Consider the following 359141-nt stretch of genomic DNA (forward strand, 5'->3'; position numbering starts at 1 on the left):
GAAGGGCTTGCTCTCCTCATTGTTCCAGTTCACGGAAATGAGGCGTTCCGATTCCAGGTTCTGCACATGGGGGCAGTTTGCCGTATGCACGATGACGCCGCGCCCGCGGCTGATGAAGCCCACCACCTGATCGCCGGGCACGGGCTTGCAGCACTTGGCGAAGTGTATGAGCGTCTCTTCGATGCCCTTGATGGTAATGCCGTCGGCAGGCTTTTTCGGCGTGCCGTCGGTCTTGGGCGCGGGAGCGCTTTCCGCAGCGCTTTCCTGCCGGGGGTTCAGAATGGAAATGAGCTTCTGAATCACCTTTTTCGGCGTGAGCCGCCCCGTTCCCACGGCGGCGAACAGATCGTCCAGCGCGTTCAGCGAAAATTCCGGCACCACGATCTGCAGCCTGCCGTCCTTGGCCGCCCGGGTGACGTTGAAGTCCATCTTGCGGCCTTCCTTCTCCAGCAGTTCCTTGCCGAGGGCCACGGCGGCCACGCGCTCTTCGGTGCGCAGATAATGCTGGATGCGGCTTCTGGCCTTGGCGGTCTTGACGATTTTCAGCCAGTCGCGGTGGGGATGGCGGTTCTTGTCGGTAATGATCTCCACCATGTCGCCGTTTTTGAGCGGCGTGGCGAAGGGTTCGAGCTTGCCGTTGATTTTCGCGCCCACGCAATGCGCGCCCACGTCGGAGTGAATGAGGAAGGCGAAGTCGATGGAGGTCGCGCCCTTGGGCAGGCGCTTCACCGCGCCCCGCGGCGTGAACACATAGATTTCGTCGTTGAAGAGGTCCATGCGCAAAGAGCTCATGAACTCGCGCGAATCCGCCTCGTCCCTCTGGCGCTCCATAAGGTCGCGCAGCCACTGGAACTGCGGCATGTCCTGCATGGCTATGGCATGGTTGCGCTCCTTGTACATCCAGTGCGCGGCCACGCCGTGTTCGGCCATGTTGTTCATCTCTTCGGTGCGTATCTGAATTTCGATGCGCTCGCCCTCGGGCCCGATCACCGTGGTGTGCAGCGACTGGTAGCCGTTGGCCTTGGGCATGGAAATATAGTCCTTGAATCTGCCGGGCACGGGCTTCCACAAAACATGCACAAGGCCCAGCATGGCATAGCAGTCCCGCAGGTCGCCCACGATGACGCGGAAGGCGATGATGTCGTGCATCTCGTCCAGGGGCGTCTTCTGGGCCATCATCTTGCGGTAGATGCTGTAGGTCTGCTTGATGCGGCCGAACACGCGCCCGTTGATGCGGTTCTCGGTCATGATGGCTTCGATTTTGCCGATGACCTTGGAAATGAGCTGCCGCTCCACGATCTGGTTTTCGGAAAGCCAGGTCGTGATTTCCGCATAGGCGTCGGGCTGAAGGTAGCGGAAGCTCAGATCCTCCAGCTTCTGCTTGATGAGGTGCAGGCCCAGGCGGTTGGCGAGCGGCGCATAGATGTCCATGGTTTCCTTGGCGATGCGCTGCTGCTTGTGGGGCTTCTGAAAGTCCAGCGTGCTCATGTTGTGCAGGCGGTCGGCCAGCTTGACCACGGGAACGCGGATGTCGTGCGCCATGGAGAGGATCATCTTGCGGATGTTTTCCGCCTGCGCCTCCTCCTTGGTGTCGAAGCTCATCATGGTGATCTTGGTCACGCCGTCCACGATGTCGGCCACCTGTTCGCCGAAGAGCTCGTCGAGCTCGTCGATGGAGGAATCGGTATCCTCCACGGTATCGTGCAGAAGCCCGGCGGCCACGGCGTGCTCGTCGAAGCCCATCCTGGCCAGAGTGAGCGCCACGGAGGCAGGGTGCAGGATGTACGGGTCCCCGGAAAGGCGGAGCTGTCCGGCATGGGCGGCGGAAGCGTAGTCGTAGGCGCGCCGCACCATGGCCGCATCCGCGTCGGGATAATGCGTCAGAAGCTGCTCCACGATGTCGTCGGCCGAAGGCACCTTCGAAGCCGGCGAGCTTTCCCCGGTCACGGGAGAAATCACCATGGATACGTTTTCCGGGGCATGAGGCTGTTTCTGCCGGGCGTCGCCCGCTTCCTCAGACGGCTGAACAAGGGAAGTCTGACTCATAATAACCTGCTATTGCTGGAGCGCTCTGGGAACCCACCAACGGTCGAAGTTATAGGTGATCCCCGCCGGAGCGGGCTCTATCCCATGGAACCTCGACTGGACCATGGGCAAAGAATACGGCACATAAAGGAAAAGGTAGGGCTGCTCTTCGTGCAGAATCTGCTGAAAACGGTCATACAGGCGCTTTCTTTCGGCCCTGTCCGCCGAAGCGCGGCCCCTTTCCAGCAGGCGATCCACCTCCTCGTTGCAGAATCCGACGAAATTCAGGCCGTTTCCCGCCGCTGCCGAAGAATGCCACACGTCGAAGATATCCGGGTCATCCAGGATATTCCAGGCGAGAATGAGGGCGTCGAACTTGCGCGTATCCACAAATTCCTTGAGAAACGCCGCCCATTCCACCGTGCGTATGGAAACCTTCACGCCCACGGCGCGGAACATCTGCTGCAAGATGACGGCCACCTTGATGCGCTCGTTGTTGCCCTGATTCACCAGAATGGTGAACTCGAAACGCAGACCGTCCTTTTCCAGCACTCCGTCCTTTCCGGGGAGCCACCCCGCCTCCGCAAGGAGACGGCGCGCCTTCTCCGGGTCATAATCATACGGCTTCAACGAAGTATTGTACACCCATGTTCCCGGCTTGTAGGGGCCGAACGCGGCCTCTCCCATGCCGAGGAGCGCGCCCTTGATGATGCCCTGCCTGTCGACGGCGCAGGAAAGGGCCTGCCTCACCCGCCTGTCCTGAAAGAAGGGGCTTTTCTGGTTCAGGCCGAGGAAGGTGTAGCCCGAAGCCAGGTATTTGTATTTGTTCCAGTGCTTTTCCCACCATTCGCCGCCGGTCTGCCGCAGGTACTGCTGGGGGGAAAGCCCCACGAAGTCGAGCCTGCCCGCCCTCGCTTCCAGAAACATGGTGGTGGTGTCGGGAATGATGCGGTAGATGACCTCGTCAAGGTACGGGCGCCCCTTGAAATAGCGCTCGTTGGCCTCAAGAACGATACGGCTGCCCGGCTCCCACGACTTCAGCTTGAAGGGCCCCGCGCCTATGGGGTTGCGGGCATACCTCGTGGAGGCGATGTTTTCGTGTTCCAGCACATGCCTGGGCAGGATGGGGTGCATCCAGGTAATGGCCGCGCGGGCATAGGGCGCGTCGTAGCGCACTTCAAAGGAAAGCGGCCCCGTCTGGCGGTATTCCTTCACGTTGAGGAAGTCCGCCGCGTAGGCGGTGGGCGTTTTCGGGTCGATCATGAGGTTGTAGGTGAAGGTCACGTCGTCCGCGGTAAGGGGGTGCCCGTCCTGCCAGACAAGCCCCTCTTTCAGCCTGAAGCGCATGAACGTGCCGTCCTCAGAAACTTCCCATTCCTCGGCGGCGCATTTTATGATATTGAAATTCCTGTCATACTCCAGCGGCGAGGTATAAAGAAGCCCCGCCACTTCCGCCGAGGCGGAATCCGAAGCGAGGTAGGGAATGAGGTTGGAAGGCTCGCCGATGCTGCCCATGAGTATCTTCCCGCCGTATTCCGGCCGCAGATCGGCGGAAGCCCCGGCAAAGGCGCCTTCCGCCGGGCGGAGAAGCAGAAGACACGCAACGGCGAACAGAAACACGGCGCAAGACGCGGCTCTCTGCCGAAAAACTTTCCGGCAGAAGCGTTTTTGCTCCTGAGAGTGCAGAAAACATAACTTTTTTTTCATGAAAAAAGCCTAGCACAGTTCACTTCTCTTGAAAACTGGGATAATATCGTATAATCCTAGAGGGCAATGGCCGGTATTGCCTCTTTTCGCCCATCTGTTCCCTGAGCCATTCTTTCCCGGCCCGGCCCGCCGTACTTTCCTACCTGTCCATCTTCTGCCACAATTTGAGGACTGTTACCATGAACCGACGAGAGGAAGTCGCCGCCCGTGGACTTGCTGAGACCTTCATTCAGAACACCATCCCGGAATACATCACGGAGTACGGTCGGTCCATTGAAGCCGAGGGCAACCTCAGCAAATTCACCCTGCGCTTTGAAAACGACATTTGGACGGTGGAAAGCACCGTGCAGGGAGAAGACTTCGAGGCCTACAGCCCCGTGGTCACCATCAATCTGGCGGAACAGCGGGTGGACTCCATGTGCAACTGCATGGAGGCCTTCAACGGTCCCTGCCGTCATGTAGCCGCAACGGCCATTCACTTCATCAATTCCCTCGACATTTCCGAAGGCAAGGCCGACCCCGCCCCCGCCCCGCGCGAGGACTGGCGTCAGAGCTTCCGCCATTTCTTCGGCGGCACCTTCGAACCGGAAACCGGCCGTCATTATTTCCTTTTCCGCTTCTTCCCGGAACCGGGCCGCCTTTCGGTGGAATTTTTCCGCGCCCGTCAGAACAAGACGGGGCTTTCCACCGTGCGCCAGGAAGTGACGCTGGAACAGATACTGCGCAACCCCGAATGGTGCGAGCATTCCCCGGAACTGCCCGTGGTCTGCCGCCAGATCGCCCAGTATCTCGATTACTACGGGCACCGTGTGGAAATCCCGGACGGGCTTCTTTCGTGGTTCTTCTGGGCCATACGCAAGGAAGACTATCTGTTCTGGAAGGATACGGAAATCCCCTGCCGTATTGAAAGCTCCACCATGGCGCTCAAGCTCCGTCCCGCGCTCGACGACGACGGGCTGCGCTTCGACGTGCTTCTCCAGCGTGAAGGCAAGAAGCCCTTCTCCATCATCGACGAGGAACCGGACGACACCGGCGACATCCCCGCCCCCGCCCACGAAGGAGCCACCTTCCACGGGCAGATGCCCCTGTGGGTGTGCTGGAACCAGGGCTTCTATCCCGTGCAGACCTGTCTGAATCACCGCGTCATCCAGGCGCTGGTGCACAAGGGGCCCGTCATTCCGCAGGAAGACATTCCCGAATTTCTCGACAGGGTGTGGACGCGCCTGCCCGCTTCGGAACTCTACGAACAGGACGAGTTCCTCAAAATCATGGAACCCGTGTTCCAGCCGGCGACGTACAATCCCAAGCTCTTTCTGGACGAGGAAGGGAGCCTGCTCACCCTGGAGGTGCAGAACATCTACGAAACGCTGCACGGCGAGTTCACCCTGCCCGGCCCGAACCCCGATTTCCAGACGGGCAGCTATGTGTACGAGGGCAAGACCTTCCTCGTGCGCCGCAATCAGACGGAGGAAAACGCCCTCATCACCCAGCTTTCGGACATGCGTTTCCAGCCCCGAAGCAGCCGTCTGTGGTTCATGGAACCGGAAGAAGCCATTTCCTTCCTGCTCGATTCCTACCCCACGCTGCTGGAAAACTGGCGCGTGTACGGCGAAGCCACGCTTTCGCGCTACAAGGTGCGCGCCTCCACGCCCACCATCAACGCCAGCGTGGAAAGCAACGAGAAGGAAAAGTGGTTCTCCCTCGATATTTCGGTGGAATACGACGGGCAGAATCTTCCGCTCGACCGCATCTGGAAGGCCTGGCTCAAGGGCAAGCGCTACGTGCAGCTTAAAGACGGCTCCTATGCGAGCCTGCCCGAATCCTGGCTGGAAAAGCTGGCCCACAAGCTCAAGGTGCTGGGCCTCGATCCGGCAAGGCCGCCCAAGCAGAAGTTCAAGCAGTACGAAGCCCCGGTGCTCGACAACCTGCTGGAAGACCTGCCCGGCGCGCTGGAGGATTCCTTCTGGAGCAAGCTGCGCGACAACATCCGCAACTTCCATGAAGTAAGGCAGATAGAAACGCCCGCCGGCCTTCAGGCCTCGCTGCGCCCCTACCAGATACAGGGTATTTCCTATCTCAACTTCCTCAACGAATACGGCTTCGGCGGCATTCTGGCCGACGAAATGGGCCTCGGCAAAACCATACAGACGCTGGCCTTCATCCAGCACATGGTCAATCACGGCGCCCAGGGGCCGAACCTCATCGTCGTGCCCACGTCCGTTCTGCCCAACTGGGACAGGGAAGCCTCGAAGTTCGTGCCCGGGCTTTCCCGCCTCATCGTGTACGGCACGCGCCGCGAAGGGCTGTTCCGCAAGATCGCCTCTTCCGATCTCGTCATCACCACCTATGCGCTGCTCCGGCGCGACATGGAGGAACTGGAACAGCACGAATTCAACGCCATCATTCTCGACGAAGCGCAGAACATCAAAAACCCCAACACCATCACGGCGCGTTCCGTGCGGCAGATCAACGCGAAAATGCGCCTCTGCCTGTCGGGTACGCCCATCGAAAACAACCTCTTCGAACTGTGGAGCCTGTTCGAGTTCCTCATGCCGGGCTTCCTCGGCAGCCAGCACGCCTTCCAGCGCGGCGTCATCAAGCCCATCAAGGAAGGGGATGCGGAAACGCTGGAATACCTGCGCTCCCGGGTCAAGCCCTTCATCCTGCGGCGCACCAAGTCCGAGGTGGTCAAGGACCTGCCGCCCAAGGTGGAAAACGTCATGTACTGCGCGCTGGAAGAGGAACAGGCGGAACTCTACGCCTCCCTTGCCCGCAAGCTGCGTGAACAGGTGCTGGCCGACGTGGACAAGAAGGGCATGGCCAAGAGTCAGATGTCCATTCTCGACGCGCTGCTCAAGCTGCGCCAGATCTGCTGCCATCCCAAGCTGCTCAAGCTGGATATGCCCGGCTTCAACGCCAACATGCCTTCCGGCAAGTTCGAGGCCTTCAAGGACATGATCCTCGACATCGTGGAAGAAGGGCACAAGGTGCTGGTCTTCTCGCAGTTCGTGCAGATGCTGCAGCAGATACGCGCCTGGCTCCAGATGACGGACATCCCCTTCTGCTACCTCGACGGTTCCAGCAAGGACCGTCTGGAACAGGTGGACCGCTTCAACAACACGCCTTCCATCAGGATCTTCCTCATTTCCCTGAAGGCGGGCGGTACGGGCCTCAACCTCACGAGCGCGGACTACGTCATCCACTACGATCCGTGGTGGAACCCCGCCGTGGAAAGCCAGGCCACCGACCGCGCCCACCGCATAGGTCAGTCGCGGCAGGTGTTCTCCTACAAGCTCATCTGCCAGAACACCGTGGAAGAAAAGATTCTGAAGCTTCAGGAAATGAAGCGCGGCGTGGCCGAGGCCGTCATTCCCGGTCAGGATTCCTGGAAGTCTCTCACCAGAGAAGACCTGGAAATGCTGTTCGAGGTATAGCCTCTTTCCGCATACGCAGACACACGAAAAGCCTTCTTCCGCACACGGGGGAAGGCTTTTTTTGCGCCCCCGCACAGCCGAAGAAAACACAAATATTCAAGCAAAACTTGAACTCTCCCCATCCGCACGGGCCCCTCCGACAACGTGATGCGATACGCACCGCGCGGCGGACATGCGGCAGAAAACGGCCGTACCCTTCGGAACAATACCCGCGGGGCCGCGCAACACAGCGCCTTCCCGACAGCTCGCCCCCCCCGGAGAGCGGGGCAGCCTTCCTTCTGAGAACATTCTTTGGGATAAAAAGGCATGGATTTTTGATGACGCGTCATGGAGCGAACGCCCGCCCCTTTTTCATGGTCCCGCCGCACGGCGGCAAAGCACACCGGAGAAGAAACGTCATGTCGAGCCGCCCGCCGACCTCTTCCGACATCGACGCTCCTCAGGCAGCGCCCCACGCACAGGGAAAAACGTTTCCGCTCCAGACCGTCTTCCCCGGGTATCCCTTCCCTGCCCCAAAACACGATCTTCACCTGTTTCTCCCGTCCGCAGGACAGGCGGCCCTCCCCTGGGCTCCGTACCAAGGACTGCGCTCATTCCCGCCGACACATGGCCGCCACGATCCGTACCCCGCCGCTTCCGGCAAGCTCTCTTCCCTTTTACAACCGCGCTCATACGACGTACCATGAGGCCCTGCCCTTCCCGCAGGCGGTCTTCACGGCCGTAAACGACCGTTCCCATCACCGCGGAGCCATGCCCCGCGCCACAAGGAAACCATCATGACGCTCACCGAACTTCTTTCCCAGGCAAAGCACGCCGTCGTCCTCACCGGCGCGGGCATTTCCACCCTTTCGGGCATTCCCGACTTCCGGGGTGCGGGCGGCCTCTACACCCGCACGGACATCGACGCGAACAAGCTCTTCGATCTTGACTACTTCATGAAGGATCAGCGCTACTATTACGAGCATTCCAAAGACTTCCTGTACAATCTCGACGAAAAGGAACCCAACATCGTTCACAATACGCTGGCCCGTCTGGAGGAAAAAGGCATCATCCATGCCGTCATCACCCAGAACATCGACCTGCTGCATCAGAAGGCCGGTTCGAGAAAGGTGCTGGAACTGCACGGCTCGCCGCTGCTCCATCACTGCCTGCGCTGCGGCAGAAGCTGGAGCTTCGAGGAAATAGCCCCCCGCGTCCGCGCCGGAGAAGTGCCCGTGTGCGACAAGTGCGGCGGCATCGTCAAGCCCGACATCGTCTTCTTCGGGGAAGGCCTGCCCGAATACGCCCTTACCGAGGCGGAGCGCGAAGCCCGCGCCGCCGACCTCATGCTGGTGCTCGGCACCAGTCTCACCGTTTATCCGGCGGCGGCCGTGCCGGAAATCACCCTGCAGTGCGGAGGCAAGGTGGCCATCATCAACCGCGACCCCACCCACCTCGACCGCTACGCCTGCTGGACTGCACGCGATCTGAAAAAGGAAATGGAAGAACTGGCCCTGTAACCCACGCGGACGGGCCGCAGGCAAACGCGGCGGCCCGTCTCCGTCTGTGCCCGGCAAAGGGGCGCCGTTCTTCCCCGGGCCGTGGGCATGGTTCCGAATCCTTTCCCCGGAAAGACCGCCTGCGGTCTCCTCCCCGAACATTCCGCCCCCTTCCACGGCCGCGACCTTCCCGTCTTTTGCAGCGGCGACGCGGTGCTCCCTTTTCTCCGCTCCTTTCACCGCAGGAAAGCCGCCACAGGGGGCCGCCCTCCCGCCTTTTCCCCCTGCGTACACGCTGCCGCGCCCCTTACCGTTTTTCTTCGTCCCGGTTCCGGCAGTCTTCCCGGCCGCTCCACGGAAATACCCGGGCCTTTTTGTATCGGCCTTCTTCTGCTGCCGGGAACCGCTTCCGAAGAACGCTTCTCCCTCCTCCGCTCTGCCCAACGCTTCTCCGCAACGCTCACCGGAGAAGTCCCCCCACAGCCTGCATTCTTCCTTCCCCGAGCCTGCCCGTTGCGCCGGCATACGGCCGCCCGACCGGGCTCCTGCCCAGCCCACACGGCCCTTCTTCCGCAACACGGCACATCATTCCCCCGACTCTCCGGTATTCCGGCCCGAACATACGGGCACGCCCACCGCAAACGCCCTGCGCGTTTCCCCCCAAAAAGGATGCACGCGAGGAATTTTCCGCCCCGACGCGCTCCGTCACAACAAAAAAACGCACGGAACGGAAAATTTTTCTCCGCCGTGCGTTTTTTTTTTGCAGAACTTTTTTCCCCTTCCGTCGGGCCTTCCCGGCACGCGGAAACGGACTTCCCCTTTTGTCTGTTTGGCCATTTTGGCAAATACTTGTCTCTGCGGAAGCCGCAGACCGGAGGAGTCAGGGGGCCATCATGGCCGTAAGCTGGGCCTGCCGTTCCTGGGCGCGCTTGTCCATGGCGGCCGAGGTGCAGGTCAGAAACTGGCCGAGCCCCATCAGTTTCAGAGAATAGTAAACATGCAGGCCCCGCTTTTCGTCCGAAACGATATCCGCGTTCTTCAATACCGCAAGGTGACGGGAAACCGTAGACATATCGGCCCCAACAAGGTGCTGAAGATCGGCCACGCAGAGAGGCCCGTCCAGAAGCGCCTCCACCATGAGCAGCCTGCTGGGGTGCCCCAGCGCCTTGAATATTCTGGCCTGCGCCTCAAGGTACTTTCCGTTCTGCGCACGCCTTAAAGGAAGAAGCGTCATGATTCCCTCTCTGCCTCCAATATTTGCATACTTTGCAAAACAAGCAAGGAGATTGCTCTTTGTCAACTCCGCATCTCTCCGCAGTTCCGCCCTGCCGAAGAGGTCGGTTTCACATTTTCGTCAATTCCATACCTATTGCACTCCGCAAAAAACCGTGACATTATCCGGTTCTCAGATAAAATAAAGGGAAGAACGCTCCGAAGGTCGGTTTTTCTTTCCATCTTTTGACAAAGCTGAAACTTTTTGCAGGAGGTTCTTTCATGTTCAGGAGATTCTTCGCCGTCGCTCTCGGCGCGGCCGTGCTTCTTACCGGAGCCCTCTCCACCGACGCCATGGCCGCCAAGTTCGTCACCATCGGTACCGGCGGCATCACCGGCGTGTACTACCCCACCGGCGGCGCCATCGCCAAGATCATCAACGCCAAGAAGGATGTCTACGACATCCGCGCCAGCGTGGAATCCACCGGGGCCTCCAAGTTCAACATCAACGCCATCAACAACGGCGATCTGGAATTCGGCATCGCTCAGGCCGACACGCAGTATCAGGCCTACAAGGGCATCGGCGACTGGGAAGGCAAGCCCGTGACCAAGCTGCGCTTCGTGTTCGCTCTGGCTCCCGAGGCCGTCACCTTCGTGGCTGCCGAAGATTCCGGCATCAAGAGCGTGAAGGACGTGAAGGGCAAGATCATCAACCTGGGCGATCCCGGTTCCGGCAACCGCATCAACGCCCTTCAGGTGTTCAAGGAAGTGGGTCTGGAACCCGGCAAGGACTTCCGCGGCGAAGGCCTGAAACCCGCCGACGCTCCCCACACCCTGCAGGACGGCCGTATCGACGGCTTCTTCTACACCCTGGGTCATCCCAACGGGAACATCAAGGAAGCCACGGCCGGCAAGCGCAAGTGCCGCATCGTGCCCATCACCGGCATGGAAAAGCTGCTTGAGGAATGCCCCTACTACTCCAAGACCACCATCGACATGAGCCAGTACCCCGACGCGAGCAACGCCGCCGACGGCAAGGTGGAAACCATCGGCATGCTGGCCACCTTCGTGACCTCCGCCGACACTCCCGACGACATCGTCTACGCCATCACCAAGGAAGTGGTGGAAAACCTCGACGAATTCAAGAAGCTGCACCCTGCGCTTGAAGCCATCACCAGGGAAAGCCTGCTGGAAGGCCGCACCGCTCCCTTCCATCCCGGCGCTGAAAAGTATTTCAAGGAAGCCGGTCTGCTCAAGTAAGAGAGGCCTCGGCGCTTGCGGGGGCGGGCTGCGGCCCGCCCCCGCTTTCTGTTTTCCTCCCAGCATGTGCAGCAAGGGGAAAGCATTCCTTCCAACCGTTCAGTTGTGGAAACTCCCATGCCTCAGAAACACATCCCAACCGCTCCCGCCGGAGACAAGTACAAGGAAGACGTAGCCCATGCCGAACACGGCATGCGCGGCGACACCATGGGCATCACGGCGAAGATCACCTTCGTCATCGCCCTGTGCTGGTCGCTCTTCCAGATGGCCAGCGCCAGCATTCTGCTCATCGACTCCATCTATGTAAAGTCCATCCATCTGGCCTTTGCCATCATTCTGGTTTATTTCAACATTCCCATGATAAAGCCCTCGGCCTCCTCAAGGTGGGATCTGCGTATCCTGCTGGCCATGAACCGGGTTACCGTCATGGATTACATCCTGGGCATCATGGCCGCCGTGGCCGCGCTCTACATCTTCATCGACTACGCGGGCCTCGCCTCCCGCCCCGGCTCCCCCATCGCCCGCGACATTCTCATGGGCATACTGCTGGTGGTGCTGCTGCTTGAGGCCACGCGCCGCGTGCTCGGCCCGGCGCTTCCCATCATCAGCACCGTGTTCATCATCTACGTGTTCACGGGGCCGTATCTGCCCGATTTTCTGGCCTTCAAGGGCGCGTCGCTTTCGCGCTTCATTTCCCAGATCACCATGGACACGCAGGGCGTCTACGGCATTCCGCTTCAGGTGTCGGCCACCGTGGTGTTTCTCTTCGTGCTCTTCGGCACCATGCTCGACCGCGCGGGCGGCGGCACCTTCTTCACGCAGCTCGCCATCAGCGGTCTCGGCCGCTACCGCGGCGGCGCGGCCAAGGCTGCGGTATTCAGCTCCGCCCTTTCCGGCATGGTTTCCGGCTCCAGTATCGCCAACGTGGTGACCACGGGTACCTTCACCATTCCGCTCATGAAAAAGGTGGGCTATCCTGCGGTAAAGGCGGCGGCCATCGAAGTGGCCTCCTCCGTCAACGGGCAGCTTGCGCCGCCCGTCATGGGCGCCGCGGCCTTCATCATTGCCGAATACGTCAACGTGCCCTACATCGAAGTGGCCAAGGCTGCGGCCATTCCGGCCTTCGCCTCCTACGCCGCCCTTTTGTGGATCACCCATGTGGAAGCCTGCAAGCTCGGCCTGCGCGGTCTCTCCAAGGATGAACTTCCCCGCGCCCGGGACGTGCTGCGCGGCGGCCTGCATTTCCTCTTCCCTCTGGCCATGCTGCTGTATGAGCTCATCGCCCTCCAGCACTCCGCCGAACTTGCGGTGTTCCGCGCCATCATCGTGCTGGCCGTCATCATGATATTCCAGCCCGTGTGCATCGCCGTGGTACGCAAGACCTCCAAGTGGGAAGCCCTCAAGGAAGGCCTCAGACTCACCATCTCCTCCATGGCGGCGGGCGCCAACAACATGGCGGGCGTGGCTCTGGCCACGGCTTCCGCAGGCATCATCGTGGGCTGCGTGTCCCTGGGGCTCGGCCAGCAGATCACCTCCTTCGTGGAAGTGCTTTCCATGGGGAACATCTTCCTGCTGCTCATCATCACGGCGGCGGCAAGCCTTCTGCTCGGCATGGGCCTGCCCACCACGGCCAACTACATCATCATGGCCTCGCTCACCGCTCCGGTGCTGGTGGAACTCGCCTCCGGCTTCACCATTCACGGTATGCAGCTTGCCGTGCCGCTCATGGCCGCGCACCTGTACTGCTTCTACTTCGGCATTCTGGCCGACGATACGCCCCCCGTGGGCCTCGCCGCCTATGCGGGCGCGGCCATCGCCAACACCTCGCCCATCGCCGTGGGCATACAGGGCTTCTTCTACGACATCCGTACCGCGCTGCTGCCCCTGGTCTTCATCTTCAACCACGACATCATCCTGTGGAACATCCACAGCCTGCCCGAAGCCGTCATAATCTTCTGCATGACCTCCCTCGGCATGATCAGCTTCTCTTCCCTGATTCAGGGCTGGTTCATCACCAAAACCAGCATTCTGGACAGACTGCTGCTTTTCGCTGCCACGGTGGCGCTCATGTACCCCGCGCTCATCACCGGCTTCTTCCTTCCCCATGATCAGCGCTATCTGGGTTACATTCTCGGTCTGGCGCTCATGATTCTCACCTGGCTCCGCCAGAAGGCGGGCGCGAAGTTCGCTGCGCCCCGGGAGGCTGCGGCATGAAAAGAAGAAAAGGCATCATCGCCAAGCGTTCCCTGCGCCCGGTCACGGTGAAAAAGGCTCCCGAAAACGACGTGCAGCAGGAACTGCAGTGCGCCCAATGCAAAACCGTCTTCCCCGACTTCCTCGGCCGCTGCCCGGAATGCGGGAGCGACGAGTGGACGGCCCTTGTGGAAGTGAACCCCTATGCCCGCGTGCCCATGGAAAGCCTCATCAAGGGATGCGCCCACATCCTCTGGATGCTGGGCATACTCGGCTTCTTCATCCTCGTCTGGCAGATGGACAGCCCGGATGACGCGACCAACCGCCTGTACCTCTACGCGGCCATCGCCACGCTTCTGGTATGCATCCTCATTTCCACGGCCCTCTTCAGCCTGAGCGAGCTCATGCGCCGCGTGCTGCGCATACAGCGCCGCCTCAAGGTCTTCCATGAGCATTACAACGAAACCCATCCCGTCAAACACGTCTGGAAATCCCACAACGTGAAATGACGGCCTTTGCCGCAGACCCGTACGGGCCGCGGCAGCTCTCCCCGGCTCCCGCTTCGCATGAGGCGGGAGCCTTTTTCTTTCCGTACCCTGCTCTCCGCCCGCAGCCGCCATCGCCCCGTCTCCCGTGCTCCGGGCGTTCTTCCTCACGGCAACGCAGCCGTACGCCCGGACCCATAACGGCACGCAGAAAAACATTCGGCGGCCCCGCACATGTTCCGGCAGTCTTCCGCGTCGCTCCCCCCAGGCCATGATGCCTCGGGAGGCTTTGCTTTTTTCCGGCAGGCGCTTTTCCTCATGCCGCCCTTCCCCCGGAGAAAACGCGCGATACGTCTTCTTCGCCTGCATGAAACGGCGTCTCCACGGCACAGACTCCGACCATAAGGAAATAAGGGCCCCCGCCCGACGTTCAGCTCGGCCTGCCGCAAAGCCTCCCCTTCCGCCCGGCACGGTACGCCTCTGCACGCAGCGCACGGCTTTTTCCGCTCTTCATGCCTCCGCCCGGCCCCGAAAAACACGGCATCGCCCCATCTCGCCGCCCGTGCCGAAGCCTCAGAAAATCATGCGTCCCCCAGAAGCATGAGCCTTCTCCTTCTTCCCGGCCCCGCTCCTGCGGAGAAAACGCTCCTCCTGTTTCCCGGAAACCGGCATGATTCTCCCTGAGACGGACAACAGAAAAGGGCGGCGGAATCCTTCCGTCGCCCTCATGCCGCCCTTCGCAGAGCAGCGCTACTTTCTGTTCAGGTATTCCTGCAGAGGCTTCGTGCCGGGAACGGACGTGAAGGTGAACGGAAACTTTTCAGGCATCCTGAAAAACATCCCGACAAAGGCCTTCAGCTCCACGGGTTCTTCGGAAGAGAAGGTCATGCTGCACGTTCCGGGCGCGGTGAACTGCTCGCGCAAAAGCCTGCCCAGCTCCCGGAATCCTCTGTCCGGGACCTGTTCCAGCGCTCTCCCCGTTTCCAGCACCTTGTCCGCATAGACTTCGGGGCGTTCAAAATTCCTCCAGGCAACCAGTTCCAGCATCATGGGCAGCAGGCCGGAATCGTTGCAGGAAGCATTCAGCTTTTCCAGAACCAGCCTCTTCTGGAGCACCTCGTATATATTATTCCCGGAGGAAAAGAAAAGGGGCTGTCCTAGCTAAGACTAGTGTTTAGCTTGTTTTACCCAATAAGTTAGCTGAGTTAGAAGTTGTTTATGGTTGCCTCCATTGAAGCGCCATTCGCATTCTTTGAGGAACCAGTAAAAGTGTTCTGGCTTGATACCGTTAAAACGACGTAAGTGTCTTTTGGCTTGATTCCAGAAATTTTCTATTCCATTGATATGATTATGGTGTTCTGCAAACTTCTGAGAATGATTGATACGATGATGATGGAATCCGTTGATATCCAAGGCGTTGTAAGCTGAAAATGTATCTGTATAGACTATACTGTCAGGTTCCACCTGTTCTTTGATGATGGGGAGAAGTGTTTCAGTACGGGCATCAGGAATGATTACTGTGTAGACTCTTTCGTTTCTCTTCAATAGACCAAAAACAGCTATTTTTCCGGCAGATCCCCGTCCTCGTTTACCTTTTCTTACACCTCCAAAGTAACTTTCATCGGCTTCTATTTCTCCGGACAGCCGATAGCTGGGGAGATGAGAAGCAATAAGACGTCGCAAGCGCATGAAATAGGATGTGGCAGTGTTACGGTTTACTCCTACCATCTCTCCGGCAGCCCTTGCCGTGGCACCGGCCACAAAAAACTTTATGAGTTCGGTCTGTTGCCGATTATTTAGTCTGCTGCGTCTTTCATACATGCCGGTATCCTAGCTCTTTTTTCTTAGCTAGGACAGCCCCAAAGAAAAATACATCCTTCAGCTCTTTCAGCGCGTCGGCATCCCCCAAAATCCGCCACCCGCATTCCACGACGCCCAGTTTTTCCACCTCACAGCGGCCCGTGCAGGAAAGAGACGTCCCGGTCATCACGCTGTCCGTCTTCACAGTCAGCACGAGTCCATCCGGCGCATAGCGGGCTATGATGGTAAAATACTTGTCCCCTTTCCGGGGAAGCAGCAACCGCAGGCGGGAATACTCCGTCTTCTCCCTGCGCACCCCTTCCCCTTCCATGGAAAGCGCGGAAGAGAAACCGTCGAAGAACACCCCCGCGGGTATGTCCGTAGAAACCAGTTCCATGTCCTGCATGGTCAGCGAGGCATACGGCAGAGCAGCTTCCTGCTGCTTCTGCCAGAGTTCCAGCATTCCGGCAACGAGTTCCTCCCCCGGACGTTTCCGCTCGAACAGCTCCGCAAGTTCCGCCAGGACTTCCGGTTCGGGAAGACGCAGGTCTCTGATGTCCGCACGCTGCAGAAAACCGGTGAGGCCCTGCCCGGAAATGCTCAGGCCGGAAAGCTCCAGACTCAGAGACGAAACCATCGTCTCCCCGCTCGGCGCGTCCAGCCCTTCGGAAAGGGCCACGTTCTCCACGTTCATCCTCACGGGAGCGGCCAGTCCCGACCGGGAAAGCGTAAGTTCCACCCGGCTGATTTCCAGCCCGTCCAGACGGCAGCGGTACAGTTCCTCAAAAAAGGAAGGAGAGGAAGGATGGAGGCGGTACTCGTACAACAGCCTGCCGAGGCGCTGACGCCAGCCGCGTATCCGCATGTTCCCTACGCGCTGATCCACCCGCACCGGCCCATCCTGCACCGTTTCCGTCATATCGGTGAACACGAGCTGTTCCGCCACAAGGGGAAGATCCTCCCTGTCGCGTTCGTCCGCGGCGTACCAGTCAAGGAGCATCCTTCTGTTCATGCCCTCCGCGACCACTCGCTCGACGGCACCCGTGCGCACCGCTCCGTTTCGTTCCCGCACCTCATAAGTCATGCCCTGCAGAACAAGAATATTGTCGAGAAGATGATAGTCTGCTTCCCGCACCTGTCCCCCTGCGGCGACAAACGCTTCGACTATGTTTTTCTCCACCCTGTCTTCCAGAAAGCGTACGCCACCCCAGCCCGCAACTACGGCCAGAACAACCACGCCTCCGACAACGGAAATTTTCCTCATTCCCTTTCTTCCTGAAGTCAGGACCGCCCCTTCAAGGGGCGGTTTGATTTGACCCTATAAGGGTCTGTTACCCGGCTGCCCTCTTAAGAGGGCTCTGTCTCGACTCTTGCCGAAGAGTTATTTCCTGCTGCTCGTAAACGAGCTGACGGGCCGTTCTACCAGGCTATACTGGTCTGTTATTTTGTCTCGTTCTTCCTGCTCCCTCACATATTTGATGATGGTCGCCTCATTTACTCCCACCGTGCTGACAAAATAACCGGTACACCAGAAATGGCGATTGCCGAACTTGTAGCGCAGATGCGGAAAACTCTCGAATATCATCAAAGAACTCTTCCCTTTCAAATACCCCATGATCTGCGCCACGCTATACTTGGGCGGAATCTTGACGCACATATGAATATGGTCCACACACGCATTTGCTTCCACTATCTCTATTCCTTTGTATTCACACAGTTTTCTCAGAATTTCGCCGATCGTTCTGCGATACCTTCCGTATACCAGCTTGCGTCTGAATTTCGGAGCGAAAACGATGTGATACTTGCAGCTCCAACGGGTATGGTTTAAACTCTGGTCATTCATTATTGGGTTCCTTTGTGTATAGATTTCGAGTCGAGACAACTGGTTATCTCACAAAGGAACCCCTTTTTTAACTTATGTAAAGGCTTCGCCTTTTTGGAACTCCCCGCATAGCGGGGAGTTTTCAATCTTAAAAAACAGCCCCCTCCGCCTTTTCCGGCGGAGGGGGCCGAACAAGTTTTCTACGGATTCACCTTCCCGGGGGCGACGGGCATCTGCGCTTCATCGGGCGTTTCCGGCAGGGTAACCGTTTCCGCAGGCTTCTCAGATTCCGCAGCCTCTTCCTGCACGGCGGGAGCCGCAGATTCCGCGGCCTTGTTCCCTGCCTCCGTCTTCCTGGGCAGATACTCGGCCAGGGGCTTTGTACCGGGCGTGGAACCGAAGGAGAAGGGAAGCGACGCAGGGTCCATGAGCGCCATGGAAAGAAGCTCCATGAAGCTCCTGGGCGTTTCCGAGGTAAAGGCGACGCTCATTTCTCCGGGTGCGGTGAACTGTTCCCGCATGAGCTTGCCGAGTTCCGCAAACATGCTGCCCGGCATCCGTTCAACCTCGCGCCCTATCTGCACGGCCATGGCCGCGTATTCTTCGGGAGAACCGGAGTCCTCCAGCGCGAAGACTTCCAGGGCCAGAGGCAGCAGACCGGAATCCCTGTAGACGGCGGAAAGCTTCTTCAACTGCAGCTTCTGCATCGCCTCAAGATAGGCGTCTTCCGAAAGGAGCAGGGGCATGGTTTCCAGCGCGGCAAGGTCGCCGGAGTACACGCATTCGCCTTCCAGCTCGCCCAGGCCTTCCAGCTCGTAGCGGGCGGTGCTGACAATGTCGTTCTTTCCGGTGCGGATACCGGCCTTCATATTCAGCACAAAGCCTTCCGGCGCATAGCGGGAAAAAACGGCAAGCAGCGGTTCCCCGCCCCGGGGCAGGGTCAGATGCAGGCGGGAAACATCCGTCGAGCTCTTCGTCACGCCCTCGCCTTCCATGGCCTGCGTATAGGAAAAGCCGTTGACGGCGATGCCCATGGATTCGGGGCCTTCGCTCAGGGAAACCTTCAGGCCCTGCAGGCCGAAAAGCGATACGGGCAGGTTCTTCACATAATACTCATACAGCTCCGCCACCGCGGCTTTCAGCCTTTCTTCCTGCGAAAGGGCGGCGTTCTCCCCGTCTGCGGCGGCCCCTTCCGGCGCCCCGTCCGCGTTCTGCATGGCGACAAGATCCGCCATGAGTTCCGGCGAAGGCAGGAGCAGGTCCTTCACGTCCATGCGCTGCAGCGCGCCGGAGAACCTGTCCCCGGAAAAGCGTACGCCGGCAACATAGAGACTCAGGGGGGACACCTTCGCCTCGCCGCGGGGCGCGGCAATGCCCCGGGCAAGGGCCACCTTCTCCATGTCGACCTTCACGGGCACGGGAAGTTCCGGGTCGGAAATCACGGAGCGGACGTCGTTTACTTCCAGCCCGTCCAGACGGCAGCGATACAGTTCCTCAAAGAAGGAAACTTCTCCCTTGTGCCTGCTGCGCTGATCCAGCAGCATACCGAGCCGCTGATACCAGCCGTTCACCTGCACATCGGCAATACGCTGTTCCATCTGCGTGTTGCCGACATGCACCTTGTCCACAATACCCGTGGCGCTGATGGATTCCGCCACGATGGGCAGCGTATCCGCGTCATAGGCGGGCATACTGGGCTTGACGAACATGCACTTTCTGTTGAAGCCCTTCACTTCCACGCTTTCAATGGTGCCCTTGTGCATGACGGCATCGTCGGGCAGCTCATATTCCACGCCCTTCAGGCTGAGCGTATTGTTCAAAAAGGAATAGCGTATTTCCTGCGCCTGCGCAGGCACGGCGGAAAGCGCCGCAAACACGGCGTCTTCGGTATAGCTTTCCAGAATGCGAAGCCCCATGTAGCCGGAAAGTCCGGCCCAGAAAACAAGGCCCCCCGCAATGTATTTTTTGTTCATTACCTCTCCTTGCGATGATGATGGAATGTTCCCGTTCCGCGTGCCCGGTCCCGGCGGGTCTGCGGGAAGAATCCCGTCCCGCGCAGCACGCGTCGGACCGCCTGCGCCGCCCCCTGAGAGGCCTGTCCCGCCCGTGCAGGAATCGGAAAAGGCGCAGGTCCCTTCCCTCCGGTCTGCCCCGTGTCGGAAAGGGCCGCTCCTCCGGGAAGGAAAAAAGAAAAAGACCCCGCCCTTCGAGGGCGCCCTGTCCGGTGCGGATGAAGGAAACGGGGATACGGGTCGAAAAACAGGTCTCTCCCGCACGGCGAAGAACTCGAAGAGCCCTGCGGAACGTCGGGCCGGAGCAGAAACTCCGGTGCGCCGGAGCTGCGCCGTCCGGCCCGGGGAGTCCGGGCCGCCGTGCCGGGGAAAAGGTCAGTTCAGGCCGAGCAGTTCCTTTACGGCCTCTTCGCGGAAGCCCACCACGCTGCGGCCGTCGGGCGCCACCAGCGTGGGGAAGGACCCCCTTGCGTTGTAGGAACGGAGCGTGGCCATGATTTCCTTCCGGGCCGGATTGTCGAACTCATCCACAAACACCAGGCGGTGCTCTATGCCGTGCTGCACGAGAAAATCCTTGAGACGCACGCAGTGACGGCAGGTATGCAGCGTGTACATGACGGGCACGCCTGCGGAACAGGGGTCCACCCCCCAGCGGTACAGCTCTTCCATGCCCTGCGGAATACCCGTTTCGGGCACGGGGGCGACATGCCTGTGCTTCTGCGCCGGATTCTTCCTGCGGAAGAACAGAATGAGCAGAAAAACGCCGATGACGACAACACCAACCAGAGGTAAGGCACCTGATCCAGTTTCCACAAATCGCTCCTGAAACCGGTCCGCCCGGGGACCGTCTGCCCGTACCGGAGGTACGGAAAACAAAAGAGCCGGCAAAAACCGGCTCCTCCGCTCTCAGCGGCTATTCAAAACGACCGACGCGGGTAATGACGACCATGTCCACGGGCACGGCCTCATGTTCGCCCTGCGGCTTCACCTTGAGTTTCGCAATCTTGTCCACCACGTCCATGCCGTCTTCCACGCGGCCGAACACGCAGTAGCCGTACCCTTCGGGGGTATCGTCCTTATGGTCGAGCTCCTCGTTGTCCACCAGGTTGATGAAGAACTGGGCCGCGGCGGAATGAGGTTCGGAAGTGCGCGCCATGGCAATGGTGCCGCGGGTGTTGGAAAGCCCGCTTCCGGCCTCGTTCTGGATGGGCTCATGGGTGGGCTTTTCGTCCATGCGCACGCCGAGTCCGCCGCCCTGAATCATGAAGCCCTTGATGACGCGGTGGAAAATGGTGTTGTCGTAAAAGCCCTCGTCCACATAGCGCAGGAAGTTGGCCACCGTGACGGGGGCCTTGTCTTCAAAAAGTTCCAGCAGAATGTCGCCGGAGGAAGTTTCCATAAGGATAAGAGGATTGCTCATCGCTGACTCCGCAAAGGTAATTTTTTCCTTTGTGACGCAAAAAGGAGGAAAAGGCAAGGCAGACTAGACGGGCCTTTCCATGAAGGCGCGCACATCTTCCATGCTCCGGCAGTGATACAGCGCCTGCATGAGGCGCACGGTAAGAGTTTCCACGGTCTTGTCGCCGCCGGAAACGGCCCCCATCCGCGCGGCCAGCACGCCTATGGGGTAGCGCGAAAGGTCCACGCCGTCGAACACGCACTGCGACGCGCACACGATGACCACGCCCTTTTCCACGGCTCTGCGTATGGCGGGCAGAAAGCTTCCCCGGCTGTCGTTGGGCACGCCCCCCGCGCCGAATCCTTCTATGATGATGCCGCGATAGCCCGCATCGACCAGCATGTCCAGAAGTTCGGGCCGCGTGCCGGGGATGAGCTTGAGCACGCATACTCTGCGTTCCAGCCCGGCGACCAGTGAAAAGGCCTTTCCGTCAGAAGTGCGGCGCTCACGCCACTGCACGCCTTCGGGCGTGATTCTCGCAAGCGGCGCGTTCACGCTGGCGTAGGCGGCAAAGCGTTCGGTATGCATCTTCTTGGCTCTCGCCCCGTCGATGACATCTCCGTGGAACACCACATACACCCCGGGCACGCCCTCGCAGGCCGTGAAGAAGGCATCGCGCAGATTGCGCGGCCCGTCGGAACCTTCCATGGCAAGGGGCAACTGGGAACCGGTAATGATTACGGGCCGCGCAAGGTGCCGCAGCATCTGGTGCAGGGCTGCGGCCGTATAGGCCAGCGTATCCGTGCCGTGGCTTATGACGAAGCCGTCGAAATCGTCGTGGGCCTCGGCCACGGCCCGGGCCATGGTCTCCCAGTCTTCGGGCTGAAGATTGCTGCTGTCCAGATTCATGAGCTCGCGCACGCTCACTTCACAGGGCAGTTCCCCCAGTCTTTCCAGCATGGCCCCGCCCGACAGCCGGGGAACGAGTCCGTCCTCCGAGGGTTCGCAGGCAATGGTGCCGCCCGTGGCCAGCATGAGTATGCGTTTCATCATTCCTCCTCCGGCGCAAGCTGGCCGGAACCGTCCGTGGCCTCACTCAGGGCGAGGCGGCACGGTTCGAGACATTCCTCGGGCATCTCCAGCGTGAAGCGGGCCGCCTCGTCGAAGGCCTCCTCCGCCACTCGGGCCTGAAAACGGGGCAGCAGGCGGTAGAATCTGTCCACATACGCATAGCCTATGCGTACCGACGCACGGACGAAAACCTTTTTCTCCGTCACGGGCAGAAGAGCCAGCGCCTCCTTCACGCCGTTCTGATACGCGCGCGTGAGCCCGCCCGTGCCCAGCTTGATGCCGCCGAAGTACCGCGTGGTCACGGCGGCCACCTCGCCCACGCCTCCGTAAAGAAGCTGCGCGAGCATGGGCCTGCCCGCAGTACCGTGGGGTTCGCCGTCGTCGCTCTGCCCTATCTGCGCCGTGTCTCCGGGCCTTCCCACGGCGTAGGCATAGCAGTTGTGCCGCGCATCGGGAAATTCCCTGCGCACGCATTCCACAAGGGCAAGCGCCCTTTCCCGGCTGTCCGCACGGGCCAGCGTGGTGATGAAACGGCTGCGCTTGATTTCCTCCTCAAAGCGCACCCACTGTCCCCCGCCGGGAGCGGAACCGTCGAAAAGCGGAAGGTCGGGAACCTGGTAGCCGGGCATAAAAATCCTTCAATAACAACTGGTTGAAAAAAGTTTCCCTGTTTTTTCCGTATATGAAAAAAAACACTTTACAAAACGGAAAGTCTCGTCTAAATAAGAATCATTCCTGTTACGGAACAAAAAACGAACATTCAGACTAACATCAACGTCTTTTCGCACAAGGAGCTGTTATGAGCAAGACCTACGACAACCTGATGGAAGCTTTCGCCGGTGAATCCCAGGCCAACCGCAAGTACCTCGCCTTTGCCGCCCAGGCGGAAAAGGAAGGCTGCAGGCAGGCCGCCAAGATGTTCCGCGCCGCCGCCGAAGCCGAAACCATCCATGCCCTGGCCCATCTGCGCAACGCCAAGGAAGTGAAAAGCACCGCTGAAAACATTCAGGCCGCCATTGCCGGCGAAACCCATGAATGCGTCAACATGTATCCCGGCATGATCCTCGACGCGAAGAACGAAGAGGAAATGGCCGTCGCCAAGTACCTCGACATGGTCTGCAAGGTGGAAGGCGTACATGCCGAACTGTACAAGGACGTGGCTCTCGATCCCTCCACCGATGCCGAAGACTACTACATCTGCCCGGTGTGCGGCTTCATCAGCAAGGGCAAGTTCGACGGCAAGTGCCCCGTGTGCGGCGCTTCCGGTGAAAAGTTCTATACCGTGAAGTAATTTCGCGCCCGACGCCCCTCCTCCGGGGGGCTCCCGGCCGCCGGATATTCCGGCGGCCTTTTTTCTTTAAGCGCCGCATCCTGCTTCTTTTCTCCCCACCGCCGCAAAAAAGACGGAAAAAATGCCGTACGGCACACCCCGCCGCGAGAGTGCAACATCGCAGGAAAAGAAAGCAACGCCGCCGGGCGGAAGCGGTACCCCCCGACGGCAGACCGCCGATTTTTCCCGGTGAAGCGGCATACGCCGCAAAAAAAAACGGCCTGTTCCGAAGGAAGTTTTCCTCCTTCCCCCTTTCGGCGGAACGGATGCAGAGCACGAACACGCAAAAACGGCTCTGCATAGTACGCATAAAGACGCCCGGCGGCGCAGAAACAGGGAAACGCCTGCTTCCGGCACGTCTTTTTTTGCGCTCCCGGCCGGAAATTCCCCTCTTTTTTCCATTTACAAAAGCGGCCCAAAGGCATAGACGCTTGCTTTACACCATTTTCCGAGGGCAGCATGAACGATCTACTCATCATTGCCGGAGCCTGGTTCATAGGCGCTTTCATCAACGGCCTCACGGGCATGGGGGGCACGCTCATCGCGCTTCCGCTCATCTCCCTGTTCGTGTCCTCCAAAGACGTCATTCTCATAAGCCTCATTTCCGGCACTCTGGTGGGCACCATGACCATGGTGTTCTACTGGCGTCATATCGACGTCAGGGAAGTGCTGGGCTTCTGGCTCCCCGCCATTCCGGGCATAGCCCTCGGCGTATGGACGCTGAAGGTCGTGGATATCGAGGTGCTGGAACTTCTGCTCTGCATCCTCATCGTGGTGCATATCGTAGTGCAGCTCATTCAGGACTGGCTGGGAACGTGCATGGCTCCCCGTGCGGTCATGAAGTACGTCTGCGGTTTCGTGGCGGGCTTCTTCGGCGGCGCCATCGGCATCAACGGTCCCATCATGGCCATCTACGCCTCGCTCATGTGCATGGAAAAGAACAGGGCGCGCGGCTTCTTCGCCAGCGCCACGGCCACTTCCTACATCAATATCGCCATCGTGGCCGCAAACGGCCTGCTCACCGAACAGGTGCTCTCCTCCTGCTCCTGGGTGGCTCCTTCCGCCGTCATCGGTTTTCTGTGCGCCTGCCCGCTGGCCAAGCGCATCAAGCAGGAAACCTTCCACATCGCGCTGCTCATCCTTCTGGCCTTCGCCGCGCTTTCCCTGTTCGTGCGCGTCATTCCCGCCTTCTTCTGATCCGGGCTTCCTTCCCGGCTCCGTCGCCTCCAGAGGCCGCCCTTCCCTTCGGGGAACGGCGGCCTTTTCGGTTCCCCGGCCCGGACATACGGAAACGGCACGCCCGGAGAGCCGCGTCGAAAAAACGTTCTCTGAACAAAAGCGCGCCGCGGCCGGAAACGCAGAAAAACGGCCCCGGCAATAACGCAGCGCCTCAAGGCCTGCGCAACGCCTTTGCGGAATCTGTCCATGCCGGAGCCCATTCCGCCGCCATGCCCGGCGTCGCCCCTTCCGACGCGCACATGGCGGCAGACACACGGCGGCAACAGGCGGCACGCCCCGCTGCCGCCAGAATACGCCCTTCCCGAAGCCGCCCCCGCATCCTGCGGCAGGCGGAACACTCTGTCCGGCCGCGCCGTAGCCCCCGAAAGGCTTCGCCGCTTCAGCGGTTCTTCGCTTTTCCCTCTCCGACGAAGAGGATACGCTCATCTCCGGCAAAGTTTCCCACCGTCCGGGACACGGGGCCGGGGCAACTTGCCGCTTCTGCGGCGCGTGCGCCCTTCCGCGCACATCTTCGTCATATTTCCCCCATGCCCTTTTCTTCCCGCCATGATACAACTGTCGGCGGTGCTGCGGGACAAAGCCCGTGTGCTTTTGCAGTTCCCTTTCCGCTCAGGCATTCCAGCCTCTCCGTTGCGGCCGCCTTCCGACGGGCGCAGTTGCCGGACCGCACCCCATGTTTCGGCCAATCAAAGGGAATGCCCGATATTCTCGCTCTGCGTTCTCCGGCCCCGGCCGGGCTGGGGGGGCTTTAAACCGGAAACGCCCCGGGAAAGCCCGGGGCGTAAAGAACGGCAATCGCTCATGCTGCGGAACATGCCGGAACGCGCTTTCCGCGCAGCTTTCCGGCAGCGCCGCTGTTGCCTGCGCTAGTCCTTGCGGTAATGGCAGCCCAGGCTCTGCTTGTTGCGCAGCGCGGCCTGAGTGATGAGGTAGGCCGTCTGGCAGCCGTGGAAAAGGTGCACCAGAGACTGCGTGAGCGGAGTATGCCGGTAAAAGTCGTGCAGGTGGCTCGTCAGATCGCGCAGATCGGCAAAGGCGCGGCGCAGGCGGCTTTCGGTACGGATGATGCCCACATAGTTCCACATGGTGTGGCGTATGGTGGCCCAGTCCTGCGCAATGAGGGCCGGGTCGTCGTTATGTTCGTTGCCGGTATGCTTCCAGTCCGCGATTTCGGCGAACACGCGCGTGTCGAAGTGTTCCGACACCATGCGGGAAGCGATGTCCTCACCGGCGGAAATGCCCCACAAAAGCGCCTCAAGGAGCGAAGTGCTGGCAAGGCGGTTTGCGCCGTGAATACCCGTGCAGCTGCATTCGCCCACGGCATAGAGCCTGTCCAGCGTGGTTCTGCCGTGCAGATCCACCAGAATGCCGCCGCAGAAGTAATGCGCCACGGGCACGATGGGCAGGGGCTGGGTACGCATGTCGATGCCGATTTTCCGGCAGCTTTCAAACACGGTGGGGAAGCGGCGCGTTACGTCGCAGTCCAGAGTGGAGCAGTCGAGGAGCATGTGTTTTTCGCCGGTGGAGAGCATTTCGCTCACAATGGCCTGGGAAACCACGTCGCGGGGGGCAAGGTCGCCCCGGCTGTCGTAGCGGTACACGAAGCGTTCGCCCCGGCTGTTGACCACATGGGCGCCTTCCCCGCGCAGGGCTTCGGTCAGCAGCGGAATCTGCTGGGCATGGTTGAAAAGCCCCGTGGGGTGGAACTGCATGAATTCCATGTTGGCAAGGCGCACGCCCGCGCGGTGCGCCATGCTGATGCCGGACCCCGTGGCCCAGGGATTGTTGGTGGAATACAGGTACACCTGTCCCACGCCGCCCGTGGCGAGCACGGTCATTTCGGCAAGGTGCAGTTCCACTTCACCCGTGGCGTCGTTGAAGGCGTAGGCGCCCACGCACTGGTTGGTGAGCTGGTAGTGGTAGGCGTTGGAACGGGCGTGGTGTTCCGTGGTCACAAGGTCGACGGCCGAACGCCCGGCAAGCACGGTGATGTTTTCATGGGCGGCCACGGCGGCATGAATGTATTCAATGATGGTTCTGCCCGTGTAGTCGGCGCAGTGGGCAATGCGCGGCACGGCGTGCCCGCCTTCGAGGGTCATGTCCCATCCGCCCCCGGCGTTGCGGTCGAAGGGCACATGGAGCTTTTCGATGAGCAGCTTCTGCACGGCCTCGCCGCCGTGCCCGGCAAGAAAATGCACGGCCTCGCCGTAGTTGTAGTCGTGCCCCGCCACGAACATGTCGTGTTCAAGGGATTTCTGGTCTTCCGGGTCGGTGGAGAAAACGATACCCCCCTGGGCCATGGCGGAGTTGCCGCCGTCCAGCCCCTCGGTGGGCATGAGAAGATGCACCTCAAAGCCCCTGTCGGCCATGGTAAGCGCGGCCGAGCATCCGGCCAGGCCGGAACCTATGACAAGAACCTGGGAACGATAGCGTAATGCGTTCATAGCAAATGTCCAAACTGCGGCAGGCTCCGCAGAACATGGGTGCAAGGACACCCGTTTGATTCCTCGGAAAACCGCGCGGCCCCTTCCGGCGGGCGGAAGCCGTACATCACGGGCAAAGGGGCGCGGCGCGTCTTCTCGCGGCCTGTGGGCGGGCTTTTTTCAGGTCGCAATCCTCAACGCCGGAGTCTCAGCCTCCGGCGTCATGATACCCTGAAAGGGTTCTACCGGCAATGCTCCAGCATACGGACGACGGCGTCGCGGGCGGGGGCCTTCAGTTCCTCTTCCACGGAAACGACGCCCGTACCGTCCTCCAGATGCTCCAGCACGGCAAGGAGCTTCGGGGCATCCACCTTTTCCATGTCGGAGCAGGAGGCCTGCGCCAGCGGAATGATATTGATGCGCCCGGCGTAGCGTTCCATGAGACGATGCACGAGGTGGAACTCCGTGCCTATGCACAGGTTTTTCTCGCGGCCCTCGGCGGCGGCCTTTTCCACTTCCCTGATGAGGTAGGCCGTGGAACCTGCGCCGTCGCAGCGCTGCACCACATCCGGCGTGCATTCGGGGTGCACGAGCACGCGGCAGCCGGGGAAGTGGCTGTGGAAGGCGTCCACCATTTCGGGCTTCATCAGGCTTTCGTGGATGGGGCAGCAGCCCGGCCAGAGCAGAATTTTCGCTCCGCGCACCGCCTCGCTTTCAAGGTCGTTCCCGGAAGCGGAAATGAACACCTGCTTTTCCCCGGGAATGCCGAGAATGCGCGCCGTATTGCGGCCGAGGTTCCTGTCGGGCAGAAAGAGCACCGTATCGCCCCGCTCCATGGCCCATTGCAGCATGGTCTTCGCATTGGAGGAGGTGCACACGGCCCCGCCGAAGCGGCCCACCACGGCCTTCACGGCCAGGGAGGAATTGACGTAGGCGAGGGGCACCGTCTTCATGCCGAGCGCGGCAAGCTTTTCCAGCACCCTTTCCACATCGGCGGCGCGGGCCATGCGGGCCATGGCGCAGTCGGCCGCATGGTCGGGCAGAAACACCCGCTGCGTCGGGCGGGCCAGAAGTGCGGCGGATTCCGCCATGAAATACACGCCGCAGAAAACGATGTTGCGGGCCTCGATGTCGGGGATGCGCCGGGCCAGTTCCAGAGAATCGCCCACGATATCCACATGACGGATGATTTCATCGGCCTGATAGTGATGGCCGAGAATGACGAGAGCCGAGCCGAACTTCTTTTTCAGCTCCGCGATGCGGGCATGGATCGCATCCGGTCCGCAATTCTTATAATCCATAGACAAACCTCAAATGTTTTCCGGTTACCGGTGGGCGTTCATCAGACGCCGCGCTCCATCTTCATGCTGAAATCGGCCGAAGGCGCGGAATGGGTGATGCGCCCCACGGAAATGAAATCCGCCGGGCGTTCGCGGCAGGCCAGGGCCAGGTCGCGTATGGTTTCCAGCGTCACGCCGCCGCTGATCTCCGCCTCCATGTCGCGGGGAATGAGCGGAAGCACCTCGGCAAGAAGCGCGGCATTCATGTTGTCGAGCAGAATGCGGTCGGGGCGGCTTTCCACGGCCTCGAGCACCTCGGCCCGGTTGCGGCATTCCACCTCAATGGGCGGACAGGGGCTGTAACGGTCGCGCAGGGCCTTCACAGCCCCGGCTATGGAACCTGCCGCGTCGATGTGATTGTCCTTGATCATCAGCATGTCGCCGAGATTCATGCGGTGGTTGCATCCGCCCGCCACGCGCACGGCGTACTTTTCCAGATAGCGGTGGCCGGGCAGCGTCTTGCGCGTATCGAGCAGGCGGACGCCCGTGCCTTCCAGGCGCAGAACGTATTCCCGCGTCAGATCGGCCACGCCGGAAAGGTGCGTCATCAGGTTGAGAATGATGCGTTCGGCCTTCAGAAGCTGTACGGTGCGGCCGTGCAGGCGGGCCACCACGGTGCCGTTTTCCACAAGGTCGCCTTCCCTCACTTCCGCGTGCCACGCATCGGACGGCATACCCGTCACGGCAAGCACCAGACTGATGAGGGGCAGCCCCACCACCAGCGTGCGCTGCTTGGCCACGATATAGGCGGAAGCCTCCTCCTCGGGGGGGAAGATGCCGAGGCTGGTCAGATCCGGCCCGTCTTCATCAAGCGCCATGCGTATGAGCCGCACGGCGAAAGCGCAGGCCGTTTCGGAAAACACCGCCGCGGTATCGGCGGGAACGGCCACGCCTTCCACAAAAAGCCCGGAGCCCTCAGCCATATTGGAACTTGCCCCTGCGGCGTGAGCATGATATTCAAAATCGTCTTTGGACATGTCCGCCTCTTTACTTTTTCCTTTCCGGGCGTACCCCGGAACGGCAATCACCGTGGAATGGAGTGAAGCAACAGGCTAGGCGACCTCTCTCGATTCGTCAAGAGTGTTTGGGGAGAATGCATGATATGAGTAAAAAAACACAATCGCACATGGAAAAAGAACCCGATTCCCCCATGCTTCAGGCTCCTGAGAATCATCCCCTTCCGCAGGAAGAGTCCGTGCACGAAGAGCCTTCCCGCCGCATGAAGGAAGAGGAAAGCGCCGCCGCCTTCTACGCCTCCGCTCCCCAGAAGCCCGCCTCGGAACAGCCCGCGACCGAAAACGCCGCCGCTCCCGGAAAGCCTGAAAAAGACACGGAGGAAGAGGAGGATCTCTCCCAGTACGAGACCAGCGCCCGGGAAGCGGGGCTGGAACTTTGCGGAAGCGACATCAGCAGCGACGACTTCATTCACCCCGCCGACCGTGCGGAACACCTTGAACAGCTCCCCCTGAACAAGCAGCTGTGCGTGCTCACGCACCTTTCCACGGAAGAAGCGGCCGAGGCCCTCGCGGAACTCGACGAGGAGGTGGCCGGCGACGTTCTGGAAAACATGGACGCCGACGACGCGGCCCGCCTCATTGCGGAAATGGACCCCGACGACGCCGTGGACATTCTCGACGAAGTGGAGGAAGGCCACCGCGACATTCTGCTCAGCAATCTTCCCGCCGACGACGCGGAAGAGCTGCGTATGCTGCTCAGCTTCGACCCCGATACCGCCGCAGGCGTGATGAACACCGACATCATCACCGTGTCGGTGAACTCCACGGTGGACGAAGCCATCATGCTCATCCGCAGCGAGCTGGAAGAAAAGGAAATGCCCTACTACGTCTATGTGGTGGACAGGCAGGAAACGCTGGAAGGCGTCATTTCCCTGCGCGATCTCATGCTGGCCCGGCCCGGCACCATGCTGGCCAACATGGTCAACCAGCAGGACGTCATTTCCGTGCAGTTCGATACCGACAAGGCGGAAGTCGCGCGCCTGCTCGGCCACTACAACTTCCTCTGCCTGCCCGTGGTGGACAGGGACGATCACCTCATGGGCGTGGTCACGCACGACGACGTCCTGGACATCATTCAGGATGAGGCCAGTTCCGACATGCTGGGCATGGTGGGCGCCGGTCAGGACGAAAACGTGGACACGCCCTGGACGCGTTCCATACGCATCCGTCTGCCCTGGCTCGTCATCAACATGTTCACCTCGTCGCTTTCGGCCTTCATCGTCTCCCTGTTTGAAGGCTCCATCGCGCAGATGGCCCTTCTTGCCGTGCTCATGCCCATGGTGGCCAATCAGGCGGGCAACACGGGGCAGCAGGCCCTTGCCGTCATGATCCGTCAGCTCGCCACGGAAAGCTTCGATGCGCGCCGTTCCTGGGGCGCGGTGTTCCGCGAAAGCAAAATAGGGCTGGGCACGGGCATATTCATGGCCCTGCTGGCGTATGCTGGCGTCATGGCCATCAGCGGCAATTCGCGCCTCGCCTCCGTCATGGGCGTGGCTTTGCTTCTGGACATGCTGCTCGGAGCCATGGCGGGCGGCGCCATTCCTCTGGTGCTGCGCGCTCTCGGCCGCGACCCGGCGCAGGCTTCCAGCATCTTCCTCACCGCCCTTACCGACTCCGGCGGCTTCTTCATCTTCCTCGGGCTGGCTACCGCCTTCCTGCTTTAGGCGCAAGGCCCCGCTCCGCAGCCTCCACGCTCCTCCGCTGCGCCTTCCCCCCCCCGCGAAAGGCGTTCTTCCCGCACGCCCTCACGCACTCGCGCCTTCTCGTCCTTCCGGCGTCATGAACCGCCGTCATGCCGCGTGCCGGGCGCGGTATGCCGCACAGGCGGCGGGAACATCACCGCCCTGCCGCTACCGGCGGGCCATCCGCGGCGCTCCCCCTCCGGCATGGGCACGGCGCAGCTTCCGCCATACGTCCGAGCTGCGACGGGCGGAGCCGTTCCTCTGGTGCCGCGTCCCGGCCGCAACCCGGCGCAGACTTCCGGCATCCTGCCCTTACCGGTTCCGGCGTTTTCTTTCTCTCCCCGGGCCGGACATTCCTGCGGCAAACGCGCAACGCGCTTTCCGAATCCGTACCTTCCCTTTTCCCCAGACCTGTGGAACAAGGTATTTTTATATTATTCTGAAATTATTAATCTTTTTTAAAAAAAAACGGCTGACCTTTGCCCTGCAACCATTTACCAGACTTCCCCAAGACACGGCAAAAAAACATTTATTTCAGATAAATACGCAAGAGTACGGAAAAATCGGCAAAAACTTTCCCTGCCGGATTCGCCCTTTCTCTGGCGCTGGTACCGGCCCCGTGGCAACCGACATGTATCTGGCCTCCATGCCGGACATTGCCGGGCATCCGCATGTTTCCTACGCAAAGGTGCCGCTCTCGCTGAGCGTCTTTCTGCTGGCTCAGGCGCGGGCCAGCTTTTCTGGGGACCCGTCATCGACCGCTTCGGGCGGAGAATCCCGCTGCTGTCCGGGCTTGTGCTCTTTGCCGCCAGCTCCTTCTGGGCAGGCTGCTCCGACACCCTGGGCATACTGATACTGAGCCGCTTCATACAGGGGCTGGCGGGCGCTCTTCTTCTGGTCATCGGCTTCAGCAGCGTCAGCGACGTTGCCCATGGAACAGCCGCCGCAGGCATTTTTTCCGTTCTCATGACCGTGGAAGGGCTGGCCCCCATCTTCGCTCCCGTGCTCGGCGGCTTCATCGACGAATATCTGGGATGGCGGGCCGTGCTGTGGGCAAGTTCGGCCATGGCTGTTCTGGCCCTCATCAACAGCATTCTTCATCTTAAAGAAACGCTGCCGCCGGAAAAACGCCTTCCCCTGCACCCCGCCTCCATTCTGAAAACCTACCTGGCCATCACCTGCGACAAGGGCTTTCTTCTGCCCACGCTGGCCCTTTCGGCCGTCTTCTTCTACCTCTTCGCCTATATTGCGGGGGGCGCGTACCTCTACCAGAGCATTTACAGCCTCTCTCCCGACACATTCGGGCTCATCTTCGGCATCACCGGCGGCGGCATTATGCTGGGCGCCGTGGCCAGCGGCCGCCTGGTCAAAAAAACAACGGTGGGACATACGGCCAGGCTCGGCGTCACGCTCATGGGGCTGGGAACCCTGCTGGCCATGACAGGCCACCTCACCACAGGTTTTCCCGGAATCATGGCCGGTTTTCTGCTGGCCATGTTCGGCATGGGCATGGCGGAACCCATGCTGGTTTCTCTGGCCATGTCCTCCCAGAAGGGCGCGGCAGGATTCACGGCTGCGCTCATGGGGGCCTGCCATCTTCTGCTTTCGGCCTTTGCCACGCCCCTGTCGGGCTTCCTCCTGCCCCTCAGTTCCGTCGGCTGGTTCATCTTTCTCCTGCTCTCCGCCCTCGGAGCGCTGGCCGTCACCGTTCTTGCCTGCCCTGCTCAGAAAAAAAGCTGATACGACAGGCTGCAGCTCAGAACAGGGCATCTTCCGCAGCGCGGGCACGCTCTGCGGAGGATGCCCTCCGTTCTGCAAACTCCCGGACCATGTTGCGGATCATGGTCAGGTATCGCCCCATGTTCTCCCGTACCGGCGCGGAAAGCTCCATGCTCCACGCCGACACATCGAGGGGTTCCATGCCCGCCACATGCAGTACGGGACGCCTGCCCCGCAGCGCGGCAAGGTCCAGCGCGTCCAGCAGATCGCACTCGTGCAGGGAAAGCCCTCTTCGCCCCTCCCGCACCAGTTCCCGGCGCGAAAGCCGGTACAGGGAACCGGGCGCGCCGCCTGCCATGACGGCATCCAGCGCCACAATCACGTCGTAGCCCTCAAGCAGGGAAAAGCAGTCCGCCAGCGATGTGCCGAGTTCCAGCATGTCCGCCCCCTTCAGCCCTTCCCCGGCCAGACGCCTCAGCGCATGTACGCCGAGGCCGTCGTCGCCTTTCAACACATTTCCCATACCGAGCACCAGCACCGAGGCCATGGCCCCTCCTTTTCCCTGCATGGTGCCCGCAGAAGAAGCAGAACACCATGATAAAGGCGGTTCCCCCCGGTATCGCGCCCCCGGCGACAACACGGGCCTTTCCGAAAAAAACTCCGCTCCCTCCCTGTGACGACCTGCTCCGCTTCCCGGACGACGCTCGCCTCATCCGCCCGGCAGGAATGTCCGGCATCGCCCTCCTTTTCCTCGAAGCCCGGCATCCGTCCCCGTTCACGGCCTCCTGAATGATGTTGCCCAGGTAGTGCAGGAAGGGAACGGGCCTTCCTCGCTGCCGTTTTTCCTCGTCCTTTTCCCCATAAGATGACCGGAGCCCCCTCCGTTTTTTCCCCGGGCAGAACGGCATCGGGCAGAACGCACCGCAAAAGTTCCCCGCCTTCCGCACGCCGCTCCGAAAAGCCGCTCCGCCTTCCGCAACGTCCGCGCCCTTGCTCCGACATGCGGCACGCGCGCCGGCCCACATGCGACAAAGGGCGGCCCCCTCAGGGACCGCCCTTGCAGCAGATACGAAAACTCATGCCGGAAGCAGGAAGCGGCGTCTCATGCCGCCGCTTTTTCCCCGAACGCACGGCTAGTAGAAAAAGCTCTCCCCTTCCGGGGTGACTTCCACATCCTGCGTGATGGGGTCGATGATGCGGCAGTAGCCGTAATTGAGCCATTCATCCAGCACGTTCAAAAGCTCTTCCCGCAGAAAGCCCTCTTCCACGGACTGTTCCAGAATCTTCGGGAAACATCCCGCAGGCAGGGGGCGCGGAGCGCTGTGGACGGCCTTTTTCAGCCAGTCCCTTGTTTCCGCAAGCGTGGCGGGAGCGTGCTTTTTTCTGCGCGGCATGGCTACTTTCCGTCCTCTTCCAGCCAGCGGCGCATCTTTTCCAGCTGGCGCGCCACGGATTCGGGTCCGGTGCCGCCGGGCACATTGCGGCGGGCCACGGCGGTATCGTAATCAAGGGCGGTGTACACGTCTTCGTCGATGAGCGTGCTCAGGGAACGAAGCTCTTCCAGCGTCAGATCTTCCAGCCCCACGCCCTTGTCTTCGGCCATGGCCACGGCGCGGCCGGAAACATGGTGCGCTTCACGGAAGGGCAGGCCCTTGGTAACGAGGTAGTCGGCCAGTTCCGTGGCGTTCAAAAAGCCTGCGGCAAGGGCCTTGCGCATACGTTCGGGGTGGAAGGTGATGCCTTCCAGCATGTCGGCCATGAGGGAAAGGGAATGGCGCACCGTCTTGTCGGTGTCGATGAAGGGAATCTTGTCTTCCTGCAGGTCGCGGTTGTAGGTAAGGGGAATGCCCTTCATGATGGTCATGAGGTTCACGAGGTTCCCGTAGGCGCGCCCCGTCTTGCCGCGCATGATCTCGGCCACGTCCGGGTTCTTCTTCTGCGGCATGATGGAAGAGCCGGTGGAATGCTTGTCGGAAAGGGTGATGTAGCCGAAAAGCGGGTTGGCCCACCAGATGATCTCTTCGCAGAAGCGGGAAAGGTGGCCCATGCACACGCTGCCGCAGAACAGGGCTTCCAGGGCGAAGTCGCGGTCGGCCACGGCGTCCATGCTGTTGTCGAAGGTGCCGTACATGCCGAGTTCTTCGGCCACCATGGCCGGATTCAGGGCATAGGTGGTACCGGCGAGAGCGGCCGCCCCCAGGGGACTGACGCGCACGCGGCGTTCACAGTCGGCCATGCGCTCGGCGTCGCGCTTCAGCATCCAGGCATAGGCCAGAAGGTGCTGGGCGAGACTCACGGGCTGGGCGGGCTGCATGTGGGTGCAGCCGGGCAGAAGCACGGCGCGGTTTTCTTCCGCACGGCGCATGAACATGCGTACCAGATCACGGGTCAGGCGTATCCATTCGCGGAGCTGGTCGGAAACGAACAGACGAAAATCGAGGCAGACCTGGTCGTTGCGGCTGCGGCCGGTGTGCAGCTTCTTGCCCACCTCGCCCACGATCTGGGTCAGGCGGGTTTCAATGTTCATGTGCACGTCTTCCAGTTCCTGCTTCCAGGGGAAGGAACCTTCCTCGATTTCGCGCTTCACCTGGTCCAGGCCCTCGATGAGCCGGTCGGCCTCTTCGGCGCTGATGACGCCCTGCCTGCCCAGCATACGGGCATGGGCTTTGGAACCGGCGATATCCTGCGCATAGAGCGCGCTGTCGAAAGAAATGGATTCCGTGTAGGCTTCCACGGCAAGGCTGGTGCTTTCTTTGAAGCGGCCGCCCCAAGGCTTGTCGGACATGGTAACTCCAGGTGTTTTCGGGCGCACGGTGCCCATGATAAGCGGGAAAAAACAAGGCCCGCAGCCGCCTTCCGGCCAGGGAAGGCGGCCGCGGGCGCGACACGCGGCCCCGGGCGTACCCGGGCCGGGATTACTTCAGAAAGCGGCTCACGCGGTCGGCATAACCGCGGATGCGCAGACCCTGCAGGCGGATGAAGCCCGCGGCGTCCTTATGGTCGTAGGTGGCGCATTCCTCGAAGGTGGCCAGATCCTGGCAGTAGAGGCTGTGGGGAGAATAACGACCCACGGGCCAGGCGTTGCCCTTGTAGAGCTTCAGGCGCACTTCGCCGGTCACGCCGCGCTGCATCTGATCGATGAGGGCCTGCATGGCTTCGCGTTCGGGGGAGAACCAGAAGCCGTTGTACACGGCGGCCGCGTAGCGGGGGATGATGGTCTCGCGGGTGGCGAGGGCTTCGCGGTCGAGGCAGATGCCTTCAAGATCCTGATGGGCGATGTGCAGCACGGTGCCGCCGGGGGTTTCGTACACGCCGCGGCTCTTCATGCCCACGAAGCGGTTTTCCACCATGTCGAGGCGGCCGATGCCGTGTCTGCCCGCAATCTTGTTCAGGCTCATGACCATTTCACGGGGGGTGAGGCGTTCGCCGTTGAGGGTGACGGCGTCGCCCTTTTCAAAGCCGATGGTGATGTATTCCGGTTCGTTGGGAGCCTGCTCCACCGGCACGGCCATGACGTAGCTGTTGGGGCCGGGTTCTTCCCACGGATCTTCGAGTTCGCTGCCTTCAAAGGAGCAGTGCAGCATGTTGCGGTCCATGCTGTAGTGCTTGTTGGAGGAGTTGACCGGAATGCCGTGCTTTTCGGCAAAGGCGGTCAGAGCGGTACGGCTCATGAGGTCCCATTCACGCCAGGGAGCGATGACCTGAAGGTCGGGAGCCAGAGCGTTGATGGAAAGCTCGAAGCGGACCTGGTCGTTGCCCTTGCCGGTAGCGCCGTGGGCGATGGCCACCGCGCCTTCCTGACGGGCGATTTCCACAAGACGCTTGGAAATGAGCGGGCGGGCGATGGAAGTGCCCATGAGGTAGCGCCCTTCGTAGGTGGCGCCGGAACGCAGCATGGGATAGATGTAATCGCTTGCAAACTCGTCGCGCAGGTCTTCAATATAGGCCTTGGTCGCGCCGGTCTTCAGGGCCTTGGGTTCCACGCCGTCGAGGTCGTCTTCCTGACCGAGGTCGGCGGTGACGGTAATGACCTCATAGCCGCGCTCCACGATGAGCCACTTGAGGATGACGGAAGTATCGAGCCCGCCGGAATACGCAAGGATCACTTTATTGTTCTTAGCCATGGCAAAACCTCACAGGCGAAACGCGCCCATGGTTGACGTTAACCGCCGCAGCGGAAAATCATGCCGGAAAAACCGGCTTTCTGGCGAATGACGCGCTCCGGCCCCACCGGGGCCGAACGCGGAAGAAACCTTCTTGTAGGAAGATTCTCACTCTTTGTAAAGACCTGTTCCCCGCGCCCTGCCCCGTGCGGATCCGCTCTGCGCGCAAAGGCGGCCCACGGGGCAGGCGCCGCGCTCCGCAGGGCATGATTCCCCGCCCCGCGCATCGCTCCGAAGGCTCTTTCTACCGCCTTTCTTCTCAGGGAACATCTCGCCGGATTGCCGCCCTTTCCCGGCAGGCCGTCCCCCTGCCTCTCCCGTCCGCCGGAAGAACGCCGCCCGGGCCGCACAGCCCTTTCCCCCGCCGCCGTACAGAAAGCCCCCTTGCCGGTATCAGCCGCGCTGCCCGCCTGCGCCCTGTTGCAAAACGCAGGCCTCCCCGTCCGCCCCATCGCCTCTCTGCATCCCCGCCCGCGCTGTCGGCGCGTTTCTCTTTGCCCCACAACGTTCCCGCCTCCGCGTCCTCTCCGCCTTCCGCAAAAGGCTCCCTGCTCCCTCAGGTAAAAATCCGCATCTCACAACGCCGCCGGAAATGAACGCTTCTTCTCCGTCCCCTTCCCGACGGGTTCTCCGCCCGACGCCGGGCACGGCTTCTCCCCGCCTCCGCGCCCTTCCCCTCCGGCAGATGCGAAAGGCGCCCGCCCGCCCTTTGCCTTCTCCCTCCCAAAGCCCGTTCCGGCCTTTTCCATACGAAAAGGCCGCCCCTGCCCTGCGGCGGAGGCGGCCCTCAAGTCCGGGAAAAAGGCGGCCTACTTGAGCACGCCCACTTCCTTATAGTACTTTGCCGCGCCGGGATGCAGCGGGATACCGGCAAGGTCGGTCACCGCGCCCTCAAGGGTGATGTCCTTCATCACGGCATGGGAATTCTTCACGATATCCTGATTTTCCCAGAAGCACTTGGTGAGGTCGTAGATCACGTCTTCGGGCAGGGAGGCGTCGGTAATGAGGATCATCTTCACGGCAGTGGTCTGCACGGCCTTATCCTGATCGGGGTAGGTACCGGCAGGAATCTGGAACTTGGCGTACCAGGGGTATTCCTTGCTCAGAGCCTCGAAGGTGGCGTCGTCGATGTTCACAAGGCGGCCGTCGGCGGTGGCGCACATTTCGGAAACGCCCGCATTGGGCAGACCGGCCATGATCCAGGTACCGTCGATCTGCTTGTTGCGCATGAGATCGCCCGCTTCGGCGGGGCCGACGTACTGGGGCTTGATGTCGCCGGGGTAGGCAAGGCCCGCGGCCTTGAAGTGAACCTGCGTTTCACCGATGGTGGTGCCGCCGGCAACGCCCGGAGCGAACACCTTGCCCTTGAAGTCCTTGAGGGAATTCACGTTGCTGTCGGCGCGGGCGATGACCTGGTTGGGGTTGTAGTAAAGGCCCGCGATGATGCGCACGTCGGGGTATTCATGGCCCTTGAACTTGTCCAGCCCCTTCATGGCCTGATAGGTGATGCTGGTAATGGCGAAGGAAACCTGGGCGTCCTTCATGCTGAGAAGCTGGAGGTTCTGCACGCCGCCCTTGGAAGACTGCACGCTGGCCTTCACATAGGGAAGCTTGGTGCTCCACAGGTTGCCGAGGGCCGCGCCTATGGGGTACAGCGTGCTGGTGGTGGCCGCGGTGGGGATGCTGATGGTCACGGGCGCGCGATCGGCGGCGGAAGCGTCCATGGCGCCGAAGACCATGGAAACGGCGGCCATCATGGAAAGAAGGACTTTACCGTACATAAAACACTCCTGAACCTGTTGTGGTTTCCCTTCCCCTGAGGAGAAGGAGGGATGGCATGACCAAACGGCCGGAACGCTCCCGAAGGCGGCCCGGCCGCACGGAAACTAGGCGGAAGCCTTTTCCCCCGCGCGCAGGGCGGCGCTTGAGCGGCGGTTGAGCACGGCCGCGGCGAGAATGACGGCTATGCCTATGGCGTCGGTGGAAAGGCCGGGGTCGATGGTGAGCACCGCCCCCGCAATGAACATGATGCTCTGCAGCCAGGAGCAGGGGCCGAAGAGCCAGCGTTCCAGGCCCACGGCCAGGGCGCACACGCCGAAGCTTGCGGTGATGAAGGCCCACACCGTAGCCATGGCCGGATTGTCGGAGCTGTAGAGCAGCAGCGGATTATTGAGGAAGAAGAACGGCAGGATGAAGCCGGAAAGTCCCAGCCTCACCGCAATGAGCGAGGTCTTCGTTTCGTTGGAATGGGCGATGCCCGCAGCCACATAGGAAGACATGGCCACCGGCGGGGTGATGTTGGAAAGGCAGGCGTAGAAGAGGCAGAACATGTGCGCGGACATGGGCTGCACGCCGACTCCGGTGAGCACGGGCACGGCCACGGCCGCAACGATGACGTACGCCGCAACGCCGGGCACGCCCATGCCGAGAATGGTGCTCATGACCATGACGAACACGCCGCCGAGGTAGAGCTGCCCTTCGCCCACATACTTGAGCACCTGGAAGCCGAAGGTGAGCCCGAGCCCGGTCAGGGACACGGAACCGATGATGATGCCGATGATGACGCAGGAAACGCCCACGCCCACGGCACCCTTCGCGCCTTCCTCAAGAGCCTGAAGAATACGCCTTGCGCCCATGCGCGTTTCGGGGGAAAGCCAGGAAGCGACCACGGTGGCGAAAATGGCGAGCGCCGCGGCAAAAAGCGGGGTATAGCCCATGAACATGACGACCATGAGCACCACCAGCGGAATGATGAGGTGCCCGCGCTTTTTGATGACCACCATGGCGTCGGGAATATACTCCCGGGAAAGCCCCTTGAGGCCCAGCTTTCTGGCCTCGAAATGCACGGCCATGATGAGGGCGAGGTAGTAAAGGAAGGCGGGAATGGCCGCCGCGAGCATGACCTTGGTGTAGCTCACGCCGAGAAATTCGGCCATGATGAAGCCCACCGCACCCATGATGGGCGGCGCGAACTGCCCGCCCGTGCTGGCCACGGCTTCCACGGCTCCGGCGAATTCGGCCTTGTAGCCCGTCTTCTTCATGAGCGGAATGGTGATGGCGCCCGTGGTGGCCACGTTGGCAAGGGCGCTGCCGTTGATCATGCCCATGAGCGCGCTGGCGATGACGGAAACCTTGGCGGGGCCGCCCGCGCTGCGTCCCACGAGCGTCAGGGCGAGGTCGTTGATGAATTCGCTGAAGCCGCTGATGCGAAGAAACGCGCCGAAGAGCACGAAGAGGAAAACGTAGGTGGCCGAAACGCCCACGCCCACGCCGAGAAGGCCCTGACTGCCCCAGAACATGTGGTCCATCACGCGGGTGAGGGAAAAGCCCACATGCCCGAAGGCTCCGGGCAGGTATTTGCCGAGGAAGGCGTAGGCCAGAAACACCAGCGCAAGCACGGCAAGGTTGGGCACCACGCGGCGGGCGCATTCAAAGGCAACCACCACGCCTATGCCCGCCACCACATAGTCCTGCGTGGTGAACCATCCGCCGCCCATGGCGATATCGTCGTAATGAAGGATAAGGTAGCCGAAGGCATAGAAAACCGCGCCCATGCACACCGCATCCCACAGGGTGGGGAGCATCCTGTCGCGCTTTTCGCGACGGAAGGCCGGGTACATGAACACGGCAAGCACCAGAAGGAATATGATATGGAAGGAACGCAGCTTCATGGCGTCCATGGTGCCGAACACGGACGCATAGAGCTGAAACAGGGAAAACACCACGCAGATGACGGCAAGCACCTTTTCAAAAGGCCCGTGGAAACGCCGTGTGCGCGATTCCGAATCCTTTTCCTCCACCAGAGCCTGCGCCCTTTCCTGTTCTTCCACGGAGGCGACGATTTCCTGCGCCGCCACGGCTTCTTGTTTCTGATCCAGACTTTTCTCCATTGACTCCACCTGTGGAATATTCGCGGCCCCCGGGACCGCCCTTTCATCCGCGCCGTCGCCGGGCGCAGGGTATATATGGAAAATGCTTATCGGCCGCATCGCCGCGCTGTCAAGCCCGCTTTGCGCAAACAAGGCCTACTTTCGCGCGGCGCTGCATTCGTCGATGAGATAAAGGATATTGCGGTAGGGCTTTTTCCCGTGCTTCGTCAGCCCCACCTCGCAGGTGCGGGAAGTGCTGAAGCCCTCTTCGCAGGCGGCTATGCGTTCGCAAAGTCCCGCAAGGGCGGCGGCGTTGAGTTCCGGGCGGCTAAAGCCCTTGTCCCCGGAAAAGCCGCAGCAGAAAATGCCCTCCGGCAGCACCACTTCCCGCGCGCACATCCCCGCCACGCGGCAGAGCGCGTCGGTAAGGCCCATGGCCCGCGTGGAACAGGTGGCGTGCACGGCCACGCAGCCGCGCTTCTTCCGAAATTCCAGCCTGTCCGCAAGAAAGCGCAGGGTGAATTCCACCGGTTCGTACAGGGAAAGGCTCCCGCTCAGCGTCTTTCTCATGCGGGCAAGGCAGGGGCTGGTATCGCACATCACAAGCCACCTGCCCCCTTCCGAAGCTTCGCAGAGCGCAGCGTCGAGGGCGGCGGCGCACGCGGCGGCCTCCTCCTGCATGCCCCTGGTTTCAAAGGCCTTGCCGCAGCAGAGCTTTTCCACGCGGGCGGGAATCACCACGTCGTAGCCGGCCTTTTCCAGAAGGCGCAGCGCCACATCCATGAGCGGGTCCACCCTGCGGCCGGAATCTCCCCCGTATCCCATGCTCCGCACCGCGCAGGAGGGGAAATACACCACCTTTTCCCTGCCGGCCGCGCGGGGAGGGCAAGGCACGCGGCTTCCCCCGGCAAGACGAACCTCATGGACATCCGGCAGCGTCAGTCCCGTGAGTCTTCCGGTCAGAGCGCCGCATTTCTCCGCTCTCTCGTGCCCCAGCGCCCCGTGCAGGGCATGGGTTGCCGAAAGCCCCAGGGAAGCGGCGCGCGTCACCAGAGAGAAATGCCCGCGCACGAAGGCGGCGGCCTTTTTCTCCCTTTCGCTCAGGTTCTCATGGCGCAGCGCCCGCATGAAGCCCGCCACGTCCAGCCCCAGGGGGCAGCGCGTGGAACACAGCCCGTCCGCAGCGCAGAGGTCGAGCCCCATGGAACGAAAATACTCCCTCCACGCATCAAGGCGCTCCGTGTCGCCCGCCGCTTCCATGCCTGCCATGGCCCGCAGGGCATAGATGCGCTGGCGCGGGCTGAGCCCCACCTTTGCGGAAGGGCATACGGATTCGCAGAAACCGCAGTCCACGCAAAGGTCCACGCCTCCGCCCACGGCTCCCACGAACTTGAGCTTTTCCAGATGACAGAGGGGGCTGTCGTTCAGAAGGCAGTTCCGGTTCAATATGCCTGCCGGGTCGAAAAGCGCCTTTATCCTCCGCATGACATCGTAAAGTTCCTCTCCCCACTCGCGGCGAACGAAGGAGGCCACGGCCCGGCCCGTGCCGTGCTCGGCCTTGAGCGAACCGTCGAAGGCAAGGATAAGCTGCGCCGCCCGTTCGATGAACTCTCCGAGTCTCTTCACATCCCCCTCGTCGCTCAGCCTGAGGGGCACGGTGCAGTGCAGGTTGCCGTGCATGGCGTGGCCGTTCACGCCGCTGCGGGGAAAGCCCAGTTCCTGAAGGATGCGCGCAAGGCCCCGGCTGGCTTCGGGCAGATGCTCGAGAGGCACGCAGTAATCCTCCACATAGGCGTATTCCCCGGGCAGGCGCGTGCCCGCAAGGGCGGGAAAAAGGGCGCGGCGTATGTCCCAGAGCTTCTCGCACTCCGAAGCTTCCGTCACGAAACCCAGCATGGCGAGGGGCTTCGCCTTTTTAATGATGGCATCCAGCGCGGCGACATGCTCCGCAAGCGCATCCTGCGTTGCGGCGCGGGCCTCCACCAGAAGCGCGCAGTTGTCGGAACTCTCGCCTCCGGGCATGAAGGAAGGGGGAAAGCCCGGAATCTTCGCCAGGGAACGGAGGGAAATATCGTCCAGAAATTCTCCGGCGTACAGGCCGTGACCGGAACGCATCTCAAGCACGGCCTGCATGGCCGCATCCATGGAGGAAAACAGCGCCATGGCCGTGGCCCGCTCCTTTTCCAGGGGCAGCGTTTCCAGCGTCACGGAAAAAATGAAGCCCAGCGTGCCTTCCGAACCTATGAGAAGGTGCGTGAGCATGTCGAGCGGATCCTCGAAATCGCACAGCGCGTTCAGGCCGTATCCGCAGGTATTGCGTATGCGGTATTTGCGGCGCACCCTTTCGGCAAGGCCGGGGGAGGAAAGAATCCTTGCGCGCAAGGCGCCGAGGCCCTCCAGCAAAGCCGCGTGGGAAGCACGGAAACGGCGCGCGCTTCCGGCGTCTTCCGTGTTCACGAGCGTGCCGTCGGCCAGCATGAAGGTCATGCCGCGCAGGGAATGATAGATGTTGTTTTCCACCGTGCAGCCGAGACCGGCGGCATTGTTGGCCGCCATGCCGCCCACGGTGGCGGAAGCGATGGAGGAAGGATCGGAGGCGAGGAATCGCCGGAAGGGAGCAAGGGCGGCGTTGACTTCTCCGCCCGTCATGCCGGAGCGGACGCGTACGAAACGGCCCTCTTCAAGAATGTCGAGCCCGCGCCATGCCGGGCCTTTGAAGCGCAGGGCCGCGCCTTCGGCGACGCTCTGGCCGCTCAGGGAAGTTCCGCCGCCCCGGAAGGTGAGGGAAACGCCGCATTCCGCGGCAAGGGAAAGGAGCTTTTTCAGTTCATCAAGGGAAAACACATCGACAACGGCAAACGCCTGCGGTTCAAACGGGCCGGCGTCCACGGAAAGAATCCGGGCCGGCGCCTCCCCGGTATGCGTCTGCGACCAGGGCAGGAATTCCCGCACCTTGTTCAAAAATACCTGGCTTTTCATGGCGACCTCTGGAAGGAAATCTCATGCGCGGCGCATCGCGCCGCTCCCTCTGCCGGGGCCGCCGGGCCGTCTGCCGCACGCTCCCGCGCGGCAGCGATCGCACGGAGGCGACCCGCGCCCTTCATGCATAAGCCGCGCCGGGCAATGTATAACGCAGGCCCGGAAATCAAAAAAGCCCCCTGCACGGATGCAAGGGGCGATTTTGCGACTGGTGGGTCACCGGAGACTCGAACTCCGAACCAATTGATTAAGAGTCAACTGCTCTACCAATTGAGCTAGTGACCCAGTGCATGTGAAGCGCAGAAACAGTCATAGCCATGTAGGGCCTCCCCGTCAAGAAAAATTTTGCCTTTTCCGCAAAAAAAGTTTATTTGCCTTCCCATGAACAGGATGTTGCGCTTCTTACTCCCCTTCGGGCTGCTTCTCGCCCTTCTTTTCGTCCTTCCCTGCGGAAAGGCCGCTTCCGCCTCGTCCGGCCTGCCCTACCGCTTCCATACGGAATGGGCCAAGCTTTCCGCCGTGGACGGAAGAACGCTCACGCCGCCGCTGGAAAAGAACACCTCCATGGCGGTGCTGTGGCTCATGCCGCAGAGCGGCTACCATTCCTATGCCCACGAAGGCGGGGACGAAGGCATCCCCCTCACCGTAACCGTGCTGGCGGACGGGGAGCCTCTCGGTCCGGGCAAGGTGCAGATCCACTATGTTCCGGGCACGGAAACCTCTCTGCCCTCCGGGGGCAGAAGCTATCTGTACCACGGGGTGATTCCCGTGTTTCTGGTATTCCGCGAGGTGGAATCCCGCGCCGTCACGCTGGATATTTCGCTGCTCGCCTGTTCCGACCAGCACTGCCGCCCCGTGCACACGCGCATACTCCTGCCCACGGCTCCGGCGGAACTGCCGAACGCCGCGCAGCAGAGCTGGTTTCAGCAGTTTCTCGAAAGTCCGGCCTGCTGCGGAGAGGAAAACATCCCGCCGGAAATTCCGTCCGTGCCCGAAACCTTTGCCGAACCTGCGCCGCAAAAGCACGCCGATCTTCTGCCCGACGCGCCCACGTCCGTCTTTCAGAAAAGGAGCAAGCTGAACGCCGCGCCCGCCGTGCCCCTGCCTTCCGCCGTTTCCCGTGCGGAACCGGAAGGGTGGGATCTTGCGCCCCAGCATCTGGAAGGAAGTTTCCAGATCGACGGCTGGCCCCGCGCCGTGGGCCTCGGCCTGCTTGCCGGGCTTCTTCTGAACTTCATGCCCTGCGTTCTTCCCGTGCTCACCATGAAGTTTTCCCTGCTGCTCGACAACGAGGAAAGCTTCGAGGCGCGCCGCAAAACCATACGCGAGCACACCATGTTCTTTGCCGCGGGCATCGTGGCATGGTTCACGCTGCTTGCCATCATTTCCGGCCTCACCGGCATCTTATGGGGGCAGCTCTTCCAGAGCAGCGAGGTGATCTTCCTCATGCTGCTCATCGTGTTCTGCATGGGCCTTTCCATGTTCGACGTGTTCCATCTGCCGGTGCTCGATCTTCAGACGCATCACAGTTCCTCGCCGCGTATGCAGGCCTTCAGCACGGGCATGTTCACCACGCTGCTGGCCACGCCGTGCAGCGGCCCGCTTCTCGGCGGCGTGCTGGCATGGGGCATCACCAAGCCCCTGCCCGTGCTCATGACCATATTTGCGGCCACGGGCGTGGGCATGGCCGCGCCCTACGTCGCGCTTGCCTGCTACCCCAGGCTGGTGCGTTTTCTGCCCAAGCCCGGCGCATGGCTCAGCGTGCTGGAAAGGGTGCTCGGCCTCATGCTCATGGGCACGGCCATCTACCTTTTCTCCCTGCTGCCCCCGGCGCTGCACGTCAAAACCCTCATCACCCTTCTCGTGGCCGCCACCACGGCCTGGATATGGGGCCGATGGGGGAGCCTGCGCGGTTCCATCACCCGGCGCATGTTCCTGGGGGCCTTTGCCGTGGGGGCCATTTTCCTTTCCGGCTTCTGGGCGTTTCTGCCCGCGCAGAAGGAAATCGTGCCCTGGGTGGAGTTTTCCGAAGAAACCTTCCGGGAAGACTTCGGGAAAAAGGCCATGATCGTGGAATTCACGGCCGACTGGTGCCCCACCTGCAAGGTGCTCGAACGCACCACCCTTGCCGCGCCCAATCTTCTGCCCATTCTGGACCAGTATTCCCTCACCGCCGTGAAGGTGGACATGACCTTTAAAAACGATGCGCATCAGAAGCTGCTGCGCGCGCTGAACAGCGCAAGCATTCCGCTGCTTGCCGTATTCCCCGCCGGGGAAGGCGCGGCAAGCCCCGTGATTCTGCGCGACATCTACACCACCACCGACCTGCATCTTGCCCTGCGCCAGGCGAAAATCCCGCACAAGCGCATGGTGGAAATGCTCAACCCCGTGAAGCTGCTCAGTCAGCCCCGGGAATAGAACGCAACACCTCAACCCGAAAGCAAGGTTTCTTCATGAACACGATCAAGACCCTTCCCGAATTCGCCGCCCTTTCCGAACTGGAAATCAACGCCGCCCTCGACGCCTACGACGATTCCGTCGAAGAGGAACATTCCAGCTGCGGCGGCGGTGAGGAAAACGAACCCGCTCCCGCAAGCCCCGTGGTGGCCGAGGTCTTCCGCCTCATCCGCGCCTATACCGACCGCATGAACACCCTCATCACGCAGGCCAAGGAAAGCAACAAGGAACTGCCCGAAAACTTCCTGGCCGACATGCTCGCCTACGAACCCGAAGCCCCCATCGAACGGGTGGCCTTCGATTTCGTGACCGACGCCATCCTCGATGAGGAAGAAGACGACGAAAACTGATGCAGGGAAAGCCGCCCTGCGGCTTCCCTCCCTGTGAAGACATGCCGGAATGCCCCGCCCCCGCGGGGCTTTTTCGTTCACGCCCGCATAAGCGCACATCGCGGCAGGCCGGGCGACAGCCCCGCCCTTTTTCTGCGGCCCGCTGCGGCGGGAAGCCAGCCCGCTCTTCCTTGCCTTTTTCCGAAGCTCCGGCAGTCGCCTCACCCCGTTGCGGCAATACGCCCCGCCCCCGGCAGGCAGAAAGGGCCTTCCCGCTTTCTGCCGCAATGCTCCTGCCCCTGCCGCCCATAACGGCCTCGCCGCCGCGCCCTCCGGCCCGCACGGAACCACCCTTTTTTCCCTGAAAAAAGGGCCGCGCAAGGGCGGCCTCTCCGGCAGTCTCCGCCGGGAAAAACATATTTTCCAGCAGACGGGTTCCGCACAGTCATGCTGCGCCCCGCCCTCCGGGAAAACGGCGTTCGCCTCAAAAGCCCCGCTCCTCCGGGAACGGCGGCAACTCAGCGCAGCCACTCCCTGTTCACCACGTTCTGCGGGTCGCCTTCCTTATAGCGGCGTATGTTCTCCAGCGTGATGGAAACAATGTTCCTGCGCGCCCCGTCGGTCATCCAGGCAAGGTGCGGAGTAATGAGGGTATGGGGGGCGGAAAGCAGCGGGTCGTCCATGGAGGGCGGTTCCTGTTCCAGAACATCCGCCGCAAAGCCGCCGAGCCTGCCCCCGCGCAGGGCTTCGGCCACGTCCTTTCCCCGCACCACGGGCCCGCGCGCGGTATTGATGAGGATGGAGCCGGGCTTCATGAGCGAGAGCGTTTCCCGGCATACCAGGCCGCGCGTCTCCTCCGTAAGGGGACAATGCAGGGAAAGAACGTCCGCACGGCGGAAGAGTTCCTCCTTCGACACGAAGGAAAAGGGTTCGTAGCCCGGCGCAGGCACGGGCCTGTGGGCGCAGGCCAGCACGTTCATGCCGAAGGCGTGGGCGATTTCCGCCACGCGCCTGCCCAGATTGCCGAAGCCGAACACGCCGAAGGTCTTTCCCGTCAGCTCCACCTGCGGAGTGAGGCTGTAGCAGAAATCCCCGCAGCGGCCCCAGTCGCCCCGGCGCACGCTTTCATCGTGCAGACTCGTGCGGCGGCACAGCTCCAGAAGCAGGGCGAACACATGCTGGGCCACGGCGTCGGTACCGTAGGCCGGGGTGTTGCATACCACTATTCCCCGCTCACCTGCGGCGCGGCCGTCCACCACGTTGGTGCCCGCCGCCGTCACGGCAATGCAGCGCAGGTCGGGCAGCGCATCCATGAGGGCGGCATCCATCACGACTTTATTGATGACCAGCACCTCCGCCCCGGCGGCGCGTTCCCGCACCTCTTCCGGCGCGGAACTTTCATGGCAGGTCCACTCGTCCGGTCCGTCCACAGGCCACGGAAACGCAAGCCCCGTCTGCAGGGTTCTGCCGTCCAGCACCGTTATCTTCATCGCCATCCCTCCTTGTGCTTCTGTTCAACCTTCATGCCTGCGGCGCAAACCGCGCCTTTCGTCCTCTTTCCCGGCAGGGCCCTTTCCGCCCAAAACGGGCGAGAAGGCGAAAACGCAGGCCGCGGAAGACCTCTCCTCCCGGCGGCGTTTTCCGCACCGGTTCCCGGCGGACCTTCGCCCCGCAGGGCATGGACGCGCGGCGCAGCCTCCCGGAAAAACAGACGTCTGTTCCGCCGCCGCGGACGAACAAACGCAGGTTCCGCCTTTCTTCTGCTTGTGCCACAGCCTCCGCCCCGGCGCAAGACCGCACTTTTCCATCTTGCATGGCCTGGGGCACTGTCCTATACTTGCCCAAACTTTTTGAAGGTGATCTTTCATGAATTCCCTGCCTTTTTCCAGTCTCAGGCTCCGCAGCCTCGTTGTTTTCCGCAACATTCTTTCCGATCCCGTGGTTTCCCGCCTTCAGGTCCTGCTCGACGCCGACCCCGCCGACACCGCCTCCTGCGTGGAAGCCTACAGCGCCTTCGCCTCCGCGCTTTTCGCCCATGGCGACGACTGGAGCGCCTACCTGCTCAATCTCCTTCTGGAAGATGAAAACATCTACATGCGCGCCAGTTGCGGCAGCACGCCGGTTTCCCCCTGCCTTTCGGAATGTCTGGAACACGAACTGAAATTTCTTCAGGAACTTTCCGGCTTCGACGGAGAAGCCGTGCGCAGCCGCCTTGCCTACGCCGGCTTTCTGCCCCGGTGGAAAACGAGCGGCCTTGATTTCGCCAAAGCCTACCATGAACGCATTGCGGGCATACGCATCACAGGCTACGGCATGTTCGCGCGTTACCGCATGTTCACCGTCAAGGACGGCCGCCTTGTCCCCGTGCGCCACCCCGACCCGCAGACGCTGGACCAGCTTCCCGGCTATGAAAGGGAACGCGCCAAGGTCATTGCCAACACGGAAGCGCTTCTTTCCGGCAAGCCGGTGAACAACGTGCTTTTGTACGGCGATGCGGGCACAGGCAAGAGCAGCACGGTGAAGGCCATCGTCAACGCCTACTGGAACAGGGGCCTGCGCCTTGTGGAAGTGAAGAAGAACCAGCTTTACCAGATTCCCGACATCACCGAAGCGCTTTCCCGCAATCCGCTCAAGTTCATTCTGTTCATCGACGATCTGAGCTTCAGCAGCAACGACAACGACTTTGCGGCGCTCAAGGCCATTCTGGAAGGCAGCGTGAACGGCCACAGCGGCAATTTCGCCGTGTACGCCACCAGCAACCGCCGTCATCTCATCAAGGAAAGCTGGGACGACCGCAGCGGCAGCGATCTGCACGAAGGCGACACGCGGCAGGAACTCATGTCCCTTTCCGCGCGCTTCGGCCTTACGGTCACCTTCTTCCGTCCCGATAAGGACCGCTACCTCGACATCGTGCACAAGCTGGCCGCCCAGTACGGCATCGACATGCCCGAGGCCCAGCTCGACATCCGCGCCGAGGCCCATGCCACGCGCAACGGCGGGCGCAGCCCCCGTGTGGCCAAGCAGTTCATCGAACTGACCAAGTCCGGCATATAGCCCCCTGCCGCGGCCCTGTTTCCGGGGCCGCGCCTCCACCCTTTCTCCCGGGCCGAAAGGCCCGGGGCACGGAAAACGCCATGAAACACCTTGCCCTTCTGTGCCTTGCGGCCCTCTGCCTTGCGGCGTGCGAAACGAAAACCACCGGCAGCGTCGTTTCCTACGATGCGGCGGGCAACCCCGTTTCCACGGAAGTTCATCAGGCCGATACCAACGACACCGCCGATACCGCCCGCGCCATAGGCAGGGAAGTCAGGGAAGGCGTGATTTCCGGCTATGAATGGACGCGGGATAAAACTCTGGAAGGCTATGAGTGGGTGAAGGAGAAAACATCGGGCACGCCCGCTGCTCCGGCAAAGAACTAGACTCACATTTTCCCCGTTCAATGTGACCTTGTCAAACTGAAATTGTACTTTTCACACTAAATATTGCTCTCACTCACAAATATTGAGAAGTATCATATTATCTCCATTATCAAAATTCTGTGCAGATGAAAAACAGCACCAGAAAATTTTCTTGAACAGAAAAATATTTTGCGATAAAAATATCCATGTAGTAAATACCCTTAGCATAAAAGGAAAAAATATGGCCAATCTTCAGGAAGACTATTCGTATAGTACCGGCGTCAGTATAGATCCTGAAGCCATTATTCACCAACTTCGAGACACGTTGAAACGATATAAATCTGAAGATATCATACGAGAAATTATACAAAATGCCGATGATGCGGAAGCTCGGCAACTTTTCTTCTTCCTGCTCCAGGAAGGTGAACGCTCCGGCATTCATCCGCTTTTGCGGCATCCCGCTATTCTAATCTTTAATGATGGTCCACTCAAAGAAGATGATGTAAAAGGTATCACTCGACTTATTGGAGGAACTAAAAAAGAAGATACTACTAAGATAGGACGTTTTGGCCTAGGTCTAAAAAGTCTCTTTCATATCTGTGAATCTTTTTTCTTTGCTCCATACAAGCCTGAAGACTCTACATTAAAAGGAAAACTTTTTGATCCTTGGATTGATATCCGCAATACGCGTCGATTTGAACAACGCTTGCCACATTGGAATAACGATCAAGTAAACAATGCATTAAATTTTATACATAAATCTTTAGAAAGTATTTTTAATGATAAATTTAAAAATTGCTTTTTTATATATATACCATTAAGAAATATTGATTTTGATTCAAATTTTATAAAGATAAGAGAAGAATATTTTACACAAGAATCTTTTAAAGATAAAATTCTGGATAATATTATAAATGGAATAGTGTTATCTCTGTCGCAATGCACTTCTTTGGAAAAGATAGAAATCTGTTCTTCCACATCATTATTCTCATTAGATAATTTAAAACCTATTTATCGCGCAGATATCAAAAGAAAAAATGCTTTACGCAGGCCCAATAGACAAGATAGCGATTTTAAAGAGATCTTTTCCAGTAGCATTGATATTATCAAAAAGGATACAAATGAGCACTGGGATTGTCTTGGCATAAGTCGTTTTGACCCCAAAAATAGCATCACAGAACTTCAAAACAAAAATGACTGGCCTAAAGTAGGACTTGAAGAAATACCGGAAAAAGCGCTGCCTCATGCTGCTATTACGGTTCTCCACAAAAAAAATCCCTCTCCGCTTTCTCTGCGCTGGGCCTGTTTTTTGCCTCTCGATGATCATATGTCTACGCCCACCTCTCATTCTGAAGAGACAAAACTAGGTTCACATCTCCGCTACACCATTGCAGATTCCTCCATTAATGAAACATGGGAAGTCTTATTGCACGGGTATTTTTTTCTTTCCAGCGATAGAAAAAACATTTTTGGCATTACTGAAGAAGGAAATCAAAGCATAGAAGCCACGTGGAATACCACTTTAGCCCAACGCATTCTTTTTCCTCTATTGCCCGAAGTCATAAAGCAGCTTATTGATCAAAATCCACAATATGAATCAATCATCAGTGCAATATCCAGATGGGAAGGCTTTCAAAGGTTTTATGAGGCATTAACATCAAAATGTCTTGTAAAGCTTGCATTGGATAATCATTGGGAATTACACGAAGAAGCTGTGTATATGATTCCTGAAAAATTTCCCCCTCAACTAAAAGCATGGATGCTGGAAGAAAAGCAAACTTTTGCCCTTTTGAATAAGGGAATATATCATAAGCAAAAACACGTGCACGATTGGGATGAAAAAATATTTTCAAATCTATGCTCTTCCCTGCCCTCTGCTCCAGGTGCAATTACGTTATCGGACGTGGATTGGATTACAACATTTATTAAAAGTATTGACTTTCAAAAAAATCACAGACGCTGTCTGAAGCTTTGGTTTCAGCGCCTTTTAAAAAATAAATTTTTCTCAGATAAAATATCAAAAAACATCGACAGCAGTACAAAAAATCAGATACGGAACAATATTTATGCGCTTGCAGATACATGGTTGCAAGGATATGTTTCCTATGTACCAATGCAAACAGAAGCGGCGTTACGGGATATTGCTAATGACAACCCTTCCCTTCTTGAACCCTGCCTTCTGCTGCCGCGCCCCGACAACAAACAGGATATACTCTCCGATGATCAGCGAAAAGAGCTGCTTACTTTTCTGGGAAAAGAAAGGTTGCATGATCTTGCTCGACAACCTGAAGCAGATATCGTATTGGCCGATCACCTTCTCCAGAAACAACCTTCTGCAGATCTGTTCAATCTGCCCATCTACCGCATAAAACTCTTCTCTCAGGGCACGCAGAAGGAAGCTGCCCGAAGTTTTCAGGCTCTGCAGGAACAGAGTAAAAAAAACTTACTCTTGGCTTCTGAAAAAAATCTGTTTCCAGACAGCATACTGGAGCAGATTTCCCTGGCGTTACGCTCTGAAGATGTATGGCTTTCTCGTAAGGAATATGCTTTTGTCTGTACCACAGGAAAGGAGGCCTTATTTTCCGCGATAGCATCCAATGAGCTTTCCGACAACCGCAATATCCATAAACAGCTGTTTGATACTTTCATAAAAGATGAAATATATGAAAAATATAAAGAATTCCACCATTATATTGATGCATTAAAAAAGCTTATCGCTGGGAATATACCTATTGAAGGAAAAAAATTTGTATTATCATTAAAAGAAGAAGAAGAAGAAGAAGAAGAAGAAGAAGAAGAAGAAGATCTTAGTCATTACTATATTTTTATCAATAGTCAAGAGTACTCTGATATATCCGAAACAAAAAAAACAAAACTCAATATTATCAATGAAAATGATATCCGCTCAGACAGAATCAAGCATATTCTTCTCAGTGAAAAGCCATGGGAATCATGGAAAAAATTAAAAGAATTATGTAGCTCATATAAACAAATTCCCGACGGTCTTGAAGAGGCTTTCAGAGAAAAAGCATGGGTACCGTCCTTATCTGAACCCCAAGGATATGCTCCGTGCCATATTTTCATCAAAGAACTTCCTTCTATAATACAATCTCGGTTACCCTCCTCCTGGACAACACAAGACCGTCTTTTGGGAGAGTTCCGTACACAGCTTTCAGATTTAGACAGAGAATGGATCGTCGACATTCTGAGCAAACTCCAAAGTTCTGTCCATCTGGATACAGGAAAAAAACAATTTATCGCCCTTCTTCAAGAGTGTGATTTTTTCCCCCCCTGCAAATTCTTTCCGCCGCACCTGCAAGACCTCGTCTCCACAGTAAAGCACCTGAGCTTTCTTGCCAGCTTTATGGACGATTCCGAAGAAGGCGTTCTGCTCAAGGATTTACTCTCTCTGGAAGAACTCTCCCCGGAAATCCTGATCAAATTTCAAGCATCCTCGGAATTTGATACACGCTCCTGCCGCTACGACCTTATCCTAAATGCGGCATCTTCAGCCGGTGAACGGATTCGCCCAGTCATGAAGCACTATGCGAATTTCGTTGATGCCGTCTTCACACACGATCCGTTGCTCTTTACACGTAATTACACTTTTCCTACACAAAAGCCCAGCGTATGGAAACATGGCAATCAAATTGCGGCAACAAACTGCAATCATAAACCTGAGTATCTCCCAGATAAATATATATGGGAGATCTACCATGCTCATATAAAAAATGAAATATTATTAAATAGTGCAGAAATAAATAAATACAATATTAAAAAATACTTTAACACACCTTTTTGTAAATTTGAATATTATAGAATTGCTTGGTTTTTACTTCTTATATCAGGAAAAAATGAGTCAATACTGTCATTGGCAAAAGAATTTGAAGAAAAAGCATATAAAAGTTTTCAAAACATAGGAAAAAAAGAAATAAAAATAAGTAAAATTAACGGTGATAATGATCTTGATATTGAACAGGAAAATCTTAGAAAATGTACAAACATAACTATATATTATCCTCAGGAAAAAATAAAAACTCTTGCGGGCAGCCTTTTTTCAGAAAAAAAACAAATAAAAAGTTTTTTTGTCGAACTCCCAACCCTCCAAAAAAAAATCAAACGCCCCTACGAATATCATGATATCGAGTATTATGATATCAAATTATACGCTGACAAAGAGGGGAGATGCCCTGCTACGAGTCAAGAAGAGTTTACAGCACTTCTCAAAGAATCCTTTTATCAATGGGGAGAATGTATTGATATAGAACAAGATAAACTTGATGATATATGGAATAATCACTCTCCAACACAACTTTCCTTAAGCAGTACTATTAAACTTTTAAAGGAAGATCTACGAACTATCCTTGAACAACTGCATCTTGAAAACCACCAATTAAAAGAACAGCAGAAGTTACTTCGTGAAGAGATACAATCTTCTGAAAAAAATAATAAAGCCATATCACAGGCAAAAGATAAGCTTTGGAATATTGCCAAAGATACCTCTGAAATTTACGAAGCAATTCTTAAAAAAATAGTAGACTACGGTTATCGTGAGAATGGTGTACTATTTGAATTGCTTCAAAATGCCGATGACGCATTACGAGATCTAAAACATCCTAATGATACGACAGTAACCATAGCCTTGGACAAGCGCACTTTGTCATTTTCTCATCATGGACGAGCCATTAATGATTGTCTTGATAATACGAACGCCTCAAAAAATGACCTGTACAGTATGCTGATATTGAATAGAAGTGAAAAAAATGAACATTCTTCAACAGGAAAACTCGGACTTGGATTCAAAAGTGTCTTCTTATTGTGTGATAATCCTGAAATAAAAAGCAAAAATCTTCATTTTGTCATAAAAAATGGCATGTTCCCTGAAGAAAATCTTTCAGAATATTCTATTGATGAAAGTACAACTTTCATAATCAACATAAAAAATACCATTCCTGATAATAAAATTGAAGAATCAATATTTTCACGATTTTCTGAAGCAAAACAACTACTTCCTGTCTTTACTCACAAAGTACGAAAAATAATTACTCGTATCAATGGAAAAGAACAATCTTTCTCTTTTCAACCAGATCAGAAAGGGCAAGGTTGGGCTCTTGATACCAATGCTCAGGTATTGTGTTTTTCAGACTCAGATTCAAAAATCCAATTAGCGCTTGCCTTAAAAAATCATTTACCGGCCTCCTTTCCTTCGGGAACACCACCGCTATGGCATACCATGCCTACTGTAAGCGGAACAGAGTGGGGACTCGGATATGCCATGAATGGCCCCTTCTCTCTGGATGCAGGACGATGCAACATTGCACTGGTAGAAAAAGACTTTAATGATCTCGATAAATTCGGTCATTTTCTTGGAAAGAGCCTGTGTGATCATAGTAAATTCATCCCTAAAGATATTAATAAACATGAATACTATCATAAGCTTTGGCAAACTCTCAGCACAGGTCTTGAAGATAGTAATTCTGATAACGAAAAAGATTCTTTGAAAAAAAAGATTCTCCTCCGCCTTCATGCTAATGGTAAGGGTCTTTCTTATTGGATAGAACATAGTAATGTACTTGGAAATGGTGTACCTGAACGATGGTCATGGCCTTTACACGCCAATTATACAACTAAATGGAAATCATATACATTTTCTTCAGATGAATCTAAGCGTCGTTTTTCCGATATGATACAAATATTTTTAGATAAAAAATACCCATCAACATTGTCGTACTGGCCAGTTGTTTCCTCAAAGTATGGACGCCGTTTAAAAGCTCTAGGCTTTAGTGTAGAAGAAATACACTCGGAGGAATTTTTTACTGCACTCTTTACACATATTGTGCCTCAAAAAGAGCTATCCCCCGATCTTTTTGGCTGTTTAAAAAAAATAAAAAATGATATTCCCCAGCATCTTTCCTATCCCTTCACCGTCCAGACTCAGGCTGGCTCCTTTCAAGACATACGACAGGTTCTTCTTCCTGCCTCACTTCGGCATAAACTGGGAGATATTCCTGGTATTGCCGACGAGATGCTCCGTGCTTCCTTTGCTCCTCAAGAAGCCTTGCTGGATGAACAATATATTCACGACAAACAAGATATTGAAATGTATATTCTTTTACGTAGTGGACATCAAGTTACGACGGAAACATTAAAAATATGGATTCTCAACCTTGATGATACAGAACAAAAAAAACTTGCTTTGAACTATCTTTTGGAAGGAGAACTCCGATTCAGTCTTATCTCTACCCTTTGTAAATCATACTCAGGCTGGATTCGAGAACTTCCTACTGTAGAAAATTTACTTCAGAATATGAAGGAAAAAACAGTAGAAAGTCATGAACAGTTGATTATGTATCTCTTTCCCGATGCGTATTATCGTAACAACGATAATACGCATATAGAAAATAACATAGCATATTTTTGTAACAGTTGGGATAATTTTGAAGAACTTGTTACTGTTTGGAAAAAAAATAAAAAAAATATACAAAAACGTTATCTCGAAAAAACTTGGCCTGCTGAATTTCGAGATAGTCAAAAATTAAAAAAAGCTCTTGAGAACAAAGAGCGTGAATCTTGGCTTATGTTGTTACTTCTTGGTTATCTGCGAAGTATCGGAAGAAGTACTCCTGAAGCCTGTCGTAATTTTGCATCCAAGCTTTATTATAACTACACGCCTATCTTTAAAGAAGAAAAAAAGAAACATGATCCTGAATGGCTTCATCCTCTTACCGCTTGGCAGGATAACAATATAGAGAAGAATTCTTATGCAGAATTTATGAAGTGTTTTCCAGCTTTTCATCAACTTGGACGTTTTCTACTACAGTATCAGAATATTTTCTTCACAATTATGAAAACAAATTGGGATGGAAATAGTCTGCTTTCACTTTTTTCACCTCGTGCAGACGATGCACTCCATGGTGCAGGAAAAAATTTTGATGCTCCCCCTTTACCTCTGCGCATCGGAAAATATTGGGTCCTCCGAGAATTGGCACGATTAAACGTCAATGACTGCCAAAACACGGCATCCCCATCATTTTTTGAATTATGCTGGGTTCCTTCTCAGGATTTTCTTAATTATCTGAACATACAATACAACACAGAGGATGCAGACAGTCGACAAAAGCTTCTTGTTGAAGAGCTGAGAAAGATCAAAAAACTCGACTATCATTTTGATTACTGGTTCAATATAGCATATTTCAAAGAAAAGGAATAAACCTATGCTCCTTCATAAAAACGATTATGTGCACCATCCGCAGTTTGGGCAAGGACGAGTTCGTATGGTTGACGAAAGTACCGCCATCGTTCGCTTTGAATCTGGAGAGCTGCAAGAGTGTCTCCTGTCTCAACTTACCCGCCTTGCCAGTATCGAAGAGAAAGGGGAGGAACGGCATCTTGACCCGCCATTAGAAGCACTTGCCCATGCCATGGCTGCATGCATACGCTCCGTCAATGATGAATGGGGGGTCTTTTCTTCTTCACGCATCACTCTTTTGCCTCACCAGCTCTGGGTATGCCGCCAAGTACAGGAACGAATTCCCATGCGCTGGCTCATCGCCGATGATGTCGGTCTTGGAAAAACCATTGAAGCCGGACTCATTCTGTCCTCCTTGCAGGCTTCAGGTCGCCTGCGTCGCGTCCTTATCCTTGCACCTGCCAGTCTTGTTAATCAATGGCAAGAACGTATGTTCAATATGTTTGACCTGCGTTTTGACATTTATCGTTCGGAAAACGATACTAAAAAATCAGGCTTCTGGCATGGAAGTCGTGCCATTATCGCTTCATTGGAGACTCTGCGATCAGATACGAAGCAGCGCTGGCAACGCCTGCTTGATGCCGAAGGCTGGGATGTTGTACTTGTGGATGAAGCACACCGCCTCAATGCCGATGAACGACGTGGAGCGACGCTAGGATATGAATTAATATCTACACTTGAACAACATCAGAAAATCAAATCCATGCTCTTTTTTACAGGAACTCCTCATAGAGGAAAAGACTACGGATTTTTATCTCTTCTGTCATTATTACGATCTGATCTTTTTTATTCAAGACAAACTCTTGAATCTGCATTTAACAGTCTTTCACAAATAATGATTCGCAACAATAAACAAAAAGTTACAGATATGCATGGGAACAAACTATTCCATACTGTTCATATTTATAAAGAATACTATACCTATTCTGAAAAAGAAGCATTATTTTATGAACAGCTTACAAATTTTATTCTTTCAGGAAAAGCCTACGCACAAGATGCACAAGGCCAGAAACAGCGCGTTCTTATTTTTGTCTTGATGACATTGCAGAAATTGGCCTCAAGTTCTATTGAAGCCGTTCGCCATGCCCTGCAGAGAAGACGTGATCTTCTTCTAGCATCAGGCGATGAAACTTCATCCGCAGCCATTCCCGGCAATTTGGAAGAATCTCTTGAAGCCTGCGAAGATAATGCAGAAGAACAGGCGGCAGCCTACGCTACGACAGATGCCTCATACCGACTTCCTCATGAGATAACATCACTCCAGACTTTGATGGATTTGGCGGAGCCGATTCAGCAAGAAACAAAAATACGCACTATCATCCAAAAAATCCGTACCGACTATCCAAAAGAATCCATTCTTTTCTTTACAGAATATAAGGCAACACAAACTTTACTTATTAAAGCACTACGTCAGGAATTTGGATCGTCATGTGCCACATTTATTAATGGCGATGAATGTCTTATTTTTGAAAATAAAACCGGATCAAAGAATATAGAAACCGTATGTCGCCAGCAGGCGGCTGAAGATTTCAATAAAGGCAAAGTACGTTTTTTGGTTTCTACGGAAGCAGCAGGAGAAGGTGTTGACCTCCAGGAACATTGCCATGTATTGTTTCATATAGATCTACCATGGAATCCCATGCGCTTGCATCAACGCGTCGGCCGTCTGCATCGCTATGGACAAAAGCACCCCGTTCATGTGCATGTATTCCGCAATCCCGAAACGGTTGAAAGCCGTATTTGGGAATGCTTGGAAGAAAAACTCCAACGCATCACCCTTGCCTTTCAAGGTTCCATGGAAGATCCGGAGGATATGTGCCAGGCTGTTATCGGCATGAAACAACCTTCTTTCTATGCGAACCTATTTAGTGCCGCTCCGTCTGCAAACCGTGAAGGCTTACGTCAATGGTTCGACAGTCAGACTGTGACCTTCGGCGGTGACGACGCCATCTCAGTAGTAAAACGCATGTTCGGCACCGTACATCGTTTTGATTTCGGAACGGTTGCAGCCAATTTACCGCAAGTCGAACTTCATGATCTTTGCCCTTATCTCAAGCTTACCTTAACCCGCCATCAAAGGGCATGGAAAGCGGAAGGCGACCGGATGACATTTAAAACTCCAAAAGCATGGACTTCCGCTATTGGAATTGCTGACGAGTACCGTCTTGTGTTCTCTCGCGAACTTCCTTGTAAAGATGATGAAGACAGGGGCGGTATGGGGCTAGCCCCCATCAATCGAGCTGTTGAAGAAGGTATCCTGCTCCAGGCTAACTATAGTGTTTTGCGTGGTCTTACGGAGCCTATCTTCATTCTTCGAGTGCAGGATCGATCAACAGAGAAAAGCCATGCACGGCAACACATCTATGGTGTGGCAAAAACTCCGTCCGGGTGGAAAATCTATAAGGATTGGGAACTGCTCCTCTTTCTTAACACGTTTGCCAATAAATCGCGCCAGCTGAACAGCTCGTCGACGGCAGCAGTTCATCCATCCCAAAAAGATTTTGAACAAGCAAAACAATGTCTTTCCAACCAGCTGGAAAAATTCCATCTTCCTTTTAAAGTACCGTACATAGAAGACGTTGCCTGTTTCTGCATCGAAGAAAAGCAGGGGAGCGCTTAAAGCTCTCACTGTACTATCCCTAGCCATTACTCAGATACATGCTGAAGCTGCATTTGCCTTTTATAGACAAACTCCGTTGGCAAAAAAGTGTATACGGAGCCGAAGAACACGCTCTCACTAAGCCGGTGCCCCAGTGCGACAGAAAAAACAGGCCAGCCCTCTCCCATTCCGATGCAAATCAGGCTCTCTGGACGGACTTTGTATACAAAGAGCAACAGAACGACGAAAAAAACAAAGAAAGATCCGTGCTTCCTCGCCAGACAGCAACCAAAATCAGCCCCCCGGAGGAAAAAATCTGCCTCTCCTCCCACGGCTCGCGGCTGCCCTGCCGTCACGGGACGTCGGGGGAGAATATCTCCCCCGAAAAACGCTTTCTTCTCCCCTCCGCTCCGGCGGGGTGCGGGGCATCGCTCCGCCCGCCTTTCCCGCCTTTTCCCACTTCCCGCCTCAGCTCCGGGCCGGGGCTTCGCCGCCCGGCGGGAGGCAGAGGGCCTTTTCCAGGTCTCCGGCAAGGCGCAGGGTATGTTCGGCACGGGCGGAGACGCCGGCACGGATTTTCCCGAGCACCTCAAGATAGGTACGCATGGCGGAAGCCTCTTCGGCGAGCACGGCAAGGGCGGGCACGAAGCCTTCGCTCACGGCTCTGCCGTAGGCGGCGGTAAGTTCCTCCATGTTCTGGTTGAGCAGTTCCTCAAGGCGGGCGCGCTGTTCCTGCACCCATTTACGCACGGCCTCTTCCTTGCGTTCCATGAAGATACGGCGGCAGCGGGAAGGGTTGCCCAGCTTCATCAGCGTCCACACAAGGCTTCCCACCACGGCCACGGGCAGCACGGCCCACCAGCCCATGTTCCCGAGCACGATGCCGAGGCCCACACCGCCGCCGCGGCGTATGGCCATGCCCACGGCCACAAGGCCCATCTTCTTCATGAGCGAGGAAGCGTTGACGAGCCAGCGTTCCCGTTTAAAGGGCACCTCGCTCATGGACTGCAGGTCCACGTCGTCCACGGCCACGGCCTCAAGGCAGAGCACGGAAATCTCGCGCATACGTTCGCCGAACTGACGCAGCTTTTCGTTCCAGTCCTTCTGCACGTCGCGGCGTCCGGCAAGCAGTTCTTCCAGCGATTCCCGCGCGATGCGCGGCACGTCCTCCTCGTCGAAGCTCTTCCAGTTCTTCTGGCGGAACATGCCGGTATAGCCCAGGGAATCGGCATGGCGGTTTGCGGCGTCCATGATGCGCAGCACAATGGTTTCCTGCCAGGAATCCAGCGCCCGTTCCTGTTCCTTGCGCCAGGCATCCATATCCACGGAAGCGGCGCTCGCCACGGACCACACCTGAGAGGAACAGCTCTGCATCACGCTTTCCAGCCGCTGCACATGGGCATGAAGAAGCTCTTCGTGGCGGATATCCGGCAGGCGGCCGAGTTCCCTTTCCCGCACCTTCTGCGCCTCTTCCCGGGCAAGGGCGGCAATGGCCGCGCCCCGTTCCCGGATGCGCTCATCGCGAGTATGCGCGTTCTTCGTTTTTTCCGAAGCGGCCTTTTCCACCAGCGCGCACAGACGGCGGAAATCTTCCGCTCCTGCACGGCCCGCAAGGCGCTGCTCCATGGCCTCGCGCGCGTTCACTTCCAGAAGGCCGAGCACCTTCATGCCGCAGGAAGCGGCGCTTTCCATGAGCAGCTTCGCCCGCGCCATGGCGTCGGCCCTGCTCTGCCTTTCATTGAGTCTGTCCACGCCCGTCACCACGCCGATGACGGAAGCGGCCCTGCCGGAGCGGGCAAGCTGACGCAGCAGCTCCTGTTCCGAGGCCGATTCCGGCCTGCGCGCGTCCATGACGAAGACCAGACAGTCCGCGGCAAGGCACTCTTCAAAGGCCAGCACGTTCTGGACCGGGTCGGTGGCGTTGAGACCGGGGGTATCCACGAGCACAAGGCCGTGCCGCAGAATGTCCGCGGCAAGTTCCACTTCCACGCGGGCGGAAAAAAGGCTGCCCTTCTCTTCTGCGGAAAGGAAGGAACGCAGCTCCTCGGGGGACTGAATCCTCCTCTCGCCGTGTTCTCCCACGTTTTCCCGCAGCGCGGCGATGCGTTCGGTAAACGCGCCTTCTCCCCCTTCCGCCGAAAAATATTCGCCTATGCGGGCGCACTCCTCGCCGCTCAGAAAATGCACGACGCCGGAAAACTCCTCTCCCCAGCGGAAACGCGCCACCGCCGCCGTTTCCGGCACGGATTCGCGCACCGGGGAATATTCCCCGGCAAGCAGCGCGTTGACCAGAGAACTCTTGCCGCGCTTGCCCTCTCCGAGCACCACCAGCGTATAGGGCTGCTCCGCCATGAGATGACGGAAATCGCCGAGAGCGCGGGCCGTTTCCAGCGCGCCCGCATCCATGGCGGCCCTTTCCATGGAAAGGGAAAGTCCGGCCGCCTTTTCAAAGCCCGGGGCAACGGCAAAATCCTCCTCGCGGGGAGAAAACAGGGCGAAAAGGCGCTGCGTGCGCAGTTCCCGCAGATAACGGGCCGCGCCGCCGTACTGATTCATGGCCAGAGAGGCCATGTCGGTACAGGCCGCGCCCGCTTCGGAAAGCATGGTGGAAAGCGCCGCAATGGTGGGGGAAAGAAAACTCTTTCTGGGGCTTCTGCGCTGGGCCACGCCCCCTTCCATCACCACGCGGGGCTGCTCCTCCTTCGGCGCGGGGCGGAACAGCGCGCGCCACCCCTCCACGGAAGGCATGTTGTGCATCCCCCTGCCGGGTTCGGGCAGAGCCGCGCGCGGAGCCTGCCCGGCAGGTTCCGCAACGGCGGCATAGGAGGAGGAAAGGGAACGCACCGCGTCGCGGTAAAGGGCGGCCTTCTCCGGGCCGAGGGCGGCGATGGCCGGGGCAAGTTCCCTGTCGGCGGCAAAATGCTCCGGGGGCAGGGGGGCCTGGAGAAGCGCGGCGTGAAAATGCGTCTGCAAAACGAAAAAGCGGCGCTCCGCCTCGGAACGGGCGTATTCGCTCACCAGAACGTCGAGATTCGGGGCGAACACGGCAAAGAACGCTTCGGAAGCCCTGCTCCACGCTTCGGCGGAAAGTCTGCCCCGCTCCTGCGCGGCGGAGGCGAGAAGAAGAATGAGCCTGTCTTCGGAAGAAAGCCCGGGCGGCTCGGAGCCCGGAAGCTGCGGCATGATGTCCGCAGCCGTCACGGCAGGTTCGATAGTCTCAAGATGTTTTTCCATAGCACGCTTCCCCGGGGTCTGGAGGAGGGAGGCCGGAACGCCGGCGGGATTCCGTTTCCGAGAGTAACCATTCCCCGTGCGCCGGGCAAGAGAGCTTTCTTCAAAGCGCCCTGTCCGCGCACAGGAGTCCGCAGCGCATCGGCATACGGCATGTATGCGGAAGAAAGGCCTCCGGCACGCCGTTGCAGCGCAGCCATGCCCTTTTCCGACGCAACACCGTGCCCGCGCGCCCTTCTTCGGAAAGAAAGCGCATCCGGCCGCAGCATTCCCGGCCGCACGGCGCAGCAACATGCCTGCGTTTCAAAGTAATCATGGTTCAGAGTACGCCACTTTTTCCTGGGAGTCCATGGCCTCCGCACGCTTTGCATGAAGGCCCCCTCCCGGAACGCCGCCGGAAGGCAGGGGAAAGGCCGTCCCTGTCCGCGCGAGGAACACGACGACACGGGCGCAGCCTCCCCTCTCCGCGGCCATGCCGAAGGCGCTCTCCTGCGGGCCATGGACGCTCTTTCACGAAAGAACTGCGGCACTCCGCCTGCGCCTTTTCCCTGCATCGCGGGGCGCCCTGCAAAACTCCGGGGAAAACGCTCCCCTGGCGCGGTCTCTCCCTGTTCCGACCCGCCGGTCCATGTTCCGCCTGTGCCGTGCCAGCGTCTTGCCGACATCCCTCTCCGCACCGCCCTGGTTCTTCCCTCCCCAACCGCAGGTCAGCCTTCGCATACGCCGTGCCGCTCCGGCAGTCTCGCGCCCCGCCCCTCTCCGCCTGCGCCTGTACCCCGCCCGGCCCTACCGCAGAAGTTCCCCTTTCCCCGGCCCTGTTTCCCCGTTTTCTCCCCTTTGTATGGAGACCGCCGGGCCTTGCCCAAAAGCCCTCTCCCCTCCGCGTCTTCTTCCCTCTCCTGAAAAGAACCGTTCCGTTGCCCCGCCCTGCGCACGTTAAACAAAAGGAGCCGGACTCCCGAAGGAAACCGGCTCCCTGCAAAGGCGGAAGAACAAACTACTTGTGGTAGATCTTCACCAGGTTGGTACGGCGGCGCATTTCGCCGGGAGCGTATTCACCGGCGGTGATGACCACGTCCTTGCCCATGGGGAACTTGTTGCTGGTGGCAATGAAGTTCTGCACGCGGCGCAGGTGGGAAATGCTGCTGTCGTTCACGGGAATGCAGTACGGCTGCACGCCCCACACGAAGTTCAGGGCATGTTCCACCATGGAGTTGGAGGTCAGCGCATAAATGGTCTGGCTGGGACGGCATTCGGCGAGCATACGGGCCGCGCCGCCGGTGACGGAGTGGGCCACGATGGCGCAGGCGTCTTCGGTTTTGGCCAGCAGGCAGGCGGTATAGGCGAGGAAGCGGGAAGTGTCGCCCTCATCCCTGGGAGGTTCAAGCTTGCGGGTGGCGAGCATGTAGTTTTCCGCCTCATCGGTAATCTTGCGCATGTAGCGCACGGCTTCGATGGGGTAGTTGCCCGCGGCCGTTTCGTCGGAAAGCATGACGCAGTCGGCGCCGTCGAGCACGGCGTTGGCCACGTCGGTCACTTCCGCACGGGTGGGCACGGGGGTGTTCACCATGGAAAGCAGCATCTGCGTGGCCACGATGACGGGCTTGCCCGCACGGTTGCAGGTGTGGATGATGTGCTTCTGCAGGGCGGGCAGTTCGGGCATGGGGCATTCCACGCCGAGGTCGCCGCGCGCCACCATGACGATGTCGGTGGCGGCCACGATGGCGTCAAGGTTCTCCACGGCGGCGTTCTGGCGTTCCAGCTTGGCTACCACGGGGATGTCGTCGCGGCCGTAGGAATGCAGCAGCGCCTTGATCTGATGCACGTCTTCCACGGTCTGCACGAAAGAAATGGCCACGGCGTCCACGCCGAGTTCCATGCCGAGGGCCAGCTTTTCGCGGTCCTGATCGGTGATGGCGGGCAGGGCCAGAGACTTGCCGGGCAGGGCCAGACCCTTGCGGGAGGAAATCGCGCCGCCTTCCTGGGCGACCATGATGAAGCGTTCGTCCTCCACCTTTTCCTCAATGCAGAAGCGCAGGCCGCCGTCGGCGAGCACGAGGGTGTCGCCGGGAACAAGGGCGGAAAGAATGCGGGGATGGTCGAAGGGAATGAAGGGCAGGTCTTCCTTTTCCCTGCGCTCACGGCCGAGGGTGAGCTTGTCGCCGCGATGCAGTTCGATGCGGCCTTCGGGCAGAATGCCGATGCGGATCTTGGGACCGGGCAGGTCCTGCATGATGGTCAGAGGACGGCCGCATTCCTTTTCAATCTCGCGGATGTTGGAAACCACTTCCCGGAAGAAATCCGGGTCGCCGTGGGAAAAGTTCAGACGAAAGACGGAAACGCCCGCATCAGCCAGCTGAGCAAGCTTTTCCCGGTCGCAACTGGCAGGACCGACGGTGGCAACAATCTTGGTACGCATATGCACTTCCTTAAAAAACGAATGACAGACTTGCCCTGTTGAAGAAAAAACCCGCATTTCTCCCGGCGTCCGTCGTTGTTCGGGCAGTCTGCCCCTTTTTCGGAAAAAAGTCGAGAGGCGAAGCCCCTCGGGCATGACATCATGGAGAGGGAACGCTGTCAATCCCAAAGTGGCGCAACGCCCGGCGGGAGCCGCCGCGCGGCCCGGCCTCGGGGAAAAAATCCCGCTCCCGCAAGGGGGAAAGCGAAGGCGTCTTTCCCCTGCCCTGCGCCTCCCCCGCCGCGACTTTTCTTTCTCCCGGAGAAAAGTTTCTCCCCCTTTTTCCCACCGCGCCGCGCACGCCCCCGGCGCAGGCCGCATGTTCGCCCTTTTCCGCACCCTGCCCCTTCGGCCCCCTTTTTTGTAACACTTCTGATTTTTCTTGTGATATTCGCCTGTTGTTCCACTTCATCTCCTCTGCGGCCTTGACAGTTTTTCGTTTATGGGCAAAAAGTGGGGAAAAGTGGCACAAAGTGGAAAGAGCTATGGTTTTCAGAGGAAGGTTCTCCCGCAACCTCGACCAGAAAGGCCGTCTGACGCTTCCGCCGGAACTGCGCGCCGCCTTCCCGGCGGATGACGCTGCAGGGCCGGATGCTTCAGGCTCGTCTTCCTGCGCCTTCGTGCTCACCACCTACGACGGCTGCCTCGTGGCGTTCTCCTGGAAGGACTGGACGGAGCTTGAAGAAAAATTCATGCGCATCCCCAACCCTTCCCCGCGGGTGCGCGCCTTCCGCCGCCTGGTCATAGGCGGGGCGGAAAGGCATGTGCCCGACGCCCAGGGCCGCATTCTGCTTTCTCCCGATCACCGCGCCTATGCCGCTCTGGAGAAGGAGGCCACCATTCTCGGTCTTGTGGACCGTTTTGAAATATGGAATCCCGCCGCGCTCCGGGCTTCCATGGCGCCGGAAAATCTGGAAGGCGTCACGGAAGAACTGGCGGCAAGCGGCATCGACTTTTCCCTCTAGCCCCTTCGCGCCATGCCTCATCGTCCGCAATCCGCATCTTCCGTCACCGCCGAGAATGCAAAACATGTTTCCGTGCTTCTTCCCGAAGTGCTGGAGGCTCTTGCTCCGCGCCCCGGCGGCCGTTATCTCGACGGCACCCTGGGTCTTGCCGGGCACTCCTCCGCCCTCATGGAAAAAAGCGGCGGCAAGGCCTTTCTCTGCGGGCTGGACAGAGACCCGCAGGCCCTTTTGCGCGCGCAGAAGCGCCTTGAACCCTACGGCGATCACTGCCGCCTGTTTTCTCTGGAATACGCATCCTTCGCCGACGCGCTGGACGCGCTCGGGTGGGAAAACGTGGACGGCGCGCTTCTCGACATCGGCGTGTCCTCCCTTCAGCTCGACGTTGCGGAACGCGGCTTCTCCCTGCACGGCGACGCGCCGCTCGACATGCGCATGGACATGGGCGGCCTTTCCCATGAGGGAAGGGAACCCTGGACGGAGTCGGCCCATACGGTGGTGAACATGGCGGACATGAACACCCTGCGCCGCATCATCGAAACCTACGGGGAAGACCCGCAGGCGGCGCGCATCGCCCGGGCCATCGTGGAAGAGCGGCAGAAAGCGCCCATCGAGACCACGGGCCGCCTTGCCGACATCGTCTGGCACGCCTACCCCGCCAAATGGCGCGAAACGGCGCGCAACCATCCGGCCACGCGCACCTTCCAGGCCATACGCATGGTGGTGAACGACGAACTCGGCCAGCTCGAACGCTTTCTCGACGCCATTCTGCCGCGGCTTGCCGTGGGCGGAAGGCTTGCGGTCATCACCTTCCATTCTCTGGAAGACCGCATCGTCAAGCAGCGTTTCCGCACCTGGAGCAGCGACTGTCTGTGCCCGCCGCACCTTCCGCGCTGCGTGTGCAACCATCACGCCGAGGTGCGCCTGCTCACGAAAAAACCCATCGTTCCGGGAAAGGACGAACTTCTCATCAACCCGAGATCCGGCAGCGCGAAGCTTCGCGTCGTGGAGAAACTGCCGCCGTTCAAGAAGGAGGAGCTGTCATGAATTCGCACACCGCCACGCTTGGTTCCGGGGGCTGGTTCCTCATGCTCATCGTTTCCATCCTGTTCAGCCTCATCATGGGCGTCGCCCTCACCTGGCTGAGCATCGACAGAAGCGATACGGCCTACACCATCCAGAAGATGCAGCGGCAGACGGATTCCGCCCGCGCCCACGTCGCCAAGCTGGAAGTGGAACGCGACAGTCTCCTTTCGCCCTACGTTCTCGGAAAAACCGCGGAACAGCTCGGCATGAGCATGGCCGATCCCGGCCAGATACGCCGCATCAACGCAGGCAGGAACAAATAGCCCCATGCGCCCGAACAGCTCTTCCTCGTCGTCGTCCCGGCTGTCGGGGCGGCGACGCGCCAATCGCCGTCTTCCCTCCAGTCAGCCCTCTGCCGCCTCCGGCAAAGGGCTGTTCTCGCGCATACGCGCGCGCTGGCTGTGGCTGCTCGGGCAACGCTTCCACTATGCGGCGGCCATCTTCATCGTCTGCTGGCTGCTTCTGTGGTTCCGCGCCTTCGAGGTGCAGGTACTGCTCGGCCCGGTGTACAGCGACATGGCCGAACGCCAGCATACCTATACCGAAGTCATCGAAGGGGCGCGCGGCAGCATTCTCGACCGCAACGGCCGCGTGCTGGCCCGCAGCGTGGCCTGCCAGTCGGTGTACGCGAACCCCCGCGTCATGGAAGACATCAACGACGCGGCCGAACGCCTCGCCCCCATTCTCAAGAGAGATACCGCGGAACTTGCCGCCACCTTCCGCAAGAACAAGGCCTTCATCTGGCTGGCCCGCAAGGTGGACGACGCCACCGCCACGGCCATTCAGAAGGAAGGCATTCCCGGCATCGGCCTTTCGCGCGAGTTCGAGCGCGTGTATCCCTACCGGCACCTGGCCGGGCAGCTTCTCGGCTTCGTGGGGGTGGACAGCCACGGCCTCGAAGGCGTGGAACTCGCCTACGACGACAGGCTGCGCGGCACCAGCGTGAAAAGCCGCGTATCGCGCAACGCCGCCGAGCAGATTCTGAACCAGAAGGAAGAAGCCGCGGACCAGCGCGGGGAGGACATCACCCTCACCATCGACGTGCAGGTGCAGTTCATCGCCGAAGACGTCATTGCCGACGCGGTGCGCTCCTCGGGCGCGCGCTGGGGCGGCGTGCTCGTTTCCGAGGTGGCGAGCGGGGAAATCCTCGCCTGGGCGCAGTACCCCTTCTTCAATCCCAACAACTACCGGGAGGCAAGCTCCACCATCTACCGCAACCGCCTTGCGGGCGACGGTCTGGAACCCGGTTCCACCTTCAAGCCGCTGGTCATGGCCACCGCGCTGGAGGAAAAGCTCGTCACGCCCGACACCAAGATTTTCTGCGAAAACGGCGTGTGGCGCACCCGCTACGCGCCCATACGCGACGATACCCACGCCTACGGCGAACTCACGGCCACGGAAATCATTTCCCGTTCCAGCAACATCGGCATGGCCAAGATAGGGCTCATGCTGGGCGCGCCCAAGATGCATTCCTACCTTTCGCGTCTGGGCTTCGGTCAGAAAACGGGCATAGGCATTCACGAAAGCCGGGGCATTCTGCGTTCCCCGCGCGACTGGAGCGAGCTCGACCTCATGTCCACCTCCTTCGGGCAGAGCCTTTCGGTCACGGGCATCCAGATGCTTCAGGCCTACACCATTCTGGCCGACGGCGGGGAGTTCAGGCCGCTCAGTCTGGTCATGAACGAACCGGGCCGGGGCGAAATCGCCTCGGGCCAGCGCATCTTCTCCAAAAGAACCACGCGCACCGTGCTCAAGATGATGGAGGAAACCGTAGACGGCAACGGCACGGGCACCCGCGCCCGCATTCCCGGTCTCCGGGTGGCGGGCAAGACGGGCACGGCCCAGAAGGCCGACCATTCCGGCCGCGGCTACAGCAGAAAGCGCCTTGCCTCCTTCGGCGGCATCGTTCCTGCGGACGAACCGCGCTACGTCATCTACGTCATGCTCGACGAACCCACCACCACGGGGTACGGCGGCGCCATCGCCGCGCCCGTGTTCCAGAAGGTGGCCTCGCGCACGCTGGCCTACAACGGCTATCTGCCGGACGTGACCTTCGCCATGGCCGAGCAGGCAAAGGAACGGGCGCTCACCCCCGCCCAGAGGGAACAGCGCAAGAAAGACGCCATCTACCTCGCCAACCTTGCCAAGTACCGCGCGGAAAAGGCCCGCAAGGAACGCGAACGCGCCCAGAAAATGGCCGGCAAGGTCATTGCGGACAACACCCTCATGCCCAATCTTCAGGGGCTGACCCTCAGAAAAACCATAGAAACCTGCGTGGCGCGCGGCATCATTCCCACCATGGAGGGCAGCGGCACCTTCGTTCTCAGGCAGAGCCCGGCCCCGGGCAGCCGCATCAGCGAAGACAGCACCTGCACCGTGTGGCTCACCGACACCCCGCCCGATTCCGAAAACACCTCCGCGGCAAAGGAGTAAATCCATGCGCATCACCCCTGCCCAGCTCTGCGAAGAACTCCGCACCAGCCTTCGCAATATTCAGACCGATTCCCGCCTTGTGGAACAGGGCGACGTGTTCGTGGCCCTTCCCGCCGCCGTTCCCGGAGAACGCAGCAAAACGGCGGCGCACATCCGCATGGCGCTGGAAAAAGGCGCCTGGGCGGTGGTCGCGCCCGCCCGCAGCGTGGAGAGGATGAACCTCAAGACCAAGGGCGACAAGGATCACGCCTGGCTTCTGTGCGAAGATTCCCGCGCCATGCTCGGCACGCTGGCCGCCGCGCGCTTCGGCACGGAAAAAAGCGACGTGCCGGTCATCGCCGTCACGGGCACCAACGGCAAGACCACCTGCGCCTACCTGCTGGAACATCTCTACAAGTCCAGGGGCATTCCCGTGGGCGTGATGGGCACCATAAGCTACCGCTGGCCGGGGCATGTGGAGGCCGCCCCCCTCACCACGCCGGGCTGCCTCGCCCTGCACCGCGCCATGAAGGACATGCGCGACGCGGGCGCAAAGGCCGTGATCATGGAAGTTTCCTCCCATGCCGTGGATCAGAAGCGCATCGCGGGCATCAACTTCAGCGCCGTGGCCTTCACCAATCTCACGCAGGACCATCTGGACTATCACAAGACCATGGAAAACTACTTCCAGGCCAAGCGCGCGCTTTTTGCGGATTTTCCCCTGCGCCGCAAGGCCATGGTCATCACCAACGACGACCCGTACGGCCACAGGCTGCTGGAGGAATTTCCCCAGGCCCTGGGCGTGGGCATACGCACCCCGCTTGCGAACCGCCCCTTCCTGCTGGCCGACGTGCGCCGCGCCGATACGGAAGGCCTCTCCCTGCATTTCTACTGGCAGAAGAACCGCGAGGAGCGGCTCGACTGGGTGCTGCACAGCCCGCTCATCGGCCTGCACAACGCAAACAACCTGTGCACGGTGTGCGGCCTGGCCCTCAGCATGGGCTTTTCCGTGGAAGATCTCAAATGCCTTTCCCGCTTCACGGGGGTTCCGGGCAGGCTTGAACGCATCGTCGTGCCTTCCGCCACCTGGATGGCGGGCGCGCAGACCGGCGTGTTCGTGGATTACGCCCACACGCCCGACGCCCTCATCCATGTGCTCAAAACCCTGCGCGCCGCGCGCTTTGCCCGCCTCATCACGGTGTTCGGCTGCGGCGGCGACAGAGACCGCACCAAGCGCCCGCTCATGGGCGAAGCCGTGGCGGAAATGAGCGACATCGCCATCGTCACTTCCGACAATCCCCGCACGGAAGACCCGGAAGCCATCATCGACGACATCATGCCCGGTCTGGAAAAAGCGCGCCACGTCTACCGCGAGGCCGACCGCCGCAAGGCGCTCGAGCTTGCCGTGGGCCTGCTGCGGCCCGGCGACGCGCTGCTCGTGGCGGGCAAGGGGCATGAAGACTATCAGATCATCGGGACCACGAAGCATCACTTCAGTGACCAGGAAATACTCAAGGAGCTGATCTCGTGCAGATGACGCTGGAACAGGCCGCAAGGCACGCACAGGCCACGGTTCTCCACCCTTCTTCCGTCACGCTCACGGGAGCCTGCACGGACAACCGGCAGGCGAAGCCCGGCGACATTTTCGTCGCCCTGCGCGGCGAACGCGCGGACGGGCATGACTTTGCCGAAGCGGCGGTCGGGGCCGGGGCCTCGGCCGTGCTTGCCGAACGCGATCCCTTCGGCGGCAGGCCGGTCGCCCCCGTGCTTCTGGTGGAAAACAGCACGGCCGCGCTCGGGCGCATGGCCCATGCCTGGCGGCTCGCCTTCCCGGGCCGCGTGGCGGGCATCACCGGCACGGCGGGGAAAACGACCACCAAGGAACTGCTGGCCCACATCCTCTCCATGGCGGGCAAGACGGCGCGCAACCGCATGAACCTGAACTCGCAGATAGGTATGCCCGTCTCCATGCTCTCGACGGACGGCGACGAGGCCTTCTGGGTCATGGAAGCGGGCATCAGTCACCCGAACGACATGGACGAACTCGGGCCCGTGCTTCAGCCCGATCTCGCCATCATTCTCAACGTGGGCGCAGGCCACTCTCTGGGCCTCGGCGACAGGGGCACGGCCTACTACAAATCGCGCCTTCTCGCACACCTGGCAGAAGGCGGCATGGCCCTCGTGAGCGCCGATTACGACGACCTTGCGAAGGAGGCCCGCGCCCTGCGCCCCGACACCGTCTTCTTTTCCATTAAAGGAAAGGACGTTCCCTACAGGGCGGGGTATCTCGGACTTGACGAAAACGGCCGGGGACACTACCGTCTGGAACTCGACGGCGAAGAGCTCACCGTGACATGCGCCCTTTCCGGGCCGTACGCGGCGGAAAACATCCTTGCGGCCGCGGCCGCGGCCCGTCTTTTCGGCCTGGATGCGGAAGCCATACAAAAAGGCGTGGAAAGCGCCCCCTTCCCTGCCCAGCGCTTCGCAAAGCACGAAATACCGGGCTGGACGGTCATCGACGACACCTACAACGCCAATCCTCTTTCCGCCCGGCGCATGCTGGAGGCGGCGGCGGAACTTGCGGACGGAAAGGACTTCGTCTGCGTCATGGGCGCCATGGGGGAACTCGGCAGCGTGGCGGAAGAAGAGCACGAACAGCTCGGCAGAGAACTCGCCCGCACGGGCTGCAAGGCCGTGTTCTGGGTGGGCGGCCATGCCGCAGAGGTGGAAAAGGGGCTGAAAAGCCTCGACTTTCCGGGATTTTTCGCCGTCGTGCCCGAACCGGAGGATTTTCTTCCCGCCTTCGGGCGCTGGGAACAGGGCCGGGGCAACGCCCGGAAGGGCCTTGTGATCTTCAAGGGCTCGCGCGTCAACCGTATGGAACGCCTCGTCACTCTTTTCATGGAACGGAAAAACCATGCTCTATAACCTGCTCGTCCCCTTCAGTCAGGATGTCTCCCTGCTGAACGTGTTCCGCTACATCACCTTCCGCTCGGCGGGGGCGCTCATCTGCGCCCTGCTCTTCACCATACTTACCGGGCCGTGGTTTCTGAAAAAGCTTACGGCGCTCAAGGTGGGGCAGCCCATACTTTCCTATGTGCCGGAACATCAGGCCAAGGCGGGCACGCCCACCATGGGCGGGCTGCTCATCATGGCCGGGGCCATCGTGTCCACCCTTCTGTGGGCGGACCTTGCCAACGTGTACATCTGGCTCACCATGCTGGTCTTCGTGGGATTCGGCGCGGTGGGATTCGTGGACGACTACACCAAGATACGCCATCACGAAAACAAGGGGCTCTCCCCCCGCGCCAAGATGCTGGGGCTCATCGTCGTGTCGGTGGTCGCCATAAGCCTGCTGCTCATGGAACCGGCCTATTCCAGCAAGCTTTCCGTGCCGTTCTTCAAACAGTTCATGCCCGATCTGGGCATGTTCTACGTGGTGTTCGCCGTGGTGGTGCTCATCGCCTCATCCAACGCCGTGAACCTCACCGACGGGCTGGACGGTCTGGCCATACTGCCCGCGGTGATGTGCTTCATGGTGTATGCCATCTTCATCTATGTGGCGGGCCACGCCAGCTTCGCCCAGTACCTTCAGGTTCCCGCCGTGCCGGGCGTGGGCGAGGTCACGGTGTTCTGCTGCGCGCTCATGGGCGCGGGCCTGGGCTTTCTGTGGTTCAACTGCTTCCCGGCCCAGGTCTTCATGGGCGACGTGGGTTCCCTCAGCCTCGGCGGCGTGCTGGGCTTTCTGGCCGTGCTGTGCAAGCAGGAACTCATTCTCATCGTGGCGGGCGGCGTGTTCGTCATGGAAACGGTGTCCGTCATCATGCAGGTGGGCTTCTTCAAGGCCACGCACGGCAGAAGGCTGTTCCGCATGACGCCTCTGCACCATCACTTCCAGAAGGGGGAACACCCTCTGCCGGAATCGAAAATCATCGTGCGCTTCTGGATCATTTCCGTCCTTCTGGCCATCATTTCCCTTTCCGTCCTTAAACTGCGCTGAGGTGGGCCATGTCTCTCTTTTCCCTTTCCGGCAGAAGCGTCGCCGTGGTGGGCGCGGGCAGAAGCGGCAGAGCCGCCGTCCGCCTGCTGCATGAGGAAGGCGCAGCGGTGCGCCTTCTGGAAAAGACCCCGGAAAACATGCCTGCGGACTTTTCCGCATGGCTGAAGGAAAACGGTATTCCCGTCCTCGGCGGGGAACACGTTTCCGCCTACTTTGAAGGGGTGGACCTCGTCATTCCCAGCCCCGGCGCGGCGAAAGCCGTCATCGAGCCTCTTCTGTCCGCAGGGGCGGACGGCGCGAAGGCCGGCATCATGGCGGAAACCGAACTTGCCTGGCGACTGCTGGAAGGCGAACCCGTCATCGGCGTTACGGGAACCAGCGGCAAAACGACCACCACGAGCATCATTTCCGCCATGCTGAAGGCACACGGTCTCCGCGTGTTCACGGGCGGCAACATCGGCGTGCCGCTTTCGGAGTATGTGCTCGCCAGAAGGCACGGGGAACCGAGGGCCGACGTGGTGGTGCTCGAACTTTCCAGCTTCCAGCTCCAGACCTGCTCCACCCTGCACCCCCGCGTGGGCGTGCTGCTCAACATTTCCGAAAATCACCTCGACTTCCACAAGGACATGGAAGAATACACCGAGGCGAAGATGCGCCTCTTCTCCCATCAGACGGAAGAAGACATCGCCGTTCTTTCCCCCACGCTCCGCAGCCTGCCGGAAAAGTTCGGCATGAAGGCGCGCGTTCTCTTCCTCACGCCCGGGGCGCATCCCTTCCCGGAAACAAGGCTCATCGGCGCGCACAATCAGAGCAATGCGGAAGCCGCCTTTCTTGCCGTCTCCCCCTTCGGCGTCACGGAGGAAGAGGCGGCGCGTGCCATGCGGGAGTTTGCGCCCATCGCCCACAGGCTCGAACATATCGCGGACATTGCGGGCGTGCGCTATGTGAACGATTCCAAGTGCACCACCATCGAAGCGCTCAAGGTGGCGCTCGCCTCCTTCGAGAGGCCCGTCGTCCTGCTTGCCGGCGGCAAGTTCAAGGGCGGCGATGTGGAAGGCATGAAGCCCCTCCTGGCAAAGCATGTGCGCGCCGTGGCCCTGTACGGCGCCTCGCGCGAGCATTTCGAACCCGCCTGGAAGGATACCGTGCCCGTAAGCTGGGATGAAACCATGGACGAAGCCCTCGCCCGCGCCCGCAGCCTTGCCGAGGAAGGAGACACGGTGCTCCTCGCTCCGGCCACCTCCAGCTACGACCAGTATAAAAACTACCTGGAAAGAGGCGACCATTTCCGCGATCTCGTGCTGCGCATGCAGAAGGAAGAGGCCTGAACCTCGTAAGAGAAGCCCGCTTCCGGCGGGCATTTCCCCCGCGCTGCGGAAAAACTCCCTTCCGGGGAAGACATTCAGAAACAAGGACTGCCCATGAACCTGCGCAAGAAAAAACAGCCCGCTCCCGAACCGGAAATGCCCTTCGGCCCGGTGGACTGGTGGCTGCTCGCCCTGCTGCTTCTGCTTCTGTGCGTCGGCCTTGTGGCGGTTCTTTCCGCAAGCGGGCCCATCAGCCAGCGCACCTACAACGAATCCTACCACTTCTTCCACCGTCAGCTTCAGACCATGCTGCTCGGCGGCATTTTCGTGGCGCTCCTCTGCTGGCTTCCGCGCTCGTTCATCAACAAGCTCCATTACTGGGGCATCGCCACGGTCATCGTGCTGCTCGTATTGTGCCTGCTCATAGGCCCCGTCATCAACGGCGCGCAGCGCTGGCTCGACCTGCACTTCATGATGGTGCAGCCCATGGAGTTCGCCCGCATCGCGCTCGTGATGTACCTGGCCTACTTCATGAGCAGCAAGCAGAGCATGATACGCGAATTCAGCCGCGGCCTTCTGCCGCCCACGCTCATCACCCTGCTCATCTGCGCGCTGCTCGTGCTCCAGCCCGACCTCGGCGGCACCATCATCATGCTGACCATACTCTTCTTCATGTGCCTCGGCGGGGGCACGCGGGGCTGGTATCTCATGATGGTGCTCGTCATCGCCGCCGTGCTGGTGGTCGCGCTCATCATTGTGGAACCCTACCGCTGGGCGCGCTGGACGGCCTACCTCGAACCCTTCGCCAACGCCAGAGGCTCGGGCTATCAGATAGTGCAGAGCCTGCTTGCGCTCGGCAGCGGCGGCATCTTCGGCGTGGGGCTCGGCGGCAGCATACAGAAAACCGTGTACCTGCCCGAAGCCCACAACGACTTCATCATGTCCGTGGTGGGCGAGGAAACGGGCTTTCTGGGCATCACCGTGGTCATGGTGCTGTTCGCGCTCTTCTTCTACCGCTGCTATCGCGTGGTTCTCGGCCAGCGGAACCTGCGCGACAGGCTCACGGCCTACGGGCTCACGCTGGTCATCGCGCTGAGTTTTCTGCTCAACATGGCCGTCATTCTCGGCAACGTCCCGCCCAAGGGCATTGCCATGCCGTTCATCAGTTACGGCGGCAGCAGCCTGCTTGCCAACATGATCTGCGCAGGGCTGCTGCTCAACTATTCACGAACCGTACGGGAGTAGGCGCATGCCTTTTCGCATCATCATCACCACCGGAGGCACGGGCGGGCACATCTTTCCCGCTCTGGCCGTAGCCGAGGCTCTCAGAAAGAAACATCCCGATGTGGAACTGCTCTTCGTGGGCGGCATGTACGGCCCGGAAAAGGAACTCGCCGCCCGGGCGGGCGTTCCCTTCAGGGGGCTTCCGGTCCGGGGCTTTCTGGGCCGCGGCTTCAAGGCCCTTTCCGCAGGCGCGGCCATGCTGGCGGGCGTGTGGAAGGCGCTTTTCATCGTGCGTTCCTTCCGGCCCGACGCCGTCATGGGCTTCGGCGGTTACGCCGCCTTCGCCTCGGTGTTCGCGGCCTGCCTTCTCGGCCGCCCCTGCGCCCTGCATGAGCAGAACGCCGTGCCCGGCGCGGCCAACAGGATTCTCGGCCGCATGGTGAAGCGCATCTGCCTTTCCTGGCCGCAGAGAAGCGACGATCCCTCCTTCCCCCCGGAACGCTGCGTGCTCACGGGCAATCCCATCCGCGCGGGCATCGCCGCCCTCGGAGAAGAAGAAAGGGAAGGCGGCATGAGGCTGCTCGTCATGGGCGGCTCTCAGGGCGCGCGGGCCATCAACAACATGGTCATATCCATGCTTCCCGCCCTGCGGGAGGCAGGCGTCGACATCGTGCATCAGACGGGTGCGGGCGAATACGAAAACGTGCGCCTCGGCTACCTGGAAGCGGGCTTCAGCGCGGAAGAAACGGATGAAATCGTGCGGCCCTTCATTCACGACATGGCCGCGGTCTACGCCTCAAGCACCCTTGCCCTGTGCCGCGCCGGAGCCACCAGCCTTGCGGAACTTGCGGCCACGGGCACGCCTTCGGTGCTCATTCCCTTCCCCTTCGCCGCACACGACCATCAGACGGGCAACGCCCGCGCCATGCAGGATGCGGGCGGCGGCATTCTTCTGCCGCAGAAGGACGCGCAGCGCATGTGCGAGGAAAAAAGCCTTGCCCCCATGCTCATCGACCTTCTCAAGGACAAAAACCGCCTCGCCGCCATGCGCAAAGGCGCGCTTTCCCTGGCGCGGCCGCAGGCGGCAAGCGATGTGGCCGACGAACTGCTCAGGCTCATACCCAACACTCAAAAGTAAGCGTACGGTGATATATGAACAATAAAATCCGCGCCATACACATGATAGGCATCGGCGGTTCCGGCATGAGCGGCATTGCCGAGGTTCTCCTCAACCTGGGCTACAGCGTTCACGGTTCCGATCTTTCCACCGGCGCCACGGTGCAGCGCCTGCGCGCGCTCGGCGCCGTTATCCACACCGGGCACGCGGCCGAAAATCTGGGCGACGCCCAGGTGGTGGTGCGCTCCTCCGCCGTTTCCGACTACAACCCCGAAGTGCAGGCCGCGCGGGAAAGGGGCATCCCCGTGATTCCCCGTGCGGAAATGCTGGCCGAACTCATGCGCCTGCGCACGGGCATCGCCGTGGCGGGCACGCACGGCAAAACCACCACCACCTCGCTCACGGCCTCCATCTTCGACGCCGCGGGTCTGGACCCCACGGTCATCATCGGCGGCCTGTTCAACGCCTACCGCTCCAACGGTCACCTCGGGCAGGGCGAATACCTCATTGCGGAATCGGATGAATCCGACGGTTCCTTCCTCTGCCTCTTCCCCATCATCAACGTGGTGACCAACGTGGATTACGACCACATCGACCACTACGGCACCCAGGAAGCCATCGACGATGCCTTTGCGGCCTTCATGAACAAGGTTCCCTTCTACGGCATGAACGTCATCTGCGGCGACGACCCGGGCGTGCGCCGCCTCATCCCCCGCATCAAGCGCCCCTTCATCACCTACGGCTTCGGCAGGGACTGCCGCATCCGCGGCGAAATCGCGGAATGCGGGGCGATGAGCCGTTTCCATGTCTGGATGCGCGACCGCGACGGGCAGGAAAAGAAGCTTCTTGAAAACGTCACCCTTTCCCAGCCCGGGCGTCACAATATTCTGAACGCGCTCGCGGCCATCGGCGTGGCGCTTCAGGCGGGCATCTCCCCGGAAAAATGCGCCGAAGGCCTTGCGGGCTTCTCCGGCGTGGGCCGCCGCTTCGAGCTCAAGGGCGAAAAGAACGGCATCACCGTCATCGACGACTACGGCCATCATCCCACGGAAATCCAGGCCACCATACGCACGGCGCGCCAGGTCTTCCCGGGGAGGCGGCTCGTCATGGTGTTCCAGCCGCACCGCTTCTCCCGCACGCAGGCTCTGTTCGGAGAATTCTGCCGCACCTTCGAGAACGTGGACAAGCTCTACCTCACGGAAATCTATCCTGCGAGCGAGTCGCCCATTCCCGGCGTGAACGGCGTGAACCTCGCCCTCGGCATACGTCAGTTCTCCAGAACCGACGTCACCTATAAACCCACCTTCGACGAAATCGTGGACGCCCTCGGGGAAGAACTGCGGCCCGGCGACGTGCTCATCACCCAGGGTGCGGGCAGCGTAACCACCGTAGGCCCCCGGGTACTGGAGAACATGGCGTGATCATCACCCCCCGCCCCGCCCTCGCTCCGCTCACCACGCTCCGGCTCGGGGGCAGCGCCCTTGCCGAAATACGGCTGTACACTCCCGAAGACTGCGAACGCCTTCCTCATGCGCTTGCCGAAACGGGGGGGCTGCCCTGCGTGCTCGGCGGAGGGAGCAACCTGCTCATTCACGACGGCGAGCTGCCCATCACCGTGCTCCGGCCCCTTTTCGGGTCGAAGGATGCGGAACCCGAGATTCTGGGAGAAGAAGAGGTGAACGGGGCGCGGCGCGTCCTTTTCCGCGCCGGGACAGGCACGCCCATGCCCCGGCTGCTTGCCTGGTGCGCGAAAAGGGGACTTTCCGGGCTGGAAGGCCTCGTGGGGCTTCCCGGCCGCCTCGGCGGAGCGGTGGCCATGAACGCGGGCGCCTACGGGTGCAGCACGGCCCCTCTTCTGCGTTCCCTTTCCGTTTTCACGCCGGAAAAGGGCCTGCACACCCTTTCCCCCGAAGGCTGGATGGCGCAGTACCGGCATTTTTCCCTTGCCGAACCCTGCGCGTGGTACATGAGCGTTTCCGCCGTGCTTTCCCTTGCGGCGGACGCGCCCGAAGCCGTGCGCGCCCGCATGAGGGAAAACTTCCTGCGCAAGAAGGCGGGCCAGCCCGTGCATGAGCACACGGCGGGCTGCGTCTTCCAGAACCCGGAAGGAGAATCCGCGGGCAGACTGCTGGATCAGGCGGGCATGAAGGGCAGAAGGCGCGGGGCGCTGTACTTTTCCCCCATGCACGCCAATTTTCTGGTGCACGACACGCGCTGCGGCATACCGGGCACGAGCGAAGACGCGCTTCTGCTCATCGACGAGGCAAAACGCGCGGTGCGGAACACCTTCGGCGTGAAGCTTCAGATGGAAGTCAGGGAGTGGCCGCCATGTCCTTCCTGAACCGTCCGAGCCGCCGCAATTCCTACGCCCAGAAGAGAAAGAGCGCCGCGGAAAGCTCCCCGAGGCAGAGAAGAAGCGGCGCGAACCGCAAAAAGACCAGGGAAGCGCCGAAAAAGTCGCGCCGTTCCTCCTCCATGCGTCTTCCCTCCGTGCATGTCAGCGCAAAGGGCTTTCTGCGCCTCATCCGCTGGAGTCTGCTCTTTGCGCTTGCGGGGGTCTTCATCTACAGCGCGGCCGCAGGGCTTGTGAAGGCATGGAACTTCTGCACCACAAGCGCCTACTTCACCATTCAGAACGTGAGCGTCACGGGCAACAGCCAGATAAAGACGGCGGACATTCTGGAAGCGTGCGGCATACGCAAGGGCGAGAACAGCCTGCTGGTGAACGTGCACGAAGCGGAACAGAAGCTGGTTTCCAACCCGTGGATAGAACATGTTTCCATAAGGCGGGAACTTCCCGGATCGTTCGTCATCACCATTAAAGAGCGCGTGCCGCTTTTCTGCGCGCGCAAGGAGAACACGCTCTACTACATCAACGCCCAGGGGCAGATCATCGCGCCCGTAACCACGGAAAACTTCCGTTCCCTGCCCGTGCTGGAAATAGGCCCCGGCGGCGAGGAGGCCCTGCCGCTGGTGGCGCAGTTCGTGGAAGAATTCCGCCATGCGGGGTTCCCCTTTGACATTTCCCAGATTTCATGGATACGATTGAGCGCGGGCGGAGGCTTCGAGCTCTACTGGGAAACACGGCGGCTGCGGCTGAGCATCGGCGTGGAAAACTGGAAGGACAACCTGAAGCGCATCGCCTCGGTCGTTACCGATATTGAAAAGAGAAAGGAAACCGTCATGGTCACCAGCATCCGCGCCGCCGACGGGCAGGTATGGATGACCAAGGCGCAGAACGAACGGGAAGGAAACAGCAACTGACGCGGGAATCCCGTCCCTTTCAGAGTGTTGCGGCACAGGGAGGCAGGCACGTTGTCCGGGAAAAAAATGCTGGACAATGCCGCGTTTTTGTGCTGCTCTTTTCCAGTCTGTATTTAACTAAGGCATCTCCTTTCACAGGTATGCTCAGGGCATGGGGAGCTTACAATGCCAAAATCCGAACTTATCGTCGGCCTTGACATAGGTACGACAAAAATCTGCGCCGTTGTCGGCGAGCCCTCCGAAAACGGAATAGATATCATCGGGATAGGCACAAGTCCCTCCAACGGCCTGCGCAAGGGCGTCGTCGTGAACATCGACCAGACCGTCCAGTCCATCCGCAAAGCCGTGGAAGAAGCCGAGCTCATGGCCGGCTGTGAGATCAAATCGGTATATGCGGGCATTGCGGGCAGCCACATCAAGGGAGTGAACAGTCACGGGGTCATCGCCATCAAGGGCGGCGGCGAAGTGACGCAGCACGATGTGGAGCGCGTGCTCGATGCGGCCAAGGCCGTGGCCATCCCCATGGACAGGGAAGTCATCCACATTCTGCCCCAGGGGTATATCGTGGACGAGCAGCGCGGCATAGCCAACCCCATCGGCATGTCGGGCGTACGCCTCGAAGCCAACGTGCATATCGTCACGGGCGCCGTGACCTCGGCGCAGAACATCATCCGTTCCTGCAACAGGAGCGATCTCGACGTTTCCGACATCGTGCTGGAATCTCTGGCCTCCTCCAAGTCCATCCTTACGGAGGAAGAGCGTGAGATCGGCGTCGCCATCGTGGATATCGGCGGCGGCACGAGCGACATAGCCATATTCGTCAACAACGCCATAAAGCATACGGGAGCGGTGGCCCTCGGCGGCCACAATCTTACGAGCGACATCGCCTTCGGTCTGCGGACCTCCATTTCCGCGGCCGACAGAATAAAAATCAAATACGGCTGCGCCCTCACCGACATGGTCCGGCCCGACGAGACCATCGAGGTGCCCGGGGTGGGCGGCCGGCCCTCGCGCACGGTGGAACGCCGCGTGCTTGCCGAAATCTGCGAACCCCGCATGGAAGAAATCCTTGCGCTCGTGTATCAGGAGCTGGAACATTCCGGGCTCAAGCGCCAGCTCGGAGCGGGTGTGGTGCTCACGGGCGGCGCGGCTCTCATTCCGGGCTGCGCCGAACTGGCGGAGGAAATCTTCCAGCTTCCCACGAGGCTGGGGTATCCGCGCAACGTGGGCGGCCTCAAGGATGTCATCAACAATCCCAAGTTCGCCACGGCCGTGGGCCTGCTTTTCTATGGAGCGGAAAAAGAAGCCGAAGAAATGCCCGCACGTTTCGCCAGCGCGCCTTCTTCCGCCGCCGAATCCAGCATGTTCCACGGGGTGTGGGAACGCATGAAGCGCTGGTTCGGAGACATCCGTTAAGTCAATCAGTCGAATACCCGGAGCACAATACTATGGACGATATGGTTCCCGATACAGAACAGGGCGCAAAAATCAAAGTCATCGGCGTAGGCGGGGGCGGCGGCAACGCCGTGCAGAACATGATCAATTCCCGCCTCGAAGGGGTGTCCTTCATCTGCGCCAACACCGACATGCAGGCGCTTTCCCGTTCTCTTGCCGAAGAGCACATCCAGCTCGGCAAGGAACTCACGCGCGGTCTCGGCGCGGGCGCGAAGCCCGAAGTGGGCCAGGCCGCGGCCGAAGAAAGCGTGGAAGACATCCGCCGCGCCGTGGACGGAGCGGACATGGTGTTCGTCACCGCCGGCATGGGCGGCGGCACGGGCACGGGCGCGGCCCCGGTCATCGCCAAGGTGGCCAAGGAAAAGGGCGTGCTCACCGTGGGCGTGGTGACGAAGCCCTTCCGTTTTGAAGGCGAAAAGCGCATGAAGGCGGCGCTCAAGGGCATCGACGAACTGCGCCAGCATGTGGACAGCCTGGTCATCATTCCCAACGACCGCCTGCTCGCCATCGCGCCGAAGAACGCCAAGGTGACGGAAATGCTGAAGAAGGCCGACGACGTGCTCTATGATGCCGTGCGCGGCGTGACGGACCTCATCACCAAACCCGGCCTCATCAACGCCGACTTTGCCGACGTGCGCACCGTCATGAGCCGTCAGGGCATGGCTCTCATGGGCGAAGGCCGCGCCTCGGGCGACAACCGCGCCCTTGATGCGGCAAAGCGCGCCATTACCAGCCCCCTTCTGGAAGACCTTTCCATCACGGGCTGCAAGGCCATGCTCGTCAACATCACGGCCAACGAAGACCTCGGCATGGACGAATTCAGCACCGCCGCGTCCTACATTGAAGAAGCGGCGCGCGGCGCCAACGGGGAAGACCCGGAAATCGTGGTGGCCATGTCTCTGGACGAAAGCTGCAGCGAGGAAATCCGTATCACGGTCATCGCCACGGGCATCGAACCCGTCACGGAAAAGCCGGTGAAGAACCAGGGCACCGTGGTGACCATGAGCGACACGCGCACCGAAACGAACGCCGCGCCTGCGGGCTATCCGCATCAGGGCCGTCACCGCGACGCCACGGTCATTCTCTCCCGGCATCGGCTTCCCGGCGACTATCCGCAGGACGATACCGACATCCCCACCTATCTGCGTTACAGAGAACGGGCGAAGCAGTATCAGGAACCGGCGGAGGATTTCACCATAGAGGAAGACGACAGCCCCGCCTACCTGCGCAAGCAGAACCATTGATTCTCAGGCCCCCGGTCCTCCGGGGGCTTTTTTTATGCCCTTTTCCTTCCCGCAGAGGACTGTGCGCCTCACGCAGAAAAACGCCCGGCGGCCCCCCGCCGGCGTGTACCCGGACAATCCTTTCCATGCCGTTCCGCCGGAGCCTGCGCGCACAGGGGGCCGCGCCCTTTCTCCGCACGGCAGCCTCTCCGCTCAAAACAACATGGAAAAGTCGGACAAAAACCGACAGTTCCGCACCCTTTCCCCAGAGCGGCACACGGCTTTTCCGCCCTCCCCTGCCTGCACGGCGGATCATGCCGGCAGCTTTCCGCCCCGGGGAAACGAAGAAAAGGTCCGCCCCGCCTTCCGGCAGATCCGCAGAACCCTGCGCGACGGACGGGCGCATCCCCGTCCCGGAACAGGGGAAGGAACGCAACCTTTCTCCCCAGGGCGCAAAAAAAGCCGGATGCCGGCAGATGGCTGCCACGCACCCGGCGGGGAATACGGCGGTAACGCCTGCAGGGGCCTATTCATGAAAATGCGGCGTACCGGAAGCGTAGTCGGTATAGCCCGAGAGATACCACACGTTTTCCATGGAACGACCGGCCTTTTGAAGCATCTCGAAGGCCGCGGCCGCACGTCTGCCGGAACGGCAGAGAATGAGCATGGGCTTTCCTTCCGGCACTTCGTTCATGCGGCCGTGCAGTTCGCTCACCGGAATATGAAGCGCGCCGGGCGCGTGCCCCACGCGGAATTCCCCTGCCGTTCTCACATCAAGAAAAACCAGGTCGTTTTTGTATTCCTCAAGCAGAGAGGCAGCTTCCGCAGGGGAAACGCTGCCCGAAGCGGGCCGGGCTTCGAGCGCCGGAGCGGAAAGAAGAAGGCAGAGAGCCAGAAGCAAAAAAGCGCAATAACGGGAAAGACGCATGTTTTCTCCTTACGGGGCACATGTGCCCGTGACGGGTCTGACGTTGAAGAAAGGGGGCGCATAACGCGCCTGCAACGGGGCCACTGTATGCCGGAGATGCGGCGTAACGCAAGTGCAAAAAACATGGCAAACCATGTGGATAGCGCTCTTTTTGCCTGCGGGATGCGGATTTTCGGACAGTGTAACCATTCCTTTCAAAATGTTGAAAGCCCGAAGAAAGGAAAAACGCCTGCACGGCGGCTGTTTCCTTTTACGCCGCAAGTGAATTGCGGCCATGCACAGCCGCCGGCCCGGCCGCCCGAAGGCGTCCGGGGGCGACACCATCGCCCGGGTATCACAACAGCCCGTCTGTACAGGACACACTGTACGAGCGCGGGGCCTGCACGACTCGGGCCTTGCTTACGGCGGAAGTGAATTCCGCCTGCGCGCCCCTCGCGGCCCGGGTGCCCGAGGCACCCGGGGGCGACACCATCGCCCGGGTATCACAACGGCCCGTCTGTACAGGACACACTGTACGAGCACGGGGCCTGCACGACTCGGGCCTTGCTTACGGCGGAAGTGAATTCCGCCTGCGCGCCCCTCGCGGCCCGGGTGCCCGAGGCACCCGGGGGCGACACCATCGCCCGGGTATCACAACGGCCCGTCTGTACAGGACACACTGTACGAGCGCGGGGTCTGCACGACTCGGGCCTTGCTTACGGCGGAAGTGAATTCCGCCTGCGCGTCCCTCGCGGCCCGGATGCCCGAGGCACCCGGGGGCGACACCATCGCCCGGGTATCACAACGGCCCGTCTGTACAGGACACACTGTACGAGCGCGGGGCCTGCACGACTCGGGCCTTGCTTACGGCGGAAGTAAATTCCGCCTGCGCGCCCCTCGCGACCCGGGTACCCGAAGGCGTCCGGGGGCCCTGGAGCGCCAGGAAAGCGTTATTTCTTTACCAACAAAAGCAGAAGGAAGCGCCGCTCAGGGACATGCCGCCGCCAGCAAAGGCCGGACAGGGCGTTGAAAGAGCGTTGTGCTCGAACAAAGGCAGCATGAAGCCCATGCCCAGGTACAACGCTCCCCTGCTCTTGCAATCCCTTCCTTTGACACGACGGCCCGGCAACGCCGGGACGGAGTCGGCCTGCGTGAGCGGGTCCGAAGGACGCGCTCACACGGAGATTGCCGCCTGAACGCCGTATGCCGGGCCTTTCCGCATCCGACGGCAAGACGGCACGGCAAAACTTTCCGCGCCCTGCCCTGCCGGGCAGACAGCGTGCGGAGGGAGCATACCTTCCGCGCACCCCCTCCCGCAAGGAAGCGGCAAAAGCCTGCGCCTTCCGCGCGGACCGCCTTCCAGAACAGCCGCGAGTCGGAGGAATGCCCCGGCCGCCCTTTCTGCCGGACGAGGGGGCCGGGGGAAATCATTTCCCCCGGCGGGGTGCGGGGCGGCGCCCCGCCTGCCTTTCCCTTCTTCCTGCCTTTCCCGCCTTGTCACGTCGTGCACAACCCCTTCCTGCGCTTGCCTTTTCCGAACAAGAGGTCTAACGTGTGGCCGCCTCGTTTTTTCGCAAGATACTTCACGTCTAGCATTGTGGGGAATGTATGGACAGTTTTCTTCTCGCCCTTCTGGTCATGGTTGCGGGCGCGCTTATCACGGGGCTTACAGCTCTGCGTCCGGTAAGCGCCTCCACCAACAGAACGGCCAACCTTATCGGTCCGGGGGCCGCAGCGGTTGCGTGCCTGATGGGGCTGCACGGTCTTTTTTCCGGCGGCTGGAGCAGCGCGGAAAGCTTTCTTCTGCCGTGGGGGCTGCCTTTCGGGGCGTTTGCTCTGGGGCTGGACCCTCTTTCCCGGCTTTTTCTGCTGCCGGTATTCGTGCTGGGGATAACCTGCGCGCTTTCGGGCTGCGTTTCGCTCCGTCACAGCGATCCTTCCGAGCACAATCTCGGGGCGCACTGGTTCTTCTACCTGCTGCTGCTTCTGGGCATGACGTGCGTGATGACGGCGCGTGACGCGGTGTTCTTCATGCTGGCATGGGAAATCATGTCGCTTTCGCCCTTCTTCCTCATCGACTTCAACGACCGCGACCGTCTGGTGCAGGATGCCTCCTGGGTGTACCTTGTGGCGGCGCATCTGGGCGCGGTGCTGCTCATTGCGTTCTTCGCCCTGCTGTGGCAGGAGAGCGGCTCCACGTTCTTCTCGGCCATGGCCGTGCATCAGCCTGCCAACGCCACGGCGCTGTTTCTGCTTTCTCTTTTCGGCTTCGGGGCCAAGGCGGGGCTTGCGCCCCTGCATGTATGGCTGCCGGAAGCGCATCCCGCCGCGCCGAGCCACGTTTCCGCGCTGCTTTCCGGCGCCATGCTGAACGCGGGCCTGTACGGCATCATCCGCTCCTTCGACTTCTTCGGGCCCGCCACCTCCATGCCTCTGTGGTGGGGCTGGCTGCTCATGGCCATGGGGGCGCTCACCGCGCTCATGGGCATCTTGAAGGCCCTTGCCCAGAGTCATCTGAAAAGGCTGCTCGCCTATTCCAGCGTGGAGAACATGGGCATCATGCTCATGGGCGCGGGCATCGGGCTTGTGGGCATACACAACGGCAGCGCGTGGACGGCGGCGCTGGGCTTTTCCGGCTGCCTTTTCCACATGCTTAACCACTCCGCCTTCAAGGGGCTGCTCTTTCTGTGCGCGGGCGAAGTGCTGCACGCCGTGGGCACGGTGGACATGGCGCGCCTCGGCGGGCTGCAGAAGCGTATGCCGCTTTTGGGCGCGCTCTTCGCTCTGGGGGCGGCCTCCATCGCCTGCCTGCCGCCCTTCAACGGCTTTGCCGGGGAATTCGTGCTTTCCATGTCCATGATAGGCTCGCTGAAGCTTCCGGGCCTTGAGCAGAAAATCGCCATGATAGCCTGCATGACGGCCCTCATGCTTACGAGCGGCATTTCCGCCGCGGTGTACATCAAGGCCTACGGCATGACCTTCCTCGGGCAGGCGCGCACCCACTTTGCCGCCGAACCCCATGTGCCGGAAAACCGGCATCTCATGCCTCTGTGCATTCCGGCGGCGGCCTGCGTGCTCTGCGGCCTTTTCGCGCCTCTGGCCTTTTCCATGGTGCAGCCCACGCTGGACTTCATTCCCGCCATGCATCAGGGCGTGGTGGAAGGCGCGCGCGTTGCCATCGCGCAGACGGAAAGCCTGCTTTACCGCGTTTCGCTGTTCGGCTGGGCCGGCATCGGCCTGGTGCTCATACTGGTGCTCGTGCGCCGCGCGCTTCTTCTGCGCAGGGGCGTGAAGCGCTCTCCCGTGTGGGGCTGCGGCTACCAGTACGGCACAAGCCGCATACAGTACACGCCCGCCTCGTTCGTGGAACCGGCGGCCCGCATCTTCGGGCCGGTCATGGGCACGAAGGTGCGCTCCGTCAAGGGCGAAGGGCTGTTCCCCGCCCGCGCCTCGCTGGGGGTGGAAGCGCCGGACGTGGTGCGCAGCAAGGGCTACACGCCGCTGTTCCAGCTCATGGAACGCGCCTGCAACGCGCTTAAAATCGTGCAGAACGGCCTGGTCAACATCTATATCCTCTATATCCTCATCACGCTGGTGGCGCTTCTCATCTGGGGGGTGGCATAATGGATATGCAGCTTTACCTTGCGCATTTTACGCTGGCGCTCGTGCTTGCGCCGCTGCCCCTCGGCATCATCGCCAAGGTCAAGGCGCTTTTCGCAGGCAGGCACGGCAAACCCGTGCTCCAGCCCTATTACGACATCATCAAGCTGCTCAAAAAAGGCGAAGTCCTGGGCGAAGGAACCACCTGGGTGTTCTGCGCCGGGCCCGTCATCGCCATGGCCTCGGCCGTGGCGGCGCTCGCCCTGCTGCCCCTCGGCGGTGCGGCCTCTCCCTTCGCCTTTCAGGGCGATTTCATGCTCTGCGCCTACCTTCTGGGCATGGGGCGCTTCGCCACGGTGCTTGCCGCGCTTGATACCGGCTCTCCCTTCGAGGGCATGGGCGCAAGCCGCGAGGCGCTGTTCGGCGCCATAGCGGAACCCGTGCTCTTCCTCGCCTTCCTCGCCCTCATCGGCACGGCGGGCAGCATGGGAGAAGACAACCTCACCCTCTCCGCGCTGTTCAACGGCTTTCCGGTCAAGGCCTGGCTGCACGGCAGGCCGGAACTTGTGCTGCTCATCTTCGTCATGGGCGTGCTGCTTCTGCTGGAAAACTGCCGCATTCCCGTGGACGATCCCACCACGCACCTGGAACTCACCATGATACACGAAGTCATGGTGCTCGATCATTCCGGGCCCAACATGGCCTTCGTTCTCTACGGTTCCGCCGTGAAGCTGTGGATATTCTCCACGCTGCTCATCGGCCTCGTCATTCCGCCCATGCCCTTCTTCGCCCATGCCGCGACCTCGCTTTTCGGCACGGCCTGCGTCGCCTGCCTCGTGGGCGTGGTGGAATCGGTCATGGCGCGCCTGCGTATGCACGTCGTGCCCGCTCTGGTGGGCCTCGCCGGTTCCGTGGCCGCCTTCGTCCTCATTCTGACTCTGGTTCGGTAGCCTATGTATTCGCTCTTCCAGTTCGTCATTCTGCTGCTGCTCGTCACCGACCTCATCATGCTCTGGTCGGGCCGCATTCTCATGCTCATACGCCTTTCCGCCGTGCAGGGCGCGCTGCTCGCCGCGCTGCTGCTCCTGCCCGTGGACGGGGAGCTCAATGCGGAACTCGTCTTCCTTTCCCTTGCCGTGCTCTGCCTCAAGGGCGCGGGCTTTCCCGTGTTTCTGCGCCATGTCTGCCACAAGCTCGGGCTGGAACCCGTGGTGCGGCCAAGACTCGGCCGCATGTACCCCATGGCCGGGGGCCTCGCCTGCCTCGCCTTCTCCCTGTGGCTGGAAGGCCGCATTCCTGCGGCGGAAGGGCTTTTCCCTCCGCTGCTCTTCCCCGTGGCGCTCACCACGCTCTTCTGCGGACTCATCCTCGTGGTGGGGCGCGCCAAGGCGCTCGCCCAGGTCATCGGCTATCTGGTGGTGGAAAACGGCATCTTCCTGCTCGGCATTCCGCTCATGACCGAAGGCTCGGTGTGGTTTGAACTCAGCATTCTGCTCGACGTGTTCGCCGCCATCTTCGTCATGGCCATCGCCATCAATCACATCAACAGCGCCTTCGATTCCATCGACGTGGCGCGCTTCCGCAACCTGAGGGACTGACATGACGCTCGCGCTGCTTCTCCTCATCCCGCTCCTGGCCGGGCTTCTCATGTTCGTTCCCGGCGCATGGCCGCGCCGGGGCCTTCTCGTGGCCACGGCTCTCGCCCACCTCGCCCTTTCCTGCCTCACGCTGCGCGCCGTGAAACAGGGCGAAGCGCCCTCCGCGCTGTTCGGCCTGCTTCAGCCCGACGCGCTCGGCGTGGTCTTTCTCATGCTTGCCTCCATCCTCTTCACGGCGGCCGCCGTCTATGCGGTAGGCTACCTCAGAGAGGAAGAGAAAAAGCACGTCAAGCGCGACATACAGAAGGGCCAGCTCTTCACCAACGCGCCGGAAACGCGCTTCCTTTCCTGCCTGTGCTTCTTCGTGGCCGCCATGACGCTCGTCACCACCACGGCCAACCTCGGCGCGCTGTGGGTGGGCATTGAAATCACCACCCTGACCTCAGCCCCGCTCATCTACTTCCACCGGCATCAGAGCTCCATGGAAGCCACCTGGAAATACCTCATGATCTGTTCCGTGGGCATCGCGCTGGCGCTGCTCGGCAACATTCTCATGACCGTGGCCTTCCACAACCCCGCCGCGCCTGCGGCGGAAGGCATGGACCAGATCACCGCCTTCATGGAAAAGGCTCGCGAAGTGCAGGGCACGGGCCGCTCGCTCTGGCTCAAGGCGGCCTTCATCTTCCTGCTGGTGGGCTACGGCACCAAAATGGGCCTTGCTCCGCTGCATACCTGGCTGCCCGACGCGCACAGTCAGGCCCCTTCCATGGTGTCGGGTATGCTTTCGGGCGCGCTGCTCAACTGCGCCCTGCTCGGCATACTGCGCGGGCATCAGATCATGCGCGCGGCCGGTCTCGGCGATTTCAGCGGCGACCTTCTGGTATTCTTCGGCCTCTTCTCCATGGTCACGGCCGCGGTGTTCATCGTGGGTCAGGGCCACTACAAGCGCCTTCTGGCCTATTCCAGCGTGGAGCACATGGGCATCCTCGCCCTGGCCTTCGGCGTGGGCGGCGGCGCGCTCTTCGGCGGTATGCTGCACGCCGTGTGCCATTCGCTCACCAAGTGTATGCTCTTTCTGGTGGCGGGCAACATTCTCACCCGCTACCACACGCTCTCCAGCTACGACGTGCGCGGCCTCAGGCAGGACATGCCCCTTTCCGGCGCGCTGTGGACGGCAGGCTTTCTCGCCATCGTCGGTTCTCCGCCCTTCGGGCTCTTCATCAGCGAATTCACCATTCTGAAGGGCATTTTCGCGCACAGCGGCCTCGGGGTGGCGCTGGTCTACCTCGCCGCGCTGGCCGTCATCTTCGTGGGCATGTCCATCCCCGTGCTGCGCATGGCGCAGGGCACGCCCCCGCGCGACGTGCCCATGGACTACCATGAATCGCTCTTCAGCGTTCTTCCGCCCGCCGCGCTCTGCCTCATGGTGCTCTGCCTCGGCCTGTATGTGCCCGACTGGCTTACGGAAACGCTCAACCGCGCCGCCGCGCTTCTGGGGGCATGATGTTCCATTATCAAGAATCCATCGCCTACGACGACATCCCCGTCCTGCCCATGGAGGAGCTTTCCCGCTCCGTTGTCGAACGCTGCCGCAGGGGCTGGCGCATTCTGGCCTTCTTCGGCGTGCCGGACAAGGCGGGTACGGAACTGGTCTGCATTCTGGCCGACGCCTCGAGCCGCCTGCTCGACGCCGTGCGCGCCCTTCCGGGCAAACGCTACGAATCCCTCACGCCCCTCTGCCCGCAGGCCCATCTCTTCGAGCGGGAAATCTTCGAGCTGTGGGGCGTTCAGCCCGTGGGGCATCCCTGGCTCAAGCCCGTACGCTACTCTCCCTCGGCGGAAGGCAACCGCGCCCTGCGCCCCGGCCCCGCGGAAACCTCCTACTACCGCGTGGACGGACCGGAAGTGCATGAAGTGGCCGTGGGCCCGGTGCACGCGGGCGTCATCGAACCCGGGCATTTCCGCTTCCAGTGCTACGGCGAAAACGTCATGCACCTGGAAATACAGCTCGGCTTCCAGCACCGCGATGTGGAGCACCTCATCCTGCACAGCCCGGAAAAGCTTGTGCTGCCGCTTATGGAAAACATTGCGGGCGATACGGCCATAGGCCACGCCACGGCCTACTGCACGGTGCTGGAACGCCTTGCAAAAGTCCGGCCCACCAGAAGGGCGCACCGCATACGCCGCCTTGCGCTGGAACTGGAACGGCTTGCCAACCATACCCGCGATCTCGGGGCCATAGGCGGCGATACGGGCTTTCTGCCCACCTCCGCCTGGAACGGACGCATCACCGGCGATTTTCTCAACATCACCTCCGAGCTGTGCGGGAGCCGCTTCGGCCGCAACCTGCTCTGCCCGGGCGGCGTGAAGTGGGATGTGGATTCCATGCTCGGCGAAGCGCTGGTAAAGCGCGTGCGCGCCGCCTACCGCGACGCGCGCGGCAGTGTGGACGTCATGCTGGAAAGTTCCAGCGTGCTTGCCCGCCTCACGGGCACGGGCACGGTATCGTTTGAAGACGCGCGCGCCCTCGGCCTTGTGGGCATGGCCGCCCGCGCCTGCGGCGTGGACATGGATGCCCGCATGGACTGGCCCCTTTCCGACCTGGAGCAGGGAGCGCTCAAAAAGCGTATGCGCACTACCGGCGACGTTCTGGCCCGCACGCTCATCCGCAGCGACGAGCTGAACGATTCCGCCGCCTCCGCCGAAGCCGACCTGCATTTTCTCGCCGCCACCAGCGGGGAAGAAAGATGCCGCACGCCCATGAAGGCAGTCGCGGCCCGCCGCCTCGCCGTGGCGCAGGTGGAAGGCTGGCGCGGGGAAATATGCCATGTGGGCATTACGGAAAACGACGGCCGCTTTCTGGCCTACAAGGTGGTGGACCCGTCCTTCCACAACTGGTCCGGCCTCGCCATGGCGCTCCGGGATGAACAGATTTCCGATTTCCCGCTGTGCAACAAGAGCTTCAACCTGTCCTACTGCGGGCACGACCTGTAAGGAACTTCCATGCTGAACATCATCAGAGAACGCCTCCATCAGGGCTACCGCACGCTGGATTACCCCTTCACCATGCCTTCCATAAGCCCGCGCTTCGCAGGGCTGCCCTCCATCACGCCCACGCCCTGCAAGGACTGCGAAAGCCGCGCCTGCCTTGCCGCCTGTCCCACGGGCGCGCTGCGCATCCGGCCTTCCGGCCCGGAACTCGACATGGGCCGCTGCCTCTTCTGCCGCGCCTGCGAAAACGCCTGCCCGGAAAAGAAGATCACCTTCACCCACGAACACCGCATCGCCGCCTGCAGCCGCGAGGCGCTCATCGTGCGTTCCCCCGCGCCGGAAGACATCTGCACTCCCGGCATACGCAGAACCCCGGGGGAGGCAAAGCGCGACCTTTCCCTCTTCGGCCGCTCCCTCAAGCTGCGCGAGGTGAGCGCGGGAGGCTGCATGGCGTGCGAGGCCGACGTGAACGTGCTCGGCACGCTCATCTACGATCTCGGCCGCTTCGGCATCGAATACGCCGCCTCTCCCCGGCACGCCGACGGCATTCTCGTCACCGGCCCGGTCACGGAAAACATGCGCAAGGCCCTGCTCGACACCTGGGAAGCCGTGCCCGAACCCAAAATCGTCATCGCCGTGGGAACCTGCGCCATATCCGGCGGCACCTTCAAGGGCAGCCGCGAAGGCTGCGGCGGCGTGGAATCCGTCCTGCCCGAAGGCAGTGTGGACGTCTATGTCCCCGGCTGCCCGCCCAACCCGTGGAGCATCCTCGACGGCATCCTTTCCGTGGCCTGGAAAAAACGCATGGCCGGATAGGCACGCGGCTCCTTCCGGCAAAGCGCCGCCCGGAAACGGCAGCTTCACCCCGCCGGGGAGCTTCCCGGGAACATTCTCCGATGTCCCGGAACAGCCTGCCGGGCGAAACTCCCGCACGGCGCAGTCCTCCCCCGCGGCCGTCCTGCCGCGGAAAAGCAAAGTCGCTCCTGCCGCAAACGGCCGGGAGAAACGGGGCAAGGGCCTCCCTTCGCCCTCCTGTGCAAGCACTTAAGCCCGACTCAGGCCCGGCCTGAGCCGGGCCCCCGTGTTTAAGGACGGAATTTAAGATGGCGGGGCCGTCGTCTTCCGCGCCCGACTGCGCACAACGCCTTCGTATGCGACGGCGGAAAGGGGAACGCCCTGCCGCCGAAAACGGCCGTTGTCCGCCGAAGCCGCGTTTTTCCTGCACACGGTTCTGCTTTCCATGGTGAAGAACCGGCCGTTGTTCCCTCAGGCGTCTCTCCCGCAGCAAAGGATATCGCGTTTCCCAACGCTCCGGGCCTTTGGCGTTGGACATCGGGCCGGAATCTGCCCGGCGATCAGCGCCATTGCCGAGGTCGGGGCCTCGTCTCTCCCCCTGCCCGGCAAAACGGCTCTTCGCGCTCTCCGGCCCCAAGGCCGGGTCTCCCGGCCTTCGCGGCTGCGCGTCTGAAAAAAGAAAGGACATGCCGGGAGAGGCCGCGACTGACATGGTTCCCCGCCTGTTCCGCACAGCTTTGGTCTCCGCTCTTTCCCTTCCGGAAACAGTTTTTTTCTTTATGGCTGTTTTACTTCTGAAAAAACGGCCCTTTCTCCCCTTATGCAGTTCTTTTTTTCTTCACTTCACCCAAGCATATCGGCTGTACAACACGGCTTTGTCACAGCTTCGTCATAAAAAAGCGGCTCGCCCCGTATGGACGAAAAAACGCCATTATGTTATGCCGTAGGCAATTCCGACGCGTATCGACTGTTTTTCGCGTCCCTTTCCGACCACTGCAACAAGGAGAGTATGCATGCGCAAAGCCTTCCTTGCTCCGGCCCTGGCCCTTGCCCTTCTGCTTCCTCTTTCCGCCTCCGCCGCCGACTACCGGCCCGAAGTGACGGCGCATCGCGGGGCCAGCGGCTACCTGCCCGAGCACACCCTGCCCGCCAAGGCCATGGCCTACGCCATGGGCGTGGACTATGTGGAACAGGACGTGGTCATGACCAAAGACGGCAAGCTCGTGGTCATGCACGACATTCTGGTGGACACCACCACCGACGTGGCCAAGAAGTTCCCCGACCGTCACCGCAAGGACGGCCGCTACTACTCTTCCGACTTCACCTACGATGAACTGCGCTCCCTGCGCGTGACCGAACGCTTCGACCCGAAAACCGGCAAGGCCGTGTTCGCGGGCCGCTTCCCCGATTCCCCCATCGCCTACCAGATTCCCAGCCTTGAAGAAGAATTCTATCAGGTGCAGGGTCTGAACAAGTCCACCGGCCGCAATGTGGGCGTGTATGTGGAAGTGAAGGAACCCGACTTCTTCATGGCTCAGGGGCTGGACATTCTGAAGGCCACCATCGATACGCTCACGAAGTTCGGCTACAATACGCCGGACAGCAAGGCCATTCTGCAGATCTTCGACTATGAATCCGTGGTGCGCGCCCGTGATCTGGGCTGGAAGGGTCAGCTGTGCATGCTCGTCACCGCAGGCGGTCAGGGAGCCAAGGACGACAAGGCCCGCCACAAGTGGCTGACCACGCCCGAAGGCATCAAGGAAGTCTCCAAGTACGCCACCATCTACGCGCCCAACTTCAACCTTCTTGCCGTCCCCACGGCCGACGGCAAGGGCTACACCCTCTCCAACCTCGGAGACCTCGCGCGCGAAAACGGCATGAAGCTGCATTCCTGGACGCTGCGAAAGGACTCCCTGCCCAAGGGCTTCAAGGACTTCAACGAAGTGATGGACGTCAGCTTCAAGCAGCTCAAGATAGAAGGCATGTTCTCCGACTTCCCGGATATTCTGGTGGAATACCTCAAGGCCAATAACCTGCGCTAAAGACAAAAAACACGGAAGGGGCGGAATCTTTCCCCCTTCCGCATGAAGAAAGGCCGGCTCCGCAAGGAACCGGCCTTTTTTGCCGCCTTTGGAGCTGCGGCTTTTGCTTTTCTTTGCCTATGCAGGCGAAACCCCGCTTGCACAAAAACTGCCGTGCCTTCCCCTGTACGCTGCGGCTCCGCGCGTGCGCCGAAGGAGCATTTCCGCCTGCGCTGCCCTCGCGGCCAGGCTTCCCTTTCCTTCGCCCGAGCGGCGGGCATGGCACGCTTGTGAAGGACACGCTGCACGGCTTCTTCACTTCCACGACGCTCATGCGCTTAACGCCGGAAGTACATCCCGGTATGCCATTGCCTTTGCCGGGGTGCGGGGCTCAGCCCCGCGTGCCTTTCCCTCTACTTTCCCGCCCGCCGCGTCACGATAAGGGAAGCGGCAACCACAAGGGCTATGGCAAGCCACTGGCGGAGGGTAAGGGCCTCGCCGAGCAGGACGAAGCCGAACAGCGCCGCGGCTGCGGGTTCCAGGCTCATGAGCACGCCGTAGGCCTGCGGGGGCACGATGCGCAGCGCCACGATTTCCAGTCCGTAAGGCAGCGCCGAAGCGGTAAGCCCCACAAAAAAGGCCAGGGGCAGCACGGGAATAAGCGCCTGGGGGAGGAAGGGGTCCACGCCCCGCACGGCAAGCGCCATGGGCAGGGAGGCGAGGGAACCTGCGAGCATCCCCCATGCGGAGGCGCTCACGCCCATGCCTCCGGCCCTGCGGCCGAACACGATATAGCCCGCCCAGCCTGCGGCCGCGCCCAGAGCGAAGAGAAGACCAGCGATGTCGATATCGCCTTCCAGTCCGCTCCAGGGCAGAATGAGCAGCATCCCGGCCACGGCGAGCACCACGCCCGCGAGGTCGGCCCTGCGGCGTGAGGAGCACACGGCCACCAGGAGCGGGCCGGAAAACTCCACGGCCACGGCAATGCCCAGGGGCAGGCGGGCTATGGACTGATAGAAGCAGCTGTTCATGAAGGCTATGGCAAGGCCGTAGACAAGCACGCTTTTCCATTCCCTGCGCTGAGGCACATGCCTCCACGGCCGAAGCACGGCAAAAAGAATGACGGTTGCGGTGACAAGGCGCAGCACCACGGCCACTTCCGGCCCCACGGAGGCGAAGAGAAACTTTGCCGAAGCGGAACCGAACTGCGTGGAGGTAATGGACACCAGCAGCATAAGCACGCCCGTGCCCACTCCTGCGGAAGCGAAGAATGCCTTCCCGAACATATTATTTTCCTGCTTCCGGCTCCACATGAATGACGATCTGCCCCAGTTCCGGGAGCCTTGCGCGGATATCCGCCTCAAGGCGCGTCGCCAGGCTGTGGCCTTCGCCCACGGTGGCCGCGCCGGAACGGCAGTGGAAGGTCACGGAAGTGCCGTCCTCGCCGGTATGCGCATGAAGATGATGCGCGTCGTGCAGGGGGGATGCGGCAAGGGCCTCATTCACGGCGCGCGTCACGTCCTCGAGACTCACGGGGGCGGAGCCCCTTCCTCTGCCGCCGCGCGGTTCCATGTGGGAAACCACATAGGCCGCGCCCACGCGCTTTCTCAGGTCGCTCTCGTAGGCGGTCACCTTGGCATGGGCCTCGGCAAGGGGCATGTCGTCGGGCAGTTCGATATGCACTTCCACATGCATACCGTCATCCTGCACCACAAGGCGGAGATTGTGTATCATGAGCTGATGCACGGCGGCCAGTCTGTAGGAGGTGGCGTAGAAGTCGCGGCGGTTTTCCTCCTCCGGTTCCACATGCACGGTGGTTTCCGCATCGGGCAGAACGCCGCGCACAATGTTTTCCAGCATGGTGCTCACCTCGTGGGCCGTGTCCACGCGGAAGCTGGAGGGCGCGGTCACCACAAGGTCCACGAAATGCCTCGCCCCGCTCTCGCGCACACGCACGCTGCGCGCCGCATAGGCCGGAGCGCCCGAGGCAAGGGCCAAGGGACGCAGGTCACCGTCCTGCTCGTGGCGGGGGCTGGCTCTTATCCACATCTAGAATAGAGAAAGGCCCGAGGCAAGGGCCGCGCGCACGCGGCGGGCCTCTTCGCCCATGCCGCCGTCCATAAGGGTGAGCACGGCGTTGCGCGCCATGTTCCAGCTCACCACCAGCACAATGCCCGCCACGCCGAGAGCAGCCACGGCGTCGGCGCGGGTAAGGGCGGCATACAGGAAGGAATCGTGCGGCACCCGGGAGGAAGCCGCCACGCAGGTCAGCCCCACGAGCACCACGGCCGAAGACCAGATATCGGTGGTGAAGTGCATGGCGTCGGCCTCGAGGGCCTGGGACTTATGTTCCCGCGCCACGCGGCGCAGCATGGCGGAACGGCTGATGTCCACGGCAAGGGAAATGACGACCACGCCGAAGGCCCACCAGGAAGGTTCCACCGGCCCGGCATCGAAGAAGAGCCGTTCCACCGCTTCCATGACAATCCACGCGCACGTCACCACCAGAAGGGCCGTTTCCGCAAGCGCGGCAAGGCTTTCGGCCTTGCCGTGGCCGTAGGGGTGCCTTTCGTCGGCAGGCTGGGCGGAAATGCGCACCGCAAGGCAGGTAATGCCCGCGGCCACGAAATCCAGCGTGCTGTGCAGCGCTTCGGAAAGCAGACCCAGACTGTTGGTGGAAAGGCCCGCCACCAGCTTGATGACGGTGAGCAGGGCCGACCACAGCACCGAAGACACGGCGGCCTTCTTCTTGGCCCTGTCGGCCTCTTCCTCCGCAAGCATACGCTGCCTGAGCGCTTCCTCTTCCCTCTTTTCCGACACGGCAGGTTCCGCGTCGCGCTTTACATCGTCGTTCATGAATGCACCCTCTTCCGCCCTGCGGGAAGCGCCCGGCCGCGAGTCTGCGGCATGGGCCGGGGCGTGCGCCCCTGAAAAACTCCCGGCTTTTCCGGCGGGTTTTCCGTTTTAATAAGGGGGATGAGAGGAGTCAAGCCGGAGGCGTGTTGCCATGCCCCGGCAAAACGGCTATTCTTTCGGCGTCGCATTTTCGCGCCTCTTCGGCGGCGCAGAAGGAAGAAAAGCCCTGCGGCAGGCGCGCCTTCGTGCCGAATTCTTCCGCCGCGCACGCCTTGCGGCGCATCCTTCTACTCCAAGGAGCACCATCATGCCCAAGCATATCCTCATCACCGGCGCCACTTCCGGCTTCGGCCTCGCCACCGCCCGCCTTTTCGCCGCCGAAGGGTGGCTCGTTTCCGGCACCGGCCGCCGGGCCGACAGACTGGACGCGCTGCATCAGGAACTCGGCGACGCGTTTCTCCCCGTTCCTCTGGACATGCGCGATAAGGACGCCGTCATGGAAACGCTGAGCAACCTGCCCGGCAACCGGCACGATGTGGACGTGCTGCTCAACAACGCGGGCGCGGCCCTCGGTCTGGAACCTGCGCAGGAATGCAGCCTGGACGACTGGGACACCATGGTGGACACCAACATCAAGGGCCTTCTCTACGCCACGCGCGCGGTGCTGCCCGGCATGGTGGCCAGAAACAGCGGGCACATCGTCATGCTCGGTTCCATTGCGGGAAACTATCCCTATGCGGGCGGCAACGTGTACTGCGGCACCAAGGCCTTCGTAAAGCAGTTCAGCCTTTCGCTCAGGGCCGACCTTCTGGGCACGAAGGTGCACGTCACCAATATCGAACCCGGCCTTGCGGAAAGCGAATTCTCCATCGTGCGCTTCCACGGCGATACGGAACGCGCCGCGGGAGTGTATGAAGGCACGAGCCCCATCACCCCGCAGGATATTGCGGAAACCGTGTTCTGGGTCACGCATCGCCCGGCGCACATCAACATCAACCGCGTGGAAGTCATGCCCATCTGCCAGTGCCCCAGCGGCCCCCTGGTGAAAAAGGGCATGTAATCCGGGAGAAACGAACCATGATGAAGCCGCTCCCCCGCAGGACGGAGGGAGCGGCCTTTTTTCCGCCCCGCTCCTGCGGGTCTCTCCCTCCAGGACGGACAACCTTTTCAAGGATAACGACCATGGAAGAAACCTTTTCCGAAATCTGGCTCCCCCACTATGTCTCCTACGGCGAAACCGACGCCATGGGCGTAGTGTATTACGCCGAATACATTCACTTTTTTGAACGCGCCCGCGGCGCTCTGTGCCGGGAGGCGGGCATAGGCTACGGCAAGATAGAGGAAGAAGGCTTCATGCTTCCCGTAAGGGAGGTGGAATGCCGCTACCGCAGCCCCGCGCATTACGACGAGCTTCTGCACATTCATGCGGCCATTGTGGAATGGCGGCGCGCCTCGGTGCGCTTCCGCTATGAAATCTACAACGAAGACCGCACGAAACTCCTCTGCGAAGGCATGACGCTGCACGCCGTGGTCAACAGGGAAGGCCGCCCCGTGGCCGTGCCCGAATGGATAAAGGAAGCGCTCTCCCGCAAGAAGGAAGAAAAAGGCGGGGAAAAGGCCTGAACCTCCGGCGAAGCGGGGCCGGATACCGGCACGCTTCCGCGGCCCGGCAGCGCCGGACCCGTTCCGAAAAAGGCGGCGCAGCGCGTCCGCTTTTCCCGGGGCGGGCCCGGCTTGTATTGCCTGCTCCGTTTTTTTCCTATATATTGCCTCGCAGGCAAAAATCACTTTCAATTTTCGCGAGGCAGCTATGAAACGTCTTTCCTGCATCCTTGCCGCTTTCGCCGTGCTGTGCATGGCGGCCGGCGCCCAGGCGAAGTCCTATGTCAACGGCATCGACGCCAACTATCCTCCTTTCGCCTACGTCGGCGAAGACGGCAAGCCCGCCGGCTTCGACGTGGACTCCATGGACTGGATCGCCAGGCACATGGGCTTTGAAATCACCCATCAGCCCATGGACTGGGACGGCATCGTGCCCGCCCTCATGAACAAGAAGATCGACATGGTGTGCTCGGGCATGAGCATTTCTCCCGAACGCGCCGCCGTGGTCGCCTTCTCCGAACCTTACTACACCATTCAGAAGGTCATTCTGGTTCCCGCCGATTCCACGCTCACCGCGGAACAGGCCATCAAGGGCAAGACCAGGCTCGGCGTGCAGCGCGGCACCAACGAACACGAACTTCTGGAAACCAGAAAGGTTGAAGAAAAGCTCCAGTACGAACTGCGCTTCTACGATTCCGCGCCTCTTGCCGTGGAAGACCTTCTGAACGGCCGCATCGAAGCCATCGCCATGGACAGCGCCCCCGCTCAGGACGCCATCAGCAAGGGCAAGGCCGTGAAGATCGCGGGCACCTTTGCCGACGACGACGCGTTCGGCGTGGCCATCCGCAAGGACGACAAGGAACTCCTCAACCTCGTGAACGAAGGCTACCGCAAGCTGAAGGCCGACCCGTACTGGAAGGAACTTCAGGCCAAGTACCTTTCCAAGTAATACGCCCGCGTCAAGGAGGCCTCCGCAGGCCTCCTTTTTCACGCCTTTTTTCCGGAAGGCGCGTTCTGTCCGCATGGACAGGCGCGCCCGAAGTCCGTTTTCCCCCCAGGTCGAACCGTGCATATCCTCTCCACCATCATCGAAGCCTTCCCCTACATTCTTGAAGGGACGCTGGTCACCGTCGTGCTCGTCGCAGGGGCGCTTTCCCTGGGCTTCTGTCTCGGCGTGCCCATGGCCGTCGTGCAGGTGTACGCCCCCAGGCCCGCCGCCATGCTGGTGAGCTTCTACGTCTGGTTTTTCCGCGGCGTGCCCGTGCTTCTGCTGCTTTTTCTCTTTTACTACGGGCTGTTCGGCCTCATCGGGCTGGACGTGGGCACCATCGGCGCCTCGTGCCTCGTACTCGGCATGACCAGCGCCGCCTACCAGTCCCAGATTTTCCGGGGGGCCATCCTTTCCCTGCCCGCGGGGCAGTTCAAGGCGGGCAAGGCCCTCGGCCTCACCAACGGGCAGACCATTCTTCACGTCATTCTGCCGCAGGCTCTCCGGCTCTCCATTCCCGGCTGGTCCAACGAATATTCCATTCTGCTCAAGGACTCGGCCATGTGCTTTGCCCTGGGCACGCCGGAAATCATGGCCCGCACCCATTTCGTGGCCTCGCGCACCTATGAGCATCTGCCGCTCTACATCACCGCAGGCCTCATTTACTTCGCCATCACCATGGCCGGCGTGACCATGCTCCGCCGCCTTGAAAAGAAAGCACGCATCCCCGGTTACAACAGCGCCGGCATGTGATTCGGAACCAAGCATGAACGCCCACCAGAACGACACTCCCATTCTCCGCGCGGAACATTTCACCAAGTATCTCACCGGCCGAAAGATTCTCGACGACTGCTCCATCAGCATGCGCCCCGGCGACGTGAAGGTGCTCATCGGCCCTTCCGGCGCGGGCAAGAGCACCTTTCTGCAGTGCATCAACTGCCTTCTCGAACCGGACGACGGGGAAATCTGGCTCGGAGAACGCCGGGTCGACTTCAAAAACACGAAGGAACTGTACGACCTGCGCCAGCATGTCGGCATGATCTTTCAGGAATTCAACCTGTTCGACCATCTTTCCGCGGAAAACAACGTGGCCCTTGCGCTGCGCAAGGTACGCGGCCTGAGCAAGGCCGACGCTCTTGCCCGCGCGCGGGAGGAACTTGCCCGCGTCGGCCTTGAAGACAAGGCCCGGCTCTACCCCGCCCAGCTTTCCGGCGGGCAGAAGCAGCGCGTGGCCATAGCCCGCGCCCTGGCCATGGACCCCACCATTCTGCTGCTGGACGAACCCACCTCCGCGCTCGACCCGGAACTCGTGGGCGAAGTGCTCACCGTCATCCGCGATCTGGCGGCCCACGGCATGCCCATGATCATGGTCACGCATCAGATGGAATTCGCCCGCGCGGTGGCCACGGAAATTCTCTTCATGGAAGCGGGGCGCGTCATCGAACAGGGTTCGCCGGAAGAACTTCTCGCCCCGGGCGCGCAGACGCGCACGCAGGATTTCTGCACCCGTCTTTACGAGCTCTGCGGGGAAAGCCCGGCGCAGGAAGGCTAGTCATGCTTGATTTTCTCGATATCAACTTTCTCACCGGCCGCGTCATGCCCTACCTCGACAGGGGGCTTGTCATGAGCCTTCAGCTCATCATTCCCTCGGCCCTCATCGGCGGCTTCATCGGCGTGGTCATGGGCGTGATGCGCGTGTTCGGCACGCCGTGGATGCGCCGCGGCACCGATGCGGTGGTGGCCGTCATACGCGGCGTGCCGCTCACGGTGCAGCTCATGGTGCTGTACTTCGGTCTGCCCAGCGTGCCGGGGCTCAAAATCTATCTTTCCCCCTACGCGGCCGCGCTCATAGGCTTCATCATCTGCACGGCCTCGTATCAGTCGGAATATGTGCGCGGCGCGCTTCTTTCCATCCGGCAGGGGCAGATACGGGCGGCGCAGGCTCTCGGCATGACGCGCTGGCAGACCATCATCTCCGTGGTCGTGCCGCAGGCCGTGCGGCGCGCCCTGCCCGGCTGCGGCAACGAAATCATCTATCTGGTAAAATATTCCTCCCTGGCGTACATCGTCACCTGCATCGAACTCACCGGGGAAGCCAAGGTGCTTGTTTCCCGCACGTTCCGCCCCACGGAAGTGTACCTTGTGGCGGCCTGCTACTACCTCGTCATGGTGAGCGCGGCAACGTATCTGCTCGCCAGGCTGGAAAAGAAGCTGGCCATACCCGGCTTCGGTTCGCAGAAGTAGCCCGCAGGCCTCCGGCCTTGAGCTTCTTCCCTCCAAGCGTCAACCTTTTCTTTTTGCCGAACCTTTCTACCCCGAAAACGCATGACCTCACTCGACCATATCCGCAACTTCTCCATCATCGCCCATATCGACCACGGCAAGTCCACCCTGGCCGACCGCATTCTCGAATACACCGGCGTGGTGAGCGCCCGCGAAGCCCGCGATCAGTACCTCGACAGGATGGATCTGGAACGTGAGCGCGGCATCACCATCAAGGCGCAGACGGTGCGCATTCCCTATACCGACAAGGACGGGAAAAAATACATCCTGAACCTCATCGACACCCCCGGACATGTGGACTTCGGCTATGAGGTGTCGCGTTCTCTTGCCGCGTGCGACGGCGCGCTGCTCGTGGTGGACGCCACGCAGGGCGTGGAAGCGCAGACCCTGGCCAACGTGTACATGGCGCTCGACCACGACCACGAAATCATTCCCATTCTGAACAAGATAGACCTGCCGAGCGCCGACCCCGACCGCGTGCGCAAGGAAATAGAAGACAGCATCGGCCTCGACTGCACCGATTCCGTGGACGTGTCCGCCAAAACGGGCCTGAACATCGACAAGGTGCTCGACGCCATCGTGCACCGGCTCCCCGCGCCGCAGGGTTCTTCCGACGCGCCGCTCAAGGCGCTCATCTTCGACTCCTGGTACGACAGCTATCAGGGCGTGGTGGTGCTCTTCCGCATCATGGACGGCACGCTCAAGCTCGGCGACATGATACACCTCATGGCGGGCAACCGCGATTACGAAGTGGTTCGCCTCGGCGTGTTCTCGCCCAACGCCATCGACGTGCAGAGCCTCGGCGCGGGCGAAGTGGGCTTTTTGTGCGCCAACATCAAGGAACTCGGCCATGCCCGCGTGGGCGACACCATCACCTTGCGCGACAACCCGGCGGCGGAACCCGTGCCCGGCTTCAAGGAAGTGAAGCCCATGGTCTTCTGCGGGCTCTACCCCACCGACGCCGCCGACTACGAAAACCTCAAAACCGCGCTGGAAAAGCTCCAGCTCAACGACGCGGCCTTCTCCTATGAGCCGGAAACCTCCACCGCGCTGGGCTTCGGCTTCCGCTGCGGCTTCCTCGGCCTGCTGCACATGGAAATCATCCAGGAGAGGCTGGAACGCGAATTTCAGGTGGAACTCATCGCCACGGCGCCTTCCGTCATCTACAAGGTGGACACCACCGACGGCAGGACCCTCGTCATCGACAACCCGGCCAAGTTCCCCGACGGTTCCAAGGTCAAGGCCCTGTACGAACCCTATGTGCGCATGGACATACACGTCCCCACCGAATATGTGGGCAACGTGCTGAAACTCTGCGAGGAAAAGCGCGGCATTCAGAAGAACCTCGGCTTCATCACCACCAACCGCGCCGTCATCACCTACGAGATGCCCTTTGCGGAAATCGTGTTCGACTTCTTCGACAAGCTCAAGTCCGGCACGCGCGGCTACGCCTCCATGGACTACACGCCCATCGACTACCGCGAATCCTCCCTGGTCAAGCTCGACATTCTGCTGAACGGCGCCCCCGTGGACGCGCTCGCCGTCATCGTGCACAAGGACAACGCCTACCCCTACGGCCGCGCCCTGGCGCTCAAGCTCAAGCGCACCATACCGCGCCAGATGTTCGAAGTCGCCATTCAGGCCGCCATCGGCAACAAGGTCATCGCCCGCGAAACCGTCTCCGCCTACCGCAAGGACGTGCTCGCCAAATGCTACGGCGGCGACATCACCCGTAAGAGAAAACTCCTCGAAAAGCAGAAGGAAGGCAAGAAGCGCATGAAGCGCATGGGCAACGTGGAACTGCCCCAGGAAGCCTTCCTCGCCGCCCTCAAAGTCGGCGACGACGGCGGCAAGTAAAAAAACATTGTCTTGCCCGGAAAGGGGAAAGCCTTCGGAAAAGGGCTTTCCCCCTTTTTTTGCCCCTAAGGAGGGGAACGCGCAGGCATGTCCGCTCCGGGCTACCGTACGGGCAGAGCCTGCACGTTCGTTCGGCGCTGAGGGCGGAAGTGAATTTTGCCTGCCACACCTGCCAGGAAAAGAAGCAACGAGCAGGCCCGTATGTTCGGGATACGCTGCACGGGAGTCTGTCCCGCACCGTGGCTGTTTCCTTCAGCGCCGCAAGTACCTTGCGGTCATTACAGCCCCGGCCCGGCCGCGCGAATGCCACCGGGCCCCGTGCGCTGAAAAGGGCAGTCTTTCTGCAGGCAAAGGCGGAATAAAGCCGTCCCCCTCCGGCAAACAGCAGAAATACATCCCGACGGTCTTGTTCCTGCAGAAAAAAGAGCACCGTATTGAACACGCCCCCTCTTCATGGGAAGCGGCAAACACAGGGAAGGCTGTTGTCTGAACCTGGGGCAAATAAGGCAAAGCCCTCTGGACAACGCCCCCCGGTTCTTTTAAATCCTCTTCCGTTACCCCTGCTTTCCTGTGCAGGCAGACAGGCGGCCTGTGTGTGCAGCCCCTCAGGAACATGCTCACACGGAAACGGCGGCCATACGCTACGGCAAGATTTTCTGCGCCCTGCCCCGGCCTGCACATGCAGGAGATAACGCCCCCAGGAGAGCCGGCAGCGAATCCTCAACAGAACGCATGCAGAACGGCGCCTTCCCCCGCGGGGGAATATGCGGCAGCACAGGCCGGAAAACCTTCGCAGCCGCGCCACGGCAGCCCTGCCGGACAGGGACGGGGATTTTCCCCGAAGAACTCTTTCTTCTTCCCTGCGGGGTACGGAGAAAAACCGGGCCTTTCCGGGATGCGGGTGCGCCCGCCTTTGACGTCATGGAGGAACATGCCATGGAAAACATACGCATACGCACGGCCTGCGAAGCCGACGTGCCGGCCATGCTCGGCATTTACGCGCCCTATGTGCGCGAAACGGCCATAAGCTTTGAATACGACGTGCCTTCGGAGGAAGAATTTGCCGGAAGGCTCCGCCGCACGCTTACCTTCTATCCCTGGCTTGCCGCGGAAAAGAACGGCCGCATACTCGGCTACGCCTATGCCTCCCCCTTCCATCCCCGCAAGGCCTACCAGTGGTGCGCGGAAGCTTCCATCTACCTTGCTCAGGATGAACGCGGCCACGGCCTCGGAGCCCGGCTTTACGATGCGCTGGAACATATCCTCAAACGGCAGAACATGCTTGTGCTCTATGCCTGCATTGCTTCTCCGCCTGAGGAAGACGAACACCTTACCTGCGCCAGCCTGCGCTTCCATGCCCGCATGGGCTTCCGCAAGGTGGGGGAATTCCCCCGCTGCGGCTACAAGTTCCACCGCTGGTACGATATGGTGTGGATGGAAAAGCGCCTTGCCGAACCCGCCTCCCCTCCCCTTCCCGTCATTCCCTTTGCGGAAGTGGAAAAATAAAGGGGTACAGAAGAAGAGAAAAAGCCTTTTGAAAAAGGGCTTTCCTCCGTTTATAAAAATTTTTTATTGCCTGCCCTATCTATGCCAAACACACTCCACGGACGTTTTACGGTACGTAACCCAGTGTTTAATGCCGGGCTTGAATCCGGCTATACCTTTCCGATCTTTTATAGCATGATAGAAAATACGATAGACAATATACGCATCTACTCGAATTTCTATCATGGTCGACATTTGTACTTGAAATGATCATAAATTAAATTTAAATACTCCGAATCTATAGAAGAAAAATTCGCCACACATTATCTTAGCATCCTATAGCTCTGTATAAAAAGCAACTATATACCTAATGTTTTATTTTTTATTCTACATTTTTAATAAGTTTTGAACAACAAAATATTCTTGTATTTATATAATATATAATTTGATATATTAATTTTTATTTATAAAAAATCAAAAAATTAATTAACTAAAATATATTGAAATAATTTATTTACTATGATATATTAAAAATATAAACAATATCAATTGATTACATAATGTAATCATAAAAAGGAGAAAAACTTATGGAATATCTTACTGACATTGATGCGTTGCCATTACTTGCAAGATTAAATACTAGAAATATGCTCATTCCTATTATTGGAGCTGGCTTTTCAGGAGGTGCTAATGCCCTTTGTGGGAAAGTTCCTATGGGGAAAGAATTAAAAAAAATAATGGAGGATGAAATTCTTGATAGTTGCAAAAATTTTTCAAAAGATGATCTTCAGAATTTATCATTTGAAGAAATTTCTGATTTTTTTCTTGATGAAAATATAGTACCTCTCCCCAGAAGACTATCCATATTTGAAAATTATTTCACTAATGTAGACCTTCCTGATTATAAAAAAAGGTTTTTATTTTTATGGCAATATATATATACTATAAATATAGATGATGGAATTGAACGGGCTACTAATTTTACTGTTATTCATCCCTATTCATCTCTACGAGAAAATTTTGGTAACATTTTCAAAAGAAAATCCTATGTGCTTAAATTACACGGAGATGTACATCATGAATTATTAGTTGATAGCGATCAAAATATAGTTTTTAAATCTTCTCAGTATATAGCTTCTATGGCAAATGAAAATAATCGTCAACTCATTAAAAGTATTAAATCAGACTATAAACAAAAAAATATCATTTTTATAGGTTGTAGTTTAGATCATGAACCTGATTTACAATCTATTTATGACTCTATTCGTTCTGACAGTTTAAATAGACAAATATTTTATCTTTCTATGGACAAGCCATCTTCTATTAAAGAAGTGAAATTAAGAAAATATGGAGTAAATACAATTATTTTAACAAAAAACTATAACGCTTTTATTAAAGAATTAAGCGATTCTATTATTGCATCCCAAAAAAAATGTAAATTATCATCTTATGAATATATAAATCCACAAATAAAGGATATTGAAAACAAAAATGATATTCTCAATCTCTTTAGCTATGGACAACCTATATTTAATACAAAAAACAAATGCTTTGAAATTCCTGCTTGTGCCGCCACTCGATCCTTACTTAATACCATCATTGATCAGCTTGAAAAAACTGGTATTGCTATAATAAAGGGACGCAGACTATCAGGAAAAACCATCTTATTAGCATCTATAATTAGGCATATGCCATCACTTGAGACTATATATTTCCCATCAGATACACAGATTGATGAAAGTATAGTTAAAAATCTTTTCACAGAAAAAAGTAAAACTCTTTTTGTTTTTGACAGTAATTCTTACTCACCACAAATATATCATATTATAATATCTTACCATACTTCATTATTGAATAATAAAAATTATATACTTATTGCAACAAATACAAACGAGGATAATCTTATTCATAGACTTAATGCACCATCTTTTGTATTACAAAATACATTCAATGATATAGAATTACTGGATTTTAACAAAAAAGCTGACACTCATGCCTTTATACATAGGACCTTGAATGAAAGTTCTCTTGATTACTCAGCTAGAATTATGAAGCAATTTAATAAAAAATTACAAATTGCAAGTTACGATATAAATTCAATGTCAACAAAACAAAAGACTATTTTATATATGTTAGCTGTTTTTGATAGACTATATTACCACGAAGCAACAAGTTTAGATATTGACATAAATGACTTAAATACTTTCGTGACCGAATATCCAGTATTATTTGAAATTATAGATTGTGATCCATTAGAAGCAGAAAATAAATCAGTAAAAAAGCTTGTACATAATAGTAAATTTTTGCTTTTTAATTTAATTTTAAAAATGGAAAAAGAAGATATCGCTAATATTATACAAAATATAGTACGAAATCTTTATTTATCTGATCAAGAGCAGTACAAAACTGCAATTATGTTCGATACATTAAATCAATTATTTTCACGAGAGGGAGCGGCTTCACATATTGAGTATGTTTATGGCAAACTAGAAAAAGATTTATGTCATGAGCCTCATTTTTGGCTTCAGAGAGCAAAAAGTATTTATCGCCTATTTAAAACTGATGAAAAAAAGCTTGAAATAGCACGACAATATGCAATAAAAGCATATGAAGACGCAAAGCAAAATTCAAATATCAAAGCAAAATCATTATTTACACTTAGTCTTATATATGGTTTATTATATATTCTAGAGAAAGACATAATAAAAAAAGAAGAACTACTCATAACAGCCATTAAAAGTGCTTATAACTCTTTATTTATGTACGATTTCATATTTACATCAATAGGAAATGAAATTTTTACACTACGCTCAAAAAATAGTTCATTTTATAAAATGCTATCAGACATGTGTGACACTTGCATAAATAATTACTCTAGAAATATTGAAATAATAAAGATTGCAGTTAAGCTAAAAGATAAATTAAATACTATCAAACTACAATGGAACATAAACAATAACAACTTCAACCTAACATAACCATATCTTTCAACTAAAAGGTATGTAGTATTATCCCTACGGGATTGTTACTCATTTGTCTCGAATGGGGGGGGCTGACGTGAGCTCCTCACATCTGCACCCCATTCGAGTTCAACGCATCAAGCCCATATACTTTGAATCATAGATACTTTAAAGAAGATTTTCCAGCGTCAGAGTGTAAAAATATATATTTTACATACTTTCTTATCTTGTACAATATCTTTTTTTCAACGCTCTTCTGTATATACTTTACTATTATACCTCTTTATTTTGTGATTTTCCCTTTTAGCAAATAGTTATGTGGCCATGCACTAGCTTTTCCGGCGTGGTGCATTGTCCCGCGTGCCTTTCCTGCCTTTTCTTCCTGCCTGTTAAACACGGAAACGGCGGGGGATTCCCGCCGTTTCCGCATGGTTCTGCCGAAAGATCAGCGCCGCACGCTTACGAGGTAGAGGCGGCCGAGCGCCACGAGAAGCAGCAGAGCATCCGGGCCCCAGGCGGCCATGACGGGGGGCAGAGAACCCATCTGGCCCAGGGATTCGCCGAACATGGTAAGCGAGTACATGACGAAGGTTGCGGCCATGCTGAGGGCCACGGCGATATAGATATTGGAATTCCAGGAAACGATGGCCGCGCCGAGCAGGGCCATGACCACGAGGGAGGCGGCGTAGGATATTTTGCCGTGCCACACGGTACGCAGGCCTTCCACGTTGGAACCGGCCTGGCCGAGCTGCTCGATGGCATCGCCGAGCTGCCAGAGGGGAAGCTGCTGGAGGCTGTTGGATTCCGTGGAGAAGAACAGTTCCGGGTCCTGATGCAGGGGCAGTTCCAGGCGGGGCAGTTTTTCGCGCCGGTAGGTATCGGGGTGCACGCGTTCGGCATCGGCGGCGACCCAGCCGTTCACGCCGCCCTTCACGCGGGGGGCGCGGATGATGACATCCACGTCGGAAGCATCGTCGCGCACATGGAAGGCGGAAAAGCCGGTTCCCTCACCGTCGGGCTTCAGGGCGTCGATGGAAACGGTCCAGCCGTTTTCCATGAACCACACGTCGCGGATGGTACGCTGGCTCAAATCCTGCTTGCGCACCTCTTCCCGCCATATCTGCTGGGAATAGCGCTCGCCCTGCACACCGAGGAACTGCGAGCAGGCGAACTGCACGCCGCCCCAGAACACTCCGCAGAACACGAGCACCATGGCCACGGTAAAGAAGGAAATCCCCCCGGCATGGAGGGCGGTAAGCTCCCTGCTGTGTCCCATGAGGCAGAGCGTCACCACCGTGGCGAGGAGGAACACGGCAGGCAGAATCTGCGCGATGATGGAAGGCAGGCGCACGCCGAAGTACTGGAGGATAAGTCCGAGGCCCGACCCCGCCTCGATGAAGATATCCACGCGCTCCACAATGTCGGTAAGCAGGTACAGGCCCACGCCGAGCCCCATGATGAGCAGCAGAAGCCGCGCGTGCCGCCGGAAGATGTAACGGAAAAGCAGGCTCATGCCTTATCCTCCTTCTTCTTTTTTCTGCGGCCTCTGCGCGATTCCCAGTATTCCGTGATGCGCGGCATTCTCTCCTGCGCGGCAAGCCTCATGCCGTACAGACCGAGGAGGAGAAACACGGCGTTGGGCACCCACAATCCTATGGAGGGCGCAAGGTCGCCGCTTTCCCCCAGACTTATGCCCAGCATGAGCAGGCTGTAATAGACAAGGAAGAGCATAAGCGCCATGAGCACGCCCGTCTGCTGCTTGAGCCCCTGGAAGGACGTGGCGATGGGAATGACGAAGATGCACAGCACCACGCACGCCAGCGGGAACACATAACGCTTGTGCCGCTCCACCACTATCTTGCGCGCCATGCGCGGGTCGGTCTTCTGCAGAGCGCGCTCGTTTTCCTTGTCGTACAGGCGCTGCCAGGTGTATTCCTTGGGCTTTACCGGCCCCATGTCCACACCCTGGAAAAGGGAATCGAAGCTCAGGCGCACGGCGTATTCCTGAAAGCCCATGATGGAAAGGGTCTGGTCCTTTTCCGTATAGCTGCGGCCGTTCTTGAGCAGAAAGATGATTTCGCCGTTCTCATAGTCGGCGTCCAGACTGCCGTCCGGGGCAAGAATGGTCATGGTGGTGTCGGCGGCGCGGCGGTCTTCCACCATCACGCCCGCCAGCGTGCCGGTCATGGGGTCCACCTTGCGGGCGAACATGACCATGTTGGGCACGTCCTTGTTGAACACGCCGGGCTGCACCACCACGCGGGCGCTGCTGCTTGCAATGTTCAGCACCTCGGAACGGAAGTTTCCCATACCCCAGGCCTGCCAGTACAGGGAAATCCAGAAGCCGAACAACGCGCAGAGCACGGAGAAGAACAGCGGCGCGGGCAGCATCTGGTACAGGCTTACGCCGCCCGCCTTGAGGGCCACAAGCTCCCTGTCGGTGCTCATGCGCAAAAAGGTGAGAAACACCGACAGCATACACGCAATGGGGCAGATGATGAGCAGAAAGAACGGACTGAGGTAGCCGAACAGGCGCAGCGTATCCCAGATGTTCAGCTCAAGGCCGAGCAGCATGTCGCGAAGCTGCAGGGCGCGGCCCATGAGAATGAACAGCAGAAGCACGGCCATGGAAAGAAGAAAGGTCTTGGCGTGCTCCATGAACAGGCGTCGCTGAAGCAGATTCATGCGCGCGCCTCATCCGCCTGCATGGTAAAAAGGCGCTCGAGCGCCTCCTGATCGAGGGGCGAAAGGTTGAAGCGCACGCCCGCGCCGTCCAGAAGTTCGGCCGTGCTCTCGGTGGGGCATTCCCGCCTGCGTTCCACCATATACCGGAGCGCGCGGCGCACGAGTTCCTCATGCTGCATAACGGTAGCCATAGTTTCTCCACATGCGTCTGATTCCGGGCACGCACCCGGAAAAACGGGGCGGAGGTACCGCTCCCGGTTCTGAAAAGAGGATATGCGGAAAGCTTTCACGGGCTTTCCGCTTTTGTCAATCCATAAAAAGGCGCGCCCCGGCCAAACGCAGAACACACGCCTCTCTTCCGGGCAGGCCGGAAGGCAGTACGCGCGGCCTTTGCCGCCGCGCCGGAACATGCCCCGCGCCGCAGGCGGACTGCGGAAAAAGGCGGAAGGCCCGCCCGGCGTGCCGGGGGGCCTTCACCGGCCTTCTGGTCAGTCCAGAACGATCATTTCCCCGGGTTCCATCACAAGAGGACGGCATTCGGGCGCGTGGCGCTTCAGGGCATCCACAAAGGCGTCGGCATTCTGCGCCAGCACGGGGAAGGTCTTGTAGTGTATGGGCATGGCCACGGGGGCCTTCAGCAGCGCGGCGGCCTTGGCGGCCAGCTCGCCGTCCATGGTGAACACGCCGCCTGCGGGCAGCAGGGCCAGGTCGAGGCGGAAGCGGTCGGCAATGAGCGCCATGTCGCCGAACAGGCCGGTATCGCCGGCATGATAAATGGTGTGTCCGCCGGGCATTTCCACCACATAGCCCACGGGGGAACCTATGGCCGCGGAATGGAAGGCCTGGGTCATGGTAATCTTCACGCCCTTTTCCTCAAGCGTGCCGTCCACATTGCCGCCCATGCCGTAGTTGATGATCTGCCCCGCAGGCACGCCGTGTTCGCGGAACCATCCCACAAGGTCGGCAATGCAGAAGAGCGTCGCGCCCGTGGTACGCACGATTTCCACGGTCTGGCCCATATGGTCGCCGTGGTCGTGGGTGACGGCCACAATGTCCGGCCTCGGAATTTCCCTCCAGTCGGGGGCAAAGGGGTTGCCTTCAAAAAACGGGTCGATAAGCACGGAAACGCCGTTTTCACTGAACATGACATTGGAGTGTCCGTACCAGGTAAGGTGCAGCTGCGACATGGGTATCCTCCTCAAGAGGGGGTTCGGGTGCAGAAAAAAGCCGCCCGCCCCGCATAAGAGACGGCGGCGGAACTTTTCTTTTAATATTCCGGCGGCTCCCGGTCAAGCCGCGCAGGGAGACTCCCCGAGGCGCGCTTCGTGCAGGACGGCCTTCCGCCCCCGGCTTCTCCGGGACGCCCCCCGCCTCCGCCCGCCGCCAGGCACCGGAAACGGAAAACCGCAGACGAGGGGCTTTTCTCTTCCGGGCGGCGCGCCTTGCGCCCGGAGCGATGGCCGGAAAAAACATTTCCGCGTGGTTCCGCGTACCGGCCGCATTCCCGTCCGGCGCCTCTTCTGCATCCGGCAGTCAGCCTCCCCAGACGAGGGAAACGTCTTCCCTGCCGCAGCGCCTGCCGCCCGACGGAGCGTTTCCGCCGCCCTGCGCAGCGCCTCTTCGGCACGAAAGCCTGCCGCGCCTTGACAAAAGGCCCTTTGCGGGCAACTCTCACCCATCGGCCTCTGCCGCAAGGAACCTTCATGACGCGCTTTTTCCTTCTCCTCGCCCTTGCCCTCATGCTTCCGCTCTTTCCGGCCCACGCCTTCGACGACGGGGTGGACCAGCTTGTTTTCGCCACGCCCGACACCTTCACCGAACTTGCCGACCGGGAATCCGACCTTTTCAAGGATACGGAAGAACAGGCCGTCTCCCACGGCAGACTGCTCAAAATGTATCTGCCGCAGTACATGGCCCATCAGTACCGCTACGGCAGCCGCGACGCGGTGACGCGCCAGGTGCTCATCTGCGCCATGGAGGGGCAGAAGCGCCCCCTTACCCCGAAGGATGCGGAACTTCTGGCCCGCTCCACGGAAGGGCTGTTCATCGGCTTTTCCCGCATTCCGCGCAGCCGCACCGACACCCCGGCCCAGGAAATGGAAAACCGGGAAAAGGCTCTCCGGCGCGCGCTGGAAAACGGTTCCCCCCTGCTGGTGGATTCGCAGCGCACCTCCAGCGCCTTCCTCTACACCTGCCTCATCCATTATAATATGATGGAACGCGGGCCGAAGAGCTTCCTCTCCACGGCCATGGCCACGGCCGTGGTTCCGGTGAAGGATACCGTGCTCTTCGTCACGGTGAGTTCCATTCTCGGCAACGACAACCCCGAACCCCACCTCGACTGGGTGAAGGAAACGGCCGGAACCTTTGCGGACATGATAGTCCGCGCCAACAAACCGGAAAAGAAGTGATCCCCGCCGGAGGCTCCGCCGCCCCCCTTCAATGAAAAACGGACAAAAAGATGCTTGGTGTCGGCGCAATAATACAGATCGCGGAACATCATGCACAACTATTCGTCCATGCTTCAACATTGATGGCTGATTTTATTCTCTCCGTCAGTGAAAAAGAAAATAGCAGTTCGACAACGCATTCTATTTCCACAACGCATAACTGATAAAATTATTCAACCATAAAAAAGGCAGGTTGATTATGAATAATCCGTGGCTGCATCTCCCCCACGCCGCTCCGTTCATCCTCCCGGAAGATACGGATAGCGTTGCCAAATTCAATGAACGATGCCATCCTGATAAAAAAATACACACGGAGCTTCCGCCAGAACCTTATGCAGGACGAAGGGACGCTCCTATTGTCCTGTTGATGCGGCGTCCCGGCTATCATCCTGACGATGAGACGTACATGCTCAAAGATGCCGCATTTGCCGCCAGCATGGAGCGCACGCGTGCATTTGAGAAACAGGAATATCCTTTTATCATCTGAATGAAAAGTATCCTGAAAATCCCGGATTTCATTATTGGAACAAGCGATTAAAGGAGCCTATTCAGGAAGTTGGATTACACGCCTGTGCCCAGAAATTTTTACTGCTCCAGCTGTACCCCTATAAAACAAATGCATATATAAAAGAAGTGCTTCCGTCATTTTCTTTTACCAAGGAAATCCTATATGAAGCGATGCAAAGAAAGGCTATCATTATTCAAATGGTTGGAGCCAGTGAATGGAATCAACATGTTCCAGAGTTAAAAGATTACAAATGCTTCACATGTAAAAGCAAGATCAATCCGACCATAAGCCCAGAAAATATCGAACCAAAAGAAGAATACGAGCAAATACTTGATGCCATCAAAAAAAATATACCGGCATAAGTCTTTGCTCTCATTACTTCAGCCTGATACGTTTGCTGATCGCAATTTTGGGAAAAATTAAATAATTTTCAAGAAGCCCGAACAAAAACAGATAAAACAAAATGATCATTTTTTATTCTTCCCATACCAGGATGAACTGCTGTGAATCTTAAGCCACTGAGGCAGAAAAGCGCGGGTATTTTCCGCCCCGCCGGTACGGCACAGCGGCTCACGCCCGCATGCAGAAATACCGCGCCCGGCACGATTCCGGGCGCCGCCTTTTCTCCCCTCCCCGGCCGCATGGCCCGCCTTCCGTCCGGGATTTTCCGCGGCCTTTCCGGCCCGGCGCGCCTTCAAACAAACGCTTGCCTTATGCGGGAAAATGGGGTAGAAATTCCCGGTTACACACAATGCACACATCGGCAGCGGCCAGGGTTCCCGCGCGGCGACGTCGCCCCCGGGTGAAGGGCCAGGGTCGATGTGGAAGACAAACCCTTTTTTTCCAAGGAGAATTACCATGGCTTACGTCAGCATGAAACAGATGCTGGAAACCGGTGTGCACTTCGGTCACCAGACCCGTCGCTGGAACCCCAAGATGCGTCCCTTCATCTTCGGCGCCCGCAACGGCATCCATATCATCGACCTCCAGCAGACTGTGAAGCTGTTCCGCACCGCCCATGACAAGATCGTGGAAACCGTGGCCAACGGCGGCAAGGTGCTCTTCATCGGCACCAAGCGCCAGGCTCAGGAAGCCGTGGCCGCCGAAGCTGCCCGCGCCGGTCAGCCTTCCGTGACCAACCGCTGGATGGGCGGCACCCTCACCAACTTCGTGACCATCCAGAAGAGCATCGAACGTCTGAAGAAGCTCGAAGCCATGTTCGCCGACGGCTCCATCAACCGTTACCAGAAGAAGGAAATCCTCAGCTTCCAGCGCGAACTGGACAAGCTGAACCTCACCCTGGGCGGCATCAAGGACATGGACAGCCTTCCCCAGCTCGTGTTCATCATCGACCCCCATCGTGAAGAAATCGCGGTGAAGGAATGCCGCAAGCTCGGTATCCCGATCGTGGCCGTGACCGACACCAACTGCGATCCCGACGTCATCGACTACATCATCCCCGGCAACGACGACGCCATCCGCGCCATCAAGCTGTTCGTGAACGCCATGGCCGAAGCCTGCATCGAAGGCGCCGCCCAGAGCAAGGAAGTGGCCGATCCCGAAGCCGCCATGCAGCAGGCCGCCGAAACGGCCGAAGCTGCGGAATAACCCTTTTCTCTCAAGGAGCAATGACAATGGCTATTACCGCTGCCATGGTGAAGGAGCTGCGCGACAAGACGGGCGCTGGCATGATGGACTGCAAGAAGGCCCTCACCGAATGTGAAGCCGACGTGGAAAAGGCTCTCGACTGGCTCCGCCAGAAGGGTCTTTCCAAGGCCGCCAAGCGTGCCGACCGCGCCACCTCCGAAGGCGTGATCGCCTGCGCCACCGGCAACAACGGCAAGGTGGCCGCCATCGTTGAAGTGATGACGGAAACCGACTTCGTGGCCCGCGGCGAAAAGTTCCAGGACTTCGCCAAGACCGTGGCCGAAGAAGTGGCCGCGAACGCCCCTGAAAATCTGGACGCCTTCCAGGACCGTGTGAACGATCTGGCCGCCTCCACCGGCGAAAAGACCGTGCTCGGCCGCTTCGTGCGCATGAGCATCGAAGGCGAAGGCACCGTGGGCGCCTATGTGCACTCCAACGGCAAGCTCGCCGTTCTGGTGGAAGTTCTCACCGACAAGGCCGCCGATGAAAACGTGGCCGAATTCGCCAAGAACGTGGCCATGCAGATCGCCGCTTCCAACCCCCTGGCTCTCGACGCCTCCAGCCTCGACCCCGCCCTTCTGGAACGCGAACGCGAAGTGTACCGCCAGAAGGCCCTTGCCGAAGGCAAGCCCGAAAAGATCATCGACAAGATCGCCGAAGGCGCCGTGAAGAAGTACTGCAAGGAAGTGTGCCTGCTCGACCAGGCCTACATCCGCGACGACAAGATGAGCGTGCAGGACCTCATGAAGGCCACCGCCAAGGCCGCCGGCTGCAACGTCACCATCGGCAAGTTCGTCCGTATCCAGCTCGGTGCGTAGTTTGCCATAAGGGCGACTTTTCTTGAAAAGTCGCTCCGGCGAGCTTGAATCCGAACTCAGTTCAGGATACAAGGGGAGAGAACATTTCTCTCCCCTTTTTTATGCCTTTTTCACGGATGGACCATGGAAGACCGCGTACGCCTCACCGCCCTCATCATTACCCTGAATGGGGAACGACTTCTCGGCAAGTGTCTTGAATCCCTTTCCTTCTGTGACAGAATCCTCATCGTCGATTCCTTCAGTTCCGACAGAACGGAAGAAATAGCGAAGGAACACGGGGCCATCTTCATTCAGAACAAATGGCCCGGCAACGCGAAGCAGATACGCTACGGCATCGACTGGCTTGCGGCCAACGCGCCCACGGACTGGGTGCTCATGCTCGACTGCGACGAGATCATCTCTCCCGAGCTTCGGGCGAGCATTCTTGCCGCCCTCGCCTCCCCCGGCGACAAGACGGCCTTTTCCATGCCCCGGCGCACCTGGTATTTCGACAGGTTCCTCATGCACGGCGGCTCCTACCCCGACAGGCTGTTCCGCCTGTTCCTGCCGGAGGCCATCCGCATCGACAACAACGGCGCGCATCAGAAGTTCGTTCCCGCAGGGCCCTACGGGGAGCTTTCGGGCGACATGCTGCACTACACCTACTGCAGCTTCCAGAACCAGCTCGAAAAGCTCAACGACTATGCGGAACGCGGCGCGCGCGATCTTGAGGCGCAGGGGCGCAGGGGCGGCGTTGCCGCAGGGCTTCTGCACGGCTCCTGGCGCTTCATCGACATGTACATACGAAAGCTCGGCTTTCTTGACGGCCGTGCGGGCTTTCTCATGGCCGCGCATACGTCGTTCTACACGTTTCTCAAATATGTCCGCATACATGAGGGCGGCTGGGGCGCTCCCTACGAGCACGGCCTCTCCCATGCGGGCGAATCCACACACCCTGATTCCAGAAGAGGCTGATGATGAGCGAACTCAAATACCGGCGCGTGCTGCTCAAACTGAGCGGCGAAGCTCTCGCCGGTGAAAAAGGCAGTGGCATAGATCCCGATACCGTGCAGCTCATCTGCAAGGAAATCGCCGACGTGGCGAGACTCGGCGTACAGCTTGCGCTGGTCATCGGCGGCGGCAACATCTTCCGGGGGCTTTCCACCTCGGCCAAGGGCATGGACCGCTCCAACGCCGACTACATCGGCATGCTCGCCACGGTGATGAACGCCGTGGCCGTGCAGGACGCGCTGGAAAAGATGGACTGCCCCACCCGTGTGCTTTCCGCCATCGACATCCGGGAACTGTGCGAACCCTACATCCATCGCCGCGCCATACGCCACATGGAAAAGGGGCGCATCATCATCTGTGCGGCGGGCACGGGCAACCCCTATTTCACCACCGACACGGCGGCGGCCCTGCGCGGCACGGAACTCAAGTGCGACGCCATCATCAAGGCCACCAAGGTGGACGGCGTTTACGACAAGGACCCCATGAAGCACAGCGACGCGGTACGCTTCGACGAGCTCTCCTATGACGAGACGCTGCGCCGCCACCTCAAGGTCATGGACGCCACGGCCATCACTCTGGCCCAGGAAAACAGCGTGCCCGTCATCGTGTGCAGCATGTTCGGCGGTCACATCAAACGCGTTGTCTGCGGCGAAGCGGCAGGCACCATAGTAAAGGGAGAATAACATGGATATCGAGACTCTGCAGCTCGACGCCGAAGAACGTATGGAAAAGGCCCTCGTCGCGCTCGACCGCGACTTCGGCAAACTCCGTACCGGCCGCGCCACCACGAGCCTGGTGGACAACATCAAGGTGGACTACTACGGAACGCTCACGCCCATACAGCAGCTCGCCTCCGTGGCCGTGCCCGACAGCCGCACCGTCACCATCCAGCCCTGGGACCGCAACGCCTTCTCCCCTGTGGAAAAGGCCATTCTGAAGTCCGACCTGGGCCTTACGCCCATGAACGACGGCCGCCTCATCCGCATCACGGTTCCGCCGCTCACGGAAGAACGCCGCCGCGACCTCACCAAGGTGAGCAAGAAGTACACGGAAGATGCGAAGGTCGCCATGCGCAACATCCGCCGCGACGTGAACGACGCGCTCAAGAAGCTGGAAAAGGACAAGGAAATTTCCGCGGACGAGCTGAAGAAGGCCATGGACGAGGTGCAGAAGCTCACCGACGCCTATGTGAAGAAGGCCGACGTGAAGGCTCAGGCCAAGGAAAAGGAAATCATGGAAATCTGACCCGTTCCGGGCCGGGCGGCATGCGCCGCCCGGTGCGGCGGTTCCGGCATGCTCCGCCGTACGGGCCCGGAGCGCATGCGCGTTCTGCGCGCTTTTTCGAGAAAAAACGCCCGCCGGTGCGGAAGGGGCCTCATGCGGCCTTTTTTCTCAACACGGGCGTTTTTTCCATACCGACAGGAACAAGGATGGAAGAAAAGCTTCCCGAGCACATCGCCGTCATCATGGACGGCAACGGCCGCTGGGCCAGGGAACGGGGCCTGCCCCGCTCCAGGGGGCATCTTGCGGGGGTGGACGCGGTGCGCGCCCTGGTGCGCGAGTGCCGCCGCCTCGGCATAGGATACGTCACCGTCTATGCCTTTTCCCGGGAAAACTGGCGGCGGCCCGAAACCGAAGTCAGCTTTCTTTTCGACCTGTTTCTGCAGTTTCTGCGGCAGGAACTGCCCGAACTCATGAAGGAAGACATACGCCTTTCCTTCATCGGCGAAGCGGGCGACCTGCCCTTTGCCGTGCGCCATGCCCTGGAATACGCCATGAAGAAAACGGCCGGCAACCGCTCCATGGTGTTCACGCTGGCCATAAGCTACGCCGGGCGGGAGGAAATACTGCGCGCCGCGCGGCTTGCGCTGGAAAAAGGCCTGCGCCCGGAAGAACTCACGGAAGAAGCCTTCCGCACCCTGCTCTACGACCCGGCCCTGCCCGACCCCGACCTTGTCATCCGCACCAGCGGGGAGGAGAGGCTCAGCAATTTCCTGCTGTTCCAGAGCGCCTATGCGGAACTCTACTTCAGCCCCGTGCTCTGGCCGGACTTCGGGCCGGAAGAGCTGAAAAAAGCCCTTACAAGCTATGCCGGGCGGGTACGCCGCTTCGGCAGGACGGATGAACAGCTGCGCTGAGCCGCCAGCGGAAGGAATGTGCTATGAACGAAAAATTTCGCGCCGCATCGCTGAGTCTGCGGCTCATCACGGCCGCGGTGCTCGCGGCGGTGCTCATTGCCGCGTGGACCATGGGCGGCTGGTATGTCGCCGCGCTCGTGGCGGTGCTCGCCGTGGCGGGCATGGGGGAATTTCTCTTTATGTTCCAGCGCGAAGGCGGCTGGGTCATGAAAATCCTCGGCATTGTGCTCGCCGCAGGCTATGTGAGCGCCCATGCGCTTGCGCCCTCCTTTGCCCCCGCCCTCGCTCCCCAGTTCTGCCTGGCCTTCTGCGTCATGGCGGCGGCGCTGTACGCCCTCGTTGCCTGGAGCCGTGAAAAAACGCTCGACCCGCTGCGCCGTGCCGCGGTGCTGCTCTGCGGCATACTCTACATCCCCGTTCTTCTTTCCCCGGCCATGCACTTCACCCGCTGGGAACAGCTCTTCGTGGTGCTTCTGCCCGCCGCCTCCGATATGGCGGCCTATTTTGCGGGCGTGAGCTTCGGCAGGCATCCCATCTGGCCGGGCGTCAGCCCCAAAAAGAGCGTGGAAGGCGCGGCGGCCGGTCTTCTGGCCGCCGTGGCGGTGGCCTGCGCCATGGGCTTTTTCCTCGGCAAGGCAGGCCTTGTCTCCTTCGCCCTGCTCGGCGCGGTCATGGGCGTCATGGCCCAGCTCGGCGACTTCTTCGAATCCGCGCTGAAAAGAGCCGTGAACGTGAAGGACTCCAGCCGCCTGCTTCCCGGGCACGGCGGCGTGCTCGACAGGCTCGACAGCATATCCTTCTGCGTAGGCACCTACGCCTTCGCCTCGGCCCTGTATCCCTTCTTCCAGTAGACATTCCGCCCCGCGCCCTGCGCGGGGTTTTCGCATCGGCCCTTTGCCGCACGCGCCCGGCCGCGCCTTTAAAGGCCGCCTCCGCGACGCTCTTCCGGCCCCAAAGCCCGCTTCTGCTCCGCCCTTCCGAGCCCGGCATCCGTTCCGCAGCAGCGCAGCCGGCCCGCTGCGAAAAACCGCTGCGCGTTGCCCTCCTCCGGGCTGGCCGGGCAGAACGTTCTGCGCCTCTCCCGCGCTCCGGCGCCGCCGCGCCCATTCTCCCCGCACGGGGAATCTTCAAACCATAGAGGAATGTTGATGAAATACATCAGCGGCATACCCTGTGAAGCCCATGCCCTGCCCTTTCCCCGCCGCCTCGCCCTCATGGGCTGCACCGGTTCCATAGGTACCAGCACCCTGCGCGTGCTGGAATCCTGGAAGGATTCGGGGAAATTCACGGTGCAGGCCCTTGCCGCAGGCCGCAACATCGAACTTCTGGCCCGTCAGGCCGACATGTGGCGTCCGCCCTTTCTTGCCGTTCTGGAAAAGGACGGCCCCCACGGCATAGACGCGCTGCGCAGGCTTCTTCCCTCCGGCTACCGGCCGGAAATACTCTCCGGCCGGGAAGGCTACGCAGCCCTCGCCTCCCTGCCCGAGGTGGACATGGTGCTTTCCGCCCAGGTGGGCGCGGCCGGGCTCCGGGCCACGGTATCCGCCGCCCTTGCGGGCAAAACCATCTGCCTTGCCAACAAGGAATCGCTGGTGCTTGCCGGGGGGCTCATCCGCAATCTCTGCGCGCGCACGGGCGCCGTCGTCCTTCCCGTGGATTCGGAGCACTGCGCCCTGTTCGAGAGCATGGCGGGCCGCAGGGAAAGCGACATCGCCCGCCTCATACTCACGGCTTCCGGCGGGCCCTTCCGGGGCAAGAGCCGGGAATTCATGGAAAAGGTGCGCCCGCAGGACGCGCTGCGCCACCCGAGCTGGTCCATGGGCGCGAAAATCACCATCGACTCGGCCACGCTCATGAACAAGGGGCTGGAAGTCATCGAAGCCTTCCACCTCTACCATGTGGCTGTGAAGGATATCGAGGTGGTGGTGCATCCGCAGTCCGTGGTGCATTCTCTGGTGGAACTTGCCGACGGCTCGCTCATCGGTCAGCTTGCCGTGCCGGACATGCGCGTTCCCATTGCGGCCTGCCTTTCCTGGCCGTATCTGCTGGACGGGACGCGCACGAACATACGGCCGCTGCGCCTTGCCGAGGTGGGGAGCCTCACCTTTGAAGAACCGCGCCGCGACCTTTTTCCCTGCCTCGACCTTGCCTGCCGCGCGCTGGAGGCGGGGCTCACCGTCGAACTCAACGCCGCCAACGAAGTGGCCGTGGCCCGCTTCCTTGCCGAAGACATAGGCTTCACCCACATTCCCGCGCTGGTGGAGGACATGCTCGGCGCATCCACCGCAAGGCAGGATTTCACGCTGCATGACGGCCCCCTCGGGCCGCAGGTGCAGGCGGCGCTGGAAAGCATTGAAGCGTGCGACGCCGCCACCAGGGAAAAGGCCGCCCTCTGGCGCGCCCGCGCATAGCAACGCGGCGCGCTCCCGTCCGCGGCGAAGGCCTGCGCCCGGCGCGGGCCAAAACGGCACGGCAACGCAGCGTTGTGCCGCAAAAGGCCGCCTTTTCCGGGGGCCGCGCGCTTTGCGCATTGTGCTTTCAGAAAAAATTTCCTATTAATCCGCTCTGGAGATGCCGGCCCCTTTTTCCGCAAAAAAACTGCGGAAGGAGCACGCCTTCTCCGGCGGCCTGCGGATGCAGGCGGAAAAGCCGCACCTTTTCGCCCGGCGGGGGCTTTCCGGCCCCGGGCGGCAGCCATTCAACCTCAACGGGGCGCACAATGCCCTTCGGGTCTTCATGCAGTCATTACTTCACTATCTTTCCTACTGGGATTCCGCGCTGGCCGTGGTGCTGGTGTTCGGAGGGCTCATCTTCTTCCATGAACTGGGGCACTTCGTGGCCTTCCGCGCCTTCAAGGTGGGGGTCATCACCTTTTCCATCGGCATGGGGCCGAAGCTGTGCAGCTTCCGGCGCGGCAAAACGGAATACCGCCTTTCCTGGCTGCCCTTCGGCGGCTACGTTTCAGGCGTGGGCGAATACAGCGACGAGGTGGAAAGCCTCGGCTTCACGCAGGAAGAGGCCGTCACCAGCAAGCCCGCCTGGCAGAGGCTCATCATTGCCTTCGCAGGGCCGTTCATGAACCTCATCATCGCCTGGTTCATCTACTGGGGCCTCACCCTGAGCATGGGCCTTGCCGTGCCGCTGCCTCAGGCGGGCGGCATTCTGCAGGGCAGCGCGGCCATGGAGGCGGGCCTTCTGCCCGGCGACATGATCACCGCCATCGACGGCAAGCCTGTCGACCGCTGGGAACAGGTTCCCGAAACCGTGGGCGCTTCCGGCGGCCGCACCCTCAACGTGCAGGTGGAGCGCGAAGGCCGGTCCATGACCTTTTCCATGACGCCCACGCGCAGCGAGCGCACCAACATCTTCGGCGAAACGGAAACCGCCTGGCTCATCGGCGTGCAGGCCTCCGGCGCGGTACGCTATGAGGAAAAGGGTTTCTTCGAATCCGCCGTGCTCGGCCTCCGGCAGACCTGGAACATGATCGACGTCACCCTCACCGGCGTGAAGAAGCTCGTCACCGGTTCCGTGGCCGCCGATTCCGTGGGCGGGCCCATTCTCATCGCCCAGATGCTGGGCAAACAGGCCGAAGAAGGGCTTGCGCCGCTTCTGCTGCTCACCGCGCTCATCAGCGTGAACCTCGGTCTGCTCAATCTCTTCCCCATCCCGGTGCTGGACGGCGGCTCCATCCTGTTCTGCATCGTGGAAATCATCATCCGTCGTCCGGTGCCGGAAAAGGTGCAGGAATGGTCCATGCGCGTGGGCGCGGGCCTTCTCATCGCACTCATGGTCTTCGCCACCTTCAACGACGTCATGCGCTGGTTCAGGTAACGCCATGCAGGATATCACCCTTGTTCTGAACACGGCGGAAAAGCGGGTGCAGTTCGCCCTTTTCCGCGAAGGTTCCATGCTCTGCGCCGAAGACTGGCTCGCCCAGCGCGGCGGCACCGAACTGCTCGCTCCGGCGCTTGCCGAAGCCTGCGCGCGCCTCGGCTTCACCCCCGCTTCCATCGGCCGCATCGCCTGTGTGGCGGGCCCGGGCAACTTCACGGGCCTTCGCATAGGCCTCACCACCGCTTCCGCTCTGGCCCGCGCCGTGAAGGCAAAACAGGCGGGCATACACTACCTTCAGTGCCTGGCGGCCAACGCCCCGGCGCGCGAAGGCGAAGAGGTGCTCGTGCTCACCAACGCCCGGCAGGGCCTGGCCTACGGCGCGCGCTTTCGCGCCGATGCCGGGGGATGCCCCGTGCCCATGGGCCGCACCTTCCTGCTGCCCCTGCCGCCCCTGCCCGAAGGCTTTACCCCGGGCAACCCCGCCTTCGTGCTCGGCAGCGCCGTGAACAGCAATCTTGCCTGCCTGAAGGCGGCCCTGCCCGCCTCCACGCGCATCCTTACCGGCGATGCCGCCACCCCCGCCCCGGCTTCCCTGGCCGCCCTGGTACGCGCCATCGACTGGGAAAAGGAAGACGGCTCCGATATTCCGCCCCTCTACATGCGCGACTGCGACGCCGTGGAAAACCTCGACGCCATAGCCCGCGCCCAGGGCCGCACCCCGGAAATCGCCCATCAGGAACTGGAACGCCTCACCCACGCTTCCCTTACCCTGATGGAATAACCTTCCCCAACGCAGGGCGGGAAGCCACGCTTCCCCTCCTTTGCCCGAGCGGGGCAAAGGCCCGCCGGAGCCGGAACTCTGTTCTGTGAACAGAACCCGCACGGCGGGCCTTGCGTTTAATCCGGGGGCATTCCGCCGCCGTGTCCCCGGCAGAGGATGACGGAAACAAGCTCCGGTACAGCTCACTCCGCACGGACTTCCGGCCTGCACCAAGGCTCCCGCGCACAGCGCCGCAACGGCCTTGCGGCGGCCTGCCTCTCCGGCACGGCAGGGCAAGCGGGCCCCGTGCGCTGAAAAAGCGCTCTTCGCATGACAAGGCGGGGTGAAGGAAAAGCGGAATGACTCCTCCGCCTTTTTCCGCCGGAGCCGCGGAAGACGCCGTTCCGCCGCTCCTTCCCCGCACGCGCATCCCCTCCTGCCGGACGGCCTCTCCGGCACGGCAGATTGCGGAAAGCGGCAAGGGAACATCTCAGAAAAACAGCGCGCAGGAAAGGCCCGTCATGCCGCCAGGCCTTCCCGAAACGCCCTCAGGCGCGCCTTCGGCATCACCATACGCCGAAGTGTATTCTCTCCCGCACGTTTATTTCCTTCTGCTTCGGCAGGGAAGCGTTCCTTGCCGGATACCCCAGGGCGATATAACAGGGCATGACATAGTTGTCCGGGTGCTGAAGCACCGTTCTGATATGCCCGGATTCCTCAGCCATGGGGATGCGCGTCACGCCGAAAATCCCCTCGGCGGCCGCCGCCAGCAGAATATTCTCGATGCAGCACCAGATGGAGGCGAAATCGTTGAGGGAACTCAGCGAGGTGGGATGCAGCAGCGGTTCCTTCACCCGGAAAAAGGGAAGGATGAGACAGCCCGCGTTGTACAGCATGGAAAACTGCCTCGGCATGGCCTCGTGGAACATGGCGCGCTGATCGGCATCGGTAAGGCCGAAGCCGTCGAGCATGGCGTCGCATTCCTCCCGGCTGGTCATGTTCCTCACCCGCAGCAGTCTTGCCCGGGCTTCCCTGTCGTTGACGATGACGAATTCCCACTGGCGCAGATGCGTGTTGCTCGGCGCCTTCAACCCGGCGTCCAGCAGGCGCTCCACGGTTCTGCCGTCCACGGGCCTGTCTTCAAAATCCCGCACGGTTCTCCTCGTCGCCATGGCCTGATAAACGTCCATTGTTTTCCTCCTTCGGCAGATTGTGACACAGGAATGGAGGAACCATAGCGTCAGGAATCGGACAGACGCCCGTCATATTTCTTCTGCATCAGGCGGATTTTTTCCCTCAGCGTCTCGCGCAGCGCTTCAGGTTCAAGCACTTCCAGCGCATCGGCAAAGGAAAGCAGATAGCCCGTGAGCCATTCGTTGACGGGCATGGGCTCATCGATGAGGAACGACCCGTCCGGCTGGGGAAGAACGGCCTCTTCGGGAAACTCGTCGAACACGCGAAAGGCATGTTCCGCCTTCACCCGGAGCCGCACCCGCTGCATCGCGCAGCTTGCGGCATAATCCGGGGCCGCCATGGGGTCCGTCTGCATGGTGCGCTCGAAATGCTCCTCCGTCACCCGCAGATTCCGTATGCGCGAGGCCCGCAATATCATTTCACGGTTTTTCCCGCGGTCAAACACACATACATACCAGGCCCGTTCCCGAAACAGCAGGCACAAAGGCTCCGCACATTTTTCCGAAACGCGGTTTTCCGAACTGAAGTAGGTGAAGGTGATGACCTTTCTGCCGAGAATCGCCGCCTTCAGCCCGTCGAACTTCTCCCTATCGAAGCCGGAACCGCACCAGGAGGAAAAATCCACACGCAGCCAGCTCTGCTCCGCGCCCTTGCGGAACAGGGCGGCAAGCTTGCGGAAGGCCTCGTCGGCCCCGGAGTATCCCGCCCCCTGCAACGCCTGCAGGCCGTGCAGCACATCCGCCTGCTCCTGTGCGGTCATGAATGTTCTGTCCAGGGTGAATTCCCTGAGCAGCCCCACGCCCCCGCCGTAGCCCCGGCTGGAGCAGATGGGAATCCCCGCCAGACTCAGGGCATCCAGATCCCTCTGCACGGTTCTTACGGAAACGGAACAGTATTCCGCAAGCTCCCGGGCCGTAACGCGGGACCCCTTCATCAAAAACAACAGAATCCTGAAAAGACGCTCCACCTGCATATCATGCCGCCCCTTATGCCGTTCCGACCATGCCCTCCGAGGCCCCCCGATTAATACATGGTTCTTCTCTTCCAGGCAAACGCCGACGACACAAAGACCTGCCGCAACACGGCCGGGCCCCCGCCTTCTGCCGGACGATGCGAACGCCCTTCGTCAAGGAACACTCCGCACGGACTTCCGGCCTGCACGGAATCTGCCGCGCACAGCGCCGCAGCGGCCTTGCAAAGGGAGGGACCTTTCCTTCGCAATCAACGGCGGAAGCAGGCAAAAGCACACCCCTCTTGAAATCTCTTCCTTTGACACGACGGCCCGGCGCAGGCCGGGACGGAGTCGGCCTGCGTGAGCGGGGCCGAAGGACACGCTCACACGGCAAGGGCGGCCCGAACGCGGAAGGCAAAACACGCCCGCCCCCTCCCTTTCCGGCCCAATGGCGGCCTCCGGTCCGGCTTATGCCGTGCGGCAACGCCCTTTGCCCCTGCCCTGCCTGTCCGGCGGAGTGGCCGTTCGACCGCGCAGATACGGCGGACAGGCAACACGCCTTCCGCGGCCGGAGCACCCCGAAACAGCCGCGAATCGAAGGGAAACTTTTGCCACCCCTCCTCGTTCGGCCCTGCCTGCTGCGGGGTTCGGGGGAGATTATCTCCCCCAGAAAAGCTCTTTCTTCTCCCTCTTCCGTCCCGGCGGGGTACGGCGCGCTGCCCCGCCCGCCTTTCCGGTCGCGCTCCGGGAAGAAATTCTTTCGATTTCTTCATGAACGTAACGGAAAAGCACCCGTTTCCCATTGAAATAACAGGAAAAAATTTATACTGCAACATAAGATCGGCCAGGAGGAGACCCGAAAGGGGCAAAGCGTAATGTTTTGAAAGAAAAATTCATTTACTAGAGCGATTAAATTTCGTTATACAGAAGTCCTCGACATGTCGCCGCGCATGTTTATCCTGCAGAACCATTCCCGGAGTATCTCATGAAAAGAAAACTGTTCTTTTCCCTCATCGCGCTCCTTGCCGTTGCGGCCTGTGCCTGCTGGTGGTACGGGAAGCAACAGAGCGCCCGGCAGGTACATTACCTTACGGAAACCGTGAAGCGCGGAAACATTCGAAAAACAGTAAACGCCACGGGCGAAGTGGACGCGGTACAGCTTGTTACGGTAGGTTCGCAGGCTTCGGGCAAGATCATGGAGCTGAACGCCGTCATCGGGCAGAAGGTGAAGAAGGGAGACCTCATCGCTCAGATAGATCCCACCACGCGGCAGAACGACCTGGACACGGCGCGGGCGCTGCTGAAAACGTACCAGGCGCAGCTTGAATCGCGCAAGATTGCGCTGAAGGTGGCGCAGACCAAGTACGACCGCGAGCTGAAGCTGAGAAAGAGCGATTCCACCTCCCGTGCGAATCTGGAAGACGCGGAAAACACGCTTGCGGCGGCCAGGGCCAGCGTCACGGAAATGGAATCGCAGATACTGCAGCAGAACATTGCGGTGAACACTGCGGAAACGAACCTCGGCTACACCAAGATTGTGGCTCCGCTCGACGGGGTGATCGTGTCCGTACCGGTGAAGGAAGGTCAGACGGTGAACGCCAACCAGACCACGCCCACCATTGCCCAGATAGCGGACCTTACGGACATGGAAATCAAGATCGAGGTCTCGGAAGGCGACATTCCCTTCATCAGGGAAGGCATGAACGTGAGCTATACGCTGCTCGGCGCGCCCGACAAGGTGTACAAAACGAAGATATCCTCCATTGATCCCGGCGACACCACGCTTTCCGACGCATCCTCCTCCGGTTCGTCCTCGTCGTCCGCCTCGTCCTCGTCGTCCTCTTCGTCGTCCTCGAGCTCTTCGGCCATCTATTACTACGCCAAGGCGCGCGTTTCCAACCCCGACGGGCTTCTGCGGCTCAGCATGACCACGCAGAACGTGATCGACATTGCGGAGGCGAAGAATGTGCTCACGCTGCCCAGCCTGGTGATTCAGACGGACGGCAGCGGCGGCAGGTTCGTGCGCGTGCTCGGCAAAGACGGCGCGGTGGAAAACCGTGCGGTGGAAACGGGACTCACCAACAACGTGCTGACGGAAATCCGTTCCGGCCTTCAGGAAGGGGAAGCCGTCGTCGCCACGCAGATGTCCGCAGCGGAGCTCATGGATACGCTGGCCAATCCGCGCAGCAACCGGAAGGGCTCTCCGCCCCCCCGCTGATCCGAAGCCGCCGCCCGTGCGGCGTCCCAAAACGCCCGTTTCACCGGCATAACTGTCCCGTCTCCGGCACGCCCCGCAGGGGGCGTTTCCGGAAGGCACGGAGAACACCATGGTCACGCTTGAAGTAAAACATATAGGCAAACACTACGGCGAAGGGGAAAACCGCGTGCAGGTGCTCAAGGATGTGAACCTGAGCATCGAAAAAGGGGATTTCGTCGCCATCATCGGGCAGTCGGGTTCCGGCAAATCCACGCTGATGAATATTCTCGGCTGCCTGGACACCCCTTCGGAAGGTTCCTACTTCGTGGACGGCATCGCCACGGAGGGGCTCGGCCCGGATGAACTGGCGCGCCTGCGCGGGGAGAAGTTCGGCTTCATCTTCCAGCGCTACAACCTGCTCGCCAGCCTGAGCGCACAGGAAAACGTGGCCCTGCCCGCGGTATATGCGGGCATGGACGGCGCCACGCGCAGCGCGCGGGCCGAGGAACTGCTCCTCAAGCTGGGGCTTGAAGGCAAAACGAAGAACAGGCCCAACGAACTTTCCGGCGGCCAGCAGCAGCGCGTATCCATAGCCCGCGCCCTGATGAACGGCGGGGAAATCATTCTTGCCGACGAACCCACGGGCGCGCTGGATTCCAGAAGCGGCGAAAACGTGATGCAGCTTCTCATGCAGCTCAACGCCGAAGGGCACACGCTCATCCTCGTCACGCACGACAGGCACATTGCGGAATATGCCAACCGCATCATAGAAATCAAGGACGGCGAAGTCATCAGCGACGAACGCCGCAAGCCCGTTCTCCATGCGGCCGGTCCCGCCCTCACGCCTGCGGAAACCTCGTCCTGGCAGTACATGCGCAATCAGCTTGCCGAAGCCTTCCGCATGTCGGTACAGGCCATACTGGCGCACAAGATGCGTTCGCTGCTCACCATGCTCGGCATCATCATCGGCATCGCGTCGGTGGTGAGCGTGGTGGCGCTGGGGCGCGGTTCGCAGGAAAAGATTCTGGCGGGCATCAACGCCATGGGCACGAACACCATCGACATCATGCCGGGCCGCAGCTTCGGCGACCGCAATTCCGCGCGCTACACCACCCTTACGGTGGACGACGCCGAAGTGCTTGCCGAACAGAGCTACATCGCCAGCGCCACGCCCTCGGCCAGCACGAGCGGCACCTTCGTGTACCGCAATCTCACGTCCACCGGTTCGCTGAGCGGCGTGGGCGAGCAGTACTTCAACGTGAAGGGGCTGGAACTGGCGAAGGGGCGGCTCATCACCCGCGCGGACATCGACGAGGCGCGGGCCGTGGCCGTGCTGGACGACAACACCGTGCAGGAGCTTTTCCCCAACGGGGAAGACCCCATAGGCGAGGTCATCCTCTTCAACAAGCGGCCCTTTCAGGTGGTGGGCGTGACGAAGAAGCCCAACGCCACCTTCGGTCCGCGCAGCAATCTGACGGTATGGACGCCCTACACCGCCTTCATGACGCGGGTTTCCGGCAGCCGTACCATATCCTCCATTACGGTAAAGATAGCGGACGGCGTTTCCGCGCAGATAGCGGAAAAGGAGCTCACACGGCTCATCACCTCGCGCCACCGCGGCGTGACGGACTTTTTCACCATGAACACCGACAGCATACGCCAGACCATGGAAAGCACGACCACCACCATGCGCCTGCTCATTTCCTGCATCGCCTTCATCTCTCTGCTGGTGGGGGGCATAGGGGTCATGAACATCATGCTGGTATCGGTAACGGAGCGCACGCGGGAAATAGGCGTACGCATGGCCATAGGCGCGCGGCAGTTCAACGTGCTTCAGCAGTTTCTCATCGAAGCGGTGCTCATCTGCATCATCGGCGGCGTCACGGGCGTGCTGACCTCGGCGGGCATAGGGCTGCTGTTCAACTCCTTCATTCAGGATTTTCCCATGTCGTTTTCCGGCGCATCCATCGTGCTCGCCATCACCTGTTCCACCCTCATCGGCATTATCTTCGGGTACATGCCGGCCCGCCGGGCCTCCACGCTCAACCCCGTGGACGCGCTGGCGCAGGAGTAGCCGTATGAAAACCCTGCCCTTGCTCTGCGCCGCGCTGCTTCTTGTTTCCGGCTGCGCCGGGCGCGACTATGCCATTCCCGACCAGGGCCTCATGAACGCAACGCAGATAGAAGAAAACTACCGTGTCGACCGCGAATGGTGGAAGGCCTACGGCGACGAATCGCTGAACCGCCTGGTGGACATGGCCCTTGAACGCAACATTGACCTTGCGCGCAGCACGATTTCGGTGAACCGCACGCTGTATCAGGCCCGCCAGCTCGGCGCGAACCTCGTGCCCTCCTTCTCCGCTTCCGGCGACGCCTCTTCCCGCACGGACATGGAAAGCGGGCACGCCTCGCGTTCGTTCAACGCCACCTTCGGCCTCGCCTACGAACTGGACCTGTGGGGCCGCCTGCGCAACGCGGCTTCCGCAGGCGCATGGGAATACCACGCCACGGAACAGGACAGGGAAAGCACGCGCCTTGCGCTCATCAACAGCGTGGTGAACACCTGGTACAGCATGGCGCAGACCACGCGCTCGCTGGAGCTTTCCCGCGAGAGCCTCACCTTTTACGAAAGGCTGCTCGCCATTGTGCAGGCGCAGTATGCGGCAGGCAAAACCGACGGACTGGACCCGGCGCAGACCGAGCAGAGCCTGCTTTCCCAGCAGGCCACGGTGCTCACGCTGGAACAGCAGCTTGCCGAGGAAAAGCGCACCCTGCGCGACCTTCTCAACCTGCGGCCAGAGGAAGAGCTGAACCTCACCCCGCCCGACCCGCTTTCCGTCGCCGTGCCCGAGGTGGATCTTTCGGTGCCCGTGGCGGCGCTGGGCCTGCGGCCCGACGTGAACGCGGCGGCCTGCCGCCTGCTTTCCGGCTTCCGCAATCAGGAAGCGGCGAAAGGCGACCTCTTCCCCGCCCTCAGCATCAGCGGCACGCTCGGCGCCTCTGCCGCATCCTTCAGCGACTTCTTCAGCGCGCCCTTCGTGAAGGGGCTCGTCAACCTCAGTCTGCCGTTTCTGGACTGGAATCGTGTAAAATGGAACGTGCGCATTGCCGAAGCGGACTTTGAAGACGCAAAACTTTCCTTCCGGCAGAGCGTAACCCAGGCACTGAACGAAGTGGCACTGTATTACCACACCCTGGGCAATGCAAAGCAACAACTTGAAAACATGAAGAAAAAGTATGAGGCCGACCTTCGTGTGGAAGCCTACCGCAAGGCGCGCTACGAACAGGGAGCAGATGAACTGAAAGACTATCTGGAAGCCCTGAAGGCCGGAAACGACTCCAGACTTTCCGTGCTGGAGAAGTCCTACGAGGTCATTTCCGCTTCCAATGCGGTCTGGCAGGCCATGGGAGGGCGTATTTTAAGCCGATAGATAATTTATTCATGAGATTGACCTTTTTTCTTTTTCAGCAGAGAATCGCCCCATCTGATCCTGTTGTCAGTGAGGCGATTTTCTTTTTCCGTCCCCTCTGAGAAGATATAAGGAATCTGCCATGAGCACATTTCGCAACCTTTCGTATGCCCTGCTTTTTCTGTCCCTTCTGTCCCTCGCGATGATATTCCCCTTCTCGCGGGCCAACTACAGCATGACCACCTTTTCCTTTCTGGGGGTGTTCGTCGCCGTGTTCGCGGTGAGTCTGGTGGCGCTCATCGCCTCCCTCACCATGTACTTCCATTCCAAGAACACGGCCATCACGGTACTCAAGCGTCGCGGCGGCCGCGCATATGCGGAACTTCTGCACCACAAGACGCTGCTCATCAGCGCCATGGACGGGGACAAGCACGTTTCCGACTGGGAACACTACCTCTACCATCCCGACGAATTTCCCCGCATCAAGAAGTTCCTCGGCGAGGAATACTTCCTGCTGCTTTCCTGCGACTCCTTCTTCTGCAATTCCAAGGCTGCGGAAGCGTACAACGCATTTAAAACCCTGCACAACGACTTTGCCGCCTTCATCCGCTCCATTTCCTACGACCGCATCGAATGCGCCAAGTTCAGGAAGCTCTATGCCCGCGTGACCGGGCAGGAAATGACCTCGCACACGCCTGTGGAGGAATTCCAGAACGAAGAACTGAGCGAAGCCTATGAAGCGCTGCTTGCCGCCAACGAACAGGCGCTCAGCACGGTGGAAGGCCTGCTTTCCAAGATAGAAACCTTTGAGCAGCGCCTGGACCGCTACTATACGGCGGGCATTTCCTGGCAGACCACCAAGAAGGCTCTGGACGCCCGCTATCAGGTGTGGTTGCACGCCACCGAAGTGTAGTTTTGCGGACGCGGCGGCCTACGCCACGCTGCGCCCCCCTTGCATCAACAAAAGGCCCGCCGAACACCGGCGGGCTTTTTGTTTGCGTTTTACATGCAAAGGCGGAAGAGCGCGAAGGCCCGTCTGTTCTGGACTCGTTGTGCGGACGCAGGGCCTGCACGACGCGGGCCCTGCTCACGGCGGAAGTGAATTCCGCCTGCGACCTTTCCTTCGCCCTGGTGGAACAAAGGCCCGTCAGCTCTGGACACGCCGTACAGGGGGCGAGGCCTGCACGGTGGGCATGGCGTTTAACGCCGGGAGTGAATCCCGGCTGCTTATGCCCTCGCGGCCCGGCCGCCTAAGCTCAGGACTCATTAATTGCCAAAAGGGTAAAAAGTTCTTATTGTCGGCATAGGGAGGATGCCATGAAGGAACTTTTTTATCTTTCTCATGAACAGATTGCTCGTATCAAACGCTACTTTCCTCGTTCCCATGGCATTCCGAGAGTCGATGACAGGCGTGTCGTCAGCGGCATTATCTATGTCATCAAGCACGGCCTGCAATGGAAAGATGCTCCGTGCGAGTATGGACCATACAAAACTCTCTACAATCGTTTTATCCGCTGGAGCCGATTGGGGGTCTTTAACAGGATTTTTGCGGAGCTTGTTGAGCAAAACGGCTCCACAACACGCTTGATGATTGATGCCACACATCTCAAGGCACACAGGACAGCAGCAAGTTTGCTGAAAAAAGGGGCCTTTCCCGATGTATCGGACGCACAAAAGGCGGCCTGAATTCAAAACTCCACGCTGTCTGCAATGCCTTCGGTCAACCGTTGGCCTTCCATCTGTCCGGCGGTCAGGTGAGCGACTACAAAGGCGCTGCTGTCCTGCTTGATACTCTGCCGCAGGCCGGGGAGCTTCTGGCGGATAGAGGCTATGATGCCGACTGGTTTCGTCATGCCTTGTCCCGTAAAGGAATCACGCCGTGTATTCCCGGCAGACACAGCCGGAAAACTCCGGTGGCCTATGACAAGGAGGTTTATAAGCAGCGGCACAAGATAGAAATCATGTTCGGCCGACTCAAGGATTGGCGCAGAATAGCCATGCGTTATGACCGTTGTGCACACACGTTCTTTTCGGCTATTTGTCTCGCTGCCATTGTCATCTTTTATATTTAATGAGTCCTGAACCTAAGGCGGGCCGGGGGCGACACCATCACCCGGGTGACGCAACGGCCCGTCTGTTCTGGACACGCTGTACGGACGCAGGGCCTGTACGACGCGGGCCTTGCTCACGGCGGAAGCGAATTCCGTCTGCGCGACCCTCGCGGCCCGGCCGCTCGAAAGCGCCCGGGGGTCCCAGAGCGCTGAGAGAGCATTGCCCCTGGTAAACGAAGGCGGAATAACATGCAGAAAGGAAAACTTCGTTTCCCGGCAGCGGCAGGACTGAACATTGAGAAAGTCCCGCCTTTGCAAAAGAAGAGGGAATGCGGCACAACACCTGTGCTGCCCGTTCACCATGGGGAAACGAAAGGCCCTTGAGACGGCGTCCTATACAAAGCAGGGGCAGAATAAAGCCAAGGTTAAGCCCCATGCGCTTTTTATCTCCTTCCTTTAATCCGTTGCCCGGCACGGCCGGAAAACGGTCGGCCTGCGTGAGCGGGTCCGAAGGACACGCTCACACGGAAAAAGCAGCCCGAACGCGGCAGGCAAGGCGCTCCCACGCCCGGCGCTTCCGACAAAAACACACTCCCGGAGCACGCCCTTACGCAAAACGCACGAAACGGGGCGCCCCGGTGAAAAATCCGCACCATCCTCCAGTCACGCCCTCCGGCAGCGAGTCGGAGGAAGGCTTCCGCCTCCCCTCCTCCACGGCGGCCCTGCCTGCTATGGGGGTTCGGGGGAGATTATCTCCCCCGAAAAACGCTCTCTTCTCCCACTTCCCTCCCGGCGGGGGCTGGGGCGGAGCCCCGGTGCCTTTCCCGGGGTGCGGGGCTCCGCCCCGCCTGCCTTTCCTCTCTTCCTGCCTTTCCTCTCTTCCTGCCTTTCCTCTCTTCCTGCCTTTCCTCTCTTCCTGCCTTTCCTCTCTTCCTGCCTTTCCTCTCTTCCTGCCTTTCCTCTCTTCCTGCCTTTCCTCTCTTCCTGCCTTTCCTCTCTTCCTGCCTTTCCTCTCTTCCTGCCTTTCCTCTCTTCCTGCCTTTCCTCTCTCCGGGCTGTCGTGGGCAAGGCATAAAAAAGGCTCCTTCTTCCGAAGGAGCCTTTTGCGTTACCCTAAGTCAGGCCGTCAGATAAGCCAGTTCATGGGGATGATGGACAGCTTGGGGAAGACCGTGAGCAGGAGGAGCATCACGATTTCCACAAACAGGAAGGGAAGCAGGTTCTTGACCAGAGCGGGCAGCTTGAGGTTGCCGATGCCGCACACGACATAGAGAACCGTACCGACGGGAGGCGTGATGACGCCGATGCCGAGGTTCAGGATGAAGATGAGGCCGAAGTGGTAGGGATCGATACCGGCGTCCAGAATCAGCGGGTAGAACACGGGCGCGAAGATAAGGACGTTGGGGGTAAGGTCCATGACCATGCCGATCAGGAACAGGAAGACGTTGATGAGCAGCAGCAGGATGATGGGGGAATCCTTGAACGGAGCGAACAGGGAAATGATCTGCTGCGGGATGTCGGCCAGAGTGATGAAGTAGCCGATGGCGGTAGCGGTGGCCACGATCATCATAACGGCGGCGGTGGTACGGGCGGAGGAAGCGCTCACGCGCAGGAGGTCCTTGAGGCCGATTTCACGGTACCAGAGCAGGCACACCAGAATGGCGTACACGGCGGCGAAGGCGCCGCCTTCGGTAGGCGTGAACACACCGAAGCGGATACCGCCGAGCAGGAGCACGGGCATCATGAAGGCGGGGGTGGCGTCGATGAGGATCTTTCTCTTTTCCTCGCGGGTGAACTTGATGGTTTCATGGTAGCCGTCGATACGGACGATGAAGAACCACATGATCATGAGGGCGAGGCCGATGAAGATACCGGGGAAGAGGCCTATCATGAACAGCTTGGTGATGGACAGGCCGCTCACGCAGGAACCGAGGATGATGAAGTTGGTGCTCGGGGGGATGATGGGTCCGAGGATGGCGCCGGAGGAGATGATGGCGCCCGCACGGCCGGGCTTGTAGCCCACCTGCTTCATCATGGGCAGCAGCAGGCCGCCGAGAGCGGCGGCTTCACCCACGGAGCTGCCCATGAGGCCGGCGAAGATGACGGAAGCCACGATGGCGGCGTAGCCGAGGCCGCCGCGCACGCCGCCGATAAGCAGCTGCGCGAACTGGACGACGCGCTTGGAAAGGCCGCCCGCAGCCATGATTTCACCGGCGAACACGAAGAAGGGAATGGCCATGAGGGGGTAGTTGTTCGCCCCGTCGAGCATACAGGAGGCAATGGTCATGGGGTCCCACATGTCGGCGTGGAACATGAGCACCATGGCGCAGAGCACGAGCACCATGGCGATGGGAATGCCGAAGCACAGGAAGACGAAGAGAGATCCGAGAAAAAGAAACAGTTCCATACTCTCTCCTTAGTGCTGAAGCTCAGACAGGTCTATCCCCGAGGTCTTCTTGAATTCGGAAGCGGGGGTACGAAGGATGGCGATCAGGTCGCGCAGCTGGAGCACGATGGCGGCGGCGGCCATGATGGGGAGCGTCGCGTTGATGATGGCCATATTGACGTAGGTGGCGATGGCGTAGGTGTCGAGCGTCATCTGCACATAGGAGATACCGCCCTGCAGCAGGACAAGCAGCGCCGAAATGGAAAGCAGAATGGCGATGACGTTCATCGCCTTGCGGCAGTTGCCCTGGAGCATGTCCACCACCATTTCCACGGCGATGTGCTTTTTACGGTAGAAGGCCTCGATGGCACCGAAGAACGTGATGTAGATAAACAGGAAGCGGGCCCACTCTTCGCTCGGCGGATAACCGGAGTTGAAGCAGTAACGCAGAACGGCGTTCAGGAACACCAGGCCGATCATGCCCAGAAAGATGCAGGCACAGAAAATCTGGAAGGCGACGGCGCCGACCTGATTGGCCTTATTCCTGGCGGCAGAGGGAGTTTCACTCATATAAAAACCTCAGAAGAAACAGCCAGAGATGCGGGAAAAAAAGAGAGCCTGCCTGTGGCAGGCCCTCCATCTTCAGCCGGGGCTACTTGAAGCTGGCAGCCTTGTCGAAAATGGCCTGCGCGTTGGGCACGTAGGTCTTGTCGTTGGAGGAATCGGTGAACATGGTCCAGGTGCGCTTGGCAGCCTCGGTCATGTGGTCCTTCATGGCCTGGGTAGGTTCGGACACGGTGCCGCCATGGTCTTCGATTTCCTTGATGGAAGCCTTGTCCATATCCTGCACGAGCTTCCAGATGTCTTCAGCAGCGAGGCGGGCAGCTTCGTTGAACCAGGCCTTGTCCTGATCGGGCAGGGACTGATACAGCTTTTCGTTGATGAAGAGGCTGTGGATGACGAGGATGTGACCGGTCAGAGTGATCTGCGGGCACTTTTCGTAAACCTTGGTGGAGGTGATGTCGGTGAGGGGGCTGTCGCCGCCGTCGATGACGCCCTGGTCGACGGAGCTCATGACTTCAGCAAAAGGCATGGCCTGACCGTTGATGCCGCATTCCTTGGCGAAGGTGGTGTACAGGGTGATGTTCGGCACGCGGAGCTTGAGGCCCTTGATGTCGTCGATGCTCTTCACCGGGTTCTTGGTGTAGAAGTGACGGAAGCCCAGGGGGAACATGTTGAGGGTGCGGAGGCCGGACTTTTCGGTGAAGCCTTCGGTGAGGAGGTCGAACACGCCGCCGTTGATGGCCTTGTAGGCATGTTCATAGCTGTCGTACAGCATGGGGGTTTCCATCATGGCCATGGCGGGATGGAAGGCGGCAACCTGGGTGCCGGTGGCGCACATTTCAATGGTGCCGCGGCGGGTATCGGCGATGTACTTGTCTTCCTTGCCGAGGGAGCTGTTGGGGTAGACCTTGACCTTGTACTTGCCGTTGGAGAGCTTTTCCAGATATTCGCCGAACTTGTGCATACCGATGGTTTCGGGTTCACCTTCGGCCTTCATGCCGGCGATCTTAATGGTCTTGGCGGCCTGAGCCGTACCCACCATGGCGGTGGCGCCGAGCATCAGTCCCATGATCAGGGAAAGAGCAACAAAGCGTTTCATAAGTCCTCCTCAGAACTTGTTCCATATGCCGCTTGAGGCATATCTCTTGTTAACGCCGCCCTCTGCGAACCAACAGAAAACGGCATTCACAGGCATCCTATCTTTTGTCTGTGAATATATTTTTCTTATACGCCAATTCCGCCCTTTATGCAAGAGAGGTTTCTTTCTTTTCTGGCTTTTATCTCTATGAAATTTTCGAAAGAGAACGCATAAAGGCCGAAGGTTGCAAACAAGCCCCCCTCCCGTTATGCATACGGCGCATTGCCGGGAAGGGAACTTGCAGAAAAAATCCGGGCAGGAATTTCTATTCCGCGGCCGTGTCGTTCCGCACGGAGGCGGACGCAGAGGCGGAGGCGGGGCCTTCGAATCGTATGGTCGGCAGGGGCTGCACATCCTTTCTGCCGGGGCGGCAGAGTTTCATCATGGCGTAGAGGTAATCGCGCCTTCTGTCCAGATAGAAGGCCAGCGGCTGGGAGAAGTTGCGGCCCACCAGTCCGTCCACGAAAAGCTGGCTGATGTCGCGTTCCCTGAGCAGCACGAGCTGGGAACGGGCGAACACGGTTCTGTCGGCCTGGCTCATGTTCCTCACCATGCGGCGGAAGGCATCCTGCGCGCGGGGCTGGTAGAACCAGAAGTACATGAGGTCGAGGGCGTTGATGATGAGGGCAAGTTCCAGCTTCTTCGCCTCGCCTTCCAGTCCTCCCATGCGGCCTTCGGAACGGGCCAGCTTGATGAGGATGTCCTCTTCGGGGAAGAGCAGCTCAAGGCGAGTGTAGCAGGAAAACACGCGGGCCACCTTGCCGTCGTAGTCCCAGCGGCGCATGCGGCGGTTGTTCTGGCTGTCGGCATAGCCTTCGATGACGGCGGCCACGGTGTCGGAAGCGAGCTTGGAAATGATGGCCGCGCTCGGCACCGAGTAGAACAGCGGGTCGGCCACGCCGCACATGAGCAGTATGGCCACGAAGGCCTGGTTGTACCAGGAGGAAACGGGAATGGCGAGCGCGCTGCGGAACAGGTTGCCTATGGCCGCCTCCCTCGGGAAGCCGCGGTAGATGTTGTGGGCGCAGATGTAGATGGCGTTCACGAAGTTGAGCACCGTGAACACGATGCCCGGGTACTCGCGCACGCTGAGCCCGCAGAGATCCTCCAGCAGCCACACGCGCACCACCACTTCCAGAAGCGCCACGGAAATGCCCGTGTACATGAGCGAATCGCAGATGCGGCTGATGCTCACATGGTCCTTCCAGCGCAGGAGCGTGTTGCGCGTGGTGCCGTTGCCGGCCACCACCATCTGAATGATGTTGCGTATGCCGGTGATGCCGAACCAGATGAAGGTGCCGAACCAGGCGAGGAACCACCAGTCCTGCGTATAGAGGAAGGACGCCACGGAGGGGATGAAGCCCGCCATGACCTTGATCCAGTTGGTCACGGTGGTGCTGAGGTAGGCGGAACCGGGCTTGTCCTCCTTCGGCTGCGCCTTTTCCTCCCTGAGTCCGTTGGCGCGGGGCGTGTTGATGCCGCCGAGGCTCACCACGTTGCCGCGCCGCATGATCTGGCTGTTGTCGTCGGGGAGCCAGGCCCTGTTTCTGGCCTGACGGAAATGCCGCAGGCCCGGCACGCGGCGCACCGCGCGGGTGAAGGAGGACACGTTCTCCCTGTCGTCCTCGTAGCTTATGCGTTCCTCAATACGGGTGTACACGGGAATTTCGCCCATGTACTCGCTGTTCTCGCGCAGGGTTTTCTTGGCGCGCTTGGGCAGGGTTTCGGTATAGACGAAGCCCATGCCGAAGGAACGGTTGCCGTTGTTCCGCGCGGAATTGGAGCCGATGCGGCTCTTCAGGGGATTCTTGCGGTAGTATTCCCACAGGGTGGGGATATTGCTCTGAATGCTGCGGAACTTTCCGGCGCGTTCCTTTTCGCCGGAGGCTTCCAGACTGTCGAGAATCTCATGCACGATCTGCTTGATGCGGGGGCCGCGGCCCTCGTTGAGCACGCGCTGCAGTTCGTTGATGGCGGGCAGGTCGTTCAGAAGGCCCTCGTGCCAGTCCTTGAGGTTGAAAAGCTCAAGGTGCGTGATGCAGCAGTCGCAGTCGTAGAGAAGCTCCAGCACGTCCCGCACGTTGAGTCCGGCAAGGTTCAGGATGAGGCGGTAGCCGGTGTGCATGCCGGTGAGCAGCTCCACCATCTCGGCGGGAGACCGCGTGAACATGGCGGGCACGCCCTCGCGCGCGCCGCCGATTTCGGGCAGGTCGCTCCCTTCCAGCCATTCCGAGGCCACCACGCCCGCGGTAAGGTTGTCCAGCGCCGTCAGTTCCTTTTCCGCCGCGCCTTCGGCATCGTCGCCGGAGGCCATGCGCGCGCGGAGCCTCTCGGCGCGCAGGCGCATGAAGGGCAGCACATGGTTGTGCACGCATTCGGCAAGGTGCTCGAACGAAGGCTGGCCGAGGCCCACGCAGGCCGTGAGCCTTGCGGGCACGAGGGCGGGAATTTCCACCTCCCAGGCCTTTTCCAGCTCGGGACGGCGGCGCGTGTTCCAGGCTTCCAGCGCCTCAAGCGTCCGGCCCTTGCGCCATTCCACGGCGGCGCGCCCTTCCGCGGTCAGGGCCTGCACCTTGTCGGTTTCCAGAAATTCCAGAAAGTCCGCCGCGGCGCTGAAGCCGCGCGGCACCCACACCATACTGATGTAGCGGCCCCGGAAGGGACAGCAGAACTCCAGCCCCACGCGCACATGAATGCCCATGATGGCCGCCGCGTCCAGAATCTCCTTGGCCGCCGCGTAGTCGATGTAGTTGGAGTACACCACCGTAAGGTAGCGCAGGCCCTTGATCCACGCGTCCATGATGAGATGCGTGGGCGTCTTGCGGCCGCGGGAATGGGCGTCGTACACATGGTCGTCGAAGGAAAGCTGATTCCATTCCTCGGGCATTTCCGGCAGATGGTAACGCGCCAGCATCTTGCGGACCACGCGGGGCGTGCCCTGCGCGGCCTTGCGGAAATCGTGGGCGAGCTTGAGCTGCGTGAGCGGAGAATCCTGCGCGCGCACCAGATCCTTCATGATCTGCAGAAGCACGCGCGCGGTGTTGCGCCTGAGCATGGAATGAGCGCTGCTCAACACCTCGTCATACAGGGCCTGAAGAGCCATGAGCCTGTCGTCGGCCTGGCCGACTTCCAGATTGGTGAGCAGGTTGATGACCGCATAGGCCACGCGGGATACGCGGGAAATGACCAGCCCCTTGATGCCGTGCGGATGAAGATTCGCATCGAACACCCGGCTCTGCGCCTTGTCGGGGCACTCCAGTATTCTGTTGACCAGAGTCAGGATTTCCCGATCCTGTCTGTCGAAATAAAGTTCCGGGGACATGCCTTCTGCCTCGTATGCGAAAACGCTTCCGGCGCGGCCGGTGAGCGGCAGGGAGTGGGATAGGGAGGGAATTATTACGCCAATGTTACGATGATAAGAAGCTGACTGTAGTTTTATTACGCCAGTATGTCAATAGTGTTTTTTTTCACATCTCGATTCCCATAACGGAGGCGAAAAGCTTTTTTCTTGCCGAAGCGGGTTTCCCGCCCTATACTCCGGGCAATTTCCTCCGGGGATGCGCCATGAACAAAGCAGACAGCCGAAAGAAAAATCTTCTGGAATACCTCAACAAGCGCGGTTACGCCACCATTGAGGAACTGGCCCAGCAGTTTTCCGTCACACCGCAGACCATGCGGCGCGACATCAATCAGCTTGCGGAAGAAGGCAGCGTACAGCGCTTTCACGGGGGCGTGGGTATGCCCCTCGGCACGGAAAACATCATCTATCATCAGCGGAAACTCCTTTTCACGGAGGAGAAGCGGCGCATTGCCGAACTGGTGGCGGCGCATATTCCCGACGGGGCCTCGCTGTGCCTCAACATCGGCACCACCACCGAGGCCGTGGCCTGCGCCCTTTCCGGGCACAAGAATCTGCGCATACTCACCAACAACCTCAACGTGGCGCGCATCTGCGCGGCCAACCCGGGCTTTGAGGTCATCATCGCCTGCGGCACGGTGCGTTCCCACGATCTCGGCGTCACCGGGGCGGAAACGGAGCAGTTCATACGGGAATTCCGCATGGACTTCGGCATCATCGGCATTTCCGGCATCGACGAGGAAGGGAACCTGCTCGATTACGACTACCGGGAAGTTTCGGTGGCCCGCACCATACTCGCCCATTCGCGGCGCGTGTTTCTTGCCTGCGACAACTCCAAGTTCGGCCGTCCCGCCATGGTCCGGGTGGGGCATCTGCGCCAGCTCGAAGCCGTCTTTTCCAACTCTCCCCTCCCCGCCCGCTGGCAGAACCTCATACGGGAATCGGGCGCGGGGCTTTACCTTGCCTGAACGCCATGGAAAACATCTCCCGTCCCCGCCGCCAGGTCGTCATCTTCGCGCTGCTCACCGCCGTATGCGTCGCAGCCGACGCCATGCTCTATGTGGTTCTTCCCGTGCGCTGGATGGAGGCCGGTCTCTCCTCGTTATGGGAAGTGGGGCTGGTGCTCTCCCTGAACCGCCTCGCACGCCTGCCGCTCAATCCCGTCATCGGCTGGGTGTATTCCCGGCTCAGCATAAAAACCTGCGCCATCTTCGCCGCGCTGCTGGCCCTGCTCATTCCCATAGGCTACGCCCACGCCTCCACCCTCGCCGCATGGGCCGCGCTGCGCATTCTGTGGGGGCTTGCCTGGTCGCTGCTCAAGCTGGGCGGGCTTTTCACCGTCATGGATGCTTCAAGCGGGCACGACAGGGGCTACCTCATCGGCCTCTATACGGGCACCTACCGCCTGGGCAACCTCGTAGGTATGCTGGGCGGCGGGCTCATGGCCGACGCTGCGGGCCTGCGCCCCACCCCGTTCTCCTATTGGGCGCGGCCGTGGCCGCCCTGGCCCTGCCCATGGCCGTGTTCCTGCTCAGGCGTACCCCGCCCGCCCACCGGAAGGCCGAAGAAGCGGAACCTTCCGGGAAAAAGGGCCTCTTCGCCCTTGTTTCCGGCGAACTTGTCTGGGTGCTGTTCACCTGCCTCTTCGTCACGCTCGTCATCGAAGGCTTCTTCATGTCCACCCTGAGCGCGCTTCTGGAACATCACTTCGGCGCAGGGGCCACGCTTTTCGGCGTGTTCATCGGCTGCGCCACGCTGGCGGGCGTCATGCAGTCTCTGCGCTGGAGCTGGGACCCCGCGCTCTCTCCGCTGGTGGGCCGCATTTCCGACGGGCCTCTCGGCCGTACGCGCATGTTTGCGGCGGGCTGCTTCTGCGCCGCGCTGCTCTTTGCCCTCACCACGCTGCCGCTGCCCCTTGCGCCGTGGCTTCTCCTCATCATCGGCATAGAGCTGTGCTGCACCGCCATGACCACCCTTTCCGACGCGCTCGCCACGGATGTGGCCTCCCGCTCGCAGGCGGTGTTCGTCATCACCGCCTACACGCTGGCCATCGATCTCGGCGCGGCGCTCGGCCCTCTGGGCGGGTACGCGGTGCTTTCGGTGTGGGGTATGGACGCGGCCTACCTCGCCGCAGCGGGTCTGCTGCTGCTCTTCGCCCTCAAATGGGCCTTCCGGCCGCCGGTGCAGGCGCATCCATAAGCGAAAGCGTGATGAAAGCCGCCCCGTACTCGCGGAACATGCCCAGGGCATCCGCATGGCGCAGCACGGAAGGCACGCGGTTCAGGTTCGCCTCGCGCACATATTCCCACGGTCTGCCGAGGCGCGCCACGTTGTTTTCCCTGCTCCACGCCGCCCGTGCGTAGGGCAGGTACACGTTGAGCCAGCGCCGGACGGAAGGCAGAGGCACCGGGCCCCGCAGGCCCACAGGGTCCAGCGTGACCAGCGCATCCACGCGCACCTTCGGCAGCGAAGGAACCATGTCCCGCGCAAGGGAACTCGCGCCCCAGCTGTGCCCAATGAGCACCACGCGGCGGGAAAGCTCCCCGTACCGGCGAAGAATACGCCGCGTTGCCGCGTGTTCGTCGTGCTCGCGGTAGTACACATCGAATCCCGGGCCGAGCAGCGCGTGCACGTCGCCCTTCAGCGCATAGGCCCTGCCGAGAAAACCGTCGGTAAAGCCGCCCATGATGAGGCAGAGATTTCCCGGCACATCGTCCGGCGCGTCTTCCAGCGCGCGCATAAAGGCAGCCTCCTCCCGCGCGGAACGGGCGGAAAGGCCGAAGGAGCGCAGCAGCCGCAAAGGGTTTCTGTTCCAACGATAGGAAAAAACGATGGCCATGAGGGTTCTCCTTCTGCTTGTCAGTCCGTTTTCCCGGAAAAGGGCTACGGTTACACCGTAACCCGGCGGGGAAATGTTGGCAACGCGCAAAGCCGCATCTCTCACGGCGCAGGTTCCTCCCTCCCGCAAAAAGCCCTTTACGCAGAGCCTTCCGCCGCCCCTGCCCCGGGCCCCCTCTTCCCCGGCAGACCGGCCTTAAAAGCCCCCGGGGGCGGTACGCCGCCCTCCTTTTCCGGAGTCGCTCCCCTGCCCGCGCGGAAAGCCCTAGCCTTTGCACCGTTCTGCAAAGCTCCCGGGGGTCGCTCCCCTGCCCGCGCGGAAACTTCTTCCTCCCGCCGGGGAAAAGCTTTCTCCTGCACGGCTCCCCTTCGCGGGATTCTCCGGCCTGCTCCCGGCACAGAAACGCCTGTTCCCCGGCCCGGGCCGTCGCCTTCCGGCACCGGCCGGAGTGTGCGGCCGGAGTGTGCGCTCAAAGTTCCGCGCCTTTTTGCGGGCCGTGCCCTCCGGTATCCCCGGCGCGGGGCGTGCACAGGGGGGGACGGCGACCCGGGCCGCTCCTCCCCGAGACGCTTTCCCTCCGGCAGCAGATTCCGGGGCAGCGCGCCCATGCTCAGGCGTACTTTTCCGCCCGCATCCCGGCGCGTTTCTCAAGGAATGCGTCCTCCGGCCACGACGCCGCGGAACATCAGCGCTTTTCCGCCACCAGCGCTTCCAGCCTGCGGGCAAGCTGGAACAAATCCCCATGGCCGAGACGCGAAGGATCGTATTCCAGCAGAAGCGTGGCCGCCGCGCCGTCCGTCTCCACGCGCGTCACGCCCTCCACCTTTTCAAGAAAGGCCCTCACGGCCGCCGCTCTGTCCTCTTCCCTCAGCGCATCGTGCGCCACACATATTCTGCCCCTGCCGAATTCTTTAATGGTATAAGACATGGCTCCTCGCTTGTATTTCCGTGCGGCGGCACAAGTTTGCATACATAAATAAAGTTTATCAAGCAAAACTTTTATGACGCACCGGGAAAAACGGAGCCTGTGCACAGCCGCCTTCCCGCAGGCCTGCGCCGGAGCCGGCGCACGCGAAGTCCTCTGCCCGGCAGCATTCCCCGCCCTTTCCCGCGGGAGCCTTTCCGCCCCGCCTGTCTCCTTTCGGCTCCCCGCCCTTCGGCCTTCCCTGCGTTTTCCCTTCTCCCTGCCCGGCAGTCCCGTTCCCCCCGTGACCGGGGCGCGTCCGGCCCCTCGCAAAGCGGCGGCAAGGCGGCCCTGCCCCATGGACAGGGCCTCACCGTTCTTGACGATTTTCCGCTCTCTGCTTTCGAAAAAACGCCTTTCCGGCCCCGTCTTCCCTGTATTTTCTCCGCACCGAAGCCTTGCGAAAAGCCACTTTCTCTTCTTTCTGAAAAAAAGATAAAAAAAATGCTTGACGGCAGGGGGCAAAACGCCTAAACACATTCCTGCAACGACGAGTTGTTCCGTTCCCCGATAGCTCAATAGGCAGAGCGGGTGACTGTTAATCACTAGGTTGGCGGTTCAAGTCCGTCTCGGGGAGCCATTTATGGCTCTGAAGAAGAATCCCAAAGTCCAATAAGGCTTTGGGATTCTTTGTTTTAAGCTTTTTTCAGCGTCCAGCGGAATCCAAGGGCGTGCATTTGCATCCAATTTTTTTGTGGGTATATCTGTGGGTATGAATGTGCTATGCATATTCCGATACCCACAGGTTAACCGGTTAGAAAATAAAGCTTTTTCAGTCCATGTGGGTATCTTCCAATCCAATAAGATCCAAGGAGTACCTACATGCCTCTGACAGAAACCCAGATCCGCAATCTAAAACCCGCCTCCACGCCGAAAAAGCACTTCGACGGCGAAGGTCTTTTCCTCTACGTCACCCCGGCCGGAAGCAAGCTCTGGCGCATGGCCTACCGTTTCGAGGGCAGGGAAAAGCTCCTCAGCTTCGGCAAATATCCCACCGTTTCCCTGAGGGATGCCCGCGCCCGCCGCGATGAGGCAAAATCCCTGCTCGACAAGGGCGCAGACCCTTCGGCGGTCAAGAAACAGCAGAAGCAGGAACGCGAGGCTGTGACCCGCGACACCTTCGAGCTCTTCGCCCGCGAGTGGCACAAAGTCCGCACGGCCGCCTATTCCGAGGCCTACGGCAAGGCCATCCTCTATCGGCTGGAAACGTATGTGTTCCCGGTCATCGGCAAGACGCCCGTGACGCGCCTCGCGCCCATGGACATACTTGGCGTGGTCAAGCCGCTGGACGACAAGGGCCATCACGAGACCGCCAGCCGTATTCTCCAGATCATCGGGCAGATTTTCCGCTACGCGATCATTCTCGGCAAGGTGAAGCAGAACCCCGTGAGCGAACTTCGCGGTGCGCTGAAACCTCACAAGGTGGTGCATCGGGCGTCCGTGACTTCGCCGCCGAAAGTCGGCCAGCTTCTGCGCGACATCGACCGCTACGAGGGCTATTTCCCCCTAGTCTGTGCGTTGAAGCTCGCCCCGCTGGTATTCACTCGCCACACCGAACTGCGTGCCGCCGAATGGAAGGAGTTTGACTTCTCGAAGTCTGAATGGCGTATCCCCGCCGAACGCATGAAGATGCGCACGGCCCACATCGTCCCGCTGTCCCGACAAGCTGTGGCGATTCTGGAAGAATTGCGGCTCTACTCCGGCGAAGGCAAATACCTCTTCCCCTCGATTCGCACCGACGTGCGCCCCATCTCCGAAGTGACCATGCTCAATGCCCTGCGCCGCATGGGCTACGAGAAGGATGAAATGAGCGTGCACGGCTTCCGCTCGCTGGCATCCACGCTCCTTAACGAACGTGGATACAACCGCGACTGGATAGAACGCCAGCTTGCGCACTCGGAACGGAACGGCGTTCGGGCGGCCTACAACTACGCGGAATATCTACCCGAACGCCGCTGCATGATGCAGGAATGGGCCGACTACCTCGACGAACTCAAGAACGCCGCCTGACACGGAGGGACGACAAATGAACAATACCGCTGACGAAACGAGAATCTACGCTCCTGCAGAGATTCCCTCCTATGAGACCGAAGGCTATCCCCAACTCTCTATCGCCGATAACGGCTGGACGGACGAAGAACGGAACGCCATGCTCCAACACGGCTACGACAGCATGGATATGCTGAGAGCGTGGCTCGGCTAAGCCTCCATCCTCTTACCCTAAATAATGGGCGGACTTCCCGAAGCTGAATTATGGCCTCTGGAAGTCCGCGTTTTTTTCTTATCGCTTCCTCGTGAAGCATCAAAAAATCCCCCTTACAAATTCCCCTTCTGATACTGGACAAGTGTGAACCAGTTCTTATTTCTATGAGGGGGTAGGGGGAGTATTAATATTAACTTTTTAATATTAATGAGTAGCCAGATTTTGACTGGGAGCAGTCAGATTTTGGCTACCTGTAGTCAGAATCTGGCTCCCCGCGCTTCTTCTCTTCTTCGCCCCTTCTTTCTCTCGCGGCACTTCCCGCCGCGCTCTTTTTCTCCCGACACATTCCCTTTCTTTTCATTCCTCTCTAACAAAAGGAGGCTCTATAGACATGCCCGAAAACGTCCACATTCCCCTTGGCAAAGTCCAGGCCGCGTACGGCCTGACTGACGACGAACTCTACGACCTGATCCAGAAGCTATGGGAGCGCAAGCAGCTCTTCTATAAAGAACTCTGGGCAGAAACCTACGAAAAGTACTGGCACTTCGCCGCCACTGGATCTCTGCCGTCCACGCAGGAAAAACTTTCCGAGCTTCCCGAGCCCGACAGCCGTCACCAGTCCAACTTTTATCCCATATTCTACGGCACGCAGATGGTGCGCTACCTCATGCAGCTCATCAAACTTGTTTCCTACAAGCCGTTCCGGCTAGGACTGGATTACCTCTTCGATACGGCCTTCGAGGATGGTCACAGCGTTGCCGCAGAAGAGCGCGACATCCTCTATAAATATTTCGAGTTCACGGAGCTTGACCGTAAGCCTCCCCGAAAAGATTATTACAGGCATTTCAAGGCCGGCCAACCCTATCTCGTAAGTTTTATTTCCAGAAATATGACGGGAACGCTGATGGCCGACCGTGACGCGGTCATCGAGTTTCTTGGCGACTATCCGTTGAAGCGCGAGGTCAAGGGGCTAACGCACCGCGTGGTGAACTCCATTCTGGACAGACTCGTCACGTCTGCCGCTAACATTCAGCTTGAAATCCAGCCCGAAATTCCCGTTGAAGCCTCCGTCTCGTCCTTGCCCTCTGCCGAAAACATCGTTGTTCCGTCTTCACTCTGGATGGGCAAAGCTCCGGCCTCCGTGCGCGATGCCATGAAGGAAGACTTCGACGAGTGCGTCACTGCCCACGTTCTCCTGAACTGGTGCAAGCTTGGCAAAACTCAGGTCGGCAGGTTGCTCTCCCCGAAGGAGTTCGGTGACGACAAATCCTATCGCAATCACGTGGATAAACTATTGCTTCGCGCCGCCCGCCTGAGCATCCGTCAGGAGTGATTCCCGTTATCTTCCCGGTTTTCCACAAAATTCCCGGAAAATTCCCGATTTCTTCCCGAACATTTCCCGCCGTTTTTCCTAACCTCCGAGGTGCTAAATCCACCAAGGAGGTTTTTCCTTATGCAAAAAACAATAGCACTTCCCGCAGTCGGCTATGTCCGCCTGCCCCAGCTCCTCAAGATCTTCCCCATCAGCAAGAGCGCATGGTGGGAGGGCTGCCGAAGCGGCGTCTTTCCCAAGCCCGTGAAGCTCGGGCCGCGCACGTCAGCGTGGCGCGTGGGGGACATCCGTGCCCTCATGGAGCGCATCAACACGGCGAGCATCGCCTATGACTAGGGAGCCGCTATGTCGTACCTCGTCCTTCATATGGATAAGTTCAAGCGCGAGTCGCTGCGCGGCATCCAGAGCCACAACAGGCGCGAGCGGAGAAGCCGTTCCAATCCCGACATCCGGCACGAGAAGAGCCACGAAAACTACGACCTGCACCAGCCGGAACTGCGCGACTACGCCCGCGCGGTGCAGGCCAGAATCGAGGCACTCAACCTGCCCAAGGCCGTGCGCAAAGACGCCGTTGTGCTCTGCGGCCTGATTGTCACCTCCGACCTGCCTTTCTTTGCCCGCCTGCCACCAGAGGAACAGCGGCGATTCTTCGAGGAGAGCCGCGACTTTCTCACCCGTTTCGTGGGGCGTGAGAATGTCATTTCGGCCATGATCCACATGGACGAAAAAACGCCGCACATGCACTTCCTGCACGTCCCGGTGACGCCGGACGGTCGGCTCAACGCCAACGCCATCTACACGCGGGAAAGCCTGCGCCGCCTGCAAAGTGAGCTACCCGCACATCTCCAATCCTGCGGTTTCCGTATTGAGCGCGGCGTAGAGCAGGTTCCCGGCGCGCGGCGCATCCACCTGAACACCCGCGAGTTCAAGCAGGAAAAGGAAGAGCGCGAGCGCATCGCCGCCGATAACGTGAAAGTCCTGCGCCATGCGCTCGATACGCTCTACGCCGCGAACGAACTCGAAGAGCATCTCAAGGGCAAGATCAAGGACTACGAGAAGCAGGCCCGCGTGGCCGAGCGTTATCTCAGTCGCAACGAAGAACTGCCCGAAGCCACGCTCTTCAACTTCAAGACTGTGCTGGCTCAGGCGCGGCGCGTCATTGAGGAGCAGAAAAAGGCTCTAGCCGAAAAGGCCATTCTGGAGGGACGGAAGGAAATCGTTGATGGACTTCTTGCCGAGCGAAATCGCGAACTGAAAGAACAGGCCCGTAGGATCGACCGCCTCCTCCGAGAACTTGAGGAAGTCAAAGCACAAAAGAGAAAAGCCGAAGGGGAGGCTCATGCGCTCAAAGAGTTCATTGCCCAACCGGACGAAAAGCCGCGCTTTGAGAGGTTCCTCGCTGACAAGCAGGAAGAGGAACTCCGTGCCGAAATGGAGCGGCAAACCTGCCTCACCACACGCAAATCTACGCCTGCCCACGAAGACGATGGGCCTTCCTTCTCTTTTCACTAATCGGCACTCCCCAAACCTTGGCCCAAGGCCCAAGATATAGCCCACTATGCTTTGCAGGAGCAAAGCGTGGGCGACCGTCCCGCTCGACCGGGAATCGGTGAACCTCTAACCCGACGCAATGCATACGTCGAAAGGATGAATCTATGATCAAAACCAATACTGAGACTGTCCGCAAGATCATAGCGGAATTTCCCAACCTTCAGCACGAGAAAAAGACGCTGGAAGGCAACCACGAAATGACGTTCCGCGAGGCTATCCGTGCCCTTTATCCGACACTTCGAGACATGAAAAAGCGCGGCTTCACCACCAGAGAAATCGCTGAAAAGCTGAAGGAGTACAGAGTGTATATCGAACTCTCCACGCTCTCCAAGTATATGCACGATATGGCGCAGGAGACGTCCCAGAAGAGCAAGGCCAGCTCCACGCGCCGCGTAAGGAAGCCTGCCTCCCAGCCTACCAGCTCCGCAAAAGCCTATGCTCCCGCCACGCCCAGCGAGACCGAATAACCGTGCCGACGCACTGCCACCGCAAGGAGCCCGCCTATGGAGAAGGTTTATGGATACGTCCGCGTATCCAGTACCGATCAGCACGAGGACCGCCAGCTCATCGCCATGGCGGAACGCGGCATACCGCAAAGCCGCGTCTATATAGATAAGCAGTCCGGCAAGGACTTCGACCGTCCGCGCTACCGGGCATTGATGAAAAAACTGCGCCCCGGCGACCAGCTCTGCATTACGAGCATAGACAGGCTGGGGCGCAACTACGAAGAAATTCAGGAACAGTGGCGCATCCTGACGCGCGAAAAGAAGGTGGACATTCTGGTCTTCGATATGCCTCTTCTCGACACGCACCGTGACAAAGATCTGGTCGGTACGCTGATTGCCGACCTTGTTCTTCAACTGCTGTCCTTCGTAGCCCAGAAGGAACGCGAGAACATACGCCAGCGGCAGGCCGAAGGCATAGCGGCGGCAAAGGCTCGCGGTGTCCGCTTCGGACGCGAAGCCCGCCCTCTGCCTGAGAACTTCAGCCGCATGGTTTCGCTATGGAACGAAGGAAAGATTTCCGGAACTCAGGCCGCGAAAAATTGTGGGATTCCGCTCTCCACGTTCCGCTACCATGCAAAGAGAAGAAAATCGGATGAAAAGGAGAATTGTTAAAGATTTCTGTAGCTAAGTGTACTTTCTTGCAAGCCGTGAGCGCAAAATTGAGCACTCCATTTTTGCCATAAATCTAGCAAAGTTACAACTCCGCCTCTTCTGACTGGCCTGCCAGCATCCTCCCAATTTTCCCTTTGCAAGAAAGTACACCTTTTTGCAAGGCCGGCGGGCGTATTCCCAAGGGATAACGGCATGGTCAGCAGAGATAAGTCGTTGGAAACATACAGGAAGGAAACCTCCATCCCCGATCGGAGGTTCCATGGCAAAGCTTGAAGAACTCACCGTCGGCAGCAGTGTTCTCGGCATCGCACCGCAGGAAGCCGTAACTATCGTGGCGGCCCAGTGGTACGGCAACGCCGTTCTGGACATCACCTATAAGGACAGCCGGGGCACGCCGGGCACTCGCCTTCTCTATCGGGAAGACGAGCCCTCGCTCACGCTCCAGAAGGCCGAACTGCCGTGGAGCTTCGATGCCGACGGCGCACAGCTCCGCCTTGCGTCCGAGGCGTGGCGCATCCACTACGCCCACCTCTTCGACCCGTACCTCGCCGTCCACACATCCGATGTCGAGCCGCTCCCGCATCAGATTTCCGCTGTCTATCAGGAACTTCTGGGCCGCCTGCCCCTGCGCTACATCCTTGCGGATGACCCCGGTGCGGGCAAAACCATCATGACCGGCCTGTTCATCAAGGAACTTATCGCTCGCGGCGATCTGAAGCGTTGCCTCATCGTAAGCCCCGGTTCGCTGGCCGAGCAGTGGCAGGACGAGCTTTTCCGCAAGTTCCACCTGCGCTTCGAGATACTCAATAACGAGCGCATCGAAGCCGCCGCTTCCGGCAACGTGTTTCAGGAAGCGGGCTTCGCCATTGCGCGGCTCGACAAGCTGGCCCGCAACGAGAACCTGCTCGACAAGCTCCGCGTCACCGACTGGGACCTGATAGTCTGCGACGAAGCCCACAAGATGTCCGCCACGGTCTGGGGCGGCGACGTGAAAATGACGCGCCGCTACCAGCTCGGCCGCCTGCTTTCCAGCATCACGCGGCACTTCCTCCTGCTCACCGCTACGCCGCACAACGGCAAGGAAGAAGATTTCCAGCTCTTCCTCGCGCTCGTGGATCAGGATCGCTTCGGCGGTGCCTCCCGCACCGGCGCACAGTCCGTCAACGTGTCGGATGTCATGCGCCGCCTGGTGAAGGAAGAACTCCTGAAGTTCGACGGCTCTAAACTCTTCCCCGACCGCCACGCCGCCACGGTGGACTACAGCCTCTCGCCGCAGGAAGCCGAACTCTACAAGGCCGTGACCGAGTACGTGGAGAACGAATTCAACCGCGCGGACAAGCTGAACAACGAACGCCGCACTACCGTGGGCTTCGCGCTCACCATTCTCCAGCGCCGCCTCGCGTCCTCGCCGGAAGCCATTTTCCAGTCACTGCGCCGCCGCAAGGAACGCCTTGAACGCCGCCTTGAAGAAGAACGACTCGGCCAGCGCGCCCAGATGTGGGAGCGAGACCACGCCCTCCTCGACCTTGCCGACGCGGAGTTCGATGACGACGACCTGCCCTCCTCCGAGCTGGAAGAAGCCGAAGAGCAGGTGGCCGACCGCGCCAGTGCCGCGTCCACCATCGCGGAACTGGAAGCGGAAATCGCCACGCTCAAGGTGCTGGAAGCTATGGCAGCCCGCGTGCGCGCCAGCGGCAAAGACCGCAAATGGGAAGAACTCTCCGGCCTGCTTCAGGACGAAGAGTGCATGTTCGATTCGGACGGCTTACGCGAAAAGCTCATCATCTTCACGGAACACCGCGACACGCTCCGCTACCTCACCGGCAAGATTCGCTCGCTCCTCGGCAGTGAGGAAGCCGTGGTGGTCATCGACGGCGGAATGCTCCGCGACGAGCGCCGCAAGGTGGAAGAACGCTTCAAGCAGGACAAGGACGTGCGCATCCTCATCGCTACGGACGCCGCAGGCGAAGGTCTCAACCTCCAGCGGGCACACCTTATGGTGAATTATGATTTACCTTGGAATCCCAACAGGTTAGAGCAACGCTTCGGCCGAATCCACCGCATAGGCCAGACCAAGGACTGCTGGCTCTGGAACCTCGTTGCCGCCGAGACCCGCGAAGGCAAAGTCTTCAAAAAGCTCTTTGAAAAGCTGGAGCAGGAGAAGCAGGCGCTGGGCGGCAAGGTCTTCGACATACTCGGCAAGGTCACGTTCAACAACCGCCCCCTGCGCGAACTGCTCATCGAAGCCGTGCGCCACGGCAGTGACCCCGCCGTGCAGACCCGCCTCGATGCCGACATGGACTCTGCCTTCGACCGCGAGGCCATACGCAAGCTGGTGCAGGATCACGCGCTCACGCAGAACGTGATGGACGCCGAAACCGTGGCCGTCATCCGCGAGAACATGGAGCGCATGGAAGCCCGCCGCCTCCAGCCGCATTTCATCGAAGCTTTTTTCAAGGAGGCGTTCCGCGAACTGGGCGGCCGCATGTCCCCGCGCGAGAAGGGCCGCTGGGAAATCACCTTCGTTCCCCACGCCGTGCGGAGCCGCGATATGCAGGTGGGCAACGGCGAGCCCGTGCTCACCCGCTACGAGCGCATCTGCTTCGACAAGGCTTACCGCAACATTCAGGGCGCTGTGCCTGCCGCGTTCATCTGCCCCGGGCATCCCCTGCTCGAAGCCGTGCTCGATGTGATGCGCGAACGCTCCGGCGACCTTCTGAAGCGCGGGGCCGTGCTGGTGGACGAGAACGACAGTGGCGAATCCGCGCGCCTGCTCTTCTACATCGAGCACACCATTCAGGACGGCACGCTCCTTGCCGATGGGAGCCGCCGCGTCATCTCGCGCAACATCCATTTTGTGGAAATCAGCGAAGACGGCACGGCCTCCAACGCAGGCTATGCGCCGTACCTCGATTATCGCCCCGCCTCTGGCGAAGAGCGGCAGGCCGCGCTCGAACACGCCAGCGGCAAGGCTTGGCTTGCGGGCGGCGTGGAAAGCCTCGCCCTCGGCCACGCCGTGACGCGGCTCATCCCCGGCCACCTGAACGAGGTTCGCACCCGCAAGGAACGGCTCATCGACAAGACCGAGAAGGCCGTCAAGGAACGCCTCACCACCGAGATACAATACTGGGACTACCGCGCCGCCGACCTCAAGCTCAAGGAGAACGCGGGCAAGCGCAACTCCCAGCTCAATTCCCAGATGGCGGAACGCCGCGCCGAAGAGCTGGCCGCCCGCCTCAAGCGCCGCATGGACGAGCTGGCCGCCGAACGCACCATCTCGGCCCTGCCGCCGGTCATCATCGGCGGGGCGCTCATCATTCCCGGCGGACTGATGGCGAAGCTCACGGGCCGCGCCACACCGGAATTCTGCGCCGACGCCCGCGCCCGCAAAACCATAGAAATGGCGGCCATGCAGGCGGTGATGGAAGCCGAACGCGCGCAGGGCTTCCTGCCCCGCGACGTGAGCGCGGAAAAATGCGGCTACGACATCGAAAGCTCCGTGCCGGACGCCCTCGCCAAAGGCGTGCCCAGCCTGCGTTTCATCGAGGTGAAGGGCCGCGCCGCCGGGGCGACCAACGTCATCGTTTCACGCAACGAGATCCTTACCGCACTGAACCAGCCAGAGCAGTTCATCCTTGCCCTTGTGGAAGTGGACGGCCCGCGCACCCGCACGACCTACCTGAAACGGCCCTTTGTGAATTCGCCGGACTTCAGCTCGGAAGGCAGTATTTTCAACCTTTCCGCGCTGATGAGCAATGCGGAAATCATCTACGAAGGGTAAGCCATGAGCCAGATAAAGAAACTCATCGAAGTCGCACTTCCGCTGGAAGCGATAAATGACGCATCTGCTTATGAAAAAATGCCTGGCATTGGCCCACATCCTCGCGGCATTCATCACTGGTGGGCCCGCCGTCCGCTGGCCGCCGCCCGCGCTGTTATCTGGTCTTCTCTGGTGGACGATCCTTCCTCTCACCCTGAACTTTTCCCCACGGAACAGGAGCAGGAAAAAGAACGACAGCGTTTGCACTCCCTCCTGGCGCGTCTTTCAAACTGGAAAAATGTCAATGACGAGGAATTGATGGACGAGGCTCGCGCCGAAATAAAGAAGTACATGGGCGAAGAGCCGCTGGTGTTCCTCGACCCCTTCGCGGGTGGCGGTGCAATCCCGCTGGAAGCCCAGAGGCTGGGGCTTGAAGCTCATGCCCACGACCTGAACCCCGTGGCCGTGATGATAAACAAGGCCATGATTGAGATCCCCCCTCGCTTTGCCGGGCAGGCTCCCGTGAACCCCGAAGCCCGCGCCAAGCTGGGGCAGGATCGCTCGTGGCGCGGTGCCACCGGCCTTGCCGAAGACGTGCGTTACTACGGCGAATGGATAAAGCAGGAAGCTGTCAAGCGTATAGGTCATCTTTATCCTACGGTACAAGTCCCCATTGAACTGGGAGGAGGTAAGGCGACCGTTATCGCATGGATTTGGGCGAGGACAATAAAATGCTCGAATCCTGCCTGTGGCTGTGAAGTCCCACTGGTGAATAATTTTGTACTTTCCAAAAAGAAGGGCAAGGCGGCTTGGATTGAACCGCACTTTGAAAATGGGACGGCATCCTATGAAGTGCACCATAGCGGCAAACCAAACATTGAAGGAACGGTAAACCGTAAGGGGGCAGTATGCGCTTGTTGCGGTACCCCTGTACCGTTTACCTATATTCGCGAACAGGGAAGAGCCGGAGCTATGTCTGCTCATCTTATGGCTGTCGTAGTCGATGGAAAAAATGGTCGTTTATATCTTTCCGCAGATAGTATTCATGCAAATGCTGCCCAAACCGGAAGACCAGAAGATTATCCCGATGCTCTTCTGCCGCAGAATCCTAGAAATTTTAACACTCCCAATTATGGTCTAGGCTCAGGACTCATTACTTGCCAAAAGGATAAGAAGTTCTTATTGTCGGCATAGGGAGGATGCCATGAAGGAACTTTTTTATCTTTCTCATGAACAGATTGCTCGTATCAAACGCTACTTTCCACGTTCCCATGGCATTCCGAGAGTCGATGACAGACGTGTCATCAGCGGCATTATCTATGTCATCAAGCACGGCCTGCAATGGAAAGATGCTCCGCGCGAGTATGGACCATACAAAACTCTCTACAATCGTTTTATCCGCTGGAGCCGATTGGGTGTCTTTAACAGGATTTTTGCGGAGCTTGTTGAGCAAAACGGCTCCACAACACGCTTGATGATTGATGCCACACATCTCAAGGCACACAGGACAGCAGCAAGTTTGCTGAAAAAAGGGGCCTTTCCCGATGTATCGGACGCACAAAAGGCGGCCTGAATTCAAAACTCCACGCTGTCTGCAATGCCTTCGGTCAACCGTTGGCCTTCCATCTGTCCGGCGGTCAGGTGAGCGATTACAAAGGCGCTGCTGTCCTGCTTGATACTCTGCCGCAGGCCGGGGAGCTTCTGGCGGATAGAGGCTATGATGCCGACTGGTTTCGTCATGCCTTGTCCCGTAAAGGAATCACGCCGTGCATTCCTGGCAGACACAGCCGAAAAACTCCGGTGGTCTATGACAAGGAGGTTTATAAGCAGCGGCACAAGATAGAAATCATGTTTGGCCGACTCAAGGATTGGCGCAGAATAGCCATGCGTTATGACCGTTGTGCACACACGTTCTTTTCGGCCATTTGTCTCGCTGCCATTGTCATCTTTTATATTTAATGAGTCCTGAACCTAAGTAATTTTTCTGACCTATTCACAGATCGCCAACTTACAGCACTCACTACATTTAGCACCCTTGTAACCGAAGCCCAAAAGAAGGCCATGAGTGATGCACTGGTTGCTGGAATGGACAGCGATGAAACATCTCTTGCCGAAGGTGGTTCTGGAGCATTGGCCTATGGGCAGGCTGTAGGGACATATTTGGCTAATGCAGTTGATCGTCTTGCTGATTTCTCGACCTCTGTTTCCAGATGGTCTGCATCTAATGAAAAGCCGATGAACTTGTTTAGCAAACAGGCAATCCCTATGACTTGGGACTTTCCTGAGACTAATATACTAGGCGAAGCTGTTGGTGGATTCTCACCTATTGTTCAATATGTAGCAGACTGTATTTTAAAACTCCCCAAAACATCCACAAGGGGTTTCGCAACACAGCATGATGCTCAGAGTGATTGCGGCCTTCGTAGTATAGTCATATCTACAGATCCACCGTATTACGATAATATTGGCTACGCCGACCTTTCAGACTTCTTTTATGTCTGGTTGCGGCGTTCTTTGAAAGCTACCTATCCTCAGCTTTTCCGCACCATGCTCGTTCCCAAGACGGAAGAACTGGTGGCTACTCCTTACCGTTTTGAAGGAAGCAAAGAAAAGGCCCGAGAATTCTTTGAAGACGGCATGTTCAAAACCTGCTGTCAGCTTTACAAATATTCTCGGGAAGATGTGCCTGTCACTATCTATTATGCGTATAAACAAAGCGACTCTGATGAAAGTCAAAACGACAGCCAAACAGCATCTACCGGTTGGGAAACCATGCTTTCCGCTATCATTCAAGCTGGCTTTTCCATCACTGGCACTTGGCCACTTCGTACTGAGCAGGCGTATCGTTCTGTAAGCATGAACACCAACGCGCTCGCGTCCTCCATCGTGCTGGTCTGCCGCAAGAGGCCGGAAGATGCCCCCTCCTGCACGCGGCGTTCCTTCATTGCCGAGCTGAAGCGCGAACTCCGCACAGCGCTGAAGAAGCTCCAGTCCAGCAACATCGCCCCGGTGGATATGGCGCAGGCCGCCATAGGCCCGGGCATGGGCGTGTATTCTCGCTACAGCCGCGTGCTGGAGGCGGACGGCTCGCCCATGAACGTGCGCAGTGCCCTGCAAACCATCAACGCCGAGCTCGACCTGTATTTCTCGGAACAGGACGGCGTGCTCGATGCCGAAAGCCGCTTCTGCGTGGATCTCTACACGCAGTTCGCCTTTAACAACATGAAGTTCGGCGAGGCCGACGTGCTGGCCCGCGCCAAGAACACATCCGTGGAACGTCTGGCCGAAATGGGGCTGGTCTATTCCGAAAAGGGCGTGGTGCATCTGTTCGACCGCTCCGAACTGCCTGAGTTCAAAGCCGAGGCGCGAAGCTCCACGGGCCGCTGCCTCTGGATGCTCACCCAGTACCTTTGCCAGTTCCTTGAAAAAGGCGGCGTGGAGGCCTGCGCCATGCTCTGCATGGACTACCCCTCCGACGCCGAACGCGCCCGCGACCTCGCCTACCGCCTCTTCTCCCTTGCCGAGCGCAAGGGCTGGAACGCCGAAGCCTACGCCTACAACTCGCTCGTGGTCTCGTGGCCCGAGATACAGCAGAAGGTTTCCGAACTGCGCGCCGTGCGCCGCTCCGCCCAGCAGGGTTCCCTTATCTGATGAGAGTTAGCCATGACCAATAATAACGAACTCGTTTTCCGCGGTTTCCGTGCCCTGCTCATGGGCTTTGCTCCGTACATCTGCGCCGCCCTCCGTGTGGAGTATGGGCCGGATTGGTGGCGGCAGGCTGTGCTCACCACCCTGCATGAGCTTCAACGGCGCGGCCTGCCTCTCGAAGGGCCGGATCAGAAGCTTATGGAATCGCTGGATATCCAGCGCTGTCTCATACTTTTCGATGCGCTGTGGGGCGACGTGTTCCGCAAGCGTCTTTCCATCGACCACCGCACATGGGCCAAGGAACTCATGGGCGTGCGCAACAAGCTGGCTCACATCGGCGCGGACGATTTCAACGACAGCGACACCTGGCGCGCACTCGACACCATGTCTCGCCTCTGCGAGCAGATAGACGCCGAAGCCACCGAAGAGATTCGCGCTCTCCTGCGTGAATCCCGCTACGGCTCGGCCGCCGGTTCTACGGCTGTCACCGCTCAGGCCGCTCCGCAGGCCGCGCCCGCCGCGCCCAAGGCTTCCGGCATACTTGCGGAATCCCCGGCCAACCTGCCGAGCTGGCGCGATGTCATCGAACCGCATCCCGACGTGGCGCAGGGCCGCTACCGCAACGCCGAGTTCGCCGCCGACCTCTCGCAGGTGGCACGCGGCGAAGGCTCCTACGAATACCGCGACCCGGTGGAATTCTTCGCCCGAACCTATGTCACGGAAGGCATGGCCGGCCTTCTGGTGCAGGCCTTGAAACGCGTTTCCGGCAAGGACGGCGAACCCGTCATCCAGCTCAAAACAGCATTCGGCGGCGGCAAAACCCACAGTATGCTGGCCCTTTACCACCTTCTGCGCGGCACAGTTTCCGTGGACAAAATTCCCGCCGTGCGCCCGGTTCTGGAGGCCGCAGGGCTTGCCAGCCTGCCCAAAGTCCACGCGGCAGTGCTGGTCGGCACTGCGCTCGACCCCAGCAAGGTGAAGCGCCCGCAGAATCTGCCCGGTATCACCGTGAGCACGCTCTGGGGCGAAATGGCCTACCAGCTCGCGCTCTCGGCCCAGAATCCCAAGCTCTACGACTTCGTAAAAGAAGCCGACAAGAAAGGCATTTCCCCCGGTTCCGAGGCCCTGAAAGGTCTCTTCGACGCCTGCGGCCCCTGCCTCATCCTCATGGACGAACTCGTGGCCTACGCCAAGCGCATCTATGGCGTGAACGGCCTGCCGTCCGGCTCTTTCGATAATTTCATCACCTTTATTCAGGAGATAACCGAGGCCGCCCGCGCCAGCCGCAACAGCCTTGTGGTGGCCTCCATCCCCGAATCGAACATCGAGATCGGCGGCGAGGCCGGGCAGACCGCGCTGGAAGCCATCGAGCACACCTTCGGCCGCATGGAATCCATCTGGAAGCCCGTGGCCGCCAACGAAGGTTTTGAGGTCGTGCGCCGCCGCCTCTTCCTCGACTGCAAGAATCCCGCCGCGCGCGACATGGTGTGCGAACATTTCAGCGCCATGTACCGCGAGAACACGTCGGATTTTCCGCTGGAAACCAAGGAACTTGAATACAAGAACCGCCTCGTTTCCTGCTACCCCATCCATCCTGAAGTCTTCGACCGCCTCTACGACGACTGGGCCACGCTGGAGCGCTTCCAGCGTACGCGCGGCGTTCTGCGCCTCATGGCGGCGGTCATCCACGAGCTGTGGATGGGCAACGACGCGGGCCTGCTCATCATGCCCGGTTCCCTGCCCATGGACGTGCCCAACGTGCGCGACGAGCTGACCCGCCACCTCTCCGAAGGCTGGAACCCGCTCGTGGACAAGGAAGTGGACGGCAAGCAGTCCGTGCCCTACCTGATGGACAAGGCCAACTCGCGCTACGGCAAGATCCTCGCCGCCCGCCGCGTGGCCCGCGCCATCATGCTGGGCAGTGCGCCCACGGTGCGCCAGCAGAACGTGCGTGGCCTTGAGGCGTCGCGCGTGCGCCTTGGCGTGACCCAGCCCGGCGAGCAGGTGGCGCTGTTCAACGACGCCTGCAATACGCTCAAGAACAAGCTGGCCTACCTTTACACCAATCCTTCCGGCGACCGCTTCTGGTACGACACGCGGCCCACGCTGAGAAAAACTGTGGAAGACCGCGCCACGCAGGTTGCGGCCTCGGACGTAGAGTTTGAAATCGAACGCCGCCTCAAGAAACTGCGTAAGGAAGCGCCGTTTGCGGGTATTCACGTTTGCCCGGCGTCGTCGCTGGACGTGCCGGATGAACAGGCCGTGCGGCTGGTGGTTCTGCGCCCGGCGGAAAGCTACGCCCAGTCGGCTCAGGACTGCGCCGCCATGCGTGCGGTTTCCGAAATGTTTGAAAAGCGCGGCACTGCCCCGCGTATGTACCGCAATATGCTGGTCTTCCTTGCGGCAGATCAGGCCCTTATGGCCAACCTCGAGCAGGAAGTGCGGCGCTTCATCGCGTGGACATCTATTAAGGAAGACAGTCAGGACTTGAACCTCGATGCCGCGCAGAACCGCGAAACAGAAGTCAGCCTCAAGCGCAGTGACGAGACCGTTGACTTACTGCTCAAGGAAGCGTGGTGCTGGCTCCTCGTGCCGAGCGTTGACACCTACGACCGCAAAACGCTGGACTGGGAACGTACCCGCCTGAGCGGTGACGGACTCATCAGCCGCGCGGCTAAAAAGCTCCTGCAAAATGAATGGGCTGTGACCAAGTGGGCTCCGGCGCTCCTGCTCATGGAACTGGATAACCTGCTGTGGCAGGGCGTGAACCATATTGCCATCAAACAGCTCTGGGAATGGCTCTGCACCTACTGCTATCTGCCTAGACTGGCGAGCTATGACGTTCTGGAAGAGGCTATTGTCAGCGGCCTCAGCGAAGAGGAATTCTTTGGCTATGCCGCCGCCGTGGGCGAAGACCGCTATATCAGCCTGAAGCTCGGCCAGAGTGTCCGCCCCGAAAAGAGCGGCTACCTTGTGAAGGTGAAGGCCGCCAAGACGCAGATAGGGCGGGAGAAGGAAGCCACGACTCCGCCGGTACAGCCGCCTGTCGTTGAAACTGTCGTGCCTACTCCTGACAGGCCAGCTCCTGTTACTCCTACGCCTCCCGCGCCCCAGCCGGTTCAGCCCACCCCGCCTGCGCCGAAGAGCATGAGCTTCTACCTCTCGACTCAGCTCGACACCACCCGCGTGAACCGCGCCGTGCAGAAGATCCTCGAAGAGGTGGTCTCCGTCCTCACGCAGGAAAACGGCGTCACCGTGGAACTACGCTTCGACGTGCAGGCCTCTGCTCCGAAAGGCCTCCAGCCAAGCACGATACGCGCTGTTTCCGAAAACTGCCGTACGCTGAAGATCACCAACTTCGGCTTTGTGGAAGAGTAGAAAAGGGAAAGAACTAAGGGAAGTTTTAAACGCATCAGGCCGCCCATTGGCGGCCTGATAAAAACATGAGAGGAGAAGAAAAATGGCTAAGTTTTGTAGCCCCAGAAAAATACTTAATCTGACCCTTGAAGTAGCCAACCATCGCAGAGTTGGAAGAGATTACCATAATAATGCATTTCGCGCGATGCGAGATGCGGCCCTAGAAATCAATAGATTACTCGTGGAAGAGCCCTCTGGGTATGAGGAAATGAAAATGAAAATTTCAGTCCAGCCAAAGGTTAAGAATCCATCGTCGCGAATAGAGGTTCACCTGAAAAATATGCTATACTATGCGTCGCCCGACATCGCTCCCCAATGGGGCTTATTGAGTGCTTTAAATTTAAAAAGTACTAATGAGCTTCCGCCCTGCTTTGAAATAGAAGCAAGAGGAAGAGTATTTGTTTTCAGAGATGATTATGACGATAATAACATGAAGCTAATAAAAATAGCGGATAAGATCAGAAGTCCTCTCTTAGAAGCTATGAGTAATAAGGCAATGATATAAAATGAGTCGCTCTTCACTTTTTGAAGAGCGACTCATAAACTATATTTAGTTGTGTCGCTGTCATTAATTACTGTTTGCGACTATTCAATAAACCAATCATTAGGGATAAGGCTATTATCGTTAGACAGCCAAGACTCAATTGTTTTCTCACGAAATGTTTCATTATCGAGGGCGGCGTGGTCAACAATAATAACCTGAAGTTCTCCCTTCAACTCTTGTACTCGATCAAAAATAAACTGATACATCTTGTCTACTTCTTTCCAATCAGTTCTCAATTCGTCTGTTTCTGACGGAAAATAAACCTGTGATGGTTGATCTATAAATAAAAAATTAGGCACAGGGCGTTTGCCTTCAATAAAATATTTATGAAGGGCAAAATAAGTAATGAGGTGTACACCAACCCAGTTTGAGCCACTCCCTAGTTGTTTAAGGGGAACAGGTCGTTCAGGTTTATCCACCACAACGGTGACTTTTTTTAAATCAAGGCGATAGGGACTATTGCTGTATTCAAGCTCTAATTTTTTTGCCCAATTTGTCATATCGACTTGTATGCGAGATAAAGCAGACTGCTTGCGCTCCTCAATCAATTCTGCACTGAGTTGTTCCTCTATTGCTTGTATTCTATTTTCTAAATTTTTTATCAATTGTAACTGAAGCTCTGAGTCGAAATCATTTTTAACGCTCTCAAGCCACAGGCTAATGCGTCCAACAACCTTTGCTCGACGAGAGTTTAAATCTCGTATTTTTTGAGCTGCATCCTGTTGCTCATACAATCCATCTATTTCTGACTTCAGACCTCTAATCAGTTCTCGCTTATTTTGATATTCGTGTTCAAGAGAATCTATGTAGCTACGAAGCTTTGGTTGTTCTTTTGTGACGTTAGAAATTGCATTGTCCAAATCTAAGATAGATTTTTTCATTGCCTCAACAGATGGAAGAGGAGAGTTCAGCCTTCCAGAACATAGCGGACATCTTTCTGGATCAAAATCTAGCGATTTAAATAGTCCGATAGATTCAAGACGTATTTTTTGATGTAGTGCTTCCGTGGTAAAGTCATTGGTTTCTCCACTATAGAGTTTAGCCTCTGAAATATTTAGTCTAATTTCATCCAATTCGTCATTAGCTTGAGCTAACTTGGATTGTAGCATGCTGAGACGATCCATTCCCGAAGCGCTTACATCTAGTGGGATCCAATTGGTTGTATTCTTCAAAAGAGAGTGCATAGCTTTGTAATCTGAATAGTTAACAGATTCAGTATTTTCTATAAGCCCAACTTTGACTGCTTCACCAAGCAGTTTTATGGCTCGCTCGCTTCCTCCAGATAGTAATTCATTTTCTTTAAGTTTTTGTTTCTTTAATGTAAGTTGGCGCATTAATCTGCTTCGTTCCTTTGAAAGAGAAAGAGACTCGTCATCGATAGCACCAAGAAAATAAGGCAAAGTATCTTTTATTGCTTGTGTAATAAAGTCTTCTGATTGATTATGAAAAAGATTGTTTTTGGCAGCAATCTCTTCCTGGCTTTGAAAACAATAAAAAAGAGCATGTCGGATATTGGCAGTCAAAGCATCACGACTTTGACCCTCAGTAGGAGTATGCAGGTTTTCTGCTATACCAAGTCTATTGGACAAAATTTGTATAACGCCATCAACATTAATATTTGGTGCAAAATTGCATACTGGCGGAACTTCTAATTTTGTTCCAATTTCTATATAACAGAGGCTGGTTGTCTGATGACCTGGGTCAGGATTTTTGCGAGCAACAAAAACACGATCATTTGAAAACTGTAGAAGAATTCCGTACCATGCAACTTTTTCACGTACTACACCTTCTGCAATATTGCACGTTTCTTTACCAAGACAATAATCAATAATATCACCAACTATAGATTTTCCTGATTTTGAACGCCCAGAAATAATATTTATACTGCCAAGAGAGAAAGTAAGATGACGGACCTTGCCATTATGTCCGTATAAAACTAATTCCCGTATCTGCATCATGGTCTTACTCCTAAGCTTATGTATATAGTTTCAATTCTACCAGTATTGGCAAACCAACGCGCAACATGTTCGCTTTTTTGAATACATTCACTTATTTCTGAATTTACAAATCGTGTTTTGCTAAGAGATTTTTGGGCAGCAGTAATGCTAAGTTTTCCAGTTGTGGTAATCTGAACTGTTTCTGATTGAAGAAGTAACTCAAGAGCTTCATTTGTAATTACAACTAATTCTTTAGTTCTTCTTGCAAAGCCAATTAATAAATGCTGATAGTTCTTTGTCCAAAGCAGTAATTGCGTACGACTATTAATTGTAATTCTTGTTTGTTTGTGCAAGACAAGAGGTAGGATTAAGTACACAAGTGGAAAAGGAAAATCAAGCTGAGTTTTATGTATATATTCTTTTATTGCGGCATAGAGCAATCTTCCGCAAAAAGCAGGATTTAGCAGATATGCAACTTCACGAGTTCTTTCATTCCAGCTCTTCATGTGTAGTGCCTCTTTTCTGAATTGATAAATTTTGAGTTATTCTTTCTTGAAAATCAACATGCCAACCAACTTTTAACTGGTTTGCTAATATATGATAGCTACCCCTCATTACAAATGCATCCTGTACCTTGGGACGAATACGAATATCTCCCTCTCTAATTTTTTTAAATAATGCTTGTCCCTCTCTAATTTTATCTTCTTCGGTGGCGGGTATAGCGAGTATGGACAAATTGTCTTCCATAGAAGCAAAGTGATGCTCCCATTCATCAATTAGACGATAGTCGTAATCATCTAACTCGTTCGTATAAAGCAATTCGTTTCTAACCCAAATTGCTCTTTGTGTAAAAGAGCGATAGTAATCTCTTATCGCTATCTTAACGCTGTTATCACCTAAGCGTATGAGTTTTAGTTGTTCACAAAAATTTTTTTTATTAGAAATAATATCATCATTGATAAAGTCATCATCTCTAAATACATCAATTGGTAAGGTCTCGTCTGTAAATTGATGACTTATAGATACAATTTTTGTTCGAAGCTGGCGCTGGGTATAGAATACAGGAGTGTCTGAACATAGTGCTTCTATTACGCATTGAAACCACCATCCCTCAATTTGTTCACAAATTTGATCCTCGTGGTTTGGTTTACAACTATAACGTATCGCCCTTCGTAAATTATTTGAAATATCATTAATATTGCTTGATTTGTCAATAATATAAATATGATTTAAAAGGTTTTTTATGGTTGCTACATCAAGACTGGAAAAAGCTTCGTAATATTTTTTGTGATTTTTATTTTCAGAGGATGTAGCAATAGCATTTAGTTTTTCATAAGCTAAATCTACATTTCTTATACCATATTTTAGTAATGATGCCGCTGAATTTTCAGGTGCTGTTGCAGTTGTTATAATTAAAAAATTGGTATCTTGTAGTAGACTTGGACTTGCAGAAATTTTATCTATCCATACATTTAGGGTGCGCCAGATATCAGTGCTTGCATCACTTAGATTTCCATGCTGTCTAACATGATGCTTTAACTGAATCAGTTGCTTCGGTGTGCCGTTTTGCCTGAAATCGACATCATCAAATTGTTCTATACTTATTTGATAATCTTCGTTGTCAGTATTTAGCAATAGATCAAGAGCACATCGAACTTGATACAGATATCCTAGCATTTGCTCTGATGCTTGATGCGTGGACATCGTTTTCACCATCCTTATGCATTACGGTTGTATCTTCTGATTCCCATACCAAACAGCTTGGTCATTATTCGACCTTCAGGAATCCTTCATCTTTGCCAACGATAAAGCCTGATCTGCTAAAAGCCATCCCTTCAATTGGTGTCAGACATCAGAGATGGGGGTTATATTATCCTATACCACACACCGCGTCCCTTACCGATAATTTCAAGGTACTTCCCATCAACGAGCTTATGAAGATGACCTTTAACGGTATTCCTATTTGCTCCTGTCAAGGTAAGAATTTCACCCATCGTGACGCGTCCATGCTCTCGGGCAAATTCTAAAATCTGAAGGGAGAGAGCGGGCAGTTCGGCAAGCACGAGGTGCTCGCGCTCGACCTTTTTCTTGAGACGCCACATCTGCTGCTGGAGTGCTCGCAGGAAGAATACCAGCCACGGCTGCCAGTTGGGGCTGTCGGTGCGGATTGTCTGCTGCGTCTGGCGTAGGGCGAGATAGTACCCCTGTTTGCTGTTCTCAATCACACTTTCAAGGGAACTGTAGGGCGTGTAGGCATAGCCGCAGCGAAGCAGAAGAAGCGCGGTTAGGATGCGAGATAGGCGTCCATTGCCATCTTGGAATGGGTGGATAGCCAGAAACGCCACCGTAAAAATACCGATGACCAGAAGCGGATGAAGAGCCTTTGTCTCAAGAGTTGTGTTTGTCCATTCGATGAGCTCTGACATGAGGCGCGGCGTATCGAAGGGAGTAGCCGTCTCAAAGACGATACCTATCTGCTGGCCATTCTCATCAAAGGCAGCAACACTGTTCGAGCTATGCTTATAGCTGCCGCGATGCCGTTCGTCCTTATCGCTGTAGCGCAGAAGATCACGATGGAGCTGTCGGACGTGATTTTCGCTCAGCGGAATATACTCCCAGGATTGGAATATCTGCTCCATTGTGTCAGCGTAACCTGCTACTTCCTGCTCATCTCGAGTGCTGAAAGCTTTGATAGCGATATTGCTCAGAAGCTTTTCGACCTCGCGATCGGAAAGACGACTTCCCTCAATACGCGTGGAAGAGCCTACACTTTCAATGGTGGCGACACGGCGAAGCGCGGAAAGTCGATCAGGAGCTAGAGTGCCAAGAGCTTTCCACGAGCCCTTGAACTCGTCGATCTCAGAGATGAGATTAAGAAGTTCTGGAGTAATGGTAAGAGAATTGGTATTGATCATATCCAAAACTACACCCATTTACACCCATTTAGCAAGCCAAAATTCCACCCGATTACACCCATTTTCTTTTGGGATTCAGAACGTCCAACTACGTCCACCAAAATATTTTCAGAATGTGGGTATTTTTGTGGGTATTTTGGATTTTAAAAACTTGAAATATCCTGTAATTTCGCAAAATTACCCCTTGAAAATTTATCCGTCTCGGGGAGCCAAATTTCAGAAGGCCCGCATCTTGCGGGCCTTTCTGCGTTTAAGGCCGCAGGGCGCGCCTCCGGCCCTCCGGTAACAACGGGCAGGCGCGGCCACGCCTTCCGCATAAAAGGCTCTCCCCGCTTCCGTGCGTTCCGGCCACAAGCCCTTCGCGGCATCTGTCGCCCATGCCCGGCCCGTGCGCGCTGCTCCGCTCCGGCGCAAGCTCCCCACAGCATTCCGCATTGCCTCGCTTCCTCCCACGAAGCAGACGGCGGAACGAAAGAGAAAAGAGGCGTTCCTCGCGCCGCTCTCCCCTCTTCAGCGCGCCCCGTTTTCGCTGCTCCCCCGCGGGGTTCGCTTCCACTGCGGCGGTTCCGCCGCCGGGTTCATGCAGACCAGAAAACTGCGGCAGGGGGAATTCTCGTTGCCGGGGGCCGTCAGTTCCAGGAAAAAACACTCTCCGTCCGGGCTCATGACCGCCGAAAAAGGAGAAAGCCCCTCCGGCAGGGCAAGTCCGTGCCGCTTCAGATACTCCGTCAGCGGCATGGAACGGGGGAAGGCATCACCGGGCAGAATCATGTCCTCATTCCAGATGCGTAATTCCGTCCCCCGCTGATAAAGGACGATGCGGCCGTTGTCGCTGATATCCAGCCCCATGAGGTTGTCCCCGTCGTCGATGACCACGCCGTTTCCGGCCTCATCCAGACGGGTCAGCACACTGAGCTTCCGGCTTTCCCCGATGATTCGGAGACGGTCGAGCCGTTCCAGCCAGGCTTCGGCCAGAACAAAGCGCGCGTCGAAACTGGGAATGAAGCAGAAGAAATCTCTGAGAATCCAGGTGGCGAACATGGGGCTTTCCGGCGCGGCATGTGCCAGCTCACGCCCGGTAAAAAGGCGGCCGTTGCTGAAGCCGGGCAACCTGCCCCAGCGATACAGGGGATTGCGCTCATCGCCGGGCCGCACCATGCTGCCCCCGGGCAGGCGCTGCGTGGCGGAGGAAAGGGGCGCCGCGCCGCCGAAGGTGAGCTGTCTGCGTTTCCCCGTCCGCCTGTCCACAATATAGACGACGTTTTCCTTTTTCAGAAGGATGCTCCTGCCGTCGCGGCTGAGCACCCGGAAATACGGGCTTGTACCCATGGTGCCCATCTCGTCCAGCTGCCGGAACTTCCCGTTCTCCATGCAGAACCAGAACTCGCTGTGCGTCAGAAAGCCCCGCTTTCGGGCCGCCTGCCCTTCCGGCGTCCGCGCAAAGCGTTCATGTTCCTCCATGGGGGCGTCCGGCGGGGGCGCTCCGGGGATGGGCTTTTTTCCATAGCCCAGGGCCACTCTGCCGTCGGCCGACAGGCCGTACCACACCACATCCACAACGCCATGCTCGTTCATGAACCGCAACGGCTTTTGGTCACCCCAGAAAAAGCCGGGCCGCGGCCATGCCATGCCGCTTCCGACGGGAATCTCCCTGCGGGAGGTACAAAACCCGCCATGGTACGCCCGTCGTCGCTGATGAAGTTCCCCATGCCGTACCTGTCCTTCGGGGGAATAAGGCGGACCGCTCCGAAATCCCGGCTCCACACTATGGGGTCGCCGTCCATGATGCCGGTCATGGCGCGACCTCCCGGAGCAATGGCATTGATACGGCCGTCCCCGAGCATCGGCTCCATATCCAGAACAAACCCCTGCCCGGCCCCGCGCCCTTCCGCAGAACACAGCAGAAGCATGAACACGGGCAGTACGGCAAAACACACAAATCTGCGGCAAATGCGATGCGGAAAAACCCGTTTCACGGTACACGCCTCCGGCAAGGGGTCTTACGGGAAAGCGGCCTTCCCGTGCGGACAGGCCCGGCCGACGGCGGACGAAAACGCCTTCTCCCGGCGGCCGGGCCGGGAAACGCGCAGAAGAGCACCGAAGCTTCCCGCGCACGGCCTTGTCCCGATATGCCGGAGCCTTTTCCTTTCAACGTACAGGAAACGGCTCCGTCAGGCAATACGCGCGGCAAAACAGGCGGAGCGTCTGCCGGAAAGCGCGGAACAGACCTTCCGCCTTCGGCGTTCCATGCGCTGCGGCGGCTGTTCCCCTCCCCTTGCGGACGTTCATGCCTCCGGGAACGGGGCGATAAACGTCGCACAGGACAGAGAGGAGGAAAGGCGCGCCTCCGGCATGTTCCGCAACGCGTTTCCCCGCTCCGCAGTTTTCCTTTTCCGCACCTGAAAAACGCCCCGCCGCAGGCGAACTTCCGCGCCCCCTGCGGGGGGAGGAGAGGAACGCCGAAAACGCCGCGCAGGCACGGCTTCGCCCGCCCGCTCGTCGACGGCTTTTCTCTTCCTTTCTCCCTCAGGCCGTGCCATACTCTCTTCCGCCGACACGCCGGACCTTCCCCGCACAGCCCCGGCAAAAACCTGAGGACAGATCATGAACCCTTCCCACGCTTCCGAAAAAGACGCTTCCGCCTCTCCCCGTCCCATTCCCGCCGACGTGCGTTCCCGCGCCCGGGGCTGTATGCTGGGCCAGCTTGCGGGCGATTCCCTGGGTTCTCTTGTGGAATTCCGCACCCGGGAACAGATACGCGCCGCCTACCCGAACGGCGTGCGAGAGCTTGCCGACGGCGGAGTGTTCGACACGCTGGCGGGCCAGCCCACGGACGATTCGGAAATGGCGCTGGCCATGGCGCGGCAGATCACGGCCATCGGCCGCTACTGCGCCCTGCGCACGGGCAAACAGTACCGCGACTGGCTCAAATCCGGTCCGTTCGACTGCGGAAACACCATATCGGAGGCCCTGCGCGGCCATGCCAACCCGGCAAGTCAGGCCAACGGCGCGCTCATGCGCGTAAGTCCTCTGGGCATCTTCGGCGCGGGACGCAGCCGGGCCGACGTCATGAAATGGGCGAAAAAGGACGCCGCCCTCACCCACGCGCACCCCGTATGCGCGCAGGCCAACGCCCTGTATGCGGCGCTCCTCGCCCGCGCCGTGGCCGGGGGCGGAACCGGAGCGGAGCTGTATGAGGAGCTTCTCGGCTGGATGAAGCGCATGAAGCTGGAAGACAGCCTGCGCGAAGCCGTGGAGCGCGCCGCGCACGACATGCCGCGCGATTTCATGACGCACATGGGCTGGGTGCTCGTCGCCTTTCAGAACGCCCTCTGGCAGATGCTGCACGCGCCCTCCCTTGAAGAGGGCGTGGTGAATACCGTGATGCAGGGCGGCGATACCGATACCAACGCCGCCATTGCCGGAGCGCTGCTCGGCGCGGTGTACGGCGAGGAAGCCGTGCCCGCACAGTGGAAAAAGGCCATCCTCTCCTGCCGCCCGGAAAGGGGGCGCGAAGGCGTGCATCAGCCCCGGCCGCAGATCTACTGGCCCGTGGACGCGCCGGAACTTGCCGACGCCCTGCTGGAAGCCGGGTGGAAATAACGCGCTTCTCCTGACACACCGGGGGCGGAGCGCATGACTGCGGCTCCGCCCCCTTTTCCGCCGCAGCGCATTTTTCCGCAACAAACCATCTGCGCCGCGCGGTCCATCCCCGATTTGCCGCCTTCTCCTGCCGCCCCGGCCGTCGTTTGTGGAACCATACCGCGCCTCTGCCCTCATGCCTGCCTCGAAAGCCGCGCCCTCAAAAGATGAGGGGGCAGACCATGCCGCGTCATGATGTCGGCCTGCGTCGCCGGGCGATTCTGCATGAATCCGGCGAGCGAGCCCCCGTTACTGCCGTGCGGCCGGGACAGAAGGTCCGTTCCGCCCCCATCAACGGGCGACAACACGCGCAGACGCCTCCGTTCCCAGCTCTGTTCAAAGGCGCAGCCCCTCCGTGCGAGGAGAACATCATGAATTTCCTCAGAACCCCCGGCCCGTTCCTGCAACATTTCTTGAAAAGGGGCATTTCTGCAATAAAAATCCATTATATCTCTTGACAAGATACATCACCCTTCTTACCATACGAACAGATGTCTTTATGTATATTCTTTTATACTTTTTATATCCATCGTTTTATGATAAGGAGATAAATAATGCATACACATGATATTACCATTGGTATGGTCAACAGTTTCAGCGGCAGAAGCATCAAAAGCAACATGCCCTCTTCCATCAGGGAAATTCCCCGTAACTACGGCAGGCCGGGCGTTCTTCCCGACGTTTCCCGTCTCTTCGTCTGCGTAGGGCATCGAAACGGCATCAGTCAGTGGGCGGAACTCACCTCACGGTACAGGAAAAGAAGGCTGGCGCTTGCCGAAATCTGGCGCACATGGCAGGACGGAGATTCCTCCCATAGCCCGACGGTGCGCTGGAAAAAAGACGTCCAGTACCTCAACGGCGCCGTATTCGAAGGGCCGGATGCCCTGTGGGCGGCCCTGGCAACCGACAGAAACCCCTCAGGCAAGCTCAAGATCGTCACGCCCGCCGGCCTTGCGGTCATCCGCAGACATCTTCAGTCAGGTCTGAAGGAAAACCTCATTCCTCTGGTCTGATCCTCCACGTTCCCGTATCAGCTCTAAGGCATAAAGGCATCCCGCCGCGGCTTTCTGCCGCGGCGTTTTTCATGCTCCGCCCCCTTTGCGCGCCTTCCCTCTTGTGCGGCGGCAAACGCTGTGTCACCATATCCGTACTCCCGGCAATACGCCGGTTCTCTTTGCTCCGGGCAAAAAAAGCGCTCCCGCGCCACGCGACGGCCCGCGCCATGAAGCAGCGGCATGGTTCTTGCATCACTGTCAGGCAGGAAGGGCGTTTCGGAACATCGTCGTTCTCTCCCGGGCCGGCCTTTCTTGCCCGCCGGACGGAATCCCTTCCGCCGCAACGGCAAAACCGCTGCTGCGCTTTGAGGAAACCTTCATCGGAACGCCACCGTCCTGCCAACATTTTCCGAAGCACCGTAAACAACGCCAACACATCTGCCATTTCACCGGACACGCATGAAGAAGTTCCCTTTCTCATGCGCCCCTGCGGAGCCGGAAAAGGCCCGAAGGCCCCGCCTTTTCCGTCCGCCATGCCGAAAACACAGGGAGGTCCCCCATGCCCATACGGCTCGACCAGCTTTTTCAGCAGGTTTCCCCGCTCGACGACGACCTCAAGTTCCACGTCTCCGCCGGGCAGGATCTTGTGCAGGGTTCGGGTCTGCACGGTCTGAAAAAACTTTCCTTCTCCGCCCGCAGGGCCGAAAATCAGGCCGCCGTGCAGGCCTTCATGCAGGCCGTTGCGCAGCACCCCGCCTACGGCGCGCTGCTTGCCGGGGTACGCGCCCCGCTGGATGAACTCATGAACAGCGGCAGGCCTCTCACGGCGGGCATGGTGAAGCAGACGATGCTTGCCATGAACCTGTCTCTGGCCCGGCAGACGGGCGCACGCCTGGAACAGGGCGGTCAGCTTCCCGCCGGGCACGCCTCGGCGTTCGGGCAGTTTGCGGCCATGCGCGGCCTGCCCCTTCAGAACGCATCGCAGGAAGCCACGGCCATCAGGGAATACCTGCTGTGCGAAGTATGCGACAGGTATGAGGCCGAACTTACGGCCCTGCCGGACATGGGGAACAAGAACGACGCGGCAAAGACCATCATGTCCCGTCTCCACGGGCAGATTTCCGGGCGGAACGGTCTTCTGGCCGTGGCTCTCAATCAGATGCTGGCGGGCGGGGTGAACAACTTCCGCTTCGACGACTTCACCCATGTCTATGCCGATGCCTGCGCCGCCGACCTTGCCGTACTGAACAGCCTGAGCGCCGCCACCGTGCGCGGTCTTGCCGGAAAAAGCGAACTGGCTTCCCTGATGGCGACCTTCCGCGAGGCCCTGCCCGCGGTGGGCGCGGACCGGCTTGAGGCCTTCCGCACCATGCTGAACCTGACCTCCTACCCCACGACACGGCAGGAGCTGGTGGAAGACATCGTCAGATTCACGCTGGATCACCCGGCAACGCAGGCCATGAAGGATATCATGACGCAACACGGTCTGCCCGCGTCCTTTGCCGAGGCCGTGGGGCATCATGACGCCGTGAGGGACTACGCGCTGCAGGAGCTTGCCGTCCGTCCCGGCAGGGGGAACGTGCCCTCCGCCGGGCAGCTTGCGGACGCGGTGAATCATGCCGTGGCCCGCCTCACGCAGGAACGTCTGACGTCTCTTCACGAGCTTCACGCCCTGTCTCAGAACCCGCCTGCCGAACTCGACCCGCCGCTCACGCCGGAAACCATGGCCCGGTACGTCAACCCCATGCTTGCGCTCGATGCCGCCATGGCCCCCGTGCTGAACGACGACGCTTCCGTGGACGCCGCCTTTCTTCAGCATCTCACGCAGCTTACGAACGCCGTGCAGTCTTCCGCCTACTGCATGGAAGGCGCGCTGGACAGCGACGGGTGGAACAGCCTGTTCAACAGCGCCATACGGCTTTTTCTGGCCCGGAAGGGGGTATCGCAGGACGCCATGCCCGAACTGGCCACCCGCGCCATGAACAGGTTCGGCGCGCTCGCCCGGGAATGCGCCTGCCTGAACGGAGAACTGGGCAGGGGCCGCTTCGGCGCGGGCGAGGAGATGCTGCACGGCACGAGCCGCACCCTGTACCGCGCTCTGGAACAGAGCACGCTCACCCTCATTTCCCTCATGAACGACCAGCAGCGCAGCGCCATGCACCTCGACATGTACAACGCCCTGCCTGCCGACCACGACCGGAGGGAAGTCATGCTCACCCGGCAGGATACGTTCATCAGGAACAATTTCCAGCGCCCCATGGGGCTCGACGACATATCCGACCATCTGCGCGATTTCGCCCGGGGTTACGGCGTGCAGCTTCCGGCCATGAGCGCCGCCTCGGCGGCGAAGGCGGCGAGTCGCGCCGCGTTGAAGCTGGAAGCGGACAACTTCGCCATGGTCGGCGCGGTGCTGTCCTCGTTCATTCCGGGCGCGGGGCAGGCGGTGGAAAGGAACACCGCCGCCTTCCGCGAACTTCTGACCGACCTCAAGGCGCACCATCCCCTCGCCTCCATCGACGCCGACAAGGTGGACGTCACGCGCCTCGCCCCTTCCGTGAGAAGAGCGGTGAACGAACTTGCCGCAGAAGCCACGAAGGCGGGCAACGCCATAGAACCGGCGGTCATCCGCGCCGCGGCGGAGGAAATGCTCTTCCACGGTCTGGAAAGGATACAAGACACGCTGAACGCCATCGACGCCCTGCCGGAAAAGAGCGTACACAACGGCGAAGTCACGGGCTTCAGCCCGGAAGAAAAAGCCGCCATGAAGGATGCAGCCCAGCGCTTCGGCATACGCGACGCCCGCATCATCGCCTCTCTTGCCGGGGGCGCGCGCACGCCCCTGCTTGGAGAGGATCTCCACGCGCTTGCCGCGCCTTCCGCCACGGCCCGGCAGCTCTGTCAGGAAACCCATGCCGTGGCGGGCCGTTTTCTCGACACGCTCGATACGCTTCCGAAGGGCTTCGAAGGCGAAGAAGACGCCCTTGCCATGCTCACGGCCCTGACCCTGACATTCCAGCCTCTGAGCAGGGAGGAACTCGCCAGCACCGCCGCCGGTCTGAATTCCGAAACGGCGCGGGACGTGGCGGGCAGCCTGACCTGGCTGCGCGGCTGGCCTGTTCCGGCAAGAAACGACCGCCGTATCGCCGCCACCCTTGCCGTCATGGATGCGCTGCATACGGAAACGAACATGGCCGTGCACGGCTCCGCCGGGCCTTCTCCCGTCTATAACGCCGCGCCCGTCTCCCATCCTTCGGAAGTACCCGGCGGTTCCGACGGCATCATGGCGCAGCTTGCCGTCATGGGGGGAAGAGGGGCCGTCAGCGAAGCGGACATATCGCTTTCCCACCATGTCCCTCCGCTGACGAGAGATCAGTGGAACACGCTTCATGCCGTCATCGAGGATCTGAACGCCCGGGCGCAGTCCTCCCCGTACGCCGTCATGCTGCCCGAATGGATCACCTCCGCCGCCGACGAAGTGCTCACCGCGGTACAGGACGGCAACGGAGCCGGACTCTCCGCAGAAACGGTGTGGGACACTCTCACCGGCGGCCGCCTCGGCCCCATGCCGGACAGTGTGCAGGGCCCGGACGACATGGCGGAAATGGTGAACCACATCACCGGGGAATACCGGCGTATCGTCCGCGCCGCCACACGGCGGGAACCTGCGGCGGACGGCGGTCTCATGCACATGAGCAACTCCGGCGTCTCCCTGAAAAAGCTGCTGGAACTCACGAGGCCCGACGCACGCCTCACCCTGAACGACATTCATGCGGACATGAGCATGAGTTCCATGAGGGATATCACCCCCGAAAACGCCTACGGCCTGACACGGGACTTCTCCCGGCAGGGGCGCCGCTCCATCATGACCTTCACCCGGGCAGGCGGCGCGACATTCTCGGTACAGCCCCACGCCATTCCCAGGGAGGAAAACACCCCCGACAACCCCGAATTCCGAAACATCATCCAGTTCTGGCGGCACATGACGAAGTCCGAAGAACAGTTCCGCCGCCTGGCGCACAGCTTCACCCAGGCCCCGCTCATCAGCGCGCGCGTCATGAGCGAATTCTTCCCGGGCGTGCATTTCAGCGAACACGGCAGCTTCAACATGAACGCGCAGGAACAGGCCGACGGCTCCGTCGTGGTGGACATCACCAGCGTCCCCGGCGAGCCTCTGCTCCTGCACGAGCAGTTCGTCATCCAGCCCGACGGCTCCCACAGATGCACGGCATTCGACATGCATCGCCCGGCCCTGAACCCGGCGCAGGGCGCAGAGGACCGCGAGGACGACGCACGCTCTGCCGAGGCCGCGGCCCAGGCATAGCCCGCCCTTTCCGCGGAACGGCGGGGGCGCGGGAGCTCCCCCCCCTTCCCCCCCTTTCCCCCCCGCCCCGGATGCCGGGAAAAAGCGGTCCGCGAATCGGACGGGCGGAGCCCCCCTGATGCGGGCATGCACAAAAAAAACCCCCCCTCTCCCCGAGGCGGGGGACTGGAAAAAGGGGGTTATGCCCCCCTTTTCTCCGCCTCTGCGGCGGGNAGCAGGACGAACTTCCGTTTTCTGTTTTTCAAGAGCCATCTGCTCTGCGTCTCAACATTCCTGAGCCGGGCTTCCGTCCGTGACTTCCAGGCCTGTTGTCCGGCCTGCCCCTGCGCTTACGGCACGCCATCGTCAAAAAATGCCCTCACGGCGCACACGCCTTCTTCTCTGCCTTTTTCCTGAACTTCCCGTTCAACCTCTCCTCTCTGCCCCTTCCGGCGCGTTCCTCCTCTCCTCGTGCGTCATTCTTTTCCTCCCATGATATCTTTGAGCTGACCGCCGGTGATGTTTCCGGCGGCATACATGACCGGAAACGGCGTGTGCGGCTGGCTCTTATACACATATCGCCGGGCGATACCAGCCAAAAGGCTCATACGCTTCATGCGGAACGGTCTCCCGCCGGGCAAACTCCGCTCAGGGCAGAACATGCCCTTCCTCCCCTTCCTTTGCCCGGACACGACATGGAAAAAGGGCGGCAGGCTGCCCCGCCGCCCTCAACGGGCCCCGCGCCTTTTTCCTTCTCACAGAAAAACAGCGCCTTTTCTTTGCCTGCCCCCGCATCAGGGGAATCCCCGGGGCATGACTGCGGCAAACGCCTTTCCCTTCTGCCTCATCGGGGAAAAGCCGTCACGCCCCGGAGTGTTCCTCACGTCTTTCCCGCCCGGAAAACAGGCTGCCTTTCGCCGTCGGAAGGCTCACGGCCATAACCGCGCGCCCTTGCGAAGGGTTTCGTCATGCGGACTTCAGGTCGGCCAGCACACCGGAGGAAGCATCGTTTCTCGCCTCCAGCGTGCATTCCACCAGCACATGGCCCTTCAGGCTGTCGCCGGTAACGGCGAGGCGTTCCTCACGGAAGGGGCGCAGGTAGGCCACCTTCCAGTACTGCGGGTCGAGCACGAAGGCGCAGGTTCTGGAAAAGGGTTCAAAGGCCTGCACACGGTTGGGCACAAGCTTGAGGGAACCGAAGTCGGAAACATACACGTCGATGACGGCGGTGGCCTTCTTCTTCTCGGCCCTTTCCATCTTCGTGGCTCCGCCGGAAAGCACCTCGCTCATCTTCACACGGATATCCGGGGCCATCATGATGCGGTCGGGGTTGCCGCCCGCGTTGTAAATGTCCGTGAGAAGCGCCTTGAGCATGGCTTCCGTAGGCACGCGGGTGGTACCCGCGGTGCAGGCCGTACCTGCGCCGTCGGCCTTCGTGCCGCCGTCGGTGGCGTAGTTGGTCTGCATCCAGCAGGGCAGGCCCGTCATGAGGCGGCCTTCCGTGGAACCGTTGTCCGCGCGGGACATCTTGTTCTGCAGAAGGGCATATTCCACGTCCTTCTTGAGTTCCTTGGTACGCAGGGCCATCTGGTAGGCGTACTGCCTGTTCACGCCCGCCTGCTTCACGGCCTGCGCCGTGCCGGACACGTTGATGGCCTTTTTGAGAATCTGCGTTCTGTTGGAAAGCTCCGTGGTGCAACTTTCGGAAAAGGTCGTGGTATCCGCCCCTTCCGGCACGGCGTTTTCCGCAGGACTCGCCAGCGTGTCCGTCTGCCATTCATGCAGGGTCTGGCTCGCCGTGGATTTGCCGCACATGGTGAGGAACGGCGTATCCGTGGGAGCCACGTTGAAAATGGTGTCCATAAGGTCGCGGGGCTTGCCCTTGACGTTTGCGTCCTTGAGCTGGCCGGAAACCACGTTTGCCATGCTGCCTGCCTCCTTTTTTAATGTTGTTCCGATGAAACGGCCCGTCATTCCGGGACACGCCGTACTGCCGCAGAACATGCACGCTGCGTCGCCGCATGTACGCCGCAAGTCAATTGCGGCTATGCGCTCCTTGCGGCCCGGCCGCCCGAATGCCGGCCGGGGGCTTTTTTCTGAAAACGCCGCCCCCGTTCCGCGGCCGTCCCCTTCCGCAGAGCCTTGCCCTTCGGAAAAGGGCCGCATTTTCCGCCCCTACATGGTCGCTTCAAACAGCGCGGCCAGAGCGTCGGTGCTGTCCGGGTTTCTGCCGAGCATTTCGCGGGCCTTCCTCGCCCTGCCGTTCTCCACGGAAGAGCCTCCCCCGGGAACCTGCACGCGGGGGGCTTCCGCCACCTTTTTCACGGCCTGCGCGCGGCGGGCCTGAAGTCTGTCGTACAGCATGGCCTTGGTCGCCAGCTTGAGTTCATACCCTCTGGAAAGTCCGTGTATGGCTTCCGGCGGGCACCCCTGCTCCGCCATGTAGGATGCCAGCTCTGCGGCAAAGGCTTTTCCGTTGAACCCCGCGCCCATGAGCGCCGCAATTTCCGGCCGCGCCATGGCGGCTTCCTCCGCCAGAGCTTTCCTTGCCTCGGCCGCCCTCTCCGCTTCGTACTGCCGCACCTGCCGTGCCACGCCCCGCTGTACGCGCCCTATGGCCTCCATACGGGCCTGATAGGCCTGCTGAAGGCGCACATAGGCGGCGGGGTCGTTCTTTGCCAGCGCGTTCCAGTCCACAAGGCCGTATTCCCCTTCCACAATGCGCCGCATGGCGAAAAGAGCCTGCTGTATCTGGGCGTTGGCCTCCACGGCAAAGGCTTCCTGCCTTTTTCTCTCCTCAAGCTGTTCTGCGCGTACATCGGCCACGGCCTTCGCATGGGCCTGCTCGCGGGCGTTGACCGCGTTTTTCGCTTCCGGCCCCAGCCCCTGCCATACGGATTCTTCCCAGCCTTCGGGCATGGGCACGTCGGGCAGGCTCTCTTCCGCTCCGGGCTCCTCCGCACGCTGCGGCCCGGCTCCGTCCTCCCCGGCGGGAAACTCTCCGCCGACATCCTCCGCATCGCCGGAAGATTCCCCCGGCTCTTCCGCCGCTCCCTCCTCAAAAAGCTCCGCCACGGCGTCCACGTCGTACACGCCTTCTTCTCTTCCTTCTTCCCTGAAATCCTCGCTCATGTTCTCCCCTTTGCGGCCTCAGTCGCCGCGTTCAGCACTTCATCCCTACCCCTTTCTCCAGCCGCGGCACACGGCGGAAGGGAAGATTTTCGTCCCTCCTGCCGAAACGCACGCTTCCGCGTCGCCTCCCTTCCCCGGAGAGAGGCGACGCGCAAAAGGGCGGTGCTCCCTTGGGAGCATGGCCGTGTCTGATATGGCGAAGGTATAGGGGACGCCGTCAGCAGAGATCGCTCGCTGCGTCGGCCTCTCCAATAACGGAGATGTTTCATTTGCCACAGGATGGAAGGCGGAACCATCCGGCGTTCCCCAGGTGCGGCTCTTCATGTTGAGGAGCCGCTTATTATTTATGGGGTTCACCTGGTAGAGACAGGGGGAATTCTTCCGAAGGATGCAATGAACCTCTCGTTCCGGTGTTTTCCCCTGACACTGCCATGCTTTCAGGATATGGCATATGAGCACGAACGTAAAAACGTCCATCTCCAGCAGTAAGAGTCTCTACTCTATCCTCAATTTTTTGATTCGACATCTGTGTATGCCGAAAATTCCAGTAATGTTGAATAGTATCACGAGTCGCTGCCAGTTCAGGGGTCTTAAAAGCTGCGTTATCTTTCTTCGCCGCTTCAAAAATTTCTTTTGGCAACTCTTCCAAAAATTCAAACACCGGTTCATCCGCAGAAAGTTCGCCCACTGCCGCCTTATTAAGTAAATCCAGCAACCGCCGCCCCTCCTTGGAATATACTGCCGCTTCCGCCTCGTCCGGGCTCAGCATTGCCGCAGCGCCGCCGGCGGCGGCAAACCAAGGCAGCAGGCCTTTCCTGAAGTCTGCCGTCTTCCTCCCTCATCGTGCGGAAGACACGGTCATACGGGGCGTTCTGCATGGTTGCCCCCGTTTTTTTCGCCGCCCGGCTTCCCGAGGCTCCCTTCGTCATCTCCATCTTCTTTTCTGAATTTCCCGTTCACTCCCTCCCCTTTGCGGCCTCCAAAGCCGCGTTCAACACGTCATCCTTCCCTTTTTCCGAGACTGCGGCGCGCTGCAATTCCTGAAAAAGTTCCTTTTTCACCGCAAAAAGCGCCCGCTGCATATACCACCAGTCCTCACGCTTGATACTGTCGGAGCCTGCCCGCCATGCCTGCACATATTTGGCGTCCAGCCTGTCGAATACACGCCGGAATACCCGGCTTTGCAAAATGCGCCCGGCCTCAAGGGCTTCCATGCGTTCTTCGTGCGTCATTCATCATCCCCCATAAAGTATTCGAGCAGACCTTTGCCCCTGTTTCCGACCCAGTTCCCTGCCTTCTCCATGCCGTAAGCAACAGCCGGTTCCATGACCATGGACAGAGCCTTTCTCATGCCGGACACGCCGATGCCCGCCGTCAGCATGTCGACGGGATCAAAAAACGGAGTTTCCAGCCCCGGCTCACGGTTCACACAGCCCGGAGCATCGGCAGGCCATGAGGCAAGCCCTGCGCCTGTGCCTGCACCCGCAACGGCAGGAAGTTTGCTCTTGCCGGAAGTTGGTATTTCAGGCATACTGTCTTTCATCGAAGGTTGTCTGACAGCAGAAAGTCCCGGTGGCTGCGCACTGGCAGGAACATTGTTCCTGATACCAGATATGGGAGATAGGGGCCTCCCCAGATAGCCTTCAATAAATTTTCTTTTCTCATGGTCCGGCTGAAACACGGTTCTCAGCACCACATCCCCGCGATTTCCGCCGGAAAACGGCGAAACAACGTCTTTTCCGTCGTTCAGATAGAACATTCCTTTCGCGTTGTTCTGGAAGTTCCTGCCCGGAAAATTCGGCAGCACCCGCGTTTCACCGGAGTTCAGCAGATTCTCGATATGCCGCCCCACTTCCAGCGGCTCCATCTCTCCCGTGGCCATGCGCGCCTGCCCGCCGTGTGTACCTACTTTGACCACATTTCTGGTAATCGCTGGCTCGCGCCTTGCCGCCCGCTCAAACACCTCCGGCTCCAACGTTCCGGCGTACATCATCTTTTTGCTTCCCGCCCTCACGGCCCTGTCGTACATCTCGGCAAACCCCTTGATGGCGGGCGCACCTTCCGCGTCATCCGGCAACGAAGCTCCGGCCATAATCCCCAGAAGGCCGCCAAATTTTTTCAGGTCCATCTCACTCCCCCCCACATCGCGGATATTCGTCGGCCCGGAGCCATGTTCACCTGCACGGAGCTCTTCCACATCAAACTGCTGCTCCATGTTCATTTCCATGGCTTTGAGGGCAGGACGAACTTCCGTTTTCTGTTTTTCAAGAGCCATCTGCTCTGCGTCTCAACATTCCTGAGCCGGGCTTCCGTCCGTGACTTCCAGGCCTGTTGTCCGGCCTGCCCCTGCGCTTACGGCACGCCATCGTCAAAAAATGCCCTCACGGCGCACACGCCTTCTTCTCTGCCTTTTCCTGAACTTCCCGTTCAACCTCTCCTCGTGCGTCATTCATCATCCCCATAAAGTATTCGAGCAGTCCTTTGACTCTGTTTCCGACCCAGTTACCTGTCTTCTCCATGCCGTAAGCAACAGCCGGTTCCATGACCATGGACAGAGCCTTTCTCATGCCGGACACGCCGATGCCCGCCGTCAGCATGTCGACGGGATCAAAAAACGAAGTTTCCAGTCCCGGCTCACGGTTCACACAGCCCGGAGCATCGGCAGGCCATGAGGCAAGCCCTGCGCCTGTGCCCGCACCCGCAACGGCAGGAGCTTTCAGCTTGAGCTTTTTCAACTGTTCCTGTAAGGTGCTTTCAAAAGGGGTGCTGACAGCAGAAATGGGACCGCTGCCAACCTGCTCCGCAGGCATCTTCCCTGGCGAAGGTGGGAATATGGAGGAGTTCGGCCCGCCCTCCCAGTACCCTCTTTCCTTCAACAGATGTTCTACCTTTGAGGTTTTCGGATCGTACATGGTAACGGTTTGGAAACCTCTTTTGTATGGTAGAATAGGCATGTACCATGACCGGTCATGGCTTCCCACAGGATTCCATAATGCTTCTTGAGCTACAGGGTTTTTACCAAGGACATTAGGGATAACCACCGTATTCGGAGAATCATAAATTCCCCGGTATCCTTCTGCTATCTGCTCCGACGTCCAACCATCTTTCTTGAAACGTTGAACAAGCCCGTGGTCATTGAAGTATCCTAAATTTCCGCCATACTTTGCAGAATCTTCCAACAGCTGAGCTGCATTCGTACTCTCCAGAGTTCCCGCCTTTTCCCCGCGTACCTCTTGCCAGCAACAGCATTTTTTACCACGTCCAGAATATCCGGTCTTACCGCGCCTTCCGCGTCATCCGGCAACGAAGCTCCGGCCATAATCCCCAGAAGGCCGCCAAATTTTTTCAGGTCCATCTCACTCCCCCCACATCGCGGATATTCGTCGGCCCGGAGCCATGTCCACCTGCACGGAGCTCTTCCACATCAAACTGCTGCTCCATGTTCATTTCCATGGCTTTGAGAGCAGGACGAACTTCCGTTTTCTGTTTTTCAAGAGCCATCTGCTCTGCGTCTCAACATTCCTGAGCCGGGCTTCCGTCCGTGACTTCCAGGCCTGTTGTCCGGCCTGCCCCTGCGCTTACGGCACGCCATCGTCAAAAAATGCCCTCACGGCGCACACGCCTTCTTCTCTGCCTTTTTCCTGAACTTCCCGTTCAACCTCTCCTCTCTGCCCCTTCCGGCGCGTTCCTCCTCTCCTCGTGCGTCATTCTTTTCCTCCCATGATATCTTTGAGCTGACCGCCGGTGATGTTTCCGGCGGCATACATGACCGGAAACGGCGTGTGCGGCAAAAAACGCCCATGCCGGAAGCCCGCATTTCCGGCATGGTTTCCTCCTTTTCTTCGCATCATCAGGCAGGAACGCCGTTTTCGCGCCGTGCTTCCGCGGCTTCCCGCCGGAAGGAGCCAAGCGGCGTTTTTGTTGTTTTATCCGGTCTTTTCCGGCAGGTTCCGAACTGTTACGACGGGGGGCTTGTTCCGGGGGCGCGTNTCCTCTCTGCCCCTTCCGGCGCGTTCCTCCTCTCCTCGTGCGTCATTCTTTTCCTCCCATGATATCTTTGAGCTGACCGCCGGTGATGTTTCCGGCGGCATACATGACCGGAAACGGCGTGTGCGGCAAAAAACGCCCATGCCGGAAGCCCGCATTTCCGGCATGGTTTCCTCCTTTTCTTCGCATCATCAGGCAGGAACGCCGTTTTCGCGCCGTGCTTCCGCGGCTTCCCGCCGGAAGGAGCCAAGCGGCGTTTTTGTTGTTTTATCCGGTCTTTTCCGGCAGGTTCCGAACTGTTACGACGGGGGGCTTGTTCCGGGGGCGCGTTTTTTCCGGGCCGGGGCGCGTTTTTTCCGGGCCGGGGTTCAGGCCGGTTGCCCGGCCTTTTCCGGCTAAAGCCCGACGCCCTTGATATTCGTCAGTTCGCTTCCCTTTTCGCCCATGGCAAGGCGCGTCTGGTCCAGTTCCTTTTCCATGTTCATTTCCATGGCCTTCAAGGCAAGACGGCCTTCCAGCTTCTGCTTCTCCAGCGCCATCCTGCTCTGCGTTTCCCAGGCCCTGCGCCGGGCTTCCGTCTGCGCCTTCTGCCGTTCCAGCTCGAACTTCTGCTGTTCCAGCTGAAGTTTCTGCTGCTCCGCCGAAGGCTGGGCAGGCGCGTTCAGCATGGCGGCCTCGGCTTTTTTCGCGTCCTCCTCTGTTCCGAAGAACCTTTCCGGCGATTCCAGACCGGCCGCTTCCGCCATTTTACGGCAGGGATAGGCAAGATGCGACAGGCGCACGGGAGAGTTCTTTCCGAGCCTGTTCATGAAGTCCTGCTGAATCTGCAGAATCTGCCGGTACGCGGCCACAAGCCTGCTCCGGTTGCCCGTGCCGAGGCCCACGGCCACGGCGATATCCATGTCCGGGTCCCACCTGCGCGGATCAAAGGCCATGAAGCGCCCCTTGAGCCTGAGCTGCACGGCCTTGTCGTGGTAGCGGTGCAGAAGGTGCAGAATATAGCGGCCGAGAGGCTTGAAAAAGGTTTCCGCATACACGCGGGCAATGAGTTCCAGGCGCTGATTCACGGCTTCTTCCATAATGCTCGCCCCTGTGGCCGTGTTCTGCAGCGCATCGGCCTGAAGGCTCTGCGTACGGCTCGACACCCCCGTGCGCCGCTCGATGAGCGCGGAACTCATCTCAAGCCCCTGCAGGGCCTCGCCGGAAGAGGTCGCCACCGGCAGGGGCGTGATGGTGGCGTCGCCCTTCACGCGGTGCACCGCCCCCACGCCGCGGGCAAGAAGGCTGTCGTATTCCACGCTGCCGCTCATGCCCTCGTTCACCACCAGCTCGCCCTGATTGCCGAGGGCCAGACTGTCCAGATACTGGCGCGTCATTTCGGTGCGCAGATCCTGCACATCGGTCACAAGGTCGGCCAGGCACAGCCCTACGGCCTGATGCGGCAACGGCACGGAACAGGCGGAAAAAAGCGGCGCACGGTACAGCGGCCATTCCTCCACCTTGAGCACGCGGCAGGCCTCCGCCTCTCCGCAGAAGGTGGCCTTCACCTTTTCCGCCATGCCGTCGCCGTTCAGGTCCATGTCGAACCATGCCTCGTAAATCCGGTACTCCCGCCTGTCGCCCCCGAAATTCCGGCCGCCCTCGTCGTTCACGGCAAGGCCTGCCCCGGTTTCCGGCATTTCGTCCCCTTCCGCCATGGGCGGCAGGCTCTCGATGAGCTCCTGGTCGTAGCCTTCCTTCCGCAGGTCGAAGGCCGTCTTCTTCTCCCAGCAGGCAATGAAGCGGGCGCTTTCCACATCCTGCGCATCGGCGGAAAGAATGACGTTTTCCGAAGGCACGGGGTCGATGCGTATGTCGCGCCGCTTCACCTTCCGGCGCAGGGAAATGTCGTAGCGCACCCCCTGCGGCGTGGCGCAGCTTTCCACGCGAGGCTCGCCCGCCGCCTCCCCTTCCGCCGAAGGATCGGCCAGAAGGGCCACGGCCTCCTGTTCCGAAAGCCCGGCGTACTGCAGAAGAAGCGTTTCCTCCCTTTCCGGGCAATGGGCGATGCACCAGCCCACGCGCTGGTACAGCCCGTCGGAAAGCACGTCGTGCACAAGGCGGAACATGTTCCGGCCGAACACCACCTGATTGACGTACAGGGTGGCATCGTCCGCCGCCTGCTCCTGCGCCGGGGTGCGCGGTTCAAAGCGGATGATTTCATCGGTGCAGAACACGCGCATGAGCCCGGGCTTGGCCCATTCCACGGTTTCCATCACCGTGCGGTCGACGTAGGTGGAAAAGCCCCTCTCCTCGCGTTCCCCGTCCACGCCGTAGCCGCAGCCCAGATACCTGCGCTTGAGCGCGGCCCGCTCCGCCGAAAGCTTCGACCCCTCGCGCCCCATGCACTGTTCCATTTCCCGCAGTATGATGCGGCGTACCCTGTCCTTTTTGTCGTCCATCAGCACACTCTCAGGTTTTTACGCGGCGGCAGTTTCTGAAACTCTCCCCGCCCCGCCGTGTTCTCCACGCCCATGGCCAGGTAGCGGAAGGCGTCGGCCCCGTGGCTTGTCCAGTCGTGCCGGGGCCTTGCGCGAAAATCCCCGGCCCTGTCGTCCCATTCGCGCTGGTAAAGGCGCAGGGCTTCCAGCCCCTGCGCGCATTTTTTCGCGTCGAAAAAACAGCGCGGCAGAAGAAGGCGCACGGCGTTGATGCCGTCGTCCACCCGCGTCATGGGCAGCACGCGGCCGTGCACGCCGAGCCTTCGCAGCGTTTCCAGCCTTGTGGTTCCGGTGCCGAGTTCCGAGGCCGCCGCATCGTGGGGAAAAAGGTGTTCGCCGTACACATAGCCCCGTTTCTGAAGCTCGCGCACATAGTGTTCCAGCCCCACGCCGGAGGCCTGATAATAGTCGATGACATGCACCTCGGAACCCACCAGCTGTGCAAACCATATGGCCGTGGAATCGGAAAAGCCGAGATCCCACGCCGTCATCACGGGGAACCCCGGCCGGTACGGCACGGAGGCGATGCGCCCCTCCCTGTCGAGCTGTTCCATGAGCCTGCCGTAATAGGCCCCGGTAACGGCCGCGGTGAAGGAACATTCGTATTCCTGTTCATATTCCGCTTCGCTCGATTCGCGCCTCGCCACGGCAAGGTCTTCTTCGGAAAGAATGCCCGTTTCCGAAGCGCGGTACATGAGCGCGGCCCACTTCTCCTCGTGGAGCCTTGCGTTCTCCCACACCTTCCACAGGGCGTTTCTGCCCTTGGGCGTACCCAGAAAGAGCGCCCTGCCGTGCGTGGCGAGCAGCATGGGCAGCACGATTTCCGACCACATGGCATAGGGCATCTGCGCCACTTCGTCGAACACCACGTCGCACAGGTTCAGCCCGCGCAGCGAGTCGGGGTTTTCCGCGCCGTAAAGGCGTATGCGCGCCCCGTTCGGAAAGTCCACGCGCAGCTCGCCCTCGTTCACCTTCGCCCCCGCGGCAAGGGCTATCCTCTTCACATAGTCCCAGGCCACATCCTTGGCCTGTCGGCAGGTGGGCGCAATATACGCCCCTCGGTAGGAGGAACCGCCCTGCGCGGCGTTGCGGCACAGCCTCGCCACGGCAAGCACCGTCTTGCCGAAACGCCTGTGGCAGATGAGCACGCCGTAGTCGCGCGTATCGAGCTTTTCCAGCGCCCTCTTCTGCCAGGGCCGCAGGCGGATCCTCACTTCCATCATCCCTCACCGAACAGAATCACTTTCACGCTCTCCGCACCCGGGAATCCGCCCCTGTTCACGGGCTTTTCCCCCAGCGTGTCGCGCACCCAGTCCGCGGCGGACTTTTCCCCTCCGGCCGCCTTCAAAATCATGGTTCTGCACACCGCCACACGCACGGAAACATCCTCAAGGGCGTTCACCTCCTCAAGGCTCATCTCCATAAGTCTTCCGAGCACGGCCGCAAAACCGCCTTCCGCATCTCCGGCATTTCCCGCAGTCTTTTTCCGCGCGGCCGCTCTCCGGCCGGGAGGGGCGGCAGAAGAAACAGCGCTCCCCTCCGCCCTGCCGGAACCTCCCGCATCTTCCGTTGCGGCAGTTTTCCCTTTCCCCTTCCGGGCAGGAGAAGACGCGGCTTCCCCCACGCCTTCCCTCCGGCGCGGCGCTTCCGGCAAAAGAGCGCGCGCTCCGCGCTCCGCGCTGTCCGGGAAAGCGCCCTCCTGCTGCCCCTGCGCCGCTTCTGCACGGCGTGCGCCCGTGCGTGCAGCCCTCCGCGGCGCCTTACGCGCCGTATTGTCCTTCGTTTCCTGCTCCATGGCCTTTCCTTCGCTTCCGGGCACGGCAAGGCTCCGGCATGTGCCCGGAACATGTGCCGCCTTCCGCAATCCATGCGGTCTTTTTCACGCTCCGCCTGCCTGAGGCCGTTCCGCATCCACGGTCAGACATTCATCCCCGCGGAAGGGGCAATGCTCCACATGCCTTTTCCGCAGTTCCGGCGGCATGGTTCTGCGTATGTCGTTGATATCGTCGGGATTCATGAGATCCACCACCGACAGGCCGAGTTTCTTCAGAAACCACAGCTTTACCGTTTCCCCGCCCAGTCCGCTCACGGCCATGGAAACCGCCACCTGCATTTCCGGCGTGACCTCCGGCACGAAAAGCGGCAGCAGCAGCGCGCAGCTTACCGCCATGGACGTGGTGAGCGCCGCGTTCAGAAACACCGTCGCCGCCCTGTCCCTGCAGGAACGCTGTTTATAGCCGCGTTTGAGCTGCCTTGCGGCAGAGGCCAGAGCCACGGCTCCGGCCATGAGCGCGAGCGGCCACGCTCCCCGTACCGCGCCGATGTATTCCGCGGCGTGCTCCGCGCCGTCCGATCCGATCTGACTCACCGCACCCCCTGACTCGTGATTTTTTTTACACTCGCCAACAGTCTATTTTTCATGTTATACACGCTAATTGCCTCTGATTTCCAACCCTCCGAGGAGAACGCATGATCGTACACGCCTGCCCCTACTGCGAGTCGGAAGATACCGGCATCATCGACATTCTGGGGAACATCTATTCCGTCGGCTGCCGCAACTGCGGCATGACCGGCCCCCATGCGGAAAGCAGGGAGGAAGCGGAAAACGCCTGGAACGGCCTCTGCCTCAAAATATGCAGCCACTGCATTTCCCGCCCCTGGGGCCGCGCCATGGCAAAACGCATCAAGGCCATGAGCGAGGAAGCGGAACGCGAAAACGGAGGCGCGTAACGCCGCCGTATCGTCCGGCAGGCGCCGCTGCGCGCCTCCGCATTCCCGGGGAGCCGGCCTCCCGGGGAGCCGGCCTCCGCGCTCCCCGCGCTTTGTCTGCCGCGGCCGCTCCGGCGGAAAAGCCGCTCCTTCAGGAACGGCGCAGCGCCGGATACCGGTTCCCCTGTTCAGCGGCCGTTCTCTCCGGTCACGCCGTATATCCACAGCGCAAGGCGGCCCGCGTCATCGCTGCTCATCCACACGCCCGCCTGCCCGTTCCGGTCCATGTTCTGCAGACTGCTCAGTACGGGCAGGGGCGGAATCTCCGCCGGGGTTGAGCTGGGCAAGGAGCACCCCTGTGCCGTCAGAAGCAGCACGGCGGCGAAAACCGGCCGCACGCTCCGCATCCAGCCTTTCCAGAAGGCGCAGCCCAGCTTCGAGCAGCGCGGCAATGAGTGCGGCCCAACCCTCCACATCACCCCTTCCTTTCCTGCGCCGCATCGTCGGCGTTCTTCGCTCGGCCCACGTTCACGGCCAGCACGTTGAGCAGCCTGTACAGCACGCGGTATGCCTTGCCGCTCTCTGCCGAGGGCGCGGGCAGAAGCGCCGCCACGGCCGCGCACACCCCCATGAGGGCAAAAACCAGCGCCGCGTATTCGCCGCATACGTCCATAATCATCTCTTCCATTCCTCTTGCTCCCTGGTGATATGAGTCCCGTCTCTACGGGCACCCCATGCGTTCGTTCCGTGCGCCAGTACGGATACGGCCATGCAGAACCGCCGCACGCGGCACGGAGCCTGCGCCGCCGTCAGCGGCTCTCCCCTGCCTGCGGAACAAAAACCTTCCTCCGCAGGCCGCGCGAACCTTTGCCGCAAGGGCGGTATGCCTTTTCTCAGAGGGCCCACCGGCCCGGGGGGAAAAAAACGCCCCATGTGCCGGAAGGGCATCCCGTCTGCCGGGGCCTTTTCCCGGAACACCTTGCGGCCCCTGCCCGGAGAGCCGACGAAGCCCTCTTCCCCTCCTTCATGGTCGGGGGACAAAAGGTTCCATGCCGCAATGCTTCACCCTGTCGCGCTCCTCGGCGCGCTTGGCGTTGTTGAACCTGTCGGTCGTACCCACAAGGTAGCCGGTAATGCGCCGTATGCGCTCAAAGGGCACGCCCCTGCCCACGCTCTCCTGTCTGTCCATGCTTTCCCCCTTTTCCCGGCCCCGCCACGGGGCCTTTCCGCCTCCTTGCGCAACGGCAAGGGACTTGAACGCAAAATCCTCAGGCCTTCCCGCCTCACGACGCCTGCCGCAACGCGCGCCAGGCGCCCTAAGCCGTCTCCACCGTCTCTTCCAGAGCATCCGCGCGGCGCAGCCAGCCGTTCAGAAACGGAGCCAGGGCGGGATTGTTCCAGGCCAGTTCGCAGTAGCGCGCACGGCGTATATGACACATGGCCGCGGCGGTTTTTCTGTCGTCGCAGCTTTTGAGCGCCGCCCAGGTAAGGGGCCCCCAGCGCCCGTCCGCCTGAAGTCCCAGCGCCTGCTGCGCCATCTTCTTCGCGTAGGAAACGCCCATGTTCACGGCCGTGTCGTACACGACCATGGCGCACAGAGGCTGTACGTTGTCGAGGGGGAACACATCCCAGAAGTTGCGGCGCAGAACGCGCGCGGCAAGGGCGGGCGTAAGGGCGCGCACGTCCTCTTCGTCGATGTCGCCGTCCCTGTCCACATCGCCCGTGTCCAGCCCCTGTTCACGCAGAAAACGAAGGGAAACGCCGTACTTCGTCGCGCCGCCCGGGTCCGAAGGATGTTTGACGAATCCGCCTTCCCAGCGCGAGGTGAAGGCGTGTGCTTTCTTGAAACCGTTCATGCCGACTCCTTTTTTCCCGGAGCCTAGCAGCCCGCCCATGCGCGGCACAGGGGAGAAAGGAGCGGCGCGCCTTTTCCCGTGCCCCGACGCCTCCCGCAGAAGGAACCCGCCTGCGAAAAAGCCGCCTTCCGGGCTTTCCCGGTCCTCTCCCGACACCAGAAAAGCCGCCTTCCGGTCCCGGCCCGACGCGGATTCCGGTATTCCGCCGTCCCCTCCGAACCGGAGCGCCCAAAGCAGAAGCGGCCTCTCCGGCGGTTCCTTCCGTCCATCTTCCCCTTCACCCGGACGGCGCCCCGCATAACCTTCAAAAACAGAAGGCGGCATATCCTCTCCGACGCCGCGCTTTCTCTGCGCTCCCCATTGTCTCCCGCGCCGTTCTTGTCTATGCTGAACACAGAAGGCGCTGTTTTCGCCGGAAAGGGAAAGGTACTTTGCCTTTCCCGCAAGCCTCCTTCCGGCAAGGAGAAGACATGCAACACCCGTTCAGCGGCGATCTGCTGCAATGGATACATACGTTTCTGTCGGTTCTGGAAACGCGCAGCATCCAGCGTTCCGCACAAAGGCTGTGCCTTTCCCCCTCCGCCGTCAGTTACCAGATCCGCAAACTGGAAACGGAACTGAACCGCACTCTTTTCGAACGCACAAGCACGGGCATGACGGCCACCCATGAAGGGATGCAGCTGAAAAACGCCGTACTGCCCATACTCGACGCTCTCGACAGGCTCAGGCAGGGGGAAAACGCCGAACGCCCTCTGGAAGGCACCATTTACCTCACCTGTCTGGACAGGCTCGCTCACGAACTGGTTTTCCACATCCTGAACTTCCGCAGGCTTCACCCCGACGTCCACTTTTCCCTGGACGCCACATCCTCCAAGCACGTTCATCAGCTCGTGGCCTCCGGCCTGGCGGATTTCGGACTCACCATCTACCGCGAAGTGCCGGGCTTCATCCAGTTCACGGAACTTCGGCGCAGTTCCGCCTTTCTCTACACGCCGAAGGGCAACCCCTACAAGCTTCCTCCCCGACCGGACTGGAAGAGCATCTGCGCCCTGCCCTTCATCGCCCTCACCCTCGACGGCTACGTCAACCCCATTCTGGCCACCACGCCCGACCTGCCCCAACCGGAAAACGTGGTCATCGCCATCAACAACTTCATTCTTGCCCTGCAACTGGTCCGGCAGGGAGTAGGCGCGTGCATCGCTCCTCCGCTCACGCCGCTGGAATCGGCGGATGACTACACCATCTTCAATATCGACCATATCTTCGCCATCGGCACCCTCGGCATACTCAGCCGCAGGAAAAAGCTCCTTTCCTCTCCGGCGCGCGCCTTTTTCGACTATCTGCGCCTCGTCTACCCCGAGCAGCCGCAGGAACATGCGCCCGCCTCCTGACCTCCCGCGCCCCTTCCTCTGAAAGCATCCCGGGGAAGGGGCGCCTCCATGCCCTCCTCATCCTCAGGGCGGCGCCTTCGCGCAGCCTTTCTCCCCGCAACCGGGGGCTTTCCCTTTCTTCCGGTTTCCGTTTCTCCGGGAACCTCTCCCCCTTCTCTGCGGTCGCTCCGCATGGCCGCTCTCCTGCGGCCCATGCTTTTCCATCCCTCCGGCCAAAAACAGGCGCCTTTACCGCAACTTCCTCCTTTCACAGACTTTTCATTCCGTGTGCAATTATATTGCATACCGCCGTACAAAAATAATCTTTTGACAATATCCTTCATTACGGTGTTCTCTAATCATAGAGGAGAAGTCTTCTTCAGCACGCCTTACAACAACATTCATGTTGATATAACGTCTTTATCAAAAAATGACGGGTCTTGTTTTACGGTGCGTTTTCCAACGTCACACGTCCACCTCTTTCTTTCAGGAGGCGCATATGCAAGGATTCAACAAGGCAAGGCGGTTCATGACCATGCTGCTGGCAGGCATAGGGCTGACCACGGTCTGCTTCTCCCCGGCTGCGGGCTTCGAGTACAAGTCGGAAAAACATCTGAGCAAAGCCGCAGTGTTTGCCAAAAACGGCATGGTGGCCTCTGCGCATCCTCTCGCCTCCCGCGTGGGCGTGCAGATTCTGGAACAGGGCGGCAACGCCTTTGATGCGGCCGTGGCCACGGCTCTGACCCTGAGCGCTGTGGACATGGCCATGTGCGGCCCCGGCGGCGCCAGCTTCTGGCTTCTGTGGAACGCCAAGGAAGGCAGGCTCTACGCGCTCGATGCCGATACCCAGGCTCCGGCGGCGGCCACTCCCGACAAGTTTGCCGACCGTTCCGAGCTGCTCTCCGGTCTGAAGGCCATGGGCATTCCCGGCAACATGATGGCCTACTGCACCGTGCTGGAAAAGTTCGGCACCATGCCCTTCGGCAAGGTGGCCGAGCCTGCCATCCGCTATCTTGAGGAAGGTTTCGTACTCAGTCAGCGCCAGAGTCACAACTACAAGACGCAGGCGGCGCAGGCGCCCATGATGTATCCCAACCTTGCCCGTGTGTTCGCCCCCGAAGGGGAATGGCCCGACGCCGGCACCCTGATGAAGAACCCGGAACTTGCCGCCACCTACCGCACCATCGCCAAGGAAGGCGTGGACGCGTTCTACAAGGGTTCCATAGCGGACGAAATGATCCGCTACATGAAGGAGAACGGCGGTCTGTGGACCAGGGAAGACCTGGCCAACTACAAGGTTCTGTGGGTGGAACCGCTGCACATGAAGTACAAGGACCTCGACGTCTACGGTATGCCGCCGCCCTCCAGCTCCGTAACGTGGATGGAAGCGCTCAAGATCGCCGAAGGTTTCGACTGGTCGAAGATAGCGGACAACAGTCTCGAATACCTGCATCTCATGGTGGAAATCGAGCGCCTCGCCCATGCGGACTCCTACGAGTTCGTGGCTGACCCGAAGTTCGTGGAAAGCCAGGCCAAGAATCTCCTTTCCGACAACTACGCGGCGGCCCAGCGCCTGCGCATCGACAGAACCAAGGCGGCCCCCGGCAAGGTACAGCCCGGCAAGCCCGCGGAATGGAGCAGGAAGGTTCCCGCGAGCGCGGCCCTGCCCGGCAGCCTCGCCTCCGAGCCCGTATCCCTTGCGGAAAGTACCCGCAACATGGCCTACCGCGGCAACACCAACCATGTGGTGGTCGTGGACAAGGACGGCAACTGCGTCAGCTTCACCCATACTCTCGGCCAGTTCTTCGGCGGCCAGGACATTCTCGGCAACACCGGCGTCATCGGCAACAACGGCATGGACTGGTTCGACCTTGCCGACAACCCCTGGACGGAAAAGCCCAGCAATCTTGTGGTGGCTCCCGGCAAGCGCAACCGCTGGACGCTCTCTCCCGGCATGTTCTTCCAGAACGGCAAGCCCCGCATTCTGGTGGGCGGCTCCGGAGCGGAATCCACCATGCCCGGCATCTTCCAGGTCATGATCCGTATGCTGGAATACGGTCTCAACCCTCAGGCCGCCATTTCCGCGCCGCGTTTCCTGTACGGCGACATGTACCACTATTCCGCCGGAACGCGCCTGGCCATCGAACCGGAACTGCGCGATCTCTGGGAAAAGGACATGGTGCGCATGGGTCACGATTCCGTGCCCGGCTCGCAGATCTGGCGCATGAGTTCCGGCAACGTATGGGTCATTGAAATCGACCCCGCCACCGGAACGTACGCCGGCGGCGCCGAAATACGCGGCGACGGCCATGTAGACGCCTACTGACGCACCGCGTCACCCGTGAAGCCGCCCCGTCGGCTCTGCAAAACGGCCTTTTTCCTCTCCACGACGAAGCCCTCCCCGGCCGGGGTCCGCTCCGGCCCGGGGAAAGGCCCTCCGCAAGGGGGAAGTCCCTTTCCCAACATGCAACCAAAGGAGATACCATGCGTCATCTTTTCCGTTCCGCCGTCTGTGCTCTCGGCCTGATCGCCCTGTCCGTCGTCGGCGCCCATGCCGCCGATTTCCCCAGGATACAGACCCCGGCCCTGTTCACCTCCCTGGGGCAGAGCCCCGATGCCAAGACTCTTTCCGTACTGGCCGGGCGGGCCAAGCTTGCCGGTGAATACAAGCCGCTGGCGGGCGTCGAGGACGTGGCCGCCGCCAAGACCGTGTTCGTCACCGTAGGCACCAGCCTCAAGGGCTTCGGTTCCGCAGGCGTGAACCTCGATACGGAAAAGAAGCGCTGCCATGATCTCGTCAAGGCTGCGAAGGACAGCGGCGCGTACCTCATTCTCGTCCATATCGGCGGCGAAGGCCGGCGCGACGCCATGACCAATCAGCTTCTGGAAGAACTCGCCCCCAGCGCGGACGCCTTCCTGGTGTACGAAGCGGGCAACAGCGACGGCTTCTTCACCAAGGCTGCGGGTGAAAGGCCCATCATCCTGGTTCCCAAGGCCATAGAAATCGCCAAGGTTCTCGGCAACCTCGCCGCAGGCAGCTGAACCTCCTCAAAAGGGCGGGGTTCAGGCACCCCTGCAGCAGAGCCCCGTCCTTCCTTCCGCCGGGCCTTTCCGGGCCGCAAGCCTCCGGCGGCGTCCGCCGCAGTCTTTCCGCGAAACATCCCCGTTCCGCTCCGCCTCGGAAGCCGTTTCGTTTCACACCTTCGACATGAGGGGGCCCCATGTTCACACATTCCCACGGCGACGCCATGTATGTCACGGCAAGCATCGCACTTGCCGCCATGATCGTCAGCTATGTCGCCATCCTTCTGCTGGGAAAGAAATTCAGGCAGGACATCCCCATTGCCGTCAACCTGTTCGTTTCCGTCGCCATAAGCGCCGTGGTCACGGGCTTCGGCATTCCGTTCCGCCATCTGTTTGAAGGGCCGGTCTGGTACATCTACATCAATCTCGTGATCTTCACCGGCATGATGTTCCTCACCTGTCTCAGGCAGGCGGGCAATCTGGACTGCATCGCCTACGACATCGTGACCACGTTCCGCAACAGGCCGACCATCATGTTCTGCCTCATCACCCTGCTGCTGTTCTTCCCCGGCATGGTCACGGGCGTAGGCACGGCCGCCGTGCTCAGCACAGGCATGGTCGCCATCACCATTCTGCGCATCTGCGGCATTCCCAATCTGAAAATAGCGGCCATCATCGCCATGGTCACGTCCATCGGCGCGGCCGCCCCGCCGGTCAACCTGCCGGCCATCATCATCGCAAGCGGCATCAACATGCCCTACGAGGGATTCGACCTTCTGCTTCTGGTCATGACGGTTCCGCTCGGACTGTTCACCATCTTCTTCCTGGGGTATCGCGACTTCCGCTCCCCGAGTCTGGAAGCCATCGAGGAAAAGCTCCCCCGGCCGGAACGCAAGAATTTCATCATGCCCTATGTGCCGCTCATCGTGGTGGTGGGCATCATGGTGCTCATCCGCGTCTTCCCCGGAGAATTTCCCGACATCGTCACTCCCATGGTCTTCGTCATCGGCACCTTCGTGACCATGTTCACGGGCAGGAAGTTCCGCTATGTGGACGCCTGCGCCGAAGCCCTGCGCGGCGGCGTGTTCTCCACCGTGGCGCTCATCTTCGTGGTCGGTTCCGTGGTACAGGTGACCACGCTCACCGGGGCCAAGGGACTGCTGGTTCTCGGCGCCATGGTGGTGGGTTCCATAGCCCCGGCGCTCATGTACCTCGCCATGGGCGTGAGCCTGCCCCTTCTGGGCGGCGTGCTCACCCATCTGGGCGCTTCGGTCATTCTGGGCATTCCCTTCACTCTGGCCATGGTAAGCAGCAATCAGATCGCCATCGTGGCGGGCTGCTCCATGCTCTGCGTGCTGGCCCAGGTCATTCCGCCCTCCGCCCTGGGCGGCTACTTCGCTCAGGAACTCACGCAGGAACCCTCCTATTCGCCCATTCTGAAGAAGAGCCTCATTCCCCTCATCGTGTGCGTGGTCTTCACCATGGCGGAACTCGTCTTCGCCAATCAGTTCGCCGCCTGGTTCGTGCCCTTCTAGCAAGCTGCCTCAGGAAAACGCCTGCTTCCGCAGAACGCGGCTTCCGCCTCCGGCAGACAAAGCGTTTTCTCCTGCGCTCCCCGGCGCTCATCATGGGGGCAGACCACCATCCGCAAGGAGTTCACTATGCCGCCACTGTATATCATCGTCATGGCCATGTACACCGTGCTCACCGCGTTCATACTGTACCTCGTCATCCGCAACACCCTGCGTTCCCGGAACGTCTGGGAACAGATTCTGGCCATATTCGTCATCGTTCCCTTTGCCATGCGGCTGTTTTTCATCAAGTAAGGGAGGCCGGCATGACCATCAACCACAGAAAGACGGGCTGGGCGGCCGTAGCCGTCTCCGTGCTCTTCAGCGTGCTGCTTACGCTGAACTATGTTCAGATGTGGAAGGACGACCTCATCATTCCCGGCCCGGGCGTCACGGAAGTGAAGTGGCTCAGCGACTATGAGCCTTCCCTCAGGGGCACGCTGGGCGACACCCGCGTCTTCATCATGGAAGGCCGGGAACCGGGCGCAACCTTCCTCGTGCTCGGCGGCACCCATGCCGACGAACCGGCGGGCTGGGGCGCGGCGCTCATCCTCGTGGAACACTGCACCGTGGCCAGGGGGCGCGTCATCGTCCTTCCCCAGTGCAGCAACACGGGCTTCACCCACAACTATCCGCAGGAAGCGCACCCTCAGTTCATCAGCTTCCCCCGTCCCGACGGTACGAAGCGCACGTTCCGTCACGGTTCGCGCACGGGCAACTCGGCCGAGCACTGGCCCGACCCGGAAGTCTTCATCCAGTATCCGCACAAGCAGAAGTATTCCGGCGAGGAATGCCGCAATCCCAACCGCGCCTATCCCGGCCGCCCGGACGGCACCTTCGCCGAGCGCGTGGCCTACGGCATCCAGCAGCTCAACCGGCAGGAAAAGGTGGACATGCAGATCGACCTGCATGAAGGCCAGCCCGAATATCCCTTCATCAACGCGCTGAGCGGCCACCCCCGCGCGCAGGATCTCGTGAGTCTCGCCGCGCTGGAAATGCAGATGTACGACCTCGACATCGGGGCCGAAGTCTCTCCGCCTTCCTTCCGCGGACTCAGCAATCTGGAAATGGGCGACCTCTTCCCCGAGCTCATGGCCATGACCTCCGAAACGGTCAACCCCACCCAGGGCAAGATACGCGGCATCACCGACGAATTCCTCCCCGTGGACGGCATCGACGCCTTCTACGACCGTGCGGCGGAACTCGGCTATCTCTTCGCCCCGTGGGAGGGCGGCAGCCCGCTCAAGAAGCGCATCGGCCGCAACATGCAGGAACTTCAGGCCCTGTGCGTGGCCCTCAGGGAAGTCACCGGCAAGGAAGTGGAGTTCGAACGCATTCCCTCCTACGAAGATCTCATGACCAACGGCGTGGGCTACTACTTCAATCCTCCGCCCGCAGAACCCGCGGACCCCGGCTTCCGCGCCCTGCCCGGCGTGTGGAGGCTGTTCACGCAATCCTGAGGCTTCTCCCCGTCCTTCCGGCGTGCCGGAGGGGCGGGTCCGACATCTTTAAAGCAAAGGTTGAAGTTTTCCCGACCGGAAAAACGCCGCTCCCAACTCCCCGGCAAGTTGCCGGGAACGCCCTTTTCTCCCCGCGGACCGTTTCTGCCGTGTTCCGCGCCTTTTCCTCCAGCGGAGGCTTCATGATCTTCTGGCTCTGTCTTCTTCTCGTTCTTGTGCCTCTTGTGGTGGAGGGGCGGCAGCTTTGCGCATGGCGCAGGCGCGTTCCCTGCCGTATTCATGTGCACGGCACGCGGGGCAAGAGCGCGGTGGTCCGCCGCACGGCCGCGCTTCTGCGCGAAAGGGGGCTGCGCGTTCTGGCAAAGACCACGGGAGACGCGCCGGAATACCTCCTTCCCGACGGTTCCACCGCTCCCGTGCGGCGCACAGGCCCGGCGAGCATACGCGAACACATACGCATCCTGCGCATGGCCTCGGCCATGAATGCGGATGTCGTCGTGGTGGAAGGCATGGCGCTGCAGAAGGAAAACGTGCTGACCTCCGAACAGATACTGCGCGCCACCTGCGCCGTCGTCACCAATCTGCGGCCGGACCATGAGGAAACCATGGGCCGCGGCCGCAAAGGCGTGCTGCGCACCCTCTCGCTCATGATTCCGCCGGGGGCAACGGTGTACACGGGGAACGAAACGGGCGCGCTTTCCCTGTCCGCCCATGCCGCGGCCAAGGGAGCGTGCTGCCGCATCGTTGACGCGCCTCTTTCCGCCCCCGCACAGCCCGAGGCTCTGGCCCGTGCCGCAGCGGACGACGTATGCCGTGCGCTCCGGCTTCCCGCCCCGGTCTTGCCTTTCCCCGGCGCCGCCCCGTCTTCCTGCGGCACCTCTCCCGGGCAGGCCCGGCCTCTGGCCGGTACGCCGGAAGACATGCCCGTTCTTTTTCTCGACCTCTTTTCCGTGAACGACGTCGCTTCCGCGCGCATGATGCTGGCGGCCCGCGAAAGAAAGGAAGCTGCCGGCCTTCTCCGCGCGGCGCTTCTCTGCACCCGTGCGGACAGACCCCTGCGCACCACGGCCTTCACGGCATGGCTTGTTCATGAAAGCTTCTTCGACGTCCTTGTTCCGGTGGGAAGCCATGCGCCCTGCGCACTCTGGTACGGCGCGCTTTCGGCAGGGCGTCCCTGCCCTGTTCCCCGTCCCGCCCTTGTCTCCGCAGGGCTGTGGAATGCCCCCCCGCCGGAAAAGCTTGTGGCCGACCTTATCCGCACGGCCCGGGAAAAAGGCCGCTTTGGCCTGTTCGTGACAGGCCTCGGCAACGCCCACGGCTACGCGGAACGATTCCGCGCGTGTTATGGAGGCCCCCCATGCTCATAGAATCCATCGCCACAGGTCTCGTGCTGGGCTTTTTCCTTTTTGAATGGACGGGCCTCGTGGCCGGGGGGCTCATCGCTCCGGGCTATTTCGCCCTTTCGCTGGAGCGGCCCGGCACCATAGCCCTGTGCCTCGGCGTAGCCCTCGGCACCATGCTCTGTATGCGCCTTCTCTCCCGCTTCTGCCTGCTCTACGGCCGCCGCCGCTTCATCCTCTGCGTACTCGTCGGCTTTGCCCTGCAGTGGACGCTGGGGGCCGCCGTCATGGGTACGGATGCGGCCCTCGGGCGGGTGGAAACCGTGGGGTACATCATTCCCGGGCTGGTGGCTCATGAAATGGACAGACAGGGCCCCTGCCTCACGCTTCTCGCCCTGCTTGCCCTCACCTGCGCGGTGAGACTCGTCATGGAAATGCTGGGTCGAATGCCGTACTAGCCGCAATTTCCCAAGCCGCCTGCGCGGCAAAACGGCCCGCCACGCCCGGAGCGCACGTCGCGGCCGCAGCATCTTCCCTCCGGCAGACAGGAGGCCTGCCATGTACCGTTTTCTTTCCCTTTTTCTTCAGCTTTCGGGTCCTCCGGCTCATGCTTCGCCCCCGCCGTGGAAAAAAACGCGCCTGCTGCTCTGCCTTGCCCTTGTTCTCTCCTGCCTGACCTGCGCTGTCCTGCTCATGCGCGATCCGTGGCGGCCCGACGAAGACGCCCTGCGCGCCTCGCGCCTCATGCGCCGGGGCATGGAGGCCGTCGGAGAACTGCGCGAAGAACTCGGCATCGCCGTAGACCCCGCGCTGGACCCGGCCCGTACCGGATTCATCGGCACGGACTACAGCGACCTCACCACCTCCATAGGGTTCCTGAGCGCCAAGCAGACCAGCCTCAACCCCGATTTTGCAGGCCTTGTCACCTTCTGGCTGAAGCAGGCGGACGTCACCAGGGGCGACATCGTGGCCGTCTGTCTCACCGGCTCCTTTCCCGCCCTCAATCTTGCCGCACTCAGCGCCTGCGAAACCCTCGGCCTGCAACCGGTGGTCTTCTCTTCCGTGGGCGCCTCCAACTACGGGGCCAACATTCCGGGCCTTACCTGGCTGGATATGGAACGCGAACTGACCGCGCGCGGCATACTTCACGTGCAGACAGGCTTTGCCTCTCTGGGAGGCATCATGGACGGCGACGGCGGTCTCGACGGCACGGGCTTCGCCCTCGGGGAAGAGGCCATACGCCGCCACGGCGCGGTCTCCATTCCCGAAAAAGGAGTGGAAGGCCTGGAAGAAGACATGAAGCGCCGCATGGCCATCTACTTTCAGAACGGCCCGCCCAGGGCCTTCATCAATGTAGGCGGGGGTGTGACCTCGCTCGGCTGGGTGAGCGAAGCCGCCCTGCTGGACAACGGTCTGCTCACGCGCGTGCCCGCCACAAAAAGCCCCCGGCGCGGCATCATCTTCCGCATGTACGAAAAAGGCATTCCCGTCATCCATCTCATCAACATCGAACGCCTGGCCGCCCGCTACGACCTGCCCGCCGCCCCCACGTCCGTACCCGACGGAAAAGACAGAGAGACCCGGCGCATGTTCCGCATCACAGGCACGCTGCTGCTCTTCGCCCTCTGGGGAGCTCTTGCCGTCTGCGCCCTTCTTCCGCGACGTCAAAAAACATGAGCCTCCCCCCGGAGAGGACGGCATCCCTCCCGCACGGCGGAGTCACGCCGAAAACGCATTGCCCGTCACGTTTCAACGCTGCACGGTATCCTCAAGCCACGTCTGCACGGCGTCCGGTTCCTTTTTCAGGATATTCTCCACAAGCAGGTTCACCTCTTCCCGCATGGGGTCCTCAGCCCCGGCTTCCTCGGCTTCCTGAAAAAACATTTTCAGAAGTTCGCACAAGATACCGCCTTTCGCCCTGTCCCAGTAAACGCGGGGCATATCCCAGAACCGCGCCATGGCCGAAAACGCCTCCCGGCAATGATGGCGGGCATAAAAACGGCACCATTCGGGAAAACCATGCAACGCTGTGAAAAGGTCGGGAAAGTTCCCCGCCGCCGTCAGTATCGCTTCCACAATATCGTACGGAACAAAAATAAAGCCCTGTTCCTGCCTGCTGAACAGCCGCATACCTTCGCTGATGATATTCCTGTCTTCCTTCCTGCAGGCCAGAATATCGCGTATGCCCGCAAAGCACATCTCCCGCAAAGGGTCGTCACCTGCGTTGAATACCAGCATCCGCATGCACTCCAGCCATACCCCGGCATGGTCGAGGGTGGAAAGCCGCCGCAGGTATTCCTCGCGCGGCATGCGCTGCAGAAGAAACGCCCATGTAAGAAGTTCCCCCAGTATTTCTGCGGAATCCTTCAGCGGCAGCGAACCCATGGCATCCACATAGTACATGGTCTTTTCATAGTCGACATCCACACTGTCGCACAGATAATCCAGGGCAAAATCCCAGATTTCCGCAGGGCCGGGAGCCACGGCCCGGTCGAACAGCGTCCAGCCCTCCTCGGCGGGCAGGCGCATAAAGGCCAGATGGCGCAGCAGTACGGACCGCGGACCGGGATGGGAATCGGCGGCAAAGGCAAAAAGGCAGTCGTTCAGCCACGGCGGCAGAGAAAGAGCTTTTTCCCGCAGGCGTACCGCCAGCGTGCACACGGCGGAAACCCAGCTTCCCCGGACGGCGTTTTCAAACTCTTCCAGCCTATCGCTTCCCTGCCCTGCGGAAAGCCTGTCCGTCCATGCAACCATGTGTTGCAAGCTCTCCGCCTCCTTTGCAGAAGAAACAAGGTAGATGCAGGCGTGCAGCACAGCATCCGCCGCAAACACCTGCACCTTGCGCTTTTCTCCCAGTGCCCCCATAGCCGTCAGCGCATCCCAGAGCCATTCCCGGGAAGGCGTCGAGGCCACGGGCCTTGCGCCGGAAATGGTGAGATTGCCGAACCTGCTCCAGGCATGCTGTGCCACGCCTTCCATGACGGCATCGGCAAAAAGGGGCGCAATATCCTCCGGCCATGTGCTCATGCGGGGCCAGAAGGCTTCCGGCTTTCTGCGCGCCGCGCTGGAAAGCGCTCGTGCCAGTTCCTCCGGCCCGCCCATGAAATGCCCGTCCACATATTCTCTGAGTCTGTCGTCCGTACCGGGAGCGGAATAATACCGGAGCAGGCGCAGAAGTTCTTCGTCGGAAAGTTCCAGCAGCGTATCCTCATCACAGGGAGACACTACAGTGCCGACGCGCATGGACTCTCCGTCCCCGGATGCAGCAGGGGCGGGTTCCTTCAGCTTTTCCAGAACGGCCACGCTCTCCGGCAGGCGGTACGGCGCGGGCACGGCGGCAAGGTAGAGTTTCCAGAACCATGCCGCACGGTCGGCATCAGGGGCCTCTCTCCCCAGAGCAATCAAATCACGCTGAAAGGCATCAAGCACGTCTTTCTCAAGATGCGGCGCGGCCTTTTGCAGCAAAAGAGCCAAAGGCTGCCGGAAATATACCCCGCACGGAGTCGCCTTGCCTATGTGCGAAAGCGCCTCCTGCACCAGACTCAGGTTGTTCTGCGGCTGCTCCAGAAGGCCGCACAGACATAGATAGCGTATGCCGAGTTCGTCCGAAGCCCAGAGCTTCGCGGCATGATCCTGCCACCACGGGCTGTTCTTCTCCGCATGATGTATGCAGGCCCGCACGACGGCCGAAAACAGCATGTCGAAGCCGTACTCTGCGCCGGGTACTTTTTTTCTGATGCAGTCATGGAAAAAATACCGCGTGCGGCCATCCATGAGAGTCATGCCTCCCTCACGGCTCCACTCCTCCATGGAGGCAATCGCCATGTCGAGCAGCACTTCCGAATCCCGCATTCTTCCCTCAAGAAAATCCCTGCGGTAAAAATCCGCCGTGCCGCATTCAAGCCTGAGGTTCCCCGCCATGCGCGCGTGCTTCACCTTACGGGTGATGAAACGCCATAAAAGGTCGTCGTTACCATTCTCGGCGTCGACCCATTGTGACAGCGGCCTGCCCAGCATCAGATGCGGAGCATCCCCCACAACGTCCATGAGCCGCTCGAAAAGCTCCCGCAGGCCGGGAACATTCCATTCGGAAACGTCGTTCAACCAGAAGACGGCAGCCCCCACAACGACGGCATCTTCCCTGCCTGTATCCAGCAGGTATCTCCACAGCCGGACGATTTCGGCAAGGTTCACGCCCTCGCGGTTCCCGCACCAGATTCCAAAGCGTACCAGGCTCCACCGGTCACGTTTCTCCTTCCACAGCGGCAGAAAATGGCGGCAGAGAAAGGCAAACCACCGCTCCGGCTCCGCCGCTTCCAGAAACGCAAAAAAAAGATGCTCATCCCTATTATTGGAAAGCAGGGAAGCATCCCTCTCTTCCGGCTCCACCTCGGCCATGGAAACAGCCAGAAGCCATTTGAAGTGGAACGCCGGTTCCGGCGAACGAAGCGCCTCGCGCACTTCGCGCCGAAAACGCGCGGAATCCCTCGCCCTCAGGGCAAAAAAGAACACCCGCACGGCGGCCCGCAGAGAGGGACGGGAGGACATGCCCGTAATGAACTCCAGCAGCGTTTTTCCGTTGCGCATGGCATGGCTTACGGCCAGCCAGTCCGTCCATGTCTGGTGTATGAACGTATAGCGGTGAATTTTCTCTTCCCAGAGCACCCCTTCGCTTTCACAGAAGCGGAGCTGCTCCTCCGTAAGATTCAGCTCATCCCGCCCCATGGAAAGCCGGTCTTGCTCAAGCATCCGCAGGGCGACATCTTCCAATTGCTCCCGGAGCGCGGGCCAGTCCGTACGTCTGCGGCCGAGCTGGCGCAGGTATTCCTCGGCAAGTTCCCAGGCCGTGACCGCATCGGAGCCGCCGCATTCCCGCCAGACGAAAAGAAACATCCCAAGCATACGCGGCAGGGAAATCAGCGCCTTCTGCTTCTCCGAAAGCCGGGCAATCTCCACCCCCATGCCTTCCAGCCAGGGCAGAACATCCTTCTCCACCTCAAGCGGCCCGGCCTCCACCTTCTTCCATGGGCGGAACATATCGAAATACGGGTCATAGTCGAAATCGAATTTCCGGCAGGCAGCCGTCACCGTCACATCCTTCAACGGGCGGAGCTGTTCCAGCACGACGCGCACAGGCCCGAAAAATTCTTCTCCGGCCATGGAAAGCACGTCCAGAGAATCCACCACAACCACCACCTTCCGCCGCTCCGCCATGCGGGCCACGGCATCGACGAAGGTTTCCGTCAGATTCCCGAGCTCCTCTCCTCCCAGGTCGCGCGCCTGCACAAATACGGGAAACAGGTCGGAACGCTCCTTCAGCGCATCCCACAAATCCAGCAGGATGCAGGTCTTGCCCGCTCCGGCCTCCCCGGTAAGAAGCGCATTTTGCCCTTCCTCCACAAGACGCAGCAGTTGCTGCGTCTCGCTGCGGAAAAAGCGCCGCCCTCCAATATCTCTGGGCCAGCTTGTTCCCCGCAGGGAATACTTTTCAACATACCGTTTCAGCTCTTCTTCACTGCGCAGGGGCGTGACGCGGCAGCCCGCCGTTGCCAGCGTATCCAGAAGGCTCTGCCGGGTAAGGTGAAACTTCTTTTCAGGAATACGGCGCCTTTTCTCAGCGTCGGCAGCATCCGTTCTTGCCGCCATGCGGCGGATTTTCTCCTTGATGGCGGCAAGAGCCGTATCTCCTCCGGCAACCTGCCGCCTGAGACGCAAAGGAATCTCTTTCTGAAGCTGTTCCAAAGAGATATTGCGAAATTCGAGCGCAAGGAAAAAACGCCGCAGGCGTTCCTCGTTCTGCTCCCCCACCGTCTGCCTGAAGTTCTCATACTCCCTTTTTGCCTTCGCGCTCATCAGCGAGAGAAACTCTCCGTCATTCTCCGCCATCCGGGCACACTCGATGATACCCGTCAGAACGGGAAAGGGGCTGGCAGAATAAAAAACAAAGCGCTGCCCGGCGGAAGCGCACAAAAACTGCTTCCATGCCTTGAGGAGATCTTCCCTCAGGGAAGAAAAGGTCCAGTTTCCATAGCCGGGGCTGTTGACCTTGCACTGGCAGAAGACGGCGTCACCGTTTTTATGGTGAACGACAATGTCATCCACAGGCACCTCTCTGCCCTGTGCATCAAAAAGCACCTCGCACTCAAGGCTCTGGATACTCTCGCCGTCAAGCATGTCCAGCGCCAGATTCACGGCCACAAGAACCTGATATTCATCTCCCCTGTTTGAATACATGCCGGCCCTGCTCATACGTCCCTCCATGGAAACATGAGGCAATGGTAAGAACGCCGGGCAGACATGGCAAGAAAAACTCGACGTATGTTTTCAGAGCCGCCGCCCCCCTACACCATGGCGGTAAAAAGGAACACGGCGTGCATGGAAGAGACAAGCGCCGTAAAGGCCCGCTCCGCGCGGCCGTCCGCGCCCTTTCCCAGAAAGGTCATACAGAGGCCCCCGCGGGGGCAGGCGTTGAGGCAGGCGCGGCACAGGGTGCAGGAAAGTCCGGGTCCGTGTTCCGCCGGACCTTTTTCCGTAAGCGCGCCGTAGCGGCAAAAGCGCGCGCAGGCTCCGCAGGAGGTGCAGGCCGCGGTGCGGCGCAGCCGCCAGGGCGAAAGCCTGCCCAGAAGACAGGCCAGAAGGCCCAGCGGGCAGATGGCGGTGCAATAGGCGGCCCAGCCCTTTTTCCGGCTTAGGAACGCGCTCACGGGCAGCATGGCAAGGCCGAGCGCCACGCCGCAGGCCACGGCCGCGGAAGCGGAAGCGCCGCGGGAAAGAAGAAGCGCCGCGCCGCACACCACGGCAAGGGAAAGGGCGCGCCGGCGAAGGGGGCCGGGGTGATGCGCGGGCCGCGCAAAGGAAGCGGCCCATGCATCCCACGAACCGAAATAGCACAGGTGGCTGCACCATGCGGAACCGGCCAGCAATACGGACACAAGAAAAAGCACGGGCATGAAGGAAAGCTCTCCCCGGTAGACAGCCCCGGCAACAATCACGCCCGGCACGGGAACATGCAGTTCCCCGCTCATGGAAAATACGGCCCATCCCGCCGCGGCAAGCAGCATCTGGCCGAAAAACACCACGGAAAACAGCCGCCACACCCGCATTCTGGCGCGGTATGCCCTTTTTCCGTCCGCAAGGAGTCCGCAGACAAAGGCGCTCCACAAACCGGCCGCAAAGGCCTGCGCCACCCCTGCCCCCGGCACGAAGCGCCCGGCAAGCAGAAGATGCGGCACATACCGCGCCATACAGTACAGCGGCACAAAGGCAAGCATGAAGGCCGCGCCCTGCATGAGGGCCTGCTCCCGCCCACGGCAGAACCACGCTCGGCCGTACGCGGAAAAAAGCATGCCTGCGGCAAGCGCCGTAAACGCGGCAACGCCAAGCAGTATGGCCGCAAGGCGCATCCACGGCGCTCCCACGGCAAGGCGCATCTGCACAAGCGCTTCCAGCGTAAAAAGCCACTCCACGCAGAAAAAAAACAGCGCCGCAGCGGAAAGAACGCGCATCCACGCCGCCCGGCCCAGACAGGCCGCCGCCCACAAAAGGCACAAGAGCGCCCCGTCCCCCCGGCCCGCGCGCCACAGGTGCGCCGCTCCCAGCAGAAGGGAAAGCGCCGTCGCCGCAAAACAAAGTACGCTTCCGATGCCCCGTTGTTGTTCTTCCATGGTCTTCCTCGCAGTCTTTCGGGAAAAGTCCGTTGTCCCGTCCGTCCGGGCTTACCTTGTTTTTCTCCGCCCTGCCGTGATTCTGGTCATATGCCGCGCCTCCCCGTGAAGGGCTTTTCCCCGCCGGGCCCGGCCTGCCGCCGCCGGAACATACAGGCGCGCGCCCGCGCAGGCAAGCCCCTCCTCCGCGCATCCGCCCTCCTGCAAAGCCGTGCCGCAGGCGCACGCAGGCTTCTTCAATGCGGCAGGGCGACCTTCCCAAAGGTATCCCTCCCGCACGGGCCTTCGCTGCGCACCCAAAGCCGCGGCCGCAGCCTTCGCCCCCCCGCGCAGAGCCTTCCCGGAAGGCACCTTCCGCCCGGCGAAGCCGCAAAAAAAAGCAAAAACGGTTCCATTCCCCGCCCACGCGGCTCTTCATGCTTCTCCCCGGCCCCGCTTTTCCGGCCTTGTGCCGCCATCCGGTTTTGCGGCCGTCTTCCGTTCTTCACGCCCCGCCTTTCCGCTCCCGCACAAAAACACGTCCCTGATATTCTTTCCCGTGTTTGTGATTCAAATCACATTATCTTTTTTCAGGCTCGCGTATAAAGGAAGTGCCGGAGTGTTTTTTAGCGGAAGGAGGAGACCCATGAAAGCATCCAGGCACGGACCATGGAAAATGCTGCTGGGGGGCACGGCGCTGGGAGCGGCGCTGGTGCTTCTGGCTGCGGCCGGAATGCAGTATTCCGATTCAAGACCTTTCTGTTCCACCTGTCACGTCATGAAGGAGGCGGCGCTCACGCACAGCCTCTCGCCTCATGCGGATCTTGCGTGCAACGAGTGCCACGCGCCCCACAGCCTTGTGGCCAAACTGCCCTTCAAGGCGCAGGAAGGCCTGCGCGACTTCGTGGCCAACCTTCAGGGCAAGGAAGCGCCGCTTCTTGCGCGGACGGAAACGCGGGACGTGGTGAACGCCAACTGCCGCGCCTGTCACGGCGTGACCAATGCGGATGTGATGATGGCCAAGCCCTACTGTGTGGACTGCCACCGGGGCATGGCGCACCAGAAGAAAATTCCTGTCAGCTTCAGGGAGGCGGCTGATGAATAAGACAACGATGCTCACGACGGGCGCGGTACTTGTGTGTTCCCTTTTTCTTGCAGGCTGTGAAGACGACACCTGTGTGGTGAAGACGCCCATCTACGACAGCGGCCTTCCCGCCAATACGCTGAAGGCTTCGGAATTTGAAAAGGCCTTCCCGCTGCAGTACGCGTCCTACCGGCAGAACGACGAATCGTCGGTGATGACGGAATACAAGGGTTCGGTGAACTTCCGCAAGAACGACGGCGTGAATCCTCTTCCCAAGGGATTCAAGGCGGCCCAGCCGTACCTGAAGAATCTGTGGCTGGGGTATCCCTTCATGTATGAATACAACGAGGCGCGCGGCCATACCTACGCGGTGAAGGACATTCTGGACATCGACCGCATCAACCGCTACGCGCCGGACGGCAAGGGCAACATGCCCGCCACCTGCTGGAACTGCAAGGTGCCGAACATTTCGCAGTGGGTGGCCGCGGAAGGCGACGGCGTGTGGAGCCGCGACTTCAACGAATACCGCACGAAGGTGGACGTGATGAACGAAAGCATCAGCTGCGCCACCTGCCACGACACCACGAACATGGAGCTTCAGCTCTACTCCATCCCGCTCAAGGACTGGCTTGCCCGAAGCGGCAAGGACTGGGCAACGCTCTCGCGCAACGAAAAGCGCAGCCTGGTGTGCGGCCAGTGCCATGTGGAATACTACTTCACCCACAAGGACAACGGCCCTGCGGGCAAGCCCGTGTTCCCGTGGGACAACGGCTTCGACCCGGAAGACATGTATGAATACTACAACACCCACGGCGCGAACAACGGCCCGTTCACGGATTTCGTGCATGCGGTGTCGGGCGTGAACATCATCAAGGCGCAGCACCCCGAATACGAAACCTGGCAGAACGGCCCCCACGGCGCTGCGGGCGTTTCCTGTGCGGACTGCCACATGCCCTACAAGAAGCAGGACGGCAAGAAGTACTCCAGCCACTGGTGGACCTCGCCGCTCAAGGACCCGGAACTTACGGCCTGCCGCACCTGCCATTCGGACAAGACGCCGGAATTTCTGCGTTCCCGCGTGCACGACATTCAGGAAAAGACCTACCGCCAGCTTCTCAAGGCGCAGGAAAGAAGCGTGAAGGCACACGAGGCCGTGCGCCTTGCCAACGAGTTTGAAGGCGAAAGAAACTCCCGCTACGAGGAACTCATGGCCATGGCGCGGGAGAACGTGCGCAAGGGCCAGTTCTTCTGGGATCTCATTTCCGCGGAAAACAGCGTGGGCTTCCACAACCCTGCCAAGGCTCTCGACACGCTCATGAGCTCCACGGAATACAGCCAGAAGGCCATCGACCTGTGCCTTGAGGCCACCAACGCCCATATCGCCGCAAACCTCGCGGGCGACATCAAGGACATCGTGCCGCCCATTCTGGAGCTCAGCCGCAAGCTCCAGCAGGACCCGGAATACATGAAGAGCCACAAGTGGCTTACCTACCTGCCCGTGCTTCCCGAAGCGGAACAGGTGTGGGAAGGCAACAGGCGGATTCGGTAACATCCTCCCCGGGCGGGACTCTCCCGCCCGGAATTCCTGCCCGGCAGCGTAAACGCGCCCCGCCGGGCCCGAAATCATCCTCCAGGGGCGCCGTCCCTCGCCCCATCCCCTCGAAGCAGGCGCTTTTTGCGGAAAGCGCCTGCTTTTTCGTCTGCTGATGCCGAACTTCCCGGCAAGGCGCAGGCTCAAACCTGTTTCACGCTGCCTTGACGCAGGGGGCATATTCACTTTCGGAGCGCGACATCCTGCTGCCATGGAGGGAGAGGCGCTTTTGCGGAACGCTCCCGCCGCCAGATCCGCCCGTTATCCCCCCCTCGTCACACTTCGCCCGGCCCTTCAGGCATACACTTTTCGTACAAACATTCCCTGTATCCGCAGCCTTTTCCCTTATGTCGACAAAAAAACTCTCCCGCATCCGAAGACCTCAGAATTTTTCTTTCACAAAAAAAACAATAACACTCTGATTATATTTACTGTTCAATCATTGAACATCTTCTGCATCCCTTGTTGCAGGCATGTCGCAGTTAAAGACTATTGACGCAAAAATACCATGAAGATACCTTATTTCCATAACCTGTGGAAGGAGAAGTGCCATGAAAGACAAGCCATGGGAACAACGCAGAAGCCCCAATATCCGTCGTGAACACGAATCCCGTTCTGAATGGGAACGGGATTTTGCGCGCATCATTCACAGCCCTTCCTTCCGCCGCCTTCAGGGAAAAACGCAGGTGCTCGGCATGGGCGACAGCGACTTTTACCGCACAAGGCTGACCCATTCCATGGAAGTGGCGCAGGTAAGCGCGGCGCTCGTCTCCAACCTCAAAAAAAGAATCCGCGAAAAAGACAGATTCCCCCTTTGCGAAGTCACGAATATTCCGTCTCTTATCGTGTATGTTCTCCTGCCGGATGCCCATCTGAGCAGCGCCATAGGCCTGGCGCACGATCTGGGGCACCCCCCTTACGGCCACGGGGGAGAAGTGGCCCTGAACTACTGCATGAGAAAGCACGGCGGCTTTGAAGGAAACGGGCAGACGCTGCGCATCCTTTCCCGCCTGGAAAAATACGTCGAGGGCTACGGCCTCAACCCCACGCGCAGGCTGCTGCTCGGCGTTCTGAAATATCCTGTTGCCTATAGTAAGGTTTTGAAATTCAAGAATACACGTTATCCGAAACCACACTCTTCCCTGCCGTGGCTCATTAAAAGAAAGGATTATATACCGCCGAAGTGTTATCTTGACACGGAATCGAAGGTGGTTTCCTGGGTTCTCAAGCCCATCCCGAAAGAGGAAAGACAACTGTTCTGCACCCCGTACATGAAGGGCAACAAGATACACTACCACATGTCCCTCGACGCCTCCCTTATGGAGATAGCCGACGACATCTGCTACAGCGTGCACGACCTTGAAGATGCCATTGCCCTCGGCCTCGTCACACAGGAAAAGTTCGAGCGCATCATGGAGGAAAACGGGTGCACGCGGGAGTTTCTGCATGAGCTTGACCGGGAACTTAGGGAAATCTTCCAACGCGACGACCTGGAAGCCATGGAAGACACCCTGCACGGCCTTTTCAACGCGGATACCTGCGTGCGCAAGGAAAAAATAGGGCGGCTGATCCACCTTTTCATCAGCGCCTGCCGCCTGAAGGAAAAAAAAGATTTCACCTCCCCTCTGCTCCGCCTCAATGCGGAACTGCCCGAGCCCTTTGCCACCCTGCAAAAGGCACTCGGCAAGGTGGTGATGGACCTTGTCATCACATCGCCCGGCGTGCAGCAGCTGGAATTCAAGGGGCAGCGCATTGTCATCGAGCTTTTTGAAGCGCTCTCCACCGACCCGGAGCGCTTTCTGCCGGAAAGCACAAAGAACACCTACCTCGATGCCGACGGCGAAGAAGCGAAAATGCGCGTCATCTGCGACTATGTGGCGGGCATGACGGACGAATATGCCGCCAAGGTGTACGAACGCATCTTCTGCCCGCACCGCGGCTCGGTGTTCGACAGGCTCTGATGCCCCCACAGGGAAAGCCCCTGTGTGCTCTCCGCCCTGCATCATGCCCCGGGGGCCTGCCGCCCCCGGGGCACAGGTTCAAGCCACGTTGGGCACATGAGCTCTGAACCCGTAAAAACGACCTGCGGAATTGCCGTGCTCCACAGTGCCCTGCCATGACTCATGGCTCACATAGCGCACCTCCAAGGAAATTCCCCGCTTCCCGCATTCGGCCGCCAGCTCCTCATACGCCGCAGAAGGGCGATTTCTCTCCGCTAGGAATGATTCATCCGTCCCTTCCGGGGGCATGTACAGGATAACCTTTTCCAGAGCCCTGACGAAATCAAGCCTCCCCTGCTGCCGCAGCATGATGTGCTCATTTTCAGGCCACGGCGCAAAAAGGAAAAGACCTTTCTCCTGCCGGATGGACGCCACGTCGGGAAAATATCTCTGATCCTCCGGACCATTCCTCCAATATGCAGGGTTGCTTCTGCTCACGGCAAGGTTGCCCCGCCCCAGAAGCACCCGCGTATCGTACTGGAACACCACAGGCCCGTAAAAACATGTTGTTTTAATTTCCCAAATATTTTCTACGTCAAAGAAAATATCGTTATACACACCAAACTGCTTATCCGTCGTATCAGTCTTCTGCAAGGTCTGATAGCATGTAGCCGGGTGATCTTCCACATACTGCCGGGACAACAATCCGCCGTTGCGCAGAAAGGAAAGAGAAGTGGCCACCGTGTTTGCATGAAAGATACTGTTTTTTCCGTACTGCCGGAGCAGCTCCACAAGTTCGTTCCCATCAATCATCGTAGTTCTCCTTTGAGAGAAAAATATTTTTAAGCAAAATAATGCCCCCTCGGCATCCGTCAAGGGGGCATTCATGGAAAAATGGCAATTTTTCTTCGTCACGCGCCTTTAATCGGCATCATATATATGTATGGATGAATTTAACATGTACAATTACACTGTTCATTTTTCTATATACGATATGTTTTTTATCAACATCTGATTAACAAAAAACAATCAAACATGTGTGATGATAAACATCATATTCTTATCATCGTCATGTTTTTACCATTTTCTTAAGGATGCCTGCGGCGATGAGGCTCGTGAACTGCCCGAGCAGCACGACCGCCTTTTCCCTGTCGAAGCAAAGAAAGCCCAGTTCCATGTTGCAGCTCACGGCGTGTTCCGTAAGGTTGGCGCTGCTGATGAAAAAGGCCTTTTCCGTGACTACGCACTTGGCGTGCATGACGGGGTGCATCCCCGGGGCATGGCTTTCCCGCTTTTCCTTCGGCCAGTGGTAAAAACGCGCCCCCGTGAGGGAAGAAAACGCTTCCGAGGCATCGACATTCAGCCTGCCCTCGGAATCATCCTCCGTTTCCAGAACAAAGCGCGTCCGTACGCCCCGGTCTACGGCCTTCTGCACGGCGCAAAGCAGCGAAGGAACCCTGTAGGCGGCAAAACTCACGAGCAGAAGTTCCTCCTCCGCCCCCTGCACCAGGTCCAGAATGACCTGTTCCGTCTTTCTGGCTTCCAGCACAGCGGAAGGCCCGGACCATACGAAGCTCGACCGGCGGGACTCCTCCCTGCGGCAGAAGTGCGCGCCCATGCGCAGGGCGGCGGCAAGCTCCTCGCAGGATGAGTCCCGGAGAAGCTCCGCAAATCTCCTTGCGACATCGGCATTCAGGCCGAGCTTTTTCTGAAGAGAGGCGGCGTTCTCATGCCCCTCCTCCAGCGCCCGGGCCAAAGCGTCGAGCAGCTCAGGAGGCGTGGATATGCAGAACTTGCCCGCTTTGGCGGCCAGGGCTTCATTCATCCCACTTCTCCCAGTATCCCATCACGTTGTCGCGGGTGGCAAACGTGCTGACAAGGACGTTCCTGTCCAGATAGCGGTTGCCGCACTCGCAGGAGGTTTCGGGGCTGAAAAGGCAGGCATGGCAGCTTGCGCCGTGTATGCTGCGGCCGTCGGCCTCCGGCCTGCGTTCCGCACACAAGGGGTCAGCCGTGCACAGGCGCATGCTTTCCATGGCCTGCTGAATGTACCTGCCGAGTATGTCCGGCTTTCCCAGCGAAACCAGCCCGCCGAGCGTGCCTTCGCTGTCGGAGGCGGCGGTATAGAGCAGCACGCCCGCCATGGGCCCGCCTTCCATGTCCGCCGTGCGGCAGTAGAGCCTTTCCCTGATGCTGGCGGCGGTATAGCCGCAGTCGAGCACGATCTGCTGCATCAGCGCATGAGAGAAGGAATGCAGCAGCACGAAGCGGATGCCGGGGTAGCCTTCGTTCACGTTTTCATAATGCCGGCTCTTCCTCCATGCCTGATGCGCCCGGAAGAAAAGCTCGTTGTGGGCCTGCACCTTCGGATTGCTTTCCCATGCCTGAAGCCTGTCTTCCCTGAAGCGGAGGAAAATCCCCTCCCCATGGCTTTCATAGGCGGGCAGCCAGCGGGCAGGCTCGCGCGTGAGCGGAACCGTGGTCAGCGGCCTCACGATGCCGAGGTCCAGTTCCTGCTGGGTGGAAAGCCGGGTAAAGCCGTACATGGCCCGCACCTCCGTCAGCCGGGGTACAAGGGTGGTTTTTTCAAAATAGCGCCCGCAGTTCGTCGGCGCATCCACAACCTTCACTTCCAGCGTATGGGAAGCCTCCACGGGCGTCGTTCCCGTAAGGATGTTCCATTCCGGGAGCTTGATGTCGCTTTCTATCTGCGCGACATCCTTTTTCTGCTGCTGGGCATTCCGTACCTCCTCAATGGTCCGCAGTATGTCCGACACGGCAAAGGCGGCAAGCTCGGGGTGCCTGTTCGGCTTGGAAAGCCAGACTATGGCGCCCTCGTCCGCATCCTGCAGATCTTCCCAGTGTTTTTTGACCAGCGCTTCCAGCTCGCTCTTGTTGTCGGGAATGGAAAGCACGCTCAAAGACTGCGGAAACCACAGGTTCGACGCGCCGAGCGTTATGAGGGAAGGCCTTTCCGAACAGGGCCGCGCCGCTTTTCTGCGAAGGTGCGGGTGCAGCCCCCTGCAGGCATAACCGCCCCGGTGCAGCTTGTCGAAAAGGCTGGTGAGAGGCTTTTTTGCACCGCAGTTGTCGCACCGTATCCAGATGTCATCCGTACTGCCGACAACGCCGAATTCCGACATGTAAAGCCTGGGTTCGGCACATTCCTTGCCGTCGTGCACGAAGTCGCTCCACGGCACGTCGTACATGTGTCCATTGGAGCAGGCGAAAAGAAAACGCACGGGCACGGCTCGCGGAGCCTGACGGCCCCTGCTTTCCCGGCAGGTGGCATGAACGAAGCGCACAGGCTGAAACATGCGCTCCACTTTCGTGAACACTCCTCCCTCCAGCGGGGCCATGTAGCCGCAGGCGGTGCAGCGCATCCAGCGGGGAAAGGGGGCGACGGGCACGCCCGTGCCCTCATCGCCGTTTTCCGGCTGAACCGGGGGAAGGCGCAGCTCCTCCACCTGCTGGCCCACGCACTGACGCACGGCGGAAAGAAGGCGGTTTTCCACAATAAGGGGACACTTTGCCTTGTCCCAGTCGTCCAGCCCCATGACCAGAGCGGAAAACTGGGGAAGGTCAACAATGGAGCCCACGCCGTAGGAAAACATGAGCTGACTGGGACGGATTTCACCTACACAAGCCATATTACTTCTCCACGGACAGACCGGCTTCCGACAGGTCGAGACAGAGGTTCACCGTACTTTCCACGTCGCGCATACTGCTGGGGCAGTAAAAGGCATTGGCGGGGTCCTCATCGCCGACAAGCAGCCCGGCGGCACTGGACATGGGCCGATAGGAAAGGCCGGAAGTATGGTTCCGCGCCTTGCGTGCCCGCTCAAGCCACACGTCGCGCTTTTTTTCCAGCATGGCGCGCACCTGCGCCACCACCTCGCTGCTCTGGGAAACGTCGCTCACACGCTGAAGCAGCCTTTCCATGGCCCGGGTAAGCAGCGTTTCATCGTCGGGCAGCGAAATGGGGGAGGCGTTGGCGTTCATAGGCACGTCCATGAGGCGCACAAGGCTCACAAGCACGCCGGCAAGCCCCCGGTCGAGAGCGCGCCCGGCAAAGGGCGTGACGGAAAGCGCCTCCACATGGCGCTGGAACGCCTCATGATAGCTGTAGAAATCTTCAAAATGCGACATGTCGCGGGGCCTTGCCCAGTTGTAGAGCATGAGCACCAGCCCGGGAGCAGCGCCGGAACGCCCTATGCGGCTGCTCGCCTGAATGTATTCCGAGGTGGTCTTGGGCTGGCCGTGCACCACCATGAGGCCGAGGCGCTCGATATCCATGCCCACGGAAATCATGTTGGTGGCCAGCACCACGTCATAGGGACGCATGTCCAGAGGAAGGTTCTGCACAGGCGCCTGAAAGCGGTTGGAAAGCTGCTCCAGAATGCGGGGAATGTTCCGGCTCGACTGGCGGGAGGTAAGCTCCTCCACCTTGTATATTCTGCGCTGGGCGAGGCCGCGCTGATTTTTGTCGGCCAGCCTGCCGCGCACCACGTCCCCCACAAGGCGGCGCATACCGGCAAGCTCGCGCACGGAATTGAAATAGCCCATGGTGGTCATCCACGGGTCCGCCGCTTCGCCGTACTCGTTGAAAAGCTTCTGTGCGGCGGCCATGACCGTGGCGTACAGGCGCACGGAAACAGGCGGCATACGGTGGCCTATGGCGCACAGGCCCAGATAGCTGCGCCCGGGGAAGGCCTCCGAAACGGGCCTCTCCAGAGAAAAGAAGTTGTCGCGGCTGTCGATGCCCGGGGGTGGGAACACCTCCACCCTGCGGTTGAAGAGCCTGCGTATCTGCTCCTCCGCCCGGCGTATGGTAGCCGTGGAGGCGATAACTTTGGGCCGGACGACAGTGTCGCCCATCTTCCACTCGCAAAGGCTGTCCACGGCATTTTCATACAGGGCCACCATGGAACCGAGCGGCCCGCTGATGAGGTGAAGTTCGTCCTGAATGACCAGGTCCGGCGGGCGCAGCCAGGGGTGCTCCCTGATGGGGGCTTCGGGAGCGGCTTCGTGCTTCTGGTGCACAACGCCCACCTTCTCCTCCACCTCGGGGGAAACAAAGCCGTGCCGGGGGCACAGGCCTTCCACGCGGCCGAAGAGCATTTCCACCTCGCCCTTCCACGGCATCTGGGCGAACTTGTCCACCGTGGAAATGAGGAAGGAAGGCGGGCGGCGGTAGATTTCCTCATCCACCAGCATGACGGGCAGCCCTTCTTCCGGCGACTTTCTGCGGGTGAAGGGGCATGTGCCCGAGCTGTCGCCGCAGTAGGTGACGCACCGGCCGCTCTGCCGCACGCCCTGAAACACATGAACATTGTTTTTGGTGATGGGCGCGCCGCACCACGGGCAGGTGTTCAACTGCAGGGGCGTGCTGTCGCCGGAATGCTGAAACTGCTCACCGAGGGAGCGTTCCGCGCCGTCCAGCGTGTTGGGCGTGGAATGCGCGCCCACCCACAGCCCGAGCCGGAAGGGTTCCTCGCCCCAGGTTTTCACATCCCTGCGGCGCAGTTCCTCGCAGGCGCACATGAGGGCGGAGGCGCGTTGAAACTGCTGCAAGGTGAGCAGGCGCAACGTGTAGCGCATGAACACGGCCACCCCGTGCCCGGCGTCCAGCCCGCCGAGGTCGCCCTGAAGCCGCCGTATGGCCAGCGTATAGGCGGTAAGGCCGAGGTAGGCTTCCGTTTTGCCGCCGCCCGTGGAAAACCACAGAAGGTCGGCCACGGCGCCGTAGCCCTCGCTGCTGCGGTCCTTGTGCAGCGGGTCGGTGAGCGGGGCTATGTTGAGCAGCAGAAAGGCCAGCTGGAAGAGCCTCCAGCTGCGGTTTTTCGGCACGTTCAGCTCATGCAGGAGATTCTTCTTCTGTGCGGCCGTGTACTGGCCTCCCCTCACCCTTGCCGCAAGTATGCTGTGCACGCGCTGGGAACACATGGCGCTGTTGGCGAAACGGAAGGCGCGAAGCGCGTCATCGTTGCCGCGCAGCACGGCAATGCCCTCCTTCAGGCGCTCAAGGGCGCGCAGGGCCGCCTCCTTTGCTCTTTTTGCGGCGGCCTCATGCACCGCATCCTTTTCGGAAAGCTGCAAACCGGCCGCCCATGCGGCATAGGCCGCGGCAATGCGGCTCAGGTTGGCCAAAAGCAGCTCCCCGTCCATGACGGAAAGCGTGTGCATGTCGAGCACGATATCTTTAAGAAGCGGGTCGTCCTCTTCCGTGCGCGGGCTCTGCCCCGGCACGGTGGTCACAGGCAGAAAATCCAGTGAAAGCCTGCGCGCCACGTCCGCAGGATCGCCGGGCTCCCTCTCCGCCGATATGGCGCAGCCCCGGCCCTTGCCGAACACGCCGCAGTGCCGGTACCGCAGGGCCAGATCCTCCATTTCCCGCTTTTCCCCGGGATCCAGCAGGGAAAGGTCGCCCACCGACAGCGGCCGCTGCCTGAAGATGGGGCGGCCCGCCCCCTCCCAGGAATCCACCGCCAGCTCCACCTGAAAAATCCACTTCTTCCCGGTGCGGTCTCTCCGGCCGCGCCTCATGTTGACGATAAAAAGGCTCACATACCAGAGCCCGCCCCTGCGGCGGATATGGAAGGAAAGAACGATATCCTCATCTTCCGGCAGGGGCAGAACGCCGGCCCCCTCCGTGAGGTTCAGCAGCACAGGTTCGTTGCATACGGGCGTGCGCTTCCAGCCGAGCACGCGGGGCTTGCCGTTCTCATCCTCTTCCGAGTGTACGGCATGGTACTGCCCCCAGGCCGCACGCACCCGGAGGCGTTCTTCCGCCCCGTCCACCAGAAAGGTGAACCCGGCCGAGGAGGGAAGCAGGCTGTCCACCAGCGAGGCTTCCTTCTCCGTGCTGCCGTCCGCGCCTTCCGGCCCGGCCATGACAAAGCTTTCCATTTCAAGCCCGGCCTCGTCCTCCCTGTCGGGGGCGGCATCCTCCGCCCGCCCGGGCACGACATCCGGCTTACCGCCGGGGGCCAGCGCACCCACAAGGTACAGGTCGGGCAGGCGCAGTTCCCGGGAGGAAAGTTCCTCCTCCGGCCCGCCCACAGGGCCGAGCATGTCCCGCCTGATAAGGCGTATGAGTTCCTCGCGCAGGGCATAGGGCGTAACGGACATGGCGTTCTCCTCAAATCAGGCTGCCCTGCCGGGCAGGGGCGCGCCTGGTACGTTTTTTTCCGGTCTTTTCCGCGGGTGCGGCGGCCTGTTCCTTTTCAAAGCGCTCCTTATTGAGCAGGGTAAGGCGCCTCAGCACTTCCAGGCGCACCGGTTCGGCAATGGTGCGGCGCACGTTGTCATTGTCCGGGAGATAGCCGACCTCCCGGAAATCGTGGCTCATGTCGAGGTTGCTCCAACCGTAGGCCGCGGCCGCGGCCTTGTCCAGCTCCTCATGCAGCCTGCGCAGCTCTGCCGCGCCGGGCAGGGAGCTTTCCGGGTTGTGCAGGTGATTGTAAAGCGCGGTAAGGCCCATGCCCTCCCTTTTCATCACCTGCGCGCGCAGGCCGTGCAGCTCCTCGGCCACCGTGCGGACAGGCCCGAGCAGAGACGCTTCCGGCCGGGGGAAGGTATCGAAGGCGCTGGAAGGAGTATAACGCAGATCCGATCGCATGGTGGAACACATCTTGCGCGCCCAGGCATGGTGGAAGGAGGTCTGCAGCAGGCCGAACAAGGCATAATCGTCGGAAGCAAACACAAATAACGCATGGGACATTACATATCTGTTTGGAACAAAACAGAACATACCGTATTTTGAAACACCACTAATAACGATCACTTCATTTATTGTATTAAGAGGCTTCCATCCCTGGGAATGCTTTTCAAAGGCGTCGCCCCTGCCGAGGGCATGGTAAAGGGCTGAGGAACGTTCTGCAAACAGCCACCATTGTTCTCGGCGCTGCTTTCGCTTATTTTCAGCCCGTATAGGCCGGACAAGTTCCTGAATCTGTTGAAACGGCAGGCGGTAGGAAGAGGCCCTTTCCTCCTCCCAGTCAAAAAAATTAATGACCCAGCGGGAAGGCCTCTGCTCCGGGTCGGAGGTCACGTCCGCACCGACAAGGTAGGGGAAGAGCACCTCCCTGTTGGCGGCATCGGCCTCCATCCACTGCCGGGCCTGCTCCTCCGTGGTCAGAAAGCCTTCTCCCAGAATGATGCTTCCTTGGAAGGCTATCCCCGCATTCTCCTTGAGCGGCTTAGCCTCCCATTCCTCCTGCCCTGCCTTGAGGAAGGAGGAAATAGCCTCCACCGGCACATCGCCGAGCAGCACGCTCCCGGCGTATTCTTCCCCGCCCGGACGGCGCAGAATGATCTGGCTGGTGGTCACCGTGGCGTTGCCCTCCCACGGCACGTCCGGCCAGGCCGCGCGTATGGCACAGCCTTCCCTCTCCAGCTGGAGCAGCCCCACCTCCCGGGTATCGCCCTGCGCAATGGTGTTGGTGGCAATCAGGCCGAAATCCCCGCCCCGGCGCACAAGGCGCGAGGCCCGCAGGAAAAAGTAGGCCGCAAGGTCGGCCTGCCCGCGCACGCCGCTGCCGATGATGTTGACAAGGTACTCCCTGTAAAAATTCCCCAGATCTTCGCGCATGAGCTGGCTGCCCTTGAAGGGCGGGTTGCCCACAAGCACGTCGAAGCCGGGGTTTTCGCCTTCAAAAATTTCCGGAAATTCCAGCGCCCAGTGGAAGGGCCGGGTAAAGCCGGGGGTGGCGTCCCCGTCGTTCCCCTGCACCAGCCTGCGCCGCCGCGCCTCCACCCACGCTTCCAGCGCTTCGGGCTGCGTGGAAAAATGCGGATCAAGCAGCTCTTCCATAAGCTTTTCCCGGCTGTCCAGACTCAGCGCCCCTCTGGCCGCCACGGTGGCCATGACAAGGGCGTCGGCACGCAGGCGCAGCTTGTGCGTGGCGGCCTCGGCCTTGTCCAGCAGGGCCGCCTTGCGCTCCACGTTCAGAATGCTGTCGGAACGGAGCACTTCCAGCCCCCTGCGGGATTCCAGCGCCTCGTTGACGGCGTTCTGCATATCGGCAAAGCCGAAAAGGTACTGCTGCGTTTCCCCCCGGTTCAGGCTGAATTCCTTAATCTCTTCCATGGAGCTTATGCCCATGAGGGCGTCGCCCGTTCTCAGCGCATGGTCCAGAAAGGTGAAGGGCCTGTTCTTCCACATGGTGGTCAGCCAGAGGGAAAGCTTGGCCATTTCCACGGCCATGGGGTTGTTGTCCACGCCGTAAAGGCAGTTGTCCGCCACAAGGCGGCGCGCCAGAAAAAGTCGCTCTTCGGCATCGGCGGGCACGTCCCGGCCGGGGGCGCCCTTCTCCCACGCCTCCGTCAGCCGTTCTGCAAGGTAGCGGCACACCTGCACGAGAAACGCGCCGGAACCCATGGTCATGTCGCACACCCTGAGGGCAAGGATGCTTTCAGCATCCTTCAGCTTCCATTCCGCGCGGGGCAGGCCCTGCGCCGGGCCTTCGTACACATGGGGTTCCAGCGTGGCGGCCACAAGGCTTTCCGTAATGGGGCGCGGCGTGTAGTGCGTGCCGGTATCCCTGCGCTGGGAACCGGCGGTCACATACAGCCCGCCTTCCGGCACAACGAGGGGCCGCTCGAAACCATCCTCCCGCAGAAGGCCGAGAAAGGGCAGAATGCGATTTTCCAGCGCCTCGTCGCCGTTCAACACGCGGCGAAGCAGCGCCTTTTTCCGCTCCATGCGCTGCTCATCCGGGGCGCGGCTTCTTCCGCGCCCTTCCCCGGCCAGGGCGCTTTTCACTTTGGCCGCCGTAAGGCCCGTAATGTTCGCCATGGCGGAGAAAAAGGCCTCCTCCCCTTCGGCGCTGAGCCGTTCCGCCTCCTCAAGGGGCAGCCAGGGTTCGGCCGCCTTCTTATCGTACTTCAGCCCCAGCAGCACCTGCGGCGCGCGGCGGGCCGTTCTGTCCAGCAGGCCCTCGTACACATGGCCTATCTGTTCCACGTCCAGCGCGCGGAAGGAAAGCCTCACGGCCTCATCCACGCCCGTGGTCGCCCTGTCGCGCAGAAAGAGCACCGATTCGAGCATGTGCAGGATAACCTTGTTGTCCACGGCAAGGGGCCGCGCCTCCACCCTCTTCCACGAGGAGCCTTCCGCCCTGCCTTCCAGGAAGGGATAGGCGTCGGGGTCGAACAGCGAACCGCCGTAGGCTTGCAGGCGCAGACGGTCGTGGGTAACGCCGCCGTACACCGCGCGGAAAAGGGCCAGAAGCCGCACCCAGGCATCGTGCCTTGCGGTGAGCAGCTCTTCCCCGAAGCGGTCCGCCTCTTCCCGCAGGGATTCATACAGGGTGGAGGCCGCATAGGCGCTGTCGTACACCTCATCGCCAAGGAGCATCAGGCCACGCTCTTCCGCAGAAAGCAGAAACACCAGCCGCATCATCACCGTAAGCGCCGCGTCGTACAAACGCCCGGGAGCTATGTGCCCCACAAGCGCGCCCCCGTTCGCACGGTCCAGCGCATCGAGCGCACGCAGAAATTCCGTCATGGCCCCGCGTACCTGAAGGCCCAGCTTGTCGGTCACTTCCTGCTGCTTCTCCGCGCTCTGCTCCATCAGGCGGGTAAGGCTTTCCTCCTCCTTCAGGGAAAAGAAGCGTTGCTTGCACAAAAGCGTGACAAAGGCACGCAGCGTGATGCGCTCTTCCAGCCACAGGCCCGCATCCCAGGTAATGTAGGACGTAGTCCTGTTTTTTGCGGCATACACCAGCGTGTATTTCTCCTCCCCGCAGGCCAGGCCGAGGGGCACGCCGCTCGCCCGGCACAGTTCAGCCATGCGCCTTGCCGGGCTCCACGGACAGCCGGAACCGGAAAGCGCCCTCTCCGGGTCCTTTCCCGGAGCATGGGCAACAAGCAGCACGGGCTTTTTCTCCGCCTCGTCGCAGCATGGCTCCTCATCCAGAGAAAACGAACCCTCCGCAGGCGGCGCAAGCACATAATCCGGCCGCAGCTCTTCCTGAAATTCCGGCAGAAAAAGGCGTATGTCCCCGTATTCCGAGGCAGGCCGGAGCACTTCCTCATCGTACCCCAGCACCTCGGCAAGCACAAAATGCATGAAGGCGCGCGCGGCAGCCTCCGTCCCCGCCTGCGCTTTTTCCTCCCAGGCAAGGCGCAGGCGCGTTGCAAGGCCGTCCTCAAGCGCGTCCAGCCCGTGCGGCAGCTTTTCATTCAGCACGGGCAGCGTAAGAAAGGGGCCGGAAACATCAATAAGCGAAAGCCATTCCTTATGTTCGGCAACGTTGGGCATCAGTGTTCTCCGGCAGTTTGACAGGAGGCGGGAATAAACCAGCATACGGCAAGCGGCAGCAGGTTGGTGCGCGGCGAACCGTAGCGGGCGTGAAGATGCGCGATTTCCTCATCGCATTCCCGGGGAATGTTCCGCAGTCGGCGCTCCAGCACGGCCACGTCGGCGTTGTGTGTCTGTTTTTCCTCGGCGTCCAGCAGCGAAAGCCAGCGCGGCGAGGGGGCCTTCAGCTCCTGCAGCTCCGCCCTGATATTCTTTTCCAAATCGCTCATCACTGCCCTGATGCGGCCTTCCTCCTCGGCCACACGACTGTCGATGCGGCTTTGCAGCGTCTTCACCCTGTCGCCGAGGCGCGCCTCAAGCGCGGCGTACAGCTGTTCCTTCATGGCAGGCCATATGTCGCGCACGGCGTCCTCTTCCTGCACGGCGCGCACGCTCCCGGGCAGGGCCATGGCCGCGTTCCAGAATTTTTCCAGCTCCTGCACGCCCATGCGGGCAAAACGCCCCTCCCTCATGCGCCCCCCGGCCATGATCATTTCCTCAAGAATGCGCTGATTGGTGCTTCCGCTCACAATAATGCGGCCGAGAAGCACCACCACGGGAGCCGACGTAAGCGAGGAAGGCACCTGACGCACGGCGGCCCGGTGCAGGCGGCAGCTCATGGGCGAAGCCCACAGCTGGGAACGCAGCGTCTGCAGGCTCAGGTTCACCAGGCGGTGATTGAGGTGGGCAAGGACCACGTCGTCCCTGCCGCGGGCAAGGTCGCCGTCGAACACTATGGGCCGCGGCTCGTGCGTGTGGGGGTGCGCGTTGCCTTCCCGGCAGAAGCCCCATGCCCCGGTAAGCGCAGGGAGCATGAACGCACTCCCCTCCGGCAGGCCCTTCACCTTTGCCGGCACAAGCGGCGGCTGACCGGCAAGGCGCAGGGCCACCTCCACCGTATGCCGCACGTTCCCCGGCGTCAGAAGCAGCTTGTGGCGGGTCTGCTCAAGCTTGTCCCGCACGTCGGCAAGGGCTTTTTTAATATCCCTGTCCACCTTCAGCATACGCTGTGCAGCCCGTGCCTCCCGCGCAGCCCTCTCCACCTCGGCATCCTGGTCCGCCCGTGCGGGCGCCCTTCCCGCAGCCCCGCCCACGGCAAGCATGGTCTCTTCCACCTGCTTTGCCAGCACCGGCCCCACCTTGCCGAGGTCCATGCGTATGTTTTCCACCTTCTGCACCACGCGGAAGAGAAAATCCATGTCCGCCTTCAGCATGGCGGCTCCCTCGCCCCGGCCGGCTTCTTTGCCGCCTGCGGCGATGAAGTGATAAATGTCCACCTTGGGCGCGCGCTGGCCGTGGCGGTCTATGCGGCCGTTGCGCTGCTCCAGCCTGCCGGGATTCCAGGGAATTTCATAATGAATAAGGTGGGAACACCAGTTCTGAAGGTTGATGCCTTCGGAGGCCGCATCCGTACCGAGTAGAATGCGCACGGCAGCCTGCCCGGGCGAAGCCTGAAACGCGGCCTTGACGGCCTCCCTCTCGTCGGAAGGCGTGGAACCGTTGATGAGGCGGAGCCTCTCCCCGCCGAGCCCCACCGCGCACAGAAGTTCCGCAAGGTAATTCTGCGTGTCGCGGTATTCCGTAAAAATCACCACCCGCGTATCGTTCCAGCGCCCCTCCGGGCACAGGTTCTCCTTCAACCAGCGCACGAGCGCCCGGGCCTTGGCGTCGCTGTGCCTTGCCGCCTCGGCCGCCTTCTTCTGCATTTCCAAAAGCAACGTCCATTCCTCATCGGCCGCCGTGGCGCCCATGGCCCCGCTGGAAAAAGCCATGGCGTCGCGCTCCATCTCCGCTCCTTCGTCATCGACAAGCTCGTCCATGTCGGGCAGGCGCATATGCAAAAACGCCGCGTCGGAAACCGCGCCCTTCTTCCTGCCTTCCACATGGGTATCCACCGAAGAGGAAAACGCATACGGCGAAGAAAAGAAGCGCTTTTTCAAAAGCTTCATCACAAACTGCACGGCCCTTCCCGCAGTAGCGGAAGCGGCGTGCCGGGCGGCGCACAGGGCGCAGTAGCGTTGCAGCAGGCCGTAAAGCGCAACCTCGCTTCCGCCGTACTCCACTTCCAGCGCCTGCACCCGGCGCGCGGGAAAGCGGGGCCTGCCGAACGCATCCACAATCTCCGTCTTCATGCGGCGGACAAGCACCTGGGAAAGCGCGCCCCTGTCCGGGTCCATGCCGCGGACGAAGCGCTGATCGTCAAGAATTTCCAGCAGCGCGGAAAACGATTCCCGGTAGCCGTTATGGGGCGTGGCGGTCAGAAACATGCGGTGTTCAAAGTGCGGGCTTATGGTGCGTATGGCCTTTGTCCGCAGGGAGGCCTTCACATAGTTCAGACTTCCGGCAGGGGCGATGTTGTGGGCCTCGTCCACAATAAGCATGTCGTAGCGGCGCGGCCAGCGCTTTTCCCCTTCCGCAGGCAGCGTTTCGCAAAAACGCTGAAGCACGCGATCCTGCTTCAGATAGTCGATGGAGGTGATGAGCCGCGGAAAATGCGTCCACGGGTTGACGTGTATCCCCCTCTTGCGCCGCAGAAGAGAAACACTCTCGCTGTTGATGATGCGGAACTCCAGCCCGAACTTGTCGCGCATTTCCTCCTTCCACTGAACCTGAAGGGAGGAAGGGCACACCACCAGCACCGTGTTCAGCCGGTTGCGGAGCATCAGCTCCTCCACCACCAGCCCGGCCTCTATGGTCTTGCCGAGGCCCACGTCGTCGGCAAGCAGCAGGTTCACCCGGGGCATGGTCAATGCCTTCGCCACAGGTTCGAGCTGATAATCCTCCGGTTCTATGCCGCTGCGGAACGGCGCCTGCATGGAGCTGTGGTCCATCTGCGAAACCACGCCCCAGCGCACGGCATGAAGAAAGGCGTCCAGGTCATCGGGGGCATCGAACTTCTCCAGCGCAGGGAGCGACGAATGCTCCCGCACCTCCGCGCCCGGTTCCATTTCCCACACCACAAAAAGGCGTTCATCCAGCGAATTTTCATCCAGACAGGCAAGATGAACAAGGTGCTGCACCCCTTCCGCATCAAACGCGGCCTGCGGCGAAATGCTTTCCACAAGATAGGGGCGCCCCCGGACAAGAACGGTCTGCCCGACCTGAGGTATGGATTCCATGCGACTGCTCCTTAAACATACATCTCCCCTATAATAGAAAAAAGCCCCTCAGGGAGCAAGAAGCAGCATGGGAAAAAGCTTCCTGAAATACGATTCGCATCCCCAGGAAAAAATAACTCCGGCCTCATCATGGCACACAGGACATGACCCATATTCAATATTGTATATCGCCATCATATTCTCTTTCAACGGCAATAAGAACCCTCCTTCCGCTTTCCAATATTTTCTTTATTATTTCTTCAAGAAACTTTGACTGCATGGAATTCGTCCCTATCCATGCATCAGCTACAAGAGCAATAAATTTTGTATTATCAAAATATCTTTTGACATTTAAATAAGAAAGAGCCTTTCCTCCTCTCGGGCCATCCAGATCATGGCCGGATAAAAGCCTTTTCCAATAATCCAGGGGAATATACATTCCTTTAATAAGAGAAGTATTATCCGGGTCAAACACAATTCTTGGGCAGAATTTGAAAAAAAACGGATTCTCAGAAAGCCTGTAATCATGACCTGCAGATGAATTTTGCATCCCTGACATGGTTTGCATCATGATATCCATACGTTTTATTTCTTCATCCATCTGTGCATCAGGAAGACGGAAAACATAGTCTTTTGAGGAACTTTTTTCCATGGCTTTATATTGAACGAATATAAAACTCTTATATTTTTCATGATAATAGATAAGGTCAACACCAAGAAGTTCTTCAAGCGGCCGCCGGTTGGCAAGGATAACCGTAAGATCTGTCCGCCCATCGGAAAACAGTGCGGAGCCATGAACATAGTCTTTGATTTTTGAAAAGCCGGGCACCATATTTAAATCATGTATAATCATCTCGTCTTCCCTGAGGCGGACCGAAGGAAGACCTTCAAGAAAAGAAACCGGCCCGGTTTGAGGAGAATAATCCCAGCCCGCAGCCTGCCCCCGGTCAAGCCCGGCTATTTCCAACGACATGAGAAGTGCTTCCTTTTCTTCCGCCAGAACCCGCTTCGCTTTTTCATTAAGACGACGAATTCTTTCATTCCGTCGTTCATCAAAACGGAGCAGTCTCCCGCGAAGCTCGGGAATCATTTTCAGAAGTTTCTTCAGAACAAAGGAAAACGCCGCTTCCGTCAGCAGGCCTCCTTTCAAGAATCGCTTTTCGGCGGCAGAAAGGCTTCTTCGGGGCATCCCTTCCAACAACCTGCGTATGTCTAAAGGTCTCGGCAGTCTGTATATTTCCGTCATATTAAGACGGCGCAAGCCGGTTCCTGCCCGATGTCCCTTTTTTCCTATGGCTACGGCAATAAGTTGCGTTGTATTTTTCGACGTAATCAAACAAACAAGGGGGGATGAACGCTGGTAGGAAAAATCTTCCACCGGTTCGGCAAACTCCGCTTCAAAATTTGCTTCAAAAAGCTGTCGCCTTGCTTCTGAAAGGCATACGACATATCCTTTTACCTGGTTCATATCAACCTCATAATATATTTTATAAATGGGCATTATTATCAAATAAGTTTTTTATTTTGTCAACACTGAAGCATTATTTAATCTCTATAATACTTGTCATTCCCCCAAAAACAGCATCAAGAAGCCATCTTTCCTTTTTTCGCACAGTTAGACACATCATCACCACGGAATTTTTTAACATATCAAGAATCCTTGTTTGACTGCTCATCATAAAAATGCCGCATCCTGCCTTCATAGGGCTGAGCATACAAGGAAAGGCTTCCCTCTTCGGCGCTTCACTATGGTTTTTCCCGGGCGGCGTTTTCCTGCCCGCTCCAGGGAAGGTCACGCCGATCTTCATCTGTTCTTTTCAGGCAATCCCCATGGACGACGGCTTATAAAAAAGGCATCTCCATCCGGGGCATACATGATACCGCATCGTCATGACCGACAATTTCCGCTTGTTCCAGAGCTGCGGAATCCCCCGCTGGACGATTTCTGGACTCCCCTTCCGGGAACGGGTCCGGCCCGGAACAAGGCGCCCGGCATGCCCGTCTGTCGCAAGGCGGCAAGGAGCATCCTTGATGTTTGAAACGCAGGCCGCCAGAGAGTTCCGGTTCAGTACGAGAGAGAAGAAAGGGCGCATCGTTATCCTTCCTTTGCCGTTCTTCTGAAAACGTACGGCTACAACTGCCTCTGGTCCGACAAACGCCCTTTACTTTGCCGGAAGGCTGCATTAACCGGGCCGCGTTCCCGTCCCCCACAAGGCACAGAAAAGCCCGCCTTCCCAGAGAAAGGCGGGCTTTCGTCTGCCGGAAGCGGAGCTCTCTTCCGGCCCCTACGCTTCCTCCGGCACGCAAAGTTCCAGCATCCGGCCTTCCAGCGGCAGGTGCAGCAGGGCGCGGCATTCTCTTCCCATGGCGCGCAGAGCGCGCACATACTCGCTCTGCCGCTTTCCGTAATGCGCACACAGGTGTTCCGCCAGCGCCGTTTCCTCCGCAAAGGCTTCGTACCGGCCGCATTTATGGTCCACCATGAGGCAGGGGCCGAAGGAACCGTCCTCGCGGAGCACCTCGGCCAGCAGGTCGAGACGCATGGCATCCGTGCGGAAGCCTCCTTCATCGCCGAGCAGGCGCTCCACGGGCCATTCGGTACGGACGACAAGCGCATCGCCCGGCCTTTTGTCCGCGCGTCCTTCAAACCAGTGCTGCAAGGCCTCGGCCAGATTCTCGCTCAGGGCTTCCAGATGCAGGTGCGCGTCGGGCCAGAGAGGTTCCGGTTCATTCCACAGCGCGCAGAAGCGCTCCAGCCTCTCCCGCATTCTGCCGGAAGCAAGCTCCCGCCTGCGCTGCTGCTCCTCCATGCCGAACCATACGGCAAACCAGCCGTGCAGCATGTCGCCGAGCCTGTCGCGCGGGGCATCGCCCGGCACTCCCTCCACAGGCCCGTGCCGCAGCCTCTCCCGCCATACGGCGGAAACGGCACTCTCCGCGCTTCCGCCCCGTTCCCCGGCAAAAGAACCAGCCAACGCCGGGCCGCAGACCGGAAAACGCCTGTCCGCCCCGTTCCCGTTCTGTTCACCGCTCCGCACCTCTTCGGGAAACATGCGCAGCACGCGGCAGGGAATGCCGAGAAAACGCCCGTCCCCGCCGCCCTCCACCAGCGCGGCCAGTTCCCGCCCCGCGGTCTGACTGAAGGTGCAGAGCGCGGGCGCCACCGTTTCCTCTCCTCCCTTTTCCGAAACGGTTTCCGTTACGAGGGCAAGAATGCTCTTCGGCCGCGTCATGGCCACATAGAGCAGACGAAGTTCCTCGTCGCGCAGGCTCTGTTCCGCTTCCCCGAACCTGCGCTGCAAAAGCTCCGGGTCCAGACAGGGCGGAATTCCGGCCCCTGCGGGAAACGCCCTTTTCAGAATATCGGGCAGCCAGCGGAAGGAACAGCGTTCCAGCGGGTCCTGCTCGCCGGTAAAGCCTTCCAGCTCGCAGATACGGCGCACGCCCCATACGGAAGGCTCGCGCAGCCTGCCCGAAAGGCCGTACAGCACGACCATGGGACTTTCCAGTCCCTTGGATTCGTGGCACGTCCACACGCTTACGGCATCTTCGCCCACACAGGCGCGTTCGGGGGCTTCCTCCTCCAGTTCATCCAGCCAGCCCTGAAGGGTCAGCGGTCTGCGCGCGGCCCGGGCCGTCTGTTCATAGCGGCGCACGCAGTCGCGCAAAAGTTCGATATTGGCCGCGCGCTCCTGAAGATTCCCCCACGCGGCCGCCCGGCGGAATACGTCCATGTCCCGTATCACGGCGTCCAGAAGTTCCGAAGGCGAAAGGCGCACCATGTCTTCGTGCAGCTTTCCGAGAGGCTCGAAAAGGGGATGGAACAGCCCGCCCTCGCCCGAGGCTGCGGCCGCAAACCAGTCCCCGCCCACCAGCAGACGGTACAGCGAGGCCATGGCCGGAACATCGTGCAGGTCGGCGGCAAGCCGGCACGCATACAGGCAGAGCCGCACCTCCTCCTGTTCCAGCAGTCCCCCGCGCCTGAGCTTTGCCGGTATGCCCCGGCTGCTCAGGGCGTCGGCCACGGCGCGGCACTGGCTGTGCGTGCGGCAGAGTACGGCAATGTCGCCGCGCACAAGCGGTCGCAGGCCCGTCACATCCTGCCCGGACTTCTTTTCCACCATCATGGAGCCGTCCAGCGAGCGTTTCACCATCTCCGCCACGGCGGCGGCACGCCCGGCATTGTTCCACGTTCCCTCCTCCGAGAGTCCCAGATGCCACACCTGAAGAGAAGGCACGGCCTTCACCACGGCAAGCTGCCTTTCGCGGGAAGCTCCGCTCCGTTCCTGCTGTCCGCTTCTGCGGCGCAGGGCGGCAGCCTCGTCGCTCAGCATATGCCGGATATCAAGCCTGCCGCGCTGTTCCAGAAAATTCCGCCCGAACCTGTCTTCCAGCGAGGAGAAGAAGGCATTGACGAACTCAGTGACGGCAGGCAGCGAACGCCAGCACACGGTAAGCGTGTCGTGCTTCCACAGCGTCCTGCCGCCCGCGCTGCGGGGCGTGCCCGCACGGGTCAGTTCCGGCGCCGCGCCGCGGAAACCGTAAATGGACTGCTTGTCGTCGCCCACATAGATGACGCGGCCCTTTTTCTCCCCGTTTTCGATGATATGTCCCAGAAGCTGAAAAATACGAAGCTGGAGCGGACTGGTATCCTGATACTCGTCCACAAAGAGCACGCGGAAGCGGCCGCGCATGGCCTGTTGCACGCGCGGCAGGGAAAGCAGCTCCACGGCCCTGCGCTCCATGTCGGTAAAGTCCAGCACGCCGGCTTCCCTCTTGAGCTGTTCAAAGCGCTCCACCACTTCGGAAGCGGCCCGGAAACTTTCGCGGATGAGGCGGCACGCATCCTCACGGAATTCTCTGCTGCGGCAGGCGTCGAAGGCTATCTCGTGCAGAACTTCGCGGAAGGGGGGCGCGCTTTCCCCGCCTTTGGGCTTCGGATCGGCGCGGGCGAGAAGGAACCAGTCCTTCCAGCGCATATCTTCAAAAGGCATGACATCCAGCTTTTCCAGAAGGTTGAAATGCCTCTGCGTAGACGCGCTTCTTGCCCCCCGGTACGGCCGGTACAGTTCGTCGCGGCACTGTTCGCGCCGCGCTTCGCCTATGCGCCGCTTGAGTCCGGCAAGATCCGGGGCCCCGGCCCCCGGCACGAGGAAGGATACAAACTCCCTGCAGGAAGCTTCGGCCGCTTCCTCCATGGCCCTGCGGTCAAAGCCGTGCACGCGGGCATGTTCGGCCAGAGCACGCACCACGGCCTGCCATACGGGTTCGCTTTCCACGCCTTCTTCCGGGTTGGCCGCCGTATCGTACATGCCGAAGGCGTGATAGAGCGAGGGCAGGTCGCTCCCCTCCTCCCCGTCGCGACGGTCGAACACGGCCCCCTGCGCCTCATCGAAAAGCCTTTGCCCGTCTTCTTCCGCAAGCTCGCGCAGAAGCGGGGAAAATCCCGCGTCGAGGGCGTATTCCTGTATGAGCCTGAGGCAGATGCCGTCCACCGTGCCGATGAGCGCGCCTTCCGCCTTTTCCGCAAGGTCGGGCCTGCCCGCCTGATGCAGCTTTCTGCGCACGCGGTCGCGCAGCTCCGCCGCCGCCTTGCGCGTGAAGGTCACGGCAATGATTTCCTCCGGGGAACAGGGCCCCTGGGGCAGAACGTTTTCCGGCGCGCCCATGCCCAGGGCGTTGCCGTATTCCTGCACCAGATGGAAGGTCTTTCCCGTTCCTGCGCCCGCCTTGATGACAATCCGTTCCAGCCCGCTCATGGCAGTTCCTTCCCCTTTTCCGCCTTTCGCCCGCACAGCAGGGAAAGGCGGCAGTACATGCAGGCGGAAACGGCCTGCGCGGCTGCGGCCTTCATGCGTTTTTCCTCATCGCCGTCCGGGTTCGGGGGCGTGCCTGCCTGCGCCCATTCCGGGGCCGAAGGCAGTTCGCCCGCGCTGAGGCACGCCTTCAGCGCCTCCCACCGCTGCATCACGGCCGCCCACTGTTCATCCAGCGTCAGGGGCGAATCTTCGCCGCTGCGTATCATCTCCGCCTTTTTCATAAGAAAATAGCACACTTCTTCGATATCGTGCCTTGCCGGACTCTTCATGCGCGAGGCGGAAGCCGCCCGTGCGCCCGCCTGAAGCGTGCCGTTGCGGAGCAGATACCGGTAGGAGGCAAGCTGTACGGAACCGGTCTGCATCTCCTTGCGGAAGGCCTTGCTCGACGACCACTTCAAATCCACGATGACGGCCGGTTCCTGCGGGTTTCCGGCACGGGCAAGGGCCATATCGTAGCGGCCCCTGTAGTTCACGCCCTGTTCCAGAACTCCCCGATAGGAGCGCTCCGTATCCAGAAAAACCAGCTCCTCCCGGACAAGGAAGCGGCACAGTTCCCGCACGCTCCGGGCAAGCCTTGCGGCCATGTCGCGCAGAAGCGCCCGCTTTTCGGGCAGGCTGAAGCGCGCTCCCTGCCGCTTCGCCGCGTTCTGCAGGCGGCGGAACATCTCTTCCTGCGAAACGGCCCTATTTTTCAGGTCGTCGCCGTATTCCGTAAAAAGCCCTTCCACCACGCCGTGGGCCAGCGTGCCGAGCAGGGCGGCATCTCCCTGAAGGGAGCGGCCGCCGTCCCTGATGTTCAGCCGGTTTTCCATATACCAGCGCAGAGGGCAGCTCAACAGCATGTTCAGCGACGAGGGAGAAAGTTCCGTCGGCCCCTCAAGGACGCGCGGCTCCCCGCAATCCCAGGGAAGCATGGCCGCAGGTTCGGGCAGCGTTTCCGTCTCCACGGCAAAGAAGTCCCCGCCCTCGCCGCCGCCCTTGCCCTCAAGCACGCTCTGCGCCTTCACGATACGCAGGCCGGATTCTTCCTCCAGCAGCGCCATCACGGGATGGGGCGACGTTTCCTCTCCGTTCATCACGCGGGGCGTGACAAGAACAAGGCGTTGCGCATGGAAAAAAGGCCTGCGCATGGCCGCGTTGCGGGCGCGAAGGCGTACCGCCGCGCCCTCGGGCAGCCAGGTGCGCGCCTCAAGCCACGCCTGTTCGGCACAGCTCCAGGCCGTCGTTCTCGGCACAGCCCCCTCGTCCACACAGTTCCACCAGATAACGGTAAGAGGACCGTCTTCTCCTGCGCCGTGCATCTGCCCCGGCGAGGCAAGCACCACCCACGGTCGGCCTTCGGAGGAAGAAACGCTCTTTTCCCCCCGGCCCGGCACGTCGTCGACAAGCTGTTCCAGCCTTCTGCGTGTCAGCTCTTCCGTGCCTTCCAGCAGCTTTTCCAGCGTTCGGCAGCAGCTTGCCGTCAGGGCCAGTTCCGGCCGCGCCGCAGCCTCTTCCCCGGCCCAGCGGCCAAGCTTCGCCGCGCAGGCACGGGCGCGGGCGGCAAGGCCCCTCTCTTCGTCATCCGCCTCGATGCGCCGTTCCGGCACAATCCATGCCAGCGCATCGCGCCGCTCCTTCGCGGTCAGACGGCAGGGCTTGTCCCCCTCTTCCAGAAGTTCCCTCCATGCCTTCGGCCACGACGACACGGCCGACCAGTCGCTCCCCCGCTCCGGCAGACATTCGGTAAAACGCAGCGCCGCCAGCACTTCCGCGGCAAAACTCTCCTCCAGCGGACAAAGCGGCAGAAGCAGAAGCTGGCGCAGCAGCTCAGGATCAAAGGCAAACAGATTCAGCCGCAGATAAAGGGAAAAAAGCTGATCGGCCGGGCGGGCAACGGAGCGGCGGCGGCAGCCCGTGTCGGGCAGCCCGAAGGCCTGCAGCGCCGTATCCAGCTCCACATCTTCCTCGCGGCGGATGATGACCACCCTCCCCGGAGCCTGCCGCCCCAGTTCCCGGGCCAGCACGGCGGCCAGAGCCAGCGCCGCTTCCGAAGGATTCTCGGCCGTAAGACGGAAACTTTCCGCAGGGAGCTTCAGCGCTTCATCTCCGGTCTCTTCCGCTTCGCGCAGGTTCACGCCCGCCTGTGCGAGCGCCTGAAACAGCAGGTTCCACAGCCTGTTCCAGCAGGAACGCGGCTCCGTAAGGCGTATGCCCTCAAGGCCGCCTATGCCCCACTCCCGTATATGGGAGCAGAGAAACGATACCCGGTCGGCCTCGTCCGGGCCTTCCGCCTCCGCCTCAAGGGAAAAAATTTCGGCAAGGCGCAAAAGCCCGGCGGAGGCGCATTCCCCGGAAAGACGCCGCAGTCCGGCCTTCTCCCCTTCCAGCGCGCCGGCGTCCTTCAGCTCGTCGCGCATCTGCAGAAGGCGCTTTGCGGTGTTCCAGCCGTCCGTGCGGAAGGAGGCGGCGTAAAAAGGTTCCCCCTCCTGCGGCACGGCGCCAACCCGCCGCCTGAGTCTCTCTTCCCACAGGGCCGTGCGCCTGCCCGGCACTTCCTCCCGCGCGGGCAGGCCCAGCTTCTGCTCCAGCAGGGAAAGAAATCCCGCCGGGCCGCAGATCTTCACGCCGTCCACGGCCTTTGCTCCGCCCCCGAAGGCCGTTACCGCATCCGGCCACGCGCCCCCGTCCATGTACCTGCCGAGTATGACCTGCATGATCCCCCCTTCCCCCTCCTGCGGGGAAGCACATAAAAACACCCGGTTCACGGTACGCCGAAAAGGCGGCTTCCGCCACAGAAAAATCATGCAGTCCACAACTGTGTGGACGGAAAGAAAGCTTATCCGCCTCCCGTATGAAAAATGCGGTGCGCAAAGCCATTGAAGGCAAAAAACGGCGTGACGCCCTCACAATTAGGGTAAAAAACGCAGCACCTGAACCCAAAGCCCCCGCATATGTACAAAGAATAAAAATAAGCTGCCCGCGCCCAGCCAGTTTGCCGGGACAGCCACACATAAAGGGCGAAACGGAACTGGCGAAAATCACGTTCTTCCCGCCATGGAGCGCAATTCTCCGTCATTCATGGAGCTTCCGACTCCCGGAAGACGAACAGTGCTATTCGAAGAAACACAGTCGCCCTTTGTCTTGTCATGCTGTAAAAACTGACATACGCTGCTTTCATGGCCAGAAACTGACGCATAGGAAGGAGTTTCTCCGTGAAAGGTGACGCCGTCTCTCTTCTTGAATATATGAGTTCCAAAAAACGCTTTGTCATTCCCGTCTATCAGAGAAATTACGACTGGAAAAACGAACATTGCAAACAGCTCTTCGACGACCTTGTGCGCTTGAAGAAATCCGGTCAGAAAAGTCATTTTTTCGGCTGTATCGTCTCCTTTTACGATTCGGAAGCGGACAGTGAACAGTTCCTCATCATCGACGGACAACAAAGGCTGACGACCGTTTCGCTTCTTCTGCTCGCGCTCCACGACCTTCTCGTTTCCGGCTGTCTTGAATCGACTTCCCCTTATCTCGCCTCCATGATCAAGGAAGAATATCTCATTAATAAATGGAAATCGAACGATACGCGCATCAAGCTCAAGCCGGTAAAAAACGATCAGAAAGCCTTTCAGAAGCTGTTTGAAAGTCCTGCCGAACACGTCAAGGATTCTAATCTTACGGTTAACTACAACTATTTCTGCAGGAGGCTCCGTGAAAAAACGCTTCCCGTCGACGATTTGTTCGACGCGCTGAAGCGCCTGGTCATCATCCATATTTGGCTGAACGCTTCCGAGGACGACCCCCAGCTCATTTTTGAAAGCCTGAACTCTACGGGGCTTGCCCTGAACGAAGGCGACAAGATACGCAACTTCATTCTGATGGGGCTGGATTCACCCACGCAGGAAACATTCTACGAACAATACTGGAACAAAATCGAAGAATGCACCAACTATGACGTGAGCGCTTTCGTGCGCGATTTTCTCAGCATCAAGCAGCAGGTGACTCCGGTCATCAGTAAAACCTACTATGCGTTCAAGGAATATGTATATAAAACACAACCGGGCACATCACGACATGACGTTGAAGAGCTGCTGAAAGAGCTGCTTACCTACGCCGGATACTACAGACTTCTTTTGAAGGGGGGAACCAAAAGCAAAACGCTCAACGATTGCATTTTCCGCCTGAACTGGCTGGAAAACTCGGTGAGCCGTCCCTTTCTGCTGGAAATTCTGCGTCTTCACGAACAGGAAAACAGCCTCAGCCTTGCGGACATTGAAGCGATCTTCCAGATCGTCGAAAGTTTTCTTTTCCGGCGTATCATCTGCGAGGTTCCCACCAACGCTCTGAACAAGATATTCCTTACACTGCATAAAGAAATCATGCGCTTTGACGGAACGGCTCAACAGTATGTCGAAAAGCTGAAGTACACGCTTTCCGCGCGGCGCGAAAGCGGGCGTTTCCCGGATGATGAAGAATTCGGTACCGCTTTCACCACAAGAAACGTCTATCAGATGAAGAGCAAAAACAAAATCTATCTTTTGGAACGACTGGAAAATTACGGCACGCTGGAAACCAAAGACGTATGGAAACATCTCACGGATGGGGACTACAGTATCGAACACATCATGCCGCAGATGCTCAGTCCGAAATGGAAAAACGACCTCGGTACAGACGCGGAAAGCATCCATGCAACCTGGCTGCACCGCATCGCCAATCTCACCATGGTGGCAAGAAGCTACAATTCTATATACAGCAATCTTTCCTTTCCCGACAAGCGGGATGTGAAAAACGGCTTTCGAGATTCAGGACTGCGCATGAATCAGCGCATTGCCCTGAAAAATGCGTGGGGACTTGCCGAGATGAAAGAACGCAGTGAAATGCTCCTGCAGCAGGCGTTGCAGATCTGGCCCCGCACTGAGTCGACGTTCCGTCCGAAGGAAAAACAGCTTGACGTTTACGACCTTGGCGAAGACCGCAATATGACCGGTCGGCAGCTTGTGTCTTTCCGCTGGCGTGGCGAAGAACACTACTCATCTCAATGGTCGGAAATGTATCAGAATGTTATTTCCTGGCTCCACGCGGACGACCCTTCCGTACTCACAAAGCTGGCGCAAGCCTCAAGTCACGACAACCTTCTCGGCAGCGTCGTTGCCACGACAAAGCCCGATGCCCGCAGCTGGGTGGAAATCGCGCCGGATATCTGGCTTCTCACGCATATGAGCACGCAGGCTAAAATCGTGCGTCTGCGTCGCTTCTTTGAACTTTACAACGTCGATGAGGGAGAACTCGTCTTTTCCCTGAAGGAAGAAAGCGTACGAAAAAGCCCTCAATGATGCCGCACGCCACCCGCCGCCACTGCCGGTATTCGTGCCGGAGTCCATACGCGTATCTCAGCCGAAGAAAGCCCATTTCTTCATGCCGCAGCCTCCAGACGAAACTATCCGGGATGCGATGCCGGAGTCCCAATTTTCTGCGTAGCCAATCAGAATGAAACACGAATAGCACTCTATCTCGGCGCAGAGAAGGATCGCAATAAAGCGGTATTCGACCTTCTGTACCCCCATGGTGCGGATATAAAAAAGAGTATCGGACATGCCCTGCAATGGAAGCGAAACAGCGACCTTATGCACTCAAACGTCATGTACGCCCTTGAAGAGGCAGCATCTACGATGAAGTCGACTGGCTCCGTATGGCGCAATTTCATGCTCAGGAGAGCCGCCGCTTCTACGATGCGTTCATGCCCTTCCTTGCAGGAAGTCGCAGGCTGACTTTCCCTGTTCCTTCGAACTGTCTGCAAGAATTCTCTCCCATAACTCGAAAAGGCATCTCTTAACAAGAGTCCCCCTGTCTTCCCGGCGGCTGCGCTCTACACCTGCCCGGCAGGGAACTCCGTCCGTCACGCAAAAAACGCCCCGAAGGCCTTAAACGCTAAAAGGGCTTACGATATGCATCGTAAGCCCTTTGTGGAAATTTGGCTCCCCGAGACGGACTTGAACCGCCAACCTAGTGATTAACAGTCACCCGCTCTGCCTATTGAGCTATCGGGGAACGGAGCAACTCGCCGTTGCAGGAATGTGTTTAGGCGTTTTGCCCCCTGCCGTCAAGCATTTTTTTTTACTTTTTTTAAATTTTTCCGCAAAGGCCGGAAATTTTCTTCCTCCGGCACGAAAAGAGGGCGCGGGATACGGCGATATGCCGTGTTTTCTCCCCCCGTTACGGCATCTTTCACGGTATGAGCGGCGATGTTCCGCGCAGGGAAGGAAAACGCTCTTCCGAAGCCCGGGCAAGGAGCCTCGGCACAAGGCGGAACAGGGAGTCACGCCTTCCGTGCCTTCCGCACTTTTTCTTGCCCTGCGTCTCCCAGGCGGTACGCCCGGCCCCTGTGCAAAACGCGGCGCACGGCTCCCCCTCTTCGCCCACCAGGGAAAAGCCCCGAAGCGCACCGCAAACCTTGTGCGGCAAAGCTCCGGCAACAGGCAGGGGAGGCAGGTCGTCCCCCTCCGCCCTTCCGATATCAGGAAAAACGCAGGCTCACGCGACGACGCCTTTGCCCTCCCCCGTTTCTGCTGAAACGGCGCACGCCTTTCCCTGCCCCGATGTTTTTGAAACACGGCGTCCTCATACCTCCGCACGTTCCCCGCAGAGCCGGGAAGGCACGAAAACCCCCTCGCCTTCTCCCTCCGCTTCGGCAACACGCTCCGGCCTGTCGTTACGCCCGAGGCTGGCAGAAAAAGCAAAAGGCCTTCCGCCCCGGCCTGCCCGGGAACACGGCGTGCGGCTTTTCCCCTGCCGGAGAGCGCCCGGCCGAAGCCTGCCGCCCTTCCCTGCCGCAGGATGCGGCAACGCCGCCAGGTCTCCCATCCGCCGCGGCCGCCTCCCCTGGCCTGCGGAAGAGCACCGCACGTTCCGCGCGGGAACCGACGGAATGCTACAGGGTACGCAAAAGCGGAGCCTGAGGAAGGATATCGCCGTTTCTGCCTATGGTCACCACTTCGCAGGGAACGTCGTGCCCGCATTCGGCCACGGCACGGCGCACGGCGTTTTCCATGCCGCCGCAGCAGGGCACGTCCATACGCACGACGGTGACGCTCCGCACGGAGTTGCCGCGCAGAATGGCGCCCAGCTTTTCCGCATAGTCCACACCGTCGAGCTTGGGGCAGCCTATGAGCACCGCCCGGCCGCGCATGAAGCGGCGGTGGAAATCGGCATAGGCATAGGCCGTGCAGTCCGCCGCGATGAGCAGATCGGCATCCTGAAAATACGGAGCGTTCACCGGCGCAAGCTTGATCTGCACCGGCCATACGCGAAGTTCGCTCCGCATGTCTCCGGCGGGCTCGGCGGGCAGCGTGCGGCCCTGACTGTGCAGATGCGCCTTCACCGCCTCCTCGTCGTAGGCGTCGGCCTCGCGGAAATCAAAGGAAATGGCTCCGGCCGGGCAGGCGGGCAGGCAGTCGCCCAGGCCGTCGCAGTAATCGTCGCGCACAAGGCGGGCCTTGCCGTCCTGCATGGCAATGGCCCCTTCGTGACAGGCCGCGGCGCACAGGCCGCAGCCGGTGCACGCTTCTTCGTCGATATGAATGATTCTTCTGAGCATGGATTCTCCTGATGGATTATCTGGGTCCTGCGAAAAAAAGAAAAAAGTGACTGAGGGAAAAACGTCCCCGGAAACATCGTTATTCCGGCCCGTGCCCGGCCGTTCTCCGCCGCGCCATGCGCAGCACGGGCATTTTCCTCCGCGGCGGAAAGCCCCGTCCCCACGCGCGCCGGAAAGCCCTTCCCTGCCGCCGGATACGGCAACGCCGCCCCGAGTCCCGGCCCATCCGCGGCCGCCGCGCCTTTGCCTGCAAAAGCCCGCCGTTCCCGGAGAGCGGGAGCCGCAGAAGGCCGCAAGGGTACGCAAAGGCGGAGCCCGGGGCAGGATATCGCCGTTTCTGCCTATGGCCGCCATGTTGCAGGGAACGGCGAGCCGGCATCCGACCACGACACGGCGTTTCCCCTGCCGACGCAGAGGGCGCGCCATGCTCACGGCGGCGATGCCCGCACGCGGTCGCCCGGCTCCGGGCCGCCAAAAATCCCGGCGCAGACAGCTTCACCCGGCGCAGGCTTTAACATAAGAATGATGTTGCCATGAGCAAGGGGCCGCAGCTGTGACCGCAGGCATTGACGCCGCCTTTTCCCGGCCGTACACCGGCAAAAAAGCATGGGAAAGCCGCACGGGAAGCGCCCCGCGCCTCCCCCTTTCCGGAACAAGCCGGAAAGGCCTGTCGCACACGGATTTTCCCTTGATAAGGACACGATGATGGACGATATCGACCGCATTTTTCTTGCCATGACGGAGTATTTTTCCGGCGACGCCCGGCGCATCCAGCACTTTACCAAGGTACACGCCTTCGCCCGCCTGCTGGGCCGCGAAGAAGGGCTGGATGACGAAACGCAGTTCATCCTTGAGGCGGCGGCTCTGGTGCATGATATCGGCATAAAAAAGGCGGAAGCGCTCTACGGTTCCTGTTCCGGCGCGCTTCAGGAAAAGGAAGGCCCGGCGGAAGCAGAAGCGCTGCTGAACGCCCTTTCCCTGCCGCCGCACGCGGTGGAGCGCGTCTGCTACCTGGTGGGGCATCACCACACCTACACGAATATGGACGGCGCGGACTACCGCATTCTTGTGGAGGCGGACTTTCTGGTCAATCTGCATGAAGACGGCGCGGGCAGAAACGCCGTTCGTTCGGCGCTGGAGCGCATTTTCCGCACCAGAAGCGGCACGGCCCTGTGCCGGACCATGTTCGGCATGAAGACTGAGGACTGAAGGGAAAAAGACTCCTTAAAAAAGCGCCCCGAAAAAACATGTCCAACAGTCATGTGCCGCAGCACGGCTTCTTGACATATCCATAAGAAATTTTCCATTAAAACTCTTGCCATAACAGAGGAAATTCATTCTACTCCAAAGAGGACGGAAACGCTTTGTCAGCCATAAATCAGAATGTCATGACGAGGCCGAATATCCTAATCGGACGAATCACAGCAATACGTCGAAAAAGGTAATGGCTTCGCCCGACAGCCGTGCCGAATTCTTGCGGGGCCGCCAGCCTGACCCGGATCTCCGCCGTATGCGCTCCTCCGTCAAAGCCGTAACGCCGTAACATTCAGAGGGATGCAGGAGATAAACATGAACGACATTGCCCACATAGAAGTCCCCAGCAAAAGTTCCGTTCACAAGGCAGGGAGTATTCTCAGAAAAGTAGATGCTTCCTCTGAAGAACTGGAACAGGCTCTTGTCACACTCTCCAGATGGAGGGCGCTGCACTCGTATCCCATCAATACGTTTCAGGCCTATCTGCGCCTCAAGGTAAAAAAGTCTGATTACGACGACCCCATCATTGCACAACGTCTGAAAAGACTGCCCTCCATCATTCAGAAGCTGAAACGTTATCCGCGCATGGGACTGGAGACCATGCAGGACATAGGCGGCCTTCGCGTCATTTTAAAAGATGTAAGCGCTGTTTATAACCTTTATTCATCGCTGAGTAAATCAAGATTTAAACATATTCCACTTCTTCCTCCTAATGATTACATAAAAAAACCCAAGCCGGACGGATATAGAAGCCTGCATCAGGTATATAAATACATTAATAACAACCATCCTGAATTAAATATCCTGCATATTGAAATACAAATCAGAACAAGATTGCAACATGCATGGGCTACGGCCGTTGAAACCCTTGGCATCGTAGAAAAATCATCCTTCAAGACTGGTGAGGGTGACGAAAAGTTCAAGACTTTCTTCAAGTTGTCAAGCGCCCTGTTTTCCATGGATGAAAAGCAGCCCGTTCTTGAAGAATATCGTGACCATACCCATGAAGAAATAGTTCGCGAGCTGAAAGAGCTTGAAAACGATCTTCAAATAACATCAAAACTTCAAGGGCTTGCATTAACTGCGAAACAGATAGAATCAAACAGTACAAACTATTCCGGTTACCATCTCATGCACCTTGATACCAGGAAAAATAAAATATCCATCCTCAACTTTTCACGTCAGCAGCTTGAATTTGCAGAAAATGTCTATGCTTCCCAGGAACAGGCGAATAAGAATAATCCTGATGTTTCCATCGTCCTAATTGCGGCGAACAGTATTCGGGAGATAAAAAAGGCATACCCGAACTACTTTTTGGATACCAATGATTTTGTCAAACACCTCATGCGGATGATGAATGAATGACTTCTCCGCACACGTCCTGTAAGCCCGCCCCCGCGCGGGCTTCTTGCTTCTGGAAGTCAGACAGACTCTATACATGATCTGGTGACGAAGGACAACGTTCATTCCCTGCCGCCGGGGGCCGCTCTTCCTCGCCTCCGCGCTTTTTAGAAGCAAGAAGGCGATCCCCGCCCCGGTGGAAAGCCGACGCCTCGGCCATGCCGGAAAAGAGCTTCCCTAAAAGCCTACCCTCCCGCGCCCGGCGACGTGATCCGTGCCTGCCATAAACGCGAACCGAGCGAATAAGCCTCCCACTCCGCGCGGCATGGCTCCTCGGCGCGGACGTACGCTTCCCCTCCCCCGGTCGCCTCTGCCCCGGGCCTTCCCATGCGTTTCCTCTTTCGCCCCTCTCGTTGCCTTTCGCCCCGGCCGCACCGGAAAGCAAAGCCTCCCTTTTCTGCCAAAAATGTTCAGGCATTGCGGAAACTTTGCCGTCTCCAAGCGAAAAAATCGGAATATTTTTTAAAAAGACGATATTTTTCAACAAGTTATATTTTATTGTCTTATTGACAAAATCATCCTCCGGGAATAAGTTCTGCAAAAGCCGACTTTCCTTGCGTCCCAAAGGCCGGAAAGGATTCCCACTCACATCAGACCCTGTTCAGAGGTGCGCTCCCTTGAAAAAATCTCTCGCAGTCCTCATGTCCCTGGCCATGCTTCTCACCGGCGCCGCGGCCGCCGAGGCGAAAATAACCCTTAAGGTCGCCAACTCCGGCCCCGACACTCCCGAAAACCGCACCGTGTGCGCGGCCGACGTGTACACCGACATGGTACGCAAGGCCACGAACGGCGAAGTGGAACTCGTCTTCTACCATGCCAGCAAGCTCGGCGGCGAAGCCGAAGCGCTGGAAGGCATTCAGATGGGCACCATCGACATGGGCACGCTCACCAGCGGCCCGGCGGCCAACTTCGTGCCGCAGACCATGGCGTTCGACATTCCCTACCTCATCAGCAGCAATGCGGCGGGCTGGGAATTTCTGAAGTCCGACTTCGTGAAGAAGCTTTCCGACGAATTCCTCAAGAGGACGGGCGTGCGCATTCTCGCCGTGGCCGAACACGGTTTCCGTCACTTCACGGCCAAGGGCGCGGAACTCAGAACGCCCGCCGACATGAAGGATCTTAAAATCCGCGTGATGGAAAACCCGGCCCACATGGCCATGACGCGCGGCCTCGGCGCGTCCCCCACGCCCATTTCCTACAGCGAACTGTACATGGCGCTCCAGCAGGGCGTGGTGGACGGCATGGAATGCCCCATCGCCAACATTCACGATTCCAAGTTCTATGAAGTGCAGGACAGCCTCGTGCTCGACGGGCATCTCTACGGCCCGCTGGTCATCTTCATCAATGAAGACAAGTACCAGAGCCTGACTCCCGAACAGCAGCAGGCGCTTCAGAAGGGCGCGGAAGCCTTCTGCATCGTGCACGCGGGCATCACCGCCGCCAGCGACGCCGCGGCCCTGAAGGACATGGCCGACAAGGGCATGAAGATTCACGACCCCACCGCCGAAGAACAGAAGATGTTCCGCGAGGCGGCCCAGCCCGCCGCTCTGGAAATCATTGCCAAGCGCATCGGTCAGGAATGGGTGGACGGCGCCGTCAAGGCCGCCCAGGAAGCGGAAGCCAAGGTCGCCGGCAAGGAAGACCAGCTTCTTCAGGAATGCATCCGCGAAGCGCAGGAAATGGTGAAGATCGCCAGAGGCCAGTAGGCCGCATCCGGGCATTTCCCCCTTTTTTTGGGGGAAGGCGGCGTTCCTTTGTCGAAAGACGCCGCATCCGCAGGGCGGGCTGAGCGCCCCCTGCGGAAACGTGCCGCACGCTTTCCGGGAAAGGCTCATTTCACGGGCCTTTCCCGGTTGTTTTGTCCCGCAACATCCGCACGGTCTTTTGACGGTGGCATCGTCCCCGACTTTTTCCTGTGCGGGCCTTAAGAGCCTTCCCTCCGCCTTTTTTGAAGGCGCGGCCCCCGCCTTTTGCGGGGCGGTCCGTTCCGGCCGCTGCGGGAAGGCTCCAACAGGAGCGTACGCGCTCCCTTTCTTTTGAGGTTTACCTTAATGAAAAATGTCATGACGTTGATATCCTTCCAGATCAACAGGCTGACGGATGTTCTCATGAAGATCAGCCTGTGGCTGGGGATCGCCCTCTGCATTATCATGGTCGCGGCCACGCTGGGGCAGGTATTCTGCCGCTTCACCCATCTTTTCACCTTTGAGACCAGCGAAGAAATCGCCCGCTTCAGCATGTGCTGGCTGGCCATGCTGGGCAGTGCCGTGGCGCTCCGCCAGGGCAGGCATCTGGGCGTGCGCATTCTTGTGGAGCATCTGCCCGCAGGCGTGTACGACAAATATCTTGCGCCCGTCATCCAGCTTGTGATGCTGGCCTTTTTCCTTCTTGTGGTGGTGAAGGGCTGGGCCTTTGCCATGCGCGGGGCCATGCAGGTTTCGCCTGCGCTCCAGCTTCCCATGATCTATCCCTATCTGTGCCTGCCCGTGGGCGGCGCGCTCATGGCGCTCAGCATGGTGGCCGACATGCTCCAGGACAGATTCCCCACCAGCGCCGGTTCCAACGCGAGCATTGCAAGCTCGGTGATGGAAGACATGGCGGAAGTGGCCGCCACCTGCGAAAACGCGCACGACGTCCCCGTTTTCGATCCCCTGAAGAACAACGACGAAACAAAGTAGGAAAACGCCATGCTCATGCTCATCTTTCTCGTCTTCCTTGTTTCGCTGTTCCTCGGCGTGCCCGTGGCCCTGTGCCTCGCCTTCACCACGGTGGCGGGGCTTCTGATGCACGACACCTCCCTGCTCGTGGTGGTGCAGCGCATGTTCCAGGGCTTCAACTCCTTCTCCCTGCTCGCGGTGCCCTTCTTCGTGCTTGCGGGCGACCTCATGAACAAGTGCGGCATCACCCAGCGCCTCATCGACTTTTCCTACATGCTGGTGGGCCGCATTCCCGGGGGCCTTGCCCATTCCAACATTGCGGCGTCCATGTTCCTCGGCGGCATCAGCGGTTCCGCCGTGGCCGACGCGGCGGCCATCGGCTCCATCATGGTGCCCGGCATGATCCGCAACGGCTACACCCCCGGCTTCAGCGCGGCCGTCACAGCCGCGGCCTCCACCATGGGTCCCATCATTCCGCCTTCCATCCTCATGGTCATCATGGGCGTGACCACGGGCATGAGCATCGGCGGCCTGTTCATGGCGGGCATCGTGCCCGGCCTTCTGCTCGGCCTCGCCATGATGGCCTACAGCTACTTCGTGGCCATACGCGAAAACTACCCCCGCGACCCGAATCCCTTCACCGCCCGCCGCTTCTTCCGCGAACTGTGGAAGGCGCTGCCCGCGCTCATGGCGCCCACCATCATCATGGGCGGCATCATGTTCGGCGTGTTCACCTCCACCGAAGCCGCGGCCGTGGCCGTGCTCTACGCGCTGCTTCTCGGCGTGTGCCAGCGCACCCTGCATCTCAGGGATCTTCTGGAAGTGCTCGGTTCCAGCGTGCTCACCACGGCGGTGCTGCTGCTCATCATCGGCACGGCCAACGCCTTCGCCTGGCTGCTCGCCGCGGAGCAGATTCCCAACCAGCTTGCCGAACTCATCCAGTCCGTCACCAGCAACAAGCTCATCATCCTGCTGCTTCTGAACATTCTGCTGCTTTTCGTGGGCATGTTCATGGAAGGCGGCGCGGCCATCATCATCCTTGCGCCCACGCTGCTCAACGTGGCCACGCAGGTGGGCATCGAGCCTCTGCACTTCGGCATGATCATGGTGCTGAACATGGCCGTGGGCCTGCTCACGCCTCCGCTCGGCGTGTGCCTGTTCGTCATCTGCGGGGTGACCAAGCTCGACCTTGCCTACGTCATCCGCGCCGTGCTGCCCTTCATCGCGGTGGAAATAGGCGTGCTGCTGCTCGTCACCTATGTGCCTGCGGTGTGCCTTGCCATACCGCGAATGCTGGGCTATCTCTGATTCTCCGCCCAAGATTCTGCGGGCAGGTTCCCGCAGGGTGATTCTTCCGCACGCAAGCCCCGGCCTTTCCGGCCGGGGCTTCAAACCATCAGGGTACAGCCACATGAACACCACCTTGAGTTCCCACGTCACGCCGCTGCGCTTCAGCGTCATCCGCAGCATGGTGGAAAGGGCCGCAGCATATAAGAACGTCATTTCCCTCAGCATCGGCGAGCCCGATTTCGACACCCCCGCCTTCGTGTGCGAAGCCGCCATGAAGGACGCTTCCAGAGGCTTCACCCATTACGCGCCCTCGCGGGGCGACGCGGAGCTGCGCGCCGCCATTCTTGCCGCGGAACGCGCCAAGCACGGCCTGCCCTGGGAAGAGGAAAACCTGCTCATCACCTCCGGCGCCATGCACGGCCTGCTTGCCGTGATGCGCACGCTTCTGGACGAAGGGGACGAAGTCGTCGCTCCCGCGCCCTGCTTTTCCGACTATCAGGGCCACTGCGCCCTTGCCGGGGGACGCCTCGTGCAGGTGCCCACGCGCTTTGAAGACGGCTTCATGCCCACGCTCGAAGCCATGGAAAAGGCCCTCACCCCGAAAACGCGCGCCCTGCTCGTCAACTCGCCCTGCAATCCCTCGGGCGTGGTGTTCGACGCCGCCACGCTGGACATGCTGGCCGATTTCGCCGTGCGCCACGACCTTGTGGTGATTTCCGACGAAGTGTACGACAGCATCGTGTTCCGCGGCCGGGCGGAAAGCATTGCCGCGCGGCCCGGCATGGCCGAACGCACGGTGGTGCTCAACTCCTTCTCCAAGACCTTTGCCATGACGGGCTGGCGCGTGGGTTACGCCCTCGGCCCCTCCTGGATCATGAAGGAAATGGTCAAGGTGCTGAGCTATTCCGTGGCCAGCACCGGCACGCCGAACCAGCGCGCCGCCCTTGCCGCGCTCACCGGGCCGCAGGAGGAGTTTCTCGCCTTCCGCGAAGCCTACGCGCGCCGCACCGCCCTTGCCGCCAGAAGGCTGAACGCCATGCCCGGCGTGCGCTGCCTCGAACCTGCGGGCACCTTCTACCTCTTCCCGCACATCGACGCGGCGGAAAACGATTCCCTCGCCTTTGCCGTCGACCTTCTGGACAAGGCGCAGGTCATCGTGGTTCCCGGCTTCCCCTTCGGGCCGGAAGAAACGGTGAAGGGCTGCATCCGCATCGCCTGCACCGTGGATGAGGAAAAGCTCACCGAGGCCATGGACCGCATCGAAGCCTACCTGAAGGCGCGCGCCTAGTTCCCTTATCCTGAGGCGCAACGCCCCGTTTTCCCTTTCCGCCTTTCCGTCCCCGGGAAGGCGGAAAGTCTGCTTCCGGCCCCGGGCGGCCAGAAGGCCGCGCGGCACAGGCGCACGGGGCAGGCCGCCGGAAGCTCCCCGCCTGCGGAAGAAGGCCCTTTTCCGCAGCGCAACAAAAAGCGGAAGGCCTTCCGGCAAGGCGCGGAAAATGCCGAAGGCCGCCCCCCGCCCGCCTTGCAGGGAAAACGCTTCACAAGCGCCCCGCATGGGAGTAAGAAAGCGCCGTCGCGCAAAAAGCGAGTTTTCACAGCAACATTCAGAACCGGCGGGCCACGCCCGCCCGGCCGACACAAGAGAAAAAGCATGAGCCTGCCTTCCGACATCGCCGCGGAACTCAAGAAGATTCTCGGCCCCGAAGGCTTCCTTGATTCCGAGGAAGACCTGCGTTCCTTCGCCTACGACCTTTTCGCCACCCACCGGCCCGACGCCGTGGCCCTGCCCGCCACGGTGGAGGAAGCCTCCGCCGTCATGCGCCTGTGCAATCAGCGCCACATTCCCGTGTATCCGCGCGGTTCCGGCACCAGCCTTGCCGGTTCTCCCGTGCCGGTGCTGGGGGGGCTTGTGCTGTGCAGCGCGCGCATGAACAAGGTGCTTGAGGTTTCCGTGACCGACCGGCTGGCCCGCGTGCAGGCCGGATGCGTGACGGGGAACCTGCAGAAGGCGGCGGCGGAAAAGGGGCTCATGTACCCGCCGAACCCCACCTCCTGCCTCTATTCCACCATCGGCGGCAACGTGGCCACCAACGCGGGCGGCGCAAGCGGCGCGAAGTACGGCGTCACGCGCGACTATCTGCTCGGGCTCACCGCGGTTCTGCCCGGCGGGGAAATCGTGCACATGGGCAACCGCTGCCAGAAGGACGTGACCGGCTTCGACCTGCCGCGCCTTCTCTGCGGTTCGGAAGGGCTGCTCGCCTTCATTGCGGAAGTGACGGTGAAGCTCGTTCCCCTGCCGGAGAGCATCCGCACGGCGCTCGCCTATTTTTCCGACGTGACGGAAGCCGGTTCCGTGGTGGCGGACATCGTGGGGCACCGCATTCTGCCCTGCACGCTGGAACTCATGGACCGCGTGTTCCTGAACACCGTGGCGGAAGTGTACGGCGTGCCCTGCCCCGAAGGCGCGGGCGCGGCCCTGCTCATTGAGGTGGACGGGCCGGACATGGTGCTGGAAGGCCAGATGAAGACCATTGAAGGCATCTGCGAAAAACACAAGGCCACAGGCATGGAATTTGCCGCAGGCGAAGAGGAGCGCGAGATTCTCTGGAAGGCCCGTCGCGGCGGCACGGCCGCCCTGGTGCGCAAGGCCGACAGGCTGGTCACGCTGGACTACGCGGTTCCCATCTCTCTTCTGCCCCGCGCGCTCAAGCTCATGGAAAAGCTGGCCGAGGAGCATAGGTGCAACGTGGTCACCATCGCCCACGCGGCGGACGGCAACCTGCACCCCATGGTGCTCTACAGTCCGGGCAAGCCTGAGGAGGACGCCGCCTACGAAGCCTTCTGCGACGCCTCCACCCGCGCCATTCTGGAACTCGGCGGCACCATCAGCGGCGAGCACGGCATAGGTCTGGAAAAGAAGGCCTACATGCCCATGCAGCTCGGCGACGAGCAGATGCGCATCATGCGCGGCATCTGCCGCCTGTTCGACCCCTACGGCATCATGAACCCCGGCAAGCTGGAGAGATAGCCATGAAAGGCCCCACCTGCGAATACTGCGGCCGCTGCCTCAGCGTGTGCCCCAGCTATAAACATCATCTGGTGGAAACCTTCGGCCCGCGCGCCCGCATCGACCTTGCGCGCGCCGTGGCCGCGGGCGATCTGAAGCCCGGGGAACGCTATCACGATTCCATCAAAAGCTGCCTTCAGTGTCTGGCCTGCACGGAAATCTGCGGCAAGGGCGTGGACGGCGCGCAGATCATTCTCGACGCGCGCCTTGCCGAAGGCGACGGAAAGCTTACGCTCTCGCGCAGGCTGGAAAAACTCGTCACCTGCACCCTTCTGCCCCGGCGCGAGCTCATGCGCAACATGATCCGCATCGCTTCCTTCTTCCAGCATGTTTTTCCGCGGGATACGCGCGGAAGCATACGGCACCTGCCGGACGCCCTGTGCGGCGCGGCGGGCAAGAGAAGCCTGCCGGACCTTGCGAAGAAATCCCTGTTCGACATTCTGCCCGAGCGCGTCATGCCGCCGGACAACGTGACGCAGGTGGGGGAAGTGGCGCTTTTTACGGGCTGCTTCGGCGGGCTGGTGAACGTGAACGCCGCGCTTGCCCTGGTGAACGCCCTTTCCCTGCGCGGCTACACGGTGTTCATTCCCCGCGCGCAGTCCTGCTGCGGCGCTCCCGCGCAGCTCAGCGGCTTCGGGGAGGCCTTTGAAAAGGCCCAGCAGCACAATGCGGAAGCCTTTGCCGCCTGTCCCGACATGCCGGTGCTCACCCTGTGCGCAACCTGCCACCGCACCCTTTCGCGCGAATACGGAGCCGCGGGCAGGGAACTTTCGGGCCGCATCACCGATGCCGCGGTCTTTCTGCAAAAGCACGATGAACGCAGCGGCTTTACCGCCCCCATGCCGGAACACCTGCCTGCCGCCGCGCTTCTGCGCCTGCGCGAACGTCCCGTGAGCGCGGCCGACCCGCTCATCGTCGCCGTGCACGATCCGTGTCACTTCCGGCTCGACCCCCATGTGGGCCGCGCCGTACGCAGGCAGCTTGCCGCAAAGCCGTGGATAAAGCTTATGGAACTTCAGGACCCCGGCGCCTGCTGCGGCGGGGGCGGCGTTTCCAGCCTGAAAAACCCGGATATTGCCGACGAACTCGGCGAGGCGCGGGCCAGAACCGTCATCCAGAGCGGGGCCGACATCGTCACCGCCCAGTGCCCCGGCTGCGTGCTCCAGCTCAACAACCATCTGAAGCGCCTGAAGGCCGACGCCAGAGCCTGCCATACCCTCGAACTTCTCGGAAAATAGGCAAGGAGAGCGCATCGCCGCTCCCCTTGCCGGAAAAAAAGCGCCTGTCGGAACTTCCTCCGGCAGGCGTTTTTCGTCGGCCGCAGGCTCTCCCCGCGGCCCCTCCGTGCCCCGCTGCGGTACGCCCGGCAGAAGCGGCGAACAGGCCCGGCTTCCCCCTTTTCTTCCGCAAAAAAACGTTTCTCTCCGGGGCCTTTTCCCTCCGCGCCTTTTGCGCAACAAGGCGGCTTTCCCTCCGTTGCGGGAACCGCCCCGCAGAAGGCGGCCAAAAACGGCAAAGGCCTCTTCGCGCCAACACGGCTGCTGCCGCCTTGCTCCCGCCGCTTCAGAATGCTGCGCCCACAGCGGCAGCGCCCGGGCATTCCTTCCGCCGGGCGCACAGAGCCCTTTTCAGGCAGAGCGCGGCCTCACGCCGCCCACACTGCAAAAGAAATGCCCCATGACGGGAGGGGCAGAAAAACGCCCTACTCCCATTCCTGCGCGCGCAAACGCTCCACCAGCCATGTTCCGGCCTCGCCCAGGGAGTTCACCCAGGCCAGTTCCACAGGGGTGGAGCTTGCCCCGTCGTCAAAGTCCAGTTCCAGCACCTTGAGCCTGCCCTCGCGCACCAGCGGCAGGGCAAGCTGCAGGGGAAACACGGCAAAGCCCATGCCGGCAAGGAGCATTTCCCGAAGCTGGTGGAACTCGCTGTAATGCACAAGGCGGCTGCTCAGGCGGAAGCTGTCGTAAAAGGCATCGGAACTGATGACGCCGGGCATGGGCAGAAGCTGGGGATGACGCAGCAGATCATCCAGAGAAAGTTCCCCGCGGATGCGGCTGAGCGGATGATCCGAAGCCGCCACCACGCGCCACACGATGCGCCCCACCACCACGGACTGACCGCCGTGATCGTAGCGCAGGCGCGCCGGGGCAAGCAGCATGTCCACGCCGTGACGGGCGCTGCTGTCCAGAAGGCGCAGCTTGTCGCAGTGCAGCACGGCATCCTCGCCGTCGTACACGGAAAGTTCCAGCGAGGGGAAGGCGCGCTGCAGCCCGGCCAGGGCCTCCAGCACGGCGGGCGTGGTGACGAAGCCGTGCAGGCCCACGCGCAGATGCCCCCCCCCCCCCGGCCCCTATACACATCTAGCTGCGTATAAGAGACAGCCTCCGCCCCCCCCGCTCAAGCCGCAGATGCGCCTCCCGCCCGCGGCCGCGCGCTGCGGCCATGTGTTCCAGCCCTTCCAGCCGGGGAATGATGTCCAGCGCATGAAAGTAGAACTGCCGCCCCAGCTCGGTCAGTTCCGGCCGTCTGCCCGGACTGCGGAGAAAAAGCCCGGCCCCCAGCTCCTCTTCCATGTGCACGATGCCCTGCTGCACGGCAGCCGCGCTTACGCCGAGGCGGCGGCCCGCCGCGGTGAAGGAGCCTGTTTCGGCCACGGCCCAGAGATATTGGAGTCGTTCCGTCGTAATGATCATGCCTTTTTCCTGCCGCACGGGGCGGCGCGGGTCAATGCCTTTTTTCGCGACCCGGAAGCTCAGGCCATTTTCAACATGACCACGCCCGACACGATGAGCATCACCGCCGCCGCACGCATGAGGGAAAAGGGCTCGTCAAAAAGCAGCATGCCGGTCACGAAGGCCCCGGCCGCGCCTATGCCCGTCCATACCGCATAGGCCGTGCCCATGGGGATATGCCGCTGCGCCAGAAAAAGCAGCAGGCCGCTCACGGCCATGCATACCACGGCCATCACCGCGCCCGGCACTCTCCATGCCCCGGACTGCGCCCATTTGAGCCCGAGGGGCCAGCCTATCTCGCAAAGCCCCGCCATGATGAGAAGAATCCATGCGTTCATGCCTTTTTCTCCTTTTCTCTCCCGCATGTTCTGCAGATGATGTCGCGCCTTTGCTTGTGCGAAGAAGCGCGCCTGCCGGGCATGTCCCGGCGCGGAAAGGGGTAGCATAAAAAAAAGGCTCCTGCCTGAAGGAGCTTAAAGCAGGACTTTAAGGTTTCGTCCCCCATTTTGCCTTCCCGGCGCTGCAGCGCAGAACAGCCGCCGGAAAACAGCGCCCGGCCATCGCCCTCCGGTCTTCTCCGCCGCAGGAAACTGCGCTTTCCCTCCGGGCTTTTCTCTCCGCCCTTTTTCGTGAAAAGGCGGCTTCCCCTCGGCAGAACTCGCCGGAACGCGCAGCATGAGTCTCGCCGGACCCTGCCTCCGCACGGGCATGGTCTCATTGCTCGTAAAAAAACTCCTCGCAAAAGCCGGGCCGCCGGGCAGGCTCCGTACCGCAGAAGAACGCAAGGGAGTCAAAGGCAAACGCCGTGCCCTGCCGCCCTCTCCTCCGGCAAAAAGCCCCTTACCGCACATGCGACACGCCGATGCTGTCTGCGGCGGCAATGCCGCAGCGAAGGAAAAAGGCTCTCCGGCAGGCCTTCCCCTCGCCGACGTGCCCTGCTCTTCTCCGGCAGAGCACGGCCGCCTCCCGCCCGATGGAAGGGAAGCACGCCGCTCTTTTGCCCCGCCCCTGTTCCCATCCCGGACTGAAGAGAGAATACCGCAAAAAACGCCCCCACCGTTCAGACGCGCCGTGCGCCCCGGCTCATGGCAAAAAGCGCACGCAAAAGGCCCGCCGGGCTATACCTCGGCGGGCCTTTCTCCTTTCCGGGAGCCTCTTCCACGCCCTGCCGCGTCCGGCGGATGCGGGCGGGCCGGAGAGTCTGTTTTTCTACTTTCTTTCCAGCACCAGCATGGTGAGCGGGGGCAGGTACAGGGTGATGTTCTGCATGTCTATGCCGGTGGCAGCGTCGCTGAAGTGTTCGGTGGCGGGCTTTCCGGGCACGAGGTTGCCGCAGCCGCCGAAGCGCGGTTCATCGGAAGAGAGGATTTCCACATACTTTCCCGGAGGCACGGGGAAGCAGAGTTCCGGCTCCGGCCGCGTTTCGTGGAAGTTGAACGCGAAAAGGAGCCTGCCGCGGCCGAAGGCCAGCAGGCGATGATCCTCATGAATGAAGCGGAATTCCGGGTTCTTCGCGAAATCGCGGCGGTGCCTGTCCACAATATCCTTCAAAAGCGCCCTGTCCCAGCGGGCGAGCGCGGCGTAGAAGGAAACCTGATCTTCCGCAAGCTGCCACTGACGGTGGGCGTGTTCCTCATCGTCCAGCCATTCGGGATGGCCGAATTCCGTACCCATGAAGCTGAGATAGCCCGCATCGGCGGACGTGAGGGTGATGCCGCGCATGAGCCGGTACAGCGAAACGCCCCGCGTCTCGTTCCAGGTGGCGTTGAAGGGACTCATGCGGGTGTACATGGCATCGCCCACCAGCCGCCAGATCATGGCATCGTCGCCGTTGATGCACTGATCGTGACATTCCACATAGCTTATGGTGCGGTCGTAGGGGCGGTGATTGGTCATTTCATACCACAGCCGCCCCATGTCGCCGGGCTTTTTGATGTACTTGCCCCAGAAGTCGGGCAGGCCCATGGCAAAGCGGTAGTCGAAGCCGAGCCCGCCCTGCTCCGGCGGGCAGGTAAGGCCGGGCATACCGCTGAATTCCTCGGCAATGGTCACGGCCGCAGGGTTCAGCCCGTGCACGAGGGCGTTGGCCATGCACAGGTACAGCTCGCCCCAGGCGTTGGTGCGGTGCGTGCCGTCCGGCGCGTAGAAGCAGCGCCCCACATGGGAAAAACTGTCCCCTATGCCGTGATCGGTATAGAGCATGTTGCCCACGGCGTCGAAACGGAAGCCGTCCACATGGAATTCCTCCATCCAGTAACGGCAGTTGGAAAGCAGAAAGCGCCGCGTCATGTCCTTCCGGTAATCGAAGGAAGGCGTACCCCACTGATTGGCCCGCGTATCGAAGAAATAGGCGCTGGAATCGTATTTGGCGAGTCCCTGCTCGGTATTGGCGCAGGCATGGGCATGGGTGATGTCCAGAATGACGTAAAGCCCCAGCCTGTGGGCCTCGTCCACCAGACGGCAGAAGCCTTCCGGGTCGCCGTAGCGGGAACAGGGGGCGAAATAGCTGCTTACCTGATAGCCGAAGGATTTGTAGAGCGGGTGTTCGGGCACGCCCATGAGCTGCACGGCGTTGTAGCCCCCGGCCTTGATGCGGGGCAGCACCTTGGAGGAAAAATCGTCGTAACTGCCTATGGAACCCCTGGTATGGGTGCGCGCATCCTGCGCCATGCCTATGTGTGCCTCGTAAATGCGGGGGAACTTCGGCCTTGCCGGGGCGGCATGGCGGAATTCATAGGGCTTTTCCGGGGCCCACACCCTCGCGCACCACTGGTCGGGGTTGCTCTTGTCCTGCTCCACCCACCGGGCAAAGGCGGGCACGCGGCGCAGAAGCCCGGTATCGCCCTTGCCGTACAGGCGTATCTCGTAATAATCGCCGTGGCAGAGCGCTTCTTCCGGCAGGTAGAGCCGCCAGAGGTCGTGCCCCAGCCGCACGAATTCATATTCCGGGCGCAGTTCGAAGTTGATGCGGTTCGTGGTCAGCCATACGCGGCCTGCGGAAGGCATGTATTCGCACATGCACCAGCGGCGGGAGCCCCCCGCGTCCGTCACCAGCCTGAGGCCCAGCTGCTGATGCAGGCCCGCATACTCCTTCAGGGAACCGTGCCCGCGCAGGATGCGCGCGCTCTCTTCGCGGTAACGGTTCCGCCGCTCTTCCAGAAACGGCAGGTAGTCGGAAAGCTCGGTATCGGTCAACGGATTCAGCAATGCCATGCCGCATTCCTCCTTACGCACTTTTCAGGGAAACGGGGGCGGCGCGCCCCGCGGCGTCCGCCGGCGACCTTTGCCGGAAAAGCCCCGCCGCACGGCTCTTCGCCCGTATTCAGCATAACCAATGATGCAGCAAAAGCACAAGTCCCGCAGAGCGCGGCGAAAAGGTCTCCCCCCTCTTCTTCCGCAAGGAAACGCCCCTCCGCCGCCCGCCCCGGCGGCCGCCTTCCCAAATGTGCGAAACGGGCCTCCTCCTGCGTATTCCGCGCCGCGCAGGCCCTGCGGCGCAAAAAAGCCCCCCGGCCTTCCCAGGCGCGGCCGCGGCGCATCTTCCGGGCATGGGCAGCGGCGGAGCCGGAAACCCGCGTTCGGAAACATTCTCCGCACGCTCCGCCGGGGGCCCTCCCCGCCTCTGCGGCCCGAAGGCCCGTATGCCCCGCAAGGCAGGGCTCATCGTTGCGGAAACGCGGGCGCAACGGCCCGGCCGTGCGGAACACTCCGCTACGCGCGCTTCTTTTCCCCGGCCTCGTCCAGCACTTCGCCCAGGGTGCGCCCGCGTTCCGCCGCAGCCTCGGCCACGAAGCGCACGGCAAGGCGGGCGGCAAGGGCGAGCTGCTCCTCCCTGCCCATGGATTCATCATCCATCTTGGCAATGAGCACCTCGTTCAGAATACGGCCTATCATGGGGCCGGGCTCCACGCCCATGCGCATGAGGTCGTCGCCGTTCACGTCGGGCTTCATCTGGCGGCCCATGTAGATGTAGCGGGTGAGCTTTTCGTGCTGCTCCTCCCCGTCTTCCTGCGCCAGAAGGTAAAGCAGGGTTTCCAGCGGCGCGCGGCCCAGCAGGCGGTGCAGTTCGCTTATGGGGCCGTTCTTCTTCTCCCACTGGTTCATGCCCTGCCGCGCGGCCATGATGGCGGAACGCACGAGCATGGTTTCGCGCTTTCTTCTGTCGGAGAACTGCAGCCTGTCGAGCAGGTTCTCCACTTCCGGCCCCGGGGCGCGGCGGCACAGGGCTATGACCATGAGCATGAGCAGATCCGGCTCTTCGGGCAGGTACATGCGCATGTACCATTCCAGCACGCGGCGCACGCGGTCGGCCATGTCGCGCTTTTCGTCGTTCATGCGCAGAAGCGGATGCACCTCGGCCAGCAGTCCCAGCTCGTCCATGCGGCGGAAGGCGAGGAAGGGATTTCTTTCCTCCATCATGAGTTCCAGCTCATGGCAGATGCGCGAACCGGAAAGGTGATGAATGAGGTGCAGATCGTCTATGGCGTTGCGCATGAAGCGTTCGCACTGCGCGCCCATGCGGAAGCCGTAGCGCTGTTCGAAGCGCACGGCGCGGAACATGCGCGTGGGGTCTTCCACAAAGCTCAGGGCGTGCAGGGTGCGTATGCGCCTGTTGCGGATGTCCTCCTGCCCGTCAAAGAAGTCCACAAGCTGGCCGAACACCTGCGGATTGAGGCGCACGGCCATGGCGTTGATGGAAAAGTCGCGGCGGTACAGATCCATTTTGATGGAACCGCGTTCCACCTGGGGCAGGGCTCCCGGTTCGGTATAGAATTCCAGGCGCGCGGTGGCGATGTCCACCTTGATTTCCGTGGGGTCGGCCAGATGGGTGCGGCGGTGCTTTTCCACATCGGCGCACAGGCTTTCGGCGGGAAACACCAGCATGGCCGTCATGAATTCGCGGTGTTCGCGCACGCGGCCCTTGAGGCGTATGCCCAGCTTGTGGGCAAAGGCCATGGCGTCGCCCTCGACGACGAGGTCGATGTCGATGTCGGGCCACTTGAGGCCCTTGCCGTCCATGACGAGATCGCGCACGAAGCCGCCCACCACATAGGCCGAAGCGCCGATATCCTGCGCGATTTCCCCGGCCATGCGCAGAAAGGTCATGCACGGAGGGGAAAGTCGCTTGCACATGGCGGAGGAAAGGTTGCGTTCCTTGCGCGCCTTGCGGCTCACCGGGGGAATGTGCGCGCCGTTCTCTCCCATGAAGAGGCGTATGATGTCGGTACGCGTGACCACGCCCACCACGTCTCTTTCCATAAGCAGGCCTGCGCGGACATCCTCGTCCGTTTCCGCCACGTCGCCGCCGCCCACCACGGGAATGAGGCGCTGCTGCCCGCCTATCATGATATCCACAAGTTCCTGAATATCCGCGCTTTCGGGCACCACGCTGAAGGAACGCTGCATGTACATGGCCACCGCCACATGGGCCAGCCCGTGGCCGGAAGCCTTGGCTGCGGTTTCCTGGGCAAGCAGGCCCACGCAGCGCTGCGTGCCGTCGGCGAAAATGGGCACGGCCTTCAGGCCGTAGCGTATCATGAGCGCCTGCGCCTCGCCTATGGTGAGCTTTTCCGACACGCCGAGGGCGGGCGCGGTCATGAGCCTGCCCGCGGTTTCATCGGCGTTCACGATGAGCGAGGCCTGCATTTTCAGAAAATCGCGCACCTGAGGCAGCGTCATGTCCTTCACCGAGGCGGAGGCCGCGTAGTGATGCCCGCCGCCGCCCAGCCTGCGGCATATTTCTCCCACGTCCACCAGGGAGGAACGGCTCCTGCCCACCACCTGCACCTTGTCTTCCATGGAGGCGATGGCGAAAAGCACGGAACAGTCCTCTATTTCCATGATGCGCGGGGCAAGGGTGGCGAAATCCTCAAGGAAGGTTTCGCTCTGCATGGAGGATATGGCCATGACCACGCCGCCCACCTCGCGCACCTGCGTGTTTTCCAGCATGGCGGAAAGGGCCTTGAGCTGTTCGCGGCCCATGACTCGGGTGATGAGGCGGCTCACCACGGCAAGGTCGGCCCCCTGCCCCACCAGCCACGCCGCGGCCTCCATGTCTCTCTGCGTGGTGGAACTGTAGAGGAACGAACCCGTATCGCCGTAAATGCCTGCGGCGAGGGCGGTGGCCGTCTCGCAGGTGAGGGAAAGGTTTCTTTTGCGTATTTCCTCCACCAGCATGGTGCTTGCGGCCCCTGCGCCTTCCACGCGCAGAAGGGAGGCGGCGAGCCTGTCCTCCCCTTCGTCGTCGGAAAGGGCGTGGTGGTCCCATACCTGTATGTCGATGCCGGGCCGCTCCTCAAGGAGCTTCTTCACCTGGGGCAGGCGGCTTCTGAGGTGCGTATCCACCACCACGAGGCGCTGCACCGCCTCCACGTCCAGCTCTTTCTGGCTCACGCAGGGAAAGAGGGGTTCCACCACCTCTTCATAGAATTCCTGCACCTGCCGTTCCTGACTGCCGGGGAAAAGCAGCACGGCCCCGGGGTACAGGAAAAGCGCGCCCACCATGGAGGCGAGGGCATCGTTGTCGGCGTTGGTGTGGCAGGTGATGACGGTATCGGCGCTCATCGGTCATTCCTTCATGCTCGGCTCCCCCTGCGGGGGAAGGCCGGTTTCTTCCTGTGCGGATGCGTTGCGCGGGTGGCAGCGGCGGTACACCTCTTCCAGAATGTCGGAACGCACATGGGTATAAAGCTCCGTGGCCGCAAGGTCACTATGGCCGAGCAGCATCTGCACGGTACGCAGATCGGCCCCGCCTTCCAGAAGATGCGTGGCAAAGGTGTGCCGCATGGTATGCGGCGAAATATCGCGGTCCATGCCCGCCTCCAGCGAATAGCGGCGGATGAGCTTCCACACCGCCTGCCGGGTGAGTCCCGTGCCCGAGCGGTTCAGGAACACATGGCTGTCCTGCGGCATGAATTCGGGCCGGACCTCGCGCAGATACCGTTCCATCACGGCCAGCGCCCGCGCATGGATGGGCACGAGGCGTTCCTTGCGGCCCTTGCCGAACACGCGCACCACCCCGCGCTGAAGGTCGATGTCCAGCGGGTGCAGGCCGATGAGTTCGGAAACGCGCAGGCCGGAAGCGTACATGAGTTCCAGCATGGCCCTGTCGCGGCGGCCGAGCTTCGTGCCTTCATCCGGCGCGGCAATGAGCGCGAGCACCTCCTCCCGGCTCAGAACGGAAGGCAGGGTATGCGGCAGCTTCGGCCCGTCCAGAAGGGCGGCGGGGTTGCCCTCCATCATGTCTCTGTCGGCGCACCAGGAAAAGAAGCCGCGCAGGCACGAAAGGCGGCGCGCCAGCGTGCGCTTGCCGTCGCCCCTTGCGCGCAGCCACACCACAAAGAGCAGAAGCTCCTCGTCATCCAGCCTTGCCAGCGCCTGCCCTGCGGAAAGATTCTCCGCCCCGCTCTCCTCCAGAAAGGAGGAAAGGGAGGCGATGTCCTGCCGGTAGGAATCCACCGTGGCCGGGGAAAGGCCGCGCACGGCCAGAAGCTCGTCGAGCCAGCGCTCCCCGAGAGAACGCAGGCTGTCCGAAGGGGCCTTCCGCGCCGTTTTCAGGGCCGAGGGGCGCGGCGCGCGCTCCTTCCTTTCCTGAGCGGGCGCGTCTATGGCGGCCTGCGCCTCCAGAAGCGCGGAACGCTCCTTTCTCGGCCTGCCGCGCCGCGCCGGGCTTTTTGCCGCCTCTTCCGCCATGCCATACCTCCCGCCTTCCGGCTCATGCCATATTCCGGCCTCAGATTAACGGCGCGCGGGCGGAGCGTCAACGCCCCCGCATGAGGGCAGGCTCCTCCGCCTCATGAGAAGCATGAAAAAAGTTCCCTCCCCGCACGGGGAAAAACGCCGCGCCTCTTGCGGCGCAAGGAGGCAGGCGCCCTTCTTCCGCGGAAAAAAAGGAAAAAACAAAGCCCGGCCCGCGCCCTACCGCATTTGTCTCTCTCCTCCCCTTGCCTTTACGCTGCCATACGGGTATTGTGGTTGCGCAAAAAGGAACCATCTCCCGGGCACAACCCTGTATCCCTATGGTAACGGACTGCCGATAATGAAGAAATATCTGCCGATTCTGGGAAAGCTTCTCGTCATCTTCATCTGCGCGCTGGCCTGCTGGCTTCTCTACGACAAGCTCAAGCGCTACAGTATGGAGGAAATAGTCGACAGCATACTCCACATACGGAACAGGCAGCTTCTCATGGCGGTCATTCTCGTGGTGCTCAACTACGCCATTCTCGTGGGGTACGACTGGCTGGCCGTCAAGGCCATACACCGCAAGCTGCCCTTCCCGCGCATCTGCCTCGTGTCCTTCGCAGGTTCCGCCATCAGCTACAATCTGGGCGCGCTTCTCGGCGGCACCACGGTGCGTTACCGGCTCTACAGCGCCTGGGGCTTCCACGCCATCGACATCGTGCGCCTCGTGCTCATGCTGGCCGTCACGTTCTGGATAGGCGCGCTCGGCCTTGCCGGGGGCGTGCTGCTCTTTGCCGACGTGCACATTCCGCCGGAACTTTCCATCGAACCTTCCCACATCCGGCCGCTGGGGGCCGCGCTGCTCGGCCTGTGCGTGCTCTACCTTTTCGTGTGCTGGTGGGCGAGGGGCCGCGCGGTACGCATCTTCAAGAAGGAATTCGCCCTGCCCACCCTGCCCATAGCTCTGGCGCAGACGGCCGTGGCCTGCGCCGACCTTCTCGTGGCCGCCGCCTGCCTTTATGTGCTTCTGCCGGAACACAGCAGCATTTCCTTTGCCGATTTTCTGCCCAACTACCTCCTTGCCCAGGTGGCCGTGGTGCTCACCCACGTTCCCGGCGGCGTGGGCGTGCTGGAACTCATTCTCATGCACATCATTCACGGCGTGGTGCCGCAGCGCCTGTTCGGGGCCATTCTGGTGTTCCGCGTGCTCTACTACATCATCCCGCTGCTCATTTCCGTGCTGCTTCTCTTCCTCTATGAATTCCGCCTCCGCCGCCGCACGCCGGAGGAAATAGCCCGGGAAGAAAAGGAAACCCTCCTTCCCCCCACCGCATAAGCCCGCCTCCCCGTGGGGAAGGCGCGTCGCCTGCAGGGCTCTCCCGTGCCTCTGCGCTTTCGCCCGCCTTTCGTCCGCGCGGTTGCCCGGCATCCTTCGCACCCCTTCGCCCTCGCCTCTGCTCTCCCGCAAAGAGGCCGCGCCAGGCTCCGCATTTTCCCCGAAAAGGGAGCGGCATCGCTCCTTGCCCTGTCGCGCAAAGCCCGGCAAGCGCATCCTGCCTTCTTTGCAACGGCGCGTCGCTCCCGCCGCTCTCCGCCGCGGGTACGGCAGGCCCGCGCTGTTGCGAAAAAGGGCATGCCCGGCGGCCCGCCAGCAAGGATGTCATGCAGGGCAGGCTGCTTTTTTGTGGTTCTGCCCTTGCGGCGGCATATCGTTCTTCCGTTTCCGCCGTGCCGTTTCGGGCGGGGGCTGCGGGAACTGTTCCCGCGCAAGGCCCCGCACGCGGCCTTGCCCCGTTTCTTTCCGGCCTGAACACTCCCTGCCCTCCGCAGGCGCGCATGGTGCGCCCTGCCTGTCCGCAGCACGAGCGGCCCCGGACCTGCCGCGCCTCTTCCCTTCCCACGGAGCGACCTTTTCCCTGTTCCCGACGCCGGGGAAGGAAGGCCCGGCGGAAAGCTCCCGGCCGTGTCCGCCATCAGCAACATTCCCCGCTGTCCGGCTCTATGACGGCCTTCTCCTGCGCGGCACAGGCACGGCTTTCTCAGGAAGGCGCGCCTCTGGCGCTTTTTGCCCCTACGGTACCGGCGCGGGGGAGCCATGATAATCATGGCAGGCTGCCGCAGCCGGGTTAAAAAGAAGGAAAGCGGCCCCGGTTACGCGGGACGCGAGGCGCGGGCAGTCCGCGCGGGGCCGGACAAAACGCCCGGCCAGAGACCCTTCAGCCAAGGAGAAAACTCATGTTCAAGCGAATCGGCATACTTCTTGCGGCGGCCTGCCTCATGCTGCCCGGCACGGCCTCTGCCGCCGACCTTGCAGGCGTGTACGTCGCCCCCAAGTTCGTGCTGAATGTTCAGCATTCCAAGGCGGAACTTTCCTACCTCGGGGAAAAACTCGGTTCCGATTCCAAAACCGCGGCACGCGCCGGCGGCGCGCTGGCCCTGGGTTACGATTTCGCCCCCATGTTCGACGTGCCCGTGCGTGCGGAACTGGAATACGGGGCCTACGGCAGCATTTCCAAAACCTCGGGTGAAGGCGACCATGCCGTGCACGCCAAAATCGGCCTTCAGACGCTGCTTGCCAACGTGTACTGGGACATCACCACCTGGAACGGCTTCACGCCCTACATCGGCGGCGGCCTGGGCATGGCCTTTCTCAAGACGGAAGGCCATGTGGACCATTCCCGCCTGATGGCCGACCTTGTAGGCTCCAACAGCGATACGGACACGGTGTTTGCCGGACAGATAGGCCTCGGCTGCTCCTATGCCTTTACGGAAAACGTGTCCGCCGACATCGGCTACCGCTTCCTCACCATGGACAACGGCAATGTTTCCGGCATCGCCCGCGACATGCGCCTGAATTCCAAGGACAACTACGTCCATCAGTTCATGATGGGCCTGAGAGTGACCTTTTAAGTCCGGGTGACGCCGGGCTCCTTTTATACGGGACACGCTGTACAGGGTGCGGGGCCTGCACGGTGGGCATGGCGTTCAACGCCGGGAGTGAATCCCGGCTGCTTATGCCCACCGGCCCGGCCGCCCGAAGGCCGGCCGGGGGCGACACCATCGCCCGGGCAACGCCGGGGCCCGTCTGCTCCAGACACGCTGTACTGTACACAACGCCTGCACGACTCGGGCCTTGCTTACGGCGGAAGTGAATTCCGCCTGTGACCTTTCCTTCGCCCGGGCGGCACAAAGGCCCGTCTGCTCTGGACACACTGTACAGGGTGCGAGGCCTGCACGACTCGGGCCTTGCTCACGGCGGAAGTGAATTCCGCCTGTGACCTTTCCTTCGCCCGCGTGGCACAAAGGCCCGTCAGCTCTGGACACGCTGTACAGTGTGCGGGGCCTGCACGACTCGGGCCTTGCTCACGGCGGAAGTGAATTCCGCCTGCGCGGCCCTCGCGGCCCGGCCGCCTGAAGGCCGGCCGGGGACCCCCGTGCGCTGATATAAGGCCATCCTTCGCAAACCGGGGAGGCGACACCATCGCCCGGGTGACGCCAAGGCCCGTCTGCTCCAGGCACGCTGTACAGTACACAGAACATGCATGACTCGGGCCTTGATTTCCGCAAACGAAGGCGGAATAAAACGCAAAAAAAAAAGACTTCGCTTTCCGGCAGCGGCAGGACCGAACGCTGAGCAGGCTCCCGCCTTTGTCAAACAAGGTGGAGTACGGCAACCGCCCATCGTCCCGCTCTTTCCCTCCCTCTTGTATGGTACTCCCCGGCAAGGCAGGATATTGCCATCGCCTGTTTCGCGTATCGCACGCTTACGGCCGTATCTCCGCACCGTTGTGGGAAGGGGAAATATGCCGTACACTCCGCATCATGGCCTGCACGCACGTTCCGCCTGCCGGAATGACGGCCGTACGGCGCACCAAAAAAAGCTGCACAACGCCGGGGCAGCCAAGGAGCCTTCTCATGCGGGGAAAAATCATCACTGGCATTTTTCTTGCCGTTCTGGCGCTGATTTTCTGGCACGCAAGCCATACGGGGATTCTTCCCCCGCTTCGAGATTCTCTGATGCAGGCGGCATACATTGCCGCGGCCGCGTTCGCGCTCTCCGTACTGGCGGATTACATCCGGCGCTTTCAGGGCAAGGCAAGCTCAACCAGGTTCATGCTGCGCGTCTTTCTCGGCGCTTTTCTGCTGGGCATGATTCTTTACCTGGGCTTTGCCTATGCGATGACGGCCCTGCCGGAAAAAACAGCAACGCCGCTCCGCCTCGCGCTGGTACGCATATTTTCCCAGATAATAAGCCTGCTTTCCAAGGTATTTTAGCAGGGTGCGCCTTGCCTTTGCTCTTACGCTGCCCAGCTTTTCCTTCGCCCGCGTGGCACAAAGGCCCGTCAGCTCTGGACACGCTGTACAGTGTACGGGGCCTGCACGGTGGGCATAGCGTTTAACGCCGGGAGTGAATCCCGGCTGCTTATGCCCACCGGCCCGGCCGCCTGAAGGCCGGCCGGGGGCGACACCATCGCCCGGGCAACGCCGGGGTCCGTCTGCTCCAGACACACTGTACAGTACACAACGCCTGCACGACTCGGGCCTTGCTTACGGCGGAAGTGAATTCCGCCTGCGCGGCCCTCGCGGCCCGGCTGCCCGAAGGCCGGCCGGGGGCCCCTGAGCGTTGAGAAACGCCTTGATTTCCGCAAACGAAGGCGGAACAAGCCCCAGAAAAAGACTTCGTTTTCCGGCAGCGGCAGGGCTGCACGCGGAGAAAGCTCCCGCCTTTGTCAAACAAGACGAAATAAGGCGTTGAATCTATTCTGCCCGTTCGCCATGGGGAAACGAAACGCAGTTGCGACGGCGTCATTGAAAAGCGGGGGCAGAATAAAGCAAGGCCTGTTTAAGCCTCATGCTCTTTTCCTCTCCTTCCTCTGACCCGTTGCCCGGCGCAGCCGGGAAACGGTCGGCCTGCGTGAGCGGGTCCGAAGGACACGCTCACACGGAGAAAGCAGCCCGAACGCGGCAGACGAAGCGCTCCCACGCCCCCTGCGGCGAAGAGAACGCATTTCCGGGCGGGCAACCTTGCGCAAAACGCATCAAAGCGAGGCGGCGGAACCTCTCCCGCATCATCCTCCAGCCACGCCCTCCGGCCGCGAGTCGAAGGAAGGCTTCCGCCTCCCCTCCCACGGCGGCCCTGCCGAATACGGGGGTTCGGGGGAGATTATCTCCCCCGGCGGGGTGCGGGGCGGCGCCCCGCCTGCCTTTCCTCTCTTCCTGCCTTTCCTTTCTTCCTGCCTTTCCTGCCCCGCTGCCCTTTTCCGGCAGGCAAGGGGCTTTTTTCACAGTATGGACAGAGGGGCCGCAGGAGCCTAGAATCCGGCGCATGCGTATCGTCAAGCCTCTGCTTTTTCCCTTTCTTCTGCTGTGCCTGTGGCAGTTTTCGGCCGCAACGGGCATGGTATCGCCGTATCTTCTGCCTTCGCCGTCGCAGGTACTGGAAACGGGGCTTTTCATGGCGGGGAACGGGGCGCTGTTTTCGCACATCGGGGCCTCGCTTTCGCGGATTGCGGCGGGGTTCGGGCTGAGCATGGTTCTGGCGTTTACGGCGGCGGGGGTGCTTTCACGCTGGAAAACGCTTGACGAATGCCTTCAGGGGAGCCTTTCGTTTTTACGCATGACGCCGCCTCTGGCGCTGACGCCGCTGCTCATCCTCTGGCTGGGCATAGGGGACGCGACGCAGATTGCGATTATTGTTCTGGCGTCGTTTTTTCCCATGTATCTGAACACGCGGGCGGGCCTGAACCGCCTGGAAGCGCCGTTCCGGGAGCTGGCGGCGAGTCTCGGGCTTTCGCGGATGCGTACGGCGCTTTTCTTTCTGCTTCCGGCGGCAACGCCTTCCATCGTCACGGGGCTGCGGCTGAGCTTCGGGTACAGCTGGCGCGCGCTGATTGCGGCGGAGCTGATTGCGGCAGGCAGCGGGCTGGGGTACATGATCATGGATGCGGAGCAGATGCAGCGGGCGGACGAAGTCATTGTGGGAATTCTCGTCATCGGTCTTCTGGGCTGGCTGTTCGACGCGGCCTTTTCCTTCCTTGTTTCCGCGCTGCTTTCGCGGCGTTTTCCCGAGCTTGCCGCATGAACACGCCGCGCAGTCTGCCGCTTCTTGAAGGGGTTCACAAGGCGTTCGGCCCGCGCGAGGTGCTGCGCGGAGCCACGCTTTCTCTTGCGCCTTCGGGCATCACCTGCCTGCTGGGCTCTTCGGGCTGCGGCAAGTCCACGCTGCTGCGCGTGGCCGCCGGGCTGGAAAAAGCGGATGCGGGGCGCATTTTCGTTTCTCCCGAGGAATGCGCCATGGTCTTTCAGGACCCGCGTCTTCTGCCCTGGCTCACGGTGGGGGAAAACCTGCGCCTTGCGCTGCCGCCCTCCTGCCCGGACGCGGCGCAGCGCATGGAAAAGGCGCTTGCCATGGTGGAACTTTCCGCCGACCTCGTTTCCGCCATGCCGCGGGAGCTTTCCGGCGGCATGGCCCAGCGCGTGGGGGTGGCAAGGGCGCTGCTGCGTTCTCCGCGCATTCTGCTCATGGACGAACCCTTCGCCTCGCTGGACGCCATCACGCGCGAAAAACTGCAGATCATGCTCAAAAGGCTCATGCGCCGCGCGCTCTGCCTGCTCGTCACCCACGATATGGAAGAAGCCCTGCGCGTGGCGGACCGCATTCTGGTCATGGCCGGGGGCGAAATCCGCGAAAGCTTCGACATTTCCGAAACACCAGGCCCCGAACGGCGGGAACTCATCCGCCAGAACATTCTCAAGCATCTGAATACTAAGGAGTAATTATTATGAAGATGCCCCGCGTCCTTATGCTTTCCCTTGCCCTTTCCCTTTTTGCCGCGCCCGCCTTCGCCGAAGACGGCGTGCTGAACATCAGCTATGTGAAATCGCCCTTCAACCTGCCCATGATGGCCATGAAGGCGAACGGCATACTGGAAAAGAAGCTCGAACCCATGGGAATCACCGTGAAATGGCACGACATCGATTCCGGCGCGCAGCAGGCCACGGCCATGGCTTCCGGTTCTCTGGACGTGGGCGGCGTGCTGAACACCACCTCGGTGCAGATGGCCAATGCCGAAGGCAACCCCGTGTTCATCATTGCCGGCGCTTCCCGCCCCACGGACGTGTTCGGGCTGGCAGGTCAGGAAAACGGCGCGAAAACCTTCAAGGAACTCAAGGGTAAAACCATTGCCGGGCCCAAGGGCACGGTGCTGCACCAGCTTCTCGTGGCGGGCCTTGCCAGGGAAGGCATGAGCATAAACGACGTGAAGTTCGTGCAGATGGGCATTCCCCAGAGCTTTGCGGCCCTCATGTCCGGCAAGGTGGACGCCGCCCTCATCGCCGCAGGCGCGCTCGTCAAGGCCGAACAGGCGGGCAAGCCCATCATCGCCACGGCCACGGGCCTCGTCACGCCCAAGCTCGCCATGTGCGCCGGCAAGAAATTCATCGACGAAAAGCCGGAACTCGTTAAAGTCGTGGTCGCCGCTCAGGACGAAGCCTACGACTGGGTGATGAACAACCATAAGGAAGCCATCGCCCTCGGCGCCAGGGAACAGGGCATCTCCGAAGCCGACGCCGAACGCCTCTACGCCTGGTCTCACTACAACAAGCGCCTCAATGAAGACGATATCAAAAGCCTCGATGAAGATATGACCTTCCTCATCGAAAACGGCATGGCCAGAAAGCGCGTGGATTCGCGCTCCTTCATTCTCGATTCCGCCATGGAGCAGAAGTAAACGTGTCTGATGCGGGGGGAGGAGGAGGAAGCCCTTCTGTCAAGGGGTTCTCCTCCTTCCCCTCCTTTCTCCTTCCTCAAGCTTCTGACAGGAAAGAGCGCCTCCGCTCTTATGAGGGAGAATTTCCCTGCCCGACATCTACAGGGTCGCCGTCCGGTGCTCCGGTCGGCGGCCCTGTTCCGATATACTTACCAAGGCAGTAAAAAACTCCCCTATACTTCTACGCTCATTCAAAAACCGTATAACAACAAGGATTCTGAGCTCCTCTCGTCAAAGTGATTCTTTTACCTATAAGGTTTTGCTTTTCATGGGCCACTCGCCCGACAAATTCCCATCTGTCGGGATCTATCTTTTGAACATCTGTTACTTTTGTAAATTCCCTAATGGTACTATTACCAGGAATCCATACAACTGGTATAAAAACTTGTTTTATAACACCATTATATACAGAAAAAACATATTTTATTTCCTTATCATTAGGATTTATTCTCCAACATGATCTTGTAATATCATATAACTCCTGCAAACTCATCCCTTCTTTATAAGATTTTTGTATTTTTATAATTAAACTATTTTTTGGAAGATCGCTTATATCTATCTCTTTATTATCTGAAAGCTTCTCTTTTATCACATCTATACCATGTCTACCAAATTTTTTTGCTCCATGACCACTTTGTAAGTTTGTTAAATTTTCTTTTCCTATAAGATCTATTGCCAATGCTTCAGCGGTTAGAGCTTCCTGTTCACTTTCCATTCCGTGCCTAAGAATTTCGATGGTAGGATACTCATTTCTACAGTAAATCTCTTTTATTTTCTCAACTTTTAGACCATTAGTTGATTCTTTATCATAAAGATGCTGAAAACAACGATTACCCTTTCCCTTTCCTATATAAAATGGTACACCATTATCTTTACTGTCATAATAAGCATATACATAATATTTTAATTTTTCACACACATCTTTTGAAAAAAAATATCCATCCTCGACAACCTTCTCCTTCGTTGGAAATCTCATACACATCTCCTTTATAAAGTTCACTTCTATACAATATGTTAACTAAAAAAATTTTCTTTTTTATCATATGAATATTTTTCTTTTCATTATTCTCGTCATAAAATTTAAAAAACAAAAATACATATATTATGTATATAAGATATCAAAATTATAAAAAAAGTAAATTGGTAACAGTAAAAAATATATAATTACTAAAAAATAAAGAATAACCTCTTGTTATTAAAATAGAACTACTTCTATTCTCCCCGCTCATACACAACGCTCCGGCAAAGGCCGGAAAACAGACGGCCAACGTGAAAAGTGTGGACAGGACGAGCCAGCACGGAAACTGCGCCCCCACGGCGGAACATGTTTCCCGGCGCAAAAAAAGGCGGAGAGTCGAAGGAGGATTTTCGTCCTCCTCACGACTTCCGCCCTGATGGATACGGGGGAACTTTTCCGATGCGCGGGGATATCTCTCCACGGCGGGGTGCGGGGCTGCGCCCCGCGTCTTTCCCCGTTCTTTTTCTGCGTTTTTCTCCGCTCCCTGCGCGTTACAGGATGAACTGCTGCAGGTCGACGTCGTTTCTCACGTCTTCGAGGTGTTCGGAGACATAGGCCTTGTCGATGACGATATGCTGCCCCGCCCTGTCGGGAGCCTCGAAGGAGATATCGGCAAGGATTTTCTCAAGAATGGTGTAGAGCCTGCGCGCGCCGATGTTTTCGCTGCGGGCATTGGTTTCCTCGGCAAAGGAAGCGATTTCCCGGAGCCCCTCGTCGGAGAAGTGGAGGGTGACGTTTTCGGTGGAAAGCAGGGCGGCGTACTGCTTCTGCAGGGAGTTATGGGGCTCGGTAAGGATGCGGTAGAATTCCTTGCTGCCGAGGGCCTGAAGCTCCACGCGCAGGGGGAAGCGGCCCTGCAGTTCGGGAATGAGGTCGGAAGGCTTGCTGAAATGGAAGGCGCCCGCGGCGATGAAGAGAATATGATCGGTGTGGATCATGCCGTGCTTGGTATTGACCACGCAGCCTTCCACCACGGGCAAGAGGTCGCGCTGCACGCCCTCGCGGGAAATGTCGGAAGAACGCTGCTGGGCGGCGGAGCTGGCGATCTTGTCGATTTCGTCGATGAAGACGATGCCGCTCTGTTCCACCCTTTCGCGGGCCACTTCCACAATGCGTTCCTCATCGAGCATGGAATCGCGCGCCTGCTGCACGAGAATATCGTAGGCGGCGCGGGTTTTCATGCGCTTTTTCTGCGTTTTGGGCGGCATGAAGCGGCTCATCATGCTCTTCATCTGGCTGCCCAGAGAGTTGTCCATGCCGGGCATGGCGAACATGTCCATCTGCGGGGCCTGTTCGGTCACTTCCACTTCCACCTCGTGGTCGTCCAGGTGGCCGAGCTTCCAGAGATTGCGCAGCTTTTCGCGCGTGGCTTCGCGGCCGGATTCCATGCCGCTGCCGGGCAGAAGCAGATCGAGCAGCCGCTCTTCGGCCTGCGCTTCGGCTCTGGCCGCCACTCTCTGGCCTTCCTCATCGCGCACCAGCTTGATGCCTATTTCCATGAGGTCGCGGATCATGGATTCCACGTCGCGGCCCACATAGCCCACTTCCGTGTACTTGGTGGCCTCCACCTTGATGAAGGGCGCGCCCGTGAGCTTTGCCAGGCGGCGGGCTATCTCCGTTTTCCCCACGCCCGTGGGCCCCATGAGAATGATGTTCTTGGGGGCTATTTCGTCGCGCATGGAAGGATCAAGCTGCTGACGCCGCCAGCGGTTGCGTACCGCCACGGCCACCATGCGCTTGGCCTGTTCCTGACCGACTATATATTTATCCAGCTCGGCAACAATCTGCCGGGGTGTCAGCGTGTTCATGGGCAAACTCCTTTTTTTCAGAACATAGGCCCGATTCTGAAAAAGGGAAGTGCCCCCGCCCTCTCTTTCGGAAAAAAGCGCGGGAAAGAGCCGGAAGAAGGCAGAAAAAGCCCGGCCCGCGCCGCGCTGCCCCGGCGGAACGCCTCCGGCAGCCCTGCCGCCGAGGCCTCCCGACCCCTCTTCCGCGGCAGGGCCGCGAGCTTCCCGCGCCTTGCCCGGCAGGCAGAGCCGGCAAAGGAAAATGAGAGAGAAAAAGAAAGAGAGGGGGAATGGAAGTTCCGGCCGCGGAGGCCGCCGGGGCAGAGGTCGGGCCGATACCTCCCTTTCCGCCGCCGTTCCCGGCCCGAAGGTAAAAAAAGCGCGTTCCCCGCCCTTCCGCATGGTTCGGGGCATCCGCTTCACGCCCCCTTTTCGCCCGCCGTGCAGCAAGGACCTCTCAACGTTGCCGCAGCGCCTGAAGGATGCGCTCCGGGTACACAGGAACGTATCCGCTCCCGGGGCTCCGGCCTCATGACGCGGGCCGGGAACCCAGGCCGCCCCCTTCCCTTCCGCCGGGCCCTCCGTTGCCTCCCCGAGCCGTGCGCTTCGGAAAAAACGGGCCGTTGCCCGAGGGGAGACCACAGAATCCTCCCAAAAACCGCAAGGCAGGTGCGGCGCTTTTCCGCCCCATGCCGCAGGCCCGCAGCGTTTTCCCGCAGGAGGGGCTTCGCCCGGGCGGAGCGTTCCGCGCGCTTCTTCGTCCCCGGCCCGCAGACAGAGGAAACGCCGCGCGTCAGTCATGCTTTTGCATGTGCGTTTCCAGCGGCACGCCGTGGGTGGCGCAGCCGCCCTTCTTCGCGCAGGAACAGTTGCCGCAACCGCATCCGCAGCCCCCGCCCGAAACGGAACGGCGGAAACGGAAGAAAAGATATACCCCCGCAAGGGCAAGAATCACAAAAACAACAGCCGTCTGCATGGCATTATCTCCTTCTGGCGAGTCGCGGCGGGGCCATGCCCTTTTCCGCGTGAACATACGTTAGCAAGAATGAAAATCATTTTCAAGTATTTTTTTCTCATGCCGCGCCGCCGAGCCCCTCTTCCCCCCGCCGTGCGGGCGCAGCCCCCTTCTCCCCCAGCGCTCCGCGCGTTCCGGCCGCCTCCGCACCTGAAACGCCTCCCCTTCCGCGCGGGAGAATCCTTCTTTCCCCGCCTGCGCGGTTCCCTCTCCGCACGGCTCCCCTTCCCTCCCCCGGCGCACCCTGCATGCCGCACGCTCTCCCCATTGCGGGGGTGGGGAAGCACCGGCTGAACATGGTCGCCATGCCCCGCGCCCTCGCGCCTCCCCATGCAGAAGCCGTGATGCCCCCTGCGCGCAGAAAAAGCCGCCTTCTCCACAGCTAATGCATGGAAAAGACCGATTTTCTGCTACATATGCGGTGAGACTCCGCCCCATCCATCGCACGCAGAAAACATGCCTTTTCGGACGGAAACCTTCCCTCTTTCAGGCAGGAGGACTTTCTCCTCTCCATGAGGAAGCACTCTCCGTTCTGCTCCGCGGCAGAAGCAGGGCCCCCCCATACCATGCCGCACCTCCGAAGCTCCCTTCCCCCTCCCCCGGCGCACCCTGCATGCCGCCCCTCTCCCCATTGCGGGGGTGGGGAAGCACCGGCTGAACATGGCCGCCATGCCCCGCGCCCCTCGCACCCACAGAAGCGTTGACCGCCCCCTTCCGGCAGAAGGTCTCCGCAATACGCGGAGCAGAACGCCGGATACGGCAACTTCCGGCCCTGCTGCATGTCCCCCGCTCGCGAAGCAGGGCCGCCCCTCCTTCTTCAAACTACCCGCACATGTTTCCCGCCTGCGCGGAGCAGAAGCGGCCTTTGCACGGGGGCTTGCCCATGCCGTAAAATGCGTATAGTGTAGACCAACACCCAGTTCGCCGGATAGCCAGATGCTGCGTAAGATACTTATTGTCCTTGTTCTTCTTGTCCTCGTCACAGGCGGGGGTCTCATCGGCCTCATCGTCACCAACAGCGACATCATCATCGACAAGTTCAACGCCTATGTGGAAACGAGCACCGGCGCCCCCCTTGTTTCCGAAACGCCGCCCACGCTCACGCTGTTCCCCAACCGCGGGCTGGAACTCGGCGCAAGCTCCTGGAAAAGCCCCGACGGTTCGCTCAGCTTCAGCTTCAGCCGCGCGTCGGTCATGATTTCCTCCCACGCGCTGTTCACCGGCAAGTTCAGCATCAAGCACTTTTCCGTGGACGACCTCGACGTCACCATGAAGCTGAAAAAGCCGGTGCGCGAATACATGGAAGGCATTCCCGCGGGCGTGGAACACCGGCGCGACTTCGACGAACTCATCCAGACCATCCTGCACGCCCTGCGCATCGCGCCGGACAACATCCGCATCAATCAGGGCCGGATATGCTTCATCCAGCCCGACGGTTCCTCGTTCACCATCGCGCCGCTCAGCCTCAACGCAAGCAACGTGCATCCGGGCACGCCCACCAACTTCAACCTTCAGACGAACATCGACGGCACCTCTCCCGCCTTCCATGCGGGGGTGGAGCTGCAGTGCTCGGCCCTGCTCAACAAGGAAAAGGCCTCCTTCTCCATAGAAAAGGCCATGCTCACTCCGGGCATGGGGGTGTCGTTCCGCGAGTATCTCTCCCTTTCCGGCAAGCTGGAATACGGGTTCGACAGCGACGCGCTCACCCTTTCGCAGCTGCATTTCCAGGGGCCGGATCTTTCGGCCACGGCCTCGGGCAGCATCGCCTCTCTGGCGCGCATGTACAGCGACCCCGTGCAGGGCGACGCCACGCTCAAGGTGGATGTGGAAGGCGACCCCCAGCGCATCGGCGAAATTCTGAAGCATCCCCTGCCGTTTGCGGACCACAGCATTTTCAGCGACTGCGCCCTTGCGGCGGAAATGCGCTGGTCGGAAGGCAGGCTCCGCATGACGAGCATACAGGGCAATGCCGACGACCTCACCTTCTCCGGCAGGCTGAGCATCACGCCCGCGCCCTTCGTCATCAGCGGGGAACTTTCCCTCGGCGACCTTGATCTCGACGACTACAAGAGCGAAAACCACGGCAGCACGCCCAAAAAGCTGGAAAGCCGCGACTTCACCCGCTGGCCCCGCGTGAATCTCCAGCTTTCGGCCGAACATGTGCGCTGGAACCGCGTGCATCTGGAAAACGTGCACGCGCGCCTCGCCGGGCAGAACGGTTCGTACGAATTCAACCCCCTGTCGGGCATTCTGGCGGGCAGCCCGGTCACGGCTTCCATGAAAACGGTCATGCTGCCGAGCACGCCCCTTTCCTCCCGCCTGTCCATCAATTTCAGCGTGCCGCAGGCCAACCTTGAAGACATTGCCCTGAGCCTTGCGGAAAAGCCCCTGCTCAAGGGCAACGGGGCCATCAACGCATCGCTCACCTTCACCACGTCGCGGGGCCTGCCCTCCCTGAGCGGCAAGGGCAGCATCACCTCCTCGCAGGTGGAAACGGCCTTCAGCATTCTGCCTGCGGATATTCCGCTGGCGTCGAGCATTCTTTCCACCAACCGCTTCGACAGGTTCTTCCTTTCCTTCGTTTCCAAGGACGGCATCTTCTCCGTCGACAGGCTTACGCTGGATGCGGCCAGGCTTTCCCTTTCCGGTTCCGGCACGGTGGATCTCGTGCAGAAAACGGTAAAGGCGGAAGGCTCCGTGCAGGTGGCGGGCACCTCCGCCCTGCCCGTGCGGCTGGAAGGCGACCTGCGCGATCCGAAATACTCGCTGGAAGGCGGGGAACAGAACCGCACCCTTTCCCCCCGGGCCATAGAGCTCGACCTCAGCTTCTCCAGACAGGTGCGGGACATTCTGGGCCGGTAAACGCCGAAAACACGGCACCGCGCGGAAAAGGCGCATTTTTCCTTTGACACGAAGCCCGGAACGGGCAACATTCTGCGCGGAGCTTCCGCAGGAAGCCTGCACGAACAACCACGCCGCGGCGTTGCCCGCCCCGCGTGGGCAAACGCTCGGGAGAACACATGGCACTGGCAAAAAAAGGCGCGGGCAGGCGCGCGGCGGAGCTGTTCGCCGCCGCAGGGCCGAAAAAGGACGGCAGGAGCAACCTCATCCTCCGCGTGATGCGCGGGGAATACTCCCTCACGATCACGTTCTGGATATGCTGCATTTCCATTCCTCTGGTGGCGCATCTCATCTTCAGCCGCCTTGTCTTCCCGCTGCTCGATCCGCACACCTGGTACGGTTCCTCCATCTTCTTCCTGTGGGCGGCGCTTTCGCTCCTCTACGGGGCGGTGGCCTGCCTCGGCCTGTGGCGCAGCCGCGCAAACTTCACGGGGAAAAAGGCGTGGGCCGACCTTGCCGGTCTTTTCGCCGCAGCGGGCGCGGTTTCGGCCGTTGCCTACGCCGCCATGATTCTCGCCTCGTGGCACATGATGCTCAATCTGTAGGGGGAAGGCCATGTCTCTGGAACGCGCGAAACGGCATCTTGCCGCCTGGGGCAGGGAAAACGACGTGTGCGTGCACGAACATTCGAGCGCCACGGTGGAACTTGCGGCCGAGGCGCTGGGCACCGAAGCGTGCCGCATCGCCAAAACCCTCTCCTTCCTGAACGGCGAACGCACCATTCTGCTGGTGGCCGCCGGCGACGCCCGGGTGGACAGTTCCGCCTTCAAAAAGCGCTTCGGCGTGAAGAAGGTGAAGATGGTTCCCGCCGAAGAGGTGGAGGAACGCACCGGCCATGCCGTGGGCGGGGTGTGCCCCTTCGGCGTGCCGGAAGGGGTGGACGTGTATCTCGACGAGTCGCTGCGCCGCTTTTCCACCGTGTTTCCGGCCTGCGGCAGTTCCACAAGCAGCATAGAACTCACGCCCGGGGAGCTTGAGGAATATTCCGGCGCGCTCGCGTGGGTGGACGTGTGCAGGGACTGGCGCTGAATTTTTTTTGGGGAACGGCTCTTGACAAAGTGGGTGAAGAGGTCATAGTCAAGCTGTCGAAAGGCAAAACATGATGAACAGCGCAACCGTCAGAGTCTCTCTCGCCATCAGGATTCTGCTCCTGATGGTCTGTTGCGCCCTTCTCATGCCCGCCCACGCTCCGGCCGGGGAAAAGAACCACGAGCTGGAAAGCTTCCGGGTCGCCTCGCTCACGCTGGCCATAAGCGGCATCAGCAATCCCGTTTCCCAGCTGAAGACCTTCTCCGATACGGAAGGCACATCGCTCCGTTCTCCCGGCAAACGCCAGCAGAACACCTTCTCCGATCCCGACGACGCCGATTCTCCGGCCGTCCTGCCTTCGGTGCCTCCGCTGCCCGAATTCTTCCTCTGCGCGGAGGAATGTTTTGCCGCGCGCACCTTCCCGCCCGAGTCTCACGGGCTCATTCACTGGTATTCTCTCGCCCCTCCCGCCTCTCGGAACGTCTGATCTCCGGTTTCCGTACCTGCGCCGCCCCCCGCGGCGGCAAGGCCTGTTTCCGCACGTCCGTTCTGTGAGGTTTTCTTATGCGTTCCCTGCGCTGGCGCTGCTGCGTCACGTTGCTGGCGGCTTTTCTCTGCGTCGCCTGCATATCCGTCAATATTCTTCCTTCGCTTCCCGAAAAGGCGGCATGGCTGCCCTCGCCCATTCATCTCGGACTCGACCTTCGGGGAGGCATTCATCTCACGCTCGGTGCAGATGTCGATCAGGCCGTTTCCCAATCTTTGTCCCTTCTGGGGCAGGATATCCGTTCCAGCGCTAACGATGCGGGAATAAGGACCCGCCTCCTCCGTCATGCCGACGGTCGAACGCTGGAATTCGTGCCGCTCAAACACGAGGGAATCGAACAACTCTCCAACCTGCTGCGCGACCGATTCGGACAGATGGCGGTCGGTTCCGTCATCTCGTCCGGATCCGGGGAAAAAATCCTCGTCAGTTTCCGCCCCGAATGGGAAAAACAGCTCCGCGAGCGCATCATGGACCAGACCATACGCACGCTTCGCGGGCGCATCGACGCCTTCGGCGTGGCGGAACCCGACATCCGCCTCCAGGGCGACGATCAGATCCAGATACAGCTGCCCGGCGTCACCGACACCTCCCGGGCTCTTCAGCTCATCGGCCGTACGGCCCAGCTCACCTTCCACCGCGTCCGCCACGACGTCGCCCCGGGCACAGCCATGCCCGCGGGAACGGCGTGGTATCCGCTGGCCACGGGCACGCTCTCGCGGCACGCCTCCGTCTCCCGGGATCTTTCCAGCGGCGTCATCCTCGACCGCGCTCCCCTGCTCTCCGGTCAGGACATCGTCGACGCCCGCCCCGCCTTCGATGAACGCAATCAGCCATGCGTTTCCATTCAGTTCAGCGCGCGGGGCGCGGAGCAGTTCGAGCGCATCACCGGCGAACTCATCCATCAGCAGTTCGCCATCGTGCTCGACGGCGTGGTGCAGAGCGCACCCGTGATCCAGCAGAAAATAAGCGGCGGCAAGGCCACCATCACCGGTTCCTTCAGCACCGAAGAGGCGCAGGATCTGGCCGTGGTGCTGCGTTCCGGCTCCCTGCCCGCCAAGGTTTCCGTTCTGGAGGAACGCACCGTGGGTCCTTCCCTCGGGGCCGATTCCATACGCGCGGGCCTCGTGGCCGGGGCGGTGGGTTCGCTCGGCGTCATGCTGGTGATGCAGCTCACCTACGGGCTTTCCGGGCTTATGGCCAACGCCATGCTGGTGTTCACCATCAGCCTGCTCTTTGCCGGGCTCGGCCTGTTCGGGGCCACGCTCACGCTGCCGGGCATTGCGGGCGTGGTGCTCACCATAGGCATGTCGGTGGATGCCAACGTGCTCATTTTCGAGCGCATCCGCGAGGAGATCGGCCGCGGCCTGTCCATGGCGCGCGCCATAGAGGCGGGCTTCAGGGAAGCGCGCAGCTCCATTCTCGATTCCAACCTCACCACGCTGCTCACCGCGGCCGTACTCTATCAGTTCGGTACGGGGCCGGTGCGGGGTTTCGCCGTCACGCTGGCGCTGGGCATACTGGCATCCATGTTCACGGCCATCTTCGTTTCCCAGCTGCTCTTCGATATCTGGATCAGGAAGAACAACGCCGCAAAGTGCGGCCTTCATCCCCATATTGCCGGGGCTTCCCGATAGGCCCCGCAACCGTGCCTTTCGGGAAAAGGCACGGAGTTACGGACAAAGGGCGGCCCGGGATTCTCTCCACCGGGTCGCCCGCACCAAAAGCCGCAGAACCCGCCCCGCCCGCAGGACGGTTCAACCATACAAAAACGCCGGCGGCGCACGCCGCTCACCCCCCGGAGGATGTCTTATGGATGATTACCTGAAGCAGGCAATCGAACTCGTCAAAGCCCAGTCTTCCGTGCGCGTCATGCAGGAAGAGGAAATCGTTGCCATGATCCGCGCCCTGTCCGCAAGCCTGAAAAGCCTGAGCGAAGGCCAGAGCGCGGAAAACGAAGAAGACGCCGCCCCCGCGCCCGCCCGTTCCATCAGGGAAAAAAGCATCACCTGCCTGGAATGCGGCAAGTCCTTCAAGCTCATCACCAAGAAGCACCTCGCCCAGCACGGCCTCGACGCCGATTCCTACCGCAGAAAGTGGGGCATCAAGAGCGGCGTGCCGCTGGTGTGCAAGAGCATTCAGCGCGTGCGCCGCAAGAAGATGAAGGACATGAAGCTCTGGGAAAAGCGCCACGCGCCCCAGGCCGAAGCGTAAATTTCCATGCGGGGGAACCCGCCTCCCGCGTGTTCGCCGGTGCGCCGTCCCCGGAAGGGGCGGTCCCGGCGTATTTTTTTGCCCGGCGCGGGGCAGCGGCGGCATAAGGCCCGCGGTCCGGCCTTCGCCCGGCGCACCTTCCGGCAATCCCCGGCGGAACCAGGCAGAGGGCTGCATGAAGCGCCCTTTCCGCCCCGGTTTCCCCGGCCATCTCAAACGCCGTCCTCCCTGCGCTTTTTTCCGGCGCAGTCCGGCCCTTGGCGGCAGAAGCGCGCCCTCTTTTCCGCAGCGGCATGGGGAACATGCGCCCGGCTCCCGCGGGGCCGCCGGGCACGGCAAGAAGCGGCTGCGGCGCGAAAAAGCCGGACGGAACCTTCCGTACAGCCGGCACGTTCCCTCCGCCCCGGCGCGGCGGAATACGGCATCGCCTTCTTCCGGCGCGGCGGTTCCGGCCATGGAGGAAAAACGGCCCGCCTGCGGCAGGACGCACGGCATTTCCCCGAAAATTGACAAAACCTGTCCCTGCCTTTTACAAGAAAAGAGAGAACCGAAAGCAAGGAAGGCGTCATGTCCCCTCTTTTCTGGGCTTCCGCAGCCGTTGTTTTTCTGATCATCGAACTTGCCACGGGCACGCTGTTCTGCCTTGCCCTCGCGCTTTCGGCCGCGGTCACGGCCCTTGCCGCGCCGGTCGTTCCGGGCGCCCTGTGGCAGACGGTCCTTCTTGCCGCCGTCTCCACCGCATCGTGCCTTGCGCTCGCCCTGCGGAACAGGCGCCGCAAGGCCGCCGCCATTAAAGACAACAGCCTGGACGTAGGGCGCAGCGTGTCCGTGGAGGCATGGGAAAACGGCCGCGCCCGGGTGAAATACCGGGGAACCCTGTGGGACGCGGTGCTGAAGGACGGCCACGAAGCGCTTCCCGGCCGTTTCCGCATTGCGGGGTTCGATTCCACCACACTCATTCTTGAACCCGAATCTGGGGAGAACTCATGACGGACACCATCTACCTTCCGTACTTCACCATCCTTCTCGGCGTGCTTGCGCTGGTGTTTCTGGCTCTGGCCGTCCGGGTGGTGCCGCAGCAGCAGGGCTGGATCGTGGAGCGGCTCGGCAAATTCCACAGCGTGCTGGAACCGGGGCTGAACTTCATCATTCCCCTCGTCGACCGGGTGGCCTACAGGCATTCTTTAAAGGAAATCCCGCTGGATACGGAAGCGCAGGTGTGCATCACCAAGGATAATACCCAGCTTACGGTGGACGGGCTTCTGTATTTTCAGGTAACGGACCCGAAGCTGGCCAGCTACGGCACGTCCAACTATGTGCAGGCCATTTCCCAGCTTGCCCAGACCTCGCTGCGTTCCGTCATCGGGCAGATGGAACTGGACAAGACCTTTGAGGAACGCGAGGAAATCAACAGCCAGGTGGTGCGCGCCATCGACGAGGCGGCCCGCAACTGGGGCGTGAAGGTGCTGCGCTATGAAATCAAGGACCTGACGCCCCCGGCGGAAATCCTGCGCGCCATGCAGCAGCAGATTACGGCGGAACGGGAAAAGCGCGCCCTCATCGCCGCTTCCGAAGGCAGAAAGCAGGAGGCCATCAACCTGGCGGAAGGCCAGCGGGCCGCGCTCATCGCCCAGTCGGAAGGCGAAAAGCAGTCCGCCATCAACCGCGCCGAAGGCGAGGCGCGCTCCATCGAGGCCGTGGCCGCCGCCCAGGCCGAGGCCATACGCATGGTGGCCGCGGCCCTTGCCGAAGAAGGCGGCATGAGCGCCGTGAACCTTCAGGTGGCGGAAAAGTATGTGGAAGCCTTCTCCAACGTGGCCAAGCAGGGCAACACCCTCATCGTTCCGGCCGATATGGGGAATATGGCCTCGCTCGTTTCCTCCGCGCTGAACATCGTCAAGGCGCAGAAATAGGCAGAAGTCAGGACCGCCCCTTCAAGGGGCGGTTTGATTTGACCCTATAAGGGTCTGTTACCCGGCTGCCCTCTTAAGAGGGCTCTGTCTCGACTCTTGCCGAAGAGTTATTTCCTGCTGCTCGTAAACGAGCTGACGGGCCGTTCTACCAGGCTATACTGGTCTGTTATTTTGTCTCGTTCTTCCTGCTCCCTCACATATTTGATGATGGTCGCCTCATTTACTCCCACCGTGCTGACAAAATAACCGGTACACCAGAAATGGCGATTGCCGAACTTGTAGCGCAGATGCGGAAAACTCTCGAATATCATCAGGGAACTCTTCCCTTTCAAATACCCCATGATCTGCGCCACGCTATACCTGGGCGGAATCTTGACGCACATATGAATATGGTCCACACACGCATTTGCTTCCACTATCTCTATTCCTTTGTATTCACACAGTTTTCTCAGAATTTCGCCGATCGTTCTGCGATACCTTCCGTATACCAGCTTGCGTCTGAATTTCGGAGCGAAAACAATGTGATACTTGCAGCTCCAACGGGTATGGTTTAAACTCTGGTCATTCATTATTGGGTTCCTTTGTGTATAGATTTCGAGTCGAGACAACTGGTTATCTCACAAAGGAACCCCTTTTTTAACTTATGTAAAGGCTTCGCCTTTTTGGAACTCCCCGCATAGCGGGGAGTTTTCAATCTTAAAAAAGCGCCGCCTTCGTCATCGAAGGCGGCATGACACGACGGCAGAGGCGTTTTTTACCGGAAGGGAACTCCCGTCCACGCTCTTCGTCCCTTCCTCATGACGGCCCCCCGCAGGCGCGGATGACGCGAAGGCCCGGTTCCCCCTGCCCTCGCGGGAGACGCGCAAGGCCTTTTGCGCCGGACACGCCGCCCGTATGCGGGGCCTGCACGATTCGGCCCCGGCTGCGCGCAGGTCCATGGAGGCTGCGCGGCCCGGCCGCCTGAAAAACGCCGGGGCGCCGAGCGTTGAGAAAAGGTTCTTTCCTGCCAGGCCGGGCAGCAACGGAAAAGCGGTATGCCTTTGTACCGCGGGCACACGGCAACACAGGCCCTGCGTCAGCTTTTCCGCTGGGCCGTCTTGTCCGGCTGCGCGGCGCAGCGCCATGGTTCAGGCCCATTCCTTTTTCAGAAGTTCCAGAAATTCCCGCTGCTTTTCGGCAAGGGGATGCTGCGGCGCAAGGGCCAGCACCACCCTGCGCCGGGGGAGCATGGGGCCGAGGTCGAACCTCTGCAGGTCGACCATGTCGTCCGGCAGGGCATGGACGCACACAATGGCCGCGCCGAGTCCGAGGCGCACGGCTTCCAGCGCAGCCACGGGGCTTGCCACATGCACGCGCACCGGCCCGGTGAGGGGAATGCCCGCATAGGCATCCAGCTCCGCAAGGCCGCTGGTGCCGGTAATGTAGATCATGGGCAGGGAAAAAAGCTGTTCCAGAGAAGGCTGCGGCCCCAGATGCCGCACCAGAGAAGGATGCGCCACCAGCACCAGCGGGGAGGAAAAGAGCGGTATTTCCTCCAGCGTAGGGAGTATGTGCTCATGAAAGACCATGGCGCAGTCCAGTTCGCCGGAAAGCAGGGCGTGGCAGAGCGCGGGCGCGCCTTCAAAATGCAGGGAAAAATCCAGTCCCGGCAGAGCGGCGCCGTGCCGCGCTATGGCCTTGAGCACCGGCGACTGCAGAAGCGCCAGCGCGCCGAGCCGCAGCACCTCCCTTTTTTCCTGAAAATTTTTCAGTTCGCAGCAGATGGTGAAAAGCGTATTGCCCAGCGCCGGAATGCGCGAGTGGAGAAAACGCCCGGCGGGAAGCAGGCGCAGGGACCGCCCCGCCTTGCGCTCGAACAGGGGCATCCCCAGTTCCTCTTCCAGCTTCTGTATCTGCTGGCTCACGGCCGAAGGGGTAAGGCAGAGTATGGCGGCTGCGCGGCGTATGCTCCGGGTTTCGGCCACATAGTAGAAAGGCCGCAGATATTGAATAAGACTTACGTTGATATCGTTCATGGTTTCAGCCCCGCCCCGGGCGATGCGCCCGCACGGCAATGCTTCAGTATGCCGGATTTGAGGCCGAAGGTCAAAACGTCGCCCGAGTGACGCGAAGGCCCGCCGGCTCTGGACCTGCGGTACGGACTGCGGGCTTGTACGGAGGCTGTTACGCTTGACGCCGCATGTGAACTGCGGCTGCCTGCGCTTCCGGCCCGAACGCCTGAAAGCGCACGGGGGCCCCGGAGCGTTGAAGAACGCGTTATTTCTTTACGGACGAAAACGGAATGATACGTTGAAAAAACATTATCTTTCAGAACGGGAGCAGAATGAAGCAACGGCCCATGTTCAACGCTCCCCTGCTCCAGACATCCTTTCCCTTGACACGACGGCCCGGCGAAGCCGGGACGGAGTCGGCCTGCGCGAGCGGGCACGGAGTGCACGCTCACACTGAGACCGCGGCCCGAACGAGGCGGGCAAGGCCTTTCCGCGCCCGGCGGCCATACGGTACGGCAACGCTTTCCGCGCCCTGCCCAGAGGACAGACTGCGGAGAACCACGCCCTCCGCGCCGGAGCCGTGCCGCGAAGACGCGGCGGAAGCCTGCCCGGGCCTGCCCTTCCGTGCCCGAAATTCTCCCGGAAAAAGCCGTGAGCCGGAGGAGAGCCTTTGCCTTCCCCCACGCTTTCGCCCTGCCGGACGAGGGGGTCCGGGGGGAATCATTCCCCCCGGCGCCTTTCCCGCCTTTCCTGCCTTTCCTGCGGACAGTGTACATCCTCACTGAACACCCGGGCAAATTTTATTGATTGACGAAAGAGGGATAATTCCCTGTGATACGAAAAGAACAAGGGAAGGCGGAGTGCCTTTCCGCAAGTGGAAAAAGGAGGACGTATGCTTAAACACATGACCGGACTGGCTGCGGCTCTTATCGGGCTTTCGCTCTGTGTCTGCCCCCATGCGGAAGCGAAGGGCTTCCGGCATCTTTCGTTCAACGGGGGCTATGCGATTTCGCATCCTTCGGTGGAATATGTGTGGAAGGACTTCATGGCGGAAGCGGAAAAAGCGTTTCCGGGCAAGAACGGTCTGAGCTTCGACTATTTTGCGACGAACGAGCTTTTCCCTGAAACGGAAGGCATCATGGCGGTTGCGGACGGCCGTGTGGACTTCGGGCGCGTGCGGCCTTCGCTTTTCCCGGGCAAGATGAACCTGCTTTCGGTGGTGGACGTTCCGGGCCTCTTCTCCAACGCCATCACGGGCAGCGTGGTGATGCAGGAACTCATTGAAGCGTTCCCCGAAGTACAGAAGGAACTGCCCCCGAACTCTCAGTGCTTCACCTCCTGGGTATCGGCCACCTATCAGGTGCACACCATCAAGCCGGTGAAGAGCCTTGCGGAGCTCAAGGGTCACAAGCTGGTGGTATGGGATGCGGTCACCATTGAAATCGCCAAGGCGCTGGGCGCGAACCCCATCCGTCTGCCTTCTCCCGACACCTATCTCGCGCTTTCCAAGGGCATGGCGGACGGCGTGCTCTGCCCCATGGCTCCGGTGCGCTCCTTCAAGATTTCGGAAGCCACGAAGTATCACCTCATGCTGAACACGGGCGTGACGGGCTTCAACATCAGCATTCACAAGCCGCTGTGGGATGAAATGCCCGCGGACATGCAGAACTGGCTCAAGGAAAAGGGCGGCGTGAACATGGCGCTTGCCATCGGCAAGAGCCTGGAAGACGGCGCGAAGGAAGACGCGGAATGGATGCGCCGGCAGGGGCATGAATTCTATGAACTTTCCGATGCCGACCATGCGGCGCTCATGAAGGCGCTCGCGCCCTTCCTCGACCACTGGAAGAACGAGGTGTGCAAGGACGAATCGCCGGAACTCGTGCAGAAGGTGCTCACCTTCGTGCAGGAAAGAAACAAGTTCCACATGGAAGAACTGCGCGCCGGCAAGTACGGCAACTACGACCTGTAACAGCCATCCGGGGGCGGGCATCCGCCCCCTTTTTTTCCGCCATGTTTCCTTTGTATAAAACGCTTCTTTTCAGCACGCTGTGCGCGGCGTACATGCTGGTGTTCATTCAGAACGCGGCCATTACGGTGCTTGCTCCCGGCGTGATGAAAGACCTTGCCCTTTCGCCGGAAGCCATGGGCAGGCTGAGCTGCGTGTACCTGTGCGCGTATGCGGTCATGCAGTTCTTTTCCGGGCTGATTTCCTCGCGCCTGGGGCCGCGCCTGCTCATGGGGCTGCAGTTTGCGCTGGCGGCAGGGGGCGGGCTTCTTTTCGCCTCCTCCTCGGGGCTGGGCACGGCCCTGCCGGGCAGAATGCTCAACGGGCTGGGCATGGCCGGGGTGATGGTGTCCTCGTTCGTGCTGTTCGGGCGCTGGTTTGCGCCCTCCATGTTCTCGCGCCTGTGCACGGCGTTCTTCGTCGCCGGGGGGCTGGGCGGCTTTCTGGCCACCACGCCGCTCGCGCTGCTTACCCAGACGTGCGGCTGGCGCTTTTCCTGCGCGGCGCTCGCCTGTGCTTCCGCCGCGCTTTCCGCCGCCCTTTTTCTTGTGGTACGCAACTTTCCCCCGGGGAGAGAAGGCGCTTCCGCGTCTTCTGCCCGCAGCCTGAAGGAAGATCTGCGCGCCCTTGCCGCAAACGGGCCGCTGTGGCGGCTGTTTCTGCTCTTTGTTGCTCTGGCAAGCTCGTATTTCGTGTTTCACGGGCTGTGGGGAGGGGTGTATCTGCAGCAGGCGCACGGGCTTTCCCCGGCGCAGGCGGGCAATATTCTGGCCATGGGAGCGGCGGGCCATATTGCGGGCGCGCCCTTCGTCACCTGGCTGAGCGAAGGCGTGCTGCATTCCCACCGCAGAACCTTCCTTCTGGCCGGGCTGCTCGGCGCGGCGTCGTTCGGCGCCATCATCGTTTTCGGAGACATGCTGCCCGTATGGGGGCTTTACGCCGCATCTCTCGGCATCGGCATTGCGGCCAACGGGCCCAACCCCATCGCGTATTCCGCAGCCCGCGCGCTCGTGGGTTCGGAAGCCATGGGCGCGGTGGGCGGACTCATGGCCTCGGGCATGTTCATGACCGGGGCGCTGCTCCAGAACCTTTCCGGCCTCATTCTGGAAAACATGCAGGGCGCTTCGCTCCATGCCGGATTCTCCGCCGCCTTCCTGCCCATCGCGGCGCTCGGCCTTCTGGCCGCCCTGCTCAGTCTGCGACTGCCGGAAACGTGCCCGAAATAAAAACTTCTTCCCCTCGACCGGACACGGCGGAAAACCGGGCATGTTTCCCGCAAAGCCGCCTTCCGGCCGCAGGCCGGAGCCTTCTTTTCCCGTTCCTCCCTGCCCGGATGCGCGGGCAGCGTCCCGGAAAAAAACGAAAGGTACGGGAAGGCCGCGCCCGCCTTTCCCGGCGCTTCATGCATGACGGAATTTCCCCGCGCTTTCCCGGAAAAGCCGTGAAAAACGGCGTCGGCCCCCCTTGCCGTGACGCGGCGTTCCTTCCGTCTGCCGGAACCGTTGCCTCTCCGCCCTGCCGCGGCGGGAAACGGCCGCCCCGTCATGCGCGGGGCTTTTCATGCGGCGTTTTCCACGGGTTCCCATGCGCCCGACAAGGGAAACGAAGGGATGCGCCCTCGCCCCGGGCCGGCAGCCGTTCCGCCCATGGGCCTCTTGCGGAGGAAATGTCAGGTTCTCGGCATGTAGTCCAGGCGAAAGCCGACCTTCGGCACCGTTTTCAGAATGGGCTTGTTGATATTCTGAAGCGCTCTGCGCAGCTGATGAATCGCCACCTGAAAGGCGTTGCTGTTCGGCGGCGTATTGCCGTAAAGACGGGATTTCAGCTCGTGATGGCTGACGACTCTGGGAGCCGACTTCATCAGACAGGAAAGCAGCGTGAACAGCTGGGGGGAAAGCGCGAGTTCCTTCCCTTCGCTGGTCACGGTATGCGCCTCCATGTCTATCTCGATGCCTTCCCACGATATGCTGGTGGAAAAGAAATGCTTCTGCGCCAGGCGTATGCCTGCAAGGAGCCTGACTTCAAACTCCAGCATGTGGATGGGAACGGAGATGACCCCGTCGGCGCCGCCGTCAATATAGTATTGAAAGTGTTCCCATGAAGTTTCCTTAGCCATAAGAAATATGATTCCGCTGTAGCCGTTCAGGCGCAGCCTTCCGTACAAGGGAATACCCTGCCTGTCCTTCATATCGCTGTCAAAGATCAGGGCATCATAATTTGATGTAAGGAGAGCTTCCAAAAGTTCATCACTGTTTGAGCAATTATCGAGATGATAGCCAATAGGCTCCATATAATTAAAAATATTCAACATAAGTTCCCTATTGCCTGTGCAGATAAGGAATTTAAGATTCGGAATGGAAACCTGTCTTCTCAGGGTTTCTATCATCACTTTTCTCCTTGTAAAATTTTTCAAAGAGCGTGATCACTCATGTTATCATAATGATAATCTTTATATATCTTGCTTTTATATTTCATATTCTTTCAAAATTATAATTTATTACTAATAAATTTCATGAAGATATGAAAATGTGGGGGGAGAGAGGTGCCCCCCCCACAAAAGCTTACCACCGAAATACGTTTAGAACTTGTAGCTGAAGGTCAGAGCCGTGCTCCAGGAATCCTTGTCGATGTCGTGGGCGGAGGCCCAGGCCACATGGTCGCCTTCATCATAGTCGGTGATGATGTAGGCAAGTTCGAGGCACGCGCTCAGGTTCTTGTAGATGTTATAGGTGCTAGCCAGGTTGAATTCCACGGCATTGTCGCGGGAGGTCATGTAATGCACGGGGTTGATGTCCGCCCCGGACGTTCTGAGCGCATTACCGGCCTCGTTGGTGCCCTGGAACCAGCTCACGGTGAAGGTATGGCTCAGGCCTTCAAGGAAGCTGACATTCTCGATGCCGGCCTGCAGGCCCCAGGTGCCGGCAATGGAATGGCGGGTATTGTTGTCATAAAGGCCGAATTCGCCGCCGGTATAGGCAATGGTGGGATGGAAGCGGCCCGCCCAGGAAGGAATCCAGTCCTGCCCGAGGTACTGCACGTCCTTGTCGTCGCCGGAAGCATACCAGCCGCCGAAAACGGGCCTGCCCCAGTCGGTGTCATAGGAGGCCTTCGCCTGGACGTACCAGCCGCTTCTGTCGTTGGGGAGCATACCGTCGGTGGTGTCGTAGGCAATCATGCCGTAGGCGCCGGACACCTTGAGCCGGAACGGATCGAAACGGCTCATGATGAAGTTGGTACCCGCCCAGAAGGCATTGCCGTCGGCCAGAACCATGTCGCCGATGAAGTCGCCGTTGCTGAGCTTGTTCTCCCTGGACTTGTCCAGCGCGGCGTACATCACATAGGGAGAGAAGGAGAAGCCGTCGAACCGGAAGTTCGTCATGACGCTGAAGAAGTCGGACTTTCTGGACTGGTCGGTATCGTTGCCGTACCCGAATGCGTCGTCGCCCTCGCTGTCATAGGCGCCGCGCAGCCAGAAGGCGGAAACATCCAGCCAGTCGGCAACAGGGGCGGAAACGGAAATACCGTCTCTGCCCTGCCAGCCGGGATGCATGACCGCGTTTTTGCCGAAGGCATCTTCAGGCAGACCGATGAGCTGACGACCCATGCGGACCTTCACCCCGGTCTGGGGAATCATCCAGTCGACATAGGCCTGACGCATACCGATGGCGGTGCTGTTGCCGGAAGGATCGGAACCCCAGTCATACACGCCGGTGCTGTCGGGGCTGGTACCGGTCTGAACCTGGAAGTAGCCGGACAGGTATTCGCTGGCGGTGAGCGACATGCCGAGACGCAGACGCTGACCGGCGTTGTCGAAATTCTGACCGGTACCGGCGCGTTCGCCCGTAATGAAGTTGATCAGGTATTCGCCGTCCACCTTGACGTCGACGGCGGACGCAGGAGCATACGCCGAAACGGTAAGCCCTGCCGCAAGAAGAAGTGTGGCAATTTTTTTCATGGTGTTCATTCCTCTGAAAAAAGTTCTGACAATCGGAAAGGATCCCTCTTCCTTTCCGGTGTCACCTTAGCGCAGAGGGTGATGAGCAACTTTTTAGGAATCGCTTACAAAACCATTAAAAATCATCTCCAATATTCCGGTATTATTGATGTATTTTTAATTTTTCCCGCAAGCCCGGGGGATTTCGCCTTTCCGGCCGCAGCCTGCGGAACAAACGGCCCTGCCCTCTTTTCCGCGCCCCGCCATGCCCTTCCGCCTCTTCCGCCCTCCCCGGATGTTCTGCAACGCGATGCGGGAAAGGCGGGCCCGAAGGCGCACGGCTTTCCCGTTCTTTTCCGGCGCCGCCCGCGCACGGCGGGAAAAAGAGGGTATTTCCGGCAAAAGTCTTGACAGAGGGGGAGATTTGCTTCCTTATGGACGCCATACCGGGGCCTGTTTCAGGGCTTCGGTTCGTGTTTTCCGGCAGGCGCGGCACCCCGCGCAAGGCAAACGTTCTTCTTTCGCACCAGGGAGCGCGGCATGACCTTTGCCCAGCTTTTCTGTATTGCGGCCGTGTGGCTGCTCGGCGGCTTCATTCACGGGGTAACCTCCATAGGCGGCGGCATGATAGCCATGCCGGTGGTGACGTTCCTCACCACGCCGAGAGACGCCATTCTCATTTCCTGCCTTACGGGCTTCATTATTCCGCTGGCGCTGGCCATCATTTACCGGCGGCATATCCTGTGGCGCGAGGTGCTTTTTCTCACGCTGGGCTGCATTCCGGGCATTCCGGCCGGTCTTGCGCTGCTCACCACGGTTTCCGGCCCCGCGCTGCTCTTCGGCGTGGGCGTGATGCTGATATTCTTCGTGGCGTGGCAGTATCTTTCGCGCAAGGTGCGGCCTTCGCTGCCGTATCATCCCCTGACCGCCTTCATCGCCGGTGTGGCGGGGGCGTTCCTCACCTCCTGCACCAGTCTGGGCGGGCCCGTGCTTGCGGTGTACGCGGCCTTCCGCGGCTGGGAAAAGGAAAAGGCGCTCGCCTCCACCAGCATGTTCTTCAACTTCCTCAACGTGGGCCTCATTTTCGGCCAGTGGCAGGCGGGCCTTTACTCCGAAAGCCTCATCAGCGCGGTTTCGGTTTCCCTGCCCAGCGCGGTTCTCGGCGTGCTCATCAGCATTCCCGTGGTGCGCCGCATGCCGCAGCAGGCCTTCCGCAAGCTGCTGCTCGGCATGATTCTCCTCTCCGGGCTCGTGCTGCTCTACCGTTCGGTGATGTAGGCCCGGCCTGAAATGTTCCGCAGCCCGCTTTTGTTCCGGCAAAGGCGGGCTTTTTTGCGCCCTTCCCCCGGCGCGTCCGACGGGAGCCTTTCTTCCAAAGTATGACAAACTGTTACGCCTCCTTGTTTGATGAACCGGCACACTATACCATAACTGTATAAATCCTTTTCCCTTACAACAAGGATGGTCTTATGAAAATGTCCCGTCGCGATTTTCTTGCGCTGAGCTGCTGTGCCGCAGGCGCGGCCCTCTGCCCCGCGTTTCCCGCCTCCGCAGCCGCTGCGGATATGAATTCCGCCGAAGTGAGCCGCCTGTTTCAGGAATTCGGGGCCACCCGACGTATGCCCGAAAAGCTGAACGCATGGCTGAACGACCCCGCCTGCCAGAAACGCGCGCCGTACCGCGCCTTCGACAACGTATGGCAGGTGGGGCTGACCTGGGTATCGGCCTGGGCCGTGAACACGAATGACGGCTGGGTGCTCATCGACACCACGCACGAACCCTTTACGGACTTTCTGCTGGAAAACCTGAAAACCGTGGGCATAGCGCCGGAAAACATCCGCTATGTGCTCATGACGCACGGGCACTTCGACCATGTGGGCGGACTCGCCCGGCTGAAGCCTCTTCTGAAGAACGCCCGCTTCGTCATGACGAAAAAGGGCTGGGAGGAATCCTTCCGCTATGCCGAGCAGAGCAAGGGCACGAAAAACGCCTGGATCATGCCCGAAGGCATCGACATCGTTGCCGAAGACGGGCAGCAGATTTCCTGCGGCGACAACGTGTTCACCGTGCTGGACACGCCGGGCCACACCTGGGGCACGGCATCGTATGTCTATACGGTGCGGCACGGCGGGGAAAGGCGGCAGGCCGTCACCGTGGGCGGGCAGGGGCTGAACGCCATCGAGGGCCCGGAGCAGGTGCGCGCCTACATCGCCAGCATGAAAAAGCTGGGCGACGCGGCCCTGAATATCGAAGTGGACCTTACGGCCCACCCCTTCAGCACCGGCCTTACGGAACTCATCCCTGCGCTGCGGTCGCTGAAGGCCGCCGACCCGCACCCGCTCATCAACAGGCAGAAGTACCTTGCAAGGCTTCAGGGCATGATCGACGGAGCCTCCGCCCGGCTTGAGCTGGAGCTGAAGAAAGCCGCAAGCTGAAGCGCCTTTTTCTCCCGGTCTTCGCCGGACCTTGTGCGGATGCCCTGCCTTCCTGAACGGAGGGCGGGCGTCCGCTTTTTTCCCTCCGCGGCCCGGCGCAGCCGCGCCTTGCCTGCCGGTATGCCGCCGGAAACTACAATCGCCCTCCTCGCCGGGAACCGGCAGGGGCCTCTTCCGCCTTTCCGCGCAGGCGGCGCGCCTCATGCGCTTCTGCACGCAGAACGCCTTCCGCACCCTCCTCCGAGACAGTTGAACCATGCAATTTTGTAGCGGAAGTTTGAAAAATCACTCCTTACGCTCTTTTCTTTTCTTCAAAAGCCTTGCCGCACAAGGAAAAGAATAACCTTATACCTTTCTTTTCCAAGGGCCGTCGCAAGGTTTTCCTCTCTTCCGCAGGAAGCCTTGCCGCAGCTTCGGAACAATCGCGGAGGGAACTTCCCCACGCCCTCTTGCCGGAATGGCGCAACCTCGTTATAGTGTCTCTCCCCAAACACGGAACTTTGCCGAAAAACGCAAGGCATTCCACGGAGCAGCCATGAATCAGAACCCGCTTTCCCGGAAAAACCATGCCCCCGCCTGCCTGCACGAAGTGCTGGGCATGGAACTTGCCGCCTCGCAGCCGGGCCTCGCCACGGCCCGCATGAAGGTGGAAGACAAGGTATGCCAGCCCTTCGGATTTCTGAGCGGAGGGGCCTCTCTGGCGCTCATGGAAACGCTGGCGGGCTACGGTTCCCTGGCGCTCTGCGCGCCCGGAGAAGTGCCGCTCGGCATTCAGGTAAGCGCCAGCCACATGCGCGCCGTCCCCCGGGGAGGCGAAGTGACGGCCACGGCCACCCTTCTCCAGAAGACGCGGCACATCCATGTATGGAACGTGGATATTCACGATGAGGAAGGCAGGCTCGTTTCCTCCGGCCGCGTGACCAACTGCATCAAGGCGAACGCACTCCCGGCATAGCCGCCCGCAGACCTTGACCATGAAAACGCGCTTTCTCCCAAAAGCGCGGGTCTTCACGCCGCGCCGAAAAACGCCCTCCGCCCTGCGACGCCTGCGCGCGGGCCGAACACTCAACCAAGGAACACGCCATGAACAAACGCGAATGGACTCCCATCAGGCAGTACGAGGACATCCTTTTTGAATTCTATAACGGCATAGGCAAAATCACCATCAACCGCCCGCATCGCCGCAACGCCTTCACGCCCGTGACGGTGGCGGAAATAGGCGACGCCCTGCACCTGTGCCGCGAATCCGGGGATATCCGCGTGGTGGCGCTCACCGGCGCGGGGGACAAGGCCTTCTGCAGCGGCGGCGACATGAACTTCAAGGGCCGCGGCGGTTATGTGGGGCAGGACGGCGTGCCCCGCCTCAACGTGCTCGACGTGCAGAAGCAGATCCGTTCCCTGCCCAAGCCCGTCATCGCCATGGTGAACGGCTACGCCATAGGCGGCGGCCATGTGCTGCATGTGGTGTGCGACCTTACCATCGCCTCGGAAAACGCCCGTTTCGGCCAGACCGGGCCGAGGGTGGGCAGCTTCGACGCAGGCTTCGGCGCATCCTACCTCGCGCGCGTGGTGGGGCAGAAGAAGGCCCGTGAAATCTGGTTCCTCTGCCGCCAGTACGACGCGCAGCAGGCCCTTGCCATGGGCCTTGTGAACGCGGTGGTTCCGCAGGATGCGCTGGAAGACACCATGGTGGAATGGGCCGAAACCATGATGCAGCACAGCCCCCTTGCCCTGCGCATGATCAAAGCCGGGCTCAACGCGGAACTGGACGGTCAGGCGGGCATTCAGGAACTGGCGGGCGACGCCACGCTGCTCTACTACCTCACCGACGAAGCGCAGGAAGGCGGCCGCGCCTTTCTGGAAAAGCGCCGTCCCGACTTTTCCGGCAACCCCCTCTTCCCGTAGGCCGCCCATGAACCGCCTCACGCTCTACGGCCGCAGCATCGGCCCGGAAGATGTCGCGCATCTTCGCACGCACGAAAAGCGCTGCATACGCGAAGACCTCGCGGACTTTCTCGAAGAATGGTACGGCCCCTCCCCCACGGTGACGGTGCAGAGTTCCGGCTCCACGGGCGCGCCCAAAATCATGCATGTGGAAAAGGAACGTATGCGCGCAAGCGCCCGCATGACGGTTTCCTTTCTCGGGCTCAGGCGCGGCGACACGGCCCTTCTGTGTATGCCCCTGCGCTACATAGGCGCGAAAATGGTGGTGGTGCGCGCGCTGGAGGCCGGGCTCGACCTCTGGTGCGAGGAGCCTTCCGGTCATGCCCTGCGCGGCCTTGCCGAAGCGCCGCGCTTTCTGGCCATGACCCCGGCGCAGGTGTTTTCCACACTGGAAAGCGAAGAGGAAACCGCCCTTCTGAAAGAGACGGCGCACCTCATTCTGGGCGGAAGCGCCGTCACCGGCGCCCTTGCCCGCACGCTCCGGGACTTTCCGAACAACGTATGGTCCACCTACGGCATGACGGAAACGCTCTCGCACATTGCGCTGCGCCGCGTCAGCGGGCCGGAAGCCTCGGAATGGTACACGCCCTTTGCCGGGGTGAAGCTGCGCCTCACGGAAGAAGGCGCTCTGGCCATACACGCGCCCGCCGTATGCGGAACGGAAATCGTCACCAACGACCTCGCGCTCTTCGACGAGGCGGGGCGCTTCCGCATTCTGGGCCGCAGGGACAACGTCATCAACTCCGGCGGCGTAAAGCTGCCTATGGAAAAGCTGGAGGAGGAACTCGACCTGCCCCGCCCCTTCCAGATCACCTGCGTGCCGGACGCGCACTTCGGGGAGGCCGTATGCCTGCTGCTGGAACCGGGAGGGGAAGACCCCGCGCCCTTCCTTGCGCGCCTGCATCCCTACGCCCGGCCCCGGCATGTTTTTACGGTGGAAGCGCTGCCGCTCACCGGTTCCGGCAAACCGGACAGGGCCGCCGCCCGCGCCCTGGCAAAAAGCCTCATGCCGCCTTCCGCGGCAGAGGCCCCTTCGGAGGTGCACGATGACTGACGCTCCCCTCTCCCCCGGCAGGCCCGAGGCCCCGCTCCCGTTCAGGGCCTGCGCGGCCCTTGTGCTGACCATACTCTTCTTCTCCGGCGCGTTTTCCGATGCGCCGGGCTTTCTGCGCTGTCTCGATTTTTCGCTGCTCAGCGGTTCCTTCGGAAAGATTGCGGAAGAGTTCACCTTCCTCGGCAAAGGCGGCGACGGGGCGCGCTACGGCTTTCTCTTCGCCCTTTCTCTGGTGCCCGGCATCATGCTGGCCCTCAGCGTGGTGGAAGCCGCGGAACGCATGGGCGCCCTGCGCGCAGGACAGAAACTGCTCACCCCGCTCATGCGGCCCCTGCTGGGGCTGCCCGGCTCGGCGGCGCTTGCGCTCATTTCCAGCCTGCAAAGCTCCGACGCGGGCGCGGCCATGACGCGCGGACTCTCGGAACAGGGCCTGATTACGGAAAAGGAAAAAACGCTCTTCGCCGCCTTCCAGTTCTGCTCCGCGTCTTCCGTTACCGTGTACCTCAGCATGGGCGTGGCGCTGTTCCCCTTCCTTTCCGTGCCGCACCTGATGCCGCTCGGCGTCATTCTCTTCTACAAGGTGGCAGGCGCCAACTTCATGCGCCTCTACCTGCGCGCCGTGGAAAAAAAGGAGGCCTGCCATGACGCATAGCCTGTATTCCGCCTTTGTCGACGGCGCGGTCAAGGGCTGGAAGGTCGCCACGCAGAACATGCTTCCCAACGTGGTGCTCGCCTTCGCCTTCATCAAGCTGCTTCAGACAAGCGGCCTGCTCGACGCCGTGGGCCATGTCTGCTCCCCCGTCATGGGACTGTTCGGACTGCCCGGCGAGGCCGTCACCGTGCTCATCTCCACCTGGTTTTCCGCCGGCGGAGGCGTGGGCGCGGCCGCAAGCCTGTATTCCCACGGCATCATGAACGCAGACCATGTCAGCATCATCATGCCCGCCATCTTCCTCATGGGCGCACAGATACAGTACGCAGGCCGTATCCTCGGCGTCGCAGGCGTCAACCCCGGGCACTACCCCGTGCTCTATGCCATCGGCATCATCAACGCCGCCCTCGCCATGCTCACCATGAAGTTCTTCTTCGTGTAGCCGCAAGGAAAGAAGAGGAAAGGCAGGTCGGGGCAAAGCCCCGCACCCCGGCAAAGGCACCGGGGCTCCGCCCCGGCCCCCGCCGGGGGAGATAATCTCCCCCGAACCCCCGTATCCGGCAGGGCCGAAGCGTGAACAGGCTGCCGGGGCCCTCCTTCGACTCACGGCCGTGACGGATGCATGTCGGGCAGGAAGGCGCAGGCCGGAGAGGCATAAACGAAAAGGTCTGTCGTACCCGCAGAAAGGCTTTTCCCGTCACGTTCCTGCCCCGTACTCCGTGCAGGTGTGCGCTGCCGCGCCCACCTGCGGCGGCCGACTGTTTTCCGGCCCGCGCCGGAAAACAGTGCCGGAAGAAGAGATTTCACGATGAAGGAGCGTTGTACCGGACCTTTGCCTTATTCGGGCCTCTGTTCAGGCACAATGTCTTCCCCATGCTCCGTCCGGCCTTTGTTCAGGAAAGAAAGCCCCTTCGCTTCATTCTGTTTTTGTTTACGAAGGAATAACCTTTTCTCAACGCTCGTGGCCCCGGGTGCTTTCGAGCGCCCGGGCCGGAGCTGTAAGCAGCCGCAATTCACCTGCGGCGTCAAACGCCATGCCCGCCGTATGCGCAACGCAGCCTGTACCGCGTATCCGGCAGGCAAAAACCGCTTGTCCCCCTCTCCAGAGAGGGGAAGACATGTGCGCCGTTATTTGCGCCCGAGCAGCTCTTCCGGGGCCAGCTTTTCCAGTTCGGTAAGGGCGTCTTCCAGTTCGTTGCTCAGGGTATTGGCGCGGCGCGGGTCCCATTCCGCAAGGGCGGAACGCATGGCGGAAAGCCTGTCCGACACCTTTTCCACCCCGGGCGTAAGAGCGGCGCGCGTTTCCTTATTCATATCGGCAAAACGCACGGCATCCGGCAGATATTCGGCAAGTTCCGTCACGCCGTGCTTCATGCCCACGGGGCCGAAACGGTCAAGCTCGCCCCATACCAGCGTGCAGAGCTTCGGCCATGCCGCCGTTACCTCATCTTCGTCATACGTCCATGCGCCTACGCGAATCTGCAATATCCTGCCCATTGTTCTTTCCTTTGAAGTGGTTAACGAAGGCCCGGCCTTTCCTTTCCTTCGCCCGGGCGACACGAAGGCCCGTTTGTGCCGGGCACACTGTACGGGCGCAGGGCCTGCACGGCGGCTGTTACGCTTAACGCCGCCAGTGAATTGCGGCTGCTTACCGCCTCCGGCCCGGCCGCCCGAAAACTCCCCGGGCCCCCCGGAGCGTTGAGAAAACGTTATTCCTTCGCAAACGAAGGCAGAATGAAGCCCATGCCCCGATACAACGTTTCCCTTCTTTAAATCCCTTCCTTTGACACGACGGCCCGGCAACGCCGGGACGGAGTCGGCCTGCGTGAGCGGGTCCGGCAGGACACGCTCACACGGAGATGGCCGCCGAAACGCCGTACGCCGGGCCTTTCCGCGACCGGCGGCCATACGGTGCGGCAGTCCTTTCCGCGACCTGCCCCGGCTTTCCGGCGGAAAGACGGACTCCGGGGAGAACACTCTTTCCCAGAGAAAAAACGGCGCAGCAGAGATTCCGCAAAAAAACTGCGCGTTGCCCTGGGACAACAAGCACATCCCGCCGTGAGTCGAAGGAAAAGCGTTGCGGCTCCGCCGCCTTCCGCCCTGCCAACTACGGGGGTTCGGGGGAGATTATCTCCCCCGAGAAACGCTTTCTTCTCCCACTTCCCTCCCCGGCGGGGTCTGGGGCGGAGCCCCGGCGCCTTTGCCGGGGTGCGGAGCTTTGCCCCGCCCGCCTTTTCCGCCTCTCCCTCTCTTTCCGTGCGGGGCGGGAGCCTGCAAAAACGCCCGGCCGCAGACAGAGCCGGGGCCGGGCGCAGGGATTGCTTTTCGGTTACGGGGTTATTCGCCTTCGTTCCATTCGCTCTGGACGCGGGCGACGACGTCTTCCACGGCGGACTGCTGTTCGGGCGGGCAGACGACGATGAGGGGGCTGCCGGCGTCGACGTTTCTGGTCTGGTCGAAGTAGACGTCGTAGATGATGCCTGCGGGGCCGCTGTAGCAGAGGGGAGCCTCGCGCTTCATGCGGGACACGATGAACAGCTCCATACCGTCGTGAATGGACACGGTACGGCAGCCGAGGATTTTAACCTTCTTGTCCACATCGGGCACGAAGTAGTACTTGGCGCGTTCCGGCGCGCAGAAGGCGTAGAGGCTTTCCTTGAGGAGCTTGCTGACGACTTCCTGCCGGGTGAGGTAGTGGCGGATGACGCCGAGGGGGGTTCCTGCCTCGACGAAGGAGCCGTCGAGTTCGCGGTAGAGCTTCTGGAGCACGCCGCGTTCGGAAGCCAGCACCTTGCAGGGGTTCTTTTCGCGCGTGATGGTGGCGATATGGGTACCGGGGATTTCCTTCCAGGTACCGGTAAAGCCGGTCACACGGGCGCCTTCCTCGATTTCAGCGAAACGGATCACGCCGGTATGCGGCGCGCGGACCTCCCTTTCCGTATAGGGGGCGGCCTTGAGTTCCTCCATGACTTCGGCAATGTCTCTCATGCGTTCACCCTAGCGATAGTAAAGGTTGCGGCCGCCCATGGTTTCGAGGGCCTGGCGCAGGTTGGCGCGCACGTCGCGGCGGTCCCACACGCCCTGAATGTGCCCGCGGGAAAGGGCCTTGTAGCAGTTGTGATGATCCGGCGGAATATCGAGTCCGGTGGTGTTCTTGATGACGCCCGGCCCGGCGAAGCCGATGTCGGAAGAACGGATGGCGAACTGGTAGAAGGCGCAGCCGAGGAAGCTGGCCACCGGGCCGCCGTAGGACTTGGTATCGTACAAAACGAGGTACAGGCCGCCGGATTCGATGTAGCGGCGCACGGCCACGGTGCAGCGCGGCATCTGAATGACGCCGTGCGTGCCTTCCTGAATGCGGATACCCGCGGTGCCGTGGCAGTACACGATGAAGGGGTAGCGCTTGCGGCGCGCGCGGTCGGCGGCGGCCACGAACTTGGAGCCTTCGGCCACGCCCACGGAACCGCCGCGGAAGGAGCCGACCAGAATGGCGACCACCACCTGCACGCCGTCGATGCGTGCCTCAAAGGTGATGCAGCCGCTCTTCAGGCCCGTCTTCTTCTTGGCTTCGGCGATTTTTTCATCGAAACCGGGGAAGGACAGGGGGTTGCCCGCCTCCACTTCGGTATTGAACTCGTAGAGGGAGTTCTCATCGAAGCAGTTGTTCATCACCCACTGGTATTCCATGGGGAAGTGATGCCCGCAGGTGGAGCACACGCCCGCAAACTCGTTGTAGAGGTCGGGCGCCCACATGTCCATGCAGCCGCGCTTGGCGGAATAGGGGCAGGAGATGGCGCGGTCTTCCTTGGCCTTGTCGCTCACCCATGCCCAGCCGGAACGGTCGGTCTCTTCCCATTCGGAAAGGGAGGTGAGTTCCTCTTCGGCGGCGGTGTTTTCGACCACGGGCCTGCGGCGCAGCCTGTTCCAGGGCTTCATGGCGCGCAGCTTCACCATTTCCCATTCGGAACCGAGTTCATCGAGCAGGTTGGCGAAGGTGCGGCGGTTGCGATGATAGAAGTCGTAAATGAGGCGGTTGTAGATTTCCCACCACTGTTCCGACCAGGCGTCGCCGAGGCGGCCCATGATGGAGCGGCGGTTCTGGCATTCGCGGTGCGAAGCCTTGATGAACTTGTTCTGCCGCCTCTCCACGAGGCGCTGGCGCGCCTTGCGGGAAAGATCCCAGCGCACGGAGATTTCGTCGAGGTTCAGCTCTCTGTCGCGGAAGCGGCGGAGCGTGGCCGCGCGCAGAGGCGCAAGCCCGCGGGCGGCGAGCACCACTTCATCGGTGGCGCGGATGACTTCCTGACGGATGGTGCGGAAGAATTCGTAATGATACGGACGCGCGCCGAGCACGGGTTCCTGAATGATCTTGTCGATGTAGCCGAACTTCAGGTTGTCTTCGGCGGTGAGGTGCAGGTCTTTGGCGCAGCGTTCCACAAGGTCGGCGGAAGCGCGCGCCCCGCCGCGCAGGCGGCCTTCGATGGCGGCCGCGCCCTCGGGGGAAATCACGGAATAGTAACCGTGGGAGAGCATGAGGCGCTTGTCGGCCAGGGAAATGGCCTCGGCGCCGCCGGAGCCGCCTTCGGAGAAGATGGCGATGAGCGGCACGGTGAGTCCGGCCATTTCGTAGATGTTGCGGGCGATCTGCTGCGCCGCGCCGGGGTAGTCTTCCAGCGGATAGCCGCCGGGAGTGAACACATAGGCGTGGATGGGGATGCCTTCGGTTTCGGCCACGCCCATGTAGTGCTTGGCCTTGGCATTGCCCCAGGGCTTGGCGGAACCGCCGTTGCGGAATTCCTCGCCGTGGCCCTTTTCATGGCCGATGACGAGCACGGGCTGATGGCACACCTTGCCGTGACGCTTGCGCGTGATGTAGGCGCGGGCAATGACCATGGCCGGGTCGTTGGTATGTTCCCCCTGACCGCCGATTTCCGTGTAGTTGTCGTACACGTTTTCGAGGATGTCGCGCAGACAGATGCGCTGGGGGTGACGCACGATGCGCACCTTGTCCATGGGGGTGAGCTTGTCTTCAAGCTTGCATTCGATGAAGAAGAACAGATCCTCCAGCGAAGTCATCTCCGCCTGGGCTTCTTCCTGCGAGCAGCTTTCCAGCTTGCGGCGGATACCGTCGAGCCGGGATTCGAGGAGCGCAATGTCTTCCTCATGCTTGCCCGGAAAAATGTCCTTGAGGTAGCTCAGCCTGTCGGAGAGCTGATGCAGTTGCTTTTCCCATTCCATCATATATCGTTATCCCTTCCTGACGAGGACAGGAAATTAGAAACGCAGCATACGCTCCGTTTTTTTCTTCAGAAATTCCACATTGGACTTCAGGGCCTCGCCCTTTCCGTCGTGCCCTTCGAGGTGCATCTTGTCCAGGAAGGCAAGGCCGTTGGCGCTCACTTCGGCAAGGTCCTTGCCCCAGATGATGGCAAGCGCGAGGTTGGGGTCGAACTCCGTGGGAATGGTATAGGGGTTTTCCGGGGAAACCGGGGGCACATGGGTGTGCACGCGGCACCAGTCGTGTTCTTCCCAGTCGAAGCGGTCGATGTCGCCCACCCAGGGGGCGAAGCCGTTGTCCGGGTCTTCTGCGATGATGCGGTATTCCACGCCCACGCCGTGGAAGGTGATGTCGTCCTGCGTGTAGCCCAGCGGATCGCCGAGGCCGGTGCGGATCTGTTCGGCAATGAGGTCGACCTCCTTGCCCTTCACGCGGCTGATGGCGGCGGAAACGCCGTTTTCCACCTGAATGCGGGTGTTCACTTCCATGAGGAAGGGGTGCCCGTCGCGCGTGACGATCCATTCCCAGGTGCCCACGCTGTCGTAGCCCACCTTGCGGGCCATGTTCAGCGAATGCATGACGATTTCGTCAAGCAGCGCCCTGGCGTCGAAGTCGTAGTGAATGGAGGAAGGGTCGAAGCCGGGAGCCACTTCAAGGCGCTTCTGGCGACCGGTGGACTGGATGGAGCAGTTGCGGGTGCCGAAATGCACGGGATGACGGCCGCCGCGGTCGGAAAGCACCTGCACTTCCAGATGGTTGAAGTCCTTGATGCGCTGCTCGATGAGCACGCCCTCATCCTTGAACTGCCGCATGGCGTAGTTGCGGATGCGGCGGTACACCTGGCGGAACATGTCGATGTCGTACACTTCCTCGATGCCCATGCCGCCGCCGCCCGCGGAGGCCTTCACCAGAACGAGGGGGCGGGCGATGCCCTGCTGCATCTGAAAATCGAAGAGCGAGCGGGCGATCTTTTCGGCCTCGAGTTCATCGTACACGGGCCTGTCGGAACCGGGCACGGTGGGCACGCCCAGAGAACGGGCGAGGCGCTTGGTATTGATTTTGTCGCCGAGGTCGCGGATGACGCGCCACGACGGCCCGAGGAAAACAAGCGGACGGCTGCGTTCCGTCACGCGGCGGGCGAAGCGGAAGTCTTCCGCAAAGAAGCCGTACCCGGGGTGCACGGCCGTGGCCGAGGATTCATCGGCCACGCTCAGAAGTTCGTTGGCGTCGTGATACGACGAAATGCGGTACAGACTCTTTTCGCCGCCCAGTTCCCGGGCCAGCGAAACATGGCCGGAGCAGGAGTCTTCCGCGGTGTACACGCACACGAAATCAAGCCCCAGCTTCCTGCATGCCTGAATGATGCGAACCGCGATTTCACCGCGGTTGGCAATAAGCACTTTATGCTGTTTGTTCACGCCATTTCCTTGTTGCAAAGGGGAAAAGGCCCATAAGACCGTGATGATAAAGAAGGGGCAGGCGATCCTCTCCTCCCGCCTTGCCCGGTATGTAACGCTCTGCGGCCGGAAGGAAGCCGGGGCCTTTTCCGGCGGAAAAAGCGCGGAAAACAAGGCACCGGCGGCTTCGATGCGGCCGCCTTTTGTGGGGCGATTATACCTCGCGGACGGAAAGAATCAAGCCCCCTCCTTTTATGCCCTTTTTATTTACGGATAGAGACGCAAAAAGGCTTCGGGAAGGGGGAAAATTCCCCTTTTCCCGGAGGGGAACACGCCCGCCTTCTTGACTTTCCCCGAGAAGTACCTATCGTTAAACCGACGGCATGACCGCCGTTCCGGCGTATCCTGCTGTCAATTCCGAGGCCCACTTCATGTGGGCTTTCGCGTTTTCGGAGCCCGCGTGCACTACTTTGCCTATCTGGACGAGTTCGGCCATATCGGCCCCTTCATCTCCCGCGATGACCCGCGCCACAATACAAGCCCGGTGTTCGGATTCGCCGGAATCGTCCTTCCCGTGACGGAAGTACGAAATTTCTCCATGTTCTTCTATAAATTGAAGTGCACTCTTCTGAAGTGGGAAATCGAAAACGACCCGCGGAAAACGCCTTCGTACGAATGGGAAAAAAAAGGCTCCGCCCTCTATTCCATAAGAAATATAGAAAAATATTCCGAGTTGCGCCAGGCAACATTCCGGCTTATCAATAAAATCAAATCTACCGGCGGCTTTGTTTTCTACAGCGGCATAGAAAAAGAACCTCCTCATGACGCGCATACCCCCGAAGCCCTGTATACTTCCGTACTGAGAGACTGCATTCGAAGGCTTGATCGTTATTGCACCCATAACGCATCCACATTCAGCCTGTTGCTGGATGCCATAGACAGCGACGAAGCAGGGGCAAAACGTAAATTCAGGATGGCAGGAATCCACGCCGCAAGCAGTGAAATGTTCGGTCATCACTATGGGAATACCTGCGCCGCTCTTCTTGAACCACCGTACCAGCTTGAAAGTCATTTGTACCAGAATCTTCAATGCGCCGACTGGTTCTGTGGTCTGCTGAACAGATATATCACATATCAGGTACTTCCTGAACAGTATAACGATTATAGTATCATGGAAACCTACTTCGGAGATCGCCTTAAAAGCGTTCTGAAAGCCCACAGCCTCCGGCGGAAGACATCGCCGCCCCCGGAAGACGACGATACGACAGAACTCACGCCTTCCTCATGACTCGCGTCCTTCTCATGAAGGAATACTCCGCAGCCCGGCCGATCCCCCCTGTGCAGTACACAAAAAACTCCACGAAGTTGTCCTTTCTTTCAGGACACTCCCTCCCCGAAGACCCCGGAAGGGAGAAAAGATGCCGTCCCTTCCGGGCAGACACGGCGCGCGCCGTGCCGGGGGGCCGGAGGAAATGTCCGGCAGGCGCGCCGCGCAGGGGTAAGGGGGAAACGCTGCCCGCCGGAAGGGCCTGAAGGAAAGACTTCCGGCAAACGCGTGGAAATCCTGATACGCACGAGGTGTTCCATGAAGGAAAGACAATGGGGACAGCCCGCACGGGCATCGACGTCACGCGGAGCGTGATGCGCGCGGTGCAGCCTGTGAACCGGATGCCGGAGACGCGGCCGGATGCCGGAGACGCCCTGCCTGCGGCGAAACCCGGATTCTGGAGCATGGCGATGGCGGCCTCCGTGCTCTTCCTCCTGCAGGGCTCGGCAAAGCGGCGCGCCTGCATCGCTGCCGGAGCCTGAGCGGCGGAGAGCCTGCGGCATGGAAAAGCGCCTCCCCTGCGGGAGCGGCGCAGCCGGAAAAGGCCGCGGCGCACGGCATTGCCCTGTTGTTCATCCTTCATTCTCATGCCGGTATTTCCCCTTGTTTTTCAGGGAGAAAGCGGGAGCATTCCCTATATCGTTAAATTTATCACATGAAAAGTGTTTTTTTTCTCATGCGGTGCCGCGCTCTTCCGGAGCTCAACTTCCGGGCACAAAAAAAGCCCCGGACACATCCGGGGCCGGGCCGGGGCAAGGCCGCACCGGGCGCAGGCGCAGCATACGCCGCCCAGAAAAAGAAAACGCCCCGCCTGTTCCCGGGCAGGGAGAAGCCCGGCGAAAAACGCCGGGGCAGGCCCGCCTCACGGGAGCTTTGCGCCCGCGCACCCGCAGGACACGCGCTAGCGCCGGTGCAGCAGGTAGAGCGCGAGCAGGCCGGGCAGAAGCACGGCTGCGCCGGATGCCATGTCGAAGCCTTCGGGCAGGCGGCGGGAAACATAGCCCGCCCCCACGGCAAGGCAGAGAAGCAGCGCGGCCGCAAGCTGACGGGAATGCCTGCCGGCTTACGTCTTTCTTATGAAGATATACTGGCAACTCAGCGAACACACGTCTCGAAAAGACATCTTTCCTGCTATCTTTAATATTCTTCCCCAACAGGCTTCTGTTATAAAGACTGTACCTGCAGCAATGCCAGTCTGGCCTGCTCTACGGCATTTTCCCAGTGTCCGTAGTCGGAATTCCGGGAACAATAGTCTTTGAAGCAGGTCAACATATAGGAAAGACGATCACGGGAATCATTCTGAAAGCTGTTTTCATAAAGAACATTTTCAGTTTTTACCGGAAGTCCGCCGTCGGCATAGCGATACCGGTTGATTTCCTGAGCAGGCTTTCCCCTGCACCAGGAAAGGAGCGCAAGTGCGCTGCGGAAGAGCAGCAGAACCTTGCGGCGTCCTACCTCGGATTCATATCCTCCGAATAAGGATATAGGCATATTGTGCGTATAAAAATACTTCTGAATATGGGCAATCGTATCCGTCACCCGCCTTTCATTCATAAAATCCAGAAGCATGTCATGCAGTTCCGCACGCATTTCCTGTTCCTGCTCGTCCGTCTTTTCCAAGATATGACGTTGCAGATCGGAAAGTCTGCCCTGAGCGTTATTTTTTCCCCAGCCGCTTTCCTGAAGAAAAGGCAAAAATGTTCGCCATCCTTCCTGAGTCATAAGAAGAGAAAGAAGTACAAGTACGACATATTCCGAAGAGGTGTATGAATCCAGAGTCCAGGTATTCAATACGCTCTTGATTTCTTTAATCACACCAAGAGAAACCCCGGTTTTACTCACCATGAAGCAGAAAGGCAACGGCCATATCGTTATTTTGCCGTCGACTTCTGAAACTCTGACCATTTCCGGAAATTCCTCCTGAAGGAACCCATAGAAAAGCTGAATTGCGTTTTTCCACACGTCATCATTATGATGCTCCAGAACATAAGCCCAGGCCCATGTGGATTCGATAAACTTCTGAACCTCCGTCAGTTTTCTTTCCTGGCCGTTTTTCATGACTGGAGCATGCAGCAGGGCGTTTATCAAAAAAGCCTGTTCCGCAGGATGAAAATCTCCCAGACATTTCGGGCAAAAAGCTCCCTTCCGCAAAAGTGCGGCTGCACAGGTACTGGTTTCAGGCAGACTCAGCATCTGCACGACCTGACGACATTCCTTGGAGTACTCCCAATATACCCTCTGCCATCGGGGGGGCCTCTGTCCGCACAGGACTATGGTCGGCGTCACGGAGGCGCTGCTTACGCCGTATCTTCCCACTCTTCCGGTAATATTGTGCATTTCAAAGGAAGAAAGATACGTAAAGTCGAGTTCTCCCCATTTGTCCTTAAACCTCGGCCACCGGAGATTGCCGAGAATCAGCAGATCGGCGGGCAGGTTGACTCCGTACATGATGGTACTGGTTGCAAAGGTAATAATGGGGATACCGGGACGGGCTCTCATGGATTTATACTGCGCCGTGGACATGGTGCGTGCTTTCTGCCCCATATCGGAAAAATTGAAAAAAATTCCCTTGCGAGCACACTGGATAAGCTCGTTGCAGCAGATGTCCTGAAATCCCTCCCTGTGCAGACTTTCATAAAAGTCTGACAACCATGCCTCATCACAGAACATCTCGGGTCTGCCGGAGCAAAGTTTCTGGGCCAGAGATATCATGAAAAACTGCGTATAGGAAACATAGAGAACCTTTTCGTGTCCCCACATCCATTCCTGCAGCCAGTTGTTCATGTTTTTTTTCCCGGAAAGAAGACACACCTGCCACTTTCGGTTCATCATGCCGTCCATCTGTCTCTGCTGCGACAATCCAAAGTACAGCGGCAATGACGAACCTTTTCTCGAAACATATTGATACCAGGTGCTTACAGGAATAAATCGCCTTTTATCCGTAAGCACGACAGGAGGCCTTTTTTTCGGACTGCCGGATCGGGACGGCAGAATATCCATGCTGAGCTGCCGTTCAAGTTGAAAAGCTTCCGTCGTGCATATGACAAGACGCAGCAGATCTTTTTTCCGACTGAGAGCGACACGGTTTGCCGCTTCCCGGCAAAGACCGGTTAAAAGTACGTCAAGAACACCGCCCCGCTGGGGATCGCAGATCATCTGCACTTCATCCACCATAACGCAGGTGAGTACCGAGCACAGCGTTTTTTCATGAAAAAAATTGTTGAGTTTTTCATAAACGATAAAAAGCGCTTGGAATGCTCCATCCCTGATGCGCTCATCATGTTCGATACGTTCCCCGGTGGAAATCACAACGCCGTCGGGATCCAGGAACTCAAACCCTTCACGTCCCGCCAAGCCTTCCACCATGGCCCTGAACGTGGCGTAGGCTTCCTCCACCAGCATACGGGTAGGTCCCATATATACCACATGCGGGGTCGATTCATACAGCAGGTTATGAAGCAGGATCAGATAGCCCAGCGTACTCTTCCCCGTTCCTGCAACACCCTGAAGAACAATATGAGCAAGATGCTCCCTATCTCCAATATGCGTCCCGGGGAAAAGCATCTGCACAACATCAGGGGTAAACGCCTGCTCAAGCAGGCTGCCGGAAAGAATGGCCGGCACCTTTGCCATTACTTCAGGAAGCTCTTCCGCTCCCGTTACCCTTTTGAAGACCTGCTTCCAGGTCAGGTGTGAAAAAGCGGCATTACCGCTGCCTTTTTCCCCGGCGAAAAAATGGTCCAATGCCACAAGGTGAAGCGCTCCGGCCACATCTTCCATCCAGTTCTTTCCGGACGGCAAAGGCATACAGCGGCTGCTGAAGTCCCTTCTCTCCTGCAGACGGCACAGACGATCCTCAAAGGAAAGGGAAAGGTTCCGAAGATCTTCCAGAGAAGAAAAACGGTCTTTCCTCAGCACTTCAGGCAGATCTTCACCACAGGCGTATATCAGCGCCCGGTCATTTTCCCCATAACGTCTATGCCAGTATTTCAGCAGCTCCGGCCGGCGCATGGGTGCGGGAACTTCGTTGCCGAAAGCGGCAAAGAGAACGGTAAGATCATCCATGCCGTCCAGAGAACGATATTCGGCAAGCAGGCGCAACGGCAGAAGAAAAGGGCATCGCTCCAGATGAGAAAGAAGGTCGTCTTCTCCCCCGTTCAAAAGCGTTCCGACCTTCAGAACAAGATCTCTGTCCTTTTTTAATACGGACCGCACAAGACTCCAGAACACATTTCCGTCACTTTTTTCCTCCACCTCTCGTAAATGTAAGGTAAAAGAAACACGGTTCGGATTGGACTCCATCTTCAGGCAGGGGCCGTCCGGCTGTCGCGGGGGTACAGTGCAACAGCGTATGAGAGGACTTCCCTCTTCAGGATATAAGGGAAATGCAAAATACATACTTTCTCCACCTTATTGTTTATCGGGGAAGAATGCTTCCTCCATCTGAAGAACGCCCTGCAGCACCTCACCGGGAAGATAGTCCCTCAGATCCTTGATGGCATCATCCGTGTCGCCTATGAGCTGCTGAATACGGAAAAACCTTTTTCCCGCCTTCTTCTGTCTGGAAAGCCATTCATAGATGTTCTCCACGCCCATATTCCTCGGATCCATCATGCGCAGGATCAGCATGGCGCTCATAATGCCGACGGCAGGTACGTCGGGATCGGGCAGGTCATGACAATTTTTCCACGGCATCCATACGCAGAGAACGTCTTTCCCCTTCAGGGAACTGATGTACTTGACAAGCGCTTCCTGTCCCTCCTTTATGAAGGAAACATTCAGAATGGACAGAACCAGTTCTCGGGCAACACCGTTCTGCCGGATGACGAGTTCTCTCCCATCATTCGTGACTCTGCAGTCAAAACCATTACCGGAAACGATATCCCTCAGAGCACCGGCGACCTTGTCATTGGAAGCTGTTTCGGGGTTTTTCAGACAGGATTTCAAGCTCTTCCATGCATTCTGTGCAGCCATATTGCCCCGTTTCATGAGTATCCAGCCGAAGTCCTCGGCAGCTCTCAGATAATAGAGCTCGGCATTTCTCTTGAGCTTATCAAAGTCCTGCACATTAAGAAGTCTTATCCCCCTTTCTTGAGCATATTCCATAAAGGAAAGCTGCATGACCTTCTTCAGGGTGATGGCATGAAGGCGCATGTATTTAAGCACTTCCGTTCTTGAAATACGCGCATTCCCCATACCCATAAGGGGAATGCAGTCCCGGGGGACGCCGTAGCGCATCCGCAATGCCAGGTTCTGCAGGGCGCCCTCATGCTCGGGGCATAATTTCACCCCTTCGGTTTTGCTGAAAAAGCGCAGGCACAAAATACAGAGCCAGCTGGCGCGGTCGCCGTAACGGGAGGAAAAACTGAGCGAGAAATCCGCCATGCCCTCATAGGGTGAAGCAAGCTTCTGTATCTCGTCGGAAGAGGCTCCGCGTACCCAGCGCAGCAGCGCGGCCAGAAGCCGGAAAAAACTGCTGCGTCGCGCGGCATGACTGAGCGGCTCACTCTGCTTTTTGTCGGAAAGCTCCAGATTCCCACAGCACTTTTCCAGATACTCATCAATCGTCTTCAGCAGCTGCTCAACGGGAAGAGACTCGTCAAGCAGTTTCAGCTCTCCCGCAAGAGCGCGCCTGGCCCAGTCCTCACTTTCCGGAGAAACGGAAACGGTGAATTTGCCCGCCTGCTGATCAAACCTGCGGATAAGCTCCCACAACTCCCCTACGGGAAGCATTCCCACAAGAAGCAGTTCCACCGGCAGCTTTCTGTAAACATCCAGCCTGCTGATACGCTCCAGCCACCGGATCATCGGCTGGATGGCCTTCCAGCTGGTGCCCGTATCAATAAGGGCGGAAGCAAGCTCCGTACAACTGAAGCTTCCGTTCTCTTCGCAGACAAGCTTGTTCTTTTCAAATCCCGGCGCATGGGCAATAAGCTCGTAGAGCTTCTGCAGAACTTTTTCCATCTCATCGTTCTCTACATCCTGCCTGTACCGCTGATACCAGCCGAAGAAGGAACGGGAGAGATGGGCACGCACATGACGCGGCGCAGCCATATTTCTTTCCTTCCGGGCAACAGTAAAACGCAGAGCGTCCAGTGAGGAACGGAACGTCGGAAAGGCGATGTCGTCCAACGCTTCGACGGCATCCCTTTCGGGCATGAGATTGAAAAAATCCTGCTCATTGAAGGTCTGCGGACGGAATTCATCATCATCGTTCTCATAGAGCTTCAATGCTTCGGAAAGTTCCTGCTCCGCCCGGGCGGCGTCCTGCTCCATGGAAACAATATAGGCACACTGATGCGCGGAAGAATTTTTTCCCAGGCGTCCCACGCGCCCGAGCAGGTTGAAAAACACGTTCTTTTTAAGAATATTTCCTTCAAGATCACGGATATAGGTAAGATACACGGCATCGGCCGGAAGATTGACGCCGTAGGCCAGTGCTTCCGTCGTCAGCAGAACCTGCGTTTTTTTCTCACTTCCTCCGCCGTCCTCTCGGAAGGCCTCCGCCATGACTTCGCGCAGGTCGTAATCCATGGGAGAGTAATAGACAAAAATACCGGCATGAGCTCCCTTCCAGAGCTTTTCCCTCTCCTCGGTGCTGACAAGGCTGACGGCAAGTTTTTCATGAATCCTGTCCAGCGTCTCTTCATCGCAATATGCCGTGCCCTTACTTTCCCCCGCATCCTTACTTTCCCCCGCATCCTTACTTTTCTGATTAGCCTCGCCGTCCGTCCACTTCACGTTTCCCTGTTTGCGGGAATCAATCAGTTCTTCCATGACGGAGTATATGTGTGCGATGGAATTAAAGACGGCGAGCACCTTGGCATGAGGTTTTTTATCCGGACCGCGTTTCTCAAGCATATCGACATAGCGGAAAGGCTCGTTGTCCTCTTCCTTATACTTTCTGACAAGCTGCTGAACCAGCGTTCTGCCTTTGAAGTGGGAAAGAACGGGTACCTGCTGACTGTCAAACACGGCGATCCGGCTCTCACAGTGCCCAAGAAGCAGATAATGCTCCACAGCACAGGGACGATACGGAATGGATATGATGGAGGGAGCAGGACGACGCTGCGCATCTCCCTCCCCTGCCGTATGAAGAAATTCCCTGAGCGTTGCGGCGCCCTCTTTTTCCGTGGTAATGCCGATGATCCGTGCCGGTCTGGCGGAGTCCTGCACTTTGGCCATGAACAGGTCGAGAATCCCTCCTCGCTGCTCATCCATGAGCATGTGCAGCTCGTCGATCACAATGAGTCCCGGCTGCCTGTCTGCTGCCTTGTCCAGCATGATGTTCATGAAAAGATTGGCTTTTTCATACACGGAAAAGATAATCCGGTATTCGTCTCTCAGAATCTGTCCGTCCTGTTCCCCCCTTTCGCCCGTGGAGCAAAGTATCCACCCATCGTCAGTTTCACTGTGGATAAAATATTCCAGAAGATTCCTATAGTCGCTTCCAAGTTTCTCTGCCGCTTGCCGCATGTCTTTCAGCATACGCATGAAGTCCTCATACACTTCATACACCAGAGCCCTCGTAGGCGATATGTACACGGCCTTGACACCCATAAACAACGCATTGAGCAGCAGGGCCTTGGCCAGAGTCGTTTTTCCGGTACTGGTGGAGCCCACGAACAGAAGATGCGGCTTCTTCGCACTTCCCCGCTGGAACACTATGTCTCTGCAGGGGCGTCCGTCCTCATCCTCACCATCCAGAGCCTTGCTGGGAAACGTATTTTCCTTCATTTCCCTGTCGTCGACATGACTTTGACGGAATATCTCCCGGAGCATCGTCATTTCTTCTCCCTCTTCCCCCGAAGAAAGCGCCTCCAGATAGATTTCATACAGACGACGAGTGTCTTCATGAGAGGTCTGCTCATCGGCAGTCGTCTCCCGCTCCCCACGGGGGGGCACCTCCAGCAGTCGGGCAAGCTGCTTGGTCCACCCCTCTCCTGCCAGCAATATGAGCATGTTCCTGTCACTCATATTTTCGGGAACACCGTCCATATCTGACAGACGCGTCGCCTCAATATCCCCAGGGAAATTCTTTTCGGGAAGCAGAAGAAGATCCATGCCCTCCTTCCGGCAGAATTCTATTTTTGCCTTGACATCACTGACTTGTTCAGCGTCGTTCCAACATTCGGAATGAATGCTGACGGCAACATTCAGGTTCTTTTTGCTGCCGTTGCAGTCGTACTGACGGAAAAACTCGGCGCACCCCGAAGCGGAACTGCCGGCAAGCTTCTCCTTGTAATCGACGCCTTTCACCCCCCTGGCAGTCAAACGGACCGCCCCGCATTCAGCGGCTCTTTTGATGGGGTTCCAAAAAGTTTTGTTTCTATCAGGAATGTCGCACAGCTCTTTATCAAGATAAATTTCACCCGGCTGGCCATCCTCACAGGAAGACAACTGCCAGAGGATATTGGGTTCGGAATCTTTACCGATGGTGGGGAAGTAAAGTCGTATGGACATGGTCAATCCTCAAAAGCGTTGACAGAGAGTACTCTCAAGCGTCAGCGGTATGAAAAGCCGGATCTCCTGAGATGCTCGCAGGTTTCATCAGAAACATTATTCAGAAGGGAAGGCGTACACCTGAATGTCGCAAGCTTCGAACTCCTCCTCGCTCAGGCGACAGAAGCGTTCTTCTTCACCGTCGCTCTCGACCACCACATGATTGTGCCAGTTCCCGTCCTCATCCCTCACCTCCACAATGTCGCCATCCATGCGCAGAACAACGACATATAATGTACCGTCGGGGATATAGTTGAAACTATAGTACAGGATTCCTTCCTCATAGCGCACCGTGCAGGCGTTTTCTTCTTCCGGCATGTCCACGACCCGCGTCATGGAAGCTGCCGCAAGCCTGCTGCTCATGCTTTCATAGTTCGGAAGAAGTTCGTTCCAGTCAGGCGTGTTACGGTCTTTCACAAAAGCCGCGACAAGGGACTCGTATCTGACGCGCTGTTTTTTCTGCCACGCTTCCGCCCGCTCCATGACCTCTTCCATGGCTCCCAGGGCGAAATGAACGCTGTGGTACAGCTCCTGCTGACGAAAGACATCCACGGCGCTCCCTTCCTCCGGCGACTTCCAGCCCTGTTCCTTCAGAAAGGCGCAGGACATGGTTGTTCCCGAAACCTCTCCCAGATACCTGTCCAGCCAGTCTTCCGGCACGGAATAGACGTTCCACATTTCGGCAAAACTGTCCCAGGGCGACGTTTCCAGCACCACGTCGCCGTCTGCTGCGAGCGACATGAACGTGCCTATATGGGCGACACGGGCCACGCCGTAAGGATACACGTCCAGCACCAGTACCTGCGGGGAGTGGTAGTAGTAACCGTCATCGCCCCACCCCCCATGCGTATGGGCCAGCTGCCATATCTGGCCGGGACGAACTTCATGGGGAACATCACGCACAGGCAGACTCTCATTCACCAGCTCCGCAAGCTTGTCCCAGGCCTGTTCCCCCTCAAGCTCCTTCATGCGTTCGCGGCAGAACTCGCACTGCTGAAGATGACGCACCACATGGACGGACTGTTCCTTCTCCATGAGAAGCGCCGCCTCGGGGCAGAACCTGTCCTGACCGGCCAGCACGGCATCCTCATAGCGTTCATCACTGTCCATAATCATGTCCTTTTATCCTCTTCCGAAAATTTCGTTCCGGCAGCTGCTTTGAAGATGGCCCAACATCAGATCAAAACAATACCTTTCCAAAGAAAAATCCACACCTTCCAACCGGAACACTCCGGGGCCGGAAAAGAAAGCCTTCCAGTCGTTTTTTTCGAGCATCGTATTGAGCCGATTATAGATATTATTCTTCACGGAATGAAAATAAGCTGTACTTTTCTTATACGTTCTGCCAAGCTCCGACAGCGTTTTCTTTTCCTTAACGGCAAGAAGCACAATTTTCTCATCACGCTTCATGCTCTGGAAAAATACATCAAGAGTGCGCTTTCCGGCGGAGCTCAACCAGATGGTGTCCCGAAAGCTCATATCAGAGACCATTTCGGAGGCTTCGGCGTTCAGCGCTTCATCCCCCACCGCCTCATCTTCGTCCTCCGCTCCGGCATCCAGAGACAGCTCTCTGACCGGGGCAAAAAAAACACAGCCCTTACGCAGCAGATCCATCACGATATCCACGGAAAGAATGCGCGCAGAGCCGAGACGCTCCGCAACATGATAAAAAATCCTCCGGCACAGCTCATCCAACTCCTCCCCGGAAAGGCCCTCCTTCATGCCGCTCCCGTCGCTGCCAGCCGGTTCCTCCCCCTGATAAAACTTCGGAATGAAGTCTTCGACGGGCAATCCGCCGAGAAGTTTGTCGCGCATGGACAGATATTCATTGTTTCCGAGGATCGGAAGCTTGTCTCCGACATAGGAAAAATACACTTTTCCCTCTTGAACCCCCGCCGTTTCCAAGGGGAGTGAAACACAGCGGCCTTTCTTCCTGAGCACCTCATTGATGCGCTTTTGATAATATCTGTCAGGTGAATACGTGCCCGACAGGGAAGGCCATCTTCTCAGCAGATCCTCTCCATCCTTCAGTCCGCTGTCCTTCCGCACTGTCCGTGCGCCGCGGGTACGACACCTTTCCCCTATCCAGAGGGAAAACGCCTTCTCCAGAAGTTTGTGCGAAGACAGCATGTCGGCGACCGACTTGCCCTCCGTCCCGTACCGCCGGATGCGCAACAGAACAAACTCGCAGAGTTCGCTGACATAATCTTTTTCGTCAAGCAGACTGTTCGCCTTTACGCTTTCTTTCCCCATATAACGCCGGGCAGCCTTTTGCAGCAGCTCATGACAGACCTTGGCCAGCCCCTGAATTCTCTCCCGGGTGTCCCGCAGCATCCTCCTCAGAAAAAGTGCAGGAGTACACCGCCCTTCTTCCCGTTTTTCTTCTTCCGGTTCATATCCCATGAACGCCCTCCCTGTTTACGCCTCCATGAACCACCGGCCCTTTCGGATATCCTTCTCCCGCACCACGCCCAGGCAGAGAAGATCCCGCCCGTACGGATCGCCTTCCCTGGTAAAATCCTTTCTGAACGCCATTCCGCGAGGCACGGAAAAATCATTCTCCAAGACAAGATATGTCGCATTTTTAATAGTCAGGTTACAGTCCGTCACCGTTCCCTGAGGAATATACGGCCTGTCTTCTTTATCAAACCAATTTTTTGTACTCCCCGGGCAGACTCTGGGGCCTTCCTTCTCAATGCGCAGAACAAAAATCGGATGAGTTCCGACATCATCGTCATAGTCTTTCCTGGGAAACTGGCCGTCCGTGTACCGAAACAGCGTCGTATTGCGGACTCCGATGAAATACATATGCTTTTTCCACGCCCCGGACATCAGATTCTTAGGAAAATAGGAACGATACATACAAGCCTCCACTCACGGCTCAACATACAGAATTTTCCTTTGTAACATACCCTGTTATCGAGAGAAAAAAAAGCGTTGAAATCACCCTGCAGCGAATTTTCCCTTTTTTAAAGGGAGGAGACATGCGGAAGCCCGCAAGCCCCTCCCCACAAGTCCTCAAGCGGCATTTTCGCCCGTATCGCGTCCGCACACGCCGCAGGCCCCCGCAAGGTTCCGTTCAAGCTTTTTTTCAAACAAAGTAACGCCGCTTAAGAAGTCATGCTGCCACAGATCGAGAGGAGCATCTCCCAGCCCGGCCATACGCTTCTGGACTTCCAGCACCAGTGCACCCGCCGCCACGGCATTGAGGGACATCACAGACGGAGAAGGCTCTTCAGGGATGTAACCCTCAGCCCTCGCCCGTTCCAGAACCGTTCCCCCCACATAACGGCGGGCATCCACAGAAGCCTGCGCGGAACTGAGCCTGCCGGAGCACAGCGGACAAAAACGCCCGTTTTCCGCACCGGTGAATTCCACTGCCAGGGCATCAATACTTCCGTCCTTCTGTCCGATGCGCACCCCCGCCTGCAGGTATTCCACACCGTACTGTAGCGCCAGCTTCAGACATGCGATGCGGGAAAGCTCGTCGTCGGTAAGCGCAAGAATCACGTCGCACCCAGCAAGCGCGGTTCTGGTCGCACGACTTGCAAGGTTGATATCCTCCGTACAGGCTTTCACCTGAGGTCGCGTTCCCACGGCCCTCCCGGCCATGCGGATGACCGACCGGCACAACTCCACCTTGTTTCTTCCCAGATCACGGCGAAACGCATGACCAAGACGGTTGAGATTGGTGATTTCCACCTTGTCGAGATCTACCAGTACAAAGTGCGTAACACCGCTTCTGGCCAGCATCTCCGCCACGGGCATACCTACGCCGCCCACACCGACAATTCCCACGCGAAGCTGCGAAGCGGCATGAACGAACACAGAACCGAAGGCCCTTTGACGATCCAGAGCCTGAAGCGTACACGTATCCGTGCGGGGAGGGACGGCCTTCCCCTCCATCTCGCAGGGCATGACAATACGCCTGAGACCGATGCGGAGACCGCAACCGTACCAGGAGCCTTCACGCCACAGACGGACTACGGGTGCAGCCCCGCAGGCCTGCACCACGCTGAGAAGCCAGGGTTGCCCCTGCGCTCTCAGCCAGTGATGCGCGACCGCCTCGGCATCGTCGTCATACGGACTGAAGTCATTCATGCCACAAGGATGGGAGTGAATATGCACGGGAACCAGTCCCAAAGAGGCGGCCTCCAGTCCCAGCATATTCAGGCGGGAGGAAGCCTCGGTGGTCAAGGTAAGGCCGGCACTGGCCCGGTGGGCATAGTCATCAGGCGCCGGCCGAAGGATATGTTCCAGAATGAAACGCAGATTCCGTCCGGCCCGTACCGGCCTTGCCAGCCCGAACACAAAGCCCTCCTCTCCCCTGGAAGAGAAAAGCTCAGCCTCAGCCTCCTTCCATATCCCCTGCCCCGTGACAAGCTCCAGTTTCATGCCGCGGTCCTTTCGTTGAGCAGGGCAAGCACTGCCGCCACATACCCAAGCAGATTGTGGCGATAAGGAATCCAGTTCTCCGCCAGACCGCAGAACCAGTTCCAGCCTTCTTCCGTCAGGTCGGGAGCGCCATGATAGCTGCGGGCATACAAATGGGAGGTGTCCAGCCCGCCCACGTTGGCATTCTTGCGAAGAAAGAAGCCTATGGGGCTGGCTTCAGGGTATGCTTCGGGCAACAGCACCATGGCATCGGTACGGCTCCCTCCGGGAAGAATCAGCCCTTTCATACGGATGGCCCAGCCCCACCTGGTCAGTACGGGATCAGGCACGCCGCCGAGGCCCGCGGCCCTCAGCTCTTCCATTTCCCGACGCAGAATGACAGGAACTTCGCTTCCCTGTCCCTTTCCAACGGGGGAGGGAACATTGTCTCCGCCGCCGGACCGGTTGAGCAGATCGCCGAACAGCCCCGCCGCCTTGGTGATGGTGGGACCGGCCACAAAGCCGGTACCGGGCTTATGGGGCACTTCCTTCTCACGACTGTCCACAGAGCGGCTCACCCGCACGCCTTTTTCCTGGTAAACGGAGTACAGCGTCTCCCCCTTTTTAAGGCCGAGCTGATCCGCCAGTTCCTTGTAGGAGGTCTTTCCATAGTCGCGGGCCCTGACCAGCATACCGTATTCATTTCTTTTGAGCGCCATTGCTGTCTCCTTTTTTCTTCACTTTCAGAGGTTTTCTCTCCGGTTCCCGGCACGGCTTCCCGGGCGAGACTTTTCTTCCGCCCGGGAAGCTCCCCGTCAGCGCCTGATGGACTGCAGCATCTCGTCGTAGTCCACGGTATTCACCGCCTGACGGATGAGTTCCGAAGCCAGCATCGTGGGACTGGCCACCACTTCCGTGCGTATGCCTTCACCACGGAGGATTTCCACCATGGGAGCAAAGTCTCCGTCCGCGGCAAACAGAAGAACGAAGTCAGGACGCAGCTTCATGGCCAACATGAGCGTCGTCAGCATGAGCCGCTGATCGTCACTCTGCTTGAAACCGCTCGGTGAGTTCTGGCTGCGTTTGGAAGGACACTCGATGACACGGGCTCCAGAGCTCTGCAACGCGTTACGCTTGTTGATGTACTGGGTGCGAACCTTCGCCAGCGCTTCAGGGCTGTCATCTTCAGGCTGCCGCTCAGGAAGCGTGACCAACATTTCGATGACGTCCACACTATCAGCCTCGCATACTTCGCGAATTTCACGAAGAGGGATGTGAGGAAAACCAAGTTCTTTGGCGCGGCGCTCCATGGGCAGCAGATCAACGGCAATAAGTTTTCTCAGCATATGTTCTCCTTTTCCGGGTAAGTCCCCTGTTGAGATTATGAAAGGGCTTTTCCCTCCCTATCAGCATATACGACTTCCTGAACACGGATTTTCACAATGTTTCGCAATTTTTCTTATTCACCGAAAAAATCCTCGCTGCCAAAGAAAGTCAGGACCACCCGTAAAACGGGTGGCTTGTCCAGCTCTGTAAGTACTTGTTACTTACTCGCGCCTTAAGGGCGCCGGCTTGAACTTCTCTGGTCGGCGCCCTGTTTTTTTTCAACAGTTCAAGCCCCCATGTACTTTGACTCGTAGCCTGCTCCTAGAGCGTGTTAACACTATTCTTTTTTATATTCATAGGGTAAATGGTCCCCATGAGTATAACCAAAGAACAATATCAACGCATTGCCGATTGCTTTCCACGCCAGCGTGGAAACGTTTCTCTGGACAATCTCAATGTCCTTAATGCGATACTCTATGTCGCAGAAAATGGTTGCAAGTGGCGGCGTCTCCCAAAAGAATTTGGCAACTGGCTCTCCATTTATACTCGAATGAACCGATGGAGTAAAAACGGCACTCTTGCAAAAATTTTTGAGCGATTGCAACGCGAACGGCTCATTTTCGTTAAAATTAACGTCATTTCTCTTGATAGCACATGCATCAAGGTTCACCCCGATGGAATGGGGGCTTTAAAAAAAACAGGCCGTCAATCCATCGGAAAATCCAGAGGAGGGTGGACAACCAAACTTCATCTGGTTGCCGCGTCCGCTGAATGTCCCCTGATATGGTGTCTGTCTCCCGGAAATGCGGGGGATGCCCCTCAAGGGAGAAAACTTCTGGAAGCTCTCGGCCCCACGCCTGTGCCCTGTAGCCTCCTTATGGATAGAGCGTATGAAGGCAATGAGACACAACGCCTGAGTCGTCGCCTGGGCTATGAACCCGTTGTCCCTCCCAATCCTTTGCGGCGCAATCCTTGGAATTATGACAAGGAGTTATACAAGAGACGCAATGAAGTGGAAAGGTTGTTTCGACGTCTGAAGGGCTACAGGCGCATAGCAACACGTTACGACAAGCTGGACGTCTTGTTCCTGGGGTTCATCATGTTTGCCTTAATCGTTGAGTCTCTTAAATAGTGTTAACAGGCCCTAAAGGAGCTTTCCCTGCTTCGGACTGAACGGATCCGTATATTCCTTGCACGTCCTCTTATCGAGCATAATATCTTCTCGATCCTGCTTCCGTATATATTTCCTGATTGTTGCTTCGTTCAAACCTGCTGTGCTGACGTAATATCCCACACTCCAGAATCTTCGATTGCCATATCGGTATTTCAGTTAAGAAAATTTATCAAAAATCATCAGAGAACTTTTACCATTTATATAACCCATAACCGAGGATATCGCATACTTTGGTGGTATAATGATAAGCATATGCACATGGTCTATCATCATATATCCTTCAATAATTTCAATTCCCTCGTAATTACAAAGTTGTCGTATTATTTTTCCTGTCTCTTCACGGTATTGCCCATAAATTACTTTTCTTCTATACTTGGGAGTGAAGACAATTGGTACCTACATAGCCATTTCGTATGTGCCAAATTTTGTTCTTTCGCCATAAAAAAACACCTTTTTGATGTGGACGGGAGCCTGAACAACTCCGTCTTATCGAAAAGGTGTTTTTTTAGGTATAACCGTTTTGTGATCTACACGCTAAGCGGGTGGTTTTCTGTTTCGGTCGCGTCCGCTCCCTCAACTGCCTGAGGGCATTAATCTTCCTGCCTTGTGCCAGCAGGAAAATATTCTCAACATCCTTATACAGCCCATATTTATCTTGTGCCATCTCAAAATAAGTCAACGCCGGTGCAGCAGGTAGAGCGCGAGCAGGCCGGGCAGAAGCACGGCTGCGCCGGATGCCATGTCGAAGCCTTCGGGCAGGCGACGGGAAACATAGCCCGCCCCCACGGCAAGGCAGAGAAGCAGCGCGGCCGCAAGCTGACGGGAATGCCTGCCCCGCCGCGCGGAACGGAGCTTTTCCTCCCCGCGTTCCCTCACCCCTGCTTCCGGCTCCTTCAGGCCGCGCCGCGCCGTTTCCTCCCGGTAGAGTTCCCGCGCTTCGGGCGTGAGCTTTCTCTCGTCGAGGCGCAGAAGTTCGTCGTCGCGCATGGCGGCGTAGCGTTTTTTCACCATGTCTTTCGTGATGTTCAGCATCGTTTTCCTCAATCTTCATGCACGCGCAACCGGAGCGGCAGGCATATGGCACAGGCTCCGCAGCGCCCGCCGCTCCGGCAGGGCGTGCCTCATGCCCCGGCGCACGGGGCGCAGCACATACGCTTCCCGCCCCCTTCCGTCGTACCGGCCGCCTGCTTCTCCGCAGGAACTGCCCGGCGCATACCGGCGGCCGCGCAAAAAACGCCCTTCCCTGCCGGAACAGCCCCAGAGCGTCCGGCATTTCTGCCGGGGCGCGGAGCTTTCCGCATCCCCCAAAAACGCAGTCCCGCCCCTTAAGGCGCGCCCTTTTTAAAGAAAACGCGCGCCGCCCTTTCTGCGCGCGGGAGGCGCAGGCTTTTCCTCTTCAAAAAAATCTCTGTGCGGCGGATAGATGCGCTTCGTTTCCTCCAGCAGGCGCAGACTGCGATTCCGCGCGGCCGTAAACTCCCTGAGGGAAAACGCCAGATACACGGGAGAATCGGTTCCTATCTTCATTCTGAGCACGGAACCTTTCTCTCCTTCCCTGAGAAGCTGCCGATGGAAGTCCCCGGCAAGCCGGATGACCACGCACCCGTCCTCCAGCGAAAAATGAAAGCTCACCGGATGCGTCTTTTCCCTGTCCACGCGGATCTTCCCGCTCAGCACAAGGGGAAGGAACGCCTCCAGCTCCGCGCTTTCCGAGGCGGACACGCTTTTCACCAGCTTGACCTCACAGGCCCCCGGGGATTCCCCCGCAGCGTCGGGGTACAGATCCAGCGCAAGTATGGCTCCCTCTTCTTCCGTGGCCATGCGTACCGTGGCCTCTCCCGTGGAGGCCAGCACAAAGGAAACCCACTTTTCATGATACTGCATGTCCCTGATTTCCGCCGCCATGGCCCGCAGCGCAAAGCTCAGCAAAAGCGCGGCCGCAACGGCCGCACGCGCCCACACTCCTGTTCTCCCCATAGTTCCTCCTTACAACACTGCGCCGCGGCATGATAACCCAAAAAGCCCCGCGGCAAAAGGCCCGGAAGGGAGCTTTCCCCCGCAGTCTCTCCCGTGCTTCGGCGGCGAGGCGGAGCAGCCCCGCTTCGCCCCCTCAGGCAGCCCATGCCGGATTCCAAACGCCTCGTTACAGAGCACGCACAGAGCAGGCGCATCCCCGGCCCCGCAGAGCCCGCAGCCTGTGCCCGCCTTTTCCGGCCGCCGCGACTCGCCCTGCCAAAGCCCCACGGCCTGCCCGCGCCCGGCACAAGGCCACCCTTTCCGCAGAAAGGCGCACGCCCTTCCGCCCTCCGCCCGGAACCGCCTTCGGCCTTCCGCACGCCGAATAATGAAACGGGCCTTTTTTTCCCGCCCGTACTGGACAGCAGGGGAAAAACGGATATAGCTTAAAGTTTCGGTTTAACTTTTCACGATTCCGGCCTTTGCCGCCGGAGGAGGGGCTTCATGGGCGATGAACTCCGGCGTCTGTATCTGGAACCCACATCACGCTGCAACCTGAACTGCGCCATGTGCTTCCGCAAGAGCTGGGTGGACGAGCAGGCGGGCGACATGGAGGAGGCCACCTTCCGCGCCGTGCTCTCCCACCTGCCCGAAAGCGTGGAGACCATCTTTTTCGGCGGCATGGGGGAACCGCTCTTTCACCCGCGCATCATCGACATGGTGCGCGCCGCCTCCGCGCTCGGCAGGCGCACGGAACTCATCAGCAACGGTTCCCTGCTTACCGAAGAGCGTTCCGCCGCCCTGCTCGACGCCGGGCTCGACATGCTCTGGCTATCCGTGGATTCCCTGAAGGAGGAAAATTACGCCGCCATACGCTGCAACGGCAGTCTTGCCGTGCTCAAGGAGCATATTCTCGCCTTCAACCGCCTGCGCTTCGCCCAAAAAAGGGAAGTGCAGCTCGGCGCGGCCTTCGTGCTCATGAAGAGCAATATTTCCTCTCTGGCGGAACTGCCCTTCTTCGCCTCGTACTACCATGTGAACGAGGTGAATGTTTCCCATGTCGTCCCCACCAGCGAGGCTTCCGCCAAGGAGGCCCTGTACACGGGCGTGTTGCAGAGCGATCTCGGCGGAGAACAGGTTCCCCCTGCCGCCCCGCGCATACGCCTGCCCCTCATGGACTGGACGGCTCCCGGCGTGGCCGATGCCGCCGCCTCGCTCCTGAGCGCAGGCATGTGCGAAATCTTCCTTTCCGAGAGCCGCATCCGCCGCCCCGCACGGCAGTGCCGCTTCATCAACGAAGGCATGGCCTTCGTCCGGCACGACGGCATGCTCTGCCCATGCATGTCCCTCATGCGCTCTTCTCGCCTCTACTGGGGCGGAAAAACGCGCCTGAACCGCCATCACTTCTTCGGCAACGTGCGCGAAACGCCCCTCGACACCCTGTGGGCGGCCCCCGATTACGCCGACTTCCGCCGCCGTGTCCGGGAATTCGAATTCTCCCCCTGCTGCCGCTGCACCCAGTGCGACAACTGGGAAAACTCCCTCCCCGACTGCTACGGCAACAACACCCCCACCTGCGGCGCCTGCCTCTGGTCCGAGGGGATTATTTCCTGCCCCTGAGAAGAAAAACGCAGAAAGAGAGAGAAAAGGCAGACGGGCGACGCCCCGCGGGTCCTTCCTCTTTTCTGCGGCGCTTGCGCCTGTTCCCGGCCGGTTGCGGGAAACGGCGCTTCCCGCGGCGGGGCATGGGGCACGGCGCTTGCAATATCCGCCTTCTTTATTTATACTTCGCTGTTTCCAAGAGCACACACGGCCCCTGCGGGCCGTTTTTCACCGGACCGGGGAACCGGCCGGGGCCGCAGGAGTACGCCGCGGGCGCGGGCGTCGGGAACGGCGCAGCGCATACGGCGCCCGCGCGGTGCGGCATATTAAAGTTTTAACCCATGAGGAAGCGAACGTGAGTTCTCTCGCCCGTAACGAATCTCTGCGCAACATCGCCATCATTGCCCACGTCGACCACGGCAAGACCACGCTGGTGGACGGGCTTTTCAAACAAAGCGGCATGTTCCGTGCCGACCAGGTGGTGGACGACCGCCTGATGGACAGCATGGANCGCTTCCAAGGTCGATTTCGAAGCCGAGGAAGGCGAAGCGGAAAAGGCGGAAAGCGATATGGCCATGTGGCAGTGCCAGGTGGGCAACTGCGGCTATATCTACCGCCCCGACAAGGGCGACCGCAAGGACGCCCGTCCCGAGGAAGTGCTCAACGAGGTGTACGACCTGTTCATCGACCTCGACGCCAACGAGAACCAGCTGGAATTCCCGGTGCTGTACGCCATCGGCCGCGACGCGGTGGCCATGAACAACCTGAACGACGAACGCAAGGACCTTTCCCCGCTGTTCGACGCCATTTTAAAGTACATTCCCGCGCCTTCCTACGACCCGGAAGAACCCTTCCACATGCTGGTGGCCGACCTTGACTATTCCGACTATCTGGGCCGCCTGGCCGTGGGCCGCATCCGCAACGGCCACGCCCACACCAAGGACGCGCTGGTCTGCATCGGCGAAGACGGCAAGCCCCGTCCTCTGCGCGCCACGCGCTTCCAGGTGTATCAGGGCAAGAACATGGTGGACGTGGAGGAAGTGGCCCCCGGCGACATCGTGGTCATGGCGGGTCTTGAAGAAGTGACCATAGGCGACACCATCTGCACGGCGGCCGATCCTTCTCCGCTGCCCCGCATCAAGGTGGACGACCCCACGGTGTCCATGCGTTTCGGCATCAACACCTCGCCCCTTGCCGGACGCGAAGGCAAGATCGTGCAGGCCAGAAAAATCCGTGAACGCCTCGACCGCGAAGCGCTGCGCAACGTGTCCATCCGCGTGGAAGACACGGAAGACCGCGACGCCTTCCTGGTGAAGGGCCGCGGCGAATTCCAGATGGCCATCATCGTGGAAACCATGCGCCGCGAAGGCTTCGAGCTCACCGTGGGCAGGCCCGAGGTCATCTTCAAGGAAATCGACGGCGAGAAGTACGAACCCATTGAAGAAGTGGCCATCGACTGCGACGAAATCTACATGGGCGTGGTGACGGAAAAGCTGAACTTCCGCAAGGGCCGCATGACCAACTGCGTGAACAACGGCACCGGCCGCGTGCGCCTCACCTTCTCCGTGCCTGCGCGCGGTCTCATCGGCTACCGCGACGAATTCCTCACCGACACCAAGGGCACCGGCATCATGAACTCCAACTTCAGCGGGTACGAACCCTATCGGGGCGACTTCCTTACCCGTATGACCGGTTCCCTCATCGCCGACCGCGCGGGCAACGCCGTGGCCTACGCCCTCTACAACCTCGAACCGCGCGGCCGCCTCTTCGTGGTGCCCGGCGATCCGGTGTATGAAGGCATGATCGTGGGCGAACACAGCCGCGACAACGACATCGACGTCAACGCCACCAAGGAAAAGAAGCTGACCAACCTGCGCGCTTCCGGGCACGATGAAAACATCATCCTCACCCCGGTGCGTCCCATGTCTCTGGAACAGTGCCTCAACTTCATGCGCGAAGACGAACTGCTGGAAGTGACTCCCCAGTCGCTGCGCCTGAGAAAGGCCGTGCTCTCCTGTGCGGAACGCTACCGCATGGGCGGAGGCCGCAAGCGCGTGTAACGCATTCTTCCCCGGAGCCGAAAGCTCCGGGGATTTTTTTTCAGCATTTTTTTCCTCCGCAAGCTGACGGAATGACGCGAAGGCCCGGCAGTTCTGGACACGCTGTACAGGCTGCGGGGCCTGCACGGAGGCGGCTGCGCTTAACGCCGCAAGTAAATTGCGGCTGCTTACCGCTGCAAACGAAGGCGGAATGACGCGAAGGCCCGTCTGCGCTGGACTCGCTGTACGGCCGCAGGACCTGCACGCTGCGGCTCCGCGCGGACGGCGGAAGTGAATTCCGCCTGCGCCCGCCTTGCGGCCCGGCCGCTTGAAAGCGCCCGGGGGCCCCCGAGCTTTGAGAAAGCGTTATTCCTTCGTAAACGAAAGCGGAACGGAGCTCAGGAAAGGATGCTCCCTGCGTTGAGAGATGCTTTTTTCCTTCGTAAACGGAGGGAATGGCGCGAAGGAAGCCGTCGCATCCGGCATCTTCCCCTTGTGCAAGGGTTCCGCCTTCCGCAGCTTCCGCATGAGGACGGATTTTTCCTCTTCAGGCAAAAGGGGGGGCGGATACGCTCCGCCCCCTCTGCCGGGATACCGCCGGGGCGGCATCTGCGCCCCGGCTCAGACCTTCAACCTTCCACGGAAAAGCCCAGCCCCTTCAACCATTCGTCCACATCCTTCCGCGCGCCGGAAACGCGGCGGCCGCGCACTTCAAAGCCCTTCAGCAGACGCGCCCGGGGGCAGAGCCGGCGCAGGTCGTCTTCGCTGCGGCCGAAGCGGCTCCCCTCATGGGTGCAGAAGGGAATGACGGTTCTGTCGCCGAGGTCGTACTTTTCCAGCAGGGTGAAAAAGGCCATGGGCATGGTTCCCCACCAGTCGGGATAGCCGAGGAATACGGTACGGTACGATTCCAGACGGGGGAGTTCCGTGCTTATCTCCGGGCGGGCGTCGCGCCGCTGTTCCTCCTGCGCCATGTCCACCACGGCGTCGTAGTCTTCGGGATAGGGGGAAACGGTTTTCAGCTCCACCATGTCCCCGCCCACGCGGTCGTGAATCATCCCGGCAAGCCTGCGCGTATTGCCGGAGTGGGAAAAGTAAAGAATCAGCACTCCGTTTCCCGCTTCCGCCGCATGCGCGCTTCCCCGGAAAAGCAGCGGAGAAACCGCAACGGCCGCCGCGCCCAGGGCGAGGCATTTCAAAAAGTTCCGGCGCGCAGGCCGCGCGCCCTCTGCGCCCTCAACGGCCCGCAGGATAAGGGAAAAGGCGTTTTCCTTCGTCTTCATAAGGCTTGCTCCTTTCAGAAAAATTATTCCGCCTGCTGCTTTTCCGGCAGCACGGCATTAACGCAGGCCAGCGCGTTCAGCGTGCGCGGAAAACCGATGTAGGGCAGGCTGCAGGCCAGCGCGTCGATGAGATTTTCCTTGCTGTTGCCCACGGCGGCGTTGCCCTGAACGTGAGAGCGCACCTGACTTTCGCAGCCGCCGAGGGCGGCAATGATGGAAAAGGTGAGCAGTTCCCGCGTTTTCAGGTCCAGCCCCTTGCGGGTGTACACGTCACCGAAGCAGAAGGCCGAAAGGTAGTTCTGCATGATGGGCCGCTGGGATGCGGGCGCGGCCTCGTGCATCTTGTCGATGGCGGCGCCGAAAATGGATTTCTGCACCTTCAGCCCTTCGTCGTAACGGTTTTCTTCCGTCACGGTGCTCCGGCTTTCCACAGGCAGGGGAATGTTCCGCGCCTGAAACACCTCGTTCACCCGGGAAAGCGCGGCTTCCGTGCGGGGAAAGCCGATGTACGGGGCGCACTGGTACAGCGCTTCCTTGATTTCCACGGGCGTGGCCCCCACGCGCAGGGCCGCTTCCACATGCGTGTTCAGGTTTTCCAGCGTCTGGCCGGAAGTCAGCACCACCAGCGTGATGAGAGAACGCTGAACATCGTTCAGCGTGCCGCCTTCCGCGATTTCTCCGTACATGAGCCTGTCGCGCAGGGTCGCAAAGTCCGGGTCCGTGGCGGAAAGCGGCGTGGCCGTGCTCCCCAGAAACTTCTGCATGTTCCTTTCCGCCGTCGCCGCCCTGTCCGGGTTCTGCCCCGGCGCGGCGGCAAAGGCTGCGGCAGAGAATATCAGCACGCCGCACAGGGCGGACAGTATTCCGAAACAGGGGACGGCTTTTTCTCGAATCAGTCGCATACGGTCTCCTTTGGGTTGCATGAGGGGATGGACGGAAGCCGGACCTTCCGACCCCCGTCATGCAAAAGCATACGCCGCCCCGCAGCCGCCGCCAGACATGATCGTCGCAATTTCTTGCCCGATTCTGCAATTCCCGCCTTTTTTCGGAAAACACAAGGCTCCCCCCACGGGCATCTTCGGCCATTTCCCCGGCAAACGCCGCAGGGCCGGAAGAAAGGCCGCCGCGCACGCCCCCCTTCCCCGCCGCCACGCCGAAGGAATACGCGCCCTTTTGCTGCAAAGGCGCACCGGGCCTCATGGTCTCGGAAGAGCACGCCCCGGCGCAGAAAGCCCGGCAGGCACAGACGCACCCGCCGGGCTTTCCTCACGCAGGGCGAAGGGCCCGCCTTCGCCGCGCTTTTCTTCTCTATCCGTTATGTCCGCTTCCGCCCGCCATGCCCGTAAGCACGATTTCCGCCCGCGAATCTTCGTCGTCGCGGATGATTTCCTCCACGGCGGGGGCCACGATGCGCCCGGAACGGGGGTTTTTAATGCTCTCCACCGGCGCGGTGAGCACGGCATCCACCTCCGACTTTTCAAAACAGAGGTCGGTATCCACAAGTTCGCAGTCGATGAGCCGGAGCGCGCTGCAGTAACAGAGCGGCTGGGAACCGATGATGCGGCAATGGTCGAGGGTGAGGTGGTCGGAATACCAGCCGAGGAATTCCCCGCGCAGCACGCAGTTTCTCACGGTGACATGCCGCGCGTGCCAGAAGGCGTCGCGGCTGGTGACCTCGCCGTTTTCAAATACGGCATGATGCAGGTACTGCAGGGCGTACCTGCCCTTGAAACGCACCTGGTCGAAAACGGCGTCTTCCGCACGCAGCATGAAATAGTCGCTTTCCACCGTGCACCCGTGCATGTCCACATGACGGGAAAACCAGCCGAATTCCGCCGAGTTCACGTCGCACCCGCGCAGGACGGCCCCGTCGCACTCGCGCAGCGCCTTGATGCCGTGCAGCACGCTTTCCGTTATGGTGATATCCCTGGAATACCAGAGCGCGGCGCGGCAGCCTTCGTTCATGCGGCAGCGCCGTATGTCCAGCCCCTGCACATGCCAGAAGGGGTAACGCAGGCGAAAATCGCACTCTTCCGCCACAATGTCCGAAGCTTCCTTGACGGCGCTTTCCCCGTCGGCGGGCCCGTCGAAGGTGCAGCGCTTCAGGTGCAGGCCCTTTTCGCCGTAAAGGGCGCGTTCCTCATCAAAAGTCTGATTCTCTATGGTTCTCATGGCTTTTTCCGTCGATGCGCGGGAATTTCCCGCAAAAGGTGTATGCCGCGGCCTACCCCGGCCGGAAAACCGCCGTGCCTGCGGCGCAACTGCGGCCTCCTGCCCGGATGCCGCCCGGGAACATCTGTTTTCATGGGCTATTCTCCGGGGCCGCATGTCTCATGCGCCGTCCCCCCTCGCGAAGGAGGACGGAAACCACGCCCCTCTGCGCCCGGCCCATGTTTCTCTGTTCCGGGGGCATTATAGGCGGCCATGCCCGGGCAATACAGTGACAATCCTCCCATCTTCTTGCCTGATTCTCTCACGCTGCACCTGTTTCATTCCTTCGCCTGTGTACCACGACTGCCCGTCTGCGCTGGTCGCACTGTACGGACACGGGGCCTGCACGCTTCGGGCCTTGCTTACGGCGGAAGTGAATTCCGCCTGCGCGGCCCTTGCGACCCGGCCGCCTGAAAGCGCCCGGGGGCGACACCTTCGCCCGCGTAACACAAAGGCCCGTCTGCCCTGGACACGCTGTACCGGCTGCGGGGCTTGCACGGAGGCGTTGCGCTTAACGCCGCAAGTGAATTGCGGCTGCTTACCGCCTCCGGCCCGGCCGCTTGAAAGCGCCCGGGGGCGACACCTTCGCCCGCGTAACACAAAGGCCCGTCTGCCCTGGACACGCTGTACCGGCTGCGGGGCTTGCACGGAGGCGGTTGCGCTTAACGCCGCAAGTGAATTGCGGCTGCTTACCGCCTCCGGCCCGGCCGCTTGAAAGCGCCCGGGGGCCCCGGAGCGTTGAGAGATGCTTTGTCCTTCGTAAACGAAGGCGGAAGAAAGCACCGATGAGGCTTCCACAAGCAAAAGCCGGATGAAGCTTTGAGAAGACATTGTGCCTGTAGCGAGGGCGGAATAAGGCAACAGCCCGGGTACCACGCTCCGCCATCTCTTAACCATCTCTTCCTTTATACCTGTTTTCCGGCAACGGCCGGAAAACAGGCGGCCTGCGTGAGCGGGTCCGGCAGGACACGCTCACACTGAGGAAGCAGCCCATGCGCGGCAAGTCGGGACTTTCCGCATCCGGCAGCAACACGGTACGGCAGAGCTTTCCGCGCCCTGCCCTTCCGACAAGGCCCCGGACGGGTTCTTTCCCATAAAAAGCAACGAAACGACAAAAATCCGGCGGAAAGGCTTCCCCTCCGGCAACGGGAACGACCGGCAGCGAGTCGAAGGAAAACCTGCGTGCCGGGAAAGCCTTCGCCCTGCCTGCCATGGGGGTTCGGGGGAGATTATCTCCCCCGAAAAACGCTTTCTTTTCCCGTCCTCCCCCGCTGTCCGGCTACGCGCAGGCGCAGGCGCATCCCCCAAAAAGCTCTTCCGAAGCCTTTTCCGGGGTTACGGGACAGCGCCGCCTTGTTCTTCCGGTCCTTCCTCCGGGATTCGTATCGGCGTGTTCCGCCTTGCGGGCATTTGCGGCGCGGCATCTTGCTCCGCGGGACAAAGGCCGTTATGTTGGCGGAGGCGCTCCGGCACAGAGAAGCGGGGCACGGGTTCACGTTCTTCCGGGGGCACGTCCTCCGCACAGGGGGATGGGCATGGATGATTCGAACCGCCGTCAGCAGACGGTGCTTATTTACCTTCTGGCTTTTGTCTGCGCCATCGGCAACCCTGTGGTACTGCCGAGTCTGCCCTTCATCATGCGGGATTTCGGGCTTTCTCCGCTGGAGATGGGGCTCATCATTTCGGTGTTCGCCCTGCCGGGCATAGCGGTGATTCCGCTGTACGGGGTATTGAGCGACCGCATCGGCCGCAGGCCCCTGCTTCTGGCCGGGCTTACGCTGTGCGGCGCGGGTTCGCTGCTGTGCTACACGGCTCCGGGCTTTTCCTGGCTGCTTGCGGGGCGCGCGCTTCAGGGGCTGTCGCTCACCCCGCTGGAAGCCATGTGCAACACGCTCATCAGCGACCTTTACGAAGGCGAGGAGCGGATGCGCTTCGTGACCAAGGCCACGGCCATGCAGTATTTCAGCATTGCGGTCACGCCGCTCATGGTTTCCTGGCTGCTCAGCATGGGAAGCTGGAGACTCAGCCTGCTGGCCGCGGCGGCGCTCTGCTTCGGCGCGCTCCTCTTCTGCCTGCCCATCCGTCTGCCGTACCGGCCTTCCCGTTCCGTAAGCTTCGGGCTGTACGCCTCGCACATCAAAACCATTCTCGCCTCGCCGCGCGTGCTTTCGCTCTTTTCCGTGCGCTTCGGCGCAGCGCTTATTCTGTTCGGCGCCATTTACCCGCATATTTCCCTGCTGGCGGAAGAAAAGCTGCTTCTGCCGCCGCAGCAGGGTTCCCTGCTCTTTGCCGTGTACGCGGCGGGCATGTTCCTGGGCGCGCTGTTCTCCCCCATGGCCATGCGCAGCCTGCCGCCGAGGCTCGTCGGCTTTCTCGGAGGGGCGCAGGTGGCAGTTTCCATGCTGCTGCTCCTGTTCTGCTCCACCGTATGGCAGGCCCTGCCCGGCCTGCTCTTCGTGGGGACGGGCGCAGGTATGCTCAACGCCTGCTGCGCGGGCCACGTTTCCCTTTCTTCCACGCCCGATACCCGCGGCTCCATCATGTCCGCCTATTCCACCATTTTCCGCATAGGCCAGTTCTGCGCGCCGCTGCTCTTCGGCCTGTTCTATCAGCAGTGGAGCTTCTCCGGCGTGTTCGGCGCAGGTTTCTTCTTCGCACTCGCCGTCACCCTCGCCGCCGCGCTTTCCTTCGCCTATGCCCATAGGCTGGAACATTCCCATACCGATATATGAGCGCAGCCGGGGATATTTTCCTTTACGCCTTTGCGCCTTTGCGCCTTCGCCCGCGTAACACAAAGGCCCGTCTGCGCTGGACACGCTGTACTGGCTGCGGGGCTTGCACGCTTCGGGCCTTGCTTACGGCGGAAGTGAATTCCGCCTGTGACATTGCCTTCGCCCGAGCTGCGCAAAAGCCCGTCTGTTCTGGACACACTGTACGGACTGCAGGGCTTGCACGGAGGCGGTTACGCTTAACGCCGCAAGTAAATTGCGGCTGCTTACCGCCCCCGGCCCGGCCGCCTGAATGCTGGCCGGGGGCCCCGGAGCGTTGAGACAAGGTCTGTCCTTCGTAAACAAAGGCGGAAGAAAACATCAGAGATACGGCGCTCTTTGCTATACTCCCCTTGCATGGCGTTACCAGAAAACCGGCCGGTAAACATGCTAAAACAGCGCGTGAAAAAGCGTCGTCTCTGAAAGCGAGGGCAGAATAAGGAACAGCCCGGGTACAACGCTCCGCCATCTCTTACCCGTCCCTTCCTTTATACCTGTTTTCCGGCAACGGCCGGAAAACAGGCGGCCTGCGTGAGCGGGTCCGGCAGGACACGCTCACACTGAGGAAGCAGCCCACGCGCGGCAAGTCGGGACTTTCCGCATCCGGCAGCAAGACGGTACGGCAGAGCTTTCCGCGCCCTGCCCTTCCGACAAGGGCCCCGGACGGGTTCTTTCCCATAAAAAGCAACGAAACGACAAAAATCCGGCGGAAAGGCTTCCCCTCCGGCAACGGGAAGCTCCGGCAGCGAGCCGAAGGAAAACCTGCGTGCCGGGAAAGCCTTCGTCCTGCCTGACATGGGGGTTCGGGGGAGATTATCTCCCCCGAAAAACGCTTTCTTCTCCCCTCCTCCCCCGCTGTCCGGCTACGCGCAGGAGCATCCCCCAAAGCTCTTCCGAAGGCGCTTCACGCTCTTGCAGCATGCCGAAGAAGCCGGGAGCTTACCGCCTCCGGCCTTTTTTGTTCCGCGCCTGACTTCGTGCCTTTGCCCTCCATCCCACGGCATGCACAGAAACTTCCGACACGGCGCGACGACGGCGGCGCGGCGCGGCTATTTTTTCTTTGCCTTGTCCGCGGGTTCCGGGGGGAAGAGAATGTTGTAGACGGCGCGGGTCACGGGGCCTGCCACGGCGCCGCCGCCACCGCCGTGTTCAATCATGGTAACGACAACGACGCGCTTTCCGTCCTTTTCGCCCCAGGAGCCTATCCAGGCATGGTCGCGCTGGCGGAATTCCATTTCCGCGCTTTTGAGGCGGCGGTTGCCGTCCATCTTGATTTTCACCACCTGCGCGGTGCCGGTTTTGCCGCCGATTTTCATATCGGAGCGCTTGAGCACCTTGGCGGTGGCGCCCTGGGCCTCCACGGTCTGCACCATGGCGTTTTTTATCCATGCGCGGTGAGCGTCGGAAATGGGGCTGCGGCCCGTCACCTCGCGCGGGGCGTCGGCAATGAGCTGGGGCTTGAGCAGGTAGCCGCCGTTGATGAGGGAAGAAAGGAACACGGCCGTCTGGAGCGGAGTAACGAGCACATGGCCCTGCCCGATGGAGGCGTTGACGGTATCGCCCTGCTGCCACGCCTCGCCGAAGCGGCGCTTCTTCCATGCGCGGGAAGGGACGAGGCCCGTGGTTTCATAGGGCAGGTCTATGCCGGTTTCGCGGCCGTAGCCGCAGGCGCGGGCAAAGGCCTCCATATTGTTGATGCCCAGCTTCACGGCCATGCTGTAGAAGTACACGTCGCAGGAATAGATGAGGGAATGCTCCATATCCACAGAGCCGTGGCCGCCTGCCCTCCAGCAGCGGAAGGTATGGTTGCCGAGCTTGAAATGCCCGGGGCAGAACACCTTTTCCTGCGGGGAAATGCCGTGTTCAAGGAGCATGCCCACCATCATGAGCTTCCACACCGAGCCTGCGGGGTAGGCGCTCTGTATGGCGCGGTTCTGCAGCGGGTAGCGCGGGTCGCTGCGCAGGGCGTTCCAGTCTCTGACGGAAAGGCCGCCGATGAAGATATTGTTGTCGTAGGCGGGCCGCGTGACCAGGGCAAGGAGCCTGCCGGAATCGGGGTCCATGACCACGACGCTGCCGGGGTAGTCGCCCATGGCCTCCATGACGGCGTGCTGCAGGCGCGAGTCGATGGACAAGGTCACGTTCTGGCCCATGTGCGGGGATTCGATGAGCGTGCGGCTCAGGGGACGGCCGAGCACGTCCACTTCCAGCCGGTACAGGCCCTTCTGCCCGCGCAGGCGGCGTTCGAGCACGCTTTCGAGGCCCTGACGGCCCACCATGTCGCCCAGGGAGAGGTCGGGGTCTTCGGCCAGTTCCTTTTCGCTGGCTTCGGCCACATAGCCGAGAATATGGGAAAAGGCCTCGCCTTCGGGGTAGTAGCGCCGCGAATGGGTCACCACGCGCAGGCCCGGCCATTTGTAGAGTTCCGCCTCGATGGGGGCCACCTGCTCGAAGGGCATGTCGGTAAGCAGGAGAATGGGGTCGAAACTGCGGCCCTTGCTCCTGTCCTGCTCGTAGCGGGCCTGAAGGCGTTCCAGCGGAACGCCCGTCCACGCGCTCACCTGAGCGAGGGCGGCGGGGATGTCGGGGCAGTATTCGCGCACCAGAGAAAGCCCGTAGGCCGTGCGGTTCTCGGCCACGAGTTCGCCGGAGGCATCGTAGATTTCGCCGCGCGGGGCGAAGATGCGTTCGTCGCGCAGGCGGTTTTCCTGCGCCATGCGCACATAGTCGGCCCCGCGGTGTATCTGCAGGTACCAGAACCGCGCGCAAAAGAGCGCGAACAGCAGCACGATGCAGCACTGCAGAAGCAGAAGTCCGCTTCGCGGCGGCTGATATTCATCGTTGCTGGTTTCTATCTTCATGGAGCGCCCTCTTGCGCAGCGTTGCGGCCACAAGCCACACCCACGGGGTGAACAGTGCCTGGAAGAGGCATTCGTCGAACAGCAGGGAAGGTTCCCACGGAATGTCCTGCAGCGTGGTCAGCAGCGCGAAAATGACATAGTGCACACAGGAAAGCAGTATGCCGAAAAGGGTGACGAAAAGAAAGCCCGTGCCCTGCAGCAGCCCGCAGCCCACATGAAAGGCGATGGCCGCCAGCGCATACCACAAAAGCGTGCCGCCGAAGGCCATGCTGCCCATGCCCTCCTGAAGAAGCACGAAGCACGCGCCCACGGCAAGAATCTGCGCATAGCGCCGCTCCTGAAGGGCAAGAATGAAGCCGGGCAGAAGAAAATCCAGCCCGGGCATGAGCGCCTGAAGCGTGATGCCCGCAAAGGCATAGCAGAGCCACCAGCCGGCATTGATCCAGCTCATCGCCCGGCCTCCGCCTCCGGCGCGGGTTCTTCCGGCTTTTCCAGAAGAGGCGTGCGGCGGGTGTACACGGCGTCGCTTTCCGGGGTGATGAAATCGGCGGGACGCTGCAGAAGGAACACTTCCTCCAGACTGTGGAAGTCCACCAGAGGTTCGGCCTGAATTTCCAGCACCGACGCGCCGGAACGCGAGGCCCCGCCCGTGGATATGGCCGTTACGCGGGCCACGGGTATGCCCTTGGGGAAGCAGGAATCCACGCCCGAGGTGACGAGCAGCTCGCCCACGCGCACCGGGGCGTTCTGCCGCACGAAGCGCAACTCCAGCGGAAGGCCCGGCCCGCCCCCGGCAAGGATGCCCTGCACCCTGCCCTCGGAGGTGACGACGGCCACGCGCGAACCGGTATCGGTGAGCAGAAGCGCCACGGAAGTGCTCGGCCCAGCCTTGAGCACGCGGCCCACCACGCCTTCCCATGAGGTGACGGGCGTGCCCGGGGATGCGCCGTTCATGTAGCCGCTGGAGAGCATGACCGTGGAAAGGGCCGCGTTGGGGCCCATGCGCCAGGCGAGCACGCGGCTTGCGCGGGCCTGCCAGGAAGCGGGGTATTCCAGGTGCATGAGGCGGCGCAGCCTCTCAAGCTCCGCCATGCCCTCGCGCGTGTCGGCAAGGCGCTGTTCCAGAATACGCATGCGTTCCTTCAGCGCCTTGTTCTCTTCGCGCACGTCGCGCAGATCCACATAGTCGCGCCATGCGCCGAGCACCATGTCTTCCACGCTGGCGAAACCGCGCATGATGCCGCCCGTGAATTCCAGCCCCACGGCGGCGCACAGCCTGTCCCACTGGCCGGTGCGCTGATTCCAGGTATAAATGCCCAGAAACAGCAGCAGCGTGCAGATGATGAGTAGGATGATGCGGCGGGGCAGCAAGGCGGAACCTCCCCGGAGGAAAAAAAGGGCGTTGATCCGGCAACGTCATGCCGGGCAGAAGCGGCGGCGGGAACGAAAAAAGGAACGCGGGCGGATGCCCCCATGCCCCCGCCGGGCACGGCGGAAAAAGACTTCTCCGCCCGGAAGAAAAAAAACGGGCCGGAAAACGGCGCGGAAAAGGCGCGCCCTGCCTGTGCAGCCGGGGCAGGCACGTTGCCCGTGCCTTTGCCTGCTCCTTCCGGGAAAAGACCGGAAAGGAGCGGACAAAACGCAAAGAGCCCCGGCGTACCGGGGCCGCAGCGCTAGTCGATGCACACCTCGCGCATGGTGCGCATGTTGTCGAGAGCAATGCCCGTACCCATGACCACGGTGGCGAGCGGATCGTCCACGCTGAAGATGGGCAGGGAGGTATCTTCCCTCAGAAGCTGGTCGAGGCCGCGCAGCAGCGCGCCGCCGCCGGTGAGCACGATGCCGCGCTCCACCACGTCGGCCGCCAGTTCCGGCGGGGTCTGTTCCAGGGCCTGACGCACGGCCTGAACAATGGCGTCCACCTGTTCGGCAATGGCCTTGCGCACTTCTTCGGAAGTGATGATGATGGTCTGCGGAATGCCGGTGACGAGGTCGCGGCCCTTGACCTCGATTTCCTTCTCTTCCTCCATGGGATAGGCGGAAGCGATCTGAATCTTGATTTCTTCGGCCGTGGATTCACCGATGAGCATGTTGTACTTGCGCTTGACGTGGCGCAGAATGGCTTCGTCCATCTTGTCGCCGCCCACGCGCACGGAACGGGAATACACAATGCCCGAAAGGGAGATGACGGCCACTTCCGTGGTGCCGCCGCCGATGTCCACCACCATGTTGGCGGTAGGTTCCTGAATGGGGAGGTTCGCGCCGATGGCCGCGGCCATGGGTTCCTCGATAAGGAAGACCTCGCGCGCGCCCGCGCTCAGAGCCGATTCCTTGACGGCGCGCTTTTCCACCTGCGTGATGCCCGTGGGCACGCAGATCATGATGCGCGGACGCACCAGACGGCGCTGATTGTGCACCTTGGAAATGAAGTAGCGCAGCATGGCTTCCGTCACTTCGAAGTCGGCAATGACGCCGTCCTTCATGGGACGGATGGCGCGGATGTTGCCCGGGGCGCGGCCGAGCATGCGCTTGGCTTCCGAGCCGACGGCGAGCACCTGATTGTTGCCGCGATTGTCCTTCTTCACCGCGACCACGGAGGGTTCGCGCAGAACAATGCCCTGCCCCTTGACATACACGCAGGTGTTCGCGGTACCAAGGTCGATGGCAAGGTCGTTGGAAAAAACGCCGAGTATGATATCAAAAATCTTGGCCATGGAATGTTCCGGTAGAGGGAGTGAATGGGTGGTTCTAGGCATAGAAAAGGCGGCCTGTCAATACGACGCGGCCCAGCCCCGTGGCCTGCACAGGAACCGGAAGGGAAAAAGTTTCCCCCGCGAGGGGCCTCTTGTCAATCCTTTTTTCCGCATTCCGACCAGCGTTTTTTTCCGCTCCTTCCGCAGGGAACGGCAGAGGCCCCTTCCCCCGGCTCCGCCGCTGCAACAGACCGCAACTCAAGGATGCCCCATGAACAGAAACAACGCCCCGCGCTACTTTTCCCTCGATGAACGGCTGCGCGCCGTGTTCGGCGAAAAGGTGCGGAAAATTCCCCTCGACGCGGGTTCCACCTGCCCCAACCGCGACGGCACGCTTTCCACCGGCGGCTGCGCCTTCTGCAACGCCGACGGCTCCGGCACGGGGCGCGCATCCCTCGGCCTGCGCGGCCAGTGGGACTACTGGCGCGAACGATTCTCCCATTCCCGCTCCGGCGCAGACTGCCGCGTCTTTCTCGGCTACCTGCAGTCGTTCACCAATACCTACGGCCCAGCCTCGCGCCTCGCCTCGCTGCTGAACGAACTTTCCGCCCTGCCCGGCATTGCCGGAGCGTGCGTGGGCACGCGCCCCGACTGCGTGGACGAGGAAAAGCTCGCCCTCATGGCCGCCCTGCCCTTCAGGGAATTCTGGCTGGAAATAGGCGCGCAGAGCTGCCGCGACGCCACGCTCGAACGCATCAACCGCGGCCATACCGTTGCCGATTCCGAACGCGCCGTGCGCCTTGCCGCCTCCTTCGGCGTGAACGTGTGCCTCCACCTCATGGCAGGTCTGCCCGGAGAAAGGGAGGAGGACTTCCTCGAAACCGTGCAGTGGGCCGCCTCCCTGCCGGTTCAGGGCGTCAAGCTCCACAACCTCTATATTCCCAGAGGAACCGCCGTGGAAAAAGAGTGGAAGGAAGGACGCCTCGTTCCTCTGGAACAGGAACAGTACGCCGCCCTCGCCGCCAGAGCCCTTACCTTCCTGCCTTCCGCCGTGGTCATGCACCGCATCTGCGCCGACCCCGCCCCCGGCGAACTCGCCGCACCCTCCTGGGCCGTGGACAAGGGCGGCACCCTCCACCTCATCCGCTCCATCCTCGAATACAACGACTGGTGGCAGGGCAAAGCCTGCGACGCCCCGGAAAAGAACCCCTTTGCCTGAAAAAGAAAGGAAAGGCTGAAAAGGCAGGCGCGGCAAAGCCCCGCACCCCCGCAAAGGCACCGGGGCTCCGCCCCGGCCCCCGCCGGGGGAGATAATCTCCCCCGAACCCCCGTATCCGGCAGGGCGGAAGGCGGCGGGACTGCCGGAGCCCTCCTTCGACTCACGGCCGTGACGGATGCATGTCGGGCAGGAAGGCGCAGGCCGGAGAGGCATAAACGAAAAGGTCTGTCGTACCCGCAGGGCCGCAGGGCGCGGAAAGGCTTTTCCCGTCACGTTCCTGCCCCGTACTCCGTGCAGGTGTGCGCTGCCGCGCCCACCTGCGGCGGCCGACTGTTTTCCGGCCTGCGCCGGAAAACAGTGCCAGAGGAAGAGATTCCACGATGGGAGCGTTGTGCTTGAAGCGGGAGCGGAATAAAGCCATGCCCCCGGCACAACGTTCCCCTGCTCCTGCAATCCCTTCCTTTGACACGACGGCCCGGCAACGCCGGGACGGAGTCGGCCTGCGTGAGCGGGTCCGAAGGACACGCTCACACGGAGCTTGCAGCCGAAACGCCGTACGCCGGAACTTTCCGCGACCGGGGTCATGCGGTGCGGCAACGCTTTCCCCTCCCTGCCCCGCTTTCCGGCGGAAAGACGGACTCCGGGGGTAAGGTACCCAATCATGCAACGAGCCGCGAAACGGCGGAAAACCGGAAGGAACGCTGCTCCCGCCTTCAGAGCGCGACGAAAAAACGGCCGGGAGTCGAAGGAAAAAATTCGCGCCGGGAAGGCCTTCGCCCTGCCCATTGAGGGGGCCCGGGGGGAATCATTCCCCCCGGAACATGCCTTCCACGGGGCCGGGGCGCAGCCCCGCCCGCCTTTTCTGCCTTTCCTGCCTTCTTTCTCTCTCCCTCTTTTTCCCGCTTCCGTTTCGGCCGCGACTTACGCCTGTTCCTGTGTTTTTCCGGCCCCGGGTTCAACCTGAGGGAGAGGGGGAGCGTTTTTTGCGCGTTCGGGGGTAAACTGCGGCAGGCGGGAGAGGGCCTCGCACTGGAGCTGACGGAGCCTTTTGCCGGAGGCTTCGCCCTTGTTGCGCCAGGCTTCGGGCAGGCGGACGGCGCGGATGGCGTCGAGGTCGCGGGAGGCCATGGGTTCCCAGTTCCAGCCGCCGTCGGCTCCGGCGAGCACCCAGAAATCGTGGAAGATGCGGGTCTCCTGCAGTTTGCAGAGCATGTCGCGGCGGGTACCGGCGCGAAGGGTTCCGTACATGCCGCCCTTCATGTGCAAAATGGTACCGGCCACACCGGCGCGGGCGTAGCGGGAGGAGAGGCGCAGGCGGGAAGCGAGGCTGCGGGCGAGTTCCGCGCCTTTCAGCTCGTGGCCGTAGTGATGGGGCAGGATGGAGGCGTCGGTTCGGATTTTGCCGAGGTCGTGGCACAGGGCCATCCATGCGGCAAGGGGGTGGCCGGCGCAGCGGTCCACGACTTCGAGGGTATGGTCGAGCACGGAATTGTCGTGCCAGGGGCGGGGGCCTGCGGGGATATCGGCGGCGGGGGCAAGTTCGCGGAACCAGGGGGAGAGGCACTCCGCCTCGCGCAGCACGAGGAAGAAGCGCGAGGGCGCAGGGGAGGAAAGCGCGCGCAGCACTTCGCGCCCCACCCTTTCGGCAGGCAGGGCGGCCAGATCTTCGGGGTTTTCGCGGGCAAAGGCGCGCATGGCCTCAAGGGTGGAAGGTTCTACGGAGAAACCGGGAAGCGTTGCGGCAAAGCGCGCCACGCGGAACACGCGGAGCGGGTCGCGGGCAAGGGCGTCCGTCGAGGCGAGGCGGAGGGTTTTGCGCTCAAGGTCTTCGAGAAAAAGGGGATGGGCGACAAGGCGGCCTTCGGCATCGAAGGCGGCGGCGTTCACGGTAAGGTCGCGGGTGAACATGTCCTGTTCCGGCCCGCCTTCCAGCGCGGTGAATTCGTCCGGCCCCACCAGCCAGATGGAAAGGTTTCCTCCGGCCTTGCGCGCCCCGGGGAAGCGCTGTAGAAAAGATTCCGCACTCCCGGAAAAGGAAATGTCCACATCGTGCACCTTTCTGCCGAGAAGAAGGTCGCGCACCGCGCCGCCCACCACATACCACTGCGTCATTCGCGTCATCCATGGCCGCCGCAGCCTGCGCGGCAGGCGGGGCTTCCCCAAGGGAGAAAAGTGAAGGGAGCCGCGCACTCCCCGCCCCGAAGGGGGCCGAATCCATCCTGCGGGCACCGCCCGCCGTGCGGCCGGTCCGCCGCAATCCCGGCAGGGAAAGCGCCGTGCCGGAATCTTCCCTGAAGGAAGAAAAAACTGCTTCTGAGGACAGCCCATGAACGAACCTTCCGTCGTCCGCCTGCTTTACAGGGGCCTGCCTCCCGCCGGAAACGGCGGCGAGCCTTCCGCCCTGCCCTTTTCCCCGGAAGAGGCAGCCGCCTCCCCCCTTGCCCTGCCGGAAAGCTCCGCTCCCTGGAAGGAGGGCGGATGCGGCGCGATTTCGTGGCTGGAAAAAGCCGAACCCGGACTGCCCGGGCCACTATACATCACGGGGGCGGCCACCTCAACCCTTGATGCGGCGCGCGTGCTGCTCGAGGCCGGGGCGTTCCCGGAATGGGCCTCGCTGCTTTCCCTCTGCCAGAGCGCGGGCCGGGGCCAGATGCGCCGCAACTGGAGCTCGCCTTCCGGCAATCTCTACTCCGCCCTGCGCCTGCCTTCGGACGGGCCCTTTGCCGGCTTTGCCGCCGCGCCCGCCTGCGGCGCGCTGGTGGCCGAGGCCCTGTGCGGGGAAGGCTGCCCCGTCATGCTCAAGTGGCCCAACGACATTCTTCAGGCCGCGCCCTCGTTCCGGCCCGGCGTCATGCCCGGAAGGGAAGACTGCCGCAAGGTGGGCGGCATGCTCATCGAAGAACGTCACGGGGCGCTCATTGCGGGCATAGGGCTGAATGCCGTATCCTGTCCGNAAAAGTTGAAAAGCGGCGGGGAATGACTATAGTTAAAAGGCACAAGATTATCTGAGGCCGCAGCCCTGCATGGGAAGCGCGGCCCCGCCCTCAACCCCTTTTCAGGAGACACGCATGATACACCCCGGCTGGGGCTTCGCCTCGGAAGACGACAGCTTCCCCCGCAAATGCGCCGAATCGGGCATCACCTTCATCGGTTCCACCTGCGAATCCATGAACCTTCTGGGCAACAAGGTGCAGGCGAGAAACCTCGCCATGAAGATCGGCGTGCCCGTGGTTCCCGGCTCCGACGGCGCGGTGGATATCGAGGGAGCGCGCAAGATCATCAAGAAAATCGGCCTGCCCGTCATGCTCAAGGCCGAAGGCGGGGGCGGCGGCCGCGGCATTTTCGTCATCCGCACCATGCAGGAGCTGGAAGACGCCTTCGTGAAGGCCTCCACCATGGCGGAAGCCTCCTTCGGCAATCCGCGCCTCTTCGTGGAACGCTACCTTGAACATGTGCGCCACATCGAAATTCAGGTCATCGCCGACCAGTACGGCAACGTGTTCGCCTTCGACGAACGCGACTGCACGGTGCAGCGCAACCATCAGAAGCTTGTGGAAATCACGCCTTCCCCCTGGCCGGGCATGACCGAACAGCTGCGCGAACAGCTCAAGGACTACGCCCGCCGTCTGGTCAAGGCCGTGAACTACTACTCCGTGGCCACGGTGGAATTCCTCGTCACGCAGGACGGCACGCCCTACATGATCGAAGTGAACACCCGCCTGCAGGTGGAACACGGCATCACCGAAAGCCGCTACGGCATCGACCTCGTGGGCGCGCAGATCGCCATCGCCTTCGGCGCGAAGCTCCCCTTCGACGAAGAGAACACCAGGCCGCAGAACTGGGCCATGCAGGTACGCATCAACTGCGAAGACCCGCAGAACAACTTCACGCCCAACTGCGGCCGCGTGGTGCGCTATGAATCGCCCGGCGGCCCCGGCATCCGCCTCGACTCCAACCTCTGCTCGGGCTACGACTTCCCCTCCAACTACGATTCCGCGGGCGCGCTGCTCATCGCCTTCGGCAGAAGCTGGGAACGCATCCTGAGCGTGATGGACAGAGCGCTGGAAGAATACACCATCTCCGGCATCAAGACCACCATTCCCTTCTACCGCCACATCCTGCAGAACGAACAGTTCCGTTCCGCCGTGTTCGACACGAACTTCGTGGCCAACACGCCCGAGCTGTTCGACTATCAGGACATCGCTCCCGAAGGGGAACGTCTGAGCCATCTGGTGGCCGAAATCTCCGCCCGGGGCTACAACCCCTTCGTGCAGCTCGGCCAGTACCGTTCCGTGGATACGCCGCGCCTGCCCGCCTTCGAGCCCGCGCTGCCGCATATCTCCGGCGCGGACCGCTACGCCCCGAGCCCCTACCCCCACGAACGCGATCAGCTGCTGGAATTTCTGCGTGATTCCAAGGCGGTGCACTTCACCGACACCACCACCCGCGACATGACGCAGTCCAACACCGGCAACCGCTTCCGCCTTGCCGAAGACGCGCTCATCGGGCCGTATCTCGATTCGTGCAACTTCTTCTCTCTGGAAAACGGCGGCGGCGCCCACTTCCATGTGGCCATGATGGCCAACATGACCTACCCCTTCACCGAGGCGCAGGCCTGGAATCAGTTCGCCCCCAAAACGCTCAAGCAGCTTCTCGTGCGTTCCACCAACGTGCTCGGCTACACCCCGCAGCCGCGCAACATCATGAACATCACGGGCGAAATGATCTGCGACAACTACCAGATCATCCGCTGCTTCGACTTCTTGAACGACATGCGCAACATGCGCCCCATCGCCGAAGTGGTGCTCTCCCGCAACGACGTGGTCTTCGAACCCGCCCTGTCCATTTCCGTGGCCAAGGGCTTCGACGTGGACCACTACCTTGACGTGACGGCCGCCACCCTCGACATGGTGGGTCAGATTGCGGGCTGCAATCAGAAGGACGCCTCGCGCATGATCATCCTCGGCCTCAAGGACATGGCCGGCATCTGCTCGCCCTCCTTCATCGCAAGCCTCACCACCGCCATCAGGAAGCGCTGGCCCGACCTTGTGCTCCACTATCACCGCCACGCCACCGACGGCCTGTTCATCCCGGCCGTGGGCGCGGCCGCCAAGGCCGGCGTGCAGATCGTGGATACGGGCCTCGGCGCGAGCGTGCGTACCTACGGCCAGGGCGACATCCTCGCCACGGTGGCCTACATGGAAGGCGAGCTCGGCCTGAAGACCATGGTGAACAAGGACATGATCGCCCAGGCCAACTTCGTGCTCAAGCAGATCATGCCCTTCTACGACCGCTACTGCTCGCCCTACTTCCAGGGCACGGACTACAACGCCGTGCATCACTGCATGCCCGGCGGCGCGACGTCCTCCTCGCAGGAAGGCGCCATGAAGCAGGGCTACATCCAGCTTCTGCCCTACATGCTGCGCTTCCTCGCCGCCATCCGTCAGATCGTGCGCTATCACGACGTGACGCCCGGTTCCCAGATCACCTGGAACACCTCCTTCCTCGCCGTGACCAACGCCTTCAAGCGCAGCGGTGAAAAGGGCGTGCAGGAACTCATCCGCGTGGCCGAGCTTGCCGCCGCCACGCCCGAAGATCAGGTGGACGACATCCTTCGCGAACAGCGCCTCGACATCTACCGCGACTGCAACGACGCCTTCAGGAATCTCCTGCTCGGCAAGTTCGGCCGCCTGCCTCTGGGCTTCCCCGAAGACTGGGTGTACGAGAGCGCCTTCGGCAGCGCGAGCTACCGTTCCGCCCTTGCCTCCCGCACCGAGGATTCTCCCCTCGAACACCTCAAGGACGTGAACATTGACGCCGAAGCCAGGGCCTGCGCCGACATCATCAAGCGCACGCCCAACGACGAAGAGCTGGTCATGTACCTGAACCACCCCGGCGACGCGGTGAAGACCATGCAGTTCGTGAAGAAGTACGGCGATCCCAACCGCCTGCCCCTGCATGTGTGGTTCGAAGGCCTCAAGCAGGGCCAGGAACTGCAGTTCACCGATTCCAGCGGCAAGCCTCACAAGATGACCATCTTCCGCGTCAGCCCCGTGAGCGACCACGGTACCGTGAGCGTGCGTTACAGCTTCGACTCCATCATCATCAGCCATGAAGTGAAGGTGGCCGAAGGCCGCATGGCCGCCGCCGACACCACCATGGCCGACGAAGACAACATCTACCACATCTCCGCCCCCTCCAACGGCGATTTGTGGGTGGTGTACGTCAAGCCCGGCGACATCGTGAAGGCCGGGGACGAGCTGTTCAACATCTCCATCATGAAGCAGGAAAAGGCCGTGCTCGCGCCCACCGACGGCATCGTCAAGCGCGTGCTCAAGACGGCCGACTACCAGACCACGCGCAAGATGATTCCCGTGCGCGAAGGCGAGCTCATCGTGGAACTCGGCCCCTGCCCCACCGTGTGCCCCAACCCCGAATGCGGAAAGCCCCTGCCTTCCGCAGCCATGAAGTTCTGCCCCTGGTGCGGCAGCGCCGTTTCTCAGGAAGAACAGAACTAAGCGCGTATAAACGCTGAATCATCCCCCGCCGGTTCATGCCGACGGGGGATTTTTTTTGCCCGGAGGGAGATAAAAAAGAAGGCCCGGAACTCATAAACCATGTAAGAATACAGGAACAGAAAAATCTCTATTCTTCAGCCGTCTTAAAAACATTCATATAAGCCGGAAACATCTTTTCTTGATCAACAGAGAACAACGGGATATCCCAAAAACAACAGCAATGCGTCATCCCTTTTATCCTAAAAAAAAGGACATATTATGAGTCAATGCATAAAAAACTTTGAAAAAGATCAGAATGTCATCAATTATTCCAAAAAAAACAACATCTTTGATTTTATATCTCTCAACGAGCTCGGCACATCTCAACTGATCGCATGGCTTCTTGATCCCGAAGAAAGCCACACGCTGGGAAATGCCTTTCTGAGAAAATTCATCAAGATGGTGAACCAGGCCCTGAAAAGCAACGCCTTTCTTGGCTCCGCCCGTCTGAGCGCCGAAGACCTCAAGTCCGCCACCATTCTTACGGAACAGAACATCGAACAGAGGGGAAAAACAGGGCGTCTCGACATTCTCATCGTCAACGACAAAACGTGCATCGTCATTGAAAACAAATTCGGCTCAAAAGAGCATAACAACCAGCTTTCTTTCTATAAAAAATATTTTTCCAATACGCGAAAAAACAAACTTGAAAAAACCTTTTTTGTCTATCTTGATATCAACATGAATATGTTTGAGATAGAAAAAATTGCTAAAATGGGCTGGATTCCCCTTGACTATTCTTGGATATCAGAATTTATTTCTGATCAAAAAAGCCATATTAAAGATCATAAAATAAAATATATACTAGAATCATTTTATTATGCCATTACCGATGAAAGCAATCTCGACAACTGCATAGACAAGCTATGCCTTAAATATTCAAACCTCATCGAACAAGTAAAAGAAATATCTGAAAATGACATTAAAGAATTCATATCAAAGAAAAAAGAATTTGATATTTCATTATATAATGCATATATAAAACATAAATACATTTTTGATATGTTAATAAAAAGATATAAGTATATCAACGAGATAAAAATCATAGACAAAATAAACAACCTTCACTTTCAAGGAAAAAACGGCTTACCCTATTATATACAAAAAAATTCGTGCATTTTCACAAGCGAAAGGATATCCGCTCATTCGGACAAAAACGACACATACTGGCCTGCGTACATAAAAATCTCGCTCTGTGAAAACAATACATATTCCGTACGGCTTTATGTCTATACGGCGGACATACGAAAGAATAAAAGAATGTCGCGCCTGCTTCTTGATGTCATCAAAGACATAACCAATAATCCGTCGTTTTCGTTCAGGGCATGGAATACCTATTGCATCATGTCTTACTCGGAGATTTCCTCACGGAGGCTGATGCCCGTTTTTGAAAAACAATGGAATGTCCTCATGATCATGCAAAAACTCTTCCTCAGGTAATTTTCCTCCGCTCTCCCTTCCTTTTGCCTGCGGAAACAGCTTGCGCCGGAAGTTCGCTCAAGGGCAACACAGCGAGAGACGGCGGAGTGTTCCGCAGGCACGCCGCAAGGGCATTCCTCCTTTGCCGGAGGAATATCTTCCTTTTCGGGAATGCGGAAAGACATACCGCCCCATACCTGCCCGCATGGAAGATATGCCGCACATGTCGCGGCGGGAGCGTCGACTCCCTGCACAAGGGGAGGGGGTGATGCCTGCCCTTACCGGACGGCCGCAAAGCGTGCCCCGTGCTTCGCCCCTGCCATGCAGACCTCTGAACAGCCCGGGAGGAGAACTCGTTTGCATCTTACGCCCCCCTCCTTCCGGGAGCGCCCGGCCCTACCCCTCGCCATGAGGTCTTTCACCTTCCCCTGCCCATACCTTCCCTGCGACCTTGCGTTTTTTGCTGCCGCCTTTTCCGGCAAAGAGAAGTTTCACCATGATTTATGCATAACACACGGTCATGATACCTTATCATGCAACGCGTGATGCGGGCGGCAAAACGCAGCCCGTTGCTCTGCCCGGGGCATGAACCTCCCTCCCGAAAGGCCGGGGCTTCGCGCAGAGGATACGCCGGCACGCAAGGCACGGAACACGCCCGCGAGAGCCTGAAAAGGCTCACGCGACTGCAGGGAAAAGGCCGCGCATCACGTTCTTCTGCCGAACGGCTTGAATATGCTGATGAAAACAACGGCGACAAGCACGCATATCTGCATAAGTCCGCCCAGACAGTACGGAAGCAGCACCGCCCGGTATTCCGGCGCAGCCATGGCCTCTTCCCCCAGCGTATGCGAAAGCGCAAGCATGGCCTGCTCTTTTCCGCCGAGCCATATGCCGAAGCCGATACACAGAAAAAGCACCACCCACTTCAACACTATCCAGCGATGCCGGAAAAATCCCCACTTCGTCAGGACGCCGTAGGCAAGCCCGGTCATAAAGCAAAGAAAGGCCCCCAGATTCACCACCACCCAGCGGTCGATGACATGGGCCGCGAGATCGGCTCCGTAAACGGCCTGCCCCGTAATCCAGCCCTGATACTTGGCTGCGGACAGAAGAAAAAGAGCCGTTCCTCCGCCCAGCCAGCAGCAGACGGATATGAGGTGCACGGCCTTGAGCACTTTTTGCGCAGCGGCACTCATGGTGTACATGGTCTTGCTCCTTTTTACGCCACCCTAGCACATCCGGCCCGCGCAGCGCAAAGGCCCATTTCCGCAGAAGACAGACGCCTTGCCGGGCATCGGAAACTCTGCCCGCCGGGCATCCCCATGAATTTCCCCAGGAAACGGCAGGCGTCCCTTCCGGCAGCAAAAACATTCCCCGCATTGCCCTCAGTCCTCTGCCCCTCTTCGACAGAACCGGCCGGACCGGCCCCTTCCCCGTTCGCGAAGTCAGAAAGCCCGCGCCGGAAAGCGGCACAACACATTGCCGCCATGCCCTCTTCCCCTTGCGCAGTGCCGGTTCAGACGGCACGCTGCCGCCCATTGCCCTTCACGGGAAATACCAGAGCCTGCCATGGGCCGAAGCTGCGTCACGGGGCGGAGGCGACGGCTTTTTCCAAAGCATACGGCGTTCCGCCGGGAAGCTCCCGCGCGAGGCGTCGTCCCCCTGCTTCTCCGGCGCACCTTCACGGCCGGGGCGCATCCTCCACGCGGACGGCGTAACGGGCAATGTGGGTTTCGCCGTTATCCTCCCACAGCACATAGCTCATCTGCGTCAGGGCGTACACGTCGCCCGCGGGGGTGAGGCTGCGGGCCTTCACGTCCTCCATCATGCGGGCAAAGGCCCGGGCATGGCTTTCCAGGTCGCCCTTATGAAACATGCAGGCATAGGTTCCGGCAGGAATGCGGCGCGTATCGCCCCTTTCCCCCTGCGTTGCACGGCGGAACACATACGCGGGCCGGAAGGCTCCGCGCAGGGCGTCCTCATGCGGAATGACGGAACCGAGGGGCAGGCCTGCGGAAGCGCCGTTTTCCGCCCACGCCCGCAGGGATTCGGAATAACATGCCACCAGCGAGGCGTGGCGGAGCATCCTTTCCGGTTCCACGGCATGGAAAAGCGCCCGTTCCGCCTTTCGCTTCTCGAAAAAAAGCGTGTCGAAGGCGGCGCGTTCCGCTTCTTCCGCCATGTCCACCATACGGCTCAACATGGCTATGCGGTCTTCGAGTCTTTTTTTCTCCTCCCGCAGCCGGACGAGGCGTTCCTGAAGAAAAGGAATATACCCGCCCCCGGCTTCGCGGCACCGCCGTATTTCTTCCAGCGAGCAGCCCGCATCCTTGAGCAGGGAAATCATGTCGAAATCGAAATACTGTTCCGCCCCGTAAAGGCGATAGCCGTTTTCCGCCACATGGCGCGGCTTGAGAATACCCTTTCTGTCGTAATGCAGCAGGGTTTCCCTTGTCGTGAGGCAGAGCCGGGCAAATTCCCCCGTGGGAAAGACGTTCCTGCTTTTCATAACTTCTTCTTGACCCTTGTCTTACCCCAGAGTTTATACTGAACGATGAACCCGTCAAACCCTTTTCCTGAAGGTCACCGCAAGGAGGTCGACTTCATGTTTCCATCCGCCTATGGCCCGCAACACGCGGCATGTGCGTATTTTTTCCTCTGCCCCGGCCTTGCCTACGGCATACTCACTTCCCGTATGCCCGCCCTCAAGGAACAGACGGGCGCAAACGAAGCGCAGATAGGTCTGCTTCTGTTCTGCATCGGTCTTTCCAGTCTGGTTGCGCTGCTTTGCAGCGGCAGAATCATTTCCCGGTGGAGCAGCCGTACCGTACTGCGTACAGGTTCGCTCATGCTGCTTCTTGCCGTGATTGTCGCCGCGCTGGCCCCCGATCCCCTGCTGCTCGGCGCGGCCTTCATCCCCGCAGGGCTGGGCATGGGCATGACAGATGTGGCCATGAACACGCAGGGCATACAGCTTGAATGCCGCTACAGACGCCCGTGCATGGCCTTCATGCACGCGGCCTACAGCCTGGGCGGCGTGGCGGGCGCCCTCGGCGGCGCGCTGTTCGCCGCCCTGAACCTCGGAGCCTTCATCAACGCCGCCTGCGTGCTCGGTCTATACGCCTGCCTGCGCCCCTGGGCCATGCCGCGGCTCATGGACGATATGCCCCCCGCGGACAACACGCCGCAGAAGGGCGCTTCCCCCGTGCCTCTTTTCGTCGTGCTCTGCGGGGTCGGGGCCATGTTCGCCTATGTGGCGGAAGGTTCCGTCGCAGAATGGGGAAGCCTGCTGCTCTTTACCGTAAAGGGCGCGGAAGAATCCACGGTGGCATGCGCCTTTGCCGTGTTCTCCGCCGCGACCGTGTGCTGCCGCCTCTTCGGCGACGGACTGCGGCGTCGCCGGCCCGATTCCTCCATCGTCTTCTTCGGCGGCCTGCTGGCCACGGTCGGCATGGCTCTCGTGCTGTTCTGCAAAAGCCCCCTGCTCTGCCTTGCGGGCTATGCCTGCATGGGCGCGGGGCTTTCGCCCATTGTTCCCATACTTTTCAGCCGCGCGGGAACCTGCCCCGGAGTCAGCCCCAGCCAGGCAAGCGCCGCAGTCTCCGTCCTTTCCTACGGCGGCATGCTCCTCTTTCCCCCCATGCTGGGCTTTCTCGCCCATGACTACGGGCTGGAAAAATCCCTGAGCACCATATTCCTCGTATGCCTCGTGCTTACCGCAGGTTCCGTCGTCCTCAGAAAAACGCAGCGGAAACGCGCCCGCTGAACGCCCGCCACGGCAGATCCGCGCCGAGAGCTACCCTCAGGGAGCCCCCATAAAAAGTTCCGACCGGGAAAGAGCGCTCCCCGGTCATTCTCTGTCCGCAGGGCTCATGAAAAAGCCCGTACCGGTTCTTCCGGTACGGGCTTTTTCCGAAGCACGGAAACGGCCCTAGGCTCAGGACTCATTAGTTGCCAAAAGGGTAAGAAGTTCTTATTGTCGGCATAGGGAGGATGCCATGAAGGAACTTTTTTATCTTTCTCATGAACAGATTGCTCGTATCAAACGCTACTTTCCTCGTTCCCATGGCATTCCGAGAGTCGATGACAGGCGTGTCGTCAGCGGCATTATCTATGTCATCAAGCACGGCCTGCAATGGAAAGATGCTCCGCGCGAGTATGGACCATACAAAACTCTCTACAATCGTTTTATCCGCTGGAGCCGATTGGGTGTCTTTAACAGGATTTTTGCGGAGCTTGTTGAGCAAAACGGCTCCACAACACGCTTGATGATTGATGCCACACATCTCAAGGCACACAGGACAGCAGCAAGTTTGCTGAAAAAAGGGGCCTTTCCCGATGTATCGGACGCACAAAAGGCGGCCTGAATTCAAAACTCCACGCTGTCTGCAATGCCTTCGGTCAACCGTTGGCCTTCCATCTGTCCGGCGGTCAGGTGAGCGACTACAAAGGCGCTGCTGTCCTGCTTGATACTCTGCCGCAGGCCGGGGAGCTTCTGGCGGATAGAGGCTATGATGCCGACTGGTTTCGTCATGCCTTGTCCCGTAAAGGAATCACGCCGTGTATTCCCGGCAGACACAGCCGGAAAACTCCGGTGGCCTATGACAAGGAGGTTTATAAGCAGCGGCACAAGATAGAAATCATGTTCGGCCGACTCAAGGATTGGCGCAGAATAGCCATGCGTTATGACCGTTGTGCCCACACGTTCTTTTCGGCTATTTGTCTCGCTGCCATTGTCATCTTTTATATTTAATGAGTCCTGAACCTAGGTTCATCTCGCTGTGGTTCATCACCCGCAAGGCTGTGACCGGAAGACCATGGCTGTTCACCTATACTTTTCTCGGCTCCATCATGCTGCTCGGCGGCCTGANTGTTTGGCCGACTCAAGGATTGGCGCAGAATAGCCATGCGTTATGACCGTTGTGCACACACGTTCTTTTCGGCCATTTGTCTCGCTGCCATTGTCATCTTTTATATTTAATGAGTCCTGAACCTAGAATGCCGTGAGCGCGTATAAAAAGAGGTCCATGATGGAGGTATAGCGGGTGAAGCCCTGAGGAATCTCGAACATGGACCGGGAGGACTGCTCCGCTGCAATGTTCATGAGCCACGCGCTCGCCGCATGGGTGGCGCGGGTTTCCTGCGAGGTGGCATGCATGGGGAAGGGAGAGAAGGCGTCGTTTTCCCATACTTCCAGCGTGAAGCGGTTCACGCTGCCCATAAAGCCCGCCTCGAACACCACGCGGCTCTTGCGGACGGGATAGCCCTGCCAGTTGTCCTTGCCGAGCGGCGTGTATTCCTTTTCCTGAAGGCTTATCATGCCCATGCTCTGCGGCATGACGGCCGCGGCCGCACTCTGCACAAGGTGTCGCCAGTTGCGCGGATCGCCCGATACCGGGATTTCCACATAGGCCTTCAGGCGGTAGGAAAGCACGCGCAGCATGTTCTGCTGCGTATCCACAATAAGCGCAAAGGCTCCGGCCGAGCCGAGATCCACATCCATGCGGGCATAGTGCCCGGACGACATGGCCGAACCGCAATGGCGCACCGCTCCGCCTTCCCGCCGGTATTCAATATCGGCACGAAAATCCGCATAGGTGGCGGCAAGCGCTTCCCCGCAGAAGAAAAACAGCCCGAGCAGGCACAACGCCGCGCGGGCGGCACGCTGAAACACGGTCATGGTCATTCTCCCCTTCCGGGTACGGACAGCGCCCCCGAAGCGCCCTGCATGAACACCGTCTGCATGGGGCTCGTCACGTCGGGCAGGCCCGAATAAAGATTATGGCCGATAAGACGCCAGCGATAGATTGTTCCCGGAAACACGGGGCGGTACACGAAACTGAACGCGGAACCGGAATTGTTCTCCCAGGCGTCGCGCGCGTCGATGCGGTACTGATCCTGCGCCAGGAAGGGACAGCCTTCGCAAAGTTCCCCGTCCACGGCCTGCATTTCCAGAACCATGTACTCCACATTCTGCGACGCCCCCGTTATCGCCCCCTGAAACGTGACGGCTCCGTCCGCCGCAGCCTCGGCGCTCAGCTCGCCGAAGGCAAACTCGTCCACCGAATAGTCGGGAATGGGCGCTCCCTTGCGCCCGCACCCCGCAAGCGCCAGCAGCAGACAAAGCGAAAAGGCCAGAAAAACGCCGAATCTTCTTCTCATCCGATATCCCTTTCGATATCCCTTGGGTTTGCTCCCCCGCTTAAATGCAGGACAGCCGCTCAGACCGGGCGCATTGCGCCCACGCCTACAACCGCTTTTTCGGCTCTCCCGCCTTTTCTGTCAAGATACCCGGGTGTTTTCTCCTTCGCCGGGCGACACCTTCCTCCGGGCAACACGAAGGCCCGTCTGCTCCAGACACACTGTACGGACGCGGAACCTGCACGCTTCGGGCCTTGCTTACGGCGGAAATGAATTCCGCCTGCGCGGCCCTTGCGGCCCGGCCGCCTGAAGGCTGGCCGGGGGCGACACCTTCTCCCGCGTGACGCAAAGGCCCGTCTGCTTCAGACACACTGTACGGGCACGGAACCTGCACGCCGCGGCTTTGCGCGGACGGCGGAAGTGAATTCCGCCTTCGCCCGCCTTGCGGCCCGGCCGCCTGAAGGCCGGCCGGGGGCGACACCTTCTCCCGCGGGACGCAACGGCCCGTCGGTTCTGGACACGCTGTACGGACGCGGAACCTGCACGCTTCGGGCCTTGCTTACGGCGGAAATGAATTCCGCCTGCGCGGCCCTTGCGGCCCGGCCGCCTGAAGGCCGGCCGGGGGCCCCCGAGCGTTGAAAAAACGTTATTCCTTTGTGTTAAGAAAACATTATTCCGCGTTGAGAAAACGTTATTCCTTGGCAAACGAAGGCAGAATACCAGGCAGGAAAGGATGTTCCCTGCGGTGAGAGATGCTTTGCCACTCGCAAACGGAGGCGGAACAAAACGGATACTTCGGCCTCTGCTGCCGGAAACCGGACAGGGCGTTAAAAAACTCTGTTTTGCAGGCACAGCATAAAAAAACGCAGGGGAACATGCTCCTCTGCTCCTTCAATCCCTTCCCTATGCACGACGCCCCGGCGAAGGCCGGGGCGGAGTGGCCTGCGTGGGCGGGTCCGAAGGAAACGCTCACACGGAGAGGGAAGCCCGCACGCGGAAGGCAAGCCTGCCCTTTTCGGCAAAAAGGCAGCTCCCGAAACGGCCCGGCCTTATGCCGCAAGCCGCAGAACGGCAAAAACACGAAGGAAGGGCGGCGTCCCCCACCTGAAAGCAGCAACAGGGCGGCAGCGAGCCTGAGGAAGGGCTTTGCCTGCCCTCCCCCACGGTTGCCCTGCCTATGACGGGGGTTCGGGGGAGATCATCTCCCCCGAAAAACTCTTTCCCCACCATTCCACAGGGCGTGCAAATCCCCGCTTTTCGATGTGCGGGCTGGCGCCCCGCGTGCCTTTCCTTTCTTCCTGCCTTTTCTCTCTTTCCCGGGACCTTGTTGCTGCGCCTACTTCTTGTTTTCAGGCGACGCAGGGGGGCGGCCCCAGAGGGTTTTCCAGTCGGAAAGGAGCTTCAGGGCTTCCATGGGGGTCATGGCGTCGGGGTCGACGGCGCGCAGGGCATCGAGCAGGGGGTGCTCTTCGGCCCGGGGCGCGGGAGCAGGCGCAGGTTCGGGGCGGGATGCGGGGCGGATATCGAGGCCGGGGAGAACGGCGGCCTCGAGCTTTGCCACACGGGCCTTGCCGCGGGCGGCCTCGAGCTGGGAGAGGATTTCGCGGGCGCGCTGCACCACGGAGGAAGGCACGCCGGCGAGGCGGGCGACCTCGATACCGTAGCTTCTGTCGGCCGGGCCGGGGATGAGGCGGCGCAGAAAGACGATATCGCCGTTCCATTCGCGTATGGCGATATTCATATTGCACACGCCGGGCAGGGTATTGGCGAGGCCGGTAAGCTCGTGGTAGTGGGTGGCGAACAGGGTTCTGATGCCGCCGCCGGCACGGCGGGAGAGTTCCTCGACCACGGCCCAGGCAAGGGCGAGGCCGTCGAAGGTGCTGGTACCGCGGCCTATTTCGTCGAGAATGACGAGGCTGCGCCTGCCCGCCTGGCGCAGGATGCGGGCGGTTTCCATCATTTCCACCATAAAGGTGCTCTGCCCCTGGGCGAGGTTGTCGGAAGCGCCCACACGGGAGAAGATGCGGTCCACCAGACCTATGCGCGCCTCGGAAGCGGGCACGAAGGAGCCCATCTGCGCCATGATGACGATGATGGCCGTCTGCCTGAGCACGGTGGACTTGCCCGCCATGTTCGGCCCGGTGATGAGCACGAGGCGGCGGGATTCATCCATGACGAGGTCGTTGGGAATGAAGGCGGAACGGCCCACCACGGCCTCCACCGAGGGGTGGCGGCCCTGACGGAGGGAAAGGTCCGCGCCTTCGTACAGTTCCGGCTTCGACCAGCCGTTCTTTTCCGCGGCGTGGGCCAGACTCTGCCAGAAGTCGAGCAGCGCGAGGGCCTCGGCCGCGGCGGTGAGGCGCGGCCTTGCCTCGGCCATGGTCACGCGCAGTTCCTGATAAAGGCGGTATTCCAGGCTCTTGCGCCGTTCGGAGGCGGTGAGCATCTTGTCTTCGAGTTCCTGAAGGGCCGGAGTGGTGAACCGGTCGCTGTTCACCAGACTCTGGCGGCGCTGGAAATACTCGGGAATGGGCGAGGTCTGCTGCGCGCGGGAAAGTTCGAAATAGTAGCCGAACACATGGTTGTAGCCCAGCTTCAGCCTGGGCATGGCGTTCTTTTTCTGCTCTTCCTGGAGCAGGGCCTGAAGACGGGATTCGCCGTGTTCCACAAGGTCGAGCAGCTCGTCGAGTTCCTCGCTGTAGCCCTGACGGAACAGCCCGCCTTCGGTAATCTGCGGGGGCAGATCGTCCCGCAGGGCGCGGGTGAGCAGGTCGGCCATGTCGTCCAGGCCGTCCCACTTCTTCACGATGTGGCGCACGGCCTCGGGCAGGGCTTCGCCCCGGCGGTCGTCCTCGGTGGAGAGGCGGTCCCCTTCGGGCAGGGTAAGCGCGTCGAGCACGGCGGGCAGGGAACGCAGGCTTTCCTTGAGCGCGGCGAAATCGCGCGGCTGACAGCGGTTCAGGGCGATGCGGGTGGAAAGGCGCTCCATATCATACACGCCGCGCAGCGCCTCGCGCAGGGCCTTGCGCACATCCTTGCGGGCAAGGAAGAATTCCACCGCCTCCTGCGTGCGGACAATGGGTTCCAGCCTGCGCCAGGGGCAGCGCATACGCTCTTCCAGCAGGCGGCCGCCCATGGGCGTGCGCGTATGATCCATGACGGACCAGAGCGTGCCCGCGCCGCGCTTGCCGTCCATACGGAAGAACAGTTCGAGATTGCGCTCGGTAATTTCGTCGAGAATGAGATAGCGGCCCTTTTCCAGAGGCCGGAACGGGGCAAGCTGCGCCGGGTCCTGCTTCTGCATCTGCTCAAGGTAGGCGATGAGCGCGCCGCAGGCCTGCATGAGCTGCGGGCTCTTTTCCAGCCCCAGAGCCGCGGCTTCCTGCACATGCTGGGCGGCAAGCACCCTTTCCTTTGCCTGCGGAAGCTCGAAATGGCTGCGGTAGGGCAGGCGCACCAGCTGTATGCCCGGCGTGGTGGAGAAGGAAAGCGGCACCTCGTCCCTGTCCGGCACGAGAAGTTCGCGCGGGGCCATCTTGAGCGCCCACTGCCTGAGTTCCTCCTCGCGGGAAGACTGCAGCCCCGTCCACGCGCCGGTGGATACGTCGAGCCAGGCAAAGCCCCCCGCTCCGGCGGCTTCATCCCAGCAGAACGCGCCGAGATAGGTGTGGGCCTTGGCCTCGAGGTTGGCGTCGTCCAGCGCGGTACCGCCCGTCACCACGCGGGTGACGCCGCGCTTCACCAGCCCCCTGGCCTGCTTCGGGTCTTCCATCTGATCGCATACGGCGACCTTGAAGCCCTTTTCCACAAGCTGGCTGATATAGGTTTCCGCCGAATGCCACGGCACGCCGCACATGGGCACGCCGCCTTCGTCGCGGCTGCGGCTCGTGAGCGCAAGCTGCAGTTCCCGCGCCGCGGTTTCGGCATCGTCGAAGAACAGCTCGTAAAAATCGCCCATGCGGTAGAAAAGCAGCGCGTCGGGGTATTCCTTTTTAATCTCCAGATACTGCCTGTACATAGGCGTAAGCCTGGGTGCGTTTTCGCTCATGCCTGCCCTTCCTTCGCAAATGCCCTTGAATGATGAATCCCATGCCGCGCGAGGCGGCGGAATGCGCGTTCCCCGGAGGGAAAACGGACTTCTGCGCGGCCGGAGGGCGAGGCAAGCCGCGCCCCTGCCTTCCGCCGCGCGGACAAAAAACGGCGGAACCTCTCACCTGCGGCAAACGCCCGGGCGAAAGGCCCCGCCGGACAACGCCCGATACGGGCGAAACCGGAGACGGGCGCGCAGAACGCGCGCGCCGGAAAACATGCCTATTCCGCTTCCCCTTCGGCTTCGGCTTCCTTGAGAGCGGCTTCAAGCTGGGCCTTTTCGGCAATGAGCTTTTCCTTCTCGGCCGTCACCTTGTCAAGCTGCTTCTGCAGAGAAGAAGCGCGACGGCGGGCGGCGGTAAGGCGGCCGGAAAGGGTGATCCTGTCCCACATGAGCATGGCGAGCACCACGGCCGCGCCGATGGCGAAGCTGATGAGCAGCAGCGCATAACGGGGCAGCGGCGCGGAAGTCATGGCCGGGGCGAACATCGGGTCGAACTTCAGCGTCACCATGTCGGAGAAGGAAGCCTGGTTCTGCACGAAGAGCATCATGACCAGGAAGAACAGGAACACCAGAAAGAATACCTTGAGATAGCGCATGACGTCTCCTTTTGCGGCAGCACACGCGGAAAAAGGTTCAGGCGGAACGGGCCGCCAGGGCGGCAAACACCGGAGCCAGGCGGCGACGGGTTTCCACAAGGGCTTCGGGGACGACACGCACATCGCCGAGCACGGCGATGAAGTTGGAATCGCCGCTCCAGCGGGGCACGACGTGCATATGAAGATGCTCTCCTATGCCTGCGCCTGCGGCGGCCCCCAGATTCAGCCCCACATTGATGCCCTGCGGGTGACTCGTCTCCCGCAGGACGCGGCAGCAAAGCTGCGTCACCGCCATGAGTTCGGCGGCCTCTTCCGTGGTCAGATCCGTAATATCGCCCACATGGCGGTACGGGAGCACCATAAGGTGGCCGGAGGCGTACGGATAACGGTTGAGCATGACGAACACACGGCGGGCGCGGTACACGATGAGGCGTTCCTCGTCTTCCGCCGGGTCTTCCGGCGCGCAGAGAACGCATCCGTCATGACATTTCGGCCCGAGAATGTATTCCATTCTCCAGGGCGCCCACAGATTTTTCATAAAGGCAGTCTCCTTTGGACAGAGTAGCACAGCGCCACGGCAGCGGCAAGAGGCCATGTGCGTCATTTACCGGTAAACGGAAGGGAAAAACAGTCTTTTGCACCGCACATTCGCGTTTTTTTTTAGAGTGCTTTCCCTTCAAAAAGGAAAACGCAAGGCTGCGGTACAGCGCCGCCCTGCCCGAACCTGCGGAAAAACCGCGCTTTTTCCGCAAAAGACAGGCCGCAAGGCCGCAATAACGAAGCATTTCAAACGAAACATGCTTCGGACGATGCGGAGCCTGTGCACAAGGGCGCGCCTTCCCGGGAAAAAGAGGCTCCCCTCCGCCGGGGAAGGGGAGCCGGAAAACGCAGGAGCCGGGGCCGCGGCTTCTTCCCGGAAAAGGGGAAACGCGCGGCAGAACGCGGCCGGAATGCTAGAAGGTAAGGCGCAGGCCCAGAGAAATCTGATGCATACGCAGGGAATCGGCCTTCAGGTTGTAGGCGCCGTAACCGGCTTCACCGTCGCCGGTGAAGAGGTAGCGGTAGCCGAGGTCGGCGGAAATGTTGGGCGTGAAGAAGTAGGAGCAGCCGAAGCCCACCTGCGCGGCCAGATTCACATCGGTATCGGAAGAACCGTAGTGGAAGCCGCCCATGTCCATGCCGCCGCGCGTGTTGGCGAACACAAGGCCCACGCCCGCGCCCACATAGGGGGTGAAGTCCATGATGTTGGTGATATCCCAGTAGCCGTTCACCATAAGGGTCTGGAGGCGGGATTCGGCATCGCCGTAGCCCACGCTCTTATCCACGCGGCTGTTGTAGCCGTATTCCAGTTCCGCACGCACGGGAATGCCGTGCATCACGCTGAAATCGTAGCCCCCGGCAATGGAGAAGCCGGCAATGCCGCGCGTGCTGTCCTTGGAGGCGGAATAGCCCGGCGCGCTCACCTTCCAGTCGGTGCTCTGGTAGCCCATGACGAACTTGGGAGCGACGTAGATGCCGCTGTCGGCAGCCTTCGCGGCAAAGGGAAGAGCGAGAAGCAGCGCAAGAGCGGCTGCGAGGAAAGATTTCTTCATGGAAAACCCCTTGGTTAGCAGATTCGCGGCTCCACCCGTGCGGGGGCGGAAAAAAGCCCGGCCTCCCCGGAAGGAAGGCATCGTCCTACGCCCGCCCGAAAGTCAAAAAGCCCGCCGCACCCGACGATGAAGGCGCGGCCGAGAGCGGGCATCTCCTTGCTTCTGCATAGAAAACCACAGGCTTTAAGTCAACTTGACCTTTCCCCCGACTCTGCCGGAAGGCCCCTCCCCCTGCTTTTCTCCGCCTTCCGCCGGGGCGTTCTCCGCGCCGCCGGAACGCGGGCGCAAAGGCCGGAGGAGCCGTGCCGCCGCCCTTCCGGCAGGCGGAAAACGCGCGGGAAAAACCGCGTGAGAACACCATGCCCGGAAAAACGCATCCTGCCGGGGCGTTGCGGCGGCCCTTCTTGACCTTCCGCACGCCGGCGTTTAAACTGAACGCCGACTTTTCCCTTTCCGGGGACAAACGCGCCGTTGCGGCGCAAACACAAGGCGGGGACTCCATGCGACCTGTGCACCTTCTTCTCACCGTGGCCATGCTGACCATACTCGCGCTTTCCGCCGCCTGCTCCTGGGTGGGAGAAACGGCGGGCCGCGCCCAGGCCGGGGTGGAAAACGCCATCAACGATACCCGGAGCGGCTACCACAAGGGCTACCATCAGGGCAAACAGTAAGCCGGAAGACCGGTCTTTTTCCTTTACCTTCGCCCGAGTAAAAGGCCCGTCCGACCGGCCCCCGTACGGACGCGGGGCCTGCACGCCGCGGCTCCGCGCGGACGGCGGAAGTGAATGCCGCCTGCGCCCGCCTTGCGGCCCGGCCGCCTGAAGGCTGGCCGGGGGCGACACCTTCGCCCGGGTAATGCAAAGGCCTGGCAGGTCTGGACACGCTGTACGGACACGCGACCTGCACGCTTCGGGCCTTGCTTACGCCGGAAGTGAATTCCGCCTGCGCGGCCCTTGCGGCCCGGCCGCCCGAAGGCTGGCCGGGGGCCCCCGAGCGTTGAGAAAACGTTATTCCTTTGTGTTAAGAAAACGTTATTCCGCGTTGAAAAAGCGTTCTGCTTTTGCAAACGAAGGCAGAATATCGGGCAGGAAAGGATGTTCCCTGCGTGAGAGATGCTTTGCCCTTCGCAAACGAAGGCGGAACAAAACGGATACTGCGGCCTCTGCTGCCGGAAACCGGACAGCGCGTTGAAAAGGTCTGCTGTTGCAGGCGCAACATAAAAAAAGACGCAGGGGAACGGCTCCTCTGCTCTTTAAATCTCTTCCCTATACACGACGACCCGGCGAAGGCCGGGGCGGAGTCGGCCTGCGTGAGCGGGTCCGAAGGACACGCTCACACTGAGATGGAGGCCCATACGCGGAAGGCAAGCCTTCCCTTTTCGGCAAAAAGACGGCTCCGAACCGCGCCCGGCCTTATGCCACGAGCCGCGGAACGGCAAAAACACGAAGGAAGGGCGGCGCGCCCCTTCCGAGAACAACAGAGCGGCCGCGAGTCGGAGGAAGGGCCCAGCCTGCCCTCCCCACGGTTGCCCTGCCGGTCATGGGGGTTCGGGGGAGATTATCTCCCCCGAAAAACTCTTTCCCCTCCGCTCTCACGGGGTGCGGGGCGGCGCCCCGCGTGCCTTTCCCGCCTTTCCCCGTATCCCTCGGCATTCCGGGGCTGCGGTTCAGGCGACGGCCCCGCGGTCTGCCCCTTGCCGGGGGCGGAGGGCTTCGGCTCCGGGGGGAAGGGCATCGATAAGGGCGTTGGCCCAGAGGGTTTCGGCATCCTCAAGGTCGTTCCTTTCCCAGGGGTCCGTCATGGGGCGGCCGGCCTCACGGGCGGCGCGGGCTTCGGCGCGGGCCTCGCGG

General features: G+C 59.9%; 264 protein-coding genes, 3 tRNA genes and 3 pseudogenes (1 of these 270 running past the window's edge). 145 read left to right on the top strand and 125 right to left on the bottom strand.

Annotated features, from left to right (window positions below; all coding sequences use genetic code 11):
• Both CZ345_RS08510 and CZ345_RS08515 read right to left on the bottom strand, forming a co-directional pair.
• Window positions 1-1962, bottom strand: the 5' portion of a protein-coding gene (locus tag CZ345_RS08510; protein ID WP_077073021.1) for a RelA/SpoT family protein. It extends 246 nt beyond the left edge of the window; only the first 1962 of its 2208 coding nucleotides appear in the window; it begins with the start codon at window positions 1960-1962; the stop codon falls past the left edge of the window.
• Window positions 1963-2055: 93 nt separating this feature from the next.
• Window positions 2056-3618 carry a peptide-binding protein gene (locus tag CZ345_RS08515; RefSeq protein ID WP_420843770.1) on the bottom strand — a complete coding sequence of 521 codons (1563 nt, stop codon included), beginning with the start codon at window positions 3616-3618 and terminating at the stop codon, window positions 2056-2058.
• A gap of 293 nt (window positions 3619-3911) precedes the next feature.
• On the opposite strand from CZ345_RS08515, the gene CZ345_RS08520 reads away from it, so the two are divergent.
• Together CZ345_RS08520 and CZ345_RS08525 are read left to right on the top strand one after the other, a co-directional pair.
• On the top strand, window positions 3912-7166 hold the full coding sequence (locus CZ345_RS08520; RefSeq protein WP_077072713.1) for a DEAD/DEAH box helicase: 3255 nt from the start codon (window positions 3912-3914) through the stop codon (window positions 7164-7166).
• Window positions 7167-7942: 776 nt separating this feature from the next.
• Complete coding sequence (locus CZ345_RS08525; protein WP_077072714.1) at window positions 7943-8665, top strand: NAD-dependent protein deacylase; 723 nt, start codon at window positions 7943-7945, stop codon at window positions 8663-8665.
• Between the two features lie 859 nt (window positions 8666-9524).
• Here the strand turns inward: CZ345_RS08525 and CZ345_RS08530 are convergent.
• Window positions 9525-9878 (bottom strand): ArsR/SmtB family transcription factor, encoded by a 354-nt coding sequence (locus CZ345_RS08530; RefSeq protein ID WP_077072715.1) that lies wholly within the window; start codon window positions 9876-9878, stop codon window positions 9525-9527.
• A gap of 260 nt (window positions 9879-10138) precedes the next feature.
• On the opposite strand from CZ345_RS08530, the gene CZ345_RS08535 reads away from it, so the two are divergent.
• The 3 genes from CZ345_RS08535 to CZ345_RS08545 all read left to right on the top strand — a co-directional run bounded on the left by CZ345_RS08535 (window position 10139) and on the right by CZ345_RS08545 (window position 13818).
• Window positions 10139-11116, top strand: a complete 978-nt coding sequence (locus CZ345_RS08535) for a TAXI family TRAP transporter solute-binding subunit (protein WP_077072716.1) — start codon at window positions 10139-10141, stop codon at window positions 11114-11116.
• Between the two features lie 117 nt (window positions 11117-11233).
• Window positions 11234-13330, top strand: a complete 2097-nt coding sequence (locus tag CZ345_RS08540) for a TRAP transporter permease (protein WP_077073022.1) — start codon at window positions 11234-11236, stop codon at window positions 13328-13330.
• Complete coding sequence (locus CZ345_RS08545) at window positions 13327-13818, top strand: hypothetical protein (RefSeq protein ID WP_077072717.1); 492 nt, start codon at window positions 13327-13329, stop codon at window positions 13816-13818. The genes CZ345_RS08540 and CZ345_RS08545 overlap by 4 nt, the downstream gene beginning before the upstream one ends.
• Window positions 13819-14544: 726 nt before the next feature.
• Here the strand turns inward: CZ345_RS08545 and CZ345_RS08550 are convergent.
• From CZ345_RS08550 to CZ345_RS08590, 9 genes are all read right to left on the bottom strand, one after another.
• On the bottom strand, window positions 14545-14910 hold the full coding sequence (locus CZ345_RS08550; RefSeq protein WP_077072718.1) for a hypothetical protein: 366 nt from the start codon (window positions 14908-14910) through the stop codon (window positions 14545-14547).
• A gap of 51 nt (window positions 14911-14961) precedes the next feature.
• Window positions 14962-15615 carry an IS1595 family transposase gene (locus tag CZ345_RS08555; protein ID WP_077071804.1) on the bottom strand — a complete coding sequence of 218 codons (654 nt, stop codon included), beginning with the start codon at window positions 15613-15615 and terminating at the stop codon, window positions 14962-14964.
• Window positions 15608-16858, bottom strand: a complete 1251-nt coding sequence (locus CZ345_RS08560; protein WP_077072719.1) for a hypothetical protein — start codon at window positions 16856-16858, stop codon at window positions 15608-15610. Before CZ345_RS08560 ends, CZ345_RS08555 begins: the two co-directional genes overlap by 8 nt.
• 117 nt (window positions 16859-16975) lie before the next feature.
• Window positions 16976-17437, bottom strand: coding sequence for an IS200/IS605 family transposase (gene tnpA, locus CZ345_RS08565; protein WP_077072720.1), 462 nt, complete (start codon window positions 17435-17437; stop codon window positions 16976-16978).
• Between the two features lie 179 nt (window positions 17438-17616).
• Window positions 17617-19389 (bottom strand): hypothetical protein, encoded by a 1773-nt coding sequence (locus CZ345_RS08570; RefSeq protein ID WP_077072721.1) that lies wholly within the window; start codon window positions 19387-19389, stop codon window positions 17617-17619.
• A 414-nt stretch (window positions 19390-19803) separates the two neighbouring features.
• Window positions 19804-20241: a glutaredoxin family protein gene (locus CZ345_RS16595; RefSeq protein ID WP_162274953.1), complete on the bottom strand. Its 438-nt coding sequence runs from the start codon at window positions 20239-20241 to the stop codon at window positions 19804-19806.
• Window positions 20242-20341: 100 nt separating this feature from the next.
• Entirely contained in the window at window positions 20342-20848 is a 507-nt protein-coding gene (locus CZ345_RS08580) for a peptidylprolyl isomerase (RefSeq protein ID WP_077072722.1), read from the bottom strand.
• Window positions 20849-20911: 63 nt separating this feature from the next.
• On the bottom strand, window positions 20912-21880 hold the full coding sequence (locus tag CZ345_RS08585; RefSeq protein ID WP_083717268.1) for an asparaginase: 969 nt from the start codon (window positions 21878-21880) through the stop codon (window positions 20912-20914).
• The gene (locus CZ345_RS08590; RefSeq protein ID WP_083717270.1) at window positions 21877-22527 is read right to left on the bottom strand and encodes a YigZ family protein; all 651 of its coding nucleotides are present in this window, start codon (window positions 22525-22527) and stop codon (window positions 21877-21879) included. Before CZ345_RS08590 ends, CZ345_RS08585 begins: the two co-directional genes overlap by 4 nt.
• 170 nt (window positions 22528-22697) lie before the next feature.
• Here CZ345_RS08590 and CZ345_RS08595 point away from each other — a divergent pair, with 170 nt between their 5' ends.
• Complete coding sequence (locus tag CZ345_RS08595) at window positions 22698-23189, top strand: rubrerythrin family protein (RefSeq protein WP_077072724.1); 492 nt, start codon at window positions 22698-22700, stop codon at window positions 23187-23189.
• Here CZ345_RS08595 and CZ345_RS16600 read toward each other — a convergent pair.
• The gene (locus CZ345_RS16600) at window positions 23174-23707 is read right to left on the bottom strand and encodes a hypothetical protein (protein ID WP_144277291.1); all 534 of its coding nucleotides are present in this window, start codon (window positions 23705-23707) and stop codon (window positions 23174-23176) included. The two genes, CZ345_RS08595 and CZ345_RS16600, sit on opposite strands and share 16 nt — an antisense overlap.
• On the opposite strand from CZ345_RS16600, the gene CZ345_RS08600 reads away from it, so the two are divergent.
• Window positions 23688-24425 (top strand): sulfite exporter TauE/SafE family protein, encoded by a 738-nt coding sequence (locus tag CZ345_RS08600; protein WP_077072725.1) that lies wholly within the window; start codon window positions 23688-23690, stop codon window positions 24423-24425. The genes CZ345_RS16600 and CZ345_RS08600 overlap by 20 nt on opposite strands.
• 908 nt (window positions 24426-25333) lie before the next feature.
• Here the strand turns inward: CZ345_RS08600 and nadB are convergent.
• The 3 genes from nadB to nadC all read right to left on the bottom strand — a co-directional run bounded on the left by nadB (window position 25334) and on the right by nadC (window position 29207).
• Window positions 25334-26911, bottom strand: a complete 1578-nt coding sequence (nadB, locus tag CZ345_RS08605; RefSeq protein WP_077072726.1) for an L-aspartate oxidase — start codon at window positions 26909-26911, stop codon at window positions 25334-25336.
• Window positions 26912-27132: 221 nt separating this feature from the next.
• Window positions 27133-28191 carry a quinolinate synthase NadA gene (nadA, locus tag CZ345_RS08610; protein ID WP_077072727.1) on the bottom strand — a complete coding sequence of 353 codons (1059 nt, stop codon included), beginning with the start codon at window positions 28189-28191 and terminating at the stop codon, window positions 27133-27135.
• Window positions 28192-28232: 41 nt separating this feature from the next.
• Complete coding sequence (gene nadC, locus CZ345_RS08615) at window positions 28233-29207, bottom strand: carboxylating nicotinate-nucleotide diphosphorylase (RefSeq protein WP_239446648.1); 975 nt, start codon at window positions 29205-29207, stop codon at window positions 28233-28235.
• A gap of 116 nt (window positions 29208-29323) precedes the next feature.
• Here nadC and mgtE point away from each other — a divergent pair, with 116 nt between their 5' ends.
• Together mgtE and CZ345_RS08625 are read left to right on the top strand one after the other, a co-directional pair.
• A complete protein-coding gene (mgtE, locus tag CZ345_RS08620) occupies window positions 29324-30910 on the top strand; it encodes a magnesium transporter (protein ID WP_077072728.1) in 1587 nt (528 codons plus the stop codon).
• Window positions 30911-31507: 597 nt separating this feature from the next.
• Window positions 31508-32668, top strand: a complete 1161-nt coding sequence (locus CZ345_RS08625) for an MFS transporter (RefSeq protein ID WP_275425388.1) — start codon at window positions 31508-31510, stop codon at window positions 32666-32668.
• Window positions 32669-32684: 16 nt separating this feature from the next.
• Here the strand turns inward: CZ345_RS08625 and CZ345_RS08630 are convergent, their stop codons facing one another.
• The 8 genes from CZ345_RS08630 to CZ345_RS08670 form a co-directional block, all read right to left on the bottom strand.
• The gene (locus CZ345_RS08630; RefSeq protein WP_077072730.1) at window positions 32685-33194 is read right to left on the bottom strand and encodes a hydrogenase maturation protease; all 510 of its coding nucleotides are present in this window, start codon (window positions 33192-33194) and stop codon (window positions 32685-32687) included.
• 586 nt (window positions 33195-33780) lie between these two features.
• A complete protein-coding gene (locus tag CZ345_RS08635; RefSeq protein WP_077072731.1) occupies window positions 33781-34041 on the bottom strand; it encodes a hypothetical protein in 261 nt (86 codons plus the stop codon).
• A 2-nt stretch (window positions 34042-34043) separates the two neighbouring features.
• Window positions 34044-35432 (bottom strand): argininosuccinate lyase, encoded by a 1389-nt coding sequence (argH, locus tag CZ345_RS08640; protein ID WP_077072732.1) that lies wholly within the window; start codon window positions 35430-35432, stop codon window positions 34044-34046.
• Between the two features lie 130 nt (window positions 35433-35562).
• Window positions 35563-36771 carry an argininosuccinate synthase gene (locus CZ345_RS08645; protein WP_077072733.1) on the bottom strand — a complete coding sequence of 403 codons (1209 nt, stop codon included), beginning with the start codon at window positions 36769-36771 and terminating at the stop codon, window positions 35563-35565.
• Window positions 36772-37619: 848 nt separating this feature from the next.
• Window positions 37620-38591, bottom strand: coding sequence for a TAXI family TRAP transporter solute-binding subunit (locus tag CZ345_RS08655; protein ID WP_077072735.1), 972 nt, complete (start codon window positions 38589-38591; stop codon window positions 37620-37622).
• A 105-nt stretch (window positions 38592-38696) separates the two neighbouring features.
• Window positions 38697-40700 (bottom strand): TRAP transporter permease, encoded by a 2004-nt coding sequence (locus CZ345_RS08660; RefSeq protein ID WP_077072736.1) that lies wholly within the window; start codon window positions 40698-40700, stop codon window positions 38697-38699.
• A gap of 135 nt (window positions 40701-40835) precedes the next feature.
• Window positions 40836-43658 carry an FAD-binding and (Fe-S)-binding domain-containing protein gene (locus CZ345_RS08665; RefSeq protein WP_077072737.1) on the bottom strand — a complete coding sequence of 941 codons (2823 nt, stop codon included), beginning with the start codon at window positions 43656-43658 and terminating at the stop codon, window positions 40836-40838.
• A 209-nt stretch (window positions 43659-43867) separates the two neighbouring features.
• Window positions 43868-43943: transfer RNA gene (locus CZ345_RS08670), tRNA-Lys, on the bottom strand.
• A gap of 105 nt (window positions 43944-44048) precedes the next feature.
• On the opposite strand from CZ345_RS08670, the gene CZ345_RS08675 reads away from it, so the two are divergent.
• Window positions 44049-46076, top strand: coding sequence for a protein-disulfide reductase DsbD family protein (locus CZ345_RS08675; RefSeq protein ID WP_162274954.1), 2028 nt, complete (start codon window positions 44049-44051; stop codon window positions 46074-46076).
• Between the two features lie 35 nt (window positions 46077-46111).
• Entirely contained in the window at window positions 46112-46465 is a 354-nt protein-coding gene (locus CZ345_RS08680; RefSeq protein ID WP_077072739.1) for a hypothetical protein, read from the top strand.
• Between the two features lie 497 nt (window positions 46466-46962).
• On the opposite strand, the gene CZ345_RS08685 is transcribed toward CZ345_RS08680, so the two are convergent.
• On the bottom strand, window positions 46963-47940 hold the full coding sequence (locus CZ345_RS08685) for a D-2-hydroxyacid dehydrogenase (protein ID WP_337957255.1): 978 nt from the start codon (window positions 47938-47940) through the stop codon (window positions 46963-46965).
• 370 nt (window positions 47941-48310) lie between these two features.
• Between CZ345_RS08685 and CZ345_RS08690 the strand changes: the two genes are divergently transcribed.
• From CZ345_RS08690 to CZ345_RS08730, 4 genes are all read left to right on the top strand, one after another.
• Window positions 48311-49498 (top strand): ATP-binding protein, encoded by a 1188-nt coding sequence (locus CZ345_RS08690; protein WP_077072741.1) that lies wholly within the window; start codon window positions 48311-48313, stop codon window positions 49496-49498.
• A gap of 80 nt (window positions 49499-49578) precedes the next feature.
• The gene (locus CZ345_RS08695) at window positions 49579-49863 is read left to right on the top strand and encodes a hypothetical protein (RefSeq protein WP_077072742.1); all 285 of its coding nucleotides are present in this window, start codon (window positions 49579-49581) and stop codon (window positions 49861-49863) included.
• Between the two features lie 220 nt (window positions 49864-50083).
• Window positions 50084-57052: a sacsin N-terminal ATP-binding-like domain-containing protein gene (locus CZ345_RS16605; protein WP_144277293.1), complete on the top strand. Its 6969-nt coding sequence runs from the start codon at window positions 50084-50086 to the stop codon at window positions 57050-57052.
• A gap of 64 nt (window positions 57053-57116) precedes the next feature.
• Window positions 57117-59711, top strand: a complete 2595-nt coding sequence (locus CZ345_RS08730; RefSeq protein ID WP_162274955.1) for an SNF2-related protein — start codon at window positions 57117-57119, stop codon at window positions 59709-59711.
• A 447-nt stretch (window positions 59712-60158) separates the two neighbouring features.
• Here the strand turns inward: CZ345_RS08730 and CZ345_RS08740 are convergent, their stop codons facing one another.
• Both CZ345_RS08740 and pyk read right to left on the bottom strand, forming a co-directional pair.
• Window positions 60159-62924 (bottom strand): dynamin family protein, encoded by a 2766-nt coding sequence (locus tag CZ345_RS08740; RefSeq protein ID WP_077072751.1) that lies wholly within the window; start codon window positions 62922-62924, stop codon window positions 60159-60161.
• Window positions 62925-63918: 994 nt separating this feature from the next.
• Entirely contained in the window at window positions 63919-65340 is a 1422-nt protein-coding gene (gene pyk, locus CZ345_RS08750; protein ID WP_077072753.1) for a pyruvate kinase, read from the bottom strand.
• 524 nt (window positions 65341-65864) lie between these two features.
• On the opposite strand from pyk, the gene CZ345_RS08760 reads away from it, so the two are divergent.
• The 15 genes from CZ345_RS08760 (at window position 65865) to ftsZ (ending at window position 83450) form a co-directional block, all read left to right on the top strand.
• On the top strand, window positions 65865-66344 hold the full coding sequence (locus CZ345_RS08760) for a division/cell wall cluster transcriptional repressor MraZ (RefSeq protein ID WP_077072755.1): 480 nt from the start codon (window positions 65865-65867) through the stop codon (window positions 66342-66344).
• Between the two features lie 12 nt (window positions 66345-66356).
• On the top strand, window positions 66357-67388 hold the full coding sequence (gene rsmH, locus CZ345_RS08765; RefSeq protein ID WP_077072756.1) for a 16S rRNA (cytosine(1402)-N(4))-methyltransferase RsmH: 1032 nt from the start codon (window positions 66357-66359) through the stop codon (window positions 67386-67388).
• A complete protein-coding gene (locus CZ345_RS08770) occupies window positions 67385-67690 on the top strand; it encodes a hypothetical protein (protein ID WP_077072757.1) in 306 nt (101 codons plus the stop codon). Before rsmH ends, CZ345_RS08770 begins: the two co-directional genes overlap by 4 nt.
• 4 nt (window positions 67691-67694) lie before the next feature.
• Window positions 67695-69860: a penicillin-binding protein gene (locus tag CZ345_RS08775; RefSeq protein ID WP_083717280.1), complete on the top strand. Its 2166-nt coding sequence runs from the start codon at window positions 67695-67697 to the stop codon at window positions 69858-69860.
• A 4-nt stretch (window positions 69861-69864) separates the two neighbouring features.
• Window positions 69865-71376: a UDP-N-acetylmuramoyl-L-alanyl-D-glutamate--2,6-diaminopimelate ligase gene (locus CZ345_RS08780; protein ID WP_077072758.1), complete on the top strand. Its 1512-nt coding sequence runs from the start codon at window positions 69865-69867 to the stop codon at window positions 71374-71376.
• Complete coding sequence (locus CZ345_RS08785; RefSeq protein WP_239446668.1) at window positions 71373-72767, top strand: UDP-N-acetylmuramoyl-tripeptide--D-alanyl-D-alanine ligase; 1395 nt, start codon at window positions 71373-71375, stop codon at window positions 72765-72767. The genes CZ345_RS08780 and CZ345_RS08785 overlap by 4 nt, the downstream gene beginning before the upstream one ends.
• Entirely contained in the window at window positions 72757-73839 is a 1083-nt protein-coding gene (gene mraY / locus CZ345_RS08790) for a phospho-N-acetylmuramoyl-pentapeptide-transferase (RefSeq protein WP_077072760.1), read from the top strand. Before CZ345_RS08785 ends, mraY begins: the two co-directional genes overlap by 11 nt.
• A gap of 8 nt (window positions 73840-73847) precedes the next feature.
• Window positions 73848-75167 carry a UDP-N-acetylmuramoyl-L-alanine--D-glutamate ligase gene (murD, locus tag CZ345_RS08795; protein ID WP_077072761.1) on the top strand — a complete coding sequence of 440 codons (1320 nt, stop codon included), beginning with the start codon at window positions 73848-73850 and terminating at the stop codon, window positions 75165-75167.
• A gap of 93 nt (window positions 75168-75260) precedes the next feature.
• Complete coding sequence (gene ftsW, locus CZ345_RS08800) at window positions 75261-76391, top strand: putative lipid II flippase FtsW (RefSeq protein ID WP_077072762.1); 1131 nt, start codon at window positions 75261-75263, stop codon at window positions 76389-76391.
• A 4-nt stretch (window positions 76392-76395) separates the two neighbouring features.
• Window positions 76396-77508, top strand: coding sequence for an undecaprenyldiphospho-muramoylpentapeptide beta-N-acetylglucosaminyltransferase (gene murG / locus CZ345_RS08805; protein ID WP_077072763.1), 1113 nt, complete (start codon window positions 76396-76398; stop codon window positions 77506-77508).
• Between the two features lie 14 nt (window positions 77509-77522).
• Window positions 77523-78908, top strand: coding sequence for a UDP-N-acetylmuramate--L-alanine ligase (murC, locus tag CZ345_RS08810; protein ID WP_077072764.1), 1386 nt, complete (start codon window positions 77523-77525; stop codon window positions 78906-78908).
• Window positions 78905-79828 (top strand): UDP-N-acetylmuramate dehydrogenase, encoded by a 924-nt coding sequence (locus CZ345_RS08815; protein ID WP_077072765.1) that lies wholly within the window; start codon window positions 78905-78907, stop codon window positions 79826-79828. Before murC ends, CZ345_RS08815 begins: the two co-directional genes overlap by 4 nt.
• Window positions 79816-80751 (top strand): cell division protein FtsQ/DivIB, encoded by a 936-nt coding sequence (locus tag CZ345_RS08820; protein WP_077072766.1) that lies wholly within the window; start codon window positions 79816-79818, stop codon window positions 80749-80751. Before CZ345_RS08815 ends, CZ345_RS08820 begins: the two co-directional genes overlap by 13 nt.
• A gap of 165 nt (window positions 80752-80916) precedes the next feature.
• The gene (gene ftsA / locus CZ345_RS08825) at window positions 80917-82167 is read left to right on the top strand and encodes a cell division protein FtsA (protein ID WP_077072767.1); all 1251 of its coding nucleotides are present in this window, start codon (window positions 80917-80919) and stop codon (window positions 82165-82167) included.
• 32 nt (window positions 82168-82199) lie between these two features.
• Window positions 82200-83450, top strand: a complete 1251-nt coding sequence (ftsZ, locus tag CZ345_RS08830) for a cell division protein FtsZ (protein ID WP_077072768.1) — start codon at window positions 82200-82202, stop codon at window positions 83448-83450.
• Between the two features lie 505 nt (window positions 83451-83955).
• Here ftsZ and CZ345_RS08840 read toward each other — a convergent pair.
• A complete protein-coding gene (locus CZ345_RS08840; RefSeq protein WP_077072770.1) occupies window positions 83956-84357 on the bottom strand; it encodes a rhodanese-like domain-containing protein in 402 nt (133 codons plus the stop codon).
• A gap of 1587 nt (window positions 84358-85944) precedes the next feature.
• Here CZ345_RS08840 and CZ345_RS08850 point away from each other — a divergent pair.
• From CZ345_RS08850 to glpQ, 7 genes are all read left to right on the top strand, one after another.
• A complete protein-coding gene (locus CZ345_RS08850) occupies window positions 85945-87960 on the top strand; it encodes a proton-conducting transporter transmembrane domain-containing protein (RefSeq protein WP_077072772.1) in 2016 nt (671 codons plus the stop codon).
• Window positions 87960-88886 carry a respiratory chain complex I subunit 1 family protein gene (locus CZ345_RS08855; protein ID WP_338039507.1) on the top strand — a complete coding sequence of 309 codons (927 nt, stop codon included), beginning with the start codon at window positions 87960-87962 and terminating at the stop codon, window positions 88884-88886. The genes CZ345_RS08850 and CZ345_RS08855 overlap by 1 nt, the downstream gene beginning before the upstream one ends.
• A 3-nt stretch (window positions 88887-88889) precedes the next feature.
• The gene (locus tag CZ345_RS08860) at window positions 88890-89534 is read left to right on the top strand and encodes a hydrogenase-4 component E (protein ID WP_077072773.1); all 645 of its coding nucleotides are present in this window, start codon (window positions 88890-88892) and stop codon (window positions 89532-89534) included.
• Between the two features lies 1 nt (window position 89535).
• Window positions 89536-91038 carry a proton-conducting transporter transmembrane domain-containing protein gene (locus CZ345_RS08865; RefSeq protein WP_077072774.1) on the top strand — a complete coding sequence of 501 codons (1503 nt, stop codon included), beginning with the start codon at window positions 89536-89538 and terminating at the stop codon, window positions 91036-91038.
• A complete protein-coding gene (locus CZ345_RS08870; protein ID WP_239446651.1) occupies window positions 91038-92528 on the top strand; it encodes a hydrogenase large subunit in 1491 nt (496 codons plus the stop codon). The genes CZ345_RS08865 and CZ345_RS08870 overlap by 1 nt, the downstream gene beginning before the upstream one ends.
• Window positions 92529-92537: 9 nt before the next feature.
• A complete protein-coding gene (locus tag CZ345_RS08875; RefSeq protein ID WP_077072776.1) occupies window positions 92538-93341 on the top strand; it encodes an NADH-quinone oxidoreductase subunit B family protein in 804 nt (267 codons plus the stop codon).
• Window positions 93342-94333: 992 nt separating this feature from the next.
• Window positions 94334-95362: a glycerophosphodiester phosphodiesterase gene (glpQ, locus tag CZ345_RS08880; protein ID WP_077072777.1), complete on the top strand. Its 1029-nt coding sequence runs from the start codon at window positions 94334-94336 to the stop codon at window positions 95360-95362.
• A gap of 392 nt (window positions 95363-95754) precedes the next feature.
• Here glpQ and CZ345_RS08885 read toward each other — a convergent pair whose 3' ends face one another.
• The 3 genes from CZ345_RS08885 to CZ345_RS17405 are packed head-to-tail and all read right to left on the bottom strand — an operon-like array spanning window position 95755 to window position 98197.
• On the bottom strand, window positions 95755-96627 hold the full coding sequence (locus CZ345_RS08885; RefSeq protein ID WP_077072778.1) for an EamA family transporter: 873 nt from the start codon (window positions 96625-96627) through the stop codon (window positions 95755-95757).
• Window position 96628: 1 nt separating this feature from the next.
• Window positions 96629-97339: a cation transporter dimerization domain-containing protein gene (locus tag CZ345_RS17400; protein ID WP_239446652.1), complete on the bottom strand. Its 711-nt coding sequence runs from the start codon at window positions 97337-97339 to the stop codon at window positions 96629-96631.
• A gap of 51 nt (window positions 97340-97390) precedes the next feature.
• Window positions 97391-98197 (bottom strand): cation diffusion facilitator family transporter, encoded by an 807-nt coding sequence (locus tag CZ345_RS17405; RefSeq protein ID WP_239446653.1) that lies wholly within the window; start codon window positions 98195-98197, stop codon window positions 97391-97393.
• Between the two features lie 307 nt (window positions 98198-98504).
• On the opposite strand from CZ345_RS17405, the gene CZ345_RS08895 reads away from it, so the two are divergent.
• The 9 genes from CZ345_RS08895 (at window position 98505) to CZ345_RS08935 (ending at window position 109390) form a co-directional block, all read left to right on the top strand.
• Entirely contained in the window at window positions 98505-99257 is a 753-nt protein-coding gene (locus CZ345_RS08895) for an SDR family oxidoreductase (RefSeq protein ID WP_077072779.1), read from the top strand.
• 122 nt (window positions 99258-99379) lie between these two features.
• Window positions 99380-99820 carry an acyl-CoA thioesterase gene (locus CZ345_RS08900; protein ID WP_077072780.1) on the top strand — a complete coding sequence of 147 codons (441 nt, stop codon included), beginning with the start codon at window positions 99380-99382 and terminating at the stop codon, window positions 99818-99820.
• Between the two features lie 187 nt (window positions 99821-100007).
• Window positions 100008-100748: an ABC transporter substrate-binding protein gene (locus CZ345_RS08905; RefSeq protein WP_077072781.1), complete on the top strand. Its 741-nt coding sequence runs from the start codon at window positions 100008-100010 to the stop codon at window positions 100746-100748.
• A 117-nt stretch (window positions 100749-100865) separates the two neighbouring features.
• Window positions 100866-101540, top strand: coding sequence for an amino acid ABC transporter permease (locus tag CZ345_RS08910; RefSeq protein WP_077072782.1), 675 nt, complete (start codon window positions 100866-100868; stop codon window positions 101538-101540).
• A gap of 13 nt (window positions 101541-101553) precedes the next feature.
• Complete coding sequence (locus CZ345_RS08915) at window positions 101554-102339, top strand: amino acid ABC transporter ATP-binding protein (RefSeq protein WP_077072783.1); 786 nt, start codon at window positions 101554-101556, stop codon at window positions 102337-102339.
• Between the two features lie 2 nt (window positions 102340-102341).
• A complete protein-coding gene (locus CZ345_RS08920; RefSeq protein WP_077072784.1) occupies window positions 102342-103031 on the top strand; it encodes an amino acid ABC transporter permease in 690 nt (229 codons plus the stop codon).
• A gap of 81 nt (window positions 103032-103112) precedes the next feature.
• Window positions 103113-104927: a translation elongation factor 4 gene (gene lepA, locus CZ345_RS08925; RefSeq protein ID WP_077072785.1), complete on the top strand. Its 1815-nt coding sequence runs from the start codon at window positions 103113-103115 to the stop codon at window positions 104925-104927.
• 936 nt (window positions 104928-105863) lie between these two features.
• On the top strand, window positions 105864-106433 hold the full coding sequence (locus tag CZ345_RS08930) for a GNAT family N-acetyltransferase (RefSeq protein ID WP_204224245.1): 570 nt from the start codon (window positions 105864-105866) through the stop codon (window positions 106431-106433).
• A gap of 566 nt (window positions 106434-106999) precedes the next feature.
• Window positions 107000-109390, top strand: a complete 2391-nt coding sequence (locus CZ345_RS08935; protein WP_077072786.1) for an SIR2 family protein — start codon at window positions 107000-107002, stop codon at window positions 109388-109390.
• 427 nt (window positions 109391-109817) lie between these two features.
• Here the strand turns inward: CZ345_RS08935 and CZ345_RS08940 are convergent, their stop codons facing one another.
• From CZ345_RS08940 to CZ345_RS08955, 4 genes are all read right to left on the bottom strand, one after another.
• Window positions 109818-110885, bottom strand: a complete 1068-nt coding sequence (locus tag CZ345_RS08940) for an LptF/LptG family permease (RefSeq protein WP_077072787.1) — start codon at window positions 110883-110885, stop codon at window positions 109818-109820.
• On the bottom strand, window positions 110882-112057 hold the full coding sequence (gene lptF / locus CZ345_RS08945) for an LPS export ABC transporter permease LptF (RefSeq protein ID WP_077072788.1): 1176 nt from the start codon (window positions 112055-112057) through the stop codon (window positions 110882-110884). Before lptF ends, CZ345_RS08940 begins: the two co-directional genes overlap by 4 nt.
• On the bottom strand, window positions 112054-112248 hold the full coding sequence (locus tag CZ345_RS08950) for a hypothetical protein (RefSeq protein WP_077072789.1): 195 nt from the start codon (window positions 112246-112248) through the stop codon (window positions 112054-112056). Before CZ345_RS08950 ends, lptF begins: the two co-directional genes overlap by 4 nt.
• 297 nt (window positions 112249-112545) lie before the next feature.
• Window positions 112546-113244: a metal-dependent hydrolase gene (locus CZ345_RS08955; RefSeq protein ID WP_077072790.1), complete on the bottom strand. Its 699-nt coding sequence runs from the start codon at window positions 113242-113244 to the stop codon at window positions 112546-112548.
• A 516-nt stretch (window positions 113245-113760) separates the two neighbouring features.
• On the opposite strand from CZ345_RS08955, the gene CZ345_RS08960 reads away from it, so the two are divergent.
• The 12 genes from CZ345_RS08960 (at window position 113761) to tsaB (ending at window position 125223) form a co-directional block, all read left to right on the top strand.
• On the top strand, window positions 113761-114468 hold the full coding sequence (locus tag CZ345_RS08960; protein ID WP_077072791.1) for a hypothetical protein: 708 nt from the start codon (window positions 113761-113763) through the stop codon (window positions 114466-114468).
• Window positions 114469-114706: 238 nt separating this feature from the next.
• Window positions 114707-114994 (top strand): hypothetical protein, encoded by a 288-nt coding sequence (locus CZ345_RS16610; RefSeq protein WP_144277294.1) that lies wholly within the window; start codon window positions 114707-114709, stop codon window positions 114992-114994.
• A gap of 879 nt (window positions 114995-115873) precedes the next feature.
• On the top strand, window positions 115874-116623 hold the full coding sequence (gene rpsB / locus CZ345_RS08975; RefSeq protein ID WP_077072794.1) for a 30S ribosomal protein S2: 750 nt from the start codon (window positions 115874-115876) through the stop codon (window positions 116621-116623).
• Window positions 116624-116649: 26 nt separating this feature from the next.
• Window positions 116650-117480: a translation elongation factor Ts gene (gene tsf, locus CZ345_RS08980; protein ID WP_077072795.1), complete on the top strand. Its 831-nt coding sequence runs from the start codon at window positions 116650-116652 to the stop codon at window positions 117478-117480.
• 123 nt (window positions 117481-117603) lie between these two features.
• Complete coding sequence (locus CZ345_RS08985) at window positions 117604-118434, top strand: glycosyltransferase family 2 protein (RefSeq protein WP_077072796.1); 831 nt, start codon at window positions 117604-117606, stop codon at window positions 118432-118434.
• A gap of 2 nt (window positions 118435-118436) precedes the next feature.
• Window positions 118437-119153 carry a UMP kinase gene (gene pyrH / locus CZ345_RS08990; RefSeq protein WP_077073029.1) on the top strand — a complete coding sequence of 239 codons (717 nt, stop codon included), beginning with the start codon at window positions 118437-118439 and terminating at the stop codon, window positions 119151-119153.
• A 1-nt stretch (window position 119154) separates the two neighbouring features.
• Window positions 119155-119715, top strand: coding sequence for a ribosome recycling factor (frr, locus tag CZ345_RS08995; RefSeq protein ID WP_077072797.1), 561 nt, complete (start codon window positions 119155-119157; stop codon window positions 119713-119715).
• 185 nt (window positions 119716-119900) lie between these two features.
• A complete protein-coding gene (gene uppS / locus CZ345_RS09000) occupies window positions 119901-120608 on the top strand; it encodes a polyprenyl diphosphate synthase (protein WP_077073030.1) in 708 nt (235 codons plus the stop codon).
• A gap of 23 nt (window positions 120609-120631) precedes the next feature.
• Complete coding sequence (locus CZ345_RS09005) at window positions 120632-121459, top strand: phosphatidate cytidylyltransferase (RefSeq protein ID WP_077072798.1); 828 nt, start codon at window positions 120632-120634, stop codon at window positions 121457-121459.
• Window positions 121460-121753: 294 nt separating this feature from the next.
• Window positions 121754-123019, top strand: a complete 1266-nt coding sequence (gene dxr, locus CZ345_RS09015) for a 1-deoxy-D-xylulose-5-phosphate reductoisomerase (protein ID WP_077072800.1) — start codon at window positions 121754-121756, stop codon at window positions 123017-123019.
• A 325-nt stretch (window positions 123020-123344) separates the two neighbouring features.
• Window positions 123345-124439, top strand: coding sequence for an RIP metalloprotease RseP (gene rseP, locus CZ345_RS09020; RefSeq protein ID WP_077073031.1), 1095 nt, complete (start codon window positions 123345-123347; stop codon window positions 124437-124439).
• A gap of 4 nt (window positions 124440-124443) precedes the next feature.
• Window positions 124444-125223, top strand: coding sequence for a tRNA (adenosine(37)-N6)-threonylcarbamoyltransferase complex dimerization subunit type 1 TsaB (gene tsaB, locus CZ345_RS09025; RefSeq protein WP_077072801.1), 780 nt, complete (start codon window positions 124444-124446; stop codon window positions 125221-125223).
• 545 nt (window positions 125224-125768) lie between these two features.
• Here the strand turns inward: tsaB and CZ345_RS09030 are convergent.
• On the bottom strand, window positions 125769-126392 hold the full coding sequence (locus CZ345_RS09030; RefSeq protein ID WP_077072802.1) for a nitroreductase family protein: 624 nt from the start codon (window positions 126390-126392) through the stop codon (window positions 125769-125771).
• Window positions 126393-126442: 50 nt separating this feature from the next.
• Complete coding sequence (locus CZ345_RS09035) at window positions 126443-127369, bottom strand: helix-turn-helix transcriptional regulator (protein ID WP_077072803.1); 927 nt, start codon at window positions 127367-127369, stop codon at window positions 126443-126445.
• A 964-nt stretch (window positions 127370-128333) separates the two neighbouring features.
• Between CZ345_RS09035 and CZ345_RS09040 the strand changes: the two genes are divergently transcribed.
• The 5 genes from CZ345_RS09040 to CZ345_RS16225 all read left to right on the top strand — a co-directional run bounded on the left by CZ345_RS09040 (window position 128334) and on the right by CZ345_RS16225 (window position 135027).
• Window positions 128334-129566, top strand: coding sequence for an efflux RND transporter periplasmic adaptor subunit (locus CZ345_RS09040; RefSeq protein WP_077072804.1), 1233 nt, complete (start codon window positions 128334-128336; stop codon window positions 129564-129566).
• 109 nt (window positions 129567-129675) lie between these two features.
• A complete protein-coding gene (locus CZ345_RS09045) occupies window positions 129676-131619 on the top strand; it encodes a MacB family efflux pump subunit (RefSeq protein ID WP_077072805.1) in 1944 nt (647 codons plus the stop codon).
• Window positions 131620-131623: 4 nt separating this feature from the next.
• Entirely contained in the window at window positions 131624-132976 is a 1353-nt protein-coding gene (locus CZ345_RS09050; RefSeq protein WP_077072806.1) for a TolC family protein, read from the top strand.
• A gap of 121 nt (window positions 132977-133097) precedes the next feature.
• Window positions 133098-133868 (top strand): hypothetical protein, encoded by a 771-nt coding sequence (locus tag CZ345_RS09055; protein WP_077072807.1) that lies wholly within the window; start codon window positions 133098-133100, stop codon window positions 133866-133868.
• 404 nt (window positions 133869-134272) lie between these two features.
• Window positions 134273-135027, top strand: a protein-coding gene (locus tag CZ345_RS16225) for an IS5 family transposase (RefSeq protein ID WP_239446655.1) whose coding sequence is annotated in 2 segments (ribosomal slippage) — window positions 134273-134606 and window positions 134606-135027 — 756 coding nt in all. Because the reading frame shifts where the segments join, the coding sequence is not laid out codon by codon here.
• Window positions 135028-135735: 708 nt separating this feature from the next.
• Here the strand turns inward: CZ345_RS16225 and CZ345_RS16615 are convergent.
• From CZ345_RS16615 to CZ345_RS09090, 5 genes are all read right to left on the bottom strand, one after another.
• Window positions 135736-136074, bottom strand: coding sequence for a hypothetical protein (locus CZ345_RS16615; RefSeq protein ID WP_144277296.1), 339 nt, complete (start codon window positions 136072-136074; stop codon window positions 135736-135738).
• A gap of 58 nt (window positions 136075-136132) precedes the next feature.
• Window positions 136133-137413, bottom strand: a complete 1281-nt coding sequence (locus CZ345_RS09075) for a TRAP transporter large permease (RefSeq protein WP_077072810.1) — start codon at window positions 137411-137413, stop codon at window positions 136133-136135.
• A gap of 9 nt (window positions 137414-137422) precedes the next feature.
• Window positions 137423-137962 (bottom strand): TRAP transporter small permease, encoded by a 540-nt coding sequence (locus CZ345_RS09080; protein ID WP_077072811.1) that lies wholly within the window; start codon window positions 137960-137962, stop codon window positions 137423-137425.
• Window positions 137963-138044: 82 nt separating this feature from the next.
• Complete coding sequence (locus CZ345_RS09085; RefSeq protein WP_077072812.1) at window positions 138045-139055, bottom strand: TRAP transporter substrate-binding protein; 1011 nt, start codon at window positions 139053-139055, stop codon at window positions 138045-138047.
• 304 nt (window positions 139056-139359) lie between these two features.
• Window positions 139360-142416, bottom strand: coding sequence for a hypothetical protein (locus tag CZ345_RS09090; RefSeq protein WP_077072813.1), 3057 nt, complete (start codon window positions 142414-142416; stop codon window positions 139360-139362).
• Window positions 142417-142658: 242 nt separating this feature from the next.
• On the opposite strand from CZ345_RS09090, the gene CZ345_RS09095 reads away from it, so the two are divergent.
• The 3 genes from CZ345_RS09095 to CZ345_RS16235 are packed head-to-tail and all read left to right on the top strand — an operon-like array spanning window position 142659 to window position 144651.
• Window positions 142659-143420: a DeoR/GlpR family DNA-binding transcription regulator gene (locus CZ345_RS09095; RefSeq protein WP_077072814.1), complete on the top strand. Its 762-nt coding sequence runs from the start codon at window positions 142659-142661 to the stop codon at window positions 143418-143420.
• Window positions 143421-143425: 5 nt separating this feature from the next.
• The gene (locus tag CZ345_RS16230; protein WP_083717282.1) at window positions 143426-144139 is read left to right on the top strand and encodes an MFS transporter; all 714 of its coding nucleotides are present in this window, start codon (window positions 143426-143428) and stop codon (window positions 144137-144139) included.
• Complete coding sequence (locus CZ345_RS16235; protein ID WP_162274956.1) at window positions 144127-144651, top strand: MFS transporter; 525 nt, start codon at window positions 144127-144129, stop codon at window positions 144649-144651. Before CZ345_RS16230 ends, CZ345_RS16235 begins: the two co-directional genes overlap by 13 nt.
• Here CZ345_RS16235 and CZ345_RS09105 read toward each other — a convergent pair.
• Entirely contained in the window at window positions 144611-145291 is a 681-nt protein-coding gene (locus CZ345_RS09105; RefSeq protein WP_077072815.1) for an alpha/beta fold hydrolase, read from the bottom strand. The genes CZ345_RS16235 and CZ345_RS09105 overlap by 41 nt on opposite strands.
• A 685-nt stretch (window positions 145292-145976) precedes the next feature.
• Window positions 145977-146219 carry a hypothetical protein gene (locus CZ345_RS09110; RefSeq protein WP_077072816.1) on the bottom strand — a complete coding sequence of 81 codons (243 nt, stop codon included), beginning with the start codon at window positions 146217-146219 and terminating at the stop codon, window positions 145977-145979.
• 540 nt (window positions 146220-146759) lie between these two features.
• On the opposite strand from CZ345_RS09110, the gene CZ345_RS09120 reads away from it, so the two are divergent.
• From CZ345_RS09120 to CZ345_RS09190, 14 genes are all read left to right on the top strand, one after another.
• A tRNA-Asn gene (locus CZ345_RS09120) sits at window positions 146760-146835 on the top strand.
• Window positions 146836-147077: 242 nt separating this feature from the next.
• Window positions 147078-148265 carry a tyrosine-type recombinase/integrase gene (locus CZ345_RS09125; RefSeq protein ID WP_077072818.1) on the top strand — a complete coding sequence of 396 codons (1188 nt, stop codon included), beginning with the start codon at window positions 147078-147080 and terminating at the stop codon, window positions 148263-148265.
• Between the two features lie 16 nt (window positions 148266-148281).
• Window positions 148282-148458, top strand: a complete 177-nt coding sequence (locus CZ345_RS16880; protein ID WP_154674806.1) for a hypothetical protein — start codon at window positions 148282-148284, stop codon at window positions 148456-148458.
• 391 nt (window positions 148459-148849) lie between these two features.
• Window positions 148850-149791: a hypothetical protein gene (locus CZ345_RS09130; protein WP_077072819.1), complete on the top strand. Its 942-nt coding sequence runs from the start codon at window positions 148850-148852 to the stop codon at window positions 149789-149791.
• 120 nt (window positions 149792-149911) lie between these two features.
• Window positions 149912-150127, top strand: a complete 216-nt coding sequence (locus tag CZ345_RS09135) for a helix-turn-helix transcriptional regulator (RefSeq protein WP_077072820.1) — start codon at window positions 149912-149914, stop codon at window positions 150125-150127.
• Window positions 150128-150136: 9 nt separating this feature from the next.
• The gene (gene mobV, locus CZ345_RS09140) at window positions 150137-151303 is read left to right on the top strand and encodes a MobV family relaxase (protein ID WP_077072821.1); all 1167 of its coding nucleotides are present in this window, start codon (window positions 150137-150139) and stop codon (window positions 151301-151303) included.
• Between the two features lie 143 nt (window positions 151304-151446).
• A complete protein-coding gene (locus CZ345_RS09145; RefSeq protein WP_077072822.1) occupies window positions 151447-151809 on the top strand; it encodes a hypothetical protein in 363 nt (120 codons plus the stop codon).
• A 36-nt stretch (window positions 151810-151845) separates the two neighbouring features.
• Window positions 151846-152460, top strand: a complete 615-nt coding sequence (locus CZ345_RS09150; RefSeq protein ID WP_077072823.1) for a recombinase family protein — start codon at window positions 151846-151848, stop codon at window positions 152458-152460.
• A gap of 259 nt (window positions 152461-152719) precedes the next feature.
• Window positions 152720-156241: a helicase-related protein gene (locus tag CZ345_RS09155; protein ID WP_077072824.1), complete on the top strand. Its 3522-nt coding sequence runs from the start codon at window positions 152720-152722 to the stop codon at window positions 156239-156241.
• Between the two features lie 3 nt (window positions 156242-156244).
• Window positions 156245-157414 carry a DUF1156 domain-containing protein gene (locus tag CZ345_RS09160; protein ID WP_077072825.1) on the top strand — a complete coding sequence of 390 codons (1170 nt, stop codon included), beginning with the start codon at window positions 156245-156247 and terminating at the stop codon, window positions 157412-157414.
• A 10-nt stretch (window positions 157415-157424) separates the two neighbouring features.
• A protein-coding gene (locus CZ345_RS16240) for an IS5 family transposase (protein ID WP_239446597.1) occupies window positions 157425-158179 on the top strand; the annotation gives its coding sequence in 2 pieces (ribosomal slippage) (window positions 157425-157758 and window positions 157758-158179; 756 coding nt in all).
• 897 nt (window positions 158180-159076) lie between these two features.
• Window positions 159077-159871 carry a hypothetical protein gene (locus tag CZ345_RS09180; RefSeq protein WP_077072827.1) on the top strand — a complete coding sequence of 265 codons (795 nt, stop codon included), beginning with the start codon at window positions 159077-159079 and terminating at the stop codon, window positions 159869-159871.
• A 12-nt stretch (window positions 159872-159883) separates the two neighbouring features.
• Entirely contained in the window at window positions 159884-163246 is a 3363-nt protein-coding gene (locus CZ345_RS09185; RefSeq protein ID WP_077072828.1) for a Swt1 family HEPN domain-containing protein, read from the top strand.
• 82 nt (window positions 163247-163328) lie between these two features.
• Entirely contained in the window at window positions 163329-163790 is a 462-nt protein-coding gene (locus tag CZ345_RS09190; RefSeq protein WP_077072829.1) for a hypothetical protein, read from the top strand.
• Window positions 163791-163870: 80 nt separating this feature from the next.
• On the opposite strand, the gene CZ345_RS16245 is transcribed toward CZ345_RS09190, so the two are convergent.
• The 6 genes from CZ345_RS16245 to CZ345_RS09220 all read right to left on the bottom strand — a co-directional run bounded on the left by CZ345_RS16245 (window position 163871) and on the right by CZ345_RS09220 (window position 170534).
• On the bottom strand, window positions 163871-165787 hold the full coding sequence (locus CZ345_RS16245; protein ID WP_083717286.1) for a DUF3732 domain-containing protein: 1917 nt from the start codon (window positions 165785-165787) through the stop codon (window positions 163871-163873).
• Window positions 165784-166272 carry a three component ABC system middle component gene (locus CZ345_RS16620; RefSeq protein WP_077072831.1) on the bottom strand — a complete coding sequence of 163 codons (489 nt, stop codon included), beginning with the start codon at window positions 166270-166272 and terminating at the stop codon, window positions 165784-165786. Before CZ345_RS16620 ends, CZ345_RS16245 begins: the two co-directional genes overlap by 4 nt.
• Window positions 166256-167470, bottom strand: coding sequence for an ABC-three component system protein (locus tag CZ345_RS16625; protein WP_144277298.1), 1215 nt, complete (start codon window positions 167468-167470; stop codon window positions 166256-166258). Before CZ345_RS16625 ends, CZ345_RS16620 begins: the two co-directional genes overlap by 17 nt.
• 161 nt (window positions 167471-167631) lie before the next feature.
• Window positions 167632-168681, bottom strand: coding sequence for a Fic family protein (locus CZ345_RS09205; RefSeq protein WP_077073032.1), 1050 nt, complete (start codon window positions 168679-168681; stop codon window positions 167632-167634).
• Window positions 168682-169191: 510 nt separating this feature from the next.
• Entirely contained in the window at window positions 169192-170256 is a 1065-nt protein-coding gene (locus CZ345_RS09215) for a hypothetical protein (protein WP_077072833.1), read from the bottom strand.
• Window positions 170253-170534, bottom strand: coding sequence for a hypothetical protein (locus CZ345_RS09220; protein ID WP_144277299.1), 282 nt, complete (start codon window positions 170532-170534; stop codon window positions 170253-170255). Before CZ345_RS09220 ends, CZ345_RS09215 begins: the two co-directional genes overlap by 4 nt.
• Window positions 170535-171285: 751 nt before the next feature.
• On the opposite strand from CZ345_RS09220, the gene CZ345_RS09230 reads away from it, so the two are divergent.
• The 3 genes from CZ345_RS09230 to CZ345_RS09245 all read left to right on the top strand — a co-directional run bounded on the left by CZ345_RS09230 (window position 171286) and on the right by CZ345_RS09245 (window position 177639).
• On the top strand, window positions 171286-172284 hold the full coding sequence (locus tag CZ345_RS09230; protein WP_083717288.1) for an ADP-ribosylglycohydrolase family protein: 999 nt from the start codon (window positions 171286-171288) through the stop codon (window positions 172282-172284).
• Between the two features lie 593 nt (window positions 172285-172877).
• Complete coding sequence (locus CZ345_RS09240) at window positions 172878-173336, top strand: hypothetical protein (protein WP_144277300.1); 459 nt, start codon at window positions 172878-172880, stop codon at window positions 173334-173336.
• 541 nt (window positions 173337-173877) lie between these two features.
• Entirely contained in the window at window positions 173878-177639 is a 3762-nt protein-coding gene (locus CZ345_RS09245) for a hypothetical protein (protein ID WP_077072838.1), read from the top strand.
• 455 nt (window positions 177640-178094) lie between these two features.
• Here the strand turns inward: CZ345_RS09245 and CZ345_RS16885 are convergent, their stop codons facing one another.
• The 12 genes from CZ345_RS16885 to CZ345_RS09315 form a co-directional block, all read right to left on the bottom strand.
• On the bottom strand, window positions 178095-178235 hold the full coding sequence (locus CZ345_RS16885; protein ID WP_154674807.1) for a hypothetical protein: 141 nt from the start codon (window positions 178233-178235) through the stop codon (window positions 178095-178097).
• A gap of 349 nt (window positions 178236-178584) precedes the next feature.
• Window positions 178585-179544, bottom strand: coding sequence for a DUF5309 domain-containing protein (locus CZ345_RS09255; RefSeq protein WP_077072840.1), 960 nt, complete (start codon window positions 179542-179544; stop codon window positions 178585-178587).
• A 249-nt stretch (window positions 179545-179793) separates the two neighbouring features.
• On the bottom strand, window positions 179794-180750 hold the full coding sequence (locus CZ345_RS09260; protein ID WP_077072841.1) for a hypothetical protein: 957 nt from the start codon (window positions 180748-180750) through the stop codon (window positions 179794-179796).
• Between the two features lie 340 nt (window positions 180751-181090).
• On the bottom strand, window positions 181091-181465 hold the full coding sequence (locus CZ345_RS16630) for a hypothetical protein (protein WP_144277301.1): 375 nt from the start codon (window positions 181463-181465) through the stop codon (window positions 181091-181093).
• 241 nt (window positions 181466-181706) lie between these two features.
• On the bottom strand, window positions 181707-181982 hold the full coding sequence (locus tag CZ345_RS09270) for a hypothetical protein (RefSeq protein ID WP_077072843.1): 276 nt from the start codon (window positions 181980-181982) through the stop codon (window positions 181707-181709).
• Window positions 181979-182965, bottom strand: coding sequence for a hypothetical protein (locus CZ345_RS09275; protein WP_144277302.1), 987 nt, complete (start codon window positions 182963-182965; stop codon window positions 181979-181981). The genes CZ345_RS09270 and CZ345_RS09275 overlap by 4 nt, the downstream gene beginning before the upstream one ends.
• Before the next feature lie 166 nt (window positions 182966-183131).
• Window positions 183132-183929, bottom strand: coding sequence for a hypothetical protein (locus CZ345_RS09280; protein ID WP_144277303.1), 798 nt, complete (start codon window positions 183927-183929; stop codon window positions 183132-183134).
• 166 nt (window positions 183930-184095) lie between these two features.
• The gene (locus CZ345_RS16890; protein WP_154674808.1) at window positions 184096-184251 is read right to left on the bottom strand and encodes a hypothetical protein; all 156 of its coding nucleotides are present in this window, start codon (window positions 184249-184251) and stop codon (window positions 184096-184098) included.
• An 881-nt stretch (window positions 184252-185132) separates the two neighbouring features.
• Window positions 185133-187178 (bottom strand): portal protein, encoded by a 2046-nt coding sequence (locus CZ345_RS09300; RefSeq protein WP_077072849.1) that lies wholly within the window; start codon window positions 187176-187178, stop codon window positions 185133-185135.
• The gene (locus CZ345_RS09305; protein WP_204224249.1) at window positions 187178-188437 is read right to left on the bottom strand and encodes a terminase large subunit domain-containing protein; all 1260 of its coding nucleotides are present in this window, start codon (window positions 188435-188437) and stop codon (window positions 187178-187180) included. The genes CZ345_RS09300 and CZ345_RS09305 overlap by 1 nt, the downstream gene beginning before the upstream one ends.
• Window positions 188437-188640, bottom strand: coding sequence for a hypothetical protein (locus CZ345_RS16635; protein WP_144277304.1), 204 nt, complete (start codon window positions 188638-188640; stop codon window positions 188437-188439). Before CZ345_RS16635 ends, CZ345_RS09305 begins: the two co-directional genes overlap by 1 nt.
• 456 nt (window positions 188641-189096) lie before the next feature.
• On the bottom strand, window positions 189097-189585 hold the full coding sequence (locus CZ345_RS09315) for a hypothetical protein (protein ID WP_077072852.1): 489 nt from the start codon (window positions 189583-189585) through the stop codon (window positions 189097-189099).
• A 101-nt stretch (window positions 189586-189686) separates the two neighbouring features.
• Between CZ345_RS09315 and CZ345_RS09320 the strand changes: the two genes are divergently transcribed.
• Window positions 189687-189947 carry a Lar family restriction alleviation protein gene (locus CZ345_RS09320; RefSeq protein ID WP_077072853.1) on the top strand — a complete coding sequence of 87 codons (261 nt, stop codon included), beginning with the start codon at window positions 189687-189689 and terminating at the stop codon, window positions 189945-189947.
• A 222-nt stretch (window positions 189948-190169) separates the two neighbouring features.
• On the opposite strand, the gene CZ345_RS09325 is transcribed toward CZ345_RS09320, so the two are convergent.
• The 4 genes from CZ345_RS09325 to CZ345_RS17065 all read right to left on the bottom strand — a co-directional run bounded on the left by CZ345_RS09325 (window position 190170) and on the right by CZ345_RS17065 (window position 191782).
• On the bottom strand, window positions 190170-190400 hold the full coding sequence (locus CZ345_RS09325) for a hypothetical protein (protein WP_144277305.1): 231 nt from the start codon (window positions 190398-190400) through the stop codon (window positions 190170-190172).
• A 1-nt stretch (window position 190401) separates the two neighbouring features.
• A complete protein-coding gene (locus CZ345_RS09330; protein ID WP_077072855.1) occupies window positions 190402-190614 on the bottom strand; it encodes a hypothetical protein in 213 nt (70 codons plus the stop codon).
• 336 nt (window positions 190615-190950) lie between these two features.
• Window positions 190951-191115 (bottom strand): anaerobic ribonucleoside-triphosphate reductase, encoded by a 165-nt coding sequence (gene nrdD / locus CZ345_RS16640; protein WP_077072856.1) that lies wholly within the window; start codon window positions 191113-191115, stop codon window positions 190951-190953.
• A gap of 127 nt (window positions 191116-191242) precedes the next feature.
• A complete protein-coding gene (locus CZ345_RS17065) occupies window positions 191243-191782 on the bottom strand; it encodes a glycoside hydrolase family 108 protein (protein WP_162274958.1) in 540 nt (179 codons plus the stop codon).
• Between the two features lie 470 nt (window positions 191783-192252).
• Here CZ345_RS17065 and CZ345_RS09345 point away from each other — a divergent pair, with 470 nt between their 5' ends.
• The 9 genes from CZ345_RS09345 to pgsW all read left to right on the top strand — a co-directional run bounded on the left by CZ345_RS09345 (window position 192253) and on the right by pgsW (window position 202224).
• A complete protein-coding gene (locus CZ345_RS09345) occupies window positions 192253-193173 on the top strand; it encodes a LysR family transcriptional regulator (RefSeq protein WP_077072858.1) in 921 nt (306 codons plus the stop codon).
• Window positions 193174-193651: 478 nt separating this feature from the next.
• The gene (ggt, locus tag CZ345_RS09350; protein WP_077072859.1) at window positions 193652-195478 is read left to right on the top strand and encodes a gamma-glutamyltransferase; all 1827 of its coding nucleotides are present in this window, start codon (window positions 193652-193654) and stop codon (window positions 195476-195478) included.
• A 158-nt stretch (window positions 195479-195636) separates the two neighbouring features.
• Entirely contained in the window at window positions 195637-196194 is a 558-nt protein-coding gene (locus CZ345_RS09355; protein WP_077072860.1) for a DUF6305 family protein, read from the top strand.
• A gap of 179 nt (window positions 196195-196373) precedes the next feature.
• Window positions 196374-197711 carry a hypothetical protein gene (locus tag CZ345_RS09360; RefSeq protein ID WP_077072861.1) on the top strand — a complete coding sequence of 446 codons (1338 nt, stop codon included), beginning with the start codon at window positions 196374-196376 and terminating at the stop codon, window positions 197709-197711.
• A gap of 126 nt (window positions 197712-197837) precedes the next feature.
• Window positions 197838-198002: a hypothetical protein gene (locus CZ345_RS16895; RefSeq protein WP_154674809.1), complete on the top strand. Its 165-nt coding sequence runs from the start codon at window positions 197838-197840 to the stop codon at window positions 198000-198002.
• 11 nt (window positions 198003-198013) lie between these two features.
• On the top strand, window positions 198014-199207 hold the full coding sequence (locus CZ345_RS09365; RefSeq protein WP_077072862.1) for a succinylglutamate desuccinylase/aspartoacylase family protein: 1194 nt from the start codon (window positions 198014-198016) through the stop codon (window positions 199205-199207).
• A 182-nt stretch (window positions 199208-199389) separates the two neighbouring features.
• Window positions 199390-200574 carry a Mur ligase family protein gene (locus CZ345_RS09370; RefSeq protein ID WP_144277306.1) on the top strand — a complete coding sequence of 395 codons (1185 nt, stop codon included), beginning with the start codon at window positions 199390-199392 and terminating at the stop codon, window positions 200572-200574.
• Window positions 200565-201005 carry a poly-gamma-glutamate biosynthesis protein PgsC gene (gene pgsC / locus CZ345_RS09375; RefSeq protein ID WP_077072864.1) on the top strand — a complete coding sequence of 147 codons (441 nt, stop codon included), beginning with the start codon at window positions 200565-200567 and terminating at the stop codon, window positions 201003-201005. The genes CZ345_RS09370 and pgsC overlap by 10 nt, the downstream gene beginning before the upstream one ends.
• A gap of 100 nt (window positions 201006-201105) precedes the next feature.
• Window positions 201106-202224 carry a poly-gamma-glutamate system protein gene (pgsW, locus tag CZ345_RS09380; protein WP_077072865.1) on the top strand — a complete coding sequence of 373 codons (1119 nt, stop codon included), beginning with the start codon at window positions 201106-201108 and terminating at the stop codon, window positions 202222-202224.
• A 72-nt stretch (window positions 202225-202296) separates the two neighbouring features.
• Here pgsW and CZ345_RS09385 read toward each other — a convergent pair whose 3' ends face one another.
• On the bottom strand, window positions 202297-206796 hold the full coding sequence (locus CZ345_RS09385) for a hypothetical protein (protein WP_077072866.1): 4500 nt from the start codon (window positions 206794-206796) through the stop codon (window positions 202297-202299).
• A gap of 92 nt (window positions 206797-206888) precedes the next feature.
• Window positions 206889-208211 carry a 4Fe-4S binding protein gene (locus tag CZ345_RS09390; RefSeq protein ID WP_077072867.1) on the bottom strand — a complete coding sequence of 441 codons (1323 nt, stop codon included), beginning with the start codon at window positions 208209-208211 and terminating at the stop codon, window positions 206889-206891.
• 625 nt (window positions 208212-208836) lie between these two features.
• On the opposite strand from CZ345_RS09390, the gene CZ345_RS09400 reads away from it, so the two are divergent.
• The 3 genes from CZ345_RS09400 to CZ345_RS09410 all read left to right on the top strand — a co-directional run bounded on the left by CZ345_RS09400 (window position 208837) and on the right by CZ345_RS09410 (window position 212826).
• Entirely contained in the window at window positions 208837-209295 is a 459-nt protein-coding gene (locus tag CZ345_RS09400) for a cytochrome c3 family protein (protein ID WP_077072869.1), read from the top strand.
• A complete protein-coding gene (locus CZ345_RS09405; protein ID WP_077072870.1) occupies window positions 209288-210823 on the top strand; it encodes an ammonia-forming cytochrome c nitrite reductase subunit c552 in 1536 nt (511 codons plus the stop codon). The genes CZ345_RS09400 and CZ345_RS09405 overlap by 8 nt, the downstream gene beginning before the upstream one ends.
• 593 nt (window positions 210824-211416) lie before the next feature.
• Window positions 211417-212826: an anti-phage deoxyguanosine triphosphatase gene (locus CZ345_RS09410; protein WP_077072871.1), complete on the top strand. Its 1410-nt coding sequence runs from the start codon at window positions 211417-211419 to the stop codon at window positions 212824-212826.
• 78 nt (window positions 212827-212904) lie between these two features.
• On the opposite strand, the gene CZ345_RS09415 is transcribed toward CZ345_RS09410, so the two are convergent.
• The 10 genes from CZ345_RS09415 to CZ345_RS09460 all read right to left on the bottom strand — a co-directional run bounded on the left by CZ345_RS09415 (window position 212905) and on the right by CZ345_RS09460 (window position 235723).
• Complete coding sequence (locus CZ345_RS09415; RefSeq protein ID WP_144277307.1) at window positions 212905-213720, bottom strand: hypothetical protein; 816 nt, start codon at window positions 213718-213720, stop codon at window positions 212905-212907.
• Window positions 213721-213874: 154 nt separating this feature from the next.
• Window positions 213875-214630 (bottom strand): DISARM system phospholipase D-like protein DrmC, encoded by a 756-nt coding sequence (drmC, locus tag CZ345_RS09420; protein ID WP_077072873.1) that lies wholly within the window; start codon window positions 214628-214630, stop codon window positions 213875-213877.
• Complete coding sequence (gene drmB, locus CZ345_RS09425; protein WP_077072874.1) at window positions 214623-216455, bottom strand: DUF1998 domain-containing protein; 1833 nt, start codon at window positions 216453-216455, stop codon at window positions 214623-214625. The genes drmC and drmB overlap by 8 nt, the downstream gene beginning before the upstream one ends.
• A gap of 1 nt (window position 216456) precedes the next feature.
• Entirely contained in the window at window positions 216457-219936 is a 3480-nt protein-coding gene (gene drmA / locus CZ345_RS09430; RefSeq protein ID WP_077072875.1) for a DISARM system helicase DrmA, read from the bottom strand.
• Between the two features lie 10 nt (window positions 219937-219946).
• Entirely contained in the window at window positions 219947-224071 is a 4125-nt protein-coding gene (locus CZ345_RS09435; RefSeq protein WP_077072876.1) for an Eco57I restriction-modification methylase domain-containing protein, read from the bottom strand.
• On the bottom strand, window positions 224071-227229 hold the full coding sequence (gene drmD, locus CZ345_RS09440) for a DISARM system SNF2-like helicase DrmD (RefSeq protein WP_077072877.1): 3159 nt from the start codon (window positions 227227-227229) through the stop codon (window positions 224071-224073). Before drmD ends, CZ345_RS09435 begins: the two co-directional genes overlap by 1 nt.
• A 154-nt stretch (window positions 227230-227383) precedes the next feature.
• Complete coding sequence (locus CZ345_RS09445; protein WP_144277308.1) at window positions 227384-228676, bottom strand: hypothetical protein; 1293 nt, start codon at window positions 228674-228676, stop codon at window positions 227384-227386.
• 73 nt (window positions 228677-228749) lie between these two features.
• A complete protein-coding gene (locus CZ345_RS09450; protein ID WP_077072879.1) occupies window positions 228750-229016 on the bottom strand; it encodes a hypothetical protein in 267 nt (88 codons plus the stop codon).
• A 477-nt stretch (window positions 229017-229493) separates the two neighbouring features.
• A complete protein-coding gene (locus CZ345_RS09455) occupies window positions 229494-232967 on the bottom strand; it encodes a UvrD-helicase domain-containing protein (RefSeq protein WP_077072880.1) in 3474 nt (1157 codons plus the stop codon).
• Window positions 232964-235723, bottom strand: coding sequence for a RecB family exonuclease (locus tag CZ345_RS09460; RefSeq protein ID WP_077072881.1), 2760 nt, complete (start codon window positions 235721-235723; stop codon window positions 232964-232966). The genes CZ345_RS09455 and CZ345_RS09460 overlap by 4 nt, the downstream gene beginning before the upstream one ends.
• A gap of 498 nt (window positions 235724-236221) precedes the next feature.
• On the opposite strand from CZ345_RS09460, the gene CZ345_RS09465 reads away from it, so the two are divergent.
• Both CZ345_RS09465 and CZ345_RS17715 read left to right on the top strand, forming a co-directional pair.
• Window positions 236222-238336, top strand: coding sequence for a DUF262 domain-containing protein (locus CZ345_RS09465; RefSeq protein ID WP_077072882.1), 2115 nt, complete (start codon window positions 236222-236224; stop codon window positions 238334-238336).
• Between the two features lie 132 nt (window positions 238337-238468).
• Window positions 238469-238771, top strand: coding sequence for a DUF4268 domain-containing protein (locus CZ345_RS17715; protein WP_476738454.1), 303 nt, complete (start codon window positions 238469-238471; stop codon window positions 238769-238771).
• 204 nt (window positions 238772-238975) lie between these two features.
• Here CZ345_RS17715 and CZ345_RS09475 read toward each other — a convergent pair.
• Window positions 238976-239051, bottom strand: a tRNA-Asn gene (locus CZ345_RS09475).
• An 880-nt stretch (window positions 239052-239931) separates the two neighbouring features.
• Complete coding sequence (locus CZ345_RS09480) at window positions 239932-240597, bottom strand: ATP-binding protein (protein WP_077072883.1); 666 nt, start codon at window positions 240595-240597, stop codon at window positions 239932-239934.
• A 705-nt stretch (window positions 240598-241302) separates the two neighbouring features.
• Between CZ345_RS09480 and CZ345_RS09485 the strand changes: the two genes are divergently transcribed.
• The 8 genes from CZ345_RS09485 to CZ345_RS09530 all read left to right on the top strand — a co-directional run bounded on the left by CZ345_RS09485 (window position 241303) and on the right by CZ345_RS09530 (window position 251504).
• Window positions 241303-241806: an HD domain-containing protein gene (locus CZ345_RS09485; protein ID WP_077072884.1), complete on the top strand. Its 504-nt coding sequence runs from the start codon at window positions 241303-241305 to the stop codon at window positions 241804-241806.
• Window positions 241807-242166: 360 nt separating this feature from the next.
• Window positions 242167-243216, top strand: a complete 1050-nt coding sequence (locus tag CZ345_RS09490) for a RelA/SpoT domain-containing protein (RefSeq protein WP_077072885.1) — start codon at window positions 242167-242169, stop codon at window positions 243214-243216.
• A gap of 653 nt (window positions 243217-243869) precedes the next feature.
• Complete coding sequence (gene dctP, locus CZ345_RS09500) at window positions 243870-244958, top strand: TRAP transporter substrate-binding protein DctP (protein ID WP_204224251.1); 1089 nt, start codon at window positions 243870-243872, stop codon at window positions 244956-244958.
• 357 nt (window positions 244959-245315) lie between these two features.
• On the top strand, window positions 245316-245930 hold the full coding sequence (locus CZ345_RS09505; RefSeq protein ID WP_162274959.1) for a TRAP transporter small permease: 615 nt from the start codon (window positions 245316-245318) through the stop codon (window positions 245928-245930).
• Window positions 245931-245939: 9 nt separating this feature from the next.
• Window positions 245940-247217, top strand: a complete 1278-nt coding sequence (locus CZ345_RS09510) for a TRAP transporter large permease (RefSeq protein ID WP_077072889.1) — start codon at window positions 245940-245942, stop codon at window positions 247215-247217.
• A 103-nt stretch (window positions 247218-247320) separates the two neighbouring features.
• Complete coding sequence (locus CZ345_RS09515; RefSeq protein WP_077072890.1) at window positions 247321-248487, top strand: pyridoxal phosphate-dependent aminotransferase; 1167 nt, start codon at window positions 247321-247323, stop codon at window positions 248485-248487.
• 363 nt (window positions 248488-248850) lie between these two features.
• On the top strand, window positions 248851-250227 hold the full coding sequence (locus CZ345_RS09525) for an FAD-binding oxidoreductase (protein ID WP_077072892.1): 1377 nt from the start codon (window positions 248851-248853) through the stop codon (window positions 250225-250227).
• 2 nt (window positions 250228-250229) lie between these two features.
• Window positions 250230-251504 carry a (Fe-S)-binding protein gene (locus tag CZ345_RS09530; protein WP_077072893.1) on the top strand — a complete coding sequence of 425 codons (1275 nt, stop codon included), beginning with the start codon at window positions 250230-250232 and terminating at the stop codon, window positions 251502-251504.
• Between the two features lie 464 nt (window positions 251505-251968).
• Here the strand turns inward: CZ345_RS09530 and CZ345_RS17185 are convergent, their stop codons facing one another.
• The 6 genes from CZ345_RS17185 to xerD all read right to left on the bottom strand — a co-directional run bounded on the left by CZ345_RS17185 (window position 251969) and on the right by xerD (window position 260690).
• Complete coding sequence (locus CZ345_RS17185) at window positions 251969-252589, bottom strand: substrate-binding domain-containing protein (protein WP_204224253.1); 621 nt, start codon at window positions 252587-252589, stop codon at window positions 251969-251971.
• Window positions 252590-252626: 37 nt separating this feature from the next.
• Window positions 252627-252959: a helix-turn-helix domain-containing protein gene (locus CZ345_RS17190; RefSeq protein WP_204224255.1), complete on the bottom strand. Its 333-nt coding sequence runs from the start codon at window positions 252957-252959 to the stop codon at window positions 252627-252629.
• Window positions 252960-253018: 59 nt separating this feature from the next.
• Window positions 253019-253336: a DMT family transporter gene (locus tag CZ345_RS09540; RefSeq protein ID WP_077072894.1), complete on the bottom strand. Its 318-nt coding sequence runs from the start codon at window positions 253334-253336 to the stop codon at window positions 253019-253021.
• Between the two features lie 871 nt (window positions 253337-254207).
• Entirely contained in the window at window positions 254208-256211 is a 2004-nt protein-coding gene (locus CZ345_RS09550) for an alpha amylase C-terminal domain-containing protein (RefSeq protein ID WP_077072896.1), read from the bottom strand.
• Between the two features lie 498 nt (window positions 256212-256709).
• Window positions 256710-259562: a CBS domain-containing protein gene (locus tag CZ345_RS09555; RefSeq protein ID WP_077072897.1), complete on the bottom strand. Its 2853-nt coding sequence runs from the start codon at window positions 259560-259562 to the stop codon at window positions 256710-256712.
• A 3-nt stretch (window positions 259563-259565) separates the two neighbouring features.
• Window positions 259566-260690, bottom strand: coding sequence for a site-specific tyrosine recombinase XerD (gene xerD, locus CZ345_RS09560; protein WP_083717294.1), 1125 nt, complete (start codon window positions 260688-260690; stop codon window positions 259566-259568).
• A 346-nt stretch (window positions 260691-261036) separates the two neighbouring features.
• Between xerD and CZ345_RS09565 the strand changes: the two genes are divergently transcribed.
• The 6 genes from CZ345_RS09565 (at window position 261037) to CZ345_RS09595 (ending at window position 268408) form a co-directional block, all read left to right on the top strand.
• Window positions 261037-262014: a lysylphosphatidylglycerol synthase transmembrane domain-containing protein gene (locus CZ345_RS09565; protein WP_077072898.1), complete on the top strand. Its 978-nt coding sequence runs from the start codon at window positions 261037-261039 to the stop codon at window positions 262012-262014.
• An 899-nt stretch (window positions 262015-262913) separates the two neighbouring features.
• Window positions 262914-263588 (top strand): outer membrane protein, encoded by a 675-nt coding sequence (locus tag CZ345_RS09570; RefSeq protein ID WP_077072899.1) that lies wholly within the window; start codon window positions 262914-262916, stop codon window positions 263586-263588.
• A 1005-nt stretch (window positions 263589-264593) separates the two neighbouring features.
• Complete coding sequence (locus CZ345_RS09575) at window positions 264594-264953, top strand: hypothetical protein (protein WP_077072900.1); 360 nt, start codon at window positions 264594-264596, stop codon at window positions 264951-264953.
• Between the two features lie 1051 nt (window positions 264954-266004).
• A complete protein-coding gene (locus tag CZ345_RS09585; RefSeq protein ID WP_077072902.1) occupies window positions 266005-266760 on the top strand; it encodes an ABC transporter permease in 756 nt (251 codons plus the stop codon).
• Complete coding sequence (locus CZ345_RS09590) at window positions 266757-267455, top strand: ABC transporter ATP-binding protein (protein ID WP_077072903.1); 699 nt, start codon at window positions 266757-266759, stop codon at window positions 267453-267455. The genes CZ345_RS09585 and CZ345_RS09590 overlap by 4 nt, the downstream gene beginning before the upstream one ends.
• Before the next feature lie 5 nt (window positions 267456-267460).
• Window positions 267461-268408 carry an ABC transporter substrate-binding protein gene (locus CZ345_RS09595; RefSeq protein ID WP_204224257.1) on the top strand — a complete coding sequence of 316 codons (948 nt, stop codon included), beginning with the start codon at window positions 267461-267463 and terminating at the stop codon, window positions 268406-268408.
• A 226-nt stretch (window positions 268409-268634) separates the two neighbouring features.
• On the opposite strand, the gene CZ345_RS16645 is transcribed toward CZ345_RS09595, so the two are convergent.
• The 3 genes from CZ345_RS16645 to CZ345_RS09605 form a co-directional block, all read right to left on the bottom strand.
• On the bottom strand, window positions 268635-269423 hold the full coding sequence (locus CZ345_RS16645; RefSeq protein WP_144277310.1) for an LEM-3-like GIY-YIG domain-containing protein: 789 nt from the start codon (window positions 269421-269423) through the stop codon (window positions 268635-268637).
• A 533-nt stretch (window positions 269424-269956) separates the two neighbouring features.
• Entirely contained in the window at window positions 269957-271273 is a 1317-nt protein-coding gene (gene hslU, locus CZ345_RS09600; RefSeq protein WP_077073036.1) for an ATP-dependent protease ATPase subunit HslU, read from the bottom strand.
• A 772-nt stretch (window positions 271274-272045) separates the two neighbouring features.
• Window positions 272046-272228 (bottom strand): FeoB-associated Cys-rich membrane protein, encoded by a 183-nt coding sequence (locus tag CZ345_RS09605; RefSeq protein ID WP_077072904.1) that lies wholly within the window; start codon window positions 272226-272228, stop codon window positions 272046-272048.
• A gap of 287 nt (window positions 272229-272515) precedes the next feature.
• Between CZ345_RS09605 and CZ345_RS16900 the strand changes: the two genes are divergently transcribed.
• The 9 genes from CZ345_RS16900 to CZ345_RS09650 all read left to right on the top strand — a co-directional run bounded on the left by CZ345_RS16900 (window position 272516) and on the right by CZ345_RS09650 (window position 280868).
• Complete coding sequence (locus CZ345_RS16900) at window positions 272516-272653, top strand: hypothetical protein (RefSeq protein ID WP_154674810.1); 138 nt, start codon at window positions 272516-272518, stop codon at window positions 272651-272653.
• A gap of 550 nt (window positions 272654-273203) precedes the next feature.
• Window positions 273204-275129 (top strand): AsmA family protein, encoded by a 1926-nt coding sequence (locus tag CZ345_RS09610; protein ID WP_077072905.1) that lies wholly within the window; start codon window positions 273204-273206, stop codon window positions 275127-275129.
• 158 nt (window positions 275130-275287) lie between these two features.
• Entirely contained in the window at window positions 275288-275713 is a 426-nt protein-coding gene (locus tag CZ345_RS09615) for a hypothetical protein (protein ID WP_077072906.1), read from the top strand.
• A gap of 10 nt (window positions 275714-275723) precedes the next feature.
• The gene (locus tag CZ345_RS09620; RefSeq protein ID WP_077072907.1) at window positions 275724-276197 is read left to right on the top strand and encodes a YbaK/EbsC family protein; all 474 of its coding nucleotides are present in this window, start codon (window positions 275724-275726) and stop codon (window positions 276195-276197) included.
• Window positions 276198-276270: 73 nt separating this feature from the next.
• Window positions 276271-276684 (top strand): hypothetical protein, encoded by a 414-nt coding sequence (locus tag CZ345_RS09625; protein WP_144277311.1) that lies wholly within the window; start codon window positions 276271-276273, stop codon window positions 276682-276684.
• A gap of 77 nt (window positions 276685-276761) precedes the next feature.
• Window positions 276762-278378, top strand: coding sequence for a protein translocase subunit SecD (gene secD / locus CZ345_RS09630; RefSeq protein ID WP_077072909.1), 1617 nt, complete (start codon window positions 276762-276764; stop codon window positions 278376-278378).
• A gap of 175 nt (window positions 278379-278553) precedes the next feature.
• Window positions 278554-278955, top strand: a complete 402-nt coding sequence (locus CZ345_RS09635) for a Ros/MucR family transcriptional regulator (RefSeq protein WP_077072910.1) — start codon at window positions 278554-278556, stop codon at window positions 278953-278955.
• A 567-nt stretch (window positions 278956-279522) separates the two neighbouring features.
• Window positions 279523-279945, top strand: a complete 423-nt coding sequence (locus CZ345_RS09645) for an NfeD family protein (protein WP_077072912.1) — start codon at window positions 279523-279525, stop codon at window positions 279943-279945.
• On the top strand, window positions 279942-280868 hold the full coding sequence (locus CZ345_RS09650; protein WP_077072913.1) for an SPFH domain-containing protein: 927 nt from the start codon (window positions 279942-279944) through the stop codon (window positions 280866-280868). The genes CZ345_RS09645 and CZ345_RS09650 overlap by 4 nt, the downstream gene beginning before the upstream one ends.
• A gap of 107 nt (window positions 280869-280975) precedes the next feature.
• Here CZ345_RS09650 and tnpA (CZ345_RS09655) read toward each other — a convergent pair whose 3' ends face one another.
• Both tnpA (CZ345_RS09655) and CZ345_RS09665 read right to left on the bottom strand, forming a co-directional pair.
• Window positions 280976-281437, bottom strand: a complete 462-nt coding sequence (gene tnpA, locus CZ345_RS09655; RefSeq protein WP_077072914.1) for an IS200/IS605 family transposase — start codon at window positions 281435-281437, stop codon at window positions 280976-280978.
• Between the two features lie 558 nt (window positions 281438-281995).
• On the bottom strand, window positions 281996-282883 hold the full coding sequence (locus tag CZ345_RS09665) for a LysR family transcriptional regulator (RefSeq protein WP_077072916.1): 888 nt from the start codon (window positions 282881-282883) through the stop codon (window positions 281996-281998).
• 868 nt (window positions 282884-283751) lie between these two features.
• Between CZ345_RS09665 and CZ345_RS09670 the strand changes: the two genes are divergently transcribed.
• Both CZ345_RS09670 and CZ345_RS09675 read left to right on the top strand, forming a co-directional pair.
• Window positions 283752-284828 (top strand): TRAP transporter substrate-binding protein, encoded by a 1077-nt coding sequence (locus tag CZ345_RS09670; protein WP_077072917.1) that lies wholly within the window; start codon window positions 283752-283754, stop codon window positions 284826-284828.
• A gap of 50 nt (window positions 284829-284878) precedes the next feature.
• Window positions 284879-286090 carry an MFS transporter gene (locus CZ345_RS09675; protein ID WP_162274960.1) on the top strand — a complete coding sequence of 404 codons (1212 nt, stop codon included), beginning with the start codon at window positions 284879-284881 and terminating at the stop codon, window positions 286088-286090.
• A gap of 443 nt (window positions 286091-286533) precedes the next feature.
• On the opposite strand, the gene CZ345_RS09685 is transcribed toward CZ345_RS09675, so the two are convergent.
• Together CZ345_RS09685 and CZ345_RS09690 are read right to left on the bottom strand one after the other, a co-directional pair.
• On the bottom strand, window positions 286534-287250 hold the full coding sequence (locus CZ345_RS09685) for a response regulator transcription factor (protein WP_077072920.1): 717 nt from the start codon (window positions 287248-287250) through the stop codon (window positions 286534-286536).
• A gap of 192 nt (window positions 287251-287442) precedes the next feature.
• Window positions 287443-288819, bottom strand: a complete 1377-nt coding sequence (locus CZ345_RS09690) for an outer membrane homotrimeric porin (RefSeq protein WP_077072921.1) — start codon at window positions 288817-288819, stop codon at window positions 287443-287445.
• 519 nt (window positions 288820-289338) lie between these two features.
• Between CZ345_RS09690 and CZ345_RS09700 the strand changes: the two genes are divergently transcribed.
• The 7 genes from CZ345_RS09700 to CZ345_RS09730 all read left to right on the top strand — a co-directional run bounded on the left by CZ345_RS09700 (window position 289339) and on the right by CZ345_RS09730 (window position 295325).
• The gene (locus CZ345_RS09700) at window positions 289339-290076 is read left to right on the top strand and encodes a sulfite exporter TauE/SafE family protein (protein WP_077072923.1); all 738 of its coding nucleotides are present in this window, start codon (window positions 289339-289341) and stop codon (window positions 290074-290076) included.
• Between the two features lie 191 nt (window positions 290077-290267).
• Window positions 290268-291233 (top strand): MBL fold metallo-hydrolase, encoded by a 966-nt coding sequence (locus CZ345_RS09705; RefSeq protein WP_077072924.1) that lies wholly within the window; start codon window positions 290268-290270, stop codon window positions 291231-291233.
• Window positions 291234-291768: 535 nt separating this feature from the next.
• On the top strand, window positions 291769-292188 hold the full coding sequence (locus tag CZ345_RS09710) for a PaaI family thioesterase (protein WP_077072925.1): 420 nt from the start codon (window positions 291769-291771) through the stop codon (window positions 292186-292188).
• 128 nt (window positions 292189-292316) lie between these two features.
• Window positions 292317-293138: a 1,4-dihydroxy-2-naphthoyl-CoA synthase gene (menB, locus tag CZ345_RS09715; protein ID WP_077072926.1), complete on the top strand. Its 822-nt coding sequence runs from the start codon at window positions 292317-292319 to the stop codon at window positions 293136-293138.
• A gap of 7 nt (window positions 293139-293145) precedes the next feature.
• Window positions 293146-294231 (top strand): AMP-binding protein, encoded by a 1086-nt coding sequence (locus tag CZ345_RS09720; RefSeq protein WP_077072927.1) that lies wholly within the window; start codon window positions 293146-293148, stop codon window positions 294229-294231.
• A complete protein-coding gene (locus CZ345_RS09725; RefSeq protein WP_144277312.1) occupies window positions 294224-294883 on the top strand; it encodes a nucleoside recognition domain-containing protein in 660 nt (219 codons plus the stop codon). The genes CZ345_RS09720 and CZ345_RS09725 overlap by 8 nt, the downstream gene beginning before the upstream one ends.
• Complete coding sequence (locus tag CZ345_RS09730; RefSeq protein ID WP_077072928.1) at window positions 294873-295325, top strand: YjiG family protein; 453 nt, start codon at window positions 294873-294875, stop codon at window positions 295323-295325. Before CZ345_RS09725 ends, CZ345_RS09730 begins: the two co-directional genes overlap by 11 nt.
• Before the next feature lie 686 nt (window positions 295326-296011).
• Here the strand turns inward: CZ345_RS09730 and CZ345_RS09735 are convergent.
• The 4 genes from CZ345_RS09735 to CZ345_RS09750 all read right to left on the bottom strand — a co-directional run bounded on the left by CZ345_RS09735 (window position 296012) and on the right by CZ345_RS09750 (window position 301579).
• Window positions 296012-296380 carry a hypothetical protein gene (locus CZ345_RS09735; RefSeq protein WP_077072929.1) on the bottom strand — a complete coding sequence of 123 codons (369 nt, stop codon included), beginning with the start codon at window positions 296378-296380 and terminating at the stop codon, window positions 296012-296014.
• An 840-nt stretch (window positions 296381-297220) separates the two neighbouring features.
• Entirely contained in the window at window positions 297221-297871 is a 651-nt protein-coding gene (locus tag CZ345_RS09740; protein ID WP_077072930.1) for a biotin attachment protein, read from the bottom strand.
• A gap of 9 nt (window positions 297872-297880) precedes the next feature.
• On the bottom strand, window positions 297881-300121 hold the full coding sequence (locus CZ345_RS09745) for a carboxyl transferase domain-containing protein (RefSeq protein ID WP_077073038.1): 2241 nt from the start codon (window positions 300119-300121) through the stop codon (window positions 297881-297883).
• Window positions 300122-300157: 36 nt separating this feature from the next.
• Window positions 300158-301579, bottom strand: coding sequence for a biotin carboxylase N-terminal domain-containing protein (locus CZ345_RS09750; RefSeq protein ID WP_077072931.1), 1422 nt, complete (start codon window positions 301577-301579; stop codon window positions 300158-300160).
• Window positions 301580-302018: 439 nt separating this feature from the next.
• Here CZ345_RS09750 and CZ345_RS09760 point away from each other — a divergent pair, with 439 nt between their 5' ends.
• Together CZ345_RS09760 and CZ345_RS09765 are read left to right on the top strand one after the other, a co-directional pair.
• Entirely contained in the window at window positions 302019-302846 is an 828-nt protein-coding gene (locus CZ345_RS09760; RefSeq protein WP_077073039.1) for a DUF3800 domain-containing protein, read from the top strand.
• A gap of 311 nt (window positions 302847-303157) precedes the next feature.
• Window positions 303158-303367, top strand: coding sequence for a hypothetical protein (locus CZ345_RS09765; protein ID WP_077072933.1), 210 nt, complete (start codon window positions 303158-303160; stop codon window positions 303365-303367).
• A gap of 682 nt (window positions 303368-304049) precedes the next feature.
• Here the strand turns inward: CZ345_RS09765 and CZ345_RS09775 are convergent.
• From CZ345_RS09775 to CZ345_RS09810, 8 genes are all read right to left on the bottom strand, one after another.
• Window positions 304050-307283, bottom strand: a complete 3234-nt coding sequence (locus CZ345_RS09775) for a DEAD/DEAH box helicase (protein WP_144277313.1) — start codon at window positions 307281-307283, stop codon at window positions 304050-304052.
• A gap of 12 nt (window positions 307284-307295) precedes the next feature.
• Window positions 307296-311348 (bottom strand): DEAD/DEAH box helicase, encoded by a 4053-nt coding sequence (locus CZ345_RS09780; RefSeq protein WP_077072936.1) that lies wholly within the window; start codon window positions 311346-311348, stop codon window positions 307296-307298.
• A gap of 96 nt (window positions 311349-311444) precedes the next feature.
• Complete coding sequence (locus tag CZ345_RS09785; protein WP_077072937.1) at window positions 311445-312503, bottom strand: hypothetical protein; 1059 nt, start codon at window positions 312501-312503, stop codon at window positions 311445-311447.
• Between the two features lie 6 nt (window positions 312504-312509).
• On the bottom strand, window positions 312510-313790 hold the full coding sequence (locus CZ345_RS09790; protein WP_077072938.1) for a hypothetical protein: 1281 nt from the start codon (window positions 313788-313790) through the stop codon (window positions 312510-312512).
• A gap of 15 nt (window positions 313791-313805) precedes the next feature.
• Entirely contained in the window at window positions 313806-314249 is a 444-nt protein-coding gene (locus CZ345_RS09795) for a hypothetical protein (RefSeq protein ID WP_077072939.1), read from the bottom strand.
• A gap of 156 nt (window positions 314250-314405) precedes the next feature.
• Window positions 314406-315782 carry a ThiF family adenylyltransferase gene (locus tag CZ345_RS09800; RefSeq protein WP_077072940.1) on the bottom strand — a complete coding sequence of 459 codons (1377 nt, stop codon included), beginning with the start codon at window positions 315780-315782 and terminating at the stop codon, window positions 314406-314408.
• Window positions 315779-316480: an AbrB/MazE/SpoVT family DNA-binding domain-containing protein gene (locus tag CZ345_RS09805; RefSeq protein WP_077072941.1), complete on the bottom strand. Its 702-nt coding sequence runs from the start codon at window positions 316478-316480 to the stop codon at window positions 315779-315781. Before CZ345_RS09805 ends, CZ345_RS09800 begins: the two co-directional genes overlap by 4 nt.
• Window positions 316481-316576: 96 nt before the next feature.
• A complete protein-coding gene (locus CZ345_RS09810) occupies window positions 316577-317107 on the bottom strand; it encodes an NYN domain-containing protein (RefSeq protein WP_077072942.1) in 531 nt (176 codons plus the stop codon).
• A 353-nt stretch (window positions 317108-317460) separates the two neighbouring features.
• Between CZ345_RS09810 and CZ345_RS16650 the strand changes: the two genes are divergently transcribed.
• Window positions 317461-318219, top strand: coding sequence for an IS5 family transposase (locus tag CZ345_RS16650; protein WP_144277314.1), 759 nt, complete (start codon window positions 317461-317463; stop codon window positions 318217-318219).
• Window positions 318220-318231: 12 nt separating this feature from the next.
• Here the strand turns inward: CZ345_RS16650 and tnpA (CZ345_RS09825) are convergent.
• The 3 genes and pseudogenes from tnpA (CZ345_RS09825) to CZ345_RS09840 all read right to left on the bottom strand — a co-directional run bounded on the left by tnpA (CZ345_RS09825) (window position 318232) and on the right by CZ345_RS09840 (window position 320238).
• Window positions 318232-318701 (bottom strand): annotated as a pseudogene (tnpA, locus tag CZ345_RS09825) (IS200/IS605 family transposase).
• A gap of 235 nt (window positions 318702-318936) precedes the next feature.
• Window positions 318937-319293: a hypothetical protein gene (locus CZ345_RS09830; RefSeq protein WP_077072943.1), complete on the bottom strand. Its 357-nt coding sequence runs from the start codon at window positions 319291-319293 to the stop codon at window positions 318937-318939.
• Window positions 319294-319602: 309 nt separating this feature from the next.
• Window positions 319603-320238 (bottom strand): invasion associated locus B family protein, encoded by a 636-nt coding sequence (locus CZ345_RS09840; RefSeq protein WP_077072945.1) that lies wholly within the window; start codon window positions 320236-320238, stop codon window positions 319603-319605.
• A gap of 483 nt (window positions 320239-320721) precedes the next feature.
• On the opposite strand from CZ345_RS09840, the gene CZ345_RS09845 reads away from it, so the two are divergent.
• The 3 genes and pseudogenes from CZ345_RS09845 (at window position 320722) to CZ345_RS09855 (ending at window position 323879) form a co-directional block, all read left to right on the top strand.
• Complete coding sequence (locus tag CZ345_RS09845) at window positions 320722-321837, top strand: radical SAM protein (protein WP_077072946.1); 1116 nt, start codon at window positions 320722-320724, stop codon at window positions 321835-321837.
• A gap of 337 nt (window positions 321838-322174) precedes the next feature.
• Window positions 322175-322327: pseudogene (locus CZ345_RS17720) on the top strand (GTP-binding protein); the annotation flags it as partial.
• Between the two features lie 61 nt (window positions 322328-322388).
• Complete coding sequence (locus CZ345_RS09855) at window positions 322389-323879, top strand: EF-Tu/IF-2/RF-3 family GTPase (protein WP_083717300.1); 1491 nt, start codon at window positions 322389-322391, stop codon at window positions 323877-323879.
• A gap of 608 nt (window positions 323880-324487) precedes the next feature.
• Here the strand turns inward: CZ345_RS09855 and CZ345_RS09860 are convergent.
• The 3 genes from CZ345_RS09860 to CZ345_RS09870 form a co-directional block, all read right to left on the bottom strand.
• Window positions 324488-325141, bottom strand: coding sequence for a flavodoxin (locus CZ345_RS09860; protein ID WP_077072947.1), 654 nt, complete (start codon window positions 325139-325141; stop codon window positions 324488-324490).
• 23 nt (window positions 325142-325164) lie between these two features.
• Window positions 325165-326043 (bottom strand): carboxymuconolactone decarboxylase family protein, encoded by an 879-nt coding sequence (locus CZ345_RS09865; RefSeq protein ID WP_083717302.1) that lies wholly within the window; start codon window positions 326041-326043, stop codon window positions 325165-325167.
• A 406-nt stretch (window positions 326044-326449) separates the two neighbouring features.
• Window positions 326450-327313, bottom strand: a complete 864-nt coding sequence (locus CZ345_RS09870; protein ID WP_077072948.1) for a DUF3737 family protein — start codon at window positions 327311-327313, stop codon at window positions 326450-326452.
• Window positions 327314-328887: 1574 nt separating this feature from the next.
• Here CZ345_RS09870 and CZ345_RS09880 point away from each other — a divergent pair.
• Entirely contained in the window at window positions 328888-330084 is a 1197-nt protein-coding gene (locus CZ345_RS09880; protein ID WP_077072950.1) for an MFS transporter, read from the top strand.
• Window positions 330085-331169: 1085 nt separating this feature from the next.
• On the opposite strand, the gene mrdA is transcribed toward CZ345_RS09880, so the two are convergent.
• From mrdA to CZ345_RS09905, 4 genes are all read right to left on the bottom strand, one after another.
• The gene (mrdA, locus tag CZ345_RS09885; RefSeq protein WP_077072951.1) at window positions 331170-332981 is read right to left on the bottom strand and encodes a penicillin-binding protein 2; all 1812 of its coding nucleotides are present in this window, start codon (window positions 332979-332981) and stop codon (window positions 331170-331172) included.
• Entirely contained in the window at window positions 332956-333432 is a 477-nt protein-coding gene (locus CZ345_RS09890; RefSeq protein WP_077072952.1) for a hypothetical protein, read from the bottom strand. Before CZ345_RS09890 ends, mrdA begins: the two co-directional genes overlap by 26 nt.
• Entirely contained in the window at window positions 333429-334352 is a 924-nt protein-coding gene (gene mreC / locus CZ345_RS09895) for a rod shape-determining protein MreC (protein ID WP_077072953.1), read from the bottom strand. Before mreC ends, CZ345_RS09890 begins: the two co-directional genes overlap by 4 nt.
• Window positions 334353-334654: 302 nt before the next feature.
• On the bottom strand, window positions 334655-335695 hold the full coding sequence (locus CZ345_RS09905; RefSeq protein ID WP_077072955.1) for a rod shape-determining protein: 1041 nt from the start codon (window positions 335693-335695) through the stop codon (window positions 334655-334657).
• 250 nt (window positions 335696-335945) lie between these two features.
• On the opposite strand from CZ345_RS09905, the gene mnmL reads away from it, so the two are divergent.
• Entirely contained in the window at window positions 335946-336893 is a 948-nt protein-coding gene (gene mnmL / locus CZ345_RS09910) for a tRNA modification radical SAM protein MnmL/YtqA (protein WP_077072956.1), read from the top strand.
• Window positions 336894-337814: 921 nt separating this feature from the next.
• On the opposite strand, the gene CZ345_RS09925 is transcribed toward mnmL, so the two are convergent.
• Window positions 337815-339005, bottom strand: coding sequence for a tRNA nucleotidyltransferase/poly(A) polymerase-related protein (locus tag CZ345_RS09925; RefSeq protein ID WP_077072959.1), 1191 nt, complete (start codon window positions 339003-339005; stop codon window positions 337815-337817).
• A gap of 214 nt (window positions 339006-339219) precedes the next feature.
• On the opposite strand from CZ345_RS09925, the gene CZ345_RS09930 reads away from it, so the two are divergent.
• The 3 genes from CZ345_RS09930 (at window position 339220) to CZ345_RS09940 (ending at window position 344890) form a co-directional block, all read left to right on the top strand.
• Window positions 339220-339873 carry a lipoate--protein ligase family protein gene (locus tag CZ345_RS09930; RefSeq protein WP_077072960.1) on the top strand — a complete coding sequence of 218 codons (654 nt, stop codon included), beginning with the start codon at window positions 339220-339222 and terminating at the stop codon, window positions 339871-339873.
• Window positions 339874-339961: 88 nt separating this feature from the next.
• On the top strand, window positions 339962-343411 hold the full coding sequence (locus CZ345_RS09935; RefSeq protein ID WP_239446656.1) for a pyruvate carboxylase: 3450 nt from the start codon (window positions 339962-339964) through the stop codon (window positions 343409-343411).
• Window positions 343412-343669: 258 nt separating this feature from the next.
• A complete protein-coding gene (locus CZ345_RS09940) occupies window positions 343670-344890 on the top strand; it encodes a PDDEXK-like family protein (protein ID WP_077072961.1) in 1221 nt (406 codons plus the stop codon).
• A gap of 683 nt (window positions 344891-345573) precedes the next feature.
• On the opposite strand, the gene CZ345_RS09945 is transcribed toward CZ345_RS09940, so the two are convergent.
• Both CZ345_RS09945 and CZ345_RS09955 read right to left on the bottom strand, forming a co-directional pair.
• Entirely contained in the window at window positions 345574-346074 is a 501-nt protein-coding gene (locus CZ345_RS09945) for a DUF2269 family protein (RefSeq protein ID WP_077072962.1), read from the bottom strand.
• 476 nt (window positions 346075-346550) lie between these two features.
• On the bottom strand, window positions 346551-347378 hold the full coding sequence (locus CZ345_RS09955) for a MerR family transcriptional regulator (RefSeq protein WP_077072964.1): 828 nt from the start codon (window positions 347376-347378) through the stop codon (window positions 346551-346553).
• 96 nt (window positions 347379-347474) lie between these two features.
• Between CZ345_RS09955 and CZ345_RS09960 the strand changes: the two genes are divergently transcribed.
• From CZ345_RS09960 to CZ345_RS16660, 3 genes and pseudogenes are all read left to right on the top strand, one after another.
• Window positions 347475-348635: an MFS transporter gene (locus CZ345_RS09960; RefSeq protein ID WP_077072965.1), complete on the top strand. Its 1161-nt coding sequence runs from the start codon at window positions 347475-347477 to the stop codon at window positions 348633-348635.
• Window positions 348636-348867: 232 nt separating this feature from the next.
• Window positions 348868-349622 (top strand): IS5 family transposase gene (locus CZ345_RS16260; RefSeq protein WP_204224230.1). Its coding sequence is split into 2 segments (ribosomal slippage): window positions 348868-349201 and window positions 349201-349622, totalling 756 coding nucleotides; the frame shifts between segments, so codons are not numbered across the junction.
• Window positions 349623-349742: 120 nt separating this feature from the next.
• A pseudogene (locus CZ345_RS16660) lies at window positions 349743-349850 on the top strand (IS5/IS1182 family transposase); the annotation flags it as partial.
• Between the two features lie 12 nt (window positions 349851-349862).
• Here the strand turns inward: CZ345_RS16660 and CZ345_RS09985 are convergent.
• The 6 genes from CZ345_RS09985 to CZ345_RS10015 all read right to left on the bottom strand — a co-directional run bounded on the left by CZ345_RS09985 (window position 349863) and on the right by CZ345_RS10015 (window position 357291).
• A complete protein-coding gene (locus CZ345_RS09985) occupies window positions 349863-350555 on the bottom strand; it encodes a hypothetical protein (RefSeq protein WP_077072967.1) in 693 nt (230 codons plus the stop codon).
• Window positions 350552-351031, bottom strand: coding sequence for a lipoprotein (locus CZ345_RS09990; protein WP_077072968.1), 480 nt, complete (start codon window positions 351029-351031; stop codon window positions 350552-350554). The genes CZ345_RS09985 and CZ345_RS09990 overlap by 4 nt, the downstream gene beginning before the upstream one ends.
• A gap of 1315 nt (window positions 351032-352346) precedes the next feature.
• The gene (gene mutS, locus CZ345_RS10000; protein ID WP_077072970.1) at window positions 352347-355058 is read right to left on the bottom strand and encodes a DNA mismatch repair protein MutS; all 2712 of its coding nucleotides are present in this window, start codon (window positions 355056-355058) and stop codon (window positions 352347-352349) included.
• A gap of 263 nt (window positions 355059-355321) precedes the next feature.
• Entirely contained in the window at window positions 355322-355699 is a 378-nt protein-coding gene (locus CZ345_RS10005; protein ID WP_077072971.1) for a LapA family protein, read from the bottom strand.
• A 37-nt stretch (window positions 355700-355736) separates the two neighbouring features.
• On the bottom strand, window positions 355737-356237 hold the full coding sequence (locus CZ345_RS10010) for an HIT family protein (protein WP_077072972.1): 501 nt from the start codon (window positions 356235-356237) through the stop codon (window positions 355737-355739).
• 415 nt (window positions 356238-356652) lie between these two features.
• On the bottom strand, window positions 356653-357291 hold the full coding sequence (locus tag CZ345_RS10015) for an outer membrane protein (RefSeq protein ID WP_077072973.1): 639 nt from the start codon (window positions 357289-357291) through the stop codon (window positions 356653-356655).
• 500 nt (window positions 357292-357791) lie between these two features.
• On the opposite strand from CZ345_RS10015, the gene CZ345_RS16905 reads away from it, so the two are divergent.
• On the top strand, window positions 357792-357962 hold the full coding sequence (locus tag CZ345_RS16905; protein ID WP_154674812.1) for a hypothetical protein: 171 nt from the start codon (window positions 357792-357794) through the stop codon (window positions 357960-357962).
• A gap of 995 nt (window positions 357963-358957) precedes the next feature.
• Here the strand turns inward: CZ345_RS16905 and CZ345_RS17070 are convergent.
• A partial coding sequence (locus CZ345_RS17070; RefSeq protein ID WP_162274961.1) for a hypothetical protein occupies window positions 358958-359141 on the bottom strand: 184 nt, incomplete at its 5' end.

The sequence above is a fragment of the Mailhella massiliensis genome (assembly GCF_900155525.1).
Classification (GTDB): Bacteria; Desulfobacterota; Desulfovibrionia; order Desulfovibrionales; family Desulfovibrionaceae; genus Mailhella; species Mailhella massiliensis.

Bases quoted from the DNA above. Each gene is read 5' to 3' on its own strand.
- CZ345_RS09685 (WP_077072920.1), bottom strand. From the start codon at position 287,250: ATGATAGAAACCCTGAGAAGACAGGTTTCCATTCCGAATCTTAAATTC.
- CZ345_RS09305 (WP_204224249.1), bottom strand. From the start codon at position 188,437: ATGGAAGTGAGGATCCGCCTGCGGCCCTGGCAGAAGAGGGCGCTGGAA.
- CZ345_RS09355 (WP_077072860.1), top strand. From the start codon at position 195,637: ATGCGTCATCTTTTCCGTTCCGCCGTCTGTGCTCTCGGCCTGATCGCC.
- CZ345_RS08635 (WP_077072731.1), bottom strand. From the start codon at position 34,041: ATGCCGCGCAGAAAAAAGCACGCTCCCGCCACGCTTGCGGAAACAAGG.
- CZ345_RS08545 (WP_077072717.1), top strand. From the start codon at position 13,327: ATGAAAAGAAGAAAAGGCATCATCGCCAAGCGTTCCCTGCGCCCGGTC.
- CZ345_RS08630 (WP_077072730.1), bottom strand. From the start codon at position 33,194: ATGGCCTCGGTGCTGGTGCTCGGTATGGGAAATGTGTTGAAAGGCGAC.
- CZ345_RS09540 (WP_077072894.1), bottom strand. From the start codon at position 253,336: ATGAACGCATGGATTCTTCTCATCATGGCGGGGCTTTGCGAGATAGGC.
- CZ345_RS16905 (WP_154674812.1), top strand. From the start codon at position 357,792: ATGCGACCTGTGCACCTTCTTCTCACCGTGGCCATGCTGACCATACTC.
- tsf (WP_077072795.1), top strand. From the start codon at position 116,650: ATGGCTATTACCGCTGCCATGGTGAAGGAGCTGCGCGACAAGACGGGC.
- CZ345_RS09485 (WP_077072884.1), top strand. From the start codon at position 241,303: ATGGACGATATCGACCGCATTTTTCTTGCCATGACGGAGTATTTTTCC.
- hslU (WP_077073036.1), bottom strand. From the start codon at position 271,273: ATGAACACGCTGACACCCCGGCAGATTGTTGCCGAGCTGGATAAATAT.
- CZ345_RS09785 (WP_077072937.1), bottom strand. From the start codon at position 312,503: ATGATTATGGACAGTGATGAACGCTATGAGGATGCCGTGCTGGCCGGT.
- CZ345_RS09125 (WP_077072818.1), top strand. From the start codon at position 147,078: ATGCCTCTGACAGAAACCCAGATCCGCAATCTAAAACCCGCCTCCACG.
- CZ345_RS08560 (WP_077072719.1), bottom strand. From the start codon at position 16,858: ATGAGGAAAATTTCCGTTGTCGGAGGCGTGGTTGTTCTGGCCGTAGTT.
- CZ345_RS08875 (WP_077072776.1), top strand. From the start codon at position 92,538: ATGCTGAACATCATCAGAGAACGCCTCCATCAGGGCTACCGCACGCTG.
- CZ345_RS09190 (WP_077072829.1), top strand. From the start codon at position 163,329: ATGGCTAAGTTTTGTAGCCCCAGAAAAATACTTAATCTGACCCTTGAA.
- CZ345_RS09445 (WP_144277308.1), bottom strand. From the start codon at position 228,676: ATGAACCAGGTAAAAGGATATGTCGTATGCCTTTCAGAAGCAAGGCGA.
- CZ345_RS16610 (WP_144277294.1), top strand. From the start codon at position 114,707: ATGAATAATCCGTGGCTGCATCTCCCCCACGCCGCTCCGTTCATCCTC.
- CZ345_RS09105 (WP_077072815.1), bottom strand. From the start codon at position 145,291: ATGGCCATCGTTTTTTCCTATCGTTGGAACAGAAACCCTTTGCGGCTG.
- CZ345_RS08665 (WP_077072737.1), bottom strand. From the start codon at position 43,658: ATGAAAAGCCAGGTATTTTTGAACAAGGTGCGGGAATTCCTGCCCTGG.
- pgsC (WP_077072864.1), top strand. From the start codon at position 200,565: ATGCTCATAGAATCCATCGCCACAGGTCTCGTGCTGGGCTTTTTCCTT.
- CZ345_RS09945 (WP_077072962.1), bottom strand. From the start codon at position 346,074: ATGTACACCATGAGTGCCGCTGCGCAAAAAGTGCTCAAGGCCGTGCAC.
- CZ345_RS08850 (WP_077072772.1), top strand. From the start codon at position 85,945: ATGGACAGTTTTCTTCTCGCCCTTCTGGTCATGGTTGCGGGCGCGCTT.
- CZ345_RS09410 (WP_077072871.1), top strand. From the start codon at position 211,417: ATGAAAGACAAGCCATGGGAACAACGCAGAAGCCCCAATATCCGTCGT.
- CZ345_RS09890 (WP_077072952.1), bottom strand. From the start codon at position 333,432: ATGAGCTGGATCAATGCCGGCTGGTGGCTCTGCTATGCCTTTGCGGGC.
- mnmL (WP_077072956.1), top strand. From the start codon at position 335,946: ATGAACAGAAACAACGCCCCGCGCTACTTTTCCCTCGATGAACGGCTG.
- CZ345_RS09720 (WP_077072927.1), top strand. From the start codon at position 293,146: ATGAACCGCCTCACGCTCTACGGCCGCAGCATCGGCCCGGAAGATGTC.
- CZ345_RS16230 (WP_083717282.1), top strand. From the start codon at position 143,426: ATGGAAAACATCTCCCGTCCCCGCCGCCAGGTCGTCATCTTCGCGCTG.
- CZ345_RS09045 (WP_077072805.1), top strand. From the start codon at position 129,676: ATGGTCACGCTTGAAGTAAAACATATAGGCAAACACTACGGCGAAGGG.
- rseP (WP_077073031.1), top strand. From the start codon at position 123,345: ATGCAGTCATTACTTCACTATCTTTCCTACTGGGATTCCGCGCTGGCC.
- CZ345_RS09565 (WP_077072898.1), top strand. From the start codon at position 261,037: ATGAAGAAATATCTGCCGATTCTGGGAAAGCTTCTCGTCATCTTCATC.
- CZ345_RS10015 (WP_077072973.1), bottom strand. From the start codon at position 357,291: ATGAAGAAATCTTTCCTCGCAGCCGCTCTTGCGCTGCTTCTCGCTCTT.
- CZ345_RS08760 (WP_077072755.1), top strand. From the start codon at position 65,865: ATGGTTTTCAGAGGAAGGTTCTCCCGCAACCTCGACCAGAAAGGCCGT.
- CZ345_RS09990 (WP_077072968.1), bottom strand. From the start codon at position 351,031: ATGAGAAGAAGATTCGGCGTTTTTCTGGCCTTTTCGCTTTGTCTGCTG.
- CZ345_RS09400 (WP_077072869.1), top strand. From the start codon at position 208,837: ATGAAAGCATCCAGGCACGGACCATGGAAAATGCTGCTGGGGGGCACG.
- CZ345_RS09220 (WP_144277299.1), bottom strand. From the start codon at position 170,534: ATGGAGCCGATGCTCGGGGACGGCCGTATCAATGCCATTGCTCCGGGA.
- nadA (WP_077072727.1), bottom strand. From the start codon at position 28,191: ATGGATTATAAGAATTGCGGACCGGATGCGATCCATGCCCGCATCGCG.
- CZ345_RS09480 (WP_077072883.1), bottom strand. From the start codon at position 240,597: ATGCTCAGAAGAATCATTCATATCGACGAAGAAGCGTGCACCGGCTGC.
- CZ345_RS09040 (WP_077072804.1), top strand. From the start codon at position 128,334: ATGAAAAGAAAACTGTTCTTTTCCCTCATCGCGCTCCTTGCCGTTGCG.
- CZ345_RS08905 (WP_077072781.1), top strand. From the start codon at position 100,008: ATGAAACGTCTTTCCTGCATCCTTGCCGCTTTCGCCGTGCTGTGCATG.
- CZ345_RS09300 (WP_077072849.1), bottom strand. From the start codon at position 187,178: ATGGACGACAAAAAGGACAGGGTACGCCGCATCATACTGCGGGAAATG.
- CZ345_RS09550 (WP_077072896.1), bottom strand. From the start codon at position 256,211: ATGGCATTGCTGAATCCGTTGACCGATACCGAGCTTTCCGACTACCTG.
- CZ345_RS09800 (WP_077072940.1), bottom strand. From the start codon at position 315,782: ATGAAACTGGAGCTTGTCACGGGGCAGGGGATATGGAAGGAGGCTGAG.
- CZ345_RS09620 (WP_077072907.1), top strand. From the start codon at position 275,724: ATGTCTCTGGAACGCGCGAAACGGCATCTTGCCGCCTGGGGCAGGGAA.
- CZ345_RS16600 (WP_144277291.1), bottom strand. From the start codon at position 23,707: ATGATGAGTAGATCGTTCATGCTGCCCTCGGAAAATGGTGTAAAGCAA.
- CZ345_RS09555 (WP_077072897.1), bottom strand. From the start codon at position 259,562: ATGAGCGCCGATACCGTCATCACCTGCCACACCAACGCCGACAACGAT.
- ftsW (WP_077072762.1), top strand. From the start codon at position 75,261: ATGAACCTGCGCAAGAAAAAACAGCCCGCTCCCGAACCGGAAATGCCC.
- CZ345_RS08775 (WP_083717280.1), top strand. From the start codon at position 67,695: ATGCGCCCGAACAGCTCTTCCTCGTCGTCGTCCCGGCTGTCGGGGCGG.
- CZ345_RS08920 (WP_077072784.1), top strand. From the start codon at position 102,342: ATGCTTGATTTTCTCGATATCAACTTTCTCACCGGCCGCGTCATGCCC.
- CZ345_RS09205 (WP_077073032.1), bottom strand. From the start codon at position 168,681: ATGATCAATACCAATTCTCTTACCATTACTCCAGAACTTCTTAATCTC.
- mgtE (WP_077072728.1), top strand. From the start codon at position 29,324: ATGCATGATATGAGTAAAAAAACACAATCGCACATGGAAAAAGAACCC.
- CZ345_RS09840 (WP_077072945.1), bottom strand. From the start codon at position 320,238: ATGGGGAGAACAGGAGTGTGGGCGCGTGCGGCCGTTGCGGCCGCGCTT.
- CZ345_RS16625 (WP_144277298.1), bottom strand. From the start codon at position 167,470: ATGTCCACGCATCAAGCATCAGAGCAAATGCTAGGATATCTGTATCAA.
- CZ345_RS09855 (WP_083717300.1), top strand. From the start codon at position 322,389: ATGGCCATGTGGCAGTGCCAGGTGGGCAACTGCGGCTATATCTACCGC.
- nadB (WP_077072726.1), bottom strand. From the start codon at position 26,911: ATGAACGCATTACGCTATCGTTCCCAGGTTCTTGTCATAGGTTCCGGC.
- CZ345_RS09830 (WP_077072943.1), bottom strand. From the start codon at position 319,293: ATGCTGAACATCACGAAAGACATGGTGAAAAAACGCTACGCCGCCATG.
- CZ345_RS09585 (WP_077072902.1), top strand. From the start codon at position 266,005: ATGCGTATCGTCAAGCCTCTGCTTTTTCCCTTTCTTCTGCTGTGCCTG.
- CZ345_RS09145 (WP_077072822.1), top strand. From the start codon at position 151,447: ATGATCAAAACCAATACTGAGACTGTCCGCAAGATCATAGCGGAATTT.
- CZ345_RS09625 (WP_144277311.1), top strand. From the start codon at position 276,271: ATGAACAGCGCAACCGTCAGAGTCTCTCTCGCCATCAGGATTCTGCTC.
- CZ345_RS08940 (WP_077072787.1), bottom strand. From the start codon at position 110,885: ATGAGCCTGCTTTTCCGTTACATCTTCCGGCGGCACGCGCGGCTTCTG.
- CZ345_RS08740 (WP_077072751.1), bottom strand. From the start codon at position 62,924: ATGGAAAAACATCTTGAGACTATCGAACCTGCCGTGACGGCTGCGGAC.
- CZ345_RS09985 (WP_077072967.1), bottom strand. From the start codon at position 350,555: ATGACCATGACCGTGTTTCAGCGTGCCGCCCGCGCGGCGTTGTGCCTG.
- CZ345_RS09050 (WP_077072806.1), top strand. From the start codon at position 131,624: ATGAAAACCCTGCCCTTGCTCTGCGCCGCGCTGCTTCTTGTTTCCGGC.
- CZ345_RS08595 (WP_077072724.1), top strand. From the start codon at position 22,698: ATGAGCAAGACCTACGACAACCTGATGGAAGCTTTCGCCGGTGAATCC.
- secD (WP_077072909.1), top strand. From the start codon at position 276,762: ATGCGTTCCCTGCGCTGGCGCTGCTGCGTCACGTTGCTGGCGGCTTTT.
- CZ345_RS09610 (WP_077072905.1), top strand. From the start codon at position 273,204: ATGCTGCGTAAGATACTTATTGTCCTTGTTCTTCTTGTCCTCGTCACA.
- CZ345_RS08865 (WP_077072774.1), top strand. From the start codon at position 89,536: ATGACGCTCGCGCTGCTTCTCCTCATCCCGCTCCTGGCCGGGCTTCTC.
- CZ345_RS16650 (WP_144277314.1), top strand. From the start codon at position 317,461: ATGAGTATAACCAAAGAACAATATCAACGCATTGCCGATTGCTTTCCA.
- menB (WP_077072926.1), top strand. From the start codon at position 292,317: ATGAACAAACGCGAATGGACTCCCATCAGGCAGTACGAGGACATCCTT.
- CZ345_RS08840 (WP_077072770.1), bottom strand. From the start codon at position 84,357: ATGCGTCTTTCCCGTTATTGCGCTTTTTTGCTTCTGGCTCTCTGCCTT.
- CZ345_RS09030 (WP_077072802.1), bottom strand. From the start codon at position 126,392: ATGGACGTTTATCAGGCCATGGCGACGAGGAGAACCGTGCGGGATTTT.
- CZ345_RS09935 (WP_239446656.1), top strand. From the start codon at position 339,962: ATGATACACCCCGGCTGGGGCTTCGCCTCGGAAGACGACAGCTTCCCC.
- CZ345_RS09385 (WP_077072866.1), bottom strand. From the start codon at position 206,796: ATGAGCAGGGCCGGCATGTATTCAAACAGGGGAGATGAATATCAGGTT.
- CZ345_RS08580 (WP_077072722.1), bottom strand. From the start codon at position 20,848: ATGAGCAATCCTCTTATCCTTATGGAAACTTCCTCCGGCGACATTCTG.
- CZ345_RS16880 (WP_154674806.1), top strand. From the start codon at position 148,282: ATGAACAATACCGCTGACGAAACGAGAATCTACGCTCCTGCAGAGATT.
- drmD (WP_077072877.1), bottom strand. From the start codon at position 227,229: ATGGAATCCATACCTCAGGTCGGGCAGACCGTTCTTGTCCGGGGGCGC.
- tnpA (WP_077072720.1), bottom strand. From the start codon at position 17,437: ATGAATGACCAGAGTTTAAACCATACCCGTTGGAGCTGCAAGTATCAC.
- CZ345_RS09185 (WP_077072828.1), top strand. From the start codon at position 159,884: ATGACCAATAATAACGAACTCGTTTTCCGCGGTTTCCGTGCCCTGCTC.
- CZ345_RS09090 (WP_077072813.1), bottom strand. From the start codon at position 142,416: ATGTCCCCGGAACTTTATTTCGACAGACAGGATCGGGAAATCCTGACT.
- CZ345_RS17190 (WP_204224255.1), bottom strand. From the start codon at position 252,959: ATGATCATTACGACGGAACGACTCCAATATCTCTGGGCCGTGGCCGAA.
- CZ345_RS09705 (WP_077072924.1), top strand. From the start codon at position 290,268: ATGAAAATGTCCCGTCGCGATTTTCTTGCGCTGAGCTGCTGTGCCGCA.
- CZ345_RS08915 (WP_077072783.1), top strand. From the start codon at position 101,554: ATGAACGCCCACCAGAACGACACTCCCATTCTCCGCGCGGAACATTTC.
- CZ345_RS10005 (WP_077072971.1), bottom strand. From the start codon at position 355,699: ATGCGCTATCTCAAGGTATTCTTTCTGGTGTTCCTGTTCTTCCTGGTC.
- CZ345_RS08955 (WP_077072790.1), bottom strand. From the start codon at position 113,244: ATGTCGCAGCTGCACCTTACCTGGTACGGACACTCCAATGTCATGTTC.
- CZ345_RS09320 (WP_077072853.1), top strand. From the start codon at position 189,687: ATGATCGTACACGCCTGCCCCTACTGCGAGTCGGAAGATACCGGCATC.
- CZ345_RS09925 (WP_077072959.1), bottom strand. From the start codon at position 339,005: ATGACGCAGTGGTATGTGGTGGGCGGCGCGGTGCGCGACCTTCTTCTC.
- nadC (WP_239446648.1), bottom strand. From the start codon at position 29,207: ATGTCCAAAGACGATTTTGAATATCATGCTCACGCCGCAGGGGCAAGT.
- CZ345_RS09795 (WP_077072939.1), bottom strand. From the start codon at position 314,249: ATGTATCGTTCCTATTTTCCTAAGAATCTGATGTCCGGGGCGTGGAAA.
- CZ345_RS09370 (WP_144277306.1), top strand. From the start codon at position 199,390: ATGATCTTCTGGCTCTGTCTTCTTCTCGTTCTTGTGCCTCTTGTGGTG.
- CZ345_RS09160 (WP_077072825.1), top strand. From the start codon at position 156,245: ATGAGCCAGATAAAGAAACTCATCGAAGTCGCACTTCCGCTGGAAGCG.
- xerD (WP_083717294.1), bottom strand. From the start codon at position 260,690: ATGGCGGAAGAGGCGGCAAAAAGCCCGGCGCGGCGCGGCAGGCCGAGA.
- CZ345_RS09155 (WP_077072824.1), top strand. From the start codon at position 152,720: ATGGCAAAGCTTGAAGAACTCACCGTCGGCAGCAGTGTTCTCGGCATC.
- CZ345_RS09870 (WP_077072948.1), bottom strand. From the start codon at position 327,313: ATGAGAACCATAGAGAATCAGACTTTTGATGAGGAACGCGCCCTTTAC.
- CZ345_RS09790 (WP_077072938.1), bottom strand. From the start codon at position 313,790: ATGGGATATGAACCGGAAGAAGAAAAACGGGAAGAAGGGCGGTGTACT.
- CZ345_RS09095 (WP_077072814.1), top strand. From the start codon at position 142,659: ATGAACAAAGCAGACAGCCGAAAGAAAAATCTTCTGGAATACCTCAAC.
- CZ345_RS09595 (WP_204224257.1), top strand. From the start codon at position 267,461: ATGAAGATGCCCCGCGTCCTTATGCTTTCCCTTGCCCTTTCCCTTTTT.
- CZ345_RS08935 (WP_077072786.1), top strand. From the start codon at position 107,000: ATGGAATATCTTACTGACATTGATGCGTTGCCATTACTTGCAAGATTA.
- CZ345_RS09905 (WP_077072955.1), bottom strand. From the start codon at position 335,695: ATGGCCAAGATTTTTGATATCATACTCGGCGTTTTTTCCAACGACCTT.
- CZ345_RS08530 (WP_077072715.1), bottom strand. From the start codon at position 9,878: ATGACGCTTCTTCCTTTAAGGCGTGCGCAGAACGGAAAGTACCTTGAG.
- CZ345_RS16895 (WP_154674809.1), top strand. From the start codon at position 197,838: ATGCCGCCACTGTATATCATCGTCATGGCCATGTACACCGTGCTCACC.
- CZ345_RS08785 (WP_239446668.1), top strand. From the start codon at position 71,373: ATGACGCTGGAACAGGCCGCAAGGCACGCACAGGCCACGGTTCTCCAC.
- CZ345_RS09590 (WP_077072903.1), top strand. From the start codon at position 266,757: ATGAACACGCCGCGCAGTCTGCCGCTTCTTGAAGGGGTTCACAAGGCG.
- CZ345_RS09270 (WP_077072843.1), bottom strand. From the start codon at position 181,982: ATGACGCACGAAGAACGCATGGAAGCCCTTGAGGCCGGGCGCATTTTG.
- glpQ (WP_077072777.1), top strand. From the start codon at position 94,334: ATGCGCAAAGCCTTCCTTGCTCCGGCCCTGGCCCTTGCCCTTCTGCTT.
- CZ345_RS08525 (WP_077072714.1), top strand. From the start codon at position 7,943: ATGACGCTCACCGAACTTCTTTCCCAGGCAAAGCACGCCGTCGTCCTC.
- CZ345_RS09765 (WP_077072933.1), top strand. From the start codon at position 303,158: ATGGGGACAGCCCGCACGGGCATCGACGTCACGCGGAGCGTGATGCGC.
- CZ345_RS16635 (WP_144277304.1), bottom strand. From the start codon at position 188,640: ATGGAGATGAGCCTTGAGGAGGTGAACGCCCTTGAGGATGTTTCCGTG.
- CZ345_RS08685 (WP_337957255.1), bottom strand. From the start codon at position 47,940: ATGGCGATGAAGATAACGGTGCTGGACGGCAGAACCCTGCAGACGGGG.
- CZ345_RS09130 (WP_077072819.1), top strand. From the start codon at position 148,850: ATGCCCGAAAACGTCCACATTCCCCTTGGCAAAGTCCAGGCCGCGTAC.
- CZ345_RS09455 (WP_077072880.1), bottom strand. From the start codon at position 232,967: ATGAGCGGGCTGGAACGGATTGTCATCAAGGCGGGCGCAGGAACGGGA.
- ftsZ (WP_077072768.1), top strand. From the start codon at position 82,200: ATGGACGATATGGTTCCCGATACAGAACAGGGCGCAAAAATCAAAGTC.
- CZ345_RS09635 (WP_077072910.1), top strand. From the start codon at position 278,554: ATGGATGATTACCTGAAGCAGGCAATCGAACTCGTCAAAGCCCAGTCT.
- CZ345_RS08645 (WP_077072733.1), bottom strand. From the start codon at position 36,771: ATGGCTAAGAACAATAAAGTGATCCTTGCGTATTCCGGCGGGCTCGAT.
- CZ345_RS09275 (WP_144277302.1), bottom strand. From the start codon at position 182,965: ATGGAGCAGCAGTTTGATGTGGAAGAGCTCCGTGCAGGTGAACATGGC.
- CZ345_RS08690 (WP_077072741.1), top strand. From the start codon at position 48,311: ATGAATTCCCTGCCTTTTTCCAGTCTCAGGCTCCGCAGCCTCGTTGTT.
- CZ345_RS08655 (WP_077072735.1), bottom strand. From the start codon at position 38,591: ATGTACGGTAAAGTCCTTCTTTCCATGATGGCCGCCGTTTCCATGGTC.
- CZ345_RS08870 (WP_239446651.1), top strand. From the start codon at position 91,038: ATGTTCCATTATCAAGAATCCATCGCCTACGACGACATCCCCGTCCTG.
- drmB (WP_077072874.1), bottom strand. From the start codon at position 216,455: ATGGCTTGTGTAGGTGAAATCCGTCCCAGTCAGCTCATGTTTTCCTAC.
- CZ345_RS09460 (WP_077072881.1), bottom strand. From the start codon at position 235,723: ATGCAGGTCATACTCGGCAGGTACATGGACGGGGGCGCGTGGCCGGAT.
- CZ345_RS09730 (WP_077072928.1), top strand. From the start codon at position 294,873: ATGACGCATAGCCTGTATTCCGCCTTTGTCGACGGCGCGGTCAAGGGC.
- ggt (WP_077072859.1), top strand. From the start codon at position 193,652: ATGCAAGGATTCAACAAGGCAAGGCGGTTCATGACCATGCTGCTGGCA.
- CZ345_RS09645 (WP_077072912.1), top strand. From the start codon at position 279,523: ATGTCCCCTCTTTTCTGGGCTTCCGCAGCCGTTGTTTTTCTGATCATC.
- CZ345_RS09080 (WP_077072811.1), bottom strand. From the start codon at position 137,962: ATGAGTGAAACTCCCTCTGCCGCCAGGAATAAGGCCAATCAGGTCGGC.
- CZ345_RS09810 (WP_077072942.1), bottom strand. From the start codon at position 317,107: ATGCTGAGAAAACTTATTGCCGTTGATCTGCTGCCCATGGAGCGCCGC.
- CZ345_RS08985 (WP_077072796.1), top strand. From the start codon at position 117,604: ATGGAAGACCGCGTACGCCTCACCGCCCTCATCATTACCCTGAATGGG.
- pyrH (WP_077073029.1), top strand. From the start codon at position 118,437: ATGAGCGAACTCAAATACCGGCGCGTGCTGCTCAAACTGAGCGGCGAA.
- CZ345_RS09245 (WP_077072838.1), top strand. From the start codon at position 173,878: ATGCCCATACGGCTCGACCAGCTTTTTCAGCAGGTTTCCCCGCTCGAC.
- CZ345_RS09955 (WP_077072964.1), bottom strand. From the start codon at position 347,378: ATGAAAAGCAGGAACGTCTTTCCCACGGGGGAATTTGCCCGGCTCTGC.
- CZ345_RS09745 (WP_077073038.1), bottom strand. From the start codon at position 300,121: ATGGAATGGGAAAAGCAACTGCATCAGCTCTCCGACAGGCTGAGCTAC.
- CZ345_RS08885 (WP_077072778.1), bottom strand. From the start codon at position 96,627: ATGTTCGGGAAGGCATTCTTCGCTTCCGCAGGAGTGGGCACGGGCGTG.
- CZ345_RS09880 (WP_077072950.1), top strand. From the start codon at position 328,888: ATGGATGATTCGAACCGCCGTCAGCAGACGGTGCTTATTTACCTTCTG.
- mutS (WP_077072970.1), bottom strand. From the start codon at position 355,058: ATGAGCGAAAACGCACCCAGGCTTACGCCTATGTACAGGCAGTATCTG.
- CZ345_RS09490 (WP_077072885.1), top strand. From the start codon at position 242,167: ATGAACGACATTGCCCACATAGAAGTCCCCAGCAAAAGTTCCGTTCAC.
- CZ345_RS09710 (WP_077072925.1), top strand. From the start codon at position 291,769: ATGAATCAGAACCCGCTTTCCCGGAAAAACCATGCCCCCGCCTGCCTG.
- CZ345_RS08590 (WP_083717270.1), bottom strand. From the start codon at position 22,527: ATGCCCGGCTACCAGGTTCCCGACCTTCCGCTTTTCGACGGTTCCGCT.
- CZ345_RS08675 (WP_162274954.1), top strand. From the start codon at position 44,049: ATGTTGCGCTTCTTACTCCCCTTCGGGCTGCTTCTCGCCCTTCTTTTC.
- CZ345_RS09665 (WP_077072916.1), bottom strand. From the start codon at position 282,883: ATGAACGATATCAACGTAAGTCTTATTCAATATCTGCGGCCTTTCTAC.
- CZ345_RS09575 (WP_077072900.1), top strand. From the start codon at position 264,594: ATGCGGGGAAAAATCATCACTGGCATTTTTCTTGCCGTTCTGGCGCTG.
- CZ345_RS08570 (WP_077072721.1), bottom strand. From the start codon at position 19,389: ATGAACAAAAAATACATTGCGGGGGGCCTTGTTTTCTGGGCCGGACTT.
- tsaB (WP_077072801.1), top strand. From the start codon at position 124,444: ATGCAGGATATCACCCTTGTTCTGAACACGGCGGAAAAGCGGGTGCAG.
- ftsA (WP_077072767.1), top strand. From the start codon at position 80,917: ATGCCAAAATCCGAACTTATCGTCGGCCTTGACATAGGTACGACAAAA.
- CZ345_RS08860 (WP_077072773.1), top strand. From the start codon at position 88,890: ATGTATTCGCTCTTCCAGTTCGTCATTCTGCTGCTGCTCGTCACCGAC.
- CZ345_RS09255 (WP_077072840.1), bottom strand. From the start codon at position 179,544: ATGGCAAACGTGGTTTCCGGCCAGCTCAAGGACGCAAACGTCAAGGGC.
- CZ345_RS17065 (WP_162274958.1), bottom strand. From the start codon at position 191,782: ATGAACGGTTTCAAGAAAGCACACGCCTTCACCTCGCGCTGGGAAGGC.
- mrdA (WP_077072951.1), bottom strand. From the start codon at position 332,981: ATGAAGATAGAAACCAGCAACGATGAATATCAGCCGCCGCGAAGCGGA.
- CZ345_RS16620 (WP_077072831.1), bottom strand. From the start codon at position 166,272: ATGAAGAGCTGGAATGAAAGAACTCGTGAAGTTGCATATCTGCTAAAT.
- murD (WP_077072761.1), top strand. From the start codon at position 73,848: ATGTCTCTCTTTTCCCTTTCCGGCAGAAGCGTCGCCGTGGTGGGCGCG.
- CZ345_RS09450 (WP_077072879.1), bottom strand. From the start codon at position 229,016: ATGAAGATCGGCGTGACCTTCCCTGGAGCGGGCAGGAAAACGCCGCCC.
- CZ345_RS09260 (WP_077072841.1), bottom strand. From the start codon at position 180,750: ATGAGCGAGGATTTCAGGGAAGAAGGAAGAGAAGAAGGCGTGTACGAC.
- CZ345_RS09780 (WP_077072936.1), bottom strand. From the start codon at position 311,348: ATGTCCATACGACTTTACTTCCCCACCATCGGTAAAGATTCCGAACCC.
- CZ345_RS09055 (WP_077072807.1), top strand. From the start codon at position 133,098: ATGAGCACATTTCGCAACCTTTCGTATGCCCTGCTTTTTCTGTCCCTT.
- CZ345_RS08950 (WP_077072789.1), bottom strand. From the start codon at position 112,248: ATGGCTACCGTTATGCAGCATGAGGAACTCGTGCGCCGCGCGCTCCGG.
- CZ345_RS09605 (WP_077072904.1), bottom strand. From the start codon at position 272,228: ATGCAGACGGCTGTTGTTTTTGTGATTCTTGCCCTTGCGGGGGTATAT.
- CZ345_RS09085 (WP_077072812.1), bottom strand. From the start codon at position 139,055: ATGAAACGCTTTGTTGCTCTTTCCCTGATCATGGGACTGATGCTCGGC.
- rpsB (WP_077072794.1), top strand. From the start codon at position 115,874: ATGGCTTACGTCAGCATGAAACAGATGCTGGAAACCGGTGTGCACTTC.
- lptF (WP_077072788.1), bottom strand. From the start codon at position 112,057: ATGAATCTGCTTCAGCGACGCCTGTTCATGGAGCACGCCAAGACCTTT.
- CZ345_RS09700 (WP_077072923.1), top strand. From the start codon at position 289,339: ATGACCTTTGCCCAGCTTTTCTGTATTGCGGCCGTGTGGCTGCTCGGC.
- CZ345_RS09570 (WP_077072899.1), top strand. From the start codon at position 262,914: ATGTTCAAGCGAATCGGCATACTTCTTGCGGCGGCCTGCCTCATGCTG.
- CZ345_RS16885 (WP_154674807.1), bottom strand. From the start codon at position 178,235: ATGAAGCGTATGAGCCTTTTGGCTGGTATCGCCCGGCGATATGTGTAT.
- CZ345_RS08780 (WP_077072758.1), top strand. From the start codon at position 69,865: ATGCGCATCACCCCTGCCCAGCTCTGCGAAGAACTCCGCACCAGCCTT.
- CZ345_RS09505 (WP_162274959.1), top strand. From the start codon at position 245,316: ATGACGTTGATATCCTTCCAGATCAACAGGCTGACGGATGTTCTCATG.
- nrdD (WP_077072856.1), bottom strand. From the start codon at position 191,115: ATGGACAGACAGGAGAGCGTGGGCAGGGGCGTGCCCTTTGAGCGCATA.
- CZ345_RS09865 (WP_083717302.1), bottom strand. From the start codon at position 326,043: ATGCGACTGATTCGAGAAAAAGCCGTCCCCTGTTTCGGAATACTGTCC.
- CZ345_RS09530 (WP_077072893.1), top strand. From the start codon at position 250,230: ATGAAAGGCCCCACCTGCGAATACTGCGGCCGCTGCCTCAGCGTGTGC.
- frr (WP_077072797.1), top strand. From the start codon at position 119,155: ATGGATATCGAGACTCTGCAGCTCGACGCCGAAGAACGTATGGAAAAG.
- rsmH (WP_077072756.1), top strand. From the start codon at position 66,357: ATGCCTCATCGTCCGCAATCCGCATCTTCCGTCACCGCCGAGAATGCA.
- CZ345_RS09180 (WP_077072827.1), top strand. From the start codon at position 159,077: ATGAACACCAACGCGCTCGCGTCCTCCATCGTGCTGGTCTGCCGCAAG.
- CZ345_RS09960 (WP_077072965.1), top strand. From the start codon at position 347,475: ATGTTTCCATCCGCCTATGGCCCGCAACACGCGGCATGTGCGTATTTT.
- CZ345_RS09525 (WP_077072892.1), top strand. From the start codon at position 248,851: ATGAGCCTGCCTTCCGACATCGCCGCGGAACTCAAGAAGATTCTCGGC.
- murG (WP_077072763.1), top strand. From the start codon at position 76,396: ATGCCTTTTCGCATCATCATCACCACCGGAGGCACGGGCGGGCACATC.
- CZ345_RS16235 (WP_162274956.1), top strand. From the start codon at position 144,127: ATGTCCACCCTGAGCGCGCTTCTGGAACATCACTTCGGCGCAGGGGCC.
- CZ345_RS09670 (WP_077072917.1), top strand. From the start codon at position 283,752: ATGCTTAAACACATGACCGGACTGGCTGCGGCTCTTATCGGGCTTTCG.
- CZ345_RS09405 (WP_077072870.1), top strand. From the start codon at position 209,288: ATGAATAAGACAACGATGCTCACGACGGGCGCGGTACTTGTGTGTTCC.
- CZ345_RS08555 (WP_077071804.1), bottom strand. From the start codon at position 15,615: ATGTATGAAAGACGCAGCAGACTAAATAATCGGCAACAGACCGAACTC.
- CZ345_RS09390 (WP_077072867.1), bottom strand. From the start codon at position 208,211: ATGGAAGAACAACAACGGGGCATCGGAAGCGTACTTTGTTTTGCGGCG.
- pyk (WP_077072753.1), bottom strand. From the start codon at position 65,340: ATGCGTACCAAGATTGTTGCCACCGTCGGTCCTGCCAGTTGCGACCGG.
- CZ345_RS09740 (WP_077072930.1), bottom strand. From the start codon at position 297,871: ATGAGAGACATTGCCGAAGTCATGGAGGAACTCAAGGCCGCCCCCTAT.
- CZ345_RS08730 (WP_162274955.1), top strand. From the start codon at position 57,117: ATGGTTGACGAAAGTACCGCCATCGTTCGCTTTGAATCTGGAGAGCTG.
- CZ345_RS08770 (WP_077072757.1), top strand. From the start codon at position 67,385: ATGAATTCGCACACCGCCACGCTTGGTTCCGGGGGCTGGTTCCTCATG.
- CZ345_RS09005 (WP_077072798.1), top strand. From the start codon at position 120,632: ATGAACGAAAAATTTCGCGCCGCATCGCTGAGTCTGCGGCTCATCACG.
- CZ345_RS09515 (WP_077072890.1), top strand. From the start codon at position 247,321: ATGAACACCACCTTGAGTTCCCACGTCACGCCGCTGCGCTTCAGCGTC.
- CZ345_RS09365 (WP_077072862.1), top strand. From the start codon at position 198,014: ATGACCATCAACCACAGAAAGACGGGCTGGGCGGCCGTAGCCGTCTCC.
- mobV (WP_077072821.1), top strand. From the start codon at position 150,137: ATGTCGTACCTCGTCCTTCATATGGATAAGTTCAAGCGCGAGTCGCTG.
- CZ345_RS09690 (WP_077072921.1), bottom strand. From the start codon at position 288,819: ATGAAAAAAATTGCCACACTTCTTCTTGCGGCAGGGCTTACCGTTTCG.
- murC (WP_077072764.1), top strand. From the start codon at position 77,523: ATGAACAATAAAATCCGCGCCATACACATGATAGGCATCGGCGGTTCC.
- pgsW (WP_077072865.1), top strand. From the start codon at position 201,106: ATGTACCGTTTTCTTTCCCTTTTTCTTCAGCTTTCGGGTCCTCCGGCT.
- lepA (WP_077072785.1), top strand. From the start codon at position 103,113: ATGACCTCACTCGACCATATCCGCAACTTCTCCATCATCGCCCATATC.
- CZ345_RS08820 (WP_077072766.1), top strand. From the start codon at position 79,816: ATGTCCTTCCTGAACCGTCCGAGCCGCCGCAATTCCTACGCCCAGAAG.
- CZ345_RS09075 (WP_077072810.1), bottom strand. From the start codon at position 137,413: ATGGAACTGTTTCTTTTTCTCGGATCTCTCTTCGTCTTCCTGTGCTTC.
- CZ345_RS09345 (WP_077072858.1), top strand. From the start codon at position 192,253: ATGCAACACCCGTTCAGCGGCGATCTGCTGCAATGGATACATACGTTT.
- CZ345_RS08900 (WP_077072780.1), top strand. From the start codon at position 99,380: ATGGAAGAAACCTTTTCCGAAATCTGGCTCCCCCACTATGTCTCCTAC.
- uppS (WP_077073030.1), top strand. From the start codon at position 119,901: ATGGAAGAAAAGCTTCCCGAGCACATCGCCGTCATCATGGACGGCAAC.
- CZ345_RS08585 (WP_083717268.1), bottom strand. From the start codon at position 21,880: ATGATGAAACGCATACTCATGCTGGCCACGGGCGGCACCATTGCCTGC.
- CZ345_RS08695 (WP_077072742.1), top strand. From the start codon at position 49,579: ATGAAACACCTTGCCCTTCTGTGCCTTGCGGCCCTCTGCCTTGCGGCG.
- CZ345_RS16245 (WP_083717286.1), bottom strand. From the start codon at position 165,787: ATGATGCAGATACGGGAATTAGTTTTATACGGACATAATGGCAAGGTC.
- CZ345_RS09330 (WP_077072855.1), bottom strand. From the start codon at position 190,614: ATGGAAGAGATGATTATGGACGTATGCGGCGAATACGCGGCGCTGGTT.
- CZ345_RS09035 (WP_077072803.1), bottom strand. From the start codon at position 127,369: ATGCAGGTGGAGCGTCTTTTCAGGATTCTGTTGTTTTTGATGAAGGGG.
- CZ345_RS09775 (WP_144277313.1), bottom strand. From the start codon at position 307,283: ATGTATTTTGCATTTCCCTTATATCCTGAAGAGGGAAGTCCTCTCATA.
- CZ345_RS09650 (WP_077072913.1), top strand. From the start codon at position 279,942: ATGACGGACACCATCTACCTTCCGTACTTCACCATCCTTCTCGGCGTG.
- CZ345_RS09240 (WP_144277300.1), top strand. From the start codon at position 172,878: ATGCATACACATGATATTACCATTGGTATGGTCAACAGTTTCAGCGGC.
- CZ345_RS08960 (WP_077072791.1), top strand. From the start codon at position 113,761: ATGACGCGCTTTTTCCTTCTCCTCGCCCTTGCCCTCATGCTTCCGCTC.
- CZ345_RS09860 (WP_077072947.1), bottom strand. From the start codon at position 325,141: ATGAAGACGAAGGAAAACGCCTTTTCCCTTATCCTGCGGGCCGTTGAG.
- tnpA (WP_077072914.1), bottom strand. From the start codon at position 281,437: ATGAATGACCAGAGTTTAAACCATACCCGTTGGAGCTGCAAGTATCAC.
- CZ345_RS08930 (WP_204224245.1), top strand. From the start codon at position 105,864: ATGGAAAACATACGCATACGCACGGCCTGCGAAGCCGACGTGCCGGCC.
- CZ345_RS09215 (WP_077072833.1), bottom strand. From the start codon at position 170,256: ATGAACGAGCATGGCGTTGTGGATGTGGTGTGGTACGGCCTGTCGGCC.
- CZ345_RS09150 (WP_077072823.1), top strand. From the start codon at position 151,846: ATGGAGAAGGTTTATGGATACGTCCGCGTATCCAGTACCGATCAGCAC.
- CZ345_RS09435 (WP_077072876.1), bottom strand. From the start codon at position 224,071: ATGCCCAACGTTGCCGAACATAAGGAATGGCTTTCGCTTATTGATGTT.
- drmA (WP_077072875.1), bottom strand. From the start codon at position 219,936: ATGTCCGTTACGCCCTATGCCCTGCGCGAGGAACTCATACGCCTTATC.
- CZ345_RS08660 (WP_077072736.1), bottom strand. From the start codon at position 40,700: ATGGAGAAAAGTCTGGATCAGAAACAAGAAGCCGTGGCGGCGCAGGAA.
- drmC (WP_077072873.1), bottom strand. From the start codon at position 214,630: ATGAATGAAGCCCTGGCCGCCAAAGCGGGCAAGTTCTGCATATCCACG.
- CZ345_RS17405 (WP_239446653.1), bottom strand. From the start codon at position 98,197: ATGAACGACGATGTAAAGCGCGACGCGGAACCTGCCGTGTCGGAAAAG.
- CZ345_RS09725 (WP_144277312.1), top strand. From the start codon at position 294,224: ATGACTGACGCTCCCCTCTCCCCCGGCAGGCCCGAGGCCCCGCTCCCG.
- CZ345_RS16890 (WP_154674808.1), bottom strand. From the start codon at position 184,251: ATGGCTCTTGAAAAACAGAAAACGGAAGTTCGTCCTGCTCTCAAAGCC.
- CZ345_RS09845 (WP_077072946.1), top strand. From the start codon at position 320,722: ATGGGCGATGAACTCCGGCGTCTGTATCTGGAACCCACATCACGCTGC.
- CZ345_RS08855 (WP_338039507.1), top strand. From the start codon at position 87,960: ATGGATATGCAGCTTTACCTTGCGCATTTTACGCTGGCGCTCGTGCTT.
- CZ345_RS09735 (WP_077072929.1), bottom strand. From the start codon at position 296,380: ATGGGCAGGATATTGCAGATTCGCGTAGGCGCATGGACGTATGACGAA.
- CZ345_RS16900 (WP_154674810.1), top strand. From the start codon at position 272,516: ATGCCGCACGCTCTCCCCATTGCGGGGGTGGGGAAGCACCGGCTGAAC.
- CZ345_RS08520 (WP_077072713.1), top strand. From the start codon at position 3,912: ATGAACCGACGAGAGGAAGTCGCCGCCCGTGGACTTGCTGAGACCTTC.
- CZ345_RS09360 (WP_077072861.1), top strand. From the start codon at position 196,374: ATGTTCACACATTCCCACGGCGACGCCATGTATGTCACGGCAAGCATC.
- argH (WP_077072732.1), bottom strand. From the start codon at position 35,432: ATGTCCGACAAGCCTTGGGGCGGCCGCTTCAAAGAAAGCACCAGCCTT.
- CZ345_RS09940 (WP_077072961.1), top strand. From the start codon at position 343,670: ATGAGTCAATGCATAAAAAACTTTGAAAAAGATCAGAATGTCATCAAT.
- CZ345_RS08535 (WP_077072716.1), top strand. From the start codon at position 10,139: ATGTTCAGGAGATTCTTCGCCGTCGCTCTCGGCGCGGCCGTGCTTCTT.
- CZ345_RS16605 (WP_144277293.1), top strand. From the start codon at position 50,084: ATGGCCAATCTTCAGGAAGACTATTCGTATAGTACCGGCGTCAGTATA.
- CZ345_RS09615 (WP_077072906.1), top strand. From the start codon at position 275,288: ATGGCACTGGCAAAAAAAGGCGCGGGCAGGCGCGCGGCGGAGCTGTTC.
- CZ345_RS10010 (WP_077072972.1), bottom strand. From the start codon at position 356,237: ATGAAAAATCTGTGGGCGCCCTGGAGAATGGAATACATTCTCGGGCCG.
- CZ345_RS08600 (WP_077072725.1), top strand. From the start codon at position 23,688: ATGAACGATCTACTCATCATTGCCGGAGCCTGGTTCATAGGCGCTTTC.
- CZ345_RS09510 (WP_077072889.1), top strand. From the start codon at position 245,940: ATGCTCATGCTCATCTTTCTCGTCTTCCTTGTTTCGCTGTTCCTCGGC.
- CZ345_RS08680 (WP_077072739.1), top strand. From the start codon at position 46,112: ATGAACACGATCAAGACCCTTCCCGAATTCGCCGCCCTTTCCGAACTG.
- CZ345_RS08540 (WP_077073022.1), top strand. From the start codon at position 11,234: ATGCCTCAGAAACACATCCCAACCGCTCCCGCCGGAGACAAGTACAAG.
- CZ345_RS09135 (WP_077072820.1), top strand. From the start codon at position 149,912: ATGCAAAAAACAATAGCACTTCCCGCAGTCGGCTATGTCCGCCTGCCC.
- mraY (WP_077072760.1), top strand. From the start codon at position 72,757: ATGCTCTATAACCTGCTCGTCCCCTTCAGTCAGGATGTCTCCCTGCTG.
- CZ345_RS09230 (WP_083717288.1), top strand. From the start codon at position 171,286: ATGAACCCTTCCCACGCTTCCGAAAAAGACGCTTCCGCCTCTCCCCGT.
- CZ345_RS16645 (WP_144277310.1), bottom strand. From the start codon at position 269,423: ATGAGATTTCCAACGAAGGAGAAGGTTGTCGAGGATGGATATTTTTTT.
- CZ345_RS09805 (WP_077072941.1), bottom strand. From the start codon at position 316,480: ATGGCGCTCAAAAGAAATGAATACGGTATGCTGGTCAGGGCCCGCGAC.
- CZ345_RS08895 (WP_077072779.1), top strand. From the start codon at position 98,505: ATGCCCAAGCATATCCTCATCACCGGCGCCACTTCCGGCTTCGGCCTC.
- CZ345_RS09110 (WP_077072816.1), bottom strand. From the start codon at position 146,219: ATGTCTTATACCATTAAAGAATTCGGCAGGGGCAGAATATGTGTGGCG.